The sequence below is a fragment of the Aurantivibrio plasticivorans genome (assembly GCF_055392955.1).
In genome coordinates this window covers 2,766,510-3,227,882 of the sequence record NZ_AP036020.1, presented here as the reverse complement: position 1 = coordinate 3,227,882, position 461,373 = coordinate 2,766,510, and the positions used below count along the sequence as shown (strand labels likewise).

381 protein-coding genes, 11 tRNA genes, 6 rRNA genes and 2 pseudogenes (2 of these 400 running past the window's edge) are annotated in these 461,373 nt (G+C 47.3%); 257 read left to right on the top strand and 143 right to left on the bottom strand.

The genetic code is table 11. The features are described 5' to 3' along the window. A protein-coding gene (locus ACZ5NB_RS14425; protein WP_460234644.1) for a DmsC/YnfH family molybdoenzyme membrane anchor subunit crosses the window boundary here: on the top strand, positions 1-1,309 show its 3' portion. 602 nt of this gene lie to the left of the window's left edge; only the last 1,309 of its 1,911 coding nucleotides appear in the window; the start codon falls outside the window, past its left edge; its stop codon occupies positions 1,307-1,309. A gap of 140 nt (positions 1,310-1,449) precedes the next feature. On the opposite strand, the gene ACZ5NB_RS14420 is transcribed toward ACZ5NB_RS14425, so the two are convergent. After that, positions 1,450-2,136, bottom strand: coding sequence for an HAD family hydrolase (locus ACZ5NB_RS14420; protein ID WP_460234643.1), 687 nt, complete (start codon positions 2,134-2,136; stop codon positions 1,450-1,452). A gap of 608 nt (positions 2,137-2,744) precedes the next feature. On the opposite strand from ACZ5NB_RS14420, the gene ACZ5NB_RS14415 reads away from it, so the two are divergent. The 6 genes from ACZ5NB_RS14415 to ACZ5NB_RS14390 all read left to right on the top strand — a co-directional run bounded on the left by ACZ5NB_RS14415 (position 2,745) and on the right by ACZ5NB_RS14390 (position 8,040). After that, positions 2,745-3,401: a hypothetical protein gene (locus ACZ5NB_RS14415; protein WP_460234642.1), complete on the top strand. Its 657-nt coding sequence runs from the start codon at positions 2,745-2,747 to the stop codon at positions 3,399-3,401. Between the two features lie 3 nt (positions 3,402-3,404). Then, a complete protein-coding gene (locus tag ACZ5NB_RS14410; RefSeq protein ID WP_460234641.1) occupies positions 3,405-3,932 on the top strand; it encodes a GTP-binding protein in 528 nt (175 codons plus the stop codon). Position 3,933: 1 nt separating this feature from the next. Further along, positions 3,934-4,326 (top strand): roadblock/LC7 domain-containing protein, encoded by a 393-nt coding sequence (locus tag ACZ5NB_RS14405; RefSeq protein WP_460234640.1) that lies wholly within the window; start codon positions 3,934-3,936, stop codon positions 4,324-4,326. A 27-nt stretch (positions 4,327-4,353) separates the two neighbouring features. Next, positions 4,354-4,761, top strand: coding sequence for a hypothetical protein (locus tag ACZ5NB_RS14400; RefSeq protein ID WP_460234639.1), 408 nt, complete (start codon positions 4,354-4,356; stop codon positions 4,759-4,761). An 81-nt stretch (positions 4,762-4,842) separates the two neighbouring features. Next, positions 4,843-6,456, top strand: coding sequence for a metallophosphoesterase family protein (locus ACZ5NB_RS14395; RefSeq protein WP_460234638.1), 1,614 nt, complete (start codon positions 4,843-4,845; stop codon positions 6,454-6,456). A 309-nt stretch (positions 6,457-6,765) separates the two neighbouring features. Beyond that, complete coding sequence (locus ACZ5NB_RS14390; RefSeq protein ID WP_460234637.1) at positions 6,766-8,040, top strand: EAL domain-containing protein; 1,275 nt, start codon at positions 6,766-6,768, stop codon at positions 8,038-8,040. Positions 8,041-8,154: 114 nt separating this feature from the next. On the opposite strand, the gene ppa is transcribed toward ACZ5NB_RS14390, so the two are convergent. The 4 genes from ppa to rpsU all read right to left on the bottom strand — a co-directional run bounded on the left by ppa (position 8,155) and on the right by rpsU (position 11,714). Beyond that, positions 8,155-8,703 carry an inorganic diphosphatase gene (gene ppa, locus ACZ5NB_RS14385; protein WP_460234636.1) on the bottom strand — a complete coding sequence of 183 codons (549 nt, stop codon included), beginning with the start codon at positions 8,701-8,703 and terminating at the stop codon, positions 8,155-8,157. 157 nt (positions 8,704-8,860) lie between these two features. After that, positions 8,861-10,810, bottom strand: a complete 1,950-nt coding sequence (dnaG, locus tag ACZ5NB_RS14380) for a DNA primase (RefSeq protein WP_460234635.1) — start codon at positions 10,808-10,810, stop codon at positions 8,861-8,863. 90 nt (positions 10,811-10,900) lie between these two features. Then, positions 10,901-11,347 (bottom strand): GatB/YqeY domain-containing protein, encoded by a 447-nt coding sequence (locus tag ACZ5NB_RS14375; protein ID WP_460234634.1) that lies wholly within the window; start codon positions 11,345-11,347, stop codon positions 10,901-10,903. A gap of 151 nt (positions 11,348-11,498) precedes the next feature. Further along, a complete protein-coding gene (gene rpsU / locus ACZ5NB_RS14370) occupies positions 11,499-11,714 on the bottom strand; it encodes a 30S ribosomal protein S21 (RefSeq protein WP_460234633.1) in 216 nt (71 codons plus the stop codon). A 313-nt stretch (positions 11,715-12,027) separates the two neighbouring features. Here rpsU and tsaD point away from each other — a divergent pair, with 313 nt between their 5' ends. The 6 genes from tsaD (at position 12,028) to ACZ5NB_RS14340 (ending at position 16,204) form a co-directional block, all read left to right on the top strand. After that, positions 12,028-13,056, top strand: coding sequence for a tRNA (adenosine(37)-N6)-threonylcarbamoyltransferase complex transferase subunit TsaD (gene tsaD, locus ACZ5NB_RS14365; RefSeq protein WP_460234632.1), 1,029 nt, complete (start codon positions 12,028-12,030; stop codon positions 13,054-13,056). 43 nt (positions 13,057-13,099) lie between these two features. Then, the gene (gene folB / locus ACZ5NB_RS14360) at positions 13,100-13,456 is read left to right on the top strand and encodes a dihydroneopterin aldolase (RefSeq protein WP_460234631.1); all 357 of its coding nucleotides are present in this window, start codon (positions 13,100-13,102) and stop codon (positions 13,454-13,456) included. A gap of 28 nt (positions 13,457-13,484) precedes the next feature. After that, positions 13,485-13,979, top strand: coding sequence for a 2-amino-4-hydroxy-6-hydroxymethyldihydropteridine diphosphokinase (gene folK, locus ACZ5NB_RS14355; RefSeq protein ID WP_460234630.1), 495 nt, complete (start codon positions 13,485-13,487; stop codon positions 13,977-13,979). Between the two features lie 86 nt (positions 13,980-14,065). Beyond that, a complete protein-coding gene (locus ACZ5NB_RS14350; RefSeq protein WP_460234629.1) occupies positions 14,066-14,515 on the top strand; it encodes a DUF3806 domain-containing protein in 450 nt (149 codons plus the stop codon). A gap of 56 nt (positions 14,516-14,571) precedes the next feature. Beyond that, entirely contained in the window at positions 14,572-15,303 is a 732-nt protein-coding gene (locus tag ACZ5NB_RS14345) for a sulfite exporter TauE/SafE family protein (RefSeq protein ID WP_460234628.1), read from the top strand. Positions 15,304-15,778: 475 nt separating this feature from the next. Further along, positions 15,779-16,204, top strand: coding sequence for a hypothetical protein (locus tag ACZ5NB_RS14340; RefSeq protein ID WP_460234627.1), 426 nt, complete (start codon positions 15,779-15,781; stop codon positions 16,202-16,204). A gap of 119 nt (positions 16,205-16,323) precedes the next feature. Here ACZ5NB_RS14340 and lnt (ACZ5NB_RS14335) read toward each other — a convergent pair whose 3' ends face one another. The 5 genes from lnt (ACZ5NB_RS14335) to miaB form a co-directional block, all read right to left on the bottom strand. After that, positions 16,324-17,868 carry an apolipoprotein N-acyltransferase gene (gene lnt, locus ACZ5NB_RS14335; protein ID WP_460234626.1) on the bottom strand — a complete coding sequence of 515 codons (1,545 nt, stop codon included), beginning with the start codon at positions 17,866-17,868 and terminating at the stop codon, positions 16,324-16,326. Positions 17,869-17,939: 71 nt separating this feature from the next. Beyond that, positions 17,940-18,800 (bottom strand): HlyC/CorC family transporter, encoded by an 861-nt coding sequence (locus tag ACZ5NB_RS14330; RefSeq protein WP_460234625.1) that lies wholly within the window; start codon positions 18,798-18,800, stop codon positions 17,940-17,942. A 55-nt stretch (positions 18,801-18,855) separates the two neighbouring features. After that, complete coding sequence (gene ybeY, locus ACZ5NB_RS14325) at positions 18,856-19,422, bottom strand: rRNA maturation RNase YbeY (RefSeq protein ID WP_464107566.1); 567 nt, start codon at positions 19,420-19,422, stop codon at positions 18,856-18,858. Continuing rightward, entirely contained in the window at positions 19,385-20,467 is a 1,083-nt protein-coding gene (locus ACZ5NB_RS14320; protein ID WP_460234623.1) for a PhoH family protein, read from the bottom strand. Before ACZ5NB_RS14320 ends, ybeY begins: the two co-directional genes overlap by 38 nt. Positions 20,468-20,645: 178 nt before the next feature. Further along, positions 20,646-22,004 (bottom strand): tRNA (N6-isopentenyl adenosine(37)-C2)-methylthiotransferase MiaB, encoded by a 1,359-nt coding sequence (gene miaB, locus ACZ5NB_RS14315; protein WP_460234622.1) that lies wholly within the window; start codon positions 22,002-22,004, stop codon positions 20,646-20,648. A gap of 275 nt (positions 22,005-22,279) precedes the next feature. Between miaB and ACZ5NB_RS14310 the strand changes: the two genes are divergently transcribed. From ACZ5NB_RS14310 to ACZ5NB_RS14300, 3 genes are all read left to right on the top strand, one after another. Next, positions 22,280-22,615 (top strand): DUF1820 family protein, encoded by a 336-nt coding sequence (locus tag ACZ5NB_RS14310; protein ID WP_460234621.1) that lies wholly within the window; start codon positions 22,280-22,282, stop codon positions 22,613-22,615. Between the two features lie 93 nt (positions 22,616-22,708). Next, positions 22,709-23,479 carry an alpha/beta fold hydrolase gene (locus ACZ5NB_RS14305; protein WP_460234620.1) on the top strand — a complete coding sequence of 257 codons (771 nt, stop codon included), beginning with the start codon at positions 22,709-22,711 and terminating at the stop codon, positions 23,477-23,479. 61 nt (positions 23,480-23,540) lie between these two features. Next, entirely contained in the window at positions 23,541-24,638 is a 1,098-nt protein-coding gene (locus ACZ5NB_RS14300; protein WP_460234619.1) for an NADH:flavin oxidoreductase, read from the top strand. A 75-nt stretch (positions 24,639-24,713) separates the two neighbouring features. On the opposite strand, the gene ACZ5NB_RS14295 is transcribed toward ACZ5NB_RS14300, so the two are convergent. Next, entirely contained in the window at positions 24,714-25,997 is a 1,284-nt protein-coding gene (locus ACZ5NB_RS14295; protein WP_460234618.1) for an aspartate aminotransferase type Ic, read from the bottom strand. Between the two features lie 148 nt (positions 25,998-26,145). Between ACZ5NB_RS14295 and ACZ5NB_RS14290 the strand changes: the two genes are divergently transcribed. The 3 genes from ACZ5NB_RS14290 to ACZ5NB_RS14280 are packed head-to-tail and all read left to right on the top strand — an operon-like array spanning position 26,146 to position 27,900. Continuing rightward, positions 26,146-26,427 carry a TMEM165/GDT1 family protein gene (locus ACZ5NB_RS14290; RefSeq protein ID WP_460234617.1) on the top strand — a complete coding sequence of 94 codons (282 nt, stop codon included), beginning with the start codon at positions 26,146-26,148 and terminating at the stop codon, positions 26,425-26,427. 8 nt (positions 26,428-26,435) lie between these two features. Continuing rightward, complete coding sequence (locus ACZ5NB_RS14285; protein WP_460234616.1) at positions 26,436-27,140, top strand: metallophosphoesterase; 705 nt, start codon at positions 26,436-26,438, stop codon at positions 27,138-27,140. After that, entirely contained in the window at positions 27,133-27,900 is a 768-nt protein-coding gene (locus tag ACZ5NB_RS14280) for a M48 family metallopeptidase (protein ID WP_460234615.1), read from the top strand. The genes ACZ5NB_RS14285 and ACZ5NB_RS14280 overlap by 8 nt, the downstream gene beginning before the upstream one ends. Before the next feature lie 7 nt (positions 27,901-27,907). On the opposite strand, the gene ACZ5NB_RS14275 is transcribed toward ACZ5NB_RS14280, so the two are convergent. The 14 genes from ACZ5NB_RS14275 to ACZ5NB_RS14210 all read right to left on the bottom strand — a co-directional run bounded on the left by ACZ5NB_RS14275 (position 27,908) and on the right by ACZ5NB_RS14210 (position 44,886). Next, a complete protein-coding gene (locus tag ACZ5NB_RS14275) occupies positions 27,908-28,678 on the bottom strand; it encodes an oxygen-binding di-iron domain-containing protein (protein ID WP_460234614.1) in 771 nt (256 codons plus the stop codon). Between the two features lie 158 nt (positions 28,679-28,836). After that, entirely contained in the window at positions 28,837-34,275 is a 5,439-nt protein-coding gene (locus ACZ5NB_RS14270; RefSeq protein ID WP_460234613.1) for a PAS domain S-box protein, read from the bottom strand. A 293-nt stretch (positions 34,276-34,568) separates the two neighbouring features. Then, positions 34,569-34,645: transfer RNA gene (locus ACZ5NB_RS14265), tRNA-Met, on the bottom strand. 91 nt (positions 34,646-34,736) lie between these two features. Beyond that, positions 34,737-35,627, bottom strand: a complete 891-nt coding sequence (locus ACZ5NB_RS14260) for a mechanosensitive ion channel family protein (RefSeq protein WP_460234612.1) — start codon at positions 35,625-35,627, stop codon at positions 34,737-34,739. A gap of 3 nt (positions 35,628-35,630) precedes the next feature. Further along, positions 35,631-36,593 carry a magnesium transporter CorA family protein gene (locus ACZ5NB_RS14255; RefSeq protein WP_460234611.1) on the bottom strand — a complete coding sequence of 321 codons (963 nt, stop codon included), beginning with the start codon at positions 36,591-36,593 and terminating at the stop codon, positions 35,631-35,633. A 13-nt stretch (positions 36,594-36,606) separates the two neighbouring features. Further along, complete coding sequence (locus tag ACZ5NB_RS14250) at positions 36,607-37,806, bottom strand: cation:proton antiporter (protein ID WP_460234610.1); 1,200 nt, start codon at positions 37,804-37,806, stop codon at positions 36,607-36,609. Between the two features lie 94 nt (positions 37,807-37,900). After that, positions 37,901-38,992: a redox-regulated ATPase YchF gene (gene ychF, locus ACZ5NB_RS14245; protein ID WP_460234609.1), complete on the bottom strand. Its 1,092-nt coding sequence runs from the start codon at positions 38,990-38,992 to the stop codon at positions 37,901-37,903. 32 nt (positions 38,993-39,024) lie between these two features. After that, entirely contained in the window at positions 39,025-39,606 is a 582-nt protein-coding gene (gene pth, locus ACZ5NB_RS14240) for an aminoacyl-tRNA hydrolase (RefSeq protein WP_460234608.1), read from the bottom strand. Positions 39,607-39,624: 18 nt separating this feature from the next. Then, positions 39,625-40,260: a 50S ribosomal protein L25/general stress protein Ctc gene (locus tag ACZ5NB_RS14235; RefSeq protein WP_460234607.1), complete on the bottom strand. Its 636-nt coding sequence runs from the start codon at positions 40,258-40,260 to the stop codon at positions 39,625-39,627. A gap of 135 nt (positions 40,261-40,395) precedes the next feature. Next, the gene (locus tag ACZ5NB_RS14230; protein WP_460234606.1) at positions 40,396-41,337 is read right to left on the bottom strand and encodes a ribose-phosphate pyrophosphokinase; all 942 of its coding nucleotides are present in this window, start codon (positions 41,335-41,337) and stop codon (positions 40,396-40,398) included. 127 nt (positions 41,338-41,464) lie between these two features. Continuing rightward, positions 41,465-41,539: transfer RNA gene (locus ACZ5NB_RS14225), tRNA-Gln, on the bottom strand. A 51-nt stretch (positions 41,540-41,590) separates the two neighbouring features. Then, positions 41,591-42,439, bottom strand: coding sequence for a 4-(cytidine 5'-diphospho)-2-C-methyl-D-erythritol kinase (gene ispE / locus ACZ5NB_RS14220; protein ID WP_460234605.1), 849 nt, complete (start codon positions 42,437-42,439; stop codon positions 41,591-41,593). 50 nt (positions 42,440-42,489) lie between these two features. Continuing rightward, on the bottom strand, positions 42,490-43,110 hold the full coding sequence (gene lolB, locus ACZ5NB_RS14215) for a lipoprotein insertase outer membrane protein LolB (protein ID WP_460234604.1): 621 nt from the start codon (positions 43,108-43,110) through the stop codon (positions 42,490-42,492). A 6-nt stretch (positions 43,111-43,116) separates the two neighbouring features. After that, entirely contained in the window at positions 43,117-44,886 is a 1,770-nt protein-coding gene (locus ACZ5NB_RS14210) for a tetratricopeptide repeat protein (RefSeq protein WP_460234603.1), read from the bottom strand. 436 nt (positions 44,887-45,322) lie between these two features. Here ACZ5NB_RS14210 and hemA point away from each other — a divergent pair, with 436 nt between their 5' ends. From hemA to ACZ5NB_RS14190, 4 genes are read left to right on the top strand one after another with little or no spacing between them, the layout of a single operon-like run. Beyond that, on the top strand, positions 45,323-46,597 hold the full coding sequence (gene hemA, locus ACZ5NB_RS14205) for a glutamyl-tRNA reductase (protein ID WP_460234602.1): 1,275 nt from the start codon (positions 45,323-45,325) through the stop codon (positions 46,595-46,597). Continuing rightward, on the top strand, positions 46,597-47,685 hold the full coding sequence (prfA, locus tag ACZ5NB_RS14200; RefSeq protein ID WP_460234601.1) for a peptide chain release factor 1: 1,089 nt from the start codon (positions 46,597-46,599) through the stop codon (positions 47,683-47,685). Before hemA ends, prfA begins: the two co-directional genes overlap by 1 nt. Before the next feature lie 12 nt (positions 47,686-47,697). Continuing rightward, complete coding sequence (prmC, locus tag ACZ5NB_RS14195; RefSeq protein WP_460234600.1) at positions 47,698-48,531, top strand: peptide chain release factor N(5)-glutamine methyltransferase; 834 nt, start codon at positions 47,698-47,700, stop codon at positions 48,529-48,531. A 32-nt stretch (positions 48,532-48,563) separates the two neighbouring features. Then, positions 48,564-49,310, top strand: a complete 747-nt coding sequence (locus tag ACZ5NB_RS14190; RefSeq protein ID WP_460234599.1) for a HesA/MoeB/ThiF family protein — start codon at positions 48,564-48,566, stop codon at positions 49,308-49,310. A 5-nt stretch (positions 49,311-49,315) separates the two neighbouring features. Here the strand turns inward: ACZ5NB_RS14190 and ACZ5NB_RS14185 are convergent, their stop codons facing one another. From ACZ5NB_RS14185 to ACZ5NB_RS14160, 6 genes are all read right to left on the bottom strand, one after another. Then, a complete protein-coding gene (locus ACZ5NB_RS14185; RefSeq protein WP_460234598.1) occupies positions 49,316-50,743 on the bottom strand; it encodes an SLC13 family permease in 1,428 nt (475 codons plus the stop codon). Positions 50,744-50,775: 32 nt separating this feature from the next. Beyond that, the gene (locus tag ACZ5NB_RS14180; protein WP_460234597.1) at positions 50,776-52,122 is read right to left on the bottom strand and encodes an MATE family efflux transporter; all 1,347 of its coding nucleotides are present in this window, start codon (positions 52,120-52,122) and stop codon (positions 50,776-50,778) included. A gap of 132 nt (positions 52,123-52,254) precedes the next feature. Then, positions 52,255-53,784, bottom strand: a complete 1,530-nt coding sequence (locus ACZ5NB_RS14175) for a TonB-dependent receptor domain-containing protein (RefSeq protein WP_460234709.1) — start codon at positions 53,782-53,784, stop codon at positions 52,255-52,257. Between the two features lie 93 nt (positions 53,785-53,877). Next, entirely contained in the window at positions 53,878-55,206 is a 1,329-nt protein-coding gene (locus ACZ5NB_RS14170; protein ID WP_460234596.1) for a TonB-dependent receptor plug domain-containing protein, read from the bottom strand. Between the two features lie 445 nt (positions 55,207-55,651). Continuing rightward, positions 55,652-56,371 carry a glutamine amidotransferase-related protein gene (locus ACZ5NB_RS14165; protein WP_460234595.1) on the bottom strand — a complete coding sequence of 240 codons (720 nt, stop codon included), beginning with the start codon at positions 56,369-56,371 and terminating at the stop codon, positions 55,652-55,654. A gap of 137 nt (positions 56,372-56,508) precedes the next feature. After that, positions 56,509-56,808 carry a hypothetical protein gene (locus ACZ5NB_RS14160; RefSeq protein WP_460234594.1) on the bottom strand — a complete coding sequence of 100 codons (300 nt, stop codon included), beginning with the start codon at positions 56,806-56,808 and terminating at the stop codon, positions 56,509-56,511. 262 nt (positions 56,809-57,070) lie between these two features. Between ACZ5NB_RS14160 and ACZ5NB_RS14155 the strand changes: the two genes are divergently transcribed. After that, positions 57,071-58,060 carry an LLM class flavin-dependent oxidoreductase gene (locus tag ACZ5NB_RS14155; RefSeq protein ID WP_460234708.1) on the top strand — a complete coding sequence of 330 codons (990 nt, stop codon included), beginning with the start codon at positions 57,071-57,073 and terminating at the stop codon, positions 58,058-58,060. A gap of 123 nt (positions 58,061-58,183) precedes the next feature. On the opposite strand, the gene ACZ5NB_RS14150 is transcribed toward ACZ5NB_RS14155, so the two are convergent. Both ACZ5NB_RS14150 and ACZ5NB_RS14145 read right to left on the bottom strand, forming a co-directional pair. Next, positions 58,184-58,438, bottom strand: a complete 255-nt coding sequence (locus ACZ5NB_RS14150; RefSeq protein WP_460234593.1) for a YdcH family protein — start codon at positions 58,436-58,438, stop codon at positions 58,184-58,186. A 143-nt stretch (positions 58,439-58,581) separates the two neighbouring features. Further along, on the bottom strand, positions 58,582-59,364 hold the full coding sequence (locus tag ACZ5NB_RS14145) for an SDR family NAD(P)-dependent oxidoreductase (RefSeq protein ID WP_460234592.1): 783 nt from the start codon (positions 59,362-59,364) through the stop codon (positions 58,582-58,584). Positions 59,365-59,449: 85 nt separating this feature from the next. On the opposite strand from ACZ5NB_RS14145, the pseudogene ACZ5NB_RS14140 reads away from it, so the two are divergent. Beyond that, positions 59,450-59,857 (top strand): annotated as a pseudogene (locus tag ACZ5NB_RS14140) (zinc metallopeptidase); the annotation flags it as partial. Positions 59,858-59,919: 62 nt separating this feature from the next. After that, entirely contained in the window at positions 59,920-60,006 is an 87-nt protein-coding gene (locus ACZ5NB_RS14135) for a hypothetical protein (protein WP_460234707.1), read from the top strand. Positions 60,007-60,020: 14 nt separating this feature from the next. Here the strand turns inward: ACZ5NB_RS14135 and ACZ5NB_RS14130 are convergent, their stop codons facing one another. Then, on the bottom strand, positions 60,021-60,806 hold the full coding sequence (locus ACZ5NB_RS14130; protein ID WP_460234591.1) for an SDR family NAD(P)-dependent oxidoreductase: 786 nt from the start codon (positions 60,804-60,806) through the stop codon (positions 60,021-60,023). 79 nt (positions 60,807-60,885) lie between these two features. Beyond that, positions 60,886-61,248 carry a response regulator gene (locus tag ACZ5NB_RS14125; protein WP_460234590.1) on the bottom strand — a complete coding sequence of 121 codons (363 nt, stop codon included), beginning with the start codon at positions 61,246-61,248 and terminating at the stop codon, positions 60,886-60,888. Positions 61,249-61,483: 235 nt separating this feature from the next. Here ACZ5NB_RS14125 and ACZ5NB_RS14120 point away from each other — a divergent pair, with 235 nt between their 5' ends. After that, the gene (locus tag ACZ5NB_RS14120; protein ID WP_460234589.1) at positions 61,484-62,947 is read left to right on the top strand and encodes a RimK family protein; all 1,464 of its coding nucleotides are present in this window, start codon (positions 61,484-61,486) and stop codon (positions 62,945-62,947) included. Here ACZ5NB_RS14120 and ACZ5NB_RS14115 read toward each other — a convergent pair. Further along, positions 62,944-64,089, bottom strand: a complete 1,146-nt coding sequence (locus tag ACZ5NB_RS14115; RefSeq protein ID WP_460234588.1) for a peptidase C39 family protein — start codon at positions 64,087-64,089, stop codon at positions 62,944-62,946. The genes ACZ5NB_RS14120 and ACZ5NB_RS14115 overlap by 4 nt on opposite strands. A gap of 143 nt (positions 64,090-64,232) precedes the next feature. Here ACZ5NB_RS14115 and ACZ5NB_RS14110 point away from each other — a divergent pair, with 143 nt between their 5' ends. After that, the gene (locus tag ACZ5NB_RS14110) at positions 64,233-65,015 is read left to right on the top strand and encodes an RMD1 family protein (protein ID WP_460234587.1); all 783 of its coding nucleotides are present in this window, start codon (positions 64,233-64,235) and stop codon (positions 65,013-65,015) included. Here ACZ5NB_RS14110 and ACZ5NB_RS14105 read toward each other — a convergent pair. Next, on the bottom strand, positions 65,012-65,602 hold the full coding sequence (locus ACZ5NB_RS14105) for a class GN sortase (RefSeq protein ID WP_460234586.1): 591 nt from the start codon (positions 65,600-65,602) through the stop codon (positions 65,012-65,014). The two genes, ACZ5NB_RS14110 and ACZ5NB_RS14105, sit on opposite strands and share 4 nt — an antisense overlap. Next, positions 65,599-67,812 (bottom strand): marine proteobacterial sortase target protein, encoded by a 2,214-nt coding sequence (locus ACZ5NB_RS14100; protein ID WP_460234585.1) that lies wholly within the window; start codon positions 67,810-67,812, stop codon positions 65,599-65,601. Before ACZ5NB_RS14100 ends, ACZ5NB_RS14105 begins: the two co-directional genes overlap by 4 nt. A gap of 201 nt (positions 67,813-68,013) precedes the next feature. On the opposite strand from ACZ5NB_RS14100, the gene ACZ5NB_RS14095 reads away from it, so the two are divergent. The 5 genes from ACZ5NB_RS14095 to ACZ5NB_RS14075 all read left to right on the top strand — a co-directional run bounded on the left by ACZ5NB_RS14095 (position 68,014) and on the right by ACZ5NB_RS14075 (position 75,261). Then, complete coding sequence (locus ACZ5NB_RS14095) at positions 68,014-68,418, top strand: MerR family transcriptional regulator (protein WP_460234584.1); 405 nt, start codon at positions 68,014-68,016, stop codon at positions 68,416-68,418. A gap of 48 nt (positions 68,419-68,466) precedes the next feature. Further along, positions 68,467-69,681 carry a permease gene (locus ACZ5NB_RS14090; RefSeq protein WP_460234583.1) on the top strand — a complete coding sequence of 405 codons (1,215 nt, stop codon included), beginning with the start codon at positions 68,467-68,469 and terminating at the stop codon, positions 69,679-69,681. A gap of 268 nt (positions 69,682-69,949) precedes the next feature. Then, positions 69,950-72,895, top strand: a complete 2,946-nt coding sequence (locus ACZ5NB_RS14085; protein WP_460234582.1) for a M16 family metallopeptidase — start codon at positions 69,950-69,952, stop codon at positions 72,893-72,895. A gap of 72 nt (positions 72,896-72,967) precedes the next feature. Then, on the top strand, positions 72,968-74,224 hold the full coding sequence (locus ACZ5NB_RS14080) for a S1 family peptidase (RefSeq protein WP_460234581.1): 1,257 nt from the start codon (positions 72,968-72,970) through the stop codon (positions 74,222-74,224). Next, positions 74,212-75,261 carry an FHA domain-containing protein gene (locus tag ACZ5NB_RS14075; RefSeq protein ID WP_460234580.1) on the top strand — a complete coding sequence of 350 codons (1,050 nt, stop codon included), beginning with the start codon at positions 74,212-74,214 and terminating at the stop codon, positions 75,259-75,261. Before ACZ5NB_RS14080 ends, ACZ5NB_RS14075 begins: the two co-directional genes overlap by 13 nt. 118 nt (positions 75,262-75,379) lie before the next feature. Here ACZ5NB_RS14075 and ACZ5NB_RS14070 read toward each other — a convergent pair whose 3' ends face one another. The 3 genes from ACZ5NB_RS14070 to ACZ5NB_RS14060 all read right to left on the bottom strand — a co-directional run bounded on the left by ACZ5NB_RS14070 (position 75,380) and on the right by ACZ5NB_RS14060 (position 81,849). After that, positions 75,380-77,314, bottom strand: coding sequence for an outer membrane protein assembly factor BamB family protein (locus ACZ5NB_RS14070; RefSeq protein WP_460234579.1), 1,935 nt, complete (start codon positions 77,312-77,314; stop codon positions 75,380-75,382). 171 nt (positions 77,315-77,485) lie between these two features. After that, the gene (locus ACZ5NB_RS14065; protein WP_460234578.1) at positions 77,486-78,151 is read right to left on the bottom strand and encodes a YiaD family glycine zipper/OmpA-like lipoprotein; all 666 of its coding nucleotides are present in this window, start codon (positions 78,149-78,151) and stop codon (positions 77,486-77,488) included. Between the two features lie 137 nt (positions 78,152-78,288). After that, positions 78,289-81,849 carry an EAL domain-containing protein gene (locus ACZ5NB_RS14060; protein WP_460234577.1) on the bottom strand — a complete coding sequence of 1,187 codons (3,561 nt, stop codon included), beginning with the start codon at positions 81,847-81,849 and terminating at the stop codon, positions 78,289-78,291. A gap of 269 nt (positions 81,850-82,118) precedes the next feature. Here ACZ5NB_RS14060 and ACZ5NB_RS14055 point away from each other — a divergent pair, with 269 nt between their 5' ends. The 6 genes and pseudogenes from ACZ5NB_RS14055 (at position 82,119) to ACZ5NB_RS14030 (ending at position 89,760) form a co-directional block, all read left to right on the top strand. Next, positions 82,119-82,475 (top strand): hypothetical protein, encoded by a 357-nt coding sequence (locus tag ACZ5NB_RS14055; RefSeq protein ID WP_460234576.1) that lies wholly within the window; start codon positions 82,119-82,121, stop codon positions 82,473-82,475. A gap of 364 nt (positions 82,476-82,839) precedes the next feature. Next, positions 82,840-83,748 carry a methylenetetrahydrofolate reductase [NAD(P)H] gene (gene metF, locus ACZ5NB_RS14050; RefSeq protein ID WP_460234575.1) on the top strand — a complete coding sequence of 303 codons (909 nt, stop codon included), beginning with the start codon at positions 82,840-82,842 and terminating at the stop codon, positions 83,746-83,748. Between the two features lie 80 nt (positions 83,749-83,828). Then, a pseudogene (metH, locus tag ACZ5NB_RS14045) lies at positions 83,829-87,563 on the top strand (methionine synthase). Positions 87,564-87,720: 157 nt separating this feature from the next. Then, the gene (locus tag ACZ5NB_RS14040) at positions 87,721-88,182 is read left to right on the top strand and encodes a chemotaxis protein CheX (protein WP_460234574.1); all 462 of its coding nucleotides are present in this window, start codon (positions 87,721-87,723) and stop codon (positions 88,180-88,182) included. A 155-nt stretch (positions 88,183-88,337) separates the two neighbouring features. Then, positions 88,338-88,850: a MarR family winged helix-turn-helix transcriptional regulator gene (locus ACZ5NB_RS14035; protein WP_460234573.1), complete on the top strand. Its 513-nt coding sequence runs from the start codon at positions 88,338-88,340 to the stop codon at positions 88,848-88,850. Between the two features lie 145 nt (positions 88,851-88,995). After that, positions 88,996-89,760: an ATP-binding protein gene (locus ACZ5NB_RS14030; protein WP_460234572.1), complete on the top strand. Its 765-nt coding sequence runs from the start codon at positions 88,996-88,998 to the stop codon at positions 89,758-89,760. On the opposite strand, the gene ACZ5NB_RS14025 is transcribed toward ACZ5NB_RS14030, so the two are convergent. Further along, entirely contained in the window at positions 89,744-90,364 is a 621-nt protein-coding gene (locus tag ACZ5NB_RS14025; protein WP_460234571.1) for an STAS domain-containing protein, read from the bottom strand. The two genes, ACZ5NB_RS14030 and ACZ5NB_RS14025, sit on opposite strands and share 17 nt — an antisense overlap. Positions 90,365-90,951: 587 nt before the next feature. Here ACZ5NB_RS14025 and ACZ5NB_RS14020 point away from each other — a divergent pair. The 4 genes from ACZ5NB_RS14020 to ACZ5NB_RS14005 all read left to right on the top strand — a co-directional run bounded on the left by ACZ5NB_RS14020 (position 90,952) and on the right by ACZ5NB_RS14005 (position 95,098). Then, positions 90,952-93,237 (top strand): putative bifunctional diguanylate cyclase/phosphodiesterase, encoded by a 2,286-nt coding sequence (locus tag ACZ5NB_RS14020; protein WP_460234570.1) that lies wholly within the window; start codon positions 90,952-90,954, stop codon positions 93,235-93,237. 653 nt (positions 93,238-93,890) lie between these two features. After that, on the top strand, positions 93,891-94,274 hold the full coding sequence (locus ACZ5NB_RS14015) for a hypothetical protein (protein WP_460234569.1): 384 nt from the start codon (positions 93,891-93,893) through the stop codon (positions 94,272-94,274). A 75-nt stretch (positions 94,275-94,349) separates the two neighbouring features. Next, entirely contained in the window at positions 94,350-94,601 is a 252-nt protein-coding gene (locus ACZ5NB_RS14010; protein ID WP_460234568.1) for a DUF2164 domain-containing protein, read from the top strand. An 86-nt stretch (positions 94,602-94,687) separates the two neighbouring features. After that, entirely contained in the window at positions 94,688-95,098 is a 411-nt protein-coding gene (locus tag ACZ5NB_RS14005; RefSeq protein WP_460234566.1) for a DUF4345 domain-containing protein, read from the top strand. Positions 95,099-95,111: 13 nt separating this feature from the next. Here the strand turns inward: ACZ5NB_RS14005 and ACZ5NB_RS14000 are convergent, their stop codons facing one another. After that, the gene (locus ACZ5NB_RS14000; protein WP_460234565.1) at positions 95,112-95,990 is read right to left on the bottom strand and encodes a Rossmann-like and DUF2520 domain-containing protein; all 879 of its coding nucleotides are present in this window, start codon (positions 95,988-95,990) and stop codon (positions 95,112-95,114) included. A gap of 139 nt (positions 95,991-96,129) precedes the next feature. Between ACZ5NB_RS14000 and ACZ5NB_RS13995 the strand changes: the two genes are divergently transcribed. From ACZ5NB_RS13995 to ACZ5NB_RS13970, 6 genes are all read left to right on the top strand, one after another. After that, a complete protein-coding gene (locus ACZ5NB_RS13995; protein ID WP_460234564.1) occupies positions 96,130-97,629 on the top strand; it encodes an acyl-CoA synthetase in 1,500 nt (499 codons plus the stop codon). Between the two features lie 50 nt (positions 97,630-97,679). Beyond that, complete coding sequence (bla, locus tag ACZ5NB_RS13990; RefSeq protein WP_460234562.1) at positions 97,680-98,603, top strand: metallo-beta-lactamase; 924 nt, start codon at positions 97,680-97,682, stop codon at positions 98,601-98,603. Between the two features lie 182 nt (positions 98,604-98,785). Beyond that, positions 98,786-99,487: a spondin domain-containing protein gene (locus ACZ5NB_RS13985; protein WP_460234561.1), complete on the top strand. Its 702-nt coding sequence runs from the start codon at positions 98,786-98,788 to the stop codon at positions 99,485-99,487. Positions 99,488-99,893: 406 nt separating this feature from the next. Continuing rightward, a complete protein-coding gene (locus tag ACZ5NB_RS13980) occupies positions 99,894-100,103 on the top strand; it encodes a cold-shock protein (protein ID WP_460234559.1) in 210 nt (69 codons plus the stop codon). A gap of 249 nt (positions 100,104-100,352) precedes the next feature. Next, positions 100,353-101,273, top strand: coding sequence for a lipase secretion chaperone (locus ACZ5NB_RS13975; protein ID WP_460234558.1), 921 nt, complete (start codon positions 100,353-100,355; stop codon positions 101,271-101,273). A 167-nt stretch (positions 101,274-101,440) separates the two neighbouring features. After that, positions 101,441-102,628 (top strand): pectate lyase, encoded by a 1,188-nt coding sequence (locus ACZ5NB_RS13970; protein ID WP_460234556.1) that lies wholly within the window; start codon positions 101,441-101,443, stop codon positions 102,626-102,628. Between the two features lie 99 nt (positions 102,629-102,727). On the opposite strand, the gene ACZ5NB_RS13965 is transcribed toward ACZ5NB_RS13970, so the two are convergent. The 6 genes from ACZ5NB_RS13965 to ACZ5NB_RS13940 all read right to left on the bottom strand — a co-directional run bounded on the left by ACZ5NB_RS13965 (position 102,728) and on the right by ACZ5NB_RS13940 (position 106,115). Beyond that, on the bottom strand, positions 102,728-103,633 hold the full coding sequence (locus ACZ5NB_RS13965; RefSeq protein ID WP_460234555.1) for a hypothetical protein: 906 nt from the start codon (positions 103,631-103,633) through the stop codon (positions 102,728-102,730). Positions 103,634-103,644: 11 nt separating this feature from the next. Further along, positions 103,645-104,166, bottom strand: a complete 522-nt coding sequence (locus ACZ5NB_RS13960) for a DUF3106 domain-containing protein (protein ID WP_460234554.1) — start codon at positions 104,164-104,166, stop codon at positions 103,645-103,647. Positions 104,167-104,168: 2 nt separating this feature from the next. Beyond that, positions 104,169-104,474 carry a hypothetical protein gene (locus ACZ5NB_RS13955; protein ID WP_460234553.1) on the bottom strand — a complete coding sequence of 102 codons (306 nt, stop codon included), beginning with the start codon at positions 104,472-104,474 and terminating at the stop codon, positions 104,169-104,171. Beyond that, positions 104,464-104,802 carry a DUF3619 family protein gene (locus ACZ5NB_RS13950; RefSeq protein ID WP_460234552.1) on the bottom strand — a complete coding sequence of 113 codons (339 nt, stop codon included), beginning with the start codon at positions 104,800-104,802 and terminating at the stop codon, positions 104,464-104,466. The genes ACZ5NB_RS13955 and ACZ5NB_RS13950 overlap by 11 nt, the downstream gene beginning before the upstream one ends. Before the next feature lie 24 nt (positions 104,803-104,826). Continuing rightward, on the bottom strand, positions 104,827-105,450 hold the full coding sequence (locus tag ACZ5NB_RS13945; RefSeq protein WP_460234551.1) for an RNA polymerase sigma factor: 624 nt from the start codon (positions 105,448-105,450) through the stop codon (positions 104,827-104,829). A 104-nt stretch (positions 105,451-105,554) separates the two neighbouring features. After that, positions 105,555-106,115 (bottom strand): hypothetical protein, encoded by a 561-nt coding sequence (locus ACZ5NB_RS13940; RefSeq protein ID WP_460234550.1) that lies wholly within the window; start codon positions 106,113-106,115, stop codon positions 105,555-105,557. Positions 106,116-106,372: 257 nt separating this feature from the next. On the opposite strand from ACZ5NB_RS13940, the gene ACZ5NB_RS13935 reads away from it, so the two are divergent. From ACZ5NB_RS13935 to ACZ5NB_RS13925, 3 genes are read left to right on the top strand one after another with little or no spacing between them, the layout of a single operon-like run. Further along, positions 106,373-106,687 (top strand): YbjQ family protein, encoded by a 315-nt coding sequence (locus tag ACZ5NB_RS13935; RefSeq protein WP_460234549.1) that lies wholly within the window; start codon positions 106,373-106,375, stop codon positions 106,685-106,687. Between the two features lie 16 nt (positions 106,688-106,703). Further along, a complete protein-coding gene (locus ACZ5NB_RS13930; RefSeq protein ID WP_460234547.1) occupies positions 106,704-107,144 on the top strand; it encodes a YbjQ family protein in 441 nt (146 codons plus the stop codon). A 28-nt stretch (positions 107,145-107,172) separates the two neighbouring features. Further along, positions 107,173-108,057 carry a M48 family metallopeptidase gene (locus ACZ5NB_RS13925; RefSeq protein WP_460234545.1) on the top strand — a complete coding sequence of 295 codons (885 nt, stop codon included), beginning with the start codon at positions 107,173-107,175 and terminating at the stop codon, positions 108,055-108,057. On the opposite strand, the gene ACZ5NB_RS13920 is transcribed toward ACZ5NB_RS13925, so the two are convergent. Genes ACZ5NB_RS13920 through ACZ5NB_RS13905 form a run of 4 tightly spaced genes read right to left on the bottom strand, consistent with a single transcriptional unit; the run spans position 108,054 to position 111,904 of the window. Beyond that, a complete protein-coding gene (locus ACZ5NB_RS13920; protein WP_460234543.1) occupies positions 108,054-108,836 on the bottom strand; it encodes a crotonase/enoyl-CoA hydratase family protein in 783 nt (260 codons plus the stop codon). The two genes, ACZ5NB_RS13925 and ACZ5NB_RS13920, sit on opposite strands and share 4 nt — an antisense overlap. 44 nt (positions 108,837-108,880) lie before the next feature. Beyond that, positions 108,881-109,672: an SDR family NAD(P)-dependent oxidoreductase gene (locus ACZ5NB_RS13915; RefSeq protein ID WP_460234542.1), complete on the bottom strand. Its 792-nt coding sequence runs from the start codon at positions 109,670-109,672 to the stop codon at positions 108,881-108,883. Continuing rightward, entirely contained in the window at positions 109,669-111,273 is a 1,605-nt protein-coding gene (locus ACZ5NB_RS13910; RefSeq protein WP_460234540.1) for a class I adenylate-forming enzyme family protein, read from the bottom strand. The genes ACZ5NB_RS13915 and ACZ5NB_RS13910 overlap by 4 nt, the downstream gene beginning before the upstream one ends. Before the next feature lie 10 nt (positions 111,274-111,283). Further along, the gene (locus ACZ5NB_RS13905; protein ID WP_460234539.1) at positions 111,284-111,904 is read right to left on the bottom strand and encodes a TetR/AcrR family transcriptional regulator; all 621 of its coding nucleotides are present in this window, start codon (positions 111,902-111,904) and stop codon (positions 111,284-111,286) included. Between the two features lie 192 nt (positions 111,905-112,096). On the opposite strand from ACZ5NB_RS13905, the gene ACZ5NB_RS13900 reads away from it, so the two are divergent. The 8 genes from ACZ5NB_RS13900 (at position 112,097) to ACZ5NB_RS13865 (ending at position 122,070) form a co-directional block, all read left to right on the top strand. Beyond that, on the top strand, positions 112,097-112,528 hold the full coding sequence (locus ACZ5NB_RS13900; RefSeq protein ID WP_460239376.1) for a Zn-ribbon domain-containing OB-fold protein: 432 nt from the start codon (positions 112,097-112,099) through the stop codon (positions 112,526-112,528). Then, positions 112,528-113,673, top strand: coding sequence for a thiolase family protein (locus ACZ5NB_RS13895; RefSeq protein WP_460239377.1), 1,146 nt, complete (start codon positions 112,528-112,530; stop codon positions 113,671-113,673). Before ACZ5NB_RS13900 ends, ACZ5NB_RS13895 begins: the two co-directional genes overlap by 1 nt. A gap of 188 nt (positions 113,674-113,861) precedes the next feature. Further along, positions 113,862-115,202, top strand: a complete 1,341-nt coding sequence (locus ACZ5NB_RS13890) for a carboxymuconolactone decarboxylase family protein (RefSeq protein ID WP_460239378.1) — start codon at positions 113,862-113,864, stop codon at positions 115,200-115,202. Positions 115,203-115,229: 27 nt separating this feature from the next. Then, a complete protein-coding gene (locus tag ACZ5NB_RS13885; RefSeq protein WP_460239379.1) occupies positions 115,230-117,482 on the top strand; it encodes an outer membrane protein assembly factor BamB family protein in 2,253 nt (750 codons plus the stop codon). A 20-nt stretch (positions 117,483-117,502) separates the two neighbouring features. After that, a complete protein-coding gene (locus tag ACZ5NB_RS13880; protein ID WP_460239380.1) occupies positions 117,503-118,348 on the top strand; it encodes a VOC family protein in 846 nt (281 codons plus the stop codon). 521 nt (positions 118,349-118,869) lie between these two features. Next, positions 118,870-119,934: a helix-turn-helix domain-containing protein gene (locus ACZ5NB_RS13875; protein WP_460239381.1), complete on the top strand. Its 1,065-nt coding sequence runs from the start codon at positions 118,870-118,872 to the stop codon at positions 119,932-119,934. Between the two features lie 15 nt (positions 119,935-119,949). After that, complete coding sequence (locus tag ACZ5NB_RS13870; RefSeq protein WP_464107565.1) at positions 119,950-120,978, top strand: lipase secretion chaperone; 1,029 nt, start codon at positions 119,950-119,952, stop codon at positions 120,976-120,978. 39 nt (positions 120,979-121,017) lie between these two features. Continuing rightward, entirely contained in the window at positions 121,018-122,070 is a 1,053-nt protein-coding gene (locus ACZ5NB_RS13865) for a lipase secretion chaperone (RefSeq protein ID WP_460239383.1), read from the top strand. A 7-nt stretch (positions 122,071-122,077) separates the two neighbouring features. Here ACZ5NB_RS13865 and ACZ5NB_RS13860 read toward each other — a convergent pair whose 3' ends face one another. From ACZ5NB_RS13860 to ACZ5NB_RS13845, 4 genes are all read right to left on the bottom strand, one after another. Next, positions 122,078-122,764, bottom strand: coding sequence for a formylglycine-generating enzyme family protein (locus ACZ5NB_RS13860; RefSeq protein WP_464107564.1), 687 nt, complete (start codon positions 122,762-122,764; stop codon positions 122,078-122,080). 219 nt (positions 122,765-122,983) lie between these two features. After that, positions 122,984-123,661, bottom strand: a complete 678-nt coding sequence (locus tag ACZ5NB_RS13855; protein WP_460239385.1) for an SGNH/GDSL hydrolase family protein — start codon at positions 123,659-123,661, stop codon at positions 122,984-122,986. A gap of 225 nt (positions 123,662-123,886) precedes the next feature. Next, on the bottom strand, positions 123,887-125,440 hold the full coding sequence (lnt, locus tag ACZ5NB_RS13850) for an apolipoprotein N-acyltransferase (RefSeq protein WP_464107563.1): 1,554 nt from the start codon (positions 125,438-125,440) through the stop codon (positions 123,887-123,889). 50 nt (positions 125,441-125,490) lie between these two features. After that, positions 125,491-126,150 (bottom strand): lipase secretion chaperone, encoded by a 660-nt coding sequence (locus tag ACZ5NB_RS13845; protein ID WP_460239387.1) that lies wholly within the window; start codon positions 126,148-126,150, stop codon positions 125,491-125,493. A 389-nt stretch (positions 126,151-126,539) separates the two neighbouring features. On the opposite strand from ACZ5NB_RS13845, the gene ACZ5NB_RS13840 reads away from it, so the two are divergent. Beyond that, positions 126,540-127,049 carry a CBS domain-containing protein gene (locus ACZ5NB_RS13840; RefSeq protein ID WP_460239388.1) on the top strand — a complete coding sequence of 170 codons (510 nt, stop codon included), beginning with the start codon at positions 126,540-126,542 and terminating at the stop codon, positions 127,047-127,049. On the opposite strand, the gene ACZ5NB_RS13835 is transcribed toward ACZ5NB_RS13840, so the two are convergent. After that, a complete protein-coding gene (locus ACZ5NB_RS13835) occupies positions 127,020-127,517 on the bottom strand; it encodes an FKBP-type peptidyl-prolyl cis-trans isomerase (protein WP_460239389.1) in 498 nt (165 codons plus the stop codon). The two genes, ACZ5NB_RS13840 and ACZ5NB_RS13835, sit on opposite strands and share 30 nt — an antisense overlap. A gap of 285 nt (positions 127,518-127,802) precedes the next feature. Here ACZ5NB_RS13835 and ACZ5NB_RS13830 point away from each other — a divergent pair, with 285 nt between their 5' ends. From ACZ5NB_RS13830 to ACZ5NB_RS13810, 5 genes are all read left to right on the top strand, one after another. Then, on the top strand, positions 127,803-130,157 hold the full coding sequence (locus ACZ5NB_RS13830; protein WP_460239390.1) for a membrane-bound PQQ-dependent dehydrogenase, glucose/quinate/shikimate family: 2,355 nt from the start codon (positions 127,803-127,805) through the stop codon (positions 130,155-130,157). Positions 130,158-130,199: 42 nt separating this feature from the next. Then, entirely contained in the window at positions 130,200-130,610 is a 411-nt protein-coding gene (locus tag ACZ5NB_RS13825) for an EamA family transporter (RefSeq protein WP_460239391.1), read from the top strand. A 42-nt stretch (positions 130,611-130,652) separates the two neighbouring features. Next, positions 130,653-132,566 carry a DUF748 domain-containing protein gene (locus ACZ5NB_RS13820; RefSeq protein ID WP_464107562.1) on the top strand — a complete coding sequence of 638 codons (1,914 nt, stop codon included), beginning with the start codon at positions 130,653-130,655 and terminating at the stop codon, positions 132,564-132,566. A gap of 59 nt (positions 132,567-132,625) precedes the next feature. After that, entirely contained in the window at positions 132,626-134,905 is a 2,280-nt protein-coding gene (locus ACZ5NB_RS13815) for an FdhF/YdeP family oxidoreductase (RefSeq protein WP_460239393.1), read from the top strand. 365 nt (positions 134,906-135,270) lie between these two features. After that, positions 135,271-135,570: a hypothetical protein gene (locus tag ACZ5NB_RS13810; RefSeq protein ID WP_460239394.1), complete on the top strand. Its 300-nt coding sequence runs from the start codon at positions 135,271-135,273 to the stop codon at positions 135,568-135,570. A 206-nt stretch (positions 135,571-135,776) separates the two neighbouring features. Here the strand turns inward: ACZ5NB_RS13810 and ACZ5NB_RS13805 are convergent, their stop codons facing one another. After that, positions 135,777-136,754 (bottom strand): transposase, encoded by a 978-nt coding sequence (locus ACZ5NB_RS13805; RefSeq protein ID WP_460239395.1) that lies wholly within the window; start codon positions 136,752-136,754, stop codon positions 135,777-135,779. 132 nt (positions 136,755-136,886) lie between these two features. Between ACZ5NB_RS13805 and ACZ5NB_RS13800 the strand changes: the two genes are divergently transcribed. After that, on the top strand, positions 136,887-137,195 hold the full coding sequence (locus tag ACZ5NB_RS13800; protein ID WP_464107946.1) for a DUF4160 domain-containing protein: 309 nt from the start codon (positions 136,887-136,889) through the stop codon (positions 137,193-137,195). Further along, positions 137,176-137,433 (top strand): hypothetical protein, encoded by a 258-nt coding sequence (locus ACZ5NB_RS13795; RefSeq protein ID WP_460239396.1) that lies wholly within the window; start codon positions 137,176-137,178, stop codon positions 137,431-137,433. Before ACZ5NB_RS13800 ends, ACZ5NB_RS13795 begins: the two co-directional genes overlap by 20 nt. Positions 137,434-137,815: 382 nt before the next feature. Here ACZ5NB_RS13795 and ftsH read toward each other — a convergent pair whose 3' ends face one another. After that, complete coding sequence (gene ftsH, locus ACZ5NB_RS13790) at positions 137,816-139,675, bottom strand: ATP-dependent zinc metalloprotease FtsH (protein WP_460239397.1); 1,860 nt, start codon at positions 139,673-139,675, stop codon at positions 137,816-137,818. Positions 139,676-139,697: 22 nt separating this feature from the next. After that, complete coding sequence (locus tag ACZ5NB_RS13785) at positions 139,698-140,699, bottom strand: adenosine kinase (RefSeq protein ID WP_460239398.1); 1,002 nt, start codon at positions 140,697-140,699, stop codon at positions 139,698-139,700. 282 nt (positions 140,700-140,981) lie between these two features. Here ACZ5NB_RS13785 and mrcB point away from each other — a divergent pair, with 282 nt between their 5' ends. The 4 genes from mrcB to ACZ5NB_RS13765 all read left to right on the top strand — a co-directional run bounded on the left by mrcB (position 140,982) and on the right by ACZ5NB_RS13765 (position 146,748). Further along, positions 140,982-143,168: a penicillin-binding protein 1B gene (gene mrcB, locus ACZ5NB_RS13780; protein ID WP_464107561.1), complete on the top strand. Its 2,187-nt coding sequence runs from the start codon at positions 140,982-140,984 to the stop codon at positions 143,166-143,168. A 61-nt stretch (positions 143,169-143,229) separates the two neighbouring features. Continuing rightward, a complete protein-coding gene (locus ACZ5NB_RS13775; RefSeq protein ID WP_460234515.1) occupies positions 143,230-143,637 on the top strand; it encodes a hypothetical protein in 408 nt (135 codons plus the stop codon). A gap of 332 nt (positions 143,638-143,969) precedes the next feature. Beyond that, positions 143,970-146,390 carry a DUF1631 domain-containing protein gene (locus ACZ5NB_RS13770; protein ID WP_460234514.1) on the top strand — a complete coding sequence of 807 codons (2,421 nt, stop codon included), beginning with the start codon at positions 143,970-143,972 and terminating at the stop codon, positions 146,388-146,390. A gap of 1 nt (position 146,391) precedes the next feature. Then, entirely contained in the window at positions 146,392-146,748 is a 357-nt protein-coding gene (locus ACZ5NB_RS13765) for a PilZ domain-containing protein (RefSeq protein WP_460234513.1), read from the top strand. A 40-nt stretch (positions 146,749-146,788) separates the two neighbouring features. Here the strand turns inward: ACZ5NB_RS13765 and ACZ5NB_RS13760 are convergent, their stop codons facing one another. The 6 genes from ACZ5NB_RS13760 to ACZ5NB_RS13735 form a co-directional block, all read right to left on the bottom strand. After that, entirely contained in the window at positions 146,789-147,970 is a 1,182-nt protein-coding gene (locus ACZ5NB_RS13760; protein ID WP_460234512.1) for an aminotransferase-like domain-containing protein, read from the bottom strand. 12 nt (positions 147,971-147,982) lie between these two features. Next, the gene (hemL, locus tag ACZ5NB_RS13755; RefSeq protein WP_460234511.1) at positions 147,983-149,266 is read right to left on the bottom strand and encodes a glutamate-1-semialdehyde 2,1-aminomutase; all 1,284 of its coding nucleotides are present in this window, start codon (positions 149,264-149,266) and stop codon (positions 147,983-147,985) included. A gap of 76 nt (positions 149,267-149,342) precedes the next feature. Continuing rightward, positions 149,343-149,966, bottom strand: coding sequence for a thiamine phosphate synthase (gene thiE, locus ACZ5NB_RS13750; RefSeq protein ID WP_460234706.1), 624 nt, complete (start codon positions 149,964-149,966; stop codon positions 149,343-149,345). A gap of 98 nt (positions 149,967-150,064) precedes the next feature. After that, positions 150,065-150,895: a bifunctional hydroxymethylpyrimidine kinase/phosphomethylpyrimidine kinase gene (gene thiD / locus ACZ5NB_RS13745; RefSeq protein ID WP_460234510.1), complete on the bottom strand. Its 831-nt coding sequence runs from the start codon at positions 150,893-150,895 to the stop codon at positions 150,065-150,067. A 259-nt stretch (positions 150,896-151,154) separates the two neighbouring features. Continuing rightward, the gene (locus ACZ5NB_RS13740) at positions 151,155-151,574 is read right to left on the bottom strand and encodes a CopD family protein (protein WP_460234509.1); all 420 of its coding nucleotides are present in this window, start codon (positions 151,572-151,574) and stop codon (positions 151,155-151,157) included. A gap of 37 nt (positions 151,575-151,611) precedes the next feature. Next, the gene (locus ACZ5NB_RS13735; RefSeq protein ID WP_460234508.1) at positions 151,612-153,381 is read right to left on the bottom strand and encodes a chloride channel protein; all 1,770 of its coding nucleotides are present in this window, start codon (positions 153,379-153,381) and stop codon (positions 151,612-151,614) included. 145 nt (positions 153,382-153,526) lie between these two features. On the opposite strand from ACZ5NB_RS13735, the gene argC reads away from it, so the two are divergent. The 4 genes from argC (at position 153,527) to erpA (ending at position 156,438) form a co-directional block, all read left to right on the top strand. Beyond that, the gene (gene argC / locus ACZ5NB_RS13730) at positions 153,527-154,579 is read left to right on the top strand and encodes an N-acetyl-gamma-glutamyl-phosphate reductase (protein WP_460234507.1); all 1,053 of its coding nucleotides are present in this window, start codon (positions 153,527-153,529) and stop codon (positions 154,577-154,579) included. Positions 154,580-154,630: 51 nt separating this feature from the next. Continuing rightward, positions 154,631-155,485: a DUF6776 family protein gene (locus ACZ5NB_RS13725; RefSeq protein ID WP_460234506.1), complete on the top strand. Its 855-nt coding sequence runs from the start codon at positions 154,631-154,633 to the stop codon at positions 155,483-155,485. A gap of 51 nt (positions 155,486-155,536) precedes the next feature. Next, positions 155,537-155,959, top strand: coding sequence for a bactofilin family protein (locus ACZ5NB_RS13720; protein ID WP_460234505.1), 423 nt, complete (start codon positions 155,537-155,539; stop codon positions 155,957-155,959). Positions 155,960-156,084: 125 nt separating this feature from the next. Beyond that, positions 156,085-156,438 carry an iron-sulfur cluster insertion protein ErpA gene (erpA, locus tag ACZ5NB_RS13715; protein ID WP_460234504.1) on the top strand — a complete coding sequence of 118 codons (354 nt, stop codon included), beginning with the start codon at positions 156,085-156,087 and terminating at the stop codon, positions 156,436-156,438. Positions 156,439-156,481: 43 nt separating this feature from the next. On the opposite strand, the gene ACZ5NB_RS13710 is transcribed toward erpA, so the two are convergent. Further along, positions 156,482-157,603, bottom strand: coding sequence for an anhydro-N-acetylmuramic acid kinase (locus ACZ5NB_RS13710; RefSeq protein WP_460234503.1), 1,122 nt, complete (start codon positions 157,601-157,603; stop codon positions 156,482-156,484). A gap of 39 nt (positions 157,604-157,642) precedes the next feature. Next, entirely contained in the window at positions 157,643-159,022 is a 1,380-nt protein-coding gene (locus tag ACZ5NB_RS13705) for a peptidoglycan DD-metalloendopeptidase family protein (RefSeq protein WP_460234502.1), read from the bottom strand. A 232-nt stretch (positions 159,023-159,254) separates the two neighbouring features. On the opposite strand from ACZ5NB_RS13705, the gene tyrS reads away from it, so the two are divergent. The 10 genes from tyrS to ACZ5NB_RS13655 all read left to right on the top strand — a co-directional run bounded on the left by tyrS (position 159,255) and on the right by ACZ5NB_RS13655 (position 170,796). Further along, complete coding sequence (gene tyrS / locus ACZ5NB_RS13700; RefSeq protein ID WP_460234501.1) at positions 159,255-160,562, top strand: tyrosine--tRNA ligase; 1,308 nt, start codon at positions 159,255-159,257, stop codon at positions 160,560-160,562. Positions 160,563-160,904: 342 nt separating this feature from the next. Further along, positions 160,905-162,438 (top strand): 16S ribosomal RNA (locus ACZ5NB_RS13695). A gap of 267 nt (positions 162,439-162,705) precedes the next feature. Next, a tRNA-Ile gene (locus ACZ5NB_RS13690) sits at positions 162,706-162,782 on the top strand. 109 nt (positions 162,783-162,891) lie between these two features. Then, positions 162,892-162,967, top strand: a tRNA-Ala gene (locus ACZ5NB_RS13685). 286 nt (positions 162,968-163,253) lie between these two features. Continuing rightward, positions 163,254-166,137 (top strand): 23S ribosomal RNA (locus ACZ5NB_RS13680). 227 nt (positions 166,138-166,364) lie between these two features. After that, a 5S ribosomal RNA gene (gene rrf, locus ACZ5NB_RS13675) occupies positions 166,365-166,480 on the top strand. The 16S, 23S and 5S rRNA genes sit together here with 2 tRNA genes alongside, the layout of an rRNA operon. Positions 166,481-166,777: 297 nt before the next feature. Beyond that, positions 166,778-167,548, top strand: coding sequence for an SDR family NAD(P)-dependent oxidoreductase (locus ACZ5NB_RS13670; RefSeq protein ID WP_460234500.1), 771 nt, complete (start codon positions 166,778-166,780; stop codon positions 167,546-167,548). A gap of 395 nt (positions 167,549-167,943) precedes the next feature. After that, the gene (locus ACZ5NB_RS13665) at positions 167,944-169,263 is read left to right on the top strand and encodes a lipase family alpha/beta hydrolase (RefSeq protein WP_460234499.1); all 1,320 of its coding nucleotides are present in this window, start codon (positions 167,944-167,946) and stop codon (positions 169,261-169,263) included. Positions 169,264-169,383: 120 nt separating this feature from the next. Next, complete coding sequence (locus tag ACZ5NB_RS13660; protein ID WP_460234497.1) at positions 169,384-170,250, top strand: alpha/beta hydrolase; 867 nt, start codon at positions 169,384-169,386, stop codon at positions 170,248-170,250. A 15-nt stretch (positions 170,251-170,265) separates the two neighbouring features. Continuing rightward, positions 170,266-170,796 (top strand): DUF3833 domain-containing protein, encoded by a 531-nt coding sequence (locus ACZ5NB_RS13655; RefSeq protein ID WP_460234705.1) that lies wholly within the window; start codon positions 170,266-170,268, stop codon positions 170,794-170,796. 43 nt (positions 170,797-170,839) lie between these two features. Here ACZ5NB_RS13655 and ACZ5NB_RS13650 read toward each other — a convergent pair whose 3' ends face one another. Together ACZ5NB_RS13650 and gdhA are read right to left on the bottom strand one after the other, a co-directional pair. Next, positions 170,840-171,133 carry a DUF3081 family protein gene (locus ACZ5NB_RS13650; RefSeq protein ID WP_460234496.1) on the bottom strand — a complete coding sequence of 98 codons (294 nt, stop codon included), beginning with the start codon at positions 171,131-171,133 and terminating at the stop codon, positions 170,840-170,842. A gap of 34 nt (positions 171,134-171,167) precedes the next feature. Then, positions 171,168-172,520: an NADP-specific glutamate dehydrogenase gene (gene gdhA, locus ACZ5NB_RS13645; protein ID WP_460234495.1), complete on the bottom strand. Its 1,353-nt coding sequence runs from the start codon at positions 172,518-172,520 to the stop codon at positions 171,168-171,170. A 294-nt stretch (positions 172,521-172,814) separates the two neighbouring features. On the opposite strand from gdhA, the gene ACZ5NB_RS13640 reads away from it, so the two are divergent. The 6 genes from ACZ5NB_RS13640 to ACZ5NB_RS13615 all read left to right on the top strand — a co-directional run bounded on the left by ACZ5NB_RS13640 (position 172,815) and on the right by ACZ5NB_RS13615 (position 180,430). Next, on the top strand, positions 172,815-174,155 hold the full coding sequence (locus tag ACZ5NB_RS13640; RefSeq protein WP_460234494.1) for a DASH family cryptochrome: 1,341 nt from the start codon (positions 172,815-172,817) through the stop codon (positions 174,153-174,155). Between the two features lie 272 nt (positions 174,156-174,427). Continuing rightward, positions 174,428-175,459, top strand: a complete 1,032-nt coding sequence (locus ACZ5NB_RS13635) for an ABC transporter permease subunit (protein WP_460234492.1) — start codon at positions 174,428-174,430, stop codon at positions 175,457-175,459. Positions 175,460-175,462: 3 nt separating this feature from the next. After that, positions 175,463-176,530 carry an ABC transporter permease gene (locus ACZ5NB_RS13630; RefSeq protein ID WP_460234491.1) on the top strand — a complete coding sequence of 356 codons (1,068 nt, stop codon included), beginning with the start codon at positions 175,463-175,465 and terminating at the stop codon, positions 176,528-176,530. A gap of 13 nt (positions 176,531-176,543) precedes the next feature. Next, on the top strand, positions 176,544-178,421 hold the full coding sequence (locus ACZ5NB_RS13625) for an extracellular solute-binding protein (protein ID WP_460234489.1): 1,878 nt from the start codon (positions 176,544-176,546) through the stop codon (positions 178,419-178,421). Between the two features lie 6 nt (positions 178,422-178,427). Then, the gene (locus ACZ5NB_RS13620) at positions 178,428-179,426 is read left to right on the top strand and encodes an ABC transporter ATP-binding protein (RefSeq protein WP_460234488.1); all 999 of its coding nucleotides are present in this window, start codon (positions 178,428-178,430) and stop codon (positions 179,424-179,426) included. Next, a complete protein-coding gene (locus ACZ5NB_RS13615; RefSeq protein ID WP_460234487.1) occupies positions 179,423-180,430 on the top strand; it encodes an ABC transporter ATP-binding protein in 1,008 nt (335 codons plus the stop codon). The genes ACZ5NB_RS13620 and ACZ5NB_RS13615 overlap by 4 nt, the downstream gene beginning before the upstream one ends. Positions 180,431-180,556: 126 nt before the next feature. Here ACZ5NB_RS13615 and ACZ5NB_RS13610 read toward each other — a convergent pair whose 3' ends face one another. Then, positions 180,557-182,833: a putative bifunctional diguanylate cyclase/phosphodiesterase gene (locus ACZ5NB_RS13610; protein WP_460234485.1), complete on the bottom strand. Its 2,277-nt coding sequence runs from the start codon at positions 182,831-182,833 to the stop codon at positions 180,557-180,559. 170 nt (positions 182,834-183,003) lie between these two features. Beyond that, entirely contained in the window at positions 183,004-183,945 is a 942-nt protein-coding gene (locus ACZ5NB_RS13605) for an ABC transporter substrate-binding protein (protein ID WP_460234484.1), read from the bottom strand. 215 nt (positions 183,946-184,160) lie between these two features. Between ACZ5NB_RS13605 and ACZ5NB_RS13600 the strand changes: the two genes are divergently transcribed. Together ACZ5NB_RS13600 and ACZ5NB_RS13595 are read left to right on the top strand one after the other, a co-directional pair. Then, a complete protein-coding gene (locus tag ACZ5NB_RS13600) occupies positions 184,161-187,013 on the top strand; it encodes a hybrid sensor histidine kinase/response regulator (RefSeq protein WP_460234483.1) in 2,853 nt (950 codons plus the stop codon). A 153-nt stretch (positions 187,014-187,166) separates the two neighbouring features. Beyond that, positions 187,167-188,198: a hypothetical protein gene (locus tag ACZ5NB_RS13595; RefSeq protein WP_460234481.1), complete on the top strand. Its 1,032-nt coding sequence runs from the start codon at positions 187,167-187,169 to the stop codon at positions 188,196-188,198. A gap of 139 nt (positions 188,199-188,337) precedes the next feature. Here the strand turns inward: ACZ5NB_RS13595 and ACZ5NB_RS13590 are convergent, their stop codons facing one another. Then, positions 188,338-189,873: a carboxylesterase/lipase family protein gene (locus ACZ5NB_RS13590; protein WP_460234480.1), complete on the bottom strand. Its 1,536-nt coding sequence runs from the start codon at positions 189,871-189,873 to the stop codon at positions 188,338-188,340. A gap of 552 nt (positions 189,874-190,425) precedes the next feature. Between ACZ5NB_RS13590 and ACZ5NB_RS13585 the strand changes: the two genes are divergently transcribed. Beyond that, positions 190,426-192,210, top strand: a complete 1,785-nt coding sequence (locus tag ACZ5NB_RS13585) for a peroxiredoxin family protein (RefSeq protein ID WP_460234479.1) — start codon at positions 190,426-190,428, stop codon at positions 192,208-192,210. A 143-nt stretch (positions 192,211-192,353) separates the two neighbouring features. Here the strand turns inward: ACZ5NB_RS13585 and ACZ5NB_RS13580 are convergent, their stop codons facing one another. Continuing rightward, positions 192,354-193,169 carry an IclR family transcriptional regulator gene (locus ACZ5NB_RS13580; RefSeq protein ID WP_464107560.1) on the bottom strand — a complete coding sequence of 272 codons (816 nt, stop codon included), beginning with the start codon at positions 193,167-193,169 and terminating at the stop codon, positions 192,354-192,356. Positions 193,170-193,473: 304 nt separating this feature from the next. On the opposite strand from ACZ5NB_RS13580, the gene ACZ5NB_RS13575 reads away from it, so the two are divergent. The 3 genes from ACZ5NB_RS13575 (at position 193,474) to ACZ5NB_RS13565 (ending at position 199,341) form a co-directional block, all read left to right on the top strand. Then, the gene (locus tag ACZ5NB_RS13575; RefSeq protein WP_460239729.1) at positions 193,474-194,988 is read left to right on the top strand and encodes a hypothetical protein; all 1,515 of its coding nucleotides are present in this window, start codon (positions 193,474-193,476) and stop codon (positions 194,986-194,988) included. After that, on the top strand, positions 194,975-196,366 hold the full coding sequence (locus ACZ5NB_RS13570) for a hypothetical protein (protein ID WP_460239728.1): 1,392 nt from the start codon (positions 194,975-194,977) through the stop codon (positions 196,364-196,366). The genes ACZ5NB_RS13575 and ACZ5NB_RS13570 overlap by 14 nt, the downstream gene beginning before the upstream one ends. Before the next feature lie 158 nt (positions 196,367-196,524). Further along, on the top strand, positions 196,525-199,341 hold the full coding sequence (locus tag ACZ5NB_RS13565; protein ID WP_460239727.1) for a hypothetical protein: 2,817 nt from the start codon (positions 196,525-196,527) through the stop codon (positions 199,339-199,341). 71 nt (positions 199,342-199,412) lie between these two features. Here ACZ5NB_RS13565 and ACZ5NB_RS13560 read toward each other — a convergent pair whose 3' ends face one another. Continuing rightward, the gene (locus ACZ5NB_RS13560) at positions 199,413-200,420 is read right to left on the bottom strand and encodes a hypothetical protein (protein ID WP_460239726.1); all 1,008 of its coding nucleotides are present in this window, start codon (positions 200,418-200,420) and stop codon (positions 199,413-199,415) included. Positions 200,421-200,817: 397 nt separating this feature from the next. Between ACZ5NB_RS13560 and ACZ5NB_RS13555 the strand changes: the two genes are divergently transcribed. Then, positions 200,818-201,651, top strand: a complete 834-nt coding sequence (locus tag ACZ5NB_RS13555) for an alpha/beta hydrolase family protein (RefSeq protein ID WP_460239725.1) — start codon at positions 200,818-200,820, stop codon at positions 201,649-201,651. A gap of 65 nt (positions 201,652-201,716) precedes the next feature. Here the strand turns inward: ACZ5NB_RS13555 and ACZ5NB_RS13550 are convergent, their stop codons facing one another. The 11 genes from ACZ5NB_RS13550 to ACZ5NB_RS13500 all read right to left on the bottom strand — a co-directional run bounded on the left by ACZ5NB_RS13550 (position 201,717) and on the right by ACZ5NB_RS13500 (position 219,422). Further along, entirely contained in the window at positions 201,717-205,868 is a 4,152-nt protein-coding gene (locus ACZ5NB_RS13550) for a PAS domain-containing protein (RefSeq protein ID WP_464107559.1), read from the bottom strand. A gap of 588 nt (positions 205,869-206,456) precedes the next feature. After that, complete coding sequence (locus ACZ5NB_RS13545) at positions 206,457-209,699, bottom strand: PKD domain-containing protein (protein WP_464107558.1); 3,243 nt, start codon at positions 209,697-209,699, stop codon at positions 206,457-206,459. A 229-nt stretch (positions 209,700-209,928) separates the two neighbouring features. Further along, entirely contained in the window at positions 209,929-210,879 is a 951-nt protein-coding gene (locus ACZ5NB_RS13540) for an AgmX/PglI C-terminal domain-containing protein (protein ID WP_460234469.1), read from the bottom strand. Between the two features lie 37 nt (positions 210,880-210,916). Next, positions 210,917-211,456: an ExbD/TolR family protein gene (locus ACZ5NB_RS13535; RefSeq protein ID WP_460234468.1), complete on the bottom strand. Its 540-nt coding sequence runs from the start codon at positions 211,454-211,456 to the stop codon at positions 210,917-210,919. Positions 211,457-211,459: 3 nt separating this feature from the next. Further along, positions 211,460-211,960, bottom strand: coding sequence for an ExbD/TolR family protein (locus ACZ5NB_RS13530; protein ID WP_460234467.1), 501 nt, complete (start codon positions 211,958-211,960; stop codon positions 211,460-211,462). A gap of 25 nt (positions 211,961-211,985) precedes the next feature. Continuing rightward, positions 211,986-212,741: a MotA/TolQ/ExbB proton channel family protein gene (locus tag ACZ5NB_RS13525; protein WP_460234466.1), complete on the bottom strand. Its 756-nt coding sequence runs from the start codon at positions 212,739-212,741 to the stop codon at positions 211,986-211,988. A 51-nt stretch (positions 212,742-212,792) separates the two neighbouring features. Then, the gene (locus tag ACZ5NB_RS13520) at positions 212,793-213,191 is read right to left on the bottom strand and encodes a hypothetical protein (RefSeq protein ID WP_460234465.1); all 399 of its coding nucleotides are present in this window, start codon (positions 213,189-213,191) and stop codon (positions 212,793-212,795) included. A 14-nt stretch (positions 213,192-213,205) separates the two neighbouring features. Then, positions 213,206-214,078, bottom strand: a complete 873-nt coding sequence (locus ACZ5NB_RS13515) for a tetratricopeptide repeat protein (RefSeq protein WP_460234463.1) — start codon at positions 214,076-214,078, stop codon at positions 213,206-213,208. Then, on the bottom strand, positions 214,065-216,965 hold the full coding sequence (locus tag ACZ5NB_RS13510; protein WP_460234462.1) for a tetratricopeptide repeat protein: 2,901 nt from the start codon (positions 216,963-216,965) through the stop codon (positions 214,065-214,067). Before ACZ5NB_RS13510 ends, ACZ5NB_RS13515 begins: the two co-directional genes overlap by 14 nt. Before the next feature lie 7 nt (positions 216,966-216,972). Then, complete coding sequence (locus tag ACZ5NB_RS13505; protein ID WP_460234461.1) at positions 216,973-218,742, bottom strand: tetratricopeptide repeat protein; 1,770 nt, start codon at positions 218,740-218,742, stop codon at positions 216,973-216,975. A gap of 5 nt (positions 218,743-218,747) precedes the next feature. Then, positions 218,748-219,422 carry an AraC family transcriptional regulator gene (locus ACZ5NB_RS13500; RefSeq protein ID WP_460234459.1) on the bottom strand — a complete coding sequence of 225 codons (675 nt, stop codon included), beginning with the start codon at positions 219,420-219,422 and terminating at the stop codon, positions 218,748-218,750. Positions 219,423-219,762: 340 nt separating this feature from the next. Here ACZ5NB_RS13500 and ACZ5NB_RS13495 point away from each other — a divergent pair, with 340 nt between their 5' ends. Continuing rightward, complete coding sequence (locus tag ACZ5NB_RS13495) at positions 219,763-220,395, top strand: outer membrane beta-barrel domain-containing protein (RefSeq protein ID WP_460234458.1); 633 nt, start codon at positions 219,763-219,765, stop codon at positions 220,393-220,395. Positions 220,396-220,435: 40 nt separating this feature from the next. Here ACZ5NB_RS13495 and ACZ5NB_RS13490 read toward each other — a convergent pair whose 3' ends face one another. The 3 genes from ACZ5NB_RS13490 to ACZ5NB_RS13480 form a co-directional block, all read right to left on the bottom strand. After that, positions 220,436-221,041, bottom strand: coding sequence for an outer membrane beta-barrel domain-containing protein (locus tag ACZ5NB_RS13490; protein ID WP_460234457.1), 606 nt, complete (start codon positions 221,039-221,041; stop codon positions 220,436-220,438). Continuing rightward, the gene (locus ACZ5NB_RS13485; RefSeq protein ID WP_460234456.1) at positions 221,011-221,811 is read right to left on the bottom strand and encodes an SH3 domain-containing protein; all 801 of its coding nucleotides are present in this window, start codon (positions 221,809-221,811) and stop codon (positions 221,011-221,013) included. The genes ACZ5NB_RS13490 and ACZ5NB_RS13485 overlap by 31 nt, the downstream gene beginning before the upstream one ends. Positions 221,812-221,952: 141 nt before the next feature. Further along, positions 221,953-222,570 (bottom strand): DUF488 domain-containing protein, encoded by a 618-nt coding sequence (locus ACZ5NB_RS13480; protein ID WP_460234454.1) that lies wholly within the window; start codon positions 222,568-222,570, stop codon positions 221,953-221,955. 739 nt (positions 222,571-223,309) lie between these two features. Between ACZ5NB_RS13480 and ACZ5NB_RS13475 the strand changes: the two genes are divergently transcribed. The 4 genes from ACZ5NB_RS13475 to ACZ5NB_RS13460 all read left to right on the top strand — a co-directional run bounded on the left by ACZ5NB_RS13475 (position 223,310) and on the right by ACZ5NB_RS13460 (position 228,723). After that, the gene (locus tag ACZ5NB_RS13475; protein ID WP_460234453.1) at positions 223,310-224,023 is read left to right on the top strand and encodes a hypothetical protein; all 714 of its coding nucleotides are present in this window, start codon (positions 223,310-223,312) and stop codon (positions 224,021-224,023) included. Positions 224,024-224,371: 348 nt separating this feature from the next. Further along, the gene (locus ACZ5NB_RS13470; RefSeq protein WP_460234452.1) at positions 224,372-225,121 is read left to right on the top strand and encodes an FKBP-type peptidyl-prolyl cis-trans isomerase N-terminal domain-containing protein; all 750 of its coding nucleotides are present in this window, start codon (positions 224,372-224,374) and stop codon (positions 225,119-225,121) included. 773 nt (positions 225,122-225,894) lie between these two features. Next, positions 225,895-226,590 (top strand): hypothetical protein, encoded by a 696-nt coding sequence (locus ACZ5NB_RS13465; protein ID WP_460234451.1) that lies wholly within the window; start codon positions 225,895-225,897, stop codon positions 226,588-226,590. 963 nt (positions 226,591-227,553) lie between these two features. After that, positions 227,554-228,723: a methyl-accepting chemotaxis protein gene (locus ACZ5NB_RS13460; RefSeq protein WP_460234450.1), complete on the top strand. Its 1,170-nt coding sequence runs from the start codon at positions 227,554-227,556 to the stop codon at positions 228,721-228,723. A gap of 89 nt (positions 228,724-228,812) precedes the next feature. Here ACZ5NB_RS13460 and ACZ5NB_RS13455 read toward each other — a convergent pair whose 3' ends face one another. Beyond that, positions 228,813-229,604: a nuclear transport factor 2 family protein gene (locus ACZ5NB_RS13455; protein ID WP_460234449.1), complete on the bottom strand. Its 792-nt coding sequence runs from the start codon at positions 229,602-229,604 to the stop codon at positions 228,813-228,815. Between the two features lie 343 nt (positions 229,605-229,947). Here ACZ5NB_RS13455 and ACZ5NB_RS13450 point away from each other — a divergent pair, with 343 nt between their 5' ends. Further along, positions 229,948-232,422 carry a hybrid sensor histidine kinase/response regulator gene (locus tag ACZ5NB_RS13450; protein WP_460234448.1) on the top strand — a complete coding sequence of 825 codons (2,475 nt, stop codon included), beginning with the start codon at positions 229,948-229,950 and terminating at the stop codon, positions 232,420-232,422. A 13-nt stretch (positions 232,423-232,435) separates the two neighbouring features. Here ACZ5NB_RS13450 and ACZ5NB_RS13445 read toward each other — a convergent pair whose 3' ends face one another. After that, positions 232,436-233,062 (bottom strand): DUF445 domain-containing protein, encoded by a 627-nt coding sequence (locus ACZ5NB_RS13445; RefSeq protein WP_460234447.1) that lies wholly within the window; start codon positions 233,060-233,062, stop codon positions 232,436-232,438. Between the two features lie 176 nt (positions 233,063-233,238). Here ACZ5NB_RS13445 and ACZ5NB_RS13440 point away from each other — a divergent pair, with 176 nt between their 5' ends. From ACZ5NB_RS13440 to ACZ5NB_RS13420, 5 genes are all read left to right on the top strand, one after another. Then, on the top strand, positions 233,239-234,306 hold the full coding sequence (locus tag ACZ5NB_RS13440) for a hypothetical protein (RefSeq protein WP_460234446.1): 1,068 nt from the start codon (positions 233,239-233,241) through the stop codon (positions 234,304-234,306). Positions 234,307-234,915: 609 nt separating this feature from the next. Beyond that, complete coding sequence (locus ACZ5NB_RS13435; protein ID WP_460234445.1) at positions 234,916-237,744, top strand: TonB-dependent receptor domain-containing protein; 2,829 nt, start codon at positions 234,916-234,918, stop codon at positions 237,742-237,744. 459 nt (positions 237,745-238,203) lie between these two features. Beyond that, positions 238,204-238,557 carry a hypothetical protein gene (locus ACZ5NB_RS13430; protein WP_460234444.1) on the top strand — a complete coding sequence of 118 codons (354 nt, stop codon included), beginning with the start codon at positions 238,204-238,206 and terminating at the stop codon, positions 238,555-238,557. A 170-nt stretch (positions 238,558-238,727) separates the two neighbouring features. Continuing rightward, the gene (locus ACZ5NB_RS13425; RefSeq protein WP_460234443.1) at positions 238,728-240,062 is read left to right on the top strand and encodes a hypothetical protein; all 1,335 of its coding nucleotides are present in this window, start codon (positions 238,728-238,730) and stop codon (positions 240,060-240,062) included. Between the two features lie 75 nt (positions 240,063-240,137). Next, positions 240,138-240,953, top strand: coding sequence for an IclR family transcriptional regulator (locus tag ACZ5NB_RS13420; protein WP_460234441.1), 816 nt, complete (start codon positions 240,138-240,140; stop codon positions 240,951-240,953). A gap of 73 nt (positions 240,954-241,026) precedes the next feature. On the opposite strand, the gene ACZ5NB_RS13415 is transcribed toward ACZ5NB_RS13420, so the two are convergent. From ACZ5NB_RS13415 to ACZ5NB_RS13405, 3 genes are read right to left on the bottom strand one after another with little or no spacing between them, the layout of a single operon-like run. After that, on the bottom strand, positions 241,027-242,154 hold the full coding sequence (locus ACZ5NB_RS13415; protein ID WP_460234440.1) for an acyl-CoA dehydrogenase family protein: 1,128 nt from the start codon (positions 242,152-242,154) through the stop codon (positions 241,027-241,029). A gap of 51 nt (positions 242,155-242,205) precedes the next feature. Beyond that, on the bottom strand, positions 242,206-243,405 hold the full coding sequence (locus ACZ5NB_RS13410) for an acyl-CoA dehydrogenase family protein (RefSeq protein WP_464107557.1): 1,200 nt from the start codon (positions 243,403-243,405) through the stop codon (positions 242,206-242,208). A gap of 28 nt (positions 243,406-243,433) precedes the next feature. Next, positions 243,434-244,585: an acyl-CoA dehydrogenase family protein gene (locus tag ACZ5NB_RS13405; RefSeq protein ID WP_460234438.1), complete on the bottom strand. Its 1,152-nt coding sequence runs from the start codon at positions 244,583-244,585 to the stop codon at positions 243,434-243,436. Positions 244,586-245,014: 429 nt separating this feature from the next. On the opposite strand from ACZ5NB_RS13405, the gene ACZ5NB_RS13400 reads away from it, so the two are divergent. Both ACZ5NB_RS13400 and ACZ5NB_RS13395 read left to right on the top strand, forming a co-directional pair. Next, on the top strand, positions 245,015-246,913 hold the full coding sequence (locus tag ACZ5NB_RS13400; protein WP_460234437.1) for an acyl-CoA synthetase: 1,899 nt from the start codon (positions 245,015-245,017) through the stop codon (positions 246,911-246,913). 210 nt (positions 246,914-247,123) lie between these two features. Further along, complete coding sequence (locus ACZ5NB_RS13395) at positions 247,124-249,229, top strand: 3-hydroxyacyl-CoA dehydrogenase NAD-binding domain-containing protein (protein WP_460234436.1); 2,106 nt, start codon at positions 247,124-247,126, stop codon at positions 249,227-249,229. Between the two features lie 49 nt (positions 249,230-249,278). Here ACZ5NB_RS13395 and ACZ5NB_RS13390 read toward each other — a convergent pair whose 3' ends face one another. The 4 genes from ACZ5NB_RS13390 to ACZ5NB_RS13375 form a co-directional block, all read right to left on the bottom strand. After that, on the bottom strand, positions 249,279-250,214 hold the full coding sequence (locus ACZ5NB_RS13390) for a DegV family protein (protein ID WP_460234435.1): 936 nt from the start codon (positions 250,212-250,214) through the stop codon (positions 249,279-249,281). 328 nt (positions 250,215-250,542) lie between these two features. Then, entirely contained in the window at positions 250,543-251,502 is a 960-nt protein-coding gene (locus tag ACZ5NB_RS13385; protein WP_460234434.1) for a DegV family protein, read from the bottom strand. A 453-nt stretch (positions 251,503-251,955) separates the two neighbouring features. Continuing rightward, positions 251,956-253,002 (bottom strand): alcohol dehydrogenase, encoded by a 1,047-nt coding sequence (locus ACZ5NB_RS13380; RefSeq protein WP_460234433.1) that lies wholly within the window; start codon positions 253,000-253,002, stop codon positions 251,956-251,958. A 102-nt stretch (positions 253,003-253,104) separates the two neighbouring features. Then, entirely contained in the window at positions 253,105-254,040 is a 936-nt protein-coding gene (locus ACZ5NB_RS13375) for a LysR family transcriptional regulator (RefSeq protein ID WP_460234431.1), read from the bottom strand. A 329-nt stretch (positions 254,041-254,369) separates the two neighbouring features. Between ACZ5NB_RS13375 and ACZ5NB_RS13370 the strand changes: the two genes are divergently transcribed. The 19 genes from ACZ5NB_RS13370 (at position 254,370) to ACZ5NB_RS13280 (ending at position 294,745) form a co-directional block, all read left to right on the top strand. Further along, positions 254,370-255,056 carry a histidine phosphatase family protein gene (locus tag ACZ5NB_RS13370; RefSeq protein ID WP_460234430.1) on the top strand — a complete coding sequence of 229 codons (687 nt, stop codon included), beginning with the start codon at positions 254,370-254,372 and terminating at the stop codon, positions 255,054-255,056. A 186-nt stretch (positions 255,057-255,242) separates the two neighbouring features. After that, positions 255,243-256,322, top strand: a complete 1,080-nt coding sequence (locus tag ACZ5NB_RS13365; protein WP_460234428.1) for a phosphotransferase family protein — start codon at positions 255,243-255,245, stop codon at positions 256,320-256,322. A 56-nt stretch (positions 256,323-256,378) separates the two neighbouring features. Beyond that, a complete protein-coding gene (locus ACZ5NB_RS13360; RefSeq protein ID WP_460234427.1) occupies positions 256,379-257,149 on the top strand; it encodes an SDR family oxidoreductase in 771 nt (256 codons plus the stop codon). Positions 257,150-257,176: 27 nt separating this feature from the next. Beyond that, complete coding sequence (locus ACZ5NB_RS13355) at positions 257,177-258,967, top strand: acyl-CoA dehydrogenase (RefSeq protein WP_460234426.1); 1,791 nt, start codon at positions 257,177-257,179, stop codon at positions 258,965-258,967. Positions 258,968-258,978: 11 nt separating this feature from the next. Beyond that, the gene (locus ACZ5NB_RS13350; protein WP_460234425.1) at positions 258,979-259,965 is read left to right on the top strand and encodes an NADPH:quinone oxidoreductase family protein; all 987 of its coding nucleotides are present in this window, start codon (positions 258,979-258,981) and stop codon (positions 259,963-259,965) included. Between the two features lie 35 nt (positions 259,966-260,000). Beyond that, positions 260,001-260,459, top strand: a complete 459-nt coding sequence (locus ACZ5NB_RS13345; RefSeq protein WP_460234423.1) for a MaoC family dehydratase — start codon at positions 260,001-260,003, stop codon at positions 260,457-260,459. 37 nt (positions 260,460-260,496) lie between these two features. Then, positions 260,497-261,678 carry an acetyl-CoA C-acyltransferase gene (locus ACZ5NB_RS13340; RefSeq protein ID WP_460234422.1) on the top strand — a complete coding sequence of 394 codons (1,182 nt, stop codon included), beginning with the start codon at positions 260,497-260,499 and terminating at the stop codon, positions 261,676-261,678. A 72-nt stretch (positions 261,679-261,750) separates the two neighbouring features. Then, on the top strand, positions 261,751-262,536 hold the full coding sequence (locus ACZ5NB_RS13335; protein ID WP_460234421.1) for an SDR family oxidoreductase: 786 nt from the start codon (positions 261,751-261,753) through the stop codon (positions 262,534-262,536). Positions 262,537-262,666: 130 nt separating this feature from the next. Continuing rightward, complete coding sequence (gene pssA / locus ACZ5NB_RS13330; RefSeq protein ID WP_460234420.1) at positions 262,667-263,500, top strand: CDP-diacylglycerol--serine O-phosphatidyltransferase; 834 nt, start codon at positions 262,667-262,669, stop codon at positions 263,498-263,500. A gap of 408 nt (positions 263,501-263,908) precedes the next feature. After that, positions 263,909-265,442: ribosomal RNA gene (locus ACZ5NB_RS13325) — 16S ribosomal RNA — on the top strand. 267 nt (positions 265,443-265,709) lie between these two features. Continuing rightward, positions 265,710-265,786, top strand: a tRNA-Ile gene (locus ACZ5NB_RS13320). A gap of 109 nt (positions 265,787-265,895) precedes the next feature. Further along, positions 265,896-265,971: transfer RNA gene (locus ACZ5NB_RS13315), tRNA-Ala, on the top strand. 286 nt (positions 265,972-266,257) lie between these two features. Further along, positions 266,258-269,141, top strand: a 23S ribosomal RNA gene (locus tag ACZ5NB_RS13310). 227 nt (positions 269,142-269,368) lie between these two features. Then, positions 269,369-269,484: ribosomal RNA gene (gene rrf / locus ACZ5NB_RS13305) — 5S ribosomal RNA — on the top strand. A gap of 754 nt (positions 269,485-270,238) precedes the next feature. Continuing rightward, positions 270,239-272,365: a type I secretion system permease/ATPase gene (locus ACZ5NB_RS13300; RefSeq protein WP_460234419.1), complete on the top strand. Its 2,127-nt coding sequence runs from the start codon at positions 270,239-270,241 to the stop codon at positions 272,363-272,365. Beyond that, the gene (locus ACZ5NB_RS13295) at positions 272,365-273,786 is read left to right on the top strand and encodes an HlyD family type I secretion periplasmic adaptor subunit (RefSeq protein WP_460234418.1); all 1,422 of its coding nucleotides are present in this window, start codon (positions 272,365-272,367) and stop codon (positions 273,784-273,786) included. The genes ACZ5NB_RS13300 and ACZ5NB_RS13295 overlap by 1 nt, the downstream gene beginning before the upstream one ends. Further along, positions 273,783-274,409, top strand: a complete 627-nt coding sequence (locus ACZ5NB_RS13290; protein WP_460234417.1) for a response regulator transcription factor — start codon at positions 273,783-273,785, stop codon at positions 274,407-274,409. The genes ACZ5NB_RS13295 and ACZ5NB_RS13290 overlap by 4 nt, the downstream gene beginning before the upstream one ends. Before the next feature lie 95 nt (positions 274,410-274,504). After that, a complete protein-coding gene (locus ACZ5NB_RS13285) occupies positions 274,505-294,337 on the top strand; it encodes an Ig-like domain-containing protein (protein WP_464107556.1) in 19,833 nt (6,610 codons plus the stop codon). Positions 294,338-294,400: 63 nt separating this feature from the next. After that, a complete protein-coding gene (locus ACZ5NB_RS13280) occupies positions 294,401-294,745 on the top strand; it encodes a hypothetical protein (RefSeq protein ID WP_460234872.1) in 345 nt (114 codons plus the stop codon). A gap of 18 nt (positions 294,746-294,763) precedes the next feature. Here the strand turns inward: ACZ5NB_RS13280 and ACZ5NB_RS13275 are convergent, their stop codons facing one another. After that, positions 294,764-296,677, bottom strand: coding sequence for a bifunctional diguanylate cyclase/phosphodiesterase (locus tag ACZ5NB_RS13275; RefSeq protein WP_460234873.1), 1,914 nt, complete (start codon positions 296,675-296,677; stop codon positions 294,764-294,766). 37 nt (positions 296,678-296,714) lie between these two features. Further along, complete coding sequence (locus ACZ5NB_RS13270; RefSeq protein WP_460234874.1) at positions 296,715-297,428, bottom strand: transglutaminase-like cysteine peptidase; 714 nt, start codon at positions 297,426-297,428, stop codon at positions 296,715-296,717. Between the two features lie 320 nt (positions 297,429-297,748). Here ACZ5NB_RS13270 and ACZ5NB_RS13265 point away from each other — a divergent pair, with 320 nt between their 5' ends. The 6 genes from ACZ5NB_RS13265 (at position 297,749) to ACZ5NB_RS13240 (ending at position 304,251) form a co-directional block, all read left to right on the top strand. Continuing rightward, positions 297,749-299,602 (top strand): TolC family outer membrane protein, encoded by a 1,854-nt coding sequence (locus ACZ5NB_RS13265; protein WP_460234875.1) that lies wholly within the window; start codon positions 297,749-297,751, stop codon positions 299,600-299,602. Positions 299,603-299,748: 146 nt separating this feature from the next. Next, positions 299,749-300,681, top strand: coding sequence for an ABC transporter ATP-binding protein (locus ACZ5NB_RS13260; protein ID WP_460234876.1), 933 nt, complete (start codon positions 299,749-299,751; stop codon positions 300,679-300,681). 2 nt (positions 300,682-300,683) lie between these two features. Further along, a complete protein-coding gene (locus ACZ5NB_RS13255) occupies positions 300,684-301,868 on the top strand; it encodes an ABC transporter permease (RefSeq protein ID WP_460234877.1) in 1,185 nt (394 codons plus the stop codon). Positions 301,869-301,898: 30 nt separating this feature from the next. Further along, entirely contained in the window at positions 301,899-302,159 is a 261-nt protein-coding gene (locus ACZ5NB_RS13250) for an acyl carrier protein (protein WP_460234878.1), read from the top strand. A 2-nt stretch (positions 302,160-302,161) separates the two neighbouring features. Continuing rightward, positions 302,162-303,337, top strand: coding sequence for a beta-ketoacyl synthase N-terminal-like domain-containing protein (locus tag ACZ5NB_RS13245; protein ID WP_460234879.1), 1,176 nt, complete (start codon positions 302,162-302,164; stop codon positions 303,335-303,337). Then, positions 303,334-304,251 (top strand): hypothetical protein, encoded by a 918-nt coding sequence (locus ACZ5NB_RS13240; RefSeq protein ID WP_460234880.1) that lies wholly within the window; start codon positions 303,334-303,336, stop codon positions 304,249-304,251. The genes ACZ5NB_RS13245 and ACZ5NB_RS13240 overlap by 4 nt, the downstream gene beginning before the upstream one ends. Positions 304,252-304,295: 44 nt before the next feature. Here ACZ5NB_RS13240 and darH read toward each other — a convergent pair whose 3' ends face one another. From darH to ACZ5NB_RS13215, 5 genes are all read right to left on the bottom strand, one after another. Then, a complete protein-coding gene (gene darH / locus ACZ5NB_RS13235; protein WP_460234881.1) occupies positions 304,296-305,357 on the bottom strand; it encodes a BtrH-related acyltransferase DarH in 1,062 nt (353 codons plus the stop codon). A 16-nt stretch (positions 305,358-305,373) separates the two neighbouring features. After that, the gene (locus tag ACZ5NB_RS13230; protein ID WP_460234882.1) at positions 305,374-305,790 is read right to left on the bottom strand and encodes a DarG family dialkylresorcinol biosynthesis protein; all 417 of its coding nucleotides are present in this window, start codon (positions 305,788-305,790) and stop codon (positions 305,374-305,376) included. A gap of 15 nt (positions 305,791-305,805) precedes the next feature. Beyond that, a complete protein-coding gene (locus ACZ5NB_RS13225; protein ID WP_460234883.1) occupies positions 305,806-306,957 on the bottom strand; it encodes a beta-ketoacyl-ACP synthase III in 1,152 nt (383 codons plus the stop codon). Beyond that, positions 306,954-307,907: a flavodoxin family protein gene (locus ACZ5NB_RS13220; RefSeq protein WP_460234884.1), complete on the bottom strand. Its 954-nt coding sequence runs from the start codon at positions 307,905-307,907 to the stop codon at positions 306,954-306,956. Before ACZ5NB_RS13220 ends, ACZ5NB_RS13225 begins: the two co-directional genes overlap by 4 nt. 108 nt (positions 307,908-308,015) lie before the next feature. Next, the gene (locus ACZ5NB_RS13215) at positions 308,016-308,363 is read right to left on the bottom strand and encodes a hypothetical protein (protein ID WP_460234885.1); all 348 of its coding nucleotides are present in this window, start codon (positions 308,361-308,363) and stop codon (positions 308,016-308,018) included. 338 nt (positions 308,364-308,701) lie between these two features. Here ACZ5NB_RS13215 and alr point away from each other — a divergent pair, with 338 nt between their 5' ends. The 51 genes from alr to rplQ all read left to right on the top strand — a co-directional run bounded on the left by alr (position 308,702) and on the right by rplQ (position 345,992). Then, entirely contained in the window at positions 308,702-309,817 is a 1,116-nt protein-coding gene (gene alr, locus ACZ5NB_RS13210; protein WP_460234886.1) for an alanine racemase, read from the top strand. 79 nt (positions 309,818-309,896) lie between these two features. Continuing rightward, on the top strand, positions 309,897-310,868 hold the full coding sequence (gene birA / locus ACZ5NB_RS13205; RefSeq protein WP_460234887.1) for a bifunctional biotin--[acetyl-CoA-carboxylase] ligase/biotin operon repressor BirA: 972 nt from the start codon (positions 309,897-309,899) through the stop codon (positions 310,866-310,868). Positions 310,869-310,871: 3 nt separating this feature from the next. Continuing rightward, a complete protein-coding gene (locus ACZ5NB_RS13200; protein ID WP_460234888.1) occupies positions 310,872-311,585 on the top strand; it encodes a type III pantothenate kinase in 714 nt (237 codons plus the stop codon). A 60-nt stretch (positions 311,586-311,645) separates the two neighbouring features. Beyond that, the gene (locus ACZ5NB_RS13195) at positions 311,646-312,347 is read left to right on the top strand and encodes an SPOR domain-containing protein (RefSeq protein ID WP_460234889.1); all 702 of its coding nucleotides are present in this window, start codon (positions 311,646-311,648) and stop codon (positions 312,345-312,347) included. Positions 312,348-312,416: 69 nt separating this feature from the next. Then, positions 312,417-312,492: transfer RNA gene (locus ACZ5NB_RS13190), tRNA-Thr, on the top strand. Positions 312,493-312,662: 170 nt separating this feature from the next. Then, positions 312,663-312,746 (top strand) — tRNA-Tyr (locus ACZ5NB_RS13185). Positions 312,747-312,834: 88 nt separating this feature from the next. After that, positions 312,835-312,908, top strand: a tRNA-Gly gene (locus ACZ5NB_RS13180). 55 nt (positions 312,909-312,963) lie between these two features. Next, a tRNA-Thr gene (locus ACZ5NB_RS13175) sits at positions 312,964-313,039 on the top strand. Positions 313,040-313,154: 115 nt separating this feature from the next. Continuing rightward, entirely contained in the window at positions 313,155-314,348 is a 1,194-nt protein-coding gene (tuf, locus tag ACZ5NB_RS13170) for an elongation factor Tu (protein WP_460234890.1), read from the top strand. Between the two features lie 104 nt (positions 314,349-314,452). After that, positions 314,453-314,528, top strand: a tRNA-Trp gene (locus tag ACZ5NB_RS13165). 61 nt (positions 314,529-314,589) lie between these two features. Next, entirely contained in the window at positions 314,590-314,958 is a 369-nt protein-coding gene (gene secE, locus ACZ5NB_RS13160) for a preprotein translocase subunit SecE (RefSeq protein WP_460234891.1), read from the top strand. Positions 314,959-314,967: 9 nt separating this feature from the next. After that, on the top strand, positions 314,968-315,501 hold the full coding sequence (nusG, locus tag ACZ5NB_RS13155; RefSeq protein WP_460234892.1) for a transcription termination/antitermination protein NusG: 534 nt from the start codon (positions 314,968-314,970) through the stop codon (positions 315,499-315,501). Between the two features lie 102 nt (positions 315,502-315,603). Further along, a complete protein-coding gene (gene rplK / locus ACZ5NB_RS13150; RefSeq protein ID WP_460234893.1) occupies positions 315,604-316,035 on the top strand; it encodes a 50S ribosomal protein L11 in 432 nt (143 codons plus the stop codon). Between the two features lie 3 nt (positions 316,036-316,038). Then, positions 316,039-316,734, top strand: a complete 696-nt coding sequence (gene rplA, locus ACZ5NB_RS13145) for a 50S ribosomal protein L1 (protein ID WP_460234894.1) — start codon at positions 316,039-316,041, stop codon at positions 316,732-316,734. Positions 316,735-317,030: 296 nt separating this feature from the next. Next, entirely contained in the window at positions 317,031-317,564 is a 534-nt protein-coding gene (gene rplJ, locus ACZ5NB_RS13140) for a 50S ribosomal protein L10 (RefSeq protein WP_460234895.1), read from the top strand. Between the two features lie 54 nt (positions 317,565-317,618). After that, a complete protein-coding gene (rplL, locus tag ACZ5NB_RS13135; protein ID WP_460234896.1) occupies positions 317,619-317,999 on the top strand; it encodes a 50S ribosomal protein L7/L12 in 381 nt (126 codons plus the stop codon). 253 nt (positions 318,000-318,252) lie between these two features. Further along, positions 318,253-322,338, top strand: coding sequence for a DNA-directed RNA polymerase subunit beta (rpoB, locus tag ACZ5NB_RS13130; RefSeq protein WP_460234897.1), 4,086 nt, complete (start codon positions 318,253-318,255; stop codon positions 322,336-322,338). 133 nt (positions 322,339-322,471) lie between these two features. After that, complete coding sequence (gene rpoC, locus ACZ5NB_RS13125; protein ID WP_460234898.1) at positions 322,472-326,695, top strand: DNA-directed RNA polymerase subunit beta'; 4,224 nt, start codon at positions 322,472-322,474, stop codon at positions 326,693-326,695. A gap of 198 nt (positions 326,696-326,893) precedes the next feature. Next, entirely contained in the window at positions 326,894-327,265 is a 372-nt protein-coding gene (gene rpsL, locus ACZ5NB_RS13120; protein ID WP_460234899.1) for a 30S ribosomal protein S12, read from the top strand. A 104-nt stretch (positions 327,266-327,369) separates the two neighbouring features. Further along, positions 327,370-327,840 (top strand): 30S ribosomal protein S7, encoded by a 471-nt coding sequence (rpsG, locus tag ACZ5NB_RS13115; protein ID WP_460234900.1) that lies wholly within the window; start codon positions 327,370-327,372, stop codon positions 327,838-327,840. A gap of 110 nt (positions 327,841-327,950) precedes the next feature. Further along, on the top strand, positions 327,951-330,056 hold the full coding sequence (gene fusA / locus ACZ5NB_RS13110) for an elongation factor G (RefSeq protein ID WP_460234901.1): 2,106 nt from the start codon (positions 327,951-327,953) through the stop codon (positions 330,054-330,056). A gap of 35 nt (positions 330,057-330,091) precedes the next feature. Continuing rightward, entirely contained in the window at positions 330,092-331,285 is a 1,194-nt protein-coding gene (tuf, locus tag ACZ5NB_RS13105; RefSeq protein ID WP_460234902.1) for an elongation factor Tu, read from the top strand. 125 nt (positions 331,286-331,410) lie between these two features. Then, positions 331,411-331,695, top strand: coding sequence for a DUF4389 domain-containing protein (locus tag ACZ5NB_RS13100; protein WP_460234903.1), 285 nt, complete (start codon positions 331,411-331,413; stop codon positions 331,693-331,695). 226 nt (positions 331,696-331,921) lie between these two features. After that, positions 331,922-332,233 (top strand): 30S ribosomal protein S10, encoded by a 312-nt coding sequence (gene rpsJ, locus ACZ5NB_RS13095; protein ID WP_460234904.1) that lies wholly within the window; start codon positions 331,922-331,924, stop codon positions 332,231-332,233. A gap of 183 nt (positions 332,234-332,416) precedes the next feature. Further along, positions 332,417-333,079 carry a 50S ribosomal protein L3 gene (gene rplC, locus ACZ5NB_RS13090; RefSeq protein WP_460234905.1) on the top strand — a complete coding sequence of 221 codons (663 nt, stop codon included), beginning with the start codon at positions 332,417-332,419 and terminating at the stop codon, positions 333,077-333,079. A gap of 20 nt (positions 333,080-333,099) precedes the next feature. After that, a complete protein-coding gene (gene rplD, locus ACZ5NB_RS13085) occupies positions 333,100-333,702 on the top strand; it encodes a 50S ribosomal protein L4 (protein ID WP_460234906.1) in 603 nt (200 codons plus the stop codon). After that, complete coding sequence (gene rplW, locus ACZ5NB_RS13080) at positions 333,699-333,995, top strand: 50S ribosomal protein L23 (RefSeq protein ID WP_460234907.1); 297 nt, start codon at positions 333,699-333,701, stop codon at positions 333,993-333,995. Before rplD ends, rplW begins: the two co-directional genes overlap by 4 nt. Positions 333,996-334,020: 25 nt before the next feature. Then, positions 334,021-334,848 (top strand): 50S ribosomal protein L2, encoded by an 828-nt coding sequence (rplB, locus tag ACZ5NB_RS13075; RefSeq protein WP_460234908.1) that lies wholly within the window; start codon positions 334,021-334,023, stop codon positions 334,846-334,848. A 35-nt stretch (positions 334,849-334,883) separates the two neighbouring features. Continuing rightward, a complete protein-coding gene (gene rpsS, locus ACZ5NB_RS13070; RefSeq protein ID WP_460234909.1) occupies positions 334,884-335,159 on the top strand; it encodes a 30S ribosomal protein S19 in 276 nt (91 codons plus the stop codon). 26 nt (positions 335,160-335,185) lie between these two features. After that, a complete protein-coding gene (gene rplV, locus ACZ5NB_RS13065; protein WP_460234910.1) occupies positions 335,186-335,518 on the top strand; it encodes a 50S ribosomal protein L22 in 333 nt (110 codons plus the stop codon). 13 nt (positions 335,519-335,531) lie between these two features. Continuing rightward, a complete protein-coding gene (gene rpsC / locus ACZ5NB_RS13060; protein WP_460234911.1) occupies positions 335,532-336,212 on the top strand; it encodes a 30S ribosomal protein S3 in 681 nt (226 codons plus the stop codon). 32 nt (positions 336,213-336,244) lie between these two features. Beyond that, a complete protein-coding gene (rplP, locus tag ACZ5NB_RS13055) occupies positions 336,245-336,658 on the top strand; it encodes a 50S ribosomal protein L16 (protein ID WP_460234912.1) in 414 nt (137 codons plus the stop codon). Then, positions 336,658-336,849: a 50S ribosomal protein L29 gene (gene rpmC / locus ACZ5NB_RS13050; protein ID WP_460234913.1), complete on the top strand. Its 192-nt coding sequence runs from the start codon at positions 336,658-336,660 to the stop codon at positions 336,847-336,849. The genes rplP and rpmC overlap by 1 nt, the downstream gene beginning before the upstream one ends. Beyond that, positions 336,849-337,121, top strand: a complete 273-nt coding sequence (gene rpsQ / locus ACZ5NB_RS13045) for a 30S ribosomal protein S17 (protein WP_460234914.1) — start codon at positions 336,849-336,851, stop codon at positions 337,119-337,121. Before rpmC ends, rpsQ begins: the two co-directional genes overlap by 1 nt. Positions 337,122-337,168: 47 nt before the next feature. After that, on the top strand, positions 337,169-337,537 hold the full coding sequence (gene rplN, locus ACZ5NB_RS13040; RefSeq protein WP_460234915.1) for a 50S ribosomal protein L14: 369 nt from the start codon (positions 337,169-337,171) through the stop codon (positions 337,535-337,537). A 29-nt stretch (positions 337,538-337,566) separates the two neighbouring features. Further along, positions 337,567-337,878, top strand: coding sequence for a 50S ribosomal protein L24 (gene rplX / locus ACZ5NB_RS13035; protein WP_460234916.1), 312 nt, complete (start codon positions 337,567-337,569; stop codon positions 337,876-337,878). A gap of 43 nt (positions 337,879-337,921) precedes the next feature. Beyond that, entirely contained in the window at positions 337,922-338,461 is a 540-nt protein-coding gene (gene rplE, locus ACZ5NB_RS13030; protein ID WP_460234917.1) for a 50S ribosomal protein L5, read from the top strand. 28 nt (positions 338,462-338,489) lie between these two features. Continuing rightward, a complete protein-coding gene (gene rpsN, locus ACZ5NB_RS13025) occupies positions 338,490-338,795 on the top strand; it encodes a 30S ribosomal protein S14 (protein ID WP_460234918.1) in 306 nt (101 codons plus the stop codon). A 29-nt stretch (positions 338,796-338,824) separates the two neighbouring features. Then, positions 338,825-339,217, top strand: coding sequence for a 30S ribosomal protein S8 (gene rpsH / locus ACZ5NB_RS13020; RefSeq protein WP_460234919.1), 393 nt, complete (start codon positions 338,825-338,827; stop codon positions 339,215-339,217). Positions 339,218-339,237: 20 nt separating this feature from the next. After that, positions 339,238-339,771: a 50S ribosomal protein L6 gene (gene rplF / locus ACZ5NB_RS13015; protein ID WP_460234920.1), complete on the top strand. Its 534-nt coding sequence runs from the start codon at positions 339,238-339,240 to the stop codon at positions 339,769-339,771. A gap of 9 nt (positions 339,772-339,780) precedes the next feature. Beyond that, positions 339,781-340,131, top strand: coding sequence for a 50S ribosomal protein L18 (gene rplR, locus ACZ5NB_RS13010; protein ID WP_460234921.1), 351 nt, complete (start codon positions 339,781-339,783; stop codon positions 340,129-340,131). 34 nt (positions 340,132-340,165) lie between these two features. Next, positions 340,166-340,675 carry a 30S ribosomal protein S5 gene (rpsE, locus tag ACZ5NB_RS13005; protein WP_460234922.1) on the top strand — a complete coding sequence of 170 codons (510 nt, stop codon included), beginning with the start codon at positions 340,166-340,168 and terminating at the stop codon, positions 340,673-340,675. Between the two features lie 35 nt (positions 340,676-340,710). Further along, positions 340,711-340,896, top strand: coding sequence for a 50S ribosomal protein L30 (gene rpmD / locus ACZ5NB_RS13000; protein WP_460234923.1), 186 nt, complete (start codon positions 340,711-340,713; stop codon positions 340,894-340,896). Beyond that, the gene (rplO, locus tag ACZ5NB_RS12995; protein ID WP_460234924.1) at positions 340,897-341,331 is read left to right on the top strand and encodes a 50S ribosomal protein L15; all 435 of its coding nucleotides are present in this window, start codon (positions 340,897-340,899) and stop codon (positions 341,329-341,331) included. Positions 341,332-341,361: 30 nt separating this feature from the next. After that, the gene (secY, locus tag ACZ5NB_RS12990; protein ID WP_460234925.1) at positions 341,362-342,693 is read left to right on the top strand and encodes a preprotein translocase subunit SecY; all 1,332 of its coding nucleotides are present in this window, start codon (positions 341,362-341,364) and stop codon (positions 342,691-342,693) included. A 49-nt stretch (positions 342,694-342,742) separates the two neighbouring features. Beyond that, positions 342,743-342,859, top strand: coding sequence for a 50S ribosomal protein L36 (gene rpmJ / locus ACZ5NB_RS12985; protein WP_460234926.1), 117 nt, complete (start codon positions 342,743-342,745; stop codon positions 342,857-342,859). 189 nt (positions 342,860-343,048) lie between these two features. Next, entirely contained in the window at positions 343,049-343,405 is a 357-nt protein-coding gene (gene rpsM / locus ACZ5NB_RS12980; protein WP_460234927.1) for a 30S ribosomal protein S13, read from the top strand. Between the two features lie 62 nt (positions 343,406-343,467). After that, positions 343,468-343,860, top strand: coding sequence for a 30S ribosomal protein S11 (gene rpsK, locus ACZ5NB_RS12975; protein ID WP_460234928.1), 393 nt, complete (start codon positions 343,468-343,470; stop codon positions 343,858-343,860). Positions 343,861-343,874: 14 nt separating this feature from the next. Beyond that, the gene (gene rpsD, locus ACZ5NB_RS12970) at positions 343,875-344,495 is read left to right on the top strand and encodes a 30S ribosomal protein S4 (protein WP_460234929.1); all 621 of its coding nucleotides are present in this window, start codon (positions 343,875-343,877) and stop codon (positions 344,493-344,495) included. Between the two features lie 37 nt (positions 344,496-344,532). Beyond that, positions 344,533-345,534: a DNA-directed RNA polymerase subunit alpha gene (locus ACZ5NB_RS12965; protein WP_460234930.1), complete on the top strand. Its 1,002-nt coding sequence runs from the start codon at positions 344,533-344,535 to the stop codon at positions 345,532-345,534. A gap of 53 nt (positions 345,535-345,587) precedes the next feature. Next, on the top strand, positions 345,588-345,992 hold the full coding sequence (rplQ, locus tag ACZ5NB_RS12960) for a 50S ribosomal protein L17 (RefSeq protein ID WP_460234931.1): 405 nt from the start codon (positions 345,588-345,590) through the stop codon (positions 345,990-345,992). Between the two features lie 99 nt (positions 345,993-346,091). Here the strand turns inward: rplQ and ACZ5NB_RS12955 are convergent, their stop codons facing one another. Beyond that, positions 346,092-346,658, bottom strand: a complete 567-nt coding sequence (locus ACZ5NB_RS12955) for a TetR/AcrR family transcriptional regulator (RefSeq protein WP_460234932.1) — start codon at positions 346,656-346,658, stop codon at positions 346,092-346,094. A gap of 273 nt (positions 346,659-346,931) precedes the next feature. On the opposite strand from ACZ5NB_RS12955, the gene ACZ5NB_RS12950 reads away from it, so the two are divergent. Beyond that, positions 346,932-348,422, top strand: a complete 1,491-nt coding sequence (locus ACZ5NB_RS12950) for a SulP family inorganic anion transporter (RefSeq protein ID WP_460234933.1) — start codon at positions 346,932-346,934, stop codon at positions 348,420-348,422. 26 nt (positions 348,423-348,448) lie between these two features. Further along, positions 348,449-349,291 (top strand): universal stress protein, encoded by an 843-nt coding sequence (locus tag ACZ5NB_RS12945; protein ID WP_460234934.1) that lies wholly within the window; start codon positions 348,449-348,451, stop codon positions 349,289-349,291. 23 nt (positions 349,292-349,314) lie between these two features. Here the strand turns inward: ACZ5NB_RS12945 and ACZ5NB_RS12940 are convergent, their stop codons facing one another. The 6 genes from ACZ5NB_RS12940 to uvrA form a co-directional block, all read right to left on the bottom strand. After that, a complete protein-coding gene (locus ACZ5NB_RS12940; RefSeq protein WP_460234935.1) occupies positions 349,315-350,157 on the bottom strand; it encodes a helix-turn-helix domain-containing protein in 843 nt (280 codons plus the stop codon). Positions 350,158-350,342: 185 nt separating this feature from the next. Further along, the gene (locus tag ACZ5NB_RS12935) at positions 350,343-351,437 is read right to left on the bottom strand and encodes an MJ1255/VC2487 family glycosyltransferase (RefSeq protein WP_460234936.1); all 1,095 of its coding nucleotides are present in this window, start codon (positions 351,435-351,437) and stop codon (positions 350,343-350,345) included. A gap of 39 nt (positions 351,438-351,476) precedes the next feature. Further along, complete coding sequence (locus tag ACZ5NB_RS12930) at positions 351,477-351,995, bottom strand: phosphatase PAP2 family protein (RefSeq protein ID WP_460234937.1); 519 nt, start codon at positions 351,993-351,995, stop codon at positions 351,477-351,479. 158 nt (positions 351,996-352,153) lie between these two features. After that, a complete protein-coding gene (locus ACZ5NB_RS12925) occupies positions 352,154-353,521 on the bottom strand; it encodes a substrate-binding domain-containing protein (protein WP_460234938.1) in 1,368 nt (455 codons plus the stop codon). 279 nt (positions 353,522-353,800) lie between these two features. Then, positions 353,801-354,715, bottom strand: a complete 915-nt coding sequence (locus ACZ5NB_RS12920; protein WP_460234939.1) for a lysophospholipid acyltransferase family protein — start codon at positions 354,713-354,715, stop codon at positions 353,801-353,803. Between the two features lie 23 nt (positions 354,716-354,738). Next, complete coding sequence (gene uvrA / locus ACZ5NB_RS12915) at positions 354,739-357,654, bottom strand: excinuclease ABC subunit UvrA (protein WP_460234940.1); 2,916 nt, start codon at positions 357,652-357,654, stop codon at positions 354,739-354,741. A gap of 373 nt (positions 357,655-358,027) precedes the next feature. Between uvrA and ACZ5NB_RS12910 the strand changes: the two genes are divergently transcribed. The 15 genes from ACZ5NB_RS12910 (at position 358,028) to ACZ5NB_RS12840 (ending at position 373,136) form a co-directional block, all read left to right on the top strand. Then, a complete protein-coding gene (locus tag ACZ5NB_RS12910) occupies positions 358,028-358,882 on the top strand; it encodes an SDR family oxidoreductase (RefSeq protein ID WP_460234941.1) in 855 nt (284 codons plus the stop codon). Positions 358,883-358,919: 37 nt separating this feature from the next. Further along, positions 358,920-359,849, top strand: coding sequence for an alpha/beta fold hydrolase (locus ACZ5NB_RS12905; RefSeq protein ID WP_460234942.1), 930 nt, complete (start codon positions 358,920-358,922; stop codon positions 359,847-359,849). Further along, positions 359,849-360,316, top strand: coding sequence for an alpha/beta fold hydrolase (locus ACZ5NB_RS12900; RefSeq protein WP_464107555.1), 468 nt, complete (start codon positions 359,849-359,851; stop codon positions 360,314-360,316). The genes ACZ5NB_RS12905 and ACZ5NB_RS12900 overlap by 1 nt, the downstream gene beginning before the upstream one ends. Before the next feature lie 13 nt (positions 360,317-360,329). Continuing rightward, positions 360,330-360,515, top strand: coding sequence for a hypothetical protein (locus tag ACZ5NB_RS12895; RefSeq protein ID WP_464107554.1), 186 nt, complete (start codon positions 360,330-360,332; stop codon positions 360,513-360,515). A gap of 322 nt (positions 360,516-360,837) precedes the next feature. Next, a complete protein-coding gene (locus tag ACZ5NB_RS12890; protein WP_460234944.1) occupies positions 360,838-361,536 on the top strand; it encodes a DUF3313 family protein in 699 nt (232 codons plus the stop codon). A 189-nt stretch (positions 361,537-361,725) separates the two neighbouring features. Then, positions 361,726-362,853, top strand: coding sequence for an OmpA family protein (locus ACZ5NB_RS12885; RefSeq protein ID WP_460234945.1), 1,128 nt, complete (start codon positions 361,726-361,728; stop codon positions 362,851-362,853). 301 nt (positions 362,854-363,154) lie between these two features. After that, positions 363,155-364,762 carry a methyl-accepting chemotaxis protein gene (locus ACZ5NB_RS12880; RefSeq protein WP_460234946.1) on the top strand — a complete coding sequence of 536 codons (1,608 nt, stop codon included), beginning with the start codon at positions 363,155-363,157 and terminating at the stop codon, positions 364,760-364,762. 32 nt (positions 364,763-364,794) lie between these two features. Beyond that, a complete protein-coding gene (locus tag ACZ5NB_RS12875) occupies positions 364,795-365,994 on the top strand; it encodes a porin (RefSeq protein ID WP_460234947.1) in 1,200 nt (399 codons plus the stop codon). A 10-nt stretch (positions 365,995-366,004) separates the two neighbouring features. After that, positions 366,005-366,418: a phosphate ABC transporter substrate-binding protein gene (locus ACZ5NB_RS12870; RefSeq protein WP_460234948.1), complete on the top strand. Its 414-nt coding sequence runs from the start codon at positions 366,005-366,007 to the stop codon at positions 366,416-366,418. 30 nt (positions 366,419-366,448) lie between these two features. Further along, the gene (locus tag ACZ5NB_RS12865) at positions 366,449-367,642 is read left to right on the top strand and encodes a hypothetical protein (protein WP_460234949.1); all 1,194 of its coding nucleotides are present in this window, start codon (positions 366,449-366,451) and stop codon (positions 367,640-367,642) included. Between the two features lie 11 nt (positions 367,643-367,653). Continuing rightward, positions 367,654-368,064: a type 2 periplasmic-binding domain-containing protein gene (locus ACZ5NB_RS12860; protein WP_460234950.1), complete on the top strand. Its 411-nt coding sequence runs from the start codon at positions 367,654-367,656 to the stop codon at positions 368,062-368,064. Between the two features lie 262 nt (positions 368,065-368,326). Next, positions 368,327-370,420, top strand: a complete 2,094-nt coding sequence (locus ACZ5NB_RS12855) for a PQQ-dependent dehydrogenase, methanol/ethanol family (protein ID WP_460234951.1) — start codon at positions 368,327-368,329, stop codon at positions 370,418-370,420. Positions 370,421-370,668: 248 nt separating this feature from the next. Continuing rightward, a complete protein-coding gene (locus ACZ5NB_RS12850) occupies positions 370,669-371,703 on the top strand; it encodes a hypothetical protein (protein ID WP_460234952.1) in 1,035 nt (344 codons plus the stop codon). A 195-nt stretch (positions 371,704-371,898) separates the two neighbouring features. After that, the gene (locus tag ACZ5NB_RS12845) at positions 371,899-372,477 is read left to right on the top strand and encodes a DUF4136 domain-containing protein (RefSeq protein WP_460234953.1); all 579 of its coding nucleotides are present in this window, start codon (positions 371,899-371,901) and stop codon (positions 372,475-372,477) included. Positions 372,478-372,524: 47 nt separating this feature from the next. Continuing rightward, positions 372,525-373,136 carry a glutathione S-transferase family protein gene (locus ACZ5NB_RS12840; RefSeq protein WP_460234954.1) on the top strand — a complete coding sequence of 204 codons (612 nt, stop codon included), beginning with the start codon at positions 372,525-372,527 and terminating at the stop codon, positions 373,134-373,136. Between the two features lie 39 nt (positions 373,137-373,175). Here the strand turns inward: ACZ5NB_RS12840 and ACZ5NB_RS12835 are convergent, their stop codons facing one another. Next, the gene (locus ACZ5NB_RS12835; RefSeq protein WP_460234955.1) at positions 373,176-373,841 is read right to left on the bottom strand and encodes a LuxR C-terminal-related transcriptional regulator; all 666 of its coding nucleotides are present in this window, start codon (positions 373,839-373,841) and stop codon (positions 373,176-373,178) included. Between the two features lie 251 nt (positions 373,842-374,092). Between ACZ5NB_RS12835 and ACZ5NB_RS12830 the strand changes: the two genes are divergently transcribed. From ACZ5NB_RS12830 to ACZ5NB_RS12750, 17 genes are all read left to right on the top strand, one after another. Then, positions 374,093-375,571, top strand: a complete 1,479-nt coding sequence (locus tag ACZ5NB_RS12830) for an MFS transporter (RefSeq protein WP_464107553.1) — start codon at positions 374,093-374,095, stop codon at positions 375,569-375,571. 120 nt (positions 375,572-375,691) lie between these two features. Beyond that, positions 375,692-376,198 carry a single-stranded DNA-binding protein gene (gene ssb, locus ACZ5NB_RS12825; RefSeq protein ID WP_460234957.1) on the top strand — a complete coding sequence of 169 codons (507 nt, stop codon included), beginning with the start codon at positions 375,692-375,694 and terminating at the stop codon, positions 376,196-376,198. A gap of 249 nt (positions 376,199-376,447) precedes the next feature. Further along, positions 376,448-377,197: a DUF975 family protein gene (locus ACZ5NB_RS12820; protein WP_460234958.1), complete on the top strand. Its 750-nt coding sequence runs from the start codon at positions 376,448-376,450 to the stop codon at positions 377,195-377,197. Positions 377,198-377,203: 6 nt separating this feature from the next. Then, positions 377,204-377,881 (top strand): RDD family protein, encoded by a 678-nt coding sequence (locus tag ACZ5NB_RS12815; RefSeq protein ID WP_460234959.1) that lies wholly within the window; start codon positions 377,204-377,206, stop codon positions 377,879-377,881. Next, entirely contained in the window at positions 377,881-378,903 is a 1,023-nt protein-coding gene (locus tag ACZ5NB_RS12810; protein ID WP_460234960.1) for a stage II sporulation protein M, read from the top strand. Before ACZ5NB_RS12815 ends, ACZ5NB_RS12810 begins: the two co-directional genes overlap by 1 nt. Next, positions 378,890-380,548, top strand: coding sequence for a hypothetical protein (locus ACZ5NB_RS12805; RefSeq protein WP_460234961.1), 1,659 nt, complete (start codon positions 378,890-378,892; stop codon positions 380,546-380,548). Before ACZ5NB_RS12810 ends, ACZ5NB_RS12805 begins: the two co-directional genes overlap by 14 nt. Beyond that, positions 380,545-381,975: a DUF4350 domain-containing protein gene (locus ACZ5NB_RS12800; protein ID WP_460234962.1), complete on the top strand. Its 1,431-nt coding sequence runs from the start codon at positions 380,545-380,547 to the stop codon at positions 381,973-381,975. Before ACZ5NB_RS12805 ends, ACZ5NB_RS12800 begins: the two co-directional genes overlap by 4 nt. Before the next feature lie 173 nt (positions 381,976-382,148). Next, positions 382,149-383,072, top strand: coding sequence for an AAA family ATPase (locus ACZ5NB_RS12795; protein ID WP_460234985.1), 924 nt, complete (start codon positions 382,149-382,151; stop codon positions 383,070-383,072). Continuing rightward, a complete protein-coding gene (locus ACZ5NB_RS12790; protein WP_460234963.1) occupies positions 383,069-384,418 on the top strand; it encodes a DUF58 domain-containing protein in 1,350 nt (449 codons plus the stop codon). Before ACZ5NB_RS12795 ends, ACZ5NB_RS12790 begins: the two co-directional genes overlap by 4 nt. A gap of 83 nt (positions 384,419-384,501) precedes the next feature. Continuing rightward, entirely contained in the window at positions 384,502-386,658 is a 2,157-nt protein-coding gene (locus tag ACZ5NB_RS12785; protein WP_460234964.1) for a patatin-like phospholipase family protein, read from the top strand. 150 nt (positions 386,659-386,808) lie between these two features. Beyond that, positions 386,809-387,201: a hypothetical protein gene (locus ACZ5NB_RS12780; RefSeq protein ID WP_460234965.1), complete on the top strand. Its 393-nt coding sequence runs from the start codon at positions 386,809-386,811 to the stop codon at positions 387,199-387,201. Between the two features lie 84 nt (positions 387,202-387,285). Beyond that, complete coding sequence (locus ACZ5NB_RS12775; RefSeq protein ID WP_460234966.1) at positions 387,286-387,771, top strand: DinB family protein; 486 nt, start codon at positions 387,286-387,288, stop codon at positions 387,769-387,771. Between the two features lie 5 nt (positions 387,772-387,776). After that, on the top strand, positions 387,777-388,106 hold the full coding sequence (locus ACZ5NB_RS12770; protein ID WP_460234967.1) for a hypothetical protein: 330 nt from the start codon (positions 387,777-387,779) through the stop codon (positions 388,104-388,106). Between the two features lie 158 nt (positions 388,107-388,264). Further along, complete coding sequence (locus ACZ5NB_RS12765) at positions 388,265-388,756, top strand: hypothetical protein (protein ID WP_460234968.1); 492 nt, start codon at positions 388,265-388,267, stop codon at positions 388,754-388,756. A 217-nt stretch (positions 388,757-388,973) separates the two neighbouring features. Beyond that, positions 388,974-389,120 (top strand): hypothetical protein, encoded by a 147-nt coding sequence (locus ACZ5NB_RS12760; protein ID WP_460234969.1) that lies wholly within the window; start codon positions 388,974-388,976, stop codon positions 389,118-389,120. Between the two features lie 35 nt (positions 389,121-389,155). Further along, the gene (locus tag ACZ5NB_RS12755) at positions 389,156-389,641 is read left to right on the top strand and encodes a GNAT family N-acetyltransferase (protein ID WP_460234970.1); all 486 of its coding nucleotides are present in this window, start codon (positions 389,156-389,158) and stop codon (positions 389,639-389,641) included. A gap of 80 nt (positions 389,642-389,721) precedes the next feature. After that, positions 389,722-390,882 (top strand): acyltransferase family protein, encoded by a 1,161-nt coding sequence (locus ACZ5NB_RS12750; RefSeq protein ID WP_460234971.1) that lies wholly within the window; start codon positions 389,722-389,724, stop codon positions 390,880-390,882. 493 nt (positions 390,883-391,375) lie between these two features. Here the strand turns inward: ACZ5NB_RS12750 and ACZ5NB_RS12745 are convergent, their stop codons facing one another. The 4 genes from ACZ5NB_RS12745 to doeB2 are packed head-to-tail and all read right to left on the bottom strand — an operon-like array spanning position 391,376 to position 396,466. After that, complete coding sequence (locus ACZ5NB_RS12745) at positions 391,376-392,737, bottom strand: NAD-dependent succinate-semialdehyde dehydrogenase (RefSeq protein WP_460234972.1); 1,362 nt, start codon at positions 392,735-392,737, stop codon at positions 391,376-391,378. Continuing rightward, positions 392,721-394,010, bottom strand: coding sequence for an ectoine hydrolase (gene doeA, locus ACZ5NB_RS12740; RefSeq protein ID WP_460234973.1), 1,290 nt, complete (start codon positions 394,008-394,010; stop codon positions 392,721-392,723). The genes ACZ5NB_RS12745 and doeA overlap by 17 nt, the downstream gene beginning before the upstream one ends. Then, the gene (locus ACZ5NB_RS12735; protein ID WP_460234974.1) at positions 394,007-395,254 is read right to left on the bottom strand and encodes an aspartate aminotransferase family protein; all 1,248 of its coding nucleotides are present in this window, start codon (positions 395,252-395,254) and stop codon (positions 394,007-394,009) included. Before ACZ5NB_RS12735 ends, doeA begins: the two co-directional genes overlap by 4 nt. Positions 395,255-395,305: 51 nt before the next feature. Next, the gene (doeB2, locus tag ACZ5NB_RS12730; RefSeq protein WP_460234975.1) at positions 395,306-396,466 is read right to left on the bottom strand and encodes a N(2)-acetyl-L-2,4-diaminobutanoate deacetylase DoeB2; all 1,161 of its coding nucleotides are present in this window, start codon (positions 396,464-396,466) and stop codon (positions 395,306-395,308) included. 859 nt (positions 396,467-397,325) lie between these two features. On the opposite strand from doeB2, the gene ggpS reads away from it, so the two are divergent. The 9 genes from ggpS to ACZ5NB_RS12685 all read left to right on the top strand — a co-directional run bounded on the left by ggpS (position 397,326) and on the right by ACZ5NB_RS12685 (position 405,559). Next, complete coding sequence (gene ggpS, locus ACZ5NB_RS12725) at positions 397,326-399,626, top strand: glucosylglycerol-phosphate synthase (RefSeq protein ID WP_460234976.1); 2,301 nt, start codon at positions 397,326-397,328, stop codon at positions 399,624-399,626. Positions 399,627-399,687: 61 nt separating this feature from the next. Further along, positions 399,688-401,130, top strand: a complete 1,443-nt coding sequence (gene gtfA / locus ACZ5NB_RS12720; protein ID WP_460234977.1) for a sucrose phosphorylase — start codon at positions 399,688-399,690, stop codon at positions 401,128-401,130. Between the two features lie 408 nt (positions 401,131-401,538). Further along, a complete protein-coding gene (locus ACZ5NB_RS12715; RefSeq protein ID WP_460234978.1) occupies positions 401,539-402,030 on the top strand; it encodes a hypothetical protein in 492 nt (163 codons plus the stop codon). A gap of 92 nt (positions 402,031-402,122) precedes the next feature. Next, entirely contained in the window at positions 402,123-402,641 is a 519-nt protein-coding gene (locus ACZ5NB_RS12710; RefSeq protein WP_460234979.1) for a hypothetical protein, read from the top strand. 137 nt (positions 402,642-402,778) lie between these two features. After that, positions 402,779-403,309 (top strand): GNAT family N-acetyltransferase, encoded by a 531-nt coding sequence (locus ACZ5NB_RS12705; protein WP_460234980.1) that lies wholly within the window; start codon positions 402,779-402,781, stop codon positions 403,307-403,309. A 221-nt stretch (positions 403,310-403,530) separates the two neighbouring features. Continuing rightward, the gene (locus ACZ5NB_RS12700; RefSeq protein WP_460234981.1) at positions 403,531-403,914 is read left to right on the top strand and encodes a hypothetical protein; all 384 of its coding nucleotides are present in this window, start codon (positions 403,531-403,533) and stop codon (positions 403,912-403,914) included. 23 nt (positions 403,915-403,937) lie between these two features. Further along, complete coding sequence (locus ACZ5NB_RS12695; RefSeq protein WP_460234982.1) at positions 403,938-404,198, top strand: hypothetical protein; 261 nt, start codon at positions 403,938-403,940, stop codon at positions 404,196-404,198. Between the two features lie 578 nt (positions 404,199-404,776). Further along, positions 404,777-405,130: a hypothetical protein gene (locus ACZ5NB_RS12690; protein ID WP_460234983.1), complete on the top strand. Its 354-nt coding sequence runs from the start codon at positions 404,777-404,779 to the stop codon at positions 405,128-405,130. Between the two features lie 99 nt (positions 405,131-405,229). After that, positions 405,230-405,559 (top strand): hypothetical protein, encoded by a 330-nt coding sequence (locus ACZ5NB_RS12685; RefSeq protein ID WP_460234984.1) that lies wholly within the window; start codon positions 405,230-405,232, stop codon positions 405,557-405,559. A gap of 406 nt (positions 405,560-405,965) precedes the next feature. On the opposite strand, the gene ACZ5NB_RS12680 is transcribed toward ACZ5NB_RS12685, so the two are convergent. Both ACZ5NB_RS12680 and ACZ5NB_RS12675 read right to left on the bottom strand, forming a co-directional pair. After that, positions 405,966-407,120, bottom strand: a complete 1,155-nt coding sequence (locus ACZ5NB_RS12680) for an IS110 family RNA-guided transposase (RefSeq protein WP_464107552.1) — start codon at positions 407,118-407,120, stop codon at positions 405,966-405,968. 408 nt (positions 407,121-407,528) lie between these two features. Continuing rightward, positions 407,529-408,128 carry a TetR/AcrR family transcriptional regulator gene (locus ACZ5NB_RS12675; RefSeq protein ID WP_460234001.1) on the bottom strand — a complete coding sequence of 200 codons (600 nt, stop codon included), beginning with the start codon at positions 408,126-408,128 and terminating at the stop codon, positions 407,529-407,531. A 72-nt stretch (positions 408,129-408,200) separates the two neighbouring features. Here ACZ5NB_RS12675 and ACZ5NB_RS12670 point away from each other — a divergent pair, with 72 nt between their 5' ends. From ACZ5NB_RS12670 to ACZ5NB_RS12660, 3 genes are all read left to right on the top strand, one after another. Further along, positions 408,201-408,653: a DUF4345 domain-containing protein gene (locus tag ACZ5NB_RS12670; protein ID WP_460233999.1), complete on the top strand. Its 453-nt coding sequence runs from the start codon at positions 408,201-408,203 to the stop codon at positions 408,651-408,653. Positions 408,654-408,688: 35 nt separating this feature from the next. Then, positions 408,689-409,171 (top strand): P-loop nucleotide/nucleoside kinase family protein, encoded by a 483-nt coding sequence (locus ACZ5NB_RS12665; protein ID WP_460233998.1) that lies wholly within the window; start codon positions 408,689-408,691, stop codon positions 409,169-409,171. A gap of 85 nt (positions 409,172-409,256) precedes the next feature. Then, entirely contained in the window at positions 409,257-409,805 is a 549-nt protein-coding gene (locus tag ACZ5NB_RS12660; protein WP_460233996.1) for a pyridoxamine 5'-phosphate oxidase family protein, read from the top strand. A gap of 112 nt (positions 409,806-409,917) precedes the next feature. Here the strand turns inward: ACZ5NB_RS12660 and ACZ5NB_RS12655 are convergent, their stop codons facing one another. From ACZ5NB_RS12655 to amrB, 5 genes are all read right to left on the bottom strand, one after another. After that, positions 409,918-411,981: a TRAP transporter permease gene (locus tag ACZ5NB_RS12655; RefSeq protein WP_460233995.1), complete on the bottom strand. Its 2,064-nt coding sequence runs from the start codon at positions 411,979-411,981 to the stop codon at positions 409,918-409,920. After that, positions 411,974-413,011 carry a TAXI family TRAP transporter solute-binding subunit gene (locus tag ACZ5NB_RS12650; RefSeq protein ID WP_464107551.1) on the bottom strand — a complete coding sequence of 346 codons (1,038 nt, stop codon included), beginning with the start codon at positions 413,009-413,011 and terminating at the stop codon, positions 411,974-411,976. The genes ACZ5NB_RS12655 and ACZ5NB_RS12650 overlap by 8 nt, the downstream gene beginning before the upstream one ends. A gap of 140 nt (positions 413,012-413,151) precedes the next feature. Then, positions 413,152-415,035, bottom strand: coding sequence for an ATP-binding cassette domain-containing protein (locus tag ACZ5NB_RS12645; RefSeq protein ID WP_460233991.1), 1,884 nt, complete (start codon positions 415,033-415,035; stop codon positions 413,152-413,154). An 84-nt stretch (positions 415,036-415,119) separates the two neighbouring features. Beyond that, complete coding sequence (gene amrA, locus ACZ5NB_RS12640; RefSeq protein ID WP_460233989.1) at positions 415,120-415,710, bottom strand: AmmeMemoRadiSam system protein A; 591 nt, start codon at positions 415,708-415,710, stop codon at positions 415,120-415,122. A gap of 10 nt (positions 415,711-415,720) precedes the next feature. Then, a complete protein-coding gene (gene amrB, locus ACZ5NB_RS12635; RefSeq protein ID WP_460233988.1) occupies positions 415,721-416,638 on the bottom strand; it encodes an AmmeMemoRadiSam system protein B in 918 nt (305 codons plus the stop codon). 148 nt (positions 416,639-416,786) lie between these two features. Between amrB and amrS the strand changes: the two genes are divergently transcribed. The 4 genes from amrS (at position 416,787) to ACZ5NB_RS12615 (ending at position 422,011) form a co-directional block, all read left to right on the top strand. Further along, positions 416,787-417,950: an AmmeMemoRadiSam system radical SAM enzyme gene (gene amrS / locus ACZ5NB_RS12630; protein WP_460233987.1), complete on the top strand. Its 1,164-nt coding sequence runs from the start codon at positions 416,787-416,789 to the stop codon at positions 417,948-417,950. A 232-nt stretch (positions 417,951-418,182) separates the two neighbouring features. After that, positions 418,183-418,908 (top strand): HvfX family Cu-binding RiPP maturation protein, encoded by a 726-nt coding sequence (locus ACZ5NB_RS12625; protein WP_460233986.1) that lies wholly within the window; start codon positions 418,183-418,185, stop codon positions 418,906-418,908. Positions 418,909-419,024: 116 nt separating this feature from the next. Continuing rightward, positions 419,025-420,572, top strand: a complete 1,548-nt coding sequence (rhlB, locus tag ACZ5NB_RS12620; protein WP_460233984.1) for an ATP-dependent RNA helicase RhlB — start codon at positions 419,025-419,027, stop codon at positions 420,570-420,572. Between the two features lie 140 nt (positions 420,573-420,712). After that, complete coding sequence (locus tag ACZ5NB_RS12615; RefSeq protein ID WP_460233983.1) at positions 420,713-422,011, top strand: response regulator; 1,299 nt, start codon at positions 420,713-420,715, stop codon at positions 422,009-422,011. A 45-nt stretch (positions 422,012-422,056) separates the two neighbouring features. Here the strand turns inward: ACZ5NB_RS12615 and ACZ5NB_RS12610 are convergent, their stop codons facing one another. Then, positions 422,057-422,428, bottom strand: coding sequence for a hypothetical protein (locus tag ACZ5NB_RS12610; protein ID WP_460233982.1), 372 nt, complete (start codon positions 422,426-422,428; stop codon positions 422,057-422,059). A gap of 105 nt (positions 422,429-422,533) precedes the next feature. Beyond that, positions 422,534-423,142: a Crp/Fnr family transcriptional regulator gene (locus ACZ5NB_RS12605; protein ID WP_460233981.1), complete on the bottom strand. Its 609-nt coding sequence runs from the start codon at positions 423,140-423,142 to the stop codon at positions 422,534-422,536. A gap of 439 nt (positions 423,143-423,581) precedes the next feature. Here ACZ5NB_RS12605 and ACZ5NB_RS12600 point away from each other — a divergent pair, with 439 nt between their 5' ends. The 9 genes from ACZ5NB_RS12600 to ACZ5NB_RS12560 all read left to right on the top strand — a co-directional run bounded on the left by ACZ5NB_RS12600 (position 423,582) and on the right by ACZ5NB_RS12560 (position 433,033). Further along, on the top strand, positions 423,582-424,355 hold the full coding sequence (locus ACZ5NB_RS12600; RefSeq protein WP_460233980.1) for an AfsA-related hotdog domain-containing protein: 774 nt from the start codon (positions 423,582-423,584) through the stop codon (positions 424,353-424,355). Next, entirely contained in the window at positions 424,355-425,050 is a 696-nt protein-coding gene (locus ACZ5NB_RS12595) for an HAD family hydrolase (protein WP_460233979.1), read from the top strand. Before ACZ5NB_RS12600 ends, ACZ5NB_RS12595 begins: the two co-directional genes overlap by 1 nt. Then, positions 425,044-426,084, top strand: coding sequence for a TauD/TfdA family dioxygenase (locus ACZ5NB_RS12590; protein ID WP_460233978.1), 1,041 nt, complete (start codon positions 425,044-425,046; stop codon positions 426,082-426,084). Before ACZ5NB_RS12595 ends, ACZ5NB_RS12590 begins: the two co-directional genes overlap by 7 nt. Positions 426,085-426,093: 9 nt before the next feature. Beyond that, positions 426,094-426,759, top strand: a complete 666-nt coding sequence (locus tag ACZ5NB_RS12585; RefSeq protein ID WP_460233977.1) for a hypothetical protein — start codon at positions 426,094-426,096, stop codon at positions 426,757-426,759. Positions 426,760-426,770: 11 nt separating this feature from the next. After that, complete coding sequence (locus ACZ5NB_RS12580; RefSeq protein ID WP_460233975.1) at positions 426,771-427,268, top strand: DUF2165 family protein; 498 nt, start codon at positions 426,771-426,773, stop codon at positions 427,266-427,268. 112 nt (positions 427,269-427,380) lie between these two features. After that, positions 427,381-429,759 (top strand): efflux RND transporter permease subunit, encoded by a 2,379-nt coding sequence (locus ACZ5NB_RS12575; protein ID WP_460233974.1) that lies wholly within the window; start codon positions 427,381-427,383, stop codon positions 429,757-429,759. Further along, entirely contained in the window at positions 429,716-430,525 is an 810-nt protein-coding gene (locus tag ACZ5NB_RS12570; RefSeq protein ID WP_460233973.1) for an outer membrane lipoprotein-sorting protein, read from the top strand. The genes ACZ5NB_RS12575 and ACZ5NB_RS12570 overlap by 44 nt, the downstream gene beginning before the upstream one ends. 129 nt (positions 430,526-430,654) lie before the next feature. Continuing rightward, the gene (locus ACZ5NB_RS12565; protein ID WP_460233972.1) at positions 430,655-431,773 is read left to right on the top strand and encodes a hypothetical protein; all 1,119 of its coding nucleotides are present in this window, start codon (positions 430,655-430,657) and stop codon (positions 431,771-431,773) included. A 159-nt stretch (positions 431,774-431,932) separates the two neighbouring features. Next, complete coding sequence (locus ACZ5NB_RS12560; protein ID WP_460233971.1) at positions 431,933-433,033, top strand: MBL fold metallo-hydrolase; 1,101 nt, start codon at positions 431,933-431,935, stop codon at positions 433,031-433,033. 50 nt (positions 433,034-433,083) lie between these two features. On the opposite strand, the gene ACZ5NB_RS12555 is transcribed toward ACZ5NB_RS12560, so the two are convergent. From ACZ5NB_RS12555 to ACZ5NB_RS12545, 3 genes are all read right to left on the bottom strand, one after another. Beyond that, positions 433,084-434,136 carry a CNNM domain-containing protein gene (locus ACZ5NB_RS12555; RefSeq protein ID WP_460233970.1) on the bottom strand — a complete coding sequence of 351 codons (1,053 nt, stop codon included), beginning with the start codon at positions 434,134-434,136 and terminating at the stop codon, positions 433,084-433,086. A 162-nt stretch (positions 434,137-434,298) separates the two neighbouring features. Then, a complete protein-coding gene (locus tag ACZ5NB_RS12550) occupies positions 434,299-434,850 on the bottom strand; it encodes a DUF6817 domain-containing protein (protein ID WP_460233969.1) in 552 nt (183 codons plus the stop codon). A gap of 25 nt (positions 434,851-434,875) precedes the next feature. Continuing rightward, positions 434,876-436,243: an MATE family efflux transporter gene (locus ACZ5NB_RS12545; RefSeq protein ID WP_460233968.1), complete on the bottom strand. Its 1,368-nt coding sequence runs from the start codon at positions 436,241-436,243 to the stop codon at positions 434,876-434,878. Positions 436,244-436,490: 247 nt separating this feature from the next. Between ACZ5NB_RS12545 and ACZ5NB_RS12540 the strand changes: the two genes are divergently transcribed. From ACZ5NB_RS12540 to ACZ5NB_RS12525, 4 genes are all read left to right on the top strand, one after another. Beyond that, positions 436,491-437,288, top strand: a complete 798-nt coding sequence (locus tag ACZ5NB_RS12540; RefSeq protein ID WP_460233967.1) for a DUF1499 domain-containing protein — start codon at positions 436,491-436,493, stop codon at positions 437,286-437,288. A 318-nt stretch (positions 437,289-437,606) separates the two neighbouring features. After that, positions 437,607-438,512: an alpha/beta fold hydrolase gene (locus ACZ5NB_RS12535; RefSeq protein ID WP_460233966.1), complete on the top strand. Its 906-nt coding sequence runs from the start codon at positions 437,607-437,609 to the stop codon at positions 438,510-438,512. A 144-nt stretch (positions 438,513-438,656) separates the two neighbouring features. Further along, on the top strand, positions 438,657-439,607 hold the full coding sequence (tal, locus tag ACZ5NB_RS12530; protein WP_460234015.1) for a transaldolase: 951 nt from the start codon (positions 438,657-438,659) through the stop codon (positions 439,605-439,607). A 335-nt stretch (positions 439,608-439,942) separates the two neighbouring features. Beyond that, a complete protein-coding gene (locus tag ACZ5NB_RS12525) occupies positions 439,943-440,569 on the top strand; it encodes a chalcone isomerase family protein (protein WP_460233964.1) in 627 nt (208 codons plus the stop codon). Between the two features lie 14 nt (positions 440,570-440,583). On the opposite strand, the gene ACZ5NB_RS12520 is transcribed toward ACZ5NB_RS12525, so the two are convergent. The 6 genes from ACZ5NB_RS12520 to gatC all read right to left on the bottom strand — a co-directional run bounded on the left by ACZ5NB_RS12520 (position 440,584) and on the right by gatC (position 446,297). Next, entirely contained in the window at positions 440,584-441,228 is a 645-nt protein-coding gene (locus ACZ5NB_RS12520; RefSeq protein ID WP_460233963.1) for an MOSC domain-containing protein, read from the bottom strand. Positions 441,229-441,956: 728 nt separating this feature from the next. Then, entirely contained in the window at positions 441,957-442,679 is a 723-nt protein-coding gene (gene cysZ / locus ACZ5NB_RS12515; protein ID WP_460233961.1) for a sulfate transporter CysZ, read from the bottom strand. 63 nt (positions 442,680-442,742) lie between these two features. Then, entirely contained in the window at positions 442,743-443,039 is a 297-nt protein-coding gene (locus ACZ5NB_RS12510) for a PA4642 family protein (RefSeq protein ID WP_460233959.1), read from the bottom strand. A gap of 38 nt (positions 443,040-443,077) precedes the next feature. Further along, a complete protein-coding gene (gene gatB, locus ACZ5NB_RS12505; protein ID WP_460233958.1) occupies positions 443,078-444,526 on the bottom strand; it encodes an Asp-tRNA(Asn)/Glu-tRNA(Gln) amidotransferase subunit GatB in 1,449 nt (482 codons plus the stop codon). Positions 444,527-444,537: 11 nt separating this feature from the next. Further along, complete coding sequence (gene gatA / locus ACZ5NB_RS12500) at positions 444,538-445,989, bottom strand: Asp-tRNA(Asn)/Glu-tRNA(Gln) amidotransferase subunit GatA (protein ID WP_460233957.1); 1,452 nt, start codon at positions 445,987-445,989, stop codon at positions 444,538-444,540. A 26-nt stretch (positions 445,990-446,015) separates the two neighbouring features. Next, on the bottom strand, positions 446,016-446,297 hold the full coding sequence (gene gatC / locus ACZ5NB_RS12495) for an Asp-tRNA(Asn)/Glu-tRNA(Gln) amidotransferase subunit GatC (RefSeq protein WP_460233956.1): 282 nt from the start codon (positions 446,295-446,297) through the stop codon (positions 446,016-446,018). 475 nt (positions 446,298-446,772) lie between these two features. Here gatC and ACZ5NB_RS12490 point away from each other — a divergent pair, with 475 nt between their 5' ends. From ACZ5NB_RS12490 to ACZ5NB_RS12465, 6 genes are all read left to right on the top strand, one after another. After that, a complete protein-coding gene (locus ACZ5NB_RS12490; protein WP_460233954.1) occupies positions 446,773-447,813 on the top strand; it encodes a rod shape-determining protein in 1,041 nt (346 codons plus the stop codon). A gap of 51 nt (positions 447,814-447,864) precedes the next feature. Continuing rightward, positions 447,865-448,749 (top strand): rod shape-determining protein MreC, encoded by an 885-nt coding sequence (gene mreC, locus ACZ5NB_RS12485; RefSeq protein ID WP_460234014.1) that lies wholly within the window; start codon positions 447,865-447,867, stop codon positions 448,747-448,749. A gap of 2 nt (positions 448,750-448,751) precedes the next feature. Beyond that, the gene (gene mreD / locus ACZ5NB_RS12480) at positions 448,752-449,249 is read left to right on the top strand and encodes a rod shape-determining protein MreD (RefSeq protein WP_460233953.1); all 498 of its coding nucleotides are present in this window, start codon (positions 448,752-448,754) and stop codon (positions 449,247-449,249) included. A gap of 190 nt (positions 449,250-449,439) precedes the next feature. Continuing rightward, positions 449,440-450,036 carry a Maf family protein gene (locus ACZ5NB_RS12475; RefSeq protein ID WP_460233952.1) on the top strand — a complete coding sequence of 199 codons (597 nt, stop codon included), beginning with the start codon at positions 449,440-449,442 and terminating at the stop codon, positions 450,034-450,036. Continuing rightward, on the top strand, positions 450,033-451,574 hold the full coding sequence (gene rng / locus ACZ5NB_RS12470) for a ribonuclease G (RefSeq protein WP_460233950.1): 1,542 nt from the start codon (positions 450,033-450,035) through the stop codon (positions 451,572-451,574). Before ACZ5NB_RS12475 ends, rng begins: the two co-directional genes overlap by 4 nt. 66 nt (positions 451,575-451,640) lie before the next feature. After that, positions 451,641-455,942: a YhdP family phospholipid transporter gene (locus tag ACZ5NB_RS12465; protein ID WP_460233949.1), complete on the top strand. Its 4,302-nt coding sequence runs from the start codon at positions 451,641-451,643 to the stop codon at positions 455,940-455,942. Positions 455,943-455,960: 18 nt separating this feature from the next. Here ACZ5NB_RS12465 and yjgA read toward each other — a convergent pair whose 3' ends face one another. The 7 genes from yjgA to ACZ5NB_RS12430 form a co-directional block, all read right to left on the bottom strand. Then, positions 455,961-456,557: a ribosome biogenesis factor YjgA gene (gene yjgA, locus ACZ5NB_RS12460; RefSeq protein ID WP_460233948.1), complete on the bottom strand. Its 597-nt coding sequence runs from the start codon at positions 456,555-456,557 to the stop codon at positions 455,961-455,963. Positions 456,558-456,580: 23 nt separating this feature from the next. Beyond that, positions 456,581-457,945: a magnesium transporter gene (mgtE, locus tag ACZ5NB_RS12455; RefSeq protein ID WP_460233947.1), complete on the bottom strand. Its 1,365-nt coding sequence runs from the start codon at positions 457,943-457,945 to the stop codon at positions 456,581-456,583. Between the two features lie 96 nt (positions 457,946-458,041). Beyond that, positions 458,042-458,311 carry an HPr family phosphocarrier protein gene (locus ACZ5NB_RS12450; RefSeq protein ID WP_460233946.1) on the bottom strand — a complete coding sequence of 90 codons (270 nt, stop codon included), beginning with the start codon at positions 458,309-458,311 and terminating at the stop codon, positions 458,042-458,044. A 32-nt stretch (positions 458,312-458,343) separates the two neighbouring features. Then, positions 458,344-459,222 (bottom strand): RNase adapter RapZ, encoded by an 879-nt coding sequence (gene rapZ / locus ACZ5NB_RS12445; RefSeq protein WP_460233945.1) that lies wholly within the window; start codon positions 459,220-459,222, stop codon positions 458,344-458,346. Positions 459,223-459,310: 88 nt separating this feature from the next. Then, positions 459,311-459,772: a PTS sugar transporter subunit IIA gene (locus tag ACZ5NB_RS12440; RefSeq protein ID WP_460233944.1), complete on the bottom strand. Its 462-nt coding sequence runs from the start codon at positions 459,770-459,772 to the stop codon at positions 459,311-459,313. Between the two features lie 26 nt (positions 459,773-459,798). Next, entirely contained in the window at positions 459,799-460,089 is a 291-nt protein-coding gene (hpf, locus tag ACZ5NB_RS12435; protein WP_460233942.1) for a ribosome hibernation-promoting factor, HPF/YfiA family, read from the bottom strand. 188 nt (positions 460,090-460,277) lie between these two features. Continuing rightward, positions 460,278-461,373: the 3' portion of an RNA polymerase factor sigma-54 gene (locus tag ACZ5NB_RS12430; RefSeq protein WP_460233941.1), read on the bottom strand. The gene runs 461 nt beyond the window's last position; 1,096 of the gene's 1,557 nt are visible here — the last part of the coding sequence; its start codon lies off the right edge, out of view; it ends in the stop codon at positions 460,278-460,280.

Here is a 461,373-nt window from a genome sequence, read left to right as displayed (position 1 = left end):
GGTGTCGAAATGTAATATGTGTGTAGACCGCTTAGAAGAAGGTTTAAAGCCTGCTTGTGCGTCGGCATGTTTAGGGAACGCACTGGATTTTGGTGTTGTTGAGCAGTTGCCCGAGAATAGAGAGCAGAATCTAACGTCTATTCCTGGGTTTCCCACGCCGGATATTACCCACCCTAATATACGTTTCCAGCAAACGCGAACGATGCCGAACGAAGTAACCCGAACGGATTCAATGCCAATTAAATATGCTAAGGATCAGCAGGGGCAGTTTCGATCTGTGGTTGACGAAAAATCGGGTAAGCAGACTAGTTGGAACCTCAGTAAATTAAGCTCTCGTGAAAACCCTTTGGTATTTTTCACTTTGACGAGCCAGGCTGCCATTGGCGCTTTTATGTTCGTGTTTATCGGGCAATTGTTGGGGATAGACGCTGTTCAGTCATTTAGCGGTGGTGTCGGCTATTTTGCACTTTTAATCGCATTGGCAGGTTTGCAAGTTGCGGGCTTGATCATGTCGACTGTGCATTTAGGGAAGCCTTTACGGTTCTACCGAGGTTTTAATAATTTACGTCATTCTCCGTTAAGTCGTGAGGCGTTAGGTATTGCGTGTTTTCTCGCGGGGTTGTGCGGCTTTATACTTTTTGAGCTGGTAGGGCTTTGGTTGGATTTCGCTATTGTGACAGTACTCGGCACTTTAGCTGGTGTATTTGCCTCTTTATCGGCAATTGTTGGTTTGTGGTACATGCACAAGATATATCGAATAAAAGCTCGGCCATTCTGGAATCATTGGCAAGTTATCACCTCGTTTTTTGGAACAGGTGCTAGCTTTGGTGGAGCCTTGTTAAGCACTTTTTTTGTTGCTAGCGTGGCTTTGTCAGGAGGTGATTTAAACGCTGCGATAACGCTAGCTGCTTCATTTATGGCTGTTGGCTTGTTAGCCGAATCAATCGGATTAATTTGTCATGCACGTTTTCTCAATGGTGAGGAAGGTGAAGGGGCTGCGGCGCATTATGTGCAGTGCACAACGTTTGGTAAAACCTACCGGCTGCGCAACACATTATTGGGCGTTTCTCTAGTACTTGTTGGAGTCGCTACTTTGCTTCCGCCGACTACGGGGTTAGCTGTTTTACTGCTCGCTAGTCTGGCAACTGTTTGTGCGCTGTTTATAGGCCGAGCGTTATTCTATGTGTTAGTAATTCCAACCACGATGCCTGGTGCATTCTTTTGGAAGAATAAAGGCTTTGAAGAGCATGCGCGCGACGTTGGACTGGCAGATATGCCTCAGGTCGGTGTTGTTCCGAATCTTCACTAAGTATTATAAAGATAAAGTGCAGGGTTGTTGTTTAGCAACCCAAAACACTAACTCTATGAATTGGTTTTTCAATCCTCTTTGCGCCCACCCGACACAGCACCCGACATAGAAAGATGTCACTCCGATAGAGGTGCGCATCGTTACATGGTGGCTAGTGTTAATGTATCGATTAAATCGATACATTTCGCCAGTGATTGAATGTGGTGTTTCGGTCGCGGTAAATGATTTGGCCAATCAACAAAACCTTCAAGCCAAATGGGTATCAGTCCTGCGTTGAATGCACCGGCATAGTCGTTTGAGGGGTGGTCACCAATAAAGTAGGTGGCTTTCCTGTCCGCTTGCAGTTCCGCTAATGCTAAGTCAAAGATAGCTTTCTCTGGTTTTTGAAAGCCAGTTTCTTCGGAAATCAGGATAGAAGTAAAATAGTTGTCTATATTGAGGGCTTCAATTTTCTTTCTTTGTGCCTTAGCGCTACCGTTTGTGATAATACCCAGAGAGAAGCTGCTGTTCTTAAAATGCTCAAGGACTTGCATCAGTCCTGGCATAGGAGACGGATTTCTAGGAATCCAGGCTTGCCAATGGTCTATCAGGTCTTCGATGCTTGGACGTGTTCTCCATATATCGCTGTCACGAATATTCTTGCTCCTACGGTTATGACCTGCATAGCCGTTGTTATCATGCCGAACGAGCAAATTGGCAATATGCTCAAATGAATAATCGTTTTTCATAGACGTTTTAAAGTCGTGCTGAAATACGTTAGCGTAGCAATTAATCGTATCTGCCCGGTGAGTCAGTGTATTGTCTAAATCAAAGATGATGCTGTACATAGTCTCGCACATTAGTGGTTTTATGTTTTGCAGAGATATTCTTTTTACTACGCCGTACTAGAGTCTTTGTTGTAATGGTTGTGCAGTCATTCGAAAAATTGAATCCCTTACAGGATAGATGATGAATGTCGAAGCCCTGGGAGTATTTTAAATTTACTCCCACGTTATTCACAGTTGCCGTTTCATTTGATCAGCTAAAACCTACTGACTGATGGCTTAGCCGATAACTTTTCAGAACCTCGAAGCATACCCGATCGCTTCTATAGTGCTGTGGTGCTGCATCGATTGAAGTTTTTATACTAATTTATCACATGCTTGTCGAGGTAAAGGATACAGAGTTATGTGAATCGCTGCGCCACAAGCCCGCTTTTGAAAAAAATAACCAAAAAACAAAGACATACTTATAGGTATCTGCCGATTGGTTACCTGTGTTCGTTTACCAAATGCAGCTATTGGCGTTAAGCCTATTTTAGGCTTTGGCTATTTAGAAGGTCCCCAACTATTCTTCTTTTATATTAGAGCGCGAGCATTTCCAGAAATATAAAGGTGAGTCAAAAATCACTCACAGTAATTTCTTTGCTCTGTATAGACTCGATCAATGGGTAATCATGAATCACGGCAATACCATTTCTATCCAAGGGCTTGATGCAAGAGATCAAATGGTCTTTTCGAGCCTCATCTCATTACTGTCTTTTAAAACCAGTGATGAGTGGGAGATAACAACCGATGAGCATCAAGCCAAGGTAAAGATTATTGATTGCGATTCTCCAGCCGGATTGAAGAATGCTATACGCCGAGAAAAAATGGGTGAGCGTGTCATATTCTATGGGAACTGCACTGAAGCAAAAGCGCATGAAAAGTATCTAGGTAAGCCTCTGCGTGCGGCTGATATTCTCAGTTGCCTAAACACGTTTGATTTTCAAGAAATTAGTCATAAAGAAACTAGAGACGTTCTTCAAAGCACTGCTCAGCCAACCAATGCTGTTCGCTTAATTCGATGGCCAGACCGGACAATTTGTACGAGTTTGCATGGCTCAAGTAGGCTTTGTGCGGTGCTTCTAAAGAAGCCTGTATCGCTTCAAATGGCTGCGGAAATGACTGGCTTGACCTTGGGTGAAGTAGAGGTATTCGTGAATCGATGCCGTGATGCGAAGTGTATACGAGACATTGTGATTAAGACCGAATCTCGCATCGAAAAACAGGCGGGCGAAAAACATGTCAACCTTTTCGGCAAACTGCGCATGAAATTTGGCGCAAGAGGGTAGCTGGTGTCGGAACTAAAGTTTGTAATTACAGGTACTGCAGGCGTTGGCAAAACGACGGCCATTGCAGCCATTAGTGATATTCCCCCGGTATCGACGGATGCAGAAACGACTGATGAGCTGCGAGAACTTAAACAAGCGACGACGGTAGCGTTTGACTTTGGTGAAGTGATTGTAAATGAAGACACTCGAGTGAGAATCTACGGCACACCTGGCCAAGATCGTTTTCGTCACATGTGGGAAATATTGTCGGAAGGCGCGTTAGGGCTGGTAATTCTAGTTGACGATTCACGCCCCGACCCCATAGCTGATTTGGATATTTACGTGAGTAATTTTAAGCAATTGATTGACGAAACAGGTTTAGTTGTTGGGGTCACTCGTACGGAGGTAACCCAAAACCAAGAGTTTTCACCATATTACGAATACTTGGAATCCAACGATATATTCTGCCCGGTTATGGCGGTTGATCCGCGTCGCAGAGAAGATATGGCGGATGTAATGGATGCTTTGATGGCTGTCGTGGAGTACGCATAGCATGGCGGAAAAAAAGGAAATTGTGCTAAAAAAAAGTGTGGTTGTTCAGCACTTAAAAAGCTTGCTAAGCGTGAGCGATTCGATCTATGGCGTGGTTTTGTCTACCTTAGACGGGCATGCAGTATCCTCGCTTTTTGAAGGTGATCATGAGGATTCAAAATTAGCCGCAATGACGAGTTCTTGTTTAGCCTTGGGTGAAAAAATTGCCGTGGAGGTTAAGCAAAAAGGGTGTGATTTTGTGATTATCCAGAACCAGGATGGTTATGTCGCTATCAAGAAAATTGGTACTCGATTAGTTGTAACTGCGCTCGCGCATACTTCAATCAATTTAGGAATGTTACTGTCGTCGACTCAAAATATGGCGAGTCGTTTGGCAGATGAAATCAGTGTGTAGGCTATATTTTTCAACTAGGAGGCAATTATGGCCGATTTAAATGGTGTATGTCAGGAAATGGTGAGTGATGTTTCGGATGCGTTGGGTTGTGCAGTGGTAGACCTCTCTTCGGGTTTGCTATTGGCTGCTCATCACAATGTTCCGTATTTTACTCAAAGCTATCTCGATGCTGTAGCAGCTGCTGCTGTCGATATGTTTAGAGGTAAAACGATTACAACCGTTGAAAAGTTGTTATCTAATCAGCGCGGGCAGGCGGTATCAAACTCTATCAAAGAAGTGCAGATGAGTACTGATCATACCTACCACTTTATGAGTACTGTGCCCGGAAAAGAGAATTGCTTATTGGTGTTGATTACCGGTCGCAAAGCGAATCTAGGTATGGGCTGGTCTGCCGTGCGCAGTGCTTTGCCAACGATTGAGCCCTTCTGCCCTTAATTAGGTCTATTCATCAGTTGTCTCTTAACAAAGGGGGAGATTGCATGTCTCCTCGTTTGTTGAGTTCACTGTACATCTTCTATGATTGAATTCACGCCTTCCGTGAGTGGGCGTTCGTCGTGCTTTTCAGAAAATGATGTGCTAGACGCATTGCGTTGTCCGCAAGCATTGCAGCATCAATCGAATTTTACCGGGCGACCTGCCACCAACTTATTTGTCACCGATACCTCGGTGGTAAAGCTTCGCTCGGATTTCGTATTCCAGCCAAAAGACGCTTATCGTCGCGCCCTGTCAGCTCTCGAGAAAGAGCAAGCTGTTGCTGTGCATCATCCGTCTAAAACGTGGTTTAGCCTCCAGATTGAACAAATAGGAGATGTGCCCGTTGTTGGGAATATTACGCCACGCTTGTTTCCGTTCAATAGTTTTATTGGCGATTTACTCGAAACCAATAGAGATTTGGCGCATGAAAGACTTCACGCATTTTTAAATATTTACTTGGCGGCAGCCAAATCACACGATGTGAGGCTAGATGAGGGATTGTCCAATATAGCTTGGGACGATGCTGGAAAGGTCTACTACGTTGACGACGATCTGTACCAGTGGGATGAGTTTACAAGCTTCGCAAATGTCCTGCCGGTTTGGATTCGCCAGTTGTCTATGTTGACGACTGACACAGCCCAGTTTTTGGGGGACGCAATTGTTGAGTCTATCCTTGATAACTTTGGATCAGCTCACCCGGCGTATGTCTTGTATGGACAACTCCGAGAAAACTTATCAGTTCCTGGACGAGAAACTGAATGTCTAAGTGTCATAAGCAACGCCTTAGCAAATGCGACTAAGAAAGCGCTGCATCGTCGTCGCCAGAACATCGGTACTGATATTCCACCACACGAGTCTAAGGCGTCACTTCCTGGCTCAACCGAAGGGCAATCGAAATCACTTGAGTGTATTTCCCAACAACGGTTTGCAGTACTTGCGGATATTCATGCAAATCTTCCCGCCTTAGAAGCAGCGCTCGATGAGATTGATCGAGAAGGTATTGAGCAACTATTAGTGTTAGGTGATGTTGTCGGGTATGGTCCGCACCCCGGAGAATGTATTCAGTTGTTACGAGATAGGCAATGCTTGGTGATACAGGGTAACCATGATTTTGCCGCTGCCACGGGTGATACGTCTCGAGGTTTTTCTCGCTTGGCTAGTTGGGCAATTGATTGGACACGGAAACATATTAGCGAAGCTGATATTGATTGGCTGGCGCACCTATCGCCGGTGCATAGGCAGGATGATTGGATCGCAGTTCATGGATCGCCCATCGACAAAATGTATTTCTTTGCCTATGTCTATCACATGACGTATCAGGCGAATCTAGATTATCTGCAAAAACAAGATACACATATTGCCTTTCACGGTCACAGTCATGTGCAGATGCACTATTGGCGGAACGCTAAAGGCGAAGATGGAAAATCCTCTGATACGGAGTGTAACCTGAATAGTGTTCGTTGCGCGCTGGTTTGCCCTGGCTCCGTTGGCCAGCCTAGAGCAGGTGCTGCGGGTGCTGAGTTTGCAATTTACGATAGTGGTAGTGGGTTATTACAAATGAGGCGTGTTCAATACTGCTTCGATGCAGTAGTTGCCGATATGACGCGGCATAGTTTTCCTAGCTCATTGAGTGAGAGGCTGCTTGTTGGTAAATAGTGACGATGTTAATGCGAAAAAATAGCTTCATAGTTTTCACCGCAAAAACCTATCCGTCCACCTTATTTTGAAGGTAGTAGATTGTTTCATAGCGGTCTTTAAGTGTTGTCATTGCGACTTCCCTTCGTTATCTATGATAGAAAGTCATCATTAGATACCATCATAAAGAAAGCTATAGTGAAGTTATAATTTATACGGTTGCATAACGAAGTCGATATATCGATATGTGTTTAAGGGATAAGGGGGATGTACGCTATACTTTTACTTATCTAGTCTGATTTTTCCTTTCTATAAAACGTCGAGTGGATAATGCGAAAGCGCATAAGGTGTTTGGTAGTTGATGACTCGGAATCGCTTTGTAGGGTGCTGTGTTCAACTCTGTTGGATTATGGCGTTGCGGTTGCTGATTTCTACTCTGACCCGCGTGATGCCTTAAATTCTATCGTTAAAAAGCCGCACTATTACGATGCTGTGTTTGTTGATCTCCATATGGATGGTATCGATGGTCAAGATTTAATAAAACGTTTCCATTCAAATGGCTACCAAGGTGCAATTGTCATTATTTCGGCGCTGGAAAAACGTGTTGTTGATTATGTCGGTGACTTAGTTAATCAGTTCGATGTCAATTTAGTTGGCACGTTACTCAAACCAATCGATTCAGATTCAGTTGCTTTTATGCTGCAGCGAATCCGACGCAAACCTAAGAAAGAGTCGCCAACTTCATCTGTTGTACCTAAGCAATCCCTTGTTCATTCCATTGAGAATGGCCATGTCGTCGCATATGGCCAACCGAAGTTTGACGCTAAAACCTCACAAATTATTGGTATTGAATTGTTGATGCGGATAGCTGCACCACAAGAAAAAGTCCTCGTGCCACGAGATTTTATTTCAGTCGCTGAAGATCATGACCTGCTAGATAAAATGTTGATAGCGATGCTTGAGAATAGTCTGCCTGAGTTGTCGAGCTTTGCTGACGCTGATGGCAGTATGCCAAATCTAGCAATTAACTTATCACCATCTCAATTGTTCAACGATCAGCTGCCCGACTTATTAGACGATGTCTTGCTAAGGCATTCTGTTGCTAAGGAGAGAGTGGTTCTCGAAGTTACTGAACATCAAACGCTGGCGGACTCCCTTCAGCTCGAGAATTTAAGTCGTTTACGAATACACGGGTATAGGCTGTCCTTGGATGATTTTGGCGTTGGTTTTACAAGTATTGGCCAGCTACGCGCCATGCCATTTAACGAGGTAAAGCTGGATCGCCGTTTTGTGCATGGAATCGCTCAGGATAAAGTCATGGCGGAAGTTGCTAAAACGATTTGCTCCCTTTGTCACAAGTTAAACATGACGTTGGTTGCAGAGGGCATTGAGCAGCACGATGATTTACAGCAGCTTGAATCTATCGGCGTTGACGGTTATCAAGGGTTTCTTTTTTGCAGGCCTAAGCCATTAGAAGAATTATTTCGATGGAGCAAGATATGGAATAAAAGATTAGGTGGCTATTTGAATGAGCCAGCCACTCATGCGTACATGAGCTCCGAAATCTCTTCAATGATTGCGTCTTCGTTGCGCGGGTTTCACTAGCAGCGTACGGCTATTCTATTTGGTGGTGTAATCTATCCTGCGTGAATCGACTAGCGTTACGCTGTCTTGCAAATAAAAAACGCTCCCTAGGGAGCGTTTAGTTAAATCTCAAAACTAGAAGTTGGGTTTGTTTTCCGACTCTTCGTAGCGTTTGATTGAGTCCATGATCTCTTCGCGCGCAGTGATAGGGCCGTCCCAGCCATCGATTTTAACCCACTTGCCTTTCTCTAAATCTTTGTAGTGCTCAAAGAAGTGAGAGATTTGATCTAGGGTGATGTCTGGTAGTTGGCGAACGCTTTCTACATCACGGTAGAGTTTTGTCACTTTTTCAACTGGAACAGCCACGATTTTCGCATCTTCTCCAGATTCGTCTGTCATTTTCAGAACACCGATTGGGCGGCATCGGATAACGGAGCCTGGTACGAGTGCGAGAGGGAGAATAACCAATACATCAACAGGGTCACCGTCGCCACATAGTGTGTGTGGTACGTAACCGTAGTTACATGGGTAATGCATTGCGGTGCCTAGTACGCGATCAACAAAGATAGCGCCGCTGTCTTTATCGACTTCGTATTTAATGGGGTCGCCATTGAGTGGGATTTCGATAATGACGTTAATCTCTTCGGGAAGATCTTTCCCTGCTGGGATGTTTTCAAATGACATGCTAACTACTCGCTGCTAACTGTGTAAGGGTGAATCGGTGTATTCCAACAATTCTGGGTTATAGAATCCTGGGCTTTAGCGGGCGGCCATTCTAGCACAGCTAGTTGGCGTGCTTGCAATCAAGTAGACAAATAGTGGTTATTAAGTAGGCAAGGTGTCAGCGCGGGGACTTGAGGTCAGCAAGTGCTTGCTTAAGTTGCTGTTTGTCTTCGTCCGAGAGATCCGCAAATGAGCGCTTGCCTAGGTCGGCAACGATGCTTGCGGCATCTAGTGAGGCCCGCTGGCGGCGGATGCTGCTAAGTACTTCGAGGAACTCTACTTTGGGATCGAAGTTTCGGCTTTGTTTGGCGCTGCTGATCAGCTTACCTTGTTGTTCCGAAAGTTCGCTGATGGGTTGTGCACGCTCCTGTCCGTAGGTGCCTTGCAGGTGCCCGAGGATTTGTCCGGTAGTGAAGTGTGGTCGCTGCTTAAGCAGCGTGAGTAGCTCCAAAAAAAGCGCCAGATGGGGATCATTTGCCTCTGCTAGATCCGCACATTCATCCACCTCAGAAGCAAGTTCTGGGTAATGAAGCAGTAGCAGAGTGATCAAGCGTGCGGGAGGCAACTTAATTTGGCTTGTGGCGCGGGGACGACTGTGCGGTGGTGCTTGAGTTTGCGTCTCCGTTTCGAATGATGAGTGATCGCCTATGTTGGCGATATGTTCATAGTCGTCTGGTAGCGTGTCTTGCTCAGCCGTAACGACGTTGTCGTTGGTTTGCGATGTGCTCGATGCCTCGTCATTGGCAATGGGTTGAGGCTTTTCGTCGACGAACTCGAGTAGCGTGGTTTTATCTAAGCCTGTTCGTTTGGCTAGGTGCTCGAACATGAGCTCGCGATAGACACCTTTCGGTAGCTGGTGAAGATGTGGGGCGGCGAGTTTACTGAGGCGTGCCTTGCCCTCCAAGGAGCGAGGGTCGAGATCCTCACTCACAGCATCGAAAAAGTATTCTTCAAGTGGAATGGCGTGGCTGATCATTGACGTAAATTTATCCGCACCGACTTGACGAACTAGTGTGTCTGGATCCTCTCCTTCGGGAAGGAATAGAAACTTCACTTGGCGGCCATCGGTCATTACGGGTAGTGCTGACTCTAAGGCGCGTCTTGCGGCATTGCGACCCGCCGCGTCGCCGTCAAAGCAAAAGACAATTTCTTGGGTGTATTTGAAGGCTTTATTGAGGTGGTCTGTACGACAGGCTGTGCCGAGGGTGGCTACGCCATAGTTAATTCCGAATTGTGCCAAGGCCACTACATCCATATAGCCTTCAACAACCAGTAGGCGTTTGAGTTGCGAGTTGCTTTGACGAGCTTCGTATAAACCGTACAACTCCTCGCCCTTATGAAAAACAGGCGATTCGGGCGAGTTGAGATACTTAGGTTTTTCATCTCCGAGTACCCGCCCTCCAAACCCGATGGTTCTGCCGCGCACATCCCGAATGGGGAACATGATACGGTCGCGAAAGCGATCGTAGAGTTTGTTGTTATCTTCGCGGTGAATCAGCATGCCGCTTTCTATCAGCAGGGATTGTTCTTCGTTGCTGTTGCTTAAAGCGTTGAGTAGGTTGTCCCAGCCAGGTGGGGCGAAGCCAATACCAAAGTCACGAGCAATTTCGCCGCTTAAGCCTCGATTCTGCAAATAGTGCACGGCTCGCTGTTTTCCTGGGTGTGCGCGTAGTTGGTACTTATAAAAGTCTGTAGCTCGTTCGAGTAAATCGTAAATAGATTTTCGGGCTTGTTCGCGGGCGATGCTTTCTGCCGACTGTTGTCGCTCTTCGCGAGGAACCTCTAGGCCGCAGAGATTGGCAAGCTGTTCGACGGCTTCGGGAAAATTGAGCCGCTCGTATTCCATCAAGAAACCGATCGCGTTACCGCTGGCGCCACAGCCAAAACAGTAATAGAACTGTTTGTCTTGGGTAACGGTAAAGGAGGGGGTTTTTTCGTCGTGAAATGGGCAGCAGGCGCTGTAGTTCTTGCCGCTTTTTTTCAGCTTAACGCGGCTATCCACAAGCTCTACGATATCGACGCGATCAAGCACGTCGTCGATAAAGGATTGGGGGATGCGGCCTGCCACGAAATAGATGCTCTTTGAATTCGAAAATGATTGGCGCAGTGTATTGCCTTCGGGCGGGGCTGGCCAGAAGGCATTGTAATTAGGGTGGGATTAACTCAGTTTGCTTTTGACCAGCTGGCTGACTTTGCCCATGTCTGCGCGGCCTTGCATCTGTGGCTTGATAATCGCCATGACCTTACCCATGTCTCGCGCGCTCTCGGCACCGCTGCTGGCGATGGCTTTATCAACTAGCTCAGCGATCTCGTCGTCGGATAGGGCTTCGGGCATGAAGTCGCTGATCACATTAATCTCGTAGGCTTCTTGATCCGCCAGTTCGGTACGACCTGCATCATTGTATTGCTTGATGGAATCACGACGTTGTTTGGTCATTTTGTCGAGAATCGTGAGTACGCGATCATCGTCTAGCTCGATACGCTCATCAACCTCGATTCGCTTGCAGTCCGCAAGAATTAGGCGGATCACAGCAAGGCGTTCTTTGTCTTTCGCTTTCATAGCCGTTTTCATTGCTTCTGTGATTTGGTCTTTCAGGCTGGCCATAATCTCTTCTCGTGAATGCTTGGGTGGTGATTGATAAAAGCAAAACGCACGAAACCCCGCCAGGTGCTGGCAGGGTTTCATAAGGGAGAGTATACAGGTATTGCGCTACTTGGTGTTTGGCTGGTGGGCTAACCCAAGCAGTGGGAAATACTTAGTAAAGGCGCTGAAACTTGCGAGATTCGCGTTGAACTTTCTTCGCGTGACGCTTAACGGCAGCGGCAGCTTTACGCTTACGAACTGAAGTGGGCTTCTCGTAGTGCTCGCGACGACGTACTTCAGCAAGGATGCCTGCTTTCTCGCAAGAGCGCTTGAAGCGACGTAGAGCAATATCAAATGGTTCGTTTTCTTTCAGTTTTACTGATGGCATGCTGTGTCCTGTATAAGAATTAAACGTTGACCGTTTGGGTCTCGTTGACCTTAAGCTAATTGGCCAAATAATGGTCTGAAATGACCTGTAACACCCAGTGTAGACGGCCTTCTCCCAAGGGGCGCAAATATTAAACACTTCTCTGGGGAAGTTCAACAATCTAATGCGATATAGCTTACCTTCGTGCTGGTGTTAGCGGCAGAGGCTGATTATTATGCGGCTCTTTGGCGATATGGCTCTTTCAGCGTGTCTTTTGGGGGGCCCTCAGTATTAAATTTCATCAAACCTCATGACGAAGGAGTCTCGGGACAGCATGCTAGTGTTAGGAATCGAAAGCTCGTGCGACGAGACGGGCATCGCTCTCTATGATAGCGAGCAGGGGCTAATAGGCCACCGCCTCTACAGCCAGGTGGCTGTGCATGCGGAATATGGCGGAGTAGTGCCCGAATTGGCTTCTCGTGATCATATCCGTAAAACGCTGCCCCTGATCAAAGAGTTAATGGCATCGTGCGGCTGTTCGTCTGCCGATATCGATGGCATTGCTTACACCAGGGGTCCAGGTTTGGTGGGGGCTTTGATGGTGGGGGCGAGTATTGGTCGGTCGCTAGCTTATGCGTGGGGAGTGCCGGCGATAGGTGTGCATCATATGGAGGGTCACATGCTGGCACCGATGCTGGAAGATACCCCGCCAGAATTTCCCTTTGTCGCACTGCTGGTATCCGGCGGTCATACGCAGTTGATGCGCGTTGACGGTATAGGTCGTTATCAGCTACTTGGAGAATCCCTCGACGATGCGGCTGGTGAGGCTTTTGATAAAGCCGCTAAAATGCTCGACTTAGATTATCCTGGCGGTCCACAAATCGCCAAATTGGCTGAGCAGGGTACGCCAGGACGCTTTGTTTTTCCTCGCCCGATGACGGATAGGCCAGGATTAGATTTTAGTTTTAGCGGGTTAAAAACCTTTACTCTCAATACCGTTGCGGCGCATGCACAGGATGACGGCCTGCCAGATCAACAAACCATGGCGGATATTGCCCACGCGTTTCAGCAGGCTGTAGTAGAAACACTCTTCATAAAGTGTCGGCGTGCGCTCGAGCATACCGGCTTAAAGCGCTTAGTAATGGCAGGTGGTGTGTCGGCTAACTTGATGTTGAGAGAGAAATTGAAAACCGGCTTAGCCAAAAAACAAGTGCAAGTTTTTTACCCCCGTGGTGAGTTTTGCGTGGATAATGGAGCAATGATTGCCTACGCCGGATATCAACGGCTACAAGCCGGGCAACAGGATGATTTGAGTTTGAGTGTGCAAGCTCGTTGGCCGCTCGATACGTTGCCAGCTGTGTGACGGTTAAGCACAATATTGATAAAAGAAAATTAAGTACGAGTTGATGGATATTTTATTTATTAAAGAGTTACGCATAGATACTGAAATCGGTGTTTATGAATGGGAAAAAAATATAAAACAGCCGATTAGCTTAGATATCGAAGTGGCGACAGATATTCGCCGTGCGGCTGAAACTGACGAGCTACAATACGCGTTAGACTATCAAGCAATCGCCGATAGGGTGACGGAATTTATTACGCAACAGCATTATCATCTTGTCGAAACAGTCGCTGAGAAAGTGGCGCAATTGATACAAGACGAATTTAATGCGAGTTGGGTGCGTTTGCGGATCGCGAAGCTTAGTGCGCTTAAGACAACTTCATCCGTCGGCGTAGTAATTGAGCGGGGCTCACGGGCTTAAGAAGCAATGTAAGGGTGGTTCACGACTAGTGGTAGACGTTTACGTTGGTTTAGGAAGCAATTGTAATCGCGTTGAAAATATCGGACGCGCCCTTGATGCGCTGCGCAAGCTAGACTCTAATCTAATCACGTCGAAGTTTTATGAGTCCGCTTCACATTCCCCGGCGGCGGGGCAACATCCCTCCCCGTATTACAATGGTGCGGCAAAGCTCACTTGTGAATACTCTCCAGAAAAAATTAAGTCAGTATTAACGGATATCGAAAATGCTCTGGGGCGAAACCGCCAAAACCCAGCGGTTGTCACGATGGATATTGATCTGCTGCTGTATGGGGATCTTGTGATTACCACACCTGCCCTGAATGTGCCTCATCCAGACTTGTTACAATATCGCCATGTTTTATTGCCGATCGCTGAGCTGGCACCGGGTATGGTTCACCCCGTGAGTAAAGTACCGCTTCAGCAATTGCTGAGCGAGCTGCCGGATCAGCGCAGCCTCTTCCATGTCGATTTTCAGTCGGCCTAACTCAATACGCCTGCCTTTGCCCGATTTACGCAAACTTTTTCACGGCCTATTCTGGCACTTTTTGAAATGCCAACTACACTCAAGGCATGACTGCTCAAATAGAAGCGCCTAGTGGCGCGGACATGGAAAAAATTGCGCTGCTGTTGGCCTGTTCTCAAGAAATAGCCTCAGAAGCTCTTGGCCAAACGATGGACGCGAGTCTTGATGACCTTAATCGTATCCAAGCCTTATTGGATGAAGGGATTGAGGGTGATCAAAAAACGCTAGCTCTCCAAGCGTTAGGGATGACTTTCGGTCAGGTAATAGCCACGCAAAATACGGATTACGACTGGTGGATCATTGACGACGAAGATGGTCGAGACCCTTGCCTACGGTTTGGCGAAACTGAGTTATTAATATACCCCCAAACCATTATCTCAAGACGCATTGAAGCGGGTGAGACGGTGGATGTATCCGCACTGTATCATTCGCTATGTGAGCAACTCGATGAGGTTGCTCAGCATCAACTTTCCGCGCACAATCCCGCATCTCACTGAGTGTTGCCTTCGTAAAACGGTGATACTTTCCCCGTTCTTGTTTACGATTGACATACATGTTTTTAGATATCACGCCGCTTGGATTGTTGCTCGCCTGTATAACGGTATTCGTTGGCGCATTGGTGCAAACCAGCATCGGTTTTGGCTTCGCCATTGTCTCAGCCCCACTTCTTTTCTTGATTGACGTCCGTTTTGTTCCTGGCGCGGTAATGATCGCAACCATCGTGAACAGTGCGTTTAATGTTTTTTATTTTCGCGCAAGTCTATCTATTCAATCTCTCGTTCCTGCACTCGTTGCCCGCATCCCGGGCACTATGTGTGGGGCGTTCCTCTTGTGGTGGGTGCCGCTGGAAGCCCTGGCTATATTAATCGCCGTTGCAATTGGATCAGCAATTGCTGCCAGCTTTTTACGGTTACCACTAACGCCGACGCCGGCCAATCTCGCTATAGCGGGATTTCTTTCCGGCGTAATGGGTACCGCTACCTCTATCGGTGGGCCACCACTGGCTATCCTCATGCAGGGGCAAGAGGCAAACCACATTCGCAGCCAGTTGGCCGCATTCTTTTCGATAAGCGCCTTGCTCAGCTTGTTTGTACTGGGGGTGTCTGGGCAAATGCCGGCAACCCACTGGCTTATCAGTTTGCCACTGATCATTCCGGTGTTGCTGGGTGGTTGGTTGGGGGTGCGTGTCGGCCCATTACTACCGGCACAGCATCTACGCTCTGTTTCGCTGGCTGTGTGCAGTCTGGCGGTGGTGTTCATGTTGTGGCGAACTTTGTCGCCTTAACTTAGCCGCCTTAACTTTTTCGGTTGAGCGTGAGTTTCTTAAGAGCGCCCTTTTGATAAAGTCGGATATCGCTAGCAGATTTTGCAAAACTTGCCTGAATTGAGTAAATAACAGGCTGTTTCATTAGATTATTTTTATCTAGTTCCTTTGTTTTTATTCTATAAATGCTCCATTTTTATTCCAGTTATCTTACACTAATGGATCAGTGTAAACATTGAGTAGTAAGAAAGCCGTTTACCCGCTTTTGATAACCGTTTATCGGTGGTGTCCCGAAACGCCTGAAACGCACATGGATGATTGAGTCACTTTGGTGGCTTGGAATATACGCCGAGATTCTTAAACTGAGACCCAGTTCCTGTTCTTATAAGGACGCAGTCCACATAGGTCTGATTGTTCTTATAGCGAAACGAGCGCTCAACTGACAGACGACCATACAACCAAGCGCCATAGCCATAGCCAGAGCGAGATAGTAAAAATGATCACTAAAAAGAACCTTATGCCAGAAATGCAGAAAGTAAAAATGCAGGACCGGGATGGAAATGAGTTCTCAATGCAATTGGAGTTGCGTAAAAGTGACAGTAAGTATTTCGTTTTCTTGACCGACACACATCAATTGGGTGGTTCTCGTCTAGCGCAAGACGCCGTGTTTTTTATCGAGAAGGTGTGTCAGAAACTTTGCCTCGACAATACACACACACAATTTTATCGACACATATACAACGAACAAATGGGAAGCATGTTCGGTCGTTTTAACATCAGCTGGGAGAATACAGACGGTCCAAGTTATGGTTTCCAGATGCTGACCAACCTAGACGATGTAAATGGTATTAATAAGATGCTAAAGGAAAGTCAGGCTATTTCTCTTGCGGATCACGTTGCCGGGCGACGCAAAGTAGGCTAAAGTTCGCACCTCATTTGGCGTAGTGCTTAAGTTTTAGCGTTCTACTCCCACCAGTTTCCTTTCTAGTCCCCAAAGCTAGAAACCCCACCGGGCCCCATAAAGGCCCGGTTTTTTTTGCTCTATTGTTTAATGCTAGGCTTTTGACCTCGATTAACCCTTAAGAAAATGCCGTGTATAGCTATTAACAAGAAGCTAAATAGCACACAGGGTGTGCTGCCCCACGCCATAAACGGTGTTGTCCCGCTTTTTAATACCACTTCGGATTCTACGGCTTGCGCAACAAATTGTTCTGAGCGAGCGAGAATATTTCCCTTGTGATCAATAATCCCGCTGATCCCATTGTTGGTGGAGCGAATCATATAACGCTGATTTTCGATTGCGCGCATTTGCGCAATTTGCATATGCTGAATTGGGCCTAACGAGCTACCAAACCACGCATCATTGCTAACTGTAATCAGTACGTGGCTGTTTTGTGCGCCCTGAGCAACCAAGTCAGGGTAGGCAACTTCGTAACAAATGGCGGGTGACAGCAATGCGCCACCCGCTTGTAGACCACGCTGGTTAGGTGGGCCAAGTACTAAAATGGAGTGTGGTAGATTGAATAATTCAAGTAGCGGTCCGAGCCAATCACTCAGCGGCACATAATCACCAAAAGGCGCTAGGCGCTGTTTGTGATAAATGCCGTTTCCGAGCCCTGTCGCGACTATGGAGTTGTAGAACTTTCTATCAATGGGTGAAAGATACAAAATGCCGGTAATAAAGGTGGTGTTAGTTGCTAGCGCGCGAGATTTTATGTTTTTTAGAGCGGGCTCCAGCGCTTCGCTGTGCGGCCGATAATTTAAAATAAGCGGGATCGCTGCTTCCGGCCAAATAACCCAATCGTTTTCCCACAGTGATTCGCTTAGTTCGCCGTAGCGTTGCAGTGTCGGCGCTACAAAATCAGTATCCCATTTTTTCTCTTGAGGAATGTTGCCCTGCGCGATACCTACAGTCTTGGGTGTTTGGTAATCTTGAGTCCAGCTGACTTGTTTAAGTATCAAGCCTAGTGCCCAAAACGCCGCAGTAAGCAGCGCTATAGCAGCCCATTGCCTCGGCTGTCGTGGGTTGCGGGCTGCGAAACTCATCGCCGTGCCGGTCAGCGCAACAATATAGCCGACGCCAAGCACACCAAACACTGGAGCCCATCCAGAAAGCCAGGTATGAATGTGACCATAGCCCAAAAAAAGCCAAGGGAAACCGGTAAACAACCAGGTACGTAGCCATTCGCTTAGTAGCCACGTCGCGGGAAAACTCAGTGCAAACATCCAGTTAGATGAATTCAGCCAGCGCCCGCGTAGGCCAAACGGGATCGCAAAGACTGATGCAAGCAACAGGGTAAATAGTGCGGTGAGTAATCCGGCAAACGGCAAGGGTGCATTGCCAAATTCGTGGATACTGACAAACACCCAGCTAGTGCCAACACCAAACATACCCAAACCGAAGGCAAGTGAACGCCAGAAGGCAAGTTTACCCTGCGAGTTATACAGTGATGCGGCTAAGATTGCGGTTGACAGTATTCCCGCAGGCCAAAAATTAAAGGGCGCAAAGCAGAGGGGAACGAGCGCTCCGGCTAACAAGTTTATACCCAGCCATAACGAACTGGGCTTCGGAAGTTGTAGTCGCATGTGTGATAACGCTTGGCGAGGTAAGGTCGTTATAATAATTTATTTTTATTAAGATTAAGAGTCGAATATACCTACTCGACCTTGTTGACCCGCATTAAATGAATTTGTCTGTTATCGGAATAAAGTACTCTGAACTCGAAGCCATTAACTTGTGTTGTTTCATTTCTCAACGGTAAGTGTCCGAAGGCTTGGGTTACGATACCGCCAATAGTGTCGAATTCTTCATCACTAAAACCGCAGGCAAAGTATTCGTTAAAATCCTCAATGGGGGTTAGCGCTTTAACGACGTATTCATTGTCGCCCATGGAGCGGATGAAGGAATCATCTTCGTCCTCATCGGTTTCGTCTTCAATTTCGCCAACAATTTCTTCTAGAATATCTTCGATGGTCACAAGCCCGGAAACACCGCCGTACTCATCAATGACGATTGCCATGTGGTAGCGGTTTTCACGAAATTCGCGAAGCAAAATATTGAGGCGTTTACTCTCGGGAATGACATTTGCGGAGCGTAAAATGTTAGCGAGGTTAAAATCGTCTGTTCCATTAAGGATTAACGATAAAAGATCTTTCGCTAGTAGTATGCCTTTAATGTCGTCGACTGACTCTCCAATGACGGGAAAACGGGAGTGACCGCTTTCAATGACTGTGCTCAAAAAATCTTCGGGTTGTTGATCGATTTTTACGTAGACCATTTGCGAGCGAGGAATCATGATTTCTCTCACCTGCTGGTCGGCCACGTCCAGCGCACCTTCGATAATGCTGACAGCTTCTTGATCGAGTACGTCATTGTTGGCGGCTTCTTTGATGATTTCCATCAAGTCGTCGCGGGATTTTGGCTCCGATGAGAAGCCTTCCATTAATTTACTAAACCAATTCTTTTCTTGCCGCTGTTCGTTGTTATCTTGGCTACTGTGAGGTTCTTCGCTGTTCATTTTGTGCTTTTTGCTCCGCTGAGTTTTCAGCTAATAATATTAATTGTGTTGAGATTTAAACCGCTTGTTGTTGCGGTGAGTCGCGATAAGGGTCATCTATACCGTGTTTCGCGAGGATGTGTTTTTCGATGGTTTCCATCACTACTGCATCATCAGCCTCAATATGGTCGAAGCCGGCGAGGTGCAGCGTGCCGTGAACCACCATATGAGCCCAGTGATTCTGAATGGTTTTTTCCTGCTCTTGAGCCTCGTTTCTGACCACCGGCGCACAAATAACTAAATCCCCAAAGTGTCGAAAGGGTAAGTCCACAGTAGCGTCTGATGGGAATGATAGAACATTGGTGGGGCGGTCTTTACCGCGATACTCGCGATTGAGAGTCTGACTCTCGTCGTTGTTGACTACACGCAAGCTTAACTCGATGGGGCGGTGATCTATTTCCGCCTGGGCTATTACGTCGCTTTCTTGCAGCACCGATTCCACCCAGGCGTTAATTAACGCAGGGTCGGGGGCGTCATCGCCATCGCTGGCAATTTGAATATCTACGGTTATGTCCATGGGAATATAAGAGAGAAGCGCCCGGCCGTTAATCGTCTTTTGGGTTATCTTTGTTGTCTGATTCATAAGCATCGTAAGCTTCGACGATACGTTGAACCAGCGGATGGCGAACAACATCTTTAGCATCAAAGTACGTAAATGAAATGCCTTTCACGTTATTTAAGATGTTGGAAACATGCGATAGGCCAGACTTATGATTTCGGGGTAAGTCGACTTGAGTGGGATCACCATTAATAACCGCTGTGCTACCAAAACCGATACGTGTTAGGAACATCTTCATTTGTTCCGGCGTGGTATTTTGGCTTTCGTCGAGAATGACGAAGCAATTATTCAAGGTTCGACCGCGCATGTAGGCAAGCGGAGCTATCTCAATGACGTTGCGTTCTATTAATTTTTCGACCGTTTCGAAGCCGAGCATTTCAAATAGCGCGTCATAAAGTGGTCGCAAATAGGGGTCTACTTTTTGAGACAAATCACCTGGTAAAAATCCCAATTTCTCACCGGCTTCTACCGCTGGCCGAACCAATACAATTCGCTCGACGTGGTTGCCCAATAATGATTCCACCGCACAGGCGACCGCTAAGTAGGTTTTTCCGGTTCCGGCGGGACCCACGCCGAAGTTGATATCGTTAGTTTGAATTGCGCGGACATATTGCTGTTGGTGTTTACCGCGGGCTTTAACCGTACATTTCTTTGTGCGAATTAGGGTTAGTTCTTCAACGTTACCTTTTGAGGTGGCGTTTTGAGTGTTTGATTTAGCAGATGTAGCGTTGGCAACTTTCTCGGATTTAGATTCCATCAAGGTTTCGATCCCCGCTTGTTGTAGGGCTAAATGAATTTTGTCCGGTGTAAGTTCATCGTCACTTTCTGTTTCAGCGTACAGGTGTTCCAGTACTTCTGCCCCTACACGAGCGCCCTCGTAGTTTTCTCCACGCAGCACAAACAAATTCCCGCGATTGCGAATATCAACATTGAGTCGATCTTCGATCTGACGGAGGTGCTGGTTATATTGGCCGCAGAGATTAGCGAGGCGTCGGGCGTTGTTGGGTTCTAATGAGACCCGGAAGGTATCAGACTGGGCTGTGGAGTTATCGGCTAAGTGACTGTCCAAACTGTTTTGTGATGTCCTGTATTTAAAAAGGTTAACCTAAGCGTACTCTAAAGAATGTATTCTGGAAAGCCCTTAAACCACCCGATTAACGTCAAATTGGTTGTTAAATAGGTGGTTTATATGTCTTGACGGTATGAAAGCACAATTGTATGGCGATCTTAAGGCACGATGACGGTGACTATTCGTCCAACTCCGAGCTAATGAGTGTGCCGCGCAAGCTATTCGGCAGGGCTTCTTCAATTAACACTGTGGCGAATTTCCCAATGAGCTCAGAGTCATTTGCGCGAAAGTTTACGACCCGATTATTCTCGGTGCGACCCGATAGTTGGCCTGGGTCTTTCTTTGCGTAGCCGGTTACGAGCACACGTTCTTGGTTGCCCACCATTTGTCGAGAGATTTGTTGAGCATTGGAGTTGATCCGTTGTTGGAGGATGCTTAATCGTTCTTTTTTAACCGCTGCCGGAGTATCGTCTGGAAGGTCTGCCGCCGGTGTTCCCGGGCGCGCGCTGTAGATAAAGCTGAACGAGATATCGAAGCCGATATCGTCAATTAGCTTCATGGTTGCTTCGAAGTCTGCGTCAGTTTCACCCGGAAAGCCGATAATGAAGTCTGAAGAAAAACAGATGTCGGGGCGTGCGGCCTTTATGCGTCGCATTTTAGACTTGTATTCTAATGCCGTATGACCACGTTTCATTGCCGCTAGAATGCGGTCAGAGCCGCTTTGTACCGGTAAGTGTAGGTGGCTGACGAGCTCAGGAACATTCGCATAGGCATCTATCAAGCTGTCTGAAAATTCGACAGGGTGGGAGGTGGTGAAGCGAATGCGGTCAATGCCCTCAATAGCGGCGACATAGGTGATTAGCTGTGCAAGGTCGACGAGGGTTCCTTCGCTGTCTTCCGCTCTATAGGCGTTGACATTTTGCCCAAGCAGGTTGACTTCTCGTACACCCTGCTCGGCAAGGTGTGCCACTTCCGCTAATACATCCTCGGGGGGGCGGCTTACTTCTTCGCCACGGGTATAAGGTACCACGCAAAAAGTGCAGTATTTGGAGCAACCCTCCATGATAGAAACAAAGGCTGTTGCGCCTTCGGCTTCAGGTTGGGGTAGGTTGTCGAATTTCTCGATTTCCGGGAAGCTGATATCGACGACCACGGCGCCATTGTCTTTGGGTGTTTCCAATAGGTCTGGCAAGCGGTGCAGTGTTTGAGGACCAAAAATAAGGTCGACGTAAGGCGCCCGCTGTGCGATGGCATCGCCTTCTTGGCTGGCTACACAGCCCCCCACGCCAATAATGAGGTTGGGGTTCTTCTCTTTCAGTTGTTTCCAGCGGCCTAGCTGATGAAACAGCTTTTCTTGGGCTTTTTCACGGATCGAACAGGTGTTGACCAACAGCACATCGGCATCTTCGGGTGTGTCGGTGGGGATCATCTGGTGTGACTCTCCGAGCAAATCACGCATGCGGGCCGAGTCATATTCGTTCATTTGGCAGCCGTGAGTTTTAATATACAGCTTTTTAACGGCAGTATCCGTGGTCATGTGTAAGCCTTGAAATTGATTCTATGGACTATTCCCGCGAATAAATAAGGGGCTTTGATGAAAGGGCAGCCCTCGGCGGGGGGCGAATTATAGCGATAGACGAGCGCAATTCCTATGGTTGTTTTATGTGCAAATTGCATAAAATTAAGCATGCCTCGAGCCCTTGTATTTAAAGGTCTAGGCCCCACATATGCTATCCTATCGCGTTCACCCGATAGGGTTTTCCATATGAGCAAGGGCTCTTATGGTGAAGTTTCGTTTTTAGAGAGAGTTGTATGTCAAACCCTATTTATAAAGTCATTTTCTATAATCAAGGCCAGGTATTTGAGGTCTATGCGCGATCCATCTATCAAAGCGAGATGTATGGCTTTATCGAGATTGAAGAGTACGTTTTTGGCGAGAGGTCGAAAATGATTGTCGACCCGGGTGAAGAGAAGCTGAAAAACGAATTTGCCAACGTCAGTCGCTCTTACGTTCCCATGCATTCGATTGTCCGCATTGATGAGGTCGAAAAAGAAGGCGTTGTGAAAGTGACAGATATTCAACCTGGCGATAAGGTAGCGCAGTTCCCTTTTCCTAAAGGCTCAGCGCCAAAACCAACATCTGATTAGACTGAGTCTGCTGTGCGGCGACCCAGGTTTGGTTGCTGCAGAATGCGATCTTTCCTACGATTTGCGAAACACCCTCGGGGTTTTTAAATTTTCATGTTGCTACATCACGAAATCAGTGGTTCCGGCGAGCCCTTAGTCATGCTTCATGGCTTGTTTGGTTCGTTCGAAAACCTTGGCGCCATCGCGCGACAACTTGCCGAGCATTTTACGCTCTATCGCTTAGACTTACGTAACCACGGTAAGTCTGGACATAGCGACAAAATGACCTTTGATTTGATGGCGCGTGATGTCTTGGAAACTCTGGATGAGCTGGGTATTTCAAAGGCCCACTTTTTCGGTCATTCGTTGGGCGGCAAAGTTGCCATGGTGATTGCGCTGAATAATCCGGAGCGTGTCGAAAAGTTGGTGGTGGCCGATATTGCGCCAGTTACATACGCCCCACACCATAATGAAATTTTGCAGGGATTACAGTCCATTGATGCATCCAGTTTGACGTCTCGCAAAGAGGCTGATGAAAAGTTGCAAGCGTATATAACTTCACTACCCGTTAGACAATTTATTTTAAAAAACCTGACCCGAAGTGAGACAGGTGGGTTTAAATGGCGTATAAATGTAGCAGCCATTACAGCTCAGTATGATCAGCTGCGTTTATCCGTGGGTGATAATCAGGTTTATAACGGCCCAGCATTATTTTTACGAGGTGCTCAGTCAGATTACATCACTGACGAAATGTTTTCTGAAATCCATCGTAAATTTTCTGATGCTGAGATTATAACGGTAGACAACGCGAGTCATTGGTTGCACGCCGAACAGCCGAGCATTGTTGCAAGCGCTGTGATCGTGTTTTTACAAACAACGAATTAAGAAATGCTGACTTCAATGTCGGTATATGATTACGCTAGACCCGAATACAAGTGGAGTAAATATGAGTAACGATGTTTTATTTAGACCGTTTGAAAGCCCAAAGCTGTCTGTTAAAAATAGAATTGCAATGGCACCGATGACCCGTGGTTTTTCTCCCGAGGGCATTCCCGGTCAGGACGTTGCGGAATATTATCGTAAGCGTGCAGAGGGTGGTGTTGGTCTAATTATTTCGGAAGGCACATTAATTAATTACCCCGCTGCGACAGACTCGTTGACTAATCCATCGTTCTTTGGTGAGGATGCGTTGGCCGGTTGGAAAAACGTTATTGATACCGTGCACGCGGCCGGCGGCAAAATGGTTCCGCAAATATGGCATGTTGGTGCTACTCGTCGCCCTGGGACTGGACCGCACCCTGATGCACCAACGGCGTCACCTTCTGGTTTAGTAGCCCCTGGTAAAAAGATGTTTGAGCCGCTGACCGTTGCAGAGATAGAGAAGCTTGTCGATGCGTATGCGCAAGCAGCGCTCGATGCCAAAATATTGGGTTTCGACGGCGTAGAAGTGCACGGTGCTCACGGATATCTTGTTGATCAATTTTTCTGGGAAGGCACTAATGTTCGTGACGATAAATATGGCGGCAGCCTTGTTAAACGAACTGAATTTGGGGTGGAGATCGTCAAAAAAATTCGTGAATTGTGTGGTGAAGATTTCCCAATTATTTTTCGCTGGTCACAGTGGAAGTTACAGGATTATACGCAAAAACTAGCGCATACTCCGGATGAGCTAGCACAATTCTTAGAGCCTTTGAATAATGCTGGTGTTGATATATTCCATTGTAGTCAGCGACGCTTTTGGGAGCCGGAGTTTGATAGCTCTAATTTAAATTTGGCTGGCTGGACAAAAGAAATTACGGGTAAGCCGACTATTAGTGTTGGTAGTGTTGGCCTGAATAGCGAGTTTATTGGTGCGTTCCGTGGTGAAGAGTCAGAGGTTGCGAGTATCGACAACTTGATTGAGCGAATGGAAGCAAATGAGTTTGATATGATTGCAATTGGTCGAGCCTTGTTATCCAACCCGGACTGGGCGAACAAAGTACGAGATGGTCATTTTGACCAGTTGAAGCCATTCACTCAGGGAGATAAAGACAACTTGCGTTAAATTGTATTGTCGTATCCCACAAAAAAAGCCCAACATAAGTTGGGCTTTTTTTGTGGGCTTGCCTTAGCTAGTTGTTTAGCTTAGTTCAGCAATACGTTGTTTAACGGAAGCTAATTTTACGCACACAACAAATACATCCATCGCTTTTTCGATTTCGGCGACTGAAGGCACCGACGGGGCAATACGAATGTTGCAGTCTAATGGGTCCTTGCCGTAAGGGTAGGTCGCACCGGCAGGGGTGAGTTTAACTCCCGCTTCTCCGGCAAGGCGAACAACTTCTTTGGCGCAATGTGCGCGCGCATCAAAAGATACGAAGTAACCGCCTTGAGGTGTTTCCCAGCGGCCTAGGTCAGATTTCTCAAACGCCGCAGACAATTTGTTAAGCACCATCTCAAACCGTGGCTTTAGTAACTCGGCATGTTTTGCCATTAATGCTTTTAGTGATGCTTCATCGGGAATCAATCGGCTGTGACGAAGTTGATTGACCTTATCAGGGCCGATGGTGCAAGCGCTGAGCACCTTTTTGATTCCCGCAAGGTTAGCTGGGGAAGCTGAAATAAACGATACCCCTGCGCCCGCGTGTGTAATCTTCGATGTTGAGGCAAATTGAATAACGCTATCCTCTGTACCTTGCGCCTTACAAGCATCATAAATGTTGGCTACTTGAGGAGCGTCGTCTGACAGTTGGTGGGCTGCGTAGGCGTTATCCCACATGATACGAAAATCTGGGTGGGCAATCTTGCCGAGTGCAGCAATACGATTTACAACTTCGTCGCTGTAAACAATACCCGTAGGGTTGGAAAAGCGTGGAACATTCCACATGCCACGAATTGTGTCGTCAGATTTGATGAGCGCTTCTACTGCGTCCATATCTGGGCCATGGTCATTCATTTCGACGGTGACCATCTCGATGCCAAGTGTCTCGGTTACGGTGTAGTGACGATCATAGCCGGGGACTGGACAGATGAACTTCACAGTGCCAGACGATGACCAGGCGCTTTCGGCGCCGGTGAGGCCAAAGTGGTGTGCCGTCAGAACGACTTGAAACATCAGCTGAAGACTACTGTTGCCGCCGACTAAGATGTTTTCTATGGGGCTGCCGAGTAGATAGCTACCTAGTTTCTTCGACTCGGTAATTCCATCAAGGCCGCCATAGTTGCGCGTATCTGTATTGTCGGCAGCTTTATAGTTGCCCTTTAAAATGCCATCCAAGCTGTCAGAGAGGTTTAATTGCTCGCTCGAAGGCTTACCACGAGTAATATCCAAATTTAATTGCTGGCTTTTTAGTGAATCATAAGCGTCGGAAAGTTCAGCTTCCCAGGCTTGGCATTGCGCCAAATCGGCTTTGTTTAGGTACAACGGAATCACCTCAACGTGAGTTTCGACTAGTGGATAGAAATAGGTGCTTGTTACAAAAAGTGCAGCTGAGCATTATACTCCTTCCCCTCTTCTTGCCTATAGGGCAGAGTCTTTAACTTGCGAATGATCAACTAGTTTTTGGGTGACAATGGATATAAAGATTATAGCCACCGTATTTATAGCGGTTTTTATTGCGGAGTTGGGCGATAAAACGCAGCTGGCGACCATGTTATTTGCGGCGGATAAGGATGTCAGCAAATGGGCGGTATTTGTCGGGTCCAGTCTGGCCCTCATTGTAGCGTCTGCCATTGGCGTATTAGCGGGGAGCTACATATCTCAGTATGTTGGTGAGCGAGCATTAACGTTTATCGCTGGTATTGGTTTTGTCGGCATTGGTTTGTGGACATTGTGGGGGCTTAAAACGGTTTAGGTCGCACCATGATTCGATACGTCCACTTCAAGGAACATCCGGTTAATACTCAAGGTAGAGATTTTGTCCTGGGGGATCTACATGGGTGCATCGATTTGCTGGGTGACGCATTAAGTCGAGTAAGTTTTTCGTTTCAGACCGATCGTTTGTTTTGCGTTGGTGATTTGGTTGATCGTGGGCCCAGTAGTTTGGCTTGTTTGCGCCTTTTGGATGAACCTTGGTTTTATTCTGTCCAGGGTAATCACGAGAATATGATGCTCGCCGCTATTAACGCGGGCGCTAAATCTCCTTCTTGGGAGGGGTGGATAAAAAATGGTGGCGATTGGTATCTTGAATTGTCCAAAGCAGACAAGTCTGAAGTTGCTAGTTACCTACCTAAGATTGCGAAGTTGCCTATTGCCTGCACCATCGATACATCGTCGGGTCATACTGTTGGTGTTTGCCACGCAGAAACACCGACTCATGACTGGGACACTATGCGATCTGGTGAGAAGCTTAATGCCGATCAAATCTGGCGCGCATTGTGGGGGCGGCGTATTATCCGAGAGCAACAAAAATTTATAGTGAGAGGTATCGATGCCACTTTTCACGGTCATACAATCGTCCATGACTGGCGGCAACAGGGCAATATGTTTTTTATCGACACGGGGGCTTATGTTCAGCAGAAATTAACGCTGCTAGAGATTACCCAGGATTTGATTCGACGTGATTAGACGCCCACCTAAAACAAGTGTACCCATTGCCCTCGATTTGTTTGATAGCCTTTCACCTGAACGGGGTGAGCTCGGTTTTTCGCTCACTATCAAGCGCTCTGTTCGGCGTCGCACACTCGAAATTGTGGTACGCAACGGCGAGGTGTTTTTAATGACACCGCAATTTGTTTCGAGAGATGAAGGAATTGCTTTCGTAAAGTCAAAGCGAGATTGGGTGCTCAATACGCTGAGTAAGCAACAGGCTGTATTGGATGAAACGCCGCAAAAATATTACAAAGCCGGAGAGTTATATAGCTTTCTCGGTGAAGAATACCCACTGATTTTGTTTGACGCACCTCGAAAGACGGTAATGCTTAACGAAGAAGGGTTGTGTGTCGGCGTTCGGATGAATAGGGGAGAGATAGAACCGGACAAAGTTCGTAAAGCCATTCACGAGTGGTACAAAGCCCAAGCATTAACCTTGTTGACAGCTAAGGCGCATCGGCTAGCCGCGTCGATTGGAAAAACTGTATCAGGTGTTAAAGTCCGGGCGACGAAAACTAAGTGGGGACATTGTACCGCGGACGGAGTATTACAGTTTAATTGGTATGTCTTAGCTGCACCGGAATGGGTGATTGATTATTTAGTTGCTCATGAGGTGAGTCACCTCAAACACCGCCATCATCGCGCTAGTTTTTGGCGGCTGGTGGAAAAATTGTGCCCGCAAACAAACGAAGCGAAACAATGGCTTAAATCTCACAGTCATCGAATCACTTTCTGATCGCCACTTAATCTGCGAGCAAGTCGATTCCGCATTCGAGTTCCTCAAACCAGTCGAAAAATTGATTCACCATAGGCTTGCCAAAAAATGGTTTGCCGTGCTGCGGAATCATCATTTCAATATCCAGTTTGCGTACTGTTTTCACCCAATGTCTGCATGCCGCATTGGAAGCCATGTAACGCTTGTGGAATCCTTCCATTAGGGGGCAATGAGACTCGAAATCATCAACAGGGACGTGATCTTGCCCGGGCGTAATGGCTGCGCCTACATCACCAGAAAATAAAATCTTGCTGATAGGGTCATAGAAATGAAAATTGCCAACAGAATGCAGAAAGTGTGCGGGAACGGCAACGATGGGCGCTTCGCCCAATGTAAGTTTGCCGCCTTTGTCCGGTAATTCGATGAGCCTATTGTTTAAGGATTTATCCATTTTCCCTGAAATAAAATCAGAGACTAGGTGTGGTAGAAAGCGTGCCCAAAGTTTGGATGTAACCACTTTACAGTTGGTATGGACGAGCCATCGGGGCAGAGACGTGATGATATCTGGATCTTGATGTGAGGCGAAAACGTATTTCAATTGTTTGATCGCAATATATTTTGATAGCTCGATTGATAAAGGGGTGTACGTTAGTTCTCCGCCTGGGTCGAAAAGAGCCGCTTCCCCGTGATCGATGATAACCAGTTGATTGCTAGGAATGCCTTCTCCCTCGACTAGTCCGGTAAAGAGGAGGCATGTGTGGGTACCCTCATCGTAGAGAGTTACGATTTTTTCGGCCATGTTATTCTATCTCCAGGGTGAGTATCCCTAAATTTAGCTATAAACGTAGTCTAGACGGCGGAGAATTCTATAGTCGGGGGCCAGTAATGTAGCTGATTAATATCAATTGAAAGTGGTTTTGAAGTTGTTTAATGCGCCATCGCTTTATTTTAGCCACATTAGTAATTGAGGTAGGAACGAAAAGCTTTGACTGTTGAGTGAAAGGTTTCAATAAAATCGACTTTGAGCGCTTGCGCCTGTGTTGAATTGCTGGTTTTAGCCGCGAGTTCCATTGCCGCCGCAATGACATGGAGCCTTTGCGCCTTGAGTTGTCCTGCACTGCCTTTAATTGAATGGGCAACGAAGCGAATTCCCGCGAGATCATTGTCGGCAAAGTGAGTTTCTATTGCCTCTAGACGCTCAGTGGACGAGTCACAAAACATCTTTAGAAGTATTTCCAAGCGATCGTGGCGCCCCTTCAGCATAGTGAGAGCTTCATCCTGCAACCAGATGTCATGATTAGCTACAGTATCGGCATCTGATGGTGGTGAGGGGTTGGGCGCATTGTCGCCGCGGTTCTCTTGAGTGCGGTCCAGGTTGTGCTCTAATGAGTCTTGTGGCGTTTTCGTCTTACTTGTTTTGTTGGTCTCGACATCGTTGGCTGGGGAGGGCGCTTTGCCAATCCATCGTTGCAGTTTTGCCAGAAGCTGATCCTCATTGACGGGCTTGCTTAGATAGTCTGACATTCCTGCGGTGACACAGCGTTCTCGGTCGCCCGTCATTGCATTGGCGGTCATGGCGATTATTGGTATTTTGCGATAAGCAATTCCAGCCTGACCTTCGCGAATGAGTTTTGTTGCGGCATAGCCATCCATGACTGGCATTTGGCAGTCCATTAAAATCAATGTAAATGGGTCTGCGCCAGAATTAAGTAGCGACTGGATCGCTTCATTCCCGTTTGTGGCGACATCGGCATGTATTTCAAGTTCGGAAAGCATCAATTTGGCAACTTCAACATTAATCGCATTATCGTCGACTAAAAGCACCCGGGTCGACTTAGGCCATTGTTCTACTTTTTTTCTACCGGCGGCCTCTGGTTGCGAGAAAAATTCGACATCGCTGGATGCGGTTGCTGTATTGATGGCGAACAATAAATCGTTTGCTGAAAGTGGTTTGTATATACAGCTATTGAAGCCTTGGTCTGTGAGTACGGATGGGTCTCCTCGATAATTCATTGGCAATATCGGCATTATTGTTAGGCTTGCGTCTGCGGATGTAGCCGCTTGTTTTAGGGTGGTTAAATGTTCTGAATTGGGCTCTGAAGACATCTCTATGAGTACTAAGTAGCGCCGTGAATTTAGCAGGCGGTTACTCGTCATAATGTCGTCGCCAGTAAAGTCGCGCAAGCTTTGGCATTCTAGACCCCAGGCACTCAATTGTTTTTGTAATGTGTTTAGAGAGAACGGATTTTTAATGTCTAATAATACAATAACGTCATTAGGCGATAAGGCGCTCGGTAGCTCTTGACTAATAAACCGAAGAGGAATGCGAAAGCTAAATTGACTGCCATGTCCGAGCGTGCTGTTCACTGAAATACCACCGCCCATTGCATCACATAGTTTTTTGCAAATAGCTAACCCCAGCCCTGTCCCGCCAAACTCTCGCGTTGTACTTGCATCAACTTGAGTGAACGGCGTGAAAAGATTGGCGAGCTTATCGGCTGGAATTCCGATACCTGTGTCAGAAATACTCGCGTTAAGCCAAACGGTATCACCGTCTCGTTTGACTTCTGCGCTAACAACCACTTCCCCTCGTTGGCTAAATTTAATGGCATTCCCCAATAAATTGGTCAGTACTTGTCTAATTCTACTGGGGTCCCCCTCTACTCGCATGAAACTAATATCGGCTAAATCCAATATTAGCTCTAGGTGTTTTTCTTCCGCACGTAGAGCCATGGTTTCACATAAATCGTCGAATACTGAACGCAAATCAAATTCGAGAACCTCTAGGTCTAGCTTTCCTGCGTCGACTTTAGAAAAGTCTAGAATGTCGTTTATCAATGATAAAAGTGAGTCTGCACTGTTTTTAGCTATATCTAACTTACGCTGTTGGATTCTTGTAAGCTCTGACTTTTGTAAGAGGTTGAGCATGCCAAGAATGCCATTCATTGGTGTACGAATTTCATGGCTCATGGTGGCGAGGAATTCACTTTTTGCTTTGACGGCTGCTTCGGCCGCTTTCATTGCTGAAACAAGTTCTTTTTCGGTGCGGTTCTTTTCTCTCTGAATATTAATGCTTTCAATAATTTGACCGATGGTGGCAAGCAAAGGCGTCAACCAGTGGACAAGACCTTCGTGATAACCGTTTTCTCTATTGGCCAAGCAAGCGAGTGCGATAACTTGGTCATTACGTACTATGGGTAAGCCCAAAAATGAATCTAGTAATGGATGAGTAGAGGAGGCGTCTGCGAGAATATGCGCATTGCTGTCGTTGTTGGATATAATATACAGCTCGGAGTTAATGACTTTTCCAAATACGTTGTCGAGGTCATAAATTTCTGCGCCCGATGGATAGAGGTTTTTGTAGTGATCTCGGAGGTCTTTGCTCCAGGCTTCATCGTTGGCCGCAAGCGTTTTCACATATTGTTGGCCAGAATCTGTATGCCGAACTTCTCCTATAAGGCCAAATTGACTGTCCGTCATTATGAGTAAGTCTTGAAGTATTTCATCGAAGGCGTCTGATGTGTTTGCGTGCGCGATAAATTTGGTGAGCGATTTAGCTATTACTTGAGATAGCATCATTTGTGATTGCAGTTCATGATTGGCCTTTTGTAACTGTTGGTCGGCGATCTTTCTCGAACTAATGTCTTGGAATGATCCATATATGCGAACGCACTTACCTTGCTTTAGCGCGGCGCGCCCGGTTATGTTTGCCCAGATTGTGCGGCCTTTTGCGGTAATGACTTGTGTTTCTTCATTGAATGCCTTGCCTTCTAACACGCACAGTTTTATCAGGTGACGCATTTTCTCTCGCTCGGGTCCCTCCTTAAAGAAATTGCTTGATGTGTCAGCCTCAATTTCGGCGTCTTCGGGAAGGTCGTGTAGGGCTTTGGTTGTTGCCGACCAGGTGAGTTGGTTGCTTTCCAAATTCCATTCCCATGCACCAATGCTTGCTTGATTGCTCATTTCTTGTAGCAAAAATTCTTGGTGTTGAATTTTCTCTTTTGCTTTCTCTTGAGCGGTTATATCAATGGCTGTTGCATAGTACAGTGACTTAGTGGGGTGTATGGCAAAACGCCACAAAAGTGTTAACTGCTTATTGGATTTTGAGATGAATTGGCATTGTACCGGCTGTGTATCAGATTCTTGCAACAGTGCTTGTTGGGCATTGTGGAGCAAGTTGACGTCTTTGGGATCGATGAAGCGTGTGAAATGGCTTCCTATAATATCGTCTTCAGAGTATTCGGATGCGCTGATGAGCGCTTGGTTAGCTTTGTGGACTATCCCATCTTTAGTGAAAATAGCCATGAACGTATCAGATACATCAAAGAAACTTTGTACTTCCTTTTGTGTGTCGGCGAGTGCCTGTTGAGCTGTTTCAAGGTCAGTGATGTCAATGCCACTGCCATAAATTCTGTGGGTCGTTGGATCAAAAGCGATGTTCCATATAATACTAATTGAATCGCCATCGCGCGTCTGGTAACGATTATTAAAGGTTATTGTAGTGTTCTCTGCGTTTAGCTTGGCAAGTGCCTTTTCGGTGCTTTTAACATCGTCTTGCAGAACGAAATTTAAAAAGGTGTGGGTGAGAATATGGCTTTCGTTCCAGCCTAGTATGTGGGAAAAGGCGGTGTTTACTTTTTCAAAGCGGTCATTTAGTTGAGCGATAAATACTAAGTTTGATGATAAATCGAAAAACTTTTGAAGCTCCTCCCTCGATCGCTCTATCAACAGTTGAGCGTTCTTTTGGTTGCTGATGTCGAGGTGGGTTCCTACCATGCGAGTAGGTTTTCCGCTATTGTCTCTAGCGACTACTTTTCCAGATTCAAGAACCCATACCCAATGCCCATCTTTGTGGCGAACACGAGACTCGCCAGCAAAATGATCTCGCTGCCCGTTCCAGTAGTTTTTGAGTAATTGTGAAGATCGCGAAAAATCTTCGATGTTGACAAGCGCTTGCCATCGCTCCATCGACATGGGCGTTAGTTCTTCCAGGGAATAGCCAAAAATTTTAGCCCAGCGCTCGTTGATGTGTATTGTGCCCGTTAGTATGTTCCAGTCCCATATGCCAGCCTCAGTGCTTTCAAGCACCATTTCGAGCTGCTCACGATGATCGATAATTTTGATCTCGTTAGCTTTTCGTTCAGATATATCCTGGATAATCGACCAAATGAATTCGTGCCCGTAACCGTCTTTTATCAATACGCCATTGAGTACAACCGGAATTCTAGAGCCTGTTTTTGTGATGTATTCTTTTTCATACGGGCCATACCGGCCATGCGTGTTTAAAGACTCAAGTTGTTTCGTTTCTTGGGTAGCGTACTCTGAGGGTGTGAGCTCCCAGTAGTTAAGCTGGGCAAACTCTTCACGGCTGTATCCGGTAGCCTCGAGGAGTGCTTGGTTAAATTCAACGAAACGACCTGTGGACGTGTCGTTCAAGGCGATGCCAATAGGCGATAGGTCGAATAATGCGCGGAGCCGAATGTCACTATCGTGACGGTGTTGGACAACACGGAGTAAAACGGCAAGTGGGATTATTACTAGTCCAACAGTGAATGCAAGCAGAGCCCTTATGCCCCACAGCACCTGAGTGGCTGCATGCCAACCTTCACGCGGTACCGCCGCTAACTCCCAAGAGCCGTTTGGTAGGGTTATGGTGGTAGTCTCAGGTTGTGCGGAATAGATGTCCTCACTTCCGAAGAATAGCTCGCCTTCGGCTCCTGTGCCGTCTTTGCCTCGTGCGGCTAAAAGGAGGTTTGAGTTGGTATTGCTAAGCCCGCTCGATGTATACAGATGTTCTGCGTCCATAACCGCAGATACCAGCCCCCATGGCCTTTTCTCTCCACTTGGACTTTCGGTATAGACAGGTATGCGGCCAATGATGCCCACACCTCCCTGAACCAGGTTCAGTGGTCCGGCTATAGTTAGCTTTCCGCTGTCTAAGGCGGCTAGCGCAGCGTCTCGCTGGCGATCGTTTGCCCTGTAATCTAAACCTATTGCCTGCTCATTCCCTTCGAGCGGGTACACCATGCGGATCACTAAATCGGGAGCTGCCCCGATATTGATTAACTCCGTCTCGCCTGAAAATAGGTTTGCCGCAACGGCTGAAAAGCGCTCTTGAGAGATATCGGGCTCTGTACTAATCAGCGCAACAATGCCCATGACCGTTTGGATATTAGTGTTGATTCTGCCCTCAATGTTGGAACGGAGTATGCCGAGTTCGGCGAAGACCTCTGCCCGTTTTTGGTCCTCCATACGCGCTTGGTAGAGAAAATCTAGGTACGCGGCTAGGCCTAGGAGTATCAATCCAGCGGCACTGAGGATAGCCCAGCTTGCCCAGCTCGACTGGCGTAGTAAGCGGGACTGAGGCTTGTCTTCTGGCCCTTTAGGAGACTTCATATCGTCGTGTAGCAAAGAAAGAAAGCGATTTCGCAAAACGCGTAAAAGCGCGTATGCCCTATAAAAGGTATAGCCTATTTCACCGGCGCGAAATCAAAGGAGTCGGAAGGGGTAGCTAATACGTTGATAGCTAGCGACGAGTCGTGGAGGTCAAAGACGGCGAAGGCGGGCCAACATAGGCAGGTACAGAATAGTTGCCGGGGCGGTGGTTGAGTTTAGTCGGATGATTTTAGCGAGAAGGCGGTGAGTGAGAGTTTTAGCCAACAAGAGATTGGATAAAAAAGCAGGAGAAATGGTAGCAAGGGCGAGACTTGAACTCGCGACCCCAGCATTATGAATGCTGTGCTCTAACCAGCTGAGCTACCTTGCCATTTCCTTGATCATCACAGGTCGAGACCCGGCCCGTGATGAGGGCGGCTATTTTCCTGATTTGGCCTTTCTTGTCAAGCGCGATTGGGCGCTTAATCACTACCTTTTTCGAGCGCTTGGTGGGAAATTCCCTCTTTGCTAAACCCTGAGCGGAGATGAAGGTCGCGTTGAGGGAAGGGTATGTCAATACCGTATCGCCTAAAGGCATCGTCTAAAGCCCATAGGTATTCGGATACCAAAAAACTAGGGCGTTTGACTGCTTCCGGAGAGACCCAGACACCGAGTATGAAGTCTAGGGCACTGTCACCGAAGCCTGTCATCCACACAACAGGCATTCGCCCATTATCGGTTAGCGTCAGTTGCACAGTGGACGCCGCTTCCAAAGCCGCTTTTTTAACGAGCTCTTTATCGCTGCCATAGGCAACGGAAAAAGGGATGCGAAAGCGGCGCAGGTTATCTTCCAGAGTCCAGTTGGTGACGCGCGAGCTGGCGAACTCTGCATTTGGAATAAGGATATCGACGTTGTCGTTTGTTCTCACGAGTGTAGAGCGGATGTTAATTTGCTTGACCTCGCCCACCAAACCATCCGGTAATTCAATAAAATCGCCCACTTTCAGAGATTTTTCTAGCATGATAATCAGGCCAGAGAAAAAATTATTAACGATGTTTTGAAGGCCTAGGCCAATACCTATGCCAAGCGCGCCGCCAATGATAGCGAGCTTCGTTAAGTCGATACCCAGTGCACTAGCCGCTAAAAGAAAACCAATGACTATAAAAAGGTAGTGAAGAATTCTACTCACTGTGTAAATTTGAGCGCTACTGATGGACGCTCTCAATGAACCCAAGCGCGAAACGGCCCGCTGCACAACAACTGATGCAATATAAGAAGCGACCATTAACCCTGTTGCAAAAATGACAGCACCAAAGGTTAAGCGGTACTCACCAAGAGAGAAGAAAACGTAATTTAGCCAGTGATCATCCATCGTTTACAGCCAGCGTTTAATTTTAAAGATTATTAAGGCCGTGACGCTAATCGTAGCCATCACGCCCAACAGAATAAAATAGCCATACTTAATCTGAAGCTCGGGGATGTATTGAAAGTTCATGCCATATAGTCCGGCAAGAAAACCGAGAGGTACGAAGATCGTCGTTACTACGGTAAGAATTTGCATGGTGCGATTTAAACGGTGCGATGAAATTGAAAGATAACCTTCGATTAAATCGCCGCTAATTTCGTAGTACATTCCCAGAAGGCTCAGTATCCGGTCGGAGCGTTCATGTAAATCCTGGGCTTCGTGTGCAAAAACACTAAAGCGTTCATCGTCTTGGGTCATGGCAACCAATGCACTGGTGAGTCGCTCGTGATAGTTAAATGTGCGCTTTAATTTTCGTAAACGACCGCGATAGCTAATTAATTCGCGTAAATCGTTATCATCACCAAGGTCTTGCATTAGCTCTTCTTTCTCCGAGAGCTCCTGCTCAAACGCCAAAATTGTATCCAAATAAATTCCAAAGGAGGTATGGATGAGTTTGCTGGCGAGAAGGAATGGCGTCTTTAGTAACGATACAAGTTGCTGGTTATTCCACCATTGATCAATTGAGATGCTTGGTTTGCTATGGCGAGTAATAATAAAGTTATCGCCAACAAATAATGCAATTTGCAACGGCTCGACGACGAGACCTTCTTTAACCTCAACTAAGCCGCGATACAAAATAAATAGCATGTCGTCAAAGTGTTCGATTTTTGGAGGGTGGCGCGTTCTCTGCGCATCTTTTATCGCGAGAGGGTGGCAGCCGAACGCCGCCAATAACTGCTTCTCGTCTTTCTCCGGGATACTTTCACAGTCTATCCACAAAAACTCTTCAGGTGCGGGCTTTTGACCTAGTGAAGTGACATCCGCTTGTTGAACGATTGAACCGTCTGCATGGATGCGCGTTGTTCTAATCATAACGTTCTCTATTTTATCGTTGTTGTGATTGATCCGTGGGTGAAGTGTTTGCATGAGCAATACACAAACGCGTTATCGGTGGACCCAATAGCTCAAAGACAACGGTACCTGCTATTGCCGTGGTTAGAAGCGCTTCTGCAAATTGCGGAAAAGCTTGTGATGCAATGAGTGCAATACCGATCGCTACCCCTGCCTGAGGCAACAAAGCTGAGCCTAGTAAAATTCCTTGTAAGGAAGAGGGTCTTGAAGACGCGGAGCGGCAACATATCCACCCACCCATCAAGCGTCCCAATATGCGCGAGATAACATAGGTCACACCAAGCCAGCCCGTTGTGGCTAAGTGACTAAAATCGAGTGATGCGCCAGCCAAAATAAAAAATAGCATCATAAACGGCCATTCAATTTGGTGTATGGCATGAAATGGTCGGCTATGGTGTTTGGCGGTGTTAGTGATCGTCATGCCCATCGTGATACAGGCTAGCAAATACGAAACTTCTAGCCATTGTGCCAAGCCGGCACACAAAACGACTGCACCTAATGCCTCAATGAGCAGGGGCTCGCCTTCGGATGAACGCCCGGTTAGCCAGCCAATGGGAAGCCCGATTGCAATACCCAATACAATCGCTCCGCCAAGTTCCCAAAGCGAGGTGAGAGCCACGGTAAGGTGAGCGTCTAATAAAAACACTGCAAGTGCGGCAGACAGGCTGAAAATTAATAGACCCCAAACATCGTCTAGAGCAACGATGCCGAGCAGTTTTTCCGTAAACGGCGTTGATTGCTTAGATTCTTCAATCACGTCGCGTGTTGCCGCAGGGTCGGTCGCGGTCGCGGCTGCGCCTAATAAGAGCGCGAGTGGCCAATTGTTAAAAATTAGTGCCACGGCCAACGTGACGGCAAGCCAAGTTGCAACCGTCACCCATATAGAAGCGGAAATTACAGCTGCCCCTTGAGCCTGTAGCCAGCGAAGATGCAGTTTGCCGCCTAAAAGAAATCCGACCATCGCTAATGCGATATGGCTTATCCAAGGGAATGTTTCTTGAGCAAGGTCACTCACTAGATCAAAGCCTGAGGGACCAACGGCAATACCTAGGGTGATCAATAAGGTGACGCGCGGTATGGCTGTTTTTTTTCCGATCCACTGCGCGGCCAGCCCGGCAATTAACAGGCTGCCGAGGCTAATAAACACGGTGGCAAGGTAAGGAGATTCTTGCATAGACAATTCCAGCTTGGCGTCTTAGTGACAGCATGTCGGAATTGTCTACTGAGTGTGGGAAAGTGTAAAGGTAGTTATAGGACTTTATCGAAAGTTACACGTTAAAGCGAAAATGAATAACATCTCCATCTTGAACGATATACTCCTTGCCTTCCAAGCGCCATTTTCCTGCATCTTTAGCACCTGCTTCGCCGTTATGCTCGATGAAATCTGAATAAGCAATGACTTCAGCTCGGATAAAACCTTTTTCAAAGTCGGTATGAATTTTTCCTGCCGCTTGAGGCGCTGTTGCACCAACGGGAATTGTCCAGGCACGAACTTCTTTTACACCTGCCGTGAAATAAGTGTGTAGCCCAAGCAATTCATAACCTGCGCGAATAACGCGATCTAAGCCCGCTTCTTCCATGCCTAATTCGGCGAGAAATTCTTGTTTTTCGTCGTCCTCAAGCTCGGCAATTTCTGCTTCGAGCTTGTTACAAATGGGTACGACGACGGCATTTTCTTGTGCGGCGATTTCACGTACTTTGTCTAAATGAGCGTTGTTCTCAAAACCATCCTCATCGACATTTGCGATGTACATTGTGGGTTTCAAGGTTAGAAAAGCGAGTGGTTTTAGTAATTTACGTTCGTCATCGTTGAGTGGGAAACTGCGCAGAGGCTTCGCTTCATTGAGATGTGGAAGAATTTTTTCCATTAGCGCTTTCATCACGATGGCTTGCTTGTCTTGCCCTTTTGCGGCTTTGGTGTAGCGTTGCAAAGATTTTTCAACCGTATCGAGATCGGCAAGGGCCAGCTCTGTATTGATGACGTCAATGTCCGCGGCGGGGTTGATTGAGCCTTCTACGTGGATCACATTTTCATCTTCAAAGCAGCGAACGACGTGGGCGATGGCATCTGTTTCTCGGATGTTGGCTAAGAATTGGTTGCCAAGACCCTCACCTTTTGATGCGCCAGCGACGAGCCCTGCGATATCGACGAATTCCATGGTGGTGGGAATTATTTTTTCTGGTTTAACGATGTCAGAAATTTTATCTTGTCGAGGATCTGGGATTGGCACGATACCGGTATTAGGTTCGATGGTACAGAAAGGGAAATTTTCCGCATCGATCCCCGCTTTAGTTAACGCGTTGAACAGCGTTGATTTGCCAACGTTAGGTAAGCCGACAATGCCGCAATTGAAACCCATAGTGTTATATCTCGTTAGTGCGCTGTTGCGCGTTATTTTGTGTGCAACTCTTTCATAGCCTTTTCCCAGTCTCCACAGAGGATGTCCGGTGCCAAGCGTAAGGCCTTGTCGATGCTCTCATCGATGAGAGTTTGCTCGCTACTGGGTGCTTTTTTGAGTACATAATTCGCAACTTGCGCGGCACTGCCCGGATGACCAACGCCGATGCGCAGGCGTCGAAAATTTTTTTCGTTGCCTAGTGCTTTAATAATATCTTTAAGGCCGTTATTGCCACCGGATCCTCCGCCAACTTTAAGGCGAGGCGTGCCGGGCGGTAAATCGATCTCGTCATGTACGACTAAAATTTCGTCCGGCGAGATTTTGAAAAAATTCGCCATCGGTGCAACCGCCTGCCCACTTAAATTCATATAAGTGGTCGGGATTAATAGTCGAATGTCTTTTCCCTGCAGCGTAAAGCGCCCGGTTAGGCCGGAAAACTTGGATTCGGGGGTGAGAGAGACGTGATGTTGGCGGGCTAATTCTTCCACCAAGGTGGCGCCGGCGTTGTGGCGAGTGGCGTGATATTCGGGGCCTGGGTTACCCAGGCCCACAACAAGTTTAATGCTCAATGGCATTCACCCGTTAATTGGTGGTTACTCTTCTGAAGCTTCTTCGCCGTCTTCTGCAGCGTCGTCGCTTGAGCTACCTTTAGGCTTGTTGATGCTCGCAACAGGAAGATCGTGATCTTCGCCGTGAGACAGTGCAACAGATTCTACACCCTTAGGTAGTTTCAAATCAGAGATGTGAATGGTTTGACCTACTTCTACTTCAGCCAAGTCAACTTCGATGAACTCAGGCAAGTTTTGTGGCAAACAGGTGATGTCGAGCTCTGTCATTGAGTGAGATACTACGCCGCCTTGCATCTTCACGCCTTTAGAAGACGCTTCATTGATGAAGTGGAGAGGTACTTTGGTGTGAAGCTTTTGAGATTTAGAAACACGCAGAAAGTCAGCGTGAAGCACTTGTGGTTTCGCTGGATGACGTTGTAAGTCTTTCAGAATTACGTCTTGCGCTTTGCCATCAACGTTTAATGTGATGATGTGCGAATAAAACGCTTCGTTTTCCAGTTGCTTCATTAGATCCTTGTGAAGGATGCTAACGTTTTCTGGTTTCTTTTTGCCGCCATAAATAATGGCTGGAACCTGAGCTGCTTCACGACGTAAGCGGCGGCTCGCACCTTTCCCTACGTCTGCTCGGGCGTTGGCATCTAAAGTAAAGTCTTGTGACATTGCCTTTTCCTCGTTGTGGCTGTTCTAAATAACAGCGATACCGTAATAGTCTGCGACCGACTTGTTACGGGGTTAATGACATCACTCGAATGAGTGTGCGTTTATCTAAGAGAATGGACGCCAAACCCAATGGGATTAGCCGAACATTGCACTCAAAGATTCTTCATTGCTAATACGTCGCACGCATTCGGCGAGCATTGAGCTTAATGTTAGTACGCGAAGGCGATCACATTGATCGGCTTTTTTACCCAAAGGAATAGAATCAGTGATAACTAATTCATCCATTTGTGAATTGTTAATGTTGTCGATGGCTTTGCCTGATAGCACCGGGTGGGTACAGTAGGCGACGACTTTCTTGGCACCATGTTCTTTCAACGCGCCCGCCGCATTACATAGGGTGCCGGCAGTATCTACGAGATCGTCAACCAACAAGCAAGTACGTCCTTCGACTTCACCAATAATGTTCATCACTTCGGCAACATTCGCCATTGGGCGACGTTTATCGATAATGGCTAAATCAATGTCTAGTTGCTTTGCTACCGCACGTGCACGAACCACACCACCGATATCGGGTGATACTACGATGGGGTTGTCAAAATTTTGTTTTTCGATATCAGCGAGTAATACAGGTGAACCGTATACGTTATCTACCGGTACGTCGAAGAAACCTTGAATCTGCTCGGCGTGTAAATCGACAGTTAGGAGGCGGTCAACGCCAACGCTAACCATCATATCGGCAACTACTTTGGCGCTAATGGGTACGCGGGCAGAACGTACGCGGCGATCTTGTCGCGCGTAACCAAAGTAAGGAACCACCGCAGTAATACGACCCGCTGACGCGCGACGCAGCGCATCGACCATGAAGATGAGTTCCATCAAGTTGGTGTTGGTCGGTTCGCAGGTGGATTGCAGAACAAAAACGTCGCGCCCACGAACATTCTCATTGAGCTCAATGGCGATTTCACCATCGGAAAATTTATCGACAGACACATCGCCGATAGGAATGCCGAGCTTCGAAACCACCTTGTGAGCAAGGTCGGGGTTAGCGTTGCCGGTAAAGACCATTAAGTCTGCCATGTCGATAACCTTAGCGTGTGTGAGCGTAGACGTTATGTGCCAGCGCCCGTCAGCGTGGCAGTACTTGTTAAGCTTATATATCAGGAGCCGTGCGGGACTGTTACCTGAGTATTACCTGAAGAGGATATGGCTGGGGTGGCAGGACTCGAACCTGCGAATGACGGGATCAAAACCCGTTGCCTTACCACTTGGCGACACCCCAACAATGTGGCTTGTAACGTCTAAATTATAGTTGCTTCTATATATAGTCGTTCTAAACCAATTTCGCGAGCAGGCTGTGTACTGGGGATTGGTTAACCCCTTGCGCAACAAACCCAGGCCATGGGCTCTGTGCGAGTACTTGCTCAGCGTTATTTCGGCTCGGAAAAGCCGCAAACACACTAGCACCTGTTCCCGTCATTCGAGCAGAACTACTGTGCTGACTGAGCCAATCTATGCACTCAGCTACTTCCGGATATAGCCGCGACACTAGGGTTTGGCAGTCGTTCCGGGTGGCCTGCTCGAAGAAGGCCGCTACTGTAATGGCGGCACTGTCTCTTGTCAATTCTGAGTGAGTAAAAATACTGGCCGTTGAGACATGGCATGGAGGTGAGAGCACCAGATAGTAATTGTCAGGTAAATCAACCGGAATGAGCTTTTCTCCAACCCCTTCTGCCCAGGCCGAATGACCCAGCACAAAAACAGGGATATCGGCACCGAGTTGTCGACCCAGCTCGGCGAGGTCTTTCCGTGATACCTGTGTGTTCCATAGATGATTGAGAGCTAGCAGTGTGGTGGCCGCATCGGAGCTGCCGCCACCAATTCCACCGCCCATGGGCAGGCGTTTGTCCAAGGTGATCTTTGCCCCTAATGGGGTATGGGTATGCCGTTGCAGTAGGCGAGCGGCCTTAACAATTAGATTGTCTTCGTCTTTGACGCCATTGATGGATGGGGTTAAAGATATTCGGTTATCGCTTTGTGGCGTAAAGCTCAGGGTATCGCCGAAGTCGAGTAGCTGGAAAATCGTTTGTAGTTCGTGATAACCGTCGTCTCGCTGCCCCAATATGTGCAGAAAAAGGTTTAGCTTGGCGGGTGCGGGCAGTTGAATGGTTTCGATGTTCATTATTCGATACGGCTGACTATGGCGGTGTTGGCTTTTTCTGGGAGCGACGGCTATAGCGCCGACCCTATTGTAGGCTCAATGGTCCAGGAGGCGATGGAAAGCGTGAGGCTTAGGTCGTCTCGCGATGCCTCTAATTTCCCTGGTAGTCGCCAGCCGTCCACCAAGCGGTAGTCGCTGAAGCTTAGTTGCCAACCGCTTTGCTCGAAGCTGCTGAGATGGCCGCTATCCGCGAGGCTGACATTGCGGCTTAGTACATCGGGCGCAGGTAGGCCGCGTACCCAAAAGCGCAGGTGGCTAATTGGGATATCTCGGCCGAGTTGCTCATAGACTAACTGTTCTGGTGTTGCCGCTGTCACGGTCTCCTTTCCGCTTTGCTCAAGGCGAACGGCGTCACGATCGCCGTATATATAGGTAGTACCGACACCAAGTGTGCCGCTCAAGCGAATTTTAAAATCGGTTGCCGAGAGGTTTTGCCAGGAAACGCGAGCCTTCTCCGATTCAGCGGCGGATCGCATAATTAGCTTGCCTGAAAAGCGCCAATGTTCAATGTCTGCAAGTTGCTGTTGATAACGTTGCAGGTTTTCTATGGGTGTTAGCGGTTTACTGACGCAGGCGCTAAGTAGCAATAAAGCGAGGACGACGCTACTTCGTAAAGGGGTGATACTTACCATTGTTGCTTACTCAGCACTTAACTCTTCGCCTTTGCCAGCGCCAAGGCGTTCCATCGTGCTGTTGATGTGACGGGAGTTGGGGTTGAGCTGTAAGCCCTGTCGCCATATGTCGACGGCTTGCTCGTGCTCGCCGCTAACCCACAACACCTCGCCGAGATGGGCTGCAATTTCATCATCAGGAAAAGCTTTAAGTGCTTGCCGTAAGCGCAAAAGCGCCTCTTCATAGTTGCCCATGCGATATTGTACCCAGCCCATGCTATCGATGATGGCGGGATCGTTTGGGCTAATATTGAGCGCTTGTTTGATTAATTGATAGGCTTCGTCAATTCGATCTGATTGATCGGCGAGTGAATAACCCAGTGCGTTCAGCGCTGACGCATTGTTTGGCTGGTATTTAATGATTGTGCGCAGATCCGTTTCCGACAGGTCGATCATATCTCTTTGTTGATACACCATTGCTCGGGTGTAAAGAAGGTCGGTGTCATTTGGGTGAAGGGTTAAGCCCTGATTTAGAATATCTTCGGCTTCGGTGAGGTGTTGATAGCGGGCCAGGGTTTGAGCTTCGAGCAGATAAAAGCGGGTGGTTTCGTTGGGAAAAGCCGCGCGCATTTTATCCATCAACACGCGTGCCTGTTCCAGCTGGTTGTTGCTGATAAGGATGTCAGTAGCACGACCAATAGACGGTAAAAAATCTGCCCCTTGCTGAACACTGAGGTAGTGTTTGACGGCAAGCACCGGGTCTTTATCGGCTTCAGCGATCTTGCCTAGGTAGTAATGGGCGGAGTCCGTGCGGCTACCCAATTGGATCAGCTGCTCGAACGTGGCTTTCGCTGTGTCGAGATCTCCTTTTTCGAAGGCAACCAGCCCTAGCGAAAATAGGAGGTCAGGGTCATTGGGGGATTGTTCTACAAGTAGCTCAAATTGCTCTTGAGCTTCGGTGATATCAATACTTGCCAAAAGCCGAGCATACTGAAGGCGTAAGCGTTGGTTGTCGGGTTGTCGCTGCAATAATGCGATCAGCCTATCGAGTGCTTGCTCGCCTCGTCCGAGTTGATAGAGCAGCCTTGCTTCGAGTACTGCTGCTTGCACGTCTTCATCGTCACTTGCCAATGCCTGTTGGATAATAGTGAGCGCTTGCTCTGCTTGATCTTGCTGCTGTAGCAGCATCGCTTTGCCGACCAGAAGCTTGGAATCGGTGGGGTACTCAAGCAACATGCGGTCGTAGTTTGCTAGTAGTTGATCACGCTGGGTATCGGTAATTTGGCCTGCACGAGCCGCGATGCTATCAAAAATGGGCGTACTGCCCAGGCGTTGCAATTGCTCAGAGTACTTAAACGATTCCAAAAGCTGCCCAGCTTGCGCCAACTCGCTTGCAACGACAAACAACGCTTCCGCATTGTTAGGCTCGATCTCTAGCCATAGTTTGCCTATTTCTAGCGCGTATTCTCTGGCATCTAACAGGCGTGCGATGCGGGTGGCTCTGGCGGCGATGCCGGGGTCTCGCGTACGTGCAGCTTCCTGAGCGTAGTTCCCCAGGGCAATATCGTATTGCTCTCGTGAGCCTGCAATTTCTGCGACTAACAGCGAGTAAAGTGTTTCAATTGGAAAAGGTTTGTAGACAGGTTCGATCTTAACCAGCGTTGGTTCGGCGACAGCTTCGGTGCTTCCTGCGGCGTTTTTGTCGGTTACCTCTGGAGGGGTAACTGGGGTGCTACTGCAGCCGGCCAATATGAGTGCGGCGCTTGCTGAAGCGAGTGTAAGTAGCCTGTTTTTCATGCGCTGGGTCTATGATTAAGTCGTTATTGTTCGGTCTTGCGAAATTAAGACCATCATTGGGCAAAACTATTCCCGGTAGCAAAACCTTATGATGAAACGGTTCTGGGTAAGTGTGCCATCAAGTTATGCGGTGAGTACAGTATAGCCCGGTCAAATGGTAGGCCCTGATTCATTAAACGTAAGGATTTGTGGTGATGCTGGGTTGCTGATGCGGAATTCTTTAAAGCCAGGGACTATATTGGTACAAAGCCATTATGCCCCGCCAGCTTGAATCGGTATAATGTGCCGCCAACGCGGGCGCGATATCAGCTGCCCCAAGCCCTTATATAGAGCCTATACAGTCATGATACCTAGTCGAATAGATATTGATCACCGCGCAAATGCTGCCAAACTGGCCGCGAATTTTTAGCGCAACGCCGCGACTATTGGTAGCAGCATGGGCATTGTAACTCTGGGTATCAATCACTCCTCGGCTCCACTCGAACTGCGAGAGCAGGTCTCCTTTGCGCCCGAAATTATGGAAGAGGCTTTGCAGCATGCTCGTTCACAGCTGCCCGTTTCTGAAGTTGCTATCCTCTCAACGTGCAATCGAACAGAGATATATGTCGCGGAAGACGCGGATGTAAACCACGTTATTCAGTGGTTAGCGGACTACCACCAATTGTCTGCTGAAGATCTACGCCGCTGTCATTATGGTTACGATGGCGCTGAGGCGGTTCGTCATATGATGAAGGTGGCTTGCGGCTTGGACTCACTCATTCTAGGTGAACCGCAAATTCTTGGGCAGATGAAATCGGCTTACAGTGTGGCGCGTGATGCGGGCACGGTAGGGTCTAGATTGCATAATGCTTTTCAGCAGGTGTTTGCCATCGCCAAACGCGTACGGACCGAAACGGCCATTGGTGAAAACCCCGTATCCGTAGCATTTGCGGCTGTATCACTGGCGCAGCAAATTTTTTCTAATTTAAAGGAAGACACCGCGTTACTAATTGGCGCGGGTGAAACCATCGAGTTAGTTGCACGTCACCTGCACGATCAAGGTGTTGCAAAAATTATCGTTGCTAACCGCACGCTGGGTCGAGCTAAACAATTGGCGGAGCAATTCAATGCCGAAGCCATTTTGTTGGCAGATATTCCAGAGCACTTACATCGTGCAGATATTGTTATTTCCTCGACGGCGAGCCAGCTGCCGCTTCTTGGAAAAGGTGCAGTTGAATCGGCGCTTAAAATGCGAAAGCGCAAGCCAATGTTTATGGTTGATATCGCCGTCCCGAGAGATATCGAAGCTGAAGTGGGTGACCTGGCGGATGTGTTCTTGTACACCGTTGATGATCTTCGGCAAGTTATCGATGAAAGTAAACGCTCGAGAGAAGAGGCTGCCGAAAAAGCGCATTTGATTGTTGACGAAGGCGTTGGCATTTACGAGAGTGAACTGCGGGCGCTGAATTCAGTAGCGACCATTAAAGCCGTACGCCAAAAGGTACAATCATTGGCGGATAGTGAGTTAGATAAAGCTTTAAAAGCGTTAGAAGGTGGCATGGCTGCCGAACAGGTTGTGCAACAATTGGCACGCGGTTTAGTTAACAAAGTTTCCCATACACCGACTATCAAACTGCGTGAAGCAGGTGCTACGGGGCGTCAAGATATGATTGGTCTGACACAAGAATTGTTCGACCTTACTGAGCAAGATTTAGAAGATAGCGAGAAATAATGAAAGCTTCCATTCAGATTAAATTAGAAAACTTGTCAGACCGATATACCGAAGTGGGGGCTTTGTTAAGTGACCCTGAGGTTATTGGTAATCAAAATAAGTTTCGCGAATTATCCAAAGAATATGCTGAGCTTGAGCCTGTTGTAAAAAGCTTTACTCAATATCAGAAGGTATTAAGTGATATCGACGATGCAAAGTCCCTGATAGCTGATGGCGACGCTGAAATGCGTGAGATGGCAGAAGAAGAAATCGCCAGCGGTGAAGCGGAAAAAGAAACGCTTGAACTCGAATTGCAAAAACTACTACTACCTAAAGATCCAAACGACGAGAAAAACGTCTTTTTAGAAATACGGGCAGGCACCGGTGGCGATGAAGCGGCTATTTTCTCTGGTGATTTGTTTCGTATGTACTCTAAGTATGCAGAATCTAAACGCTGGAAGATCGAAGTGTTAAGCGAAAGCCTTGGTGAACACGGTGGTTATAAAGAAATTATTACACGGGTTGAAGGTAAAGGCGTTTATTCGCAATTAAAATTCGAATCTGGTGCTCATCGCGTGCAACGCGTTCCGGAAACGGAATCCCAAGGGAGGGTTCACACCTCGGCGTGTACGGTGGCTGTCATGCCAGAGGCGGATGAAGCGGAAGAAGTGGATATCAATAAAGCAGACTTGCGCGTTGACACCTTCCGTGCCAGCGGTGCTGGTGGTCAGCACGTTAACAAAACTGATTCCGCGATCCGTTTAACGCATTTACCAACAGGAATCGTTGTGGAATGTCAGGACGAACGCTCGCAACATAAAAATCGGGCACGGGCAATGTCTTTGCTTGCCGCAAAACTGCAAACAATGCAGACCGAAAAAGCTGAGAAAGAGTTGTCGGATGAGCGTCGTAACCTCGTTGGTAGCGGCGACCGCTCCGAGCGCATCCGGACTTATAACTACCCGCAAGGGCGTGTCACGGATCACCGAATCAATTTAACCTTGTATAAATTGGATGAGGTGATGGAAGGTGATCTCGACGTGGTGGTGCAGCCGCTAATTAATGAATATCAAGCGGATCAATTGGCCTCTCTTGCGGGCGACAGTTAATTAATAGCGACCATGCAAATCGCGACGTGTTTAAAACAAGCTAGCCAAACGCTCAAGCAGTTTGATACAGCACGCATTGATGCTGAACTTTTACTGAGTAAAGTGCTTGATAAAACACGCACCTATCTCTTTACTTGGCCCGAAAAAGAATTAACCGTAGAGCAGCAAAAGCAGTTTGCTGCGTTGTTGGCGCGACGGCAGTTGGGTGAGCCTATTGCCTATATTTTAGGTGAGCAAGAATTTTGGTCGCTCAATTTATTGGTGTCCCCCGCAACACTCATCCCTCGACCTGATACAGAGTTGTTAGTTGAAATAGCGTTGGAATTGCTTGTCGATACTGAGCGCACTATTTTGGATCTAGGCACGGGTACCGGCGCTATTGCTTTAGCGCTTGCCTCTGAAAGGCCGAATTGGAAAATTTTAGCTGTAGACAGCGAGTCTCAAGCCGTAGAACTAGCCATAGAGAACTGCCGTCGGTTAGGTTTTACGAATGTCGAAATTAATCGTAGTGATTGGTACCGCAATATCGAGCCTCATGGATTTGATTTAATTGTGTCTAACCCGCCGTATATTGATGGCGAAGATGAACACTTATCCCAAGGTGATGTCCGATTCGAACCTGCCAGTGCTTTGATAGCTGAGCGAAACGGTTTGGCGGATATCGATATTATTGTGCGGGGCGCCTCTGACCACTTAAATGCAGGAGGGTGGTTGCTGTTAGAACATGGTTATCAGCAAGCAGCTGATGTTCAAACCCTACTATTCGATGCTGGATTTATTCATGTGGAAACGCGGCGTGATCTTGGCGGTCATGAGAGAGCGACCTTCGCTCAGTTGCCAGCATAATCTGAATCTAATAAGAGTTGTGTAAATCCACTATGCAAGATGAAGAACTGCTTCGCTACAGTCGACAAATTTTATTGCCCGATGTGGATGTCGAGGGCCAAGAGAAATTGTTGAATGCCAAGGTATTAATCGTTGGCTTGGGTGGTTTGGGTAGCCCAGTGGCAATGTATTTGGCGGCGGCGGGCGTAGGTGAGTTGTATCTGGCAGATTTTGATGAAGTGGATGTATCAAATTTGCAACGGCAAATCGTGCATGCGAGTTCAAGAATTGGGGTTAACAAAGCACAGTCAGCACGACAACACTTGCTCGACATTAATCCACATTGCCGCGTACGTTGTTATGAGTCGCGATTGACTGACGCCGAATGTGAGACGGTTTTCAACGAAGTCGATGCCGTGGTTGATTGTACTGACAATTTTTCCACACGGTTTATGCTGAATCAGCTTTCAGTCAAAACGAAAACGCCGTTAGTGTCTGGCGCGGCTATCCGTTTAGAAGGGCAAGTTACTGTTTATGATCCACGTAGCGACGAGTCACCTTGTTATCGTTGCTTGTACGAATACATCGATGATAGCCAGCTGAGTTGTTCGCAAAATGGTGTGCTAGCACCACTGGTTGGTATTATTGGAAGTGTTCAAGCCACTGAAACAATAAAGTTGATTGCTGAATTCGGCCAACCACTCGTCGGTCGCTTGCTATTGCTTGACGCAAAATCTATGCAGTGGCGAGAGCTATTACTTAAGCGTGACCCTAAATGCCCTGTCTGTGGGGAACACTAGGTTCTTTATCCGACAACGAAAAAAACAACGGTTGAGATAACAGCTGCGCCGATAATGTTCAGCGCAAAACCTTCCCTTGCCATATCCCTTACTTCCATTTTTTCGGCGCTAAAGACAATGACATTTGGCGGAGTAGCTACGGGCAACATAAAAGCGCAACTGGCACTTAATGCGGCGGGTACCATGAGCAGTTTTGGATCAATCCCTGCGCCTACAGCCGCAGCCGCGAGCACCGGCATCAACATATTTGAGGTCGCGGTATTGCTAGTTATTTCTGTTAAGAAAGTGACGCCAAGGCAAACGAGTAAGATCGTTAAAAATGTGGGAAGGTTTGCTAAGCCAGATAAAGCGTTACCGAGTGATTCACTAATGCCTGTGGTTGTAAAAGCGCTGGCTAATGACAATCCACCGGCAAAAAGAATAAATACCCCCCAAGGAATTTTTACAGCGTGTTCCCAATCGAGCAGTCGCTCCTTGTGATGCGACGTGTTCGTGCCCCTAGCGTCGTCTCCTGCGGGAATGAGAAAGAGTGCAATGACGGCGATAAACGCCACGGCTGCGTCGTTCGCTGTGTCTAAACCAAAGAGCGCCTGCCAACCGCCGAACGGATTACCGCGTGTGATCCAAGCCAGTGCTGTGAGTGAAAAAATAACAAGAACGCGTTTTTGAGCTGTTGTCCAAGGGCCTGGATCGGGAAGCGTTAGTTGCCCACCCGAAGAAAGGTTTCGTGTTAACCACCAACCGGCAAGGGGCAATAAACAAACAACAACCGGCAGTCCCCAAGTCATCCAGTCAACGAGCGTGAGTGTTTCACCCGTCGCTTCTTTGTAATGACTCATAAACACCAAATTGGGTGGGCTACCAATGTGGGTGCCCATGCCCCCGATGCTGCAACCGTAGGCCACGCCCAATAACAGTGGAAGAGCGAGCTTTTTGTCTTCGGCTTTTTCTATCACCGCGAGTACGATAGGCAATAGCATAATCGCTGTTGCTGTGTTGGAAATCCACATCGACAACACCGCGCCTGCGATCATAAAACCAAACACAATGCGTCGACTGCTGTGGCTGCCAGTCAGTTTAACCATGCCAATAGCCAGCTGTTGGTGGGTGTTGGTTTTTTCCATGGCTTTCGAAAGCAGGCTGCCGCCAATGAATAACATCACTAAGGGGTGACCGTAAGCGGCGGCGATCTGCTGTCCACTCAATACACCAAGTAAGGGAAATGCGCCCAGAGGAATCAGTGATGTTGCAGGAATTGGAATGGGTTCAAAGATCCACCATGTCGCGCATAGACCAGCGACACCGCCAGCAATACAGGCTTCCGTCGACCAACCGGCGGCGTTCATGCTAAGACCTATTGCGAGAGCAAGCAGCCCGCCGAGCCAAAGGGAATGGTGTTTTATGGTTGCGGTGATTTTCGAAGGATGTGCCATGAAAACCTCTAGAAGATTATGCTTTATTATGATTATTCAAAGTGCCGCGCGTATTTTTCAGGTCCTCGCAGGGCTATCCAGCCCATTAAAATAACGGCGACTAAGGCTAGTCCCAGGCTTAGGCTCCACCACAGGCCGGAGAGGCCAAATTCTTTCTCAATCGATAACCAGTAGCCGACCGGTAACCCGATGACCCAAAACGCAAATAAGTTAGCCAAGGTAGATGGTAATGGTTTACCCATGCCACGTAAAACACCGGAGCATACCACTTGAATACCGTCAAACACTTGAAAAGCAGCAGCGATGGGTAAGATGTACGCAGCCGCTTGAATAAGTGATGCATCGACGGAAAAAAAACGAGGCAGTTGTTCTTTAAACACTAAAAATATAACAGCGGAAATTATCATCATCGCGCCACCGGCGACAATGGCAACCCAAGCCGCGTGATTTGCTTGTCGATAGTGGTGCGCACCAATAAGGTTACCTACTCGCGTCGCGGCACCTTGCGAAATTCCCAGCGGTATCATAAACGATACGGATGCGATGTTGAGGGCGACCGTATGGGCGGCAAGTGATAGTTCTCCTAGCCTACCTGCGATAAAGGTGCCGCATGAGAATGCTAGAATTTCTAACCCAATTTGGGTGGCGACAGGTAAACCCACTTGAATAATTTTGACAAATTCTTTGAGCCGATAGACTTCACGTTGAATCGGCAACCAGACGCCTTCAATTAATTTAAAGCGCAAGCACCAGGCAAGCAATGCTATAAACATAAAAGCACGCGTGACGGCACTCGCGATAGCCGCGCCTTCCAACCCTAGCTCTGGGAAGCCAAAATGTCCGAAGATAAGACCATAGTTTCCAATAAAATTAACCACATTCGCAATCACCGCAATCCACAACATCGGCTGCACAATTTCGCGACCCTGCAAGTACTGACGGAAAGCAATAAACAAAAAGAATGCTGGCACGGACCATAACTGAAGGGTCAAATAGGTCGAGGCCAATGTGACTAACGTCGCGTCTTGTCGAAACCACAATAAAATGTGCTGCGTACTGAGTAGCAGGCAAATCACCGGCACACTAATAACAATGGCGAGCACGATGCCGCGTTGTAATGCACGACTGGCATGATCTTGTCGCCCTGCACCATGGGCTTGGCTTACCAATGGATCAATTCCCTGTATAAGCCCCATGCCAGACCACAACAAAGCATACAGCCAGGCATTGGCAATGGATGACGCCGCCAATGCTTGCACGGAAAGCCGCCCCACCATGATCGTGTCAACAATACCCAACAGCATAATGCTCAGTTGCGCACCGGCAGCGGGAATGGCAAGTTTTAATAGTGGGGGGAGTTGTTGCTTAAGAATTGACACAGTCGCGGAATCGTTAAATTTTGGATGCGCTAGTGTAAGGTCCGCTGTCTAGTTTGGCTACGTTGAATTTAAAGCATAAAAAAAGGGCTGCAAAGCAGCCCTAAATATTCCTGGATCCAGCGGGGAAAATAATTATTCAAAGGTGTAGGTTGCTTGGACAAAATAGGTTCGTCCAATTGGGTCCTGTGTACGTGTTTCGAGGCCACCAACCACTGGAAGTGCTTGTGGTTCTTTATCGAATAGGTTGTTTGCGCCTAATGATAGATTCAGACTCCCGTTAAATGCTTCCTCGAATTCGTAACCATAGCGGAAATCTACAACAGTATAGGCGTCGATCTTCTCTGGGCCTGCAGGTGGAGTATTAAAGCCATTGATATCGCCTGTATACCCTAGACCACCGCCCCAGGATGGGCCGGTAGATGCATCAAACTCCATTTCGCTGGCATGGTTAATCGTGAAACCAATATTGTGGTTGTTGATCAGCCAGCCTAAGTTGAGTTGGTGGTTAAACTCTGAGATAGGGGGCGCGATATCCGTTTGACCATTTTGCTTACCGGCTGCATCAGCAGTATCGCCAAATGGGTCGAGATAGTCGTATTTACTGTACCAAGTTGTTGACCAGTTCGCGCTGAGGAATCCAGCGGCACCCATATCTAGGTTGTACTTAATTCGGAAGTCGACAACGTCTACTTCTACGTTAGCCACATTCCCAGGTTTACGTGTCACTTGGTTTACAGATAGATCAGCGTTACGAATGATATCGGGATTGCCTTCTCCGTTATCAACCCAAGGGCGGAAAAGGTTTTCTGCTGCGGTGAGGTCATTTTCGACCAAGTCGTTCCATTCGTCGATTGTTAAACCTCTCGATGTCAAGAAATTGCCCAGGTCTACACGAAGTACATCTTGTTGGCTGAGACGAATTATACGATCTTGATAATCAATCACTTGATAATCAAGACTTAGTTCTAGGTCGTCCGTCGCCTTCCAAGTAGCACCGATATTGTAAATAGTAGATTCTTCTGGATCGAGAAGTGGGTTACCATCAGAGCAAGACAGGGTACCCGCTAACCTTCCATCCAAAGCTGGATCGTTTCCTGAAAAAACTTCGCCACATGACGGGTTATCTACAGCAGTAACCTCAGATAGGGTTGGGGCTAGGAAGCCTTGGCCTGCTGATGCTCGCAAAGAAAGTGAGTCAATAGGTGTGTATCTTATCGAAACCTTTGGTACCGCAGCAGAAACGTCTAAGTCTTTGAAGTCTTCGTAACGTGCGGCGACCGTTAACTCTAAATTATCCAGTAGCGGAACTAAAGTCTCGAAGAATACAGAGTTGACCTGTGACTCAGAGATTGATTTTCCGCGTACACCATTAATCTGAGCTGAATTGTAATCTAAATTTGCTGGCCCTCCGCTCGCAGAAGCCGTTGGGAATTCAGTACTCGCAGTTCTTTGGAACGCACTACCCTGTATTTTGTAATGCTCTTTACGACTTTGAGCGCCCGCGGCTAATTGAACAGCACCAGCGGGCAGTTCAAATAAATCACCACTTACAAAACCTTCTAAGCTGGAGTAGTCAGTACGAGTCGACTGATAGCTAGACTTTTGATAAAGCCAATCAACCAACCCTTGATCATTATGAGTACATCCAGCTGCTGTGCCAATCTCGCATGGATTGTACGAGGCGGACAGGGGGCTTGCGCTGAAGAATGGATTAAACCATTGGTTGCCATTCTCGCCTCCCCTACCTTCTAAAGCTTATTGGAGCCGGTCGAGGTTCAGAACATGGCCGTCGATATTCGTACTAGTGGTCGCCGCGGTATAGTATGTTTCACCTGACCACCCTGAGGACCCAATGTTAAATTCAGTACCCAGTGCAATTGAGCTGGTTATGTAGTTAAATTCGCTATCGTCAGAGCCGCGGTCATCTAAATGTGACGGCTGCGTCGCTCCATTATTTGAAAATGGTCTCCAGTAAAAAGGACTTGCACTTCCAGGAAAGCCAGCAAAAGTTAGGTTGTTTGCATCATGAGAGGCAGGGATGTTGAGCAACGTATTGGAACCGATTTCCCCGGTTGATGGAGACGCAATTAAAATTGAATTGCGGTCATTGTGGTTAATTAACATCTTGAGCGCGATATCGTCAGTTAGTTGATAAGTTGTAGATACATACGCAGTTAAGTTGTCGTAAGGGCGTTTGTAGTCTTGATACGCACCGTACTCAAAGGTACAAAAGTAAGCTGGAACAGATGCACTTATCGGTAAAGCTGGAATACCACTGGGGTATGCCCCTGCTTGGCCATCGTCAGTTAAGCCATCATTCGCGCTGCCACATTCTGGGTCGATTACCGGCACCCCACCGAATACGTTAAGGTTAAAAGAACCTGGGTTGCCCAGCGGGCTAGAGTCATTATCTGCGCGTAAATACTTCGGACGATCCGACCGATAGACCGCATCTTCGCGCTCTGAATATTCTAGAGCGGCAACAATATCTAATTTATCTGTCGATGTGCCCCAGAGACCTGAAATTTTGGTTTCGTCTGAAGTCCACTGTGCATCTTTATTATAGTAGCCCGTAACTTTGACGCCTTCATAAGACTGAATTGGTACTAGGTTAACGACGCCTGCAACTGCGTCTGTCCCATAGAGCGCCGCTCCACCATCAAGAATTACATCAACTTGGCTTAGGGCGATATCAGGAACAATAGCTGATACTGCACCGGAGTTGAGTACTCGACGTCCATCAAATAGTGTTAGAGTACTGGAGGTACCTAGCCCCCGGAGGTTAAACCTTGCAGAGTTACCGTCCTGTTGCCCATCGGCAGTACCTAAAACGTTTGCTACAGTGTCGACGTTGGCAGTGTATGTTAAATCGCGAAGGTAGGGCCCCATGTCCGAGTACCCAGATTGCTGAATTTCAATCGCGTTGATTGTTTCAACAGGTGAGGCCATATCGAACTTTTCGCGTTTCAAGTAAGAGCCGGTGACAACAATCTCCTCAACCGCTTCATCATCCTGCGCCACAGCACTTAGCGGAATGGCTAAGGAACAGCAGAGCATGCTTAAGTAGAGTTTATTACGTCTCATAGAACTTCTTCCCCTTTCTATTTTTATTAATGTCTAGCTTAAAACGTGTGTTGATTTTGGTGGTACTTCTGAAAAATTGTTTATTTTTATTTTTTTAGGCCGAGCGAGGCCGCGTGTCTCAATGAGACGCGTTTACAAAAGCCTTAAGTGGCTTTTGTGGTTTAAAACTTTTTACTTAACGTTTTTGTGATGCGTGGTAAGTGGAGATTTGATCCGTTATCGAGTTGAAAATATTGTTATTGTTTTTTTGTCTAGCCGCGCTGGTTTTTCTGTGCCGTTTATTATCTTAATTTTTTATCGCTTACATATCGCGAGGTATTTTGCGGGCTACTTCACAGACTTAAGTCCGATACTAAACCGGCCGGGCGTAATGTCAAGCAGGGCGTTAATGAAATTGTTTGGTTGTGTGTAAAGAAATGTCCAACAATATAGTTTGTAAGTCAAACTAAAAAATTGGTTGTTCTGAATAGTAGAAAAATTCTAATAGCCACTCGATAGGCTTTGTATTTTGTTTATATTTATCAATAGCTTGGAGCGACTCTTTTAGGTGTTCTGGTTCGAAAATGGCGCGTCGTTTTTCTAGTAGAAATCGTAGGTATCCCTTAGAAAATTCTGGGTGCCCTTGAAGTGTAAAGATAAAATCGGAAATAAAATAACCGCCATTATTACAAAATGTATTGGTGGCGAATTGTTCGGCTTGCGGCGGTAAATCAATAACTTGGTCTTGATGTGTGACTAAAATTGAAAAACTTTCAGTCGGTTTGCTCAGCCAAATTGGGGCGTGTGCAATGGAGAATGTTGCAACACCAATTCCCCAGCCCTTTGGGCTTTTTTCGACTTTCCCGCTGAGCGCGTGAGCAATAATTTGATGCCCAAAACAAATGCCGACGAGCTTTCGTTTTTCGTGATGGCATGCCTGAATGAATTCTTGTAAAGCGGTAATCCAGTCGAGCTCCTCGTAAGCACTGTGGCGACTGCCAGTAATAAGATAAGCATCACAGTCGCTGGTAGACTTGGGCAGCTGCCCTTTATCCACCGCGTAGCGATTAAACCGTAGTCGTGAGTCGGCGGCTTTTAATGTATTTTCGAACATATCGGCGTAGCTGCCGAATTGTTGGCTGATAGGCGAAGGGAGTGATTCAGCTTCGAGAATGCCAATCAACATGGTCTGGCTCGAGGGTCCGGTTAATGTAATCGTCAGGCTAGCGTATGCTTTATTGGTGGTTATGAGAAGGGTAGAGGAGAGTATTTAAATCTATAGCGGCATTGGAAGGGTTCACAATACCGCTATAGTGTTAGCAACTAGGATGCGCGAGTGCCCGTAAGATCAGAAGATCCGAACATGCCTAGGCTGACTTTTCCAGAAATTGTGTCGCCATCAACAGTGGCATCAAATTTTAAGGTGACAGGCATAGGTTTGGTTAGCGCAATTGACCACTTAGCATTATTACCGTCGACTGATGCGTCGGCGATGTCTTCCGCTCCCATGGCTGTTTCCATGCGGCCAGTAAGTGCGCCACCTTCAGTGGATAGCGTTAATGTGCCTTTTTGTTCTCCCATTGGGGTATTCATTGATACTTCCCAGGTTCCGTCGACTGACATGTGCGTATCTCCCGCAAATAGCTTTATGTTGATCTCATTATAGTGTGCTGTAGAGGATAAATTATCCAATGCCAGCGACTATACCAAGCTAATGCGACAATACAACTGTGACCAGTCAGCTATTTGTGACCACCAAGGACCAGTATCTAGATTTTGGTCACGGGTTCTGGTTGCGGTTTTTTGTTTGGCTATAAATTCATGCCTTGTTTTCGTGTGATAACTTCCTTAGGGTGCTCTGCCGGGAGGATCTAGCGTGTTTAAAATGTCTGTACTTGATCAATCGCCTGTGAGAACGGGTGGTGAGGCGCCCCAGGCGCTGGAAGAAACAATAACCCTTGCGAAGCTTTGTGATGAGTGGGGATATCACCGATTTTGGGTGTCGGAGCATCATGCGTCCAATGCGCTGGCAGGGTGCTCACCAGAAGTGTTACTCGCTCGCTTGGGGGCAGAAACTAAGAGAATACGGTTGGGGTCTGGTGGTGTGATGCTGCCACATTATAGTCCTTATAAAGTAGCGGAAAACTTTAAGCTTTTGGAGGCGTTATATCCCGGTCGAATTGACCTAGGCGTCGGTCGTGCGCCGGGTACGGATCCTTTTACTGCAGCGGCCCTGCGCTATGGCGCGGCGCGCGGTCCCGAGCACTTCCCTAGTATGGTGTCTGACTTAAGCGCATTGTTGAGGGACGAAAGCCCAACTACGCGTGGGATGGAGCAGGCTCGAGCCTTCCCAAAAGTTGAACATGTCCCTGAGTTGTGGATGCTGAGCTCTAGTGAAGACAGTGCCTACCTTGCTGCTGAGCAGGGGCTTCCCTACAGCTTTGCGTACTTTATTAACCCTAATATTTCTCCCGATATTTTCGACATCTATCGCAAGCGTTTTAAGTCGTCGGCAACGTTATCTTCGCCCTATACGAGCTTGGGGATTTTCGTTATCTGTGCTGATACGGAAGAAGAGGCATTGCGGTTGTCTCGCAGCCGAGACTTGTGGTTTGTTCGGCTACTGCGCGGTGACCCGGGACCTTTCCCCAGTGTAGAAGAAGCGGAGGCCTATCCTTATTCCCAAGGTGAGCTAGAAATGTTGGCGCACAATCGTAGTAAGCGAGCCGTGGGGACCCCGGAGCAGGTTAAGGCGAAGCTGATGGCGCTGCAGGAACAGTTTGGTATCGATGAGTTCGTGGTGGTTAGCATCACGTTTGATTTTGAGGCGCGATTAAAATCCTACGAATTGCTTGCGGATGCCTTTTCACTTTAGCTTATTGCAGAGCAATCGCTACGGCAGGCTTTACTGCCACAGCGATGCCAACGCGATTTTATAAGGTGATATGATAAAAAGGCGGTTTTGGCGAGATGGTTGTCGCCGCTATGATTGTTACCGCTATGCCTGCGCCGCTTCGTAGTTCTTGATAATATCGTACAGCTGGTCTTTAAGTTTTAATCGCTGCAGTTTTTTAGATTCTAAATATTCATCGCTGGTATTTTCGGCACCCGTCTCGATTCGATGAACTTCGTGTTCGGTATCGTGATATTCCGCAAAAAGGCGTGCGAAGTGGGCGTTGTTCATTTTGAGTTCATGAATTGCTTTTTCGCTTTCGGGGAATTCGTGGTGAAGGTCGTGTTTTTCTATCATCATAAAGCGTCCCAAGATCTATCAACTGATTGAATGGCCATATCATAGGTGAAGCGAAGAGCTTCACCTATGATATGAATCAAGAGTTGCTGGGAAACTATGGATGGCTGAATCGTTGTGTGAACGGCTTGTTACCCGCAGCGTGGCTACTTGCGCAGTGGTGCCGTGTGGAGATGAGTGCCGCCATCAATGATGATGCTTTCACCTGTGGTCCAATCCATCCCGCTAATGACGCCGATGGCCGTTTCCGCGATACGTTCTGGCGTAGCCGTATCATTCAGTGGTGCGATGCGTCGAACGCCCGCCAAAGTTTTATCGTAAGTCTCTTGACCCAGGCCTTCCGCCAACCACTCACCTTGCACAAAGCCAGGGCAAATTGCATTAATGCGAATTTGCGGTCCTAGCACGCGGGCAAGAGACATCGTCATCGTTAACATGGCCCCTTTGGATGCAGCGTACGCGATGGAACTGCCAACGCCAGTCACGGCCGCTATGGAAGCCATGTTGATGATGTGAGCGACGGGCTCATTGCGCATGATGGGGGCGGCTGACTGCACCATTTGAAAAGCGCCGACGGTATTCACTTCGTAAAGGTTTAAAAAATCGTCCTTGTCTAGTCCGTCCAGGTTGCTGTGTTCGCAAAATTTTGTGGTTCCTGCGTTGTTGATTAGGATGTTTAGTTTGCCACATGCCGCAACAGTATCGTCAACAAGTGATTGGCAGTCTTCTTTATTGGCGACGTTGGCTTTTTTTATCAAGGTTTTTACGCCGTATGCTTGGCACTGTTCCGCAACTTTTTCGGCACCGCTAGAATTGCGGCTATAGGTTATTGCGACGTTGCAGCCTTGTTCTGCCAGAGCAATTGCAATGGCAGCACCAATACCAGACGATGAGCCGGTGACGATAGCGGAGGAATCTTTTAATTGCATGAAATGTCCTAATTGTTAAGTGTCAAGAACGATGGCGGCAACGATACCATAGTTTCTTGAATGAATTGAAAGAGGTTTACAAACGTTGATACTGGCATTGCTAGCAGGCATTGTTTTTCTAGCGATCTACACACCGTATTTATCGGTGCGTTATGTTATGCGCAAGCATGCGTCAACGATTGATGACATGCCCGGCAATGGCGGAGAGCTGGCGGAGCATCTTATTCAAAGGTTTGGGCTTGTCGATGTAGTTGTTAAAGATGGGGGAGAAGCTAGCGATCATTTTGACCCCGCGGCTAGCGCGGTGCGTCGTAGTTCTGACCATTATCACGGTAAATCACTGACGGCAGGTGCTATTGCGGCACATGAAGTGGGGCATGCGATTCAGTTTCAGCGTCGCGAGCGCTTGATTGTGTTTCGCGAAAAGGTGTGTCCCATACTGCATAAGTTTGAAAAAGGTAGTGCGATTTTTTTGATGTTGATACCCGCCTTGGGCGCTGCGGTACGCATTCCTTCAATTTTTATTATTAGCATCACCAACCAGCGGTTCGCAAAATACTGCGCGCGGCAGCACTCACTTATGTCGCTACCGCGCTAGCTGATATCCTGGCTTTTTGGCGATGGATACGTTTTTTGCGTTAGAATTTGATCGGCGGTTAGAACATGAAAAAGCCGCCATCGATTAAGAATGTTTCGGCGGTATGATAAGCACTCGCGTCGCTGGCAAGGTAGACTGCGATGCCGCCAAAGTCTTCAGGTTTGCCCCATCGGCGCATGGGTATGCGTGGCATCACGGCGTCGACAAACTTTTCGTTTTGATAAGTTGCGTCGGTCATTCCTGTGTGAATGTGTCCGGGTAGAATACTATGAGCCGTAATGCCGTGCCGCGCATACTCAATGGCCAGTGCCTGCATCATTGAAATCACAGCACCTTTTGTTGCCGCGTAATGTTCGGCACGAGCCATGCCCATTATGGCGGCTAGCGATGAGGTGGCAATAAGTCTTCCGCCGGGGTCACCTTGCTGAGAGCGTTCAACCATATGCTTTGCAGCGGCACGTAACGTGTAAAAAAGTCCATCAAGGTTGACGCTAGTCACTCGGTGCCATTGTTCAGAAGTGCGCTCGTGAAAAGGGCTGCGGCCACCACCACCAACTCCTGCGTTAGCGAAGCAGGTATCGACTCTACCCATTACCGATAGCGTTTCGGCGAAGCTTGTCTCGACGGCTGATTCGTCCGCTACATCACAGACGATTGCATGAACCTTAGTGCCGTGTTGTTTGAGTTGTTCGACAGCGGCCTGATTCTTTTCGTCATTGCGTCCCCAAATGCAAATGTCCGCACCTGCTTGTGCCAGAGCATCTGCCGAACCTAAACCGATACCGCCGTTGCCTCCCGTTACTAGAGCGACTTTTCCTGATAAATTAAACGGACTATACGCCATAACTCCCCCAGCCTTTTGAATGTTAAAGGCTCTGGAGTGTAGCGACTGGCTGGTAGGAGTGCTACAGGAAAAACAAACGTTAACTTAGTAGCTTGTTGACGGCTGGCATAAGTTTTTGCGAGCTAATGGGCTTGACGATCCAACCACTGGCGCCAGCTTGTCGACCTTCCTGCTTGCGGTCGGTGGCGTTTTCCGTGCTGACTATAAGAATGGGAACCCCTTTATAAGTGGATAGGCTACGGAGTTTCGCGGTCAGCTCAATGCCGGTCATAAACGGCATATAAAGGTCGCTTATCACGAGGTCAAAACGACGCTTAGTCGCTTCTTGATAGGCCTTTTGGCCATCTTCAACATAAACAACATCATGGTCAGTCGCGGAGAGTATGCTCTTGAACATATTCCGCATTACCAGTTGATCGTCAGCGACTAAAATGCTCGACATGGTGCTTTTATCCTAGCCTTTGTTTGAGGGGGTATATAAAAGCGTAGCACAGGACGGGCGCTTGCACGGCTGTTACTGACGAGTCGAACCCTTGTGATAATTTGTGTATAGCCGGCCGGGTTATTATGAAAAAATAAATGATTCGCAGTTAAAAAATCGTTTGTGTGGCCAGGTGTTTGGTGATTATATCGCGCATCTTTTTTCGGCCGGTCCAGGCCGTCTTTACGGAGCGCGGATGTCGCAATTATACCTTGTAGTTGAAGATGTAACTCAGTGGGGTGACGGGTTTCCCGATGGCTCCGTTATTAGCTTTGATACCTATCTCAACGAATACCCCAAGAAAGGTGAAAAGAAAACGCGGGTGATCAACCTTTGCAATACTGACCGCTATTTGAGCAAGGGATACTATTGTTCATTACTGGCGGAGGCACGAGGCCATAAAGTATTGCCATCGGTCAACACGCTTACGGATCTGGCTAGTCAGCAAATCTATCTTCTGCAAATTCATGAGTTACTTCATTCGCTCGATAAAAACTTATGCAATGGTTTGGATGATACGTTTAGTTTTGAAGTCAGTTTCGGAAAAACTGATCGCACTGACTTAAAGCAATTATCGCGAAAATTATTTGAGCGTTTCCCATGCCCGCTCTTGAAGGTCACGCTGCAGCGCGGCGACGGGTGGCAGATTAAAGACCTTAAGGTCGGGCAGGTATCCGAACTGTCTGTCGACGGGCTCAGCTTGTTTCAGAAAACGTTAATCGACTTTACGCAAAGTGCATGGCGTAACCCAAAGCATCGAAAGGCTAGTCGTTGGGATATGGCGATACTCGTCAATAAAGAAGAACAGTTGCCGCCGAGTGACCTCAAGGCCTTGAAGAAAATGGAAAAGGCCGCGAGCAAGTTAGGTATCCACGCAGAAATCATTGGGCCGAACGACTATGCAAAGCTCGGTGAATTCGACGCCTTGTTTATACGTGAGACGACGGCGATTGATCATCACACATATCGTTTCTCTCGCAAAGCGCAATTGGAAGGTCTGGTAGTCATCGACGACCCTACTTCTATATTGCGTTGCTGTAACAAAGTATTTCTCCAAGATGCATTTACTTATAGCCATGTGCCTACGCCGAAGACAAAGATAGTGTCTCAAAGTGGTGAATCGACGATCGATGAGTTAGAAGAGATGTTTGAGTATCCGATTGTGCTGAAAATACCCAACGGATCGTTTTCTATCGGCGTTAGCAAGGTAGAAAATCGAGCTTCGTTAACCAGTGCATTGCAATCCATGTTATTGCAGTCTGACTTGGTGATTGCGCAAGAATTTTTGTACACAGATTACGATTGGCGCATCGGCGTGCTAAATAACCACCCTTTATATGCGTGTCGATACTACATGGCAGATGGCCATTGGCAAATCTATGATCATGGTGATGGCGGTGTAGAAAGTGGCGCGTCTGAAACCTTGCCGACTTATGAAGTTCCCAAGGTGGTTTTGGATGCTGCACTAAAAGCGGCACGGATAATAGGTGACGGGTTGTACGGAATAGACATTAAGCAAAAAGGCAATAAGGCCTACGTAATTGAAGTGAACGACAACCCAAGCTTGGAGTCAGGTGTCGAGGACCTGTTTTTAGGTGATGAGTTGTATATGCAGATAATGAGTGAGTTTGCACGACGGCTTGAATTGCGTGGCCGTTAGTTAACGCCGTGACTTTTGGTGCTGCGTTGTTTTCCGATGATGACCGCAGCGCGTAACCGGCTAGAACCAAACAGGCTCATTTTTTCGAAATCGGTATGAGCAATGGGCAGATATTGGCAGTCAAACGCACTTTGTTCACCGTCGGTTGGGTCAGGGTCGTGGACGTAAAAACATGAATCGTCCATGGCAGTTATTGCTACCCAATGCGGAGCTTTTCGCCCGTCCATTCGGAAGGTGCTAATCAGCATTAAGGCGATTGAGCCTGCGTTCAAACACTCTTCTATATCTACCTGAGAGACATCACGGTAATGGATGGCGATGTTCGACTGGTTAGCTTGCTCGACAAAGTGTTTGTGGACGACCGCGAGAATGTCTTTCTTATCTTGGTTGCGAACACTGTCAATAAACGGGGTGTCGGTGGTGTTAAGAAATACCTGGGTATCAAAGCCGCGTCGATATGCGGATAGAGCAAGCCCAATAGGATGGCAGCCGCCATGTCCGGAGGTCATAAAAATGGTGGTCGCTTCACGCCAAATATCGAGTTCATTTATTTGCGTAAGATCGAATTGTTTGTCTTGTGCAGCCATAGCCATCATTGCGGCAGAAGGCCCGCAGGTGAACTCAGTGGTTTGTTGGTACCAAGGGACTGCATGAGATTTTAAATTTTCTGGTACGTAACGAATACGTTTTTGCATGCGCAACGCATCACGATGGTCCTCGTAGTAATCGCGGTGAATGCCAAATAGTCGATAACCTAAAGATTCGTATAGTTTGATAGCGGCTGTATTGTCGTTTGCGACTTCTAAACGCATGTAGAACCGGTCTTGGTTAGCAGCCTCGTTTTCAAGATGTTCTATGAGGCGACGGGCAATGCCTTTTCCTTGGGCGGTTGGCGCAACGGCAATGGAATAAAGTCTTGCTAAGCGAGTCCCACGGTGCAAAAGAACCAGGGCGTAACCGAGCAGATGTTGGCAATTTTCGGCCACCATAAGGATACCGTTACTTGCTTGGATCCAATGCTTTAAACGCCTTTTTGACAGGCGGTCGGAGGCAAAGCTTGTGATTTCTAATTGATGGATAGCCGTTAGATCCTCGATTGAGGCGAGACGAAAATGGGGAGATGAGTTGTTGGTTGTAGGCATAAATGTCGCTCAGTAAAACTGTGAAAAATCATAGCACTTTGTTTAGAAATAGCTATACAACGTAGTAATTATATTTAATCACAGAGCTGAAACATTCGGCTCGTTTGTTAATAATATCGGAGTGATCGCTCCAAAGGGAAAATATGAATATATCGGCTAATGGTAAAATTGATACGTTGGTTATCGGTCGTGAGCTTCAGCGTCCGGATGCGGGACAGGCTATTGCCGCGCACGGAGATGTTGCGCGCTACAGAGATGTGTGTCATCTGACAATGCGCGAAGGTGAAGCGTGGGTCTTCGACTATGGTGTGCTAATCCTTTGGGGGGTTCCTGATGACGAGAAGTCGGCGTTGCTAAAAAGTTTAAAGCCTACTGTAACGGACCCGTTGGAAAAAACTGAGGGGGAACGGTTTCGGTATGTTGTGACGGATGGGGAAGCGCGTTTGCACCAGGATGTGGTTTACCTGCCAAACAATCATAGCTTCAGTCGGTTGGCGTTTTCCCATGCGTTTGCGCAATCGATAAAGTTATCGGTCTTTGAAGAGCTGGCATATAGTGAAATAAAAGCCAACGCATCGATACCCAGTGGCTTGGCTGAGTCAGGAAAGATTCCCCTAAATCGCAGAGAGTTGGCGAAACGCCGCGGTCGCTTGTTTAGTACCAAGAGCGATATTTTGTTGCACTTTAACCTTTTAGATACGCCCGAGTTTTTTTGGGACTACCCCGAGTTGGAGTCAATGTATTTGATTGGAGCCAGATACTTAGATGTGATTCCTCGTGTTAACCTGTTGTCGACAAAGCTCGAAACCATGCACGAGTTGTTAGAAGTTTTGGCAAATGAACAAAACCATAAGCATGCGTCGTTTCTTGAATGGATAATTATTGTCTTAATTGCAGTGGATATTATTGTCTATTTCGGGCATTAGAAGTTTAGTGTTTCATTAACGCTTGCGGTAAGGGAGTTGCGCTCAGCGATCACCAAATAGCGCCGTGATCCTCCACCTTGCCATTCATCAAAAGGATAGCAGGTGGAGAGAATGACTGTATCTTGCGCGGGTTGGATCGTTGGATGCTGCAGTGTATCAATAATGGCAGTGCTGGAAATTTGATAAGATGTTTCTTTTCCGTCTAGCGTTTCGAGGTATAACTTGTCACCTATCTCTAAGTGCCGCAAAAACTCAAAGTGACTATCACGGTGACCCGCAATCAAGTGAGCGCTGCCAATAGATTCGACTCCAGGTCCAAAGGCTAATGCTTCACCGCTAAAGCCAGCTAAGACAATTTGTTCTACACCGAGCTTGGGTATTGTTAACTTGGCTGCCGGTGTGATATCCGCCCAGGGCCAAGGTTTTCCCGGTTGTGTTGATTGCCATGCTCTTTCTAACAATTGCTGAGAGAGCCAGGCTTTACTTTCTAAATAGCTCGCTTGACAAAATGCGACGATGCTCACTATCAAGGCGAGCATTGATGTCCAACGAAAAATATGGCGGCTGCAAACGTCGGTTTTTCTCATGACGGATAGCTTCCGTATTCAGCCGTGGAGCGCTGAGCAACTCGAAAGAGGGCGCTGGAAAAAATAGCCAATAAAAAACACCCGCCTGCGATGAACCAAAGAAAAGGTAGCCCAAGTGCACCTTGAGGGATTTGCATGGTGCCATTGATTGCCATGGAATTACCCGCAGGTAATGCATTTTTTTCTTGCACCGTTTTCAATGGTGATTCGGGTGGTCGGGATACCTTGTCTTCTATCGCGAGAAAGCTGGTATAGCGGGACATAAGTTGGTGATCTAGCGCCACCTGTGTTATGTCACGTTTTATATTTTCGAGCTTATCGGTTTGTTGTGAAAATTTCGCATCTCGTTCTAGCTGGTAGAGGGAATCCAATTTTTTTCTTGCCCATAACTGACGAAGACCGCTATTTTTCTCTGAATTTTCCAACGACAGGTTGGTCGAAAACGGTGTCGTTTGATTGCCCATTAGCGTGATGTGTTGGGGTAAGGCGTGGTTAGATCTAAATGTAGCGACTACTGGCTCACCTGCATATAAATCTGGTATGGGTGATGGGAAGAGTTCAATCTGCGTGTTATCAGTCTCGCTGTCGAACGATAGCGTGAGGTCGGTCAGTACAGGTTTTTCTAACTTGTAGAACACATCGCTCATTTCTCTCTGGATATCTGTTTGTGCTCCAATAAATGTGTAAAACCCTCGCCCCGCTTCGGCCGCTTGTTTCATGAAATAGCCGTTCGGCGCGGAACCGATGCCTACAGTAAAAAGCCGGCTGTGACCTCGTTGTCGCTCGATTTGTTGGAATAGAGCCGTTTCGTTACCAACGCTACCATCAGTGATAAAAATGACTTGGCGTAGCGAAGAACCTTGATCCTCGGGCATCTCTTTTTCAAATGCTAAGGAAAGGGCTGACGCCATTTCTGTGCCGCCATTCGCTTGCAAGTGCTGCACGAATCGCTCGCCTTGGATAACATTTTCCGCAGTGACTTGTCGCGCGCGAGGCCAGAGAGGAGTGGCGGAAGAGTTGAACTCGATGATATTAAACCGGTCAGAGGGTTTTAGTTTTTGTAAGCCGTCTATCAGTGCGCGTTTCGCTTGGCGAATACTGTTTCCTGCCATTGAACCGGATGTATCAATAACAAATATTGTCTCTTTGGGTAATGATGGGGCTCCACTATGCGGTTGCGGCGGAAGTACCATGACCATCGCATAGCTTCCATTTTGTGTGTTTTCTACAAACGCAGCGCCTCGAGGTGCCAAGCCTGTGCTTGGTTCCCACTCGACAACCACGTCTCGGTCGAGTTTTGCGCTGCGGTCCAAAACCAACTGATACCCTTGCGCATGTTGTTGCGTAGAGGCTGGATGGTGGAGGCTAGTAAAACGATCGAGCGGTAGACCGGCATCAAGAGTGACTCGTAGGGTCAAAGGCGATGCGTCGCTAGAAGGCTTCATGCTCGGTGTGATGTTCGGTGCATCTGGTACTTGGTTGGTGGGCAGCGCCCAGCCGCGGCCCCAGTTTAATCTTGTTGTGACGATCTCCTGTTTCGTATCGTTAGTCGTCTGCGAATTGTTTGGTCGAAGAATTCTGCCAGGGATATAGCGGGGTGTAATGGTAGTGGGGAATCGTAAACTAAACCGTCCTTGGTCGTAGCGCGCAATATCAAGATAGTGAAGTTCAACGGCGATAGTTTCGCCTGGGGCGATATTGGCGACGCGATTACTAAATAAATTTGGCCGATGCTGTTCAACTAAGCTAACTTTTTTGCCCGCCTTTTTCGCAGCGATAAACTCTGCGCGGGCTTGCTGCTTTTCACGGATTTTTCCAATGATGGTGCGCTCACCAATTTGCATCTGCATGTAGTGAACAGCGCTGTCAGAGGGTAAAGGGAATGTGTATCGGCCGCTAACCCATTCGGTGCTGTCGTTAACAAAGGTCTGACGGACAATTACAGAGGCAATCATCCCCGTCACGGTGACGTCAAAGTCCGTATGCTTCAATAGGGCGGTAGATGTTTGGTGGTTGCTCTCGCTCACTAGCTGAAGTTCTCCAGCGCCAAGATTTTGTGAGTGAGGTTCGTTATCTAGTGTGTTATCCGCGTGAGCATGACTGAAGGCAAGTGTATGCCCTACAAGTACCAAGGTTGAAATCAGTAAGCATATAAGAAAAACCTCTAGGTTCTCCAGCCAATGCGCGGCAGTTGCAGTTTGCTTGTCCATTTCATGCTCCCCATTGCGGTTGTTTTCGTTCATTTGCTGCAGTGTGGGGCAGGCTTACGGCATAGCTGGCGATGAATTGTGGCGTGGTGGCAGACAATTGTGGCGAAATATGGCCAATCACTTGACCTGCGAGTAGCTCCAAGGTCTACAATTCGTTATCGTAAATGGAAGTGTCGCGTTACGTTTAAATTGGTGAGAAATATGCAGGTTAAAGACATTGCTGAACAATGCGGTGTTTCGCCCGATACTGTGCGTTACTACACGCGAATAGGTCTATTAAAACCGAGCCAAGACCCAGTCAATCGCTACCGGTTGTATTCGCAAAAAGATCACAGCACCCTGCGATTTGCAGTTCGTGCGCGACAGTTAGGTTTCAGTTTGGATGATATTCAAACCATTTGTTCTACGGCGGGTGATGGCGCTTCACCTTGCCCTACTGTGCGCGAGTTGATGCGCGAAAATTTACAGCGAACGGAGGCGATGTTTCAGGAGATTAAACGATTGCGTGACAGGATGCGGCAAGCTGTTGCGCAATGGGAGTCCATGCCGAACTGTGATCCTACGGGTGAGCAAATATGCTCGCTAATTGAAAACTGGGATAAGTGAAATTCAGGCAATGCGTCTAATAGTCACCCCCGATATGAATGGGAACCGATGATGAAAGAGACCGATGGTTGTTGTTCAAGCCAAACTTCAAGCTGCTCAAGTGCTGAGCCAGTTACTTCGAAAACTCAGGCTCAAGGATGTTGTGGTTTTGATTCGGAGGCTGGCGGAGAAAAACAGTCGACGCTGTCGGTTGGGTGTTGTGGCCCGTCTCAACCTGAAGCGAGCGGTAGTTGTTGCGATAGTGATTCGGCCAAAGTCGATTGGTTGTTGTGGGGTTCTTTGATCGGCGTTGGGGTGTTGTATCTCGGTTACCTGTTTGGCGTGGCCGAGTGGGCAGGTATTGTTTGGCTGAAAACCATTGGAGCGTCGGTCTTTGAACTGATGAACACGATGTGGTGGGGGCTGGCACTTGGTCTCGTCATGGTCAGTATCATTGGTCAGATACCGCGTGAATTGATTATGTCGGTCTTGGGCACCAAGAGCGGCCTAAATGGGATTTTGCGAGCTACTGCCGCCGGTGTCCTACTGGATTTATGTAGCCACGGGATTTTGATGGTTGGCGCACGACTCTATGAGCGCGGTGCAAGTCTGGGGCAGTTAATGGCATTTCTCATTGCTAGTCCCTGGAATTCGTTCTCCCTAACCTTAATTTTAATAGCCTTAATCGGTCTGCCGTGGACGTTAGCGTTCATTATTTTGTCGATGCTCATCGCGATTTTGACGGGTGTGATATTTGATAGATTGGAGGCAAGGGGCGTGTTGCCGGTCAACCCGAATCAATCAGACTTACCTGATGGGTTTAAGTTTTGGCCATCGGCCAAACAGAGCTTTCAACAAACGCGCTTTGATGCCGCATGGCTGAAGCACACGGTAGTGGATGGGGTGCAAGGCTCGAGAATGGTTATTCGTTGGCTACTCTTCGGCGTGCTGTTAGCAAGCCTTATCCGTACATTTCTGCCCGCAGAGCACTTTGCTGAATATTTTGGGCCTACTATGGTGGGGTTGATGCTGACCATGATTGCTTCGACAATCATCGAGGTCTGTTCAGAAGGCTCTACGCCTATAGCCGCTGACTTAGTGACGCGCGCAGGAGCACCAGGTAATGGCTTCGCCTTCTTGATGACGGGAGTGGCTACAGATTACACCGAAATCATGGTTATTAAAGATACGACTAAATCCTGGAAGGTCGCACTATTCTTACCATTGATATCGTTGCCTCAAGTGCTGGTTGTTGCTTGGTTGATGAATCACTTTAGTCTTTAGCGGCTTAGCCAAACCAGGTTTTAGAGGGCGTTCTATCGATTCTGGCCCAGCCATTCTTAACGTTATACCCCGTGTAACTACGCTATGCTAGACGTGCGCCGTGTCCTGGTTTTGGTACTTCGCCTGGGTTAGGATATTGAGTTGCATTAGGCTCTTTGATAGAACCTATGCGGGGTGAAATAGTCTTAAGTTATTCGCTATACGATAAAAATCATAACAATTACATATCATCACAGCGTTTTTAATAGTACGTCTTAAGGAGTCGTGAATGCGTGGAATCCTAGTCCGCCGAGTCAGCTTGGTTTCTCTTAGCATAATGGCAGCAGCCGGTCTTTTAGCGGCGTGTTCTAGCTCTCTTACTTTCGATAGATTTAAATCTGAGCCTGAAATTGCGGGTGTCACCTTTATTGAATCCGTAGATAGCGAGCGAAATCAGATTGTTATTCCTTATTCAAAATACCGGTTGGATAATGGTCTTACCGTTATTATTCACGAAGATACTTCAGACCCTTTGGTGCATGTTGATGTTACCTACCACGTAGGGTCCGCTCGGGAAGAAGCGCGCCGTTCTGGTTTTGCACATTTTTTTGAGCACATGATGTTTCAAGGCTCAAAGAATGTTGACGACGACGAGCACTTTAAAATTGTGACTGAAGCCGGCGGTACTATGAATGGCACCACCAACAATGATCGCACAAATTATTTTCAGACTGTCCCTAGTAACAATCTGGAAACTATGTTGTGGCTTGAATCTGATCGTATGGGATATTTGTTAGACGCGGTCACTCAAGAGAAATTCGAAGTACAACGCGCGACTGTAAAAAATGAACGAGGACAAAACTTTGAAAACCGCCCCTATGGTTTGTGGAGCGAAAAAAATGCTGCCGCGTTATACCCAGCCGGTCATCCTTATTCGTGGTCAGTTATAGGTGATATCAAAGACCTGGATGCGGCTACTGTTGAGGATCTTCGGAAATTCTTTCTGCGCTGGTATGGCCCAAACAATGCGACGTTAACCATAGGTGGGAACGTCGATAAAACAGAAACCTTAGCGCTTGTCGTAAAGTACTTTGGTGCTATTCCTGCAGGCCCTGAAGTTGTCGATCAATCACCAATGCCGGTGACTATCGATAACGACCGTTATATATCCTATGTGGATAAAAATATTCGTTTCCCTGCGTTGCTATTGACCTATCCCACTGTTGAGTTCAGTCATCAGGACCGAGTCGCATTGGAATGTTTAGCGGATATTTTAGGCTCGGGAAGAAAGTCTTATTTATACAAGCAGTTTGTGTTGCCAAGAAAAGCAATCGATGCGAGTGCTTTTAATAGCAATATGGAGTTGGCTGGCTCCTTAACGCTGTTTGTCATGCCATTCCCTGGAGTATCTCTTTCCGAATTTGAAGGTGAAATACGTCAACTCATTTCCAGTTTCGATGCTGATTCGATTAGTGACGATGATATTTTGATGTATAAGTCGACGCGTGAAGCGAATTTGATCTCAGGCCTTGCGAGTGTCCGCGGAAAGGTTTCTCGCTTAGCGTACTACGAGACATTTTATGATGATCCAAATCGCATTCGCAGTGAGTTAGAGGCGCTACGAACGCTAACAAAAGATGATGTACTTCGTGTCTTTGAAACCTATGTTAAAAACAAGCCTGCGGTCATTCAAAGCGTCGTTGCACCCAGTGATCCCGATGGTGTTGCGAAGCCCGATAATTTTGAGTTTCCCGAACGTCCGGAAAGACAAGCGTCAGAAACCGCCGAGTTGCAACCCCGTCCAATCGTAGATGATTTTGATCGGTCTCAGCAGCCCCAGCCTGGTCCCGCACCATTAGTTGAAGTGCCTAAGTTTTGGCGCGGTGAAATTGGCAGGGAAGGTGCTCTAATTCCCGCAATCGGAGTGTCCAGTAGCGAGTTACCGCTTATAACGATTGAGCTGAAATTCTCGGGCGGCCAGCTTATTGAGGACCCAAGCCTTGCAGGTATTGCGAGTTTAACGGCAGCCATGATGAATGAAGGAACACAAAATTACTCTGCCGAAGAGTTTGAGATTGCGTTGGATAAATTGGGCAGCCGAATTAGCGTTAATTCTGATCGAGAAAACTTATATATTTATGTCAGTGCATTGAGTGATCGGATTGACGAGACCTTAGCGTTACTAGAGGAGCGCCTGTTCGCCTCAAAATTTACCGAAGAAGATTTGCAGCGCTTACGTCAACAGCAAGTTGAAAGTATCCAAGCGAGCCAGCAAGAACCGCAAAGTATTGCTAGCGATGTGTTTCGCAAATTAATCTATGGCGCGGATCATCCTCGATCGGTGTCGACGAGTGGTCGCGTCGAAACACTTGAAAATATCTCCTTGCAAGACGTACGTAATTACAGTCAGGCGAGTTTCTTGGCCGGTGCGCTCGATGTTGTAGTTGTCGGCGATATCAGTCGTCGCGCCGCGCAGAATAAATTAGCTTTCTTGGCCAAGTTACCCCCCGGAGAAACAGCGCCTGTCGCGTTCCCTGAGTCGCCAGAATACGATCAAACGACGTTATACTTTGTCGATAAGCCGGGAGCTCATCAGTCTGAAATTCGCTTAGGCTATCTTACCGATTTAACTTACGATGTGACTGGAGAGTATTTTAAGCGCGCGTTAATGAATTTTGTACTCGGTGGTACTTTCAGTAGTCGTATTAACTTAAATCTTCGCGAAGATAAAGGATACACCTATGGTGCTCGCAGTGGATTCTCTGGTGGCCATTATCCAGGGCCTTTTAGCGCCTCTGCTGGTGTGAAACGCGAAGCAACGGCGGATTCTGTGCGGCAGTTTATCAATGAAATAGACGGTTATCGGACGCTAGGTATCGAGCAACACGAATTAACCTTTATGCAGTCGGCGATTGGTCAGCGCGATGCCCTATCTTACGAGACCCCGAGACAGAAGGCCGGGTTTCTAGCAAAAATACAAGAGTACAATCTATCCGAAGATTTTGTTGAGCAGCAGCTAGCGATTATTAACGGAATGACCAAGCAAGAAGTTGATCAACTCGCGAAACAACATCTACCGATTGAGAAGATGATTATTTTGGTGGTTGGTGATAAAGAATTTACATTCGAATCATTGGAAGACCTCGGATATCCGATAGTCGAACTTGATGCTTCCGGTAAGCCCATCGAAGACAGTGTTGCCCCTGGTAATGCTGAGCTGGATGACGCTGCCTAATTAGTGAGACTTGCTATAGTAATAAATGGGGGTGGCTCGGCGTTGGGTGACTCTAAATCATAGGAATAGAGTGTGGCTGCTGTGTTGCGAATATTGCTGTTTGTGTCCCTAGGTTTTTCTGGTTGTGGGGTCCTTGCCGATGAGACGGCTCAACAACTTTACGAAACCTATCAAGATTCCATATTGCGCATCGAAGTGATAACGCCAGGCATGGAGAAAAAGGCTTCTCTTGGTACTGGCTTTGTTATTGGTGAAGAAAATCTCGTTGCGTCTAATTTTCATGTCGTCTCGAGTGCGGTGCACGAGCCTGATCGCTACCGGCTGGAATGGTCAAATACCCGAGGTGAGCGTGGCCAGTTGTCAGTAGTCGCTGTTGACGTGGTTCACGACCTCGCACTGTTAAAAGCCGATCACCCTTTGGCTTCTCCGTTAGTGACTACTGGGCTTCCTAAAAAGGGGGCCGAACTTTATTCACTGGGTCATCCCTTGGCTTTGGATTTGTCTATCGTCGCGGGTACAGCTAATGGCTTGTTGGAAAACAGCATCTACGAAAAAATTCATTTCAGTGGTGGTATCAACCCCGGGATGAGCGGTGGTCCTGCATTAGACCAAGAAGGGCGTGTAGTTGGGGTTAATGTCGCGTCAGCAGGTAATTCTGTGGGCTTTTTAGTGCCGGCGCATTACGTCGATGTTATGTTAATGCGTGCAGACCCTGATGGCGAGTCACCGGACATCACGCGGCAAATTGGTGAGCAATTAATTGAAAATCAAGACCGCCTGATCAACGAACTGCTGGAATCCGAATGGCCAACGCAAACGATCGGGAAATTCCAAGTGCCGGGTGAAGTGTCATCACGACTTGATTGCTGGGGCGATACAGAGCCAGAGACCGATGATCATAAATACTTGGAAGTCGCGACTAATTGCAATGGCCGCGATGCAATATTTTTATCGGATCGTCAAAGCGCCGGTAGTATTAGCCACCAATACTTTTGGTTGGCAACTGACAGCCTATCACCGAGGTCTTTCTACCGACTGTATCAGCAACACAATAATAGCCGCTTTATCGGTGGCGCTGATGAAACAGATGTGGGCAACTTTACCTGTTCAACACGTTTTGTAAATTTGTCTGGGCAGAGCTTTAAAGCCAATGTCTGCGCTCGGCCCTATAAGCGCTACCCCGAATTAACGGACTTTATGGTGTTGATGGCCATGACGGGCCACCCCAAACAAGGGTTTTTGTTTACACTTGATTTATCCACCGTAACGTTAGAAAACGGCATGCGATTGCTTGAGCGCTTTTTAGAGGGGTTCCAGTGGATAGAGTGAATAACCTAGAAACAACACCGGAAAGCCATGACGCTACAGTGGAATTCTTAGGCTCGAATGAGGTAAACGAGCCTCGTGCTACCGCCGTATCTTTTGTCTTAGAAGTTGTCGGCAGTTTTCGTGTGCGTTCCCAGTTCTACCCGGTTGATCACTTCCCATTTCATATTGGGCGAGCGTACGATAATGATTTAATCGTATCGGACGATACCGTGTCACCTCGTCACCTGGTGGTTAATCACGGTGTTGAAGGTTTAACCGTTCGCAACATGTCCCGAGAAAACGGCACGGTTTTGAATGACACCCAAATGGGTGTCGAGACCCAGTCCGTGAAGTTGCCGGCTAAGTTATCCATTGGTCGTACCCAGATACGTCTTCTGCAGACGACGACGGCAGTTGCTCCGACAAAACCACTGGTACGCTTGAGTCGTTTAACCGCACTGTGCTCAAGGTTGCAGGTTTCGCTAATCTTGTTGTTTAGCTATTTATTGGCAACAATTTATGTGGCGTTTGAATCACAATCCTTATGGATGAATTCAAATGAGGTGATTGTTGGTCAGCTATTGGAGCTAGTGTTACCGTTGGCGGTGGCAACGGTGATGAGTTTTGTTAGTCACCTGCTAACGCATTACTGGCGTTTTCCGTTGCAGCTTTCTATAGCGAGCGTATTTTTACTCTTGCAGCTTTTCCTCGATGAGCTCTATTCCTTTGTGAGCTACCTTACTACTAGTAATCATTTAGCTGAAATGCTCAATATCGTATTAAGTGTTGGGCTGTTTACCTTGATTTTAGCTTGGCAGCTTCGCGCGATAAGTCATCTCGGTGCTCGGCTTAGTAACACTGTGGGCGGAGCGATTGTTAGTTCATTTTTTGTCATTTTTGTTTTGCAAGATCAAGTGGGCAGGCCTGAATTTATCGGCCAACCTATAATGCATACAGTATTGCGAGCCAGTGATTTACGATGGGAAGACGACATCGACAGTGTTATGTCGTTTACTCAGCAAGTCCAGCGTGAACTGCAGGCAGGCATGAATGAGTAGCTCTTGCGATGTTGAGTGAGAGTGGGTCGGAAGAAAATGGCTTTAGGTATTCATGGTGTCGATCACTTGGGTTGAGTGATTAGCTCAATCCAAGTGATCATCTACTGCTTGTGTATGCTTATTGTGTTTTTTTTGCCTTAAATGCAATCATGACATTCCCTGGGACTTCTCCAAACATACCGTACCCAGAATTAACGAACAGATAACCATTGCCGGCGATGATGGATGCATTGTCAATTGATCCTCCATTTCCTTCGATACCATTAATCGCGTCAAACTGTTGAGCGGTATCAAACTGAAATAACACCTTTCCTGTTTTAGCATCAAATGCACGAAGGAAACCATCGAGCCCTCCGCTCACTACGACGTCACCGATCAGTGTTGGAGCGCCAGATAAACCAATGTTAAATTGGCAGCCTCGCATTCTTTGTTTTCGGTCACCGGAGCAATCGGGCTCAGCCTCAAATTTCCACTGGATTTTCCCGTCGTCTGCATTGAGTGCGTACATTCCTGGCTTAAAACTTTTATCGACATTTGGACCTGGGCGGAATCCAAATGGGCGGTTAATGGGCGCGTAGACCGTATCGCCGTGATAGGCTAAGCCCCAGTGAATCCCTCCTAGCGGAGAGCCTTCGCCTAGATTCGTTTGCCAAAGCACTTCGCCTTGTTTGTCTGGGTCTAACGCCCATACGGCACCACTTTTTTGTCCCGCAAAGAGGACTTCTTTACCCGATGGCAGTGTGGCGATCACGACAGATGCGCCAAAGTCAAAATCTTTTGAGATGGTATCTTCTTTTCTTGGACAGTTAAGACTCTTACTGCCATACCCGCATCCATTGAGAAAAATGTCATTGGCAGTTGCCTGAAAGCTCCATTTAATCGAACCGTCTTTCATGTCGATGGCGAGAATTGCATCCGTGTTTTCGTGGGCAGGCTCTGAGGTTGCCTCACCCGTCCCGACGTAAATGACACCGCGTTTAGTATCTATAGCGGGAGAGTTCCAAATAGGCGCGCCGGATGGCCCCCAAATCATTTGTCCATCGCCACGATCGCGAACTGGCTTAGCTGCAGGCATGGTGTGTGCCGTCCAGATGATTTCACCTGTTTTGCCCTCAAGCGCGGTTAAACCACCGTGGGACGTGCAACAGGTATGATCGGGCCGAGCGCCCTGCGTGATTTCATATTGGGACAATGGTGCATACACTCGATCGTTATCAATAATGGGTGTACCTGTGGTCATCGAATATTCTGAAATAGCTACGTGCTGAACCCATATTTTTTTACCGTTTGAAGCATCAATTAAATGAACATTGGCCCCTTGGTCTGCGACGGCGACCACATGGCGTCCGTCACTTAGTTGACCCATAGCAGCGCTAGATCGTAGTGGAATGGCTGCGCTATAGACCCACTTGAAGCAAGGCGTCGATTCACTAACATCGATAGCGAATACCTTGGCTGCTTCGGCAACGGGTAAAAACAGGGTGTTTTCACTCAAAGCAGCTTGAGAACGCATGGTTGTTGCTTTGGGAAACGCCAGTACCCAGGCGACCTCTAGATTAGAGAAGTCAGACGTTGTTATACCGGCTTTAGTGCTGCTTATATAGCGGTGGTTCTCGGCGTTGAAGCCGAAATTGGCAACAGTGGGGCTCTCAGAAAGATGGGTATTTTTTCGATCGCTACTGCACATCATCGAATCGATCCAGCTTTCGTCGACTGTTTCCGACCCGACTAGGTAGTCCATCAGTTGTAGTTTTTGGTCACTGCTTAAATGAGACGCTTGGGCCTTCATCTTGCCGTCATTAATGGCGTAGCTGATTGACGCTAAGCGCATAGATTCCAGCGCATCTTTCCCGGGGGCTTTACTGACCGATGGGTTGTCGTGGCAAGCGGCACAGGATTGGTTGTATATGATTTCACCAGGGTGCTGAGCGGCTGCCTCTAGCGCAAGTGTGCTGCTTGTGTAGGCAGTACAAGTGCCAATCAGTAAAAGACCAAGTAATTTAGCGGGTACATTTAATGTCGCTAAACAAGCGAATAAGTCACGGTTAAACAACGTCTACTCCTTAGGGGGCTTACTCTGGAAAGGTGAACAGATTATGTAGGCAAAGCCTACAACTCTATCACCGTGGATTGCTCTTGCGGGCTTTTTTACAGGTCTTTACAGCGGCAAATATAACGGGGAGGTAGCCCGACCAACGTCGGGCTTATTAGCAGATAAGGAGAATTACTCGGTAACAGGCACTAAGGTGATTTCAACGCGGCGGTTGAGCTGGCGTCCTGCAGCAGTCGTGTTGTCGGCAATGGGGTGGTTCTCACCAAACCCGACGCTCTCTAAGCGGTCACTTAATACGTTTTTCGATAGGAAGTATTGGGATACAGACTGGGCTCTACGTTGAGATAAGGTTTGGTTGTAGCTGGTGGAGCCTGTGCTGTCAGTGTGCCCAGCGACGACCACGAGCGTTTGGTCAAATTCATTAATGACCAGCACGACTGAATTTAGTACTTCATAGAAGTCGGAGCGAATGTCTGAGCTGTCGGTTGCGAACGTAATGTTGCCCGGCATGATGAGGTTGATATTGTTCCCCTCACGCACGACGCTTACGCCTGTATCACGCAGTTGTTTACGCAATTTGGCTTCCTGGCTGTCCATATAGTAACCAACTCCACCACCAATCGCGGCACCGCCTGCAGCGGATTTTAGGATACGACGGCGGCGAACGTCACTATCGTCATCACGGCTGCCGATGTACGCCAACACCGCCGCGACACCTGCTCCGATTGTGGCTCCGGTGGCTGTTTTGCTGGCTTCTTTTTCACCTGTGTAAGGGTCGAAGGTACTGCAAGCTGTGAGTGATAGAGCCAACGCGGTGCTTAAGATAATTCGATACATAATAAAAATCCTTTGATAACCATTTCGATGTTGAATGGATGTGATTGTAGACAATCACTGAGGCAATTTGATCTTAATAAAAAGTATTTTTTTGAAGAGAGTCGCAATAATTTAAGTTGAGGTACTTCTCAGGGGGCTTACAGAGGAAGCGGAAGGGTATCTTCAAAGTGCGAAAACGGGAATGGTTTGGACAAATAGTAACCTTGGGCTTGATCACAGCCTAGCTCATGGAGAAGGTCGAGAGTTTGTTGATCTTCGATTCCTTCGGCGACGACGGCTAAGCCAAGGTTGTGGGCTAGCCCTATCGTTGATCGAACGATAACCTCATCTTGCGGGTTAGTGCATAAATCGGTCACAAATTCGCGATCAATTTTTAATGCTTTTATCGGTAATCGCCTTAAGTAGGCAAGAGAGGAGTATCCTGTGCCAAAATCATCGATTGAAACAGCGACACCAAAATGGCTAATTCGTTGAAGCAAATCAACGGCATGGTCGGGGTCGAGCATGAGAGCCGTTTCCGTAATTTCCAGGTCGAGCTCACCTGGCTTGGTATCGAAGCGATCCATTAGGCTTTTGATGGTATGAAAACAATGGTCTCCAACTAAGTTTCTCGCTGACAAATTGACCGCCACCGAAAATCGATAACCGGATTTTTTCCATGCCGCTTGTTGGGACAGGGCGGCTTCTATAATAACGTCGGTAAAGGGTACGATGAGATCTGTCATCTCGACCAATGCGATAAAACTGTCGGGGTACATTAGTCCTAATTCTGGATGTTGCCAACGAACTAGCGCTTCAAAACCGATAATATGCCGTGATGAGCCAATGGCATATTTGGGCTGGTAGTGGAGAACAAACTGGCGCTCTTGAATTGCTTGGCGGAGGTCGCTCATTAAACGTAAGCGCTCTGGTGTATGTAGGTCGTAGTTTGCGTTGTAAAGTACGAAGCCAAGTCCATCTTGTTTGGCCTTATACATCGCGACATCCGCAGCTCGCAATAATTCGTGGCTATCTTTTCCGTGTTCGGGAAAAGTCGCTAAGCCAATGCTGCCACCGATCTGAATATCAATATTCATCACGTGAAACGGTTGTTCTAGAGCGCTTAGGATTCGATTTGCATAGATCTCTACACTCCGCTTATTTTCGTTGCCGCAAAGCAGCAGTGCGAACTCGTCACCGCCAAGTCTCGCTACCAGCACGTCTGACTCATCGTTGAGTGCGCTTTCTTCAAAGATACTGACTAAGCGTGACGCAACCATTTTTAATAGTTGATCACCGGTATGATGACCTAGTGCATCATTGACCTCTTTAAAACGATCTAAATCAATCAGAAATAGTGCAGCGCTGTTATCGGTAGGTTGGTTGTTTATCCAATGATCGAATGTTTCATGCAGTAGGGTTCGATTGGCCAGCTCAGTCAGAGAGTCGTGATTGGCTCGATACGACATGTCCGCGACGTAGTCGGCGTTGGCAATTGCCATGGATATTGTTTTACTGATGGCGATATACGTTTCTTTTTCACCTTGATAGAAATTTTGTGGCTCGTTGAACCAAAGAATTAGCGCGCCCAATATATTATCGCCATGAACCAGCTTTAGTGCGGCAATACTCTGAGTGTTGGTTTTGTTCGCTGCTATTGTTTGAGCTAAAAGCGGGTTGGACAATGCGTCTTTGAAAAAGGTTGATTCGTTACCCGCATCGTTTGAAATACCTAAAATCGTGAAAAGAATGTCGTTGTCAACGCTGTTAATACTCTTTGCTTCCGTTCCTTGGGTGTACGTGGCAATAGTAGACTTGCGTTTACGGTTGATTAGTAAGACTTGAGCGGTGCAATCTGGATGCCAGTGGTTGAGTTCTGTGAGGGCCTCATTGGCAATACTCTCGGGGCTACGAAGCCCGTTCAGTCGGTTCGATAAATTGAATATGGACTGTAAGCTTCGGTTTTGATTGAGTATCTCACGCGAAGAATTGGCCAGTTGCTCTTCGATGGCTTTGCGTGCGGATATATCAATAGAAACGCCGACAAATAGGGCTTGGTCATTTTGAACAATTCGCGAGCCGCCGGATAGCATGGTAACGTACGATTGATGTTTGTGGCGTAGTTGGATTTCGACAAACTCTTCCTGCCCTGTTTTGAGCACATCTTCAATTATACTTGTCACCCGGAGGTGGTAGTCGGGATGAATAAGCGACTGGAAGGTTAGGTTTGAAATCTCTTCTTCATTGTATCCGAGAGTTTCTTCGAAATTTTGATTCCAGTGAATAAGTTTTCCGTCGCAATCGATGACGTAATAGAAGCCGGGCAATGCATTTAATGTTGCTTCGAGAAGTTCGCGCTGTTCTATATAATTTTGCTGCGCTTTTTTACGGGAGGTAATGTCTTTTATGATTCCCAGTATGCCGGTTTTGCTTCGGCCTTGAATTTTATTAAGCGTCACTTCCGCGATAAATTGACTACCGTCAAGCCGCCTGTGAACCCACTCAAAAGTTACACTTCTCTCCAATGCCCGTTGTATAAGTTTTGATGCCAGTGTATTGGAATCTTCGCCATTTGCCTGGTATTCAGGCGAAAACTTTGAAGGTTTCGCACCAATTAGCTGTTCGCGAGCGCAACCAAATAAATCCAAACATGCTTGGTTGCAGTCGATAAATAGCCCATTGTCAATAACTAGAATGCCAACCCCCGCGCTTTCCACTAGCGCTTTATAGCGGGAGTCACTTGACTGTAGGTTGTCAATTTCACTGGTATCAGTAGCAATGCTAAGAAACCCCGAAATGTTTCGATCTCGATCAGTAATTGCTGTGACCGATACTAGAACAGTGAAAGTGGATCCATCCTTGCGACGATAAGTCCAGCGGTTTTCGTCGGGAGTTCCCAGTGCGGCCTTTGCAACTAATGCAGTGAAACGTGGATGAATCTTGCGATTTAGCTCAACGGATAACTGCGCGATGCGTTGATCAAGCTCCTCTGAAACATGAAAAATTTCTGGGGTGAACTTGTCGACGAGCTCCTCGGCACGGTAGCCAAGCATGCGCTCAGCGGCGGCGTTAAAGCTGCGTATCACGCCTTGTTTGTCGGTAGAGATAATACTGTAGTTGGCAGCATCTAAAATTGCTTGTTGTGTGGCGTTAAGCCTATCTAGATGTTGTTTGGCAAGTATGGTGTCTCGATAAATTAATAGGTGGCTTAGCAGGTCGGCAATGGAAACTAAAAAGCGTTTCTCATACTCGTGCCAAAGGCGCGAGCCACCAACCTGCTCAACACAGATCACCCCGCTCACTTTTCCTTTACTTCGGATGGTGGCGTCTAGCATGCTGAAAATACCGTTAGGCTTCAAATAAGCAGGAGATAAATCTCTAGTATCGGGATGCGTATGAGCGTCGTGAGCGGAGATAATGCGGGTTCTATCAAGCGCCTCGAAATAGCGCCGAAAATCTGGACGCTTAAGCGAGGCGTCATGAGCATGTGTTTGCGTGGACGAACAGTAAAGGTCGATAAGGTCTAAGCAATCACCTGGCTCATCTAATAGCCACACACTAGCCCGGCTGACATTTAACGACGCAACGATTGCCTCATCAATTCGCTTTACTGCTTCATAAAACGGTACCTGCCACAAATCCCAGTCTCGTGATAGGGATAGGTAGGCGGTATCGAGCGGTCCGTTGCTCGTTAACAGTTCTTGGTGTGGTTTCGCCATTGTTACAGGGGCCCACTAGGGTCAGGATGCTATGGAATTGGCAGTTTTCGGCAGTTTATGCCGGTGCCTATTTCTATTAATTAACTGTAGTTGAACCCCCGGCTTACGCCATTAAAACAGTTCATTAGGTCGCCACACTGGCGCTGCATCATCGAAATATTAGGAATTGTAAATTTTTGCAGAACGCTAGGTTTGTAATTGCACCTTACAGTTGTGCGGCTTAGAATCCCCGCTACTCAAATTCACAGAGCCTAATTAATGGGGAAATTATGAAAGCAATTAAAATAATGGGTTTAGTCGTTGCAATGGTTTGCAGTACGTCTGTTTTTGCCGATATGTCGGGTAAGTGGCTAATTAAAGTCGACTCACCGCAAGCGTCTACTGATCCTGTGTTTGAATTAACACAAGACGGTGACAAGCTTTCCGGTACTTATACTGGCGGTATGGGTCAATCTCCAGTAGAAGGTTCTATCGAAGACGGTAAATTTACCTTAAACATCGCCGTTGATTTCCAAGGTCAAGGTTTCACGATTACATATTCTGGCCAACAAGATGGCGACGCAATTAGTGGTGATATGGACCTAGGTGGCATGGGTGGGGCCCCATTTACCGGTAGCCGCCAATAACCCTACAATTATCTAAGAACGCTCTTTGTTCAAAACGAAGAGCGTTTACTTCTTCCTTTCCCACCCCCCGCTCCTGATCCAATAACGTCTCACCATTCGTCTGCGACGTATCTTGGCTGTGTCGCCTGGAATTTGCGCCGTACTTTCCTCGCTAATCTTTTAAAATACCTAGGTTTAAGTTGTAACCAATTGCAAAATCCATGCGCTACTGTAGACTTCTGCGTGGGAAAAAACCCATCAAAGAACATTTTGTTTTTGCGGTGGGATTTGTCCCATTTTGCGTTTGTCCCACTACCCAAAAATGAAGGGTAGGCCATGGCAACGCCACTACTTTATTTAGAACAAGGTTTCTGGGAGCAACACAATGAATTGGTCGCAGCTCAATCGCGAACGTAAAAGCCACAATATTAATATTGATGACCTAACTGTCTCATTCGAATTTTTTCCACCGAAAACGGAGAAAATGGAAACGACGTTGTGGGACTCGATAGCACGTCTCGCGCCTTTGTCGCCAAATTTTGTGTCGGTAACTTACGGCGCGGGTGGATCCACTCGCGAACGAACTCATGCGACTGTATCGAGGCTAGTCCAAGAAACCTCTGTGCCTCCTGCCGCGCATTTGACCTGTGTGGGAGCAACTAAAGAGGAAGTCGATGAGGTTATTCGAGCGTACTGGGAAGCCGGTGTTCGTCACATTGTCGCTTTGCGCGGAGACCCGCCTGAAGGAATGGGTAAGCAGTTTTCCGCTCATCCCGGTGGTTATCAAAGTAGTGTGGAGCTTATAGAAGGTATCAAAGCCATTGGGGACTTTGAAGTATCTGTATCGGCATACCCCGAAAAACACCCAGATAGCCCAAGTCTCGATAGTGATTTAGATTGGATGAAAGCAAAAGTCGATGCCGGCGCCAGCAGGGCTATCACTCAAAGCTTTTTTGATAACGACCTCTTTTATCGTTACTTAGATAAAGCGCAGAGTAAAGACATAACAATACCTATTGTCCCGGGCATTATTCCGATTCATAACTTTAGCCAAATTAAGCGATTTTGCGATGCAACCGCGACAAGTATTCCCGCTTGGTTGGCGCAACGGTTTGAAGGGTTGGAAAACGACCCCGAAACAGCCAAGCTGGTCGCCGCAGCAGTGGCGGTAGAGCAGGTCATGGACTTGATCGATCACGGCGTTACAGAGTTCCATTTTTATACGTTAAACCGTGCTGACCTAGTCTATGCGATATGCCACATGCTGGGAATGAGGCCGACAAAATCGCGTTAATCGTGACTAAAACTAATCAATTAAAGCCATAACCAAATGACCAGGGTAAGCAAAGCGACCCCTTAAATTAATCAGGATTTATGATGAACAGAGAACAGCGAATTGCGGCACTTTATGCGGCGGCAGAGGACCGAATTCTCATATTGGATGGTGGACATGGTACCTGTGTGCAGCAATACAAACTGAGCGAGTCGGACTTTCGTGGTCAACGCTTTGCCGATTGGCATTTAGATATTAAAGGGAATAACGACGCATTAATATTGACTCGCCCGGATGTCATTGATGATATCAATGATGCCTACCTTGCGGCGGGTGCAGATATTATTGAAACCGACACCTTTAGCGCGACGACCATCGCGATGGCCGACTACGACATGCAAGAGTATGTCTACGAGCTCAACAAAGAGGGTGCGCGCATTGCCAGGGAAGTCGCCGATCGTTGGACTGAAAAGACACCAGATAAACCGCGCTGGGTTGCAGGCGCAATCGGACCAACCAATAGAACGGCGTCTATATCACCCGACGTGAACAACCCAGGATATCGTGCTGTTACGTTTGATGATCTGGTCGAAGCCTATTCTGAGCAAACGCGCGGATTGATCGACGGCGGTGCTGATATTATTTTAATAGAAACCATTTTTGATACTCTCAATGCCAAAGCAGCTGGTTTTGCGGCGCGGAAGGTGTTCGAAGAGAAAGATTTCGAATTGCCCATCATCCTTTCTGGGACGATTACGGATTATTCTGGACGCAACTTGTCGGGCCAAACACCGGAAGCGTTTTGGTATTCCGTGCGTCACTTGCAGCCTTTTGCCGTTGGTTTTAACTGTTCCTTTGGTGCCGAACAGTTGCGCCCGGCGGTTCAAGAAGTGTCACCTCTCGCAGAATGTTACATTAGTGTTTACCCCAACGCGGGATTACCTAATGAGATGGGGGAGTATGATCAAACCCCGGAAGAAATGGCCGGTTTAATCGCAGATTGGGCCAAAGAAGGTTTGGTCAATATTATTGGTGGATGTTGTGGCTCCACGCCTGAACATATTAAAGCTATTGCCGAAGCGGTAGCGCCTTATGAGCCGCGTAAACGGCCTCAAGTGCCGGTCAAAACTCGCTTGTCCGGTATCGAACCCTTTGTCTTTGGCTAAACATTTAAGAGATTTATTATGACAGCGAATGCTGCACAACAGTTTATTAATGTCGGTGAGCGAACAAATGTAACCGGCTCTGCGCGTTTTCGAAAGCTCATTGAGGCGGACGACTACACCACGGCGATTGAGGTGGCTCGTCAACAGGTTGAAAGTGGTGCGCAAATAATTGATGTCAATATGGATGAAGGGATGCTCGATAGTGAGCATGCCATGGTGACATTTTTGAATTTGCTTGCGGCAGAGCCTGATATTGCTCGCGTTCCCGTTATGATCGACTCTTCTAAATGGCATGTGATAGAAGCCGGTTTGAAATGCGTGCAAGGCAAGACGATTGTCAACTCCATTTCTTTGAAGGAAGGTGAAGACCAGTTTCTTGAGCAGGCAAAAATAATTCGCAATTATGGTGCTGCGGCAGTTGTTATGGCATTTGATGAAACAGGCCAGGCAGACACGGAAGATCGAAAGTTTGAAATTTGTGAGCGCGCCTACAAGTTGCTTACGGAAAAAATTAATTTTCCGCCTGAAGATATTATTTTTGATCCGAATGTATTTGCTGTGGCAACAGGTATAGCTGAACACAACAATTATGCGATGGATTTTATTAACGCTACACGTCGCATTAAAGAAAACCTGCCTTACGCACACATATCTGGCGGGGTCTCCAATTTATCGTTTTCGTTTCGTGGCAACAACTACGTGCGCGAAGCGATGCATTCCGTCTTTTTGTATTACGCTATCCAGGCCGGAATGGATATGGGGATTGTTAATGCTGGTGCGCTGTTAGTTTATGATGATATCAAGCCAGAGCTGCGTGATTTGGTAGAAGATGTCATTCTAAACAAGCATCCGGACGCGACCGATAAGCTGCTAGAAGCAGCTGAAGCGTACCTTGGTCAAGGCACTGAGAAAAAAGTACAAGACCTCTCGTGGAGAGAGCTTGGCGTTAATGAGCGAATCACTCACGCTTTGGTTAATGGTATTGATCAATACATCGTTGAAGATACCGAAGTTGCACGTCTTGAGGTCGAGAGGCCTCTGCATGTCATCGAAGGTCCGTTAATGGATGGTATGAATGTGGTCGGTGATTTATTTGGTGAAGGCAAAATGTTTTTACCCCAGGTGGTGAAATCAGCGCGCGTTATGAAGCAAGCGGTTGCGCACCTAATGCCCTTCATGGAAGAAGAAAAGCGTCAACTCGGTCTAGAGGATGCGCCGGCGGAAGGTAAAGTTATTTTGGCGACCGTTAAAGGCGATGTGCATGATATTGGTAAAAATATTGTCGGTGTTGTGTTGCAGTGTAATAACTATCAAGTGATTGACTTGGGTGTCATGGTGCCAGCTCAAAAAATCTTAGAAGTGGCTCAAAAGGAGAATGCTGACATTATCGGTTTGTCCGGTTTGATTACGCCAAGCCTTGATGAAATGGTACACGTTGCAAAAGAAATGCAGCGTTTAGATTTTAAGGTGCCGCTACTAATTGGTGGTGCGACTACCAGTCAAATTCACACCGCAGTCAAAATAAACGCACATTACACCAATGACCAGGCGATATACGTCCGGGACGCGAGTCGAGCTGTTGGCGTAGTATCGAAATTGTTGTCAGATGATCGCGCGGCATACAAATCGGATATTCGAAAAAGCTACGAAGAGCTTGCAGACAATCACGCGAAAGGTCGAACAAAACGAAAAAGTTTATCATTGGCCGATGCTCGTACCAATGCGGCCTTGTTCGATTGGAATAATTATCTGCCCCCAGTGCCGGTATCTACAGGGGTGAATGTGTTGGACGCTGTGAACTTAGAAGAGTTGATCCCTTATATTGACTGGACACCGTTCTTTGCAACCTGGGGTATAGCAGGCAAGTACCCCAGGATTTTCGAGAACTCTGAAAAAGGAGAGGCTGCAAAGTCTTTGTACAACGATGCACAGGCTATGCTCAAAAAAATCGCCGATGAAAAATGGTTGACCGCCAAGGGTGTCTATGGTTTTTGGCCGGCTAATAGTGTAGGTGATGACATTCACGTGTACACGGATGAATCTCGAAGCGAAGAGGCTGCGACTTTTTACACGCTGCGTCAGCAAACCCCTCGGCCAGCAGGTAAAGCGAATTTTGCTTTGTCTGATTTTGTCGCACCTAAAGATACGGGTGTTAAAGATTATATTGGTGGTTTTGTGGTTACAGCGGGTTTTGGTGAAGTAGAAAAGTCACAAGCGTTTGATGCTGCTCACGATGATTACAGCAAAATAATGTTGAAAGCACTCGCGGATAGATTAGCGGAAGCATTTGCTGAGTGGTTACACGAGCAAGTGCGAAAAACTTTTTGGGGGTACGCTGAATCGGAAAGCTATTCCAATGAAGAGTTGGTGGCCGAATCTTATCGCGGTATTCGACCTGCGCCGGGTTATCCATCGCAGCCGGATCATACGGAGAAAACAACGTTATTTAATTTGCTCAATGCGAAGGAGTTGACCGGTATCGAGCTAACCGAAACATTAGCGATGTGGCCTGGTGCTTCAGTCTCTGGTATGTATTTTTCGCACCCTGACTCGCAGTATTTTGGATTAGGCAAGATCGATCGAGACCAGGTTGAAGACTACGCCGATCGTAAAGGGTGGGATATGCAAACGGCTGAGCGTTGGTTAGGGCCAAACCTTTCTTATTCTTGATAGCGTCTCCTTGAGTGGCGCCTGCCATTATTTCAAGCGCACCCATTTGAGCGAGGAGCGTTTTGCGTCTAGCCTTATAGGGATATCCCGCTTGGTGTAATATCCCTGGCAGCAAACGCTGCGTGCTTGTAACGCTTGTAAAGGTACTGTTCAAATCGTGAATGTTAACTATGTGAACCCTTTGTTGGAGGCCACCGTCAATGTCTTGTCGACGATGGCTTTCTTGAATGTGGATGCGGGAAAGCCGTCAATTGCTTCTGCGAAGTCTTTTGCGGGGGATGTAACAGGGTTTATCAGCTTCGAAGGGCAGCCCGTTGCAGGGTGGCTTGCCGTTAGTTTCCCTAGAGAAACAATATTCACTATTGTCAAAAACATGTTAGGGGATGACGTTGACGAAATAACACCGCAAGTTATGGATTGTGTTGGAGAGATTACCAACATGATTAGCGGTGGTGCCAAACGTCTCTATGCCGAGCAGGGTTTGGATATCGGTTTGCTGCGCCCTCAGGTCATGTTAGGGCATCATTATCCAGAGTCTGTGTTAGGTGAGGGTGCCCCCATCGAGCTTCCATTCAAGACCGGCAACGGAACCTTGAGTGTCCAATTTCACTTTCATTAACATCTCTTAGCAAAATTGTGCCAGTTTCCGCTATTAAGACTTGGGAAGCTCTGCTTAAATCTATGCGCCAGTTAATGACGGCTATCAGGTTTCACAATAATAAATAGCCACCGTAGTGGGTGATGTCTTGAGCAATATAAATTGGGGTAATTGGTATGTCTAATGCTGTAAGTGATGGGGTGGCGAACCTAGAGTCCGTTGCCGAGCAGGTGGAGGGGTATCCACCGTCGAATGCACCAGAAGAGTTTTATTTGGGAATGTTAGGTGATTTGGTGAGTTACCAGCTTCGACGGGCGCAAATGCGAATGGGGCAAGAAATGGCTTCCCTATTAGACGAGCTGAAAATCACTCCGCCTCAATTTAGCTTACTCAGTAAGATCAAGTATAACCAAGGGGTTAGTCAAACTGCCCTCGCGAAAGCCAACGGCATTGAGCGCTCAACGCTGGGTGAGATCATTGACCGGTTTGAAAAACGTCAACTAGTTGAGCGCCGCAAACATGCAACTGACCGTCGAGCTTATGCCTTGTACCTGACTGAGCAAGGCGAGGAGCTGATGCGTAAGGGCTTTCCAATGGTTGCCAAGGCTGAGTCTGAGATGTTTAGTCAGTGGGAAGAAAGTGATCGTCAACAGCTTATCGCGTTGCTAAAGCGTATCGGTGATATGTAACGCGATCCATTCTCTCGGCCTGAAGGTTGTGCGCTTATACTTGCCCTGATATTCCTGCCTATCCGAAGAATTCCCTTTGCTTTACACTCCGAGAATGGTCATTGTCGAGCATCTAGCGGCTCGCACTGGAGCAGAGGGGAGTCTCATGACAGTTGATTGGCATATTCACAAAGCCGCTATTTGGCGTCCACGAACGCATACCCTTCGAGCGGTCACGCACATAGACACGATAGGGTTGGAAGACCTAAAACAAATCGATGTGCAAAAGCGCCTTCTCCTTGAGAATACAGTGAACTTTGTTAATGGTGCTGCGGTTAACAATGTCTTGATGTGGGGCGCCAGGGGGACCGGGAAGTCCAGTTTGGTCAAAGCATTGTTAAATAAGTTTGCCGACAGAGGGTTGCGAATAGTTGAGGTTGATAGAGATGATCTGGTTGACCTCGCCGAGATTGTCGATGAGATTCGTGAGCTTTCTTACCGCTTTATTATTTTCTGCGATGATTTGTCTTTCGCCGAAGGGGAAACCAGTTACAAAGCTTTAAAAAGCGTGTTGGATGGGTCAATAGAATCTCCACCGGACAATATCGCACTCTACGCTACCTCAAATCGCCGCCACCTCCTGCCAGAACATAGCAGTGATAACCAAGATGTCGCTATCGTTAATGGCGAGTTACATTATGGTGACCTAGTTGAGGAAAAGTTATCGCTGGCAGACCGGTTTGGTTTATGGGTTTCTTTTTACCCTTTTTCTTGGGAAGAGTATTTCGGGTTAATTGATCACTATTTCGCTGAATACAAGGGCGATATGTTAGCTGTAAGGGAAGAGGCGAGACAGTTTGCGCTGAGTCGTGCCACTCATAGTGGGCGCACTGCCAAGCAGTTTTATAAACACTTTATGGCTGCGTTGTAGATTTTTTGGTATTGATAGTGAATGCCGATTCTAGATTTGCCCATCTGAGTTTTTTATAAATTTCGGGCTCACAGTTCTTCAAGGTTACATCGCATTTATGGGGTGAATTTTCCTTAATGAGTAACAACACGCCTATGCCGGTCAACGAAATATGTTTGCAGCGAGCTAAATCTACCTCAATGTGATCCTCTCTTTTTCTTCTAACATCCGCGAGTAGAGAATTCACCGCTGGCCGGTACAATTGAACCAGGTCGGAGTGAACAGCGATGCGCAGTGTTTGCCGATTAGCAATGACCCTGGATGTGAACACCATGGCATCTTCAGAAGCAGGTAACGTGGGTCGATCGAAGTCCCTCAAAATATGTGGGTCAGTTTGCTTGGTTTTTTTGCTTGGAGGCGTCTGAGCGAAAATGGCATCAGCATCGAGGTCAATGAGTGTGGTGCTCCCTACCTGCACGGTATTGGGCGTGATAATAAATTCATGCGACTCGCCGAATTCTGCCTCTAATAGCTCTTCGATATTCGATTTGGTGTCGTTTTCGGCGCGTTCGACCATCTCTTCGCTAACAAACGGGACAGATATGGTTTCGTATATGTCTTTCACTGTGGCCTATCTTGTCTCGTGAGTGGGTGAGTAGGGGCGTCGGTTGAACATTCAAGACGCTTATTGCCATACTCAAGTATTAACCTCATCGGCCTAATTTCAAGTGACTTGAGCGAGGTAAAACCTCTCTTGTCGTTAATTGCTTCAGCAACTAACGGCAAAGGCGATATCTAGGGGTTTGAAGAGACGAAAAAGTCGCGTTTCTACCATTCCTCAGCAATTGGTATGAGTTTGGGTGACCACGCGTCGATAACGACCAAAATTAGCGTGATTATTTGATTATAACGATCCGATTAGTGTTGGATGTGGATTAGACATTAAGGTAATATTGGGCGCCATTGGGGGTGAAACTTTCCGCTCGCGATCTGAACGGGGGTTCAGGTGGTTTACCAAGGGTGCTTTATGGCACATCGGTGTCCTCGCAAAATACTTGTGGTTACATAAGTGCTAACATCAGCCACAGTGTGCGACGCATGTTACATGGAAAGACAACGGAATGAGTCACTAAAAACTGGAAGGAGTTTCTCGTGATAGTCGCTAGGTAATGTAAGCCTCGCGTAATCCGAATGTTGTGGTACTGATCTTATATGCAGAATAATTCAACTGCAGCCGAGTTGATCAAGAAGTTTTATCAACTTTTTACGGATCTCAATCATAATGAAGTTATCGAGCGCCTAGCCCGCTTGGTTATTGGTGACCCCGCTATTTCTCGCGTCGTCCTGTTAATTCCGCAAAACGACCAAATTCGTATAGAAGCTATCGCACAAAACCAAACTAATGTGGTTTTGCCTCGTATTGATTTCAAGCACCTTCAATCATTACCGCACCGCAACATTCAACATGCGATTGAATTGGGGCAACCGCTGTGCGTCGAAGCGTTGTATAGTCAAACCATCACTAGCAGCAATTATTCGCCTGGCACTAACTCAATCTATATTTACCCGGTAATAGAAAAGGGGCAGGTGTTAGCGGTTTACTATATGGAATCGCGCTCGTCATTGGATCATTTGGAGTTGGCGGTTCAAAACCTAGAGCCGGTATGGCTGTTTTCGGGTTTTTTGATGCGTCATGTACTGGAAATTCGACAGTACGAAGAGAAGTCTGCGGAATACGCCAAGGCAGAACAAGCGCTGTGGGCGAGCGAGATTTATCTTAACGCCATTCTAAATAATTCTCCTGCCCTCATTTCCATAAAAGATCTCAATGGCAATATCATGATGGCCAGCGATCATTACAAAATGCTGGCCGAAGTGAATGAAAGCAAGCTGGTAGAACAAGGTTTTTTTGGCGACTATCCAATGGAGTTGGCGCAGTCGTTGTGGGATGTTGAGGAAGAGTTCGACAAGAGTACTCAGGTTGTCGAAAGCGAGCTTGAGGTGCGCCATAAAGACGGCACTTTACATACCTACTTGATGTTGCGATTCCCGCTACGTGAAGAAACCGGCGATATCTTTAGCGTATGCAGTATTTGCATGGATATTACTGAGCGAAAGTTAGCTGAAGAGGCTGTTAGAGATCAGCAGTCTAGGTTGAACTTCATGGCGTTCCATGATGCCTTAACCGGATTGCCAAACCGTTCACTCTTTTATGATCGTTTAAATCACGGTTTAGTCCGCGCCCATCGAAGTTCTACTAAGTTAGGGTTGATGCTCATTGATATCGATCACTTCAAAAGCATCAATGACAGTTTAGGGCGAAATGCTGGCGACCAGTTGTTAAAAATACTCGCTACCAAGATGGTTGCCGAGCTCCGCCGAATGGATACCGTGGCGCGCCTGGATAGTGATGAGTTTATAGTTATCTTAGAAAATATTCGGTCAGTGGGAGATGCTAGGCGCGTAGCCGATAAAGTGTTGAAGCGTCTAGCTGAGCCTGTGATTATTGATGGAACAACATTGCAGAACTCTGTCAGCATCGGTATCAGTATGTACCCCCAAGATGGTAATGCGGCTGATGAACTGCTAAAGCGAGCCGATATAGCACTCCATAAAGCGAAGGAAAGCGGTAAAAATAATTACCTCTATTTCACTGAAGGCATGGATGCGTCGGCTGTGAAATTTATGGTTCTTGAAAAAGATTTACGAGCTGCTATCGATGAAGACCAGCTGCGTGTTTACTACCAACCACAAGTCGATTTAAAGAGTGGGTCGTTAGTTGGGGTCGAGGCGCTCATACGCTGGCAGCACCCGGAGCGTGGATTGATATCGCCTTCGCACTTTATTCCTTTAGCGGAAGAAACGGGATTGATTGTTCCCCTCGGTGAATGGCTTATCCGCCACGCTGGTCGCCAGCAGCGTCATTGGATTGATATGGGGCTGCATGTTGGAAAAATTGCGCTCAACCTTTCTCCTCGACAGTTGCGGCAGCAAGACTTTGCAATACGCTTGCGAGACATTTTGAACGAAATCGATTTGCCCGCACAATATTTGGAATTTGAAATTACTGAAACGTCTGCCATGGAACACGCCGGCGAAACTGTCAATATGCTGGCTCAGTTGAACGAAATGGGCTTGTCACTTGCTATCGATGACTTTGGTACGGGTTATTCGTCTCTCGCCTATCTTAAGCGTTTTCCAATCCAAAAATTAAAAATCGACCGTAGCTTCATACACGACATACATCATGATCAAAACGATGCGTCGATTGCAAACTCGATCATTGGGCTCGCACATAATATGTCGCTTAATGTGGTTGCAGAAGGTGTGGAAAACGAAGAACAAGCGAGTTGGCTACGTAAGCGAGGTTGTGATCAAGCGCAGGGTTTTCTCTACGCCCAGCCTGTGACGCCTGAAAAACTCGAAACCTACTTTTCGTCCGGTACAGCGGTGTTTCAGACCAATGATATCGAGCTGGAACTTCCTTTCCCAACGTAAATCTTCGATCCATTGTGGTTAATGCTCCACTTCGCCTGCGTTTTATTCTAAAGCACTGCAAGATAGTTTTCGTACCATCATTCTAGTTATCATGGTGCGATTATTTTCTATGTGCGCTTTCGTCGCCATAGAGAAAGCGTTTGTAACAAACGTTATCGACAACGGTCTAGGAAAATGAGAATACTGTTGAATCGCTCAGCACTCTATTTTTGTATTGTGTTTTTGGTTGGTTTTGCTTTCGGAACACTAAGAATTTTGATTTTGGTGCCTAGTGTAGGCGAGCAAACGGCAGAACTCATCGAGTTGCCTTTCATGATAGCGGTATGCTTTTGGGCGGCACGTTATATTGTGTACGCCAGTAGCACAGTGATAAATAGGCCACAGGCGCTGTGTGTTGGTGGGTTGGCGTTGCTATATCTGTTAGTTTTTGAATTCACCCTAGTGCTATGGTTGCGAGATTTATCCCTTCTAGAGTATATGCAGACGAAATACTCTATTTCGGGTGTGGCGTACGCTATGTCACTAATTCTTTATGGGGTATTTCCATACCTTATTGTTCGATTGCGAAAAACCTAAAAAGGCGCAATTCGGTGGCGATTACCGACTGATCCGGGAGCTTTTGTCCGCTAGATTGTGCTGAAGAGGGGGTGTGTATGGTACTTCAATATGCGTTGTTGTGGTTGCCGCTGGCTTTCATTGCGGTAATCAATGGCGTGTTACGTGAGTTGACCTATGGGAAGGTTCTTTCTGAGTTATCGGCTCATCAGCTCTCCACGCTAACGGGAGTTTTGCTCTCGGGAACATTTGTTTACTTCGTTCATCGGTTATGGCCGATCGAGTCTTTAGTTAATGCGTGGTGTATTGGCGCAATTTGGTTTGTGGCAACTGTTATATTTGAGTTTGGTTTTGGTCACTATGTTGCGGGACATTCATGGGATCATCTACTCAACGATTATCATATCTTAAGGGGGCGAGTATGGTCTCTATTTTTACTATGGGTACTGCTCATGCCAGTTATAATGTATCGATATGTCTAGCATATTTCCGTACTAAGACAGTGTCAGTTTAGCTGTCGTTTTTATGGCGATAAACTACTTGATAAGGAGATTTTGATGGAAAAGATTGAATTTTCTAAAGACGAAAAGGAATTGATCGTGAAAAAAGTTCAGCTTTACTTTCACGAGGAGTTGGACCAAAGCATCGGCGGATTCGATGCCGAATTTTTAATAGATTTTTTTGCCGAAGAAATAGGCCCGTTTTTTTACAACAGAGGGTTGTATGATGCGGAGGTGGCGATTAATGACAAGGTGTCTGAATTATCGGATTCAATTCTTCAGCTTGAAAAGCCTTTACCATTACGCTGACGTTAGTTGAGTTGCCACCTAGTAATCTTTAATGCCGAGGGTACCGTATAAGTGTACTCTTTGTTAATTCGTGCTGAGGAATTAAGTTGAAGTTGAATGTCAAATCGAAGCGAGTGGCCGTGGCTTTCTTGGTGCTGCAAGCCGTATTGTTTATTGGTTGTGGCCTGGCGGGGCTTTTTAATCCCGTTGGTGTTATGACGTCCATGGGGATTGCTTTAGATAACCCCGTGTCTATCACAGAAATTAGGGCGACTTACGGCGGCTTTCTGCTCGGCGCAGGGTGTTACATTCTCTATGCAGCGTTTAGTCGCCTTCATCAAGCGCTGGTAGCCGTTATTTTCCTGCTGGCTGGGGCAGGTGTGACCCGATTCGTGGGGGTTGTGTTTGATGGTGGGCAAGCATTCATGCAGTGGCTGTTACTCATTATCGAATGGGTTTCGGTTGCTATTGCCATCATTTTGTATCGTATGATACCGAAAGAAAGCCATGCTATATAAAATGAACGCCCCTTTAGTTTTCAGGATGTTCTGACAAGATCTGCTCAATACACATCAAGTTCTCTGGGCTCGCTGTGCCTTTGTTGCTAGCAAGGCGTAGCGTACGTTCCCCTAGCGATTTATATATGCCCAAAAGTGCTGATTGTTTATCTAGCGATGTGAGGTGGTGACGAATAGTCTCTTTATCACCTCGTGCGATAGGCCCGGTTAGTGCTTCTGTTGTGCCTCTGGTTTGGATGTTGTCTAGGGTGGCGTTAATTAGCGGGCGTAGTGCGGTGAGCGCATCGTGTCGGTCGATACCCGCGAATTCATTACATTCCAATGCCGCATCAATCAGTGCGACGAGATAATTTGACGCAAACACTGCGCCGCAGTGGTAAAGAGTTTTAGCTGATGAGTCTATTTCAAGAAATTGTTGGCTAACCGTTTCTATCATGGGGCGGACTGCATTCAACGCTTCCGTGTCACCTTCGCAACACCATATACAGTGCTTCAATGAGTTCTTTGCTTGTTTCACAGATGGAAACGTCTGAAGCGGGTGTGCCGAGGCTACAGCGTAGTGTGAGGACCGCTTGAGGACAGAACTCGATAATGCGCCGCTACAGTGAATAAGAATTGTATTGGGTCTGATCGCATTTTCTTGGTGGAGCATCTCAACAATGCTACTAATCGCATCGTCGCTGACCAAAATAAACAGAATGTCAGCTTGTTTGGCGGCGTCGGCAATTGTCGTTACGGCAGTTGCTGGCATCATTGAAGAAAACTGGTTCTTAGCCTTTTCTATATTCCTGGCACCGATAGCGGAGACCGTGATGCCATTGTCCTGGAAGGTTGAGGCGAGAGTCGATGCGACAATACCAGAACCAATAAGTGAAATGTTTCGCGTAGCCATGCTAAGTCTCTAATAAATTGGGAGATTTCCCAGTTCGGCTGGGTGTACAGTTCATCGAAAGTGTGGAAGTATCCTCGGTTACATTGCCTACGCTAATGAATAGATTCCGTATTGCAACCATTTCTGTGTAAGGTCGCTAATGATTACTGATAACGAGACAAAGCAAGCTTTTCCATTTCTAGATGATAACAATGATAGGCTTGCCTTAACCATAGGCGAGGAGCAAGTTACTTACGCCGCACTTAACCAACGTATTAATGATGTTGCTGCGAAGCTTCTCAAAGGAGGTGGAGATCTCCGCGAAGAACGGATCGCCATGATTATTCCTCCAAGCTTGGACTATGTCACATTGCTCTTTGCCATTTGGCGAGCTGGTGGAATTGCCATTCCTTTGAATATAAACGCTGTTATCGGCGAGCTTGAGCATTATCTTGTGTCAACGGGTGCGACGCAGTTAATTGTCTCCGACCAGTTAAATGGAGACATTGCTAGTCTATGCGCTCAACATGGCGTTGATCATCAGTTGTTCACCGATGTCGAATCAATGCCAATTCTTAACGCAAATCTACCTTCGCTTGATGTTTCCCGCCGAGCGATGATCTTATTTACGAGCGGCACAACGAACAAACCCAAAGGGGTGGTGTCAACGCATAGCAATATTCACTCTCAGATTCTTTCATTACTAGAGGCATGGGAGTGGCAAAAAGCGGATTGTATCCCTCTGTTTTTACCGATGCATCATGTTCACGGCATTATAAATATCCTATGTTGCGGATTGTGGGCGGGTGCAACAATTGATGTCTTTACACAATTCGATATCGAAACACTTTTGCCAAAGGTTACGGAAGATACGTATACGTTGTTTATGGCTGTGCCAACAATTTATGCAAAGTTAATATCCTACTTAGAAGGCATGAGTGCTGGCGAAAAAGAAAAAGTGTGCAACGGGTTTCGTCATATGCGCTTGAATGTATCCGGGTCGGCCGCTTGTCCTATCCCTATTTATGAAAAATGGTTGGCGTTGACGGAGCAAGTGCTTCTAGAGCGTTATGGTATGACAGAGATCGGAATGGCTATTTCAAACCCCTATCGTGGTGAGCGGCGGGCTGGTGCAGTCGGCGTCCCTCTACCTGGGGTCGAGGTGGCGTTATTTGATGAAAAGCAACAACGTGTAAGTACAGAAGGGGTTCCTGGGGAAATACGCATAAAGGGTAAGACCGTATTTTTGGAGTACTGGGGAAATAAATCCGCCACCGAAGAAAGCTTTGTTGATGGTTGGTTTTGCACGGGAGATGTTGCCGTCGTTGAAAATGGCTATTACCGTATTATGGGACGCTCATCGATTGATATTATTAAGTCGGGTGGCTTCAAAATATCAGCACTGGAAATTGAGGGGGTGCTACTGAGTCACGACGAAATTTTAGAGTGCGCCGTCATTGGTGTTCCCGACCCTATCTGGGGAGAAGCCGTAACGGCAGTAGTGGTGTTGGCTCCGGGTTCTTCTATCGATGACGTGGCGTTAAAAGAATGGTGTACGGGAAAAATGTCTTCGTACAAAATTCCGAAAAGTCTACGAGTCGTGGATTCTTTACCGCGCAACGCGATGGGAAAGGTGACCAAAACGCTTTTGCAGAAGTAGCCAGTAGACTGGTGATTGATATCTAACATTAAAACTTAAATAGGGGTGCTATGAATTTTCAGCTTAACAAGCGGTGTGTGCTCGCGGTCACGAGTGTCGTAGCAGCGTTAATGTGTTCTCTTCCAAGTGCAAGCTCAACTGATAATGAAGCAGCGCGCTACGTAAGCGATCTGAGTAATCAGGAAAAAGAAGAAATGGCCAAACCATTACACCAAGATGCCAGTGAGCCTGAAGAACCTTTTAATGTATTGGCAAATATATATTCTGTTGGTGCAAAAAATATCGGCGTCTATCTCATTACAACTGACCAAGGACATATTTTAATAGACTCTGGCACGCGCGAAATGCAGAGTTTGGTCATTGACAATATTAAGCGCTTAGGTTTCAACCCTTCTGATATACGGATCCTATTAGCAACGCACGCGCACTTTGATCATGTACAGGCTCATTCGGCAATTCAAAACGCAACCAAAGCGAAAGTGTTTGCAATGGAAGGCGATGCGCAAGCATTGCGCCAAGGAAAAGATCTGTCCCCACTGGGGTTTGAAGGCTGGCCGAAGGTCAAAGTCGACCGGGTTTTAAAGCACGGTGATGTCGTATCGCTTGGTGGCGTCAATTTAACAGCGACTCAAGTGCCGGGGCATACCCCTGGGTGTACCGTGTGGAGTCTAACTGCGTCAGAGTCTGATAGGCTGTATGACGTTACGGTATTTGGATGTCGTGGGCCAAACGCAGGGGTGCAACTGCACGGAAATCCTCAATTCCCGGACTTGATCCAAGAAACACTGTTGGGTTTTGAGCGGTTAGCTGAATTGTCACCGGATATTTACATCAGTAATCATCCGGGTGCTGATATAGCTCGTTGGGGCGATGCACTTAAGGGCGGGGCTCGCCCCCACCCACTACTGGAGCAGCAACCATGGGATGAAATGGTTGCGCAAACCAAAGCGCAGTTTATGACTCGCTATGAATAGCGCGCTCTATAGTTAAACGGTTTATGTTCTTTGATCTCAGCGTGTTGTGGAATATTTGTGATACATTTTACAGGATTGTAAAGTATCGCCTTTAGCGTAAATTCTCGTAACCCATTCACGTTCGTTCTCGTACTGACGTTGCCATTGTGAATTGGCAATTGATCAAAAAAAGGAGAAAGGACATGAAGATATTTTCAAGCAAATCGCTGCTCGCAGCTGGGCTAGTATTATGTGGTGCATTTAGCGGAGTGCCAGCTTTAGCCGATAAAACATTGAGATACGAAGTAGAAATTACGAATGTGACGAAAGGACAATTTTTTACGCCTCAATTAGTGGCGACGCACAACAACTCAGTATCCGTATTTGAGCTAGGCCAACCGGCTAGTATAGAAGTTGAGTTGCTTGCAGAAGGTGGTGATACGGCACCATTAACTGATCTCCTGCTATCGCAAGGGAGTGCGGTCAGTAATGTCGTCACCATTCCAGGCTTAATTGGTCCAGGTGAAACTCATCAAGTAGTCATTGAAGCGAGTAGGCATCATCGATACTTAAGCGTTGCGGCAATGCTCATTCCCACAAACGATACGTTCCTCGCAGTGAATGGCGTGCGATTACCATTTCGCGGTACGAGCGTTACTCATAGCCCCGGTTACGATGCCGGAACAGAGCTCAATGATCAGAATTGTGCAAACATCCCCGGGCCTCGATGTGGTGGAGATGGCTATTCCCCGGGTCCCAATGACGGTGACGAAGGCTTCGTATACATCGGTAATGGGTTTCATGACTTGGGCACAGAAGATGAGCAAGGAAATGAAATTCTGACCCCCGAAATATACGACTGGAATAACTCGGTAGCGGTCATAAAAGTAACCCGCATACATTAGTCTCTTAGCGGGTCGTAAGACCCGCTTATTATTCTCGACTATTTCTGCTTATTAAAATAATGTCCGCATTGTCTATTTTACTTTTTGGGTATATCTAGATTGTTTTTCTATTCTATTCAGCACTAATTAGATTATATTGACTGGTTTTTTTCCTCAATATCGCCACATTATTGTGCATTTTTATTTGTTAAAGTTGCATGGCTTGATGTAATTGACTTTTATTTGGCCCAGGATAGAATAATCGTCAAGCTAGAAAGCAAGAACTTATTCGTCTGCCAATTCGATCGTTTTAATTATAAAGCCCTCGTCCTGCCGTTAATAAGTAATCGCCAACTTTCCGGCTGTGCCGCGACTATGTGTTGTGTTTGCGGCGATTATTTGTAACAACAGATCATGAGGAAAAACTATGTCAGATCGCGTCACCGGTACCGTAAAGTGGTTCAACGAGTCTAAGGGTTTTGGGTTTATTCAACAGGCTTCAGGGCCCGATGTATTCGCACATTTTAGTGCGATAGAGGGGGATGGCTTTAAGACTTTAAATGAGGGTGAGCAAGTTGAATTCACCGTTACTGAAGGAAAAAAAGGTCCGCAAGCTGAAAAAATCGTAAGAATGTAAATCTTGTTATTTGCCTAGATAAAAAGCCAGCTTTATCGCTGGCTTTTTGCGTTTATAGCCGTATTACAAATTTTTCATTGGTGACCAGACAATCTTTCGCTTCCCGCGTTGCAAAGTGAGCTAGATCTCATCCACAAGGGAAACATTTTCAGACAATTTGCATTCCTCCAAAGTTTTGCAGTAGTTTCTTCGATCAGAAATAACAAGATTCTTGGGTTAAAAATAACAATAACATTGATAGGCAAGCAAATGGCGTCTAAATCAACGATTGATTTGTTTTACGTGTTTCTTTACGGGTTGGCCTTTTTACTGCTTAGTTTAACAGTTGTCTGGTATCTGGCACGTGAAGACACTGATGAGTCTCTTATGCTCGAAACCTCGGCGACTGAGAGTAAGACAGAAACGATAGAAAGTGTTTGGCAATGGTCTTCTAATGAAGCCTTGCGTGAATATGCAGCGACACAGCAAGGGGGCGCCCAGGGGCTCGATGCCCGTGTCGCCGCGACTATTGACGAACAGCGCATAGTGAAGGCTTTGGGTGATGTGCGCATTGATCACTACGGCAATGTCGTGGTGGATGAGGTAGGTCTTCAAGCGTTATACCAAACGATAGGTTATAGCGCAGTCACTATGAGCCAGCAGCAGCGTGATTACGTTAGCCAGGTAATTCGTGATGGTTTACCCAGTCCTGCTGCCGAGCAAGTGGTAGATATCGTCGGTAATTTTTTTGAGTACTTACAGGCCAAGTCTCAACTCGAAACCGTTTACCCCAACGTGACCGATCCAGTAACCTTGTCGATTAAACTTGATGATCTTCAAACCTTGAGGCAGATGTATTTTGGGGGATCTGTTGCAGAAAAGTTATTTAAACGCCAGCACGTACAAGAGCAGTATATGCTCGAGAATCTGCGAATTACTTCTGATACGAGCGTATCTGAAGATGAAAAGCAACGTCAGCGTGAACAAGCCCAAAAACATTTTTTGACGCGAGATTATGGCATAACTAACTGGCTTAGTCGCCGGGACATATTCTTGCAACAAAAAGCCGATATTCTTAATTCATCGCTGTCGTCAGCCGAACAGGCGCAGCAAATTGAATGGCTATTTGATGCTTCGTTTTCTGTCGAAGAGCAGCAAGCCATTGCCGCTGAAAACCTCACTGAGTTCTAACGCGGGCTGTGTGCCCGGTGTCACTATTCATGAAACCCTAGGCAAAAACAGCCAGTTTTTGCAATTATATGTCCTCTATACAGTGTTAGGCTTCGCGGTCTACGCTGTAGGGAAGTTAATGCAGCATCCCGTCAACAATAATTAATCAAAAATAAAGAGGGGCTGACATGAGTTTAAATTTACTACGTTTAGCGGTATTTCCTGTGGCACTGTGCGCAATGATCAGCAACGCCGTTGCGACCAGCCAGCCAGATGACCCTACCCCGGAGCCTAATCCACCTGCAGGGGCCTTAGAAAACGGGCGCTATGTCATTACCAATAGCTTTAGCGGTAAGGCGATGGAGGTTGGCGGCGCAAGTGTTAGCAATGGTGCAAACGTCGTCCAATATGATTACGACGGTGATACGCATCAACAGTGGGATGTCACTAATTTAGGCAATGGCTACTATACATTGCGTCCCGCTCATTCAGGCAAATCGCTTGATGTCTATGCATGGAGTACATCGGATGGTGGTGACTTACGTCAATGGGAATATTTAGGGGGTGACAATCAGCAGTGGCAAATTAATGCTGAGGGTAATGGAACATACAATATAATCTCACGCTTTAGTGGCAAGGCAGTAGAGGTCTATGACTTCAATTCATCGAATGGCGCCAACATTGTCCAATGGGAATATTGGGGAGGCGCGCCTCAATTGTGGCGATTTGCTTTAGTCGGTAGCTCACAGCCGCCAACTGGAAACGGGAAAGGTTCAAGTTGTGTTTCAACTGGCTCGGTGACTGTTTCGTCTACCATTGTGGTTAGTAGCGGTGTGTTTGATGGCGGCTGTAAAACTTATAATCCAACATCCGCTTTGGGTGACGGAGGACAAGGTGAAGGTCAAAAGCCTGTGTTTCGAGTAGAAAACGGTGCGACGTTGAAGAACGTCATCATCGGTCGAAACGGTGCGGACGGTATTCATTTTTATGGAGGCGGGACTATCGATAATATTCGCTGGACGGACATTGGCGAAGATGGCTTAACCGTGAAATCGCAAGGCGATATCGTCGTCCGCAATATTGAAGCTTATGACGGATACGATAAGTTTATGCAAATTAACGCTGCTGCCAATATTACTGTGTCGAATTGTATTGTCGATGGAGCCGGGAAATTTTTGCGGCAAAATGGCGGAACAGGGTTCACCATCAATGTTACGGTTGATAATTGTGATATCAAAAATATGAAGGAAGCTGTGTTCAGAACTGATAGCTCGTCATCGACCGCTCGCTTAACGAACTCGCGTATTCGCAATGCAGGTACCATCTGTTACGGGCCATGGCGAAGCTGCACTACGTCGAATGTCGTTGAATTCTAAATAAAGGTTTTTAATTAAAGTTTCCCCTCCCCTGAATATTAAAAAAGGGCTCGCCGCCAATCAGTTTCTGACTGGCGGCTTTTTTATGCCATTGCAATACTAAAAATAGACACTGGCACTTGCTGTGATTTCCGAATCGATTGAGTAGTTATCACCTTGATAGCTTGTGTACTCAATTACTAGGCTACTGTTTTCACCCAGGCGAATCCCGCCAAACAAACTTGCGTGGGTTACATCAACATCATTTGGGTTGCGATACCCAAATGTTGTGCCGAGTTCCCACTTCAGTCTCCAGGGTGTTCGTAGGGTGACTTCGGCTTGGGAATAATCATCGTAAAGGGATTCCAAGTCGCCGCCTGAAAATAGTGTATGTCCAACGTAGAGACTGGTTGCGAGATTGTGAAAGCTACCAAGCATACTTGCCGATAGATGCACTTCCTTCGTCCCGCTACCTAAAAATTCGTCGTAATCTGCATTGTCAAATTTGTAGCTGATGCTAGTCGCTGGGGTCCAGTTGGACTCGTTGTAATAGGCGTACTGCGCATAAATGCTGATGTCGCCAATACCCGATGCTTGATAGTCTTCGTCCTGATAATCAGCACACAGCTGCGTTAAACGACGAATTAAAAAACCTCTTTCTGGGTTGATTTGACCTGCGTCCAAGCGCTCACAGGCATCGGCTACGTTTAGAGGAATATTGTAGGCATAAGTCCCTTCGACTTGTTGCAGCGGAATATCCACGCCTAGGCTCCAACTATGGTGACTTCCTCTGAGACTATTAACTGAAGGTGCTAGCAGCAAAGTCGTTAATTGGCCATCACCAACTTGCAAGTTTTGCCGCTGGTGTTGAAGCTCGAGATCAAGTGCACTGCTATTTAGTGGGTGTAAAGTATCGTCTAGTGCTTGCGAATTGGGTTCGGCATTTGCTGAAGCGATAGACCCAACGTTGGTGATACAGATGAGTGCGGTGATTGCACCCGTAGCAAATCGAGTGAAGATAGTCACAAATCGTTCCTCTAGCGATTTAAACGTTGTTTTAATAGCTGCTCGCGGAGTTGTCGACGTTGCTGTCTATCCGCCTGGCGAATACGATCACGCATCTGCCGTCTTTCAAGAGGACTCATCTGTTGAAAGTTATGTTGCAGATTGTTCTGCTCTTCAGCGGTTAACCCTTGGAACCAGCGATATCGTTGTTGCAATTGTCTGCGTTGCTCGAGGGGAAGTTGAGAAAAGCGTTCGTAGCGTCGTTGTAATCTCTCTCGTCGTGTTTGTTCTACGGCTTGCCACTTCGCGAAACGCTCTTGCAAAAAAGTGCGTTGTTCGTCGCTTAATGATTGATAGCGTTGCGCAGTCGCCAACAAACGCTGTCGCTGCGATTCATCAAGTTGTGACCATCGCTGTTCTAAGGGGGCAAGTATCGCTTGCTCTTCACTATTCAGTTCCTGCCACTCTTTGGCATGTGATGAGACAGCGAATCCTACTACGAATATTGTGGCCCAGATACATTGGACGAGTGGTTTATATTTGATGGGTTTCATAATCACTTTCCCTCCGTGAGTAGCGGAGACGTTTTGGTCTTGGGTTTTGGTTCCATATCAAGCGACTCTAGCGCTTTGATGAGTTCAATCGATTTAGTCGATGATTCGTGTTCACCTTTTTCCAATGTCATTTGTTGGTATTCATGACTCAGTACTTCCTCAAGCATCAGTGGATCAAGTAATTCGCCATCACCTTGACTGTACTCGCTTAACCATAGCCAAAATGCTTCAGAATTAGTTGCCTCCTCAGCTTTTGCTGCGAGACTTTGAAGTAGCACTATCGCGATCATTACTTTGCTAAATCGCATCGTTACCTGCATCCGCTAGGTCGCCAAACTCTATGAGTAAGTCCATGAGCTCGAGCATCTCTGGATCAACATCAAGGTAAGTGAGGGTATCTAACGTTTCCTCTGGTGCTGGTGTTTGAACAATACTTGGCAATATGAGGGCGACCAATACCGACGCAGCGATAGCTGAAGCAGCGATTTGCCAGCGTTTTCGGGCTGAACTCGCTTGCCGCTTTGCTAGGGCTTTATTCCTGGCTTCACGCAATTGTTCGCGAACATTCTCTGGCAGCGAGTCGGTACTTTTGTCTAAGCTGCTTTTTATGGCGTCGCTAAATTTTTTATCGGTCATAAGGGGTTACCTGTAACCTGGTTGCTATTGTGAGTATTCGTGTTGCATGTGCATTAATTGCTTGCGTAATTCGCGAACTGCTCGCGAGTAATGTGTTTTAACGCTGCCGCTGCTACATTGCATAATGTTCGCTGTGGTTTCCACATCGAAGCCTTCCCAACTGCGTAGTAAAAACGCCTGCTGTTGTCTGATGCTTAATTGCTCGACGGCGTGCATCACGGCCTCTATGTCTTGTGTTCGCTGCCACACACTGTCAGGCATTTCACTTTCGTCGCTTTCCGCTAAATCAATGGGATCTTCTTCCTGCAGCTCATCTTCCTGGTACCCACGTTTTTGCCAGAACCAGCGATGTTGCCTTTGCTGGCGCCGATGGGATTGTATGATCTCGCGCTGCAAAATTGTTTGAAAAAGCGGCGCCCATTCTGACGCCGATTTGTCGGCGTAGTTAGTGGCCAGCTTGATCATTGCTTCCTGTACTACGTCCAACGCTTCGGCATGACTTTTTGTCGCTAGCTTGGCCATTTGATATGCGCGGCCCTCCACGCTCGCAAAAAAGTCATTGAGCGATTGCGCTGTTCCCTCAGCATCATGTTGATGAGCTGATTCCGCGGCAGCATGTGCAATGTTGGCGTTATGTAAATTGGCCATTCGTGAGCGTCTGTTTCTCTATTTCAACTTCGTTTTTGTCGCTCATCACAACACAATCTCCTGGGTATTGTGATGAGCAGCAATCCGTTGCTAAGGACAAAATCCTACTCTGCGCTATCTGATTCGTTATCACCACGGCTTCTATCAATGACTCTAGTATGTGTTTCACCATCTTTGTCAACCACAGTGATCTCTTTATGGAGTGTGCCAGCCTCCTTATCGATTGTCGCTACGACATTGCGAGACGTGGTGACACCTTCCGCATTGGTGCGGGTCGATTCTCGCGTGAAGCCATCCTCACTGCGCTGCATGACGTCGCTACTACTGTAGGTGCTACCGTCGAATCTTTCCCCCTCAGTGGTGCGCGTGCGGGTTTGCGATTCTTGGTCGATATCAACCGTTGTCGTTCGAGTGGCGGTTGCGCCATCTGGCCGTGTGCGGGTTATGGTTCGTGTTCCTTCTCGCATTTTACGTTGTCTGTGTTGTTCTGCCATACGTGCTCGGTGCTGTTGAACATTGGCATGTCGGGCACCATCGGCTGAGGGGCCTCGGGACTCTGCGTTTGCAACGGTTACACCGCAGGCAAGGACTGCCGTCAAAGCTAGACCTGTAGCGAGATGGATGTATTGGCGGAAGTGAGGGTATTGGTTGTTGGGCTTGTTCATTATATAGCTCCGTTAAGTCAGTCGTGCTGTCAATATGAGTGTGGCCAGAGGGCCTTAGTTTGTGTCATCTCGCGCGCTTACTATCTATAACGCACAAGTCTGGAATCGGTTGACACGTCGTTTAAAAAATCACGGGGTCGAGCTACTAGACATGCTGGGGTTAAGACGGGCATATTACCGGCGCAAAGAGCCTGTCTAGGGCTATCAGATTGAGTTTTAGGCTAATGTTGATAGGGTTTACGGAGAAAGGATAAAAAATGCTGGTTACGAATATTGAGATGGTGCCCGGGCGACGGGTGAGAGAACACCTTGGCATGGTGCAGGGCAATACGGTACGTGCTAAGCATGCCGGCAAAGACATTATGGCGGGTTTTAAGAATATCTTTGGTGGCGAGTTAAAAAGTTACACAGAGTTGTTAACAGAAGCGAGGGAAGAGGCCACTGAACGAATGATCGAGCAGGCCAAATCAATTGGTGCCAATGCCGTGCTCAATGTTCGATTTTCGACGTCCTCTATCTCAGCCGGTGCTGCTGAGCTTTTCGTCTATGGCACTGCGGTGGTTCTCGAGTAAGACACGGAGATCAAGGATGTACGATTTAATATTTTTCCTGACGCTATTGTCGCTAGGCTACTTTTTCGGTCGCATTGCTGAGAAACGCCATTTTCGCTCAATCATTCAGCGTGAGCAGCAACTTCGGCATATTCTCACCTTCGCTAAGCGTTATCCATTAAATGCGACTGAGCCTACTCAGGTTGCGCTCGTTAGCGGTAATGTCGTGATCTCGCTTGATTATTTCAAACGAATTGTTGCCGGTTTGCGATCAATTGTTGGTGGGCGTGTTAAAGCTTATGAGACGTTGGTGGAGCGAGCCAGGCGCGAAGCCATTTTGCGCATGAAGGAAGAAGCGCAGCGCCTGGGCGCTCAAGCAGTGATTAACGTAAAGCTAGAGACAGCGTCAATATACAAGGGGCAGCAACAGCAGGTGGGTAGCGTCGAAGTATACGCTTACGGCACTGCGCTCTATTAGTGTTTGTTATTAACAGGCTAAGTGAATAATGAAATACAGCAATCCACAAATACCTGAGGGGATAAACGTATCGCAAGAGCACCCGCTAAAAGAATTTTTTATTCTGTTAGCGGGTGTCAGCGCTATCGTGGTAGCCGCGGTATTTGTCTTGGCGCTATTAGCCGAGTGGTTAGTCCGGTTTATTCCCTTTGAAACGGAAGCTGCATTGGTTAGTGATGGCTTTGCCGAAACGACCTTGATTGATTCGCAACGGAGCACTGGTGACCAAGCCATCGAAGACTACTTACAAGCTTTAAGTGACCGGCTCACTGAGCACATGGACTTAGCCGATGGAATGTCGATCACAGTGCACTACAGTGACGATGATCTGGTGAATGCTTATGCCACGTTAGGTGGTCACGTAGTCGTCTATCGTGGTTTGCTTGAAAAGCTCAATAGCGAAAACGCCTTGGCAATGGTTGTTGCGCATGAGGCTGCGCATATTGCGCACCGAGATCCCATTGTTGCGATGGGGCGAGGATTAACCGTTGGTTTAGCCTTAGCTTGCATAACAGGGTTTGGTGATAGCGGTATGTCGCAACAGTTGCTGGGTCAGCTCAGTCTGTTTACAGCGCTGTCATTTAATCGTGATCAGGAAACTGAAGCTGATCGAGTTGCTATGCGAGCCGTGCTGGCCGAATATGGCCACATTGAGGGCGCTGCCGATCTTTTCGAATTGTTTAAACAACAACGGGGCGAGTTAATGGCCCCGGAGTTGTTGAGTACCCATCCTTTAGATGATTCGCGTATTCAGGCGATAGAGGCATTCGCGCATGAGTCAAAAATTCGCCCCGGCAATCGAGCAGAAAAAAATGAAACTACGCCACTTCCTGAGATTATTCTTCAGCTCGCAAACGATAACTCGTATAACTAGCGACCTTTCCAAGTAGGTTTGCGTTTTTCGGCAAAGGCTTTCAAGCCTTCTTTACGGTCTTCAGATTGTAGAGCGACATTAGCAATAGGCATTTGTTTTGCCCAGGCCTCATCATCCGTCCAGTCGAAGCTATGGCGAACGATTTCTTTACTCGCCGCCAACGCGGTCGGGCCGTTACTTTGTATTTTATTTGCAAACTGTATGGCTGCATCTAACGCGGTACCTGTTGGAACGATTTGGTTCACGATACCTTGTTGTTGAAAATAGGCGGCGTCTTTAAATTCTCCGGTTAATGCTAATTCCATCACTTGATGGTATGCCATACGTTTGGGCAGGCGAAACAGACCGCCACCAATTGCAACGACGTTGTGTTTGACCTCCGGCAATCCGAACTTTGCACTCTCCGCAGCGATGATAATGTCGCAGGTTAAACATAATTCAAACCCGCCACCAACTGCGAAACCTTCAACGGCTGCGATTAAAGGCTTGCGTGGCGGTTTGGCAAATACACCAAACCCTCCGCGGGCTGGGCGCTCGCGTTTTACGCCGCTAGCCGCTTCTTTTAAATCGGCGCCTGCAGAAAAGGTCCCGCCAGCACCTGTGATGATGCCGACAAATAAACTATCGTCGTTTTCTAGTAGATCGATAGCATCATTCATCTGGTGGGATTGTAAGTTGTTAAACGCGTTTTTTGCTTCGGGCCGGTTGATGGTAATCACTAAAGTGTTACCGAGGCGCTCCGTTGTTATGTGCTGCTTACCTTCTGGGTTGTCGGTCATAATATTTTTATACCCGTTATTTCTTTGATCACGCTGGTTGTTAGTTACTGATTAAAAGAAAAGCCACCATTAACAGGGTAGGTTTGGCCGGTAATCCATTCAGACGCGTCAGATGCCAAAAATAAAACCATATTGGCAATATCATTTGGTTTGCCTGGGCGTCGAATAACATACTTTGACATGATTTTTTTATAGCGTTCCTGATCTGCTTCCAAGCGCGCTTGAATATCTGGCGTTAAGGTGGCGGCGATGGCAACGGAATTACAGTTAATGCTATAACGTCCTAGGCTGCGCGCAATGGCTCGGATAAAGCCAGCCGCTCCCGCTTTAGCTCCGGAGTAGACTTCCAGCCCCGTTTCTCCAACACGACCGGCATCAGAAATAATAGTAATAATGCGTCCAGATTTTTTCTCAATCATATCTGGAATGACCGCAGTTGATGTATTGATGACACCGTAAAAGTTAACCTGAATAAAACTGTTCCACGCCTCAGGACTGGTTTCCCAAAATGGTTTGCGTGCGTCGGGGTCTGGCTCTGCTCCGGCATTACCCGCATTGTTGACGAGAATATCGATGCTACCGAATTTTTCTTTCGCATGTTCGACCATGGTTTTGACAGAATCAAGGTTGGTAACATCACATTGAATCGCGAGCGCATTGCCTCCAGCATCATTGATCTCTTTGGCAACCGCCTCAGCTCTATCGAGAAAATAATCGTTAACAATGATCGCTTTCGCGTTGTGATCTGCAAAATGTTTGGCGATTTGTTCGCCGACACCTCGGCCAGCACCGGTAATTAAAGCCACTTTACCTTCAAGGCTTAGTATCTCACTCATACTTGTCTCTCTTTGTTTTGCCAGTAAGGATCGCGTAGATCTCGTTTTAGGATTTTGCCCATGGTGTTACGCGGTAACTCTGCCACTATTTCATAGCTTCGTGGACGTTTATAGGATGCGAGGTGCTCCGCTGCAAAGTCACTGAGTTCCGCTTCGCTAGCGTCATGGTTTGGTTTAAGTTCGCAGTATGCTTTTACCTGCTCGCCGAATTCGTCATCGGGTACACCAATGACGGCGATATCTTGAATCGCCGGGTGCTGAATCAGTGCAGCTTCAATTTCTGCTGGGTAAATGTTGACGCCCCCAGAAATGATCATGTCTTTAATGCGGTCGGTAATATAAAGGTACCCATCTGAGTCGAGATAACCGACGTCGCCCATACGGAAGAATCCGTTTTTATCACGGGTGTCTTCATCCATGGTGTCGGCGCCTAGGTAATTCGAAATTGCTACTGGCGTATATACCCAAATTTCTCCAGTTTCGCCTTGAGGAAGTTCCTTGCCCGCAGCATCGCGAATGCTGACTTTCACGTGCTTAAATGGTTTTCCGCAGGAGCCGGGTTTTTCGGTGTGCATGTCGGGGGAAAGCGAACTGACCATGCTAACTTCTGTTGACCCATAGTTTTCGCGCAAACAGGGGCCGAAATAGTCGAAAATCCATTGCTTTAATGCTTTGGGTACTGGTGCAGCGCCAACACTTAACGTTTTAATGCTCGACACATCGTACTTATCGAGTATGTCTTTGGGTAGCGCCGCGATGCGCTTGAACATGGTCGGTACGCCGTTCCATGTGCTTATTTGGTATTGCTCAATGAGCTGCAAGACTTTCTCTGCGTCGAAGCGAGGCATTAACACCATGGTGCTTCCTCGATTAACGGCAGTGCGGACAATTCCGGGGCCTGCGGCATGGTGCATGGGCATGGTTACGAGTACTTGCTCCGGATCATTGTTGCCCTCGCCTCGAACGCTGGCTAAGTATTCACGTTGCTGCTGCGCAAGTAGCGGATCTTTTGTCGCGCTTGGGTTTGAGCGGTTATTTACAACGCCTTTGGGGAACCCCGTGGTGCCCGAGGTGTAAATAATTAAACGTGCATCAGCGTCAGAATAAAAAGGCGGCTCTGGTGGAGTCTCCAGTAGTGCCGCGTAGTGGGTGAAGTCACCCGAAAGAGTTGGTGTGGGTGCAACAGCGACAAGTGCTTTCATGTTTAGGCCATCAAAGGCGGGCAGTAGTGCTTCCGGCGATTGATCATCACAAGCGAAGGCTGTAGCGCCACTGTTCTCGAGAATAAAACGTATTTCTTTGGCAGTTAAACGCCAGTTGAGACCTAGTACGCCAGCGCCTAATTTTGATAAGGCTGCATTTAATACGCACCATTCGATGGAATTTTGTAAACGCAGCACCATGATATCTTCTGAGCCAATCCCTCTCTTTGCCAAGCTGTGGGCAACCTGATCGGCCTGTTGATTCCATTGTGCGTAGGTGAGTGATCTGTCGTCCTGAATAATAGCGGTGGTATTCTGTGTGCGTTGTGCCCAATCTTCTAGGCGGTTTGGTTTTGGGTTGCTGGCCATGGTTTCAATTACTGTCAGGTTGAGTCGCATTGGCTGGGATTCAAACTGACAAGCTCCTTACGACGTTGTTTAAAAAAGCTTCGCGAATGTCCGGTAGGCTGATGTCGCTGGGGTCGATGATCCATTGCGCCATGACACCGCGCAAGCCGGCCAAAATAATGATGGCTTGTTGACGTGGAATTAGGTCAGGGCGCAGATCTCCTGCGTCTTGGCCGATGTGGATGTGGTAAGCGATACCCTTGATACTCTTTTCATTCGCATGTGCGATAGGGGCTGCCAAGGACGGGTTGTTTATGCCTTCTGACAAGACCATGTGAAGTGCACGAATCCCTCGAGAGTCTTTGGTAACTCGGTCAAAGTATTGGCGAATGGTTTCGAGCAGCATTGGCAGGCCAGGTTCTACTGTTTGGATCTCGCCGACCTGTACGCTGAATCGTTCGGTAATGTGCCTAACAATGGCTATCAAAAGTTCATCCTTCTTACCGAAGTGATGACTAGCGATGCCGCGACTGTACCCCGCATTCTCCCCAGCGGCAGCCAGCGTGAGTCCCGATAGTCCTTTTTCCGCAATGATTTCAATGGCCGCGAGAACGATTTGACGCTCGGCGGTTTCACGGCGTTCGCTCTGCGTGCGGCGAACGCTGGTTTCGGCTGCTGACATCACTACCTCTGAGGTAACTATGGGTGTAGTAAATATGGGTGTAGTTAGTTAACTTACTTGTTGACCAGCAAGTATGTTAAAACACATAATCCGTTCCTGTCACTTATTTTTCATTGCGACTGACGAATTCAGTACTCGAAGTTTCTGAACTCGTCGCCGCTAGCGATGCGATGCCTGCTGAGGGGGGTAGCTGTGAGTCAGCTCAGATTGTTAAAGCCAAATCTTTACACCAGCCCAGACGAGAAAGGCGATATCCAGTTAATGGGAGGCCGTTGTAGTTGCGGCTATTGTTTTTTTCCGATGCAACATTACGGCTGCGAGCAATGTGGGGCTAAAGGCGATGAGCTAAAAGCTGTGCCATTGACCGGAAAGGGTGAGTTAGTCTCTTCCGCGGTGGTGCATAAACACGCTGATGAAAGACGCCAGACGCCGTTTGTGGTCGGCTCAGTTCGCTTAACTGATGGCCCGGTTGTGAGAACGCTGTTGGATGTCGATACCGATGTCAGGTTGGCTCCTGGCACGGAAGTAACAGCAGTGCTAGTGGATGTTAAGGGGAAAGAAAGTGAAACTTTCCAAGACTTGCGCTTTCGTCCCAGCCGCTCAGTAACCGGAGGAGGAGCGTAATGCCATCGATTTTACGTGATTTAAAGCCAGTGTATGTCGTCGGTGTAGGCTTTCACCGTTACCAATATTTATCCGAAACCTCCTATGTTGAGCTGGGCTTGACCGCTGTGCGGCAAGCGCTGGCAGATGCGAATATTGAGTGGCCCGCAGTAGAGTCGGCCTATGTGGCAAAAGCGTTGTTGCCGATGGCGCCGGGGCGTCCAATGCTTCGACACTTGGGAAGCCACGGACTCCCTATTGCTCATGTTGAAAATGCCTCAGCGTCTGGTTCAACCGCTTTTCGCCATGCGTGTTACGAAGTTGCCGCTGGACTGGCTGACGTATCACTCGCGGTTGGTGTCGATAAGCCAGCGAAGGTACTGCGCGGTGAATCACTGACGGGCATACCTCATCTGGCCAACGATGCGATTGTCCCGTTTACACATTTCGCGCTGCTAGCAGATGAATATGCGAACAAATATGGTATTGATTTAGATGATGTCGCTTTGGTTGCGCTAAAAAATCATAGCAATGCTGCAAAAAACCCGAATGCGCAAAGACAGAAAGAGCGCACATTAGAAGAAATTATCAACGGCACCCAAATTTCTGGGTCATTCACGTCCTTGCAATGTACACCAGTTGGTGAGGGAGCCGCCGCTGTGATTGTCGCATCCGAGGACGGCATCAAACAGCTCGGTATTGACGCCAGTCGCGCTATTCGTGTGACCGCATCCGCAGCATGTAGTCAGCGTCTCTATGAGAATGCGGCTAGCTTTGATGCAGAGTTAACTGAAGAAACAACGCGTTTAGCGCTACAGCAAGCGGGGTGTGATGCTGCCGATCTTGATTTGGTGGAGTTACACGATGCCTTCACTATTGAAGAATTAGAATACGTTGAGCGAATGGGGCTATGTGAACCAGGGCAGGCGATCTTCGCATTAAAAGAAGGCCAATTTAATATTGGTGGGCGCTGCGCTGTCAGTGCGTCTGGCGGGTTGATTGGTATGGGGCATCCCATTGGGCCAACTGGCATAGGCCAAGTTGGAGAGATTACTCGTCAGCTACGTAACGAAGCCGGTGAGCGCCAGCAGCCAAGTGCAAAGAAAGGCTTGGCACATATGGTTGGCGTGGGTGCTGTGTGTTATGTTCACATACTCGAAAAATGATACACGCCAGGAAAATAAATAAAATAAAATTTTTTCCTATGCGCTAAAGATTACGCTCAGCTCGATTAGCTAGGTTTTCTTGAAAATCGATTCAAACACCATTCGACGATTGAGTACGTTGAGGTTAATTGTAACCTGCCTACGCATTCTTTTGAGTCTATTCCGTTAACGAGGAGTTAGTAAACCGCATGTCTATTCCCCCGTCTGTAGGTATTAAAAAACTGTTACCTGTTAGTTTGGCCGCCAGTATTGCTTGCTTACTGACCGCGTGCAGTGGTCACGAAGAAACAACCGTCACAACTAACCATGCCGATAGTGCATTAGCGCAGGTAAGCATGGCGCAAGAAACCGGAGATACCGCTATGACATTTTCGCCACGTCTTGAAGAGCCGAGAATTCCGCCGCTTCCGGTTGAGGGACGTACCCCAGAACAAATTGAAATGCTAAATAATCGTCCGGATTTTAATCTCTATAAGACGTTAGCCCATCACGTCGAACTGTATGAGCGTTGGACTCCGCTAGGCCGAGTTTTATTGAACGCGTCAACACTCCCTGCGCGAGATCGAGAAATTATTATGTTGCGTATGGGGTGGTTATGCCAAGCAGAGTATGAGTGGTCTCAGCACGCACGAATTGCGACAAACGATGTGGGTATGAGCTATGAAGAAATACTGAAAATTGCCAGCGATCCTGATGCGGAGTCTTGGACCGACTTTGAAAAAACCTTAATGGATATGGTGGATGAGTTGCGATATGACGGAATGGTGAGCGACGCAACATGGCAAAAACTCAGTGTGAATTATTCGCAGCAAGAAATAATTGATGCAATTTTTACCGCAGCGCAGTATCAATTAGTCTCCATGGTGTTGAATTCCACAGGTATCCAACTTGATCCTGTTCTTGAACATACACTGCCTACAGAATTTGAAATGCCTGCACTGGCGACAACCATTGGCAACGTTCGACTATCTACTCCGCGCTTAAAACCACTGACTCTCGAAGAAATGACCGACGAACAGAGAGACATTATAAAACCGCATGTACGTGAAGATGGCAGTATCCCCAATATTTACGCAACCATGATTCATCATCCGGCTTTATTTGGACCACGTTATACTTTTGGCAGCTACATCATGAGTCAAACCAGCCTGCCACCTCAAGCCCGTGAACTGTTGATTATGCGGACGGGTTGGTTATTAAACGCAGAGTATGAATGGGCGCACCACGAGCCGATCGCAAAAGCTGCTGGTTTGAGTGACGAAGATATAACCCGTATTGCACTTGGCCCCAATGCTAGTGGTTGGAGTGATGAGCACCGCGCGGTACTGAACGCTGCCGATGATTTACGTCGAGAAGCTTTTATTACAGACGATACATTTTCACAGCTAACTAAGTTTTATAACACGCAACAAATCATGGAGCTCGTGTTTACAGTGGGCGGGTATAGCATGACCGCATTTGCGATCAACAGTTTGGGTATTCAAGTTGAAGAAGGCTATCCAAGTTTTCCTTCAATTAAAGAAGGCTAACTCGACAGTAAAATGGATAAAAAGATAATGCGTGAATTCAGACTTCGTCAATTTATAAAGCCGCTGCCTTCGATCGCGATGGCAGCGACGCTCTTATCTGGGAACGCCCTCGCGCAGCAGGGCGCGCCGAATGGTGAATGGCATACCTGGGGTGGCGACAACGGCTACACTCGGTATTCTGCACTTGATCAAATTAACAAAGGCAATGTCGATGAACTGTCAGTTGCCTGGCGTTGGAAATCATTGCCGCTCGACGGTCGGCATGATGCCAACTTAAAAGCCACACCGTTAATGATTGATGGTGTGCTGTATACCCCAGGTGGGGCTCACCAGGTGTCCGCGATTAACCCTGAAACTGGTGAAACGCTGTGGGTGTTTACGCCATCACCAGCCGATATTGGCGGTAGAAATTTACAGTCCAGTAGCCGCTCACTGGGATATTGGACAGATGGAAAGCAAAAGCGATTGTTCCATAACACCTTAGATGGTCGTTTAATTTCTATTGATCCATCGACGGGTAAAGCCGATCCGAATTTCGGCAAAAACGGATACGTCCTGCTCAAAGATAACCTCGCAAATAGAGAGATACCCTTTGTTGGCTCTACTTCGCCGCCAGCTATTGTTGGTGATGTTGTGGTAGCCCAAGTTGTCACCTATATCACGTCACCAAACAAAGAAGCTCCGCCGGGATTTATCCGTGGATACGATGTTCATACCGGTGAGTTGTTGTGGACGTTTCATACCATTCCACAAAAAGGCGAATTTGGAAACGACACCTGGGAAAATAATTCTTGGACATACACAGGGAATACCGGTGTATGGTCGATGATGTCAGTCGATGCAGAAGCCGGATACGTCTACTTGCCTGTTGAAGCCCCGAGCCATGATTTCTATGGTGGGCATCGATTAGGAGATAATTTATTTGCACAAAGCCTGGTTTGTCTGGATGGTAAAACCGGTAAGCGTGTATGGCATTATCAAATGGTTCACCATCCCCTTTGGGATTACGATCCTCCAGCGGCTCCAATACTGCATGATTTAACCATTGATGGTAAAAAAATCAAAGCCGTTACGCAGCTTACCAAACAGGGTATGTCGTTTGTGTTTAATCGGTTAACAGGTGAACCTGTTTGGCCTATCGAAGAGCGCGCGGTACCTCAATCCAAAGTGCCTGGTGAGCGTAGTTCGCCGACGCAGCCTTTTCCAACCAAGCCTGCACCCTATGAACCGTTAGGCTTTGATCCTGATCGCTTAATTAATTTTACTCCAGAGCTGCATAAAAAAGCCCTCGCCATTGCAGAACAATATGTTCGCGGTCCGATCTACACCCCACCCTCAAGAGTTAAGGAAGGTGGCACTCAAGGTACTTGGGTTCAGCCCGGTTATGGCGGCGGTTCAAATTGGAATGGCGGAGCCTATGATGTAGAGACAGATATGATGTTTGTGCCAACGCGAAACAATGCAATGATCGCGCGTTTGACACAAGCAGATCGAACACTAACTAATTGGGACTATATTCGTGCCACCACAATTTCGGCACCAGGCCCGGATGGGTTACCGGTCATTGCGCCGCCCTGGAGCAAGGTGACGGCAACCGATATGAATAAGGGCGAGCATCAGTGGTGGCGGTCAATTGGTGGCGCACCAGATTATATTCGTAATCACCCAGCGCTTAAGGGCCTGGATCTAGACTTCGATAATATGGGCTTTCCTGGCGTCCGCCCCGTTCCATTGGTAACCAAGTCGCTCTTATTTATGGCAGAAAGTGGTAATTTGAGTGGCGATCCCGGCGGAAAGTTATTCCGCGCCTACGATAAAGCAACCGGCGAAACAGTTGCTGAAATTGAACTACCTGCGAAAGTCTCTGGCGGTCCTATGACCTATTCGTTTAAGGGCAAGCAATATATTGTGATGGCGCTTGCCGAACAAAATCATCCCGCAGAACTTATTGCCTTAAGGTTGCCGGACAACGGGAAGCCAATGCAGGTGCAAATCCATCATGCTGCGTCCATGGTTGACCTGAAAGCAGAGCGAGTCGAAGCGGATGAGAGTGAGTTGTTAAAAGGCAAGCAAGTATTTGCGCGGATGTGTGCTGCGTGCCATGGCTCTCATGGCGATGGTTCCGCTGGGGCTCCCGCGTTGACTCAGCTTACTAATTTTGGGCAAGTGCAACGAGCGGTTGCTCAAGGTGGTGTAGAAATGCCTCCGATGGTGACAATGATGTCTGAAGACGATATTTCTGCAGTGAGTAAATTTGTTGTCTTACAACTTGGAAAATAACGATAATCTAAGGGGTTATTATGAAACTGTTAAAACCTTTGTCTGCAGTAAGTGGTGCGATTTGCGCGTTTTTGTTGAGTACCAGCGTAACGGCTGAAACGAAAGAGCAAACACTAAACGAAAATCTACCGCACTATATAGGCGCGGCAAAATTAATTGTGCAGGATTTGCCAAAGACGCAAACATTTTATGAAGACCTCTTTGGCATGAAAGAAGTGAAACGATACAACTATGCACCAGAAGTCTTTGAAGAAACTATTATGAGTTTCGGTGAGGGTGCTCGTCTCGCACTCTTCGCACCAAACCCAAAAGCAGAAGCACCGGTTCCGGATAGTCAGTACCCGGTCGTTTTATTTTATACCCCGGACTTTGCGACTATAACTGCCAAGGTAAAAGAGCTTGGTTATCCCATTAGAGTGTTGGCGAATTTTCCCACGATGCAAGTTGCTATTACTCGCGACCCTAGTGGTAACGCGGTAGAAATTTTTGGACGTAAAGAGTCTAAAATGTCAGTGGGTGGCTCAAAATTAATTGTTCGAGATCGAAAAGAGGCGGAAGCTTTTTATACGGAAGTATTTGGCGCGACTGTCTTGCAATACTTAGATTCACCTGATTACGATGAAGTCCTCCTTACTATCGGAAAAGGGCCGTTTCTTGCACTTTTCCAGCCGCTAAAGGAAGAGCCGCTAGTGAAAAGTAAGTTTCCGCAAACAGCTTTTTATACCACTGAATTTGATGCGGTAGTTGCAAAGATTGAAGCCCTTGGTTTCGGATATCGCAAAGTAGCCACGCAAACTGAAGGGCTAAATATTATTATTGCGCGAGACCCTTCCGGGAATGCCATAGAAATTATTGAAGAGAAGTAGTTCAAACAGCGGACTCATGAGTCACATCGAGTCTGCTGTTTTGGTATGTCTTTCATGTTTTGGCTCTTTACAAATAACTTTTTATTATTCTTCTATGCAAATTGGTAGCGAAAAAACGTAACACGTCACACTCGAATATTCGTTTCCATATTGTCGTGTTTCACGTCTTCTTAACTCTTCACTCTTGATTTTTTACTCTCTATAATCTGCACCCCTATGACTTATTTGATTAGTCAGTTTTACTTACAACATATAAAAATTTTTAAGTAAGTATTAATCACCGCAGTGCGACCCTCGTGTTCGTCTGTACATAAAATTATAAAATGCGCACATCAAGCTATCGATAATGCGCTGTTGGTAAACACTCTATTTACGCAGAAGCTTTGAAGTTGTAGCTGCGGTAGCGATGATCATATGGTTTTTGCTCCACAGTCATTCATCTCACCCGAAACGGAATTCTAGGTGCGCAGACTCGGTATAATAGGGCTGTATACCCAATTGGTTGGTGAGGTCTGTTTGCTATGGATCCAAATAAAAAGCTTATCCCACTCGAACTCCATCCCATGGGGTTTATCGAATGTTTTATGAAGCTTGGCGCGAAGCTCGAACCCTTGCTTGAGAATACTGGAATCAATCAAGCGATGCTTGGGGTTCGTGGTATCAAGATTTCCTATGTTCAACAAAGTCAGCTGATACGCAACGGGATTGGGTTGTGTCGCTCTTCTGGTATTGGCTTGAAAGTTGGGCAGATAATGGATTGGAGTTTTAATGGCACGGTGGGGTTGGCTGTCAGTTGTGCTCCGAGCTTGATGGAGGCGGGTGCGGCGATGCGTCGGTACTTGTTAATCGCGCAACCACATTACGCTATGTATGCTTATCAGCCAACTGCCTATGTCGATGAAAACGGCATGCTGGTTATGACAATGGAATCCCGGGCTGCACAGCTTGGCGAGTTGGAGGATATGATGGCGCGATTTGAGTTGGAATATCGGCTTGCTGTGACTCTTAGGCTATTCGGTGAGTGTGGATATCCTGAAGCAGCGGATACTTCGATTCGAGTGAAGCTTGCTTTTCCGCGGCCTGCGCATTACCACATGTATGAAAGTTTACCCTGCGATTCTGTGGAGTTTAATGCAGATGTTTCTTCAATTAGCGCACATGTTGAATTTCTTACCACGCCATGGCGACAATTTCGAAAACCCAATTTTGAGCGGGTAACGGCAATTTGTGAGAGCGAGCTGAAAGCCGCCAAGATTGAACCTACACTGGCTTCTAAAGTGCGATGGCATGTTAGCTTGTATTACAACAAGTTGGTCACACTAGAGGAGATAGCGGATCTTCTTTCGATGACCCCAAGAGCGCTTACCCGTAAGTTAGCCTGCGAAGGCACGTCGTTTCGCGCCATTATGCATGATGTACGAATGGAGCTGACAGCATTTCATTTGCGCTCATCAAAATTAAATGTTGATGAAATCGCAGAGGTGATGGGGTTTTCGAGTGCTTCAAGCTTACGTAGAGCGATTAAAAACTGGAGTGGTGAAACCGTGGGGGCGATCCGAGCGGAGTCCGCTTCAGCATCACAATAATCTATAGGTAAATGTATGACTAACGATAAATCCGAGACAACTAATAAACCATTTAAGGGGAAAGTGTGGTTTATTGCCGGCGGTACAGTCTTGGCTCTGGTGGGGTTATTGGTTGTCGGTTTGCAGTTTAAGTTCGCTGCTGCGGAGCGAGCAATTAAAGAGATGCAGCTTGCGGCCGAATCCTCCACAGTTAATCCTTCTGGTAAGAAGTGGCAATGGGACCGATTCCCTAAAGAGACAATAACAGCAAGCTTACAAAAACACGTGAGGGAAGACCGGGCGCAAAAAATTTCCGATGGTGCTGAGCCGTCGGAAGAGGTCGCTGTTGATGATGAAGTACCGGATATAGAATTCGATGTGGTTGATGTCTATCAGGGGCTCGCCAATGTTGAGCTAGATGAAGGTGGCAATGTCGTACTTGATAATAAGGCGCGAGAATTCCTCGAAGATGCGTTCAGCGGTTTACCCGACAACATGTCTGAAGAAGATCTGCATGAATTGCAAGAGTTGGTGAAGATCGGCTTACCGGGTGAGGCCGGTTTCCAGACAGCGGATATTCTTGGCCGTTATTACTATTACCGTTTGGCGCAAAAAGATTTACCCGTACTGCACTCTAGTAACCCGTCGTTGGATTCAGCCTTAGATGACTATGATCAGTTAAAAGCCTTACGTTATACGTATTTTGGAAAAGAGGCGGCCGAAAAGTTGTATGGCGAAGAACATCTCATGGCAAATTACACTATTCAAGCAATGAGAATTGAATCAAATAAAGAGATTAGCGTAGAGGAAAAGCAAAAAAAATTACAGGCGTTAAAAGCAGATCTCTCCTATCTTGACGGAGATGCAGAAGAACCTGCGCAGCAGCTTGACGAGGTAGACGCCGATTTTCAAGCGAAGTATTCCGCATTCAGCGCAGAGCGTTCGGCAATCGAAAGTGCTGGTCTCAGCCAAGAGCAGCAGCAATCGGAAATTGATCAGTTGCGCGCGAAGTATTTTTCGGAAGACGAAATTGATGCATCTTTTCAATATGATGAAAGACGATAGGGTGCCAAGTTTAGTCCGTCTCGGTAATCGCGGGCGGTGATGAAAAGGTGGTACTACATTACCGCGGCCGCTGCATTGGTTTTTATAGTAGGCTCTGCTTGGCTTCTTGTCTCACATAGACCTCCGCGACCGCAAAGTTTACTTCCCCCTGAGTCTGCCAAGCTTATTAGTGAATCAAAAAGCTTAAATACTCAGTGGCAATGGCAGGCTGTTAAAGACCGACATCGTGGCGGCGAGAAGAACCTTGCAGAGCATGATGAAATCCCATTTGACGTCATAGCCATTCACGATGCTTTAGCGGATGTGCAAATTGATGGTACGGGTAATGTGGTGATTGATGAGTCAGCACTGCCGGCACTGGAGCTTGCTTTTCATCGGTTGGGGGGGGACGTCTCTGCAGATCTCGTGGCGGAGTTGCAATCCCTTGTGCAAATTGGTTTGCCTGGCACCGCTGGAGAGCAGGTCGCGGAATTGCTGGGGCTCTACTATCGATATCGGCTTGCGGTTCAGAGTTTGTCCGTGAGTAAGTCAAGCGATGTTGATTTATCTCCAATCGATAATGCTGCACGTGATCTGGAGTCCCTAGCGGCGTTGCGCCGAGAGCATTTTGATCACCGTACAGCGTTGGATTTATTCGGTGCGGAAGAGGCGCATCATCGATATTTGCTCAGTCGTCGGGCGATACAGCAGTCTGATATGTCGCAGCAGGACAGGCAGTTAGAAATGAAGCGGCTTGAGCAAGATCTTAAGAACGGCCTGTACTATTTTTCGTCAGAGGATCGGGAGATATACGACACTCTGCATAATCAATCGGCCAGTGTCACGGCTGATTCATCCGATCGCCTAGATCAATATTTGAGTGAGCAATTGTTGGGCTTAGTTTCCGCACGGGATGTGTCGGATGCCGATTCGGCATCTCGTTGGAAAACACGCGTGAGTCAGTTTTTAACCGAGAGGAACGCCATTGTGACGGCAGGTCTTTCAGAAGACGATAAAATTACACAAATTAGTTGGTTAATGTCCCAACATTTTTCAGAGAGTGAAATAGCGACGGCGGACGATTATTTACCTCGCTATCGGCAACTTCAGTAGCCTCGTATTACTTAGTCTCTAGTACTAGCCTAAATCCTGCAATATCCCGAATCGATTTAAATCGGTTGGCTGAGCGAGCATGTGTTGGATAAAAGCGCCAGCTTCCACCGCGTAAAACCTTAAACTCACCCTGAGCTGGGCCTTGTGGATCTATTGTGGGTTCTGACGGGTACCCTCCATACCAATCTTCAACCATCTCCCAGCTATTCCCATAGAGATCGTACAGGCCCCACTTGTTGGGGGGGAAGCGTTTTACTGGTGTCGGGCCAAGAGACGTTGGAAATGATTTGCAGTCTGCTATTGATTGCTGGCCGCTTAGGTTTGCGTCGCTGTCGCTAATGCACGCGCCTGTGTAAAAGTTTGACGTGCTACCTGCGCGAGCAGCATATTCCCATTCTGCTTCAGTTGGGAGGCGGTAACGGTAGGTAGGATCCTGTTCATTGAGTTTGGCAATATAAAATTGAATCCATTCATATCGCAATCGATCAACGGGACAGTCTAAACCGCATTCTGGGAATGATGATGGGCTGCCATCAATAAGCGCAAGCCATTGTTTTCGCGTGACTTCAGTGGTTTGTAAGAAAAATGGTTTCGTAATCGTGACAAGGTGTTGGACTTCATCTGGTTCGTGTCCTGCTTGGTTTGGGGGGCTCCCCATAAGAAATGAACCGGCAGGTATTTTGACGAACTCCATGTCTAGAAGATTTCGTACGGAGGTGCTGTTTGATGTATAGTCGCTCGAGCTGTATTCCTCAGAACAGGCGACACAGCTAAGTATAATGATGCAGAAAATGGTTGGTGGTGAAAACGAAAGCTGCTTGAACATGTTGCCTGAAAGCTTGGTAGAAAAGCGAACTGGGCTATCCGAGATAGGCCCAGTTCGCTAAAGAGGGGATTTGTTACCGCAGGCTAATTAGTCTAGAGCGTCCAAAATGAGGTCGGCTAACACCCGCGAACCCGCCGCCGATGGATGAATGCCATCGCTAGTGATATATCGTGACTCATTACCCAAGAAAGCATCGCGAGAGTCAACGAATTTTACCCCCATAGCTGGGTAGTTTGCTTTCTTATATTCCATTGATGCAAAGTTGATTTCATCCGCATCGCCAGTGTAGTAGTAACCCAAGAAGATAATTTCGCTGATGCGATCGCTTTTCATTTCTGAGACAAGGCCAGCGATGGTTTCTTCAATTGCTAACAACACTTCTTGGATACAGGCTTCGTCTGTGCAATTCGCACCATCCCCAAGTAAAAAATCGTTGCCGCCACCGTTGAATATTACAGTTTCAATGCCACGTTTGCTCGCATTGTCATATTGGTTAGGTACAGAATAGCGGCTGCTACAGATAAAGTTTCCGCCATTCATTTGGCAGCCAGAGCGCGCGTAGGTGTCAATAGTTTCGTTGAGGTCGTCTTCGAGATATTCATGAATATCGCCTGATAAAGCGAAAATAGAGTCTCCGATGATCATTTTGTCTCCACTATTACTGCCGCCGCCAAATGCGACTGCGTTGCTGCTGATAGTGGTTACTAAAGCGATCGCTGATAAAACGAGGCTTGCTTTTTTCCAAAGAGATGGGCCAGCTTGCATAAAAATCTCCAAGTTATCCTTGTTAATACATGAGTTGGGGGAGAACAGCGCACAAGTGTTACTAAGAATGCACCGGAGCTGGATTGTATTGAGCGATGCTGACAGAGTGCTATGGCATGAATTGCAAGAAAGCTTAAATAAAAGTATTTACTGTTTATTTAAACGATACAATCTGTGACTAGCTGGTTTTTATGTTTTGAAAATATTGCAACTTCGAAAAAGCTTTCATTTTTTTATCATTATTCGAAAAAGAATCATCACTGCTAACAATCCAATACAGAGATAAATTAACCAATAGGGGTTTTGTGTAAACAGTGTGGGTGTATGTTGGTTGGCGAGAGGAATGTCTATGACAAATGCAGCCGACTGGTGGTATGGGGTTTGTAGTAAACGCCGACCGTTGGCAAGAAAAACTGCCGAGGGACCGTTGTTTGTTGCGTGGACCATGGGGAGGCGAGTTTCAACACTTCGTAAAAGCGACGAGTTAAGGTGTTGGTATGGTTGTAGGGTTTCTCCAAACCAACCGTTGTTCGAAATGGCAATTATTATGTTGGCGTGTCGAGTTGCATTTGCATTTTGAGCGACAAAGTCTGGAAACATTACCTCGTAACAAATTAGCGGAAGTGCCTTTAGGTTGCCAGTGGTAAAAATAGTGGGTTCGTTGCCTGCTGAAAAGTCGATAAAAAAGTCTCCGAATAAATTGATTACCAGTTTTTTTGCGGGTTCCCATTCTTCAAACAGCGGAAGGTATTCTCCAAATGGAACACGCTTTGTTTTGCGGTAGGTGGCTTCCAGCTCTCCTTCACTATTTAGCAGCACGGCACTGTTATATTTCTTTGGCTGATTGTCGATAAAGGCTCGTTCATTGTCCTGAAATATGAGCGGTATATTTAGCCTATCTACGTGTCTTTGAAATGCGCTATTAATGTGGTCATAGCGAAAATAGCCCTTATATCGGGTTTCGGGAATAATGATTAGCTCGGGGGAGTGAGATTTTAAGTGTTCAGTATAAGCGAGTTCTGGTGGGTAGGACTTCGAAAATCCTTTTTCAGCAGGGGGAACGCTAGCGCTCGGTTCCTCGTTAGGTTGGATAAAAGCGATAGCGCTTGTAGGTTGAGATTTTATTACTGTATCCCAGTGCGAGATTGCATAGGCACCGTAGCCTAACCACAGCCCAAGCCCAGCTAGCGACGCGGCAATTAACCATAGATCACTGAGTTTTGTTTGCTTGAGGTGGTGTTGGATGATGAGGGTTGCAAAACATGCGTTGACTAAACCTATCAAGAAATCTAGCCCAAAGACACCAGTGAATTCAACGCCTTGAAGTGCGGTGAGAAAGTAACTTTGGCTTTCGCCAAGTTGCACCGAAAACAGCATAGGAAAAAAGCCGTAAAAAAGCGTTGTTAACACGGGAAATGTTAGGAGTGATAGGGGGGTTACACGTTGCGTCAGCCAACGAAAGAGCAGAAACATCAATGCGGGGAGTTGCGCACAGTAACACCAGAATATGATTGAAAGAACGTAGGTGTGAGTTGTGGAATAACCCTTGAAGTTGTCAATAAAATCACTAATCCATGATGCAGCGCTTAAATAAAAGCTAAGTCCAAATAGCAGGCCTAAAATATACGCACCCCGCAGCCGACAGCCTTGTAAAGCTATCAAGATAGGAACAAAGCCGAACCAAGTAATCAAATAGAGTTGTGGTACGTTATAGGGTAGTGCTACGAGGAGACCGCTTAATAGAGCGGCAACAGCCCGTATTGCCAGGGGGTAACGCATGATTATGTTTGTTAAGTGTGTATCCATCGTAAGGGTTTGATCGAATAAGCTTAAGGGGATGGTGACATGGCGTCTCGAAGCGCCTCTTGCAAAACTTGCAGCTGTTGTTGCTTTTCTTCGTCACTCAATGAGTTGTCTTCCTGTACAGCACGTCTTTGTAACAGGTTCAGCGTAAAAAGATGTTGTTTTTCATAAAGTAGTCGGCTGAGACTTTCTCCGAGATGAGAGCGTCTCAACTCGCGAAGCTTTTCAAATTGTATAAGTTCTTCGGTAATAGTTTTCGTGCCCTGCGACGCGTTGAGTAACGCTTTCTCTTCAATATGATATGTGGTGAATAACGGTAATGCTTGCGAAAACACTTTCGTGACTTCGGGGCTAAGCACTTTACTCGAAAGGAAGGTAATCCGTGTGAGTTCCTCTGTTGTTAAAGCTTGTGTGTAACTTTCCGTCGCTTGGCGTAACGCGGCTTCTAGCGCTTGGCCGTATTCACTCGGATTGTTGGGGTCGTATTCGATGTGTCGTATAGCATCTTCAATTTCATCGAATTCTACAGTCGAGGCTTTCCCTGTAGGCGCGATATCGCTAAATGTATATGACGCGATGGGATCAGTGGGTGGCCGCTGAATAAAATAACTGACTGCTGTAGAGGCAGTTAAGGCGGCGCCAAAGGAGAGGCCTAACAAAGCGGATTTGGTGGCAGAGTACTTCATAGGTTTCAGTGGTGAGGCGGAGTGTAGTAATAATTTATCGTTATATCGCGCAACAATCGTGGTTTTTCAGCAGCTTGTCAATAACGTTCTTGGCACGATGTTACCTCCAGCACCGTTTGGGTTTGATAGATATATACAGACTGTTTGACGAGTGCGGCCTGTAATCGCAAAACATTCTGTTGACCATCGGGTGCTGGGTTGCAGGCTTCGACACTTCAGATTAGGGTTGGATACTTGCACTGTGAGGTTTCAGGTGTGCTGCCTTGCCACACGCTTTAGTGACCGAAAGCAAGGTGTAGTAGTCGATTGTTTTAATGGAATAAGTAGTCCTGAATCGCCATGAACTCTGTGGCCAATACGGTGAACATCCCATGATACAAGTCTGCGAAATGATGACCACAAAAGTGGTGACCTTGGATGCCGATGCGACAGTGTCGCAGGCGTGCGAGTTAATGTCCCGAGGAGATTTTCGGCACCTGCCGATTGTTAATCGATTTGGCAAAATAATAGGTCTGGTTTCTCATCGTGACATATTACGATGCGGCGTTTCGCATCTCATCAGTAATCATGCTGAACGGCAAGCAATGCTCGATAAGAAAATGCGTGTAACAGATATTATGACTTCTCCAGTGCGAGTGGTTCACCCGCGGGATAGTTTGCGCGCATGCGGTGCGCTAATGCAAAAGCATCGTTTTGGTTGTTTGCCGGTCGTTGAGAAGGGGCAGTTGGTCGGTATATTAACGGGGACTGATTTTATTCGCATGGCGCTTCATCTCATTGAAGCGCAAGAGAGTATGGATGATTTTGCGCCGAGTAGCATGTTAGAGACCGAGCAGGATGAAGACCTAGCCGTGCAAGTTGCTTCGTACTCAATCGCCCGGTTTGACAATATGCACTAACTCCATATCGAACACGAGTAGCTCGTTTGGTCCAATAATGCCGCGAATCCCTTTGCATCCGTAGCCAAGCTCTGCTGGAACATAAACCAGGCGCCGTTCGCCAACCGTCATGGCTTGTAAGGCTTCACTCCAACCTTCAATGACTTGATCTGCGCGTGTTTGGTAAGGCACGCCTCTGTCACGTGAGCTGTCTAGTTTTTTACCGTCGAGATTGGTGAGATCGTAGTGCGCGACAATTTCGCTGCGGCGACTCGGTGTATCGCCGCCGTTGCCCTCTCTCAAAACCTGGTATTGCAACCCTGAAGCGGTGGTGATGAAGCCTGGCTTTTTACTATTATTCGCTAAAAATTCGTCGGCAATTCGCTGATTTTTGGCGGCTTCCGAACCTTTGCATTTCGCCGCAAAAGCGCTTTCGCTGAGGGTAATCAATAGTGCGGTCATTGCGCAGAACAACTGCCAGCTTTTCATTGTATATCCTGTTAGGTGTGGTTAATTATCTTAGTCGTTTACTGGATAGCAACTTATCAGATTTGCGGGGATTGTATAAGTTGTCCGTTGCCATTAATTCACGAACCTTAGCAATGTGATCTCTTCGCGACAAACGCGTTTTGGCAAATGCCAGTTAGTCTTATGCCCACGCACAATGACAAGCAATAATTATATGTTTGGTTTTTTCGACTATAGATACGTTATATTGTTCGTCCCCACGCCATTCTATGGTGTCCTTAAAACAATAACGCATTGGAATACATTATGAGTTCACGTGGCAAAGTCATCTACAGAATTAGTGCTCTACTGCTTTTTATCTTGGGCGCAATTCATGGGGCACTTGGCGGATATCTTGCAATGTTAGGTGGCAGCTTATTCTATGTGTTGAATGGTGTGGCGCTGGTCATCGCTGGGATATTGTGTTGGCAAAGTCGATCAATCGCGGGGCATGTAGTCGCTGCCATTTTAGTGTGGACAATTGCCTGGGCCGTGCTTGAAAACGGTTTTGCATTTTGGCCCTTGCTGCCACGAATAGTGGTAATTAGTTTGATTGCCTTATTGGTTTTGGTGGCGGTAGCGCGAGCCAACACGACGCGCACCTTGCTCTACCAGCCTTTGTTATGGTGTTGCTTCTTAGTGATATCGATCACAGGGTACAGCTTTAAGTTGCTCCACGATGTAGAGGTACATCAAACGATTCAACCCGCTGTGGACAATGCCTCTAGTCATTTTCCAAGTGACGGTGAATGGTTAAGTTATGGGAATACGCGATCAGGCAGCCGGTATTCGCCTTTGGATCAGATAAATCGTGACAATGTGGATCATCTCGAGTTGCTGTGGTCCGTACGCACTGGGTTAGGTGGTGTCTCGAAAGGGACTCCGTTGCAAGTCGGTGGCCATTTATACACCTGCGGGGCAGGTAACGTCGTTGTGGCATTTGATGCGGATGATGGACGTGAAATCTGGCGCTTTGATCCAAAGGTGCCGGAAAGTTATACGAGTTTTGCTCGCTATTTTACGACAACGTGTCGAGGCGTCACTTACTATCAAGCGACTGAGGCTTATGATGGTGAATGTGCGGAACGAGTTACGGGCGGCACGGTTGATGCGCGTTTATTCGCAGTTGACGCGAAAACAGGCGAGTTGTGCACTAGCTTTGGTGACCAAGGTTTTGTCGATCTGACACGAAAAATGGGTGAAGTAAAACCTAATTTTTATATGGTCACTTCGCCAGTGGCCATCGTGCGCGACAACATCGTCGTGGGTGGCTGGGTGATGGACAACTACGAAGTGCATGAGCCATCCGGCGTCGTGCGGGCATTTAATGCCGTGACAGGGCAGTTTTCTTGGGCATGGGACATGGGGCGTCCTGGCTCCAACCAGGAACCGGCAGAAGGCGAAATCTACACGCGAGGAACGCCTAATGTGTGGAGCATGTTTAGCGTTGATGAAGAACGCGGTATCGTTTTTGCGCCTACCGGGAATGAAACACCCGACTACTTCGGCGCAGGCAGACATGCCGCGTCGGAGCAATACGCTAGTTCGGTGGTAGCGCTTGACGGTAGTAACGGCAAGCTGCTGTGGTCTTTTCAGACCGTTCACCACGATATTTGGGATTATGATGCGCCATCGCAGCCTGTGCTGATCGATTTGCCGGGTGAGGACGGAGAAAGTATCCCGGCGCTCATTCAGGCGACTAAGCGCGGTGAAATCTTTTTACTGAATCGTGTCACCGGGGAGCCCATTGCCGCGGTAGAGGAACGTCCTGTGCCTCAGGGTGGGGTGCCGGAAGACTGGACCGCACCGACCCAACCTTTCTCCGCGATGCCAAACTTGCATTTGGGGCCGCTCGAGGAAAAAGATATGTGGGGCATATCCCCCATAGACCACTTAATTTGCCGTATTCGCTTTAACCAATTGCGGTACGAAGGCCATTTTACCCCGCCGACTACGGGTGGAATTATTCAGTATCCTGGGAATGTGGGTGGTCACAACTGGGGTAGCGTGTCCATTGACCCCGACAATCATTTGTTAGTCGTAAACCCGATGAACCTTGCCAGTGAATTGCGCTTGGTGCCACGTGAAGAGATGGAGCAGGGGGTGCGAGCGTCACCACAGTATGGGACACCCTACGGTGCGTCTACTCAAATTTTTGTCTCTCCGCTTGGCGTCCCCTGTACCGCGCCGCCATACGGTTTAATGGCAGCGATTGATTTGAAAACGCAGCAATTATTGTGGAAGCGCCCGGTAGGCACAGCAAATGACCTCGGGCCGGCAGGTATCAAAGTGCATTTGCCCGTTCTTGTTGGCACTCCGCAGAGTGCGGGTACAGTCACCACTAAAGGCGGGCTAATCTTCCAGTCTGGAACGATGGATCGCCGTGCGCGAGCTTACGACGCCTTCACCGGTGAGCAGCTCTGGAGTTACACACTACCTCAATCGAGCCAGGCTACCCCTATGTCTTACTTAACGTCGGGCGGCAAGCAAGTCTTGATCGTGACTATGCCGGCCGAAGGGATTAGTTTTGGAGGTGATCGCAATGCAGCGGCGGCGAAAGTCGATCCTCTCGGCGGATATATCTTTGCCTTTGCTTTGCCGGATGATCACTCTGCAAAATAACTCTACAATATCCCGCTTTACATAGGTAAGGTGGGAGAAATCATGAATCAGTGGCTGTTACCCGCAATCGCTTGTTTAACTATGTGGGGGATCAGTCGCTTCTTCCCGAAATTGGCAACCAATCACATTGATCCGCACAGTGCATTTTTCTATGAAGTGATGGGCGAGGTCGTTGTTGCGTTTGGTATTTTAATAATGATTGGTTTCAAGCCCAATTTCGAATGGCGAGGCGCTTCCTTTGCGCTCATTGGGGGAGTCTTCGGCGGTCTTGGTGTGCTGTTCTATTTGCTCGCCGCTGGCCGGGGAAACGTCTCTCAACTCGTTGTTGTCTCATCCTTGTATCCCATTATCACCGTGCTCCTGGGGGTTGTCCTGTTGAAAGAACAGATGCACCTCAAACAGTGGATTGCGATGGGGTTGGGGTTATTGGCTATAGCGCTGGTCAGTACCTAACGCCTGCTTGTTTAGCTCTATGCTGTTTATTTTGAGGAAACTATGTCAATCGCCGTGAATCGATCTGTAAAAGCGTTTCTCGCCATCCTACTCATTATTGTATTGCTCATTGTCGCGGTATTGGCTGCTGCGCCGATTATTATGCAAAAAGTCGCTGTAAATTTTTTACAGGATAGCAAACTGACTCAAACCACTATTCAGAATGTCGATTTAAATATTTTTGCAGGATATTTTCGCTTACAAGGGTTTTCCGCGGCGACAGAAGAACAAGCGCATGCCGGGATAGGCGATCTCGAGATCGATTTTTCGTTACGCCCCGTTTTTGATAACAAGGTTCAGATCGATAACGTCTCAATGGATGGTCTGCAAGTGGTTGCTCAGCAAGCATCTGATGGAAGTTTCAGTATCGGTTTCGAGCGCGATGGTGATGGTCAGGATGAACCGCAGCAAAACGAAGTGCCGCTTGATAACGAGCAGGCCGGTGAGTCCGCATTCTGGGAAATAGGGGTAGGTGAAATTGCGTTAAATAAACTGTCTGTGCAAGTGCTTAGTCCAGACGCTGCGCATTCGATCACCCTAACCACCGATGTGCTGGTTGATGAACTAGCTATCAACACTGAGGGTCGGCTTACGCTGGGTGAAGTGACCTTTAAACATCTGCTGCTAAAACTCGATGACAGAGAACCGCTTCAGTGGAATGCATTAACGATCAATAATATTGAGCTCACAGAATCTTTCGCATCAGTAGACAGCGTGTTGCTTGAAGGGTTAGTGGGCCGTGTTCTGCGTATGGACGATCAGCGTCTACAGGTAGAACACATGCTAGATTACTTTGTTGTGCCTGCAAATGATGGTGGAGAGAACTTGTCGGAAAATCAGCCATCAAGTGATCTTGCAGAGGCGAGTGCGGCAGAGTCTATAGATTGGCGAGTGGGTGAAATACGTATTGATTCATCCAGTCGCTTGAACATTGAGGACGAGAGTATCTCGCCAACATTAAATCGCGTTATACATTTTCGAGCGTTTCACATTGGTGAGCTTGCGAGTGCATCGGCTGACCGCAAAACACCTGTGAATATAGATTTCACTACCGATGAGCACGATGAAATATCGGTCAAGGGCCATGTGTCTCCGCTAGCATCTACGATGAATGCAGAATTGGCGCTGGTTATCGATCAGTTTAGCGCCACTGATTATTCGCCCTATGTTGAGGTGTCGACGGGGTATGCCATCACGTCTGGCGTAGTCAATCTGGATTCGACGATATTGATCGAGAATGATGTTGTGAATGTCAGCAACGCACTGGAGATAAAACGTTTGCAATTGCATGAATCCGAAGCGGCTATTGCGAATGAATTCAATGCCGGAATGCCAATGCCGATTAACACAGCCCTAAGTGTTATTCGTGATAGCGATGACGTGATTTCTCTAAGCTTACCGATAGATGGCACCTTGCAGGATCCAAACTTTAGAGTTGCTCCAGCCATTCGATCCTCCTTGGCATCAGCGCTTACCAAAGCATCGCTTAGTTATATAAAGTATGCGATTCAGCCCTGGGGAGCCGCATTGCTCGTGGGTGAGCAGATCGTAGGTGCAGCGACCAAGGTCAGCTTTGACCCTGTAACCTATGAGCCAGGCAGTGATGAGTTGAGTAGCGATATGCAAAGCTATCTCAATACAATGAGTACATTGTTTAAAGAGAAGTCTGCGTTGAACGTCGTCGCCTGCCCTGTGAGTACCTCGGCCGATAAACAAGTGTTACAAAATAAAGCAAAGAATCCGCTGGATGAAGAAAGCCTAAATAGCCAGTTGGCAGAATTATCGAATGCGCGTTATCGCGCGTTTAAAACGTATATGGTTGAGCAAGGTGGTGTGCAGTCGAGCCAAATTGTTGAGTGCCTACCCACATTTAATGACAACGAAAATGCTATACCAGCGGTGAATTTAAATCTGTAAATGCATTGGTATTTAATTAGGTGCGCAAATATGAGCATCAATAGGAGGGCAAGCTGGATATGACTGACGTTCGTTCAAAGAGTATAGGTAAGCCATCCGATGCAAAAAGCGAGATAGTGGGTGGGGGTGTTAAAAAGATACTTTATACGTTGAACACAGTTCGACGTATCGGCCTGCTTGATAGCGCTAAAGCGCTGACCAGCCGTAATGCATGCAAAGCCTGCGGTTTAGGAATGGGTGGGCAGCATGGTGGAATGACTAACGAAATCGATGAATTTCCGTCGGTCTGCAATAAAAGTGTGCAAGCTCAATCCACCGATATTCAGCCGGGGATTCCCCCGGAAGTGTTTGATCACCCTCTATCGGAATTTAAAAAGCTATCGGGTAAAGAAATCGAAAGCCTTGGGCGGTTGACGACGCCACTATACAAATCAAAAACTGACACTCGATTTCAGCCTATTGCTTGGGATGATGCATTAGAAAAAGCCGCTAGTGCGTTCAAACAGGCTGAGCCCGACCAAACCTTTTTCTATTCATCTGGCCGTTCTAGCAACGAGGCAGGCTATCTGTTGCAGTTGCTTGCACGTGTCTATGGCACAAACAATATCAACAACTGCTCCTATTATTGTCATCAAGCCACCGGTGTGGGGTTGCAAAATGTGATTGGCTCGGGCACGGCGACCATTACGCTAGACGATTTGCATGGCTGCGATTTGGTATTCCTCATCGGTGCAAACCCCGCATCCAACCACCCACGACTCATTCATAAATTGAAAGCCTGTCGAGAGCGGGGTGGTCAGGTCATTGTCATCAATCCTGCCCGCGAACCAGGTTTGGTTAAATTTGCAGTGCCAAAAAGTGCGAAGTCGTTAATTGCCGGTGGTAGCGAAATTGCGAGTGACTATCTGCAACCCAATATTGGTAGCGATGCATTATTGATGGTGGCCATTGCCAAAGCGCTGATTGAAAAAAATGAAATTCAGACGAGCGATGCTAACGCTGACCATTACGTTGCAATACACTTTATTCAACAACACTGCGAACAATTTGAATCCTTCTTAGCTTCGATTAACGCACTTGGCTGGGATGATCTGGTGAAGGCAACAGGGATCGATCAAGCGCGAATCGAATCCATTGCCGAGTGTTATGCAAACGCCAAGCACGTTGTATTCGCCTGGGGGATGGGGATTACCCATCACACCCACGGCGTTGAAAATGTCGAAGCCATTGCAAATTTAGCCTTGTTGCGAGGGATGGTGGGTAAAGCCAATGCCGGGTTGCTGCCGTTGCGTGGGCATTCCAATGTACAGGGTATTGGCACCATTGGTGTAAAACCCGAACTAGCTCAGCCTGTGTTGAAGGCGCTGCAAGCGCAAGGTGTCATTGCGCCGCAAACGCGAGGAATGGATACGCTAGCGTGCATAGAATCGGCGGAACGTGGTGATATTAAAGCGGCCTTAATCATGGGTGGGAATTTGTATGAGGCAACCCCCAATTCTGCATGGGCCGAGCGCGCCTTAAATACCATCGAAACCAAAGTTTATTTGACCACCACATTGAATCGCGGCCATGTTCACGGCATGGATGATAGTGAAGCAATTATTTTTCCCGTCACCGCCCGCGATGAAGAACCACAACCCACGACGCAAGAGTCGATGTTTAATTATGTTCGCTTGAGTGACGGCGGCATAAAACGATTGGTGGGGCCTCGATCAGAAACCGCAATTTTATGCGAATTCGCTCAGCGTTTAGGGCTAAACGAACGTTTTGATTTTGCCGCGTTGCAAGACCACCAAAGCATTCGCAGCTCAATCGCTCAAACCATTCCCGGTATGAAGTCGCTAAAAGACATAGATCAAACCAAACAAGAATTTCACGTAGACGGAAGAATTTTGCGCGAGCCTGTGTTTAATACCCCAACACAAAAAGCCACCTTCGCCGTTCACGATTGGGCCGCGCTGATTAAGCACGAAAATGCACAGTGGCCATTCCAATTAATGAGCGTGCGAAGCGAAGGGCAGTTCAACTCGATTATTTATGAGGAGCAAGACTCTTACCGCGGCGCGTCGCACCGGTGGGTGGTATTCCTATCACCAGACGATATGAATGCGCTCAAGTTAAAAGCGGGCGATAAAGTGAATGTCCAATCTGCAGTCGGTGTGATGAAAGACGTTGTGGTGGCGGCGTTCGATTTACCGCCGGGCAATGTGATGACGTATTACCCAGAAGCCAATTGTTTGATCGGCACCGAACGAGACCCGCGCAGTCAAACGCCAGCGTTTAAATCGGTGCCGGTTAATATTGAGTCTGTTTCGGACTCGAAGGCGAAGTTCCGCTGACATAAACGCGAGCGACTAGGTTTCATTAGGTGGCAGGAGGCGGTTAGGGAAACAATAACGTTGTGAGGCTGAAAAACCTTAAAAGTAATAGCTGAATACTTAGCATGAACCCACCATGGTGCGCGGTCAATTATTTCGTTGGCGCGAGTATCTTCACTGTGTTGGTAAATCGATTTTAATTGGTGAGTGAAAGCGCGTGACTAGATATGGATGCATTGGAGCTTAGAATTAAAGAACGCGCCTAGATATAGACACTTTTAGGTTCCGAATTAAAGAACGCGCCTAAATATAGACAATTGTGCCTAGATGTGGATACGGTATCCATATCTAGGCGCGTTCTTTAATAAACTGTTAGGCATCGATAAATGCGAATTCATGTTCTATTACTAATTGCTATTTTTTCAGGGAGTCTTTCTGCTGAACAGCTAATAGAATATGGTTGTGGCGTCTTGTACTCCGAGGAAGGAATCTCTGAACTTCAGTACATGGAATTTCCGGATTTTAGTATGCTCGACTACAACGACGATGTAGAGCTAATCGAGTTCCAACCACCTGCTGGCATTAAAGTTACATCCATAATTTGTGATCGTTCATCTATCGTACCTTACAAATATGATTTTATGGCTTTGAAGGCGGGCGGAATTAATCAAGACACCCACTCTTAACATCGCTCCAAGTTTCTCCCTTATTCAATTTCCAAGTTCACCAAAATATCGGACTTCCTGAAAAAAGTTAGCCAATCTATTGTGATTTATATCTATTTAAATGATTTAGTCGCGAGATATTTTGTGCCGAAGGGTATTTCTAGGAAAATCAGACAACAGTTTTCACAGCTCAGAGGCTGTAGCGATAATCATAGGTGGGAGTTGAGTTACTGAAACAACGACAAGCTTTGCCGTAGCCCTGGTGTACGTCGATATCCCATCATAGCGGCGGCCTCTCGCATACGGTTCGCTTCGCCAGCCAGTGTTTTACACTGTTGTTCAAACTGCGTAGTGAGTGTAAGCCATTGTTCGGGGGCAATGCATAAGCGTTCGAGGATGGGTGGTAAATCCTGATCTATAAAACCACGTTTGTCTTCACGAATAATTCGTCCGCTCCATTCGACCAATTCTAAATAGTCCAGTAAGCGGAAAGGTAATCCCTCAGGCATTGGTTCGCGCGGGTTACCCACGAAAGGAAAAAGCGTAGACGGTTGAATCTGCTCGGTTTTCAATGTATCCAACCGCTGTTTTATGGCGGTGTGCTCAGACGTTTCCGGGGTGTGAGCAATTCGCGCTCGAACTGGATTTAAGTCAACATAGGCGAGACAAGCCGCGAGGGCTTTTTCATCGAGAAGGGCTTGTGAGGTAAAACGCGCTTCCCAAAATTTTCCCGTGCATCCATCTTCTGCATTGGCCATACGCGCAATCGGTTCATTTAATGCTCGCATAAACCAACTGATATTACTGAGCTGTAAACGCCATTCGTCGCATTTGACCTGTACGACTTCACGCTCTGCCTCGGTAAGTGATTCGCCGTTGCTAAACCGTCGTGTGAGCAACGTCCCTTTATATAGCTGATGCCAGCGCTGACAGACTTCATCATCTGTCCAATGCAAGGCTTTCGCTCGATTGATATGTAAGACCACATGTAAGTGGTTGTGCATCACCGCATACGCACAGACATCAATAGCGAAAACTGACGCGAGAAAGTGAATGCGATCCTCTACCCATTGCCGTCGATGTTCATAGGATTTACCCGTATAGATGTCCGTGCCGCATAAAAAAGCTCGACGGACACAGCGGGAAGCGCAGTGGTAGTAGGGAGTGGCGTCCAAAGAGACTTGTAACTTGCGGGGTTTGGGCATCGGTCACGTCCTGTGAAGCGAAACTGAAAAGCTGTTCAAATATACAGTTATGCCTTTCGAGATGCAACTGGTAGAGTGGGTGTCTTGATTAAAAAAATTACAAACCGAAAAAAGGAATTTTAAACGCCAAAAATCTATGAATACCTTGGGATCGTTTTATTCTTCTACAGCAATGAACACGAGCCCATACATATACATGGTAAATTTCAAGGTAGAGAATCAAAGGCAGAAATACATATGCTGCATGGAAAGATAAGCAAAATCCTAATTAAGGATAGAGGCCCAGGCCTAGACTCCAAGAAACGCAAAGAGTTTGAAGAGTTCGTCAACGCTTATGCAGATGATATTGTAGAAAAATGGATTGGCTACTTTGTGAAGAAATCCACCATCATTCCACAAATTATTACTCAGAAGGTAAAGAATGTCCGAGTTATCCGTTGATACCGCCAAACACATCACAGGCCATATTCTAGAAATTCAGTTCAACGATGGCCATAAAACGGTGTTGGATTTTGCACCATTCATTTTCTCTGTGGGGCACCCCGATTATGAGCGGTACAAAAAAGTAGATAAGTTTCTCGAATATGATTTAATTGATGGAAATCTTAACTGGGATGACTACACAATGATCTTTCCAGTAGAAGACTTATACACAGGAAAACTCATCAAAAAAGTGTAACAAAGGCAGGCGACGCCCAAAAGCATCGAGGCTGCTACCGACGTTAGCCGTTGGCTGTTTTTGGTCGAGGGTAGCAGCCAAAATGCGTCAACCTAAAATCTATACTATTTACAACATCACCCTAGAGATGCATGTTCTTTGTTCAGCTGTCGGTTGCGATCAGCTGCAACATACCACTCACTACCCTACAAAAGATTAGCATTATCTCCCAACTAGGTGCTTGTAGCGGGTAGCCCTTCCCAGACCTTCTGAGGCATGGATGCCGAAGAGAGCTACACGGATGTATTCACAGCGTGTCTGGGAAGGGCTGCCCGCTACAAGCACCGGCACCACGAAGTACGGAAGCCCACCAACTACTTTCTGAAAGAGTCAGCTGACACAACTACTTAACCTTCGTACCCAAAATCTCGTCAATCTCTAATCTTTCCAAAGTCTCTTTCTTAAGCAGCGCCTCAACCAATGTATCCAATTTATCTCGATTGTCACCCAGGATTTTGAGCGTGGTAATTTCTGCTTCACTAATAATCCGGCGGACTTCGCTATCAATTTTTTGAGCGGTGTCTTCGCTGAAATTTTTATCCTGCTGTATCTCGTAACCGAGAAACGGATGTTCGGTACCGGTTTTAAAATGCACCGGGCCCAATAGATCGCTCATGCCCCATTGCGCTACCATCATCCTAGCAAGGCGCGTTGCTTGTTCTAAATCATTGGCGGCGCCTGAGCTGGTATTATTCAGTACGATTTTTTCGGCGCAGCGGCCGCCCAACATAACGGATAGCCGCGTCATTAAATACTCTTCCGTGTAATTGTGCCGATCTTCTTCAGGGAGTTGTTCGGTGACTCCAAGCGCACGTCCGCGGGGAATAATAGAGACTTGTCGTAAAGGATCGCTGTGAGGTAGTAAGAGGGCAGCGAGCGCGTGGCCGCTTTCATGCACGGCGGTGCGTTGTCGCTCCGACGGGTTGACTAAATCTTTGCGCTCGCTACCCATAATGATTTTATCGTGGGCATCGTTAAAGTCGTCGCGACTGACTTTCTCGGCGTCGCGTCGAGCGGCTAGGAGTGCGGCTTCGTTCACCAGGTTTGCCAAGTCCGCGCCGGAAAAACCCACTGTCATGCTAGCGATTTCCGCGACGTCGACATTACTTTCTAACGGCACCTTGCGCAAATGCACATTTAAAATATCTTTGCGAGCACTGTGTTGTGGTAATTCCAGTGTGACCTTGCGATCAAAACGTCCGGGGCGTAATAGCGCTGGGTCGAGTACATCCGGGCGATTGGTGGCGGCGAGTACGACGACGGCTTCATCCGCGCTAAAGCCATCCATCTCCGCGAGTATTTGATTCAGTGTTTGTTCGCGTTCGTCGTTGCCTCCGCCTAAACCTGTGCCGCGTACTCGGCCAACGGAGTCGATTTCGTCGACAAAAATAAGCGCCGGTGCCTTTTTGCGTGCATCGGTAAACATATCGCGTACGCGGGATGCACCAACACCGACAAACATTTCGATAAATTCAGAACCGCTAATACTAAAAAACGGTACGCCAGCTTCGTGTGCAGTGGCTTTCGCGAGTAAGGTTTTGCCTGTGCCGGGCGGGCCCATTAACAAAATACCGCGAGGCATTTTTGCGCCGAGGCGGCGAAACTTTGCGGGATCTTTTAGGAAGTCGATAATTTCTTGCAAATCTTGCTTGGCGCTTTCGGCACCAGCCACGTCTTCAAAGCTGATTTGATTATCATTCGATTCAAATAAACGCGCTTTGGATTTTGAAAAACCAAATATCCCATCTTTGCTGCCGCCGCCCATCCGTTGTTGCAGCATGCGACTAGAGTAAATAAAAAAACCGAGAATGAGTAACCAGGGAAGTACACCCAATAGCAGCTGAAACCATCGTGGTTCCTCGGAGCTTACCGCTGTGATGGCAACATTGTTGTCTTCGAGTAATTGCAGAAGGTCTGCATCATTAAGATTCGGTTTTACCGTAGTGAATTGAGCCGCTTGGTCACCGGTGGGGTTGCGGTACTGTCCGTGAATCTGATCGCCTTTAAAGGTAACTTCGGCGATACGGCTGGCGATGACGGCCTGTTTAAATTCGCTATAGCCAATATTGTCTGGTTTGGCTTCAGTTAGGCTTAAGGCAAAATAATACACAGCAAAAAAAGCAAATAGCCACATTAACGTGTGGCTATCAAACGGTTTTGGTGGCGGAGTACTTTGGTTTGGAGTTTTTTCTGTATCTGCCATGTTCAGTTGCTTTTTAGTTTAGTTAGCCGATGATTTGCTGCTTGATTTCGTCGTGCTGGGCAGCCGGAAGCCTGGGGCCAAACTGCGTGACTAGTTTTGCCGATGCGAGGCTAGCAAGATTTCCCGCCGTGGTAAAATCATGACCGTGTGTAATCGCGTATAGAAATGCACCGGCAAACATGTCGCCAGCGCCGTTGGTGTCGATGGCTTTCACCGGGTGTGAGTCGATTTTTATGGTGTTTTCGCCATCGAATACTAATGCGCCCTCAGCGCCGAGCGTAATCGCAAAGGTTTTTGTGTATTGCTTGATGGCTTCGGCTGCTGACTCAATGCTCTCGGTTTGCGTGAATGCTTTGGCTTCTTCAGCATTACAAAATAATAAGTCGACGCCGCCGCCAATCATTTCTTTTAGACCGTCTCCGAAAAACTGCACCATGGCAGGGTCGGATAAACTGAGTGACGTTTTCACGCCGTGACTTTCCGCTAGCTCGCGTAATTTAATTGCAGCGGATTTGCCGCTTTCTGATGAAACTTGATAACCCTCTATATAGACATACTGAGATTTTGCGACAGCATCGGCGTGTATCTCAATATCTGATAGCTGTTCGCTGATGCCCAAAAAGGTGTTCATGGTACGCTCGGCATCGTCGGTAATCATCACTAAGCATTTGCCTGTGGTGCCAGCTTCTAAATTTCCGGTGTGGTGGTAATCAACCCCCGCATCACGGAGGTCATCAATGTAAAACTGTCCGTTTTCATCGTCAGCCACTTTGCAAGAATAGAAATTTTTTGCTCCGAAGTAGCTGGCGGCGATGATGCTATTGCACGCAGAACCACCAGAGGCGCGTTTAGAGGCAACAAGGTGATCAGAAAAATGCTCAATCAATGCTTGCTGGCGAGCTTCGTCGACTAGCGTCATGACTCCCTTATCAATACTTAGCGTGGCAAGGTCTGCGTCGCTGACTTCAATTTCGGTATCGACTAGCGCTGCACCCATACCGTAGATGTGGTAACCATCATTCATCACAATGTGCCTTAATTCTGTCTGTTTTTATCGGGAGTCATTTCTCATTTAGTGGTCATTATCACGTTTTCTGCGCGATGATGAAAGGCCGTGGAATGTGTCTCGATAATCTTTTCGCGGGCCAGTAAACTAGTCATCCCTTAATCATCCAATATTACTATGCCCGGCAAATCATCACGCACTCGCTCTCGCAAATCTAATAAGCCCACACGCAGACATCACAAGCCTAAGTCTCCAAGCTGGTGGCGTCGAGCGCTCAGTTATTGGTGGCTGTGGCTATTGGTGCCTGCACTACTGGGCAGTGTCTGGGCCGCTTATTTGGATTGGGTGGTTCGAGATAAGTTTGAAGGAAAAAAATGGGCGCTGCCTGCCAGGGTTTATGCCCAACCTTTAGAACTCTACGCCGGACTGCCGCTACGCCTTAGTGAATTGGTGTCTGAACTGAACGCATTAGGTTATCAGCGTAATAGTCGAGTCACCAAAGCTGGCCGTTACTGGGTTGATGGCGCACAGGTTCAGCTATTTAGCCGTGGGTTTTCCTTTTGGGATGGCAGTGAGCAACCCCAAGCGATGCGTGTGTCTTTCGATGGCGATGTTGTGAGTGCGTTGCACAACGCGGCGGGGCAAGACCTTGCCATTGTCCGTATTGAGCCACAGGAAATTGGTGGGATTTACCCTGCCCACATGGAAGATAGGCTGCTTGTTAGGCTACAGGATATTCCGCCATTGTTAGGGGAAACGCTCATCGCTGTCGAGGATCGTCGCTTCCTTGAACACTTCGGTATTTCTCTGCGAGGCATTGCCCGTGCTGCCTACATGAACATGAAAGCAGGGCAGGTGGTCCAGGGCGGTAGTACCTTGACCCAGCAGTTAGTGAAAAATTTTTACCTAAACCATGAACGCAGTTTAGTGCGCAAGTTCAATGAAGCAATTATGGCGATTTCGTTGGACTTCCATTACAGCAAGTCGGAAATATTAGAGACGTATCTGAATGAGGTGTACCTGGGGCAAAGTGGTGCTAGAGGTATCCATGGTTTTGCACTGGGCGCGCAACATTACTTCCGTCAACCGCTAAGGGAACTCAAAATTCACCAAATAGCGCTGTTGGTCGGCTTAGTGAAAGGGGCGTCCTACTACAACCCTTGGCGTAATCCGGAGCGTGCGACAGAGCGTCGGGATGTGGTTATTAGGCTGATGCGAGAAAACGATTTGATTAATCCGCTGGAAGCGGAGCTGGCGCTTAAACAACCGCTGGATGTGGTGGCAGAGAGTGCATCCAGTGTCTATAGCTACCCAGCTTTTATTGATTTGGTTAAACGTCAACTGCAAAGAGATTACGACGAAGACGATTTGCGAAGTGAAGGGCTTCGAGTGTTCACCACCCTATCTCCACGTGTTCAGAGTGCGGTCCAATCAGCGATATCCCAGCGCTTGAAGCGGTTAGAGAGCGACTATCAATTGGATGCGAAGTCTTTACAGGGTGCAGCGATAGTGACGGATGTCGGTAGTGGAGAAGTCTTGGCTGTGGTGGGGGATCGGCAGGCGCGTGCATCAGGGTTCAATCGGGCGCTGGACGCGAAACGGCCGATTGGCTCATTGGCGAAACCCGCTATTTATTTGGCGGCCCTAAACGATGCAGCACGGTACACCCTTATCACACCAATTGATGATTCTGAGTTAAGTGTGTTCATTGATGGAAATAATATTTGGCAGCCCAAAAACTTTTCTTTGGAGTCACACGGCGTGATACCGCTCTATCAGGGGTTGGCGCAGTCCTATAATCAGGCCAGTGCACGTTTGGGGTACACGGTGGGTGTTGATACGGTGATTGATACGCTGCATTCTTTGGGGATCCAGGTCGATATTCCTGAGTTACCAGCAATTCTCTTGGGCTCCATCGATTTGTCGCCAGCTGATGTGGTGGCGATGTATCAAACAATTGCCGCTGAAGGGGTATATACGCCGCAGCGAGCAATTCGTTCGGTATTAACGGCTGAGGGACAACCGTTGGCTCGCTATCCGTTGGACGCCGATATTCGCTTTGACCCCGCTACCGTGCAACTCCTGCAATTCGCTTTACAAGCAACCATGCGAGAAGGCACAGGTAAGACCGTTTACAGGACGATCGATGAGAGGATTTCTATAGCGGGTAAGACTGGGACAACTAACGATCAGCGTGATAGCTGGTTTGCAGGCTTCACAGGGGACCACCTCGCTGTGGTCTGGGTAGGCCGGGATGATAATGGTGCGACGCCGCTGACGGGAGCAACCGGTGCCATGCGGGTGTGGGGGGATATTTTTAACGACGTACCAACACGCTCGCTGGAGATTTTCCCCGACAAGCGAATTCAACGTTTTTGGGTTGATCCCGTACAAAATGGTCTAAGTAGGGAGCGCTGTCGGTCTGCGGTGGCAGTGCCTTTCATCAAGGGTAGTGAGCCGAAAGTGACAGTGCCTTGCAGGCATTGAAACGGCGGTGTTAATCGTTAAAGTGTGCTTGCCAGATCAGTTCCTTCATTGAGGTAAAAAGTTGAAACAATTGTCTCTTCATCGGTATTTAGTCAGCGTTGTTATTATCTCTTTGCTATTTGCCGGAGGTTGTACGTCGTATAGACCTGAATCGGCTGTGGTCGAGGATGAAACAGCCCCGGCTGGCAGAGTGTTGCCGACTAAGGCGAGCGATCAAATGTTAGTGCAGGCGCAGCAGGCCCTTAGCGGTGGCGATTCACAAAGCGCTATTGCTTTCGCCGAACGCGGTTTGCGCATCGATCGTCGTAACTCCGAGCTATATATGGTGTTGGCGAAGGCCTATACCAATATGGATGATTTAAATCGAGCTGCACAGTTCGCAGAGCAAGCGGTACGGTTTGCTTCACCCGGTTCCGATGTAGAGCAAGCGTCGCGAGACTATTTAAGCTTTTTAAAAAAACGCAGGTAGTTGCTGCTTTTTCACGAATTTGCCGCTGGCACAGGTCTTTACACCTCTTAAGCCTCCAGAAATGTGAAGTAGTTCACTTTTGATGCTAATATCCCGCAAGGTTAGCAATGGTATTCTAAGCGCGCGGACCTTTAGGGTCAGCAACAGCCTTCTAAGCGTTGCGACTTGCAATGGGCTCGTATAGTTGGGAGCAAGACCATCTTCACCTCAAATTTCCGTCAATTGCCCACAATTTGGCTACACTTCTAGAGTGTAGGTCCAGCTCTTCCTTCAGAACAACCGGGGATTGTGGACTGATGGGGATACTCGTTGACAAGTAGAATCGGACACCTATGAGCGACACGCGAAACGATCCAAACCGGCCACACCTCCATGCAGTAGGGCAATTCCCTGAGGCTAAAGCCGTTGAACACCTCAAGCACTTGCAGAAAGTCTGCGCAGACCACTGCGAAGATGTTTTCATGAAATTTTTCAAGGCCCTGGATGAGAAGCTTCTAGAGTTTGCGGATGGTGCTAAAACCAATCAAGAAGCGACCAAGCTTCAAGAGACCGTGCGGGAATTCCGCATTAACGGAAAAAACCTTAAGCAGTTTTTTATCACCACAACCGCAGAAGGTTTCGTAAAGTTTAAAAATAAAAAACTTAATACCCGCACCGGCGAAGAAAAATACCGTGGTGATATGCTGTCGTTGGTCGATAACGAAGACCTAGAAGAAACAATCGCTATATCGTCTGTTGCTCGACGAGCCGAGGAAGCTTATGGCGAGGAGTTGTGGTGTCTTAATCAGCGTTTCGCGGTGCTGATTAATGGTGAGACGGTCCAAGAATATAACAATCCCGTTAGCCCCATCCAGTTTTGCGAAGCACTGCGCAAGGGCATGCAAAAGCTCTCTATTGATACTAAATCAAAGATTATTGCCTACAAAATCTTTGATAATGTTTTTATTGCGCGTTTAAAAGAAATATTGGACGACGTTAATCGTTATTTTATCAATCAAGAAATACTACCTGGAATTACCCGCAGCACGCATGCGGCTAGCGATGCGGTAGATCTACCATTGCCAGGTTTCGATTCCGCTGGTGCAACTCAAACTCAGCCCCCTGCGTCGCCGCAGTCTAATCCGCGACCGGTTAATCAGGGGGAAGCTCCGGCACGGCCCCCCGGCTTTGCGCAGGCGCTTCCACAATCAAACGTCGTGCAGACTCCTGTTGCCGGCGGGCCAACAGAGCAATACCAAGGTCAGCTAGTCGACGCAATTCGCACCTTGCAAAATCACATCGCGATGGGTGACCCAGCGGCCGCACAACAAGGTGCCGCGCCTTCAGGTTACAACCAAAGCCCAGGCGGCGCAGCTGCACCCAATGGTGTGGCGCCTTCTGGTGCTGGAACTGGAGCGGTTGCGTACTCTAATCAACAGCTTGTCACCGCACTGCAAACCTTACAAGGGCAGGCGTTATCCAATACGGCGGTATTTTCAGACGCAACTGAAAATCAGGCCCAGGTTGTTACTCCGATTGATATCAACGCCGCTAGCCAACAATTAACGGAGCAACTGAAAGAAGAATCCAAAGATGGCGAGCTTGATGGTATGGATATGCATACCATCGAGTTGGTGGGTATGTTGTTTGAATACATGCTGTCTGACGAAAATCTGCCGGATTCCATCAAAGCTATCCTAAGTTATTTACATACGCCGTTCTTAAAGGTTGCGTTTCTTGATAGTTCCTTTTTTGAAAAAGCTGAGCACCCGGCTCGTTTGTTGCTAAATTCCTTGGCGGAAGCGGGTTCGAAATGGGTGAGTAACGATGGCTCATCGCAATATGAAATTTACACCAAGGTAAAACAAATTGTCTCACGGGTTTTAGAAGACTTTGAAAAAGATGTGCGGTTGTTCGCGGAGCTGTTATTAGAGTTTAGCTCCTATGTTAAAAAGATTTCTCGCCGACAAGACTTGATGGAAAAGCGTGCGCTTGAAAAAGTGCAAGGTGAAGAGAAATTACGCGAAGTAAAAATACGCGTTAACAATGAAGTGCGGTCACGAACAGATGGTAAAGAATTGCCATCAGCGATCTTATTGTTGCTGTTGCAACCATGGTCTGATTACCTGGCATTTTTGCTGCTGCGTTATGGTGATGAATCTGAATTGTGGCAAAAGGCATTAAAAGCGATTGATGACGTTCTTTGGAGTATCCAGCCTAAAACGGACCCCAAAGAAAAAGCCAAGCAAATGGATCTGCATGACGATTTACTCGACGTTATTGAAAACGGTTTCGAAACAATTGGCTATGATCAAACAAAAGGGAAAAAGCTTGTAGAGGCAGTATTGTCGCTACAGGAGCAAGCGATGCAAAGCCGTAAAGTGGCGCCAGCTCCTGAGCCTGAGCGGGAAGAGTTGGAAGCTAAGGCGGCTGAAAAAGCAGGTCACGTTCAAGAGCCTGAAGAAAAGCCCACACCAGAAGAAGAAAAAATGGTTGAGAACTTAAAAATGATTGAGTTCGGGACTTGGTTTGAGTTCGACGGTGGAAAACGCTTGAAAGTCGCTTGGTATAACTCGAAAACCATGCACTACATGCTGGTAGATCAAATGGGTAAAAAAGTAGCCATGAAGTCTGGTTTAGCCTTGGCAAGAATGATGTTGTCCGGTGAAGCTAAAGTTATTGCAGGAAGCACCAAACCATTCTTCGAGCGTGCGCTAGAAAATATTTTCCAAAGCCTTAATGCGAGAGCGGAGGCTGTTGCCCCGGAGAAATAACATGGAACCGTTGTCGCCAGGTCAGGAAAAGCGCCGCTTAAAACGGCACACGCTCACTGGCTCGGTAAATGTATACGACCGTGCTAGTAAAGCCTTTCTCGGCCAAGTGGTTAATATTCATCGAGAAGGGTTAATGATGATGGGCAATTTCCCGTACAAGGAAGGTACGATCTACAAAATAGACTTACACCTCCCCGAGCCCATTGGCGACACACAGTTAATTCCTATGTCTATCGACTGCCTCTGGACCAGAGATGAAGATGCTAATAGATCTTATTGGGTAGGTTGCAGTATTTCTAGTATCGAGCCTTCAGCGCTTGAAAGTTTAGACAAGCTCATTGACGCGATGACTGTCTGACCTCTGTAGAGTTTTTCGCTCTAGCTTTTTTCACTTTAGCTTAAAGACACCCTAATTCTTGCATCGCGCATGCGAGCCTTTCTATACCTTCGACAATAGTGGCTTGGTCGACGCAGGAGTAGTTCAAGCGAAGTGTGTTTTTATGTGTTTGGTTGATATAGAAAGGATCACCGGGTACAAACAAAACTTTCTTCTCCGCGGCTATTTCGAACAACTTAAGTGCACTTGCGCCTTCGGGCAGGGTGGCCCAGAGAAACATCCCCCCTTCGGGATTGGTGTGGCGAACCTCCTTGGGAAAGTGCTTTTCAATAGCGCTTTGCATGGCATCCTTTTGTTTTCCATAAGCCGCTACAATCTCTCGTATGTGGGCGTTTAAGTCGTTGTCTACTATATACTGGTGAACGATACACTGGCTAAGTTGGTTGGTATGCAAGTCCGCTGCTTGTTTTGCAATAATTAATTTTTCCATTAATGACGTCGGAGCGGCGATCCAACCTAAACGAAAACCTGGTACTACCGTCTTGGAAAATGAACCTAGTAATACCGTTTGTTCCGGCAGCCAATGCTTGAATGAAGTTTGGTGTTCACCACTAAATCGTAAGTCGCCATAGGGGTTGTCTTCAATAAAATAGGCGTTGGTTTTTTTAACCAGCGCGGCAACTTTCTCACGATTCGCGTTTGGGTAGGTAATGCCTGATGGGTTTTGAAAGTTGGGGACGGTATAGAATAATTTAGGCGAATGCTGTTGGAGTTTCTCTGCCAACAGATCACAGTCCATACCGTTTTCGTCAACGGTTACCGGTATGAATTCGGGGCGATAGAGTGCAAATGCTTGAATCGCGCCGAGATAGCCAGGCTCTTCGATAACTAACCCATCGCCATCGTTCAAGAGAACTTTGCCCAGTAAATCCAGCCCTTGTTGCGAGCCACTTGTGATAAGGATATTGCCTACCGGAATGTCGAGGCCTTTTTCGGCATATTGCGCTGAAATGAACTCGCGAAGCGGTTCATAACCTTCAGAGCTGCTGTATTGCAAAACATCGCGGCCTATGCCACTAAACACTTTTTCGCTGGCGCTACTAATAGCCTCCAACGGAAATAAATCGCGATTGGGTAACCCCCCTGCAAAGGAGATGGTTCCAGGTTGTAGTGCGTCTTTCAATATCTCGCGGATAAAGGATCGCGGGACATCGGTAATGCGGTCCGCAAATAAATTGTTCATTAAGCTGAGCTCTTATAATAATTTAGCGAATGCGTTTTTTGTGGCGCTGAGTGTCTGCTCAATATCATCATCGCTGTGGGCGCCTGACATAAACCCAGCCTCGTAAGACGCAGGCGCGAGATAGACGCCTTCATCTAGCATAAGGTGAAAAAATTTATTAAAACGTTCCGTATTGGCAGCCATGACTTGAGCGTAATTTGTCACTTTGTCTTCTTCGCTGAAGAAAAGTCCAAACATGGTGCCAACGTGGTTAGTCGTAAATGGGATGCCCGCTTGATCGGCTAATGCCTGCATCCCTTTCATCAATTGTGTGGTGCGTTTGAAAATCGGCTCGTAAAATCCCGGCGTGGAAATTAATTCCAAATTCGCTAGCCCAGCTGTCATTGCAATGGGATTTCCCGACAATGTGCCGGCTTGGTAAACAGGCCCAAGTGGTGCGATATGTTCCATAATGTCTCGTTTGCCACCAAACGAGCCTACTGGCATCCCGCCGCCGATAACTTTACCGAGGGTAGTGAGGTCGGGTTGGATATTGTAATGTCCTTGTGCGCCGCTATGACTAACGCGAAACCCGGTCATCACTTCGTCAAAAATCAATACACTGCCGTAGGCATCACATTGCTCACGGAGTGTTTCCAAAAAACCGGGAACGGGTGGAATGCAATTCATGTTCCCTGCTACGGGCTCAACGATGATACAAGCTACATCGTCGCCGAATTGTTTAAAGGCCTCTTTCACTTGTTCGCTATCGTTATAGGTCAGAGTGATCGTGTGCTGGGTCAGCGAGGCGGGTACACCAGGAGAGCTAGGAACGCCCAATGTCAGCGCTCCCGACCCGGCTTTTACCAGCAAGGAATCAGAGTGTCCGTGGTAGCAACCTTCAAATTTAATAATTTTGTCTCTACCGGTATAGCCGCGCGCTAGGCGAATGGCGCTCATGGTCGCTTCAGTGCCGGAGCTAACAAATCGAATTAAATCAGTGCCCGGATAAGTTGCACATATTTTTTCTGCTAAAACAGTTTCAATAGCGGTCGGCGCGCCGAAGCTCAGGCCGTTGTCAATTTGTTTCCGAACGGCGTCCAACACGGCTGGATGTGCGTGGCCCAACAGCATAGGTCCCCACGATTGCACATAGTCGATATAGCGTTTGTCATCCTCATCAAAAATATAGGCACCTTTTGCAGACTTAATAAATAGAGGGGTGCCGCCCACTGCTTTAAATGCTCTTACTGGAGAGTTTACCCCGCCAGGAATGACACGTTGGGCTTGTTGGAATAGTTCTTCGGAGTGACTCATAGCAATACCTAAAGACGATGTAATAAATAAAAAACGTTGTAAGCAACGTGTTACGGATTGTACGCGTTTACAGTGACTATGGCAGCGGAATAATTTGACTTAGGCGCGCCGCTGATTGCGTTACTTGGCTTAATTGATCACAACCAAACACCGCTTCACTGACCGCGATGCAACGTGCTCCTGCGCTAATGAGCGATGTAGCGTTGTCGGCATTGATGCCGCCAATCACGACATTGGGTACCGGCAATCGGTTGATTTCTTCTAGGAGCGAGATATCTGCCGGTGAGGCGCTGGGCTTGGTGCTAGATGGGAAGAACCTACCAAAGGCTACATAACTGGCTCCCTCCCCAATTGCTTTGTGCGCAAGTCCGAGTTGGTTGTGGCAAGTCGCTCCAATAATGGCTCCCTCACCCAACACTTGGCGAGCACGAGTAATCGCATCGTCGCTTTGTCCTAGATGCACTCCAGCATTCACGGCTTTGGCGAGTTCAATAGAATCATTGATGATCAGGCTAGCGGAAAACTCATCGCATAACGTTTTGAGTCGACGGGCTTTTTCGAGTGCAAGATGGGGCGGCAGCGTTTTGTTTCGGTACTGGAGGATCTTGCAGCCGCCTTCAAGAGCCGCGCGTGATTTCTCGAATAACAGTTCGCCTGGCATGAGGCGGTCGTTGGTTATGGCGTAGAGTCCGTGGATCACTGTATTGGCTTGATTCAAGCGAAATATTTTGCGTTTGCAGGGCGAGCGAGTCTACCAGATACGGTGCTGAGATGTGAATGGATTGATCGGGTGTTGGGCTAAGAGACTTTCTGTTTCTCTGTGCTCGTTTCGTTGCGGTCCGCCCAATGCATGCGGTTTGGCGTTTGATGCCCCATGCCGAGTCGACGACTGGCGGAAAGCGCTCGCCACGTAAACTGTTGCGCTTGCTCAACGGCATCTTCCACTCGTGATCCGTGGGCAAGATAGGCGGCGATGCTGGCTGATAATGTGGCACCCGCACCATGACTCACCAATTTGAGTCGTGGCCACTTGTATTGACGGAGGATGCGCCGGTCGGCGTAGAGGGTGTTTTCATAGTGGTGTTGGTTGCGACTACTGCCGGAGACGAGAACATATTGGCAACCGGTTTCTAGAATCTCGAATGCGCATGCGTCCGCAGTATCGGCACTCTGCGCAAGTTCAAATGCTTCGACTACATCTGGGGTTGCAACAGTGGCTCGAGGCATTAGTAGCGTTTTCGTTGCTCGTAGAATGGCTTTGGCGTTATAGAGTTCGTTGTTGTACTCAGCAATGACTGGAGAGACGACTACGGGTATCTGCGGATAGTCTGAGAGAATGGTATGAATAGCCTCGATATTTTCAACGCTGGCCATTAGGCCTAGTTTGATTGCTTTTACGGGCATATCTTCAAGAATCGCGCGGGCTTGTGAGATCACTAGGCTTGTGTCGGTCGGTGCTATATCGCGCAATGCTTGAGTGTCTTTCGCACAGAGGGCCGTGATGACGGGGGTGCAGTGGCACCCTAGACTTGCCACCGTTTCGATATCGGCTTGAATTCCTGCATTTCCTGAGGGGTCATGACTAGAAAGGCTCATAACCACGGGAGTTTCGTTATTGAACTGATTCATCACTTGCTCCAGTGAAGTTGGCGCGAGTTACCAGCAATCGACAGGTACTAGTATGGATCGAGATGATGCTGGGGGTGCGCGCCGATTCATTATTGTAGTGCCGACGGATTAAGTGCGATTCATGTAGCACTGCTGTAGCACCTAATGTCGCCCTCACTTCATGCGAGGGCTCTTTTGAGTCTAACACAGGCTACAGATTTTGCTGGGAAGTTAGGGTGCCAAACACTAGGGCGTGGGAGTGTAGCGATTGCCCGGTCGGTTAAAAGGGTTGGACTTCGACCAGAATGAGAACTCCCAGCAGGATGAGTACAGGAAATTCGTTGAACCAGCGGTAATAGATGTGGCTCTTGGGTTTGCGCCCCTGGCTGAGCTGACGGATGATACTTGCACAGAGGCCGTGATACATGATGAGCACCAATACTAGCAGCAACTTGGCGTGCAGCCACCCAGCCTTTCCGTAATAGGGCAGGTTATAGCTCATTAGCCAGGCACCAAACACAATGGACAGGATGACCCATGGGATAGAAAATTTGAGTAACTTCTGCTGCATGATGAGCAGTTGCTTGCGGGTAGCCTCATCTTCGGCAATGGCGTAATTCACGAACAAGCGCGGTAGATAAAAAATACAAGCGAACCAAGCCACGACAAAAAAAATATGAAAGGTTTTTACCCAAAGCATAAAGAGTCCAAACTAAAATAAGTTAAAAACAGCGAAGTTAATTGCGATAAAAATTGTTGATCATCTCGGCATTGATGATACCCATCACCTGATTTGTATGTCTAGCGTGAGGTCTTTCGACGTAGATGAGATCGCTATGGGCCTTGATCATGATGTTACGCGCTTCAAATAAATTTGCTCGTGCGTGAACGCCAACGGGTTGGTAGCGCTGCCCGGGGATCTCCAGCAAGTTAACTTTTTCGGGTGCGCTGCTATCGTCTTCCTTAAATTGATCAAGCCACTTTGCCAGGTCGGCAGCGCGCAGCACATGAAGAGTGTCGTCGTCAGATAGCACAATCCAATCTGGGTAATGAGCCAATAGGACGCTGATATTCGATGTGTTGATTACCGCGTCGCTAGCAACAAATTTAGTGCTCATAACGCTGCGCACGCCGGCACGGCTCAGTACTTGGCGATCGGGTTCTGCGCGCAGCGGTGTACCCATGGCTCGTAACTGCGCTACAAATACGCCTTCACGCCTGAAAATCTGTTGGCTCACGACGCAGGCCATGACAATCACCACCATGCTGGGAAAAATAGCGTTCGGGTTGTAAGTGAGTTCTAGCACCGCCATCAGCGCAGCAAGCGGTGCATTGAGTACCGCTCCCATCATAGCTGCCATGCCCAGCGTCACATAGAACCCAGCGTCTGCCGCGTATTGCGGATAAAAAATATTACCGACATAGCCAAGGACTCCCCCAATACAGCCACCGATGACAAGCATCGGGCCAATGACGCCACCTGGCATCCCTAGGCCCGTGCTAATGGCGGTGGCAACCAGTTTGGCAGCGATAATAATTAACAGCATATTTAGCCCAATCTCGCCGTTCATAGCGCCTTCGAGTGTGTCGTAACCGAGGCCTAATATTTGAGGGGCTATCAAAGCAAGGGCTCCAGTAACAATGCCGATGCACGCAAAGCGTAAAATGAGCGGCATGCTTTTTACTGCTTTGAGGTGGTCTTGAAATGTCAGGTACAGCGTTGCGATCAGGCCGATTACCACACCTGCAAAGGCCATAAACGGAATTTCCAACAGACTATTCATCTGGCCGGGGTTGACGACAATACTGGGATCTTCGCCAAACACAATTTGACTGATGACGGCACCGGAGACCGACGCCAGGATTACAGGAATAAAGCCGGTAATGGTGTATTCCATTAACACCACTTCCATCGCAAAAATGACACCCGCCATGGGGGTGTTAAAGCTGGCAGATATGGCTGCAGCGACACCACAGCCAACCAGAGTGCGCAAACTATTGTTGGGTAGTTTAAGCCATTGCCCTAACAAGCTCGCCGCACCTGCGCCCAGGTGTACCGCCGGGCCTTCTCTACCCACGGACTGGCCGGTAACTAAGCTTGCAATACCGCCAAAAAATTGCACGGCGACATTTTTTGCTGGCAGCTGACCTTGGTGGTTATGAAGCCGGTCTAGTACATGAGAGACACTGACCTGTCGCGACGATGGGGCGAGGTAGTTCATTGCGATACCGATAACGATGGCACCCGCCGCAGGAAGTGCAAAATGCCAAAAGCGGCTTAGGCCTTCAAAGTTATCGGTATTGTTTTCAAGAAACCAAAATAGGGGAATTTCGATGCTAAACCGGAAAGCAACAATTAAAAGTGCGGCGCAGATGCCCACAATTAGGCCCAAAAATGTGAGCTGCGGTAATGCATCGATATACGAGAGCCTGTCACGAAAATGTTCCGCGATGATGTTCCAGCGTTGCTTTAATCGCGACGTGTTGGCTCGGGGCTGGTTGGACATAGTCTACACTGTGGCGGTGGGTTGCTGATGATGGATTGCAGATAGATTCACAGAAACTGCCATCCTATCCTTTAGTATTCCGGCGTCAGCTCTTATTATATGTGGTTAGGCAGAAACAGTCAGTTTATTCCAGGAGAGCTTAGAAGTGATCAAAGTGGGTATTGTCGGCGGCACCGGCTACACGGGTGTTGAATTATTACGCTTATTGGCCGGTCATCGTGACGCGGAAGTGGTTTGTATTACTTCGCGAGGCGAAGAAGGTCGTGCGGTTTCCGAGCTATACCCTAGCTTGCGCGGTCATTATGATCTCAAATTTACCGTGCCCGATACTGAGACGTTAAAAGAATGTGATGTGATTTTCTTTGCTACTCCTCACGGCGTAGCGCAGGCAATGCTGCCTGAACTACTGGGTACAGATCTGACAAGTGGGCCGCGAGTGATTGATTTATCCGCCGATTATCGAGTGCGTGATCAAAATACTTGGGAGCAATGGTATGGCCAGCCTCATGGGTGCCCAGAGTTGATTGAGCAAGCGGTATACGGATTGCCGGAGCTCAATCGCGAAAAAATTAAGTCGGCTCGATTGATTGCCAACCCGGGGTGTTATCCCACTGCGGTGACTTTAGGGTTGATTCCATTGCTTGAGCAAGGGCTGGTTGACGATCAACATCTCATTGCCAGCGCTGCCTCGGGAGCGAGTGGAGCAGGCCGTGGAGCGAAAGTCGATTTTCTACTTACCGAAATAGGCGATAGCTATAAGGCATACGCTGCAGGCGGGCACCGACACTTGCCTGAAATCGAACAAGTGCTGAGTGATGTTGTTGCTGGTCAATCGCAGCCGCGCATTACTTTCGTTCCGCATTTGGTGCCAATGATTCGAGGTATGCAGGCGAGCCTTTATGCTCAATTAACATCGGCCGATGCGGGTGATTTACAGGCGCTATTCGAAGAACGCTACCGCAATGAGCCGTTTGTCGATGTGCTCCCTGCAGGCGAGTTGCCTCAAACGAGATCAGTTAAAACCTCGAATATGTGCCGCTTGTCGGTTCTACAGCCCCAGGGACGCGATACGGTTGTGGTTCTATCGGTGATTGATAACCTCACTAAGGGGGCGTCAGGTCAAGCAATTCAATGCATGAACATTATGTTTGGTTTTGACGAAGATGCAGGAATCGACGGCGTCGCAGTAATGCCCTAAGGCGTTTAGGCTTTAGATAATTTTTAAACCTACAACAATAACGGCTTAATTATGGCAGCGGTTAAAGGAACCAAATCTACGCGCTTAAAAGTGGTCCCGCATCGACCCTATTTTCAGGGTGCGTTGATCGCTGGTTTTGTATGTGCAGTTATTCTGACGGCTATCGCCAGCTATTGGCTTGGCAATAGTCAGGGACAGGCTCAGCAAGCCGAAGCAATTACCGAGCGAGACGAGCTGCGTATTATGCTGGACGCCAAAACGCGAGAAGCGGAGGCTTTATCGCAGAAAGTTGCGAACCTTAGTTTGGCTCGTGAAGTAGACCAAGCGTCTAACGAAGATGTGCGAGGCGAAGTCATTAGCCTCAAAGAGGAAATTGCTGCGCTTCAAGAAGACATCGCGTTTTATCGTGGGTTGATGGCGCCAACAGAAAATCGGCGCGGGCTGACCATAGGCTCTGTTGAACTGAGCGCGACGGGTGTGCCGCGTCGATATGACTATAAAGTGGTTGTGCAGCAGTTGGCGACGAATCATAACGTGCTGAGTGGTTCACTGACGTTCAATATTGTCGGTCGAGAAGGTGAACAGGTTCGTAAAATTCCGCTAAAAGACTTGTCGAGTGAAGTCAATGTGACTGATATTCGCCTACGCTTTAAGTACTTTCAAAATATTGCTGGGCAGCTTGAGTTGCCCCTCGGCTTTGAGCCACAGCGAATTGAATTGGTTGCGAAAACAACTGGGCGTGACGCAGCTGTAGTCGAAAAAATGTCGGAATGGCTGCCAGATTTACCACGTGAGGTGTCTCGAAAGCCGGTTCAAGTTGCTCCGGCTGCAGGCGGTCTGGTTCAGCCTCGCCAACAAACAGATGAGGCCTTGCCATCGGCTGGGGTCGTTCAGTCATCAGAATAACAGTCAATTTAATAAGTCCCCTATCATAGGTGTAACAAGAGAGGAATTAGCATGGCTAAATCGGGCGGAGGCACAGGGACAACCCTGATTGCTCGTAATACTGAAGTCGTGGGCGATGTGCATTTTGCGGGAACCTTGCATATAGAAGGCTCGCTAAAGGGTAATGTCATCGCAAAGGATGGTGCTGATGCTCATTTAGATATTGCCGAGCACGGCATTGTTGAAGGCGAGATCAAGGTGCCTACGGCGCGCATCGATGGCAAAGTGGTTGGTGATGTTCACTCGACCAAACATATTGAACTGGCATCCAAAGCTCAGGTGGAAGGTAATGTCCACTATCAGTTGATCGAGATGGTTAAAGGCTCTCAGGTTAATGGCAGCCTTGTTTATGTCGGTGCTAGCAGCAGCAAAAAATCATCTGGGCCATTTGGTCTGTCAAAAGGTGGCGCTGACGTTGTTTCCGGCACCGCGTAAATTCAAACACTTCACGATTGCCCAGCAATACTTGATTGTTTTGCTGGGTTAAAGCCATAATACTTCTTGTCACCTTTATTCAGGAGTCTCTACTGAGGCGCTGAGTTATTTCTGGAAGTAAACTAATGTCGACCACCGAAACCTTCACTCCCGAGCCTCTGGTACTAACGCCTGGCGCTATTGCAAAAATCAAAGAGCTCGTTGAGGAAGAAGGTAATGATGAGCTGAAGCTTAGAGTGTTTGTCACTGGGGGTGGATGTTCAGGCTTTCAATACGGCTTTGCCTTCGAAGAGGCGATGGCTGATGATGACTTCATCGTTGAAAAGGACGGCATAAAAGCGGTCATTGATTCGATGAGCTATCCCTATTTAATGGGAGCTGAGGTCGATTACGAAGAAGGGCTTCAAGGTTCTAAGTTTGTTGTCCATAATCCTAACGCAGCCACCACCTGTGGTTGTGGTGAGTCATTCTCTATTTAAGTGTCGGTCACTGCGACTGGGCTTTGAGCCGCCGTTCGGTTTTCTAAACGTAATACACACCACCCAAAACCACATCATGGCGGGCACCAGTAACAGTGGCTATATTTCCGTGCCGCTGATTGAGCGTTTGCCGTGCTAACCAAGCGAAACACACGCCTTCTACCCAATCGGGGTGTAACCCCAGATCTTCCGTTGAAGAAACAACATTGGGGTTAAGTTTCGCTTGCAAACTGTCCATGAGAGCGCCGTTGTGAGCGCCCCCACCACAGATATAAACTTCGTAACGCGATGTGTGTGCTTGAGATTGAATGTGTTCTGCTATCGATTGAGTGGTTAATTCGCGCAACGTGGCTTGCACATCGTTTGCTGGTATTTCGCTAAATGAGCTCAATACGCTCTCGACCCAATCAAGAGTAAATTCCTCACGGCCAGTGCTTTTGGGGGCAGGCTGAAGAAAGTAAGGATGCAGCAGGAGCTCTCTCAGTAATTGCGGTTGTGGGGTGCCGCTAGCTGACCAGCGTCCATTGTCATCGTATTCTAATGCTTGATGCTTTTTGATCCATTCATTCATTAGCCCGTTGCCAGGGCCGGTATCGAAACCGATCACATCTGCAGTGCGATGCAGGTGGGTGATATTACTGATCCCGCCGATATTGACGATGAATCGTTCAATATCAGGGTGGCGAAAAACGGCATTGTGAATCGCCGGCGCGAGAGGTGCTCCTTGCCCACCGGCCGCCATGTCTTTGCGGCGGAAGTCTGCCACTGTAGTGATTCCGGTGTTAAAAGCGATAACGCTGGGGTCAGCAATCTGCAGGGTAAAGGGGTGTGGCACTTGGCCAAGCGGGCGGTGCCGAATAGTTTGGCCGTGGCTGCCAATGGCGGTTATCTGATTAGAGCGTAATCCTGCTTTATCGATCACAGAAAGCGCCGCATCAGCGAATAGCGTTGCCAATTGTTGGTCGAGCTGGCCAAGCAGGTCGATCTCGCTATCCCCCGGACGCATTAACCTATAAATGACTTGCTGTATCTCGTCGGGGATTGTGTGGCTGTGTGTGGCGAGAATAGACGGGTGGTCTCCGCTGAAATCTACCGCGACGGCATCTATGCCGTCAGCGCTTGTGCCAGACATCAGGCCCACATAATAATCTGAGGCATTGGGCATGGCAGAATCCTTGGCAGAGCGGAGTTGTTACATTGAACGTTAATTGAGCGTCGTCGTTGTGGCGTTTGAGGCTAACAGGCTGGACTGATGGTAGTCGGCTAACTGGGCCATGATAGGTAACGTCTGTGCTTTGAAATTAGCCAGCTCTGCGACGTCGATGGACTTCGCTTTGGGTAATTTATTAACGATAGTTCTCGGGTTGCGGTGTACACCATCCAATAAGAATTCATAGTGTAAGTGCGGTGCGGTTGAGTATCCTGTCGATCCAACCGTACCAATGGTTTGTTTCTGTTTTACTCGTTGGCCTTTTTTGACGTGGCGCTTATGTAAGTGAAGGTACTTGGTTTGAATGTTGTTTGAATGCTGAAGAACAATGTAGTTACCATTAGCTTTTGTATAGCCAGATGCCACAACCTTGCCGTCACCTGCGGCCCAAACGGGTGTTCCACGGTTTGCCGCATAGTCAGTACCACGGTGTGCCCTAACAGTTTTGGTGATAGGGTGAAGCCGGCGAGGATTGAAGTTTGAGCTAATGCGGCGAAAATCGAGCGGTGCGCGCAAAAAGTCTTTTCGCATGCTCTTACCTTCCGGCGTGTAATACTGAATTCGCCCATCATCATCGATATAACGGACGGCTCGGTAGGTAGTTCCCTGGTTGGTAAACTCGGCAGCAAGTATATCTCCTGCCCCGAGACGCTCACCATCTAAAAACTGCTCTTCGAACAGCACCTTAAAGCTGTCGCCCTTGCGAATGTCGAGAGCAAAGTCGATATCCCAGCCAAAAATGCTAGCGAGAGACATCGTCAGTCCGATGTCCATGTTAACGCCAGGTTGTTGTGCCGCAGCAATTAGCGAGCTGTTGATGATAGATTCGCGGTAGGCAACTTGAATATCGGGTTCGCGGCTATCAAGCTGAGTAACGAAACCATCCGTGGTGCGTTTGTATAGTTTCGAGTTGAGCTTGTTTTTAATGTGTCGGAGCTGTTGCAACTGGCCTTGGTCGTCAATTAAAAATGCGAGCTGGTGGCCGGGAAAAATCTTTCGTAATTCTTTTGCCTCGGATGAGCTATTGGTGAATTCATATACATCTTGATTGTTTAGGCCGGCACGCTGGAAAAGCACGGAAAGATTGTCACCACTTTTTACCGTCAGCGTTTGCCAGTCGGCCACTACTGGTTGAGGGGCGACTTGGTAATCGGCGCTAGCGGCATTGATGTCAGGCAATGATTCTATAGCGGTTGTCGGTTCGAGCGAGAGGGCTAAAGGTATCGGGCCGCGTTTTGCTGAGACGTCTTTCGATGGAAATAAAGACATCATACCGGTTAGGCATACCCCCAACGCGCAGGCAGCGATTAGGTGGGTCCTGGGAAAGTGCTTGGCGGCATGAAGAACCGTACTTTTTTCTTTGTTTTCAGGCATTTCGGTGAATCAGCTAAAAAATTTGTGAACAATGTTAAGTTATATCAGAAAAACTGCTTTATAGCACCCCGATTAGATCATATATACATCGTTTGGTCTGAATGTAACCGCTGTTTGTGACCGCGTGCTCTTAAGGAGTATCCCTCTTGTATTTGGGGTGCTTTCCGGTATGGTTTGCGCCTCAAAATCCGCCCTAACATCAGGGCTTTAACTGTTTTAAGGAACCACAACGATGACTGGTGTTGATAAAGCCTTTCTAGATGACCTCAAAGCCCGTGAGCTAATTGCCCAAACGACAGGCGGCGATGAGTTTGCTGAGTATCTGAATGGTGGCTCGCGCACGTTATATTGTGGTTTCGATCCTACCGCGAGCAGCCTTCATATTGGCAGTTTAGTGCCTTTATTAACGCTTCGTCGTTTTCAGAAGGCTGGTCATAAGCCCATTGCGCTGGTGGGAGGAGCAACTGGTTTAATTGGTGACCCTAGTTTCAAGGCCCAGGAGCGCAAATTAAACACCCCGGATGTTGTAGCGGGTTGGGTTGATCAGCTTCGTTCACAGGTCTCTAAATTTATTGAGTTTGAAGCGGTAGATAATGCGGCCGAAGTGGTGAACAACTTAGATTGGACGGCCAACCTGAATGTTCTCGACTTCCTCAGGGATGTGGGTAAGCATTTCTCCGTAAACAATATGATCAATAAAGAGTCGGTAAAGCAGCGCATTGATCGTGAAGGTGCCGGTATCTCCTATACGGAGTTTACTTACATGCTACTACAGTCGATGGATTTCGCTGAGCTATACAAGCAACACGACTGCACAATACAAATTGGAGGCTCCGACCAATGGGGTAATATTGTTGGTGGTGTTGATCTAGCTCGCAAGCTTTATGGTGGTCATGTGTTTGGCTTAACGTTGCCACTAGTGACTAAAGCTGACGGTACCAAATTTGGTAAAACCGAAAGTGGCACTATTTGGTTAGATTCCAGTCGTACATCTCCCTATGCCTTTTACCAGTTCTGGTTGAATACTGCTGATGCGGATGTGTATAAGTTCTTGAAGTTCTTTACCTTTCTGCCCGTATCTGAAATTGATGCGATAGAAGCGGAAGATAAGGCTTCGCAGTCCAAGCCGAAAGCGCAAGCTGTATTGGCGGAACAAGTGACGGAGCTGGTCCATGGTGAAGCCGGCTTATTAGCCGCAAAGCGAATCACTGAGGCGCTCTTTAATAGTGATGCCAGTGTCTTAGAAGAAAGTGATTTGGAGCAGCTCAAGCTCGATGGTCTGCCTTCTACTATAGTTAACCGTTCTGAGCTGACCGATAAACCCCTAACGCAGTTCTTGGCGGATAGTGGTGTCGCGACATCAGGCAAGCAAGTGAAGGATGCTCTAGCGAGGTCTGCTGTGCTTATTAATGGCGAAGCAAAGTCTATGGATGACAATATGAAGTTGTTGGAGTGCTTCTCGAATGATGGTTCTTATTATGGTCGCTTCTATATCGTTAAGTTGGGTAAGAAGAAGTACCACCTTATTGAAGTAAATTGAGTGTAAAAACACCGTTCGGGCATGAAAAATAGCCGTTCTGGTTGTTCCTTAAGTCATTGAGAAAAAAAGACAAAAATATTTAATTTAGTTGTTGCCAAGGTCGGATTGATCCGTATAATGCGCATCCTCAGTCAGGGCGAGCCCCTACTGGCTTTTTAAGAAAACGAATCAAGCAAAGCGTGTGGGCGCTTGCGGGGTAAGGTGAGACAAAGAACCTTATCAGGCAAGTGACCTAACAATTCATTTTATGTGAAGAAGTAAGTTCACGAGATCTGATCAAAAAATTCGAGATTTGCAGTATGTTCGCAGGCTTAGGTCTGAGGATAAAATCTCAACACTTTTTAATTGAAGAGTTTGATCATGGCTCAGATTGAACGCTGGCGGCAGGCCTAACACATGCAAGTCGAACGCGAAAGTTCCTTCGGGGACGAGTAGAGTGGCGGACGGGTGAGTAACGCGTGGGAATTTGCCCAGTAGTGGGGGACAACAACCGGAAACGGTTGCTAATACCGCATACGCCCTAAGGGGGAAAGCAGGGGATCTTCGGACCTTGTGCTATTGGAGAAGCCCGCGTCGGATTAGCTAGTTGGTGGGGTAAAGGCCTACCAAGGCGACGATCCGTAGCTGGTCTGAGAGGATGATCAGCCACACTGGAACTGAGACACGGTCCAGACTCCTACGGGAGGCAGCAGTGGGGAATATTGCACAATGGGCGCAAGCCTGATGCAGCCATGCCGCGTGTGTGAAGAAGGCTCTAGGGTTGTAAAGCACTTTCAGTAGGGAGGAAGGCTGTAAGGTTAATACCCTTGCAGATTGACGTTACCTACAGAAGAAGCACCGGCTAACTCCGTGCCAGCAGCCGCGGTAATACGGAGGGTGCAAGCGTTAATCGGAATTACTGGGCGTAAAGCGCGCGTAGGCGGCTTGTTAAGCGAGATGTGAAATCCCCGGGCTCAACCTGGGAACTGCATTTCGAACTGGCAAGCTAGAGTGTAGAAGAGGGGTGTGGAATTTCCGGTGTAGCGGTGAAATGCGTAGAGATCGGAAGGAACACCAGTGGCGAAGGCGACACCCTGGTCTAACACTGACGCTGAGGTGCGAAAGCGTGGGTAGCAAACAGGATTAGATACCCTGGTAGTCCACGCCGTAAACGATGTCTACTAGCCGTTGGGGCCCTTGAGGCTTTAGTGGCGCAGCTAACGCACTAAGTAGACCGCCTGGGGAGTACGGCCGCAAGGTTAAAACTCAAATGAATTGACGGGGGCCCGCACAAGCGGTGGAGCATGTGGTTTAATTCGACGCAACGCGAAGAACCTTACCAGGTCTTGACATCCTGCGAACTTTCTAGAGATAGATTGGTGCCTTCGGGAACGCAGTGACAGGTGCTGCATGGCTGTCGTCAGCTCGTGTCGTGAGATGTTGGGTTAAGTCCCGTAACGAGCGCAACCCTTGTCCTTAGTTGCCATCATTTAGTTGGGCACTTTAAGGAGACTGCCGGTGACAAACCGGAGGAAGGTGGGGACGACGTCAAGTCATCATGGCCCTTACGACCTGGGCTACACACGTGCTACAATGGTCGGTACAAAGGGTTGCCAAAGCGCGAGCTGGAGCTAATCCCATAAAACCGATCGTAGTCCGGATTGGAGTCTGCAACTCGACTCCATGAAGTCGGAATCGCTAGTAATCGTAAATCAGAATGTTACGGTGAATACGTTCCCGGGCCTTGTACACACCGCCCGTCACACCATGGGAGTGGGTTGCAAAAGAAGTGGCTAGTTTAACCTTCGGGAGAACGGTCACCACTTTGTGATTCATGACTGGGGTGAAGTCGTAACAAGGTAGCCCTAGGGGAACCTGGGGCTGGATCACCTCCTTAAACGATGCTCACCTACCTCGTAAGTGCTCACACGCATTGCTTGATGACTTTTCTAACAAAGAAAAGCTGCTGTTTTATTACAACTAATAAAATAGGCAGAGGTCGGTTGCCGACCGGTGGCAGGCCAAACCTAGGCGTTATTTTAACGCCGAGATTTTTACGGCTGACAAGGCGCGCGATGAGCGAGTGAAGGAGCATACATTAGGTATGTGACTGAGTGAGCGAAGAGTGGCAACGAAGTCAGACGGAAAAAGATCAAGTTAAAATAGGCCTGTAGCTCAGTTGGTTAGAGCGCACCCCTGATAAGGGTGAGGTCGGCAGTTCAAATCTGCCCAGGCCTACCAATTTGCCGTTACTCGGCGTTGGCTAAAAGCTCATGTGCTACTCGCACACAGCGCTTTCAGCCGCCTTGATTAACGCCAAATTCCTCCATTAGGAGGCTTTGAAGATCAAGGGGCTATAGCTCAGCTGGGAGAGCGCTTGGTTTGCATCCAAGAGGTCTGCGGTTCGATCCCGCATAGCTCCACCAATTTTCTCTACGAGGTAGAGGGAATTAAAGAAGCCAGAAACCAATTGTTTGGTGTATTTTTTAAACAATTGCTTTCTGGTTTTTTAACCGATCAAGATCCTGGCGATCTTGAGATTTTTAACAACGAGATAAAGTTTAAGTAAGTAGAAATACTGCTGATTAATTGGCGATTTAATTTCAAGCTGCTTAACGGATCTGCATGTAGTTTATGTAGGGGCGTTAACGCATTGAATGATCAATCTGTCCGGCGAACCAGAAGTCGTACAATCAGTCGTTTGAACTATATGGTCAAGCGACTAAGTGCACACGGTGGATGCCTTGGCAGTTGGAGGCGATGAAGGACGTAGGAGCCTGCGAAAAGCTTCGGGGAGGTGGCAAGCAACCTTTGATCCGGGGATGTCCGAATGGGGAAACCCACCCAATGTAAGTTGGGTATCTTGCACTGAATCCATAGGTGTAAGAGGCGAACGAGGGGAACTGAAACATCTAAGTACCCTTAGGAAAAGAAATCAACCGAGATTCCCTTAGTAGCGGCGAGCGAACGGGGACTAGCCGATCAATTAAGTGTTAGTGGAACAGTCTGGAAAGTCTGGCGATACAGGGTGATAGCCCCGTACACGAAAGCGCTTAGTTGACATATTAAGTAGGTCGGGACACGTGTTATCTTGACTGAAGATGGGGGGACCATCCTCCAAGGCTAAATACTCCCAACTGACCGATAGTGAACCAGTACCGTGAGGGAAAGGCGAAAAGAACCCCTGTGAGGGGAGTGAAATAGAACCTGAAACCGTGTGCATACAAGCAGTGGGAGCAGACTTGTTCTGTGACCGCGTACCTTTTGTATAATGGGTCAGCGACTTACTGTCAGTGGCAAGGTTAACCGTATAGGGGAGCCGTAGGGAAACCGAGTCTTAATAGGGCGTCCAGTCGCTGGCAGTAGACCCGAAACCGAGCGATCTACCCATGGCCAGGTTGAAGGTGCCGTAACAGGCACTGGAGGACCGAACCCACTAACGTTGAAAAGTTAGGGGATGAGCTGTGGGTCGGAGTGAAAGGCTAATCAAGCTCGGAGATAGCTGGTTCTCCCCGAAAACTATTTAGGTAGTGCGTCCTGTCTTACCCTCGGGGGTAGAGCACTGTTTGGGCTAGGGGGTCATCCCGACTTACCAACCCCATGCAAACTCCGAATACCGAGGAGTACAATCAGGGCAGACACACGGCGGGTGCTAACGTCCGTCGTGAAGAGGGCAACAACCCAGACCGCCAGCTAAGGTCCCAAATATCCATTAAGTGGGAAACGATGTGGGAAGGCTTAGACAGCTAGGAGGTTGGCTTAGAAGCAGCCACCCTTTAAAGAAAGCGTAATAGCTCACTAGTCGAGTCGGCCCGCGCGGAAGATGTAACGGGGCTCAAATGGATAACCGAAGCTGCGGATGCAATTTATTGCATGGTAGGGGAGCGTTCTGTAAGCCTGTGAAGGTGTGTTGAGAAGCATGCTGGAGGTATCAGAAGTGCGAATGCTGACATGAGTAACGACAAGGGGGGTGAAAAACCTCCCCGCCGGAAGATCAAGGTTTCCTGTCCAACGCTAATCGGGACAGGGTTAGTCGGCCCCTAAGGCGAGGCAGAAATGCGTAGTCGATGGGAAACAGGTTAATATTCCTGTACTACTTATTACTGCGATGGAGGGACGGAGAAGGCTAGGCCAGCACGGCGATGGTTGTCCGTGTTTAAGGTAGTAGGCTGGATTCTTAGGTAAATCCGGGAGTCTAAGGCCGAGAGCTGATGACGATCTCATTCTTCGGAACGAGAGAAGTGGTTGATGCCATGCTTCCAAGAAAATCTTCTAAGCTTCAGGTAATAAGTAACCGTACTGTAAACCGACACAGGTGATCAGGTAGAGAATACCAAGGCGCTTGAGAGAACTCGGGTGAAGGAACTAGGCAAAATGGTACCGTAACTTCGGGAGAAGGTACGCCGGTTTGGGTGATGGGACTTGCTCCCTAAGCTCGGGCCGGTCGAAGTGACCAGGTGGCTGCGACTGTTTATTAAAAACATAGCACTCTGCAAACACGTAAGTGGACGTATAGGGTGTGACGCCTGCCCGGTGCCGGAAGGTTAATTGATGGGGTTAGCTTATGCGAAGCTCTTGATCGAAGCCCCGGTAAACGGCGGCCGTAACTATAACGGTCCTAAGGTAGCGAAATTCCTTGTCGGGTAAGTTCCGACCTGCACGAATGGCGTAACGATGGCCACGCTGTCTCCACCCGAGACTCAGTGAAATTGAAATCGCAGTTAAGATGCTGTGTTCCCGCGGCTAGACGGAAAGACCCCGTGAACCTTTACTATAGCTTGACACTGAACTCTGAGCCTATTTGTGTAGGATAGGTGGGAGGCTTTGAAACCGTGACGCCAGTTGCGGTGGAGCCAACCTTGAAATACCACCCTGGTATGTTTGGGGTTCTAACGCCGGCCCATTATCTGGGTCGCGGACAGTGTCTGGTGGGTAGTTTGACTGGGGCGGTCTCCTCCCAAAGAGTAACGGAGGAGCACGAAGGTACCCTAATCCTGGTCGGAAATCAGGAGATTAGTGCAATGGCATAAGGGTGCTTGACTGCGAGACTGACAAGTCGAGCAGGTACGAAAGTAGGTCATAGTGATCCGGTGGTTCTGTATGGAAGGGCCATCGCTCAACGGATAAAAGGTACTCCGGGGATAACAGGCTGATACCGCCCAAGAGTTCACATCGACGGCGGTGTTTGGCACCTCGATGTCGGCTCATCACATCCTGGGGCTGAAGCCGGTCCCAAGGGTATGGCTGTTCGCCATTTAAAGTGGTACGCGAGCTGGGTTTAGAACGTCGTGAGACAGTTCGGTCCCTATCTGCCGTGGGCGTTGGAGAATTGAGAAGAGCTGCTCCTAGTACGAGAGGACCGGAGTGGACGAACCTCTGGTGTTCGGGTTGTCATGCCAATGGCATTGCCCGGTAGCTACGTTCGGACGGGATAACCGCTGAAAGCATCTAAGCGGGAAGCCTCCTTCAAGATGAGTTCTCCCTGGGATTTAATCCCCTGAAGGGCCGTGGAAGACTACCACGTTGATAGGCTGGGTGTGGAAGCGTTGTGAGGCGTTGAGCTAACCAGTACTAATTGCCCGTGAGGCTTGACCATATAATTGAAGCGATTGATTGACGACTGTCCTACAGGTACACGTAGGGTCAGAAACGAAAAGGATCGCGGACAGATTGAACGCCAATAGGCAGTACACTACTTACTTATTAAGCTTACCTAATGTTACTAACACAATGTGACAAACACGGTAACACTTTATCTCACCCTATTTGGAACGTGCGGCACATCACTCGATGATAAGACCAACCACAATCCATACCAGTTTGCCTGATGATCATAGCGAGTTGGAACCACCTGATCCCATCTCGAACTCAGTAGTGAAACGACTTAGCGCCGATGGTAGTGTGGGGTTTCCCCATGTGAGAGTAGGTCATCGTCAGGCTTCTAATGCAAAAGGCCAGTTGAGTAATCAACTGGCCTTTTCTTTTATAACGCTGACCTATCCCTGCGGGATACGGTCATAGTGATGCATGACATCCGTGTCATGCAGGTCTTCGACCCGCCGTCGTCCCTCCGGCGCCCAACATCGTTCCAGACGATGTTGTCAGGCTGCTAATTAAAAACCCCGTGTAGCATACGCCGCTCGGGGTTTTTTATGTTCCTATGAAAGTTATCATTCATTCCTGTCACGCTTTCCTTTAATCTTCCCATTCAATTTATGTAAATAGAAGAAAAATAGATGTCTAAAACGCAAAGTAGGTCTCTCTCTGGAAAGGTTGCGATAGTGACCGGTGGCGTAAAAGGAATCGGTTTAGCCTCAGCGCTTGAGTTAGCTAAGAGAGGTGCGGATGTAGTTATTGCTGACTTGGATGACAGCGATGCCGACAAAGCCGTTTTAGAAATTACTAATCTAGGCGTGCAAAGCTTTTTTCAAAAGACCGATGTTTCTGATCCGGTTCAATTAACAAGCCTAGTTGAAAAGTGTGTCGATCACTTCGGCCGGTTAGACATTATGTTTAATAACGCTGGTGTTGCCGGTGGAGGCAAGCTGCTGGATTGGACTCCCGAAGAGTACCGTAGAGTAGTCTCTGTTAATCAAGATGGCGTGTTCTACGGAATTCAGGCTGCCGCTCGCGCAATGATCAAGGGTGGCAATAGCGGAGTGATCATCAACACTGGGTCGATCTATGGTCAATTGGCGTCACTCTATAGTGTGGGTTACAACGCGTCCAAAGCAGCGGTTGAAAATATGACAAAATCTGCCGCTTTAGAGTTAGCACAGTACGGCATATGTGTGGTTAATGTTGCTCCGGGAGTGACGGATACAAATATGATTAGTGAATATCGTAACGCCGGGTTAGAGAATGCCATGGCGAAAAAACATTTACGTAGGACGCTAATCAAACCTGAAGACGTTGCCCGAGTTGTCGCATTTTTAGCAAGCGATGAAGCCGCCTGCGTCAATGGTACAACGATCTACGCTGACGACGGCTTTTCTGTTTTTAAATAGCGATATTTTTATTAGCCGCACTTTTTATAAGGCGATAGATAATGTGCGGACATAATCTGTCGGCTGATCAACCTTAACTCCACAGTTAGAACCAAACATCTGGTTTTTTAAAGCCCACTGCTTTCGTCGCACTGCGTAGCTTCTTGCAGTGTGACTAATGTAATCGTTTCGATGTTGAAAGTGATGCCACTGATAATGCGATAAAGTGGCGTGTATTATCGAACTTTCTAATTATCAAGTTTACCTGCAAAGAGTGTGACTTTAAGATTATCGTTAGCAAAACTTACGTAGGGGTAGTATCGAATTATTTAGAGCGTCGTGTGATAGACACAATTCGCCGGGTAGATGACAGCCTCTACGTGTAACACAGGGTTTCCTAATTGTTAGGTGTATGTATGTCCAAAATTCTATTTCTGGCTACGCTTCTTTTGCTTGGTTCTTGTAGCCTGGTGCAAGACTTAAGTGATCTCCAGGTTGATTTAGATTCTGCAAACGCCGAAATGCGCTTAATTGCAGGGCGTATAGTCCCAACAAATGATATGTCATACGCTGGTCATACTATAGCGGCGCTGCTGTCTCCCAAGAGTCACAAGGTGTTGTCGTATCAAGTACTAGGCGAAAAACAAAATGAATTTGCATTGGGCCATTCGTCTTCTGAGCCAATTCTTTTTGTCTTCAAAGACGTGAATGCCGATTTTAAATACCAAGCGGGTGAGCCAGCCTCTATAAACGCAGATTTATTGGTGGAAAGCCCGCCTACGCTAGACACCGAGCATTGGGCTTTCAATATTGTGTCTTTAAAACCGCGGACTTCTGAATCGGCTATTCCAAGCCTCGACTTATCTAAAGAAGATAGCATTAGTACCGTGCCATATTTAAGTGCTGATATTGGTTCACTAATCAGTTTCGACGAGCGAAAATTTCAAGATAGCGTGACTAGAATTGGATTGTGGCAACCCTATCGCTTTATCAATGAAGTAGGTTATGGGTTTTATTTGGCGCAGCCGTGGGACCCAGATAGGGGTGTGGTGCTATTCGTCCACGGAATCAACTCGTCTCCCAAAGTGTGGCGCGATTTAATACCACAGCTAAATTGGACTAATTACCAGCCCGTATTTTTCCACTACCCATCAGGTGCTGAATTAGAGGCTAGTGCCTCGATAATGTCGTATGTTGCAACCGAAATGCGTCATAGGTTTCCGGACTTGGAGGTTAGGATTGTTGCACACAGTATGGGAGGGTTGATAACAAAACGCTATTTGCAGATTCAGCATCAAAATGAAGTACCCGTCGCAGATCGTATACTCACCATCTCGACGCCTTGGGCAGGGCATGATGGGGCTCGTTTAGGCGTGGAATATGCGCCGGTTGTGGCACCGGTTTGGCGAGACATGAATCCAGAAAGTAAATTTCTTAGTAATCTCAATCAACGCGGCTTGCCTCCACAGGTAGACCATACCTTGCTATTTAGTTTTTCACCCAAAGAAACGAGTAGTGAGAACATTGATGGTACAGTGAGTCTCGCCAGTCAGCTTGATAGTCGTTCTCAAGTTCGTGCAAATAGAATTCACGGAATCGATAAAGGCCACCAAGCAGTGGTTTCAGCCTCTATCACGGCTGACTATATTAATCATTATATTCTCCGTCCTACGATGGGTATAACGCGAATGGAATCAGGGAGTCAAACACTCGCCAATTTATCTGAATCCGATTAGGCCTCCTCGCCCCCTTAACCTGCACACTCTTCATCCCTTTGTCATAGTTGGTGGTAAACCTCCTGATCCAAAAAGAAGGTTGTACCGTATTTAGATAGACATGCACACTAAAGGATGACCATGAAGCGTCTGCACCTAATTCTACCCGTTATCTTTATTTCGACAGTTCTACAGGGCTGTGTGTTTGGCGTTGTCGACTTCGTGACACCTGACGACGGCTACAATCGTATAGATCAGATTTCTTATGGTGAGTTAAAGCGACAGAATGTTGATTATTACTGGCCTGCTAAAACGCCTTACCAGAACACAACCATTGTATTTTTCTACGGCGGCGGGTGGCAAAGCGGCAAAAAAGAAAATTATCGATTTGTCGCGCAGGCACTAACAAGCGAAGGGTTTCGAGTCGCTATTCCTGACTATCGTGTCTATCCTGAGGTTAGCTTTCCACGTTTTATTGAAGATGCGGCCGATGCTGTGGCAACGATTCAAACCCGCTACCCTGATAGCACGCTGGTCTTAATGGGACATTCGGCCGGTGCGCACATTGCTGCTATGTTAGTGTCAAATCCTCGATACTTACAAAAAGCCGGCGCCGATGCTAAGTCGGTCGCCGCGTGGGTCGGTCTTTCAGGTCCCTATGATTTCCTCCCCTTACAGAGTAAACGCTTAAAAAAGGTATTCGCTGGCGCAGAAGATTTGAAGCTCACACAGCCTATTCACTTTGTTAGCAGTGATATTCCGCCAACGTTGCTTATACAAGGCCTTGATGATTCCACCGTAATTCCGCGTAACACCGAACGTTTGGCTGCGGCGCTAAAAGAACATAGTGTTCCTCATCGTGTTATTTATTACGAAGATGTTGGGCATGCTGGCACCGTCGGGGCAATGGCTCCGATCCTCGGCAGTTGGTCTAATGTCCTACCAGACGTGTTGGAATTCCTGAAAGATGTTAATCAGCCCTCTCCGTTAGTCACTAATCTTCAATAGCGACAAGTTGTTATGATGCTAAATAAACTATTTGTTTTTTTTCTATCGTTAACTCTCATTGGGTGCAGTTCTGTCCAAGTAACTGACTACGAAAATAATCAACCAAAATTACAGTTAACGGAATTTTTTAACGGCAAGCTGACGGCGCACGGCGTATTGAAAAATTATTCCGGTAAGGTGACTCGACGCTTCAATGCCACCATCGATGCTAGTTGGAGTGACGGCGGTATTGGTACATTAGATGAACACTTCGAGTTTGACGATGGAGAAACCCAAACACGCGTTTGGACCTTAACACCCATTGGCAATGGTGAGTATACTGCGACCGCCGGTGACGTTGTGGGTAGTGGGCAGGCAAGCGTAGCGGGTAATGCGTTATTTCTCGATTACGTGCTAAGAGTTCCCTACAACGACGGGACACTTGACGTGCGAATTGATGATCGCATGTATCTCATTAATGACACCACGCTGATAAATGAGAGTGTGATGATTAAATTTGGTGTTCAGGTCGCTGAGATTGTTCTTGTGATTCTTAAGGTCGAGTAGACAAGCCGCTTTAGATAGCGTCGTGACTATTCATCAGGTTTTTCTATTTTTGCTTATTATTACTGTAAGCACGTTGGATATGTTCAAGCTTTTCTAAAAACAGCAGCCGCTCTCTCTGATTGTTGTATTCGAACACATACTTGCTATGGAATTGTATCGTCAGTGAAACATACTCATTAAATAGCACGACGTTGTATCCATCAAGATCTGAAGACGCAAAAATCCCCTCGAGCTGGTGAGTGGGAAACTCTCGAGTTTCGTCCCGATGGCCGTGCGTGACGATCTTTTCAAGCACGTGCAAAACAAACTTAACGTCAATCTTTTCGTCTAATGACATAACATGAGCCCATTAATAACTAGGTTTTACGCTGTCAGCCAATGCCTTGTGCGACCAGTGCATCAGCTACGCGTTTAAAGGCGGCTATATTTGCCCCTCTACGATAGTGTATTTTGCCATCGCTAAGTTTTCCATCACCGGTACACCGCTTATGAATATTTGCCATGATGTCTTGAAGACGTTTATCGAGATTGTCGAAATCATAAGACACAAACGCCGCGTTTTGTGCCATTTCTAAACCGGATAGTGCAACACCACCTGCGTTCGATGCCTTACCCGGTACATGGGGCACACAAGCATCTTCGAACGCATCGATAGCGTCGGCCGTGCAGGGCATGTTGGCCCCTTCTGCGACCCAGCGACATCCATTCTCAATTAATTTTTTTGCATCGCTGCCATCTAATTCATTTTGGGTTGCACAAGGCAAGGCAATGTCGCATTCGACCGACCAAGGTTTTTGATCATCGTGCCATGAGATGGTCTCGCTATTGACTAATGATTTTAGGCGTTCGCTTGAGCTGCCTTTTTTAGAGAGTAGGGTACGTATGTCGTCTTCACTAAACCCTTTCTTATGTTGCAAAACCCCTTGGCTTGACGACAGTGTTAAAACCGTTGCGCCTAAATCGATGGCTTTTAGCGCTGCATGCAAAGCGACATTGCCAGCGCCGGAAATACAAATGCGTTTGTCGGCCACTTTTTCGTCGACATGTTCTAGCATTTCTTTAACGAAGTACATTAGACCGTACCCGGTTGCCTCAACTCTAACATGGCTGCCACCGAACTCAATGTCTTTGCCCGTGAGAGCGCCCGCGAAGTTATTAACAAGGCGGCGGTATTGACCAAAGAGGTAGCCAATTTCACGTGAAGATACATTGATATCCCCGGCGGGAACGTCTTTGGTCTCTCCTATGTGGCGGTATAGTTCGTTCATAAATGCCTGGCAAAACCGCATAATTTCCGCGTCGGAATGACCCTGCGGGTTAAAATCTGCGCCGCCTTTTGCTCCTCCCAGCGAGAGCCCAGTCAATGCGTTTTTGAATGTTTGTTCGAAACCAAGAAACTTTAAAATAGATTCATTAACGCTAGGATGGAAGCGTATGCCGCCTTTGTAAGGGCCTATAAGTCCACTGTGCTGGACGCGCCAGCCGCGATTGATTTGGATGGTGCCATCATCCGCCTGCCAGCAAACCCGAAATGAGATGACGCGATCTGGTTCCGATAGTCGCTGCAGTACTTGCGCGTCTTGATAGTGTTTGTTGTCCTCCACAATGGGAAAGACATCACCAGATAGCTCTTTTACGGCTTGCACAAATTCCGGCTGATTCGGGTTGCGGGTTTCTAGCCATTCGTAAAATGCTTGTTGGTTTTTAGTAGCGTGTTCGTTCATGACTGTTCCCTGGTGTATTGGCTCGACTTTGTGCTGCGTAAATGACTATCCGACGTTAGACCATGTTCTAATAAAAAGTACGGTTGGCCAACGTTACTGATCAGTCTTTATATACGCAAGTAAACTAGGCAATAGATCTACCTTTGTGCATATACCTCCGCAACGGTATTTGCGTTTAGATCAATGAATCTATAGGTGAATTCGCTGCGTAACATTACATAGCGCAACAAACGCCCTTTTTTTCAATCAAATCTCGTTGCCCGCCACGTAAAATGATGTAGCAAGAGAAGCAGAATGTACGACACGAGCCTGTATTGGTTTACAAGAGATCTCCGGTTAGATGACAACAACGCGCTGCAAACCGCCGCGTTGACAAGCAAGAAACTGCTGTGTGTCTACGTTGTGGACCTTCAATGGTTTTCGCCCAACGCATACGCAAGTTCTTCTATGGGGGAGTCGCGGCGACGTTTTTTGGCGGAAAGCCTGCAAGATCTGAGTGAGCAATTAAGTGGGATGGGCCAGCAGCTATTGGTGTTTCATGGCAAACCCGTTGATGTGTTGAAGAAGTTAATTCGTACCTACCATGTCGGTGCTGTATTTCGTTCGGAGCTTGCCGGAGTCTACGAGGCTCGGCAGTGGCAAGAACTACAGCGGCAAGCTGAAAACGTGCAGTTTCGAAGCTTTTCAACACATACGCTATTTACCCAGCAGGACTTGCCCTTCAAGTTGAGCCGGTTGCCGCAAACGTTTACTCAGTTTCGTAAACTTGTCGAGAACAGAAAAGTGTTGCCTGCCCGCGACAAAGCCAGGTGTGTGCCTGGGCCACCATTAGTGCCGCTACACAATATTGAGCATGCGCTTCGTCAAATTGACCCATCATACGGTGAAAAGCGTCATAGCTCTGCAATGTTTACGGGCGGCGAGAGAGCAGCGTTAACCCATCTGCGAGGTTATTTCTCCTCACCGGCACCCTCCACATACAAAGAAACACGCAATGCGCTAGAAGGCTTTAGCGCGTCCAGCAAATTTTCTCCTTGGCTAGCTCAGGGGTGCGTCTCGCCGCGCAGGGTGCTGTCGGTATTGCGTGAATTTGAAAACGATGTCGTGGCCAACGAATCAACCCATTGGCTCTACTTTGAATTGCTTTGGCGAGAATACTTTCAGTGGTACGCCTGCGCGCATAAACAAGACCTCTTTCGTTTTCAGGGTATAACGGGCAAACCGGGGAGGCGGTGTTTCTATCCTGAGCGCTACCAGCGTTGGGCAAATGGCAATACCCCCTATCCACTCGTTAATGCTTGCATGCGCCAGCTCAACGCAACCGGCTATATGTCTAACCGTGGTCGGCAGATTGTTGCGAGCTGCTTGATCCACGAACTAGACTTGGATTGGCGTTGGGGGGCCGCGTATTTTGAGCAGCAATTGGTCGACTACGATGTGGCGAGTAACTGGGGAAATTGGCAATACTTGGCGGGAGTCGGAGCAGATCCTCGTGGCTCTCGTCACTTTGATATCGAGAAACAGACCGCCCAATATGATCCGCGCGGTGAATTCATTGCCAAGTGGGAAGGTGATCAACACCAAACACACCTCGATTCCGTCGACGCGGCTGACTGGCCCATCATGAGACCCTAGTGCGCAGTATTGCTAACCTTTTACTCAGTTTGAACAAAAAAGCCGCAAAGGGTACTAACATCCAACGGTTAATCGGAGCGTTACTACGGAGTAAGTGCTCGCAAACAGCTCAGCGCTCATCATGTAACAATTTACTGTGATACCCGCTATTTAAGGCGTTTCCATTACATAGTATATTGGTGCGCTATTGTCCTCCTGAGCCAGGGTCGCAAGCATAAGAACTTAAAGCTCATAGCATTGCTTAGAACGCAGAAGGTATTAGGAACCACTGAATGACGTCCTACTTTATAAGACGCTTCTTGTTAATTATCCCCACGTTTCTTGGCGTTACCATGCTGGTCTTTACAGTAACTCGTATGGTGCCCGGCGGGCCAATTGAGCGAATGTTGACCGAAGCTCAATTACAGTCGGGCGACAGGGGTTCTGTTCAAACCAGCAATCGCGGTATAGCAGGCTCAACGCTTTCAGAAGACCAGCTCCAGCAATTAAAAGAATATTACGGTTTTGATAAACCCGTTATCGTCAGTTATTTCATTTGGTTAAAAGATGTACTGCAACTCGACTTGGGCTACTCGACACGGTACGGCGAACCCGTTTGGGACAGTATCAAGCAGCGTTTACCCATCTCAATTTATTATGGCGTGATGACCATGATACTGACCTACGCGGTGTGTATACCGCTAGGTATTCTCAAAGCGATAAAACACAACACATCAATAGATAACTTGACCTCAATCCTTGTATTTGTGGGGTATGCCATTCCCGGTTATGTTGTCGGTATTATTGTACTAACGGTGTTTGCTTTTTACTTGGACTGGTTCCCCTTAAGTGGATTTGTCAGCGACAACTACGATGAACTCGGTTTTCTTGGGAAAGTTGGCGATATTATCAGTCATTCCGTATTGCCGTTGATAGCATACATGGCCGGTAGCTTTGCCGTGATGACATTCATGATGAAGAACTCCCTAATGGATAACCTTGCTGCCGACTATGTTAGAACTGCCATGGCAAAAGGTCTGAACTTTAAAGGTGCGGTCGTTGGACATGCGTTACGAAATAGCCTAATTCCTATCGCAACCAATTTTGGTGAAAACATCACGTTGTTTCTTGCTGGCTCATTTCTGATCGAAAAAATATTTAATATTGATGGCTTTGGGCTGCTCGGCTATGAGTCGCTGGTCGAGCGAGACTACCCCGTGGTCATGGGTATATTAGTGATTGGTTCACTGCTGTCTTTGATCGGCAATATTATTTCCGATATCTGCGTCGCGTTGGTCGACCCTCGCGTTAAGTTTGGGGCGTAATCGATGGCGTTAATCAACCTCAATCCGCAAACTCAAAAAACATTTAATCGCTTTCGCTCGATTGGCCGTGGTTATTGGTCGGCGATAATTCTTTTGGTATTGATTCTACTATCGCTGGTAACGGAGCTGTTAATTAATAGCCGAGCGTTAATCGTCAGTTATGAAGGGGAGTGGTATTTCCCAACCTACGGCGCCGTCATTCCCGGCGAAACCTTCGGCCTCGACTATCAATACGAAACCAACTATCGCGATCTACAAAAACAGTTTAAAGCCCAAGGGGAAGACAGTTCGGGTAATAAAAATTGGGTCCTGATGCCAATCGTTCCCTACAATGCGTTTGAGAACGATTTTATTGAAGGCAGCTACCCACCTTACGCCCCATCGATTACGACGCAGCACTATCTAGGCACTGACACCGTGGGGCGCGATATTTTGGCTCGCCTGGTTTACGGCTTTCGGATTGCGATCTTCTTTTCGTTATTCTTACTGCTATGTAATTATTCAGTTGGGGTGGCTATTGGTTGTTTAATGGGATACTGGGGTGGGGCGTTTGATCTTCTATTTCAACGACTCATAGAAATTTGGTCCAATATTCCTTTTTTGTACGTCATCATGATTATCGCTTCCATCATCGTGCCAAGCTTTTGGACGCTAATTCTCGTGATGGTGATGTTCAGCTGGATGGGCATGACCTGGTATATGCGCACCGCCACTTACAAAGAAAAATCCAGAGAGTATGTATTAGCCGCAAAAGCGCTAGGTGCGGGAACGTCTCGCGTGGTGTTCCGTCACATATTACCCAATACAGTTTCAGTAATTATTACCTTTATCCCGTTTTCCGTTGCAGGTGGTATTACCGCATTAACATCGCTCGACTTTTTAGGCTTTGGCTTACCTCCGCCCACCCCGAGTTGGGGGGAGTTGTTGAGTCAAGGTATAGCAAATCTCCAATCGCCTTGGATCGTATCATCGGTTGTAGCGTCGTTGATTATTATCTTGACGATGGTGACCTTTGTTGGTGAAGCAATCCGCGAAGCATTTGACCCTAAACGGCACACAATTTACGAATAGTTAAAGGTGACCCATGAAGAAAAAACTGATTTTAACTTGCTTGTCAGTGACGGCACTTTTCCTGATCGGTTGCTCTAGTGAAGAGGGAGAGCAAAATAATCAATCATTGGTCGATGAGAGCGAGTTAAAAGCGTATCCGGTGAGTGAATTGCCTACGGGGCTGGTTTGGGAAACAAATAATGAAGACCCTGTTTTCGCTTCTCCTGAAGCAAAAAAAGGCGGTACGCTACGAAGCGCGATGGATTCATTTCCATTGACGCTACGTTGGGTCGGACCGGACTCTAACTCAGGATTCAGATCATCCATATTGGGAAACCAACTTGGATTGATTGACTTCCACCCGAATACGCATAACGTAATTCCTGCGATGGCAACCCACTGGGCCTATGGTGAAGACGGGAGAACTATTTATTATAAGCTCAACCCTAAAGCGGTGTGGTCAGACGGTAAACCAGTTACCGCAGACGACTATATGTTTACTTTAGATTTTATGCGTTCAGAGCATATCGTAGCTCCTTGGTACAACGATCATTACACCAACCGAATATTGAGTGTAAAAAAATACGACGACTATACGATTAGTGTTACAGGAGATGTTGCTAGACCCAAAGTAGATCTTCATTACTATTACAGTATCAGTCCGACAGCTAGGCACTTTCATAAGCTAGACGAAAATTGGGTGCGAGATTACAACTGGAAGATTGAACCGAACACAGGGCCTTATCAATTAAGCAAAATTGATAAAGGTAAATCTGTCGTATTTACGCGAAAAAAAGATTGGTGGGCCCAAGATTTAAAGTACTACAAAAATAGATTCAACGTGGACAAGGTTAGTATTAAAGTCATTCGAGACCCAGAAACTATGTATAGGTATTTTCTGCGTGGGGAACTAGATGCTTTTGGTTTAACCCTGCCTTCTTATTGGCACGAGAAATCAAATACTCCAGAATTTCAAAACGGATACATCCACAAAATGTGGTTCTATAACGATGTATCTCAACCATCGCAAGGGCTCTATCTTAATCAGGACGATCCAATCTTATCGGATAAAAATGTTCGCTATGGAATAGCTCACTCTCTCAATATCAGCAAAATGATAGATACAGTGTTGCGTGGTGATTATGAACGCCTGCATAGTGGCACTGTGGGTTATGGCGAATATAGCAATACTAATATTCGCGCTCGAGAGTTTGATTTAGAAAAAGCAGACAGCTATTTCTCTGCAGCTGGTTGGAATGAAAGAGGGCCCGACGGTATTAGGACTAAGGGGGGAGCTAAACTTTCTCTAACAGTGACATACACCTCGGAGTTGCATACTGATCGATTAGTTTTTCTTAAGGAAGAAGCGAAAAAGGCGGGGTTAGAATTAGTGCTTGAGCGGTTAGATGGTGCTGCTTCTTTCAAGAAAGTATTAGAGAAAAAGCATCAAATTTCTTGGATGGGCTGGAGTACAGGGCTTAGACCACAGTTTTGGGGTGGTTACCACTCGTCCAATGCGCACATTCCGCAAACCAATAATATAACCAATACGGACGACCCTGAGTTGGATGCACTGATAGATACATATCGCTTCGCAGAAGAAAAGGATGTTGCTATTGCGGCTGCCCATGCGATTCAGGAAAAAATTCATGAGCATGGTGCTTATATTCCAACCTATATGATTCCTTATATTCGGCAAGGGTATTGGCGCTGGATGAAGTTGCCTAATCCTCCAGGCACGAAATGGTCCGATACCTTGTTTGACTTTACCGCAGCTACTGCAAATTTAGGTTCTATTGGTGGCTTGTTTTGGATTGATGAAGAGGTCAAACAAGAAACCTTAGACGCTATGAAATCTGGCAAAACCTTTGAGCCAGTGACGATTATTGACGAAACCTACCGAGTTCAGTAATCCATAATGTCGTCATCAACCAGCATTTTATCTGTTAAAGACCTTGTCGTTTCTTTTGAGACAGAAGACGGTAAGGTCGAGGTGCTCAACCGTATTGGTTTTACTCTAAACCGTGGCGAAAGCCTGGGGCTGGTAGGTGAATCCGGTTGTGGAAAGAGTGTGGCAGCGTTTTCAATTCTGCGCTTGTTGCCGCAGCCTTCGGGCAATATTGACGACGGTGTGATTGATTACGACGGTAAAAATTTATTGTCGCTGCCTATTGAGGAGATGCATAATATTCGCGGTCGCAAGATTGCGATGATCTTCCAAGAGCCAATGACCGCGCTCAATCCGGTGCATCGTATTGGCAAGCAGATTGGAGAAGTCTATCGGTTGCACTTCCCCGAAATGAGCGAAGAAGATATAAAACAAGCCTCTATCGATATTCTAAAAAAGGTTGCCATACCTGCGCCAGAAAAGCGCCTCAACGAATACCCCCACCAGCTATCCGGCGGCATGCGTCAACGGGCTATGATTGCAATGGCGTTAGCCTGTAAACCCGATATTCTAATTGCTGACGAACCGACGACAGCACTCGATGTCACCACACAAAATCAAATCCTGAAGCTCATTCAAGATCTACAACAAGAAATCGGCATGTCGGTATTGTTTATCACCCACGACTTAGGCGTGATTGCCGAAACCTGTGATCGTGTGATTGTGATGTATGCGGGCTGTATCGTTGAGGAAGCGCCAGTGCGCGATCTTTTTAAAGCACCCAAGCACCCTTATACACGTGGTTTATTAAATTCTATCCCAATACTTGAAACGGAAAGCAAATCAGAACTCCAAACTATCCCAGGTATGGTGCCAAGCTTGAGAGATTTGCCAAGTGGGTGCCGCTTCAGAACACGCTGCGAATTTGCGACTAGTGCCTGTAGCGAAACCGAGCCACAAATCGAAGCTATTAATGATGATCCATCGCACCGTGTCGCGTGCCATCGTTGGCGGGAGTTGGCCGAATGACAAGTAAAATGCCTTCGGAAGACACACTATTGTCAGTCGACAATCTGCAAATGCACTATCCGATTCGTGGTGGTGTATTGTTTCGTCAAGTCGCGACTAACTATGCGGTAGACGGGGTCACCTTTGACTTAAGGCGAGGCGAAACACTAGGGCTGGTCGGCGAATCAGGTTGTGGCAAAAGTACAGTCGCTAAATCGATTTTGCGTTTATACGAACCGACTGGCGGCAGTGTTAAATTTGAAGGTCGCGATATTCTTTCGCTCAGCAAGAAAGACATGCGCTCGATTCGCAGCGAAATGCAAATCATCTTCCAAGACCCCATGGAGTCGTTAAACTCGCGACATACCGTAGGCTCAATTCTCGAAGAGCCCTACGTGATTCACAACATGGGAACCGCAGAAGAGCGAAAAGTCTGGGTAAAAGAGTTACTAGCGAAAGTAGGTTTGCAACCCGACGCCGCCAATCGATATCCGCACGAATTCTCAGGCGGCCAGCGACAGCGAATCGGTATCGCCCGTGCAATCGCATTAAAGCCCAAGTTGTTAGTGTGCGACGAGCCGGTATCGGCGCTTGACGTGTCTATTCAATCGCAAATCATGAACTTGTTGATTGATTTACAGAAGCAGTTGAACTTGGCATTGTTATTTATCGCCCATGATCTTGCGGTTGTAAAACACGTCTCTGATCGTATCGCGGTAATGTATCTAGGAAAGATTGTCGAGATTAGCGATGCGCAAACCCTCTATAAAAACCCCAGCCACCCTTACACCCGCGCATTGATTGACGCCATTCCTAAACCCGATCCAGATAAGAAAAAAGCACTCGTCGCGCTGCAAGGCGAAGTACCTTCACCGATCAACCCGCCATCGGGTTGTCACTTTCATACCCGTTGCCCTTACGTGCAAGACAAGTGTCGCACGCAGGAGCCTGACTTAATCAATATCGAAGGGCAGGGGACAAGCGAGGGCCTAGTCGCCTGTCATTTTCCGGTTGGGAATCGATGAACACCGCTGGGGTTTGTGGGGCCACTGTTACATATGACGTCAAAACTCAGTAGCAGTCAGTAGAAGTCGTCAATACTAGTGCAGTTGGTTGCTATCATCGTGGCGAGAATGTTCGTGTGCCAGTTGTTATACGTTAATAATTCTACTTTTCAGTTCTGACGCTCGTACCGGTTTCCCGAGATAAAAGCCTTGTCCGATATCGCAATCAAGCTCATCCAATGTTGTCAGTTGTTCCTCAGTCTCTATTCCTTCAGCAACGACCTGCAGGTCTAAGCCGTGCGCCATTTCAATGATGGCGTGAATTAGCTTTGTAGCGTCGGGTTTAACCCCGATGTCCGACACAAAAGATCGATCAATTTTTAAAGCTTTAAACGGATAGCTCCGCAGGTAGCTCAATGAGGAGTATCCTGTACCAAAGTCATCCATCGCTAGTTGAATATTAGAACGGCTTAATTTTTCGAGTTCTTCTGTGACAAAGCCCTGCTCGCCGAGTAAAACACCTTCCGTAATCTCCAGTTCGATATGCTTAGCCTCTACACCGTAATGCTGAAGTAGTTCGACAATGTTTTCTGTTAACCTGTCACCCCTAAACTGCCGCGGAGAGAGGTTCACCGCTATGCGAAAATTCTCATCCGTAAACGCTTGCCAGCTCGTGAATGCCTTTAACGACTGCTCAAGTACGAAATTTCCCAGCGCTATGATCTTACCTGTTTTTTCCGCAATCGGAATAAACTCGGCGGGTGAGACGCTACCGAGTTTGGGGTTTTGCCAGCGTAAAAGTGCTTCTGCTCCGACGATCTCTCGACTCGCAATACCAAATTGAGGCTGAAAGACGACGTAAACCTCCTCACGTTCCAGCGCTCCGTGTAATTGCTCTTCGATACTCAATTGGCGGTAGGCTTCTTTATTCATACTGTCGGTGAAAAACGAAAAGGCATTGCGACCTTTGCTCTTGGCCGAATACATTGCAGCATCGGCTTTTCTCAACAGGTCAGATGGCGTATTCCCATCGTCTGGATAGGTAGAAATGCCAGCGCTAGCTGAAATTATTATTTCACGATCGTGAATATAAAAAGGTTTGTCGAATGCGTTGAGTAACGTTTCGGTAATGTGGGTTAGAGATTGACTTGAGTCTACGGAGGCGGTTACGAGTATAAATTCATCGCCGCCCAAACGAGCAATAGTGTCTTGAGAACGAACACAAGCCTTGAGTCGATTGGCTGTAGCGATCAATAATGCGTCGCCCGTTTCATGTCCAAGAGTGTCATTGATCTTTTTGAAATCATCGAGATCAAGAAATACAACAGCTGTTGAAGACTGAGTTCTCGCCGCATTTTTGAGCTGTTGAGAGAGACGGTCCATAGCCAAGAATCGATTAGGTAACTTGGTCAACGAGTCGTAGTGGGCTTGGTAGAGAATTTTCTCTTCAAAGTGTTTTCGCTCAGTGATATCCCTAATGACCACGAGAAACTGTTTGTTTGAGTCTGAATAATTGATTCTGGACTCGAAGTGTCTGTCTTGCTGGTCTTGGCTCAATGAGTACTCAATAATCTGCAAAGACCTAAGTTCTTTGACCGTTGCCATTGCATGAGAGTAATGGGCTGCAACGTCTGACGGAAAGAATCGACGTATATTTTCTCCGACTAAGTGCGTGGCCGGGGTGTGAGGGTCTTGGTGGTCAGATGTTCTTAGGTCGATTACATTTCCCGTATCGTCGAGCAGGAAAAACGTATCGGGAATAGCTAAGAACAAGCTATCAAACAAGCTGTCTTTTAACGTAATCTCGTATTCGGCTTTATTTACCAGAAATGAACGAAGGTCTAATTCCGCAGTCATGGCGTTGAAAGATTCTGCGATTTCGTATAGTTCTCCGTTTCCTTGTATGCGACATACTACTCCGTCACGTTGCCCATACAAATTTTTTGTGCTGTCGACAATGTGTTTCACGGGTAATTGCACAAACTTGTAAAAAATGAGCCACAAGCCGCCTAAAATGGCGATAAAAAACACCCCTGTATAGGCGCTTTGCTCAAATATAGCGTGTTTTACATTTTGCAGTTGATGCGATAAGTCAAACACTATGAAGATTGACCCTACGTTTAAGGAACGCAGTTCGTTCGCTTCAGCAGCCAGTGTTAGCGGTGCATAGGCGATAATTTTTTCTTCATCACCCGAGTAAGTTATCTGGTAGGTTTTCTCAGACTGAAGTTTAGCAATTACATTTTTGTTGAAGTCAGGAAACAGAGATGACGCAGGCTCATTCACATGATTAGGGCGTGCAGAAAATAATATATTTCCTCTATGGTCGGTTGCTGCGAGAGCGATGTAGTTAATGTTTGCAGATTTTGCTGCGAGAGTAATGCTGGCTCCAGCAAGTTGATCCTTTTGGATGTTCGATTCCATTTCTCTCACTAGCGAAGCGATATCATACCGAACAAAGTCAAGATTGCGTGAGATTATTTCTTCCTTGCGTGAAGAATAATTGTCCAGCACTAGAATTAGCCAAAGCCCCCCGAAACTTATACTCAGAAGGATTGGAAGCCATAGTTTAAGGGAAATACTTCGGTATCCTGTCATTCTTCCCTCATGATGACAAAATTGTCCGATGTGAGCTGATTAATCTTTAATGGCGATTTAATCAACTTATTTTCATACATGAATTGAGCGAGAGATGATGCCGTTTTTTCCAGTGGAGATGGGTTGCCTGATAGCTTAATGATCATGTCGTCTCTCTCCGGTATTTCAATACCCGAGTAGATCACATCCATATCGCTACTGTTTAGGCTGAGCCTTTCACCGATGATTGCCATGGCTTCATCGGGTTGATCACGCATAAACTGCCGTGCTCTGAAGTAGGCGTCGATGAGGTGTTGCACCGGTTTTTTAGCTGACGCCACTGATGATTTGTTTACCACCAAAACGTCAACAATAGTATCGGGGATACTAGAGCTATCGAATAACGACACCGCACCTTGACGAATCAAATGACTTTTTACGGGTTCAAACGTGACAATCGCATCGGCGTTTTCGTAGCAGGCGATATGTTGGCCGAAGCCGCATACTTGCATGTCAATGTCTGAAAAACGTAATTGTGCCTTTTCTAAAGCACTCTGCAGTAGCAGCGCACCGACCGCTGTGTTTTCTACCGCGATGGACCGTCCTTTTAAAGTGGCTAGCGACTCGATGTAGGGTTTAGCAAGAAGAACGTCTCCACCGTGAGAGTAATCAAAAATGAGAACTACAGTGAGATCGTACCCGTCATCTATGAGTGAAAGAGTTTCATCCAGCGTTAATGCGGCTGCGTCCAGCACACCAGTGCGGACGGCGTGCATCACTTCCGACGCCGATGGCAATATTGTAAGGCGTACCTTGGATTTGTTAAGGTAACCTAAATCTTCGGCTAGATAGAGAGGCGCGTAGCCGGGCCAAACATTCAACCCAATATTGATTCGATCAACTGGGCTGGGCCCACAAGCGACCAAAAATAATGAAAGAAATAAAACCCAAAGTCGCATATTCTATCGATGTATAAAAATTTAGAGGCGTAGGTATTAATTAGTATAGGAGTTTATGCAGATATTGCCTGTATTATCTATTCCGCCTAATCACGAGTTATTTCATTCGTTCCATATCCCACTTCGTTTGTTCGGCGCTGTCGAACAAAAATGCATCTACACTTAATGCTAAGAACACGAAAAGATTTTGATTAAAAACGCGGAAAGTTTATAACGTGAAGTGTATAAGGGCGGTCAATGGCCGTCTTCCGAAAAAGGCTGCTGCCATAGTGCTGTGGGCGTTGCTGCCATTGTTATCAGTGGGGGGACTTACTTCTGCCGCGGAAGAGTCTGACACCTTAGATAGAGTTGTTTATATTGAATCACCTACCTATAAACAATTAGCGACGGCTTTACATTTCTTTCCCGCGCAAAATATGGGTTGGCAGGAGGTCGCTAGCTTACCGCTAAGCCAGGGGCGTCAGGCGGCTACATTTTTTATTTCCGCCGATCAATACAAATTGCCAGTATGGATGCGGTTTGATATTGCAACTGGTTCCATTGCGGCAGAAGATAAATGGCTATTTGGGTTAGGCAGTGGGTTTCCTGGTGACGTTGAGGTTTTTCTGGTATCAGAGGGAGATCTACTCGAACACTACAAGATTTCGTCAGACGATAAGTTTTCGAGTTGGCCTCACCCGAATAGGTTCGCTCATTTCCCCTTATCTCTGCCATCAAATACAACATTGCAAGTCCTCACAAAAATTGAGTACGCCCCAGTTCCTCATTACACGCCAACGATTACAACTCAAAAGATTCTTGATTCTATTGATTTGACTTGGCGGGGATGGGGAGGTTTTTCGCTTGGATTTCTATTTGCATTGGCAGCCTATCATTTGTTCTTATCTTTTTCGATTCGAGATCGAGCCTATCTCTATTACGGACTACAAATGTTGGGTTCTATGTGTTGGTTTTTTTACCAGCAAGGCATCTCTTTTAAATATTTTTTACCGAACAACCCTTGGCTACAAGACCAAATCTCGTTGATTATTATCTACCTTCCAATACTGGCGGCTTATCCCTTCATGATCCACTTTTTGGGGCTGAATAGCCTTTCAACACGGTTGGTGAAAGTCTTATATGGTTTGAACGGTCTGTTGGTCGTGATGATCGTGTTGAAGCGGCTGATCCCAAGTTTTGATATTGGCATCATGTCTTTCTATGTCATATTCTCATTCTTAGTGTTTATAGGAGTTGGATTTTACGCCTTACACCGAGGTGTGGTACATGCCAAATATTATCTTATTGCGTGGAGCGTATACGGATTCTCCGCCATTAATATGATGATGTATGTGGCAGGGCTACCTGCGCCTATTGAGGAGAATGGTTACTTGCTCCAATCGGCTTCGTTCTATTTTCAAGCGTTATTTCTGGCATTTGCATTGGCGCATAGAATTCGAAAAATGCGTGAATCGAAATTGCAAGCAGAATCTGACAATAAAGCAAAGAGCGAATTCTTGGCGAGGATGAGCCACGAAATTCGAACGCCATTGAGCGGCGTTCTAGGTATGGCGGAATTACTCGCTGACCGCCTCAAAGATAAGACAAGTTTGTATTATGTCAATATCATTCGATCTTCCGGTTCGTCATTATTAACCATTATCAATGATATCCTCGATTATTCGAAGTTTTCTTCGGGGAAAATTGAGTTAGAAAAAATTCCTTTTAATATTCAACGTCTAGCCGTTGATAGTCTCGATGTTTTTAAAGTTAATGCCGCGGATAAAGGGATAGAATTAATTGCAGATATAGACCTGGAGTTGCCATCAATACTTATTGGTGACCCAACACGCGTTAAACAAGTCATGCTAAATTTTATTAGCAATGCGGTGAAATTTACCGAGCAAGGTCAAATAGTTTTGAAGGTCAGCAAGGATTCACAGTCGGAGGGCCTCATTCGGATAGCCGTCATTGATTCTGGTCCAGGCATCCCCGCAGCTTCTCAAGCTAAACTGTTTGATGCGTTCTCACAAGCTAGCAATGCCACAGCACGTATACATGGAGGTACCGGGTTGGGCCTGTCGATCTGCAAACAACTTGCCGATGCCATGGGCGGCAACATCGGTGTGGAAAGCATACCGGGTAAAGGATCGACCTTCTGGGTTACCGCACAACTCGAGTACGGGAAGCAAAGCGTAACCAGTAGCCAAGGGCACCATGACTTAACGCTAGAGGGGAAACGTATTTTAGTGGTAGAAGATAACTATACGTTTTCGGAGCTGCTTGTTGTTCAAGCCGAAACATGGGGTATGGATGTCGAACGTGCAAAGGATGGCATTGAAGCGCTTGACATGTTGGAAGCCAGCTACGCAGCCGGTAAATCCTTTGATTTGATTAGTTTGGATCTGGTAATGCCGGGGATGGACGGTGTGGAAACCAGTAGCAAGATTAACCATGACGAACGATTTCGTGGAATCCCAAGAGTGTTGTTAACTTCTGCCATCAATTACCCGCCGCAAAACGAATTAGCCGCAGCTGGGATTAACAAAGTTATGGAGAAGCCAGCTTTACCAGGCGATCTGCAGCAAGCTTACAAATCTATACTGGCCCATACTGTATCCGGCAACAATGTCGCTTTCTTGGTAAATCAACCAGCAGATACAGATATTCCACAATTAACGATCTTGGTCGCGGAAGACAATCCAGTTAATCAAGTCGTTGTTCGAGGCATTTTGAAAAAGCTCAACCAGCAAGTCATTTTGGTTGAAGACGGGTTGCTAGCCGTTGATGCGCTAAAAAGTAACCCAGAGAAATTCGATTTGGTATTAATGGATTTTGATATGCCAAATATGGATGGCCCAACTGCCACAACCGAGATAAGGCGTTGGGAAAGAGAAGATAATTTGCCTCCAATCCCGATCGTTGCACTTACCGCTCATGCAGTGCGCTCTCACATAGACGCTTGCTTCGAGGCGGGTATGAATGAGTATCTCGCAAAGCCCATCGATATTGAAAAGCTCGAACAACTATTGAGAGCCTACCCTACTAAATATCCGCGCGCGAAGCCCTCGCCAGCCGCAACGAGTTAACCCTAGTGGTCCCGTGCGGCTCCAGCAACATAGTTCCTATGTATAGAATTGTTTAGCCGTTGATAAGATTATGCTCGTAGCGTTTCTCTCCGGGGATAGCTGTGGGAAAATCTAATCGAAAATAAATTTTCGGCTAAGTCCGGGGGATAATCTATGACGCATCGTAAGCTAGATATTAGACAGCGGGGGTTCTTATTGTTAGCGCTAGGTGCGCTGTGTGGCTTTTCTGCTGCACACGCAGCCGACGAGTACAAGGCGCCTCGCAATGCGCAAGGCCAGCCGGACATTGCGGGTATGTGGACCAACGAAACGTTAACTCGATTTCAACGTCCGCAACAATATGGTGATCGGTTAGTGCTAAGTGACGCTGAAGTGATGAAAATGGAGGGGGGAGCCGATAAGCGATATGAAGAGGCTAACAAACCCACCGACCCGAACGAGGGCGTTCCCAATGATGGCCGAACGGGTGGCTACAACCGCTTTTGGGTTGGTAACGTTAATAGAGTCATGCGCGTAGGCGGAGAGCCTCGCACATCGCTAATAACTTACCCGAAAAACGGTCGTATTCCTCCGAGAAAAGATGATGCTCCAGCGAAGAAAACAGATGGCTGGCACACGATCTTTTTTACCATTGATGTGGGCGACCTAGAATCCTACGAAACACGCTCGGCTGTAGAGCGCTGTATATTTTGGCCGTCGCAGGCAGGGGCTGTTTTGCACCAAGGTGCCTACAATGCAAACTACCAAATTGTGCAATCACCTGATCATGTAATGATTCTCGCTGAAACCATTCATGATGCGCGGATTATTCGTTTGAACGCCGAGCATTTACCAGAGTCAGCTATTACTCGGCCTTGGATGGGTGATTCTATTGGCTGGTACGAAGGTGATACGCTCGTTGTTGAGACAATAAATTACAGCCCTAAACAGTATTTTCATCATGCATCAGATCAGTTGAAAGTCACGGAACGTTTCACGCGTGCGGGGCCTGATCGTTTGCACTATGCGTTTCATGTTGAAGATCCGTTGGTGTGGGAAAAGCCTTGGGGTGGTGAATATGAATTCTATACATCCGCAGGGTGGTATGAATATGCTTGCCATGAAGGTAACTACGCGATGAAGCACGCGCTGGAAATCGGGCGTATGCAAGACAAGGGGCTGATCCCGAAAGACGACAGCCAGTAGTCGAATAGCGAATGCGGGAGTCAGGTGATTAAAGCGATCGCTTAACAGGCTCCTTTCATTGAGCGTTCCGCGCGTTCATAAAAAAGCCCCGGTCAAGCTAGCTTGTCCGGGGCTTTTTTTGTGGCTAGTGTCGGAAAGATTAGAATCGACTACCTGCACTTTCTGGAGGGGCTGTGTAAGAGTCTTGAATGCCTGTTTTTGCTGTTAACGGCATGCCAAGGTCAGCGTAATTGTTAGCGTCTTTAGTATACGCAGGCCAATCAATAATGCCTTCAACACTTGGGTTACCGGTTTTGGCAAACTGAGCCCAAACGGTTGCAAGTTGATCAGCCGCTTTCAAATCTTCTTCGTCGTGCTCAGGCACTTGTGCAGAGCAACCGCCACTGCGAGCGAGGAACTGAGTGGTGCGCGACGATAGGCCGATAGGCACTGCGCCAAACACATACGTTAGTTCAAGGCCATGGAATGCCACACACCCTTCTTCTTCTCGCCACTGCTTTGGCAGCTGTGTGAAGTTGTAGGTAAATGTTGGTGTCCCTGTGGCGCTGTGAAGATCAGCCATTAGCGGTACACTGGATTGCAAACTGCGCTCGCCTGCATTTGCTCCAACGATTAACGGCACTTGGTGTTGTTTGCCTTTCACGAAAATATCGCTGACCGGCTCAGGAATAACGTAGCCTTCAACAACAACACCGGCACGGAAGCCGACTTCTTCTTTCGCGCCTGCAGCAATAATGTCTTGCCAAGGCTTCGCGCGCAATTCTGCAAGTACGTTTTCACCTTCTTCAATACCTAATGCAGCAGCAAGTTTCTGCCCACGTTCTTCTGCTTTATCGAGTGGGGTAATGCGTTCGGGTGATACCAACGCGGATCCGCTTTGAACGATGGCGCGATGGAATAAACCTTTAGTTAATGGCGTCGCCATTTGTGAAATGGTTTTCGTCCCACCACCAGATTCACCAAAGATAGTGACGTTGTTGGGATTGCCGCCGAAGGATTTAATATTTTGCTGTACCCACTCCAACGAGGCTTTGAGGTCGAGTGTGCCGTAATTGCCGGACGAGCCGTTGGGATCTTCAGCAGTCAGTGCTGGATGTGAAAGGTAGCCAATAGGTCCGAGTCGGCTGTTAACCGTAACAACGACAACGCCTTTGCTGGGAAGCTTGGGGTGGTTATAGGTTGTTGAATTGCCGGTGCCTGAGGTTAAACCTCCGCCGTGGAAAAACACCATCACAGGGTGGTTTGCATTGGTTTTTTCTGCGGTTGTTACCACATTGAGGTATAAGCAGTCTTCACTGATCGGTCCGCCAGCACCCATGCTGCTTTCACCTTGCGGGCAACGATTCGGCCACACGGTACCGTCTCTTTCTCCGTCCCAGGCTTGGGGAGGTTGAGGCGCTTTCCAGCGGAGGTCGCCGGTTGGAGGAATGGCATAAGGAAGGCCTTTGTAGATACGTGCAGTTGCGCCAACTTCGGTCACGCTTTCACCGCGAACCGCACCGAGCGGCGTATTTACAACATCACCAATAGTGTTATCAACTGCAACGGTCGCCGGTGCACTTTGTGATTCGGGCGCAGCGGCTGAGGATGTCGAGGTGTCGGAACTTTCGCTGCAGGCGGTGAGACCGGTGGCAACAAGAAGACCACACATGAGCGGCATAAGGGATTTTGACATGATGTTCACCTGTATATTGGTAGTTATTATTGCAAGGTAATTATGTGTTTTGATATATACAGTACAATCGTATTGTAAAACCATGAAGGTTTCTAGGTGCTTTGCGATAACCGATTACAAAACTGCCGCACATCCTGCCCAATAAAGGGTTGTTAACACAGCTATGTCCCCCACTTTTGCAAAGAAGTGTGAATACTTCTCTCCCAGTCTTAATCGTTTTTATATAGCAACTCGCGAGTTCACCAATAGTTGAATGCCAAGGTTGATCAACAATGGTGGCGCATAAACATTAATGCTGATTGCGGCTACAACCGCATCAAGGAACGCATCAAGGCGGTGACCGTTAGCTAGGTACTATGTTGCCAAATGATGGTGAGTTGGAGAGCGTTAATTACGTTGAGTGCGGGAGATTCTCTTGAGGGATAGGTGAAAAATTATAGTGTAGTGTCGCCATACAAACTCGCCACTTTGCAGAGCGCTTTAACATACTTAACAGCCTCACCGGTAGCAATACATTAGAATTCGTAAAACACATGTTGTAGGAGAAATATTATGAGAAAGGCAAGTCGCTTTCTGTTTGCTTTACTCGTCACGCTGCCCGCGCTAATCATGTCTGGCTTTTTACAGGCGGCTCAGACTTTAGAAAAAGTCAGTGACTTTTCTTTGATTGATCATAACGGAAAAATTTTGGAATTAAGTCGCCAGCGGTTCAATAAAGCGCTTGTGATCTTTGCTCATGGAGATCAATGTGATTCAAGTTCGGCAGATCTCGCAGCGTTAAGGCGCGTGCGTGATAACTGGCAAGAGCGTGCCGTGAATGTTGTGATGATGAACTCTATCGCAAATGAGAGCCGAGAAGATATTATTAAAGCAGTTGAACGAAGTGATATCGAATTCCGTGTTCTCGATGATTCTTCTCAATTAGTTGCGGAAGCGCTAGGGTTAACGCAAGCCGGGCAGGTGGTGGTGGTTGATCCATCAACCAAGGCGATTCATTACAGAGGCCCTCTGGGTGCCACTGTTGAGCGCACGCTTGAAGATCTGTTGGCTGGTAAATCGAAAGCCACCGTAAACATAAACACTACTTCCGGTTGTGATATTGCGTTTCGAGCAAAACAAATGCATGAGCAAAAAGTGCCAGACTACTCCACTGTGATTGCGCCTCTCGTGGAAAAGAATTGCGCCTATTGTCATCGAGAGGGTGGTATTGGTCCTTTTGCTATGAATAGCCATATCATGTTGAAAGGTTTTGCGCCGATGATTAAAGAGGTGTTGCTGACTAAGCGCATGCCACCGATGCAAGTAGATCCGCATGTAAATAGTTTTACAAATGCAAACTATATGTCTGACCAAGAGCTGCAAACATTTGTGCATTGGATTGACGCCGGTGCGCCACGGGGCAAAGGCAAAGTTGATCCGCTGACAGCTATTGCACACGGTGATTTACGTGCATGGCAGTTGGGCGAGCCAGACCACATTGTGGTTGCGCCAGAACACGATATTCCGGCAACTGGCGTGTTGGATTATTACAACGAAGTGGTTGAGTTGAGTTTTGATGAAGATAAATGGGTTAAAGCCGTACAGTTTATTCCTGGCGACCCGGCTGTGCTGCATCATTTGTTGACCTACGTAGTTGCCCCCTCTGAAGAGTTTCAACCTGGTCGGCGGGTTGCGCAAGGAGTGGACATTGGTGAGGCAGCTGCCGTGCCGCAACCAGGTCGGAATGTGGCGAGTGGTCTCAATTCACGAAAGTTTTTAGAAGGCTACGCACCGGGTAAAGTGGATGCGATGGTGTTTCCAGAAAATACCGGCGTATTTGTGCCCAAAGGGCATAATCTCGCCATGCAGTTTCACTACACCACTAACGGAAAAGCGACAAAAGATAAAACAATACTGGGTATTTATTTTCATGACGAAAAAACCTTACCCGTTGATGAGTATTTGAATTTGGCTGTGGCGACACCATTTAAAATACCCGCAAACGCCATTGAGCATAATGTTGTAGCAAAGCATACTTTTGCTGAACCGATTACCTTATATGGTTTGCGTGCTCATATGCACTTTCGTGGCAGAGACATGAAGTTTAGTCTGGAATATCCCGAAGGTGAGTTAGTAGATGTGCTCAATGTGGCGGATTATAGTTATGCATGGCAGCCAACCTATCAGCTAGAAAAGCCGATGTATATTCCTGCCGGGGCTACCATGTATGTGACAGGCTCTTTCGATAATTCGCAATACAACCCAGCGAACCCTGATCCAAATAAAGAGGTGACATTTGGGCTGCAAAGTTGGGATGAAATGTATATCGGGTATCTATCCTATACAAAAGCAAAATGAATATATTCTGACACCGCCGTTGGCGATGTGGTGACAAAGGCTACGCAGTGACGAATTGCGTAGCCTTTTTTGTGCCCGATGTTTTACTGACATAGAGTGCTGAAACTGCTATAGCAAATTCACCGCGTCATGAGGAGGTAGCATTATCCGCCCAAGCTGTTGCTGATCTCAGTGCAGGTATTGAGGAGAGATGGAATAAGTGTGTCCATTTTATTCTCGGTGAATCGCTCTTTTGCTCCTGCAATAGCGATTGCCCCAGCGGGTTCTCGTGCCTCATTGAAAATGATACACGCGAGACTGTTGACGCCGCGCCGCCAAAAACTATATGACTTGGAATAACCGAGTTGTTGAATGTCTTTCGTCTGAGTAAGTAAATCACGCAGTTTGAGTTCGGGCTTGTATTGCTTTTGCTCACTGAATAACGAACGGATTCGCTGCTCGGCATTCTTCTGGTGCGCAGCAATGACCCGGCCAGACACGGTCATCAATAAAGGGGCGCGGGAACCAATCGTCGAGCTAGACCGGATAGGTTTGGTCGATGATATTTGATGAATGTATAGGGCATCACTTCCATCAGCGATAACCAGATTAATTGTTTCACCGGCTTCATCATATAAACGATGCATGTAAGGAATGGCGGTGTTGCGCAAGCGGTGGCGCGATAAAATTTTGGTCCCCAGTTCCCAAAGATAAAGCGTCGCATAATAGTTGCCGCTACTGTCTTGTGCGGCGTAACCTGCTTCGACTAGGGTTGCGAGCGTTCGGTGCATGTTGCTTTTGGGCACGCTAAACGCTGCGGCCATCGCTGATACACCCATCGGGGCGCGGAGGTCTACCAAATACTGAAGTACTTCAAGCCCTTTAAGTAAGGTGCTGTTGGTATTGGTGTTGGTATTGACGTTGCTGCTCTTGTCCTGCTGACTTAACGTTTGTTGAAAATCTACTGGGTCTTTGGTCATGGGAAATGCTCTGGGCACAAATAATTGCTTTGCGATTGACTCTATTTCAAACCAGTTTGCTCGACCTGGGGCTCCTCCGTGCCTAGCAAGTGTCCGTCTGTTGTGAGATTGCAATGTAAACCATTGGCTCAGCAGGGTGCAATACTATTTTTATAATACGGAACATGGTTGTGATTACTGGAACATTGGTCAATTTGTTTGCTGGTGTAGCTGGGCCAAGTGGGGTCTCTCTTCCCGGGCGAAACCTTGCCAGCCGGAGGTAGTCTGGGCTGTATTGGGTGGAGCGTTGCAATGTGCTGCTTACATGAAAACGTCACGGCAATTGGGGGTGATTAAGTCATCTATCTCCTATATCCCCTATTTGGGGGATACATTTTATTGGCTCCTCCACGCACAATTCGCGTTAACCGTAATACAGGGGCGAACTATGTGGAAGGGATTGTTGTGTGTCATTGTGCTGTGTGCGACGACTCAAGTACTGGCGAATACCCCTGTCTTAGGCGATCTAAATCATGGTTCTAGAAAAAATATAAGCTGCCCGCAAAATCAGCGTGTGACCGGCATAATGATCGTTTATGAACATAATGCCGTAGTGGGTGATCTGGCCGTGCGCTGCACACCCATAACTAGCGAGGGCAAATGGGGTGGCGGAGCTGGCTATACCGCCTTTGGCTATAACGCCCAAAACTATCAATGGCGGCAAAGCGCCTCCTGCCCCCGTGATACATTTGTGGGTAGTATAGGAGGGGTAACGGGCGCTACGCTCTTGGTCCTTCCCCCTGGAACGCCCAAAATTGAATCTATACGGCTGAGTTGTTACTCCGCAAAAGACAACGGCAAGCGTCATCGCTGGGAAAAAAATATACACGTTGCCGCCATCGAACCCGGTGGCAGAACCAGCCCTTCTACATTGGAAAAGCCTTTAAAAGACTGCGCGAACCAACGTATTACACGAGGTATTCGCGTCTCTAGTAGTCCCGCAGTGGGCGGTCGAATTGTGACTGGTTTACGTTTGCAATGTGCTTCCGGGACGCCTCGACCACCGTTTAACGGCACAGCCCCCACGCTTTTATCTCCCAACTTAGGCAGCGCAGATAAAGATCGTGTTGTCGGGGCGAAGCAGCGTTTTACATTTCGACGAGTCGGAAATGATGCGAGCTATAACGCGCAGTACCAGGTCTGCGTGCGCAGCGATAATTCCGGCCATTGCATGCTAGAGCAGTTACTCAGCCCAGGTAGCTCAGGGCAATTTGAGTTGAGTATACCCAGCGTTGCGGAAGGGCGAACGCTGAATTGGCGGGCTCGGACATGCAGTGCGGAGGTGTCTAGCCAGCTCTACTGTGGTCATTATTCACAACCGACTCCATTTTTTGTCATCCCCCGAGCCGCGACTCCGGCGCAGCCAATGGCGAATGCGCGTCAGTCAACGCGCACCGTCGTGTTTCGCTGGAGAGACCGAGCATCGGCGAATGCAGGCTATCAGCTCGTTATATGGAAATCCGGAGCCAGGGCTGATTACGTTTATGACAACCCAAAAGCTAACCCGCATAGTATTGGTAAAAGTATCAATGTGTTTGTCCAGCCTGGTACGACAAGCCAGCGTGTCGATGTCCCCGGTGATCTAGGGAATAGTGTCGAATGGGCGGTTTATGCCTGCGCGCTCGATGACAATAATCGACGCGTTTGTGCTCGATCACTGCGATCAGGGCGAGGCTTAAAATTGAGTGGTAGTAGCCAACAAGCGCCAGCAAAAAATATTCGTCAAACACCTTCTTCAACGAAAAAAATAACCAAGGGGATGATCGGTGTTAAAAAATAGCGTTGATGTGAAAATGGTGCTTTGCAATAAATTATTGGCGGTAGGTATTGCTCTTTTAGCAATAGTTTCTAGCCATCAAGTGTCAGCGAGCCAAACAGCGTCGATAGGAGGGTCCGGTGGCGTTCGGCAATTTTTTTATACCTGTCCGAAGTATCAACGCATTGCTGGAATGAAGGTAGGCTATACCGAACTTATCGATGACGTTAGCTTTCTATGTAAAACTATTTTCCATAACGGTAAACACCGCACAGGGCAGTTGCCGGGACCCAGTTCATGGACTGAACCTATGCGAGAACTTAGGTTGTCCCGATATCAAGAAACGGTCTATTGCCCGACGGATACCTATGTTACGGGGGTTTCAGGTAATACCTTTCATGTGGCTGGCGCTACAGGTTTCAGCAGTTTGAGCTTACATTGCTCAAGAGCTGATACTAACGGGCTTAGAATTGGCTCGGATACTGTTATTACCGTTTCGGCTGGCAATAATGGAAGAGGGCAACGAACTGGAACGAAAGTATGTGCCGATCGAAAAATTGCTCATCGAGTGTTTGGCCGGCGTGGTGTATTCACTGACAGTGTTGCGCTTCGTTGTATGTCTGGTACCAAACCTGCGGCGTTTAACAATGTGCTGCCCAAGCTAATGTTGCCCAGCGCTAACACTAATGATGAATTTAGATATGCGGATGTCAATCAAGCATTCAAATTTCGCTATCCTTCAAATACCGTCGTTGAGCGAGGGGCTGTAGAAAGTAGATTGTGTCTTTCTGCTGTGGAAAGCGGATCACGTTGCCTAAAGACGGGGCGTGCAGTACTTGTGGACGACACACTCATGACAGTTAATATCGAATTGCCCGATAGCTTGCAGGGAAAGATGGCGCAATGGACAGTAAAAAATTGTTCGTTGGATTACTGTGGCAGCACCAGTGCTGTGAAGACATTTTTTGTCTACCCCAATTCACCACAACTTATTAGTCCGGCAGATAATGCATCAAGTAACTCTCGTACAGTAAACTTCCGTTGGCAAAATAATAGTCAGGCAAATTCAGGTTACAGGCTTGTAGTAAAAAAGGCTGGGATAAGAAACGTCGTTAAATTTGATGATATCGCGGGGTTAGCATCCAACGATAGTCGCTATACTAAAGGAAAAGCTATTAGCTACTCTCTACAGTCAGGTGGCTCAAGCCAGTCGGTTACGATCCCGGTAGAGATGGGTAATGCGCTGGAGTGGCAGGTGTTTAGCTGTTCAAATTATCAAAAAATAGGTGTCAAATGTAATCCTGTTTCCCAGTCTAGGAAATTAACCATCACGCAAAAGAGGATTAATGTTTCCAAGCCGTCGACTCGTGCGAAGCCGCCATCAATGACTATTAAAAAGTAAGCTTAGTCGTCATCTATTGTCCTCGCGAAATTACGCCCATCATTGGGTTATCCCTTAAACAGGGGATAGCCCTCCAGTCTAGGTTCTTGCTACCTTAAACGTAACATCGAGGGTTACGTTTAGATTTTATAAATAGGCAATTAAAAGGAAGCAGGGCGATGAATGTACGCATTAGGGTGGCCACTTTTCGATTCATTATCATACCGTTGATACTATGCCTGAGCGCAAACATCGCCGCCGAGGTATCGATATCCAAGGTTGATCCGAGCCCTGTGATGCTGGAGTCAGGTAAAGCGATATCTATTCGTCTTCAGGGCGCCGAGATGAAAAAAATTCGTGGCGTCATGCTCTCCAAGGATGAGCAAGGGCGACAGCGAGTGAATGGTTTGAGGGGCCGCTATATAGGAAGTGATACCAATGGCAGGATTGCTATTAATCTATCGCCAGGCATCACAGCAGGAAAATATTTTATACAACTGACGGATGGCAGAAATGTATTGATACCGTTACCTGCTCCAGTCTCTGTGGTGTCAAATAGCTCAGCGGCCAACAGCGCCTCAACAAATTCTCGCCAGGTAAAACCCGGCAGTTCGGCAAGCTCGGCGTCAAAACCCCATAATCTACCACCTCAGGTTATTTCAGTAAAAACTCCAGCGGTTATCGAAGCTCAGAAGTCTTTTACGGTGCAGGTTGATACAAATGATGACACGGCGGTTACTGCACTCCTCGTAAAGTTTAACAACCGTGTAACGCGGATGAATGCTCGGCGACCACATAAAAAACAAACACAATTTCAGGTTCGATTTACGCCGCCTACTGCAGGAGCGTTTGAAATGGAAGTGACGGCGTTAGATGCAAAGCAGCTAAAAAGTACCGTAAAAAAAGTGGCCATCAACGTCGCTGGCGCATCTAACTCAAGATCAACACCTAAAGCCCAAACCTCAACGAACGTCTCAAAGGCGCCTGTCACTGCACCTGGTTCTAGTTCTTTACTGGTAGATAAAGAGCCACCTGTGATAAAAAATGTGCTGATTGTGGGGAGTATCTCGCCAGGTAAAGACTTTAGAGTCCAAGCCAGCGCTGAAGATAACATGTCAGTTAAGAAATTTGAGGTTACGTTTTTGGGTAAAACCTCGGTTGTCAGCGCCCATGGCAAAAAGCGTGAAACCGTACGAAATAATTACAAAGCGCCTGCTAGCGGTAAGCACACAATCGACGTCGTGGCGATCGACTCGAGTGGTCTGCGTAGTAAACCAAAGCAGGCAATGCTTGATATGGATATGATAATTGAAAAGCGTGAGCAGGCGGAAAAACAACGCGCCGCGGCTGACGCGAAAAGAGCTGAAGCGTTAGAAAAATCTAAACAGCGTGCAGCGGAACTGGCGGCTCGAGAGCAAGCGGCAACCGGGGGCAAACCGCTTAGTACTCGCAACTCCACGACGACTAAACCAAACACTGGTGATGCAGTCATTAAAAGCGCTGCAAAAACCACTCGACCTATTTCTAGGAACACGCGAATACCTAGCGCTACCCAAGAGCCAACTGAAACACTCGGTGGTAATAGCGGCGCTAGCATTTCACGTAGTTGTACACAAGGGTCTTATAGTACGACCATCAATCTCCAAAGCCCGTCTAACAACGCTTATGTTGATAATGGTTCTGAGTTTGTCTGGACGCGTAGCGAGCATGAGACATGCGGCACGGCGACGATAAAACGTTATCTGTTTTTGTTGCACGCTCAAAATCGCTCGCAAACGACCTGTAACCCCAGTAATTGCGTGTATCGTTACATAGAGATTGATGAGAACTATATTGGTAATGGCGTCACCAGTATGAGTGCACAGGACCTTGCGAAGCTTAATCAAATAGGTATTCAAGACGGAGATACCTTTACCTGGTCGATGCGTTATCGCTCGGAGTATTTTAACCAAGCAACAGACGGTGCGTGGCAGCAGCGAAGTTTAATCTTAGGGCAAGCTCCTGCCACTTCAGATCCGGGTACAGGCAATGGAAGCGCTGGCAATAATACAACTGGCGGTAGTAATCCGTGGCCTAATAAGCCGCGAGCGGTTCTACCAAACCCGGTCTATGTCATTGGTGGCCCTCGTGTGTGCTATGACGTCGAGTTAGAGCTGGCTCCAAACCGCGATCCAAATAAAACGATTGGTTTGTTTGTACATAAAGGTATGACGTCCAATTTAGGTATCGATTACGGCTGGGTTGATCCTGATCGTACGTCACAGGGAGGAGTGTCGGATTTAGCCGGATCAATAGAGGTGCTTCGTGGCGCGAATGGACAATTCACCAAAGAGGGAACCGGGAGTGTCATGTCTTCGTTGCGGTTTTGTATGGAAGAGCGGAGTTCGGTCGTTGCGGGGACTCGTTCTGTAAACTTTAGTATTGCGGACCGAGCTGTAGAGGCTTATACCGCCCAACAATATACTGATACAAGGCAATTACCCATTCAGGTCACAGCCCAAGCATCTAATCCATCTGCCAATACTGGAACACCGAGTGGAAATGAAAGTCCTGATGTGACGTTCAATGATATTCTCCCCGCGTTCCAGCATGCAAAATGTCAAAACTGTCATTCGGTGGCGGCAGATAATTTCGCCGTGGGTGGTGGTGCCGACGGTGTTGGATTGCCTTCGAATCATCCTGGGGTGAATTCGACCACCAACTGTATGGCTTGCCACAGTTCGTTCTTGACCAATGTTAATAATGTTGCGGAAATAGACTTAGATTGGCAGCCTGCATTTGCTAACCATGTATTTGCAGGGAAGTCCGCACCGCAGTTATGCGCTATGGGTAAAACCGGCGCAGGTGGTCACGATGCAGAGGAACACCTCACTGAAGATCGCCTCATTCTTTGGGCTATCTATAATGGGGCATGGAATGGTAGTGGTATGACAGCTGTAAACGCATGGAAAGACACTGTGCATACATGGGCGGATGCGGGTATGCCTTGTAACTAGTCCACCATGAATACAAGTTCCGCATAGTGTTAGCCTCATGTTCAATGACAACTACACTATGCGGAGCGTATCTATCGAGATACCTCTTCAGTCGCGCGAGCACCACTCAAAATATTAGTCATTGCATAGTTGCCTTCGTGGCATGCATATTCGTAGATGGGTTCATTGGTTTTATTGAATACCATTTTTGCGTGCCACGTTTCACTATAAATAGTTGGATCATCAACTGAAAATTCGTAATGAATTTGCGAATCAGAGACGCGTGTAAAACGTTCGGTGACTACCGCATTCGGTGAAATATAGAGTGATTGATTAAACCACGTTCGTAAACTTTCACCAGGGTTAAATTTTCGTGTTTCCACAACCAGCGTGTCGCCCTCCCAGCGTCCAATAGAATCACCGAACCATTGTGTCATCCCATTAGGTAAGGGTTCGCCCTGCATGCGGATGATGCGTGCGTCATGGTTCATTTCTACAAGTATCATAATTGAATTGGGTGTTTGTACAATTTGATAGTTGTTGTTGTACTGAACATTCAACATAGGTGGGCCTGCGGTAGAGCCAAAACCAATAATGCAGCGTTCGGCCATCGGCCGTGTTTCTGGGCCACTAAAATCATTGCGCACTTGGTATAAATTCTCGTCGAAAACTTTTTTCCCGGCTTCTGAATAAGGAAGTTGCCCATCTTCTTGATTAACCAACCACGTCGTGCGGTAGGCGCCATCTACGTACGCCAAGTTGTCACCTTGGTCGAGGTAAAACGAATTGTATCCGCCGACGTTCGATCCTTTGGGTGGGGGTGGCGCGTTAGGGTCTGTTGGTTTCAAACCCCGTGCTTGCCGGGCTGCAGTATTCTGCTCGATTGCGGCCGCCTCTTCTGCCGAGAGAATATTGTTTTTGTAGCGTGCCGAACGTTGTAAGTAGGTGAGACTGACATTTGTCCATGTGCCTTGGAAATCGGGTGAACCATGATTGAGTCGCGGTGCGGTGTAGGTATCCGCGTTGCTGCTACTTGATATAAAAGCTAGCGCGGTAATAGCCAAAATAAGTGTTGAGTAAGTCGTTTGGTAGGTAAACATTTTGGGAGGCCTGGTTATAAAGTCTGATGATTCATTGGGCTGTCATTGAAAAATAATTCTAATCTTAGGTGCCATGGTGAAAGAAGAGCAATGTACATTTCTTAGCAATTTCATTACGGCATTGAATTACTCAAGAATGCTAACTAGTTCCTTCAATTATGTCGGTTCGCCAGATTCATGAAAGATTTTCTCTGTTTCCCAAAGTAAACATTAAATGCGTGAACGCGAATAATCTTTTGCGTCTGCTGGAGGTGTATCAAAAGGATCTATGCTAATAATCAATCTAATAAGTGGCTCCGAATACGAAATCACTTTTTGAGCTAAGTACAGTTGTTTAGAAACATGATGTCGCGGTTTGACGTACTTGGAACACGGAGTCCAAAAATAAGAAGGTTGTATGAACAAAGTAACATTGTTATTGAGTAAAAAGTATTTTATAGCGGTTTGGTGTGTGATCGTGGCATTACTTTGGCTACCTATTCAGGGTAGTGCCTGCTGTGGAGATTTTCCTCCAGAAGGGCTGGAAGCGTTTGACAGGGTAGGGGCAAATGAAGTGGTTCGCCTAGATACTCCTGACCAGTGCGAGATTCTTCAACCTGGGGCAAGCAATCAACGTTACCCTGTTTTGCTGTGGTCTGGTGCGGCTGGCTTATCACAAGAAAGTTATGTCCAGGGGCTAACCCACATAGCGACCTATGGCTTCGTAGTAGCGATCGCCCCCACTATGTCAAACAGTAGGCCTGATCTCTTGCTCGCTTGCATTGATGAAGTCACTAACTACAGCGATCGTGCTGACTTATCACAAATTGCTGTTGCTGGGCATTCAATTGGTGCTAGTTCTGCAATCGGTGCGGGGATCGACTCTCGGGTAACAACGGTTCTCGCCGTTGAGCCTCTTCTAAATGAAGATAGTGGCCCTTTGCCGTCGTGGCATTCGACTCAACAAGGTCCTTTACTGCTTTTGCTCGGAGAAAGAGACTCAATTGCGACGATCGATATGAGTGAGCCGCTATTTGAGGATGCTAATGTTCCGGTGTTTTCGGTGGCAGACGCATATGCGACGCACTTTGAACCTTTTCGCGACTTAGGCGTGTTTAAGCCGATGATGACAGGGTGGTTGAGGTATGTATTTTATAACGACCAAAATGCCCGTGACTTGTTTGTGCTGCCCGAGAGAGTAATCTGCACCGAAAAAGATTTGTCGTGTGAAGTTAAAGGCGATTTTCAATAATTGCGCGGTAGATAATTGAGTCGGTCTCTAGCCCAGGCAACTGAACCCTGGGCTATTTTCTATTGTTAGCGCTTGTATCCGTGGGTGTCTGACACTGCTTTCGTAAATGCTAAGAGCGTTTGAAACAGTTCGTCGGGGTTAATAGGTTTGGTTATGAATTCATCCATTGTGGCTAATTTACAGCGCTCTCTATCTGAATTTAGGGCGTTTGCGGTTAGTGCGACAATCGGCGTCCTCACGTTTGTAGTGTTCTCGAATTCTCGTATTTTTTCAGTGGCGGTGATGCCGTCCATTATTGGCATCTGTATGTCCATGAACACGATGTCGAACTCATGGCGTTGATAAAGTGACAACGCTGCTTCTCCATTGACTGCTAGCGTCACGTCGCAGCCCATTTTTTCTAAAAGTCGAGAGGCTACCTTTTGATTAACCGCATTGTCTTCGACAAGTAGTACTTTTGCGTTGTTTTTTAAACGGGGCATGCCCGAGGTTTGATGCTGACAAATATCGCTACTTGTAACTGTATCTGCTGAAGTATTATCTTGGAGTAATGGTAAAAGCTCAGAGGTTTTGACGGGTTTCGTTATTTGAGCGAATGCTCCACAGGATACTAATTCTTCTTCAGTGAGTTTACTGTCGGGTGGTGTCACTAAAATAAGATGCAGACCGTTTTCAGGAAACTCTCTATTAATTTGCTGACACGTTTTTCGACCATCACTATCAGAGCCGTAAAGTTCAATAAGCGCGTGATCAAAAGGACGGTGGTTGCGTGTCGAATGTTGAATTTTAAGCAAGGCATCGGCTTCAGAGCTAGCGGTTTCGATAGAATAACCATATTGCGCGAGCTGATAGGTGGTGATCTGGCGGAACGTACTATTATCATCAACGATGAGAAGATGCTCTGGACGAGTAGGGTTTTCATTTGTCTGGGTTGGTGCAGGCGGTAACTTAAGCTCGAATGAAAATACAGAACCTTTACCCAGCTCGCTGTGGACATTGAGTTTGGAATCCATTAACTCCAATAGCCGCTGAACAATCGATAAGCCAAGTCCTGTCCCACCGAAGCCTCGTGTATCGGACCAATCCTCTTGGACAAAGGGTTTACATAGAGTTGTTAGTGCCTCCGGCCTGATGCCTATGCCTGTATCGCATACTTCAAAATGCACAATATCTGAAGCATTGCGTTTATCACCTGGATAAACGTTGATAACTACCTCACCCTGCTTGGTAAACTTGATTGCGTTGGCAACAAGGTTTAGCAAGCATTGCTTAATTTTTTCTCCGCTCCCAATGACGTTTGTCGGTAACTCGGGTGAAACGTTTACGATCAGTTCGAGGCCTTGGTTTGAGGCATTGAGTGGTAAGACAGTGCCTAAGTCCTCAGATAAGCGTCTGAGATTAAACGCGGTGTTTTCTATCTCTACATGATCGTCACTGAGTTTTGAGAAATCTAAGATATCACTGATGATATCCAAAAGAGATTCTACGCCGTTACTAATGGTGTTGACGTACTCTCGTTGTGTCGGCGTCAGTGCTGTGTTTTTAAGCAAGCTGGACATGCCGGTAATTCCATTCATAGGTGTTCGGATTTCGTGGCTAACATTAGCGAGAAACGCCGATGTGGTTTTGCTTGCCGCTTCGGCGGCGTTGGCAGCCAGTGTCACCTTAATAAGTTCTTCTCGGGCTGTGTGAGCAGCGGTGACATCCTGAAAAGAGCCGGAGAGGCGGGTAACATGGTTATTGTGATCGCGCTCAGAGTTCGCGCGAATGTGATACCAAATGTAGCTGCCGTTACGGTGTTTAACCCGTATCTCGATGTCAAAGGCTTTGTTGTGGCGAAAATGTTCTGCAGTGATACGATTAACAGCGTCTACATCATCAGGATGGATCAATGATTCAGCAAACCCTGGTGTCTCCAATTGTTTCGCGGGATAACCGAGCATGGCTGAGAGACGAGGGGAGCACCAAATAGTATCGTTAGCAAAATCGAATTCATACAAACCGTCCTGTGTCCCATTGATTGCACGTTCAAAACGTTGCTGCGTTTGATAAAGAACATCTTCGTTGAGTTTTTGCTGGTGAATGTCCTGAATTGAACCAGCCACTCTAATAGGATCTCCTTGCTGATTTCGCTCTGCCATCCCTCGTAATCGAAACCAACGGTTTTCTTGGTTCGCTCGAATTAGTCTTACCTTGATATCGAGAGGCGTATTGCCGTAGAGGTGACTTTGGAGCGCGATCTCATAGGTTGAGTAATCATCTGTGTAAAGCAGTTGTTTAAAGAAATCGCCTTGTGTATCGAATACGTCTTTGTTGTAACCGAGTAACGTATAAAAGCTTGAAGAGCACCAGGCGGATTGATCCAATAAGTTTCGCTCCCAGTGACCCTCAGAACTGGAAATAGATGCCCGTTCTAATCGGCGTTTAACCTGGTCTAGTAGCTGAGTTTGTGCGTAGAGCTTATTTGCACTATTGACTTCACTAGAGACATCCCAGCCTGCACCAATCAGTTTTTCCACCACCCCATCATTGTCTAGAAAAATCTTGCAGAATATTTGCATATGGCGAAGTTCGCCATCATTGTTGTAGTATCTGTATCGGTACGAAATTGAGTCGATCGATTCGCTTAGTGCCTTGTTGATGTTGTTGATGAGTAAATTCTGGTCATCCGGGTGAACACGTTTTTGAAATTCATTCAATGATTGCTCTTTTCCGCTGCTACCTTTTAACCCATCAATAGAGTTTTCTATCCAATCGAACCGCCGTGTTCGCATGTCTAATTCGAATGCAGCTATGCCGGCTGTTTGGATCGATAGCTTCAACCTTTGGCGTAGCGTCTCAGCTGCATGAGTTTGCTTCTCAAGGCGCTGATTCATATTGATATATTCTGTAATGTCAGCGACGACGCCGACTAGCTTTAATGCAACCCCTTTTTCATTTCGTAGAATTCTCACGTGGCTTTTAGCGTGTATAGTGGTTCCATCGATGTTTTCTAGTTCATATTGGAAGTCGTAGTAATCTAAGCCATTTATTATGGCTTTCTTTCGCACATCAATAATGCGCGATCGAACCTCAGGCTTAACCGAGTTGATGAGAAATGTGCTGTACTCTTCATCTGTTAAGTGGTTTAGCTTGTTAGATATTTTTGCGCCTAGCCAGCTATAACTTTTCGTGTTGAGATCAAATTCCCAGGGTGAAAAATTGGAGGCGCGAGTCGCAACGTCTAAGCGTTGAGAAAGTGTTTGTTCTTTTTTAATTTGTTCTTGTAATGTGTTTTCCCTTAATACTTTATCCGTTTCATCCCAACCTACACCGAGTACTCGAAAATCTTCAATGGATGTTCCAGATAGTATTCGTATGCACCCTTTAAAGTGAATAACATTGCCGTCTTTACCTCTGTAGCGCTGGGTTACGGTATAGGTATCCTTTCCTGATTGGTATGCTTCGGTTGGAGAGTCATAAAAGATATGCCTGTCTTCAGGGAGAGCTATTTTGTAAATCGCTTTGTGAAAGCTTTCTAGCGGGACATCATCTAGACCAAAGTTCTTAATTGGGTTAATTAACCAGGTATAGCGTCCGGCGCTATAATCGAACTCCCAGACATGTAAGCTGGCGGATTTTACTGCGACCTCGAATCGAGCCGCCATGGCTTTTAGACGCTGCTCCTTCTCAACTTCTTCAGTTACGTCCCAGCTAATACCTATGATATGGGTGGCTTGTCCTGTTTCGTTGCGGAGAACATTGAAGTAGCTTTGTATATATTGTTTATCTTTGTGGGGGTTGGTTGTACGATGGCGTATTTCATACCTATTTTGACCGTTAGTGTTTTTTACAACCTTTCTAACGAGCGCGCGTGCGCGTGGTAGATCTTCAACATGAGCAGTGTCGCTGATGTCTAAGTTTTCTATGGGCGAAATACCATAGAGTTCCCAGAAAAATGCATCAGAGAAAAATTCACCGGTCTCAACGTTGCTACTCCAAACGCTTATGTGTGCCGATTGTTTAACGAGGGTGAGTAGCTCTTTAAAGTATTCTTCCTGGTTTTGTGTGTGCAGTATGTCTCGTGGTAATGCATAGCTTTTATCGGCTGGAGAAAACACTTTGTGAACTATAAAAGCTATCAGAATGCCAACGCCCACTAGGCCAAGACATACGGCTATCAACTCAATGGGTGACAGCGTAATCATTAACTCGCTTGATGGCGATTCTTGGATCATGCAATCAATAGTCCCTTCTGGGAATGAAATAAACCGGTTATACAAATTAACAATTTGAGTACTAAAAAATGATCTGGTTATACGATTGAGTTTCAGTCGTTCAATTGTTTAGCGGTATGCAGCGGGTGCTGATTAAGTTTTAGTGAGTCTTGTCTTCCGTCAATTGTTATCACAGCTATTCCGTAAACCTTTCCTTTAATACTAGCAATAAACTGCAATAAACCCATGGTGAATGGGCTAGAAACGACACGAAAGGAGGGGTGGGTCAACTAAAATGCAAAAGCATGTAGTGGGAAAACAAAAAAGTAAGTTTGCTAGCAAAGGTTGGCGGTCGATTGGTTTCATATTCCCGGTTGGGAGGTATGTGTCTGACCCCATCGCTTTACACGTTATTTATGATGTGCAAAAAGTATTTCTACAGGGTTGAACGTAAAACGTAGGAACTTATGAGAATGCGTTGGTAAGCAAGTCCAGCGAGTTATGTCGACCCAAGTCTCTGCTTGGGTCGACTTTTAGTTGGAGAGTCTGTTGCTAGGCGGTGCGAGACTGGATCAATTTTTCCATTGGGCAATGTTATAAGTTCGCCGATTACTCCACGACTATGGTGATGCTGTCGACATCGGTCGTGCCAATACCGCCATCATAGACTTCAAGTTCTACAACATATACTCCTTCGATATCGGGATTAAAGGCAGCATTTGAGGATGTTGCGTTGCTTATATCGTCCTCTGTTAACGCGCTGTCGCTGGGTACAGAGGTGAGTCGCCATTGATAGCTGAGGGTAGAGGGCGCTTCGTCGACGTCGTAGCTTGCGCTGCCGTCAAGTTGAACGGGCATATTGAGGGATGCGTTCAGTTGATCTTCGCCTGCACGAGCATTAGGTGGCACATTCCCGCGGTAAGCCCGCACCGTCACTGTATCCTCTTCGCTACTTAGTTCGCCGTCGTTCACAACGAGGCCTAGGGTATAGGTACCTAACAGTGGATTGTCGATGGTATTAGCGACTTTTGAAGTGAAGAAACTGTCGACAAAGGTCGTGTCGTTTGCGCTGGTAATGGTGTATGAGCGTGCAATCAACCCGGCGCGGAGCACTTGCGCTTGTAAGCTATTGGGATGTCCTGTGGTTGGGTCTTCTAGCGCTTGTAAGGTTGCTTCTGCATCAAATCGATCACTATCTGTTTCTGTACGGTCCGCAGAGGGGTCGCCGTATTGGTCTGTGGTAGCGCCATTGCTGGGGAGCACCAAGAGATCGAGAAATGCATTGTTGTTAATCACTAAAGCGGCGGTCGCATCAATCTCGTCTTGCCACATTTGATCATCGGTCGTGCCATCTGTAATAGAATCCGGCGCTTCGAAGTTGCCGTCATTGTATGGCCCGTCTGAATCTTCGTCGGTGGCGAGAATGATATTGATGCGCGCATCGTTTCGGAATTCTAAACCCCCTACAGGTGAGTTCACTAGGCTTGGGTCAGCGAGAACGTATCGAATGGCTTCAAGGCCTGCTTCTCGCTGCGGAAGGGCGTTGCCATCGTTATCTCGTAACAAACTAGTGTCTATTGCATCGAATGCCGCGATGACTTCAGCGGTAACATCTGTTGTTGTGGTGCTCGCAGTAAATGCCAGTTTGACTACGGGCTCCGTAGAGCCGATTGGCCGCTCCTCAAATGTCACAACGGCGAAACGAGCATCTACTTGGTTTTCGGGGTCTGACAGTGCTTGGACAAAATCACTCAACCCTTGTCTGACAACGGCAATTTCTTCGTCCATAGAACCACTGCCATCGATTAGGAAAACAAAATCCGCTTTCATGGGTAATTCTAATGCTTCGTCGGGAACAAAGCTCGGCGTTGCCGTGTTGCTACCAGTGATGTCTGCAGTTGTTAGTTGACTATTCGGCGGAACTGAAAGCATTGACCAACTGTAATTCAATCCATCCCCGTCAGGGTCGTAAGAGCGGGTTCCATCGAGCAATACGGTTGTTGCTTCTAGCACATTTTGGTCGTAACCCGCATTGGCAATGGGAGGTTGGTTTTCCGCAGGCGGATCCGTTGGGTCAGTTGGATCAGTCGGATCGGTTGGATCAGTTGGATCGGTCGGATCAGTCGGATCGGTTGGATCAGTTGGATCGGTCGGATCAGTTGGATCAGTTGGATCGGTCGGATCGGTCGGATCAGTTGGATCGGTCGGATCAGCCGGATCAGTTGGATCAGTTGGGTCGGTCGGACCTGTCGGATCCGTTGGGTCAGTTGGGTCGACGTAGCTTGGGTCGTCGCAAATGATGCGAGACTCATCCAAGTTATCTACAAAATTATTATTGATAGGCGTAAAAGGTAAATCAGCACCGCTTCGTTCTTGGGAGATTGCTAGCTCGGTAAATACCGTATCCCGCGTGGCGTTAACAACCGGTAAGCGGCTTTCACTCGACGGGTCATACACCCAAATACCGTACTGACTATCGACATCTCCAACTTTACCTTGTTCGCAAAAAGCACTGACACCGTTATTGACAGTGGTGCATTGAGACCAACTCACGAGTAACCTACCGCTGCCATCCTGATAAGGTGTTAGGGCGCTAAACCAACCATCAAAAGATTGCTGGCTGGGATAGAGATCGACGTCGCTGCTTCCAAGCTGACGTACTGCGGTTTCACCAAATACATCGCCATGTGTATCGCTGGGTGAGTGTAATTTAACGAGCGCGCCGCCAGATTGCATATTATAAAAGTGTTTTAGAACGCCCATGAGGTAGCCGTCTGCACCTTGGATAATTTTATCTAGCGAAATAAATTCTTCATCACTCCCAAAAATGGTAACGGTTTCATACAGTTGTTTAAGTTGAACAGTATCCGGTTCGATAGTTAGCAGAGTGTAGTGATTACTAGGAAGTGCTTGCCCGTACGGTGTGTCAATCGTAAATGCACATAACTTGGGGTCATCCCATGTACTGGGGGTTTCTAGTCCATTGGGATAATCACCGCTCAAAAGCTCGAGTGATGTAGACGCTGCTGCATTGTCATCACAATTAGCCAACAACTCGTAGCTACGTGACCAGCGAACAAACGCTACCTCACCGTTGCGCAGAGTTGTTGTTTTGGTGTCGTGATTATTACCAAAAGTCAGCTGTAGAATATCACTGCCTTCCGCGGTCATTCGGTGCAACAACGAGGGTCTCTCTGATGGACCTATTTTATAGCAATCTTCATCGATGGTAGGGGGGATTGGTTCCGCTGTTGGTAGATCTGGATTGCCAGCTGCGCGATCCGACGAAAAGACAATATTGCCGTCGGCCGTGTATGTAGGGTTAGTGTCTTGCCCTTCGTTAGCGAGAATGGAATCGCTAATAATTCGACGTACACTTTTTTCCTGAAAACTGTATTCATATATGTTCCAGGTGTTATCTGTGACATGGTCTAGCGGGCCATGGGCTGCGAACAGCAAGCGCGTACCATCTTCTGACACAGCGAGATCTTTTACATCGAATTGGTTGCTGCCAAAGTAGGACTCTAATACAGCCCATTGCTGGGCTTCGACATCAATGCTTGAACGGTGAATCAGTGTTGCCCCCGGTGAAAAAACATAGGGAGAATGCAGATCTTGAGGTGTTTGGTTGTTTTCTTCCAAAGACGCTTGGTAAACACTGTAATGACTGTCGACAGACTTGGATATACTCCGCTGTACATAAGCGATCGGTGTGTCTTGATTAATTCCCGCTGCTTGTAGCTCGTTGGATGAACTGTCGTTGCTGCTAGAGCCTCCGCCGCAGGCTGTGAGTACGCTACCCATCCCGACCAAGCAGGATATTGCTGAGAAACGATTTAAGTGCGTGGACATAAGAGTCACCCTAATAAAATTCTACTCCATACATCCATACTGGCAGACATTGGGGAAAACAAAGTGGAACTTCATCGCACTTTATTAGGTGCTTTTTTCCACTATTTAAAAGTGTGATTGCTAAAAAATAATGCCAACCAACAACTAAACTAAACGCTATATGTGCTTAGGCAATAGCTAAGTGTTCAATCGTTTTTCGTGATGCCAACATCAACATGTACGACAAGTTCTAACTAGGAATAAATGAAAATGCATATTCTACTGCTGTTGGTGACACTTCCTTTTCGCCAAAATTGATGTCACGAATGCGACTTAGGATAGCTAATTCAAGATCATGCATGCCAAGCTCACTCGTCACGAGTTTTAAATCTGAAATGCTACCGTCAGGTTCAATAATGAGGCGAAAAATAAATTTACCTGCTAGCTCTGGGTGTTGGTTTAAGGCTTCAAGATAGCGCGCGTAAACGCTGCTTTTTGCCGCCTCGAAAGTCCGTCGAATGTTTTCCATGTCTCGGCGGCCGGCTTGCCCAGACAAATAACTTAAGGTGCTTTTGCCGGGTTGGTCAGACACGCCTGCCACGGTGACAGCTACGCCATCATAAGCGGCCAGGCCAGCGCTCTCTTGCTTGAGCATGGTTTCATTCACTTCGATGCCCTGGCTACGTTTGCCTATGACTTCCTCCCCGAATGCATCACGTGATGTAAATTCCTTTTGACCAAGATCACTTTTGCTAACATTTTTTCGTTGCATCTTGGCGACGTTGACGCTGCCCCGTAATGCGCTCAGTTGATTGCTGAGCGATGCAAGGCCTTGTTCTTTCATTAGCTGCTTTTTATCAACCGCCTTGGGCGCCGGTGCTGGCGTTGGTGCCGGTGCAGCCTTCACGACTTGTTGGACGGGTTGTTCCTTCGGTGTGACAGGTTTGGGTTTAGGCGGCGGTGCCACTGGCTCTGGTGGTGGCATTTTTACCGGTTCTAGCATGACCTTAGTTTTGGTTAACTCTTTTTCTGGTGGCTCATAGGCCGGATCGATAGTGGGTAGCCAAGGCACAATGAAACAAAACAACATAACGCCTATTAAAATTCGCTTAATCAGGCGCTTGTATTTTTCTTCCTGTTCCGCGTCCTCCTGCCAAGGTAAGACGAGTTCCAGCGCTAGGGGTTCTACATTCGCAAACATAAACAATCTCTCACAGCATCCACTGAATAGCAGGCCACTACAAATTACTGAGGCTGGCGACTTCGGCGCTAGAGCCATTGGTTGGGATAAGCCCTGGTGCCGCTACTTGATTGACAGCTAGGGCTATATCACGAAAATTTTCAAGCCGACATGTCGACATCACAGCTTTTAACAAACCGTAGGGGACTTCGTGGTCTCCCATGATAGTCAGTGCAAGGCCGTTTTCTTTTTCATAGGCATTTAATTCGCCTTTGGCTTCTTTATAAGTTTGTAACGCTACCGATAGTGATTCTATCGATGACTTTTTGGACTTGATAATATCGTTAATCGTGCCAACTTCCTCTTCGCCAAGCCAAATGGTTTCTTCTCCAATCATTACTACCAGGTCCCCGTGGGGAGGCGTACCAATCGTGGAGTCTGGTAATTCAATAAATTTTGCATTCTCTAGCTTCTCAGCCTCACCCGAATTAAGTAGGAGGAAGAAAACAAGAATGGTGAAAATATCCATTAAAGCCACAAGGTTCAATTTGGTGGCGTATTTTGGCTTTTGATAGTGGAATATCGAATTATTCATCATGATTTAACTCGCATCACCTAACGATATTTCTGGGAAAAGTTCGACTTCTACGACACTTGCTGCGAGCACAGTGCGGTAAGATTTCACCGTATCCATAGTGGCGACCAAGTCTTGATAAGAGAGGCTGTGATCGGCCAACAATACGATGTCTCTGCGCTCAGACAGTTGGGATTTAACTTCTTGCAGTACCATAGACAGTGTCTGATAGTCATAAGCGCTGCCTTGCTCCGTTTTCAGCAAAGGCAGTTTTTTAATGAGTGAGCGCTTGTCGGGGTAATACACAGCAAAGCCCTTATCATTTACTACTACCTCCAGCTGCGACTGTGACTCTGCGCTAGATGCGAACCCGCCGGTAAGATCAGGTAGCTTGATTTCATGAACTGAAATTTGTGTGAACGTAATGCTTAATAGCAACACGGGCACGAGCACAATCATCAGGTTCATGAAGGACGTTATGTCGATATCGGCATCGTCTTCCGGTTTGTATTGAAATCGAAAAGCCATGATAAAACCTTGTCGTATCTACCAGTTAGAAGGCCGGTGCGGGCGCTGCGCCATCGGTGCGGTTTACCAAATCGGCTTCGGCAGAAGCCTGTGCATCCGGGGTTATGGTCATTCCGCTAGATGGGCGAGCAATACTGGCCTCGATAAAACGGTGTAGCGTCATGATGTTTAAAAACTTTACAGCCGCCATTTCAATACTGTTTACAATCGCTGACGTTTTGTTTTGAATCACCGCATGTAAGACCAAAAGCGGAATTGCGGCAATCAAGCCGAACGCTGTAGTGTTCATAGCGACAGAAATCGATTGCGAAAGTAACGTCGATTTTTGTGCTGGGTCAGCGACGGCCACTGCTGTAAACGCACTAATTAAACCAATAATAGTGCCTAGTAGACCGAGCAATGTTGCTACGTTTGCCAATACCGCGAGATACCCCGTACGGTTCTGAAGTTGCGGCATGGTTTCGAGCATCCCTTCGCTCATCGAGTTTTCGATATCGCCACGCTGTTTGCTTACTTTCATCATATCTAAACCGCAACCAATAATACGCGTGACAGGTGTTTGAACCTCTCGGGTATAAAGCTGCATTTTCTCGATGTCAGTTGAGCGCAGTAGGGGCAGGAAGTCGTTGAAAGCTTTGAGATTTCGAGCTTTTTCGCGAGCTAAAAACAGCCAGCGCTCAATGGCAATACCTATGCCGATAGCGAGCACGATGGCGATAGGGTAAATGAATAACCCGCCGTCTTGAAAAAACGCGGTTATTTTGCTGTAAACATCAATCATGTGGGCCTCCTACAGCGATGTTTAAAGAACGAGTGTTAGGTGATCTAAAAATTAGTCGAGTGATTGAGGTGATTCCAAGTTCATCTCTTCATAAATGTGCATCGAACGCAACATGATTTCCCGGTCCACTAAGTCAAGAGCTCCATCATGTTTTTGCTCGACATTCCAGTGCAATTTGTCTGGAGTGCCGATGCCTTGCCAGGGAATGAAGTAGCTGATTGCTGGCTGCTCTTTATCCCCGACGAAGACTGACTCCAGCTTGATGGCGTCAGCCTTATTGTCTTTTACGCGTTTACTCTCCGATATTGCCGGTTTGACTAGCGTTGCATTTACTGTTTCTTGTTGCGCATCTTGACTACTGGGCTGGTCTTCGCCGAAAGCATTGGCGGCAATAAGAAAGCAACACATGCCATAGGTGAATGAGGCGCTTACTCTTCGTGACGTATTCATTAGAACTCCCTGGGCTAGTTGGCGACTTTTGAGGAAGCAATGGAGTCTGCGTGCGGATCGCTAGACTCCGTAATATTTTCAACTGGCGTAGAGTCTGCGGTAGAAGCTGAGCTAATAGGGCTGGACTTCTGTAGGTCAGTTAACCTGATCAAGTCACCGGTGGGCCCAATGATGGAGCGTGTTGAAACAACGCCAGTGCGACCACGGATCTCGTCTATCCATGCAGTCACTTGCTGGTCATTGTTGGTAGTGAGTAATTGATACGCTTCCATATGCGCTTGTGCTTGCAGAGGTTTATTTAAGTAAACGTCATAAAGTACGCCCAAATTTAAATGTAGTTCGGGCGAATCTCGCCATTCAACCAAAGCGAGAGCGTAGGTGTTCTGTGCGTGTGCAAAGTGACCGCGTTGACGTTGTGCTTTCGCCAAGCGCAAGTAGGCGTTCATGTTGGCATCATTAACGTCGATGGCTTCGACATAATGTTGAACCGCTAACGAATAGTTTTGTTGAGCCGCAGCAATGTCACCTCGCATTACCCAAGGGCCGCTTAATTTAGGATGTGCTGTGACGAGTTGGGCTAGAAGTTGGTCGGCAAAGTCGTATTTTTTGGCATTGAAAGCACGCCTTGCATCAATATAAGTAGACACAGCTTCTTTATCGATCCGCCCAGAAAGTTCACTATAAGGGTTTGGTTGCGCCTCATAAGGTAAAAGCACGCCGGTTTTGTCGGTTTCCTGGATAGGTAGATACAGCGAAGTATCGGCTAACGCTACCGAACTTGAGCCGTCATAGCTCCAACCATTGAGTTTAGAGTTGCTACAACCGACCAGGCTTAGAAGACAAAGCGAAATAGTTGCAAAAATTCTGAGGGGTTTAACGTATTTCATCACCGTAACTCACTATGCGTTCTGTTTTTGCAAATCGTGTGGGGTGCAACTGACTCATTAGCGCAAAGCTTTGGTCAATCCACTGATTAAATTCACCGTCCCAGCCGCGATTAATATTGCTGAGTAATAAATCCTTCGCTAACTCGTCAAACGGTTGCGCTTGTTCTTCAATGATTTCGCTATAAATGATGCGTTCATCCGCGCTCAATGATTTGGGCCGTGGACTTTGGCGCAACTCAGTGGCGAATTGGTGATACATATCGGCAATCTTGTAGGCGCTCAGGGTAACAAACTCGAAAATGCCCGAGTCGGCGGCGGCTTGATAGCGTTGACTAGCTTTGTCTAGTAACGCGTTCTTAGCGCCGAGACTTTTATCTAGTGGTAGGCTGATAGCTTGTGCCTTGTACGCGCTAAGTTGATAGTATCCATATTCGGCGTTTGCCCATGCGGCGAGCCAACGACTGCGTTCGCTCGTCGCCTTGCCCGCTTGCTGATGGCCTTCGACTAGCTTATCCAGCCAGTAGAGTTTTTTCTGTTCTTCTTTAAGGGTGTCGTAATTAACTGCCAAGCGATACCGAGCCTCCATCATTTTGGCAAAAGGTTCGGGATAAAGCTTGTTGTAGGATTTAAACTGCGTAATGGCTTTTGATAACTGATTGTCTTTTTCGAACATTGTTGCGGCGAGGAATAAGGCTTCGCGACGAAGGTTTAAGTCGGGGTCGCCTTCCGCGAGCTTAAGGTATTCACTAGCGGCTTGGCGCCAGTTTTTATTTTTCTCATAGGCGAATGCTAGTTTTCGTGGGAACTCAATCGCGAGTTCATGCTCGGGATACAGTGCAATTAACTCAGTTAGCTCTGTTATGGCTTTGTCCCACTGTTGTAATTCAATAAGTAATGAGGATGCATCGTATTGTGCTGTGATTCTTACGGGTGAATCAGGTGCCAGTGTTTTTAACTTTAACAGTTCATTGGCGGCTGCTTGTTTTTGATCCGCGGCAATAACAGTTTCGGAGTGCTTATAGACGGAAGTCGCTAACCGTTCGGTTATCTGCGTATACTCATCTCCGTCTTGTGAGACCAGTTGTCGTTGTTGCAAATAGCCTTCGCTGGCTTCATCAAAGCGTTCTAGTTTAAAGAGCGAGTGCGCGAGAATTCCAAACGCTGTTTTCTTTAATGATGTATCTAAATCAGGATTGTTGCTGATTAAACTTTGTGAAATATCTAGCGCTCGAGCATACTGTTCTAAGCTAAAGATATATTCCGCCGCATTGGTTAATACAGAAGCAGAGCGCTCATCCTGATGATATTTTTCTGCAAACTGCAACATGCTGTTGACCGCTTGTCCGCGCCAACGCGTCATCGCTGTTTCGCTCTTCAATGTGTTTATGTGATTTTCGTAGGATACAATCGCTGCGTAACCAGCATTGGCGCCGTGTTTATCTGCACTAGGCGTAGTGCCTCGATAGGCGACGCGCTCGTAGTCGGGAATGGCTTGATCAAATCGGCGTGCTGTGAATAGCGCATCTGCACGCATGAAAACAATTTCATCAATGGCTTCGAAGCTGGGAAACGTATCGATAAATTGTTGGTAGTAGTAGGCAGCCTTGTCTAGCGCATCGACGGCTTCGCTATCAAGCTTCGCAATTTTTTTCGGGTCCGCTTTAGAATTATCAGTGGCCTTTTCGTTGGTGTCGATTATTTCTTGCTGTAGTTCTTGTCCGCGAGCATGATAGTTTTTGGCTAGCTCGTCGAGGTAAGCCTGCATGGTATCGTTAATGCTTGGCATAATGCCGTCGCGCTTTTTGCTAAAATCGGAGTAAATACCGTAAGCGTCGACAAAACGCTCTTTTTCAAAGAAAGCTTGCTTGGGAAAGCTCCCTTTGATGTAGGTGTCGATCATCTTTTTATGGAGTTTAGGTGTGCGATCCTGGTCACTATAGTTCGTTACAAATAGGCGATAGCTTTCGGCCGAAGCTTCATATAATTCTTTGTCGAGATAATATTGACCAAGATTGTCATAAATTAACCAAACATAATGTTGGTCGTTCAGTTGGGGTAGCGCCTCAATAGTTGCTGCACCGGCAATTTTATCGAGACCAAGGCTGACGGCGTGGAGAGTGTCGTTGGTTAACGATTGATCCGGCTTGCTAAGGGCGTCAATAGATTCAACAGGGCCAAGTAATTGGTTCAATACATAGACAAAATCATTCATCGCTTGTCGATAATACAGTTGCTTGTACTGCGACCAGCCGAGCATGTAGTGGGCGTTGAGTTTGAATTTTGCGTTGCTGTACTGAGTGACTGCGCGATAGGCTTTTTCGGCACCTTGGTAGTCGCCGCGATTAAATAAAATATCCCCTTTGCGGAAATAGGCCTCGGCCAGGTTTTCATAGTTAGGGTGGCGACTGGTTAATTGAAGTAACATGGCGAGCGCTTCGTCTTGATCTCCTTCCATATCATAGGCTTTTGCTAATTGATAAAGCACTTCGGCATTGTCGGGCGAATTGGGATAACGCTCTAAAATATCACGATAGGATTTGATGGCTTCAACGTAATAGCTTTTGTCTGCGGTAATGACTTCGGCGTTAACCTGGTCGTCTTCTCCTTCGAGCATATAGACGTGCGCAATACGCCTTTCAATTTGTTCCTTTAGATTCTCGTCTTCAATTATCGTCAGTAGTTCTTGATATTCGCTGCGAACATCTTTGCGGCTAATATTCTGTGTCACCTCGGCGATTGGCTGCTCAGGTTCTGGCTCGTACTTTAACGAACCTAAAGTCTGTGTATTATTTCCTGCGCAGGCCGATAGCATGATTGCGGGCACAATGACGCTAAGTGGTGTTTTTCGAAGCCAGCTTGGTCGATACCGTGTTGTTATATGAATCATGTTGCCATTAGTCTCCATCTTGGCGTACTGGACGGCGGACGTTATTGAGGTTAATCAAAGCAGTGTCGTATAAACGCGCTTTCGCTAATCGACTCTGTGCTAAGTAATAGCGCATACGCTCTTCGTGCTTATCGAGCTCAACCTTAACTAAATTGCGCATTACAGGTTCAAGTTTGGCGATATACCGTTGAGTCACCTGAAGTTTTTCATGAATTCGTTTGTGGTTGAGTTCGACCATCTCTGGATAACTATCAGGTTGACGATAGGGCTCACTTTGCTTGCGTAGTGAATTCAACTTGTCTGTGAGTAGCGCAAGCTCCTTACCACTGTTGTCTAAAAGAGACTCAAAGCGCTCTTGGTCGCTTGTATCTAGCGTGAGCTGTATAAGATCTAAATCATCTTTCTGTTGTGTCAATCTAGAGTGAAGCGTTTCGCTTTCTTGAAGTAGATGTTTCATGGATTCATCAAACATTTTTGATTCAGCCGCAGCAAGAATAAGTGCATGTTGCTCGGCTTGATTCGACCAATGAGTGAGGTTGTCGCGTATAGCATAAAGGTCTGCTAACTCATGGAGTACTTGGTTGAACGGGTTGCTCGCCATTAAGTCAATTAGAAAAGGCGTAAGCTTTTGGTAGTCAACCGAAGGTTTTGTGCCGTACCAGTCGGTGTCATCGACAATGGCGTCAAGATTGGCGATAAACTCGTGAGGGACGTCGCGCATGTCGATAATTCGACGCGCTTCAGCTACTTGCTGAATGCCTTGTAAAAACTGTTTTTCCGCTGTGATATGACTTTTAAGCGCTCGATTCATCGAGTCTTGCTGTTCATACAGGTGGCCTAGTAAAACCTTGCCTTCTTGTACTTCCGGAATAGATATTGAACGCTCATTAAGTAGCTGCAACGCTGGAAGAGCGATTTGGTATTGTTGTTGACGAACCGCCGCCCACGCATAAGCCAGCAACGCCCGGTTAGAATATAACCCGGTGGTGCGAATATTTTGTAGATAACCCCAGGCCTTCAGAAGTTGTTGATCTTCAATAGCCAGCTGAGCTAAACCGTGTCGTGCGCGGTCTGACAATACTTGCAGTTCTTCCGAATCATCTGCTGCTGCGACTACGGCTTGCAAATTTGCTTCCGCCGCTGCACGGTTGCCGCCACGTAGATACGAGATGCCTAAATTAAATAATAAGTAAGGGTGTTGAGGTGAGTATGTTGGTATGTTGTCAACAGCCTGGCTGATAGATTCCAAATGGTTCGCATCGTTGCTTACCAGTGTCGCGAGATAATGGTAGTCAAGATGAAGATCCGCTGGTACAGCGCCATGTATTTTTTCCAGTGCGTCGTGAGCATCTTTATCTCGAGAGTGAGCGTAGAAAAGCTTCGCGAGGTAGTACCAGGCGCGATTTCGTACATCTTCTTCAGTTTGTCTAACCAATAAGGCGTTAAATAAACTCTCCGATACGTCACTCAAGCCGTACGATAGTGCCATGCCACCCTTGAGTAATTGCCCACGGTCACTATTCGCGCGCTTATTTTCTTTGTCCGCTACGTATTCGTATTCAATCAGTGCGTTAAAATAGTCTTGCTGATAGTAATTAAATAGAATGGTGCCATATTCTAGATCATCACGAGTTTGGATGTGGTTGCTTGACTGAGACGCTGGAAAAACTTGCCCTGAAAATGCTATGAGCGATGCGAAGAATACAGTCACCACGGCATTGCTGGGTTGCGCTGGCAGCAGAGACTTCTTTCCTGTCTTACTTCGGTAAGTCTTCATTATTACTACCGCTGCTTTAGCTCGAAGATTGGTTCTTGATTGGCGCCATCATCGCTGATAGCAATTTCGAGATACTCGCTGGTTTTTCCCTTGTCGAAATCAAGGGATACCGCGCGCTTGTAATCGCGTTGGTTAGAACCAATGCCCGTAAAGAATACCGTTGCAGTATGTTTTCCTTCACTGAGATTGGTTATATAAAGACGGTGAACGCCACCACGAACTAGGGCGTTACGTTGTTTTTCTGAATAGATGTGAGAGGCCACAAATTCACCGTCAAGCTTGAACTTAATGCCTTCTAGGTCAAAAAAATGTCCTGATGCAATCGATACGAAGACCGTGTATTTCGTGCTCGACGGATAAAGCAGTTGTTCCTCCATGTTGCGTAAATCTTTATTGAGCACTACTACTTGGGTTTTGAGTTGTTGAATATCGTTTGACAGTGCACGAATTTCAGCCAAGGCTCGATCTCCACTTGATTGGAGTTTCTTTTCAGCGAAATTGACATTGCTTTCAGTTGATGAGGTGCTAGAGGTTGTCTGCGCTAGAGTCGGCGTGCTGAAAATGAGCAGAATGCTCGACAGTATCAAGCGCGCAACGATATTGGCTGCGGCCGCAAAAATGGCAGCGGCACGTTGCTGGTCGAGCTGACAGCTCGATTGTAGAGATGCTGATACTTCCATGGTTTTTTTGTTCTCGTAGCAATTTTCCGGAGTCCCAGAAGCGTTATTCGTAGATAACTATAAGTGAGTTTATAAATAACGATTAGCGCCAATTCACAATCTGAGAATGCACTAGCGCATAAAAATCATAAAACCTTCGATAGTGAGACAGCGTCAGTGACGCCAATCTATCGGTGCAAACAAAAGGTTATATTGAAATTCGCGACAATTGTTTTGGCGTTATTTCCTGTGACTGCTGTCACACTGTTTGTTGTCGCTGCAACCGGACGTGCTTTCCGATGCGTTGTATAGTTGTTTAATAGTGAAGAGAAGATTTGACAAGGTTGAAAGAGAAGTCATTATGATGAATGCACGTGGTATTAAATTCCTCTGCGTCTGCAGTTTGCTTGTGTTGTTGGTTCCTAGCCGAGTGTTGGCCCAAAATACTGTAAGAATAATAGAACCGGATGACCAGACAACGGCGGCTGACGTTGCCGCGATAGATACGGAACGGTTTGAGCTGGGGGCATATACTGGTGTGTTGTCAGTTGAAGACTTTGGTAGCGAGGCTGTGCTGGGGCTTGAATTTGCCTACCATCTCAATGAACGTTGGATGTTGTTGGCAAATTATGGGAAAGCATCCATTGACAAAGCATCATTTGAAGGTGACCCAGGATTCCTTGCTTCAGCGGACAGAGATTTTGAATATTATGGTGTCTTGGGAGGGTTTAAGTTATTCCCAGGAAGGTCATTCTTTGGCGCAAAAAAGAAGTATCAAACAGGCCTCTATGTCTTGGCGGGGCCAGACCATGTTAACTTTGCTGCTAATGATTCATGGGGCTTAGCATTCGGTCTTAGCTATCGCGTGGTGTTAACCGACTGGCTGACCGGCAGTATCGACTTCCGTGAACATCTGTTTAAACGAGACTTTATCGGAGACGATAAACAAACGCTTAACACCGAATTTAAAATTGGGGTTAATGCCTTGTTCTAGTTTTTTCTTAGGTGTATTCGCCAGTGGGCTACTTTATTTTTTAAAATAAGTAATTAAGCCCAACGGAAAAGAATCCACTTTGTCGCGTTTTTTCTTCGGTCTGGATAATGCTCGAATCATAGAAGTAATGACGATAGTCAGCACGGAACTTGTAATTGCGGGAAAGCGCGATTTGATAACCCACACCCAATGTGTAGGTGAAACGTTCTTCGTCGCCGAATTGTGTGTCACCTACACCACCGACAATATAAAGTGAAGATAAATTGGCTTTCCCTTTACTGGGATACATTTCGCCGTGAAAGACTTTATAGCCCACCAGTAAGTCATAATGACGATACGTACGGTCATCGCCCGTAAAATATGGCGTTTGGCTTAGTTCAAACGACGACAAGTCAACATCTGTCTGTAAAAAGTTATATTGCAAAAAGAAGTCTTCGCTGGCTTGAAATTCGCCCGTAATACCGTAAGCCAGTTCACTACTAAAATCACCAATATTAATAATACCAACGAAAGCGCCCAGCTCGAAGACTTCCCGCTCAATGTCGATGGAACTACCCGAATGTGTCTCTTCTTCTTGGGCGCATACCGTTAGCGGTAATCCAAGCAGTGCGCTACCTAGAAAAATGCGTTGAATCCAATTGTCCATGCGTCTACTCGTTCTGTATCAAAATCGGTATCAATTACGAACCAGCGGTACTCGCCTTTGACGAGAAAATTTCGCCCAACATAATAATGGGCGCCCAGGCTATAGGTGTTGTAGCCTGATTCGTCGATAGTTAATGGCGCCAGCTTTGGCTGTGAACTAATGTCCATAATGCCGGTGCCCACGGAGATAAACGGAGATACTTGCCACTGACTAAATGGTTCAATAAGTGCGTTGGCACCGTAGAGGCTGCCACGAATATCTTGACCGTAAAACTTGCCAACTTCGATCTCAGCCTCGAGCCAACTAAGAATACGGTAGCCGACGATAGCACTGAAGGTTTCGACACTATCGAGCTCACCATCAATAAACTGGCCTGCTTTTAGTCCCGCTCGCCAGCTTCGTTGAAGGTAATCGCCATAGCTTACAGAAGGTAGGTCAGCGGGCTCACCGGAGGCTTGCATAGTCCGTGATAGTTCCGCTGTGCTGGTCCAGCCTCGATTGCCGTTTGCCGTACGAACCTCAAACCAGCCGGGGCGTTGTGTTAGCACTTTAATTTTTTCGCCTTGTTCTACCGCGTAGAACACGGGATAGCCTCTCCCTGGGCCTGTTCGCACTTCGGCATAGGGATCAATCACCGTGAGAGTTTGAGAGGCTTGCTCCTCCGGTTCGGCATAGGCCAGTTTGGTGAAGAACAATAACGACGTCAGTATCAGTAGCGCGGCGATATCTAGCCGTCGCGCTGGTGTGGGAATTTTGTTGTGGCGAACCATGGATCAGGCCCTTGAAGTATTCAATCGCTGATTAATCAGTATAAAGGAGGAGCTTTTCCTGGTTAGGCCGCGAAAGCGAATTCTGTGATTTAGCCCACTTTTGAATGATCAAAGCTGGAGCTAGCTCTCATTTTATAGTGTCTAGCGACCGGGGCGTCTGTAGGCATAGGCCTCACATTGACGTTGGTAGGCGATTTCCGTTGCTTCGTCCTCGCTAGTGATCATATCGACAGGCGTATTGGTCAGGGCTAGCAGGCGTCGCTCGAGTTGAGTCTGAAATTCGATAGTACCCTTATGGTCAATATGCTGTAGGTCGATACCGTACTGTGAGCGCAGTGCTTTCCCAACTAACAGGCTTCGGTGACAGGTAGCGGCGTCTTTCTCCGCGCAACATAGTGCGATGGAGAAACCTTTATCTAAGCCTCTGAACAGCCGCTTTAGTCCCGCTTTAAATAGCGTAGATGTCATTAAGCGCTTGAATTGGACCTGCCCTGCGTCGTTGTAGTGTGCTAGGTCCTTGGTGCGAGGTCCCAACTCTTCACCAAGGTAAACATAAGCGATGCTATGGCGTTTTAAAGTGAGTTTTAAGTTGCCCTGATGGTAGTCATGAAACACTTTACTGAATGGTACGGAACGGATATCGACCATAACGTCAATGTTAAGGGCTTTCAATTGGGTTATAAAAAGGTCAATAGGCTTTGTGGCATATCCGATACTGTAAAGGGGGATAAATTTCTCTTTGAGTGGCGGGGTACTCATATGGCTGATGCTTTACAACAAGGCTGTAGTTAAGAGTGAAAATGACTCAGAGGGGATGTGTGCCAGATTAAGACCCTTCGTTCCCCCTGATGGTGACAAGTTCGGATGTTTTAGTTAAGTCTCCTTGCCTATCTATAGCGGTTCTACTGTCATATCCTATCAGAACAAGAGGCACCGATAATGGCCTTGTTGACGCGTAGTATTCGTTTGGCTCTCATAAAGCGGCAGGAAAACCACATTCCTGCAATTTCATTGACTGATATCGTGAGAATGACCAAATCGGCGAGAGAACATGGAAAATAAATGTTTTCTATCTAACAAGAGGGGCTTCAAGTTTATTAAAACAATCATAAATGTACCGATTGAACCGAAAGAAAACTGGCGTAATTAGTTGGGAGAAATGATTTCGTAATTCGGTAATGTTGCGCCGCGAGAAAACATGGCGCGAGTCACAATTTTTTATCTTGTTAGCATGCAGTGAATATTTGATATGATTTTTTACGCTGGATTCGGCATCCATTATGAATTTCATATTTGTATAAACTGGCACTAATGTGTGGTTTTGATACCAAACATACCCCCCCAAATCAAAACTGGTTGATCTTGTAATAGCCGGCTTAAATTCTGATCCATAGAATCGTTCCACCTTTTGTTAACAGTCCTCACATAATAAATATAGGGCTGTCGGAAGGTGGTTGGTTAAAATCAATAATATATAACGATAAAATAGAGGTCATATATGAACGTAGCTAAATTTGCAAAATTGGCAGTAACCTCTGCCGTTGTTGTTTCTGGTGTTGCATTATCTGCAGGCGCTTTAGCCAGCGGTGGCGGTGGCGGCAGCAGCAACTGTAGTGTTACCGAAGTGTCCCCTTTCGGTTCTGATACTACATTTTTCGTACCAAGCGGCGGCCCAGGCACCTACAACATCCTAGGCTGGGGTAACGGAACTGGCGGTACTGTTGGTTCATACGATGGCATGCTAGAAGCAGCTGCAGAGCACTGCGTATTAGTTGCTGCTGCAGAGACTAGCCAGTCAGGTAGTGGTGCAGACGTTGAAGAAGCGGTTAACGAAGCACGCAGTCGTTACGCGAACATCGTGGGATCAAATCCAAAAATCTGTACTTCTGGTCACTCTCAAGGTGGCGGTGGTTCTTTCAACGCTGCAAACCGTCTAGGTGCTGACTGCATCATCGCGGTTCAACCAGATACTGTTTACACGGTTTCTATCTATCGCCCTGTTGCCAGCGACACCGATGTAGTATGTATTTTCACTTCTGGTGATACTCTAGCGCCAGCTTACCCATTCAACGACAGCAACTGTGAAGATAACTCTCCACGTGGTCGTTACACTATGGAAATGGGGTCTGGTACTCACTTTGCGCCAAACTCAGGTACTGGTGGTGATCCAGGTGAAATCCAACGCGAGTACATCGATCTTTGGATGCGTTAATCGTCCGCTGATCTAGCGTTCTAGAAAAAACCTCAACCTACTGGGTTGGGGTTTTTTGTCTTTATAGATTTAGGTTTTACAGTTGTTGGGTTTGTTTTCGGCAAGATGGCCAAATCATATAAAAATACCAAAAAGAGTCATCTACGATTACCTCGGCTTGGATAATGGACGTGAATTGCAACTTATTACGTTCGTTGGAATCCTACACAAACTTCACAATATTTATAAAAGCCCTTGGAGAGTTAACGCTACTTTTGAATTTAGCCCTAAGGCATAGTAAAAGTCGAAGCTCCTTTTATAACAATAATTGTATAGATTGGCTCGATTGGATTGCAGAGAGGATGTGATATGAAGAAGTATGTATCTGTCTTGGCGACAGTTATGTTAAGTACAGCATGTGTTGGTGCCTATAGTGATAAAGCCCACTCTGAGAGCATTGGAGAGCCTAAGGGGGCTGAAGAATCGGCTCATGGCCTCCAAACTCTCGATGATCGCTTTAGTTATGCCTATGGTGTCCAGCTTGGAGAAAACTTTAAGAAAGCGGACATCAACTTGAATATTGATGTTTTAGCCAGTGCGCTACGCGATGCAATTGCTGGCGAGGCAAAGATGTCTCCCGATGAGGTGATGGCAACGGTTTCTGAGCATCAAGCAGCGCGAGAGAAGAAAAAGGCTGCTGAACGGGCTATTGCAAGTAAGAAAAATAAAAAGGAAGGTGCAGCATTTCTGGCGAAAAACGTTAAGAAAGACGGCGTGATCGTGACGGAAAGTGGTTTGCAGTACAAAGTCATTCACCGTGGGGACGGCGGTTATAAACCAACCCCTGAAGATATTGTCAATGTGCATTATCGAGCGACACTGGTTGATGGAACCAAGTTCGATAGTACTTATGATCGAAATGAGCTATTCAGTAGTAAAGTGAGAAAGCTCATTCCCGGTTGGGCAGAAGCCATCCAATTAATGTCAGAAGGGGATAAGTTTGAAATCTATATTCCCGCGGATCTGGCTTATGGAGAAGAGGGCTCTGGCGACTACGTTGAGCCTCAGGCGGTTTTGATTTTTGAAGTTGAGCTTGTTGAAATCGAAAAGATGTCCTAGCGGGTGAACATGCCAAAATGTATTGGGCGATGACGGGTACCTCAGCGTTAACTTGATTTCACTCTTATTGACGAAAACCGCTGCACTTGAGTGTGGCGGTTTTTTTATGGAAATTAGTCGTTTTCCTAACGCGGCGGTATCAATACAACAGGGCTTTTTTTCGCACATTAAAGGTAGAAAACATTTCTAGATTTTTATTTTCGTTGTCAACGCGACTTATTGTTTGTGTTGAATGCTTGGTTGCAATTGATAGAACTTGATTTTAGTGGGTTATGATACTGGAAAATATTTATTTTCTTATGAGTTTCTATGCCAGCTAAAAAGGTTGTGATAAGTGTCATTAATGCATAACAATTAATAAAAATTTGGTCAGTTGAAAATCGAAATTCGTTTACAGCGTAAACCTAATTTTTTAAAAGTGCTAAAAGATGCAAATAATCGAGGTAAATAATTAAAAGAAAAATGTTAAGGGTTGCGAACAACTATTTTTTTAATAAAGCGATCGAAACGTCGTCATTGTTTTTAATTGTAAACAGAAATTTCGATATAAGTTTTAGATTTGTACATATTGGCACAAGTGCACCATGTTGATACCCAATCGTCATTAGTGGTTCAAAACTGGTCGCTGTTGTAATAGCCGTCCAATAAGGTCGCCCCCTAGAATCCTTCCACCTTTTGTGAACGCTTCCACTAGCTAATAAGTAAGGCGGCGCTACAAAAGTGTTGTTGGTTTAAATCAATACAATAAATAAGGATAACAATAGAGGTCACTTATGAAATTAGTAAAATTAGCAGCTGCGTCTGCTCTAGTATTATCTGGTGTTGTAATGTCTGGCGCTGCGCTAGCTAGCGGTGGCGGCGGTGGTAGTACCGGTTGTGGCACCATTGACGAAGTACGCGTATCTGGCGGAACCTTGTTCATCCCACGCGGCCAAAGCAACCTTAACATCATGGGTTGGGGTAACGGTACTGGTGGAACTATCGGTTCTTACGACGGCATGTTAGAAGCTGCTGCAGAGCAATGCATCATCGTTGCTGCGGCGAGCACTAGCCAATCTGGTTCAGGTCGCGATGTAGCAAGTGTCATTGAACAAGCAAAACGTCGCTCTGAAGCTGCCTCAAATCCTAAAGTGTGTACTTCTGGTCACTCACAAGGTGGTGGCGGTTCTTTCAACGCTGCACGTCGTGCTGGCGCTGACTGTGTAATCGCAGTTCAACCAGACACTGTTTACACCGTGCGCATTGACGGACCAGTATCATCTGGTACTGACGTTGTATGTATCTTCACTAGTGGTGATACTTTGGCACCTGCGTATCCATTCAATGCTTCTAACTGCCGTGCGAACTCTCCTAGCGGTCGTTACACTCAAGAATCTGGTTCAGGTAGTCACTTTGCACCAAACTCTGGTACTGGTGGTGATCCTGGTCGTTTCCAACGTGAGTACATCAACCGTTGGTTAGTTGACTAATCACGTCGAGTATTTCGGTACTTGAAAACCTCGGCCTAATGGCCGAGGTTTATCAACACCAAGTTTAAAAGATTGAAGAGTTTACGTTGATTCAGAGAAGTTGAATTCGGCATATAGAAAACCTAGAAAGATCAAGAACGATTAGAATAATAATATTGATAATATATTGTGCTGCGATACCAACCACGCTTAGCTATTCTGACGCTCAAATATAGAGTGTAGTCGTATAATAATAACGCGGAAGCATAGCGCCTTAGTGCAAGTCTGTTTATCTATTGGTTAATTGATTGGCTCGTGAAAATTTCAGTTAGTATTAAATCACTTTATATTGATTGACGAGAAAAATTCACTCATTACATTATAAATGTGGATCTGTGGTTTTTATCTTAAGTAGCGTGTTGCCAACCGTTTACGCAGTAGAAAATTACACTCACTGTAGACCGAAATGTAATCATGGCTAGCCCTGAGTTGGGTGAAATACGATGAAGCTATTGATAGGTAGCGCTATTTACACAGTGTTGTTAAGCCGTTAGAGCTCGAAAAGACGCTTAAAGGTATTTAATGAATATTCGTAACTCCGTTGTAGGGCTAGCTTTTCAGATGGCCGTGCGTCGGAGACAATCAGATCCTTTGAGAAGCTTCCCGGAGCTTCTTAGGATGCAAAAAGGTCGCTGGTACAGGGCTTAACCAACCTTGTTGGCCGCTACAGAGATGTAGCGGCCTTTTTTATGTGTGGCATTTTAGTTGATGCTGAATCTCGTGACTTTGCTAACCGTAATCAAAGCACTACCTAGGGACTTCGGCGTGACCTGTAGCGAGTGTGAACAACCTTGCAAATCGAGTCTTCCTAACCTTTTGTTTTAATGGATAAAGTTGATCTGCCAATAGAGTGGTCGTTGACTACAGGTTCATATAAAGCCGTCTATGCTTATATAGGACAGTAGGTTCTTTAGGCAGGGATGTATGGCAAATTTTTTAGTTCGTTGGTTTGGAAAACCCAAGGAGACTACGGTTGAGGCGTCTCTAAGTGAGGCGGTTGACGGGGCTGGTTCCAGCGGGGACTGCATGTGGGAGCTTGCGCTGTTCAAAAAAATTAAAGAAGTTGCTGACTTTCAGAAAGATTCTTTAGTTCGAGAGCATGCGTTAAATGAAACCCTTAGGGACATTTGGGTCCAATCGGCCGATACGTTAGAAGATATTCGCAATACAACCGCTAACTCTGCGCAAGATATGCGCAACCAGAAAAATCAGTTGGCCGAGTCTTACTCTGGCTTTGAGCAGATTCAAGTACTGTTACTAAACACCATCGATCGCCTTAAGCAAATAGGCGTTCAAACGCAAGAGTCGCGGGTGGCTGTAGATGGGTTGAGTAGTGTTAGTGAAAAAATCGAAGGGTTAGTACAAGAGATCCAGAATATCGCGGCTCAAACTAACCTATTAGCGCTTAATGCGGCGATTGAAGCTGCAAGAGCTGGTGAATCAGGCCGGGGGTTTGCTGTGGTTGCCGATGAGGTTCGTACGCTTGCTAAGCGGACCGGAGACTCATCGACAGAAATTACCGCGCTAGTTAATAAGATTGTGGCTGATACTCGTGGAGTTGCGAAAAAAATTGTTGAGTGTGAAACAAGTACATCGGAGCTTTCAAACAACACGCAACAAGTGAACGATGTTATTGGGGTAATCTCTGATATGTCGGGGCGCATGAGCCAAGTTATTAATCACGCGTCGGTTAGTAGTTTTATTCAAACAGTAAAGCTTGACCATGTCATTTGGAAAACGGAAGTCTATAAAATTCTCTGGGGATTGTCGGACAAGTCGATAGATTCATTCGCGGATCACACGAGTTGCAGGTTGGGTAAGTGGTATTACGAGGGCGATGGCTATGATCACTATCGCAAATTGTCGTCTTATAAATCTCTCGAATCGCATCACAAAGATGTACATCACTATGGTATTGCAGCGTTGAATGCCCATGTCAACGACGAAGCAGAGGAAAAAGTTGCGCACTTACGCCGGATGGAGAATGCTAGCGTCGAGGTCATCGATTTGCTGTCCAAGCTAGAAAAGGAAATCGTCGTGGCTGAGCAAGCGGAAGCGACCATTGTGAAAAAAGACGATATTCAGTTTTTCTAGATTACTATACAGTCTTCTGATCTAAACATGATTTAACCCGGTTACAGAAGCAGACCCTTCTGCGAATTAAACTCAGATAATATAAGTGCTTATTCGCTTCGCTTTCCACACTCTCCACCGAATTCTTCAGGGGTATTTCCTTGCCAATAGCGTTGAGGGTTTACGCGGGCAGGAATGTCTTTGTTAGTGACAGGGTGTTTGAAGTGAAACGGCACGGTGCCTGACTCGGGAAATGGGTGGTAGAACAAATGTGGCTCATCGGGAGTGGGAGCCCCTTGTCGTGGACAGCGAATACTGGGTGATACGCCCCAGTCGTTGTCATTGAAATTACTTGTATCGAATGACAAATTGAAGCGGTTTATTTTCCAGCGGCCTTCCTCTTTAATGAACCCCATGCGATAGATCCCTAACTGGTTGTAGCTTCTGTTTGGGACATTAAAAAAACCTGAAAACCCGATGTAATCGAATCTTGCTTCGGCCAGGTCTCCACTGTCTTTAATGGTTATTATATCTTTGACTAAATAGTGCTTAACCAGTACCCCAAAACGGTGTTCTCCTGCATCATTGCTGAGAGCTGGTGCGAGAATGTCTCGCCAAATTTTTTCGCAGCCGCTGCGCTCACGATAGAGCCCGTAGCCAGAAATTTCACAGTACTCTGTGTTCTCAGAAAATAAGTCGATAACCTCAGGAATTAGTCCGTTATCCATAAAATAGCCGTATGCGTAAGCGATACGACGAATGGCTTCGATATCTTCCTGGCTCGATATTCTTTTTTCTAGTACAGAAATGCGATCTATTAAGGTGGACTCTGTATTATTGTTGGTACATGCGCTCGTCAATAGTGCTACCAAGCAGTAAAACCCCAGGTGCATGAATCGCATTGCTTATTCCTTTTGGTTGAGTCGGCTAAGGTGGTTTAGATTCTGTTGTATCTTAAGCTTTTTATAGTGAGAAACTAGCAGTGCTCTAGGCTATAAAGCAACAATTTTTATGGAGGCTGTTTGAAGCCCGATTTCTTGACGAATATGGTTAAGCAAATGACGGTTAATTACTTTATCTAGCTTCCTTGGTGCAGACTGCTAGATCTGAATATATCAGCACCGCTTTTAAGAGCGGCGTTCACACTCTATAGCGCGCTGGGATGTTTTAATCGCGTGCTCACAACAGTTATTTCTAAGCTACTATTTATTAATGGTACAGAGGATATTATGTGAGAGCCTGTAGATGGCTGAACACCTTGGGTTAGCTAAAAAGGGTTTTGCGTTTGGTATTGCGCTCCTAATAAGTGCAATGGTACCACTGTGTGTGATGGCAAACGACCTACAGTCAGCCGATAGTCTCCCAAGTGCGCAAATCACAGGAGGTATTCAATTTCTAGAAGACCCCTCATTAACATTGCAATTCAATGATGTCCTGCGCTCAACAGGCTGGCTGCCAGCTGACCAGGAAACGTTTAACCGAGGGTTTACAGCCTCAGCATGGTGGCTCAAGTTTACTGTAAGTGGTGGTTTGGGCCGGCCTCAGCAACTTGTCGTCAGTAGCTCGTTATACGAAACATTAGATATTTGGGTGATTGAAGAAACGAGTAGATCACCGAGTGTTAATGGAAACGCAATAAAGCACTACGCGCTTGGATTATCTAGACCCCTCACCAATAAACCGATCAATCACCGTCATAACATTATTCCCTTGGGGGTGGTTGACGATGATCGGGTTGAAGTGGTTATGCGCGTGACATCCGACGCAGGACTCGTTGTACCCATCCGGGTTTGGGAGGATAGGTCATTTTGGCAGCACGACATTCTTGAAAGCGTGTTTTTCGGCGTCTTTATTGGCTCAACTCTTCTATTCGCTTTTTACAACTTTCTGCTCTTTGTTACCGTTCGAGATGGAGCCTTTTTGGGGTACGTCTTTTGGGTTTTAGCCATGGGAATGAGTGGTGCCGTGTTTGAAGGCTGGGCAGGTCAATGGTTGTGGCCAGAACATGCCGCGGCGACCATTTATTTCCTAAAAGTGCTTTTTGCGTTTAATCAATTGATTACCATAGTTTTCACTATGTTGTTTCTAAAAACGTATTGCATGCCCTACGCTATACGCTGGCTGGTTAACGCTTGGGTCTTGTTTTATCTTGTGTTGTGGTTAAGTGCTGTTGCTGATTTTCAATATGCTCCGCTGATAAGCCTTACGATGTCAACGATTCCATTGAATTTTGGTATTTGTATTTTTGTCGCAATCTATGCCTTGCGTCGAGACTTTGAATCCCCCGCGAAGTATTACCTTATTGCCTGGACTGCATTTTTTGTGGGAGCCTTAATTTGGGTCGCTGCGAGAACCAATATCATTTCTGCAAATAGCTGGACAGATCGGGCGGTGCAAATTGGTATTCTTTTGCAGATGCTGTTTTTATCTTTAGCATTGGGAAATCGTATCAATACAGAGCGTAAGCTCCGTATGCAAGCCAAGAAATCTGAGATAGAAGCGTCTGCAGAGAATAGAGCAAAGTCTCGATTTCTTGCGACAATGAGTCACGAGATACGAACACCTATGAATGGAATTCTAGGCATGGCAGAACTTCTTAGTGACACCGAATTGAACAAATTCCAAACTGATTATTTGGCGGTTATTCGTCGTTCTGGTCAGGGATTGTTATCAGTCATTAACGAGATCCTTGATCTTTCGAAACTAGAAGCTGGAAAAATATCACTCGAATCGTTACCTATTCAATTGTCAAAAATTTTGGATCAATGTTTATCTTTATTTGCATATGAAGCGCAACGCAAGAATATTTCATTGACCTTTGAGCTAGATGAAAATGTTCCTGAGGTGGTGGTTGGTGACGAGAATAGACTTCAGCAGGTGCTCATCAATTTGCTAGGGAATGCAGTGAAGTTTACACACGACGGAAAAATTAACGTTAGCGTATCGTTGGTTGGCGATTTACAGAGGTCGGAAAGGTTAGGCCTTGTCGATGATTTGTTATTACGTTTTTCTATTTGCGATACCGGTATCGGTATAGAGCACGATCGCCTCGAGCGATTGTTTGATGCTTTTGAGCAAGCCGATGAAAGCACTACCCGAAAATATGGTGGTACAGGTTTAGGGCTTACTATAAGCCAGAAATTAGTGCTATTAATGGGGGGGGATATTGGTGTTAACAGCACTGTGGGGGAGGGGACTGAATTTTGGTTTACGTTACCATCAAAAATTGCAAATACCGATCAGTATGAGGGGATTTCAAAACCAATTGAACTCAACGATCCGCCTGTTGCAAAAACTAAACTCCAGGGGCGGGTTGTAGTCGTTGAAGACAATGAGGTGAATCAGTTAGTCATACGTGGGCTACTCAAGAAACTGTCGATTGAGCCTGTTATTCTTAATTCAGGTAAAGAGGCCATTGAATACTACCATGCACATCACGAAGAAACGGCTTTAGTTCTTATGGACTGTGAGATGCCTGAGATGGATGGGTATCAATGCACGCGATTGATTCGTACATTCGAAACGGAACATAGTTTATCACCCGTAACTATTTTAGCGTTGACGGCCCATGCGATGCGCGAGCATGTTGATAAAAGCCGGGAGGCGGGTATGGATGGGCACATTGCGAAACCCATTGATTTCAAACAACTAGAACAGGTGATCTCGAGTTATTTAGTAAAACCTGTAGAGTCTACGGACCTAAAAAGGAACGATGAATAGGCCAGCTATCTCGTTATGCCGCTAAGATAATAAAAAGCAGTTGCAACGAGCCTATTATAAAACCCAGAACGGCGCCGAGTAGTTCGATAAAGCGGAACTCTTTTGCAAGAATATCGTAAAGCATCTTTTCCAATCGGTCAGTAGAAAAGCTTTTCACTCGATCTTCGACGAGTGTTCGCACATCCAATGCCCCACTGTTGCTTTGCGTGAGCTTTTCAACCAGTTCAGGTAGTTGAACCATTAGTTCGTCGGCGAAGGTAGCTTTTAATTTGGTCAGTGTGCGCGAGCGAAGAAGAAAATTGGATACAGGTACGGCTTTTCCCAGCTTTTCTCGTATAAATCTTTCAGTATGATTGTCAATAAATGCCTCATAAATCTTCCGGCTTTTATCGTTGGTCAGTTGAAGGCTTAGGTCATTGGATGATAGCAGGTCCGTCGCTACGATGACGCCTAGTTGCGTTGCGATGTCAGGTTGCCTTCTCGGTAGAATCCCCTGAACCGTATAACCCAACACCTTAACCGGGCGACGCGGGTGAAAAAGCATTTTGATTGCAATGAAATTTGTTATCCAGCCGATCAAAGCTGTAATAAAAGGTAAAGAAAACAATGCAAAAGAGTATTGCTCTAGGAGCGTGTGCATCCGCAAACCTGCGCCAGTAGTGATGTAGATAAGATATGTTCGAAATTTTGAATTTCAACCCGCCATTCGTTTTACCGTTGAGTGTTATTCATGTTTGTTGAAACTTGTGGGTACAATAACCCATCATTGAAATCCTAACCTATTGGTTGAAGTGCAAACTATTTTTGGAGATGTCCATGAGAAACAATGACAGTCTAATGATGATCATAAAACCGCTGGCGAGAGCTACGCTGTTTGTGACCTTTGGGGCGTCCCTGGTTGCTTGTAGCACCCAGGACACTCAACCTGGTAAGGCAGTCTCTCAGCCTTTTGACCTTACCGGGACTTGGACAAACATATCTTTAACGAGGCTTACTCGGCCTGCAGGCGTTGACAAGCTAGTGTTAAGCCCAGAGGAGGCCGCCGCTCAGATCGCCGGCACCAGCATCGCGGGGTTATCTCCAGATGATGCAGATGATGCCGATGTTGTAGACCCTAATCTAGGCGCGCCGCCCAAGGGTGGTCGAGATTTTGGTGTTCGAGGCTACGATTCATTCTGGACAGATCCAGGGTCGTCTTTAGCGCTCGTCAAGGGAGAGTTTCGATCATCCTTCATAGTTGAACCCGAGAACGGGCAGATCCCGGCCCTTAAAGAGCCGAAGGTTGATATTGGTCGCGCTAACTTCGGATCAAGGTATGTCACCGGAATCGGCGGAAACTCTGACCCAGAGGCATTGCCAATCGCAGAGCGCTGTTTAATTGGCTTTGGCAATACGGGTGGCCCAGGCATGATGGGTACGTTGTACAACAGTAATTACCAGTTTGTACACACTGAAAGCCATTTTATGATTCTCGTCGAAATGAATCACGATGTCCGCGTAGCACCGATTTTTGCGTCAAAAGAGGAGGCGCAAGCGAATCACAGGCCTGAGCCTCTCAAGCCCTGGTTGGGTGACTCAGTGGCGTGGTACGAAGGTGATACCTTAGTGGTTGAAACCACTAACCTAAACCCTCTTCAAATGTCGCAAAGCCGCGTCGCGATTTCTCCCGAAGGTCGTTTTATAGAACGTTTTAGTCGTTACTCGGATTCTGAAGTGTTCTATCAATTTACCGTTGAGGATGACAATTTATATTCTCAGCCATGGACCGCGGAACTCAGTTTTCATGCTACGGAAGGACCTATCTATGAATATGCGTGTCATGAAGGTAATTATGCAATGGAAGGTATTTTAGCGGGCGCTCGTAAGCAAGAACGAGAGAAATAATTAGCTAAAAGCGGTGTCTTTAGTTTAAGGGCCACTCGACAAACCCTAGAGGTGCGTCGCGTGGCCTTTTTTATTTGCCTTCTTTCTTCAGTCTTTATCGTAAGGAGGGGAAATGGTTTTTCTGTAGCATTTTCCTTGTTTCCACCAACTCTCTGGAATTATTTGGAAAAGTATTTCTCGCTAATATTTTCTCTTTCTTTTTTTACACTTCATTTCACTTTTGCAGACCGAGGCAGATTGTTTAAAGTATGAGTGGTATGTATGATGAACGTACGGTCAATAATGATTTGGGTGACAACCACTTTTTATTGGTACGTAATTTTGTTTCAAAGCAATAATTTAATAATAAAAACACTACATCTACACCAACCGAATTCTCCGTCTTTATAGCGATGGACGGGTTATTCGCAGCGCTAAGTGATTGGTTTACGTTGGTAATAAAAATACAAAGAAGTTCTATCGCGCTATCGACTAAATAAAAATTCTAATTTTTCGTTTTTTCAAGAACGGTTTTGGTTTGGCTGCTTCATTTGAGGTGGTGTGGTTTCTTGCGCATAAAATTTTGTAATGCAAATCCTTAATAATACAAATAGAAGTGGGAGGAAAGAGGTGTACAAATCTACTTTTAACTTAGGGCGTATCACGGCGTTAGCGGCCCTAATTGGGGGGGCGCAGTATGTGACTGCCCAAGATAATACAATGGAAGAAATCGTCGTAACGGGTTCTTTGATTAAGGGCACTCCAGAGGACTCCACCATTCCTGTTGATACGATCTCTGCTGAAGAACTAGACAAGCAAGGGGCACCTCCTCCGCTTGAAATGCTTAAAAACCTTTCCTATATGAACGGCATTGTGGGTGAGAGCAACCAGTTTACGGGCGGTAGAGGTCAAGCTGCACAAGGTACGGCGTCGATTAACCTCCGTGGATTGGGTGCAACTCGGACGTTGGTTTTGCTCAACGGCAAGCGATTGTCTTCGGGTGATGCGAACCGGCTTCCAACCAATGCAATTGCTCGCGTTGAGGTGCTTAAAGACGGTGGCGCTGTTACCTATGGTTCAGATGCTATTGGTGGGGTTGTAAACTACATCACCAAAGAAGGCGTTGAAGGTTTCGAAGCCTCAGTCGATTACCGGTCTATTCCTGACTCCGATGGCGACTACAATATTGGCTTAACTTGGGGAATGGTTTCAGACAATTCCGATTTTTTCACTTCATTGAATTACTATCACCGCTCCCAGCTGGCCATTATCGATCGTGATTGGGGTATTCAGCCTTACACCACAAACCCAGAAGGTGGTTGGGGTTCTGGTGCGAATCCCGGTTCGTTTAGAGGTACTTCTTTTGGCGCATTTGTAGGTAACAATTTTGTTGATCCTGCATGTGAGGATGTGGGAGGCGTTTTAACAACGGGCGCTTTACCTGATCCAAATGGTTCCACTTGTCGAACCCAATACACTATCTGGGATAATTTTGTTGAAGAGCAAGATTCTTATCAGTGGTTTGCTGGATACAATTTGGACCTAACAGAATCCACTCGTTTGCATGTTGAGGCGCTATACGCCTACACCGATGTTCCTCATGCGAATACAACGCCTGGCTATACGACGGCTAACTCAGTACCTTCAGGCTCTGCACTGAATCCGTACTATTTGATTCCTGCGTCAAATCCCGGGCTCCAAGATCTTGTCGCGCAAGGTGTTTATAACAACTTTGGTTTTCTCCCTGCACTTGGGATCTTAAATAATTGGCGACCATTTTTCTCTGGCGGTAATCCTCTATTTGGTTATGAAGAGGCGTATACAGCGTACGAGAGAGATCAATTCCGTTTGTCTACAGAATTAACGGGTGACCTCACAGATACTCTGAGCTACAGAACTTCTTTGACTTACTCTTCCGCAGAAAGCGAGCGTAAAGAGTGGGATATGCGGATTGATCGTCTAGTCGCTGCATTAAATGGTTTTGGTGGATTCGATTGTGATAACGTCACAGCGGGCGCTAATGGTTGTGAATATTTCAACCCATTTTCTTCGGCCTATCCAAGTAACCCAGTTCTCGGTCTAGAAAACCCATACTACGATGAAACACTCGCCAACTCACCAGAGCTTGTCGATTGGTTGATGGATCAACATGCTTCTACCACTAAAGGTGAAAATGTTGAGTTCAATTTCTTGTTAACGGGTGACTTAGGTGTTGAGCTCGCCGGTGGTGCTGTTGATTGGGCGGCCGGTATGCAGTATCGACATGAAACCGACGAGGCTGATTACTCCGATTTTAATAATCAGCTGGTAAATCCGTGCCCTGTTTACGGTGATACCTCGTGTCCTCCAGAGCAGCGCGGTGCAAGCCCTTGGATTTTCTTGGCGACCTATACTCCCTACGAGTATGATCGAGAAGTGAAAGCCGTGTTTGGCGAAATGCAGTTACCTATCACCGATGCAGTTAATTTGCAGCTCGCGGCGCGTTATGAAGATTATGGAAATATCGGCGGCGATAGTTTTGACCCTAGCCTTCGCTTGCGAATACAAGCAACGGATTGGATGGCCTTTCGTTTTTCCGCTGGTACAACTTTTAGAGGCGTACCACAGACAACATTGAGTCCTAATGGTGCTACTGGCTTCCAGTTTGTTAACGGCAATAGCACGCCAGTTGTGACGACAGGTAACCCCGATTTGGTACCGGAAGAGTCGACCAACTACAACGTAGGTGTCATGTTTGCTGGTGAAAACTTTGACCTCAACATCGATTACTGGCGTTTTGATCTCGATAAAGTGATTACCGCGGAACCCATTTCTGGCATTGTGGCGGGTGTTGCGGTGTGTGATCCGGCATTCCTCTCGTACGTTGAGTTGAGTGGTCCATGTGGTGATGTGAATACCAATATTACAAAAGTCACGCGTTCCAGTATCAATGGCGCGGGTCGTATGAATGATGGTATTGACATCCAAGGTAGCTATACCTGGGATGACGTTGCATCGGGTGCGCTGAGTTTAGGGTTATCGGCAACTCGTATTCTTCACTTCGAAACAGAAGATCTTATTGTGGATGGTGTCGTTTTTGAGCAAGGTTTTGATGGAGTTGGTCAATTCAACGCGCAAACCACGCTATTTCCACTACCTGCTTGGAGAGGAAATGTATTCCTAAACTACGCGTTTGGTTCTCAAAATATCCGCTGGTCTGCTCAATTTGTAGATAGCTATGAAGACCAAAGAGCGTCGGTTGATTTCACCAATTTCCCCGAGGGGCAGAAAATCGATTCAATCGTCACTCATAACGTGACGTATCGTTGGGATGTCAATGACGCGCTCACCCTAACAGGCGTTATTGATAACCTGACGGATGAAGATCCTCCCTTCGCACGAACTGAAATTAACTACGATGCGGTGACGCATACCCCGCTAGGTCGCACCGTAAAAGTGGGTGCTAAATACCGCTTTTAATGAATCGAGGGAGGGCGCGTAAAGTGCCTTCCCCGTGTGTTTCATTTAAATTTTTATCGTGTAGGTTTGCAGTTGGTGTAATGATTCTGAAGCTTCCCCTGGCTTAGTTGTAGAACTAGGAGTAGTTCTCAGCGTTTTGGATTGCGTTTCACTTAGATCTACTCGTTTAGCGGCTTTAAAGCCGCTTTTTTTGTTTTCTAGTGTCGCTAATTATCATAGTCGTAAAAGTAAAATTCTGCGCCAGTAATGCCCTAATAGTGTTCGTCTGCACCATGCCTAAGCGTATGGCTGTACTGGCATGAGGCATTCTCTATCAGAATCACGAAAAGATCGCCTTTATTGTCACCAATTTGATCAATATGCTCTCGGAAACCTGTGGTTTAATACTTGCATAATGGCCCCTTGGCTTATTACGAAAATTATTATTACAAAACAAAACCATTAGAGAGCAAATGTCCTATGCAATTTACTAAACCAATGATTGAGCTGGTTTATGAAATTCGTAAACGGGTTCCATCAGACCTGAAGCCAGCGGTTAAGTTAGCAAATCCAGAGCTTATCCCTGAGCTAATCGAAGCCTATCGCGACTCCCGTGATACGATTCTCAAAACGCTGATTCGAGCACTATGCGAACAAGCTGGCCCAGCTTGGCTAGACGCATTGGATTCTCCACCTGCGACTCACTCCAAACTATCGGTGCATATTTATCGAGGTAATGTGCAGCATAAGGAGAGGGAAGCCAGTACCGGGGATTCGACTGCCGTTATGGAGCGCAAGCGAAAAATATACAGAGGCAGGGTGGTCGCCGGCTAGTAAAGAGGCGCCTACCACCGTTACCCAAAGTACCCCTTTAGTTCGTAGTGGTAAAGCACGTGTTGTGTTTCGCCATAGCGGTGTTATATCTGTATCTATTGCATGGGAATAGGTATCATTGCCTGAAAATAATTTGTGGCCCATCGTTCGATAGGGTCTGTTGATTTCCTATGCGCGATCACAAAAAAACCTCGTCGAAAGATGAAAGCTCGGGCGCCCCGCTAAATTTAGCGCTGTCTGAATCGCAGGTCAGACTGTGGTTGCAAGCGGTGATTGATAGTGGGGTGTTGGGCAGGTCTAAAGTTTATGTTGAGCTACTTCAGTATTTTGTTGATAGTGCGTGCAGAGGCCACATTCCGAAGGAAATCGAACTAGCTATTGAGGTTCTTCATAAGTCAACAGACTTTGACGTCGCAAAAGATTCGTCTGTTCGCGTTTATATCCATCAATTACGAAAAAAAATCGACAATTATTTTGAAAAATATGACCAGTATGATGGCTATGTTATTAAGCTGCCAAAAGGTCAGTATCAACTTGTTGCAACGCCCTATAGTAAGCCATTGAGTCTTTCTGCCGGAGATTCTCCTCCGCGTAGACACTCGAAATTACTCATTCCCCTTCTGCTCTGCATCGTGATTTTATTGGGCGTGAATATTAGCTATCTGTTTTTTGAAAAAATTGAGCGCGACGCACTCCCTTATACAGGCAGCATGCGAGAGAGTATTTTTTGGCAGCCCCTTATCGATAGCAATGCTCCGATTTTACTTGTATTGGGCGACTACTATATTTTTGGGGAATTGGATCGGGCGGGAAATATTTCTCGAATGGTACGCGAGTTTGATGTCAATTCAGCCAATGATTTAGAGGTTAAGCTTATCGCTGCTCCGGAGTTATCTGGCCGCTATTACGATCTTGATCTTACTTATGTACCGGAGGGCGGAGCGCTAGCCCTTAATTCAATACTGCCTCAGCTCCATTCCTTGGGACGCCCAGTCCACATGAAAATGATGTCGACACTTTCAGTAGCGGATATTCGCGAAAATAATATTATTTATATTGGCTATGTCAGTGGCCTGGCGAAGTTACGGTCCTTTGTGTTTGCTGCGTCGCACTTTACCATTGGTGAAAACTATGATGAGTTGCTGGAAAAAAACAGCGGTGAGTCCTACGTAAGTGACGCGGGCTTACCTGCAAAGAATCGAGCGTTTGTGGATTATGGATTGATTTCGCGTATCGCGCTTGGTTCTGATGTATCTCTTTATAGCGTGAGCGGTCTAAGGGATGCAGGGTTAACCGAAGCTGCGGATATCATCATGAGCGACTCATTTTCTGAGAAGCTTAAAAAGCGGATAGGTGGTCAAGCAGCGAGTGCTTCGCTAGAGGTGCTCATCGAGGTTCGAGGCATGGACCGTTCTAATTTTAGCTCGTCCGTGTTGCGTTCTGAGCTCCTCGATTCAGATTCTTTGTGGGAGAGTTCTGAGGTTCCGTCATCGCTACAGTATTAGTTTTTTGTATCTTTGATTGTTTGGTAAACTGACGGTCTTTTACTATTTTCTGCTCGTTTAAGTTCGAGAGCTAATATGCCTGATCCAAATACACCGATTCCGTTTGGTTTGCCGAGAGAAAAAGGCGAACAGACTGACCGAAAATTTATTGAAGCTCTCGCGCGGGGCTTGGACGTGTTGAGAGCTTTTCAACCCGGCGATGGATTTTTAGGGAATCAAGAAATAGCCCAGAGGACTGGTTTACCAAAGTCTAGTGTGTCCCGTTTTACCTATACACTGACTAAATTGGGTTACCTAACCTATTCAGAGCGACTCGAAAAGTATCAGCTAGGTAGTGGTGTGTTGGCGCTTGGCTATGCATACGTTTCAAATCTGGCTATTCGCCAAGTGGCGAAGCCGTTGATGCAGGAGCTCGCAGAGAATACGGGCACTGCCGTTGGCTTGGCCTGCCGCGATCGCTTAGATATGCTGTATATTGAATATTGCGCGCCCACCAAGGTGAAAACGTTTCGCCAAGAAGTGGGTGATCGTTTATCGATGGCAACTAGTTCCATCGGGCGAGCCTATTTGGCGGCACTGCCCGATGATGAGAGAGCGTATTTCATTCACTACATCAGTAAAAAAGTGGGTGATGATTGGCCAGCTGTGAATGAAGGCGTCGAAGAAGCCGTTAAATCCTACCGGGAAAAAGGGTACTGCACATCATTCGGTGACTGGGATAAGGATGTGAATGGTATTTCTGTGCCGCTGGTATTAGGGGAAGGCCACATCTATACATTGAACTGTGGCGGTCCTAAATATCGCTTGTCGGTGGATTATTTGAAGACAGAAGTGGCTCCACAGTTAAAGAATATGGTGAGGAATATAGAGGCGACGATAATTCGTTACTAATTATTTAAATGTTATAAATAAAAAACGGAGCCAATTGGCTCCGTTTTTTATTACTACACTTGCGTTTAGCAGCTTATAGCTCAGCGAAACGTTGAGTGTGCCAGTCAGTGCTACCGTAAGTGAACTGAATAGTCGTCAAACGCTTGAAGTAGTGACCTACATCTAGTTCTTCAGTCACACCGATACCACCGTGGATTTGAATTGACTCTTGGCCAACCAAACGTGCAGCTGCACCTACACGGCTTTTTGCAGCAGAGATTGCTTTCTTATCAACGCCGCCAGCAAGATCAGACTTCATTGCTGCCATTAAAACAACTGACTTAGCTTGCTCATGTTCGATGAACATTTCAGCCATGCGATGTTGTAGCGCCTGGAAAACTGAAATAGTTACGCCAAATTGCTTACGCGTTTTAGTGTACTCAACGGTTTTCTTGTAAGACATTTCCATCGCACCCATGGCTTCAGCACACACAGCCAAAGTCGCACGCTCGATGATTTTCTCAACAACAGGAAGCGCTTTACCTTCTTCGCCGAGAAGATTTGCCGCAGGAACCGTTACGTTGTCAAACTTAACTTCACCACCACGCGCACCGTCTTGTGTCGCGTAACCGTTGATGCTTAGGCCTGCAGTATCTTTATCAACCAACAACAAGCTGATGCCATCTTGGTCGCGTTGGTCGCCAGAGGTGCGAACAGCAACAATGATTTTGTCAGCGTTTGGCGCATTCAAAACTGCTGCTTTTGCGCCGTTGATGACGTAGTTGTCACCAGACTTTTCAGCTTTAGTAGTAATGTCAGCAAGGTTGTAACGTGCTTGTGGTTCGTTGTATGCGAACGCTAATTGCAATTCGCCACCCATCAATTGAGCAAGTAACTCTTCTTTTTGCTCTGCGCTGCCAGCTTCAGCGATCAAGCCGCCACCTAAGATAACAGTCGGAACGATTGGCTCAACTACGATACCTTTACCTAATTCTTCCATTAGGCCAACGATATCAACTGCAGTGCCGCCAAGACCGCCGTCTTCTTCTGTAAAAGGAACCATCAACCAACCTAGCTCGGCGAATAGTTTCCAGTTGTCTTTGCTGTAACCTTCGTCACTTGCAACGATGGCAACACGAGTGTCCCAGTCGTAATCATTGTTGACAAATTTAGCAACGCTATCGCGTAGCATTTGTTGTTCTTCGCTATAGGAAAAATCCATTGTCGTTTCTCCAGAATTCTTTAATTAAAAGCGTTGAATGAAAGTGGGGGCTTAAAGGCCCAACACCGCTTTAGCAATAATGTTGCGCTGTACTTCGTTACTGCCGCCGTAGATAGATGCTTTACGGTTATTGAAGTAAACAGGGCCTGAGTTGGCTGCGGTACCAGGGCCGACAGGTTCGCCGTCGAAGCCTTCCATAAATTGCTCTTTCACGAATGGAACGCAGTAGTAACCAGCTACTTCAACGTTGAGTTCATCAATGCGTTGCGCGATTTCAGAGCCTTTAATTTTCAGAATTGAAGATTCAGGTCCAGGTGCTTTACCCGTTGAAACAGCAGACAGAGTGCGGAGCTCGGTGTACTCAAGTGCAAGAAGATCGATCTCTAATTGAGCCACTTTTTGTTTGAACGAGGAATCTTCCATCAAAGATGGGCCGCCGTTGCTAGTTTCTGCCGCTTTCTTCTTCAGGCCTTCTAAACGTACTTTAGAGTTAGCAACGCGGGCAATATCAGTACGCTCATGAGTCAACAAGACTTTCGCGTAAGTCCAGCCTTTACCTTCTTCACCGATCAAGTTTTCTGCTGGTACGCGAACGTTGTCGAAGTGAACTTCGTTAACTTCACGGTGACCGTCGAGCGTAATAATTGGAGATACAGTGATACCAGGGGTCTTCATGTCACATAGAATGAAGCTAATCGAGGTTTGGTTCTTCTCACCAGGTGCACCGGTACGAACCAAACAGAAAATCCAATCAGCGAAGTGACCCAGAGTTGTCCAGGTTTTAGTACCGTTGAGGATGTAATCATCACCATCGCGTACAGCAGTAGTTTTTAGAGAAGCCAAATCAGAACCAGCGTTTGGCTCTGAGTAACCCTGACACCACCAAACGTTTGAGTTAAGGATGTCTGGAAGGAAGCGCTGCTTTTGCTCTTCGTTACCGAAGCTGTAAATAACAGGAGCAACCATTTTGATACCAAACGCCATGACTTCGAGAGCGCTTGCTTTCGCACATTCGTTGGCCCAAATGTATTTTTGAGTAGGGGTCCAACCAGTACCGCCGTACTCTACTGGCCAGTTAACCGCTGCCCAGCCTTTTTCGGCTAAGATTTTTTGCCACTCAACCCAGTCTTCTTTTTCTAGGTGGATGCCATTGCGCACTTTGTTTTGAATACGCTTGGGGTATTTTTCTTCAAGAAATTGGCGAGCTTCTTCTTGGAATGCCAACTCTTCTGGTGAAAAATCAACGTTCATAATGATTACTCCAGTGTTTTAAATTCAATTAACTCGCATCACGAATCATGTTGCGGGCAATAACGATTTGTTGGATCTGGGTAGTACCTTCGTACAAGCGGAATAGGCGCACATCTCGGTAAAAGCGCTCAACCGCATATTCAGCCATATAGCCTGCGCCACCGTGGATTTGTACGGCGCGGTCAGCTACTCGGCCCACCATTTCAGTAGCGAACAGCTTGCAGCAAGATGCTTCGGTACTAATTTGGTGGCCTTCATCACGTTTCCGAGCGGCTTCCAGCACCATCGCTCGGGCCGCATAGGCTTCGGCTTTGGAGTCTGCAAGCATGGCTTGAATGAGTTGGTGTTCGGCAATCGGTTTGCCGAATTGCTTTCTTTCGATAGCAAATTGTAGAGCATCGTCAATTAATCGTTCTGCTGCGCCGGTTGCTACACCGGAGATGTGTAAGCGACCGCGATCGAGTACTTTCATTGCGGTAATGAAGCCTTCGCCTTCTTTACCGCCAATCAAAGCGTCGGCTGGTACGCGGCAATCTTCGAAGATGACGTCAGAGGTGGTCGAGCCCGCTTGGCCCATTTTCTTGTCAATTGGGCCGAGAGTAATGCCTGGTAGAGTTGAATCTACCAAAAAGGCTGATACGCCGCGAGCGCCTTTGATCTCTGGGTTTGTGCGCGCCATAACAGTGAAAGTTCCAGCGCGGGAGGCATTGGTAATATAGCGCTTGGTGCCGTTCAGGATATAGTGGTCACCATCACGTACCGCGGTTGTTTTTACTGCCGCAGAGTCTGAACCTACATCTGGCTCAGTTAAGCAAAATGAGCCAATTGTTTCGCCAGAGGCATATAAAGGAAGGTATTTCTGTTTTTGCTCTTCGGTGCCGTCAAACACGATTGCTGCGGAACCAATGCCATTGTTGGTACCGATAAGAGAGCGGAAAGCGGGAGATGTCTTACCAAGTTCGAAGGCTACCAGCACTTCTTCTTCCATGGTCAAACCCATGCCGCCGTATTCTTCAGGAATAGTTAGACCAAAAAAGCCTAGGTCTTTCATTTCCTGAACGACATCATCGGGAATTTTATATTCTTCAGCCACTTGGGCTTCTAGGGGGATTAACCGGTCGCGAACGAAGCGAGACACAGTATCCAGGATTTGGTTGAGAAACTCCTGGTCACGGATCATAACCGAACCTCAATTTAGGTGATGTGAAATGACAGTAAATCCGTCATATTTTAGGGCGCAGCATTTTAACGCGGATTACGCCTCAATGCTCGCACTGAAAAGTGCGGAGTAGTATGCCACAATTCCGCATCGTGGAACACCTGTATCACAAATTGACTCAATAGTCCCTATTAATAATCTTGGTTGTTTTGTATCAATAACATTGATTAATCGTGTTTATGTTAGGGTGGATTCGCATTAGCCAACTGCTATATCATACGGCACCCCGATTGACTGGCGAGCATCGAATCAATAGCCGCCGACACGTAGCGACTCAAATGTCACCCAAGGTCAGTATCGGCCTAGTGATTTGGCTAGAAGTTTGCAGTCGCCATCTTACTTGCCGTGCGGTTCGCACAGGCAGCATAAACATAAAAAGAGAGACCTTAGTTGGAAAGAGTACTCGACAATAATACTGACGCGCCCCGACTTGCCAACTTAGCAGATGTCCTGGCGTATGAGCAGGAAGCAAGCTGTGAAGAGCGCTTCCCGATCACCAACAGCTATGCCTTGATGAAAGAAGCCGCTGCGCGGTACGGTGATGACCTAGCCCTACAGCTTTTACCAACCGGCGCCGAAAACGAGGCGACGATCGACGTTAGCTACAATCAGCTGCTCGCAAAATTAACTCAAACTGCCAACATGCTCAGTCATCTGGGTGCCCAGGTGGGTGACCCCATTGCCATTATGCTGACCAACATGCTCCACAGCCATTATGCGATTTGGGGTGCTCAAGTGTTGGGTGTGGCAGCTCCCCTCAACCCCGTGTTGGATGCTGAGCACCTTGTTGAAATTGTTAATACCGCGGGTTCTAAATTTTTAATTACAATGGCGCCGCCGCACAGTGACTCTAATCATTGGGCCAGGGTGGAGGCACTGTTAGACGGCGCACCGCAAATCGAAACTTTGATTGTGGTTGAATTGCCTGGCTATACGCAGATTGATTTTAAATTTGAGAAGAAAGGTGTAAATGTCATTAATTATGACGAGTGCATCGGTCAGCAGCCAGCCGATCATTTGATTTTTGATCGGGAAATCAGAGGCGATGATGTTGCTGCCTACTTCCACACCGGAGGGACAACCGGGCGGCCCAAAATAGCACAAGTTACACATCACAATATTGCGTGGTCAGGCCAAGTTATAGAAGACTTAGTGCGTTATCGCGGTCGCTTCCCGATTATGTCTGCGTTGCCGATGTTTCATATTTATGGATTGATCGCAGCAGGTATCGGCACATTATTCGCGGGTCGTTCAATCTTGATAATGACGCCGGACGGATTTAGAAATCCTAATGTGATCAAACTGTGGTGGCATCATGCAGCACGTTATCGCATTGTTGCCTTTGCCGCCGTGCCGACGATATTGGCCGCATTGCTGCAGCTTCCCGCAGGCGATAACGATTTATCTTGCCTACAAGACGTCGGCTCTGGTGCTGCCCCCTTACCAAAACAATTGCGTAAAGAATTCGAAAATACATTTGATGTCCGAGTGTCAAATGGTTGGGGCATGACAGAAACTTGCTCGCTTGGAACCCGTCAAATTCCCGAATCGCCGGCACCGGAAGGGAGTGTTGGTGCGCGGTTTCCGTATTGTGAGTTGCGCATAGTCGAACTAGATGGCACTAACGTTGTTCGCGACTGTGATGTTCATCAGTCTGGGGTGCTTATCTTACGTGGTCCGAATATTTTCAAAGGCTATCTCAACCCAGAAGACAATGCGAAAGCATGGGTAGACGGGGATTGGTTTAATACTGGCGATGTTGCTTATGTTGACTCAGATGGGTTTGTGACGCTCACAGGGCGAGCCAAGGACTTAATTATCCGCGGTGGCCATAATATTGATCCCGTCACAATCGAGGAGCCTCTGTTAAAGCACGCCGCCGTCGCGCAAGTTGTCGCGATTGGTCAACCAGATGCCTATGCAGGCGAACTACCGGTTGCTTATGTGGAACTCAAGCCAGAATTTAATGGCAGAGTGACAGAAGATGAATTGCTTGCCTATTGCCAAGACTCGATTGCAGAGCGAGCGGCTATTCCTAAGCGAATTGAGTTTGTGAAAGAAATGCCAATGACTGTTGTGGGTAAATTCTTTAAACCAGAATTACGTAACCGCTCAATCTGCTTTGTGCTAAATAACGCCATGCAAGAGCAAGGAATTTTCGGTGAAGTTTCGGCAGAGTTCGATCAGGCAAGGGGCCATGTGGCGACGGTCAAATTACATAAAAGCGAGCAGCACGATTTAGCTCGCGAGGTGTTAGAAAGATTCCCGGTAGTGATCGATTTTTGCTAGCACTCGAGTGTTAGCGGATCATTCAAGGGCTGTTTGGAGACGAATAAATATAAAAAAACCACGGAGTTAGGTGGCAAGTAAATTGTGCTGTTGTCAGCGCAGAACTTAAGGGAGTGGTTGGTGGTTTTCGTGGGGTATCCCATTCGTTTTTAACGAAAACATCAGCAGCCTGTTTCATTAACCAGTAAATTTAACAAGATAGGTTTAACTATGTCTGTCGTTAACTATGAATTGCAAGATGACATTGGCGTCATCAAAATCAATAACCCACCGGTAAACGCGCTTTCTCAAGCATTGCGTCAAGGGTTAACCGAAGGCTTGGCGCAAGCTCAGAGCGACGCCTCTAAAGCAGTTGTTCTTGTATGTGAAGGTCGTACGTTCATCGCCGGTGCTGACATTACTGAATTCGGAAAGCCACCTAAAGAACCTTCTCTTCCTTCAGTGCTTGACGCTATTGAGAATTCTCAAAAACCCGTTATCGCGGCGATTCACGGTACTGCATTAGGCGGTGGTTTAGAAGTGGCATTGGCTTGTCACTACCGTGTTGCTATCCCAAGCGCAAAGGTAGGTTTGCCCGAAGTTAACTTGGGTATTCTTCCTGGTGCCGGTGGTACTCAACGTGCTCCACGCTTAATGGGCGTTGAAGCGGCGTTGGATTTGATTACTTCTGGTCGTCCTATTGCAGCTAAAAAAGCGCAAGCCTCTGGTTTGATTGATAAAGTGGCTGACAGCGAAGACGTATTGGCGGAAGGTGTTGCTTACGCACAATCATTGGTTGCAGAAAATGCACCACTAAAACGCGTTCGTGATATCACTATCGATCCTGCATCTATTCCTGCTGACTTCTTCGAGAATGCTCGCAAAAAATTAGCGAAACGCGCACGTGGTCAAATCGCACCTGATCGCATTGTTTCTTGTATTGAAGCAGCCGTTAATTTGCCAATGGATGAAGGTTTGGCAAAAGAGCGTGAACTGTTCTCTGAGCTTGTTGTTTCTCCTCAATCTGCAGCAATGCGCCACGCTTTCTTCGCAGAGCGTGAAGCGGCGAAAGTAAAAGATTTACCTAAAGACACGCCAGTTCGCGACATCAAAAAAGTGGCGATCATCGGTGGCGGCACCATGGGTGGCGGTATCGCGATGAACTTCATGAACGTTGGTATTCCAGTCACCATGCTGGAAATCAGCGATGAAGCGCTAGAGCGTGGCCTTGGCATCATCAAAAAGAACTACAGCATTACTGCTAGCAAAGGCAAGATGACTGAGCAACAAGTTGAGCAATGCATGAGCTTGTTGAGCGGTACCACCAATTACGCCGACTTGGGCGATGTTGATTTGGTAATCGAAGCCGTATTCGAAAATATCGAAATCAAAAAACAAGTATTCGCGAAGTTGGACGAAGTGTGCAAGCCTGGTTGTATCCTTGCTTCTAACACCTCTTACCAAGACATCGATGAAATCGCGACTGCCGTTAAGCGTCCTGAAGATGTTGTTGGTATGCACTTCTTCAGCCCGGCTAACGTAATGAAGCTGTTAGAAAACGTTCGCGCTGAGAAAACAGCTGATGACGTTGTTGCAACAGTGATGAAGTTGGCGAAGAAAATCGGCAAAGTGCCTGTACTTGCTCGCGTTTGCTACGGCTTCATCGGTAACCGAATGTTGCGCAACTACGGTCGTGAAGCACAACTGTGCATCATCGAAGGTGCGACACCTAAGCAAGTGGATGACGCGTTAGAAGGTTTCGGTATGGCAATGGGCCCAATCGCTATGGGTGACTTGGCTGGTATCGACATCGGTTATAAAGCGCGTGAAGCATTAACCGACGAGCAAAAAGGTGATCCTAAAGCATTTAAAGTGGCTGATACCTTGGTGGAAGCTGGTCGCCTTGGTCAAAAAACGGGTGCAGGTTTCTACAAGTATGACCCTGAAACACGCGCACGTATCGAAGATCCTGAAGTGTTGGAGATTATCGAGAAAACTGCCGCTGAGTTAGGCGTAGAGCGTCGTGAAATTTCTTCCGACGAAATCGTTGCTCGCTGCATCTACGGTTTGGTTAACGAAGGTGCGTTGATTCTCGCTGAAGGGATTGCACAGCGCCCAAGTGATATCGACACTGTATACCTTAATGGATACGGTTTCCCTGTCGCGAAAGGTGGTCCAATGTGCTACGCAGATCAAGTTGGCTTGAAAGAAGTCTACGCGAAAATTAGCGAGTTCAACGAAGCCACTCAAAACGGTACTTGGGAACCAGCACCTCTATTAAAAGAGTTGGCTGAGTCAGGTAAGAGCTTTGCTGATTGGGCAAAAGAAAACGCCTAATTGAGTTTGGCTTATAGAAAATTAAAACCCGCCGAACGGCGGGTTTTTTTTAGTCGTCGGCGTATGCAAGTGAAAATGATCCTGGGCCAACATTGATGGCACCTGTGGTGCTCATGATGGAGAGGAGGGGGGTGATACCTTTCTTTTTAACCCTTGCGACGAATTGTTGATATATCTCGAGATTTTCGATCTGCCGTGGATCTCCTGCGTAGCTCATGACTACAACGGGAATCGCAAGACCCTTATCAATCGCGTCTTCTGCACGCTTAAATAGAAATTTAATGCCTTCATCATACCCGCGAACTTTCGCAATCGGCTCAGTGATACCTTTATAACCTTGAACGATCGGCTTGATATCCATCATGTTGCCAAGTTTGTAGCTTAGCCAGCTAACGCTATTATCTCCTTTTGCGCGCGCCCTGTTTTTTAAAAAATAGAGGCTGTTAGGGACCAGAAGTGCGCGTGTTTTAGATTTTAAGCTTTCAATGTGTTTGACGATTTCAGAATGCGAAAGCTTGCCTTCTTTCATTAGTCGAATGACTTCGAATGCTAATACGCCCTGGCCTGTAAATAGCGCCGCGCTATCTACAACGCGAATTTTAAAAGGCACGGTATTGCCTTGTTTTTGTCGAACCTCTTTGAGGCGTCGGCGCTCTACAAAAGCTGATTCGCGGATGTTTTTATAAACTCCGCTACGTTGTGAGCTAATTGTTAATGCCAGCACTTCATCGTAGTCTGAAGCTAATTCGCTTTCTATGAAACTAGAAATTTCTTGCTGCGATGCAGGTTCAGACTCGGCAGAAAAGTCTTCTTCAAGTTGTTTGCTTTTGTACAACTTGATGGTGTGTGCGGGGTCGCGAGTATCTCGGTAAATGCCAGATCCGATTTTTAGATTGATTGGTAAAATTTTAATGGCGTGTTCTTGTAAAAACGCCGTTGGCAGGTCGCAGGCAGAATCTACTGCTAGGCAAGCTCTTGCAGACATAGAATAGCTCCATCTAGGTAGTTGTTATTTTTATTTAAAAGCCAGCTTCATCGCGTATCAGGGTAGCTGACAGTATTGTTTTTAGTGTGGTGCTGGCGAAATAGTGAAGTAGGCTCGAAAAACGGGCTATACGATAGGGCTGAGTGGAATGCTCGGAGGGATGAGTGGAGCGAGTGTCCGCTTTAATAAAATGGACTAGTAAACTAGTTGGCTCTGCTATAAATTTTGTGTTATTAAAATCTTAAATTACCTACAGTATTGTTTCTAGGCTGATACTTCTTTTAGTATAAAGCAACCCAGGCTTATTGTATGCCTGGGTTGCAAAGTGTTATTTTTCGGCAAATGCCAGTGAGAAAGCGCCTGGGCCAACATTCACTGCCGCCGTAGTGCTCATAACAGAAAGCAGTGTTTTAACGCCGCGTGCTTTCGCGTCATTAATAAACATTTGATAGTCACGATTGTTCTCGATGACCTTTGGGTTACCTGCATAGCTCATATTAATGGCGTTGATCGTTAACCCTGATTCTATTGCGCTGTTTGCTCGCTGAAAAATCTGCTTTAGTCCGTCTTCAAATCCCTTTGCCTTGCCGCTGGTAAATGTTTCTCCATGCTGAGCTTCAATGATTGGTTTGATGTCCATCATGCTACCAATTTTGTAACTTAGCCAGCTGACTGACTTGTCGCCTTTGATACTAGCGCGCTTGTTGAGGTAATAGAGGTTCTCTGGGAGCAGAAAACCCTTAACTGTATTTTTTACTTTTTCTATATGGGCCGCTATTTTGGGAACTGGTATGCCGGCTTTCAGTAAGCGTACTGCTTCGTATGCCAAAAGTCCTTGCCCCGGAAATAGGGCCTGGCTGTCGACAACTTGTATTCGAAGTGGAGAAGAGTTGCCTTGTTTTTTTCGCGCTGATTTAAATCGATCGCAACCAACAAATACGGATTCTTTTACATTTTTATAGATTTCGCTCCGCTTTGAACTGATGGTAATCGCTAATACATTGTCATATTGGGGTGCAATGTCGTTTTCAAATATGCTCGATATTTCGCTGACTGAAGCGGCTTCCGATTCGGCAATATAGTTTTGGTGTAATCGCTGGCTGCTATACATTTTAATCGTTTGCGCCGGGTCGCGAGTGTCGACAAAGGTGGTGTTGCCAAGCTTGAGCTTAATGGGTAGGACTCGTATCGCATGTTTATTGATGAAAGATCTTGGTAGATCACATGCGGAATCAATGGTTATGCATGCCTTGTTAGTCTCTACATTCCTTGAAAGTGTTGCTGACATAAAACACCTCTTGTATTAATTATTGGTATTTGGCGCTAAGTGTTTTGCTGATCGCGCGAAAACAAAACTAATGTCTAGCCCGTAGGATTTATTTATAAGCGCGTGTCAGTTGAGCGCGTGTATTTGTAAGGGGTTGTTTCGTTGGCGAATAGTTAAAATGGTTTCAATGGTTCTAACAAAATGCTGACTGGCAATTCTTATTTTTTACATAGTTAGAGTGAATAAATGCTGGGAAACTATGATGAACGAGTTCACAAAAAATGGGTGAGAAGTGATGCCGAAAGTAGAGGGAAATACAGTTTAATATTTAAAAAAGGAGCAACTAATTATTTTAGGTTGAAACTATTTATGTCAAAACGTAATGGAATCTTTGATAAAGAAGAAAATTGAACGATCCAGAAAATAAAAAACCCGCTCAGTGAGCGGGTTTTGGCGCTTGTATCATTGTAGGTGTTATGGGTTCAGGACTATACGGCCCATGATCTCACCGCGACGCATACTATCTAAAACGTCGTTAACTTGGTTAAGCGGGCGATGCTCAATTTGGATTGGATTGAGTTTGCCAGACTGAGCAAGAGCGATAACGTCTTTCGCATCTTGTAAGCTGCCAACGTAGCTGCCGCAGATCGATACGGCCTTCCATGCGAGCATTGGAATGGGTACGGCTAATGCGCCGCCCATTAGGCCGACAACAACAATTTTTCCACCTTGGCGCATGATGTTAACCGTCGGGTTAACAGTCTTTTCAGAGCCCACAAAATCAACAACTCCGGCAAGACCTCCCGTATCTTTCTTGATTTGTTTCCAAGCGTCTGGCTCGCTCAGGTTGTAAGCGTGTTTGATGCCTAGGCTGCGCGCATACTCCAGTTTTTTCTCGTCGATATCGGCCACAATTGGCTGTTCGTCATACATTGCTAGTGCAATCTGAAGCCCCATCATACCAACACCGCCGAGGCCAAGAATCATGATCGGGCCACCGGCCATCACATCTTCCAGCTTGCGGATTGCGCTGTATGCGGTAATCCCTGAACACATATAACACGCAGCCAGTGCGCCATCGAGATCGCCAATTTCAATGAGGTATTTGTCGTCTGGGACTAAAACGTGGTCAGCGTAGCCACCAGCAACCGATGTGCCAATGCCGCGTGGGCGAGTACACAAGTGCTCTTGACCTGATTCACAGATTCCGCAGCTACCGCAGCCGATCCATGGGTAAACAGCGTATTCCTTACCAATTTCTACGGTTGTAGCGTCTGGCCCTGCGGCAATTGCTTTACCTTGTACTTCATGACCAAGAACGAAGTCTCCGCTAGAAGCTGCTGCAACGGGTAGTTTGTTACCGCCGCCCAGATCAAAGTAGCCATCGTGGATATGCAAATCTGAATGACATACGCCGCAGTTTTGAGTGGCAATTAAGACTTCTTTGCCTTTCGGTTGCGGTGTTTCAGTTTCGATCTCTTGAAGGGGTTCACCCGGTTTGATAATGGCTTGGCTTTTCATACTTCGGCCTCGGTTTAGATAATAAGGGAGTGCATCAAGAAGATCCCAATGCGTCAGGTGTCGAGCATTTTACGGCGCTCGTGTTAAATGTCAATTAGGCTGCTATAGGGGTTCGCCTATTTCATCCTTTATACCTAAAGGGTCCTCTGGTAAATCTTTTAGCTTTAAGATCTGGTTCTTTACCCATTGAATTGCGGGGTCTGAATCTCGGCTACGATGCCAGTATATGTGGTGCCCTTGGGGTTCTAATTCTACCGGTAACTCAATGGTAGTCGTTCCGGGAATGTTGGCGGCGTAGGAAGGAATCGTCGCGCAAAGGTCTGTGTCACAGACAAGCTTTTGAACCATGAGGTAGTGCTGGGTGCGAACCACAACACGGCGTTTCAGGCTCAGCTTTTCAAGTGCGTAATCGACATAGCCCGATCCACTCCGCCGGCTCGAGACATGTATGTGTGGTAGGTCGACGTATTCTTCTAGTGTAAGGGGGTGTGTAGTCGCTGGGTGGCCCTCTCTCACAACACAGACGTACTTGCCTTCAAGAAGGGGTTCGTGGCCTAGTTGGTCGTTGGTCAATACAGGGGCATCGAGTACTAAGTCGAGTTGTCCTGCCGATAGCATTTTTAATGCATCGCGTCGGTTGAGCTGTTCTACTTGAAGCTTCATATTTGGGGCTTCGCGCTCAAGCACCTTATATAAGGCTGGTAATATAATGCTCTCGGACAGATCGTTCATGCTTAGGCGGATTCGCTTCTGCTCTTTCGCAGGAATGAACTGATAACTGTTGTCGATGCTGGTGCGCATTAAGTCGAGCGCATCGCGAACTTGCCCGATAATGGCTTCAGTTGTTGGTGTGGCAACCATGCGCCGTCCGGAGCGAGTGAATAGAGGGTCGTCAAACACATCCCGTAAACGAGAAAGTGCGGCGCTTACCGCAGGCTGCGTGACATAGAGGCGCTTTGCTGCGCCACTCAGGCTCGATTCTGTATATATTGAATCAAGCACAACGAATAAATTGAGGTCGACTTTATTGAGATCCACGGGGACTACCTGCAGTTAGATATGCGAGAAGTGATAAAATTAAATAACTATGATTTATATTGCGAGATAAAGCTAAATCAATTCTATTTATTGTACTATGGCGTTACTATAAAACAATAGTGGAGCGTCGCTAATCACACAAAACTAACCCTGTCGCGTAGACCCGCGAAGCTGATTAGAATAGCGCCTTCATGCGAACCAGGCCCATAGTAGGGTCGCTAAGACTTAGATGCAGTGAGCAAGCTGCTTCCGCAGAACCGGGCATGAGAAATTGTGTCCGGTTCGCTGCGTTTATAGGTAGCGGATAAGAGTGTAAAAAGAGAGATTTCATGAGTGAGCTTTTTATTGTTCGGCACGGCCAAGCGTCGTTTGATTCGGACAATTATGATCAGTTGAGTGATACGGGTCACGAGCAAGCGCGGATTCTGGCTGAATATTGGTCGAGCATTGACCAGGCTTTCAATGGTATCTACTCCGGCAGCTTACGCAGACAGCTCGAGACGGCTGAAAACCTTGCATCAAGGGTAGACTCGCCAAAGCCTGTCATCCTAGAGGGGCTAAATGAGTATTCATCGCATGGGGTGCTGGCTGCGTATCGCGAGCAGCGTGCGAAAAAAGAGGGTTTTGATCTCAACGGCAGCATGAAGGATCGCAAATTCTTCCAGCGTTTGTTGGAGGCCGCCTGCCTCTGTTGGGTGAGAAATGAATTGGAAGGTGATGACATCGAGCCTTTTGCGGACTTCAAGGCGCGGACCTCTGGTGCCCTGAGAGAGATTATGACAGCAAACGCCAAGGGGCGTCGTGTGGTGGTTTCAACGTCTGGGGGCGTTATTGCCATGGCCGTGCAAATGGTGCTTGGGTTATCGGATGAGCAAGCCATCAATCTCAATTGGATGGTGTTTAATTCGTCTATTACCCGTATTCAGTTCAGTGGGAATAGAAGTTCATTGTCTGTTTTTAACGCGATTCCGCATCTGGAGCGGGCAGGTTATACCGATAAAATCACCTATCGCTGATGGCGACAAGGCGTGACCCGGCAGACACCCGCCAATACTGGGGCTTATTCTTCGAATGGTGTACACTTGCCGCCCCTGAAATGCACCCCCGGCGCTTGGTGTGCGGTTATCGATAGCGCGCATCGAGAAAATTGACACGGGGTTTCAACCCCAGAATTGCTAACATCACTAATGGGATAAACGACTGTGGAACAATCGCAACTCGTCGACAAACCAGCTGAGATTCGCGAAGGCGAAGAGCTGGATATTCAAAAGCTTAAAGATTACCTTTCTGCCAATATTGCAGGTCTCTCCGGAGAACTCTCCATCAAGCAATTCCCATCCGGTTTTTCTAATCTGACGTATTTAATTACCTTTGGTGACCGGCGTTGGGTTTTACGCCGCCCACCGTTTGGCAGCAAGGTAAAGGGTGCTCATGATATGGGCCGTGAATACCGTGTATTGAGCAAGCTCAACTCGGTATTTCCTTATGCGCCTCGCCCTGAAATCTTCTGTGAAGATCACGATGTATTAGGCTGCGACTTTTACATGATGGATTACCTCGAAGGTATCATTGTACGCAAGGACTACCCAGCAGGTTTAGAGCTTAGTAATGAACAGGTGCGTCAACAATTTTTCAATTGGGTAGATGTGCTGAGTGAGTTGCACAATGTTGATTACGAAGCGGCTGGCTTGGCAGAATTAGGCCGCCCCGCAGGTTATGTCACTCGTCAAGTTGAGGGGTGGTCAAAACGTTATACGGCCGCGATCACACCCGATGAGATCCCAACCTTTGAGCGCACCATTCAATGGCTGCACGATAAGATGCCCGCGGAGTCGTCAAAAGTAGGCATTATCCATAACGACTACAAAATGGATAACGTCATTTGGTCGTTGGATGACCCGATGAAAATGATCGGCGTGTTGGACTGGGAAATGGCTACATTGGGTGATCCGCTGATGGATCTTGGCTCAACTCTCGGCTATTGGGTAGATCGCAACGATCCCGAACATTTTCATAAGTTTGTGACCATGCCCACTACACACCCTGGTGCGCCAACTCGTGACGAGATTGTTCAGCGTGTCAGTCACAACCTCAATATTTCTGTTGAGCAATTCGATTTCTATTTCTGCTTTGGCTTGTTCCGTCTCGCCGGTATCGGTCAGCAAATTTATAAGCGCTACTACGAAGGGCTAACCAAAGACCCTCGTTTCGCGCGCTTAAAAGACAAGGTCTACAGTCTGCACGAAATGTGTGAAAAAGTGATTAATGAATCTGACCTGTAACTTTTAATTTTCATCATTCAGGCCAACTAATTTTAGGATTTGAGAAGAGGTTATTTATGCCAGCTAAAGATTTGTTCGATTTGACCGGTAAAGTTGCATTAGTGACAGGCGCGAGTCGTGGTATTGGCGAATCCATTGCGACGACTTTGGCCGACTACGGAGCTCAAGTAATTGTGACAAGCCGTAAAATCGACGGCTGCCAAGTGGTTGCGGACAAAATTAATGCCGCTGGCGGTAAAGCCCAGGCCATGGCTTGCCATATTGGCGATATGGATCAAATTACTAGCACGTTTGCTGCGATTAAAGAGCAGTACGGCAAACTCGATATTTTGGTGAACAACGCTGCAGCAAACCCATACTTCGGTCACGTCCTGGATACTGATCTCGGCGCTTTTCAGAAGACAGTTGATGTCAATATTCGGGGATACTTCTTCATGTCTATCGAAGCCGGCAAAATGATGAAAGAGCAGGGCGGCGGTGTAATATTGAATACGGCGTCTATTAACGGCGTGAAACCCGGTATGGCGCAAGGTATTTACTCAATCACTAAGGCGGCGGTTATCAATATGACCCTGACCTTTGCGAAAGAGTGCGGGCCTCTAGGTATTCGCTGCAATGCGTTATTACCCGGTTTGACTGATACAAAATTTGCCTCTGCATTGACCAGTAATGAGAAAATGCTGGATCGCGTCCAAAATGCTCTTCCTCTGCGTCGCGCTGCGCAGCCAGACGAAATGGCGGGCGCTGCGTTATACCTCGTATCTGACGCATCATCCTATACAACGGGTGAATGTTTGGTTGTTGATGGCGGTAGTCTAATCGCCTAATTTTTCGTTCACACTCGGAGAGTTGTTATGTCCACCATTATTAATCGCCGTGATCTCGATTTCATGCTTTATGAGTTTCTCGACGTTGAGGGTTTGTGTGAGCGTGAGAAGTTTGCCGATCACGACCGTTCTGCATTTAATGCAGTTATTGATCTCGCAGAACAAATTGCTGAGGATAAATTTGCGCCAATTGCAGCAAAGCTCGATGAAGAAGAACCTGATTTCGATGGCAATGAAGTTAAGCTAATTCCTGAATTGAAAGAAGCGCACGAAGCTTATATTGAAGCCGGCTTCATGGCGGCAGGTTTGGATTACGAACAAGGTGGTATGCAGTTGCCGCTAACTGTTATTCAAGCGGTGCGCGCGATTTTTTGTTCGGCAAATATTCCAGCATTGGCTTACTTAGGTTTGACCAACTCTGCTGCGAACATGTTAGAAACATTTGGTAGCGACGAAGTGAAGAATCGCTTTTTGCCGCATATGCGTAGCGGTCGTTTCTACGGCACTATGTGTTTGTCAGAGCCGCATGCTGGTTCTAATCTAGCGGATATTCGCACCCGTGCTGAGCCGCAAGAAGACGGCACATACCGTTTGTACGGGACCAAGATGTGGATCTCTGGGGGTGAGCAAAGCATCTCTGAAAATATTGTTCACATGGTGTTGGCGAAAATCCCTGGTGGTCCTTCTGGCGTTAAAGGTATTTCATTATTTGTTGTGCCTAAATACCGCACCGATGATGAAGGTAACTGTCACGAGCGCAACGGTGTAGACCTCGTTGGTTTAAACCACAAGATGGGATACCGTGGTACTACTAATACTTTATTGAACTTCGGTGAAAAAGAACCTTGTGTTGGTTACCTAATGGGTCCGGAACACGAAGGTTTGCGTTGCATGTTCCACATGATGAATGAAGCGCGCATCGGTGTTGGTATGGGTGCGGTGATGTTGGGCTATGCCGGCTATCTGCACTCATTGGAGTACGCCAAAGATCGTCCACAAGGTCGTCTACCCGATTGTAAAGATCCAGAATCTCCTCAAGTGAATATCATTGAGCATGCTGACGTTAAGCGTATGTTGTTACAGCAGAAAGCCTATGTTGAAGGCGGCCTGTCGCTTGGTTTGTATTGCGGTAAATTGGTTGATGATATTCGTACTGGCGATCCAGAGAAAAAAGCAGATCGTGAGCAGTTAATGGATTTCTTGACGCCAATCGTTAAGGCGTGGCCTTCTGATTTTTGTTTAAAGGCGAATGAAATTGCGATCCAAGTGTTGGGTGGTGCTGGTTATACCCGTGACTATCCTGTTGAGCGTCTCTATCGCGATAACCGTTTAAATCCTATTCATGAAGGAACCAATGGTATTCAGGGTATGGATATCCTCGGTCGTAAAGTTCGCATGAACGGCGGCTATGCCTTTAAGCTGTTCCAAAACGAATTGCGAGCAACAATTGAAGAGGCTCAAGCTGAGGGTCTAGAAGAATACGGTTCTGCTCTGGCTAAAGCACTTGATGCTGTCATTAGTACGACCGATTTCTTGTTGGGTGAGTCAAAGAAAAATGTTCGATTGGCTACAGCGAATGCCACAATCTATCTTCGTGCGTTTGGTCACATGACTGTCTCGTGGTTGTGGTTGAAGCAAGGTATTGCCGCTAAAGCGGGCTCTGCCAATGCGACAGGTAGTGATAAAGATTTTTACGCCGGTAAATTAGCGGCTTGTCGTTACTTTTTTAAATACGAATTGCCATCGATCTATCCAGATTTAGATTTGCTCAAAGAGCTAGATGACACCTGTCTAACAATGAGTGATGCGAGCTTCTAAGGAGACTTTAAATGCGTGCAGTATTATGTAAGGAATTGGGGCCGCCTGATTCATTAGTGGTTGAAGAGGTTGCGTCACCTGAAGTGAAAGCGGGGCAAGTGTTGGTTAAAGTTGGCGCTTGTGGTGTTAACTTCCCCGATACCTTAATTATTGAAGGTAAATATCAACACAAGCCCGATTTACCTTTTAGTCCTGGTGGCGAAATTGCTGGCGAAGTTATTAAGGTCGCTGGCGATGTAAAAGATGTCGAAGTCGGTCAGCGCGTTATCGCCATGTGTGGTTGGGGCGGCTTTGCGGAAGAAATCGCCATTGACGCGGATCGAGTGATCCCTATTCCTGATGAAATGAGTTACGAAACGGCGTCAGCTTTTATCTTAACTTACGGCACTTCGTATCACGCTTTAAAACAGCGCGCTGATATTCAGCCAGGTGAAACCTTGTTGGTATTAGGTGCAGCCGGTGGGGTTGGCTTAGCTGCAGTAGAGCTTGGTAAAGCCATGGGTGCAAAAGTGATCGCTGCTGCGAGTACCGCAGAGAAATTAGCGATCGCAAAAGATCACGGTGCAGACGAATTAATTAATTACACTGAAGTCGATTTAAAAGACGCCGTCAAAGAGTTAACTGGCGGTAAAGGTGTGGATGTTGTTTATGATCCTGTGGGTGCAGACCTTTTTGAACCTGCGGTTCGTGCAACCGGTTGGAATGGCCGTGTATTGGTGATCGGTTTTGCCGGTGGCTATATTCCTAAGTTGCCAGTGAATCTAACCTTGTTAAAAGGTTGTTCGGTTGTTGGTGTTTTCTGGGGAACCTTTACCCGCAAACAACCAGAAGATTCGCAGCAAAATAATCGCGAGCTTATCCAAATGTTTTTGGATGGCAAAGTAAGGCCCCACGTATCTGAAGTCTTTCCTCTTGAGAAGGCTGCTGATGCATTGAAGGTATTGGCCAATCGCCAAGCGAAAGGCAAAGTGGTTGTTACAACTGCGCCAAGCGCGTAACGAAGTACATTCTTTTCAAAAAAAGAGGTAATGCCGTGCCAGCAGTAAATAAAGATCAAATCCAAGATTACGTTGGTAAAGAAGTTGGTGTGTCTGGCTGGGTTGAGATCACTCAAGACCGCGTCAATAAGTTTGCTGATGTGACTGAGGATCATCAATTTATCCATGTTGATCCAGAAAGAGCAAAAGATACTCAATTTGGTGGCCCTATCGCACACGGTTTTTTAACGTTGTCTTTATTGCCGCATTTTGGAGAGCAAGGTTGTGCCTTAGGTATTGAAGGTACAAAAGTGCGTATTAACTACGGATTAAACAAGGTGCGCTTTTTAACGCCTGTGCGAGTGGGTAAATCTATTCGCGCGCGTTATAAGTTTTTAAGTGCAGAAGAAAAACGCCCCGGCCAATTTTTATTAAGTCACGAAGTGACGGTGGAAATAGAGGGCGAAGAAAAGCCTGCCATGATTGCAGAATCACTGGGTATGGCTGTTCTATAAAGATTAACTATTTGGAATTCACTAAGAGGAATTAACTATGAAAGAAGCCGTCATTGTATCGACAGCGCGTACCCCGATCGGTAAAGCCTATCGCGGTGCTTTTAACAACACTGAAGCTGCCATTTTGGGTGGCCATGCTGTCCGTGAAGCGGTTAAGCGTGCTGGTATCGATCCAGGTGAAGTACAAGACGTTTGCTGGGGCGCTGCGCTACAGCAAGGTTGTCAGTCTGGCAACGTTGGTCGTCGTGTTGCGTTAAATGGTGGTTTGCCAGTGACTGTATCTGCGCAAACAATGGATCGCCAGTGTTCGTCTGGTTTGATGGCCATTGCGACTGCAGCAAAACAAATCATTGTTGATGGTATGCCTGTTGCGATCGGTGGCGGTATGGAATCTATCTCTTTGGTTCAAACCGAAGAAATGTTCCGCAAGCGTGCAGACGATCCACAAATCATGGCGATCAAGCCTGAAGTATTTATGCCAATGCTAGATACTGCAGAAGTGGTTGCTAAGCGCTACGGTGTTAGCCGTGAAGTGCAAGACGAGTATTCTTTAGAAAGCCAGCGTCGTACGGCGGCTGCTCAAGAAGCAGGCAAGTTCGATGACGAAATCATTCCTGTTACTGCCAACCAAATGTTGTTCAACAAAGAAACTAAAGAAGTTTCTTACAAAGAAGTAACCTTGGCGAAAGACGAAGGTAACCGTCCTTCAACTACGCTTGAAGGTCTTCAAAGCTTGAACCCAGTTCGCGACAACGGTGTGATCACTGCGGGTAACGCGAGCCAGTTGTCTGATGGTGCATCAGCTTCTGTATTGATGGACGCAAAATTGGCTGAACAACGTAACATTGAGCCATTAGGTGTATACCGCGGTATGGCAGTTGCTGGTACTGAGCCAGACGAAATGGGTATCGGTCCTGTTTTCGCTGTGCCTAAATTGTTGAAAGCCAATGGTTTGACCATGGACGATATCGGTCTTTGGGAATTGAATGAAGCGTTTGCCGTTCAAGTGCTTTACTGTCGTGACAAGTTGGGAATTCCTCAAGAAAACCTCAACGTAAACGGTGGCGCAATCTCTATTGGTCACCCATACGGCATGAGTGGTGCTCGCATGGTTGGTCACGCGCTAATCGAAGGTAAGCGTCGCGGTGTTAAATACGTTGTTATCACCATGTGTGTTGGCGGCGGTATGGGCGCTGCAGGCTTGTTTGAAGTTCTATAAGAACAAGCGTCTCGCAAAACGGAGGCATAGGCCTCCGTTTTTGTATCTGCTAAATAATTAGGGTAATTCACGATGAAAATTGCAGGAAAAACAGTGGTTGTTACCGGTGGTGCAAGTGGCATCGGTAAGGGCTTGGTTCAGCGCTTTAAAGAAGAAGGTGCGGCCAATATTGTTATCGCGGATATTAATGCTGATGAGCTTAATGCCTTTGCCGAAGAAATTGGCGCGACTGCGTGCTTATGTGATGTCAGTAAAGAATCGGATATCAAAAATTTAATCGATACGGCTGAGCAACAGTTTGGTCATATTGACTTGTTCTGTGGCAACGCGGGCATCCTGGCGAAAGGTGGTTTTGAAACGCCGAACGAAGTGTGGGAAAAAATGTGGGCGGTTAATGTGATGGCGCATGTGTACGCTGCACGCCATGCGTTACCTAAGATGATTGAACGTGGTGAGGGTTATTTCCTTATTACTGCTTCCGCTGCGGGTTTGTTAACTCAGGTGGGCTCCGCTACCTACTCAGCCACCAAACATGCGGCGCTCGGTGTCGCTGAATGGTTGCAGGTCACTCATGGTGGGCAGGGCATTAAAGTGTCTGCGTTGTGCCCTCAAGCCGTTGAGTCAAAGATGACGGCGCAGAGCAATGGCGGCGTGGCTGGTCTTGATGGAATGCTCAAGCCCGACGCAGTAGCGCAGACGGTTATCGAGGCACTAGAGGCTGAACGCTTCATGGTGTTGCCGCACCCCGAAGTGGAAAAATATTTCCAAAACAAGGCCAACGATTACCAGCGTTGGATTGGTGGTATGCAAAAACTTCAGGAACGTTTTGGGCTGCCAAACGAACTGAAGAAATCCTAGCTTGTTCCATAGATTGTCGAATAAGGTCGCATTCGCGGCCTTTTTTGTGGCTGCCTGTTATGCGATTGATGGCCTAGTTGTGCGTCGAGCGCTACAATAGCCGAATTCTTATCCAGGTATTGAGGCAAGTATGTCAGCAAACGATGATTCTTCTAAAGTAAGTGATCTCGATAGTCGTCGAGAGGCGGAGGCTGACTTTGGGTTGCCTTTTGATGATCACGTCGAGGAGGTCTCTGAAGGCGGTAAAACCGTTCGTCGTCGCGGCATCTTTTTATTGCCTAACCTGATTACGACTGCGGCCCTGTTCAGTGGTTTTTATGCCATTGTTGCGGGAATGCACGGTAATTTTGAAAACGCCGCAATAGCAATATTTGTTGCGATGGTCTTTGATGGGTTGGATGGCCGGGTCGCACGACTAACAAATACCTCCAGTGCATTTGGCGTCGAGTATGACAGCCTTTCCGATATGGTGTCTTTTGGCTTAGCTCCGTCGTTGGTCATGTTTAATTGGGGGTTGGCGCCTTTGGGTAAGTACGGTTGGGCGATGGCGTTTGCGTTTGCGGCGTGTGCAGCGCTTCGATTGGCTCGATTCAATACTCAGGTGGAAACCGCAGACAAGCGCTACTTTACAGGGTTGGCAAGCCCCTCAGCTGCTGCGTTAGTGGCGGGGACTGTGTGGTTTGGTCATGAAGCCGAAATTACTTTTGAGTTGTCATTGCTGGTGGGTTTGCTAACGCTCACTGCGGGCTTGCTAATGGTCTCTAACATCAAGTATCACAGCTTCAAAGGATTGGACTTCAAGGGCAGAGTCCCTTTCGTGAAGCTACTGCTGATGATTATGCTTTTCGTTGTTATCGTAGCAAACCCGTCAGTAATGTTGGTATTGATGGCCGCGATTTACGCAACGTCTGGCCCACTGATGTGGCTCTGGGAATATTCAAGAAAAAAGCGGGTGGACGATTAATCCTATCGTTAGGGTCTAGTTGTCATCCAGTTTTTGGTGTCTATAGTTAATCTGTTGTGCCTCTGATCGATTTGGCTAGTTAATGTGCCGCTATAAAGCGGTTTTTGACGACATTTCAGCCAACTGAAAAAAAACTGCAATTTAGTGAAATTACTTGTTGCCAAGGTCGGATTGATCCGTATAATGCGCATCCTCAGTCAGGGCGAGCCCCTACTGGCTTTTTAAGAAAACGAATCAAGCAAAGCGTGTGGGCGCTTGCGGGGTAAGGTGAGACAAAGAACCTTATCAGGCAAGTGACCTAACAATTCATTTTATGTGAAGAAGTAAGTTCACGAGATCTGATCAAAAAATTCGAGATTTGCAGTATGTTCGCAGGCTTAGGTCTGAGGATAAAATCTCAACACTTTTTAATTGAAGAGTTTGATCATGGCTCAGATTGAACGCTGGCGGCAGGCCTAACACATGCAAGTCGAACGCGAAAGTTCCTTCGGGGACGAGTAGAGTGGCGGACGGGTGAGTAACGCGTGGGAATTTGCCCAGTAGTGGGGGACAACAACCGGAAACGGTTGCTAATACCGCATACGCCCTAAGGGGGAAAGCAGGGGATCTTCGGACCTTGTGCTATTGGAGAAGCCCGCGTCGGATTAGCTAGTTGGTGGGGTAAAGGCCTACCAAGGCGACGATCCGTAGCTGGTCTGAGAGGATGATCAGCCACACTGGAACTGAGACACGGTCCAGACTCCTACGGGAGGCAGCAGTGGGGAATATTGCACAATGGGCGCAAGCCTGATGCAGCCATGCCGCGTGTGTGAAGAAGGCTCTAGGGTTGTAAAGCACTTTCAGTAGGGAGGAAGGCTGTAAGGTTAATACCCTTGCAGATTGACGTTACCTACAGAAGAAGCACCGGCTAACTCCGTGCCAGCAGCCGCGGTAATACGGAGGGTGCAAGCGTTAATCGGAATTACTGGGCGTAAAGCGCGCGTAGGCGGCTTGTTAAGCGAGATGTGAAATCCCCGGGCTCAACCTGGGAACTGCATTTCGAACTGGCAAGCTAGAGTGTAGAAGAGGGGTGTGGAATTTCCGGTGTAGCGGTGAAATGCGTAGAGATCGGAAGGAACACCAGTGGCGAAGGCGACACCCTGGTCTAACACTGACGCTGAGGTGCGAAAGCGTGGGTAGCAAACAGGATTAGATACCCTGGTAGTCCACGCCGTAAACGATGTCTACTAGCCGTTGGGGCCCTTGAGGCTTTAGTGGCGCAGCTAACGCACTAAGTAGACCGCCTGGGGAGTACGGCCGCAAGGTTAAAACTCAAATGAATTGACGGGGGCCCGCACAAGCGGTGGAGCATGTGGTTTAATTCGACGCAACGCGAAGAACCTTACCAGGTCTTGACATCCTGCGAACTTTCTAGAGATAGATTGGTGCCTTCGGGAACGCAGTGACAGGTGCTGCATGGCTGTCGTCAGCTCGTGTCGTGAGATGTTGGGTTAAGTCCCGTAACGAGCGCAACCCTTGTCCTTAGTTGCCATCATTTAGTTGGGCACTTTAAGGAGACTGCCGGTGACAAACCGGAGGAAGGTGGGGACGACGTCAAGTCATCATGGCCCTTACGACCTGGGCTACACACGTGCTACAATGGTCGGTACAAAGGGTTGCCAAAGCGCGAGCTGGAGCTAATCCCATAAAACCGATCGTAGTCCGGATTGGAGTCTGCAACTCGACTCCATGAAGTCGGAATCGCTAGTAATCGTAAATCAGAATGTTACGGTGAATACGTTCCCGGGCCTTGTACACACCGCCCGTCACACCATGGGAGTGGGTTGCAAAAGAAGTGGCTAGTTTAACCTTCGGGAGAACGGTCACCACTTTGTGATTCATGACTGGGGTGAAGTCGTAACAAGGTAGCCCTAGGGGAACCTGGGGCTGGATCACCTCCTTAAACGATGCTCACCTACCTCGTAAGTGCTCACACGCATTGCTTGATGACTTTTCTAACAAAGAAAAGCTGCTGTTTTATTACAACTAATAAAATAGGCAGAGGTCGGTTGCCGACCGGTGGCAGGCCAAACCTAGGCGTTATTTTAACGCCGAGATTTTTACGGCTGACAAGGCGCGCGATGAGCGAGTGAAGGAGCATACATTAGGTATGTGACTGAGTGAGCGAAGAGTGGCAACGAAGTCAGACGGAAAAAGATCAAGTTAAAATAGGCCTGTAGCTCAGTTGGTTAGAGCGCACCCCTGATAAGGGTGAGGTCGGCAGTTCAAATCTGCCCAGGCCTACCAATTTGCCGTTACTCGGCGTTGGCTAAAAGCTCATGTGCTACTCGCACACAGCGCTTTCAGCCGCCTTGATTAACGCCAAATTCCTCCATTAGGAGGCTTTGAAGATCAAGGGGCTATAGCTCAGCTGGGAGAGCGCTTGGTTTGCATCCAAGAGGTCTGCGGTTCGATCCCGCATAGCTCCACCAATTTTCTCTACGAGGTAGAGGGAATTAAAGAAGCCAGAAACCAATTGTTTGGTGTATTTTTTAAACAATTGCTTTCTGGTTTTTTAACCGATCAAGATCCTGGCGATCTTGAGATTTTTAACAACGAGATAAAGTTTAAGTAAGTAGAAATACTGCTGATTAATTGGCGATTTAATTTCAAGCTGCTTAACGGATCTGCATGTAGTTTATGTAGGGGCGTTAACGCATTGAATGATCAATCTGTCCGGCGAACCAGAAGTCGTACAATCAGTCGTTTGAACTATATGGTCAAGCGACTAAGTGCACACGGTGGATGCCTTGGCAGTTGGAGGCGATGAAGGACGTAGGAGCCTGCGAAAAGCTTCGGGGAGGTGGCAAGCAACCTTTGATCCGGGGATGTCCGAATGGGGAAACCCACCCAATGTAAGTTGGGTATCTTGCACTGAATCCATAGGTGTAAGAGGCGAACGAGGGGAACTGAAACATCTAAGTACCCTTAGGAAAAGAAATCAACCGAGATTCCCTTAGTAGCGGCGAGCGAACGGGGACTAGCCGATCAATTAAGTGTTAGTGGAACAGTCTGGAAAGTCTGGCGATACAGGGTGATAGCCCCGTACACGAAAGCGCTTAGTTGACATATTAAGTAGGTCGGGACACGTGTTATCTTGACTGAAGATGGGGGGACCATCCTCCAAGGCTAAATACTCCCAACTGACCGATAGTGAACCAGTACCGTGAGGGAAAGGCGAAAAGAACCCCTGTGAGGGGAGTGAAATAGAACCTGAAACCGTGTGCATACAAGCAGTGGGAGCAGACTTGTTCTGTGACCGCGTACCTTTTGTATAATGGGTCAGCGACTTACTGTCAGTGGCAAGGTTAACCGTATAGGGGAGCCGTAGGGAAACCGAGTCTTAATAGGGCGTCCAGTCGCTGGCAGTAGACCCGAAACCGAGCGATCTACCCATGGCCAGGTTGAAGGTGCCGTAACAGGCACTGGAGGACCGAACCCACTAACGTTGAAAAGTTAGGGGATGAGCTGTGGGTCGGAGTGAAAGGCTAATCAAGCTCGGAGATAGCTGGTTCTCCCCGAAAACTATTTAGGTAGTGCGTCCTGTCTTACCCTCGGGGGTAGAGCACTGTTTGGGCTAGGGGGTCATCCCGACTTACCAACCCCATGCAAACTCCGAATACCGAGGAGTACAATCAGGGCAGACACACGGCGGGTGCTAACGTCCGTCGTGAAGAGGGCAACAACCCAGACCGCCAGCTAAGGTCCCAAATATCCATTAAGTGGGAAACGATGTGGGAAGGCTTAGACAGCTAGGAGGTTGGCTTAGAAGCAGCCACCCTTTAAAGAAAGCGTAATAGCTCACTAGTCGAGTCGGCCCGCGCGGAAGATGTAACGGGGCTCAAATGGATAACCGAAGCTGCGGATGCAATTTATTGCATGGTAGGGGAGCGTTCTGTAAGCCTGTGAAGGTGTGTTGAGAAGCATGCTGGAGGTATCAGAAGTGCGAATGCTGACATGAGTAACGACAAGGGGGGTGAAAAACCTCCCCGCCGGAAGATCAAGGTTTCCTGTCCAACGCTAATCGGGACAGGGTTAGTCGGCCCCTAAGGCGAGGCAGAAATGCGTAGTCGATGGGAAACAGGTTAATATTCCTGTACTACTTATTACTGCGATGGAGGGACGGAGAAGGCTAGGCCAGCACGGCGATGGTTGTCCGTGTTTAAGGTAGTAGGCTGGATTCTTAGGTAAATCCGGGAGTCTAAGGCCGAGAGCTGATGACGATCTCATTCTTCGGAACGAGAGAAGTGGTTGATGCCATGCTTCCAAGAAAATCTTCTAAGCTTCAGGTAATAAGTAACCGTACTGTAAACCGACACAGGTGATCAGGTAGAGAATACCAAGGCGCTTGAGAGAACTCGGGTGAAGGAACTAGGCAAAATGGTACCGTAACTTCGGGAGAAGGTACGCCGGTTTGGGTGATGGGACTTGCTCCCTAAGCTCGGGCCGGTCGAAGTGACCAGGTGGCTGCGACTGTTTATTAAAAACATAGCACTCTGCAAACACGTAAGTGGACGTATAGGGTGTGACGCCTGCCCGGTGCCGGAAGGTTAATTGATGGGGTTAGCTTATGCGAAGCTCTTGATCGAAGCCCCGGTAAACGGCGGCCGTAACTATAACGGTCCTAAGGTAGCGAAATTCCTTGTCGGGTAAGTTCCGACCTGCACGAATGGCGTAACGATGGCCACGCTGTCTCCACCCGAGACTCAGTGAAATTGAAATCGCAGTTAAGATGCTGTGTTCCCGCGGCTAGACGGAAAGACCCCGTGAACCTTTACTATAGCTTGACACTGAACTCTGAGCCTATTTGTGTAGGATAGGTGGGAGGCTTTGAAACCGTGACGCCAGTTGCGGTGGAGCCAACCTTGAAATACCACCCTGGTATGTTTGGGGTTCTAACGCCGGCCCATTATCTGGGTCGCGGACAGTGTCTGGTGGGTAGTTTGACTGGGGCGGTCTCCTCCCAAAGAGTAACGGAGGAGCACGAAGGTACCCTAATCCTGGTCGGAAATCAGGAGATTAGTGCAATGGCATAAGGGTGCTTGACTGCGAGACTGACAAGTCGAGCAGGTACGAAAGTAGGTCATAGTGATCCGGTGGTTCTGTATGGAAGGGCCATCGCTCAACGGATAAAAGGTACTCCGGGGATAACAGGCTGATACCGCCCAAGAGTTCACATCGACGGCGGTGTTTGGCACCTCGATGTCGGCTCATCACATCCTGGGGCTGAAGCCGGTCCCAAGGGTATGGCTGTTCGCCATTTAAAGTGGTACGCGAGCTGGGTTTAGAACGTCGTGAGACAGTTCGGTCCCTATCTGCCGTGGGCGTTGGAGAATTGAGAAGAGCTGCTCCTAGTACGAGAGGACCGGAGTGGACGAACCTCTGGTGTTCGGGTTGTCATGCCAATGGCATTGCCCGGTAGCTACGTTCGGACGGGATAACCGCTGAAAGCATCTAAGCGGGAAGCCTCCTTCAAGATGAGTTCTCCCTGGGATTTAATCCCCTGAAGGGCCGTGGAAGACTACCACGTTGATAGGCTGGGTGTGGAAGCGTTGTGAGGCGTTGAGCTAACCAGTACTAATTGCCCGTGAGGCTTGACCATATAATTGAAGCGATTGATTGACGACTGTCCTACAGGTACACGTAGGGTCAGAAACGAAAAGGATCGCGGACAGATTGAACGCCAATAGGCAGTACACTACTTACTTATTAAGCTTACCTAATGTTACTAACACAATGTGACAAACACGGTAACACTTTATCTCACCCTATTTGGAACGTGCGGCACATCACTCGATGATAAGACCAACCACAATCCATACCAGTTTGCCTGATGATCATAGCGAGTTGGAACCACCTGATCCCATCTCGAACTCAGTAGTGAAACGACTTAGCGCCGATGGTAGTGTGGGGTTTCCCCATGTGAGAGTAGGTCATCGTCAGGCTTCTAATGCAAAAGGCCAGTTGAGTAATCAACTGGCCTTTTCTTTTATAACGCTGACCTATCCCTGCGGGATACGGTCATAGTGATGCATGACATCCGTGTCATGCAGGTCTTCGACCCGCCGCCGTCCCTCCGGCGCCCAACATCGTTCCAGACGATTTTGTCAGGCTTCAGGCTTCTAATTAAAGCGCCTCGATCGGAAACGGTCGGGGCGTTTTACTATGTGCCGCTAAAAGTCTTACATGAGAAAACCCGTTTTTTATTGTACGGGGTTTAACTCCGGAATCACTCGCCACGTCCAGTGGCTCGGCCTTCGGCCAGTATAAAGCTTCCAAAATATGATCCCGTCAGATTTGTCCTTGTCCCTTCCTCTGCGGACCGCGGTCGTACTTATCCGATCCAGACAGATTGTCCAGCCTTCTCATCGAAGAACTCGTCTCGCTAACCCTGCACCGGTTTTTCGACTCTTATCAACAAGGCGACAATGCTAGACTTCTCCTTGAATTTCTAACAGTGATTCATCAGTGTTTTCGGTTTTCACACAACTTTGAGAAGCAAGATTTCGTTCAATAGTACGCTATTCATCACGCTTTCATTCCGTTTGCACTGATAATTTACACAATATCTACTTGGTATGCTTTAACGCGCTATAATTGTCCTTTAATGAAAGAAAAAGCTGAAATATCAATAGTTTATAATGAATTGATAATGTAACTTGGTTAAATCGGTGAAACGGCAGGTTAAAAAGAGCGCAAATGGATAAACTGGAACCCGATTACTTAAGCGATAGCCTGCTTTATCTCTGCCTTCACTATGGTATTTCAACAACCCGTGATGCTTTGGTGTCAGGCCTACCATTGGTCGACAATCGATTATCCCCCTCCTTGTTTTCTCGTGCTGCAGATAGAGCAGGGCTTTCTGCCCGTATAGTAAAGAAACCGTTAGAGCGCATGCACAGGTCTTTATTACCCAGCATTTTGTTACTAGAAGAAGAGCAGGTTGCCATTCTCGTGGGCTGGGACGAAAGAAGTGATTGCGCTCATGTTGTTTACCCGGAGCTTTCCGAGTCTGCCGTAAAAATCCCTAGAGCTGAGTTGGTCGATAAGTACATCGGTACTGCAATTGTAGCGAAACCAAAGTTTAGGTTTGATGAGAGAACCCCAGAAATCAGTCACTCGACAAGGGAACATTGGTTTTGGCGTGTATTTAAAGAGAACCTTCCAATTTATCGGGATGTGTTAGTTGCTGCGCTGTTAATTAACGTCTTCGCTTTGGCGCTCCCGCTTTTTACCATGAACGTGTATGACAGAGTGGTACCGAATTTTGCTCAAGAAACATTGTGGATGTTGGCGATTGGTGTAGCGTTAGTTATTTTGATGGACTTGTTATTAAAGTCCATGCGTGGCTATTTTCTGGATTTATCGAGCAAGCGTATAGATATCAAATTATCCGCAAAAATTATGGAACAAGTGCTTGGGATGAAAATGTCGGCTCGCCCAGCTTCCGTCGGCTCATTCGCTTCCAACTTACGATCCTACGAGTCTATACGTGACTTTATAACATCGATGTCGCTAGTAGTCGTTATAGACTTACCGTTTGTTATCGTTTTTCTCATTGTTATTGGTTGGATTGCACCGCTAATGGTTGTTCCTGTCTTGGTAGCAGTACTAGCCATTGTTTCATACAGCATTTTCTTAAAAAAGCGTATGGAGGAATTAACGGAGACCACATATCGGGCTGCAGCGCTAAGAAATGCAACATTAATTGAAAGTCTTGTCGGTATAGAAACGTTAAAGACTATGGCCGCCGAAGGTGTTATGCAACGGCGTTGGGAAAGTACCGCAAACTTTCTCGCTCGTATTGGTTTAAAGCAGCGTTCACTCGCTTTATCCAATACAAATGTTGGCGCGTCTGTTCAGCAATTATGTTCGGTGTCAGTGGTGGTGCTCGGGGTTTATCTCATTTCATTCGGGGAGTTAAGTATGGGGGGGCTAATCGCGTGCTCCATGCTGGCGTCGCGAGGTTTAGCGCCACTCGGGCAAGCTGCAGGCTTGATGTTGCAATATCACAATGCTCGAACATCCCTAGAGTCATTAGACGATATTATGGGGTTGCCGCTCGAACAGCCTAGGGATGCTAAATTTTTATCACGGAATACGCTAAAGGGTGACATTGAATTTAAAGGAGTCAGTTTTACTTACCCTGGAGAGGAAACTCCAGCATTAAATAATGTGTCCTTTAAAATTCAGCCAGGCGAAAAAGTAGCTGTTCTAGGTAGAATCGGTTGCGGCAAAACAACTTTAGAAAAATTAATTCTAGGCTTGTATGCACCTGATAGCGGAACCATTTTGATCGATGGTGTGGATATTCGCCAGCTTAACCCTGCTGAATTACGCCAACAGATAGGGTATGTCCCACAAGATGTCACGCTGTTTTATGGTACCTTGCGAGAAAACTTGGTGCTCGCACACCCGTATGCAGACGATGCGGCTATTGTCAGGGCATCAGAATTGGCGAGCCTCACAGAATTAGTTAACGCTCACCCCAAAGGCTTTGATATGGCGGTGGGTGAGCGAGGTGAGTCGCTATCGGGTGGGCAACGAAAAGCTATCGCGTTAGCGAGAGCTGTCATTCACGATCCGCCCATACTACTGATGGACGAACCAACAGGCTCAATGGATCATTCGACCGAAGCTCAGGTTACTAAAAATCTAGTTAAATTTGTCGAAGATAAAACGTTATTGGTTGTCACGCATAGAACCGCGTTGTTAGACATGGTGGATAAAATTATTGTTGTCGATGGCGGCCAGATTGTTGCTAATGGACCTAAAGATACTGTCGTCGAAGCTTTGCGTAGTGGCCGGATTGGGAGGAGTAGTTGATGTCTGCTACCGAAATTCCAAAAGCTCCTAAGTCTAAAAGTCAGGTTAATTCTGAAAGAAGCCACTCTTTTTTTCAGCAAGTTAAAGGCATGTTCATTGGAAAGTTGGGCGGTGAGGAGGACGGCGAGCTGCTAGGTTGGCAAGCTGATTCCGAAAAAGCATATTTAGAACAAGATCCCATTAAAACACGAGTAATGTTATACGCTGTAAGCGTTTCAGTCTGTCTCTTGATTCTGTGGGCAGCCATTGCTGAAGTACATGAAGTGACGCGAGGCGAGGCTAAAGTCGTACCGTCTCGACAAGTACAAATTGTACAGTCTTTAGACGGTGGCGTGCTGACTGATATATTAGTTCGAGAGGGACAAATAGTTGAAAAAGGGCAGCTGTTGTTTCAAATAGATCAAACACGGTTTGCGTCGTCATTGAGAGAAAAAGAAATTGAAATGATTGGTCTGCAAATTCGCGCAGCTCGGCTACAAGCGGTAGCAGAGGGGCAGCCATTTGAAGTTGATGCACAGTATCAAGAACAATTTCCATCAGTTGTTGAGCAGGAAATCCAGCTTTACGAAAGCCTTCGAGCGGAGCTGCAAAGTGAAACCAGGATCGCAGAAGAACAATTGAGTCAGCGTAGGCAAGAAAAGCAAGAAGTTAAGGCAAAAATAACACAATTAGAAAATGGTTTTTCATTAGCCGATAAAGAACTGCGTATGACACGACCATTAGTACAATCTGGTGCTGTTTCAGAAGTCGAATTGCTTCGATTGGAACGGGACGTCTCCAATTTGCGAGGGGAACTAAATCAAGCAAGGGCGCAGGATCAGCGTTTAGTCAGCGCAATTTCAGAAGCGGAACGTAAAATTGATGATGTCGTGCTAACCTTTACTAATGCTATTCGCGAAGAACTATCGGATGTTACAACGCGAATCAACGCGCTACGTGAGTCGAACCTAGGACTGTCAGATAAAGTAAAACAAACGGCTATACAGTCTCCCGTAAAAGGCACGGTAAAGCGACTTTATTATAATACGCTTGGTGGTGTTGTCTTGCCGGGCAAAGAAGTTGTTGAAATTGTTCCGCTCGATGACACATTACTACTGGAAGCGAGAATACGCCCCCAAGATATTGCGTTTCTTCGCCCAGGCCAGGACGCGATAGTAAAATTTACTGCCTATGATTTTGTGGTATACGGTGGTTTAGAGGGAGTGGTTGAGCGCATTGGCGTGGATACGTTGACCGATGAAGATGGAAATCCATATTACAATGTTCATGTGCGAACACTGGAGTCAAGCTTGGGCGATGACAAACCTATTATTCCGGGTATGGTTGCTGAGGTGGATATCCTTACCGGCCAAAAAACGATCTTAGCCTACATAATTAAACCTGTTTTGCGTGCAAAGCAGTATGCATTGACAGAGCGATGACAGAACACCTATTTATAACACCCACAGGAAAAGCTCACTCGCATTGGATCGAAGTATTTCCAGACTCTAAAATTCAGTTTAGTTTCTCGGAAGTCTACGAAATCAATGCGTTTTCTGTAGTGTGGGTGGAATGGCCCAAAGGTTTAGAAGAGCGTCATTACCACGAGTTGGAGAGCTTAGTCAGTACCGGCAAGCCAGTAGTTGTGTTGAGCGCAAACCCAAATGAGCAGCAAGCCAAAACAGCCGTTTCATTAGGTGCAAAAGGGTATTGCCATAGCTATGCAACCACTAGTCAATTACAAGATGTGGCGTTGGTGGTCACTAGTGGAGGCCTCTGGTTGGGGCCGGACCTAGTGCAAAAAGTTTTGTTTGGCGCTCGGGTTGCTGGGGCGCAAAAGGCGGACACAGACGTTAGTGAACGGTTGAAAGAGCTGACCAAGAGAGAACTTGCCGTTGCAAGGGCCGTCGCTATAGGTCACACAAACAAAGAGATCTCCATGTTATTGGGGATTGGCGAAAGAACCGTCAAATCCCATCTATCTATCATTTTCCAAAAGGTCCAGGTTAGAGATCGCGTTCAGCTGGCTTTATTGCTAAATGGTATAGATTTCCCTTCTTCTTAAAATATTTAGTCTTCCAACTAGTACTTTAGTACGATTTTTTAGAGGGCTCGAGCGGTAGAATCTGCTACAACTCGAAAACTCTCTAGGAATCACAGATGGCAGATTTAGCAGCAATCGCGACAGTAACCGCAATCACCGGACGAGCATTTGTAAAAGACGAGAATGGGAAAACCCGGGAACTTGCTGTCGGCGATATATTGCGAAAAGGGGACGTAATCGTTACCGAAGCGGGTAGCTCTGTGGAGTTAGAGACTGCCGATGGCGAGGCTATCGCCCTTCAAGAAGCGCAAGAAGTTACTGTCAGTGAAGATATGTCATCTCAGTCTGCATCGGACCGGCAAGATAGCGAGGTCGCTGAGTCAACAATCGAGACTGTGCTTCAGGCGCTAGAATCTAACGAAGACCTAAATCAGGTATTGGCTGATACCGCAGCAGGCGGCGGTGCTGCGAGCGAAGGTCACAGTTTCTTGCGTTTGTCTCGGATTTTGGAGACTTTAGAAACGACTTCCCTCAACTTGAGTGAAAATGACACAACGGTTGCGCCTATCCTTGATACTGATGCGGTGCAGGGTGGAGAGGCAAATTCTGAAGATACAGCGACGCCACCAACAACTCCCCCAGGTAATTCAAATCCAATACTTGGAGCAGATACGTCAGTAGATGTCGTCGAAAATACATTGGGAGTTGGTAGCTTCCCGGCAACAGATGTCGACTCAGACACCATCATTTATAGCTTGTCAGGTGCCGATGCGGCGCTATTCCAAATTGATGCCTCAGGCAGCCTCAGTTTTATAACTGCGCCAGATTTTGAATCCAACCCCGGACCTTTCGATGTCACAATCATAGCCAAGGATGATGGCGAGGGGAATTTAACGGCCTCTCAAAACATCACCGTCAACGTCACCAATGTCATTGAAAATACAGCTCCCGTCTTGGGCTCGGACGCAATTGCCGACGTACCGGAGAATTCGAGTTTTGTTGGAAATTACGCCGCTACAGATGCTGATGGCGACAACATTACATACACGCTCGGTGGTGCTGACGCAGCATTGTTCCAAATTGATTCGAACGGCAACTTAAGTTTTATTACCGCGCCGGATTTTGAATCTAATCCCGGTCCTTTTGATGTCACCATTACCGCCACTGATGATGGGGAAGGAAACCTTAGCGCTACCCAAAATATCACCGTCAATGTTACTAACGTTACTGAAAATACCGCGCCGCTACTAGGTACCGATGTCACCGTTGATGTAACCGAGAATACTGTGTCAGTTGGAAATTATGCTGCTACTGATGCAGAAGGTGACAACATCACATACTCGTTAAGCGGGGCCGACGCTGCCCTATTTGAAATCGATACCTCCGGTAACCTACGTTTTATCTCTCCACCAGATTTTGAAACAGATCCAGGTCCTTTTGATGTAATAGTAACCGCGACTGACGACGGTGAAGGAAGTCTTTCTTCATCGCAAAATATCATCGTGAATATTCAAGATGCCAGCGAGAATGGCCCGACTATCACCGTGACCGCGATTGATGTGACCGAAGAAAGTGTCGCCGCCGGTGATGTCATTGCGTCGTTCACGGCCACCGATCCTGATGGCGATGCACTGACCTACCAACTGTTAAATAACAGTGACAATTACTTTGTATTGAACGGTACGAACGTCGAATTGACCGCAGCGGGCGTCAACGCGATTAATGATGATGTGCTAAATCTCACCAGTTTAACCATTGAAGTTGAAGCCAGTGACGGTACCAATACCGCGAGCGATTCGGATACCTCAATCGTCACCCGCGTGAACGATAACGCCCCAACGATCACCGTGACCGCCTCCGATGTGACGGAAGAAAGCGTGGCGGTAGGTGATGTCATTGCCTCGTTCACGGCTACCGATCCTGACGGTGATGCCCTCACGTATCAGCTGCTCAACAATACGGATGGGTACTTTGTTCTGAATGGTACCGATGTCGAATTGACTGCCGACGGTGTCGACGCGATTAATGACGATGTCTTGAACCTCACCAGTTTAACCATCGAAGTTGAAGCGAGTGATGGTACCAACACCGCGAGCGATTCGGATACCTCAACCGTTACCCGCGTGAATGACAACGCCCCGACGATCACCGTCACCGCGAGTGATGTGACGGAAGAAAGCGTCGCTGTTGGCGATGTGATTGCCTCGTTCACGGCCGCGGATCCGGATGGAGATGCCCTCACGTATCAGCTGCTCAACAATACGGATGGGTACTTTGTTCTTAACGGCACCGATGTTGAATTGACTGCCGACGGTGTTAACGCGATTAATGATGACGTATTGAATCTCACCAGTTTAACCATTGAAGTTGAAGCCAGTGACGGCACGAACACCGCGAGCGATAGTGATACCTCAACCGTCACCCGCGTAAACGATAACGCCCCAACCATCACCGTCACGGCGAGTGATGTGACGGAAGAAAGTGTGGCGGTAGGTGATGTCATTGCTTCATTCACGGCAGCGGATCCTGACGGTGATGCACTGACCTATCAATTACTCAACAACGGCGACAATTACTTTGTTCTGAATGGTACCGATGTCGAATTGACTGCCGACGGTGTCGACGCGATTAATGACGATGTCTTGAACCTCACCAGTTTAACCATCGAAGTTGAAGCGAGTGACGGCACCAACACGGCCAGTGATTCGGACACATCCAACGTCACGCGGGTGAACGACAACGCCCCGACGATCACCGTCACCGCGAGTGATGTGACGGAAGAAAGCGTCGCTGTTGGCGATGTGATTGCCTCGTTCACGGCCGCGGATCCGGATGGTGATGCCCTCACGTATCAGCTGCTCAACAATACGGATGGGTACTTTGTTCTTAACGGCACCGATGTTGAATTGACTGCCGACGGTGTTAACGCGATTAATGATGACGTATTGAATCTCACCAGTTTAACCATTGAAGTTGAAGCCAGTGACGGTACGAATACGGCCAGCGATAGCGATACCTCAACCGTTACCCGCGTGAATGACAACGCACCAACGATCACCGTCACCGCCTCCGATGTGACGGAAGAAAGTGTGGCGGTAGGTGATGTCATTGCCTCGTTCACGGCTACCGATCCTGACGGTGATGCCCTCACGTATCAGCTCCTCAATAATACGGATGGGTACTTTGTTCTTAACGGCACCGATGTCGAATTGACTGCCGACGGTGTTAACGCGATTAATGATGACGTATTGAATCTCACCAGTTTAACCATTGAAGTTGAAGCCAGTGACGGCACGAACACCGCGAGCGATTCGGATACCTCAACCGTTACCCGCGTGAACGACAACGCGCCAACCATCACCGTGACCGCCTCCGATGTGACGGAAGAAAGTGTGGCGGTAGGTGATGTCATTGCTTCATTCACGGCAGCGGATCCTGATGGCGATGCACTGACCTATCAATTACTCAACAATACGGATGGGTACTTTGTTCTGAATGGTACGGACGTCGAGCTGACAGCGAATGGCGTCGCGGCGATTAATGATGACAGCCTAAACTTAACGTCCCTCAGTATAGAAGTTGAAGCGAGTGATGGTACCAACACCGCCAGCGATTCGGATACGTCCAACGTTACCCGTGTGAACGATAACGCGCCAACGATCACCGTCACCGCGAGTGATGTGACCGAAGAAAGCGTCGCTGTTGGCGATGTGATTGCCTCGTTCTCGGCTACCGATCCTGACGGTGATGCCCTGACTTACCAACTGCTCAATAACAGCGACAATTACTTTGTATTGAACGGCACCGACGTTGAATTGACCGCAGCGGGCGTCGCCGCGATTAATGATGATGTCTTGAATCTCACCAGTTTAACCATCGAAGTTGAAGCCAGTGACGGTACGAACACCGCCAGCGATAGTGATACCTCAACCGTCACCCGCGTGAACGATAACGCCCCAACGATCACCGTGACCGCGAGTGATGTCACGGAAGAAAGTGTGGCGGTGGGCGATGTGATTGCCTCATTCACGGCCACCGATCCTGACGGTGATGCACTCACGTATCAGCTCCTCAACAATACGGATGGGTACTTTGTTCTGAATGGCACCGATGTTGAATTGACCGCAGCGGGTGTCGCGGCAATTAATGATGATGTCTTGAACTTAACGTCACTGACGATCGAAGTTGAAGCGAGTGACGGTACCAACACCGCGAGCGATTCGGATACGTCAACCGTTACCCGCGTGAACGACAACGCCCCAACCATCACCGTCACGGCGAGTGATGTGACGGAAGAAAGTGTCGCGGTAGGCGATGTCATTGCCTCGTTCACGGCGGCGGATCCGGACGGTGATGCGCTCACGTATCAGTTGCTCAACAATACGGATGGGTACTTTGTTCTGAATGGCACCGATGTTGAATTGACCGCAGCGGGTGTCGCGGCAATTAATGATGATGTCTTGAGTCTGACGTCACTGACGATTGAAGTTGAAGCGAGTGACGGTACCAACACCGCGAGCGATTCGGATACGTCCAACGTCACCCGCGTAAACGATAATGCCCCAACCATCACTGTCACTGCTACCGATGTGACGGAAGAAAGCGTCGCTGTTGGCGATGTGATTGCCTCGTTTACGGCCGCGGATCCGGATGGCGATGCACTGACTTACCAACTGCTCAATAACAGTGACAATTACTTTGTTCTCAACGGCACCGATGTTGAATTGACCGCAGCGGGTGTCGCGGCAATTAATGATGATGTCTTGAGTCTGACGTCACTGACGATTGAAGTTGAAGCGAGTGACGGTACGAACACGGCCAGCGATAGTGATACCTCAACCGTCACCCGCGTAAACGATAACGCCCCAACCATCACCGTCACGGCGAGTGATGTGACGGAAGAAAGTGTCGCGGTAGGCGATGTCATTGCCTCGTTCACGGCAGCGGATCCTGACGGTGATGCACTGACCTATCAATTACTCAACAACGGCGACAATTACTTTGTTCTGAATGGTACCGATGTCGAATTGACTGCCGACGGTGTCGACGCGATTAATGACGATGTCTTGAACCTCACCAGTTTAACCATCGAAGTTGAAGCGAGTGACGGCACCAACACGGCCAGTGATTCGGACACATCCAACGTCACGCGGGTGAACGACAACGCCCCGACGATCACCGTCACCGCGAGTGATGTGACGGAAGAAAGCGTCGCTGTTGGCGATGTGATTGCCTCGTTCACGGCCGCGGATCCGGATGGTGATGCCCTCACGTATCAGCTGCTCAACAATACGGATGGGTACTTTGTTCTTAACGGCACCGATGTTGAATTGACTGCCGACGGTGTTAACGCGATTAATGATGACGTATTGAATCTCACCAGTTTAACCATTGAAGTTGAAGCCAGTGACGGTACGAATACGGCCAGCGATAGCGATACCTCAACCGTTACCCGCGTGAATGACAACGCACCAACGATCACCGTCACCGCCTCCGATGTGACGGAAGAAAGTGTGGCGGTAGGTGATGTCATTGCCTCGTTCACGGCTACCGATCCTGACGGTGATGCCCTCACGTATCAGCTCCTCAATAATACGGATGGGTACTTTGTTCTTAACGGCACCGATGTCGAATTGACTGCCGACGGTGTTAACGCGATTAATGATGACGTATTGAATCTCACCAGTTTAACCATTGAAGTTGAAGCCAGTGACGGCACGAACACCGCGAGCGATTCGGATACCTCAACCGTTACCCGCGTGAACGACAACGCGCCAACCATCACCGTGACCGCCTCCGATGTGACGGAAGAAAGTGTGGCGGTAGGTGATGTCATTGCTTCATTCACGGCAGCGGATCCTGATGGCGATGCACTGACCTATCAATTACTCAACAATACGGATGGGTACTTTGTTCTGAATGGTACGGACGTCGAGCTGACAGCGAATGGCGTCGCGGCGATTAATGATGACAGCCTAAACTTAACGTCCCTCAGTATAGAAGTTGAAGCGAGTGATGGTACCAACACCGCCAGCGATTCGGATACGTCCAACGTTACCCGTGTGAACGATAACGCGCCAACGATCACCGTCACCGCGAGTGATGTGACCGAAGAAAGCGTCGCTGTTGGCGATGTGATTGCCTCGTTCTCGGCTACCGATCCTGACGGTGATGCCCTGACTTACCAACTGCTCAATAACAGCGACAATTACTTTGTATTGAACGGCACCGACGTTGAATTGACCGCAGCGGGCGTCGCCGCGATTAATGATGATGTCTTGAATCTCACCAGTTTAACCATCGAAGTTGAAGCCAGTGACGGTACGAACACCGCCAGCGATAGTGATACCTCAACCGTCACCCGCGTGAACGATAACGCCCCAACGATCACCGTGACCGCGAGTGATGTCACGGAAGAAAGTGTGGCGGTGGGCGATGTGATTGCCTCATTCACGGCCACCGATCCTGACGGTGATGCACTCACGTATCAGCTCCTCAACAATACGGATGGGTACTTTGTTCTGAATGGCACCGATGTTGAATTGACCGCAGCGGGTGTCGCGGCAATTAATGATGATGTCTTGAACTTAACGTCACTGACGATCGAAGTTGAAGCGAGTGACGGTACCAACACCGCGAGCGATTCGGATACGTCAACCGTTACCCGCGTGAACGACAACGCCCCAACCATCACCGTCACGGCGAGTGATGTGACGGAAGAAAGTGTCGCGGTAGGCGATGTCATTGCCTCGTTCACGGCGGCGGATCCGGACGGTGATGCGCTCACGTATCAGTTGCTCAACAATACGGATGGGTACTTTGTTCTGAATGGCACCGATGTTGAATTGACCGCAGCGGGTGTCGCGGCAATTAATGATGATGTCTTGAGTCTGACGTCACTGACGATTGAAGTTGAAGCGAGTGACGGTACCAACACCGCGAGCGATTCGGATACGTCCAACGTCACCCGCGTAAACGATAATGCCCCAACCATCACTGTCACTGCTACCGATGTGACGGAAGAAAGCGTCGCTGTTGGCGATGTGATTGCCTCGTTTACGGCCGCGGATCCGGATGGCGATGCACTGACTTACCAACTGCTCAATAACAGTGACAATTACTTTGTTCTCAACGGCACCGATGTTGAATTGACCGCAGCGGGTGTCGCGGCAATTAATGATGATGTCTTGAGTCTGACGTCACTGACGATTGAAGTTGAAGCGAGTGACGGTACGAACACGGCCAGCGATAGTGATACCTCAACCGTCACCCGCGTAAACGATAACGCCCCAACCATCACCGTCACGGCGAGTGATGTGACGGAAGAAAGTGTCGCGGTAGGCGATGTCATTGCCTCGTTCACGGCAGCGGATCCTGACGGTGATGCACTGACCTATCAATTACTCAACAACGGCGACAATTACTTTGTTCTGAATGGTACCGATGTCGAATTGACTGCCGACGGTGTCGACGCGATTAATGACGATGTCTTGAACTTAACGTCACTGACGATCGAAGTTGAAGCGAGTGATGGTACCAACACCGCGAGCGATTCGGATACGTCCAACGTCACCCGCGTGAATGACAACGCGCCAACCATCACCGTCACGGCGAGTGATGTGACGGAAGAAAGTGTGGCGGTAGGCGATGTGATTGCCACGTTCACAGCCGCGGATCCTGACGGTGATGCGCTGACTTACCAACTGCTCAATAACAGTGACAATTACTTTGTTCTCAACGGCACCGATGTCGAATTGACTGCCGACGGTGTTAACGCGATTAATGATGACGTATTGAATCTCACCAGTTTAACCATTGAAGTTGAAGCCAGTGACGGCACGAACACCGCGAGCGATAGTGATACCTCAACCGTCACCCGCGTAAACGATAACGCCCCAACCATCACCGTCACGGCGAGTGATGTGACGGAAGAAAGTGTGGCGGTAGGTGATGTCATTGCTTCATTCACGGCAGCGGATCCTGACGGTGATGCACTGACCTATCAATTACTCAACAACGGCGACAATTACTTTGTTCTGAATGGTACCGATGTCGAATTGACTGCCGACGGTGTCGACGCGATTAATGACGATGTCTTGAACTTAACGTCACTGACGATCGAAGTTGAAGCGAGTGATGGTACCAACACCGCGAGCGATTCGGATACGTCCAACGTCACCCGCGTGAATGACAACGCGCCAACCATCACCGTCACGGCGAGTGATGTGACGGAAGAAAGTGTGGCGGTAGGCGATGTGATTGCCACGTTCACAGCCGCGGATCCTGACGGTGATGCGCTGACTTACCAACTGCTCAATAACAGTGACAATTACTTTGTTCTCAACGGCACCGATGTCGAATTGACTGCCGACGGTGTTAACGCGATTAATGATGACGTATTGAATCTCACCAGTTTAACCATTGAAGTTGAAGCCAGTGACGGCACGAACACCGCGAGCGATAGTGATACCTCAACCGTCACCCGCGTAAACGATAACGCCCCAACCATCACCGTCACGGCGAGTGATGTGACGGAAGAAAGTGTGGCGGTAGGTGATGTCATTGCTTCATTCACGGCAGCGGATCCTGACGGTGATGCACTCACGTATCAGCTCCTCAACAATACGGATGGGTACTTTGTTCTGAATGGCACCGATGTTGAATTGACCGCAGCGGGTGTCGCGGCAATTAATGATGATGTCTTGAACTTAACGTCACTGACGATTGAAGTTGAAGCGAGTGATGGTACCAACACCACGAGCGATTCGGATACGTCTAACGTTACCCGCGTAAACGACAACGCACCGACTATCACCGTGACCGCCTCCGATGTGACGGAAGAAAGTGTGGCGGTAGGTGATGTGATTGCCTCGTTTACCGCGGCGGATCCGGATGGTGATGCACTGACTTACCAACTGCTCAACAACGGTGACAATTACTTTGTATTGAACGGCACCGACGTAGAACTCACGGCAGCGGGCGTCGACGCGATTAATGACGATGTCTTGAACCTCACCAGTTTAACCATCGAAGTTGAAGCGAGTGACGGTACGAACACGGCCAGCGATAGTGATACCTCAACCGTCACCCGCGTAAACGATAACGCCCCAACCATCACCGTCACGGCGAGTGATGTGACGGAAGAAAGTGTCGCGGTAGGCGATGTCATTGCCTCGTTCACGGCAGCGGATCCTGACGGTGATGCACTGACCTATCAATTACTCAACAACGGCGACAATTACTTTGTTCTGAATGGTACCGATGTCGAATTGACTGCCGACGGTGTCGACGCGATTAATGACGATGTCTTGAACTTAACGTCACTGACGATCGAAGTTGAAGCGAGTGATGGTACCAACACCGCGAGCGATTCGGATACGTCCAACGTCACCCGCGTGAATGACAACGCGCCAACCATCACCGTCACGGCGAGTGATGTGACGGAAGAAAGTGTGGCGGTAGGCGATGTGATTGCCACGTTCACAGCCGCGGATCCTGACGGTGATGCGCTGACTTACCAACTGCTCAATAACAGTGACAATTACTTTGTTCTCAACGGCACCGATGTCGAATTGACTGCCGACGGTGTTAACGCGATTAATGATGACGTATTGAATCTCACCAGTTTAACCATTGAAGTTGAAGCCAGTGACGGCACGAACACCGCGAGCGATAGTGATACCTCAACCGTCACCCGCGTAAACGATAACGCCCCAACCATCACCGTCACGGCGAGTGATGTGACGGAAGAAAGTGTGGCGGTAGGCGATGTCATTGCTTCATTCACGGCAGCGGATCCTGACGGTGATGCACTCACGTATCAGCTCCTCAACAATACGGATGGGTACTTTGTTCTGAATGGCACCGATGTTGAATTGACCGCAGCGGGTGTCGCGGCAATTAATGATGATGTCTTGAGTCTGACGTCACTGACGATTGAAGTTGAAGCGAGTGACGGTACCAACACCGCGAGCGATTCGGATACGTCCAACGTCACCCGCGTAAACGATAATGCCCCAACCATCACTGTCACTGCTACCGATGTGACGGAAGAAAGCGTCGCTGTTGGCGATGTGATTGCCTCGTTTACGGCCGCGGATCCGGATGGCGATGCACTGACTTACCAACTGCTCAATAACAGTGACAATTACTTTGTTCTCAACGGCACCGATGTCGAATTGACCGCAGCGGGTGTGGCCGCGATTAATGACGATGTCTTGAACTTGACGTCACTGACGATTGAAGTTGAAGCCAGTGACGGTACGAACACCGCGAGCGATAGTGATACCTCAACCGTCACCCGCGTAAACGATAACGCCCCAACCATCACCGTCACGGCGAGTGATGTGACGGAAGAAAGCGTCGCCGTTGGCGATGTGATTGCCTCGTTTACGGCCGCGGATCCGGATGGCGATGCACTGACTTACCAACTGCTCAATAACAGTGACAATTACTTTGTTCTCAACGGCACCGATGTCGAATTGACCGCAGCGGGTGTCGCGGCAATTAATGACGATGTCTTGAACTTAACGTCACTGACGATCGAAGTTGAAGCGAGTGATGGTACCAACACCGCGAGCGATTCGGATACGTCCAACGTCACCCGCGTGAATGACAACGCGCCAACCATCACCGTCACGGCGAGTGATGTGACGGAAGAAAGTGTGGCGGTAGGCGATGTGATTGCCACGTTCACAGCCGCGGATCCTGACGGTGATGCGCTGACTTACCAACTGCTCAATAACAGTGACAATTACTTTGTTCTCAACGGCACCGATGTCGAATTGACTGCCGACGGTGTTAACGCGATTAATGATGACGTATTGAATCTCACCAGTTTAACCATTGAAGTTGAAGCCAGTGACGGCACGAACACCGCGAGCGATAGTGATACCTCAACCGTCACCCGCGTAAACGATAACGCCCCAACCATCACCGTCACGGCGAGTGATGTGACGGAAGAAAGTGTGGCGGTAGGCGATGTCATTGCTTCATTCACGGCAGCGGATCCTGACGGTGATGCACTCACGTATCAGCTCCTCAACAATACGGATGGGTACTTTGTTCTGAATGGCACCGATGTTGAATTGACCGCAGCGGGTGTCGCGGCAATTAATGATGATGTCTTGAGTCTGACGTCACTGACGATTGAAGTTGAAGCGAGTGACGGTACGAACACGGCCAGCGATAGTGATACCTCAACCGTCACCCGCGTAAACGATAACGCCCCAACCATCACCGTCACGGCGAGTGATGTGACGGAAGAAAGCGTCGCTGTTGGCGATGTCATTGCCTCGTTCACGGCCGCGGATCCTGACGGCGATGCACTGACTTACCAACTGCTCAATAACAGTGACAATTACTTTGTCCTCAACGGCACCGATGTCGAATTGACCGCAGCGGGTGTGGCCGCGATTAATGACGATGTCTTGAACTTGACGTCACTGACGATTGAAGTTGAAGCCAGTGACGGTACGAACACCGCGAGCGATAGTGATACCTCAACCGTCACCCGCGTAAACGATAACGCCCCAACCATCACCGTCACGGCGAGTGATGTGACGGAAGAAAGTGTCGCGGTAGGCGATGTCATTGCCTCGTTCACGGCAGCGGATCCTGACGGTGATGCACTGACCTATCAATTACTCAACAACGGCGACAATTACTTTGTTCTGAATGGTACCGATGTCGAATTGACTGCCGACGGTGTCGACGCGATTAATGACGATGTCTTGAACTTAACGTCACTGACGATCGAAGTTGAAGCGAGTGATGGTACCAACACCGCGAGCGATTCGGATACGTCCAACGTCACCCGCGTGAATGACAACGCGCCAACCATCACCGTCACGGCGAGTGATGTGACGGAAGAAAGTGTGGCGGTAGGCGATGTGATTGCCACGTTCACAGCCGCGGATCCTGACGGTGATGCGCTGACTTACCAACTGCTCAATAACAGTGACAATTACTTTGTTCTCAACGGCACCGATGTCGAATTGACTGCCGACGGTGTTAACGCGATTAATGATGACGTATTGAATCTCACCAGTTTAACCATTGAAGTTGAAGCCAGTGACGGCACGAACACCGCGAGCGATAGTGATACCTCAACCGTTACCCGCGTGAACGACAACGCCCCAACCATCACCGTCACGGCGAGTGATGTGACGGAAGAAAGTGTCGCGGTAGGCGATGTCATTGCCTCGTTCACGGCAGCGGATCCTGACGGTGATGCACTGACCTATCAATTACTCAACAACGGCGACAATTACTTTGTTCTGAATGGCACCGATGTTGAATTGACCGCAGCGGGTGTCGCGGCAATTAATGATGATGTCTTGAGTCTGACGTCACTGACGATTGAAGTTGAAGCGAGTGACGGTACGAACACGGCCAGCGATAGTGATACCTCAACCGTCACCCGCGTAAACGATAACGCCCCAACCATCACCGTCACGGCGAGTGATGTGACGGAAGAAAGCGTCGCTGTTGGCGATGTCATTGCCTCGTTCACGGCAGCGGATCCTGACGGCGATGCACTGACTTACCAACTGCTCAATAACAGTGACAATTACTTTGTCCTCAACGGCACCGATGTCGAATTGACCGCAGCGGGTGTGGCCGCGATTAATGACGATGTCTTGAACTTGACGTCACTGACCATTGAAGTTGAAGCCAGTGACGGCACGAACACCGCGAGCGATAGTGATACCTCAACCGTCACCCGCGTAAACGATAACGCCCCAACCATCACCGTCACGGCGAGTGATGTGACGGAAGAAAGCATCGCTGTTGGCGATGTGATTGCCTCGTTTACGGCCGCGGATCCGGATGGCGATGCACTGACTTACCAACTGCTCAATAACAGTGACAATTACTTTGTTCTCAACGGCACCGATGTCGAATTGACCGCAGCGGGTGTGGCCGCGATTAATGACGATGTCTTGAACTTGACGTCACTGACGATTGAAGTTGAAGCCAGTGACGGTACGAACACCGCGAGCGATAGTGATACCTCAACCGTCACCCGCGTAAACGATAACGCCCCAACCATCACCGTCACGGCGAGTGATGTGACGGAAGAAAGCGTCGCCGTTGGCGATGTGATTGCCTCGTTTACGGCCGCGGATCCGGATGGCGATGCACTGACTTACCAACTGCTCAATAACAGTGACAATTACTTTGTTCTCAACGGCACCGATGTCGAATTGACCGCAGCGGGTGTCGCGGCAATTAATGATGATGTCTTGAGTCTGACGTCACTGACGATCGAAGTTGAAGCGAGTGACGGTACCAACACCGCGAGCGATTCGGATACGTCAACCGTTACCCGCGTGAACGACAACGCCCCAACCATCACCGTCACGGCGAGTGATGTGACGGAAGAAAGTGTCGCGGTAGGCGATGTCATTGCCTCGTTCACGGCAGCGGATCCTGACGGTGATGCACTGACCTATCAATTACTCAACAACGGCGACAATTACTTTGTTCTGAATGGCACCGATGTTGAATTGACCGCAGCGGGTGTCGCGGCAATTAATGATGATGTCTTGAGTCTGACGTCACTGACGATTGAAGTTGAAGCGAGTGACGGTACGAACACGGCCAGCGATAGTGATACCTCAACCGTCACCCGCGTAAACGATAACGCCCCAACCATCACCGTCACGGCGAGTGATGTGACGGAAGAAAGCGTCGCTGTTGGCGATGTCATTGCCTCGTTCACGGCAGCGGATCCTGACGGCGATGCACTGACTTACCAACTGCTCAATAACAGTGACAATTACTTTGTCCTCAACGGCACCGATGTCGAATTGACCGCAGCGGGTGTGGCCGCGATTAATGACGATGTCTTGAACTTGACGTCACTGACGATTGAAGTTGAAGCCAGTGACGGTACGAACACCGCGAGCGATAGCGATACCTCAACCGTCACCCGGGTAAACGACAACACGCCAACGATCACCGTCACCGCGAGTGATGTCACGGAAGAAAGTGTGGCGGTAGGCGATGTCATTGCTTCATTCACGGCAGCGGATCCTGATGGCGATGCACTGACTTACCAACTGCTCAATAACAGTGACAATTACTTTGTTCTCAACGGCACCGATGTCGAATTGACTGCCGACGGTGTTAACGCGATTAATGATGACGTATTGAATCTCACCAGTTTAACCATTGAAGTTGAAGCCAGTGACGGCACGAACACCGCGAGCGATAGTGATACCTCAACCGTCACCCGCGTAAACGATAACGCCCCAACCATCACCGTCACGGCGAGTGATGTGACGGAAGAAAGTGTGGCGGTAGGTGATGTCATTGCTTCATTCACGGCAGCGGATCCTGATGGCGATGCACTGACCTATCAATTACTCAACAACGGCGACAATTACTTTGTTCTGAATGGCACCGATGTTGAATTGACCGCAGCGGGTGTCGCGGCAATTAATGATGATGTCTTGAGTCTGACGTCACTGACGATTGAAGTTGAAGCGAGTGACGGTACGAACACGGCCAGCGATAGTGATACCAGCACTGTTATTCGTATTAACGATGCGCCTATTCTAGATCTCGATGCAAATAACAGCACAGCAACAGGCTCTGATTTCGTTACTTCATTTACGGAGGGTGGTTCGCCAGCGTTTATTGCTGATGTTGATATTGCTATTTCGGATGTCGATGATACCCAAATAGAAAGTGCGACTATTACCGTTCAAAGTGTTGAAGCTGGTGATCTGTTAATCGTAGGTTCGTTACCAAGCGGTATTTCAGCCTCCGCATATAACCCAACGACCGGAGAAATCACGCTAATCGGGTCTGCTTCGCTGGCTGACTACCAAACGGCAATTCGCGCTATTCAGTATACCAATGACGGTTCGTCTACAGCGGCAACGCGAGACGTGTCGGTTATCGTGAATGATGGTGACGCGGATAGCAATGTCGCCACAACCACGATTAATGTCACAACTATTCCTACTGTGAGTATTACTGATGTAGCTGTTCAAGAGCCCAGTTCGGGCACCACCACTCTGGTGTTCACCGTGTCAGTAGACGAATTGCTTGCCAGTGATTTGACGTTTGATTACGACACAGCAGACATTAGTGCGCTTGCCGGGGCGGATTACGTTGGCGTTAGTGGTGGTTCGGCAACAATTCTAGCTAACTCAAGTTCAACGACAATCTCGATCACTATTAATAGTGATGCAAACAATTTTGAAGGTGACGAAACCTTCTCTGTCGATTTGTCGAACTTTAATCAAACCGTTAATTATGATGCGAGTGCACATGTAACAACTGATGGCATTCAAGGTATTGGAACCATCGACGCAAACAACGGTGCACCGGTTGCTACCGATGATTCATTTGCAACGACGCCAAATACTGCATTCACAACAGGTAACGTATTAAGTAATGACCAGCTAATTGACAACGCAACCATTTCTTCGGTTGATACAACTGGTGTGAGCGGGACTGTCGTTAACAACGGTGACGGTACCTTTGATTACACTCCGGCTTCTGGTTTTGTCGGCACGGAAACGTTTACCTACACGCTAACGGATTTAGATGGTGAAACTAGTACAGCGACCGTTTCGATTGAGGTGACAAACTCGCTGGTTGTTGGTCCGGATGTTATTAACGTCCCCAACACTAGCTACACAGAAAACGACAGTGCAGTTCAGCTTCTGTCTGGTGTTTCGATCACTGATGCAGATAGCACTAGCTTGTCGTCGGTTGTCGTGGAATTGTCTGGGTACATCCCGTCGCAGGATGTTCTTAGCTACCTCACTTCGGGGACATCTGTCAATGCAAGTGCTGCAACTGATGGCAACACCTGGTCGTTAACCTTAACTGGTGGTGCAGATATCAACGAATATCTCGCGGTACTAAATAGCATCTCCTACGAGAATAGTTCTGAAAACCCCAGTACTGCCGGGCGAACAGTCACGGTGACGGCCTATGATCAAGACTACAATAATGTCTTTGCCAGTGATGCAGGAACGCTTTCCGTGGTTGCGGTTAACGATGCGCCGGTAACAACCGACAATGATGTCTTCACCATTCAAAGTAGTAATGACAACGGCTTAAATATTACAGCGCCAACAGATTTCGATAATGACGATAGCACGTTGGTCATCACCGTTACTGGCCTGCCAACAGGAATTGGTTCAGTGATGATGGCTGATGGTGTTACGCCCGTTACTAATGGGCAAGTGCTTACCTTAGCTGAATTAACATCACTCGTTTTTGATGCGGGCTCAACTCAAGGCACTGACGATTTTACTTACACTGTTAGCGATGGTGATATCACCACAGTTGGAACCACAACGATTGACGTTGGAACGACAAACGCTGATGTCAATACGGTTTACGAAGGCGGGTTATCGGGTGGTACCAGTTCAGGATCCGCTCTAGCTACTGGTAATTTGTTAGATAACGACGCTATTCCAACCTCGGCTATTGATAGTATCGATTTTAACGGTACGACTTATAGTGAAGTTGGCGGCATTATTACAGTCGATACGCCATTAGGTGTTCTGACCGTATATGCCGATAATTCAAATGGTCGCGCGACGGGAGATTATGATTACCAACTAGAGGCTACAGATGGTTCGGGTAATGATGTTACTGAACAGTTTACGTATCAAATTACCAGTGGCTCTCTGACTTACACCGATAATTTGACAATTTCAATTATCGATGATATGCCAATTGCCAATAACTTGTCAGAAGATATTCCTGAATCCGAAGAACAGGTGTTTAATCTTGTTTTTACTTTGGACGTTTCTACTAGTATGAATGCAACAGTCGGTACTACTGGTCAATCTCGACTCGAGCTTGCAAAAGAAGCATTGGTTGCACTAGCGGACGAATATTTTAATCAATCAACACAAGTAAATTTAACTGTTGTGCTGTTCGCAGACGGCGCTCATGAGTTGGGAACCTATAGCGATTTTGCTTCAGCTGAAGCAGCAATAACAGCAATCACTGATAATACACAAACTGCTTACGGTAATGATGTTGGTAGCGGAAACCTGACCAACTCAACTAGCTACAATGATGCACTAAATCTTATTGAAAATGTATTCCAGGACGATTTGTCTACGCAAAGCCCTGCAGACGACGTGCAAAATATATCCTACTTCCTTTCCGATGGAGCAATTACAGCTGATGGTACGCCAATTGGAAATGGGTTCGATACGTTTGTTAATGCAAACTCTATTGACTCCTATTCTGTTGGTATCGGAACAGGTTTGCCATCTGACTTATCAGACCTTAATTTTATCCATAATATTGACTCCTTAGGCGCCGGGAACGGGACCATTGATGATGCATTGATTATTTCAGATGTGTCGCTACTAGAATCTGAATTGTTGAGTACGGTTCCAACCGCCTTTGGTGGCAACATTACCTTTAACGGTTCAATTCCAAATATTTTATTTGGTGCCGATGGTGGCTATGTTGAGTCTATATCACTTGTTCTGGATTCAGGGACTGAGACTTTTACCTTTAATGGTACGAGTATTTCTGGGCCAGCAGGCATCGGGACATTGAATGGTTCGCAGTTGACATTGAGTTCGTCACAACCAGGCGATGGATTCGGTTTTGGTACGTTCACATTTGACTTCGCTGATGGGACCTATCTATTCAGTGCGCCTAATGGTTCTGCGCCTGCGACATTTGATTTTGATTACAGTGTTCTTGATAGTGACGGCGATTCAGCTTCAGCAACCGCGACTATTAATATTGTTGATGATAAGCCGGACGCGAGGGATGATTTAGATACTTATCAATATGTCGGCCAGGTTGTTGAAGGGAATGTGATTAATGGTTTGGACACAGACGGCGGGCCCCGTTTTGGAACGGGCTTTACTCCGTTCGCCAGTCAGGGCGGGGGTATCGATAAAATTGTTGACGATGCGACCGTTACAGAGTTTAGTTTCCGAGGTATTTCAATTGATTTAGATCTTCCTATTTCTTTGGCGCCACCAGCATCCGGCGGTTCTGATTCTGTACTGGTGAATTCCCAAGCGGATATAAACGCATCTGATTTTTCAATTACGTCTTCGGTTGGCGTTTTAGGGTTTGATAATGCCGGTGGTGGTCAAGGTTTAGGCGTCAATGATGGTAGCGGGAACGCAGATGAGATTGATAGTGACGAGCAAATCACCATCACCTGGGATAGTTCGGTATTGCCTTATGGTGTGAGTAATTTGGTACTCACTACATCTGGTTTAGGTGGAAGTGAAGACGCGATTATCAGTGTGTTTGATGTAAACGGTGTCGAAATGAACGGTTCACCAATCACAGCGTCCGGGGGGACTATAGACTTAAGTACTTTTGATAACGTCGGCTCTATAACGATGGGTGCAGCCGTGGGTGACGATTATACACTTGCGACGGTTAGTTATGATCCTGCTCCAGAACCCTATGTTACAACGCCTGCCAGCGGTAGTGATGGTACGTTATCTTGGGTATACAGTGTTGAAGAAGATATAGATGGCAACATTATTGTTCAGGCGACGGTAACGGATAGCAGTGATGGATCCATACTCGTGATGCGCAGTAATGGTTACTACCAGTACATACCAGATCCGGCGAATGCCCCCGTTGAAGAATCTGTTGCTTTTACAAGTGCAGGAAATGTGTTCGCCAGTGATTTAACGCTTAGCGGTTTTAATAGCGGAGGTGGTACAGCAAGTTTAAATTACTCAGTAGATGGGGTAACTATCCAGGGAGGAGCCAACAATGACCGAATTGATGACGGCGAACGCTTAAGCATCGATTTTACATCGGGTGGTGGCAATCCCTTTGGTGTGCAAAATATTCAATTTGGCTATACCAGCATGAGTGGTGGCGAAACTGTTACCTACACAATTTACGCGCTTGATGGTGTTACTGTATTAGGTACAGAGAACTCTGATAGTACTCCCTTTGTACTCTCAGCGGCAGATTACCCCCAAATTGGGCGGGTAGACATCACGGCAGATAATGGTTCATGGGTTCGATTGCAAACCATTACCTACGATGAGCTGCAATCTGCTCCCGTAACCAATGTTGACCCGGTGTTCGTCGATTACACACTAACTGATTCCGATGGCCAATCAGATACTGCACGTTTATCTATCTACAGTATCGATAATGAAATTACCGGTACAGCGGGCGTAGATAATATTTTAGGCAGTTCAGACAATGATGCGATCATCGGTGATGCCGGCAACGATACGTTATCGGGTGGTGACGGCCACGATAATATCTCAGGTGGCGAAGGTCTCGATATATTGGTTGGCGGTCTGGGCGACGATTATCTGTCTGGCGGCACTGGTGCCGATGATCTTCAAGGTGGTCTAGGTCAGGACCATTTAGCAGGTGATGAAGGTGACGATTTACTGGATGGTGGACAGGGCGATGATGTTGCTCTGGGCGGTGACGGTAATGACCAAGTATTCGGTGGCGCTGGTGATGATCGCTTAGAAGGTAATGAAGGTGATGACCAACTGTTTGGTGGTGCAGGAAACGACCAGCTTGAGGGCGGTGACGGTGATGACACGTTGCTTGGAGGTCAAGGTGATGACCAGTTACTTGGCGGTTTAGGCGTCGACGTTTTCAAATGGTCCTTTGCTGACAACGGTTCTGAAGGCAGTCCTGCGGTTGATACTATTTTGGATTTCAATTCGCAGCCGGCTTCAGCCGGAGGGGATGTGCTTGATCTGCGAGACTTGCTCGTGGGTGAGAGTGAAGCGAGCCTGGATGAGTTCCTGTACTTTGAACAACAAGGTGCGAATACAGTTATCTCAATAAGCACCGAAGGCGGATTTGGCGGTGGCTTTGACTCCAATGCTGTTGATCAACAGATCGTGATTGAAGGGGTGGATTTAGTAACGGGTTTTGCGGACCAAAGTGCGTTAATCCAAGACCTGATCAACAACGGCAAGCTGATAACCGACTAAACCTGTCTATACTGAAGAGAGCCCGGTGAAAACGATCGCCGGGCCTGATTCAGGGTGGGTTTTATGTTGTATGTTCAAAGAGATCAAGAGGGTCACATTGTTGCTATCAATAGCCATGCAACGGCTGAGTGTTATGAAGCCTTAGATGCGAATCATGATGATATTAAAGCGATTTTAGAGGGGAATAAGTCTTCAAAGCCTGGAGAGCACACTTCGCAACTGAGAGAGTCCGATTTGGATTTTATACGGGTTGTTGAGGATTTAATAAATTTATTAATAAGTAAAAATGTTATCTGCTTTACCGACCTACCGGAAGAGGCCCAGCGAAAAATTAACCATCGCCGCAATATAAGGGCCGCTCTAAACAGAGAGCTAGATCTGCTTGACGATGAAGATTTTCTGATTTAAATCTCTTGTAAATAGATGTTAGCTGTTTCTTATTGCCGGACCTGTCATCCCATCAAACCCTAGCTTGACTAATTGATCGATTTCTTCCGGCGTTGATACGCCTTCGGCAATAATTTTCAGCCCGATGGAATGAGCGATTGTTACCAGCCCCTGAGAATAAAATTGCGATGAGCTTTTACTGTCGATATCGTGGATAAAGGCAGAGTCGATTTTTATATAGTCTAACCCTATATCATGTAATGCACCTATTTTCTCAGCTGCATGCCCAGCGTGCTCTATACCAAGACGACATCCCAACGGTTTTAGTTGTTTTATAAAACTCTTGAACTCTTCGATATAGTGATAAACGCCTTGTTCAGGAAACTCGAGCCAAAGCCTATTAGCCAAGGGGCGGTTTTTTAAAATTTGCGCAATAAATTTTTGCTGTGCGTTAGTGTCATGTAGTAATTGCGTGTTTACGTTAATGCCTAGATCACAATCGGGATCATCGTTCAATCGTTCGCACGCAAGTTTTAATGCGTGTTGATCGAGCTCGGTTAGTAATTCGCAGCGCTGCGCCCAGCCAAGAAATTCTCCAGCATTCAATAGTTCGTTGTCTTCGTATTGGAGTCGGATGGGGGCTTCAAAGTGCAGAACGCGTTGCTTGCTATCAACGACAGGAAACAAGTGGAGCTGAAACTTTTGCAGTTTAAAGGCTCGATCGAATATGCTTTTCCAGTCCTGCAGATTACCGGGTAATGACCGACCACTTGGTTCAATGTGTGTTGGCACCAGCAGCTGGTCGTCCTCACCGTCGTTACTCAAAGTATGTTCAAGCTTTTCAAGTAGCGAAATAAAATTGGAGGTAGGTTCGTAGGCAATAGAGGCTGCTTTGATGATGTTGGTGGCTAAATTCGATTCATTAATAATCTGTTGGAAACGATTAAATAACGTGTCTGTTGTTTCCGTTGGATTGATTTGATTGCCGAGTAATAAAGCGAATTGGCTGCCATCAAGTCTTCCACCAAGCGCATTCGGTTGATCCGTGAGAAGCTCGTTGATTGACTGGCCAAATTGACGTATTAGTTGGTCTAATTTTTCTCTTCCGTATAGCGCATTAAGTTCCTGCAAATTCTTCAATGTGAAGATAGCGAATCGGCCAGACGCTGTTTGATCCTCTCTGCCAATTCGCGCTTTTGCTTGACTCAAAAATGCATCGCGGCGATATAACCCGGTTTCTTGGTCGAACGCCTCTTCAGCTAAACGAGTTTGAATTCTATCTGCTTCTGCTAACAGCATTGATTTCACCTTGTTTGAAAGGCTATTCATTGACTGTGCGAGCGCTCGGAATTCGCGCGTTTTGGGTAAAGGGATAGTGACAAAGCAGCGCCTTCCAATTGCTTCCGCTTGAGAGACCACCGCATTTAACGGCTTAATGACTTTTTTAAGTAGAATATAGCTGCAGGCGCCGCTTAGTAGCGCAATAACAATGAAGAAAATCAGCAAGCGAATGCTTCCGTTCCAAAGTTGATCGTAGGCAAATGCTTTGTTGCTTTGGACAGAGACTTTTCCTATTTGTCGCCAGCCACTATTAACGTGCGCACTGCCTTGACTGGGGTTGATGTCGATAAGTTGCGAAAACCATAGCGGCGCTTTCGATTGGCTGGCGTTGTTGACTCTCTCGTAGATGGTGCCGCCCTGTGGCGCTTCTAAGGTAATTCTTTGAAAAAAGCCCGTGTCAAATTGTGAATTAATTTGCAACTCAGCAACGGTTGGATTGAATTTTTCAGTGCTTAAAATCAAGGCTAAGTTGTTGGCGCTGTCGACATTTTTTTCGTATAGCTGTGCTTCTAGATACAACGTGCTTGAGATAGTTGTAATTATAAAACTGCCGCCCAAGCAAAGGGCAATAATGCTGGTGACAAGTAACCAAAGCTGTTTACCTAAAGACATGGTCTCTCCTTTTGAAGGGTGACTTTATACCGCACATTCATTCTAAAAACCCTTCCTTTCGAATACGTTGTAAAACTGACTGCCACTTGGATAGGCGTGATTGAGAACTGTCATAGGCAGAGCTTTGCCCTGCTACCCATATGGACGACGCGTCAAAGCTAAATACAGGTGTTAAATCTGTTCTCGCAGAGGCCAAGCGAATTTGAGGTACTAAATTATCGAGAATTAACGGTTCTGCTGAGGGCGAACGATAATAGGCAAGGACCATATGGGCTTGTACATCGCGCTCTGGGTCTGGGCCAACCTGCGCTTGGACATAGACAAGGCGCAGTTTACTGGCCTCAAAGCCGGCGGCTAACAGCGTGGTGTATTTGGCTATGGTGAAATCTTCGCAATCACCCTGCATTTTATCAAGTGATTCTAAGGGGCTGGCCCAATAGTCAGCGTTCGACCAAATCTCTAGGTCGGTTTTGAAGGCCAACGTATTATTAAAGAAGTCGTTGACGGCATGGAGCTGCTCGGTAGGGGGGTGGCTATCGATTTGTGAGACGAGTTTAAGCCACATCTTTAATCGTAAATTGGTCGCTGGCCCGTAGCGCTGAGCTGCATATTGCTGAAGCTTCTCAAATGAAGAGGTCTGATCCCCAAGCGCCCAGATTGACAGCGTTCCCCATAGGAGTAGTCCAAGCCCCGTGCTGAAATACCGCCGAGCAGGAGAAGCTAAGGCGGCCAGCGCGTGGCTAGCGGACAAAGTTGCCCCGTCACCTCGTTGAAGTCTCCTGTATTTCTCGCTCACTTGCATCTGAATCCGCTGGCTTACATTCTTAGCTCTATCTATTTAGGTTAGACAGCGATTCCTAGGGGTGCGAATCTGACGATGCCGTGTTATTCGCTAGAAATTGGGGGGAATGGGCTTGGGAATCTGCCAGGACGTTCAAAGAAAACACCGAGCGGTCAAAGACTTACCGGTTTTTTCTCAGGAAATCGTTATAATGGCCCCAAAGCTTGGGTGGCGCCTAAATTTCCTTTTGGCACACGCAAGGTCGAATGTTTTTTGTCTCAGGAGCAAAAATGGACGTTATTACCAAAAGGGCGCTAGCCACCGTGGTGAATGTGGCGATGGGCGCTGTATTTAGCATGAGCGTCAGTGCGCAACAAATCACCTCCTTAGGTGATGCTGTTCGTGAGGCCGTCAATAACAACCCTGAGGTAAAGGCAAGTTGGCATGAGTTTGAGGCGGCGAGAGAAGAAGTCAAAATAGCGAAAGGTGGTTTCTATCCTAGCGTTGATCTCGAAGCACAATCTGGCAAAGTGGATTCCGATAATCCGGCCTTTTTAGATGATAAATATCGACGTACCACCTCACGTATTGCGGTTACCCAAAATGTGTTCAACGGCGGGCAAACTTGGAATGAGGTTAAGAAACTCAATCAGCAGCAGTATGCGCGTTACTACGAGCTGCGAGAGGTTTCTGAATCACTAGCGTTTGAAGCTGTCGCCGCTTACTTAGATGTCATACGATTTCGTCGTTTGGTTAAGTTAGCCGAAGATAACTATATTGAGCACCGTTTGATATTTAATGATATTGAGCAGCGTGCTCAAGCGGGTATTAGCCGATCAGTCGACTTAGAGCAAGCCAAAGCACGTCTAGCTCTAGCCGAATCAAACCTGATTACAGAAACTACCAACCTCTATGACGTCTCCCGTCGTTACACTCGTTTGTTGGGGCAAGTGCCGGCCGATGAACTCGAAGAGCCGACGATAGACGCTTCTGCTATTCCTGCAGCGCGCATGTCGGCGCTATCAGAGGCCTACGATAATAGCCCTTTGCTTCTGTCTGCTTCGTACAATTACCTGTCTGCGCAGACTGAGTATAAAGAAAAGAAATCGCCTTACATGCCCAAGATAGATTTACGGGCGCGCAAAGATACCTATGACGATAGCACCAACGGCTTAGCCAATGAGTTTGACGAAACCGTGGTTGAAGTGGTCTTAACGTACAATTTGTTTCGCGGCGGGTCAGATCGAGCGACTCGTAGAATGTTTCAGCAGCGATCAAGCGCACGCTATGAGCAGCGTCAACAAGCCTGTCGTGATGTAACCCAATCTGTGTCTATTGCCTTCAATGACATTCAAAGCTTATTGGAACAGAAGCGCGTATTGTCGCGAAATTTAGAGGCGATCGAAAAAGTTAGAACAGCCTATAGAAATCAATTTGATATCGGTCAGCGTACATTGTTGGATTTGTTAGACACAGAAAATGAATTCTTCGATGTGAGTCGTTCCCATGTCAATGCTGCCTTTGATCTTCAAGTGTCTCAAGCCTCTGTTTTGGCGGGAATGGGACGGTTGATCGAAGTGCTGGCGGTTGAAGGCCTCGATATGCAGGCAAGCCAAGCGCTAGATTTGGCGGGCGAAGAAGATGTCGCAAATTTTTGTCAGCTAAAGTTGGAGCGTGGATCTTCTGTTGATCGAGAAGAGGTGTTAGCGCGTGTCCTTGCGAGTGATCGCTTGAAAGTGAAGCCGATTGTTGTGCCAGCTCCAGCCCCGGCTCCAGTAGTTGAAGAAACACCCCGAAAAAATGTCTCGTTCAGGTTTAACGTGCAGTATCAGAATGGTTCTGCAGCACTTATGGATAGTTACATGAGTGATATAAAAATCGCTGCTGACTACCTTAAGGAAAACCCAAATGTTAAGGGGATAATAGAAGGGCATACTGATTCGGTGGGTGCCAGCGAATACAACATGCAGCTTTCCCAGGCTCGTGCCGAAACATTGAAGTCTGTTTTGGTGCGCGACTACAATATCGACGAGTCGCGACTAACGGCCAAGGGTTTCGGTGAGCAGGTGCCTATCGCTACCAACGCGACGGAGCAAGGTCGTCGTGAAAACCGGCGCGTGCTCATGGTGATTGTCGAAGAATAGACAGTTAATGCGGCCCATTTTCTAGAGACTATAACAATATTAGAGAAATGGGCCCTATCGCCGTATCCATCGTGCAGTACGGGATTTCGAATTTCCTCGAATTGCACCTATAATCCCGCCCACCTAATTTGTATATCGACATACCCATGCCTGCTGCTATCGAGCTCAACAACATATCTTTTGGCTACCCTAACGCAAAGGTCGATGTCTTAAACCAAATCAGTATCGCTGTTGCTGAGGGCGCCTGTTTTGGACTCTTAGGCCCAAATGGTGCTGGAAAGACTACGCTGCTTAGCATTTTGATGGGGCTAAATATTCCGTCGTCGGGCAGCTACTTTTTGAAAGGCCAAGAAGTCTCTCATCAATCATCGATCATCAAGACAACCTGCGCAATTGTCCCTCAGGACTACGCTTTCTATCCGGAGTTAACCGGCGCAGAAAATTTAGATTACTTTGCCGGCTTGTATGGTCTTAAAAATCAGGCGAAAAAAGCCCGTTTACGCTACGTGGTTGAGGTTGCTGGGTTGTCAGACGTTTTGGGAAAGCACGCACGGCTGTATTCCGGGGGCGTAAAAAGGCGCTTAAACTTAGCGATTGGCCTGCTCAATAACCCCGACATATTGTTTCTTGATGAACCTACCGTTGGGATTGATGCTCAGTCTCGCCAGTTTATTCTCGATTCAATCAATCACCTGAAAAAGACGGGCATGACGATTATGTATACCTCTCACTATATGGAAGAGGTACAGACTGTCTGCGACGAGCTGGCTATTGTCGACAATGGTTCTGTCGTTGTACAAAGTTCGTTAAAAGCACTGATTGCTGAGGCAAACAAGAATGTTTATACCGTCACTGTCGATAAGCAGATTCAAAACAATTTCCTGAGTTCGAGCAGTTACACTGTGAATCAGGTCGGGTCAGACACATTAACTGTGGAGATGTCAGATCTGTCGACCGATGTTCCCGCACTGTTTGCGGCGCTTTCCGAGCAAGGCTTGAAAGTGAATAGTTTTAGTAAAGAGAAAAGCACGCTCGAACAGGTATATTTGGATTTAACTAGCAAGGCGCTGCGAGACTAATTATGTTGAATGTCTGGGTTGCAACCATCAAAAAGGAAGCCTTGTTATTATGTCGTGACTTGCACGGACTGTTATTGCTGTTCGTGATGCCTGCAGTCTTTATCGTTATTATGTCACTGGCCATGCAGCAGAATTTTTCATCGCGTAATGACAATCAACTGACTGTCTTGCTAGTCGATCACGCGGTCGATGAGGATTCTGCTAGATTAGTTAACATGCTCAGTGAAAGTGGAGCATTTCGCTTTGTAGAACCGGATAACACAGACAAGGGTTTCTTGCTCGAGGAGCTGCGGCGGGATAATGCTGCGATTGCGCTAAGTATCTCTCCGGTTGACTCTGAAGAAGATGATAATACCCTTAGCGTTGACATTGTTCTCGCCCCTTCGACCACAAAACCTTCAGAGCTGATATTTGTATCGGCTGTAAACGATGCACTCCGGGGAATCAAAGCGGACCGGATGATGCAAGCCTTCAGAGACTCAACGGGTGAGGAGCTTTCAATAGATGATATTGCCAACGTCAATGTCTCGGTTGAATACGCTTACTCCAAGCAGGAAGGTGTATCACCTACGGCGGTTCAACAAAACGTTCCCGCTTGGCTGGTCTTCTCAATGTTCTTTATTGTCATCCCATTGTCGAATACGTTCGTCAATGAGCGAAACCTCGGGACTTTGCGTCGTATCGCGACAATTGACGTCTCTCCGCTTGCATTGCTGGTTGGTAAGTTGGTCCCGTATTTTGTCATTATGCAGCTTCAAGTGGTGTTGATGTTATTGATAGGTCGCTTCTTGGTGCCGTTGTTGGGTGGAGAGGCATTGGTTATTAATGGTTCGATGGCGCTGTTGGCTGTCGTGTCAGCGGCGGTATCTATCGCAGCGCTGGGTTATTCAGCACTGATCGCTACGATTGCTAAAACCACTGAGCAAGCAACAACCCTTGGTGGCGCAGGCAACATTATCTTAGCCGCAATTGGTGGTATTATGGTGCCCAAATTTGTTATGCCGCTGAGTATGCAGTCTGTATCCAACCTTTCACCCATGAGTTGGGGATTGGAGGGTTTTTTGGATGTGTTGCTTCGCTCTGGCGGCTTTGCGATGGTCTGGCCTAAGGTTGCTGTGCTCGCAGCATTTGGGGCTACGTTAATTGTGATTAGTTACCTTCTGCTGATGAAGCGTATGCGCTTTTAAGCAGCCGAAAGTACCAAAAAGTGGGTTTTAATGGATAAGCAAGAGTTGATCGCAACGCTCAAAGAGATGATTGTCGAGGAATGTGATAAGGATATGGAGCCAAGTGAGATTGGCACCGAGGAGCAACTGATAGGAGGAGGGTTGGACCTCGATTCATTGGACGCGTTACAAATTTCCATGTGGGTCCAAAAAACCTACGATGTTAGGATTGAAAACGGTCCCGCTGCGCGCAAAGCGCTCCGTTCGGTTGACTCGCTTGCCGATACGATCATTGCTGCGAAATCTGCTTAACAATGCCGCTTTACAGTAACTCCACCTATATCATTGGCGCTAGTTGTCACTCGGTTCTTGGAGATAACCTGCCTGCCAGTGTGCCGTTACTTCGGCAAAAGCCTGGATCTCCTTCAAAGCTCGATTGCCGTTTAACCGGTACTGAAACTAAAGTCCCATACTTTCTGCTCTCAGGGTGTGATTACCATGATGCCGATGTTCGGTATGAGTTCGTTCTAACCAATATTATTCAAACCGCTATTAGCGACGCAGGCTTAAATGAGCAGGAAGTCGCCGCTATGGGTTTGTTTTTGGGTTCGTCGTCCTTCGATATTGCACGGGAAGAAATTCGCTATGCGAAAGCGCTTGAGGACGAGGACAATGCGATACCCTTAGCGGAGTGCGGAATGGCTATTGTGGCCGAAAATATTCGCAAACGCTTCGGGATAAAAGGGCCTGATTTGAGTTTCAATACAGCCTGTACATCAAGCGCCAATGCCGCCTGGTACGCTCATTTGGCGATCCAATCTGGCTTGATAGAACATGCGTTGGTGTTAACCGTAGAGTTTGCTAACGATACGACGACATATGGTTTTCAGGGGTTACAGCTAATTAGTCAGAATGGCGTCGCGCCGTTTGACGAACGACGTGATGGCATCGTGTTAGGGGAAAGTTGCGCTGCTGCTGTGCTTTCAGCTAGGCCCCCTGTAGATGGTCAACGATCAATTAGCATTGCCGGTGGGGCAAACCTTTGTGATACCTACAGCATGTCAATTACTCACGAGGATGGTACAGCGGTTGCTGACGTTATCAGGCAGGCTTTAACGAGTGCGGATATCGAGTGGAGCGATATACAGGCCATTAAGTGTCATGGCACTGCGACTATCGGAGGAGATGCGGCGGAAGCGAAAGGTATGCTGTCAGTTTTTCCTGAATTGCCTCGGTGTGCTGTTATTAAACCCTTTATTGGTCACACGCTTGGTGCCTGCGGTCTGTCCGAGCTGTTACTGTTCGGTGCGGCGATCCAGCAGGGCTTCGTTCCTGGAACGCCAGGTCTTTCTAATGAGGGGGAGAACTTAGGTTTTGTGTTAAATCAAACACCAAGCGAGGCGTTGCCGGGGTTCTATTTGCTAAATTATTTTGGCTTCGGAGGCAACAATACATCGCTAGTGATTGCGTTAGAGGGAGAGCTGTCATGAGCCTCCAGCTTCCTCCACTTGCCATTCACGCCGTCGGAACCTATAGCAATGTTTATGGTGAAGATACAGATACCTTAGTCGACTTGAAGCCAGTACTGAAACAATATGTTAAAAATGTTCCGAGGCGCTTAACGCGTTTTGTCCAGTTGGCATTAATTGGAGCAAGTGAGTGCGCGGCTGGACGTGAGCTGCCTGAGCAAACGGGAGTGTATTTTTCATCGTGTCGAGGCGACACCGGTGTCACCAGTCAGTTGCTGGATGAGCTGGTTAGAGATCGGCATCCTCCAGCTCCTCTGAATTTTGTAAACTCAGTCAGCAATGCCGCGTGTTTCTACGTGGCGAAAGTCTTACAGCTCTACGGTCGCAGTAACTTTGTATCCAATTACTATGAACCGGTTGTTGCAGCACTCACTGCAGCCCAGTTAGATTTAAGTGTGACCGCAATGCCAGCCGCTTTGGTGGGCAGCGTTGAGAGTTGCTCTTCACCATTGGCAAATCATCGTCGGCGCTTATCAGTTAGCCCAGAACGCAGTGTTGCAGAGGCAACCAATTGGTTGTTGGTATCGAGTAAAAGTCGGCCACTAACGTCAGTGTTTCCTGTGTTGGGGTACGTGAATCACATCGGTTATTTTGATAGTTTGGAGGCTCTACAGGATTGGCTAAAGGCCCAGACAGGTATTTCCGAAACAGAACTCTGGTGCGGCCAGCATTTGCCTGTCGATGTCAGGGCTTCTATTCAGCAATCGTCAGGGATACAGCGTTGCAACGACTATGTTCGTCAGGACGCTTATTATGATAGCCCGACTGTAGAAGGGATATTGCAGTATTTGAATTCAGGTACTGGTAAATCGATGTTGCACATTAATGCCGATCCAACGGGACGCTACACGCTCCTACATGTCTCTCGCGCATAATCACCAGCTCGGTGGCATCAATGTGTCGCTAAGTTATGGCAGGACTAAAATAGCCTTTTTAGAAGCCGCCAAACTTCAGCTTCTTTGTCTGCGCAGGCGTTGAGGATGTTGTTAAGCTTTTCTGCGTCCATCGGCATACGGTTTCGAGTCATTTTACTTGCATGTAATGCAAAGTTTCTCCATTCGTCCCCAGCTTCTGTCATTTGTTTAGACGCTTGAGTTAAAAGCTCCGGCTCCAAGTGCTGTGCAGCCTCTTTAAGAAATGCGGCATAAATAAAACGAAAGCCGGCACCGCCAGTGCCAATCTCTTCTTGCATCCTAACAATGTGCCCTAAATACAAATTAAGATGTTTGTCTTTTTTAATAGGGTGTTTGGCAAGTTTTATGATTTGTTTGCCGAGATAGCGAATGCCTTTGATGCCAATGAACGGCAAGGGCGCGTGCATTACTTTGTAATTGGCTTTAATCGCTTTTTTTATTGCGGCGGGTAAATCGAGTGCTTGAGGCATTGTCTTGGGGTAGTACATCAAGCCTTTGGCTGCCAGTGCGCCTTTAGCAAAGCGCGCTTTCTTTAGGCCTTTCGCATCGCAGCGAAGCGCGGTTTCAAATACAGGATCGCTGACAAGGTAATCGCCTTCGTGTTTCTTAAAGGCAATAAGGTTGTGCCCGTTGAAGTGGAACTGCATTTCTCGGGGGAAATAAGGTAGCCAATATACGTTAGTTTGTAGCCCAACTGGCTTGCCTTCTGATAACAAGTTATCAAGCGCGGCCATGCCGTGTTCTTCGTTGCGGAACGTTTTAAATTCGAACTTTATCCCGGTCCGTTTTTGCAGCCCTTTTATGATAGCTTTTGGCGGCATTCTGTAGGCGATCATCGGCATGCCAAACAATTTAATAAACGGAATATAGGCAAACGTGAGCGCTCCGGCTAAGCCGAATGCCATAGGCTCTGAAAGAGGTAGGCCGTAGTGGCTAGATAAACCTGCAGCGACGCCACTCTCGCAATGCGCTGACTGGATATGGTTAAAGCTGGTATCTTGCACCGCAAAAGGGTTGGCGGGGCTCTCGCTGTCGACGTCAGTCGTAGCGGTAGTTATATCAGTCATGTTAGGTTCAACTTAATTATTGTGGTGTGCTAAATTCGACTGGGATGCTCTTTAGTTGCGATAGTTCCAATCCCAAGGCATCACCGTAACGGGTGAGAGTTTTATCTGGAAGTGTGTTGAAAACACTGGGCTTAAAATGACGCTTTACTCGCCACTGAAACATGCCAACAGTTTGTGCCAGCATCGGGAGGTCCATTCGATTGTTATACATGTGATACTCAAGGGGCGAGCTGATGCCCTGTTGGGCTTGTTGCCAAGCCCTGAAGCAATCACTTTCAATTTCGCGAATGGCCTCTTTGGTTGCTTCGCCCTCAACTTCCCAGCCACTAGATTGAACGCCTAGGTAATTGCCTTTGTCATCCGTAGCATAAAAAAGTTTACGCTGGCCCGCGTAAGTCGACACGCTATCTTGAGGGACATCGTTCTTTTTCATAGAAGCACTAATTTATCAGGCAACGGTGAGGCTCATCATGGCAGAAGAAAAACGTCCACTTTCAGGAATGTAACAGAGCAGGCGCTGGCCTTTTTCGAGTTTTCCTGAATGGTAGAGTTCGTCGAGCATAATGTAGATCGATGCAGAGCCAGTGTTTCCTTTCTCGCTTAGGTTGGTGAACCACCGCTCTTGAGGGATGTCTAGTCCACCTTGCTGCAAACGATAAGACACTTCGTCGCGGAAGAAGTGTGAAGAGTAGTGTGGCAAGAAATAATCGAACTGGTCTGGCGTTAGTTGGTAGCGTTCCACCAACTCGGCAATAGGCTTTTGAACTGTGTAGAGCATAACGTTTTCGTTTAATAACTTAACGTCTTGTTTAACAGCCAATACAGACTGGTTGTTTCGCTCTTCCTGATTGAACATCTGCCAGCCCGTTGTGCTGCCATCTTCATTTTTGACGGCGCCAGCATACATGCATGTTTCCATCTCACCCGCATAGGAGAAAATATGGAGCCAATCGACTTTTAAAGATAGTCGATCTTTTGCTGGTTGAGGTTCGAGCAGTGCTGCGCCAGCACCATCGGATAGCATCCAGCGCAAGAAATCTTTTTCAAATGCAAGCTCAGGTTTTTTCCCGAGCGCTTCAACAAGCACATCAGATTCTGCTTGGAAATTTCTTGCTTGCATTGACGCTGAAGCGAGCTCGGAGCCGGTAGCGATAGCAGACTTAAATTCTCCAGCTTTAATTCCAAGGTAGGCGTATTTGAAGGCAGTCATACCGGCAAGGCAGACGCCAGCAGTACCCGCTACTTCGAGTGGGTTGATACCTAGCTCGCCTTGAACCATGACCGCATGGTTTGGCATTAATTGATCGGCAATGGAAGTACCCGAGGTTAAGCAATCTAATTCATTGAGATCGATTGTGCCTTCGCTGACTTTTTTCACCGCTTCTGCTGTTAGCTGGGCGTTATTAAAATTAAATTCCAAGCTCGTGGGGTCGATGGCGTAGTGACGGTTCTTGATGCCGTTGCTGCGTAATATTAAGCGGCGGGCCCGCGAAGGTCTAGGTCCTACCTGACCCAGAATGCGTTCCATGTTGTCGTTGTCGACCGGCGGGTTCGGTAAAAATGCCCCCAGATTTGTAATATAAACGGAGTTGTCGCTCAAGATTGTTGCTCCAGATAACTTGTCGCTTCGCCGGAGGGCGCCGCGTAATACGTTTTTTGCGCTTGAATATGTTCATGGGTCACTGGTGCTAATAGCTTCTTGATGAGCGCATTTAGAGGCACAACAGTAAGCAGCATAATGACCAAAAACGTGAAGTAAATAAATATAACTGCTTTTCGAGGTAAGGACGATTGTGGTCCAAGCGATAGCAGTAATTTCCCCCAGATTCTAAAACTGCGATGGGCAATTTTTTCTGATGCGATAACCTTTTCGTCAACTTTGACTGCGCCAAGCCCGGTTAGCATGGTTTGCAAGGGGGTATTAGATTCAATTAGCTTGTTACGAATGACTTCGCCAAATCGGCTGGCATTGTTAATGTCTGCTTCGCTAACCCCCGCTTTAGGAATAAGCCCGCCAAGAAATGGACCCTTGCTACCCGATAACATCCAAAGTGGTGTCGCGAATAATGACGCAAAGCTATCCGCTTGGTCTGTTAGCACAATGTTATCTATGAGTTTTGCGCCGCAATTGCGAAGCTTTTCTTTGACTTTTTCCTGAGCCATTAACCACATGTTGCGGCACCCTATAACCGTAACGACAGGTTTGTCTTTCAGTAATGTTTTGGCAGTCTCAGAGTTTAAAAACGTGCCTACCGGTCGAGAGGGTGACAAAAACCATACTGTGTAGCACAAAATCACCAAGTCGTAGTCAGCGTTAACGTCAATACTTAGGGGTTTGAGTTCGATGGGCGTTTCGTAAACCGTGTCAGGGAAGTTGTTAAAGAACGTCACAAACGGCCACGGGAACGGGAATGGTGTGCTGGGTTCGATGGGTTGCTTAATAACCTCAATATCCTCAGATGCTCCAATCAGCGGGCTGATGATAGAGTCTGTTATGCGAGACAATTGTCCTGTCTGAGAATACCCCAGCACGAGTACGCGCTTCTTCATTGCGATTACAGCATCCCCTTTAAAAACATATACCAAGTCCCGTGGTTGGGAGTCTACCCAAACGGCGAATTATGCCATAGCCACTATTTAGAGTGCTAGGGTAGAGGACTAATGTAAGTGTTTCTTAGATGGAGGGGAAACCAAGCGCAAACCGGGCGATGGGCTGGGTGCGGCTGAGTTTGCCCCCAGTTGTGGTTGGCGCCTTGTTGTAGGGGCGTGCAGGTGGTGGGAGGATACCAGTCGTTGACTGCTTGATAGCCTCTCTAGCCATGTGGGGCCAGCGGCTTCCATCACGCGCTCTATGAGCTGACGGATGGTGGGTTCAGTTTGGAGGTGAAACAGCTCTAGTAACTGTTCCATTAATTCTGGGTCCGATAGACACAGCAGGTGCTTCGAGCTTTCCGGTAGTCTGCGCCGAATTTCAATGGCTAGCTTGATGACGTTTGCGCTGTACATCCGAAAGAATGCTCCGTTGGCTATCTAGTAGGTAAATAGGGTTGTTAGTGCTATCGATAATTAGTCTCGATAGTGTCCGCCCATCAAGCCTAAGATGATTTAGGCGACTTTAGAGCTAAGCGGCGCAGAGTGCAACTTTCATTAAATGCTATGCCTATGAATATGTGACCAAGTTAATACTTTGTCCAGGTTGCGCCTCTGAATGGTCGGTTTCAGGCATATTCGGAAGCTTTTGTCGTGCTGGTCATTTTTACTAAAAGCTGGTTAGATGCGCGCAGACGACTCGCAATCACTTTTATTTGTCGCTGCATGGCACGTGGATGTCAGTGGAAGAAACTATGAATAAGGCAGCAGGCCATCTAATTGTAGACCTTAATGCTATCCAAGCGAATTGGCGCCGGATTGTTGAGGAGGTTGGTGTTGACTGCCAGGTATCCGCTGTTGTCAAAGCGGATGCCTATGGGTTGGGTGTCTCGGAGGTTGCGTCTGCCCTAGCAGGTGCGGGGTGTCGACAGTTTTTTGTTGCGACTGTCGATGAGGCTTTGCAGTTGCGCGCGATTCTGAATGAGCGGAATGCGGATATTTATATCCTTTCCGGAGTGACCGTCGATGCATTTTCGTTATGTCAGCACCATAAATTTATCCCAGTGCTCTTCACCTCAGAGCTCGTAGCTCAGTGGTCCGAGTATTGCCGCCAGAGCGGTGAGGCGCTAGAGAGTGTTATAAAGATTGATACGGGGATGCATCGCCTGGGGCTCACAATGGAGGAGTTCGATCACCTGTTGCGCTCTCCTGGTGTTGTTCACAATGCAAACCCTGGTTGCATGATGAGCCATTTAGCGTGTGCAGATGAGCCAGGTCACTCACTCAACGCCGTTCAGTTGGCTCGCTTTCGACTATGTCATGAGCAGCTCCTGAGCGTTGTTTCGTCGGTCCGAACAAGCTTTGCAAATTCCTCTGGTGTTTTCCTTGGGGCCGATTACCACGGTGATATTGTGCGACCTGGCTATTCTCTATATGGCGGTAACCCTTTGCCAGGAAAGCCCAACCCGATGCAGGCTGCAGTGTCTTTAATGTTGCCGGTAGCTCAAGTTAAGCGCGTCTGTGGTGCGGCAACGGTTGGGTATGGAGCGACCTTCCAGATTGCTGAAGGGGAGTGCCGAAGGTTGGCGATCGTCCAGGGTGGCTATGCCGATGGTATTTTTCGCTGCCTAAGTAATCAGGGGTGTGGGTACGTTGGTGGGCACCGCGTCGATATGGTGGGGCGTGTTTCGATGGATACCGTCGTCTTTGATGTTACTGCGGTCCCCGAGGAGTTAAATATAGGTCAAGTTGAGTTGCTGGGGCCCCATCAAGGTGTTGATGACTTGGCCGTTGCGGCCAACACAATCGGGTATGAGGTGCTTACTCAGCTTGGTGAGCGATACCACCGCACCTACATCTCCAACTCTTAGAAAATTTTGTAATTTAGTGGTGGCCAGCGCATGGTGCTGGGGCTAAATCTGAGCGCGTTAATTGTTGAGAAGTTAAACCATGAATATTGAAAAAGTCATTGAGATTCTTGCTGATGGGGGCATTCACTCTGGTGAGGAGTTGGGGGCAGCACTGGGAGTCAGTCGTACTGCAGTTTGGAAACAGCTTAAAAAACTGGAAGGGATGGGGTTGTGTGTCGAGAGCGTGAAAGGGCGGGGGTATCGTCTACCTAACGGTTTGGAATTGCTCGAATTGACTAAACTAAAAGCGCAAGTCTCGGAACAGATGCTTACTCATTTGACTGGCATTGAGTTGTTTGGGTCTATTGATTCGACCAACACCCATGTGATGAATCGTGCTCAAGACGGTGCCGGTCACGGCCTACTATGCCTTGCGGAGCATCAAACGTCTGGCCGCGGTCGCCAGGGGCGGCAGTGGGTTAGCCCTTATGGCCGTAACATCTACCTGTCTCTTGGTTGGCAATTCGTTAGCGGCGTTGCTGCGCTAGAGGGGTTGAGTTTGGCTATAGGGCTGGCAATTGCTAGAGCCTTGACCAATCACGGTGTGGAAGGGGTTCAACTCAAGTGGCCGAATGATGTGCTAATTAATCATCACAAAGTTGCTGGTGTATTGTTGGAAATGACTGGCGATGCATCGGGCGTCTGCCAGGTTGTAGTGGGAGTTGGGATCAACGTCCATATGTTGGAATCTGAAGCTAAAGACATAGACCAGGCTTGGGTCAGCGTTGGCGATATTAAGAAGGTTTCTCGTAACACGCTCGCGGGTGACTTAGTGCATGAGTTATTGGTGATCTTATCTGAATTTGAGGCTGGCGGGTTTGCTCCCCTCCGAGAGGAGTGGGAGGCGTTTGATCTTTTCCGCGATCGCGATGTGTGTATTACGGCTGGCGACCAAGTTACTGAGGGGCGAGTGTTGGGGGTGTCTGACAACGGCGCTCTAAGGTTGCACAGCGCCAGTGGTGACGAGCAATTAATCTACGGTGGTGAAGCCAGTTTGCGGCGTGCGAGTTAGGTTGTGATTTTAGATTTAGATGCCGGTAATACTCGGCTCAAGTGGCGATTGCAGGGGTCAGGAAATGTGCAGGCAGGAGCTTGTCTGTATGCCGATATGGCGGAGTCTCTGTCGGGGCTTGGCGAGATACGTAGAGTCCGGGTTGGCTGCGTTGCTGGAGCTGATCGCTTAAATGAGATTAGTGCTTTGTCGTCGAAGAACTGGGGGTGTGAGGTTGAGGTGGCCAAGGTTCAGCCGCTGTGTGCGGGCGTTGAGCAGGGGTATGTTGAGCCAGCAAAATTGGGTGTGGATCGTTGGCTTGCGGTATTAGCAGCGTATAACGAAAGTCGTTCATGTTGTGTTGTGGTCAGTTGTGGAACTGCAATTACGGTCGACTTGGTGGATGCTCAAGGTATTCACTTAGGTGGGTATATAGTACCCGGCTTTGAGTTGATGAGGCAGGCGCTGTTTTCTGGAACACATGCAGTTCAGGTGCCTCCTGCTGCAGAAATAGCCGAGCTTAAGCCTGGCGCTACGACGCTTGAAGCGGTTAGTCAGGGGTGTTTGCAGATGGTTCTCGGATTAGTGTGTTCAGCGAAATCCCAGTTAGGCAATACCAATGTGACGACCTTTTTATCAGGGGGGGATGCTTCAAAACTCTTGCCTCATCTTAATAGTGATGGGGTTTTGTTGCGTGAGCAGTTGGTGTTGGACGGCTTGGCCTATGCATTGCCATAGTGTAGTGTCCCGTTGATAAGTCGTGTGTTGGTCACGCTCTGGAATGGAGAATCAATAATAATGCGATGGGTTGTCATTAGTCTGATAGTGATAAATGTAGTGGTGCTGGGTTGGCAATTGGCAACCCTAAACCCGGTCACTGAAGAGCACTCGGCCAAAGCACCTGTTTTGAAGCAAAATGTCCCCTCTTTAAGTCTCCTAAGTGAGCTAGAGCTAGAGGAGCGTCAAGCCTTGCTCGCGAGCAAACCTCGAGTTGATTTAAGGTCTGAAGGCTCTCCCGACGAGCCTTTGTGCACCTTGATCGGTCCGTTTCCGCGGTTGCTGCGGGCTGAATACTTTGTCGAGCGGCTGGCAGCCTTTGATGTGCCTGGGGTGGTGCGCGAGGTTGAGATTCCGGGTGAAATTGGATACTGGGTATACCTACCGGCTCAAGATACTCGAAAGCAAGCATATGAAACGCTTCGAGAGCTCCAGGCAAAAGGAGTGGATAGCTACGTCATACCAAAAGGTGAGCTGGAAAACGGCATTTCTTTTGGTATGTTCAGCAAGGTTGAGTTAGCTCAGCAAAGACTTAAAGAAATGCGCGAAGACGGTTATCCGGCTGAGCTTAAAGAAGTTGCGCGCTCTTATCGCGAAGTTTGGGTGGTGGTTCAGCCTGGAATTGCTAAAAATTTAGACGAAGAGGCCTGGCAAAACCTGCTGACGGCAGAAGAAGGGCTAGAACGTCGACAAAATTTCTGCCCACCTGTTGCCAGCGAGTAAAAGTTTCTCTAGAATCCGCGCTCCACTCTTGAGGGTAGTCATCGATTGACGCTTTCGGAGTTGTGAAGAGCTGGTGTAGCTCAGTTGGTAGAGCAGCTGACTTGTAATCAGCCGGTCGGGGGTTCAACTCCTCTCACCAGCTCCACTTTATAACGCCCCAAGTCAGGTATCTGGCTTGGGGCGTAATCACTCTGGGTTAGTAGCAGAGGTGGTGATAATAAAGCTCCACGTCTAACTATCAGAAATTATTAAACTTTTTAATGTTTCGTTGGTTGACAACAGTGGGGTCGAGCCGGACAATGGCCGGCTACTTTCGCAGGGGTTCCCGAGTGGCCAAAGGGATCAGACTGTAAATCTGACGCGCAAGCTTCGGTGGTTCGAATCCACCCCCCTGCACCATTACAGTTTTATGCGAGCAGACCGGTTGAGTCTGTCTGTCAGGCCCGGGCTGCTGCTTATGCGCTGTGTGGGTTTGTCGCTGAGTTAGGCGGGCATAGTTCAGTGGTAGAACCTCAGCCTTCCAAGCTGATGATGCGGGTTCGATTCCCGCTGCCCGCTCCAATTTGATATGCGCTAATTGCTTTAAGCGGTTTGTAGGCATAGCGAAGGCTTTTTGGCTCATATAGCTCAGTCGGTAGAGCACTTCCTTGGTAAGGAAGAGGTCACCGGTTCAAATCCGGTTATGAGCTCCAGTTTTTGTCCATGGTGGCGGGTGCTGCTGTGGGCTTTTGTATGTTGGTTTTATTTAAATTGTCGTTAATGGCCCGTTACATTTGATTGTTGGGCTGAGTCGAGGAGGCTTCCGCAATGGCGAAGGAAAAATTCGAACGTAGTAAACCCCACGTAAACGTGGGCACCATTGGACACGTGGATCACGGTAAAACCACGTTGACAGCAGCGCTGACACGCGTGTGTGCAGAAGTGTGGGGCGGTGCTGCCGTTGCGTTTGACGGTATCGATAACGCGCCAGAAGAGAAAGAGCGTGGTATCACCATCTCGACTTCACACGTTGAGTACGACTCACCGACTCGTCACTACGCGCACGTTGACTGCCCAGGGCACGCCGACTACGTGAAAAACATGATTACTGGTGCTGCTCAAATGGATGGCGCTATCTTGGTATGTTCTGCCGCTGACGGCCCTATGCCTCAAACGCGTGAGCACATCCTCTTGTCTCGCCAGGTAGGTGTGCCGTTCATTGTTGTATTCCTCAACAAAGCGGACATGGTTGACGACGAAGAATTGCTTGAGTTGGTTGAAATGGAAGTGCGTGAGCTTCTTGATCAATACGACTTCCCAGGCGACGACACGCCAATCATCACAGGTTCTGCATTGATGGCGTTGGAAGGTAAAGACGACAACGAAATGGGTACTACCGCTGTTAAGAAATTGGTAGAAACGCTAGACGAGTACATCCCAGAGCCAGAGCGTGATACTGACAAGCCGTTCTTGATGCCAATCGAAGACGTATTCTCGATCTCAGGTCGTGGTACCGTTGTTACTGGTCGTGTTGAGCGCGGTATTATCACTGTCGGCGAAGAAATTGAAATCGTTGGTATCAAAGACACCACCAAAACTACCTGTACGGGTGTTGAAATGTTCCGCAAGCTGCTTGACGAAGGTCGTGCAGGTGAGAACGTTGGTGTACTTCTTCGTGGTACTAAGCGTGAAGATGTTGAGCGTGGCCAAGTATTGGCTAAGCCAGGTTCAATCACGCCACACACCAAGTTTGAGTGTGAAGTGTATGTATTGAGCAAAGATGAAGGTGGTCGTCATACGCCATTCTTCAAAGGCTACCGTCCACAGTTCTACTTCCGTACCACTGACGTAACCGGTGCGTGTGAATTGCCAGAAGGTACTGAGATGGTAATGCCAGGTGACAACGTCTCAATGACTGTTACCTTGATTGCGCCAATTGCGATGGAAGAAGGTCTGCGTTTTGCGATCCGTGAAGGCGGTCGTACTGTAGGTGCTGGCGTAGTTTCTAAGATCATCGAATAATCTCTACTTTTCTAGCATATAAAGCTAGATCACTTTGGCACCGCTTGCGGTGCCTTTGTGCATGTAGAAGTGATTTTAAAGGCTAAATTTGGCCTTTGAGTTACAGGCCAGTAGTTCAATTGGTAGAGCACCGGTCTCCAAAACCGGGTGTTGGGGGTTCGAGTCCCTCCTGGCCTGCCATTTTTAGGGTTGAAGTTGGCCCAATTGTTAAGAGCAAACCGATTAAGGCTAGTTGTTGCCGATGAATGCAAAAGTAGAAACCCCTGAGTATCGCCTGGATCTGGTGAAGTGGCTGGTGGTGATTGCGCTGGTAGCGGCTGGCGTTATCGCAAATTCGTACTATGCTGAATTGCCATTATGGTATCGCGTTCCGGCACTTTTGGTTGCTGGGCTTGTTGCGTTGTTGATCGCGACGCAAACAGCAAAAGGCGCTGCGACGCTTGCTCTGTTGCGAGAGTCGGTTGTAGAGGTGCGTCGCGTCGTTTGGCCAACTCGACCAGAAACAAATCAGACTACGTTGATTGTGGTCGCTGTTGTCGTTGTTATGGCTTTTCTACTTTGGTTGCTTGATTCTTCATTAGGCTTTTTGGCATCTCTAATTTTAGGATAAGAACGTCCCATGGCTAAACGCTGGTATGTAGTTCACGCCTATTCAGGATACGAGAAAAAAGTCGCCAATGCGCTCAAAGAGCGTATTGATTTGCATGATATGCAAGACCAGTTTGGCGACATTATGGTGCCCACTGAGGAAGTGGTTGAAATGCGTGGCGGCCAAAAACGTCGCAGCGAGCGCAAGTTCTTCCCTGGTTACGTGCTCGTCCAAATGGAGCTCAATGACGATACGTGGCACTTGGTGAAAGATACTCCGCGAGTTATGGGTTTTATTGGTGGTAAGGCGGATCAGCCGGCACCGATTACTGAGAAAGAAGCGCAGAATATCTTGCAGCGTGTTGATGACTCTGTAGAAAAGCCGAAACCGAAGACGATCTTTGAGCCTGGCGAGATGGTTCGCGTTATCGATGGGCCGTTCAATGACTTTAACGGTGTGGTTGAAGAAGTTAACTACGAGAAGAGCCGTCTACGCGTATCTGTATTGATTTTTGGTCGTTCTACGCCAGTTGAGCTAGAGTTTGGCCAGGTCGAGAAGACCTAAAATAATTTTACCGAGGTGAGATCCTCATTTTTTAACAGGGGAGTCTATGACGATCAGCTCCAACTGATCTGAGGCGTTACTACCCACAATAGGAGTCCTATCATGGCAAAGAAAATTGAAGCTTATATTAAGCTGCAAGTCGCCGCCGGTCAGGCTAATCCAAGCCCCCCCGTTGGTCCTGCATTGGGTCAACACGGCGTAAACATCATGGAATTCTGTAAGGCATTCAATGCTCAGACTCAAAGCCTTGAGCCTGGCAGCCCAGTGCCCGTTGTGATCAGTGTATACAGTGATCGCAGCTTCACCTTCACCATGAAAACACCACCTGCTTCGTTCTTACTTAAGAAGGCAGCAAAGATTAAGAGTGGTAGCGCCCGTCCTAATACCGACAAAGTTGGTAAGGTGACTCGCGCGCAGCTTGAGGAAATCGCCACTATGAAAATGGCTGACCTTACTGCTGCTGACATGGACGCTGCTGTACGTACTATTGCCGGTAGTGCTCGTGCTGCAGGTATCGAAGTGGAGGGTGTGTAAGTTATGGCTAAGCTTACTAAACGTCAAAAAGCATTTAACGAGAAAGTTGATACTGCTAAACAATACTCGATCGACGAAGCCGTTGCTTTGTTGAAAGAGTTGGCAACTGCAAAGTTTTCTGAAACTGTTGAAGCAGCTATTAATCTGGGTATCGACCCACGTAAATCAGACCAGGGTGTTCGTGGTGCAACCACTTTACCTAATGGTTCTGGTAAAGAAGTTCGTGTTGCTGTTTTCGCGCAAGGCGCGAACGCTGATGCAGCTAAAGAAGCTGGTGCTGACATTGTTGGCATGGAAGATTTAGCGGAAAGCATTAAAGGTGGCAACATGGATTTTGATGTTGTTATCGCTGAGCCAGCGGCTATGCGCGTTGTTGGTACTTTGGGTCAAGTGCTTGGTCCTCGTGGCCTTATGCCAAACCCTAAGACTGGTACAGTAACTCCTGATGTTGTTGCTGCTGTAAACAATGCGAAAGCTGGTCAGGTTCGATATCGCGCAGATAAAGGCGGTATCATCCATGGCGGTATTGGCAAAATTTCATTTGATGCACCGGCTATCAAGCAAAACCTTGAAGCTCTAATTGGCGACTTGAAGAAAGCAAAACCTTCAGCTGCTAAAGGTGTTTATCTCAAGCGCATTTCTTTGAGCACTACAATGGGCCCAGGCATTGCGATTGATCAAGCTAGCCTCGATATTTAATTGGCTGGTAACAAGAACTTTGGGGTTTGCGGAGCGTTTACGTTTCGCAAGCTATCAAAGACCGTAGGAGGGGAAACCCTTAAGCTGTTTTAATTTAGGTGCTATTTGCCGTAGTTAGAACGTCCTACGCAGATGGTGAGACCCAATTCAGACTATTTCTTCTTAGAGAAAGGCTGGATTAGATCACCGGAAACGTTTGGCGCAAACTTTCTATATAGAGAATTAGCGTTAAACAGATAAGTGTGAATTTAGCGGTTTGTAGTTTGAATTGCTAAATCTTATCCAGGAGAACTTTCGTGGCATTAAGACTCGAAGACAAAAAAGCGATTGTCGCTGAAGTTAACGAGACTGCAACTAATGCACTGTCACTCGTGATCGCCGATTCACGCGGTGTGAACGTGACAGACATGACTGCTCTTAGAAAACTGGCACGTGAAAACAACGTACGTCTACAGGTGGTTCGCAACACGCTTGCGAAGCGCGCAGTTGAAGGTACCGAGTTTGAATGTGTTCAAGAGGCCCTAGTTGGCCCGTCAATCTTCGGATTTTCTATGGAAGATCCAGGTGCGGCGGCTCGAATCTTCAAAGACTTTGCGAAAGAAAACGAAGCGTTTGAGGTTAAAGCTCTTTCAGTAGGTGGTAAGTTACTAGACGCTGGTCAAATTGACGCATTGGCGAAATTGCCAACTCGCGATCAAGCGCTTGCTATGTTGGCTGCAACTTTGATTGCACCAGTAACCAAGCTGGCCCGAACTTTCAACGAAGTTCCGTCAAAAGTTACCCGAGCAGTTGCGGCGGTCCGCGACAAAAAACAAGACGAAGCAGCTTAATTACGCCGTTTTTTCTTATACGTAAACCTTTTAAATTATCTGGAGACCTAAACCATGGCTCTATCTAAAGAAGATATCTTGAATGCTATTGCTGAAATGTCAGTAATGGACGTTGTTGAACTTGTTGAAGCAATGGAAGAAAAATTCGGTGTTTCTGCAGCTGCTGCTGTAGCTGTTGCAGCTCCTGCTGCTGGTGGTGACGCTGGCGGTGCTGCTGAAGAGAAAACTGAATTCGACATCGTTTTGACTGGCGCAGGCGACAAGAAAGTAAACGTTATTAAAGCTGTTCGTGGCATCACTGGTCTTGGCTTGAAAGAAGCTAAAGAATTGGTTGATGGCGCGCCTTCTACTCTTAAAGAAGCAGTTAGCAAAGAAGAAGCAGAAGCAGCTAAGAAAGACCTTGAAGAAGCAGGAGCGTCAGTCGAGCTTAAGTAATTTGGCTCTGCTAGATGCTAGCATCTTCAAGCAAGGAACCGGGTCGACGGGCTTATGCTCGTCGGCCCTTTCCTGTTTGTAACAATTAAAGAAGGCCTAGTGCTTTCTTATATGAAGTCCTCAGAATGAGGCGTGGTGACCGATTATTAGGTCTCCTGATGTAAATGGCAGCTCGTCACTATAGCGTTGCTTTATTACACAAAATCGACAATTTGAAATTCTACCCACACAGTGAACAAGCTGGGGAATGCTGATGGCTTACTCATACACTGAGAAAAAACGTATCCGCAAGGACTTTGGAAAATTTCAGGACGTAATGGATGTCCCTTATCTCCTGGCAATTCAGTTAGATTCCTATCAAAAATTTACGCAGGCAGGTATCTCGCCGGAAGAGCGCTTTGATATTGGCCTGCAGGCAGCATTTAAATCTGTTTTCCCCATCGTTAGCTACTCAGGGAATGCAGCATTAGAGTATGTGAGTTACGTTCTTGGTAAGCCCGCATTTGATGTTAGTGAGTGTGTGTTGCGTGGTGCTACCTTCGCAGTTCCTTTGCGCGTCAAAGTTCGCTTGATTATTTACGATAAAGAGTCGGCGAATAAAGCGATCAAAGACATCAAAGAACAAGAAGTGTACATGGGTGAAATTCCGCTCATGACAGAAAACGGTACGTTTGTAATCAACGGAACCGAGCGTGTGATTGTGTCTCAATTGCACCGTTCTCCTGGTGTGTTCTTCGATCACGACAAGGGTAAAACTCATTCTTCAGGTAAGTTGCTGTATTCTGCACGTGTTATTCCTTACCGTGGCTCATGGTTAGATTTCGAATTTGATCCGAAAGATCTTGTCTATGTGCGTATCGATCGTCGCCGCAAGTTGCCTGCGACTATTCTTTTGCGTGCTATCGGTTATGAGTCTGAAGAAATACTCGAAATGTTCTTTGAGACCAGTCTTTTCAATATTGGAGAAGATGGTCAAATTAGTCTTGAGCTGGAACCTGCTCGTTTGCGTGGTGAAGTTGCGACTTTCGATATTAAAGACACCAAAGGTAAAGTCATTGTTGAGGAAGGTCGACGTATTACGGCACGCCATATCCAAAAGATGGAGTCGGCAAACCTTGACCAGTTGGAAGTCCCTTCTGATTATTTGATTGGTAAATCATTAGCGAAGAACGTTGTAGATACCGCGTCTGGCGAAATCCTTTTCGAATGTAATACAGAAATTACAGAAGAGGTGATGAGTAAGCTGATCGAGATTGGTGTGAATCAACTTGAAACGTTGTACACCAACGAGTTAGATCGCGGTCCATTCGTTTCAGATACTCTGCGTGCGGACCCTACGCGCACTCAGCTTGAGGCGTTGGTAGAAATCTATCGCATGATGCGTCCTGGTGAGCCACCGACCAAAGAATCAGCAGAGGCACTATTCCAAAACTTATTCTTTAGTTCTGTCCGCTACGACCTGTCAGCGGTTGGTCGTATGAAATTCAATCGCCGTCTAGGCATTGAAGGTGAAACCGGTGAAGGCACGCTATCGAAAGAAGATATCGTTCTTGTATTAAAAACCTTGGTTGAAATTCGTAACGGTAACGGTGTTGTCGATGATATCGACCACCTTGGTAACCGCCGTATTCGTTCTGTTGGTGAAATGGCCGAAAACCAATTCCGCGTTGGTTTGGTTCGTGTTGAGCGCGCTGTTAAAGAGCGTTTGTCGATGGCGGAGTCTGAAGGCTTGATGCCTCAGGATCTCATCAACGCTAAGCCAGTTGCTGCAGCGGTTAAAGAGTTTTTTGGTTCGAGCCAATTGTCTCAGTTTATGGACCAAAACAACCCGCTTTCAGAAGTGACGCACAAGCGTCGTGTGTCTGCACTTGGCCCAGGTGGTTTAACACGTGAGCGTGCCGGCTTTGAGGTACGCGATGTGCATCCAACGCATTACGGTCGTGTATGTCCAATTGAAACTCCTGAAGGTCCAAACATTGGTCTGATTAACTCGTTGGCGACTTATGCTCGCACTAACGATTACGGTTTCCTTGAGTCAGCCTACCGCCGAGTAGTTGATGGCAAAGTAACTGATGAAATCGATTACTTGTCAGCAATTAACGAAGCTGGGTTTGTTATTGCACAGGCTTCAGCGACTGTTGATAAAGATGGCAAGTTGACCGACGAGCTTGTATCAGTGCGTCATCAAAATGAATTTACTTTGAAGTCGCCAGAAGACGTTCAATATATGGACGTTTCACCTCGCCAGGTTGTTTCTGTTGCAGCATCGTTGATTCCATTTTTAGAGCACGATGATGCGAACCGCGCATTGATGGGTTCGAACATGCAACGTCAGGCAGTTCCAACATTGAAGGCTGATAAGCCTGTTGTCGGTACTGGTATGGAGCGCATTGTTGCGCAAGATTCTGGTGTGTGTGTTGTTGCGAAAAACGGTGGCGTAATTGAGCGTGTTGACTCTGGTCGAATCGTTGTTCGTGTAAACGATGATGAAGTTGAGAGCGGTGATGCAGGTGTAGACATCTACAACCTCACTAAGTACACCCGTTCAAACCAGAATACCTGTATTAATCAGCGCCCGATCGTTCGAGTTGGTGATCAAGTATCTCGTGGCGACGTACTTGCTGATGGTCCATCAGTTGATATGGGTGAGTTGGCGCTAGGCCAAAACATGCGTATCGCGTTCATGCCTTGGAATGGTTACAACTTTGAGGATTCGATTCTTGTTTCAGAGCGTGTGGTACAAGAAGATCGTTTCACTACTATCCATATTCAAGAGCTAACCTGTATCGCTCGTGATACCAAGTTAGGTAGCGAAGAAATTACTGCGGATATTCCAAACGTTGGTGAGGGTGCGCTATCGAAGCTAGACGAATCTGGTGTTGTTTACATCGGTGCTGAAGTAGGCCCCGGCGATATCCTTGTTGGTAAGGTGACACCAAAAGGTGAAACTCAATTAACGCCTGAAGAAAAACTGCTTCGCGCAATCTTCGGGGAAAAGGCCTCAGATGTTAAAGACACTTCGCTACGAGTGCCAACAAGTACGCGCGGTACTGTAATTGACGTACAGGTGTTTACGCGCGATGGTCTTGAAAAAGATGCGCGTTCGTTAGCAATTGAAAAAGCGCAATTAGATGAAGTACGTAAAGATCTAAATGAAGAGTACCGTATTGTCGAAGCAGCGACCTTCGAGCGTTTGCAGGCATCATTGATTGGTAACGCTGTACAAAGTGGCGCAGGCTTTAAGAAAGGTCACAAGTTAGCAGCAGAAGATCTTCAAGGTCTTGATAGCGATTCTTGGTTCAAGTTACGCATGTCTGATGATGCGCTTAACGAACAATTGGATCGCGCTTCAGAGCAGTTATCAGAGCGTCGTCGTATCCTCGATGAGAAGTTTGAAGATAAGAAGCGCAAGTTAGCTACTGGTGACGATTTAGCGCCTGGCGTACTGAAAATTGTTAAGTGTTATGTTGCCGTTAAGCGTCGCATCCAGCCTGGTGACAAAATGGCAGGTCGCCACGGTAACAAAGGTGTTATCTCCGTTATCATGCCAATCGAAGATATGCCTCACGACGCAAACGGTGAGCCAGTAGATATCGTTTTGAACCCACTGGGTGTGCCCTCGCGTATGAACGTGGGTCAGATTCTCGAAACTCACTTGGGTATGGCGGCGAAAGGTCTTGGTGTCAAAATTAACAACATGATTCGCGAGCAACGCAAAGTTGCTGAGATACGTGAGTTCTTGGAAGAGATCTACAACCAAACAGGTATCGCTAAAGATAAAGAAGATCTGAAATCGTTCTCCGATGAAGATGTTCTTGAGTTAGCACGCAATTTGACTGGCGGCGTTCCAATGGCAACCCCGGCGTTCGATGGCGCGAAAGAAACCGAGATTAAAGAGCTCTTACGTTTGGCTGATTTGTCCGATACTGGGCAAACGACTTTGTATGATGGCCGCACTGGCGACGAGTTTTCTCGCCCAGTCACCGTTGGTTACATGTATATGCTGAAACTCAATCACTTGGTTGATGACAAAATGCATGCACGTTCAACCGGATCATACAGTTTGGTTACGCAACAGCCATTGGGTGGTAAAGCACAATTCGGTGGTCAACGCTTCGGTGAGATGGAAGTGTGGGCGCTGGAAGCATACGGTGCGGCTTACACCCTGCAAGAAATGCTTACGGTTAAATCCGATGATGTGGCAGGTCGTACGAAGATGTATAAAAACATCGTCGATGGCGATCACCGCATGGAACCCGGTATGCCGGAATCTTTCAACGTATTGGTGAAAGAGATTCGTTCGCTAGGTATCAACATCGAACTAGAGCACGATCAGTAAGCAGCTGTATTGCAGTAACTGAATTAGATTAAACGTCAGTCCGTGGTGGGCGCCAACGCCCACTATGCCAAGCCAAACAGGATTGTCAGACAACACGGCACCTAAGGCATAAGCATCCACTGGAGGAAAGGCCTTGAAAGACTTATTGAACTTACTAAAAGCCCAAGGACAAGTAGAAGAATTCGACTCGATTCGCATTGCACTTGCATCACCAGAGATGGTGCGATCGTGGTCTTTTGGTGAAGTGAAAAAGCCAGAAACCATTAACTATCGTACCTTCAAGCCAGAGCGTGAAGGCTTGTTCTGCGCCAAGATTTTTGGTCCGGTAAAAGATTACGAATGTTTGTGCGGTAAGTACAAGCGCATGAAACATCGCGGCATCATTTGTGAGAAGTGCGGTGTAGAAGTGACCTTGTCTAAAGTTCGCCGTGATCGCATGGGTCACATTGAGTTGGCGAGTCCAGTTGCACACATTTGGTTTTTGAAATCACTACCAAGCCGTATCGGTTTGTTACTTGATATGACTTTGCGCAGCATCGAGCGCGTATTGTATTTCGAATCCTACGTCGTGACCGAGCCTGGTATGACTACGTTGGAAAAAGGCCAGCTCCTGACCGATGAGCAGTATTTCGAGGCTATGGAAGAGTTCGGTGACGAATTCGTAGCGAAAATGGGTGCTGAAGCGATTCAAGATTTGATGAGCGATATTAACCTTGAAAATGAAATCGCGCGTTTACGTGAAGAAATCCCTGCGACCAACAGTGAAACCAAAATTAAAAAGCTTTCTAAGCGCTTGAAGCTTTTAGAAGCTTTCTTCAACTCAGGTAACAAGCCTGAGTGGATGGTGATGGAAGTGCTTCCAGTTCTTCCACCTGATCTTCGTCCATTGGTTCCATTGGACGGTGGCCGCTTCGCGACATCTGACCTTAACGATTTGTATCGTCGAGTGATCAACCGTAACAATCGTTTGAAACGTCTTCTCGATTTGAATGCACCAGACATCATTGTGCGCAACGAAAAACGTATGCTGCAAGAGTCGGTTGATGCGTTGCTTGATAACGGTCGCCGTGGTCGTGCCATTACAGGTTCTAACAAGCGTCCATTGAAGTCGCTTGCCGACATGATTAAAGGTAAGCAAGGTCGCTTCCGTCAAAACTTGCTTGGTAAGCGCGTTGACTACTCTGGTCGTTCTGTAATTGTTGTAGGCCCAACCTTACGTCTACACCAGTGTGGTTTGCCTAAGAAAATGGCGTTGGAGTTGTTCAAGCCGTTTATTTTTAGCAAATTAGAATTACGTGGCTTAGCGACAACCATTAAAGCTGCGAAGAAAATGGTTGAGCGTCAAGAGCCTGTGGTTTGGGATATTCTTGACGAAGTGATTCGCGAGCATCCTGTATTGCTTAACCGTGCACCAACGCTTCACCGTTTGGGTATTCAAGCATTTGAGCCTGTATTGATTGAAGGTAAAGCGATTCAGTTGCACCCATTGGTTTGTGCTGCGTACAACGCGGACTTCGATGGTGACCAAATGGCGGTGCACGTACCATTGACGCTTGAAGCGCAACTTGAAGCGCGTGCGTTAATGATGTCAACAAACAATATTCTTTCACCAGCAAGTGGTGAACCAATTATCGTACCTTCACAGGACGTTGTATTGGGTCTTTATTGGATGACGCGTGAGCGCACCAACGCAAAAGGCGAAGGGATGGCTTTTGCCGATGTTGCTGAAGTATCCCGTGCCTATCACGGTAAGATTGTTGATCTTCAAGCGAGAGTAAAAGTTCGCATCAGTGAAAATGTCATCGGCGAAGATGGTGAAACGACTGCAAATACGTCCATGGTCGACACGACCGTAGGTCGCGTGTTGTTGTGGGACATCGTACCCGAAGGTCTTCCGTTCTCTGCCGTTAACCGGGCAATGGTAAAAAAAGCGATCTCAGAAGTTATTAACTCTTGCTACCGTGTTGTTGGTTTGAAAGCGACTGTTATTTTTGCTGACCAGTTGATGTACATGGGCTACGAATACTCAACTAAATCTGGTTCGTCTATTGGTGTTAACGACTTCACTATCCCCGATGAAAAAGCAGACATTATTAACCAGGCTGAAGAAGAAGTGCTTGAGATTGAAAGCCAATTTGCTTCAGGTTTGGTAACACAGGGCGAAAAATACAACAAAGTTATTGATATCTGGTCGCGCGCAAACGATCTCGTAGCGAAATCGATGATGGAAGGTATCAGTACTGAGTCTGTTATTAACCGTGACGGCGAAGAAGAGAAACAAGCCTCCTTTAACTCGGTATTTATGTATGCCGATTCAGGTGCGCGTGGCTCCCCCGCACAGATTCGTCAGCTTGCCGGTATGCGTGGTTTGATGGCGCGTCCAGATGGTTCGATCATCGAAACGCCGATTACTGCAAACTTCCGTGAAGGCTTGAGCGTAAACGAATACTTTATTTCTACCCACGGTGCTCGTAAAGGTTTGGCGGATACCGCACTCAAAACAGCGAACTCGGGTTATCTAACTCGTCGTTTGGTAGATGTTGCTCAAGATTTGGTTGTTACCGAAGAAGACTGTGGCACAACCGAAGGCTTAACCATGGCGCCTGTTATCGAGGGTGGTGACATCATCGAAACGTTGGGTGATCGTATCCTGGGTCGTGTTGTTGCACAGGATGTAGTGAAACCAGAGTCTGATGAGATCTTGGTGCCTGCTGGTACGATGATCGACGAAGCGTGGGTTAAGCGCATCGAAGAGATGAGTATTGATGAGGTAATCGTTCGTTCACCCATCAGTTGTGAAACTCGCTACGGCATCTGTTCACAATGTTATGGTCGCGATCTGGCTCGCGGGCATATCGTTAACGTTGGTGAAGCTGTTGGTGTTATTGCAGCTCAGTCAATCGGTGAGCCTGGTACGCAGTTAACCATGCGTACCTTCCACATTGGTGGTGCTGCAAGCCGAGCGTCGGCAGCGGATAGCGTTGAAGTGAAACAAGACGGTCGTGTGCGTTTCCACAATGTGAAGCTAGTACGCCGAGCCGATAAAGAGCTTGTTGCTGTGTCTCGTTCTGGTGAGATCTCTGTATCTGATGCATCTGGTCGCGAGCGTGAGCGTTATAAGATTCCTTATGGTGCCGTTATTAGTGTTGAAGATGGCGCAGAGGTTAGCGGTGGTAGCATCGTTGCGAAATGGGATCCGCATACTCACCCAATTATTACCGAAGTGGCAGGTCGTATCTTGTTCTCTGGTATGGAAGAAGGGTTGTCTGTCCGTCGACAAACTGATGAGTTAACGGGTCTTACATCTATTGAGGTTATTGACCCAGCTGAGCGTCCATCTGCAGGTAAAGATCTCAAGCCAACCGTTACGCTGGTTGACGAAAATGGTGAAGAGCTATGTTTGGCTAACACCAATGTACCAGCTCATTACATGTTGCCACCTAAAGCTATCTTGAGCTTGGTGGATGGTGATGACATCGGTGTGGGTGACGTTATTGCACGTATTCCGCAAGAAAGTTCGAAGACTCGCGATATTACGGGTGGTCTACCTCGCGTTGCCGACTTGTTCGAAGCGCGTAAGCCAAAAGAGCCTTCAATTCTTGCAGAAATCACTGGTACCGTTTCGTTCGGTAAAGAAACTAAAGGCAAGCGTCGCTTGGTTATCACACCAACCGATGGTAAGCCATTAGAAGATGGCTCTACACACTACGAAGTCTTGATTCCTAAGCATCGTCAATTGACCGTGTTTGAGGGTGAACAAGTAGTGAAAGGTGAGGTTGTATCGGATGGTCCAAGTAACCCACACGATATTCTTCGCCTACAAGGTATCGAAGCCTTGGCTCGTTACATCACTAACGAAATCCAAGACGTTTACCGCTTACAAGGTGTAAAAATTAACGATAAGCACATTGAGACGATCCTTCGTCAAATGTTGCGTAAGGTTGAAATCACCGACATGGGTGAATCGACCTTCGTTAAAGGTGAGCAAGTGGAATACTCTCGCGCTCTTGAAGAGAACGAGGTTTTGCGAGCCGAAGACAAGTTGCCTGGTAAATACGATCGACTATTGCTCGGTATTACCAAAGCGTCATTGGCGACAGAGTCGTTCATCTCAGCGGCATCGTTCCAGGAGACAACTCGCGTTCTTACCGAAGCAGCAGTTACCGGTAAAGTTGATACCTTGCGCGGCTTGAAAGAGAACGTGGTTGTGGGTCGCTTGATCCCAGCCGGTACTGGTTTGGCTTATCATGCTGAGCGTAAGAAGAAGCGTGAAGCTGAAGTGGTTAGCTCTGAAGGCGTCAGTGCAGAAGACGTCGAAGCGGCTCTCACCGAAGCGCTTAAATCTAGCGCTTCCTAGTATCGCCCATAGCGTATTGTAAATATCTAAGTATTCGGGGTTAGCTGCTTGACTGTGGCTAACCCCCTCTTTACAATGCGCAACCCAATTTTTGTAGGCCGTCTGCTATTTGGGCGGCCATTTTATTTAGAGTGTTCATCTGTAGATGGGCACAACACAGGGTTCTACCATAGACCCAGAGCATTTGGAGACGAGTTAATGGCAACAATTAACCAGTTGGTGCGTAAGCCACGTAAGCGCAAAGTCCAAAAAAGTGACGTACCTGCGCTACAAGGCAACCCACAAAAGCGTGGTGTTTGTACTCGCGTTTACACCACCACACCTAAAAAGCCTAACTCCGCAATGCGTAAAGTTTGCCGTGTGCGCTTAACCAACGGTTATGAAGTCACTTCATACATCGGTGGTGAAGGCCATAACTTGCAAGAGCATAGCGTGGTTTTGATTCGCGGCGGTCGTGTAAAAGATTTGCCAGGTGTGCGTTATCACACTGTACGCGGTAGCTTAGATACCTCAGGTGTTAGCGATCGTAAGCAAGGTCGTTCGAAATACGGTACTAAACGTCCTAAGTAAATAGACTTATTACTTGCCGCTGAGTAGCACTCGTTACTCAGCTTATATTAGTAAGGCTGAGCTCGGTTTTTGAGTCTCAGAATCCCCCTGAAGAGGAAAGAGAAATGCCAAGAAGACGCGTTGTCGCAAAACGTGAAGTGTTGCCTGATCCTAAATTCGGTAACGTTACGCTCGCAAAATTCATGAACATGGTAATGGTTAGCGGTAAAAAATCCGTTGCTGAGCGTATTGTTTATGGTGCACTTGAAATCGTTCAAGAAAAATTAAACAAAGATCCGCTAGAGACTTTCGACGAAGCGCTTGAAAACGTTGCGCCAATCGTTGAGGTTAAGTCCCGTCGCGTGGGTGGTGCTACTTACCAGGTGCCTGTTGAGGTTCGTCCTGCACGTCGTCAAGCGCTTGGTATGCGCTGGTTGGTTGAGTACTCTCGTCAGCGTGGCGAGAAGTCAATGCCTCAACGCCTAGCCGGTGAAATGATTGACGCCGCACAAGGCAAAGGCGGTGCAGTCAAGAAACGTGAAGACGTCCACCGCATGGCAGAAGCCAACAAAATGTTCTCGCATTACCGCTTCTAAGAACATCTTTGTGTGGTATATAAAGGCAGCCTTTACGCTGCCTTTTTCGCATTAAACGTTTTAGCTTTTGTTTTTAATTTCAAATTTCATTGATTCTGGAGATCGCTGTAGTGGCTCGTAAAACTCCACTTGCACGTTATCGCAATATTGGTATTTGTGCCCACGTTGATGCTGGGAAAACAACGACCACTGAGCGTGTTTTGTTTTATACCGGCTTGTCTCACAAAATTGGTGAAGTTCATGATGGTGCTGCCACCATGGATTGGATGGAGCAAGAGCAAGAGCGTGGTATAACCATTACCTCCGCCGCTACGACGTGTTTTTGGCGAGGAATGGATGCGCAGTTCGACGAGCATCGCATTAACATCATTGATACTCCTGGGCACGTTGACTTCACTATCGAGGTAGAGCGTTCATTGCGAGTGCTGGATGGTGCGGTGGTTGTGTTGTGTGGTTCGTCTGGTGTTCAACCGCAAACTGAAACGGTATGGCGTCAAGCAAACAAGTACGAAGTTCCTCGCATGGTGTTCGTCAATAAGATGGATCGTGCGGGTGCTAGCTTTGATATGGTGGTCAAGCAGTTGGGCGAGCGCTTAGGTGCGAATGCTGTTCCGCTGCAGATGACGATTGGGGCTGAGGATGAGTTCAAGGGTGTTGTTGATCTCATTAAAATGAAAGCCATCCTCTGGAATGAAGAGGATATGGGTACCACCTTTGAATATGGTGAGATTCCGGCTGAGCTACAAAAAAAGTGCGAAAAAATGCACGAATACTTGGTGGAAGCTGCGGCAGAAGCCAACGAAGAGTTAATGGAAAAATACCTTGAGGGTGGCGAATTAAGCGAAGCAGAGGTCAAACAAGGTATTCGCATGCGTACACTGGCGAATGAAATTGTGCCTGTGTTAGGTGGTTCGGCCTTTAAGAATAAGGGTGTTCAAGCTGTACTAGACGCTGTGATCGAGTATTTACCTTCGCCGACGGAAGTTAAAGCTATCGAGGGTGTTCTAGAGGACGGAGAAACCGTAGAAACGCGTGAAGCAGACGATAAAGCCCCATTTGCTGCGCTTGCATTTAAAATCGCAACAGATCCATTTGTGGGCACGCTTACCTTTTTCCGCGTTTATTCTGGCGCACTCAACTCTGGTGATGCGGTATACAACCCGGTTAAAGGTAAGAAAGAGCGTATTGGCCGTATGGTGCAGATGCACTCCAATAATCGGGAAGAAATTAAAGAGGTTCTTGCTGGCGACATTGCCGCAGGTATAGGCCTAAAGGATGTCACCACAGGTGATACATTGTGTGCTAGCGGTTCTATTATCACGCTAGAGCGTATGGAATTTCCAGAGCCGGTGATCTCTGTTGCGGTGGAGCCCAAGTCAAAAGCTGATCAAGAAAAAATGGGCGTTGCGTTGGGCAAGTTAGCTCAGGAGGATCCGTCTTTTAGGGTTCGTACCGATGAAGAAACCGGGCAAACTATCATATCGGGTATGGGTGAGCTTCATCTCGATATTCTAGTTGATCGCATGCGTCGAGAGTTTAGCGTCGAAGCGAATATCGGTAAGCCACAGGTTGCTTACCGCGAATGTATTCGTAACACATGTGAAGTCGAAGGCAAGTTTGTGCGTCAATCTGGTGGCCGGGGTCAGTACGGGCATGTGTGGGTTAAGTTCGAGCCTGCAGAAGATTCCGAGGCAGAAGGGCTAGAGTTCGTAAACGAGATCGTCGGTGGTGTTGTACCGAAGGAGTATATTCCTGCTGTTCAAAAGGGTATTGAAGAGCAGATGCAGAATGGTATTTTGGCTGGTTATCCGTTACTTGGTCTTAAAGCAACGTTGTATGATGGCTCGTTCCATGATGTTGACTCCTCTGAGATGGCCTTTAAGATTGCGGCAAGTATGGCAACCAAAAAGTTGGCCGACGTTGGCGGCGCTGTTTTACTTGAGCCGGTGATGAAGGTTGAGGTGGTGACGCCGGAAGAAAATATGGGTGATGTGGTAGGTGACTTGAATCGCCGCCGCGGCTTGATTCTAGGTATGGATGAAAACCCATCGGGTAAAGTTGTTAATGCCGAAGTGCCTCTAGGCGAAATGTTCGGTTATGCGACTGACCTTCGTTCAGCAACCCAAGGGCGAGCTACATTTACCATGGAGTTTGGTAAATATGCGGAAGCCCCTAGCAATATTGCTGATGAAATTCGAGCAAAAAACGGTAGATAAATTTCTAATTAATTATTTTCTAGAGGACCTTTAAAGTGGCAAAAGAAAAGTTTGAACGTAGTAAACCCCACGTAAACGTGGGCACCATTGGACACGTGGATCACGGTAAAACCACGTTGACAGCAGCGCTGACACGCGTGTGTGCAGAAGTGTGGGGCGGTGCTGCCGTTGCGTTTGACGGTATCGATAACGCGCCAGAAGAGAAGGAGCGTGGTATCACTATTTCGACTTCACACGTTGAGTACGACTCGCCGACTCGTCACTACGCGCACGTTGACTGCCCAGGGCACGCCGACTACGTGAAAAACATGATTACTGGTGCTGCTCAAATGGACGGCGCTATCTTGGTATGTTCTGCCGCTGACGGCCCTATGCCTCAAACGCGTGAGCACATCCTATTGTCTCGCCAGGTAGGTGTACCGTTTATCGTTGTATTCCTCAACAAAGCGGACATGGTTGACGACGAAGAATTGCTTGAGTTGGTTGAAATGGAAGTGCGTGAACTTCTTGATCAATACGACTTCCCAGGCGACGACACGCCAATCATCACTGGTTCTGCATTGATGGCGTTGGAAGGTAAAGACGACAACGAAATGGGTACTACGGCTGTTAAGAAGCTAGTAGAGACTCTAGACGAGTACATTCCAGAGCCAGAGCGTGACACTGACAAGCCATTCTTGATGCCGATCGAAGACGTATTCTCGATCTCAGGTCGTGGTACCGTTGTTACTGGTCGTGTTGAGCGCGGCATCATCACCGTCGGTGAAGAAATCGAAATCATTGGTATCAAAGACACCACCAAGACTACCTGTACTGGTGTTGAAATGTTTCGCAAGCTGCTTGACGAAGGTCGTGCAGGTGAGAACGTTGGTGTTCTTCTTCGTGGTACCAAGCGTGAAGACGTTGAGCGTGGCCAAGTATTGGCTAAGCCAGGTTCAATCACCCCGCACACCAAGTTTGAGTGTGAAGTGTATGTATTGAGCAAAGATGAAGGTGGTCGTCATACGCCATTCTTCAAAGGCTACCGTCCACAGTTCTACTTCCGTACCACTGACGTAACCGGTGCGTGTGAATTGCCAGAAGGTACTGAGATGGTAATGCCAGGTGACAACGTCTCAATGACTGTTACCTTGATTGCGCCAATTGCGATGGAAGAAGGTCTGCGTTTTGCGATCCGTGAAGGCGGTCGTACTGTAGGTGCTGGCGTAGTTTCTAAGATCATCGAATAGTCATACAATGTACAGGCTTTCCTCCTAAGGGAGGGGCTTCTGTAAAAAAGGGAGGCGCTGCTTCCCTTTTTTTATGCATTATCGCAGGGCAATGCTCTCGCTTAATCATCAAAAGGTTGTTAGTTATGGATGAAGAATTAAAGACGAATGTGCTTTCACCTGAAATTTGGATGCGGCTCTTGGTAATGGTGTTAATGGTCATCTGTGCCAACGTATCTCTGTGGGTGCTGTGGTTGGTGGCTAGTTTGCAATTTTTGTTTTCGTTGGTGCTCGGCCGTCCAAATGAGAATATCGATGAGTTTTCTACAGGATTGCTTGCTTACTTAAGGCAAATCTTTGAGTTCTTGGTTTTCAAGACAGACGATCGCCCCTTCCCGTTTGCGCCTTTCCCTCGGGATGATGAGGAATAGTCTGTCCCTATGTTAATTGTCAGACTGTATTGAGGGTTGCTACGTAAAGCGTAGTGCCCTCTAATCTACTGATATATCAAGAGATTTCCCTTATCGCCTCTTCTTTTGAATTTATTTCTCTATCTGCTTGACAGCTAATAGGCGTCTCTATAAAATTCCGCCTCCTTTCACCGAGCCCCTCGCGTGAAAGCTCTTTAGACATTGACGATTTGGAGTTGGATACATCATGCAGAATCAGCGTATTCGCATTCGGCTTAAGGCCTTCGATCACAAGCTTATTGATGCTTCTGCGGAGGAGATTGTTGAAACTGCTAAGCGCACTGGCGCGCAGGTTCGCGGTCCAATTCCACTTCCGACGCGTAAAGAGCGCTTTACTGTTCTGATCTCTCCTCACGTTAACAAAGATGCGCGTGATCAATACGAGATTCGTACGCATAAGCGCATGATGGATATTGTTGAGCCTACCGAAAAAACCGTAGACGCGCTGATGAAGCTCGATCTTGCGGCCGGTGTTGAGGTTCAAATCAGCTTAGGTTGATGCCTGGGTTGTTAGTAAGAAGTTTGTAAGACTTTCCGTCTACAAGAATAGGTAGATCAGCTGCACGTAAGATAAGCTGGTGAGCGCTAACCGAAAGGTTGGTAACAGATAAAATAGGTTGTGTAACGCTCTGAAATGGGCGGCCGTAGCGGGTAAGAGCCCCGTGCACTGCGAGGTAATAAAATGACTATCGGTATAGTCGGCCGCAAAAGCGGCATGACACGTATCTTTTTGGATAGCGGTGTCTCCATTCCTGTTTCTGTGGTTGAGGTTTCTCCCAATCGCATCACCCAAGTTAAAACTGAAGAGTCTGACGGCTATAGCGCTGTGCAAGTTGCTATTGGTTCGCGTCGTGCTTCACGTGTTAGTAAGGCGAATGCTGGTCATTATGCAAAAGCGAACACTGAAGCGGGTGCTTCTTTGGTTGAGTTGCGCAACACCTCTGGTGAAGAGTTTGAGGTGGGTGCAGAGTTGACGGCTGAAGCTTTCGAGGCTGGTCAGTACGTTGATGTGACTGGCAGCTCTAAAGGTAAGGGTTTTGCTGGTGGCGTTAAGCGCTGGAATTTCAGTATGCAAGACGCAACTCACGGTAACTCACTTTCGCATCGTGCGCCTGGTTCAATCGGCCAATGTCAAACGCCTGGTCGCGTTTTTAAAGGCAAGAAGATGGCCGGTCACATGGGTGCTGAGCAAGTCACTGTTCAGAATTTAGAAATCGTAAAAGTCGATGCTGAACGCAATCTGATTTTGGTTAAGGGTGCTATCCCTGGTGCGCCAGGCGGTGACGTTATTATTCGTCCTGCTGTAAAAATGCGTAACCGCAAATCAGCTTCAGCTAACGCCTAGGTATCCGAGGGGAATCGACGATGGAATTGAATATCGCAACTGGCGGAACAGTCAGTGTTTCCGAAACAGCGTTTGGGCGAGAGTTTAATCAAGATCTCGTGCATCAAGCGATTGTTGCTTACATGGCTGGTGCTCGTCAGGGTACTAAAGCGCAAAAGAATCGTTCTGCAGTATCTGGCGGTGGCAAAAAGCCATGGCGTCAAAAGGGTACTGGTCGTGCTCGCGCTGGTACCATTCGCAGCCCATTGTGGCGTAGCGGTGGTGTAACGTTTGCTGCTCAGCCGCGTGACCACAAGCAAAAGCTAAACAAGAAAATGTATCGTGCAGCGATGCGTTGCATTGTGTCTGAGTTGAACCGCTTGGAGCGTTTGGTTGTTGTTCAAGACTTCGCGCTTGAATCACCAAAAACTAAGAGCTTAGTGCAAAAGCTTGCAGAGTTTGATTTGAGTAATGTGCTAATCATCGCTGAAGAGGTGACAGAGAATCTGTACTTGGCAGCGCGCAACCTTCACAAAGTTGACGTATCTGATGTAGAAGGTATCGACCCTGTGAGCTTGGTTCGTTTCGACAAAGTATTAGTAACTGTTTCTGCCCTCAAGAAAATTGAGGAGTCGCTAGCATGAACCAAGAACGTCTTTATAAAGTAATTGTTGGTCCAGTGGTTTCTGAGAAAGCGAGCATTGCTGCTGAGCTTGGAAATCAAGTGGTATTTAAAGTAGCTAAAGATGCAGCTAAGCGAGAAATCAAAGCTGCTGTTGAGGCGCTTTTCAAAGTAACCGTTGAAAATGTCCGCGTAGTGAATACCAAAGGTAAAACTAAGCGTACTCGTCACGGTTTGGGCAAGCAAAGCGATACGCGTAAAGCGTATGTGCGTCTTGCTGAAGGGCATGACATCAACTTTGAGTCTTTAGGCTAATAATTAACGGATAGGTATCTTTGCAATGGCTATTGTAAAACGTAAACCCACCTCCGCTGGACGCCGCTTTGTAGTAAGCGTTGTTAATCCAGATTTGCACAAAGGTGCGCCTTATGCGCCTTTGCTTGAGAAGAAAAGCAAAAGTGGTGGCCGTAACAATACTGGTCGTATCACGACTCGTCACGTTGGTGGTGGTCACAAGCAGCATTACCGCAAGATCGATTTCAAGCGCAACAAAGACGGTATCGTCGCGAAAGTTGAGCGTCTTGAGTACGATCCAAACCGCAGTGCGAATATCGCATTGGTTTGTTACTTGGATGGTGAGCGTCGCTACATTATTGCGCCTAAAGGCATTGCAGCTGGCGATCAGATTCAATCAGGTGTTGATGCTCCGATTAAAGTAGGCAATACCTTGCCAATGCGCAACATCCCAGTGGGTAGTACTGTTCACTGTGTTGAGATGAAACCTGCTAAAGGTGCGCAGCTCGCGCGTTCTGCTGGTACCTCTGTACAAATCGTTGCGCGTGAAGGTGACTACGTAACCTTGCGTCTGCGTAGTGGTGAGATGCGTAAAGTGCTTGCCGATTGTCGCGCCACTATGGGTGAAGTATCGAACAGTGAGCATAGCTTGCGTTCTCTAGGTAAGGCTGGTGCGTCGCGCTGGCGTGGTGTTCGCCCAACTGTTCGCGGTGTGGCGATGAACCCGGTAGACCATCCACACGGTGGTGGTGAGGGTCGTACATCAGGTGGTCGTCACCCAGTTAGCCCATGGGGTACGCCAACCAAGGGTTATAAGACTCGTAAGAATAAGCGCACTGATAGCATGATTGTGCGTCGTCGTAACAAGAAGTAATTAGCTGAGCGATCTAAGTTAAAGAGGAAGTCTCCGTGCCAAGATCATTGAAAAAAGGTCCCTTTATTGACCTGCACCTTCTCAAGAAGGTGGAAACTGCAGCCGCTGCAAATGATCGTCGTCCAATTAAAACTTGGTCGCGTCGGTCGATGATTAGCCCAGATATGGTGGGTTTAACTATCGCTGTTCACAACGGTCGTCAGCATGTTCCCGTTTTGATCAACGAAGAAATGGTTGGACATAAACTAGGTGAATTCGCGGCCACTCGTACTTACCGTGGTCACGTAGCAGATAAAAAGGCGAAGCGTTAATTTAAACGCATCGTAAGGTGAGATTGATGGAAGTAGCAGCTAAATTACGCGGCGCAAGATTATCGGCTCAGAAAGCACGTCTAGTTGCCGATCAAATTCGCGGAAAGGGCGTTGAAGAAGCATTAGATATTCTTGCTTTTAGTCCAAAGAAAGGTGCAGAAATTGTTAAGAAGGTGCTCGAGTCTGCGATTGCAAACGCCGAGCACAATGAAGGCGCTGATGTTGATGAGCTTCGTGTATCCACTATTTTTGTGGACGAAGGCTTAACCATGAAGCGTATTAGACCAAGAGCGAAAGGTCGTGCCGACCGTATTTTTAAACGCTCTTGCCACATTACAGTTAAAGTAGCTGACCAATAAGAGAGCGGGCGATATGGGTCAAAAAGTTCATCCAACAGGTATCCGACTGGGCATCGTTAAGAAGCACACTTCTACATGGTATGCAGATAGCGATGAGTACGCAGATAAGCTATACACCGATTTGACGGTACGTGAGTTCATTCAAAAGCAACTTGCTCACGCGTCAGTAAGCCGAATTCAAATCGAGCGTCCAGCGAATACAGCGCGCGTTACCATTCACACTGCTCGCCCCGGTATTGTGATCGGTAAAAAAGGCGAGGACGTTGATGTATTGCGAGCTGAAGTCAGCAAGCGTATGGGTATTCCTGTACACATCAATATCGAAGAAATTCGTAAACCTGACTTAGATGCCTCTTTAGTTGCACAGAGTGTAGCGTCTCAATTAGAGCGTCGAGTTATGTTTCGTCGCGCAATGAAGCGAGCGGTTCAAAACGCTATGCGTCAAGGCGCTGAAGGTATTAAGATTCAAGTAGGCGGCCGTTTAGGTGGTGCAGAGATTGCGCGTTCTGAATGGTACCGCGAAGGCCGAGTGCCTTTGCATACATTGCGTGCCGATATCGACTACGCAACTGCCGAAGCATCTACAACTTATGGAATTATCGGCATTAAAGTTTGGATCTTCAAAGGTGAAGTGATTGGCGATATGCCACAGCAAGAAGCTGCACCTAAAAAGAAATCCAAAAAAGCTGAATAACCCAACTGAGATTGAGTAAAAAGGGCTAACCGATGCTGCAACCCAAACGTACGAAATTTCGCAAGCAAATGAAAGGCCGCAATCGCGGTCTGGCCCAGCGCGGGTCAAAAGTTAGCTTTGGCGAATATGCTTTGAAAGCGACCGGTCGTGGTCGCATAACTGCGCGCCAAATCGAAGCGGCGCGTCGTGCAATGACTCGTCACGTAAAACGTGGCGGTAAGATCTGGATTCGTGTCTTTCCAGATAAGCCAATTACCAGTAAGCCCTTGGAAGTTCGTCAAGGTAAAGGTAAGGGTAATGTTGAGTACTGGGTTGCGCAAATTCAACCTGGAAAGGTGCTCTATGAAATGGAAGGTGTTTCCGAGGAACTAGCTCGTGAAGCATTTGGTTTGGCGGCCGCGAAGCTGCCTTTAAGTACAACTTTTGTAAAACGATCGGTGATGTGATGAAAGCGTCAGAGCTTCGCGATAAGTCGACAGAAGAACTCAATAAAGAGTTGTTAGAGCAATTAGAAGCACAGTTTAAGTTGCGTATGCAGCAAAACACTGGGCAGCTTAACCAAACTCATGAGTTGAAACAAACTCGTCGAGATATTGCACGTATTAAAACCGTATTGAGTGAGAAGGCAGGTAACTAATGACTGAGTCTACTACTGCTAAGCAAGCGCGTACCCAGATGGGTAAAGTTGTTAGCGACAAGATGGAAAAAACCATTACCGTTCTTGTTGAACGTCGCGTTAAGCACCCAATTTACGGTAAGTACGTAACTAAATCTACCAAAGTAAAAGCTCATGATGAAGCAAATGAGTGCAAGATTGGTGACACAGTTACTATTGAAGAATCTCGTCCTTTGTCTAAAGACAAAAGCTGGCGCCTAGTTCGTATCGACGAGCGCGCGACCGAGATTTAATTTTAAGAATTTGAGCAAGGCATAGTCGAGATTAGCGGAGACCGGCAATGATTCAAACAGAAAGTTACCTAGAAGTTGCAGATAACAGCGGTGCACGCCGTGTTATGTGTATCAAGGTGTTGGGTGGGTCTCACCGACGCTATGCCTCGGTTGGTGACGTAATTAAAGTGACCGTTAAAGAAGCAATTCCACGTGGCAAAGTAAAAAAAGGCCAAGTGATGAAAGCGGTTGTTGTACGCACTAAGAAAGGTATTCGTCGACAAGACGGCTCATTGATTAAATTCGATGACAACGCTGCGGTATTGTTGAATAACCAAGAAGCGCCAGTAGGTACACGTATCTTTGGCCCGGTTACTCGTGAGCTTCGCGGTGAGAAATTCATGAAAATTATATCGTTGGCCCCAGAAGTACTTTAATAGCTACCGGTGGGATCGAGGAAAAGGTAATGAGCAAAATTAAACGTGATGATGAAGTTATCGTGATCGCAGGCCGAGACAAAGGCAAGCGCGGCAAGGTAACTAAAGTGCTTTCCGATAATCGTCTATTGGTTGGTGGTATTAACTTAGTTAAGAAACACCAAAAGCCAAACCCACAAATGGGTGTTGCTGGCGGTATTATCGAGAAAGAAGCGCCTATACAGATTTCAAACGTCGCTATTTTCAATCCATCGACTAATAAGGCTGATCGAGTGGGTTATAAAGTAGAAGACGGCAAGAAAGTACGTATCTTCAAATCGTCAGGCGAGCAGTTAGGCTAATAGCAACTGCGGTTATTGAACGCTTTTAAACTGGATTACAGAAATGGCAAGGTTAAAAGACAAGTACCAAAACGAACTGAAAGCCCAGCTTAAAGATGAGCTTGGCGTGAAGAACGTGATGGAAATTCCAAAGATCACCAAGATCACTATCAATATGGGTGTTGGTGAAGCAGTCGGTGACAAAAAAGTTCTTGAGAACGCGGTTGGCGACTTGGAAAAAATTGCGGGTCAAAAAGTTGTTGTAACTAAAGCTCGTAAATCTATCGCTGGATTTAAGATTCGTGACGGTTGGCCAATTGGTGCAAAAGTTACATTGCGTGGCGACCGCATGTACGAATTTCTTGATCGTCTGATCTCTATCGCGATCCCTCGAATTCGTGACTTCCGCGGCATCAGCCCTAAGCAGTTTGACGGTCGTGGTAACTTCACAATGGGTGTTAATGAGCAAATCATTTTCCCAGAGATCGACTACGACAAAATTGACAAGTTACGTGGCATGGATATTTGTATTACCACGTCTGCGCGCAATGACGAAGAAGGTCGTGCATTGTTACGTGCGTTTAACTTCCCATTCCGCAACTAATTAAAGTAAATACGGCAAGGTATTAACTATGGCTAAAAAATCGATGATTGCTCGCGAGAATAAGCGCGCAAAGACAGTTGCCAAATACGCAGCTAAGCGTGCTGAGCTAAAAGCTATCATTGTTGATCCCAACTCGAGTGAAGATCAAGTTTGGGATGCGTTGGTTAAACTACAAAAACAACCACGTAACGCAAGTTCGTCGCGCCAACAGCGACGCTGTCGTGTTACTGGTCGTCCACACGGTGTTTACCGCAAGTTTGGCCTATGCCGTAACAAATTACGTGAAGCCGCGATGCGTGGTGATGTCCCAGGCTTAGTCAAGGCAAGTTGGTAAGCCAAAGGCTGCCCATAGGAGCAAATATTATGAGTATGCAAGATCCAGTAGCCGATATGCTCACCCGCATTCGAAATGCGCAGCAAGTAGGCAAAACTACCGTAGATATCCCAGCTTCAAAATTGAAAGTAGCGGTAGCTAACGTATTGAAAGAAGAAGGTTACATTGAAGGTGTTGCCGTTAGTGAAGACGCTAAGCCGGTAATCACAATCGAACTTAAATACTTCGAAGGCAAGCCAGTTATTGCTGAAATCGATCGTGCAAGCCGTCCTGGACTACGTAACTACGCAGGAAAAGAAGGGTTGCCTTCGGTTCGTGGCGGTCTAGGTATTGCGATCGTTTCAACAAGTAAGGGTGTAATGACCGACCGTGCAGCTCGTGCTGCAGGCGTTGGTGGCGAAGTGCTCTGCACAGTATTCTGATTTAGAACGGATAAAGCAAAATGTCTCGAATTGCCAATAGTCCAGTACCAGTACCTGGTGGTGTGGAAATCACTATGAAAGGCCAGGAAATTTCTGCAAAGGGCAAGAACGGTAACTTAGCGTTGACCGTTCACACCAGTGTAGAAGTTGTTCAAGAAGGCGCCGAGCTGAAGTGTTCTGCTCGTGATGGCGCAAAGCAATCTAAAGCGTTGGCGGGAACTATGCGTTCTTTGATCAACAATATGGTTGTGGGTGTTTCAGAGGGTTTCCAAAAAACCTTACAGTTAAACGGTGTTGGTTACCGCGCTAAAGCAAGCGGTAAAACATTGAATTTAACGTTGGGCTTTTCACACCCGGTAGACTATGAGTTGCCAGAAGGCGTAACGGCGGAAACTCCTAGCCAAACGGAAATCGTATTAAAGAGCGCTGACAAACAATTGTTAGGGCAAGTAGCAGCTGAAGTGCGCGCGTTTCGTCCACCAGAGCCATATAAAGGCAAGGGTGTACGCTATGCTGACGAATACGTAAGACGTAAAGAAGCGAAGAAAAAGTAGGGTAGCGAAATGATTGATAAGAAACAGTCTCGTTTACGACGTGCACGTCGAGCCCGCGCAAAAATTCGCGAGTTAGGTGCAAATCGGCTGACTATCCACCGCACTCCTCGTCACATGTATGCGCAAGTGACTACCGGTGCTGGTGATAAAGTGGTTGCAAGTGCCTCTACACTCGATAAAGAGTTACGTAGTGGTCAAACCGGTAATGTTGAAGCAGCAACTGCGGTTGGAAAGCTGATCGCTGAGCGTGCAAAATCCGCCGGTGTTACTGAAGTTGCGTTTGATCGTAGCGGTTTTAAATATCACGGTCGTGTTAAGGCACTGGCTGATGCAGCTCGCGAAGCTGGTCTCCAATTCTAACGGCTACGGCACATTGAAAGGCTAAATAAAGACTATGGCATTTAACAAGAAAGAAGATCCTAATACCGAAGGCCTCCAGGAAAAACTGGTTCAGGTCAACCGTGTTGCGAAAACTGTTAAAGGTGGTCGTATTTTCGGTTTCACTGCACTGACTGTGGTTGGTGACGGTAATGGTAAAGTCGGTTTCGGTCGTGGTAAGGCACGTGAAGTTCCATTGGCAATTCAAAAGGCTATGGAATCCGCGCGTCGAAACATGATCCAGGTAGATCTTAATGGCGATACCATCCAGTATCCAATGAAAGGTCGCCACGGCGCTTCCAAAGTGTTCATGCAACCTGCATCTCAAGGTACTGGTGTTATTGCCGGTGGTGCAATGCGTGCTGTCCTCGAGATCGCTGGAGTTCAGAACGTTTTGGCAAAATGCTACGGTTCAACTAACCCAGTAAACGTTGTTCGAGCAACCTTCAACGCGCTAAAAACAATGGCTTCTCCAGAATCTGTTGCACTTAAGCGTGGCAAGAAGGTCGAAGAGATTACTAACTAAATCACTCTTTTAATTTTTTAAGTAAAGATAGCGCTATGGCTAAGAAAAAAATTAAAGTGACTCAAATTAAGAGCACTGCGGGCCGATTGAAAAATCATAAGGCGTGCGTAGCAGGTTTGGGTTTGCGTCGTATTGGTCACACTGTAGAAGTTGAAGATACTCCATCAGTACGTGGCATGATTAATACAGTTCACTACTTGGTCGCGGTAGAGGGGGAGTAAATGAAACTCAATACATTGAGCCCAGCACCTGGCCATAAAAAAGATGCGAAGCGTGTCGGACGAGGTATCGGTAGCGGTTTGGGTAAAACTGCAGGCCGTGGTCATAAGGGTTTGAAAGCTCGCTCTGGCGGTTCAGTTAAGCCAGGTTTTGAAGGCGGTCAGATGCCTTTACGTAAGCGCTTGCCTAAGTACGGCTTTACCTCACGCGTTGGCCGTGTTGTTGAAGAAGTGCGCTTGTCTGAGCTGAACAAAGTGAACGCAGACGTCATCGATCTCGCTGCACTTAAAGAAGCAGATATCATCAGAGAGAATACTCTACGCGCTAAAGTATTTCTTTCAGGTGAGCTTTCAAAAGCAGTAACCGTAAAAGGCCTTGGTGTAACCAAAGGTGCAAAGGCTGCGATTGAAGCTGCTGGCGGTAAAGTCGAAGAATAATCACTGCGATCTTGGCGGTAAGAGGCACATATGGCTAAACCAGGCATGCAGCCCGGAATGAAATCAAAAGGATTAGGCGAGCTTTGGGCTCGCCTACGTTTTGTATTGCTCGCCATTTTGGTGTACCGATTAGGTACCCATATACCTGTTCCTGGTATTGATCCGGATCAGGTAGCAGCGTTATTCAATCAGCAACAAGGTACCATTCTAGGCATGTTTAACATGTTTTCAGGTGGTGCTTTCGAGCGTATGAGTATCTTGGCGCTCGGCATTATGCCGTACATTTCTGCGTCAATTATCATGCAGATAATGACGACTGTTACTCCTTCTCTTGAGCAATTGAAGAAGGAAGGCGATGCTGGTCGTCGAAAAATCAATCAGTATACGCGTTATTTCACTGTGCTACTGGCAACTGTTCAAGGCTTCGCAATGGCTATGGCTTTCCAAGGCCAAGCTTATATAGGCGGCTTTGCATTTTTGTTCATAGCGACCATCTCATTAGTTACCGGTGCGGTATTTATGATGTGGTTAGGTGAGCAGGTAACAGAGCGAGGTATCGGTAATGGTATTTCGTTACTAATTTTTGCAGGGATCGTCGCAGGTCTACCATCTGCGGTCGGTCAGATGCTGGAAAGCTGGAAACTTGGAACACTCAATATCTTCTGGGTTTTGTTCACTGTAGGTGCAGCGATCGGGTTGATTTGGTTTGTGGTATTTATGGAGCGTGGACAACGGCGCATTACCGTAAATTACGCGAAGCAGCAAAAAGGTCGTCAAATGATGGCTGCTCAAACCAGTCATTTACCATTAAAGGTAAACATGGCTGGAGTAATCCCTGCAATTTTTGCGAGCAGTATTTTGTTATTCCCTGCGACCATAACATCGTGGTTTTCGGAGGGAAGTGATGGAGCAGTCGGCAATTTGTTGAATGATATAGCTTTTGCTATTGGCCCTGGCCAACCGCTCTACCTGATCTTGTTTACGGCATTTATTATTTTCTTCTGCTTCTTCTATACAGCGTTGATGTTCAACCCAAAAGAAGTGGCAGATAACCTGAAGAAGTCCGGTGCTTATGTACCCGGGATCCGTCCTGGTGACCAAACGGCTAAGTACATCGATTCGGTGTTAACGCGTTTGACGGTTGTAGGCTCGATTTATATTGCTGGCGTTTGTCTTTTGCCACAATTTTTCATTAACACCTCAGGTGTGCCTGTTTATCTTGGTGGCACGTCTCTGTTGATTGTAGTGGTTGTTGTGATGGATACCTTTTCTCAGGTTCAGTCACATTTAATGTCTTCTCAGTATGAATCGCTGATGAAGAAAGCGAATCTGAAAGGCTACGGAGCGGGTGTTACTCGCTAGCCAAGCGATTGCGAATTTCCTGAAGTAAGTTCCTAGAGAGATTAAGAACATGAAAGTAAGAGCTTCCGTTAAAAAGATGTGCCGCAATTGCAAGTTGGTACGTCGTAAGGGTGTTGTTCGCGTAATTTGTAGCGCGGAGCCTCGCCACAAGCAGCGTCAAGGCTAAATTTCGCACTTTTAGGCATCTCAAGGGCCTAAGTAGTTGATTTTTTCATGCTTTATCGCTATTCTTGCGCGCCTTTTTGGGGTGCGAAGGATTTAATATTGATCAGTATTGCTCGGCCAAGCCCGCGAACTGAACTAAAAGATTGAAAATGTAACGATCTCGCACCGAGATTTGATTGGAGAAAGTCGAATGGCCCGTATCGCCGGTGTCAATGTACCCGATAACAAACATGCCGTAATTGCGTTGACCTACGTATATGGCGTTGGACGCACGACAGCAAAGCAAATCTGTGCGGCAACAGGCATCAATGAATCAACAAAGATCTCTGAGCTCTCAGAAGAGCAAGTTGATGAGATTCGAAATGAAGTCGCAAAGTTGACTGTTGAAGGTGACTTGCGTCGAGAAGTTTCAATGAACATCAAGCGTTTAATGGACCTGGGTTGTTTTCGCGGTATCCGTCATCGTCGAAACCTACCTGTTCGAGGTCAACGCACTAAGACGAATGCGCGAACCCGTAAAGGTCCACGTAAGCCAATTAAGAAATAGTAACTATATCAAAGACTTATCTACCCGCTAGACAAGTAGCGCCTAGGTTAGGAAAAAGATAAATGGCAAAGCCCAGCAAGCAAACCACCCGTAAAAAGGTGAAGAAAACCGTAGTCGATGGCATCGCTCATGTGCATGCCTCGTTCAACAACACCATTGTGACCATTACTGATCGCCAAGGTAATACCCTATCTTGGGCTACTGCTGGTGGTTCAGGTTTCCGCGGTTCACGTAAGAGCACTCCTTTCGCTGCCCAGGTTGCAGCAGAGCGTGCTGGTGAAGCCGCTAAAGACTATGGATTAAAGAATCTAGACGTAGAAGTTAAAGGCCCTGGCCCTGGTCGTGAGTCAGCCGTTCGCGCGCTTAACTCCATAGGCTATAAGGTTACAAATATTACTGACGTGACGCCGATTCCACATAATGGCTGTCGCCCACCGAAAAAACGTCGTGTGTAAAGAGGACTCACTGAATGGCACGTTATAGAGGACCCCGCTGTAAGTTATCACGCCGTGAAGGAACAGACCTGTTCTTGACGAGTGGTGTGCGTCCAATCGAATCAAAGTGTAAAGCTGAAACTGCGCCTGGCCAACATGGCCAACGTCGTGGCCGTTTATCTGACTACGGTGTTCAGCTTCGCGAAAAACAAAAAGTTCGTCGTTTGTACGGCGTATTGGAAAAACAGTTCCGTAGCTACTATAAAGAAGCAGCACGTCGCAAAGGCGCGACAGGTGAAAACCTGCTTAAGCTATTGGAATCACGCTTAGATAACGTAGCTTACCGTATGGGTTTCGGATCAACTCGCGCTGAAGCACGTCAATTGGTTTCACACAAAGGTATCTTGGTAAACGGCAAGACAGTAAATGTTGCGTCCTATCAGGTACAGGAAGGCGACATAGTCGCTGTTCGCGAGCGTGCTAAGAAGCAACTTCGCGTGCAGAACGCTTTGGCAGTTGCTGGAAACCGAGGTGATGTAGAGTGGATCGACGTAAATGCATCGAAAATGGAAGGCACTTACAAGCGCGTTCCAGATCGCGGCGATTTACCTGCTGAAATCAATGAGAACCTCATCGTAGAGCTTTACTCTAAGTAATCGCTCTATATAGGGATAATCAATTACAGGTGTGGCTATGCAAAGTGCTGTTAATGAATTTTTAACCCCACGTCATATTGACGTAACCGAAGCCAGTCAAACCCGAGCAAAAGTTGTGCTAGAGCCACTTGAGCGAGGCTTTGGTCACACATTGGGTAATGCGTTACGACGTATTTTGCTGTCCTCTATGCCCGGTTGTGCAATCACCGAAGTAGAGATTGACGGTGTTGAGCACGAGTACGGTGCGATCGAAGGTGTTCAAGAAGACGTTATTGAGATTCTTCTTAACCTAAAAGGCGTCGCCGTAATCATGCACGGTAAAGATCAAGCCACCTTGCGTTTGACCAAGAAAGGCCCTGGTGCTGTAACTGCTGCAGACATCCAAGTTGATCACGAAGTAGAAATTAAAAACCCTGAGCATGTTATTGCAAACATCAACACCGATGTTGAGCTTAACATGACGTTGACTGTTAACCGTGGTCGCGGATACCAGCCAGCCGATGCACGTTACAGTGATGATGACGAATCTCGCGCGATTGGCCGTCTTCAATTAGACGCGTCATACAGCCCAGTTCGTCGCGTAGCATACAATGTTGAAAGTGCTCGTGTTGAACAGCGCACTGATCTCGATAAGTTAGTTTTGGACTTAGAAACTAACGGTACTATCGATCCTGAAGAAGCGATTCGTCGTGCAGCAACAATTCTTCAACAACAGCTAGCTGTGTTCGTTGATCTCGAAGGCGAGAAAGAAGCTGAGCCAGAGCAGAAAGAAGAAGAAATTGATCCAGTGTTGCTTCGTCCAGTTGATGATCTTGAGTTAACTGTGCGTTCAGCGAACTGCTTAAAAGCTGAAAATATTTACTACATCGGTGATTTGATTCAACGCACCGAAGTTGAGTTACTTAAAACCCCGAACTTAGGTAAAAAGTCACTCACTGAAATTAAAGACATCCTCGCTTCACGTGGCTTGTCATTGGGAATGCGTTTAGAGAACTGGCCACCTGCTAGTTTGAAAAACGACGATAAATTAGCGCCTTAATGTAGACGGTAATACCGTTTCATTTAGAGATCGGATATTAAAGGTAACAAATCATGCGTCATCGTCACAGTGGCCGCCAGCTAAACCGAAATAGTTCTCACCGTAAAGCCATGTTCCGTAACATGGTTACGTCGCTAGTTGAGCACGAGTTAATTAAAACCACTTTGCCTAAAGCAAAAGAGTTGCGCCGTTATGCGGAGCCACTAATCACTTTGGCAAAAGAAGACACTGTTGCTAACCGTCGTTTGGCGTTTTCTCGCCTTCGCAGTAAAGAAGCGGTAGGTAAATTGTTCTCTGACTTAGGCCCTCGTTATGAGTCTCGCCCAGGTGGTTACTTACGTATCCTTAAGTGCGGTCTCCGCACTGGCGATAAAGCACCAATGGCTTATGTAGAGTTGGTCGATCGTAACCAGAAAGTTGCTGAGCCAGACGCAGAAACTGAATCAGCCGCTGAATAAGATCAATGCAGTTTATGTAAAAACACCGGCCGAGAGCCGGTGTTTTTGTATATAGGGGGTATTACTTCCTGCTCAATTCGCGGCTTTTAGTGCTGCTGCTTATGATACCAATAAGGCTAGGGACTTGGCGGTTCGTGCCAGTGGCATGGCAGACCGTTGGACTCTGGCTAGTATCAGCGCACCTTCAATAGCGCTCAAGATAAACTCAGCGTAGTCTTCTGCTTCAGTATCGCCTCTACCTTTATTCTTCAAAAAACATTCGATAATCCTAAGCCATTCGTTAAAGATTTTCTCACAGGAAACTGTGATATTGGGTGAATTAGGCGCGCATTCTAATAATACGGTTGTGATAGGACAGCCTTCTGTAAATGCTGAGTCATGCATCCAGCCAGATAGCAAACTGCAATATTCGCTAATAAATTCTTCAGGGCTAGTAGCGTTGTTGGCAAGGTCTTTTAAAGTGATTGACACTTTATTGCCTGCAACTTCTAAACATTCGCATGCGAGTTGTTCTTTACCAGCTGGAAAGTAGTGGTACAACGAGCCCTTGGGGGCACCACTCAGGGAGAGTATGTCGTTCAACCCTGTTGCTGCATAGCCTTTGGTTCTAAACAGCTTGATGGCGGTATTGACTAGGTTGTCCCGGTGCTTTGCGGCATTCGCCATAGTGGCCTCTCGACTATATGCTGACGTAGATATTATAGTAAATGGTCTAGATGTTTGCTCTGTTATATTGACCGGTCTGTAGTGACTGGATCAGCTAAGCGTCACGATTGCTCAATACGATAGTAATTGATAGGATGCGCACCCTCTGCGAGCCGACATGGGGTGCTTTTAGCAATGTCCTATCGTTAGCGCGGTTCGCCTGCATTAAATTTACCCTCCCTATGAACCCACCTCCTCGAACCGGGGATAGACTTAGACTGCCTGGTGTATGACATGCTGCAAACTGTAAAAAGAGATTGGCTTTCTAACATCAAGGGTGATTTGCTTGCCGGAACTGTCGTTGCGCTTGCATTGATTCCTGAAGCGATAGCGTTTTCCATCATAGCCGGTGTCGACCCCCAGGTTGGACTATATGCGTCGTTCTGCATCGCAGTCGTCGTTGCATTTACAGGAGGTAGACCGGGTATGATATCAGCCGCAACAGGCGCTATGGCTTTGTTGATGGTTACGTTGGTAAAGGAGCACGGGTTGCAGTATCTATTCGCCGCGACACTACTAACAGGTGTGCTTCAAATAGTTGCCGGGTATCTTAAGCTGGGCGATTTAATGCGATTTGTGTCACGTTCGGTTGTTACTGGGTTTGTAAATGCGCTGGCGATATTAATCTTCATGGCTCAGCTCCCAGAGCTCACCAATGTGACTTGGCACGTCTATGTCATGACCGCTGTCGGCTTGGGTATTATTTACTTGTTCCCGTTGATCCCCGTCATCGGTAAGGCGTTACCATCGCCGTTGGTCTGCATTGTTTCCTTAACGGTTTTTTCTATGGTGGTGGGCCTGGATATTCGTACGGTTGGTGATATGGGCCAACTGCCCGATACATTGCCGATTTTCCTTTGGCCTGAAGTGCCAATCAATTTAGATACATTATTGATCATTCTTCCTTACTCTATTGGATTAGCCGTCGTGGGTTTGCTCGAGTCAATGATGACAGCCACTATCGTGGATGACTTGACTGATACGCCAAGCGATAAAAACCGAGAGTGCCGCGGACAGGGTATCGCGAATATTGGCTCCGGTTTGCTTGGCGGAATGGCTGGCTGCGCAATGATTGGCCAGTCAATTATTAATGTTAAGTCCGGCGGGCGAACACGATTATCGACACTTACCGCAGGTCTTTTGCTAATCATAATGGTGGTATTTTTGGATGAATGGATAGGCCAAATTCCGATGGCGGCACTGGTAGCAGTCATGATTATGGTCTCTATTGGAACCTTTTCTTGGGATTCTTTACGCAACCTAAAAACTTATCCCTTGTCGAGTAACATTGTGATGCTAGTCACTGTAGGAGTTGTCGTCGCTACCCACAACCTGGCTATTGGCGTATTTGTTGGCGTGTTGTTGGCCTCGTTGTTTTTTGCCAATAAAATTGGCCGGTTTATGGTGGTTAAAAGTGAACTATTGGAACAGCCTAGTGGGCGACGTTATCGTGTAGTTGGGCAGGTTTTCTTCGCATCGGCAGATGAGTTTGCGCGCGCATTTGATTTTCGTGAAGCCGTTGAACATGTCATCATTGACCTGTCGGAAGCGCACTTTTGGGATATCACCTCAGTTTCTGCACTGGATAAAGTTGTCATCAAGTTTCGACGCGAAGGTACTCAAGTTGAAGTGGTGGGAATGAATCAGGCTACAGCAACTGTGGTCGACAAATTTGGTGTTCATGATAAACCCGAAGAAGTCGAAAAGTTAATGGCTGGACACTAAGAAGCTACTGTGTAGGTGAAAAAATAATGAATAATGTTGTCGCTTGTATTGATGGTTCCCCGAGTGCGCTAGGCGTTTGCGATGCAGCTGCATGGGCAAGTACTCGACTTGATGCGCCACTCACTTTATTACACGTGCTGGAAAAGTCTAGTACGCCCGACCAGGATAATTTATCTGGCGCGATAGGTTTGGGAAGTCGTGAACATCTATTGTCTGAGTTAACCGAGCTCGATGAAAAGCGAAGCCGCTTAGCGCTTGAGCATGGCAAGCACATGCTCGCTGATGCGAAAGATAGGGTGCAAAAGCAGGGTGTGGTTAAGGTAGAAGAAGTACAACGCCATGGTTTCGTACTGGATACGATACTTGAAATGCAACATGCAACGCGCTTACTGGTAATGGGGCGTATGGGTGAAGATCATACGCAAGGGCAAGTTGCTTTGGGGTCTCACCTGGAAAATGTTGTTAGGGCAGCTAGCAACCCGATCCTTGTCAGTGTCGGAGAATTTAATGCTCCTCGTAACTATATGCTTGCTTATGATGGTAGCGAAACAGCAAACAAGGCTATTGAGCGGGTTGCGGCTAGTCCTTTGCTTCGAGGTTTGGAGGGGCACCTAGTGATGGTTGGTGAAGCGGAATCCGATCGGCTTGAGCCCGCTAAACTATTGTTAGAGCAACATGGGCACTCGGTGACAAGTTGCGTTCTCAAAGGAGATATTGCCGATGCATTGCATCAGTACCAAGAAGCTCACAGGATAGAGATGTTGGTGATGGGAGCTTATGGGCATTCGCGCATTAGGCAGTTTTTTGTAGGAAGCAATACGTCTAAGATGGTTACCGAAAGCACGGTTCCTATTATTTTGCTCAGATAGCTCACATCTAATTGTCTATCAAGTTACTCCTTATCATCTGAATCAAGACTAAAGTTCTCGGGAATAAAGACCTCAGCAAAGGGTGGTTTCATTAAAGCACCGGTTGGTTGAATGCCAAACAACGCGCTATAGGACTTGGAGAAGTGAGCGGAGCTAGCAAATCCTGATTCAATGGCGGCTTCGGTGACGCTGGCCCCACCACTTAGGTGCATGATCCCTACAAATAAACGATGTCGGAGACGGTAGCGCCGAATGGGTATACCAATTTGGCTTTTGAATAGTTTCAGTAGCCTAGACTCCGATAAAAACACTTCTTCCGCCAGTACTTTCACTGGCAGGTTCTCTTTGACCGTCTCGCGTATACGTTGCATCACCTTGATGATTCGCGGATCAAAATGAAATATCTCTTGCCCTTCATGCTCAGTGGGTATTAGTGCTTTTTCGAGAATAGACTCCGCTTCTTCTGCACTTGGTTTTCGGCTTCGTAAGCGTAGAAATGCGTCAATAATATCCTGCTCGTATTGGTGGTTATAGTAAGCGTTTGAAACTTCAGGCGCTTTATCCTGCATCAACAACTCATTGACGAAATAGTCTTGGCCTATTGGGTCTAACCAGCAAATTGCGATGATGGCGTTGGTTGTATCGACGTGTTCCATCAACACGGGCGTCCCAGCACGCATCAATATACTCCGAGTTTCGATAGGTGCCTCTCCAGGAGGGTTAAAAATAATCTTGCCCTCCAGCGCGATCACTAATTGATCCGCGGGGGTTTCGTATTCTCTAAGAGGGACAAATTGCGTGCCGAGGTAAAGTCGGCGATTTTTCCATATGTAGATTACAGGACAGGTTGGAGTCGTTTCGCTCATTCTTATTCTTCTGTGGTAGCGGTAATAGCCAAATCAAGCTGTTCCGCGTGATGTATATCGTGAACACATTTGATTCCGGATATCGGAATATACCTCAGCCGGGAAGAGAGTCAAGGAAAGCGCGTGTGGCTCTGGGGAAAACGAAGTGGTTTTTGGATAGGGGGGAAAGCTAATGGCGCTGGCGGCTAAAAGCCACCAGCCGATGCTCGACTGCGTAAGGTCGTAGTCGGATACTCGTTGAACGCATCAACACCGTGCGCTTTGGTCTGCGCCCATAGGCTTTCTATTAGCGGCTGTATATTTTCAAGTTCCCCTTGCGAGATCCATTCACAGAGTGCTTTGGCAACATTGGGATACTCTACTTGTTTGGCTTCGAATTCACTGAGCCAACGCCGGGTAGCTTCAACGTCTAGCTGTTTTATGGGCTGTCCGAGGCCTAACTGCTCTAGCGCCAATGCATTCGATAGCTGCTCCATTTGGCCATGTAGCGGCTTGGCTAATATCTTTTTCCCTAACGCAATGGCTTCACTCGCTAGTTCAAACCCTGCATTTGAGATGACACCGTTGCAGCGCAACAGATCCTTTTGAAAACCCTCGCGAGAAATCGGGTTCATCGTGATGTGGTTTTCAATGGTTTGCTCGGTAAAATGCCCGTAGAACAAAAATTGGTAGTCTGACAATGGGCGCAAGAGATTCAGCACATCGTCGACGGACTCAAATGGCAAATAAACTACTATGACTTTCTCATCAATAGTAATCACGTCGTCCGCGACGTCGACAATGGGAGGGAGAATCGGTTGTCCAAAATGGTACCAATGCATCCCGATGTTGTAGGTAGTCGGTGCAAACTGGCGCATCACCATACGAGTGAACGGGTTATCGCCGGTTTTCGGAATGGCGTAGTCAAAAGCATATTGGTGGCCTAAACCAAAACACGGTTTCTTTTGTCGCTTAGCAGCCCAGGCCGTAACAGGCTCAAAGTCTGTGAGAATTAAATCATAAGGTGATAAGTCGAGCTCATTAATATCGTGCCAAAACTGGCGAGGTTTTAAATTGAGCGCAGTATCAAACGTTTTAACCTTGCCCTGTTTGACCTCAAACGTCATTCCTTCACGACGCTGCCATTGCCCAAAAGGCTCCATGTCGTTAAATTTATCCAAAGGCCGACCGGTAAAAATAAAGTCGGTGTCTAACCCGAATTCGGCAAGGTGTTTTACCATGCCTCTAGCGCGTGTAATATGCCCGTTGCCTGTACCTTGCACGCCATACAAAACTTTCAATGTCTGCCTCTTTTTTGTCTTTTAGTTCTAAATAAGTCGTTAGCCGATAAAAATGCTGTAGCCTATAGCAGCCATACTTGATCCTAGAATAGCACCGGCCAAAGTATCTGTTGGGAAGTGGACTCCTAGCACGACGCGCGAGACTGCAACTGAAGCCGCCCAGGGATATAGGAAGGCACCTAGTGCTGGGTTGATTAGATATACCAGAGTCGCGAGCATGAAGGCTGCTGAGGTATGCCCGGATGGAAAGCTAAACTTATCCGATGCCGTAATAATGCTCTGAAAACCAGAAATAACCTGGGGCGGTCGGTTGCGCTTACACGAATTCTTCAAGAAGAAATAAATAATACGCTCGAGAACTAAGGTAGCAACTGACAGTTGAAATAGCCCCCAGTGGGAGCTAACCAAACTGTATAAGATTAAAAATGAATAAAAGTATCCATCGGCGGTGAAAGAGATTTTTTTGGCGATAGGGACAAGTAGCCTTTGACTATCTCTTTGGTGTAGCCAGCCAAATGTTACTAAGTCATAGTGAGCTGCATATTCAAGTAAACGCATCGTCTCTATCTGCCATACCCTATATTTGCTGTATAGCCTATAAAGCAAATATGACAGTTATGTGACTAGATGGTGACGGTTCGATGAAGTGATAGAGTAAAAGTGCTCAACCGGATGGGAGGTTGAGCACGGCGCGCTGGCTATGTTCGTTAAAAGAATTAACGAACCCAAATTTCTACACGTTGGTTCTTTGCGCGATTACCACCTCTAAGGTCTGCTACGGGCATAAATGCACCAAAGCCCTGTACAGGTGTGGTGCCGATTTTGTGTTTGTATAGCGCCGTTTTGACTGCGATGGCGCGCATTTTAGATAATACTTCTGCACGTTGTTCGCTTTGCTTGGCATCGCCAAAACCCACTAGAATAATATCCTTGTTTAAATTTTCAGGACGCTCCATAAAATCCACGAGTCTTAGAATATCGCGCTGGGCCTTGTTATCTAAGCTAGCGCTATCAGCTGCAAAGCGAATGTTAACGGAGAGTCGGTCAGCCTTTGAGACCACTTGCCGATATTGCTCAGGCGCTGATTCCTCGATGTCGCCAGCAATCTTCAAAATATTCTGTGAGACAAAGCCCACCTGATTGACAACATCTTGGCCATTATCGCTATGGATATAACTAATAAATTCACGAATGAGGGGCGTGGTATTGGTGGTTGGTGTGTAAAGAAATAAGCGGCGCGACAAAGCGTAGTCTTCGGTAGCAACAGAAGCAACCTTCGGTGGTAATGGCAATGTGCCTTGCTCTGATACCGAAATGCTTTTAGCCTCTCTTACTGAAGCTAAGCCGACAAAACCAATGCCATTTTTATCTCTGGCGACTGTATCGGATAACTCATCGTTTGATTCAAAACGCTGAGATTTTGGTGAAAGCGTGTAAGCTTTACCGAGTACCAGAGATTTAAACGTATCCCACGTACCTGAATTCCCATCTCTCGCATAAACCTGTATTTCTCCAGGGATACCACCGAGTTGCGCCCAATTAGTAATTTCGCCAGAAAATATTTTTGCAATTTGTTTTAGCTCTAGAGTGTTTAGCGGGTTTTGAGCGTTAACAATGACCGCGATGCCGTCTATAGCGATGACATGTTCACCTGAAAAACTTTTCAAATCACCAATATGTTGCAAACTTTCAGCTTCCGCACTCTTTATTCGTCTCGATGACATAGCAATATCTGCACTGTCCGTCATCAACGATTGAAAACCTGTAGATGATCCGTGTGCTGCTACGTCAACATACATGGTACGTTTGCCCAAGCGCCCCTGTATTCGATATTCATTTTCAACTTCAGAGTCGATCCGTTGAATATCGGTAGCACCTTTCGAAGAAAAATAATCTGTGAGTAGCACTTGCATAAGATTTGCGCCAACAGTGTTGGATCCGGCGACAGAAAAAAGCTTACCGTTCTGCTGGGTGGTAAAAGGTAGTAGTTCGCCTCGATCGTCTTCAGTGGCGGCGAAAGTTGAGGCGCAAACGAGTAACCCTATGAGAGAGTTTGAAAACCACCTAACAAATAAATGTGACATAAATATTTCATACCTCCAGACATCAGAAAAATCAGCCTACCAGGGAGTCGCGCTCGAAACCTGTTTTAGGCGGCGCGCATTGTACAAAGATTTGCGTCTATTTCCATTACCGGATTTGCGAAATAAATGGTGATTGGTTGAAATTTACTTTTCGTTGGTGTGTGGACATGCTTACATAGTTGACGTTGTACACATCAATTGGTGTGAAAATAGTTTGTAGGTAGACCGGAAGGTAAAAGGGGTGAACAAATTTTCTATATTTATTATTTTGAAAAAATTCTAACGATAAGGCGATTGGGTGTTGGGGTCTCGACGTTTTTTAAAGCGCGGATAAACCCATTGGAACTGCGAAGGGGCGATAGCAATTGCCTTCTCAATCGCGGCATTAATACTCTTTGCCGCAAGCACTGGGTCATCACTGTGTTGATTTTCTACATGATCGTAATGAACGTCAAATCCCGAATCTGTGCGGACAATAACGGCAGATAATACAGCCGCATTATTTTTTTTCGCTAATGATGATATCAATGTGCCGGTCAATGCGTCTCTATTAAAAAATGGCGCAAATACACCCATGTCGGCGCTTGGAATATGATCTGGGAGTAGTCCGGCGACATTACCAGCTTTTAAGTGCTTATATAAAATGCGTATGCCTTTCGGTCCGGCTGGGGCCAACAGGGTACCGTTCCGTGATCGTTGCTGATATATGTATTGGCTGATGAGAGGAACTTTTTCGTCGTGTAGATAAAAACAAGCGAATTGATGACGGCTTGTGATCAATGGTGCAATGATTTCCCAATTGCCGAGATGAGGAATGGCGAGAATTACGCCGTGGTTTTTATCAATGACAGACTCTAAAAGTTCAGGATTTACTTCCCGCACATAACCAAGCATTTTTTCTCTTGGCCACAGCCACACTGCGCCGGCTTCCATAAACCACATGCCTGCTTGGATAAAGCAGTCTTTCACTAGGACTTCTTTTTCTTCTTCGCTTAAATCCGGGAAGCAGATATTAATATTAACTCGGGCAAAGTGAACACGTCTTTTAAATGTGTAGTAATAGCCGACGCCCAAACTTCTACCTATTGCGCGTGCAACCTTCAGGGGAAGCCAGCTAGCCCCCCGTAAAAACAATCGGAACGCTAAGAAGCCAACTCGTTGGCCGAAGGAGGGTTTGGGGGAAGTGCTAGACATTAAAAAATACCGTGGAAAACGTGTTATTTAGACGAGGCTGACTTTCGAGCAACCTTTTTTCGTCCACTGGTTTTAGTGGGCGTTTTTGTCTTTCTCGCTTTTCCTTTTGTCGCATGTTTTTCTAGTAGAGGTTTTAGAAAATGACCTGTGTGAGAATGCTCAAGACTCGCGACATCCTCTGGTGTCCCTGTACCGATAATTTTTCCGCCACCACTTCCCCCTTCAGGGCCTAGGTCTACAATCCAGTCAGCGGTTTTAATGACATCGAGGTTATGCTCGATAACCACAACGGTGTTACCGTGATCACGTAATCGATGGAGTACATTGAGAAGCTGTTGTATATCGTAAAAATGCAAGCCAGTGGTGGGCTCATCGAGAATGTATAACGTACGACCGGTATCCCGTTTTGATAGTTCACGAGACAATTTGACGCGTTGCGCTTCCCCGCCAGATAAGGTTGTCGCTGCTTGGCCAAGTCGAATATAGCTTAGGCCTACATCCATTAAGGTTTGCAGTTTTTTAGATACAGCAGGAATGGCGTCGAAAAATTCTCGCGCATCTTCTACCGTCATATCCAACACTTCATGGATGTTTTTGCCTTTATATTTAATGTCCAGTGTTTCACGGTTGTAACGCTTGCCGTGGCAAATATCACAGGGCACATACACATCGGGTAAAAAGTGCATTTCTACTTTAACAACACCATCCCCTTGGCAAGCTTCGCATCGACCGCCTTTTACGTTAAAACTAAAGCGCCCAGCTTTGTAACCGCGAGAGCGAGCCTCTTGTGTGCCGGAAAACAATTCGCGAATAGGGGTAAATATACCGGTATAAGTTGCGGGGTTTGACCGTGGTGTTCGGCCAATAGGACTCTGATCGATATCGACACATTTGTCGAAATGGTCTAAGCCTTGAATGTCCTTATGTGGCGCGGCCTTCAATGTTGTGGCTTTATTTAAAGCGGTTGCGGCAAGCGGGTAGAGCGTATTATTGATCAGTGTTGATTTTCCGGAACCGCTAACGCCAGTAATACAGGTCATTAAACCTACAGGTATCCACAAGTTTACATTTTGTAAATTATTGCCACTAGCGCCTTCGATCATTAATTGTTTTTTATGATCAAATGGGGTTCGTTCTGCAGGAACAGAAATTTCACGCTCGCCAGAAATATACTGCCCGGTGATCGATGCAGGCGTCGCCATAATTTCTTTCGCTGTACCTTGTGCGATAACCTGACCACCATGTACGCCAGCACCAGGGCCAATGTCGATAATGTGGTCAGCACTGCGAATCGCATCTTCATCATGCTCCACAACAATGACCGTGTTGCCGAGATCACGTAAGTGGGTGAGTGTATTCAGTAGTCGTTCGTTGTCGCGTTGATGTAAACCAATGGAGGGTTCATCAAGGATGTACATTACCCCAACTAAGCCAGCACCGATTTGGCTGGCGAGGCGGATTCGTTGTGCCTCTCCTCCGGAGAGAGTTTCGGCGCTGCGACTCAGCGTTAGATAATTTAAACCAACATCAACCAAAAATCGCAGGCGATCCCGCAGTTCTTTTAGCACTTTATCGGCAATTTCAGCTTTGGCACCGACAAACTTTAAGTCGGTAAAATAATCGAACGCATCGCCGACTGGAAAATTGGTGATTTCAGGGAGAGTTTTATCTTGGATAAAGACGTTGCGAGCAGCTTCTTTTAGCCTTGCGCCACCACACTCCGGGCAATGTTGTGAAGATAAGTATTTTGATAAATCTTCGCGCACCATCTGTGAGTCGGTATCACGATAGCGCCGCTGCATATTGGGGATAACACCTTCAAAGCTGTGGGTGCGCGAATATACATCGCCACGGTCGTTAACGTAGGTGAAATCAATTTCGGTATTACCTGAACCGTGCAAAATAACTTGGCGGTCTTTTTTTCGTAGTTTTTTCCAGGGCGTATCGATGTCGAACCCATAGTGGTCGGCAAGTGAAGACAGCATGTGGAAGTAATAAATATTTCTTCGGTCCCAACCGCGAATAGCGCCTTCTGATAATGAAGCCTCATGGTTTTGTACGATACGATCTTCATCAAAAAATTGTTTTACACCAAGCCCATCACAGCTAGGGCAGGCCCCGGCCGGGTTATTAAATGAAAATAGGCGAGGTTCTAGCTCACTCAAAGAGTAGTCGCAATGCGGACATGCGTGTTTCGCCGAAAATACACGATCATCGGCATCGCCATCCATAAAGCTCATATGGACGATGCCATCTGTCAGTTGTAGAGCGGTCTCGATAGACTCCGCAAGGCGAGTTTTAATATCGTCGCGGACTTTGAAGCGGTCGACTACCACTTCAATGGTATGCTTTTTCTTCTTATCAAGTGTCGGGGTGTCATCTAGGTCAACGACAATGCCATCGATTCGAGCACGGATGAAGCCGTCACGGCGCAACTGCTCAAAAGCATGCAAGTGCTCACCCTTGCGATCTCGCACAATCGGCGCGAGTAGCATGACCTTGCTTCCTTCAGGTAAGGATAAGATTTGGTCGACCATCTCGCTCACCGTTTGCGCTGCTAGCGGCTCGCCGTGTTCTGGGCAGCGGGGTTCACCTACGCGGGCGAATAGCAGACGAAGGTAATCATATATCTCCGTAATGGTGCCCACGGTGGAGCGGGGGTTATGGGAGGTGGACTTCTGTTCGATTGAAATGGCAGGGCTGAGGCCTTCTACATGATCAACATCAGGCTTCTCCATCATCGAAAGGAATTGCCTAGCGTACGTAGAGAGAGATTCAACGTAGCGCCGCTGACCTTCGGCATACAAGGTATCAAAGGCTAGTGAGGACTTACCTGAGCCAGAGAGGCCGGTAATGACTACTAGTTTGTCCCGAGGGATATCGAGATTGATGTTTTTCAGATTGTGGGTGCGCGCACCCCGGACGAAAATCGTATCCACTACTGCTACCTACGCCATTCTGCGAACAAACCAAGCATTATAGTTGGTCACCCACCGAGAGTCGCCAAGGAATTGTCCAAAAATACCTATTGTTGAGGATCGGCTAGAATTGGATTGCCATTCCTTTGGCCTGGCTCCTTGATGTAATCCCAAGGCGACCCGTCGGTAGGAGTGGGAGTAGTATGCACGTCCTTTGCGGTTACTGTAAAGATATACAGTAAACATTTTATTGGACCAAATTTGGAGGTTTTGTCTTCTAAGTGTCCAAGGGCGTTAAATAGGGTAAATTGGGTTTCGATAAACACATTGTAAGTTTACCTTTCAAAACCATATGAGAAGCGTCCTAAATTTAGAGTCGGCGCTAGGAGGCAGTATGACTATTCAATTTAAAGAGCAGGTAGCCATTGTCACTGGAGCTGGCGGAGGTTTGGGCCGCTGTCATGCGCTGGAGTTAGCTGAGCGTGGAGCGAAAGTTGTTGTGAATGATCTGGGCGGTGCGATGGATGGCTCTGGTGGTAGTAGCGATGCGGCTCTCCAAGTGGTTGAGGAAATTCGCTCCGCTGGAGGGCAGGCGATCGCGAATGGCGCTTCCGTGACGGACCCTGCTGGCGTAGCTCAGCTGGTTGAGCAAACGCTCAGTGAATTTGGTCGAATAGATATGTTAGTCAACAATGCCGGTATTTTACGCGATAAAAGTTTTGCGAAAATGGACATGGCTGACTTTCAAACGGTTATCGATGTCCATCTAATGGGGTCCGTCTACTGTACCAAAGCTGTTTGGCCAGTGATGGTAGACCAGGGCTATGGCCGAATTGTGATGACGACCTCACCTTCTGGTTTGTACGGCAATTACGGGCAAACCAACTACGGCGCAGCAAAACTGGGCTTAGTTGGGTTCATGAATACCCTCTGTATCGAGGGTGCAAAATACAACCTCAAGGTGAATGCAATTTCACCTGTTGCCGCAACGCGTATGACGGAAAATCTAATGCCCGGCGAGGTCCTCGAGAAGCTCGGGCCAGAATTAATTACCCCTGGGGTAGTTTTTCTATGTTCCGAAGATGCGCCAACGGGTGCTATTTTGCAGGCCGCCGGTGGCACATTTTCGGTAGCTAAGATCGTTGAGAGCCCTGCTGTTAATTTGGGTGTAGATGCTAGCGCCGATGATGTTGCTGCAAACTGGGAAGACATTAGTGATCTCAGTGACGCCGCACCGAGAGTGAAATAACCTATTTTTAGATAAAACAGACTAGGAGATGTAAGCCTTGTCGAAGATCAATCAAGCACCAGTGCTTTTTCCCGGCGCACGCGTTCCTGACCGTCAACGAACGGTTGACTCTAGTGGCCTTCGTTTGGCTGTGTATGAATGGGGCGATGCAAGTGCGCCACCCGTACTGCTCGCTCACGGCGGCTTTGATTTTGCCAGAACCTTTGATGTGTTTGCTCCACTGCTTGCAGACGGAGGCTATCGAGTGGTTAGTTGGGATCATCGAGGGCACGGAAATTCCGAGCATGCTGATTTGTATAGCTGGGAAGCCGATGAGCGCGATTTGTTGGCTGTGGCAAACTCAGTGAGTCCGGGCCCGTTCCCTGTAGTCGGTCATTCCAAAGGTGGGGGTTTATTTGCACACATTATCCAAGCGTTGCCGCATCGTTTTTCACGGTTTGCTTCCATTGATGGTTTGCCATTTAGGCAAAACCTACCGGACGTTGCAAACAAAGAGCGCACCATAAAATTAAAGGACAAAGCAGCTAAGTTTTTAGATGATCGACGTCGTAGCCACGATATGACGCGTCGCCCCGGCACCGTTGCAGAATTGGCCACTCGCCGCGCGCCTATGAACCCGCGCCTTACCGACGAATGGCTTCAATATATTGTGTACTCCGGCGGGTATGAGGCTGAAGATGGGTGGCGATGGAAAATTGATCCGTCGCTCCGTATGGGTGGTTTTGGCCCTTGGCGCTCACGTTGGGTGACAGATCGGTTACCCGGTTTTCCCATTCCATTGCTTGCACTTTTCGGTACGGAATCTGAACCGATGGGTTGGGGCGTAGACCCTGAAGCCATCAAAAAATATATGCCGAGTCATGCGCAGGTAGAAATACTCGAAGGCGTTGGCCATTTTTTACATATTGAGAAGCCGACATTAACCGCTGAGCTGGTGTTGAACTTTTTAGGCCGGGAGGGAGCATAATGAACGACATTCAGTTTCTGACTCACGGCCGAATTCAGCTTGCGCTGCACATACTATGCGAAAACAGCGAGGGACCTGCGCTGCTATTGCTGCACGGCCTAGGCGAAAACTCGCCAGCTCGCCTGCCGGATGAATATAAAAACTGGCCGGGCCCAATCTATGCGCTAGATTTCACCGGCCACGGGCAATCAACTGTCCCTCGAGCAGGCGGATACACCTGTGAAATATTGATCGCAGATGTAGACGTTGCCTTGGCAAGTATTGGCCCAGCGACAATCGTTGGTCGTGGGCTAGGAGGCTATATTGCCGTGTTGATCGCAGGCTGTCGCCCAGAGCTCGTAAAGGGCGTGGTGATTCGTGACGGAACTGGGTTGGCAGGTGGAGGCCTGGGTGCAAATTCACCTTATATCGGTATGCCCGATGTATCACAGCTCATTACCCCCCCCCGATCCGTTCGCGATAGTTGAGTTGGCGACGGATGTGCGACCGCCCGACTATGTTGCAGAATTTGTCCGCCTGGCGGGTGAGTTTTCCGAATTGTCCCGACCTATTTCGGTCGCTGCTTGTGAGCGAGCGCCTTGGCTGGATGCAGTTGTGGCGGAAATGGGTGTCGAAGTATCTTCATTATCTGAAGCGCTAAAGTGTTATGCCGAGCAGTCAGCATAGGATTCTCATCTCGTGAGCATGCTCACGCCGTCTTCCCTGTGGGCTCGTCGTTAAGCGAGCTCCAAACTGGCCTCCATGCCTGGTGCCCTATGATAGGGGCATAAACACCGCGCACACATTGTTGCATGGTAAAAGTTGGCGACTGGTCTCAAACCAAACCCCGAAAATTGTTCTCTATTAAATCCTTCTATAAACGTTGTAAGCTGTCGATTGTGTTGCGTTTTCGAGAGCGCTTATTGGCGCGAACTCCAACACCGCAAGCCTGTCCAAAGCCGAGAGTGAAATTCATTGCTGACTTTTAGGCGCAGAAGAGGAAAGAAATATGAATAATGATAACTATGCAAAGACTTTATCGTGTGCGCGTGTATTATTCGGCGCGTTAAGTTTAGTGGTGATGGCTAACGTGGTTGCCGCAGAAGACGAGGGGGCGCTATCTGTTTCCCATGACGGCTTGGAAGTTGTTACAGATAAGCGGAATACAGAGGTGCATTTATTACCCGATGTCGACTGGTCGAAATATGGTCAGTATATGTTGGTGGAGCCCCAGGTCTCATTTAAGGAAAACTGGCAACGAGATTACAATCGAGAGCAGCGCAGTTTAACTACGAAAGTAAAAGACAAGGATATGCTGCGTATTAAGCGTAGTGTTGCCGATAACATGTCAGAAATTTTGACCGATGTGCTTAGTGAAAAATCTGATTTAACGGTAGTCCAAGAGGCAGCCAGCGGCGTATTGTTATTGAAGCCCATCGTGACAAACCTCGATGTAACGGCACCAGATTTACAAACGGCGACACGCTCGAAAACTTACGTCAGGTCTGCAGGGAGTGCGACAATATCTCTCGAGATATACGATAGTGTTAGTGGCGCAATCTTAGGCCGTTGGATTGATCGACGAACAGCGCCTGATTATGGTTACGCCCAGTGGGCTACTCGAACCAGCAATCGTCGCGAAGCGCGTTTGGTGATTCGTCATTGGGCAGAGCGCTTGGTAGAGGGGCTCCAAGAACTTCGTCAGTAAAAAAATTACTTGCTACCCATCCCAGCACGTCACTAGAAACCTGTGCTGGGCACAGCGCTCATCACGGGTCTATTTTACTTTTTTGTGGTAAAGCCGCTCAAATTTTCTGGAAACACTATTCGTTTAATTAGCCGATTTTATATTAACCACTTTTGTATCAACTTATGGATGCTGAATGGAGGTCGTCCTATGAAAAAAACAATGCTTACAATGCTTTCGCTAGCCCTGAGTGCGCCGCTCTGCGCTGATGGATTCGACGCGGGTGTCACATTAAACCCACAAATTGGCTATTACGGCTTTGATAGCAAGCGAAATATTGAAGATGAAAGTTTTATTGGCTTAGGGGTCGGCTATCAGTTTGCAAACCCTTGGGCGATTGAATTCAATTATCTTACTCTCGAAACTGACCCGGATAACTCACTGTTTAATCTAGATGTGGACTATGACCAAATTCGGTTCGATGGTTTGTATCACCTAAGTGATGATGAAACGTTTCGACCCTATCTTGCTGCGGGTATCGGTCATGGTGAGTTTGATGCGGGAGCGTTCGATGCAAAGGAGACGCAATTAAATCTCGGCGGTGGTGTTAAATACTTTTTTAATCGTAACGTGTCTTTGCGTGGTGATGCTCGAGCCTTCTATGGGTTTGATGACGAAACGGTTGATTTCGCGCTAACGCTGGGTCTCAACCTTTGGCTTGGACAAACGTCGTCTTCGCCTTCTAAGCCGAGCACCGCCGCACCAATCGTCATGGCGGAAAAAGATAGTGATGGAGATGGTGTCCTAGATGGAGCCGATAAGTGCCCGACTACTCCAGCCAATACGACTGTCGATTCGGATGGCTGCATCCCAGACTCAGACAACGACGGTGTTGCCGATAATATCGATCAGTGTCCTGATAGTTCAGCGGGCGCAAAAGTGGATGCGAAAGGCTGCTATGAAATGCTGACTGAAACTCGCACCATTAATATTAACGTCAAGTTTCCAAATGATTCAGCCGTGATTCCAAGCGAGTATCGCTCCGAGGTTGAAGCGGTTGCGACCTTTATGACTGAATACCCCCAGACATCAGTGGTTGTCGAAGGGCATACGGATGATCGCGGTGCAGCTCAATATAACCAGCAACTGTCAGAGCGGCGTGCTAAAGCGGTTGCCGATATGCTAGCCAGTGATTTTAATATTGCGCCTGGCCGCATCTCTCATGTCGGTAAGGGCGAGACATATCCAATTGCAGACAATGGAACCGTAGAAGGTCGAGCAGCAAACCGACGGGTTGTTGGCGTAGTCAAAACGACCGTGGAAACTAGGGCTAAATAACGTTCAGTTTCAAACGTAAGCAACCCCTGTAAACCGGCGCACTAGCGCCGGTTTTTTTTTGCTTGTTCGTTTTTCTAGAGTTGTGCCCCATTGTAATTTAGGTATCGCTCGTTGGTGTCCTCACATAATAACAAGTTAGCTTAAATAACGAGATGTTAAGAAGGTGGCGATCTTAAAGAACGCTGATGTAGTGCTACAGGTCAATTGGTTTAGGAAAGCTCCCGTCAATTATTGATCTTCCCCCCTTGTTAGCTATACCTAATAGAGAAGGGAAGTGTTCTCGTTAATGATGGGTGTATCTATGTACCTGAGTATTAGGATCAAAATTTTATTGATACTCGCGGCAGCTATTGTCGGCTTTGCGGTGTATCTTGCCGCTAACGCTTGGTCTCTAAATAAAAATAAAGCGAACCTGGAAGAGCTGACTGCAAAGCATTTTCCTGCATTGCAGAAGGTAAAAGAAACGGTTGTTCTGCTGGAAAGCATTGAAGATTCAATGCAGTTGGCCGTGACAACAGGTGACCTTGAAGAGCTATCGAGTACGGAAGAGCTTAGAGCTGATTTGGCCAGTCGACTTGAAGAAGCCGGGCGCTTGGTAGCGCCAATTCAGTCAGACACTAAAGCTGCGCGTGAAGCCTTTGAAACTTATTATCGTTTGGCACACGACCTATCTGAAAGCATGGTGGATGGTACGGTCGATTTTGCAAATATTCAGACCCTAGCCTCGAACAAAAGGGAACGCCTTGAAGGTGTCGCATCTCTTTTAAATGGGCTAGAAAGAAAACAATCCCAGCAGTTGTCCGCCATCATCGATAGCACCAATGAAAATTCCCAGTTCGCATTGTTGTTGGGAGTGTTTATTGGGCTGATCACTATCGTCGTGTTGGTGTTTGTTTCCGTTTCAATCGCTTTTGGCGTCACCAAAAAACTCAACACTATTACCGAAACACTACTGGATATGACGCGAGGGTCAGGCGATCTGCAAAAGCGTCTTCCCGGGACCACTCCTGACGAAATTGGCAAACTAGTCAATGCATTCAATGCATTTATTGAAAAACTACAGCATGTCATTACGGATGTCATTGCAACGGCTGATCCTCTCAGCGTGGTTGCCAGCGAACTAAATCAAATTGTTGACAGCACCAAACACCAGATTACTAGTCAGCGGAATGCTAGCGCGGATGCCACTCAGGCTGCGAGAGAGGTAACAGAGAATATTGCGCACGTATCTGAAAATGCGAAAACAGCCGCTCACGAAGCGGATTCTGCGATGGAAAAGATTGGTGTTGGGCAGCAGGTATTAAACAGCACGGCATCAGCTATTGAAAGGTTGGCGAATGAAATCGAAAGCACAAGTGGTGAAGTATCACGCTTGGAGTCTGATACAAATTCAGTGGGCGTGATCCTGGATGTCATCAGGGGTATTGCAGAGCAAACCAATTTATTAGCACTGAATGCTGCGATTGAAGCAGCACGAGCAGGGGAACAAGGTCGTGGTTTTGCTGTGGTCGCGGATGAGGTTCGTAGCCTTGCGTCAAAAACACAAGATAGTACAGAAGAAATTAATAACTTAATTACCCAACTGCAACAAAATGCAACTGCAGCGGCAGAGTCAATGATGAAACGCACGGACGAGGCGCGTAAAAGTGTTGAGGAGGCCAGTAGCGCTACAGCGCATCTGCAAGACGTTGTTGATTCCATGTCCAGGATCCATGAGATAAATGGGCGCGTAGCAAATGCGGTTGAGTCAGAAAAAGAACTTGCTGAACGCATTTCTAACCGTGTTCAACATTTGGATGAAATTGCGGAAACAGTCGATAAACAATCAAAATCACTAGAAAGCTCAAGTCAAAACTTGGTAACCCAAGCTGATCGCTTGAGAACAATTACCAGTCAGTTCTCTGGCTAGGTTGCTGAATTGAGAGTAAGGAGAGGTAAGTTATGAAATCCACTAAATGGCTAGTAAGTTTGGCTGGTGTATTAATCTGTTCATCTAATATCGCGTTTGCCGATTTTACTTGGAACGGTTTTTTAACCGTAGGCGGCGGTATAGCAGATCCGGATGAAGGTGAAACGCTTGAAGGTTACGAAGATACATTTACGTTTCAAGAAGATAGTGTGCTCGGCTTGCAAGCCTCTAGCGAATTAAGTGACAAAGTGACCGCTACTGTGCAAGTGCTTGCGAAAGGTAGTAGAGAATTTGAGCCGGAAATCTCCTGGGCCAACATTAGCTATAACGTCAATGACGATTTAATGGTTCGTGTAGGCCGCTATCAAATGCCACTTTATCTGTATTCAGACTACTTGAAAGTGAGCTATGCCTATCACTGGATCAGCCCGCCAAGCGATGTGTATGTTGATGTCGCAAGTTCACAAAACGGTATCAACGTTGTATATGACAAAAGTTTTTCTTTTGCCGACGTAACCGCAGAATTTTATTACGGCAGTGACGATGCAGACCTCAGTGGAACTGGTGGGACAGATCTTGTTACCGAGTGGCGAAAGCAATGGGGTTTAGTCGGCACTATGGCGTTTGATTGGGTTACCGTCCGCCTCAGTTACAACCCGGTACATCTGACCGTTGATGGCTACGGGAATGTGCCACTGCCAGCACCACTCAATAATATCGATGGTTTGCGCGCTGTATTGAATAGTCTTCCCGTAGGGCTTGTCGGTACTGGAGCTTCTCAAGTGGCTGACGATCTTGCCTATGAAGACGACAAACTAATTTACGGTTCTGCTGCGCTAAAACTAGAACCTGGAAACTTTTTATTCGTCACTGAGTTTACGGACCTTGACTACAAATCGGGACCAGGTGCCGATGGGAACACCTGGTATGTGTCGGGTGGTTACCGTTTCGGGGACTGGATGGTGCACCTTACTCATTCTGAGTCAGATCAGGATGCGGCTGATTTATCTTCAAAGATTCCTTTGATTCCAACGGTAACTGATGGGCTGATTGCTGCTGTCGATGGCGTTACCGGTTTCTATGAGATTGAAAAAGAAACTGATTCTCTCGGTGTGCGATGGAATTTTTCACCGGGCGTTGCGTTTAAAGCTGAGTACGCTGACACAGAGGTGACGGACAACCCTTCTCGCAGCGGCAAGGTTTTGCGTTTCGCTATCGATGCAGTTTTTTAAGGAGAGTGACGTGAAGAAGCTTTTAATTTTTATTATGACATTATTTATGCCGATCGCTGTTGTCGCCGAAGTCGCTGTGGTTGTTGCTGCCTCGTCACCTTTGTCGTCGATAGATTTAAAGGAGCTTGAAAAACTCTATCTTGGGAAATCGAAATCCCTAGGTGATGTTTCAGTCAGCGCCTTGAATCAGGTCGACAGTAGCGATGTGACGACAGAGTTCAACCGTGTGTTATTGAATAAATCAAATAGTCAGGTGAAAGCCTATTGGTCGAAATTGGTTTTCACTGGGAAAGGTACTCCGCCAAAAGAGTTTAATAGTGACTCTGAAGTGATTCAGGCTCTCAAAAACGATAGTAGTGCAATCGGCTACATAGATGCCGGAGCCGTTAGTGGCGATGTGAAGGTATTGACGACACTTAAATAACTCTCACGTAGTACCAACAAGGCGGTTGATATGAAACTGATGTATCCAAAAAAATTACTGATGGGCCTGATGTTTTTTCTACCGAGTATTTGTTTTGCAGAGATTACGTGGAACGGCTTTCTTAGCGTCGGTGGCGGTATTGCCGACGCCGATGAGGGAGACGAGTTAGCCGGTTATGAGGATGTAGCAACGTTTCAGCAGGATAGTGTTCTTGGTTTGCAGGCCTCCACTGATATCAACGACCATGTCTCGGTGACCGTACAAATTCTCGCGAACGGAGCTAATGGCTTTGATCCTCAAGTGACCTGGGCCAATGTCAATTATCAGTTCAGCAATGATTTAGCCTTTAAATTAGGTAGATACCAAACGCCTCTTTATTTGTATTCAGACTTTTTAGATGTTGGCTATGCCTATCACTGGATCAGCCCGCCCAGCGAAGTCTATTTAGGTGCTGGGAGTACTCAAGATGGTATCGAGCTTATTTATCAAAAGAGCTTTGGAGACGCTTATTTTACAGGTCAGTTTTTTTACGGAGGCGCTTCAGAAATAGTTGAGTCTTCAGGAGTTGATCTTTCTGTTGATAGTAGAAAACGTGGCGGCTTTGCCGTGAGTATGGTCTACGATTGGTTGACGGTTAGAGCTGGTGCGCAAAGCACGGAAACTTCCATCGAAGGGTATTCAGATATTGCCTTACCTGGTGTTGGCTCGGTTGGTGGTTTGATCGCGACGCTCAACAGTCTGCCCGTTGGTTTGGTGGGCACAGGTGCACAAAATACCGCAGAGATATTGGCTTTCCAAGAAGACGAATTTGTTTATTCTTCGTTGTCGATTAAAGCAGAGCTCGGACAATTCTTGGTGGTTACGGAGTTCACGGATCTTGCCGTCGATGATAGCCCCGCTGCCGAGCAACAAAGTTGGTATGTGTCTGGAGGCTACTCCTTTGGTGACTGGATGATTCATCTCACTCACTCTGAGACTGACAATGAAGCTCCCGACTTAACAAGCGATATTCCGGTGATTCCGACAGTAACAGACGGCTTGATTGCACTTATAGATGGGTTTACAGCAGCCACAGCAATTGATCAAAAAACTAATTCGATCGGTGTGCGTTGGGACTTTACATCCGGTGTAGCTATTAAAGCGGAATATTCTGATATCGATGCAGACAACACGCCAGCAAGCAGCGGCAACCTTTTTAGAGTCGCTATCGACGCTGTATTTTAGGAGGCAACATCATGAAATACCTAATTATTATCTTAACACTCATTGCGTCTGCTATGGCTCAAGCTGAAATAGCGGTCATTGTCAGTAGCGATTCGCCAATTACTGCCGCTGATGTGAAAGCGCTGGAAAGAGTGTACTTGGGCAAGGCGAATCAAATCGACGGAAAAGACGTTGAGGTGATTAACCAAGGGGATGGTGAGGCGGTAACAACGGAATTTAACCGCGTGGTGCTCAACAAATCGAACAGCCAAGTTAAGGCCTACTGGTCTAAATTAGTGTTTACCGGAAAAGGTAGCCCACCCAATACGGTAAACAATGATGCCGAAGTCATTGCGGCGGTCAAAGCGGATCCTCGATTGGTTGGCTATATCGATTCGGCTGCGGTTACGCCGGACGTTAAAGTCGTCGCGACGCTCAAATAACAGGCAGCGACTAAACACCACTTTTTTTACCTAGTTCTCGCTCACTGGTGGCACATAGCCGGTGAGCGTCATTAAGTTTCGCTCCCCTCCCAAAAAAGCCTTCCTAACGAATACGCTCTGCACCGTCCTCGAGTTAAAACCTCTTTTTCATCGATTTAAGTAACACTTATTTGCTTTTCAACGATTGGTCTATAGGGGCAATCTGGCTAGACTAGGCGGGTTTACATACCCCGATCACAGAAAACCATATAGAAGAAGAGTCATGATGAAATCTCCACTATTGACGGCCATGTTAGGACTCGCGCTTACTGGTACCCACGCCATCGCGGCGAATGCACCTTATTCTGCACAGGTAGATGGCGAGCGAATTATCAATGCTAACAAAGAGCCAGGTTCTTGGATGAGCCATGGGCGAACTTACGATGAGCAACGCTATAGCCCGCTTTCCCAAATCACTACTCGCAATGTTGCGGACCTAAAACTGGCTTGGTCGGCGGATATTGATACCAGCCGCGGTCAGGAAGCGACGCCAATCGTAGTCGACGGCGCTATGTACATCACCACCGCTTGGAGCATGGTAAAAGCTTACGACGCAAAAAGCGGAGAGCTGCTGTGGGAGTTTGATCCAAAAGTGGATCGTAAAAAGGGTGTTGATGCTTGCTGTGATGTTGTTAACCGTGGTGTGGCAGTTTGGCAAGGTAAGGCCTTCGTCGGCACCATCGATGGGCGACTCATCGCTCTGGATTCGAAAACCGGGAAGGTGCTCTGGGACAAAATTACTGTCGATACCACCAAACCTTACACCATCACTGGTGCTCCTCGAGTGATTAAGGGCAAAGTTCTGATCGGCAACGGCGGTGCTGAATTAGGTGTGCGAGGCTATGTTTCTGCATACGATGCAAATACAGGTGATTTGGACTGGCGTTTTTATACTGTTCCCGGTAATCCAGACGATGGCTTTGAGCAACCCGAATTAGAAGAAGCGGCTAAAACCTGGAATGGCGAATGGTGGAAAGAGGGCGGTGGCGGCACCGTTTGGGACTCTATGGCCTATGACCCCGATCTTGATACCTTGTATATCGGCGTCGGTAATGGTTCTCCGTGGAATCAGGCGATTCGTAGCCCAGGGGGTGGCGACAACCTATTTTTGTCTTCTATTGTTGCACTGGACCCTGATGACGGTAAATACAAGTGGCACTACCAGACAACACCGGGTGAGACTTGGGACTACACTGCCACACAGCACATTGTGTTGGCCGACCTAAACGTTAAAGGTAAGCAGCGTCGAGTCGTCATGCAGGCTCCCAAGAATGGTTTCTTTTACGTACTAGATGCCAAGTCCGGCGAACTGCTCTCGGCAGAACCATTTGCTCCTTTAAATTGGGCTACACACGTTGATTTGAAAACTGGCCGTCCGGTTGAAAACCCCGAAGCCCGTTACGACAAAACAGGTAAAGCGGCGTTGGTTCAGCCAGGCCCACTGGGCGCGCACAACTGGCACCCAATGGCGTTCAACCCAGAGACCGGTCTAATGTATATCCCGGTGTGGGAGCAAGTGGGCGGGTACGCGTCCGTGGAAAAGTTTGAGTCTTCTGGCAAAGGCTGGAATACGGGTACTGACTTTGCCAAAGGCGCACGCATGATGATGGGTGGTGGCAAGAACGTGCCTAAGAGTAAGTCTTATATCTTAGCGTGGGATCCCGTCGCGCAAAAAGAAGTGTGGCGTCATGAGTTCTCCACCACACGCAGCGTTGCAGGTATTCTCTCAACGGCTGGAAACCTAATATTCCAGGGGGATGAGTTAGGTAACTTTAGTGCTTACGATGCGCGTACAGGCGAGCAGCGTTGGACCACTCCAGTGCAGGCTAAAGTCGTCGCTGCACCGTCGACGTTCACTATAGATGGCAAGCAACAGGTTGCCGTTGTTGTCGGTGCGCGAGGTTTGCCAAAGGGTGAAAAGTCGACAACAGATGCATCGACTAATAACTCCCGCGTCTTAGTATTTAACTTCGATGGTGGTGCGCAGCTGCCAACTGATAAAGGCCAGGTGGCTACGCGAGCTGAAGCGACATTTACTCCGCCTGAAATGTTCGGCGGTCACGAATTTATCGCTCAAGGAGAGCAAAGCTATGCGCGTTTTTGTAGCGTTTGCCATGGTCCGCAAGCGGTCAGCGCCGATCCGGGCACTTTTCCTGACTTGCGCTCGAGCCCTCGCATCATGACTACTGATACCTGGAAAGCAGTCGTCATCGACGGCGTCTTGGCTGAAAAAGGCATGGTTTCTTTTAAAGGCCAGCTAACGGCAGAAGATGCCGAAGCTATTCGAGCCTATATTGTGCGTGAAGCGCATCGATAAGGCCCTAGTGATAGCGTCAAAGATGAAGGCCAGCAATTGCTGGCCTTTTTTGTGAGGCTGTAAGCCGCCATGTTATCAAGCCCAATACCCATGTTATTGAGCCCAACACCATTGAAAAAAGCAGCCAGTAGTATGGTTTTTGTTTGGTAACCTTTCTAAACAAATCTCACTACACATCTCATCGCGGCTTGTATATCCTTCGCTCCTGCGGATTAGCCGCTTCCTCTAGACTCTATTTCGGGGGCTTCATGCTGAAATTTTACAAAGCTACAGTTACATCTTCTTTGATTGCGCTGGCGATCGGTGTTTGTTCATCAACAGCAGTGGCTGAATCTACTGCTGAGAAACTTGCAAAAGGTTATGAGCCGCCGCGTCTAGCCAATGGCCAGCCAGACTTTCAAGGCGTCTGGACCAACGTGAGCCTCACGGGCCTAACAAGACCCGCGCGTTATAAATCTCTGACTATGTCTGAAGAAGATGCTCTTAAAATGCAGGCAATGGTTGAAGCGCGTCAAAAAGCTGGCCTCAAGCCAACCGACCCAAATGAAGGAGCACCTGCCAAAGGCAGCGTGGGTGGGTATAACAGCTTTTGGGTCGCATCGGGTGAACGACTGGCGAAAATCGATGGAAAGTATCGTACTTCGTGGATAGTCGAGCCAGAAAACGGCCAGCTCCCATACTCAAAAAAAGGGATGGAGATATTCAAAGCGAAGCAATCCGAAGCACGCACCAATTTTGATGGCCCAGAGCCTCGTTCAGTCGGTGATCGCTGTCTCGTGGGTTTTGGTTCGAGCGGTGGCCCACCCATGTTGAATGTGATGTATAACAACAACTATCGCATTGTGCAGTCTGAAGATGCCGTGATGATTCTGGTTGAAATGAATCACGATGCTCGCATCATTCGTCTCAGTAAAGAGCACAAGCCTGAAGAGCTAAGCCAATGGCTAGGTGATTCAATTGCGTGGTGGGATGGTGACACGTTAGTTGTTAAATCAAAGAACTTTAAAGAAGCCGAAGCATTGCGTTTGTACTTTAGCGCCTCGTACTATATGTCTGAAAACGCTGAAGTCACCGAGCGGCTTACGCGTATTTCCGATAACGAGTTATTCTACGAATTTACTGTGGATGACCCAGAAATATATACTCAGCCTTGGCGTGGTGAAATGGTTTTTAATACCACCAGTGATGAAATATACGAGTATGCATGTCATGAAGGCAATTACGCGATGACCAATATTTTGGCTGGTGCGCGTAAAGAAGAAAAAGACGCAAAGAAAAAATAGTCGATTGATCCGGCTAATAGCCCATAAAAAAAACCAGCGTAACCGCTGGTTTTTTTTATGGGTATTTTTTTTAAATGGGTCAACCTTCGTCGTTATTCGTTGTCGAATGAGGCTTGAGGTTGCGTATGTTATGTATCGGTATCTATCAGTGGTACGTTGAATTTACAACGCATAGGATTAACTGAGGTCGGTCTGATGGAAGCTTTTTTTAAACTATTGAAAACGGGTGCTTGTACCGCGGTAATTCTTGTCTTAGCGTCCTGTGCTAATACTCCGGCGGTGGTAGGTTATGACTATGATGAGAGTGTAGATTTCACAGAGTTGCAATTTTATCGCTGGCAGGACGTTGGTGGCACCGATGTTGACCCAAATGATCTTGATTTAAAGCGTATCAAGCAAAGTGTTAATGAAGCGATGATTGCCAAGGGCCTCGTGTTGTTAGAGTCAGGTGAGCCAGACTTTTTCATCAGTGTGGATCGCTCAACACGCTTTACCGATAGCGGCAGTGGACCACGTGTGAGCACTTCAGTCGGTGTCGGTGGTGGATCTCGCGGCGGCTTTGGCGGTGTGGGTATTAGTATCGGCAAAACACTGAGCGACGATGTCGCTAAAACAATGCTGCTGGTGGATTTTCATGAAGCGACAGATCAGCAGCTTATTTGGCGCGGCAGCGCAGAGTATCGAGTAATGTCTGATTTAACTCCAGAAGAGCGCAGCGAACGGACAGATGTGATCATCAACCAATTGCTGTCAGAGTTCCCTCCAACTCGGTAGGCTTCACGTTAGTCGGCCTCACTTTAGTTAAGGGCAATAGTGTATTTATGAGATTAGTGACACAAAACTTGGCACCTAACGGACGTCGTGTGCAGATGTTTGCACTAGAGCAGGCGTTAGCGTTAGAACTAGAGCAACTGCCCGATGGGCCGGTCGATAAAGCTTACATTAAGTCTATCAACCCTGTCGGTCAGATTCCCGTTCTTGTGCTGGACGATGGTAGCGCGATTAGCGAAAGTGTGGCGATTTGCCGCTTTTTAGAATCGCTTAAACCAAGTGGTCTATTCGGTGACTCTTCGAAGGAGCAGGCGATTGTCGAAATGTGGCAGCGACGCATGGAGTTTGGGTTGTTTGTTCCCTCTCTGGAATATGGCCACCATACCTACCCACTATTTAAAGATTCCATTCAGCAGTTTCCTGAGTGGGCACAAACGCAGCTGCCGAAAATCAATCAGTGCTTGGCGATGATGGATGAACAATTACTCTCACAGCCGTTTATCGTCGGTGACAAAATAACAATCGCTGATATTACCGCCTACTGTGGTTATCAAATGTTGAGAGTCTTTTGTAACGAGTTTAGGCAAGATCTTGCGAATGTTGATTGTTGGTTGGCTGCAATGGATCAGCGAGATAGTTCAGCGGTTGCTCGGTATCTCTGATGAATTACTGTTGGGTACGAGGCTAACGACGACGAGTGGTTAGCCTTGCGCGGACATGTTTTGTCGTGACCAATTAATGGCTTCGACTCGGTTGGCGACATCAATCTTTTTGTAAATATTGTACAGATGCGTTTTGATGGTGTGCTCACTGACATTCATAGCGCTTGCCATGGCGGCATTGGTCGCGCCGTTCTCCAGTAGGTTCAGAATCTCTCGTTCCCGTTTCGTAAGAAGCTCCGCTGTCTTGATTTGGTGGGTTGGGGCACGCCGATTACGCTCGAGGTAGGCATGTAGGAGACGCCGGGGAACCCAAAAATCGCCGTTCAACAGCAGCTTCAAGCCCTCAATCATTTGTTTCCCGTCGGTATCACTGAAGAAAAACCCTTTGACACACGGCCACTCAAGCAGTGACTCATGCAAGCTGGATTCTTCGGTGTTGTAGAGCGCAACCGGGGGAATGGTTTGTGGAGCAAGGGAATTGAGCCAACCCTGAATTCGATTTGGTGCGTAGCAGCCGCAGTCAATCATCAGCAGTGATAGGCTGCTGACGTCTTCACCGTCCGCTAGTACGCGAATGTTGACCTCCCGTTCGAGGCCTAAATGGAGCGCGTCAGCGAGGGGTTTTCGATCTCCGGCATCGCTCTGTGTGAACACGGCGACGCCTGGTGCGATTTCTGATTTAGCGGTTATCGAGGTTACTGCCATTCACTCAATTCCATTATTTTAATGCTTGATACCCAGCCCGCTGCTCCATTGTGTACATCGTAGTGAGCCAAGTGGCTCGCTAGCTTCCCGACGTGGGCTAAGCTTTGATCGCTCACTAGGATCAACATAGCGCCGATGTTCTCTGGTCGCGCACTGATCGTAGGTTGTTCCTAGGTTAATAGCGCCCGCCTGGCCCTGCAATCACAACGGTTCCCACCGTACCGCTAACCGGATAGCCGGTATTTCTCGAGATGCTTGGCGCTTTATTCAAGACATTTTATGGAATCTCTGCGCCAATCCCGCGAATTGAGGTAGAATGGCCGCCCTCAAAACCCTTCGAAACCAAACAATTATTACCTGAGTCATTTGTGTCGCTAACGTCCACAGCCTTACCAAACGAACGCCGCGCCGTTGTCTCTCTGGCTATGCTTTACGCTTTCCGGATGATGGGGCTGTTTATGGTGTTGCCGGTTCTGACCCTATACGGAGACGAGTACGTCGGCAGCTCTCCACAGCTACTGGGTTTGGCGCTGGGAGCGTACGGTTGTAGCCAAGCGTTATTACAAATTCCCTTTGGCATTTGGTCTGACCGATGGGGGCGTAAACAAGTAATTGCGGTGGGCCTCATCCTGTTTGCGTTGGGTAGCGTCATCGCGGCGAGCGCAGAAACAATCTATGGGTTGATCCTGGGGCGCTTTTTACAGGGTGGGGGAGCTATCGCCAGCGCCATCATGGCCATGGTGGCGGACTTAACCTCCGATCAAAACCGTACTAAGGCAATGGCCAGTATCGGTGCTTCGATTGGGCTGTCCTTCTCGGTCGCCCTCATCATCGGTCCGCTCGTATCTAAGGCGGGTGGTGTCGATGCGGTATTCTGGATTACAGCGCTCTTTGCGGTGATTGGTCTCGCTATATTATTTTTTGTTGTACCTAAGCCCGTTGGGCGTCAAGTACATGAGGTGACAACTCAGCGCGAGCTTATGGGCAAAGTGTTGCGGCATTCGCAATTGCTGCGGCTCGATTTCGGTATTTTTGTATTGCATTTTGTGCTGATGGCGAGCTTCGTGGTTCTCCCCAGTCTGCTGCGTGATGTGATACAAATTCCTGGCGAGCAGCATTGGTGGGTTTATCTACCGTTGCTCGGTGGAGCGTTCATCGTGATGTTGCCCTTCATGATTATCGCCGAGAAAAAACGTCAAATTAAATGGGTGTTTAGCGGGGCCGTTGCTCTGCTAGCTGTGATGCAGGGCGTATTGGCATGGGGCTACGATCAATCGACAGTGTTACTCATTGGATTATTTTGTTTCTTTGTCGCGTTTAACTTACTCGAAGCCACTCTGCCATCGTTGCTCAGTAAAATCGCACCGGCTGGCACCCGAGGTACTGCGAATGGGGTGTATTCCTCATCGCAGTTTTTGGGCGCGTTCCTTGGCGGTATGATTGGTGGTTACCTCTATGGTTGGGCGGGCGCCGGTAGTGTGTTTGCGGGGAGTGCAGCCTTAGTATCCTGCTGGTGGTTGGTTAGTATTACCATGGCCCAGCCTCGCTATCTCGCTAACATTCATGTGAAGTTGACCAATCATGAAAGCCAGGATGAGTTGCTCAACAAGCTGTTGGCTTTGCCTGGTGTGGCTGAAGTTTGGTACGTCGAGCATGAAGGCGCGGCCCATCTCAAAGTGGATCAAAAAGTCTTCAAGTCAGACTCAATTGCCGAATTGGGTCTCAGCTAAATCAAATTCAGATAAATCCTGGGTCAGCGCTTTTGTGACTGCTGCGCCTGGTGTAAAGTGGAGCGTTTAGGGACGGAAGTGCCCTGCGCTACGCCGGAATAGACTGTTTAGGAGAATAATATGGCACGTGGTATCAACAAAGTAATCTTGATCGGCAACCTCGGCCAAGACCCAGAGACACGCTATATGCCTAGCGGTGGTGCCGTTACCAATATCACTGTTGCGACTTCAGAGTCCTGGAAAGACAAACAAACCGGCGAGAACCAAGAGCGTACCGAATGGCACCGTGTGGTGTTTTTCAATCGTTTGGCAGAAATTGCCGGGGAATACCTACGCAAAGGTAGCAAAGTATATCTTGAGGGCTCACTGCGTACGCGCAAGTGGCAAGATAACTCGGGACAAGATCGCTATACCACTGAAATCGTTGCCAATGAAATGCAAATGCTTGATAGTCGAGGCGACTCGTCGGGTATGGGCAACTCTGGCATGGGTGGCGGTAGCTACAACAATGCGCCTCAGCAGCGTCCACAGCAAGCGCCACAAAATAACTACAATCAAAAGCCTCAGCAGGCCCCGCAACAAGCGCCTGCGGGCATGGATAGTTTTGACGACGATATTCCGTTCTAAAAAATACTCCAAGCTATCCTGTTGTTGCTTTCGGTATTACTAAAGAGCTCCCTGTTGGGAGCTTTTTTCGTTCAGGGGTGGTTGTTTTTTAGTCGTTTCGCCGGTTTATGCTGCACACTAGGGGCTACATCGCGTTGTGGTGTCGCTCGTCAGTCGTGTTAGAAATCCGAGTTGAGCCGATGCTATTAACCGCTTTATGATGCGACTTGCTTGCAGGATAAGACAAATAAGAAATGGAAGGATCTATTTATGGGCGAAAGCGATATCTATGCGGCTCCAGCAGCGTCATTATCGACCAGCAAGGACAACGGAGACTACGGTTCGGTAGAGCGAGCCATCGCGGGGGAATACGAATTTTCAATTGGCGCAACCTTATCGGAAGCTTGGCAGCGGGTTTCCGGCAGAAAAATGGTTATGTTTCTCGCCTTCCTGGTTTACTTTGCAGCCTATGTAGGCGTCTCCTTAGTAGCAGGTGTAGTCGGCGGCATATTGGGGGTGTTCGCAGGCGAAACGGCCTCTCAATTCATTAGTTTTCTAATTTCTATCGTTACCATGCTTGCCTTCATTCCCATGAACGCAGGCTTTTTGATGCTTGGCGTAAAGGGCTCGGTCGATCAGCCACTCGATGTGAGTTCGGTCTTTAGCTATTTCGATAAAAGCTTAAACCTGATTGTGGCGATGTTCATCATGTACGTGCTGGTTTTTATCGGCTTCATGTTGTTTATTCTTCCGGGTATTTATTTGATGGTTGCCTACGCGCTAGTCATACCATTGATTGCTGATAAAGGCTTAGGTCCGTGGGAAGCATTAGAAGCTTCGCGTAAGGCTATCTCAAAGCGCTGGTTTTCCGTATTCGGCTTACTGCTCATTATCGGCGTATTGAGCATAATCGCCACGATTCCATTGGCTATTGGTATGATTTGGGTAGGTCCTTTGTGTGTTTTATCCCTCGGAGTAATGTATCGCAATATGTTTGGCGTTGAAGGACCGGCTGCTTAATTCTGCATGAAAATTTCTACCCAAATTAGTGTTGAAACACCCGAGAGTATCGACCTTTATGCTGAACCGGCAGGCATTGTTATTCGTTGCCTGGCGTGGCTGCTCGATCAGTTTGTCATTGCTGGCGTGCAACTGGTTTGTTTCATCCTGCTATCACTCACTGGCGCTGCGGGCTGGGGCATCTTACTAATCATTTGGTTTTCGTTTTCGTGGTTTTACTCCGTACTATTCGAAGTCCTTAGTGAGGGACAAACACCGGGCAAAAAATGGATGGGTATTGCTGTTGTGAACGACGACCTCACGTCGATTGGTTGGGGTACGTCGATTGTGCGCAACTTTATTCGTTTTGCCGATGCCATGCCTATCGCCTATTTCGCTGGCATTATCACCATGGCAAATACTAAACACTTCCAGCGTCTGGGTGATCTCGCCGCTGGCTCTTTAGTGATCTATCGCCAAACGGAAAACAGTTTGGGCGGTCTTCCGGATGCACGACCTCAAGTTGCCAATTTCCCGATGGGTCGTGAAGATCAATTGGCGGTGATTGGATTTGCCCAGCGGCACAACCAACTCAGTGCCGAACGCCAACAAGAATTAGCAAATATTATGGGCCCACTGCTGCCCGTGGATGAACAGCATCGCGTGGATTACTTGCGCGGCATTGGACGTGGATTAGTGGGTTAATGAGACAGCAAGATTTTGAATTGCAATACACGGCTTTATGGCTCGATCTCGAAGCGTGGCTTTCTACCAGTAGATGGCGCTGGCGAAAAAAGAAAGAACAAGAGCCAGTGTCTGAAGAATTTATTGCCCGAGTGCCTGAAGCCTACCGTTTGGTTTGTCATCACTTAGCGCTGGCAAAGAAACGTCGTTATTCGCCTCACTTGGTTGATCGGCTTAATCGAATCGTTGTTGGTTGTCATAATCGTTTGTATGCAGGGAACCCGCGATTTCGTTATCAATGGTTACGATTTTTTATTATTGACTTTCCTCGTGCGCTTCATGACAACAGCCTATACGTTAAATGGGCCACCATTCTGTTTCTAATCCCCGGCATAATGCTTGGCGTTTTGTGTTACTTCAATCCAGAGATGATCTATAGCGTAATGAGCTGGGATCAAGTCCGCGAAATGGAGTCGATGTACGACCCATCACGGCGAATTTTAGGGCGAGAACGTGAAGCCGACACCGATCTCTTTATGTTTGGTTTTTATATCTATAACAATATCGGCATTGCTTTTCGCGAGTTTGCAGGTGGCATACTACTGGGTGTGTATACCGTTTTTGTGCTGCTCTTTAATGGCGTCATTCTCGGTGCTGTGACTGGGCATTTAACACAACTGGGCTATTACGAAACGTTTTATCCTTTCGTTATCGGCCATGGATCGTTCGAGTTAACAGCCATCGTGCTAGCAGGTGCCGCAGGGTTGAAACTCGGCGTATCCATAATCAGCCCAGGGCATTTTACGCGTCTGGGTTCACTGCGTGAGGCGAGTCGCGAAGCCGTCAAAATTGTCATTGGCGCGGGCGTCATGCTGTTGATCGCCGCATTCATTGAAGCGTTTTGGTCTTCTAAGGCATCCACACCGGTCTGGGTGAAGCTATCAGTTGGCGCTGTGTTATGGGCGCTCGTGTTGGGGTATATAAAATACATGGGCCGTCGCGCCTCAATGATGTACGCGCGGGTGACTGATGGATCTGAGTAAAATTACCATTGAGCCACGTATTCGTAATGGCTGGCAAGCGGGAGATCTTGGTTTTGCCATGGCTCGCCAATGGTTTTTACCGTTATGGATGTTGTGGGCAGTGCCGAGTGGTATTACTTTGGCAGTGTTGAGCTTAGTTGGAGGTAAATATAGTTGGCTTGCTTTAATGGTTGTATGGTGGTTGAAGCCAATTTGGGAGCGGCTACCGTTACTGTATTTAAGTCGCGCCCTGTTTAGTGAATATCCGCCGCTTAAATCTTTACTAGGACAATTTTTTAGCATCGCCAAGACAGATTTTTTTGCCGCTATCCTGTGGCGCCGTTTTAGTCCTTCTCGATCATTTGATTTACCTCTGACCGTATTAGAAGGACTAAAGGGTAAAGCGCGAGCACAAAGGTTAACCGGTTTACACCAAACCTATGGCAATGCCGCGTTGTGGATGACGATTGTCTGCGTCCATATCGAAACCATATTGATGCTGGGTGTATGGGCTATTGCACTACTATTATTACCGGTCGAGTTTCAAGAGCAATTTTTCGACTTCTTTGTTGCAGAAGCGGAAGAGTACTCATTACTGAGTAATGTGTTGACTTGGTTGGTCATGGGAGCCATGGCTCCTTTCTATGTCGCTGGCGGATTTTCACTGTATATTGGGCGGAGAATAGAGCTAGAAGCGTGGGATGTAGAAATTCGTTTTCGTCATATGCTCGAACAACACCAGGCTAACGTCAGCGTAACGCCTCGACGAAAATTGCCGAAAGCGATCATCGCTCTGGTTCCCTTTCTATTGATTACCTTCGGTAGTTTCACTGCCACGGATGTGCGCGCGCAAACAGACAGTGCACAAGAAACGAATAACGCGGTTGTCGAGCAATACTACGATGCCTTAAACGAGTCATCCTTTGCTCGACAGAGCAAAGATAATATTCTCGATGTGTTGTCCAGTGAAGACTTCAATCGTTACGAATTAAAAGAAGGCTATAGATTCAAACCGCTGGATGTTGAGGATCCTGAATTTAACGAGGAAGACTGGGGTTTTCTGAAAACATTAATCGAGTGGCTGCTGGCAATCTGGGAAGTCTTCGAAGCCCTGAGTTCAGCATTTGGAACCCTTGCCGGTGCTCTCGAGATTATGTTCTGGGCCTTGTTGATCGGTATTGTGGTTTACATCATTTACCGTTATCGCAATGGTTTGATGGCGATGTTCCGCTATCGCCCTGCAATACAAACCGAACAACGTCAGGAGCCTGAGGTGTTGTTTGGGTTAGATGTTCGCCGTGACAGCATTCCTAAAGATGTAATCGCTCAGGTTAAACAGTTGTGGTTAGCGGGCCAATCTCGCGAAGCGGTCAGCTTGCTGTATAGGGCAACGCTCTCACATTTAATTCATGAGTTTTCGTTCGAATTCTTTGATGGCTACACCGAACAGGAATGCGCCACCGTGGTTGAAGCCAGCGTAGCCGCACGGGAAACGACAAATACCCACCAAAATCTTCCAGAATATATGTGGAAGCTGACGCGTATTTGGCAGTCTATAGCCTACGCACACCGAGTGCCCAGCGAAGACCAAGTCATTGCCTTGTGCAGGCAGTGGCCGCAATTCTTCGAGTTGGCCGATGCTAAACCCACTGGAGAGCGGCAATGAGTAAGCCAACCTCTTCCTGGGTGCCGCGCCTTATTGTGGGCCTGCTCGTCATTGTTGTGTTGTGGCTATGCTACTTTATTTGGACTCGATTAGAGCCTTATGAAGAATGGGTGCCGCTAGGATGGAGTCAAGAAGCGCTGCGCAACCCTTATTTAGCGGCTGAACGTTTCGTTAAAAAGTACGCCGACAATGTTATTGGTAGCTCAGAGCTTAGCGTACTTGATGAACTCACTGATAACGGTACGCTAATTATTCGCGAGAACAATGCAGTTTTAAATGAACGTCGAGCTCAACAACTCATCGAATGGATGGAGCAAGGAGGGCACTTGGTTGTTGCGGCGCCTTTCTTGGATGAAGATGAAAGCGATGTATTGCTATCATATTTTGATGTTACTAAAAATGAAGTTGAAGAAGAGCTACCTCTCAGTAGTGCGCAGTACTCCAATGTAGAGCAAGTCGATTTTTTTAACCCCGATAAAGACGACGCTGATGAGCCTGTCGATGACCAAAAAGAATCACGTGAAGAGCGCGCGGAGAGGATTCAACAGGAAATTGAACGCAGCCGAGAATTAGTCGAAAAGCAAGCTGAGCGTGCAAAAGCAGAACAAGAAATATTGCAAAAAGAACGCGATGTGCCCAGTACGGTTCGCCGCTTAGAGTCATACCTAATTAGTGATAATTTCTCACGGTTAGCCTTCAATGGTATCGATTACACCTTGTTGGCTGACTTTAGCGGCAGTGGCTCACTTGATCATCCCAGCTTTTACGAAGACTCGGAAGACTACCAAGGTATTCAGTCGTTTTACTGGGCGGGAAACGACGTAGCCATTACATTCATGCAGCTCGATGTCGGTGATGGATTACTCACCGTGATGTCCGACATCAATATTTGGAATAACGATCAAGTCGGCTTGTTAGATCACGCACATTTGTTGCAAATTTTAACCGACGGCAGTGATCAAGTTGTCTTCCTATACGGCGCGGTAGTGCCAACCTTATTGGATCTCATCTGGAAGCATTTTCGTGAAGTCACCATTGCCAGTCTGTTGCTATTGGTGTTGTGGATTGTCTATTCAGCCCGTCGATTTGGGCCGATTCACGTTGTCGACCATCTAACCCGCCGCTCGTTCAAAGAGCACATCGATACTATGGCGGAATACTATTGGAAGCAAGGCTTAACTGGCGAATTAGTTGAGGGCTTACGCTCTGAGATCAAACGCAAAGTACAGCGTTTGTACCCCGATCTATTTCGCATCGATGATGATGAAAAAAACAAACGTTTGTTAGAAGAAAAACTGCATGAACTAACGGACTTACCCCGGCACACGGTTAACAATATGTTAATGGGGGAAGTGCCAAAAGATGAATTGAAGTTCTATATGTGTATCAAACTGCTGCAGCGCACGAGCCAGCAGCTCAATCGATAAAAATTGACGAGATAAGAGTAAACGCTATGAGTGATGAGATACCCGGAGATAACGGTAACAACACCGCCAACGGTAATCCCTCCGCCAGCACGCCAGCTAGCAGCGGAGAGGTTACAAGTGCGCAAGATAGAAAACAAGCGGTGCTCCAGTTAGCCAGTCAAAAATTACATGCCATGCGTGATCGTGTAAACCGTATTGTCATCGGGCAAGAAGAGGTGGTTGATCAAGTGTTGGTGTCTCTGATCGCCAATGGTCACGTGTTGTTAGAGGGGATCCCCGGTCTCGGTAAAACCTTGCTGGTGCGTGCATTAGCCAGTTGTTTTGGTGGGCAATTTAAGCGTATTCAGTTCACTCCGGATTTAATGCCCGCTGATATCACTGGGCATGCTATGGTCAATATGGCCGATGGCAACTTCCGTGTACGTAAAGGTCCAGTGTTTACCAACCTGCTATTGGCGGACGAGATCAACCGTTCACCGGCAAAAACGCAAGCCGCTTTACTCGAAGTCATGCAAGAAAAACAAGTCACTATCGAAGGTGAGTCACACGCATTGGATCTGCCTTTTATGGTTTTTGCTACGCAAAACCCAATAGAACAAGAAGGGACTTATCCACTTCCCGAAGCGGAATTAGACCGCTTCTTATTGAAAGTCACCATGGATTACCCTGATTATGACAGTGAAATTGCATTGACACGGGCCGTCGCCAAAGAAGCAACAGGGGATTTAATGGAGAGCCAATCCAACGAACCGATTGTGCAACCCAGTGACATTCTAAAACTCCAAGAGTTAGCGACTAAAATTACCGTGGATGAGCATGTGATGGACTACGCCGTTCGTATGGTGCGCGCCACGCGAGAAAGTACCGCGATTGTTAAAGGCGCGGGTCCTCGGGCTAGTATCGCGTTAATAAAATCGGCACGCGCCAATGCGTTGTTGCGAGGCGACAGTTTTGTGTTGCCCGATGATGTCAAAGCGATGGCACATCCTGTGATGCGACATCGAATCATTTTGTCTGCAAATACCGAAATTGACGGACAAACTTCCGACACTGTACTCGATCAGTTGTTAGATACTGTCGAGGCTCCGCGTCAATGAGGCCAAGTCGGCTTTGTTTACAACTCTTTGTCGGGCTAATGGTGATTGGCCTGGGCATTGGTGTTTCTTCATTTTGGTTGCCTGACGGTATTGTTGGCAGTTTACGTTTACTGTGGTGGTTTGTTTTTGCCGCGGTTATCGTGGCGGCACTTATTGACGCCAGCGTGTGGCGAGAAAAGCAACCCATACAGGCTACCCGTACTGTACCCAATAGTCTCGCTGTGGGAGCGCCAAATAAAGTTGCGATCACGATTCAAAACTGCACCCAACGACCGCTTCCTATTACGATTATTGATCACTACCCGAGTGAGGTGACGGCGGAGGGTTTTCCGCGTTATCTACGTCTCGAGGAAAGTCGCAAAGAGGATATGCGCAGTAGCGCTCAGTTGAGCTACATTGCTCGTCCTATTCAACGCGGTGCCGCTCGTTTTGGCGACATCGATTTCCGAATTCGTTCGCGTTTAGGTTTGTGGGATTTTCGAGAGCGGATAGAACAACCGCAGATGGTAAAAATTTACCCCAACTTTACGGCGATCAGTCAGTTTGAAACCTTGGGGCACGATCAACAGATTTCACAAATCGGCGTGCACTTAATTCAGCGTCGTGGCCAGGGGATGGATTTTCAGCAGTTGCGTGAGTATCGTGAAGGGGATACAACACGGCAGATTGATTGGAAAGCCAGCTCGCGTTATCGCAAAATTATATCCCGCGAATATCAAGATGAGCGCGATCAAGATATTATCTTTCTACTTGATTGCGGTCGCCGAATGAGAACCAAAGACGGTGAACTTAGCCACTTCGATCACGCACTGAATAGCTTACTACTCTTGTCCTACGTTGCACTTAAACAAGGCGACGGTGTTGGCTTGTTGAGTTTTGCAGGCGAAGGTCGCTGGCTTCCGCCAGTTAAAGGCAAGGCAAGTATCAATACCTTGCTGAACACCGTTTATGATTTGCATAGCTCCTCAAGTACTAGCGATTTAGTGGAAGCGAGTACTGAGCTGATGAGTAGGCATCGCAAACGCTCGTTGGTGGTATTGTTGACTAATCTTCGAGAAGAAGATCGTGAAGACGTAGTGGCGGCTACCCGGTTATTGGCGAAGCAACATATTGTCATGGTTGCTAACTTGCGCGAGTCATTTCTTGATGAAACCGTCAAAACGCCGGTGATCGATTTTGAATCGAGCTTAACCCTCGCCGAAACCACTAACTTGTTGAGCGCTCGTGACAGGCTAATGGATAGTCTCCGGCAGCAAGGTGTTATTGTTACTGACTCAACGCCGCAACAGTTACACATCCGGTTGGTGAATGAGTATTGGGCATTAAAACGTAGTGGTCGCCTGTAAAAGCGCTACGGACGTCTAAGTATTTCGCAACAACCTTTTCTCATAGTAAGTATCTCCTGCGATTTTCTGCGCTAAGGGCAAATATGGCGGACAATAAAAATTATACCAATGAGGTCGATGATGTTATTACCAGTGAAGAGCAGCATCTCGCACAAGATCCACACTTTGAACGAGAGAAAAAAGTCGGCCTAGCATTTTCTGGGGGCGGTATTCGGTCGGCTTCATTTGCGTTGGGTGTGATGCAGTCGCTAGTGTCGCACGATAAGTTAAAAAAAGTGGATTACCTATCAACGGTGTCCGGTGGTGGCTATATTGGCTCAGCGTTGACGTGGTTCTTAAGTCAGAAAATACCTAGCTGGATGAAACGCCAAGAGAGTACTTCAGATGAATACTTTGGCACCTCCCCCGATAACTTTCCCTTAGGTCAAAAGTTTTCAGGTAATCGAATTGCATCGGAACGCTATCGTCCGAACGCTATTCTTGATTACATTCGACAACATGGCAATTACCTTATCCCTGGGCAAGGATTAACGTCTGTCGCGCTGATTGGTTATACACTGCGCGCGTTGCTCGTCTCACTCACCGCTTATTTATTGTTGCTGACGACATTTATGGTCGCGTTTCAGCAGTACGGTTTTTATTCATTTTTTCCTGGTGGTATCGAGGCTTGGCCGGGTGTTGAATTTGGCTTAGGTAACGGGTTTTTTATCATATCCATTATTACGATCTTGTTGTTCTTATTTTTTGGCTACGTTTATTCGTTGTTTACCCGGTTTAATGGTGGTTCAGCGAGTTGGCATTATCGCTTCCGGACGCTGGTTCAAAAATGCAATGGCTACCTCATCGTGATTGGTGTCGGTAGTGCGCTGTTAGGGAGCATTCAAGTTGTCCACTTAATCATTGTTGAATTTACGTCAGCCGATATGCGTATGCCGGCAGCAAGTACATCGGTTATTGCCGGGCTTCTCGGTGCTGTAACCCAAATTAGGCGATTGATGCAGGCGGGCGGCCGTGCGAATCGATTTATTGTGATCTTAACGGGCGGATTAATGCTGTATGGTTTGGCGTTGATGGCGTATTGGATAGCCGAAGTTATTATCCTCGCGCATGCGCCTACATGGTGGTTAACCTTGGTTATGGTCTGTGTCGCCATCATTTTAAGTATGTGCGTCAATATCAATTATCTGGGTTTGCATCGTATGTATCGTGACCGCCTGATGGAAACGTTCATGCCAAACCTTAATAGCGTACGGGATAACTCCTGGGGAATGGCTACTGAAGCTGATACCGCTAACATTGATACCATGTGCCAGCAGAATAAGCGGCCGTATCACATCGTCAATACCAACATTACATTAGTCGATTCAGAGATCTCAAAATACCGAGGGAGAGGCGGGGACAACTTTATTTTATCACCGCTGTATTGTGGTAGCGACGCGACGGGCTGGCGTGATTCGAGCGATTATCTTAAACAAGGCTATCGTTCAGGGATGGCCTTGTCGACTGCAATGGCGATTTCCGGCGCAGCCGTTAATCCGAATGATGCAGTCGCCGGGAAAGGTGTGACTCGCGATCGCATTGTGGCAACCGTTTTGTCTATATTGAATTTGCGGCTGGGTTTTTGGGCTACGCATCCAAACCCTAGAAAGCAGTTTTCCTTCCCGCCTAATTTTATCTACCCCGCATTGACAGGTGGCGTATTAAGTGGAGGTTTAAATGAGAAGCGAAAAGCCATTGAACTAACCGACGGTGGTCATTTTGAGAATCTAGCACTGTATGAATTAATTCGCCGTAAACTAAACGTGATTATTTGTACGGATGGCGGTGCAGATCCTGATTTTCAATTCTCTGATCTCGCCAATCTGGTTGAGAGAGTTCGAGTAGATTTTGGAGCACAAATAGCATTTGACTCGAAAGACTACAGTCTTGAGAACTTACTGCCGGGTAGCGAAGACGATGATTATTTTGTCTCTAAATATAACGGAGCGAAAAACGGTTTTGCCCTCGGCACTATCACCTATCATGATGGTAGCCAAGGTCGACTGATTTATATTAAAACAACCTTGGTGAAGGGCTTAACGGCAGACCTTATCGGTTACAAAACAGCAAACCCTACCTTTCCAGATCAATCTACAGCGGACCAGTTTTTTGATGAGCCCCAATTTGAAGCCTACCGAGAACTTGGCTACCAATTGGGGCAACGTATGTTACAAGTGAATGAAGCCGAGGGATGGTTGTAGTTAACCAACGAGCTTTAATTTGATTAACGGTAATGTTTTTTATAGGGCAAACCATGGTCTTGTGATCGGCAAATAATAAGATGCTTGATATTCTAATAAAAAAAGGGTTTTATATGTCAATTATAAGACTGATGTATGTAGAGCACAGGAATGCCGGTTACATATACCCACGAAAAGAATAGTAAGTTTGTTTTCACCCGCGTTGATGACGTTTTAACAACCGGCGAAATCATCTCCCACTTTAGTCGTATGATTGATGATGCGGCTTTACCTCCAGAGTTTGTAGAGGTCGTAGACTTTGGTGGTTGTCGAGATGTTGAATTTCGATATTCAGACTTCGCCAAGCTGCAAACGCTGTCTCTAGTGCTTAGAGATAGGGGGCTGCAAATTTCCCTATTTCGCGCCTTCTCTCAGGAAAGCCGGAATATCATTGAATTCTTGATCCCGCTCTTTACTTCAATATCAATCACCACACACATATGTTCATCTGAGTCTGAACTAGCCGATGCGATGGATGCATTTTTAAATGCGTCGGTAGAGTAACGGAAAAACGCCGAAAAACGTCTGGTGAGCAATGGCGAAACGTTAGGCTATGCAAGGCTAGCGTAGGGCAGGAGAGTGAGCCGCATGATAACAAAAATGTTTGAATACAAAACCTGGGCCGATGATCGTACGCTGATGGCTGTCGAAAAAATCGATAGAGTACTCTATCCCGACAGTTATGCGTTTGCTCTCCAGCAAATCAATCATATTGTGATAGTTGAAGAATTGTTTAGAAGTCGATTAGAGGATAAGCCTCTGCCACATGCTGCCACGAATACTAAGGTGGTACCGCACTTCGACGAGCTAAAAGCCCGGTTAGACGTGTCTTCGCATTGGTATTTGGATTATGTTTCTACCCTGAATGACGGTGAACGTTCGATATCGTTTACCTACACAGACGGTAAACGAGGGACGCTATCCATCAACGAAACCCTTTTTCATATCGTAAATCATGGCAGTTATCATCGTGGCAATATTGCTCACGCATTAGATCTAGCGGCGGTGCCGCATCGGTTTGACGGCTATGGAATATTTATTCACGAAGTCCAGCCCGAGCGTAGAGGGACGTAAAGCATATGCCTATTGCTCATTGTATCGTGCAGGCTGATTGTGTATCTGGGACGGAAGACGTTGTCGCGTTGTGGACGCAACAATCAGGTGTAAGCTCGGAACATATGACCGTTAATCTCGTGCAAGCCCAGCACCAGTTCGGGAAGGCGTACAAGGTAATGGCGACGTTGTATTTGCCTTCATTGTGGTCAAGGGACAAGGTGGACGATTTGCAATTGGGATTGGCCAAGGCCTTGGCAGATTATTTTTCTATCGAACTTAGCGATGTTCATGTAATTACCACAATTGTTGTGTCGGGAAATGTGGTTGAGTCGGGCGAGATCGAAAGATGGTAATCTTTGAATTGATGCGCTTCGTAGCGTCGCGCTGGTGCACTAGGAACTTTTTTCTAGACGCGCTGTGAACCCATCCGTGGGGCTCTCCGTCCATGGGTATACGTAGACATTATGCCTACATGTGCCTAAGTTCTTGAGCAAACTGTTAGGCGGTAAAAATGAGACATCTGTTTTCTATTGTACTTATTCTCTTGCCTTTAACTGTGCAAGCGGAAAAGCTGACTATTACATATGAGGTGAATCCACAAATCTATATTGGCAGTCATGATTATGCGAGCCTAGTGATCAATAATGATGGAAGCGCCGTATGGATAGGTGATTTGCCTAGCCCTATAAATAATAATGAATATGACTGGGAAGAATTTCATAAACAATCAAAGAACCATATGCACGAAATACAATACACCAAACAGCAGTACCAAGAGATATTGGATTTGGTTCTATCAGTATTATCCAACGTGAGACCTAACAATGCTCAGCTTGGAGGAAAAGACTTTACTTCTTTTAATATAATGCTTTGGGGTAATCCTAATATTGAATTCAGGTTTAATTCAATCGGCGGGAATGACTTTCCAGAAGGTATTAATAAACTAAACTCATACATTAAATCACTATCGGCGCCTAAAAAATTAACCAAGCCGGATGCGTAAAATGCGCACGCCTCTTCTTGAAGTGTTAAGAACCTATACCATGGAACAAAATAATTCAATTAAATTTGAGTACAGTAAAGAAAACTTATTGGTCTTACTCGAATGTGGGGCAAGGCCAAAGAATTCGCCCTATTCACACAAGCAAATAGCAGAATGGTGTGAGAAGTTTTGAAATAAGTGCTGTGATGTAGATGTGCCACAAGAAATGGAAGATATTATGTCAGTCCTAGCTGATGTAGAAACACAGTGGGACCTCTACTTGGCAAACAACTACTCAATCGAAGAGCTTCGAATATTGAATTTTGAGTCAGTACAGTTGCCAGTAGAGTGGTTTAGAAATTGGGCGGTAGAGGCTAATGCTTAAAAAATCGGGGTTGTCTCCTTTGACAGGCTTTTCATATGATTAGTATCCGAGAGTTGGTATTGAGCGATCTTGAATCAATGATCGAGCTATTCACCGATGAACGAGTATTTGCAAACTTCGATAAAGGGCCTTGGAGTAAATCGAGAATAGAAGAGAGCGTTTTAAGGAATGTTTCTATCTGGTACTCTGGACAAATAGGTTCACACGTTATCTGTAAAGAAAATCGAGTAATCGGAAAGCTTATCGTATTCCCGAATAAAGATAATGAACACGAATTAGGGTTTGTTCTTCACCCGTCATACTGGGGTAAAGGCTACGCTACAGTAGCCGGCGAATTGGGTATAAATTATCTCGAATTCAACACTGAAGTTGATCACGTTGTTGCTTTTGCTCGGAAATCAAATGTTGCATCAATCCGTGTAATTCAAAAGCTTGGTTTTTTGCAATGTGATGAAAGGACTGGTGCTGACGGAATCACGCGTTTCAAATATATTCGGTCTTTAGCTAGTAAAAGAACCTGACTCGTTCTCGTTCTCGTTTTGTTTGAGGTGTTACGAATCTCCCTCGGCGGCTTCACAACGTAATAAAAAATGGAACAATAGTGAAAAAAAGCCACGATATAAGTTCATCAAGAAATGCGGCATTAGATGGTCTGAGGGGTATAGCCATAATCGCCGTTATACTGTGTCACAGCTCTATTCTTGGTCCAAATCAAACCGAATCGAGTATAGCTACTATGCTACTTGCAGTATTTGACTTTGGTTGGTCTGGCGTAGATTTGTTTTTTGTATTATCTGGTTTTTTAATCACTGACATCATTTTGTCTGCGCGTAATAATCAGGGATGGATGAAATCGTTCTTTATAAAACGAGCCTTTAGAATACTGCCAATTTATTTTTTCTTCTTATTTATATTGCTGATTTTAAGCTATACGATAATGTTCGGGAGAGGTGATTTTTCGTTCATTAGAAAGCATCAACCATATTACTGGTTGATGGGGCAAAATTTTCTGAGCCTCATCAACATGAATTGGCCCCCTTCACTATTTTACGGCGGCCATTTATGGACCTTAGCAGTAGAGTGGCAGTTCTATATGATTTGGCCATTAATAGCGGGTCGATTCTCTAATAAAACTCTTTCGACTATTTGTATTCTTGTAATACTAACTGCTATTGCTTCAAGAATCATTTTCTGGCAGATCGACGTCCATATCTCTGTTATTTACACGAACACGATTACCCGCATGGACAGTATTGCAATCGGGGCCCTAGTGGCTTTATTGCTACGTTCTAATATTGAAAAGTTAACCCTACAAAAATTATCTAAAATGTTTATTTCTATTGGTGTCGTTTTTGTTCTGGGGCTATTCTATTTATATGGGAGTGCCTCATACAATATACCGGCGATGTACACCATCGGGTATACATTGCTAGCGTTGTGTTTCGCAGGGCTCGTTTATCAAGCCGTTATAACCACTGAGAGAACCCTATATAAGGCAATATTGAGTAATAGGGTGCTGACCACGATTGGTAAATACAGTTACGCTATGTACATAGTGCATTTACCGTTAATGGGTTATTTTGGTAACTTTGAGAAAGGAATAGCAGGTAGTAGCTTTTACGGCCAACTTGTATTTATTCCCACTATGTTTATAGCAACGTTTTTAATAGCCATGGTTTCCTGGAAATTTATTGAAGCCCCTACACTTGCATATGCTAGGAGTCGTGCTTGTAATATGAGATCCGGTGCAATGAGCTCTTGATCAGATGATTATTACATTGAAAAGTTGATGGTTTTGGTCAAAATACTTATCACGGATCAAGCACACGAAAAGCATGCCAATAAACGCGTGCTACTCCAGCTCTGTTGACGTTCAGCATTTGCGAAGCAATATGCTGCAACGCTTTCAACCTCCCTCTCCAAAATTTGGCGATCATACTAGGTCTTCCTGCCGGGGGCGGTACCCAAGACGTTGATGAAACACGTCCTGTGTTTCACCCTGCGGGCGCCTTAAAAAGCAGGCGTCCAAATTTATTCCAGATAAATTTATGGGAGACAGGACGTCGACGGAGAGCCACATGGGTGAGAGCAAGCGTTTGCAAAATGTTATTTTGCGCTTGTTCGAACGATTTCAATCTGTGATTGAAAGACGGCCCCGCTTGCGGGTGCTTGCCACGTGTCTTGGGTACCGCCCCCGACTGGAAGACCGGGCTAGTGGCACTATCTATCCATTCCCAACAAACTCTCCGCAACCTCTATGCAATCCAAACCTGTTTAACATTCACAAACTCCCGAATGCCCTGCGGCCCTAACTCTCTACCGTAACCCGACAGCCCAACACCACCACTAGGTAAACGTGGGTCTGTTTTAACAATCCCATTCACTGCCACTTGCCCAGCACAAAGCGAAACAGCTGCCTGCTGTGCTTTGCTCTCATCACTCGTCCAAATACTCGAACCCAATCCATACTCGGTATCGTTAGCGAGCTCCAATGCATGGGCAAAGTCTTTTGCTTTAATCACAGATAAAACTGGGCCAAAAGTTTCTTCAGTAAACGCTGTCATACCAGGCTCTACGTCGACCAGTAGGGTTGGTGGGTAGAAAAAGCCATCACCAGAAGAGACATCGCCACCACACAGACAACGCGCGCCTTGCTGTATCGTTTGCGTGACTTGATCTTGCAATTTGATTTGTAAATCCTTCCGTGCGATAGGCCCTAAGGCTGCTGAATCCAGCGTCGGGTCTCCCAAGGACAGATCGCTAAACCGTTGATACAGTTTTTCACACATCGTGTCATAGATACTGTCTTCGACAATGACACGCTTGGCTGCAATGCATGATTGGCCTGCGTTAATCATGCGCGATAAGGTAATCACATCACACGCCTTATCTAGATCTGCATCCGCCAAAACAATACACGGGTCAGAGCCGCCTAACTCTAGCACAGCCGGTTTTAAACTTGCGGCGGCTCGAGCTGCGACCTTTTTACCTGCGCCACTTGATCCTGTGAAAGACACCGCTTTGATACCTGGGTGGTCAATTGCCTCACCAACTTCTGCAGTGGCAATTGGCAAGTTAACCATCACATCTTTCGGTAATCCCGCTTGCTCAAATGCTTCGGTTAGTTTTGCGGCGGTGGCTGGAACGTTTGGATCAGCTTTCATTACGCAGGTATTCCCGGCCATTAATGCCGGTGCTAAAAATCGCAACGCCAGCCAAACCGGTGCATTCCACGGTAGAATCCCCAACACAGTTCCAAGTGGTTGGTAACAGACATAGCTAAGGCTGGCATCGGACTCAAGCGTTTCGCTACTAAGAAACGCCGCACCATGTTCAGCATAGTATTCTGCACACGTTGCTGATTTTTCAACTTCACCTAAGCCTTCACGGTAGGGCTTTCCCATTTCCTCTGCCATCAGAAGCGCTAAGTCTTCTTTGTAGTCGCGAAGTGACGTGGCGATTTTCGTCAGGTAAGCGGATCGTTCCTCAATAGCGGTATCTCGCCAACTTGGAAATGCTGCCACGGCTTTATCGATTGCTTGACTACATTGTTCTGATGAAAGTGATGGAATTGGGGTTAAGGGAGCACCCGTAGTGGGATTAACCGGCGTTAACATCTTCCACCTCCTGAACAGTCTCTTTAATGCTTGCGACGGTTTTAGGCGATCCTTTTTTCGGCTTGCGTGCCTTAGATAAATCAATGCACTCGCCACTGTCTATTTCGTTGGGTTTTACGACGAAATCGCGATCGGTATTTTCAAAGAACGAGGCGCAGCCATCTTCGGTGATATAAATCGTATCGGAAATGCCGCAGGTTTTATCACCTTCAATGCCCCACATCCACGGAATTAAGTGGAAGGTCATGCCCTCGCGTAATACAGTCGACTGGCCTTGTTTAAGGCTGAGGATGTAGCCTTCATCCCAACTGGGCGGGAAGGCAATGCCAATGGAATAACCTGAGCGAGTAATGAGACGCGCACCAATATTATTGTCACTGATGATATTGCGTACCAAATTATCGACATCGGAAACCGTCATACCAGGTTGCAACATTCCGTGTACCGCATTTAAGGCGTGTTTCATGGTTTCTTGCGCGGTGTACATGGAATCGGTGAGCTCACCTAAAATAACCGTACGCATCATCGCCGTGTGGTAGCGTCGATAACAACCACCCACTTCTAAAAAGACATGCTCGTTATTTTGTACCGTGCGACCTTCCCACGTAGCATGGCCAATCATAGTGCGAGGTCCCGAGGTCACGTACGGCATAACGGCTGGAGGCTCGCCGCCAGCGCGAAACATACCATCGCTGATCGCTGCACCAATTTCATTTTCTGTTGCACCAGCACGGCAGGCTTCAATACCGGCCGCCATACCCGCTTCGGTTGCGAAGGCTGCTTTTTTCATTAAGGCAATCTCAACAGGGGATTTACAAATACGCCCCTCTTCGACAATGCCAAAACAATCGAGCAACTTCGCATCTTTTAGCGTGGTATGAATAACATCTTGGTGATAAGCCGGGAAGAAGTAACTGTTGCGCTCGTAGCCAATACGTTTGTTCGACAGCCCAAATTCACGTAGCGCATCGACTAACATTTGAATCGCATCACCGGTATCCGGGTAGGGGCGAGTAACGTCCACCCAAGTACGCGCAATGACATTTGATTCTTCAAGAGCGCGCGTGATCATAAATGGCTCTTGCTCTAGCGGAACTACTAATGCTTGGAAAAACGAATAGCCCGTAGTTTGGTAATCCGTTAAATACATAATGTTCGCTGGATCAGAAATGACCACGGCATCGAGATGGCGCTCGGCAATGCGCGCTCGCAATTCATTGAGGCGGCGTTCGTATTCTTCCGGTGGGAAGGTCATATCATCACGTTTGTTCATGCTGCTTCCTCCATTACCATTTCAGTAGCTTTAACCAGAATATCCAGGCCGGCGACGAGGTCTTCGTCTGGAATGGTCAGAGGTGGAATTAGCTTGATGACTTTGCCGCCTATCCCGCAGCTGGCGACGATTAATCCGTTTTTGAAACACTCTTGCACAATGGCAGCTGCACGTTCGCCGTCACCCAAATCCAAACCCATGATCATGCCTTTACTGCGCAATTTTATCGATGGGTCAGATGCGAGCAGGGGCTTCAGTTTTGAATGCATCAAATCAATTTTGGCTTTAAGGTCATGCATGAGATCACCTTCAGCGAAATAATCTAGCGCAACTTTACCGGCAATGAACGAAAGGTTTTGGCCTCTGAATGTACCGGTGTGTTCTCCTGGCGACCAGTGTTCATCAAATTCGGGCCTGACTAAATTCATCGCCATGGGTGTCCCAATGCCACCGATGCCTTTCGCTAAACACACAATATCCGGTTCAATATCTAAATCATCGAAACTGAAATAGGAGCCCGTGCGACCGCACCCGACTTGAATGTCATCCACAATGAGTAGGGCTCCTAATTCTTTCGCCAGCGCGGCAACACCCTTAATCCATTTTTTACTTGCGACATTCACACCGCCTTCCGCTTGAATGGTTTCCAGCATAAACGCCGCTGGCTTTTCAGTCTCTTCCGACAGAAAATGCTCGCGCAACTCTGCAAGTAGCGCTTCACTATCAGTAGATTCTTCGCCAAAAGGAAAGTGACTCACATAATCGAGAGGAACACCGGCAGCGCCGCGGAAGTATTCATTCGCTGTTGCGGCAAGGGCACCTAATGTCATGCCGTGGAAACCTTGTTGAAAAGCTGCAATGTTTTTACGCCCGGTCACACGTCGCGCTAGTTTCATTGCCGCTTCAACGGCATTGGTCCCCGTCGGGCCGGTAAATTGTAATTTGTGAGGCATAAAACGTGGTTTAAGAATTACATCCGTAAAGCGCTCAATAAATTCAGCCTTGGCTTCGGTTTCCATATCTAAGCTGTGAAGTACACCGTCACTTTGCATATATTCGATGATGGCGTGCTTCATGCGCGGGTTATTGTGTCCAAAGTTGAGAACGCCTGCGCCAGCGAAAAAATCAATATAGGTATTGCCATTGGCGTCGGTTTGTCGAGCATTAGTGGCAGATTTAAAAACAACAGGGTATACGCGGCTGTAGGCGCGAATGGATGATTCGCGCTTTTCGAAAATAGTCATAGTGATGTCCTTCAGTTAACAGATTGTGAAGTTGTCGTTAACCAGAGGGAGCTAGGGCGGAGTGCGCATGCCAGTTAAGCGGCAAAACCAACGACAGACATCGCTGATGAGTTGATCGTTAAAATCGTAATGGGGGCTGTGGCAGGGCGCATCATGGCCTTTGCCATCGTCACTACCAATTAACGCAAAAGCGCCGGGCTTTTCGCGCAAATAGTAACTAAAATCTTCCGATGCCATGATCGGTAATTGTTGACCGTGGGCAAGGCCCTCACTGCCATATAATTCTGTCCAGCAAGCGCGAGCTGTGGCCGCCTGCGTTGCATGATTAACCGTCGCGCCATAACGCGCTTGATGATCCACTTCGCAACTCACGCCATAACTCTCAGCGGTTTGCATGGCTATCTCGGTAATTAACTGTTTAATCGTCGCACGCGTTTCTTCATCCGGTACGCGAATGCTTCCGCCAATATCTGCCGTTTCCGGAATAACCGTGAGCGCGTTGCCGGTGTGAATACGTGTGATGCTAACAACTGCGGCTTTTTGTGGTGGCAAACGGCGGCTGCATATTTGTTGAAGTGCTAAGGTAATCGCACTGGCTGCCAATACTGGATCTTTACAGCGCTCGGGTTGACTAGCGTGGCCACCTTCGCCGCGTAGATGAATGGTAAACGTTCCATTACCACACATAATTAAATCGTCGGGGCAGGCCAGGGTGCCGTAGGGTAAGGCTGGCCAGTTGTGCCAACCATATATTTCGCTTACATCGTCTAGCGCACCGTCGGCAATCATTTCGCGCGCGCCGTGACCACCTTCTTCTGCGGGCTGAAATAACAATACGACGCAGCGGTCGAGTTCGTGCTCGTGAAATTTAAGCCAGCGCGCCGCTGCAAATAGTGTGGCGGTGTGGCCATCATGGCCGCACGCGTGCATACAACCTGGCGCAGTTGATTGCCAGGCTTTACCGGTTTTTTCATCAATGGGAAGTGCGTCAATATCTGCGCGCAGAGCAATAGCGGGTTTGCTACCTTCGGGGTTGATCCAAGCAACTGTGCCGGTTTCTGCGCAGGGGCGCCAAGGAATACGTAATTCATCAAGCATTTCGCGAATGGAGGCCGCTGTGTTGTGCTCTTGCCAACTCAGTTCGGGGTGTTGATGCAACGTGCGTCGAAACGCCTTTGCTATCTCAATGTTCTCTTGCCACTCATTCGACACGATACCCTCCACACCATGTCGGCAAACCAGAGTTACACGGTAAGTGCTCTAGGTTTGAGCCGCATGGCTGTAAAGGGGTTGAAGCAATTAGCGAACCAGTTGTTCGCAAAACGGCGATAGAAAGTGTTCGGGTCGCGTATAACTGCTGTGGAATCAGCTAGTTAGCGCAACGTATTTTTACCTTATTGGTGAAAAACCTGAGCAGACGCGTCGATAAAAGTTGTGGTTGAATCCACACCCAGCTCGCATGAGGCATTAAAACTGCGTTTTATTGGTGCAACAATTCGCTTGGTTTTCGCTTTGTTTCGATAACCCTGTGAATAGAGAGTGATGAGCGAATACCTTCATGCCGAATAGCATTAATTCGCAGTATTTAGTGTGTCGATCGGTGCTTCTTATGTAATTTTAATACTATAAAACACGCAATCTATCGATATGGCTATCATTTCTCCGGCGGTTCCACTGCATTAAAGTAGTTCGTATTCACCAGCTTCGCACAACCCTTGTGCAACAAAATGGGATATTTTGATTCTTGATTCACGCTAATAAAATTTTGTCTAAGCCTTGTGATACGGGGGGTGTAGCGAATTATTATGGGCGTTTTAATAACTTAAAAATCAACGGCATGGTTTCTGCAGCACAATAAATATCGAAAAAGGTATAAGTACCTTTTAACGAAAAACCCAATCAATTACGTGGAGACCCATGTTTTATCAGTGCAATACCACATTGCCAGTTATAAAAACGCAGCGGAAACCCCCTTCATTGTTAACGAGATGTTGTCTCGTTATGCCTCTCTCTGATCGGCTTACTCAGTCGACATTCATACATTTCTTCTCATTATGCGCAGGAGCATGCCATGCTATTAGCCACTGATCTTGATGGAACATTTTTAGGCGGCAGTCCAGAAAACCGAACTAAACTCTATCAATTAGTCGCGGCCCATCCCGATATCGATTTAGTCTTCGTCACCGGACGCGGTTTAGAGTCGGTCATACCTTTATTGTCTGACCCAACCATTCCTCAACCCGACTACATTATTTGTGACGTGGGGTGTACCGTTGTTGACGGGGAGGCGCTCCAACCTCTACATGCGATTCAAGGTGAAATTGAAAAACTCTGGCCCGGTGAACACGTTGTTGAAGATGCGCTAGCAGACATAACACCGTTGCAACGGCAAGAAGTACCACAAGAGCGACGTTGCTCATACTTTTGTAACGAAAATGATATCAGTAACGAGTTAGAAGACATCGTTGAATCGCTCGATTGTGATTTGCTATATTCCGCCGAGCTTTATCTTGACGTACTACCAAAAGGTATTAATAAAGGTAAAACGCTACGCAACTTAGTTAACCACTTGGGTATTGACCCTGAACTCGTGATGGTTGCAGGTGATACGCTTAACGACTTGTCCATGTATGAACAAGGTTTCAAAGGCGTGTGTGTCGGGGAATCAGAGCCCAAGTTATTAGACGCAACCTACAATCGAGCGCGCGTTTATCATGCACGCTTAAGCGGCTGCGGTGGAATACTCGAAGCGTTCGGACATTTTGGTTTTCTAGGGCCAAAAGGCATTGATGCCGAAGTGAATGACATTCCGGAATCTGGTAAATCAGACTTAGTTATTGTTTACCACCGACTACCTTACGAAGAGTTTTTCGAAGACGGAGAACTCGTGCGTCGTCGCCCGCGATCTCCCAACGGCATTATTCCCACGTTATTGAGCTTCTTTGCGGATGGTAAAGCGGGGTCTTGGGTGGCGTGGTCGATGCACCAACAAGGTAAATTCGAAACCCATACGGATGTCGATAAAGAGCGTTACCCAAAATTAGTTGCCGCGCGCGTTCAGCTGACGCAAGAGGATGTCGATATCTTCTATAAAAAGTTTTCTAAAGAAGCCTTCTGGCCAACGCTGCATACGTTTTGGGAGCGTGCAAGTTTTGATGAAGATCACTGGCAAGTGTTTCTCAAAGTAAACCGCTTGTTCGCGGAGAGAACCGCTGCCGAGGCCGCAGAAAATGCGACGGTATGGATTCACGACTACAATTTATGGATGGTTCCAGCCTTCCTGCGTGAATTGCGCCCCGACGTCACCATCGCGTTTTTCCATCATACATACTTCCCCTCGGCGGATGTTTTCAATGTGTTGCCATGGCGACGCGATATTGTCGGCAGTCTTTTACAGTGTGACTTCATTGGTTTTCATATTCCTCGCCAAGCGGAAAACTTTGTAGATGTCGCACGAGGTGTCACGCCGGTTGAAGTTGTCGAAAGTATGAATTGCGCACCGCGCTTTTTCACCTACGGTTGTGCCGTCGGCCTCGATGAGATGACCACAAAAATCAAAGTGAATGATCGGTTAATTGGTTTGGGCGCGCACCCGGTGGGGCTAGATCTATCGCGGGTGAAAAACGCCCTGGCAGAATCTAGTGTGCAAGCGCGCATGGAAGAATTACGGGAAGAGCTATCAAACACCCGACTCGTCTTATCGGTTGAACGTTTGGATTTCACCAAAGGCATCCTCGAAAAACTCGAAGCTTACGAGCGCTTGTTAGACTTGCATCCGGAGCTTGTTGGAAAAGTCACATTGATAACCGTGTGTGTGCCCGCCGCTGCGGGTATGACTATTTACGAAGAGCTACAAGGCCAAATTGAACAAACGGTTGGTCGAATTAATGGCCGCTTTGCGCGTGTTGGGTGGACGCCAATTCAGTTTTTCTTCCGCGCTCTGCCGTTTGAAGAGCTGGTTGCTTACTACGCCATGGCCGATGTCATGTGGATTACTCCATTGCGAGACGGTCTAAATCTCGTCGCGAAAGAATACGTTGCCACGCAAGGGCTGACCGATGGCCAAGGGGTGCTAGTACTGTCCGAGTTCGCCGGTGCTGCAGCAGAGCTACGCGGTGCGGTACTGACTAACCCCCATGACCCAGCGGAGCTAACGCAAACCTGTTATTTTGCACTCGCCATGAGCCGCAGTGATGCAAAAAGCCGCTTACACGAAGCCTTTGACGCCGTGTGTCATTACGATATTGAATACTGGGGTAAAGATTTTCTTGATGCAGTGGCCGATATGCGACGGTCCGTCGAACTTTTTATGGCAGAAAATTCAGACGAAAAGGTGACAAAGATCGACTCTAAGCGAAGGCGTGTTGCGTAAAGGTTGAGCCAACAGCACTTGAAAATAACAACGTCAACACTAGCCACTAAGAGTCGAGCCTATGCATCTACGCAATGCCGTACAGTTAATTTGTTACCCCAATCGTATCGGTAAAAATCTCGCCGACCTGAATACGGTAATCGAAAAGTATTTATCGTCGGCCATCGGTGGGGTGCACATCCTACCGTTTTTTCCATCCAACGCAGACGGCGGTTTCTCGCCGCTAACCCACAAAGAAGTCGAGCCCGACTTTGGTACCTGGGCGGACATCGAAAAAATCTCATCTAAATATGACCTCTGCGTCGATCTCACGGTAAACCATATTTCCGATGAATCAGAGGAGTTTAAAGACTTTGTCGCCAAGGGTTATGATTCCGAACACGCTGAGCTATTTGTGCATGTTGAAAAGTTTGGTGAAATCAGCCCTGACGATCTCGCCAAGATACACATCCGTAAAGAGAAAGAGCCGTTCCGCGATGTCACCTTTGCGGATGGCTCAAAAGGCAAGGTGTGGTGTACGTTCACCGAGAATCAAATCGACTTAAATTACGAATCGGATCTAACCTACCAGCTAATGGAAAGCTACATCAGCTTTCTTACCCAGCGTGGGGTTAACTTACTGCGCCTCGATGCCTTTGGCTATACCACCAAGCGCATCGGCACTAGCTGTTTTTTGGTGGAGCCAGAGGTCTATCAAATCCTCGATTGGATTAACGAAGTGGCATTAAAGCATGGGGCAGAGTGCTTACCCGAAGTGCACGACCACACCAGTTACCAATACGCCATTAGCCGTCGCAATATGCACCCCTACGGCTTTGCCTTGCCGCCGTTGCTGTTATATTCACTATTAGATGCCAACAGCACCTACCTTAAAAACTGGTTGCGCATGTGCCCGCGCAATATGATTACCGTGCTCGATACCCATGATGGTATTTGTATACCCGATGTGGAAGGCGTTCTGCCAGACGACAAAATCAAGGTGTTAATTGACAACATTGACGCCCGCAGTGCCGACCCCATTATGCGTCGTTCGGCCGCTAATATTCACAGCGTGGGTGCGATCTATCAGCTCACTTGTACGTTTTACGATGCATTAATGCAAAATGACGATGCCTATATTGCGGCGCGCGCGATTCAATTTTTTACCCCGGGAATTCCACAGGTGTATTACGTCGGCTTGTTCGCTGGCTGTAATGACAACGAGTTGATGGAAAGCAGTGGCGAGTTGCGTGATATTAATCGCCACTATTACGACTTTGATGAAATTGCAGAAGCCGTTCAAACACCGGTGGTGAAGCGCTTGTTGGCCTTAATGGAGTTTCGCAGCAACTATCCGGCGTTTGATGGGCATTTCGAATTGAATTACTCCAACAACTCAAGTGTTGATATGGCTTGGCGACATGGAGAGCATTACTGCCGCTTGTTTGTGGATTTAAACTTCAATACTTCGTCTATTCATTACCTCGATTTAGAGGACCTTAGCGAAAAGCAACTCGAATTCTAAATTTGATGCGCCACCCAACACACGCTGGCGTTAGTGCAGTTGTGTTTGGGTGGTTGCCGCGGATGACATTCCCTTCGTAAACAAACCGCACAATGATATTTCCAGTTTTTCTGCCTCCCTTAGTTCAATATGATTTTCAACCGACGCGTCCAAAACAACATAGATCGCGCGTGTAGTTGCCGCAACAACTGTCTCACCTGAGAAAACATTATTTACCAAACATCATGATGCAGAGAAACGTGGCTTAAACGAAGTAATCCGAAAAGAGGAATTGTGCGCCAAATTAACCTTTGCAGGATATTGATGTCTTCGGAGCGGTTGCGATGAGGCGATGATTAGGGGAATATCTGCCTTGCATTTTTAGCAACGTAAGCCGTCATTCAGTCCAATAATATCAAGGAGCGTATTATGTCTGAGCATTCCATCGAGTTTTTAGGCCAAAAATTTTCATACCCATCTACCTGGCAGGGTGCGTTTTCGGTGTTTGTGGTGTGCACCGCTATCACCACCACGGCCATTACGCTATCACCGGAGCAAGTAAATGCTATTGGCTCCCTGATTGGCAACGATTCAGAAGAAACCGTTGTGAGTCTTACCGATAAGCTGAGCAAAGAAAACCTGGAATTGAGAAAACAGGTGTTGTGGCTGGCAGAAACACCGGATATTTCAAGAGAAGAGCGGCAAGAGGTTGTGTCAAAGGTCAAAGACTCCGCTGAAGAGATCGATCAAACCTATGCAGCAGTTATCGACAAGCAAATTGAGAAGTCTCAGGCCATCAGCACGGCCCTTCCCAACACCAGCGGTCAGCAGCAACAAGTACTCAGTGCTCAGCAAGCTCGAATCATCCAGCTTACGGGACAGTTGCAGCAACAACAGCAAATGCAGCAGCAGATACAATAATTACTTCCGGTATTAGCGTCGCTAAATGCGGGCTTGTGCGCTCGTATTTAGCCGTTTAAATCATAAACTAAAGAACTATATGTTGTTCCCCTATGAAAGAAAGTAGTAACAGTCTTTTTCAAAATAATTATCTAGTAAAGTTCGCGCTACTAAGCGCTTTTTGTTTAACCGTAACCTCTTGCGCAAATATTAAGGAAGAGTATATCCCTAAAGGCGCTGACCTCGATACGCTTGCGGTACTGCGGGGTAGTGATGCGTCGATAACAAAACTTAAGTTTGATCCGGAACCGAATGGAAAACCAGGGCGGACATTTTGGGTATCGGTACATCGAGTATATGATTTTGAAGGCACTCAGGTCGTCAAGCAAAACCCTTGGTCTGGATCATATGAGTTGCTTTACCTTCCTATAGGTAAATACATCATCGAGGGAAGTTGTTGGTCAGGCGAATTGTCCACTGGTTACCAATTGGCAGTCAACTTGGAAGATACCATGGTTTACCAATTGCACTGTAACGTCGAGCATTTACAGAGAGCGAGTATCATGAGAAATACTTACGAAGGTAAAGTAAATATGTCGGTAGAAAAGCAGCCACGGCCAGAGGTTCAATGAGTTACCTGATGTAAGTTTTCGATAAAAGGGGACAGATTTATTTCTCGGAGATGTTCTAAGTATCTTAGCAGCCTTTTAATCCGAGCTCCTTTTTAGAGCCAAATTGTTTGTTGAACTATAAAAGGTGTACAAAAGAAATGGAATTCCAACCTTTTTTGTACTCAAGTGAGCTTTTACTTAGGCCTTTTAGTTTAGCTGATGCTGGCGCAGTACAAGTTTTGGCTGGAGATAAGCGGGTAGCGGAGACTACGAGTAATATACCGCACCCTTATCTCGATGGTTTTGCTGAGTCTTGGATTGCAACTCATGAAGGAAGGTGGCAGCGTGCTGAAGGTGTTACTTACGCTATAACTTTGAAAAATGACGAAATGCTTATTGGTGCTATTGGGTTGTTGGGTATATCGGGTAGCTCAGCGGAAATTGGGTATTGGATTGGTGTTCCGTTCTGGGGGCAAGGTTATTGTACGCAAGCAGTTGCTTGTTTAGTGGGTTTTGGTTTTTCCGAGCTAAACCTTGAAAGAATCTATGCAAAGCATTTAACGATTAACCCTGCGTCAGGGAAGGTGCTAGCTAAATGCAGTTTTACTCATATTGGTCAGACGGTTGAAAATAGGTCGAAGGATAATAGCGTTGTAACGGTCGAGCAGTATGAAAAGTTCAAGGCATAGATGTGGAAAAGGGAAGGAAGTATATTTTGATTAACACGTAATCCATCGTCCCCTGAAAGGATTGATCTGCGCGATAAACGAATTAAAGAACATGGTTATATATAGGCATATATGGTTACATGTAGCCATGCAATGGCTATATATAGGAATATATGTTCATATATGCACATACATGGCTATATACGACCATGTTCTTGAATAAACTGTTAGAAGGCCAGAGTATGGACTTAAGAAAAGACATAGAAAGTTTAGCGATCTGGTTTGTTCTAGCGACAATTATTATGTTTGTTGCAAATCTATTTTTAACGAAAGGCGATGTTCAAAATATTGAGTTGCTGAAGTTCCCTTTATCTAAACTGACGCTCATGGAGCTAATGGCTACTTTCGGGCTCCTTTCCAGTCTTATAGACAATATCGCAGTTGGAGCATGGCTATTTCAGCGTGCGAAATCATGTGGGTACAAAAAATGGCTGTGGGCCGCTTTTGGTTTGGCTGGCTCTCTTGTTGGAGGGGCGCTATTTTTACTCGCTCGTGCATATGAAACATGGCCATCTAACAAGTACAGCCAGCAGGACGGCGCAAAAGACGCGCCGCCACTGCTGTAAGCGTTAAATTTCAATCAAGAATCATGAGTGAAGAACTAATCAACAACATAGCTAACGTGCTCTCCGAGTGGAATCCATTAGGAGAAAAAGCTGAATCCACACCCGAACTAGAGGGTTATCTTTACGAAGCAATGGATATTTGTTCGGTTGTAGGTATTCTAAAAGAGCCTGTCGAGCAAGCAGTTAGTGGTGTATTAACTCAAGCATTTCGTATCGAGCTAAATGCACAAGAGTTAAAGTTGTACGCTGCAAAAATTGAGCAATTAATAAATGAAAATAAATAAATTTAACAAGGCGTGCTTATCGCCGCAAAAAACGCGGCTGGGACGCTCACTTCGTTCGCGCCCCAACACTTGGCGTTAAGTGTACGTAACCGGAGGGAAATCGGAGTTGGATAAAACAATTAGAAATAGAATGCTTTTGCGCCCTGCTATTTTGTCAGTGGCTGCTTTTTTCGTCGCGCTATTCATTATCTATTTTGTACCTCATCAGCTTTCAAAGGCTATTTCGCTAGTTGGCAACTCTGAACAATCAGTTACTTTCCCCGCGTATTTTGCTTTCGTTGTCATCGTTGCATTTACATTCAAGCCACTTCTAGTGCTTGCCGAAAATTATATTCTTATTAAAAGGTGGCAAAATGGCTCGTTACCTTCCTGTCCAGTTTGCCGTCATCCTATGAGACAACGCATAGCAAAACGTGGCTCGTATGCCGGGCAAAGATTTTGGGGTTGTATTCAGTACCCTAAGTGCGGAGGCACAGTACACATTGGTTAAAAATACACTTAACAAATCAGGGTTGTCGCCGTTGGCTGGGACGCTCCTGGCGTCGCGCCCCAACCTGAGGCGTTATGTTGTTTAGGCGATGAAAAATAATTTAACGTTGAGTGTTACAATTTTGCTAGTGATGGGCGTAATAAGTTCTATACCGTTGGTGCTGCTCAGTATTTCAGCCCAAGGTTTTGGGTTCGCACTTCTAACTGGTTTGCTGGCAATCTTATTAGTGTTTCTTGGGCCTCTATCTATTTTTATCGGGGCAAGCTCGCTCTCTGCGTCCACGGTATTAGCAGGCATAATTGCTACAGTTATCTTAGGTCTGTCTTGGCATAAAGTTACAAAGACAGAAACCAAAACTTGGTACAGTAGCTTGCCTACAATTTCTTGGGGGCTGTGCGGCATCTACTTCGGCGTTTTTTATGTACTTACAAATGCAACATAACAAAGTGGCCAAGAATGCTTCGGCCGTAAAAAACACGGCTTGCGCGGGACACGCTATGCTACGCGCCGCGTGCCCCTTGCCACGGCGTTAACTCTACATATGAAATACCGTACACATTGGAATTTAAGTGAAGGTAGTCAACTAGACTCTGAGGAAGCGAAAGAATATACATCTGAGCAAATAGTCTCATTAGCCTGTAAGCTTAAAGAAAGGAGTGATGTTATCTATACGTACCACCCAAACTATATGCAGCTTGGGGCAAGAGTGGCGGTTTGGGGTCTGTCTCCACAAAAAGTTTGCATTGATGTTCAGTATTCATCCTTTGCAGCAATAAAAGAAATAGACATCAACCAACTTAAATCCGTATTTGAAAACTACGAAGCTATTGTTAAGTCGCCAAAAGATTATGGTTTTAAGATTGAGCAATAGAGTTAACAAGTCGGGGTTGTTGCCGTTGGCTGGGACGCTCCTAACGTCGCGCCCCAACCCGAGGCGTTGATATGACACCCCCTGTCAATTAAAAACGTAGAAAATCCTACTCAAAAATCGAGAGCATATATTTCAATTAGATTGAGTTAATGCAGAGAGATGGAGTCAGTATCTCGTCGGTTTGATTGCTGATATCCGTGGGTTATCAATAAATACATATTGACCTATCCAACCTTACTTTTTCCGTCGAGGTGCCTGTCTTCTACTCTATGCTCGTGGATCAATAGGCTTACGCCTACTGCCTACCTAACGCCGTCGTGTATTACACCTCCACCGGGACTCGATCACTGACTGCATTAACTCAAAACTGTTTATCACGTGTGTTGCCGCTTACTGCTGTGCTGTTTTACACACGTGGCATTCTGACTAACCGGGTTTTAACATCAACCGGCGTGAGGACGACTTCGTTGGCAATGACCCAGATATAGGCCACCATTTCTCGCGCAATGGCTGATACCACCAAGTTGTAATGTTTTCCGCGTTTCATTAATCGTTGATAGCGTCGGCATAAGCGTACTTGCGCTTTCCACGCAATATCGACAATGTCTTTTGGCAAACCCTCTTGTCGCTTTTGTAATTCAGTCGAGATGTTCGCTGCGTAGCGATAACTGTGCGCACCTTCCGTCAGCAAACGCCTTGCGCGGGTATTTCCGGTTTTAGTGAGACTGCCCACTGTTCTCTTTCCGCCGGTTGAATGTTCGCTCGGCACTAAGCCAATGTAGGCCATCAGCTTACGGGGGTGATCAAAGCGAGAGAGATCACCGAGTTCAGCAATCAACCCAGTGGCGACTAGCAAGCGTACACCACGCATCGCCTGAATGGCTTTAACGACAGGATAGTAGCGCCATTGCTTCACTTGATAAGCTAACTCCTCATCAAGGCGCTTTAATCGCGACATACGTTCGGTGATAGTTTGAATCATTTCCTGTAATACGAATTGCTGTGCAGGATGAGGGAGAATTAACTCCGTTAGCCAGCGTAAGTGTTTGAGTGACCAATTAGCCGTGCCACCATATTGAATATGATTGCGTAATAGAAAGGCTTTGAGTTGATACTTCGCATCGTTCAAATCCCGCATGGCACGTTCACGTGCGCGGGATAAATCACGAATGGATTCATCTTCTGGCTCAGGGACATAGATGGACTTCACATCGCCTGACTTAAGATGTTGAGCCAACATCATGGCGTCGCGGCGATCGGTCTTAATCCGCACGCCAGGCTTTTTAGGTACCAGCGATGGGGCGACCACAAAGCATTGATGGCCTAGCTGTGTTAGCAGTCGATAAATCCAGTAGCCGCAAGGGCCTGCTTCGTAGCAAAAGATGAGTGATGCGCCAGGGAATTTAGACTGCATTTGCCGTGCAAACTTTGTTACCCCTTCCTTGGTGGTTCTAATGCGCCCAATAGGCGATGGTTGAGCCTTAAAGCCGTCCTCAACATACGCCGCTTCTGAGTGTTCTTTAGCTGTGTCTAAGCCTATAAAAATTATGGTATTGTTCATATCGCTAGCCTCCAGTGTTTATATGATTCCAACATATAGTATGGCTCTGGCTATCTAGCTAACCCACGATAACTGGAGGCTAGCACCCTAGGGGGTGTCATAATGTCTATGTGGAAAAAGTGGATAGATTTATTTTATTTGGCAGTCAGTGAGATTGATTATACGAACTGCTGCTACTTACGTTCAGCATTCGCTTTTGCGATATGCTGCAACGCTTTTCCACTTCCTCCCCACAAATTAGCGAATAAGTTAGGTCTTCCTGCTGGGAACGGTGCCCAAGACCTTCGGAGACAGGACGTCGACGGAGAGCCACAGGGATGTGCTTGCCGCGTGTCTTGGGTGCCGTTCCCAGCAGGAAGACCGGGCTATTAGCACTATCTAAAGTAATTTCAAACCAACAATCTTTTCTTACTTGTTTGTCAGCACCTGCTTCGCCATGGTCGTAACCAGACTAATATAATGTTTCTTCGACCAACCACAATCCAAAACAAAATGCTCCCAATTTCTCACTGACAACAATGTCCAAAGAATATCGGTAGCCTCTTTAAGTTTAAGCGATTCAGATAAATACCCATCCCGCTTCATCGCATCAACCGCTGCTTTGCACCCCTCTCGCATGGCCACCATTCGATCATTCCACGCCGTCGCCGCATCCTCATCGGTAGCCCCCATCACCATCAGTGCTTTCGCAACACCGTAGATCTCCGGTACATATTCTCCCCAAAACACAATGTACTTCTCCAGGCGGTCGAGGCCGTCGGTGGCCGCTCTTGAAGGCGCTAGTCGTTTGTCCACATTAAGTTCGTCGCCCATGTAGCGCGTGGTGGCTACCAGCAGTTCGGTGCGGGTAGGGAAATGGAGGTAGAGGGCTTGGCGGGAGATGCCAACTTGCTTAGCAATATCGGACATACGCACACCATTGCCCTGGTTGCTGGCAAGCAACTCCCAGGTGGCGTTAAGGATTTTTTCCTTGGTGTTTAATTCGGTATTAGGATTTTCTCTTGACATGGTGTCAAGCATACCCTAACTTTACATCCTGTCAACTAGACATGGTGTCAAGTGGTTTTTCTGGAGGGTATGATGATGAAAATCAGTTCTGTATTGAGCGGTGTATTGGAAAGTGGAATGAATGGTGTATCGAAAGGTGTATTGAAAGGCATATTGGTGGTTGCTGGCGTGTTGGCCATTGCGATTGGTGCCAGTATTTTGTTGAATCCTATCGGTTTCCACGCTTCTTCGGGCATTCAGCTACCGGGTGATAGCAGCTTGCTAAGCGAAGTTCGAGCGCCTGGTGGAACGTTAATGGTTGCTGGTGTGTTGATGACGGTCGGCGCGTTTGTGGCAAGCTTGCAAACAATGGCGACTGTGATTGGTGCGCTGGTGTATTTATCCTACGGGGTGTCGCGTGTGTTGAGTATGTTTATGGATGGCTTGCCAAGTGATAGTTTAGTTGCTGCGACAGCGATCGAACTTGTGATTGGTCTGGCGTGCGTTGGCTACTTAGCGCTAACACGTCGGACGCTTTACGAGTAAGCATTAAACCATTTATCAATAGTCAGAGGGCGATAATGGGTGAGTTGATATTTTTTTGCGGAAAAATGGGGGCGGGTAAGTCTACCATGGCCAACCAGTTGGCGAGTAAGGCAGGTGCTATTTTAATCTCCGAAGATGCCTGGCTCGCCAAACTCTATCCCGGCGAGATAGACACCTTTGATGATTATCTCCAGTTCTCCGCGAGGCTGAAGCCACTAATTAAAGACCTCGCCATCAGTCTGCTAGCGTCGGGTGTCACAGTCATTCTCGATTTTCCCGGCAATACCAAAACGCAACGGACTTGGTTTAGGAGTATCTTGCAGGCCGGTGAATATCCTCATAGGTTAATCTATTTGAATGCCGATGATGATCTGTGCCTCGATCGTTTAGCTATCCGGCGCGAGGAGCAGCCAGAGCGCGCTGCGTTTGATAATGAAGCGGTGTTTAAGCAAGTAACGCAATATTTCGAGCCACCCAGTGACGACGAAGGATTTCAGGTGGACGTCATTAAACCGTAACTGTTTTCATCCGCGATTTTAAGCATAGACACAGCAGGTTAAATCTGGATACTGGTGACCCAGATTATTGACGTAAGGACATCTCATGGCAGAGCAATTTCAAACACTCACAGACACGCACATCGACTTTATTAAAGACCAGCATATTTTCTTTGTGGGTACGGCGGGTAGCGAAGGTCGAGTGAATGTATCCCCCAAAGGCATGGACAGCTTTCGCGTGCTCAATGAATCTAAAGTGGCGTGGTTGAATTTAACCGGTAGTGGTAATGAGTCAGCGGCTCACGTGTTAGAAAATGGCCGTATGACGATTATGTTTTGCTCGTTTGATAAGCAGCCGCTAATCATGCGGTTGTATGGGCAGGCGCGGGTTATTCACCCGAGAGACGCGGACTGGGACACGATGGTTCAGTTGTTTCCCACATATACCGGTTCGCGCCAAGTCTTTGAGCTGGATATTAGTTTGGTGCAAACGTCTTGTGGGTTTGCCGTGCCGTTTTACGAGCTAGTGGGTGAGCGAGATACCTTAAATAAATGGGCGGATAAGAATGGCCGTGAAGGTGTTGAAGACTACTGGCGAAAAAACAATACCCAAAGTATGGACGGTAAAGATACGGGTATTTTTGAGAGTACTTGAGGGCCGCATTATGTTCAGCGCTTTGGCAAAATAGTCATGGCTGCAATTCTCACCGTTAGCACGGCTTGCTCAAGCGCGGGCTAACGATGCCGATTTTACACCGAGCAATAATCTAAGCGGCTTGGTTTAAAAATGCCGTCGCCTGTTTTCGTTGATAGATAAAAACGGCTGCAAATAGCATTGCTCCCAGGCAGTGCCACGTGATGCCCAACGGCGTCCACAGCAGCAATCCCGCACTTAATAATAACAATGGCGCAGTGATGAGGTTTAGTTTCCTCTCTAGGTGCCATTGCAAAATCCCGGCTAACGCATACAGCCCAATCACCGACCACGCGAAAATTTCCAGCCGTTCAGGCCAGGAGCCAGTAATTAATGGCGAATAGGCAAAAAGCAGTGGCACCAGGTATAAACCTTTTGAGACTTTCCACGAAGTAATACCGGTTGCCATGGGGGGCGTGCCTGCGACCCCTGCTGCAGCGAATGCGGCTAGGCACACGGGTGGTGTCACGTTGCTGTCTTGGGATAGCCAAAAAATAATTAAATGTGCAGCGAGCAGTGTGCCAGACAGCAGCGCGGGGTCGAGTAATGTCTCGCGAATGATTTGTTTCATTTCGAGAGGCATTTCGCGCAGTGCACGTTGTACATCCCCGCCAAACAAATCAATTGTCGCCTGCACATTGCTGGGTAAGTCGCCTGCTTTTAACGCGGCTAATAAGTGTGCTTGCGTCATCAAGTCAAATAACATGGGCGCTGCCAGCGTCGCGAGCACAATGTACGACGCGGTTACGGGTAAACCCATGCCCAAAATTAATGAGGCAAAAGCGACAAGCGCTAGGGTAATCAACAAACTGCCATCGGCCCATTCAACAATCATATAAGAGAATGAATTGCCGACGCCGGTGGTGTTCACTACATTGATAATTAAACCAACGGCAACCAACAACAAGGCCGTGGGAATCATGGTGCGTACCGCATCAACACACGCTTCAATGCATTGCGGGATTGCCATAGGCGTTGCCGACAGCCAGGACGATACAATCACGGCAATAATTGAAAGCGCCGCCGCCGTGGTGGGTGTGTAGCCGATAATGAGTAGGGCAACCAAGACCGCAATCGGAAAAATAAATGGCCAACCGTCCTTCAATACAGTGCTGATTTTAGGCGCATTGTCGGTATCGGGCCTGAGGTTGAGTCGGCGCGCTTCAATCCGCACAAAAAAAGCGACGGTTAAAAAATACAGTAATGCGGGTAAGACCGATAAAGCAATAATCTGTAAGTAAGAAATTTGGGTGTAGCTCGCCATGACAAATGCACCGGCACCCATTACCGGCGGCATTAATTGCCCACCCGTTGACGCTGACGCTACCACACCGGCAGAAAACTTTGCGCTAAAGCCTGATTTGTTCATCATCGGAATGGTAATCACGCCAACCGATACGGTATTGGCAACGGCAGAACCGGATACCGAACCCATTAAGCCGCTACCAATGGTCGCCACCATTCCCGCGCCACCGGTGTAACGACCAGCAACACATTGGGCGAGTTTGATAATAAAGTCACCGGCACCCGAGCGGAGTAAAAACGCGCCGAATAAAATAAACATAAAAACGTAGGTGGCAGAAATATTGGCTACCATGCCAAACATCCCTTCACTGCTGAAATAGCTGCGATACAGGACGGTTTCTAAACTCAAGCCGGGGAATGCAAACACACCGGGAATAAAGCGCCCGAGAAATAGCATGTAGGCGAGGCTAACCAACACTAAGCAGGGCATAAACCAGCCGGTGGTGCGGCGAGTTAACTCCATGGCTAGCAAAACGGCGGCACCAGCAAAAAGGTAATCGCTGAGAATAAAATCGGCTTCGCGGGCATAGAGCGCATTTTCAAAAAGTATTAAATAGGCGGGAACGGCTACGGCTATACCAACCAATATAAAACGCAAGGCGAGTTGCCAGCCCGGCGTTTTGGTTTGATGGGTTGATGGTGGTGAAGCTGGAGAAGGTGCTGGCGGTTTATGGAAATTTAACGCACATAAAACGGCAAACCCGCCGAAGTGAATCGCGGAAAACCATAGCTCTGACAGCGACGCAAATAAATTGGTATAAACATGAAAAATCGCAAACGCGAAGGCAAACCATACTAATGGTGACCGGGGTAACGAGGAGGTGTTATTCATTGACGGTCACCTCCGGTGGTAAGAGCGCTTCTGGAATCGTTAAACCTTTCTCACGAAAGTAGCGAATAGCGCCGGGGTGTAGCGGCGCGCCCAAGCCTTTTAGGGCGCGGTCGAGTTTCATGTCGCGAGTGGCTTTGTGAATATCATTGAGTGCCGCTAAATTTTCCCAAATCGTTTTAGTGATTTGATAGACATCTTCTTCCGGCACATCGGCTCTTACCGCCAGCACGTTGGGGTGAGCGATGGACTGAATACCGGTGGTTTGGTTGGGATAAAGCTCGGCTTTCAGTGGGTAAAAATCCCAAAGTGGATATTTGCTATTAATCGCATCGAGCTCGGCTTGGGTAAAACTGAGTAGTGTCATGTCTTCACCAAGCGCGGCATAGGCGCGAGTGATAGCGCTTACAGGAGCGCCAGCCGGAATATTCATGCCGACAATGTTGCCATCTTGAATGGCGTTAGCGGTTGCGCCGTAGCCCATATAGGCTAAGTCGAACTGGTTTTGGTAATCGATGTGCAGCTGATCCAGTATAAACGCACCGGTGCGTTCGGCTCCTGAGTTACGCGCACCTAAAACAAAACGCTCACCTTGCAATTGTGCAAGATCGCTAATGGTGCCTTTGTCGACTAACTCGGTTAACAGCACAAAATGTTCGACGTTATTCCACATCGCGCTAACGCTGCGCAAATGGGTTTGCGGTTTGCGGATCGGGCCTTCACCTCGCCAAGCCCAAGCGGCAAAAATGCCCTGCAACATGGCGAATTGTGCTTGGTTGTCGCGCAGCAGTTTTATATTTTCGAGAGAGCCTGCTGAGCTAATAGCGGATAGGGAGATGCCCGCGTTGTGGCTAAGTTGCGATTTGGTCAGTGTCGCCAATGCGACACCGACAGGATAATAGGTGCCGCCTGTGGTGGCCGTGGTAAGAATGTAGGGGCGTTTAACATTAAGCTGGTCTGAACAGCTGCTAAGAAGTATCGCCGCCATCATTAGCCCGGCGGTTGCCAGCGCTCTAGCGAGTGGCTTACACATAAAAGTCCTATGGTTTTTAGCCGGTGAGAACCGAGAAGCTTATTATCATTATGTTGCGTGCAATAGAGCGCGATATTACCATAATTAGACATACCTCGCAAACGGGGTAGGGTAATAAATGATTAAGCTGAATGGTCGGGTTAGAGTTCGTTTTCGATCTCTTCCCAGCGCTGATAGAGAGCGTCTAGTTTTGCTTGGGTGTCGGCGAGCTGTTGCATGGTTTCGTTGACGGTGTCCGCCGGTTGCTCGTAAAAACCCGCTTCACTGGTTTTAGCTGACAGTTCCTCAATCAGTGTTTCGGCCGCTTCGATTTTATTGGGGAGTTCTTCCAATTCGCGTTGCACTTTATAGGACAGCTTTTTCTTCGGTTGCGCTTTGCTTGCGGCTTCCGCTTTTGCTTCCGACGCGGCCTTTTTGGGTTTGGGGGATAGGTCGACTAGTTTGCCTCCGTGATCTTCCCAGTCAGTGTAGCCGCCAACATATTCTTGAAGTTCGCCATCGGCTTCGAACACGATGACACTGGTGACAACATTATCAATGAACGCGCGGTCGTGGCTGACTAGTAGCAAGGTACCTTGGTAATTGATTAACAAGTCTTCCAGCAGCTCTAGTGTTTCCATGTCTAGGTCGTTGGTTGGCTCATCGAGTACCAGTAGATTGCTGGGTTTGCTGAACAGGTAGGCGAGGATCAGTCGGTTTTGTTCACCACCAGAGAGTGCTTTCACTGGCTGACGGGTACGGTCGGGCGTGAATAGAAAATCTTGCAGATAACTGATGACGTGACGCTGTACACCATTAATAGTGATAAATTCTCGGCCCTCGGCAATGTTGTCTATTACCGACTTTTCTAAATCCAGTTGGCTGCGTAGCTGATCAAAATAGGCAACTTCCAATTTGGTGCCGAGTTTAACACTGCCTGTATCCGGTTCGAGCTGGCCCAGTAAACATTTAAGCAGGGTTGTTTTCCCAGCGCCGTTGGCGCCAACAATACCTATACGATCGCCCCGTTGAATTAACGTGGAAAAGGGCGGTACGACGGTTTTGTCGTCGTAACGTTTGCTAATGTTGTCCGCTTCGACGACGATCTTGCCTGACTTGGAGGCCTGCTCCAGTTGCATGTTAGCGGTGCCTTGAGTTTCGCGGCGAGCTTGGCGTTCCTTGCGCATTTCTTTGAGTGCTCGTACACGGCCTTCGTTGCGGGTTCGTCGCGCTTTAATCCCTTGTCGAATCCACTGTTCTTCTTTGGCTAATTTTTTATCGAATTCGCTATTGGTTTTTTCTTCTGCTGCGAGCTGTTGTTCGCGAAAGCGCAAAAAGCCTTGATAGTCACCCTGCCAGGTTCGCAATTCACCGCGATCAAGTTCGAAAATCTCTGTGGCGATATTTTGTAGAAAGCTACGGTCGTGGGTAATCACGATGATGGTGCCTTGGAATTCGTTGAGCAGATTTTCCAGCCATTGAATCGTGGGGATATCGAGGTGGTTGGTGGGCTCGTCGAGCAATAAAATATCCGGCTGGCTAACCAGTGCTTTGGCGAGTGAAGCGCGACGTCGCCAACCGCCAGAGAGTGTGGCTAGTTTAGTATCGGCTGGCAGGTTGAGTTGCGATAGCGTGGATTCGATACGCTGCTGGAACATCCAGCCATTGGCGGCTTCGATTTTTTGTTGCACTCGCTCCAATTGTATTAATGATTCTTCAGTCGCTTCTTGTGCCAGGTGATGAAACTCTTGCAGCAAGCCACCCAGGTCGCCTAAACCTTCGGCAACGTAATCGTAAATAGTAATGTCGCGAGCTTCTGGAAGACTTTGATCGAGATAGGCAATTTTGCAGCTGGGGCTTTGCCAGTATTCGCCACTGTCGGCCTTAATTTCACCTGCCAGTAGCTTCAAAAATGTCGACTTGCCTGCACCGTTACGTCCCAACAAGCCAATTTTTTGTTTTGGCTGAATCACCAGTTCAATATGGTCGAGAATCACGTGAGTGCCAAAGGCGAGGTGGATATCAGAAAGGCGTAGCAGGGACATAAACAACAAATCGATTTAAGGGTGTGGGCTGGCTTTGTACCTGGATTGCTGTGGATTGTCCAGGTTCGTTTTGATCGAGCTAGATCAGTCTTCTGCAAAACTGAGGGTGTGGTAACGGTACGCTTTAAAGTGATGACTCCAGTGGTCGCTTGATAAACCCGCTTTGCGCTTGAGTTGTGCTAAAAACTCTCGTTTGTCTGGTAGTTGCGCCCACACGCTGGGCAAAAAGGTTGCGTGGTAGTGGCCATCCTCAATGGTGAGGCCATCTTGGTTGGCGTTTAATTGGTTTAAGAGGTCTTCTTCGCTGCTGCAGTCGATAGGTTGTTGCGGAGTGAGGACTGAGATTTCGATATGCAACGCGGGCACTTCGTCTTCCGTAACGGCTGGAAAGCGTGGGTCACGAAAGGCTGCGGCGTAAGCGTGTTCAGCGACATCAGATACCAAGGCTTGAGTTGGACTGAGGCTGCCGATACACCCGCGTAGTTGATCATTCTTGTGCAGGGTCACAAAACTCGACGCGAGAACGGCGAGCGAGGCAGGGTAATCGTTTACGTTAACCGGGGTTGCTGTGCCGCTCTGGGCTCCACTCTCGATGGTTGTTCGTGCCAGCCGCAACAGCGTTTTCTGGTCGTCTATGCTCAGTTCGAATGAGCGGTCTACGATTGAATCTCGCATCCGATGCCCTTTAGGTTGATGGCTGGTACACGAGGTAGGCGCCGTATCCTACCACTTGATCTTTATTGCCCGCCGTATCGCCGGAATTACATTGGTCGATGGTGGCAACAGTCCAATGATTGTCCGCCGCGAGTTTTAGCAGGCCATTGAGTGGATTGCAGCCACAGGCTTGTTCGCCGTTTAAGGTGTAAGACTTCGCTTCGATCAGTTCACTGGTGTGGTGATCTATTGCTTGCGCTTCTCCATAAGGGTGAAAGTGGCTTAGGTCCGAACTAATCACGATGAGGTTTTCAGGTGATTTGATGAATGGCGTCAGTAGTTTTGCGACGACATCGGATGAGACGTGGCCAACCACTAAAGGCACGAGTTGAAAGTTATCGAGTACTGTTTGTAAAAACGGTAACTGCACTTCCAAGCTATGTTCAAATTGATGGGCGAGAGCGTTGACCTCGACTTCTGGGAATTTTTCTAGCTGTTGCAGTATGTCTACGTCAAGAGGAACGGACCCCAATGGGGTTTCGAATGCGTTGGAGTTGGGCAGTGCAATGCGACTTAGCGGCACTCGATGACTTGGGCCTAATAAAATAACGCGCTTAATTTGAGATTTTCTTGCGGTGATTGCATTAAAGGCTGTGGCGGCGACGCTGCCAGAATAAATATAACCCGCATGGGGAACAACGATGGCTTTGATATCTTGTGCGCGGATGGGATCAAAATCATCGGGAGGTAATTGATGACCTTGTAAGCCGTGCACTGGTAAGGCATGTTGTTGGAATTCGTGTGGCTGAGAATTGTGTTGTAAATAATGCATCACGTCACGCTGAAGCTGATCGGGATTGTCGGAATAAAACTGTCCGGCAACGGCAGCGCGGCGTACGTTGGTTCCGCCTGCTTTAATACCGTTCGTATCGACTCTGTCTATCGTCATCGTCTTGATTCTCCAGGACGCTTTGAGCACTTGCAAAGTGAGTGTTCAGTCCCACATTAGTCTTATAGTGGGCTCGACTAGGTCATTATTCAAGTACGGCATAGTCTTGCCTGATTGAACTGAAGTGAGGTTTGAGGAGAGTTTAGCGATGGCTAGCGACTCTAACACGGTGCCACCCGCCCAGGACCCTGCACGGCACTCTACTCGGCATTCTGCACGGCACTCCACAAAATACTGGCACCGCCTGGAGGACGGGCGTGTGCAGTGTGACGTTTGCCCTCGCCATTGTAAGCTGCGCGATGGGCAAAGGGGTTTGTGTTATGTACGTGGCTGTGAAGATGGTGAAGTTGTACTTTACAGCTATGGTCGCTCTAGCGGCTTTTGTGTCGACCCCATCGAGAAAAAACCACTGAATCATTTTTTGCCAGGGAGTTCGGTACTGAGTTTTGGCACGGCGGGTTGTAATCTCGCGTGTAAATTTTGCCAAAATTGGGATATGAGTAAATCCCGTGAGATGGATACGCTGGCAGATACCGCGATGCCAGAGACGCTAGCCGTGACCGCACAACAATTAGCCTGTGATAGTGTGGCTTTTACCTACAACGACCCCATTATCTTTCTCGAATATGCGATTGATACTGCGCAGGCATGTCGCGAGCGAGGCGTAAGGTCAGTGGCGGTTAGCGCGGGTTATATAGATGATAAGCCACGCGAGGTTTTCTTCAACGAAATGGACGCGGCCAATATCGACTTGAAATCATTTAATGCCGATTTTTATCGATCGTTATGTGGCGGTGAACTCAATAATGTACTCGATACGCTGCGCTATATTCGTCACGAGACGAATACCTGGTTGGAAATTACCACGTTATTGATTCCTGGTCAGAATGATTCGGCAAGTGAGTTACACCAATTGTCTGAATGGGTGTTTGATCACCTCGGGCCCGATGTGCCACTTCATTTTACTGCATTTCACCCTGACTGGAAGATGCGTGATATTCCCTCAACCCCGATGGCGACCCTACAAACCGCCCGAGGAATCGCGCTCAGTAAAGGGCTTCACTATGTTTATACCGGCAATGTCCACGACACCCAAGGCAGTAGCACTTACTGTCCGGGGTGTGGCGCTCGCGTTATAGAGCGGGACTGGTACCAGTTAGGTGAATGGGCCATTGCGCTCAAGGATGAGGCTACCCATCAGGCAAGTTGTTGTCATTGTGGGCACCTTATTGCCGGGGTTTTTGCTAGCCAGCCTGGTGACTGGGGTAGCCGCCGTATGCCTGTGCGTTTGGCGACGAGCAATCCGCGTTAAGCGCAGCACCTTGGCAAAAAATACTTCACTACCTGTTCTCGCGGTCGTTTCATCGCGACACGTCATGCAAATCCGTTCCATTCCATTACTGTGCTATCGCGGCTATGCTAGGCGACTTCAATTGAGCTTTTGGAAAGGTAACGTGTAGGCGTGTAACTTTTGGGAAAGAGCAAACGTTATAGACGCCTATATTCACAGACAAAAATAATCGAAGACCTGAAGGGAGTCCGTAATGAACATGTTTGTCGCCAAATTGAGTGACCTTTATAGCCAGTCATTCGCACAGTTAAAACGCTTGGACTTTATTGTGCCGTTGCTACTGAGGCTTTATCTAGCCCCTATTTTTATCGTAGCGGGATTAACCAAGTTGCAATTTGGTGCTGATGTCGGCTTCTTCGCTCAGTTTGCACCAGACCCCAATATCGTTGCTTGGTTCGGTAATCCCGACTGGGGGCTGGGTTTGCCCATGCCCAGCGTCTTGGCATTTTTAGCCGCTTGGTCAGAGTTTTTAGGTGGTTGGCTACTGTTGTTTGGCTTGGGGACGCGCATTATTAGTATTCCTTTAGCCTTTACGATGCTGATCGCCGCTACGACGGCACATTGGGACAACGGCTGGTTTGCGATTGCGCCGTCAGACCCTGATACGAGTAGTGCGAGGGTACTGGATTGGGCCGGTATTCCTGGTGCTCAAGAAAGTTTGGAGAACAGTGAAGCGGTGGGTAGTCGGTTGAGTAAAATGCGTTCGATCCTCAGAGAGAATGGCAATACGGACTGGTTATTCGAAAAGGGGAGTATTGTGGTCCTGAATAACGGCATTGAGTTTGCGGCGACCTATTTCATTATGTGTTTGGCACTATTGTTCTACGGCGCAGGACGATTTGTTAGCGTCGATTATTGGCTGCGTATGAATTCGCGGCGCAAAACGCCCGCTGGAGTGCCTCAAGTGGTGGCTGCGTAAGCCCGATGGCCGGGAGCTGCGAGCAACTTCTAGCCAAACAGGCCGAATTGCCAGCAACCTGCAGCTTCCGGTGTTATAATCCCGGCGATTTTTTACTAACGACACTGGGATTTATTTTGATAGGTAAGTTATTTAAAGGTAAGAAGCCCGAAGAAAGCGGTAGTTCTGCTGCATCGTCGGGTCATGGAAAGTCAAAGACATCACCTAACAAAGGTGAAGGCTCTGGAAAGAATGCGTCGAAGCAGGGGCGTTCTAACGCTAGTTCGTCTGGTAAAGGGCCTTCGAATAAATCGTCGTCCGGTAAGAGCGGTGCTAACAAGGGTGCCTCGGCTCAATCCAAGTCTGATGGAAATCGCTCATCTAATCGTCGCCGACGGTCGCGCGGTGGCAACAAAAAGCCATGGGATATCGCTAAGTTTGCTGTCCCAGAAGTAGAGGGTAAAACGCGCTTTCACGATTTCGGTTTGCCCAACGACTTAATGCACGCGATTGCCGATCTCAAATTTGAGTACTGCTCACCCATTCAAGCGCAATCGCTCCCTTATGCGTTAAATGGTCAAGATGTGGTTGGTAAGGCGCAAACAGGCACCGGAAAAACCGCGGCGTTTCTAGTCGCGATCATCGATGACTTGTTGAACCACCCAATCGCTGAAGAACGCTATGCCGGTGAGGCTAGGGCGTTGATATTGGCTCCGACTCGTGAGCTGGTTATTCAAATCGCGGAAGACGCTAAGCTACTCACAAAGTACACAGATCTTGAGGTTCACACCTTGGTAGGTGGGATGGATTATGGCAAGCAGCAAGATAAACTACGTGAAAAATTCGTCGATATCTTAGTGGCAACACCCGGCCGTTTGCTGGACTTCGCGGGTAACCAAGACGTACATCTCGACCAAGTCGAAGTATTAGTGATTGATGAAGCCGACCGTATGTTAGATATGGGCTTCATACCTCAGATTCGTCGCATTGTGCGTCAAACGCCCCAGAAGGCGCAGCGCCAAACCTTGATGTTCTCTGCCACCTTTACCGACGATGTTTTAAATTTGGTCGAGCAGTGGACTGTAGACCCTGTGCGTATCGAGATTCAGCCAGAGAGTGTGGCGACCGATCGCGTTAAACAGCATGTGTATCTCGCTTCTACCGAAGAAAAATTTACCTTGCTGTATAACATTTTGCAGCAAGATGACGTCGATAACTTAATCGTGTTTTCTAATCGTCGGGATGAGTGCCGCCGCTTGTATGATCGTTTAAAAGCGCATGGTTTCAAGGTCGGCTTGTTGTCGGGTGAGATTGCTCAGAATCGCCGCGTTAAAACCTTGGATGGGTTTAAATCTGGCGAGCTTAAAGTGTTAGTGGCAACGGACGTGGCTGGGCGTGGCATCCACATTGATGGTATCAGCCACGTTGTTAACTTTACGTTGCCGGAAGAACCAGAAGACTACGTGCATCGAATTGGCCGCACGGGACGTGCAGGTAAAAATGGTACATCGATTAGTTTCGCTTGTGAGGACGATGCATTTCGACTCATGCCTATCCAAGACTTGGTTGGTGAGACGCTAAAGTGCGAGCAGCCACCCGAAGCGCTGTTAGCGGAAGCACCTCATGTCGAGGTTCCTAAAGAGCAGCGCCGCCGAAGCAATCAACGTCCGCGCTCACGTCGATAATCTAGCCCTTGCCTTAATAAATCAACCCGACCCTACTGAAGAGTAGGGTTGGTGATTTAGATCCTTCTATCCCGCTCCGATCTAAGGCCGCCGGAAAACTTAGCTACACTGATAAGAAATGTCCCAAAGTCAGTGTTGCTATGTCTACAAATACCACGTCCACACATCCCAAGCTCGCAAATACCGCACCGCCTAAGATATTGGTTGTCGAAGACAGCCCGTTAGTTCTGAAGATTATTCGTCACGTTGCCAATGCCGGTGGCTATGACGTCGACTATGCCGAAAGCTTTTCCAAAACTAAAGCGCTCGTAGATCAAAATCCGCCATATTTTGCTGCGCTGGTGGATCTCAACCTGCCAGACGCGCCGAATGGGGAGGTCGTTGATTTTGCGCTGCAACACAACATAAACACCATTGTATTGACGGCGTCATTCGATGAGCAAAAGCGTGAAGCACTCCTGAGCAAGGGCATTGTTGATTACGTGACCAAGGAAGGGAAATTCTCCTACCAATATGCGCTGGGGGTGATTGACAGAATTTATAATAATCAACACATCAAAGTGCTGGCGGTTGATGATTCTGATATGTCGAGGAAGTTCATTGTTAGATTGCTGAAACAGGCTCTATTTGATGTGGTAGAAGCAAAAAATGGTATAGAGGCCATCAAGGTATTGTTGGCCAATCCGGACATCAAACTGTTGATCACAGACTACAACATGCCACAAATGGATGGTTTTGAATTGGTCCAGAATATTCGCCATAAATATGAAAAATCAGATCTTGCGGTGATTGGAATTTCCGGTGAAGGCCAGAGTGCGCTATCGGCGAAGTTTATTAAGGCCGGTGCCAACGACTTTCTCAACAAGCCCTTTAACCATGAAGAGTTTCACTGTCGCATTAGACACAATATTGAGGCATTAGAGCATATCGAGGAAATAAAAGACGCAGCGGATCGCGACTATCTCACGGGCGTTTACAATCGACGCTATTTTTATCGCCGAGGACAAGCGCTGCATCAGCAAGCGACAGAAAATAGCACCACTTTGGCGGCGGCGGTGTTGGACATTGACCACTTTAAACTCATTAACGAAAAATTCGGCGTCGCCGGAGGCGATTATGTGCTCGGGGAATTTACCAAGCTACTCGAAGAGGGTTTTTCTCGTTTCCTTATCGCACGGCCTAGCGGTGAAGAGTTTTTTATCTTGTTGCCTGGTATCAGCAATGAACAAGCGTTGTCCCTGTTTACGTCGGTGCAAGAGTTGGTGCAGAACGCGCCGATATTTATTCAAGAAGAAACTGTAATCCTGTCATTTAGTGCTGGTGTGACCAACATACATCGTGATTCTTTGCAGGAGCAATTAGATATAGCCAATAGCTATCTCTATCGTGCAAAAGATGCCGGGAGAAACCTTGTTATCGGCGATGATGAGGACGAGTAGTGGTATACGTGATGCACTTGCCGTGAAGATGTGGATGTCGAGGGGTTATAGATCTGTCATCGTTTCGCTGTCCTCATAATCAAATAAGACAATCATGTCGTCCCAGCCATGCTCTCCTTCGCAGGCGATAATAGCGCAGCTTTTCACCCAGTCTCCCAATTCCCCTGATTTCAATAGTTGTTGGCGTAAATCTGTCCACAGTAGCGAGAGGTCTTCACTAAAATAATGTAGCTGAATACAGGGATTGTGATCAGGTAAGTCGATTTCGGGAAAGCGATTAACGTGTTTAGAGGATTCCAGCAGTAAGTTCAGCAGGCGCTGAGTCTCTATTTGTTGTCTCCAGTCGTCTGAGCGGTTTGAATCATTGGGCTCTGTTGAGAGTCCTGGCGGTGAAAGCTGAATGGTAAGGCAACGCATAGTGAATGGGCTTCGAAATAGCTGGGATGAAGTGAGCGAACAAGGCGCTAATGTACCTTGTTTATCACCGGACTAAAACACCTTTTGTCACCCAATGCATTTTTGTCAAAATTCGCTACCGAGCAACTTCTTTTTAATTCGTGAGAAGGAGACTTGAGTGATACCAAGAAATGAGGCGATGTGGTAGTTGGGTATACGGGTTACCAAGGAACTATTTTCTTTGAATAAACTAATATAGCGCTCGGCCGGTGTATCCAATAAAAAGCTGGCTTCCCGCATGATTTTTCGTTCTGCTAAGGTTTCAGCTAAATGCAACGCGATGCCCTCCCAGGCGCCTAACGTTTGTAACGTAGACTTGAATTCATTGTACGGGGCGCGCCAAATTGTCATATCTGATAACGATGAAATACCAAATAGGCTTGGTGCCTTATGTGCACTTGGCGCTACAGGCCAAACGAAGTTGCCTTCGTAAAAAAAATCTTTATTAAACTCGTTACCTTCCAACCCGGTGTAGTAAAGCCGAGCTATGCCGTCCTCGATGTAGTATGTGCTATTCCACAGCTCACCAGGATTAAGTAACTGCGCCCCCTTTGAAATGTGTTGCTTTTGGAATAGAGGCTCGAGGCTTGGCCATACGTTGATATAGTTTGGAAATGCTCGCTGGAATCCGGAAACGAGCTCGTGGTTGTGTAAATGTTCTGCGGCAACAGTCATCACGATCTCCTTTTGAATAGTGGTTGATATGAACTACATCGGGCAGATGGTTATTGTAACGCAAAGCGTTAAAGAAATATGACGAAAGGCGTGTTCAGTGTGCATATTTAAAAACTTGGCACCTTTTCTAACCTGGATGGCACTTAACGATTCCAGTGATTTAAGTAAATACGATTTTAAATGACAGGAATTGTTGTCATCGATTTCATTTTAAGCGACTAGTATGACACCAATACAATAGTGTTGGTGTGGCATATGTTGAATTGAATGTATGAATAGCAATATGAGTGAAAAATAAAAAATACAATTATATAAAAAACATCCCAATTTTAACCTTTGTTAATTTTATTTAGTTAGGTAATCGCTAATATCACCGCCGCCGAGTAGGTAAGTGAAGGACTTATTTTTACCAGTAGTACCCAGCGGAAAGGAGTGTGATATGAAAAGTAGTATTGCAATTACGAGTAAAGTGTTTGATTGCGCCGGTCGGCATCCCGGAGTTTATAATATTGATGATTTGCTTTCGGACGTAGAAGCTGGTGCTTTTGACCCTTCGAATGAGCAGATTAAGTTTGTGTTTGGTCAAGTTTTTTCTGATGAAGAAAAGCAGAAGTTAAAAGCGCTGCTTTCTCTTTCTAGTCATAACAATAAGTATCTCGCCACCATGTTAGAACCTGTTGCCGGTGGTGTTGTTCATAAGCGTCGTTCAGACAACTCCCTTATTAATCCCATATTGAAAGTCGGTGACAAGTACATGTGTGACTTAGTTGTTCCAAAGGGAAATGACATGGTTGCCGATCACGTCACTGGTGAGCATATATCCGGCATGGTGTTAATTGAAGCAGCCCGGCAGATGAGTATGGCGGTCATTGATAGCCGTTTCGATGATGGACGAAAGCGCTATCAAATTATCAATGAGCTAACGGCCGATTTCACCACCTTTGTTCATCCATTTGAGACTCGTATGGTCATGCATTTTGACGAGTTTCGTGCCAAGGGTGATAAGTGCTACATCGACTGTACTGTAGGGCTGTGGCAGGCAGATAGTTTGCGGACCTCTGTGCGAATGACTGGGATGTGCTTTTTACAGTCGTTTGCACAAAAAATGGAAAGTAAAAGTATGACAAAGATTTTGAGGGATCTAGGTGTCGGTAAAAGTATCGCTGATGTCGGCGATCTTATTTCTGACAGGGAAGTGGAGGAAGAGTTGTGATGGCGGTGGCCTTTTTTGACGTGGATGGAACCTTGTTAAGGCTCAAGTCAATGGTTTCGTTCTACTACTTCTATGTAGAAAAAGTATGTCTAACGCGAAGCGAGCGATTAGAAAAAATTCATGCTTTTAGAGAATACGTCAGTACCAATAAAGAACTACCTCGAGCGGCACTCAATGCGTGGTACTACCAGTTGTTTGAGGGTGAATCAATACAGTTGCTGGAATGTGTGGCCGCTCAATGGTGTAAGACACTGACCGAGTATGACTGGCTTGAGGAACCGTTGGAATATTTAAAACAACATAAAGCCGCAGGTAATCAGGTCGTTATGGTCTCGGGTTCTGCAGATTTTATCTTATCGCCCTTGGTTCGTATGTTGGAGGTTGACGGTCTGCTGGCAGCACCTGTTGAGGTGGTAGACGGCTTGTTGACCGGGCGATTAATTGGGCAACCAATGATAGGTCTTCAGAAAATGGTCGCCGTACGTGATTGGTTATCTGAAAGGGATATTGATCCAGCTATTTGTTATGGCTATGGCGATCACATAACCGATGTTGAGATGCTTGATTACCTGGGTAATTCGAGTTTGGTAAATCCGAGTAGTGAGTTGGAGAATTTAGGAAGAGAGAAGGGATGGGCAATATGCAAAGACAGTTTATCAACAATCATGTTTCAAAAAGCGAGCCAACTATGTTAATCGAAACGAAAGCAGCGTGGACACCACAGAGCGTCGCTGACATCCAAGATCAATGGAAGCACACTCTAACAGAACAAGAAATTGGCGAAATAATCAGTGCGACTGACAAGTGGGTTTTAGAGCAGCGCCCATTAGAAGAACTCAATCAAGGCAATTTTATCCTTCCTACATTAGGCGAACGCCTAAAAAATATTGCCAGTGATTTAGAAAACGGTCTTGGCTTCTATATGTTGACTGGGCTGCCAGTAAGTGATTTCAACTATGAAGAACTTTGCATTTTATATGCGGGTATGGGTACCTATATGGGTACGCCGATTGCACAGAGTGTTGACAATGAGTTGGTTCATGACGTCTATAGCAAGGGTGAAAGTCTGACTTCTGAAAAAGGCCGGGGTACACAGACCTGTGATTACTTGCCCTTTCATACCGATCGAGCGGACATTGTTGCTTTGCTGTGTCTACAACAGTCGAAAGACGGCGGCCAAAGCCAAATAGTCAGTGCAGTGTCAATTTATAATGAAATCGCGCAAACGCGCCCTGATTTACTGGCAGTGCTTTGCCAGAATTTTAATAACATTCGTGCACCTTGGGAGCCGAAGGTTGACGGGCCGACTTATCAAATACCCATCTTTAGCATTTACGAAGGTCAATTTGCTTGTCGTTATCTGCGTAACTTTATCCACTACGCACAGCAAGTAGAAGGAATCCCTGATTTAACTGCGCAGCAGATTGAAGCCTTAGATTTGGTCGATTCTCTGTGTGCGGACCCTCGATTCCGCTTAGATATCGATTTCGATAAAGGCGATATCCAATTCATTAACAACTTCGTGACTTTACATGGTCGTGCAGCATACAGCGAATACGATCAGCCCCATATGAAACGATTTTTGTTGCGCCTTTGGTTGTCGAGTCCAATTAGCCGCCCGTTGTCGCCTCTCTTTAAGCCGTTATATGGCAATGTGGCCGCCGGTAGCTTACGTGGCGGAATGCTAGCGCAAACCTTAGCTACACAATGTGAAACTGAAACTGCATAGGAGATAGGTATGACTACTGTAAAAATAGCGGATGATTTTCAACAAGCGTTAGATTGTCTCAATGATCTCTATGAAGTACCCGAATACTTTGAGATTGCGTATGCACAGCAGGTTAGCATGGATCGCCGCCCATTGTGGTGGATGCGATTTGTAAAAAAAGACGGTACCAATAATCAGTTAGAAGGTGAGCATTTAAGCTTGTTAGTGGATATGTTCAATTCTAGGTTGATGGGGTTTACCTATCTCGATAGCGAGAGCGCAAGCGAAGAGTCTCCTGATGAGTCACGTAGTAGCGATATGGCACTCAGCTTTATGTCGAAGGCTGCGCCTGATATCTATCCCAACCTCACTGTTAAGTGGGTTCAGCCCTTATCTCACGTTGCTAAAAACCCACCTCATGACTCGGCCCTTTATTTTGTTGATCAGCAGTCTGGAGAAAAGCAAACCCTGCTGGGAACAAGAGTGAAAATGGTCGACAGCGCTACGGGTTTATATGCTTGGGTTGTCGTTAATGAAAACGGTGAAGTGTTGAACTTCGAACGAGACATTCACTGGAGTACGTTACGTGGACGCCGTACAACCGAAGTATGGCTGCATGATGCGTATCCTTCGCACCCCGGTCGAAAGGTCATTCCAACGGATGCCGCTAAGCTAATCGCAAGCCTTGAAGAGTGAGGTGATAATACATGGATGTTAACGCAGTAATTGTAATGTTAGTTGTGTGCGCCTACGGCCTTTGGTTGGCCGTAGCCGTCTTCAACAACATTAGTGATTTTCAAACCAATAGAGCACTGATAGCGCGAATGGTCTCGATGGACGACATCAAGTCTGATCCAGTAATGGGGAATAATTTGCAATGGCGCGCGATGGATGGCAGACGCTGGTCACTATTTATTTTTTTACCTGTTGTTTTTTATCAGGTGTTAACGGTGGCGCAATTCGCGGTTGCTGGCGCGTCAGTGGTAGTCGATTTATGGACGACAGGAAGCATCTCCCATAGTTTGGTTACGCAAATTAATATTGCTTTTTTATTAGCGCTGATGTTGTGGTTTACCTTTCTGATAGGCGGGTTGTGGTTCGGCTATTGGATAAAAATGCCGCAAGTTCAGTCGGCACATTTGATGCTCGCGATGCTGACTTTATTCTGTATTACGTTGGTCAATATTTTGTTGCCAGCTACCTAGTGAGGACGTAGTGAGCGGCCTTCGCATTTATGCGGGTGGTCGCGTCACTTTTCGATAGAGCTCAGTAGGGTACCACTCATTGCAGCTTGCTCTTGAAAGAGCCTAAGGATTTATGATGAAACCAGATCAACGCTTTTCATGGCTGAGTAAATACGCTTGGTTACCGGCAATAAGTGCCGTTTTAATTATTGTGCTAATGGCAACAGGCGCCCAGCATCTGGGATTTAGCGGAAACTATCGCGTGTTTTTTGATAAGGGCGATACGCGAGTTACCGCTTATGACCGGATTCAAAATACCTATAGTCAGGCCGACAACATTTTATTTGTTGTTAGCGCCACAGATGGCCTCTTCACTGAGGATGCGTTGACAGCTATTCGTGAGCTAACTGAGCGCAGTTGGACATTGCCCCACGTTAGTCGGGTCGATTCAATCAGCAATTTCCAGCATTCGAAAGCGGTTGGGGATGATTTGTTGGTAGAAGATCTAGTGGGGCGACATGCGCAGCTCACGGATGCTAAAACCGATAACATCCGCCAGATTGCGAATGCTGAGCCGAGTATTGCGGGGTTGTTGCTTTCGGGCAATAACCAAGTCACCGGGATAAATCTGACTGTTCAACTACCCGCTGAGGATGCCAATGCATTACCCGCGTTGGTCGCCCAAGCCCGTGACATTGCGGATAAATTAAGATCCGATTATCCCGATCTTGAGCTACGCATGGCCGGTGAAGTGATGCTCACTAATGCTTTCATTGAGGCTACAGTCAACGACTTTACGTCCTTGTTACCGCTCATGTTCCTCATCGTCATTGTGGTAATTGCTGTTGTTCTCCGGTCAGTAGTGGCAACCGTGTATGGCGTGATTTACGCGCTGCTATCCATTGTTGGTGCAATGGGGGCCGCTGGGTGGACAGGCATGATGTTGACGCCGCCGACGTCTGTCGCACCCACCATCATCTTGACCATTGCGGTTGCGATCTATGTTCATATTTATATGACGTTCCAGCAGCAAAGGCAGCAGCTGTTAAATGGGATTAATGAGGGCCAATTACCCGCCGTTGTTAAACGGGAAGCGCTTCTGATGAGCTTAAAGCTCAACGTCAAGCCCGTTACATTGACAAGTTTAACTACAGTCATTGGTTTTCTAACAATGAACTTCAGTACCGTGCCGCCGTTTCGAGATCTCGGCAATGTCATCGCGTTTGGTGTTGTCTGCAGCTATGTTTTGTCGTTTACATTGTTGCCTGCTTTGCTCCTAATGACCCCGGCAAAATCTACGGCGACAGGATCTCCTTTTGAAAGGCCGCTAGGCTTCATGGGGCAGTGGGTATCGAAAAGGCCAACCACATTGTTTTTTATTGTACTCGCGACGGCCGTGACCTTGGGTTTGTTAGCCCCCAGAAATGAAATCAGCGAAAAATTCATTGAGCAATTTAGCCACGATATTGAGTTCCGACATACGGCTGAATACGTCAACGATAACCTTACCGGCGTGTACAACATCGAATACTCGCTTGATAGTGGCAAAGAAGCGGGTGTGTATGACCCTGGATACATGCAGTCGCTTGATAACTTTAGTCGCTGGTTGAGAAATCAAGAGGAGATCGTGCACGTGAGAACGTTCTCCGACACTTTGAAGAGACTTAATAAAAACCTTCATGGTGATGATCAGTCTTTTTACGCCTTGCCAGGAAACCGTGAAGAAATTGCACAGTACATTTTGCTCTATGAAATGTCATTGCCCTATGGTCTGGGTGTAAGCGATCAGATAAGCCTGAATAAGTCGGCAACGCGGGTGGTTGCTACCTTCGGGAACTTGTCGACGAAAGAAGCCATTGCGCTTGAAGAAAAAATAGATCGCTGGGCTAGTGAAAACCTCACCGAAATGACTGTCCACTCAGGAAGCCCGACACTCATGTTTAGTCATATTGGTGATGAAAACGTCCGCAGTATGGTGGTTGGTTTTGGTATTGGGTTTGTGTTGATCGGTATTTTTCTGGCCTTTGCCTTTAGGTCTATACGTTTTGGTGTACTTGCCATGATCGCTAATACGCTACCGATCACCAGTGCATTTGGCCTCTGGGCTTTACTGGTAGGCGAAGTGGGTATGGGTGTGAGTGTTGTTGCCGGTATGACCTTGGGAATTGTGGTGGATGACACCGTGCACTTTATTAACAAATATTTGTACGCACGGCGCACGCTCGATATGCCACCTGCTGAATCTATTACCTATTGTTTTTCGACTGTTGGCGTTGCATTGCTATGCACGACGATAATTCTGGTCTGTGGGTTTAGTGTTATCTGTTTCTCTGATTTTGCGCGCAACGCCAGTATGGCTCAAATGAATGTTATGACCATCATACTTGCACTGGTGTATGACTTTATCTTTTTACCGGCCACTATTTTAATTATGGAGAGGTTGTTCAATGAAAAATCTAAGGAAGTTCGTGAGTCAGCACGTTTTGATTCCGCTGAGCCTAGCCGCGGTTAGTTTGGTGTCGACTCCATGCCTGGCGACATCAGATTCGACCAAGGATGAAAACCTGAGTCGAGGTTTACAAATAATGAAGGAGCTTGAAGCCCGAGATACTGGGTGGGAGGCTGCTGTTGTTGATATGCAAATGACATTACGCAATGCGAGTGGAGAAGAAAGTGAGCGACAGCTGACGGTTAAATTGCTTGAAGTAGAGGGCGATGGCGATAAAACCCTGACGCAATTTAAGTCCCCTAGGGATATTCGTAATACGGCGTTTTTGTCGTATTCCCATGCGGTGGTGCCCGATGATCAGTGGATTTATATGCCGGCAATAAAACGTGTAAAACGTATCAATTCCGCCAACAAATCAGGACCATTCATGGGGAGTGAGCTTGCCTATGAAGATATTTCCTCCTTTGAATTGGAAAAATATAGCTATCGATACATTGGAGAGGAGCCTGCCGATGGCGTGGACTGTTATGTCGTAGAGCTAACCCCTCTTTACGAATATACGGGCTATTCAACCATGACGTATTGGGTAGATAAATCGCGCTTTGTGCCAATAAAAATTGAATATTATGACCGTTCGAAGTCATTGCTGAAAACACAGCATTTCGCTGGCTATCGACAGTACAATAATCAGTTTTGGCGGCCCGCTGAATCGCAGATACACAATCATCAAACAGACAGAGCAACGTTTTTGCAGTGGAGCGAGTTTGATTTTGATGTCGAGCTTAGCGATGCACACTTCAGCACTGTAGGCTTAACGAGAAGTCGGTAGGTACAGATAGTGATTGCACCTTGCTGTAGACACGCTTTAGGCTCACTTAGGTATCGACGAATTGCGTTCTGCCCGCTTTCTATTGTCCTATTGGCGTGTTGTTGCTGGAGTACCGCTCAAGCAGAACCCGTGAGCATCGCGGCAGGCTTGCACAGCAGAGTCTTTGATACCCAGGCAGAAAATGACAATGCCGATGCGGGGCTGCGTTTAAATGGTGAAGGGCGCTGGTCACTGAATGCATCAACGGATATTGCTTTCGATGTTGACGCTTTGTTGACTCAGAGGGAGCGGCGTTATGTTAATGCTCGCTCTCTATTTGCCGCTTACTATCAACCAACATGGGATATGCGTGTCGGTGTCGATACTGTCTTCTGGGGGGTGATGGAGGTTAATCATCTTGTCGATGTTATCAACCAGACAAATTATCGTGAAAGCTTTCACGCCGAAGACAAATATGGACAGCCAATGTTTGCTGCAAATATGCTGTTGGCAGCGGATACAAATATACCCTTAGCAGTAGAGTGGTACCTTTTACCTTGGACGGTTGAGAGAGAATTTCTCGACCCTGAGGTGCGTTTAGGTACCAAAGTCGTGGTTGACGAAAGTGAAGTGGCGTATGAATCTGCGCGAGGCCAGCAAAGGCTGGATCACGGTGGTCGAGTTTCTCAAACACTCGGCATCTGGAATTATGCTGTTAGCTACTTTTATGGCAACACTCGCTCACCAACACTTCGCCCCTTAGAGAGCATGGCTGGCTCAGCGACGGAATATTTTCCTTATTACAGTGTGGTACGCCAAGTGGGTATCGAATCGCAAGTAACGCTAGATCATGTGATTTATAAGTTAGAAGCGATTAACGTGAACACGCTTGATGAAAGTTATCAGGCCGCCTCGGTAGGTTTCGAATACACTCACGCAGGTGTATTTGATTCTTCTATCGATGTGGGCTACATCATGGAGTACAGTATCGATGACCGTGATGCGTCACAAACAGTGTATCAGCGCGATGTGTTTGCGGGTTTCCGGCTTGCATGGAATAACATGCAATCAAGCGAATTAATTGCCGGGATCAATAGCGACTTAGAGACTGGCAGTGATGTATTTCGTATCCAGTTTGATTCTAGAGTGGGAAATCAAATGGCGTTAAGTCTTGATGCATGGCTATTTATGGATGTTGATAGAGACGACGTAATTTACGCTTTGCGTGATGATTCTTATATTGAACTGGAACTAGAATACTATTTCTAATGGATGAGATTTGTGCGTATTCAAAATCAATGGTGTGTTTTCCGATGTTGTTGTAACAGATCATCACGGGTGATAATGCGTAAGCCCAAGTGGATAGCTAGGCATTGGTTAGCAATATTCACCTTGTTTATGATAAATGGATGTGTGGGAGGCGAAGTAATGTTAGATGAAGGAATAGAGCATACGCAATCGGGTGCTGCTGTTGTAGACAATGAGCCTGACCACTCGAACAGTGATGAGAGCGATACACAGGGTTCTCTTCGACCTGGTGCTCGTTATATCAACGGGCAGTATAAAAATACCCATCCGACTCAGGATCTACGGGACGATTTGACAAAGTTTGATGTGGCTAAGCGCTACATATTTGATAAAAATCCCAAAGCAGAACCGAAAACGTCGCTACCATTGATAGCGATGCAAAAAGCCGAGTTAGAGCAAGAGCGAGAGAATAGTCAAATACACTTGTATCGGTTGGGACACTCTAGCATTTTACTTAAGCTCGCCAGTGAGTATTGGCTTATCGATCCCGTTTTCTCCACTCGCGCGTCACCATTTTCTTTGTTTGGTCCAAAACGTTTTCATCCTGCGCCTTTACCTATAGAGCAGTTACCCAAAATAAAAGGCATTATTATTTCGCATAACCACTATGACCATTTGGATGAAGAAACTATTCGTCGCCTGAGAAACTATGCAGATTTTTTTGTTGTGCCTTTAGGGGTGAAAAATATTCTTCATAAGTGGGGTGTTTCAAAAGATAAAATTACTGAGTTAGATTGGTGGCAGAGCACAGCCGTGGGTGATGTATCGATCACTGCGACACCGGCACAACATTTTTCAGGAAGAAGCCTTGTGGATGGAGACGCGACGTTGTGGTGTTCTTACGCGATAACATTTCAAGGCCATTCGATATTTTTTAGCGGTGATTCCGGCTACTTTGACGGATTTAAATCTATAGGCGATGCTCTGGGGCCATTCGATATCGTGATAATGGAAGCGGGTGGATATGATAAAGATTGGCCCGATGTACATATGACACCCGAAGGTGCAGTTGATGCGTACTTTGACTTGGGTGGGCGCTACCTTTTACCAATTCATAATGGAACGTTTAACCTGGCTTTTCACGATTGGCAGGACCCCTTTGAGCAAGTGCTAAAATATAGCGAAGTGAAAGGGGCAATCACGTTGTTCCCTCGATTTGGTGAGCGAGTCGAGCTAGAACAACCGGGTCAATTTAGCCTGTGGTGGCGTGACGTAGAGTAGGCTTTTTCTACTATCGTTTACTTATATGGCTGTTGTCGTTACGGAGACGGCTATTCGCTACTCCACTCTATACCCATCGTTTCGGCACGTTTACGCCATCGTTGCCGAGCGACTTTCCGCAAATCTTCAGCTTTATCTCCTTCGTCGACAATTTCTAGCCCGACTAATGTCTCGAAAATATCTTCCATGGTAATGAGACCCTTCAGAGACCCATATTCGTCAACAACATATAGAATATGCGTGTTCTTACTTACAAACACTTCAAAACAGCCAAGCAGCGACAACTTATCGAGTACACCATGCATCTCGCGTTGGTATGTGCTAATCGCATTATTTCCGTTATCTCGTGCTCTTGCTAACAGTAAATCAGAGCGAAGAACAAATCCTTCGATGGTATCAGGGTCTTTGCTATAGATCGGGATGCGGGAAAATCGACTGTTTTTGTATTTGTTAAAATAAAACTCCACCGAACAGCTGGCTTGTAACTTGAACATAACCGTATTGGGCGTATAAACGTCTTCTACGTGAAGTTCGTTGAGTTTAAATAAATTATTGAGGATTCGAGCTTCAGAAGGCGCGAGTTGACCCTCCTGTTCCCCTAAGTTTGCCATAGCGGCAAATTCGTCTCGGCTAAATCCTTCGAGTGACGTATGGCTCGCAAATGACCGGGTTAATAACCGAGAGACCCAAACTAACGGGTAGAGCACTATCACTAAATACTTTAGCGTATACGCGGTAGCGGGTGCGAGTTGGCGCCAGTAGCGGCTACCCAGTGTTTTGGGAATGATTTCTGAGAAAAATAAAATCAGTAATGTCAGTACTGCGGAGGTTAAGCCAATGGCACCGCTACCAAATACTTTGGCTGACTGTGCGCCAACACCAGCGGCTCCGACGGTATGAGCAATGGTATTAAGAGACAGTATCGCAGACAGGGGAGCTTCAATATCTGTTTTTAGCGATTGCAGAATGTTTGCTGATGGTTTTCCTTGCTCATCCAATAATTTTACGTAGGCGGTGGTGATGCTGAGTAATACTGCTTCAGCGATAGAGCACAAAAAGGAGAAGCCAAGTGCAACGGCTAGATAAATAAGTAGGGCAGTCATGTTTTTTGGCAATTAGAGTTTCAATGTAAGAACAACGGACTCTAGCAGTTTAGACGAGTGCTGTGTAGTCGCCCAGTCTTTTGCTTTTTTAGAGAGTGGAAGGGCACGAAGCGCAACAATAAGCAGCGAAGCATTATTTGGGCTTGGCAGGTTGGTTTGGTCTTAGCGAACCGTAAAAATTTGTCGAGTCGCTAGCCTGGCGCCTTGACTCAAGTAGGGGGTCATACGGAGAAAGAGTCGTCCTAGTGCTTCTCCGTGCTGGTCCAAAAAGTCGCTCCCCTCAAGCCCCAACTCTGATTCATTGGCTGCGGTGAGTTCACAAAAGTCTCGTAATTCCTGGGCATTGAGGTAACGTGTCTGCCCAGTAAAACGATCTCTATAGACAGGTGGGGTGCTGATGCCAACCTGGCTGAAGAAATGCTTGCGATCACAAGCGCAGTAACAATACACCACGGACTCAGCCTGTGCTCCAATCACATCAGCGATTTTGTCTCGTTGAGTGCGATTTACCAAAGCGGCTTCAAACTCCGCTGTACCGTATGCCGCGTGGTACAAACCGGCGTCTTGTAAATAGCTGGGGGCTTCCCACTCCGCTAGCAGGGCTCGGGTGCCTGAAAGATGCTCGAGTAAATTACCATTGATGTGGGCAAAGTCCCCGGCACCAAGGTCTGCGAGTTGCTCAAATGGATCAGTTGTTTTGGCATGTTCGATCATACTGAGCAGTATATGTGGCTTTACGCTAGACCGAAATATGGCTCCAGCGCTTGCGGTGCCAAATGGTGACGAACATCGCGGTTTGAACAATGTACATAACCAGCATGCTGATAAAAATGCCTAATAGTCCATAACCTAAATGGACGCCAAAGAACCAGTAAAGCGGCAAGCGAAGCAACCATTGGTTGCCAAATGTAATTAAAAACACAGAGCCAACAGCGCCAGCACCTACCAAAGCCATTGAGAGTGTACGTCCCAGAGCTTCTATCCATATGCCGATAATCATTAACCGGAGGGGTATCAATGCCAATTGTGCCGTGCTGGGGTCTTTAGTAAAGATAGCGATAATATGATCGGCGTTAAAAAAGAAAACTACCCCCACGATTAACAATAGCCCCGAACCTAAAGAAGCGATTTCCCAGCCCCACTGCACTGCATCGTCGACGTTCTTTTTACCCAAAGCACCGCTAACCAATGTGGTGGCCGTGGTACCCAATCCGATAGCGAGCATGATAGAAGTCATCATAATCACCATGACAATTTGAAATGCTGCCAGGGGTTTTGTACCCAATAGTCCGACGATGAAAACAAATACCATCATCCCCAAAGCAAACAAAAATTGTTGAATACCCATCGGTAGTGAATAACTAATAAGCATTTTGTAGACTGTTTTATCTGGGCGGGTTGCAAAGAGACGTTTGGGGCCCACAATTGCAAGAACCAGTGCGACGTTGACTAGGAGCGCGATAGCATTTGCGAGGCTGGTACCAAGACCAGCGCCAGCGACTTCGAGGCGAGGCAAACCGAGATGCCCAAAAATGAATAAGTAGTTAAAGAGCGCGTTAAACACCAATTGAATGATTACGGTAATTAAGTTGAGGATGGGGCGTTGCATGCCCAACCAAAACCCCGCAAACGCCATCGCGCAGCCTCCAAAGACGAGGCTGGGAAATACTGTGTATAGGTATGAGCGCGCGTAAGTGACAACGGCTTCATCAGAATTAATGAAGCTAGCGGAAGCGGGCAGCACGAGGTAGCTTGCAGCCGTCACAAAGAGGCTTGCGATAAATGCTGATATCAAGCCCCCGACAAGCATGGTTGGGGCTGCATCAATTTGTCCTTCACCCATTCGCCGAGCAACGAGTAACTGTACCGCGACATTAACACCCATCAGCAGTGAAAAGACTAGAAAAAACAGATTAGCCCCTACACTAACCGATGCCAGGGCTGTATCACCTAGCTGCCCGATCATGGCGGTGTCGATTAGTCCCATTAGGTTTGCACTTAGCATCGTGCCGAGGATTGGTGCCGCGAGCGCAGAGATACGGAGCACTCGACTTTTCGATAAAAACGATGTTGAAGGGCCGATAGAGTTCGCGCTGTCATTCGACACGTTTGGCTCCTTGCGCGCATTTGATCCGTGAATAGAGAGGGCGCTAATTAACGCACAAGTAGTGTCTTTAATCTACTGGTAAGTGGATTTGTAAGAGGTGAGGCGCTTCGCTCTGCGAGAGGTTTTGGATTAAATTAAACTTCCTTACACTTGGTGAGTGTCGATGATACTAAGAGTTGGCGTACTATTTTCGCTGTTCACCAAAACCCTGGAAGATCCGTTATTCATAAATCAAGAGAGACTGTAAATGAAGCAATTGTCGAATACTAAGAATGTTGTTCGTTGGTTAGGGCGTTTATGTGGGGCCACGGGGATAATACTCGCATTGATATGTTTGATAGCACCAGCGGGTGTATGGGTAGGACTTTGGGATTTTCGCCGAGGCTTTTCGATTCTTCGTTTTGTTGATAGCTGGGGTTTATGGTTTGTCTACAGTGGCTTAGCATTGATGATGTTAATGGTGCTTACTGCGTTGATAAGCCAGCCCCGTCAGCCTTTCCTAAAGTCTGGGATTTTTGCTGCGGTGGGCTTGGCGTTGGGCGTGCTCGCTTGGATGGTGCCGCAGTCATACCGCCCTACGGAGGGGGAGAATATTCCGGCAATTCACGATATCACAACCAACCCCGAGAGCCCGCTATCCTTCGAAACCATAGTGGCCCTGCGTGGCGATAGCAGCAATACATTGGTATACGGTGGTGCGCCTGGTATGACCCCGGAAAAATTGGCAATGTTGCAACGTGAAGCGTATCCCCAGATTGTGCCTCAAACCTATGCCGAGTCAGCGAATGATACCTATCAGAGAGCACTACAGGTAGTGGAGTCGCTAGGTTGGGAGATAGTGTCGACCGATGAAGCACGCGCGCGCATTGAAGCCGTCGATACGACTTTTTGGTTTCGATTCAAAGATGATGTAGTGATCGATATCGATCCTTATGACGGTGGCAGCGTGCTGAATGCTCGATCGATTTCACGCGTTGGGCGTAGCGATGTGGGAAAAAATGCGGCGCGCTTGTTAGCTTTTTTTGAAGTGATGAAAGCCAATTAGGTACAACTTTTCTGGGTCACCAGTTCTGGTGACTCTTCTCTTTATCTTCCGTAGTATTCAAGTGCTCGTTTAAGTGTTAGCGCTCAATATAAAACGTAAAAAATAAGTAGATGGTCGTGACAATCGTATTTTCACTATGAGAAAATAGGAGGCTTTTTTTGCGATTTTTAGTGAATTATTTGGCAGTGCTGGAGAAATGTGTTGGCGGGAATTAGATAGTTCTCACGACACTTCGGAAGTGGTTAACCAGTACTTTAATCACAAATAAAAAGTAGATCAAGCAACTTTACATATTTCTAACATTGAAAGAGGCTGCGAATGGAAACTGACAAAATCAGTATTTCGATGAATTTACCCAACGTGGAATTACGTGTGTTGAATTATGGTGGGCCTGAAGATGCGCCTGTTATTTTTCTCATTCATGGTTTGGGGCTTACCTCAAATGCAACAGTGTGGGATTGGGTAGCGCCAATGCTGACTCAGGATTATCAGGTGTTTGCCATTGATATGCGCGGTCATGGACAAAGTTCTTTGCCAGCGGATGAGGACTTTTCCTTTGGAGCAATTACCAATGATATTCATTTGGCTCAAAAGCTATTGGGGTTTTCAACTGTGCTTTGTGTCGGTCATTCTTGGGGCGCAGACATTGCGTTGCAATATGCGGTCAATTTTCCTGATGCGGTAAAAGGAGCGATTGCTATTGATGGTGGTGTGCTTGGGCTAAACAAGGTGATGACTTGGGATCAAGCCAATGTGGTATTTGAACCTCCTCGCTGGCAGGGTATGAAAATGAAAACGTTTCAAGAAAGCGTGATGGAGACCTTTTTAGAGACCAGGCACCAGGAACAGCAAGCCGAAGATTTTCATCAGCTCTTTGACATCATCATGGGAAGCTTTCGCCGCAACCAAAATGGTTCCATCGAGCCAGTAATGAGTTACGAAAACCAATTGCGTGCAATGAAGTACATGTTCGAGCAGGCGTGTGACGACGTCTATTCAAGGGTGAGATGTCCTACGTTGTTCATTTCTTGTAATCCGCCCCAGCCAATAGATGATATGACCAGTAGATATATCGCATGGCGGGACACGACCTTGGATGTTGTAGTCGGTGCCAAGGCTAATCGCCGTCGAATGGTTATAGATGGTGCCATACACGATGTCATTCTACAAAAACCTGCTGAAGTTGCGGCACATATAAAGATGTTTTCTGGCAAGCGCCGGTAAATATAAGCCTCTCGATTGGGGCTTTCTGACCTTAGTATTCAGTGGATTGAATGTTCGAGAGAACAACCCGGTGTGGCAGCCGGGTTGTTAAGTAGGGGAATATCGGGCAGGATTCAACTCGACTACGCATATTGATAAGAGGGAATAATGAACCAGCTCGATCAACTCAAGCAATACACAACCGTCGTTGCCGATACCGGTGATATCGAATCTATTCGGCGCTTTAAACCAGAAGATGCGACGACCAACCCATCGTTGATCTACGCTGCAGCGCAAATGCCTCAATATCAGTCATTTGTCTCCGATGCTATTGCGTATGGTAAGGCCCAACCGGGAGAGGATTGGGTTAGCCAAGCGGTGGACAAGTTGTCGGTTAACTTTGGTATCGAACTCAGCAAGGTCGTTCCTGGTCGAGTATCGACGGAAGTCGATGCGTCTCTCTCCTTTGACTCTCAAGCCACTATCGAGAAGGCGAAAAAATTGATCGCTTTATATGACGAGGCAGGTATCGGGCGCGATCGTATTTTGATAAAAATTGCCGCTACCTGGGAAGGTATCCAAGCGGCCAAAGCGCTAGAAGAGGAAGGTATTAATTGTAATGTCACATTGCTTTTCAGTTTCGCTCAAGCGGTTGCTTGTGCAGAGGCCGGGGTGTTTTTAATTTCCCCGTTTGTTGGCCGCATTCTTGATTGGTACAAGGCCAATACTGATGAGATTTATACCGCTGAGAATGACCCGGGTGTGTTATCTGTGAAGCAAATTTATCAATACTTCAAAAAGTTTAATTATTCGACGGTGGTGATGGGTGCAAGTTTTCGTAATGTGGATGAAATCTGTGCGTTGGCGGGGTGTGATCGTTTGACAATTTCGCCCGCACTGTTGAACGAACTATCTGAGTCCTCCGATCCGTTGCCTGAACAATTATCAGTTGAGAAAACTAAGTCATTAAATTTGGAGCGCATTGAGTTAAATGAAACGACATTTCGATGGATGTTAAATGAAGATGCTATGGCGACTGAAAAATTAAGTGATGGAATTCGGCGTTTTCATCAAGATTATTTAAAGTTGTGCCAACTAATTGAAAGCAACGCGTAAAAAACAGGTGCTTACATTAATGTGAGCACCAATTTTTCCAACCGTTGTTCCCGCCAAAATGTAGATCTGGATAACACTTTAAATACTAAACGGGTAATTCTTTCGACCGACGGATTGTGTAGTATTTTATTTGTCATACACCTGCTCTATTATACCTCAACAGATTTGTGAGGTGATTTTACCTGCAACCACTATTTCTGATTCGGTACCAATTTTGGGGTGTACCGTAGACTTATCTTCTTGAATTTATACGCGGTCTCGAAAATTAAGCTCAGGGCTTAACGCATTTCGGGAAGTTTTTTCAATATGTTGAGTTATGGGGTGGATGTATCGCCATGAGAAAACACGTTATCGCAGGTTGCTTTTTAGCATTGATCCATTCGCCTTTTTCTTTTGCTGTCAGCGAAAGTTCGCAAACATCGCTAACCCACAGTCATTTAAATGGTGTCTCGATCTACGAAGAGTTACGTCGGAAGTACTTTGTGACAGAGCTCTACACCTCGGTCCCGGTCCAATCGATTACCCAATTACATGAACAGGGCGGCGAGGTGCAGTTGGAAATCAAGTTTCTGCGGGAGATGCCCACAAATAAGTTCTCACAATTGTGGGTTAGAGGCGCAGTAATCAACAATTCTGACGCGTTAATTATCCAAGAAAAAGCCAATCTTGACGCTTTTGCCAGCACATTTACCAACAGCTTCAAAGCGGGTGATTCAGTTGTTCTTCACTTTGATGGCGAAACTAACATGTCGATTTTTTACAATAAGCGTCTGCTAGCAACTTATGCATCTTTAGATTTGATGGGCGTGTTACTTAACGCGGTTGCAGGGGATGTGCCTTTGTCTTCGTCATTTAAGCGAGAACTGTTTGCCGGTGGACAGGTTGATCGTGAACTTAAGGCAGTCACGCAACAACTACAGTTAAAAGCTGCCAGTGGCGATTTAAGTGTGGCTCAAAACTAATTGATATTGCTCTGTTATCTGGGCTTCAAACTGTCTAACCTTTCTTCCAAATTTGGTCGTAGCTTCTCTGAAATAGGGGATGCTATAGCTTGTCGCAGTACATCAGGGTCTGGTTGTTTACTGTGGCGATGATGAAAAACATCTTTGAGTGTCGGATAGTTTTCGCGGTTTGGAATAAAGTCCACCGCATTGCCTCTTGATACATTCCCTGCCTGAATAACTCTAGCATACGCACCAGATCGATTGGCAGCGACAAATTCTTTTAGGAATGTTGTATCACCCATACGTGCGGCAAAAGTTGCGCAGGGTACGCGCGGCGATGTCAGCTCTAGAACGACGTTTTTGATTTTCAAGCGATCACCCACCCGAAAATCAATATTGGCTAAACCCTGCAACGTGAAATTTTCCCCAAAGGTACCGGGCGGTAGCGCCTGGTCTAATTTTTCTTCCCACCATTGATAGTCCTCTAGATGGTAACAGTAGATCGCTTGATCTAGCCCTCCGTGAAATTTCGTATTGATAATGGTATCCCCCGTCACACCGAGTGGCCCGACATGCATACTAGTGTCGCATGCTTCTTTGAATATTCCAGTGAGTTGGGATTTCTTTCCTATCGTAAGAGTTTTAGCGTCGGATAAATTGACAGAAATTAATTGCATAGTATTACTCGACTCGAGATGACAAAGGTGATGATAAACCTCAAACGGTTTCCGAAAAAGACGATTGTGATTGATATCTGCAATCGATAGATATGCACCAATTAGAGGCTGAGTGTCTGAAATTGATGCGTAACGTTGCGCGTTAGTATTGCAACTTAATCTGCAAAAGACATCAATAAATTGTTATAAAACCGAGGGTTACGAAAAGTTTTCAGGCTTGGCACAGAGTTCGCAAGATAAGTAGTGAAGGCACTGCCGGAAAATTTTGGAGCACTTGTGTTGCAGTTGTTCGGGAATGCTTTCCGCCTTTTATTGACCTTTTTCAAAAGGAGAGGATGTTATGACTTGTTCAACCTTATTGTTGTGGAGCAGCGTGTACGCATCAAAAGAGGATATTCGTAGTTCGATTGTTCGAACTTACCATGGTCATGTTTTCTGACGAAGTTTGAAAAAGTACTGAGGCAATAAGCCCCTCTGGAGTAATGCGATGCAAATACTCCAGAGGGGTTTACGAGTAAGTGGGGTTTACGAGTTAGTCATTTGCGAGTTCGTCACTTACGAGTAAACCTCATTGCTTTCTCAAACAACGTTCTGTTCTACCCGCAGTGAATTAACGTATTACTCTAATTGTTGTTCGGGATCGCTTTTACTGCGAATTCTCTTATCTCAGCTCTCTAACCCTCAAGACCTGAAGTCTATGTCCTTAAAGCCGGTTAGGTTTCCCTTCTCTACGATCTAAGCTCCCTAAGCTCATTTGCCCAAAATAGTGTGCCTCCAATCACTGCGGCTGGCATCACCAGAATATTGATTATCGGTATCATTAAGCAGAGTATAACGACTCCACCGAAACCTAATGTGCTCCATAGGCGTTGCCGAAGCAAAGATCGAAACACGCTGAACGGTGTTTGATGGTTGTCGGCAGCATAGTCGCTGTACTGAATAGCCATGCTCCATATGGCCCAAATAATGGCGAGGGCTGGGCCAATAACAGGTACAAAACTCAAAATAAATACTATTAGACTTCGCCAAAGGAAATACCATAGTTTGGTTAGTTCTCGTCCTATGGTGCGCGGGATTAACTGGCTTAGTGTTTCGTCAGGAATCTCAACGTCACTGGCAATTTCCTCTGTACGCTCAGCTAGGATGCCATAAAACGGCGCAGCGATAATATTGGTGATGGCGCTAAAGCAATAGCCGTAGAATACGGCAATCAACACGCCCAGTACGGTAATGGCAATCCAGGCAAGAAATTCTAGAAAGTCGGGAAGCCAGCCTAACAGGTAATTAAGGAGTTGATCAAAATAGTGAAAGAACGCCCCAGTGATCAAGAAAAAGACGATGGTATTGATCAAAATCGGTATGATTAAAAATGAACGGAGCTTGGGGTGCTTCAGCAAATTCACCCCATCCAAAAAATATTTAATGCCAGACGCTAGGTTGTTTTGATTCATGATTGAGTCCCAATAATAAAAAAGAGGCGTGAGCCTCTTTTTCAGCGACGTTGGATTCAGCGATTAATGGGCGCCTGCGTTTTGTAAGGCCTCTAGGTATTCTTCGCCCAGTCGATGTTGATTAACTATTGTGAGGATAGTTTGCCCCTGGGGGTTAGTCGCATTGATGTCGCGACCGGCTTCTAGAAAAAAGCCGACAAAGGTAGCGAAGTTTTCTGGAATCATACCTCTGTAAGCTTTCTCCAATAAATGAAAGTCTTGGTTGACGCCTTCTGGTGGCTCGAACGCTAAAAAGCTTCTGATGCGCTCATCGTCAAAATGCTCGCCTAACACTTTTTGTTTATCTTTCTTTAAACTCATAACGAATCTCTTTTGTTTAATCTTGGTGTTTGTATGCGCTATTGATCATTCAGTTTTTTCAACAAGATCTCATTCACCGCTTGTGGGTTGGCCTGGCCTTTTGAGGCTTTCATTATTTGACCGACAAAGAAACCCAGCATTTTGGGACGTTTTTTCTCATCTGCGCTGCGATAGTTGTCCACTTGCGCCTGGTTGTTGGCAATGACATCATCCACCATCTTTTCCAGTGCCCCAGTGTCTGAGACTTGTTTTAAGCCTTTACTTTCAATGATGCTGTCCGCATCGCCTTCACCTGCCCACATGCTTTCAAACACTTGCTTGGCAATCTTACTGGAGATGGTGCCGTCGTCAATCCGCGCTATCAACCCAGCGAGTTGTTCTGCGCTGATGGGTGATTGGCTGATAGATATCTCTTCCTGGTTCAATCGCGCCGCTATATCTCCCATTATCCAGTTCGCAGCCAGTTTAGCTTGGCCAGATAATTTGGCAGTTGCTTCAAAATATTGGGCGGTAGCGGCATCCCCTGAGAGAATATCTGCATCGTAGGCAGACAGTCCTAGTTCTTCGATGTAGCGCTGCTTTTTCGTTTCCGGCAATTCCGGTAATTGCTGGCGCACACGTTCGATATAAGCGTCATCTAATACAACGGGCAATAAGTCCGGACAGGGAAAGTAGCGGTAATCGTTAGACTCTTCTTTCGAGCGCATAGATCGAGCTTGCTTGGTGTCACCATTATAAAGTCGCGTTTCTTGACGGATGCTGCCACCGCTTTCCAATACTTCAATTTGGCGCTCGACTTCCATCTCGATAGCTTCTTCCATAAACCGGAAAGAGTTGAGGTTTTTAGTTTCAGTGCGGGTGCCCAATTCTTCCTGTCCATAGGGGCGAACAGAGATATTCACGTCGAAGCGCATAGAGCCTTGCGACATTTCACCATCACAAATACCTAAAGAGGTTACCAAGCTGTGTAGTTTTTTTGCAAAGGCAACGGCTTCTTCTGCATTACGCATGTCGGGTTCCGTTACGACTTCGATCAGTGGTGTGCCCGCTCGGTTAAGGTCGATACCGGACATACCGTGAAAATCTTCATGTAGCGACTTACCTGCGTCTTCTTCTAGGTGAGCGTGATGAATGCGCACATCTTTGGTTGAGCCACCTTCGAGTTGTACTGTGACTATGCCGGCGCCAACAATTGGCTCCGCCAATTGGGTCGTTTGATAGCCTTTGGGAAGGTCTGGGTAGAAATAGTTTTTACGCTCAAATACCGAGTGCTTGTTGATATCGGCATTAATCGCGAGGCCAAACATCGTGGCGAAACGAAACGCTTCTTCGTTAGGCGATGGCAAGGTCCCTGGCATCGCTAAATCGATGGCGCTGGCTTGTGTATTGGGTTCAGCCCCAAATGTTGTGCTGGAGGCCGAAAATAATTTTGATTTTGTGGCGAGCTGGACGTGAATCTCTAGCCCGATAACTGTTTCCCATTGCATCTGCTTATTCCTCACTCAATACCTTGGGGAGCAAGCTGATGGAAATCAGTTGCACGTTGAAATTGATGCGCAATATTTAACATGCGCGCTTCGTCCCAATCTTGTCCGATGATTTGCAGGCCAACAGGTTTTTGGTCAACGAGGCCGCAAGGAATAGACATTCCGGGTAACCCTGCAAGGTTGGTAGCAATGGTATAGATATCTTCCATGTACATGGCAACGGGATCTTTCTTTGCGCCAAAACCAAATGCGGTGGATGTCGCTGTTGGGCCAACTATGACGTCAACTTCTTTAAATGCATCCATAAAGTCTTGCTTGATAAGACGACGTGTTTGTTGCGCTTTGCGGTAATAGGCGTCGTAGTATCCCGCGGACAAGGCATAGGTCCCCACCAAAATACGGCGAATGACCTCATCACCAAACCCTTCACCGCGTGAACGTTTGTACATATCTTCCAAATCTTTGGGGGATTCGCAGCGGTAACCGTATCGAGCGCCGTCAAAGCGAGACAAGTTGGCAGAACATTCCGCTGGTGCAATGACGTAATAGGTGGGTACTGCTAAATGTGAATGAGGCAAGCTGACTTCTTTAATCGATGCGCCAAGTTTTTCCAACTCTTCGAGAGCAGCCCGCACAGCTTGTTCTGTCCCAGGGTTTAAACCTTCACCAAAATATTCTTTCGGTACACCGATTTTTAAACCGCTGATGTCGTTGTTGAGCGAAGCGCAGTAATCGGGGATTGCATGATCAATGCAGGTGGAGTCTTTATTATCAAAACTTGCCATTGCTTGCAGCATGATGGCGGAGTCTTCAGCGGTGCGTGTTAACGTTCCCGCCTGGTCGAGGCTTGAGGCAAAAGCGATCATGCCCCAGCGAGAGACGCGCCCGTAGGTAGGTTTTAACCCGGTTAAACCGCAAAGTGACGCTGGTTGTCGAATCGAGCCGCCGGTATCTGTTGCAGTAGCGCCTGGCGCAATACGTGCCGCAACAGCCGCAGCTGAACCGCCCGATGAGCCGCCAGGCACGCAATCTGTCGACCAAGGGTTTTTCACTGGACCGTAGTAGCTAGTCTCGTTAGATGAGCCCATGGCGAATTCATCCATGTTGGTTTTACCCAGCATGACAGCACCCGTCGTTGCTAAATTTTCAACTACAGTGGCGTCGTAAGGTGCTAAGAAGTTGTCTAGCATTTTTGAGCCGCAACTGGTTCGAATGCCTGTGGTGCAAAAAATATCTTTGTGCGCGATTGGTATTCCACACAATGGCGAATCATCATTGTTGGCAAGGCGCTCATCGGCAGCTTTTGCTTGCGCTAACGCGGTGTCCTCAGTAATGGTGATATAACTGTTATAGGTTTTATCCAGGCGTTGAATGCGCCCAAGAAAATGTTGTGCTAATTCAACACTGGAAAATGATTTGTCACGTAAGCCTTTTGCCAGCTCCGCGATGGTTAGGTTATGCATCGAAGGGAGTTCCTGATTCGGTGTAATTAGTCGATCACTTTAGGGACTAAATAAAGTCCTTCTTCTGTTTGAGGGGCAATAGCTTGATAGGCATCACGGCAGTTTGGCTCGGTGACGTCATCGGCTCGCAGACGTTGTTGTGCGTCCTGGGGATGTGCCATAGGGGCAACACCGTCTGTATTTGCGGATTGAAGCTGGTCGACCAGCGCCAGGACATCGGTAATACTTCTAGCAGCATCTTCGAGCACATCGTCGGCAACGTCGATGCGTGCTAAATGTGCCAGTTTTTCCAGTTCGGATTGATCCACGTGATAACTCCGGGAGTGACTAAGTGAGACGACTAGGGAGTGGTCTCATTTTCGTAATTTGCCTTCCTGTTAGCTCTATTTATGACCGCCGTGAAGCGGGTAATTGAGATCTCAGTCAGCGTTTGATTAAGGGCGCTAAACTTACCACATTTGTGCCTTGCCCTGAATCCCTAGCATTGGTAGAGTTCGCCAATTTGCACAATTATGGCGCTGGTACCATAATGCTTGGAATTTCAGGCTCTTAGAGCCTTAGTGAGAGGCCAAAAAAAGTCTTCAACATGGCAACAGTGAGTGGTTTCTGATAGTCCGTTTTGTGGCTGGGAAACTGCCGATGTTTTAGCCAATGATTGATTGGCTGGTATCAGGGAAGAGCAAAACGAGATTACTCAAAATCCAGAACAACTAAATGGCTGGTACGCACTAGCTCAGGCATCAGATTACTGATAACAATTATAGCGGAAGGTAGACTCCCTCAATGTTATTACCCAAACGCCTACGTGGCATGTTCTCGAATGATTTATCGATCGACCTGGGGACCGCAAATACCCTCATTTTTGTACGCGACCGGGGTATCGTTCTTGACGAACCATCGGTGGTGGCAATCCGTCAACACAATGGCCAAAAGATTGTTGAGGCAGTTGGTGTTGAGGCAAAACGTATGCTGGGCCGTACTCCTGGCAACATTACAGCCATCCGCCCTCTTAAAGATGGCGTTATCGCAGACTTCCAAGTGACTGAAAAAATGTTACAGCACTTTATTAAAAAAGTGCATGAAAACAGCTGGTTTCAACCTAGTCCTCGCGTTTTGGTTTGTGTTCCGTGTCTATCTACCGAAGTTGAAAAGCGTGCTATTCGTGAATCTGCGCTCGGTGCTGGTGCTCGTGAAGTACGTTTGATTGAAGAGCCCATGGCAGCCGCGATTGGTGCAGGTCTCAAAGTTGAAGAAGCAAATGGTTCAATGGTCGTTGATATCGGTGGTGGAACAACTGAGATCGCGATTATTTCTTTGAATGGTGTCGTCTATTCAGATTCCGTCCGCATTGGTGGCGACCGATTTGATGAGGCGATCGTCAATTATGTTCGCCGTAACTATGGCAGTGTTATTGGTGATGCAACGGCTGAGCGAATCAAGCAAGAAATTGGCTGTGCCTACGCAGGAAGCGAAGTCCGCGAAATTGATGTGCGTGGCCGCAATCTAGCGGAAGGGGTGCCGCGAAGCTTTACCCTGAATAGCGATGAAATCCTCGAAGCGCTTCAAGAGCCGCTGACCGGTATAGTTCAAGCAGTGAAAAGCGCATTAGAGCAATCTCCACCTGAACTAGCGTCAGATATTGCTGAGTCGGGTATTGTCTTAACCGGTGGTGGCGCGTTGTTGCGAGACATTGACCGCTTATTGACCGAAGAAACAGGTTTGCCCGTTATTGTTGCTGAGGATCCACTTACCTGTGTTGCCCGAGGTGGTGGTAAGGCAATGGACTTGATGGACAAGCACGCCATTGATTTTCTTTCTAGCTGATGTTCGGCTATGCTGACTTAACTGATCAGAATATGAACAGGAGAGTTTGCGATTAAGCCGCTCTTTTCCAAAAATTCGTCCGCGTCCACTCGCACGCTTATTCTTGCTGCGGTGGCGCTGGTACTGATTCTCTTAGGCAATTACACCTCAGTGCTGGATCCTATCCGCAGCAAACTGGGGGTGGTCTCTACGCCTTTTTACTGGGTAACGAATATTCCTTCTCGCGTTAGTGACTGGGCATCTGAGCGCTTTGCTAGTAAAGCCAAGGTGTTAGAGGAAAATGCGAAGTTGCGCGAAGAGTTACTGATTCACAAGCGCCGCCTCCAGCAAATGGCATCCATCTATGCAGAGAATATTCACCTGCAACAATTAATGAATTCCAGTGAAACGCTTAAAGAGCGGGTTGCGGTAACCGAGCTGACTGGCGTATCACCCGATCCCCTGGCACACGTAGTCATTATCGACAAGGGCTCGAACCACGGTGTCTATGTGGGGCAGCCGCTGGTGGATGCTGACGGTTTGATGGGACAAGTTATCGAGGTGCTTCCGTTTAGCAGTCGCGTCATGCTAATTACCGATAGCTCTCATGCCTTGTCAGTACAAGTGAATCGCAATGGGGTGCGCACTATCGCCGAAGGCGTAGGTGACCTATATACCCTTGAGCTACGCTATGTATCCAGTACGGTGGATATTGAAGAAGGTGATTTGCTCGAAACATCAGGGCTTGGTCAGCGGTTCCCCCGCGGCTACCCGGTGGCAGTGGTTGACTCAATTGTGCATGACCCTGGAAAGCCATTTGTCAGAGTGACTGCTAGGCCGTTGGCACAGTTGGATCGTTCTCGCCATGCGTTATTGGTATTTGTCGACTCGGCAGCCAGTGCTACTCCTTCAGGCGTGGAGGCAGCGTCAGTAGAGAGTCCAAAGGGCGAGGGCTAGGCGTGAATATAGAGACTCAGACGCACAATTACACCGTTGTTGTCTTAAGCTTTGTGGTCGCGATGTGCTTGTCTGTTTACCCGCTACCGGATTCATGGCAGTGGTTCCGACCAGAGTTTGTAGCGTTGCTTGTAATCTATTGGGTCACGGCGTTGCCGCATCAGGTCGGTATTCTGACCGCATTTATTGTTGGGCTGGCGCAGGATATTGTTGAATTAAGCGTCATTGGACTGCATGCACTGTGTCTCGTCGCAGTCGCGTATTTTTGCGTGCTTTCCTATCAACGTATTCGCAGCTATGCGCTGTGGCAGCAGAGCCTTTGGGTGTTTGTGCTGACTGGCATTCATCAGGTTTTCTGGAACTGGGCGCAAAGCTTTAGTGGGCCTAATTCAGATTCATTAATGTTTTTAACCCCGGCTTTAGTCAGCGCGGTGATGTGGCCTGTTATTTTGATTGTGATGGAGTGGGTGCGGATTCGAACGCATGTCCGTCAATACTAATCACCAGTTGTCTTTATCAATGCTCTTTTGGTCACTATCCCCAGCCGTAACTGGTATCTTTGCTCTCTTTAGAGCCTCTATATTGCTGCGAAGTACACGAATAGATTCATCGTTAGTTTGAGACCTCATCTGCGTATAATAGAATATATGGTCTACTGACAAGATCAGCATCACCGGAAAGGAAATTCAGTTGTCTCTCTACCTCGCATCCCAGTCACCGCGCCGGCAAGAGCTTCTCCAGCAAATTGGCGTTGAGTTTGAGGTGATGCCTGCGGCGATCGATGAATCCCCACTTTTCAACGAACCTCCCGTCGAATATGTGCAACGTGTTGCGGTTGCGAAGGCAGCTGCGGTTGCGTCTGCTGACTTGGAAAAGCCATGGCCCGTGTTGGCCGCAGACACTAGCGTGGTTGTCGATAGCGATATTCTCGGTAAACCCGCCGACTTCCATGAATCTTGCGCAATGCTTCGCCGCCTCTCTGGTCGATCGCATAAGGTGCTATCGGCAATTGCGATGATCGCAGGGGGGCAGCAAGAGGTTGTGGTCTCCTCAACGGAGGTCACATTCCGAGCGCTTGATACCGCATTAATTGAAAAATACTGGCAAAGTGGTGAACCCAGGGATAAAGCGGGCAGTTATGGTATCCAAGGTTTGGGTGCGGTGTTCGTAGAAAGAATTGTGGGTAGCTACAGTGGTGTTGTGGGGTTACCTATTGAAGCCTTGGTCCCTTTATTGGAGTTATTCTCAGTGCCGTTTTGGCAGCAGTCGGAATTAAATAAATTATGAGTGATGAGATCCTCGTTAACGTATCGCCAACCGAAACCCGTGTCGCACTGGTCGAAAATGGGCTAGTGCAAGAGGTGTATCTGGAGCGAACTCGCAATAAGGGCCTTGTCAGTAACATTTATCTAGGCAAGGTGGTGCGGGTGCTCCCCGGAATGCAAGCTGCCTTCGTTGATATCGGGCTGGAGCGAGCCGGTTTTATACATGCGAGTGACTTCAGTACCGATGTCGACCTGAAAGTAGATGAGTCCATCATTGATACCAGTGAAGGAAGTGAGTCTAGCCCATCGAGAAATGGATCCAACACTGGTGCTCCACCGGTTAAGGATATTCGCGAGCTAACAGCTGAAGGCAAGCCTCTTTTGGTGCAAGTTATCAAAGAGCCTATTAGTACAAAGGGAGCACGTCTATCGACGCAGATTTCTGTTTCTGCGCGTAACCTAGTCTATATGCCCAATGCGTCCCACATTGGGATATCGACGAAAATCGATGATACAGCGGAGCGTGATCGCCTCCGATCCGCGCTTGAATCGGCTCTAGTGAAGCACGATGCGATCAATACTGGTGGGTTTATTGTGCGAACTGTCGCAGAGGGTTGTAGCGAAGAAGAGTTAGCGGCGGATATTCCTTTCCTGCTAAAACTTTGGGACAGCATTAACAGCACTATTCGTACTGCGAAGGCTCCGAAAATTGTGCATGAAGACTTGCCTTTGGTAAAACGTACGTTGCGTGACTTGGTAAAACCCAAAATAGAAAAAGTACGCATTGATAGCGAACGACTGTTTAAAGAAATGTCCGGGTTCACTGAAACCTTTGCGCCGGAAATTGCTGCAAAGCTAGAGCACTATACCGGCGATCGACCGTTATTTGATTTAAATGGCGTTGAAGATGAGATCGAACGAGCGCTACAAATTCAGGTTCAGTTGAAGTCTGGTGGCTATCTCATTATTGAGCAAACCGAGGCGATGACAACTATCGATGTCAATACGGGTGCGTTTGTTGGGCATCGTAATTTGGAAGAAACTATTTTTAAAACGAATCTTGAGGCTGCTACCACCATTGCGCGACAACTCCGTTTACGGAATCTTGGAGGAATCATCATTCTCGACTTTATTGATATGCAAGAAGTCGAACATCAACGTCAAGTATTGCGTTCGCTAGAAAAGACAATGGAATTGGACAGAGCAAGGACCACCATTACTGGAGTTTCAGAGCTTGGTTTGGTTGAAATGACGCGAAAGCGTACCCGCGAATCATTGGTTCAAGCAATGTGTGAGCCCTGTGAAGTCTGTCACGGGCGTGGCGTTATTAAGACTGCACAAACTGTCTGCTATGAAATTTTTCGCGAAATTATTCGCGAGGCAAAGGTCTACGATAACCAAGGGTTCTTGGTTCTTGCATCGCAAGCGGTTGTTGATTGTTTGTTAGATGAAGAATCTACCAATGTGGCAGACCTCGAGTCTTTTATTGAACGAACAATAGAGTTCAGGGTTGAAACAATTTATAACCAAGATCAATACGATATTGTATTAGTTAAATAGTGTAGAAATTCCACCAGTTTATACAGAAATAAATCACAGAGCATTTGAGCCCAACTAACTTACATTATGATTCCTACAACACGCACATTGGTTAGACGATTCTGGGGAGTGTTTGCTTTCCTCCTGATTTCGTTGGCTGTGCTTGTGACGGTCGGTAGGGAACTCACTCCGTATGTGTCGAATTACAAAGACGACCTGGAACTCATGGTTGAAAAGGCTCTAGGTGTTGATGTTCGTATCGACTCGGTGGAAGGGTCCTGGCAGGGGCTTCAGCCAGAACTGCGTTTGCGTGGTGTGACGTTGAACAATGATGCCGGCGATCAAATATTTGCTGTAAATACCCTGCGGAGCAGAGTTTCCCTACTTGATTCTTTGATTAGCTGGGATTTAGTGATTGGAAAGTTTGAGCTTGTGCAGGTTGAGATGTCTCTTATCCAGAAGGAGGATCGAACCTGGATGTTGAGTGGGTGGGATCCACAAAAGTTGCAGGACGACGGTATTGCAAGCGACGACCCACTTGACCGCTTTTTTTCGGTCAATGAAATAGAATTTCGCGATGCTGAATTAAAATTCGAGTTTGCAACGGGTCATCACAGTGAACTTTCGTTACCGCATCTGCTTTTGCAAAATAGCGGCGATTTCCATCGTTTTGAGTCGCAAGTGGGGGTCGATAGCAACAATGAAGTTATCACGCTGGTGGTTGAAGGTCATGGTGACCCGCGAAGTATCGCCGACTTTAGTGCTAAGGGCTACATCAAACTGCGAAACTTTGAATTAGAAAAAGCAATGGCCGCCCTGCCGGGAGAATTATGGGAAGGCTTGCCCAACAAAGAGTGGCGCGAAGGGCACTTTCTGGATTTTGAAGCCTGGTTCGACATCTATCAGGGGATGGAAATTGTTACGCGCGGGAGAGTCGATGTTGGCGAGCCGCCTGTTGCTATGGATAACGAAGTGCTTTTTCCAAATCAGTCAGGAGCAAATTTTGCAGCGCGATGGAATACAGATGGTTCTTGGGAGTTAAGCTTAAGGGACGTTCTGATGGCGTGGGGGGATTACACGGCGCCGAGTTTTGATGTGTTGATTTCGTCTCCACAGCTCGGCCAACCCGTTACCGTACAAACGGCTGAGCTTGACCTGGATGTATGGCTTCCGCGCGTCAAAGAGATTGGTCTGGTGAAGGGTGAGGCGTTAGCTGCACTGAATGATCTAGATCCCAAGGGGGTTTTGGAGAACCTGCAATTACGTATTGAAGGTGCTGGCGTTGACGCAATCCGTTTGCAGACCAATTTAAATACAGTCAGTGTGGAAAGTTACAACGGCGCACCTAAGTTAGTAAATATTGATGGGTATTTGGAAGCAACGCCATTGGCTGGCTACATCGACTTGGACAGCAAGCAAGGTTTTTCAATGCTGTATCCCACGGTGTATGAAAAGCCTTTCGATCTGTCTGATGCTATAGGAAGAGTGCATTGGGATGTAGACCTTGAGAAGAGGGCAGTGAATGTACACAGCGGGTTAATAACGGCGGACAGCAAATTTGGAGAAGTTGCCGGTTATTTTTCTCTCTTCGTACCTTTCTCCTTCGGTAGTGTGCCGGAGGAATTGATTATTCAGCTGGGCGTGAATAATAGCCAGGCTAAGTTTCAGAATGAGTTGGTTCCCTATGTTGTCCCCCAAACTCTGCGCGATTGGCTCGACAATAATATTCACTCGGGGGATGTGAGTTATGGCGGATTTATCTACCGTGGCGGTTTTACAAGCAAAGAAAACCCTCATACATCATTGCAACTTTTTGTTGATGTGGCTGATGGACGAGTTAGTTATCACCCAAGTTGGCCTGAGTTAACGGATGTAGAAAGTACGGTCTGGCTAGATGACACGACGGTCTACGCTAAAACTCAGCGTGCAAAAACTTACGATACCAAGATAGCTGAAGCATTCGTTACTGTTGATGTCGAGAGTGAAGGGGATATCATCATTGAAGTAGCTGGTGAGGCCAGCGGTACGCTCGATGATGCAATCCGCTTGTTAAACGAAACGCCTTTACGCGATGCTGCCGGTCGTTATTTCGATGAAGTTCAACTGCAAGGCGATCTGTTAACGCAGCTTGAGCTGATGTTGCCTCTGGAAATACAGCGGGCGCAAGAGGGTGAAGGCATCTCTGATACCAGAACGCTGGTAGACAGCGAAAGCCAGGAAGTAGAGCAAGGGGGTGCGCCGGAAGATAAAGCGAATGCCGTAAAACCTGAAGCGGAATTTAGAATTGCAGATGGTGCCAAATATCGCATTGTTGGCAGCTTGGGGGATGTCAGTTTGCGGCATGACCCTTCAAATATCACGATAGAACAAATAGAGGGATCGTTTTCTTATCACGAATCAAATGGTATCAATAGCGATAATTTAACAGGTACTCTGTGGGGGCAAGCCTTGAGTGGGAGTGTTTCTACTAGTAACTTTTTATCAAGTTCTCAAAAGATCAGTATCTTAGCAAACGGCCGAACGAATGTTGACAACGTGGCAGCATGGTTAGATGTTGATATCCCATCGTTTATTCATGGTTCTTCTGAAGTGTTTGCAGACCTTACGTTTTCCTCGCCATCAACAACGGATCAAAGCCAGCCAGATGCAGTATTAACACTGCAAAGTGATTTGTCACAAGTGGTTATTGATGCGCCTGCCCCATTAGGCAAAATGAGTGAAGAAGCACTACCTGTAAAAGTTGAGTTGAATTTTGATGAACAAGGAATGCTCTATTCTCTGGATTATGGCGATCATTTACGAGGGAAAGTGTTGTTGCGTGATAACCAGCTCGCGCAACTAGTCATGAGTGTAAACGATCAGGCGCGATTAAAAGGGCGTGATGGTTGGTTTATCGACGGACATATAGACGCCTTAAATTATGCTGAGTGGCAAGAATTTGTTGAAGCTGTGTTGGCCTATTGGCAAAAACAACCTGGCGGAACTGGCGAAGGCCTATATCCCGTTGTCAATTTGAGTGTGGGCACACTCGATTTTCAAGGGTTTCCGATTACCGACATCGTATTGGGCGTAACCCGCCCAGAAAATAAATGGCTAGTTAACCTCGATTCCGCCACTATTGCGGGTGATATTGAAATTGCTCAAGGTGAGGCGCCAATAGAGTTGATGCTCGACTATTTTCACCTCGTGAATTCTGATGCTAATGTTGATGCGTCGGAGAGTATTGCCGCTGAGGTAGAAACGCAAGAGTCGATAGATCCGCTAGCGGGGGTTGACCCGAAGAGCTTGCCCGCGATGTCAGTCATCGTGAATCAATTTACCATTGATGGTGACGATTTTGGAAATTGGACTTTCAAGTTGACGCCAACCACGACTGGGGTTGAGGTTACGCAATTAGTTGCTGATGTGAAAAATGTTCATATAGACGGAATCAGTCAGACGGGCGCAACGATTTGGTGGGACAAAATAGGCGAACAATCGAGTTCGCGTTTCCAGGGTGTTGTCGTCAGCAAGGACCTTGGAAAGGTTTTAGAGTCTTGGGACCAACCCGCTATGGTGGACAGTGAAGACGCAGTGTTTAAGGCGCAACTCAATTGGGGCGGTTCTCCCGCGAATATATCCACGATCAATATTGCAGGCGATGTGTCGATCGCGATGCAGAGGGGCGCTTTTTCGACGGATGATAGTCAGTCGGGGGCTAGCGGCGCGTTGTTGCAACTTATTAGTTTTTTCAATGTAGATTCTTGGTTGCGTAGGCTCCGTTACAGTTTTTCTGATTTAGGCCGAGAGGGGATGCCCTATCACAATATCGAAGGTATGCTTAATTTTGATCGAGGGACTGTGAATATATATGAACCATTGACCATTGATTCTCCATCAGGGCGCTTTCAAATTACCGGCAGCGTCAACCTCGTAGATGAAGGTGTGGATGCGATGCTCACGGCAACGCTACCGGTCGGTGGGAACTTAACGTTAGTGACGGCATTTGCAGCCGGCTTGCCAGCCGCATTGGGTGTATACCTGATTAGTAAAGCATTTGAAAAACAAGTTGATAAGGTGGCGAGCTTACGTTACGAAGTTAAAGGGTCATTGAATGATCCTGAACTTAAGTTCGAGCGCGTCTCGGATAAAAAAGTTGTCGAATCGGTTGTCCCTGAAATATCTCCTCAGGAGGACGACGATGGCAGTGCGATAAACTCATCGCCTGATTCCGACGAATCACTACCTCATGAATTGCCTGTGGATGCGGCTGATGTGATCGATCATCAAAAGGGGGAGCTGGACGCGGAGAGTGATGCTTCTTCAAGGAGCGGCACCGAAGGCGTAGGTGATGCTCAGGAAGCGCTTGATGCTCAACGCAATTCTATGTATTACCTTGAAGCAGCGTAATCTCTTCCCAAAGGTTTTTTAGAGCATTGTATCCCTTAAAAACTTAAATAATTTCCGCGTGTTAGCAGGCGGCTTGCCGTTCCCTTGTTCTTTTACTGCATTGCGCACCAGTTGCCTAAAGGTTTGACGGTCCGTATCTGGGTACTCGTTTAAAAACGCGGTGACATCGTTAGAGTTGTTTTCCAGCAAACGATCACGCCATTGTTCAACAAGGTGGTGACGTTTGATAGTTCTGGTTTGCTCAGCGTCCATTTCTGCAAAACGCGCATGGATGGATTCTAAATCTTGTTTACGCATTTGCTTGCCGATGTATTGAAGTAGCCTACGCTTCGCTTCATTTTTTGCGACACGTCGATATTCTTCGATTCCCGACAACAGTTCCTCGGTAAGTACAAAGTTTGCGCGTTGTTGCTCGTTCAGGTCCGCTAAACGCTTCCCAAGTTCTTGAAGTTCATGCATTTCACGCTTGAGTTGCGATTTACTGACGTAGACTATTTCTTCGGCATCACCTTCAGGCTCATCACTTATAGTATCTGTGGCATTGATAGCGGGCTCAGCGGGTGAGTCTGGCGTGTCGGATGGGTCTTTAGTATTTGTGTGGTGAAATTCTTTCATGATTCGATAATTACTATTGACGATTAAGCGTAAAACATAGTCGCTAAACCGAGAAACGAGAGAAAACCAACAACGTCCGTGACTGTTGTTAAAAGGACGCCACCGGCTAATGCTGGATCTATCTCCATGCGTTTTAAGAAGATGGGTAGCAAGGTGCCAGCAAGTGCGGCGGCAATGAGGCTTATAATCATTGCGGCTCCAATGATTAAGGCTATATCAAAATCCTTCATCCAAAACGAAACCACTAGCCCCATGATGACGGCCCATAATACCCCGTTCATTGCAGACACTAAAAACTCCCGGGATAAAAGCCAATTTATGTTGTTGCGACCAATGTGCCCTAAGGCCATGCCGCGAATCATTACAGTGAGCGTTTGGTTCCCGGCAACACCTCCCATACTGGCAACGATAGGCATGAGAACCGCGAGAGCCACGATTTTATCAATGGTCTCTTTAAAGTTGTCGATGACTAAAGAGGCAATGATCGCAGTGACAAGATTGATACCCAACCATACAGCACGCCTTGGTGCAGTCTTCATGACGGAGGCAAATGTTGCACCTTCTGCATCAAGACCGGCCATGCTCATAAGTGAGTGATCAGCGTCTTCGCGGATAACGTCTACCGCGTCATCAATGGTAATGCGTCCTAGTACCTTACCTTCTTCATCGATCACTGGCGTTGAAACCCAATCGTGTTGTTCAAACAAGCGAGCGACTTCAATATCAGGCATGTCAGCAGGGATTGCTTCGACGTCCGTTTCCATCACTTCGCGCACCGTCATGTTTGGGTCGGTGGTCAATAACTTACGAAGAGTTAGCAGCCCTAGATATTTACCATCACGATTGACAACAATAACGTTGTCGGTCGATTGTGGAAGTTCTTCGTGACGACGCAAGTAGCGCAGCACAATGTCGAGGGTTAGGTTGGGCCGGACAGTAATGATGTCTGAGCTCATTAACCCGCCGGCCGTATCGCCAGCATATGACAGCAGCGACTCTACTCGTTCACGGTTTTGTTCGCTCATCGCCGCTAACACTTGCTGGATAATTTGGTCCGGCAGTTGTTGCAGAATATCGGCTACGTCGTCGTCGTCGAGGTCTTCTGTGACAGCGGCGACTTCCTCGGTGTTCATTTGGTTGAGGAAGTAAAGCTGGTTTTCTTCGGATAGTTCTTGAAGAACTTCACCCTCAAGGTCTTTGTCAATTAATCGCCACAGCGCTAGCCGAGATCGAGGGGGTGAAGATTCCAGTAAGTGAGCGATTTCTACCGGGCGGAGGCCATTTAGCATACGTCGCACAGGCTGAAACGCGCCGCTCTCTAGCGCGTCGGTAATCCGAGCTAGATGGGCTTGTGTTTGCGCTTTTAACTGGTCTGTAGATGGCTGCATATAAGTGAAAATCGCTAGAGGGCTTTGTCCCGGTAAGTGTAACTGATAGTGCGTTAATTTGCTTTTCGCTCAGGGCTTCGCGTAAACATGTAAGCCTTATTCTTCTTCATCAAATCGGTTATTAATCAGCGCTACAATTGCTTCCATGGCCTGCTGCTCGTCTTTGCCTTCGCTGGTAATCACAAGCTCAGTACCTTTACTTGCGGCGAGAAGCATAAGAGACATGACACTTTTGCCGTCTACACGAGTTTGTTGACTGCCGATGGTAATCTTACTGCCAAACCGACCGCAGGTTTTAGCCAGCTTTGCTGCTGCCCGAGCATGTAGGCCGAGTTTATTTATTATTGTAATTTGTTGTTCAACCATAAAAGTGTTAATTCCAAGGTCGCTTAGATCGCTTAATTGTGATCGGTCATATTTAATTCACGGTGTCTCACCAATACATTTTTGTATGCTTTACTGAAGTGTGTAAACAATTGGTTCGACAGGTAGACAGAGCGATGTTGGCCGCCAGTACAGCCAATGGCAATCGTAATGTAGCTACGATTATTTGCTTGGTGTTTGGGTAACCACCGCTCTAAATAAGCGGTGATATCAGCAAGCATATCTTGCACGTCGTCATGTCCCGACAAAAATGTTTCGATAGGTTCTTCAAGGCCATTAAAGTTCCGCAAGTGCGGCTTCCAATACGGGTTTGGTAGGCAGCGCACGTCGTAGACAATTTCAGCGTCAGCCGGTATTCCGTGTTTGAAGCCGAAAGACTCAAACAAAATAGACATTTCTGAAGCATCTGCGCCAAGTACACGGGTTTTAATGAGATCACGGAGCTCATGCAAATTTAGGCTAGTTGTGTCGATAACTAGATCTGACAGATCTGCGATGGGTTCGAGTAAGGAGCGCTCGGCGTGAATGGCTTGTTTGAGGTCTGTATTTTCATCACTCAGGGGGTGTTTTCTACGTGTTTCACTGTAACGTTGAATGAGAATGTTGTTTTTTGCATCGAGAAAAACTATCTCACATTTAACCCCTAGTGCTTCGATCGCTGTGAGAGTTTGTGGAAACTGTTTTAAGTCTTGCCAGGTGTTTCTGGCATCAATGCTGATAGCAAATTTTTGGTGACCATCACCATCGGGGTTAAGCGTCTTTATATGGTCAACTAATTGCGGTAGCAAGGAAGCTGGTAGGTTGTCCACGCACGTGAAACCAGCATCTTCGAGAAGGTGTAGCGCGGTACTCTTGCCTGAGCCGGAATGGCCGCTAATGACAATCAAACGCATAATTGAAACCTTTTAGCTCCATTAGGTTGAGCCTTAGAGTTTGCTCAAAAGGCGCTGGCCCGGTTATCGATACCGATTATTTATTTCGTTAGATATCGTTAAATACTTCGGTGGCACATTTGAATAAAGATTCATCGCTATTGGCCCGCCTGATGATATTAAGATTAGACGGATTACTAAACGCTTGCGCTAGTAGAGACAGGGTTTGCAGGTGCTGATTCTCCGCTTCGTCGGGCACCAGCAACGCAAACACGATATCTACTGGGGAATCATCAATTGCTTCAAATTCAATCGCCGTATCGAGAGTGAATAAGACGCCCACGGCATTGGCTAAGTTTTTGACCCGACAATGCGGTATTGCAATACCTTGCCCAATACCAGTAGAGCCTAGTCTCTCTCGATTCACTAGTTCTCTGAATAATTCATCCGACGAGAGTGCCGGGTAGTCTTCTGCGATTTTTTTTGCTGTTTCTTCCAAAACCCGCTTCTTGCTGCCACCAGCAATGTGGCAACAAGTGCGAGAGGGGGAGAGTATCTTGCTAATGTCCATAGGTTGGTTAACTGCTCGCGAGACGACTAGCGATGGCTACGTTGCTTTTCTTTGTGCTTAATGAGCTGTCGGTCAAGCTTGTCTGACAGAAGATCGATCGCAGCGTATAAATCTTCATTGCTAGAATCCGCAAAAAAATCTTTACCGCTAACGTGTACAGTGGCTTCTGCTTTTTGCTCCAGCTTGTCGACTGACAAGATAACGTTAACCGACGTAATCTGGTCGCTGTGTCGGTTGAGTTTGTCGAGTTTGTTGGCGACATAATCTTTAATGGAGTCGGTGAGATCGAGGTGATGGCCACTGATGTTTAATTGCATAGTGCAGCTCCTAATTGTGTAGGGGAACTCTGTCCGTTATATGACAATAATTGATTGTTTTGCGGGTCACATTACATACTTGGGGCGTTGACTCCTGTTGGATATAAGCCTCTTTGCCTAAGTAGGCGCTATGACTGTAGCGGAAGTAAGGTCGCGACAAATGTGTCGAGTTAATCGCTGGATACTTTTCACACAAGCCGTTTGCGTTCGTTAGAAGCGGGAATGTTTAGAGACTCCCGATACTTGGCTATAGTGCGTCTTGCTACTTGAATACCTTGCTCGGCCAATAGTTCGGCAATTTTACTATCACTGAGTGGTTTTTTCGGATTTTCCGCAACAACCAGTTTCTTAATTATAGCGCGGATAGCGGTAGATGAGCATTCTCCGCCGCTGTCGGTACTGACATGACTAGAGAAAAAATATTTTAGCTCAAATATCCCCTGTGGCGTGTGCATATACTTTTGCGTTGTCACACGGGAAATAGTGGATTCATGCATCCCCACCGCCTCAGCAACGTCGTGAAGAACTAGTGGCTTCATCGCCTCTGGACCATAGTCTAAGAAACCGCGTTGCTTTTCTACGATACAGGTGGCAACTTTTAACAAGGTTTCGTTACGGCTATGCAAACTTTTTAGAAACCATCGCGCTTCCTGCAAATTATCTCTCAAGAAGGTGTTGTCACTACTATTGTCGGCTCGCTTAATCAATGCAGAATAGGCTGGGTTGATACGCAGCTTAGGTGCGATATCAGGATTTAGCTTCACTGCCCACCGGTCGTCCTCTTTACTGACGAATACATCCGGTACGACATATTCGGTTTCCCCAGCGTTAATTTGTTCACCTGGGCGAGGGTTTAAGCTTTGAATTAATAAAATCGTATCGCGTAGTTCCGCTTCTTTGAGCTTTGTTTTACGCATTAATTGTTTGTAATCTCGACTACCGAGCAATGCTAGGTGGTCTTTGACGACGACGAAGGCGTCTTTTAAATAAGGTGTATCTTCAGCGAACTGTTTCAGCTGGATGAGTAGGGACTCTTGGAGGTCGTGAGCACAAACACCGGGTGGGTCAAATTGTTGCAGTCGATGTAAAACGGCATTGACTTCATCTTCTTCGAGTTCTTCCAGGCTATCTTCGATACCGTGAAATATCTCATTGGTGGTTTGAGAAAGGAAACCAGACGGCTCAACAGCATCAAGAATTGACATGGCGATGACGCGGTCTCGATCAGACATTGGCGTCAAATTAAGCTGCCACATTAGGTGATCGTATAGAGACTCTGTGACA

Excerpts from the sequence above, each read along its gene's own strand:
- gtfA (WP_460234977.1), top strand. The coding sequence starts at position 399,688 with ATGCATCTACGCAATGCCGTACAGTTAATTTGTTACCCCAATCGTATC.
- ACZ5NB_RS12850 (WP_460234952.1), top strand. The coding sequence starts at position 370,669 with ATGCTGAAATTTTACAAAGCTACAGTTACATCTTCTTTGATTGCGCTG.
- ACZ5NB_RS13445 (WP_460234447.1), bottom strand. The coding sequence starts at position 233,062 with ATGCACACGCTCCTAGAGCAATACTCTTTTGCATTGTTTTCTTTACCT.
- ACZ5NB_RS14105 (WP_460234586.1), bottom strand. The coding sequence starts at position 65,602 with ATGAGAAAAACCGACGTTTGCAGCCGCCATATTTTTCGTTGGACATCA.
- ACZ5NB_RS13195 (WP_460234889.1), top strand. The coding sequence starts at position 311,646 with ATGCGATGGGTTGTCATTAGTCTGATAGTGATAAATGTAGTGGTGCTG.
- ACZ5NB_RS12450 (WP_460233946.1), bottom strand. The coding sequence starts at position 458,311 with ATGGTTGAACAACAAATTACAATAATAAATAAACTCGGCCTACATGCT.
- ACZ5NB_RS12875 (WP_460234947.1), top strand. The coding sequence starts at position 364,795 with ATGAAATCCACTAAATGGCTAGTAAGTTTGGCTGGTGTATTAATCTGT.
- ACZ5NB_RS12760 (WP_460234969.1), top strand. The coding sequence starts at position 388,974 with ATGTCAGTCCTAGCTGATGTAGAAACACAGTGGGACCTCTACTTGGCA.
- bla (WP_460234562.1), top strand. The coding sequence starts at position 97,680 with ATGAATTTTCAGCTTAACAAGCGGTGTGTGCTCGCGGTCACGAGTGTC.
- ACZ5NB_RS13880 (WP_460239380.1), top strand. The coding sequence starts at position 117,503 with ATGAAACTGTTAAAACCTTTGTCTGCAGTAAGTGGTGCGATTTGCGCG.
- rpmJ (WP_460234926.1), top strand. The coding sequence starts at position 342,743 with ATGAAAGTAAGAGCTTCCGTTAAAAAGATGTGCCGCAATTGCAAGTTG.
- ACZ5NB_RS14100 (WP_460234585.1), bottom strand. The coding sequence starts at position 67,812 with ATGGACAAGCAAACTGCAACTGCCGCGCATTGGCTGGAGAACCTAGAG.
- ACZ5NB_RS13760 (WP_460234512.1), bottom strand. The coding sequence starts at position 147,970 with ATGAACAATTTATTTGCGGACCGCATTACCGATGTCCCGCGATCCTTT.
- ACZ5NB_RS14400 (WP_460234639.1), top strand. The coding sequence starts at position 4,354 with ATGGCCGATTTAAATGGTGTATGTCAGGAAATGGTGAGTGATGTTTCG.
- ACZ5NB_RS13550 (WP_464107559.1), bottom strand. The coding sequence starts at position 205,868 with ATGATCCAAGAATCGCCATCAAGCGAGTTAATGATTACGCTGTCACCC.
- ACZ5NB_RS13470 (WP_460234452.1), top strand. The coding sequence starts at position 224,372 with ATGAAGAAGTATGTATCTGTCTTGGCGACAGTTATGTTAAGTACAGCA.
- ACZ5NB_RS14155 (WP_460234708.1), top strand. The coding sequence starts at position 57,071 with ATGTCTGTACTTGATCAATCGCCTGTGAGAACGGGTGGTGAGGCGCCC.
- ACZ5NB_RS13665 (WP_460234499.1), top strand. The coding sequence starts at position 167,944 with ATGTCCAAAATTCTATTTCTGGCTACGCTTCTTTTGCTTGGTTCTTGT.
- ACZ5NB_RS13855 (WP_460239385.1), bottom strand. The coding sequence starts at position 123,661 with ATGCAAGCTGGCCCATCTCTTTGGAAAAAAGCAAGCCTCGTTTTATCA.
- ACZ5NB_RS13240 (WP_460234880.1), top strand. The coding sequence starts at position 303,334 with ATGAGCCTCCAGCTTCCTCCACTTGCCATTCACGCCGTCGGAACCTAT.
- ACZ5NB_RS13890 (WP_460239378.1), top strand. The coding sequence starts at position 113,862 with ATGTCTATTCCCCCGTCTGTAGGTATTAAAAAACTGTTACCTGTTAGT.
- ACZ5NB_RS14015 (WP_460234569.1), top strand. The coding sequence starts at position 93,891 with ATGGTACTTCAATATGCGTTGTTGTGGTTGCCGCTGGCTTTCATTGCG.
- ACZ5NB_RS13245 (WP_460234879.1), top strand. The coding sequence starts at position 302,162 with ATGCCGCTTTACAGTAACTCCACCTATATCATTGGCGCTAGTTGTCAC.
- cysZ (WP_460233961.1), bottom strand. The coding sequence starts at position 442,679 with ATGAATCAAAACAACCTAGCGTCTGGCATTAAATATTTTTTGGATGGG.
- secY (WP_460234925.1), top strand. The coding sequence starts at position 341,362 with ATGGCTAAACCAGGCATGCAGCCCGGAATGAAATCAAAAGGATTAGGC.
- ACZ5NB_RS13355 (WP_460234426.1), top strand. The coding sequence starts at position 257,177 with ATGTCCACCATTATTAATCGCCGTGATCTCGATTTCATGCTTTATGAG.
- ACZ5NB_RS14290 (WP_460234617.1), top strand. The coding sequence starts at position 26,146 with ATGGATATAAAGATTATAGCCACCGTATTTATAGCGGTTTTTATTGCG.
- ssb (WP_460234957.1), top strand. The coding sequence starts at position 375,692 with ATGGCACGTGGTATCAACAAAGTAATCTTGATCGGCAACCTCGGCCAA.
- rplB (WP_460234908.1), top strand. The coding sequence starts at position 334,021 with ATGGCTATTGTAAAACGTAAACCCACCTCCGCTGGACGCCGCTTTGTA.
- folB (WP_460234631.1), top strand. The coding sequence starts at position 13,100 with ATGGATATTTTATTTATTAAAGAGTTACGCATAGATACTGAAATCGGT.
- ACZ5NB_RS13960 (WP_460234554.1), bottom strand. The coding sequence starts at position 104,166 with ATGAAACCCATCAAATATAAACCACTCGTCCAATGTATCTGGGCCACA.
- ACZ5NB_RS13495 (WP_460234458.1), top strand. The coding sequence starts at position 219,763 with ATGATGAATGCACGTGGTATTAAATTCCTCTGCGTCTGCAGTTTGCTT.
- ACZ5NB_RS14350 (WP_460234629.1), top strand. The coding sequence starts at position 14,066 with ATGACTGCTCAAATAGAAGCGCCTAGTGGCGCGGACATGGAAAAAATT.
- ACZ5NB_RS13565 (WP_460239727.1), top strand. The coding sequence starts at position 196,525 with ATGAATGTACGCATTAGGGTGGCCACTTTTCGATTCATTATCATACCG.
- ACZ5NB_RS13765 (WP_460234513.1), top strand. The coding sequence starts at position 146,392 with ATGGAACCGTTGTCGCCAGGTCAGGAAAAGCGCCGCTTAAAACGGCAC.
- ACZ5NB_RS13420 (WP_460234441.1), top strand. The coding sequence starts at position 240,138 with ATGCCTGATCCAAATACACCGATTCCGTTTGGTTTGCCGAGAGAAAAA.
- mgtE (WP_460233947.1), bottom strand. The coding sequence starts at position 457,945 with ATGCAGCCATCTACAGACCAGTTAAAAGCGCAAACACAAGCCCATCTA.
- prfA (WP_460234601.1), top strand. The coding sequence starts at position 46,597 with ATGAAAGCTTCCATTCAGATTAAATTAGAAAACTTGTCAGACCGATAT.
- lolB (WP_460234604.1), bottom strand. The coding sequence starts at position 43,110 with ATGGTAAGTATCACCCCTTTACGAAGTAGCGTCGTCCTCGCTTTATTG.
- ACZ5NB_RS12955 (WP_460234932.1), bottom strand. The coding sequence starts at position 346,658 with ATGGCGAATGCCGCAAAGCACCGGGACAACCTAGTCAATACCGCCATC.
- ACZ5NB_RS12920 (WP_460234939.1), bottom strand. The coding sequence starts at position 354,715 with ATGTCTAGCACTTCCCCCAAACCCTCCTTCGGCCAACGAGTTGGCTTC.
- hemL (WP_460234511.1), bottom strand. The coding sequence starts at position 149,266 with ATGAGTCACTCCGAAGAACTATTCCAACAAGCCCAACGTGTCATTCCT.
- ACZ5NB_RS12490 (WP_460233954.1), top strand. The coding sequence starts at position 446,773 with ATGTTATTACCCAAACGCCTACGTGGCATGTTCTCGAATGATTTATCG.
- ACZ5NB_RS13415 (WP_460234440.1), bottom strand. The coding sequence starts at position 242,154 with ATGGATTTTTCCTATAGCGAAGAACAACAAATGCTACGCGATAGCGTT.
- ACZ5NB_RS12655 (WP_460233995.1), bottom strand. The coding sequence starts at position 411,981 with ATGAATAACACCTCCTCGTTACCCCGGTCACCATTAGTATGGTTTGCC.
- ACZ5NB_RS14340 (WP_460234627.1), top strand. The coding sequence starts at position 15,779 with ATGATCACTAAAAAGAACCTTATGCCAGAAATGCAGAAAGTAAAAATG.
- ggpS (WP_460234976.1), top strand. The coding sequence starts at position 397,326 with ATGCTATTAGCCACTGATCTTGATGGAACATTTTTAGGCGGCAGTCCA.
- ACZ5NB_RS13845 (WP_460239387.1), bottom strand. The coding sequence starts at position 126,150 with ATGAAGTACTCTGCCACCAAATCCGCTTTGTTAGGCCTCTCCTTTGGC.
- ACZ5NB_RS12525 (WP_460233964.1), top strand. The coding sequence starts at position 439,943 with ATGAGAAAACACGTTATCGCAGGTTGCTTTTTAGCATTGATCCATTCG.
- ACZ5NB_RS13335 (WP_460234421.1), top strand. The coding sequence starts at position 261,751 with ATGAAAATTGCAGGAAAAACAGTGGTTGTTACCGGTGGTGCAAGTGGC.
- rplP (WP_460234912.1), top strand. The coding sequence starts at position 336,245 with ATGCTGCAACCCAAACGTACGAAATTTCGCAAGCAAATGAAAGGCCGC.
- ACZ5NB_RS13915 (WP_460234542.1), bottom strand. The coding sequence starts at position 109,672 with ATGAGTGAGATACTAAGCCTTGAAGGTAAAGTGGCTTTAATTACCGGT.
- ACZ5NB_RS12810 (WP_460234960.1), top strand. The coding sequence starts at position 377,881 with ATGAGACAGCAAGATTTTGAATTGCAATACACGGCTTTATGGCTCGAT.
- ACZ5NB_RS14095 (WP_460234584.1), top strand. The coding sequence starts at position 68,014 with ATGCAGGTTAAAGACATTGCTGAACAATGCGGTGTTTCGCCCGATACT.
- secE (WP_460234891.1), top strand. The coding sequence starts at position 314,590 with ATGAATGCAAAAGTAGAAACCCCTGAGTATCGCCTGGATCTGGTGAAG.
- ACZ5NB_RS13930 (WP_460234547.1), top strand. The coding sequence starts at position 106,704 with ATGTACGATTTAATATTTTTCCTGACGCTATTGTCGCTAGGCTACTTT.
- rpsQ (WP_460234914.1), top strand. The coding sequence starts at position 336,849 with ATGACTGAGTCTACTACTGCTAAGCAAGCGCGTACCCAGATGGGTAAA.
- ACZ5NB_RS12680 (WP_464107552.1), bottom strand. The coding sequence starts at position 407,120 with ATGAACAATACCATAATTTTTATAGGCTTAGACACAGCTAAAGAACAC.
- prmC (WP_460234600.1), top strand. The coding sequence starts at position 47,698 with ATGCAAATCGCGACGTGTTTAAAACAAGCTAGCCAAACGCTCAAGCAG.
- ACZ5NB_RS14035 (WP_460234573.1), top strand. The coding sequence starts at position 88,338 with ATGTCTAATGCTGTAAGTGATGGGGTGGCGAACCTAGAGTCCGTTGCC.
- ACZ5NB_RS12820 (WP_460234958.1), top strand. The coding sequence starts at position 376,448 with ATGGGCGAAAGCGATATCTATGCGGCTCCAGCAGCGTCATTATCGACC.
- ACZ5NB_RS14310 (WP_460234621.1), top strand. The coding sequence starts at position 22,280 with ATGTCAAACCCTATTTATAAAGTCATTTTCTATAATCAAGGCCAGGTA.
- ACZ5NB_RS13295 (WP_460234418.1), top strand. The coding sequence starts at position 272,365 with ATGTCTGCTACCGAAATTCCAAAAGCTCCTAAGTCTAAAAGTCAGGTT.
- rpsG (WP_460234900.1), top strand. The coding sequence starts at position 327,370 with ATGCCAAGAAGACGCGTTGTCGCAAAACGTGAAGTGTTGCCTGATCCT.
- ACZ5NB_RS12590 (WP_460233978.1), top strand. The coding sequence starts at position 425,044 with ATGTTAATCGAAACGAAAGCAGCGTGGACACCACAGAGCGTCGCTGAC.
- ACZ5NB_RS12665 (WP_460233998.1), top strand. The coding sequence starts at position 408,689 with ATGGGTGAGTTGATATTTTTTTGCGGAAAAATGGGGGCGGGTAAGTCT.
- ACZ5NB_RS13705 (WP_460234502.1), bottom strand. The coding sequence starts at position 159,022 with ATGCCTGAAAACAAAGAAAAAAGTACGGTTCTTCATGCCGCCAAGCAC.
- lnt (WP_464107563.1), bottom strand. The coding sequence starts at position 125,440 with ATGCGTTACCCCCTGGCAATACGGGCTGTTGCCGCTCTATTAAGCGGT.
- ACZ5NB_RS13100 (WP_460234903.1), top strand. The coding sequence starts at position 331,411 with ATGGATGAAGAATTAAAGACGAATGTGCTTTCACCTGAAATTTGGATG.
- ACZ5NB_RS14000 (WP_460234565.1), bottom strand. The coding sequence starts at position 95,990 with ATGGCTACGCGAAACATTTCACTTATTGGTTCTGGTATTGTCGCATCG.
- gatA (WP_460233957.1), bottom strand. The coding sequence starts at position 445,989 with ATGCATAACCTAACCATCGCGGAGCTGGCAAAAGGCTTACGTGACAAA.
- ACZ5NB_RS13980 (WP_460234559.1), top strand. The coding sequence starts at position 99,894 with ATGTCAGATCGCGTCACCGGTACCGTAAAGTGGTTCAACGAGTCTAAG.
- rplA (WP_460234894.1), top strand. The coding sequence starts at position 316,039 with ATGGCTAAGCTTACTAAACGTCAAAAAGCATTTAACGAGAAAGTTGAT.
- ACZ5NB_RS13805 (WP_460239395.1), bottom strand. The coding sequence starts at position 136,754 with ATGCCCAAACCCCGCAAGTTACAAGTCTCTTTGGACGCCACTCCCTAC.
- rplN (WP_460234915.1), top strand. The coding sequence starts at position 337,169 with ATGATTCAAACAGAAAGTTACCTAGAAGTTGCAGATAACAGCGGTGCA.
- ACZ5NB_RS12885 (WP_460234945.1), top strand. The coding sequence starts at position 361,726 with ATGAAAAAAACAATGCTTACAATGCTTTCGCTAGCCCTGAGTGCGCCG.
- ACZ5NB_RS13460 (WP_460234450.1), top strand. The coding sequence starts at position 227,554 with ATGGCAAATTTTTTAGTTCGTTGGTTTGGAAAACCCAAGGAGACTACG.
- ACZ5NB_RS14110 (WP_460234587.1), top strand. The coding sequence starts at position 64,233 with ATGAATATATCGGCTAATGGTAAAATTGATACGTTGGTTATCGGTCGT.
- ACZ5NB_RS13820 (WP_464107562.1), top strand. The coding sequence starts at position 130,653 with ATGTCAATCGCCGTGAATCGATCTGTAAAAGCGTTTCTCGCCATCCTA.
- ACZ5NB_RS12710 (WP_460234979.1), top strand. The coding sequence starts at position 402,123 with ATGAAAGAAAGTAGTAACAGTCTTTTTCAAAATAATTATCTAGTAAAG.
- ACZ5NB_RS12575 (WP_460233974.1), top strand. The coding sequence starts at position 427,381 with ATGATGAAACCAGATCAACGCTTTTCATGGCTGAGTAAATACGCTTGG.
- ACZ5NB_RS12770 (WP_460234967.1), top strand. The coding sequence starts at position 387,777 with ATGCCTATTGCTCATTGTATCGTGCAGGCTGATTGTGTATCTGGGACG.
- ACZ5NB_RS12735 (WP_460234974.1), bottom strand. The coding sequence starts at position 395,254 with ATGACTATTTTCGAAAAGCGCGAATCATCCATTCGCGCCTACAGCCGC.
- rpsM (WP_460234927.1), top strand. The coding sequence starts at position 343,049 with ATGGCCCGTATCGCCGGTGTCAATGTACCCGATAACAAACATGCCGTA.
- ychF (WP_460234609.1), bottom strand. The coding sequence starts at position 38,992 with ATGGGTTTCAATTGCGGCATTGTCGGCTTACCTAACGTTGGCAAATCA.
- ACZ5NB_RS13740 (WP_460234509.1), bottom strand. The coding sequence starts at position 151,574 with ATGCTTTGGGTAAAAACCTTTCATATTTTTTTTGTCGTGGCTTGGTTC.
- ACZ5NB_RS13340 (WP_460234422.1), top strand. The coding sequence starts at position 260,497 with ATGAAAGAAGCCGTCATTGTATCGACAGCGCGTACCCCGATCGGTAAA.
- rplF (WP_460234920.1), top strand. The coding sequence starts at position 339,238 with ATGTCTCGAATTGCCAATAGTCCAGTACCAGTACCTGGTGGTGTGGAA.
- ACZ5NB_RS13380 (WP_460234433.1), bottom strand. The coding sequence starts at position 253,002 with ATGAAAAGCCAAGCCATTATCAAACCGGGTGAACCCCTTCAAGAGATC.
- ACZ5NB_RS13975 (WP_460234558.1), top strand. The coding sequence starts at position 100,353 with ATGGCGTCTAAATCAACGATTGATTTGTTTTACGTGTTTCTTTACGGG.
- ACZ5NB_RS12840 (WP_460234954.1), top strand. The coding sequence starts at position 372,525 with ATGAGATTAGTGACACAAAACTTGGCACCTAACGGACGTCGTGTGCAG.
- ACZ5NB_RS13430 (WP_460234444.1), top strand. The coding sequence starts at position 238,204 with ATGCAATTTACTAAACCAATGATTGAGCTGGTTTATGAAATTCGTAAA.
- ACZ5NB_RS14210 (WP_460234603.1), bottom strand. The coding sequence starts at position 44,886 with ATGAAAAACAGGCTACTTACACTCGCTTCAGCAAGCGCCGCACTCATA.
- ACZ5NB_RS12690 (WP_460234983.1), top strand. The coding sequence starts at position 404,777 with ATGAAAAATAATTTAACGTTGAGTGTTACAATTTTGCTAGTGATGGGC.
- ACZ5NB_RS13910 (WP_460234540.1), bottom strand. The coding sequence starts at position 111,273 with ATGCGACTCAACCTGACAGTAATTGAAACCATGGCCAGCAACCCAAAA.
- ACZ5NB_RS13985 (WP_460234561.1), top strand. The coding sequence starts at position 98,786 with ATGAAGATATTTTCAAGCAAATCGCTGCTCGCAGCTGGGCTAGTATTA.
- ACZ5NB_RS12860 (WP_460234950.1), top strand. The coding sequence starts at position 367,654 with ATGAAATACCTAATTATTATCTTAACACTCATTGCGTCTGCTATGGCT.
- rpsJ (WP_460234904.1), top strand. The coding sequence starts at position 331,922 with ATGCAGAATCAGCGTATTCGCATTCGGCTTAAGGCCTTCGATCACAAG.
- tsaD (WP_460234632.1), top strand. The coding sequence starts at position 12,028 with ATGCTAGTGTTAGGAATCGAAAGCTCGTGCGACGAGACGGGCATCGCT.
- ACZ5NB_RS12815 (WP_460234959.1), top strand. The coding sequence starts at position 377,204 with ATGAAAATTTCTACCCAAATTAGTGTTGAAACACCCGAGAGTATCGAC.
- rpoB (WP_460234897.1), top strand. The coding sequence starts at position 318,253 with ATGGCTTACTCATACACTGAGAAAAAACGTATCCGCAAGGACTTTGGA.
- ACZ5NB_RS13735 (WP_460234508.1), bottom strand. The coding sequence starts at position 153,381 with ATGTCCAACCAGCCCCGAGCCAACACGTCGCGATTAAAGCAACGCTGG.
- ACZ5NB_RS13545 (WP_464107558.1), bottom strand. The coding sequence starts at position 209,699 with ATGTCCACGCACTTAAATCGTTTCTCAGCAATATCCTGCTTGGTCGGG.
- ACZ5NB_RS14420 (WP_460234643.1), bottom strand. The coding sequence starts at position 2,136 with ATGTACAGCATCATCTTTGATTTAGACAATACACTGACTCACCGGGCA.
- ACZ5NB_RS13785 (WP_460239398.1), bottom strand. The coding sequence starts at position 140,699 with ATGAATGATGGTTACCACATCTACGGTATGGGTGCAGCGCTAGTCGAT.
- rpsE (WP_460234922.1), top strand. The coding sequence starts at position 340,166 with ATGGCATTTAACAAGAAAGAAGATCCTAATACCGAAGGCCTCCAGGAA.
- ACZ5NB_RS14120 (WP_460234589.1), top strand. The coding sequence starts at position 61,484 with ATGTCGCAATTATACCTTGTAGTTGAAGATGTAACTCAGTGGGGTGAC.
- tuf (WP_460234890.1), top strand. The coding sequence starts at position 313,155 with ATGGCGAAGGAAAAATTCGAACGTAGTAAACCCCACGTAAACGTGGGC.
- ACZ5NB_RS13410 (WP_464107557.1), bottom strand. The coding sequence starts at position 243,405 with ATGAACGTTGATTTTTCACCAGAAGAGTTGGCATTCCAAGAAGAAGCT.
- ACZ5NB_RS13940 (WP_460234550.1), bottom strand. The coding sequence starts at position 106,115 with ATGAACAAGCCCAACAACCAATACCCTCACTTCCGCCAATACATCCAT.
- darH (WP_460234881.1), bottom strand. The coding sequence starts at position 305,357 with ATGACTGATATAACTACCGCTACGACTGACGTCGACAGCGAGAGCCCC.
- ACZ5NB_RS12600 (WP_460233980.1), top strand. The coding sequence starts at position 423,582 with ATGAAAAGTAGTATTGCAATTACGAGTAAAGTGTTTGATTGCGCCGGT.
- ACZ5NB_RS14090 (WP_460234583.1), top strand. The coding sequence starts at position 68,467 with ATGATGAAAGAGACCGATGGTTGTTGTTCAAGCCAAACTTCAAGCTGC.
- ACZ5NB_RS13280 (WP_460234872.1), top strand. The coding sequence starts at position 294,401 with ATGTTGTATGTTCAAAGAGATCAAGAGGGTCACATTGTTGCTATCAAT.
- rpsD (WP_460234929.1), top strand. The coding sequence starts at position 343,875 with ATGGCACGTTATAGAGGACCCCGCTGTAAGTTATCACGCCGTGAAGGA.
- ACZ5NB_RS13220 (WP_460234884.1), bottom strand. The coding sequence starts at position 307,907 with ATGAAGAAGCGCGTACTCGTGCTGGGGTATTCTCAGACAGGACAATTG.
- alr (WP_460234886.1), top strand. The coding sequence starts at position 308,702 with ATGAATAAGGCAGCAGGCCATCTAATTGTAGACCTTAATGCTATCCAA.
- ACZ5NB_RS13920 (WP_460234543.1), bottom strand. The coding sequence starts at position 108,836 with ATGACCGACAACCCAGAAGGTAAGCAGCACATAACAACGGAGCGCCTC.
- ACZ5NB_RS14010 (WP_460234568.1), top strand. The coding sequence starts at position 94,350 with ATGGAAAAGATTGAATTTTCTAAAGACGAAAAGGAATTGATCGTGAAA.
- amrA (WP_460233989.1), bottom strand. The coding sequence starts at position 415,710 with ATGCGAGATTCAATCGTAGACCGCTCATTCGAACTGAGCATAGACGAC.
- ACZ5NB_RS12795 (WP_460234985.1), top strand. The coding sequence starts at position 382,149 with ATGCGTGATCGTGTAAACCGTATTGTCATCGGGCAAGAAGAGGTGGTT.
- hemA (WP_460234602.1), top strand. The coding sequence starts at position 45,323 with ATGGGCATTGTAACTCTGGGTATCAATCACTCCTCGGCTCCACTCGAA.
- ACZ5NB_RS13670 (WP_460234500.1), top strand. The coding sequence starts at position 166,778 with ATGTCTAAAACGCAAAGTAGGTCTCTCTCTGGAAAGGTTGCGATAGTG.
- ACZ5NB_RS14160 (WP_460234594.1), bottom strand. The coding sequence starts at position 56,808 with ATGTCAGTCGACGGAACCTGGGAAGTATCAATGAATACCCCAATGGGA.
- ACZ5NB_RS14255 (WP_460234611.1), bottom strand. The coding sequence starts at position 36,593 with ATGATTAGAACAACGCGCATCCATGCAGACGGTTCAATCGTTCAACAA.
- ACZ5NB_RS14405 (WP_460234640.1), top strand. The coding sequence starts at position 3,934 with ATGGCGGAAAAAAAGGAAATTGTGCTAAAAAAAAGTGTGGTTGTTCAG.
- ACZ5NB_RS13520 (WP_460234465.1), bottom strand. The coding sequence starts at position 213,191 with ATGAATACGTCACGAAGAGTAAGCGCCTCATTCACCTATGGCATGTGT.
- ACZ5NB_RS13660 (WP_460234497.1), top strand. The coding sequence starts at position 169,384 with ATGAAGCGTCTGCACCTAATTCTACCCGTTATCTTTATTTCGACAGTT.
- ACZ5NB_RS14395 (WP_460234638.1), top strand. The coding sequence starts at position 4,843 with ATGATTGAATTCACGCCTTCCGTGAGTGGGCGTTCGTCGTGCTTTTCA.
- rplX (WP_460234916.1), top strand. The coding sequence starts at position 337,567 with ATGAGCAAAATTAAACGTGATGATGAAGTTATCGTGATCGCAGGCCGA.
- ACZ5NB_RS12580 (WP_460233975.1), top strand. The coding sequence starts at position 426,771 with ATGGATGTTAACGCAGTAATTGTAATGTTAGTTGTGTGCGCCTACGGC.
- ACZ5NB_RS12900 (WP_464107555.1), top strand. The coding sequence starts at position 359,849 with ATGAACGACATTCAGTTTCTGACTCACGGCCGAATTCAGCTTGCGCTG.
- ACZ5NB_RS13885 (WP_460239379.1), top strand. The coding sequence starts at position 115,230 with ATGCGTGAATTCAGACTTCGTCAATTTATAAAGCCGCTGCCTTCGATC.
- ACZ5NB_RS14115 (WP_460234588.1), bottom strand. The coding sequence starts at position 64,089 with ATGCCTACAACCAACAACTCATCTCCCCATTTTCGTCTCGCCTCAATC.
- ACZ5NB_RS12670 (WP_460233999.1), top strand. The coding sequence starts at position 408,201 with ATGATGAAAATCAGTTCTGTATTGAGCGGTGTATTGGAAAGTGGAATG.
- rplW (WP_460234907.1), top strand. The coding sequence starts at position 333,699 with ATGAACCAAGAACGTCTTTATAAAGTAATTGTTGGTCCAGTGGTTTCT.
- ACZ5NB_RS12930 (WP_460234937.1), bottom strand. The coding sequence starts at position 351,995 with ATGCGTTTACTTGAATATGCAGCTCACTATGACTTAGTAACATTTGGC.
- ACZ5NB_RS14065 (WP_460234578.1), bottom strand. The coding sequence starts at position 78,151 with ATGTATCGAATTATCTTAAGCACCGCGTTGGCTCTATCACTCACAGCT.
- ACZ5NB_RS13405 (WP_460234438.1), bottom strand. The coding sequence starts at position 244,585 with ATGATCCGTGACCAGGAGTTTCTCAACCAAATCCTGGATACTGTGTCT.
- rpsU (WP_460234633.1), bottom strand. The coding sequence starts at position 11,714 with ATGCCATCAGTAAAACTGAAAGAAAACGAACCATTTGATATTGCTCTA.
- ACZ5NB_RS13935 (WP_460234549.1), top strand. The coding sequence starts at position 106,373 with ATGCTGGTTACGAATATTGAGATGGTGCCCGGGCGACGGGTGAGAGAA.
- tyrS (WP_460234501.1), top strand. The coding sequence starts at position 159,255 with ATGACTGGTGTTGATAAAGCCTTTCTAGATGACCTCAAAGCCCGTGAG.
- ACZ5NB_RS13230 (WP_460234882.1), bottom strand. The coding sequence starts at position 305,790 with ATGAAAAAGAACGATGTCCCTCAAGATAGCGTGTCGACTTACGCGGGC.
- ACZ5NB_RS13640 (WP_460234494.1), top strand. The coding sequence starts at position 172,815 with ATGTACGACACGAGCCTGTATTGGTTTACAAGAGATCTCCGGTTAGAT.
- rplL (WP_460234896.1), top strand. The coding sequence starts at position 317,619 with ATGGCTCTATCTAAAGAAGATATCTTGAATGCTATTGCTGAAATGTCA.
- hpf (WP_460233942.1), bottom strand. The coding sequence starts at position 460,089 with ATGCAATTAAACATCAGTGGCCATCACCTCGATCTCACCGACTCCATT.
- ACZ5NB_RS12835 (WP_460234955.1), bottom strand. The coding sequence starts at position 373,841 with ATGGCAGTAACCTCGATAACCGCTAAATCAGAAATCGCACCAGGCGTC.
- ACZ5NB_RS12555 (WP_460233970.1), bottom strand. The coding sequence starts at position 434,136 with ATGACTGCCCTACTTATTTATCTAGCCGTTGCACTTGGCTTCTCCTTT.
- ACZ5NB_RS12950 (WP_460234933.1), top strand. The coding sequence starts at position 346,932 with ATGCTGCAAACTGTAAAAAGAGATTGGCTTTCTAACATCAAGGGTGAT.
- ACZ5NB_RS12650 (WP_464107551.1), bottom strand. The coding sequence starts at position 413,011 with ATGTGTAAGCCACTCGCTAGAGCGCTGGCAACCGCCGGGCTAATGATG.
- ACZ5NB_RS13815 (WP_460239393.1), top strand. The coding sequence starts at position 132,626 with ATGACTGACGTTCGTTCAAAGAGTATAGGTAAGCCATCCGATGCAAAA.
- ACZ5NB_RS13510 (WP_460234462.1), bottom strand. The coding sequence starts at position 216,965 with ATGATTCATATAACAACACGGTATCGACCAAGCTGGCTTCGAAAAACA.
- ACZ5NB_RS12465 (WP_460233949.1), top strand. The coding sequence starts at position 451,641 with ATGATTCCTACAACACGCACATTGGTTAGACGATTCTGGGGAGTGTTT.
- rpsN (WP_460234918.1), top strand. The coding sequence starts at position 338,490 with ATGGCTAAAAAATCGATGATTGCTCGCGAGAATAAGCGCGCAAAGACA.
- ACZ5NB_RS12855 (WP_460234951.1), top strand. The coding sequence starts at position 368,327 with ATGATGAAATCTCCACTATTGACGGCCATGTTAGGACTCGCGCTTACT.
- birA (WP_460234887.1), top strand. The coding sequence starts at position 309,897 with ATGAATATTGAAAAAGTCATTGAGATTCTTGCTGATGGGGGCATTCAC.
- ACZ5NB_RS14270 (WP_460234613.1), bottom strand. The coding sequence starts at position 34,275 with ATGAAGTCTCCTAAAGGGCCAGAAGACAAGCCTCAGTCCCGCTTACTA.
- ACZ5NB_RS13590 (WP_460234480.1), bottom strand. The coding sequence starts at position 189,873 with ATGTCAAAATCCCTTATGCCGCTCATGTGTGGTCTTCTTGTTGCCACC.
- pssA (WP_460234420.1), top strand. The coding sequence starts at position 262,667 with ATGTCAGCAAACGATGATTCTTCTAAAGTAAGTGATCTCGATAGTCGT.
- rng (WP_460233950.1), top strand. The coding sequence starts at position 450,033 with ATGAGTGATGAGATCCTCGTTAACGTATCGCCAACCGAAACCCGTGTC.
- ACZ5NB_RS12800 (WP_460234962.1), top strand. The coding sequence starts at position 380,545 with ATGAGTAAGCCAACCTCTTCCTGGGTGCCGCGCCTTATTGTGGGCCTG.
- ACZ5NB_RS13540 (WP_460234469.1), bottom strand. The coding sequence starts at position 210,879 with ATGTTTGCGAATGTAGAACCCCTAGCGCTGGAACTCGTCTTACCTTGG.
- ACZ5NB_RS12625 (WP_460233986.1), top strand. The coding sequence starts at position 418,183 with ATGAACATGTTTGTCGCCAAATTGAGTGACCTTTATAGCCAGTCATTC.
- ACZ5NB_RS13360 (WP_460234427.1), top strand. The coding sequence starts at position 256,379 with ATGCCAGCTAAAGATTTGTTCGATTTGACCGGTAAAGTTGCATTAGTG.
- rpsL (WP_460234899.1), top strand. The coding sequence starts at position 326,894 with ATGGCAACAATTAACCAGTTGGTGCGTAAGCCACGTAAGCGCAAAGTC.
- rplR (WP_460234921.1), top strand. The coding sequence starts at position 339,781 with ATGATTGATAAGAAACAGTCTCGTTTACGACGTGCACGTCGAGCCCGC.
- ACZ5NB_RS13905 (WP_460234539.1), bottom strand. The coding sequence starts at position 111,904 with ATGTCAGCAGCCGAAACCAGCGTTCGCCGCACGCAGAGCGAACGCCGT.
- ACZ5NB_RS12675 (WP_460234001.1), bottom strand. The coding sequence starts at position 408,128 with ATGTCAAGAGAAAATCCTAATACCGAATTAAACACCAAGGAAAAAATC.
- ACZ5NB_RS12700 (WP_460234981.1), top strand. The coding sequence starts at position 403,531 with ATGGACTTAAGAAAAGACATAGAAAGTTTAGCGATCTGGTTTGTTCTA.
- rplE (WP_460234917.1), top strand. The coding sequence starts at position 337,922 with ATGGCAAGGTTAAAAGACAAGTACCAAAACGAACTGAAAGCCCAGCTT.
- ACZ5NB_RS13255 (WP_460234877.1), top strand. The coding sequence starts at position 300,684 with ATGTTGAATGTCTGGGTTGCAACCATCAAAAAGGAAGCCTTGTTATTA.
- ACZ5NB_RS12705 (WP_460234980.1), top strand. The coding sequence starts at position 402,779 with ATGGAATTCCAACCTTTTTTGTACTCAAGTGAGCTTTTACTTAGGCCT.
- ACZ5NB_RS13795 (WP_460239396.1), top strand. The coding sequence starts at position 137,176 with ATGTCCGAGTTATCCGTTGATACCGCCAAACACATCACAGGCCATATT.
- amrS (WP_460233987.1), top strand. The coding sequence starts at position 416,787 with ATGGCTAGCGACTCTAACACGGTGCCACCCGCCCAGGACCCTGCACGG.
- ACZ5NB_RS13555 (WP_460239725.1), top strand. The coding sequence starts at position 200,818 with ATGAACAAAGTAACATTGTTATTGAGTAAAAAGTATTTTATAGCGGTT.
- ACZ5NB_RS14185 (WP_460234598.1), bottom strand. The coding sequence starts at position 50,743 with ATGGCACATCCTTCGAAAATCACCGCAACCATAAAACACCATTCCCTT.
- ACZ5NB_RS13610 (WP_460234485.1), bottom strand. The coding sequence starts at position 182,833 with ATGGAATCGAACATCCAAAAGGATCAACTTGCTGGAGCCAGCATTACT.
- ACZ5NB_RS13505 (WP_460234461.1), bottom strand. The coding sequence starts at position 218,742 with ATGAAGACTTACCGAAGTAAGACAGGAAAGAAGTCTCTGCTGCCAGCG.
- ACZ5NB_RS12520 (WP_460233963.1), bottom strand. The coding sequence starts at position 441,228 with ATGCAATTAATTTCTGTCAATTTATCCGACGCTAAAACTCTTACGATA.
- ACZ5NB_RS13650 (WP_460234496.1), bottom strand. The coding sequence starts at position 171,133 with ATGTCATTAGACGAAAAGATTGACGTTAAGTTTGTTTTGCACGTGCTT.
- ACZ5NB_RS12745 (WP_460234972.1), bottom strand. The coding sequence starts at position 392,737 with ATGTTAACGCCGGTTAATCCCACTACGGGTGCTCCCTTAACCCCAATT.
- ACZ5NB_RS12610 (WP_460233982.1), bottom strand. The coding sequence starts at position 422,428 with ATGCGTTGCCTTACCATTCAGCTTTCACCGCCAGGACTCTCAACAGAG.
- yjgA (WP_460233948.1), bottom strand. The coding sequence starts at position 456,557 with ATGAAAGAATTTCACCACACAAATACTAAAGACCCATCCGACACGCCA.
- ACZ5NB_RS13615 (WP_460234487.1), top strand. The coding sequence starts at position 179,423 with ATGACAAGTAAAATGCCTTCGGAAGACACACTATTGTCAGTCGACAAT.
- ACZ5NB_RS12890 (WP_460234944.1), top strand. The coding sequence starts at position 360,838 with ATGAATAATGATAACTATGCAAAGACTTTATCGTGTGCGCGTGTATTA.
- ACZ5NB_RS12775 (WP_460234966.1), top strand. The coding sequence starts at position 387,286 with ATGATAACAAAAATGTTTGAATACAAAACCTGGGCCGATGATCGTACG.
- ACZ5NB_RS12780 (WP_460234965.1), top strand. The coding sequence starts at position 386,809 with ATGCCGGTTACATATACCCACGAAAAGAATAGTAAGTTTGTTTTCACC.
- ACZ5NB_RS13970 (WP_460234556.1), top strand. The coding sequence starts at position 101,441 with ATGAGTTTAAATTTACTACGTTTAGCGGTATTTCCTGTGGCACTGTGC.
- ACZ5NB_RS12715 (WP_460234978.1), top strand. The coding sequence starts at position 401,539 with ATGTCTGAGCATTCCATCGAGTTTTTAGGCCAAAAATTTTCATACCCA.
- ACZ5NB_RS13465 (WP_460234451.1), top strand. The coding sequence starts at position 225,895 with ATGAAATTAGTAAAATTAGCAGCTGCGTCTGCTCTAGTATTATCTGGT.
- ppa (WP_460234636.1), bottom strand. The coding sequence starts at position 8,703 with ATGTCATTTGAAAACATCCCAGCAGGGAAAGATCTTCCCGAAGAGATT.
- ACZ5NB_RS12645 (WP_460233991.1), bottom strand. The coding sequence starts at position 415,035 with ATGTCCCTGCTACGCCTTTCTGATATCCACCTCGCCTTTGGCACTCAC.
- ACZ5NB_RS13725 (WP_460234506.1), top strand. The coding sequence starts at position 154,631 with ATGGCAGCGGTTAAAGGAACCAAATCTACGCGCTTAAAAGTGGTCCCG.
- ybeY (WP_464107566.1), bottom strand. The coding sequence starts at position 19,422 with ATGAATCAGACAACAAAGATAACCCAAAAGACGATTAACGGCCGGGCG.
- ACZ5NB_RS14145 (WP_460234592.1), bottom strand. The coding sequence starts at position 59,364 with ATGCAATTAAAAGATTCCTCCGCTATCGTCACCGGCTCATCGTCTGGT.
- gdhA (WP_460234495.1), bottom strand. The coding sequence starts at position 172,520 with ATGAACGAACACGCTACTAAAAACCAACAAGCATTTTACGAATGGCTA.
- ACZ5NB_RS12880 (WP_460234946.1), top strand. The coding sequence starts at position 363,155 with ATGTACCTGAGTATTAGGATCAAAATTTTATTGATACTCGCGGCAGCT.
- ACZ5NB_RS12785 (WP_460234964.1), top strand. The coding sequence starts at position 384,502 with ATGGCGGACAATAAAAATTATACCAATGAGGTCGATGATGTTATTACC.
- ACZ5NB_RS12695 (WP_460234982.1), top strand. The coding sequence starts at position 403,938 with ATGAGTGAAGAACTAATCAACAACATAGCTAACGTGCTCTCCGAGTGG.
- rplD (WP_460234906.1), top strand. The coding sequence starts at position 333,100 with ATGGAATTGAATATCGCAACTGGCGGAACAGTCAGTGTTTCCGAAACA.
- rplK (WP_460234893.1), top strand. The coding sequence starts at position 315,604 with ATGGCAAAGAAAATTGAAGCTTATATTAAGCTGCAAGTCGCCGCCGGT.
- ACZ5NB_RS13515 (WP_460234463.1), bottom strand. The coding sequence starts at position 214,078 with ATGAAATACGTTAAACCCCTCAGAATTTTTGCAACTATTTCGCTTTGT.
- ACZ5NB_RS13485 (WP_460234456.1), bottom strand. The coding sequence starts at position 221,811 with ATGGTTCGCCACAACAAAATTCCCACACCAGCGCGACGGCTAGATATC.
- ACZ5NB_RS14375 (WP_460234634.1), bottom strand. The coding sequence starts at position 11,347 with ATGGCCAGCCTGAAAGACCAAATCACAGAAGCAATGAAAACGGCTATG.
- ACZ5NB_RS14300 (WP_460234619.1), top strand. The coding sequence starts at position 23,541 with ATGAGTAACGATGTTTTATTTAGACCGTTTGAAAGCCCAAAGCTGTCT.
- ACZ5NB_RS12830 (WP_464107553.1), top strand. The coding sequence starts at position 374,093 with ATGCTTGGCGCTTTATTCAAGACATTTTATGGAATCTCTGCGCCAATC.
- ACZ5NB_RS13870 (WP_464107565.1), top strand. The coding sequence starts at position 119,950 with ATGACTAACGATAAATCCGAGACAACTAATAAACCATTTAAGGGGAAA.
- ACZ5NB_RS13260 (WP_460234876.1), top strand. The coding sequence starts at position 299,749 with ATGCCTGCTGCTATCGAGCTCAACAACATATCTTTTGGCTACCCTAAC.
- ACZ5NB_RS13390 (WP_460234435.1), bottom strand. The coding sequence starts at position 250,214 with ATGTCTGCAAGAGCTTGCCTAGCAGTAGATTCTGCCTGCGACCTGCCA.
- ACZ5NB_RS12605 (WP_460233981.1), bottom strand. The coding sequence starts at position 423,142 with ATGACTGTTGCCGCAGAACATTTACACAACCACGAGCTCGTTTCCGGA.
- ACZ5NB_RS14250 (WP_460234610.1), bottom strand. The coding sequence starts at position 37,806 with ATGCAAGAATCTCCTTACCTTGCCACCGTGTTTATTAGCCTCGGCAGC.
- ACZ5NB_RS13440 (WP_460234446.1), top strand. The coding sequence starts at position 233,239 with ATGAGAAACAATGACAGTCTAATGATGATCATAAAACCGCTGGCGAGA.
- ACZ5NB_RS13895 (WP_460239377.1), top strand. The coding sequence starts at position 112,528 with ATGCCATCGATTTTACGTGATTTAAAGCCAGTGTATGTCGTCGGTGTA.
- ACZ5NB_RS13625 (WP_460234489.1), top strand. The coding sequence starts at position 176,544 with ATGAAGAAAAAACTGATTTTAACTTGCTTGTCAGTGACGGCACTTTTC.
- ACZ5NB_RS13620 (WP_460234488.1), top strand. The coding sequence starts at position 178,428 with ATGTCGTCATCAACCAGCATTTTATCTGTTAAAGACCTTGTCGTTTCT.
- lnt (WP_460234626.1), bottom strand. The coding sequence starts at position 17,868 with ATGCGACTACAACTTCCGAAGCCCAGTTCGTTATGGCTGGGTATAAAC.
- ACZ5NB_RS12910 (WP_460234941.1), top strand. The coding sequence starts at position 358,028 with ATGACTATTCAATTTAAAGAGCAGGTAGCCATTGTCACTGGAGCTGGC.
- rplC (WP_460234905.1), top strand. The coding sequence starts at position 332,417 with ATGACTATCGGTATAGTCGGCCGCAAAAGCGGCATGACACGTATCTTT.
- ACZ5NB_RS14060 (WP_460234577.1), bottom strand. The coding sequence starts at position 81,849 with ATGGCGAAACCACACCAAGAACTGTTAACGAGCAACGGACCGCTCGAT.
- rapZ (WP_460233945.1), bottom strand. The coding sequence starts at position 459,222 with ATGCGTTTGATTGTCATTAGCGGCCATTCCGGCTCAGGCAAGAGTACC.
- ACZ5NB_RS13215 (WP_460234885.1), bottom strand. The coding sequence starts at position 308,363 with ATGTACAGCGCAAACGTCATCAAGCTAGCCATTGAAATTCGGCGCAGA.
- ACZ5NB_RS13655 (WP_460234705.1), top strand. The coding sequence starts at position 170,266 with ATGCTAAATAAACTATTTGTTTTTTTTCTATCGTTAACTCTCATTGGG.
- ACZ5NB_RS14275 (WP_460234614.1), bottom strand. The coding sequence starts at position 28,678 with ATGGCCGAAAAAATCGTAACTCTCTACGATGAGGGTACCCACACATGC.
- ACZ5NB_RS14085 (WP_460234582.1), top strand. The coding sequence starts at position 69,950 with ATGCGTGGAATCCTAGTCCGCCGAGTCAGCTTGGTTTCTCTTAGCATA.
- ACZ5NB_RS13580 (WP_464107560.1), bottom strand. The coding sequence starts at position 193,169 with ATGACCAAAGACCCAGTAGATTTTCAACAAACGTTAAGTCAGCAGGAC.
- ACZ5NB_RS14330 (WP_460234625.1), bottom strand. The coding sequence starts at position 18,800 with ATGAACAGCGAAGAACCTCACAGTAGCCAAGATAACAACGAACAGCGG.
- ACZ5NB_RS14020 (WP_460234570.1), top strand. The coding sequence starts at position 90,952 with ATGCAGAATAATTCAACTGCAGCCGAGTTGATCAAGAAGTTTTATCAA.
- ACZ5NB_RS13490 (WP_460234457.1), bottom strand. The coding sequence starts at position 221,041 with ATGGACAATTGGATTCAACGCATTTTTCTAGGTAGCGCACTGCTTGGA.
- ACZ5NB_RS14230 (WP_460234606.1), bottom strand. The coding sequence starts at position 41,337 with ATGGCAGACTTAATGGTCTTTACCGGCAACGCTAACCCCGACCTTGCT.
- ACZ5NB_RS14150 (WP_460234593.1), bottom strand. The coding sequence starts at position 58,438 with ATGATGATAGAAAAACACGACCTTCACCACGAATTCCCCGAAAGCGAA.
- ACZ5NB_RS14125 (WP_460234590.1), bottom strand. The coding sequence starts at position 61,248 with ATGTCGAGCATTTTAGTCGCTGACGATCAACTGGTAATGCGGAATATG.
- ACZ5NB_RS13530 (WP_460234467.1), bottom strand. The coding sequence starts at position 211,960 with ATGGCTTTTCGATTTCAATACAAACCGGAAGACGATGCCGATATCGAC.
- ACZ5NB_RS14390 (WP_460234637.1), top strand. The coding sequence starts at position 6,766 with ATGCGAAAGCGCATAAGGTGTTTGGTAGTTGATGACTCGGAATCGCTT.
- rpsC (WP_460234911.1), top strand. The coding sequence starts at position 335,532 with ATGGGTCAAAAAGTTCATCCAACAGGTATCCGACTGGGCATCGTTAAG.
- ACZ5NB_RS13595 (WP_460234481.1), top strand. The coding sequence starts at position 187,167 with ATGACGCATCGTAAGCTAGATATTAGACAGCGGGGGTTCTTATTGTTA.
- ACZ5NB_RS13300 (WP_460234419.1), top strand. The coding sequence starts at position 270,239 with ATGGATAAACTGGAACCCGATTACTTAAGCGATAGCCTGCTTTATCTC.
- ACZ5NB_RS12945 (WP_460234934.1), top strand. The coding sequence starts at position 348,449 with ATGAATAATGTTGTCGCTTGTATTGATGGTTCCCCGAGTGCGCTAGGC.
- ACZ5NB_RS12965 (WP_460234930.1), top strand. The coding sequence starts at position 344,533 with ATGCAAAGTGCTGTTAATGAATTTTTAACCCCACGTCATATTGACGTA.
- erpA (WP_460234504.1), top strand. The coding sequence starts at position 156,085 with ATGTCGACCACCGAAACCTTCACTCCCGAGCCTCTGGTACTAACGCCT.
- metF (WP_460234575.1), top strand. The coding sequence starts at position 82,840 with ATGAATTGGTCGCAGCTCAATCGCGAACGTAAAAGCCACAATATTAAT.
- ACZ5NB_RS12585 (WP_460233977.1), top strand. The coding sequence starts at position 426,094 with ATGACTACTGTAAAAATAGCGGATGATTTTCAACAAGCGTTAGATTGT.
- rpmC (WP_460234913.1), top strand. The coding sequence starts at position 336,658 with ATGAAAGCGTCAGAGCTTCGCGATAAGTCGACAGAAGAACTCAATAAA.
- ACZ5NB_RS12925 (WP_460234938.1), bottom strand. The coding sequence starts at position 353,521 with ATGTCACATTTATTTGTTAGGTGGTTTTCAAACTCTCTCATAGGGTTA.
- ACZ5NB_RS13950 (WP_460234552.1), bottom strand. The coding sequence starts at position 104,802 with ATGACCGATAAAAAATTTAGCGACGCCATAAAAAGCAGCTTAGACAAA.
- ACZ5NB_RS13945 (WP_460234551.1), bottom strand. The coding sequence starts at position 105,450 with ATGGCCAATTTACATAACGCCAACATTGCACATGCTGCCGCGGAATCA.
- doeA (WP_460234973.1), bottom strand. The coding sequence starts at position 394,010 with ATGAACAAACGTGATGATATGACCTTCCCACCGGAAGAATACGAACGC.
- ACZ5NB_RS13525 (WP_460234466.1), bottom strand. The coding sequence starts at position 212,741 with ATGATTGATGTTTACAGCAAAATAACCGCGTTTTTTCAAGACGGCGGG.
- ACZ5NB_RS13710 (WP_460234503.1), bottom strand. The coding sequence starts at position 157,603 with ATGCCCAATGCCTCAGATTATTATGTGGGCCTGATGTCTGGCACAAGC.
- ACZ5NB_RS12560 (WP_460233971.1), top strand. The coding sequence starts at position 431,933 with ATGTTAGATGAAGGAATAGAGCATACGCAATCGGGTGCTGCTGTTGTA.
- miaB (WP_460234622.1), bottom strand. The coding sequence starts at position 22,004 with ATGACCACGGATACTGCCGTTAAAAAGCTGTATATTAAAACTCACGGC.
- ACZ5NB_RS14030 (WP_460234572.1), top strand. The coding sequence starts at position 88,996 with ATGACAGTTGATTGGCATATTCACAAAGCCGCTATTTGGCGTCCACGA.
- ACZ5NB_RS14260 (WP_460234612.1), bottom strand. The coding sequence starts at position 35,627 with ATGGATGATCACTGGCTAAATTACGTTTTCTTCTCTCTTGGTGAGTAC.
- ACZ5NB_RS14170 (WP_460234596.1), bottom strand. The coding sequence starts at position 55,206 with ATGAGACGTAATAAACTCTACTTAAGCATGCTCTGCTGTTCCTTAGCC.
- ACZ5NB_RS13925 (WP_460234545.1), top strand. The coding sequence starts at position 107,173 with ATGAAATACAGCAATCCACAAATACCTGAGGGGATAAACGTATCGCAA.
- gatB (WP_460233958.1), bottom strand. The coding sequence starts at position 444,526 with ATGCAATGGGAAACAGTTATCGGGCTAGAGATTCACGTCCAGCTCGCC.
- pth (WP_460234608.1), bottom strand. The coding sequence starts at position 39,606 with ATGCCATTGAGCATTAAACTTGTTGTGGGCCTGGGTAACCCAGGCCCC.
- nusG (WP_460234892.1), top strand. The coding sequence starts at position 314,968 with ATGGCTAAACGCTGGTATGTAGTTCACGCCTATTCAGGATACGAGAAA.
- ACZ5NB_RS12615 (WP_460233983.1), top strand. The coding sequence starts at position 420,713 with ATGTCTACAAATACCACGTCCACACATCCCAAGCTCGCAAATACCGCA.
- ACZ5NB_RS13455 (WP_460234449.1), bottom strand. The coding sequence starts at position 229,604 with ATGCGATTCATGCACCTGGGGTTTTACTGCTTGGTAGCACTATTGACG.
- ACZ5NB_RS13835 (WP_460239389.1), bottom strand. The coding sequence starts at position 127,517 with ATGAAAAGCTGGCAGTTGTTCTGCGCAATGACCGCACTATTGATTACC.
- ACZ5NB_RS14235 (WP_460234607.1), bottom strand. The coding sequence starts at position 40,260 with ATGTCACAAGACTTTACTTTAGATGCCAACGCCCGAGCAGACGTAGGG.
- ACZ5NB_RS13385 (WP_460234434.1), bottom strand. The coding sequence starts at position 251,502 with ATGTCAGCAACACTTTCAAGGAATGTAGAGACTAACAAGGCATGCATA.
- ACZ5NB_RS13605 (WP_460234484.1), bottom strand. The coding sequence starts at position 183,945 with ATGCGACTTTGGGTTTTATTTCTTTCATTATTTTTGGTCGCTTGTGGG.
- rpsH (WP_460234919.1), top strand. The coding sequence starts at position 338,825 with ATGAGTATGCAAGATCCAGTAGCCGATATGCTCACCCGCATTCGAAAT.
- ACZ5NB_RS13635 (WP_460234492.1), top strand. The coding sequence starts at position 174,428 with ATGACGTCCTACTTTATAAGACGCTTCTTGTTAATTATCCCCACGTTT.
- ACZ5NB_RS13955 (WP_460234553.1), bottom strand. The coding sequence starts at position 104,474 with ATGCGATTTAGCAAAGTAATGATCGCGATAGTGCTACTTCAAAGTCTC.
- ACZ5NB_RS13995 (WP_460234564.1), top strand. The coding sequence starts at position 96,130 with ATGATTACTGATAACGAGACAAAGCAAGCTTTTCCATTTCTAGATGAT.
- ACZ5NB_RS12755 (WP_460234970.1), top strand. The coding sequence starts at position 389,156 with ATGATTAGTATCCGAGAGTTGGTATTGAGCGATCTTGAATCAATGATC.
- ACZ5NB_RS12865 (WP_460234949.1), top strand. The coding sequence starts at position 366,449 with ATGAAACTGATGTATCCAAAAAAATTACTGATGGGCCTGATGTTTTTT.
- ACZ5NB_RS13560 (WP_460239726.1), bottom strand. The coding sequence starts at position 200,420 with ATGTTTACCTACCAAACGACTTACTCAACACTTATTTTGGCTATTACC.
- ACZ5NB_RS12790 (WP_460234963.1), top strand. The coding sequence starts at position 383,069 with ATGAGGCCAAGTCGGCTTTGTTTACAACTCTTTGTCGGGCTAATGGTG.
- ACZ5NB_RS12660 (WP_460233996.1), top strand. The coding sequence starts at position 409,257 with ATGGCAGAGCAATTTCAAACACTCACAGACACGCACATCGACTTTATT.
- rpmD (WP_460234923.1), top strand. The coding sequence starts at position 340,711 with ATGGCTAAGAAAAAAATTAAAGTGACTCAAATTAAGAGCACTGCGGGC.
- ACZ5NB_RS14165 (WP_460234595.1), bottom strand. The coding sequence starts at position 56,371 with ATGTTGATTGGCATTCTCGAAGCTGAATCACTCCCTTCGCCTATCAGC.
- rplQ (WP_460234931.1), top strand. The coding sequence starts at position 345,588 with ATGCGTCATCGTCACAGTGGCCGCCAGCTAAACCGAAATAGTTCTCAC.
- ACZ5NB_RS13370 (WP_460234430.1), top strand. The coding sequence starts at position 254,370 with ATGAGTGAGCTTTTTATTGTTCGGCACGGCCAAGCGTCGTTTGATTCG.
- ACZ5NB_RS13825 (WP_460239391.1), top strand. The coding sequence starts at position 130,200 with ATGAATCAGTGGCTGTTACCCGCAATCGCTTGTTTAACTATGTGGGGG.
- ACZ5NB_RS13290 (WP_460234417.1), top strand. The coding sequence starts at position 273,783 with ATGACAGAACACCTATTTATAACACCCACAGGAAAAGCTCACTCGCAT.
- ACZ5NB_RS13500 (WP_460234459.1), bottom strand. The coding sequence starts at position 219,422 with ATGGAAGTATCAGCATCTCTACAATCGAGCTGTCAGCTCGACCAGCAA.
- ACZ5NB_RS13350 (WP_460234425.1), top strand. The coding sequence starts at position 258,979 with ATGCGTGCAGTATTATGTAAGGAATTGGGGCCGCCTGATTCATTAGTG.
- ACZ5NB_RS13535 (WP_460234468.1), bottom strand. The coding sequence starts at position 211,456 with ATGATGAATAATTCGATATTCCACTATCAAAAGCCAAAATACGCCACC.
- ACZ5NB_RS13250 (WP_460234878.1), top strand. The coding sequence starts at position 301,899 with ATGGATAAGCAAGAGTTGATCGCAACGCTCAAAGAGATGATTGTCGAG.
- amrB (WP_460233988.1), bottom strand. The coding sequence starts at position 416,638 with ATGACGATAGACAGAGTCGATACGAACGGTATTAAAGCAGGCGGAACC.
- ACZ5NB_RS13810 (WP_460239394.1), top strand. The coding sequence starts at position 135,271 with ATGCGAATTCATGTTCTATTACTAATTGCTATTTTTTCAGGGAGTCTT.
- ACZ5NB_RS13275 (WP_460234873.1), bottom strand. The coding sequence starts at position 296,677 with ATGTCTTTAGGTAAACAGCTTTGGTTACTTGTCACCAGCATTATTGCC.
- ACZ5NB_RS13720 (WP_460234505.1), top strand. The coding sequence starts at position 155,537 with ATGGCTAAATCGGGCGGAGGCACAGGGACAACCCTGATTGCTCGTAAT.
- ACZ5NB_RS13265 (WP_460234875.1), top strand. The coding sequence starts at position 297,749 with ATGGACGTTATTACCAAAAGGGCGCTAGCCACCGTGGTGAATGTGGCG.
- ACZ5NB_RS13285 (WP_464107556.1), top strand. The coding sequence starts at position 274,505 with ATGGCAGATTTAGCAGCAATCGCGACAGTAACCGCAATCACCGGACGA.
- ACZ5NB_RS12805 (WP_460234961.1), top strand. The coding sequence starts at position 378,890 with ATGGATCTGAGTAAAATTACCATTGAGCCACGTATTCGTAATGGCTGG.
- ACZ5NB_RS12595 (WP_460233979.1), top strand. The coding sequence starts at position 424,355 with ATGGCGGTGGCCTTTTTTGACGTGGATGGAACCTTGTTAAGGCTCAAG.
- ACZ5NB_RS13425 (WP_460234443.1), top strand. The coding sequence starts at position 238,728 with ATGCGCGATCACAAAAAAACCTCGTCGAAAGATGAAAGCTCGGGCGCC.
- ACZ5NB_RS14415 (WP_460234642.1), top strand. The coding sequence starts at position 2,745 with ATGAATCACGGCAATACCATTTCTATCCAAGGGCTTGATGCAAGAGAT.
- ACZ5NB_RS13860 (WP_464107564.1), bottom strand. The coding sequence starts at position 122,764 with ATGGAGTTCGTCAAAATACCTGCCGGTTCATTTCTTATGGGGAGCCCC.
- ACZ5NB_RS13840 (WP_460239388.1), top strand. The coding sequence starts at position 126,540 with ATGATGACCACAAAAGTGGTGACCTTGGATGCCGATGCGACAGTGTCG.
- rpsK (WP_460234928.1), top strand. The coding sequence starts at position 343,468 with ATGGCAAAGCCCAGCAAGCAAACCACCCGTAAAAAGGTGAAGAAAACC.
- ACZ5NB_RS14345 (WP_460234628.1), top strand. The coding sequence starts at position 14,572 with ATGTTTTTAGATATCACGCCGCTTGGATTGTTGCTCGCCTGTATAACG.
- ACZ5NB_RS14190 (WP_460234599.1), top strand. The coding sequence starts at position 48,564 with ATGCAAGATGAAGAACTGCTTCGCTACAGTCGACAAATTTTATTGCCC.
- ACZ5NB_RS13480 (WP_460234454.1), bottom strand. The coding sequence starts at position 222,570 with ATGAGTACCCCGCCACTCAAAGAGAAATTTATCCCCCTTTACAGTATC.
- rplO (WP_460234924.1), top strand. The coding sequence starts at position 340,897 with ATGAAACTCAATACATTGAGCCCAGCACCTGGCCATAAAAAAGATGCG.
- ACZ5NB_RS13575 (WP_460239729.1), top strand. The coding sequence starts at position 193,474 with ATGAAAACGTCACGGCAATTGGGGGTGATTAAGTCATCTATCTCCTAT.
- ispE (WP_460234605.1), bottom strand. The coding sequence starts at position 42,439 with ATGAACATCGAAACCATTCAACTGCCCGCACCCGCCAAGCTAAACCTT.
- ACZ5NB_RS13770 (WP_460234514.1), top strand. The coding sequence starts at position 143,970 with ATGAGCGACACGCGAAACGATCCAAACCGGCCACACCTCCATGCAGTA.
- ACZ5NB_RS13630 (WP_460234491.1), top strand. The coding sequence starts at position 175,463 with ATGGCGTTAATCAACCTCAATCCGCAAACTCAAAAAACATTTAATCGC.
- ACZ5NB_RS13585 (WP_460234479.1), top strand. The coding sequence starts at position 190,426 with ATGAGAAAGGCAAGTCGCTTTCTGTTTGCTTTACTCGTCACGCTGCCC.
- ACZ5NB_RS13475 (WP_460234453.1), top strand. The coding sequence starts at position 223,310 with ATGAACGTAGCTAAATTTGCAAAATTGGCAGTAACCTCTGCCGTTGTT.
- ACZ5NB_RS12685 (WP_460234984.1), top strand. The coding sequence starts at position 405,230 with ATGAAATACCGTACACATTGGAATTTAAGTGAAGGTAGTCAACTAGAC.
- ACZ5NB_RS12510 (WP_460233959.1), bottom strand. The coding sequence starts at position 443,039 with ATGAGTTTAAAGAAAGATAAACAAAAAGTGTTAGGCGAGCATTTTGAC.
- ftsH (WP_460239397.1), bottom strand. The coding sequence starts at position 139,675 with ATGGCAGATACAGAAAAAACTCCAAACCAAAGTACTCCGCCACCAAAA.
- thiD (WP_460234510.1), bottom strand. The coding sequence starts at position 150,895 with ATGAATCAGTTCAATAACGAAACTCCCGTGGTTATGAGCCTTTCTAGT.
- ACZ5NB_RS12440 (WP_460233944.1), bottom strand. The coding sequence starts at position 459,772 with ATGGACATTAGCAAGATACTCTCCCCCTCTCGCACTTGTTGCCACATT.
- ACZ5NB_RS14305 (WP_460234620.1), top strand. The coding sequence starts at position 22,709 with ATGTTGCTACATCACGAAATCAGTGGTTCCGGCGAGCCCTTAGTCATG.
- ACZ5NB_RS12765 (WP_460234968.1), top strand. The coding sequence starts at position 388,265 with ATGAGACATCTGTTTTCTATTGTACTTATTCTCTTGCCTTTAACTGTG.
- ACZ5NB_RS14130 (WP_460234591.1), bottom strand. The coding sequence starts at position 60,806 with ATGGCGTATAGTCCGTTTAATTTATCAGGAAAAGTCGCTCTAGTAACG.
- ACZ5NB_RS14285 (WP_460234616.1), top strand. The coding sequence starts at position 26,436 with ATGATTCGATACGTCCACTTCAAGGAACATCCGGTTAATACTCAAGGT.
- ACZ5NB_RS13865 (WP_460239383.1), top strand. The coding sequence starts at position 121,018 with ATGAAAAGGTGGTACTACATTACCGCGGCCGCTGCATTGGTTTTTATA.
- ACZ5NB_RS12535 (WP_460233966.1), top strand. The coding sequence starts at position 437,607 with ATGGAAACTGACAAAATCAGTATTTCGATGAATTTACCCAACGTGGAA.
- ACZ5NB_RS13830 (WP_460239390.1), top strand. The coding sequence starts at position 127,803 with ATGAGTTCACGTGGCAAAGTCATCTACAGAATTAGTGCTCTACTGCTT.
- ACZ5NB_RS12845 (WP_460234953.1), top strand. The coding sequence starts at position 371,899 with ATGGAAGCTTTTTTTAAACTATTGAAAACGGGTGCTTGTACCGCGGTA.
- rplV (WP_460234910.1), top strand. The coding sequence starts at position 335,186 with ATGGAAGTAGCAGCTAAATTACGCGGCGCAAGATTATCGGCTCAGAAA.
- ACZ5NB_RS13875 (WP_460239381.1), top strand. The coding sequence starts at position 118,870 with ATGGATCCAAATAAAAAGCTTATCCCACTCGAACTCCATCCCATGGGG.
- ACZ5NB_RS12540 (WP_460233967.1), top strand. The coding sequence starts at position 436,491 with ATGAAGCAATTGTCGAATACTAAGAATGTTGTTCGTTGGTTAGGGCGT.
- ACZ5NB_RS13450 (WP_460234448.1), top strand. The coding sequence starts at position 229,948 with ATGGCTGAACACCTTGGGTTAGCTAAAAAGGGTTTTGCGTTTGGTATT.
- ACZ5NB_RS12940 (WP_460234935.1), bottom strand. The coding sequence starts at position 350,157 with ATGAGCGAAACGACTCCAACCTGTCCTGTAATCTACATATGGAAAAAT.
- ACZ5NB_RS12550 (WP_460233969.1), bottom strand. The coding sequence starts at position 434,850 with ATGATCGAACATGCCAAAACAACTGATCCATTTGAGCAACTCGCAGAC.
- ACZ5NB_RS13395 (WP_460234436.1), top strand. The coding sequence starts at position 247,124 with ATGTCTGTCGTTAACTATGAATTGCAAGATGACATTGGCGTCATCAAA.
- ACZ5NB_RS14055 (WP_460234576.1), top strand. The coding sequence starts at position 82,119 with ATGAAAGCAATTAAAATAATGGGTTTAGTCGTTGCAATGGTTTGCAGT.